376 protein-coding genes, 2 tRNA genes, 1 other RNA gene and 1 pseudogene (1 of these 380 only partly in view) are annotated in these 461,373 nt (G+C 58.9%); 185 read left to right on the plus strand and 195 right to left on the minus strand.

The window, feature by feature from the left end; translation table 11 throughout:
- Positions 1–222: 222 nt before the first annotated feature.
- The 3 genes from ACFQY0_RS09065 to ACFQY0_RS09075 all read right to left on the minus strand — a co-directional run bounded on the left by ACFQY0_RS09065 (position 223) and on the right by ACFQY0_RS09075 (position 4,869).
- Positions 223–3,066, minus strand: a complete 2,844-nt coding sequence (locus tag ACFQY0_RS09065) for a DUF6493 family protein (RefSeq protein ID WP_379711502.1) — start codon at positions 3,064–3,066, stop codon at positions 223–225.
- Positions 3,063–4,406, minus strand: a complete 1,344-nt coding sequence (locus ACFQY0_RS09070; RefSeq protein ID WP_379711504.1) for an SWIM zinc finger family protein — start codon at positions 4,404–4,406, stop codon at positions 3,063–3,065. The genes ACFQY0_RS09065 and ACFQY0_RS09070 overlap by 4 nt, the downstream gene beginning before the upstream one ends.
- Before the next feature lie 253 nt (positions 4,407–4,659).
- A complete protein-coding gene (locus ACFQY0_RS09075) occupies positions 4,660–4,869 on the minus strand; it encodes a hypothetical protein (protein WP_379711506.1) in 210 nt (69 codons plus the stop codon).
- A 136-nt stretch (positions 4,870–5,005) separates the two neighbouring features.
- Here ACFQY0_RS09075 and ACFQY0_RS09080 point away from each other — a divergent pair, with 136 nt between their 5' ends.
- Positions 5,006–5,920 (plus strand): glutaminase, encoded by a 915-nt coding sequence (locus tag ACFQY0_RS09080; RefSeq protein ID WP_379711508.1) that lies wholly within the window; start codon positions 5,006–5,008, stop codon positions 5,918–5,920.
- A gap of 44 nt (positions 5,921–5,964) precedes the next feature.
- Here ACFQY0_RS09080 and ACFQY0_RS09085 read toward each other — a convergent pair whose 3' ends face one another.
- Entirely contained in the window at positions 5,965–6,693 is a 729-nt protein-coding gene (locus tag ACFQY0_RS09085) for a hypothetical protein (RefSeq protein ID WP_379711510.1), read from the minus strand.
- A 91-nt stretch (positions 6,694–6,784) separates the two neighbouring features.
- Between ACFQY0_RS09085 and ACFQY0_RS09090 the strand changes: the two genes are divergently transcribed.
- The 3 genes from ACFQY0_RS09090 (at position 6,785) to ACFQY0_RS09100 (ending at position 9,072) form a co-directional block, all read left to right on the plus strand.
- Positions 6,785–7,486 (plus strand): 3'-5' exonuclease, encoded by a 702-nt coding sequence (locus ACFQY0_RS09090; protein ID WP_379711511.1) that lies wholly within the window; start codon positions 6,785–6,787, stop codon positions 7,484–7,486.
- Between the two features lie 139 nt (positions 7,487–7,625).
- Positions 7,626–8,633, plus strand: coding sequence for an NADP-dependent oxidoreductase (locus ACFQY0_RS09095; RefSeq protein ID WP_379711513.1), 1,008 nt, complete (start codon positions 7,626–7,628; stop codon positions 8,631–8,633).
- Positions 8,634–8,655: 22 nt separating this feature from the next.
- On the plus strand, positions 8,656–9,072 hold the full coding sequence (locus ACFQY0_RS09100; protein WP_379711515.1) for a DoxX family protein: 417 nt from the start codon (positions 8,656–8,658) through the stop codon (positions 9,070–9,072).
- A gap of 84 nt (positions 9,073–9,156) precedes the next feature.
- Here the strand turns inward: ACFQY0_RS09100 and ACFQY0_RS09105 are convergent, their stop codons facing one another.
- From ACFQY0_RS09105 to ACFQY0_RS09115, 3 genes are all read right to left on the minus strand, one after another.
- Complete coding sequence (locus ACFQY0_RS09105) at positions 9,157–9,903, minus strand: type 1 glutamine amidotransferase domain-containing protein (RefSeq protein ID WP_379711517.1); 747 nt, start codon at positions 9,901–9,903, stop codon at positions 9,157–9,159.
- 270 nt (positions 9,904–10,173) lie between these two features.
- Positions 10,174–10,617 (minus strand): IS200/IS605 family transposase, encoded by a 444-nt coding sequence (gene tnpA / locus ACFQY0_RS09110; RefSeq protein ID WP_465262158.1) that lies wholly within the window; start codon positions 10,615–10,617, stop codon positions 10,174–10,176.
- Between the two features lie 481 nt (positions 10,618–11,098).
- Entirely contained in the window at positions 11,099–11,995 is an 897-nt protein-coding gene (locus ACFQY0_RS09115) for a PPK2 family polyphosphate kinase (RefSeq protein WP_379711521.1), read from the minus strand.
- 182 nt (positions 11,996–12,177) lie between these two features.
- Here ACFQY0_RS09115 and ACFQY0_RS09120 point away from each other — a divergent pair, with 182 nt between their 5' ends.
- Complete coding sequence (locus ACFQY0_RS09120; protein WP_379711523.1) at positions 12,178–13,263, plus strand: alpha/beta hydrolase family protein; 1,086 nt, start codon at positions 12,178–12,180, stop codon at positions 13,261–13,263.
- Between the two features lie 363 nt (positions 13,264–13,626).
- Here the strand turns inward: ACFQY0_RS09120 and ACFQY0_RS09125 are convergent, their stop codons facing one another.
- From ACFQY0_RS09125 to ACFQY0_RS09150, 6 genes are all read right to left on the minus strand, one after another.
- Entirely contained in the window at positions 13,627–14,937 is a 1,311-nt protein-coding gene (locus ACFQY0_RS09125) for an MvaI/BcnI family restriction endonuclease (RefSeq protein WP_379711525.1), read from the minus strand.
- Between the two features lie 3 nt (positions 14,938–14,940).
- Positions 14,941–16,056: a DNA (cytosine-5-)-methyltransferase gene (gene dcm / locus ACFQY0_RS09130; protein WP_379712270.1), complete on the minus strand. Its 1,116-nt coding sequence runs from the start codon at positions 16,054–16,056 to the stop codon at positions 14,941–14,943.
- Positions 16,057–16,196: 140 nt separating this feature from the next.
- Complete coding sequence (locus tag ACFQY0_RS09135) at positions 16,197–16,424, minus strand: helix-turn-helix domain-containing protein (protein WP_379711527.1); 228 nt, start codon at positions 16,422–16,424, stop codon at positions 16,197–16,199.
- Between the two features lie 140 nt (positions 16,425–16,564).
- Positions 16,565–16,993 carry a very short patch repair endonuclease gene (locus tag ACFQY0_RS09140; protein WP_379711529.1) on the minus strand — a complete coding sequence of 143 codons (429 nt, stop codon included), beginning with the start codon at positions 16,991–16,993 and terminating at the stop codon, positions 16,565–16,567.
- A gap of 173 nt (positions 16,994–17,166) precedes the next feature.
- The gene (locus tag ACFQY0_RS09145) at positions 17,167–17,385 is read right to left on the minus strand and encodes a toxin-antitoxin system HicB family antitoxin (RefSeq protein WP_379711531.1); all 219 of its coding nucleotides are present in this window, start codon (positions 17,383–17,385) and stop codon (positions 17,167–17,169) included.
- The gene (locus tag ACFQY0_RS09150; RefSeq protein WP_379711532.1) at positions 17,382–17,810 is read right to left on the minus strand and encodes a putative toxin-antitoxin system toxin component, PIN family; all 429 of its coding nucleotides are present in this window, start codon (positions 17,808–17,810) and stop codon (positions 17,382–17,384) included. The genes ACFQY0_RS09145 and ACFQY0_RS09150 overlap by 4 nt, the downstream gene beginning before the upstream one ends.
- 209 nt (positions 17,811–18,019) lie before the next feature.
- Between ACFQY0_RS09150 and ACFQY0_RS09155 the strand changes: the two genes are divergently transcribed.
- Complete coding sequence (locus ACFQY0_RS09155) at positions 18,020–18,217, plus strand: hypothetical protein (RefSeq protein WP_379711534.1); 198 nt, start codon at positions 18,020–18,022, stop codon at positions 18,215–18,217.
- Positions 18,218–18,349: 132 nt separating this feature from the next.
- Here ACFQY0_RS09155 and ACFQY0_RS09160 read toward each other — a convergent pair whose 3' ends face one another.
- The 3 genes from ACFQY0_RS09160 to ACFQY0_RS09170 all read right to left on the minus strand — a co-directional run bounded on the left by ACFQY0_RS09160 (position 18,350) and on the right by ACFQY0_RS09170 (position 20,860).
- The gene (locus ACFQY0_RS09160; protein ID WP_379711536.1) at positions 18,350–19,456 is read right to left on the minus strand and encodes an alginate lyase family protein; all 1,107 of its coding nucleotides are present in this window, start codon (positions 19,454–19,456) and stop codon (positions 18,350–18,352) included.
- Between the two features lie 74 nt (positions 19,457–19,530).
- Positions 19,531–20,043, minus strand: coding sequence for a peroxiredoxin-like family protein (locus tag ACFQY0_RS09165; protein WP_379711538.1), 513 nt, complete (start codon positions 20,041–20,043; stop codon positions 19,531–19,533).
- A gap of 34 nt (positions 20,044–20,077) precedes the next feature.
- Positions 20,078–20,860, minus strand: coding sequence for a haloacid dehalogenase type II (locus tag ACFQY0_RS09170; RefSeq protein WP_379712272.1), 783 nt, complete (start codon positions 20,858–20,860; stop codon positions 20,078–20,080).
- Between the two features lie 332 nt (positions 20,861–21,192).
- Here ACFQY0_RS09170 and ACFQY0_RS09175 point away from each other — a divergent pair, with 332 nt between their 5' ends.
- From ACFQY0_RS09175 to ACFQY0_RS09185, 3 genes are all read left to right on the plus strand, one after another.
- On the plus strand, positions 21,193–21,867 hold the full coding sequence (locus ACFQY0_RS09175; protein WP_379711540.1) for a DNA-3-methyladenine glycosylase: 675 nt from the start codon (positions 21,193–21,195) through the stop codon (positions 21,865–21,867).
- A gap of 302 nt (positions 21,868–22,169) precedes the next feature.
- Positions 22,170–24,473: a glycosyltransferase family 4 protein gene (locus tag ACFQY0_RS09180; protein ID WP_379711542.1), complete on the plus strand. Its 2,304-nt coding sequence runs from the start codon at positions 22,170–22,172 to the stop codon at positions 24,471–24,473.
- Entirely contained in the window at positions 24,460–25,950 is a 1,491-nt protein-coding gene (locus ACFQY0_RS09185; protein ID WP_379711544.1) for a glycoside hydrolase family 130 protein, read from the plus strand. The genes ACFQY0_RS09180 and ACFQY0_RS09185 overlap by 14 nt, the downstream gene beginning before the upstream one ends.
- Positions 25,951–26,043: 93 nt before the next feature.
- Here the strand turns inward: ACFQY0_RS09185 and ACFQY0_RS09190 are convergent, their stop codons facing one another.
- Positions 26,044–27,414: a UPF0149 family protein gene (locus ACFQY0_RS09190; protein ID WP_379711546.1), complete on the minus strand. Its 1,371-nt coding sequence runs from the start codon at positions 27,412–27,414 to the stop codon at positions 26,044–26,046.
- Positions 27,415–27,735: 321 nt separating this feature from the next.
- Here ACFQY0_RS09190 and ACFQY0_RS09195 point away from each other — a divergent pair, with 321 nt between their 5' ends.
- Both ACFQY0_RS09195 and ACFQY0_RS09200 read left to right on the plus strand, forming a co-directional pair.
- Positions 27,736–28,812, plus strand: coding sequence for a Fic family protein (locus tag ACFQY0_RS09195; RefSeq protein WP_379711548.1), 1,077 nt, complete (start codon positions 27,736–27,738; stop codon positions 28,810–28,812).
- A 265-nt stretch (positions 28,813–29,077) separates the two neighbouring features.
- Positions 29,078–29,380: a hypothetical protein gene (locus ACFQY0_RS09200; RefSeq protein WP_379711550.1), complete on the plus strand. Its 303-nt coding sequence runs from the start codon at positions 29,078–29,080 to the stop codon at positions 29,378–29,380.
- Between the two features lie 146 nt (positions 29,381–29,526).
- Here the strand turns inward: ACFQY0_RS09200 and ACFQY0_RS09205 are convergent.
- Positions 29,527–29,603 (minus strand) — tRNA-Pro (locus tag ACFQY0_RS09205).
- A 276-nt stretch (positions 29,604–29,879) separates the two neighbouring features.
- Here ACFQY0_RS09205 and argC point away from each other — a divergent pair.
- From argC to ACFQY0_RS09240, 7 genes are all read left to right on the plus strand, one after another.
- A complete protein-coding gene (gene argC / locus ACFQY0_RS09210; protein ID WP_379711552.1) occupies positions 29,880–30,938 on the plus strand; it encodes an N-acetyl-gamma-glutamyl-phosphate reductase in 1,059 nt (352 codons plus the stop codon).
- Positions 30,939–30,973: 35 nt separating this feature from the next.
- Positions 30,974–32,227, plus strand: coding sequence for a bifunctional glutamate N-acetyltransferase/amino-acid acetyltransferase ArgJ (gene argJ, locus ACFQY0_RS09215; protein WP_379711554.1), 1,254 nt, complete (start codon positions 30,974–30,976; stop codon positions 32,225–32,227).
- Positions 32,228–32,369: 142 nt separating this feature from the next.
- Positions 32,370–32,996, plus strand: coding sequence for a hypothetical protein (locus ACFQY0_RS09220; RefSeq protein ID WP_379711556.1), 627 nt, complete (start codon positions 32,370–32,372; stop codon positions 32,994–32,996).
- A complete protein-coding gene (locus ACFQY0_RS09225; protein WP_379711558.1) occupies positions 32,993–33,292 on the plus strand; it encodes a transcriptional regulator in 300 nt (99 codons plus the stop codon). The genes ACFQY0_RS09220 and ACFQY0_RS09225 overlap by 4 nt, the downstream gene beginning before the upstream one ends.
- Before the next feature lie 165 nt (positions 33,293–33,457).
- On the plus strand, positions 33,458–34,396 hold the full coding sequence (locus ACFQY0_RS09230; protein WP_379711560.1) for an endonuclease/exonuclease/phosphatase family protein: 939 nt from the start codon (positions 33,458–33,460) through the stop codon (positions 34,394–34,396).
- A gap of 436 nt (positions 34,397–34,832) precedes the next feature.
- Positions 34,833–35,729, plus strand: coding sequence for a hypothetical protein (locus ACFQY0_RS09235; RefSeq protein WP_379711562.1), 897 nt, complete (start codon positions 34,833–34,835; stop codon positions 35,727–35,729).
- A gap of 34 nt (positions 35,730–35,763) precedes the next feature.
- Positions 35,764–36,717 carry a hypothetical protein gene (locus ACFQY0_RS09240; protein ID WP_379711564.1) on the plus strand — a complete coding sequence of 318 codons (954 nt, stop codon included), beginning with the start codon at positions 35,764–35,766 and terminating at the stop codon, positions 36,715–36,717.
- Between the two features lie 11 nt (positions 36,718–36,728).
- Here ACFQY0_RS09240 and alaS read toward each other — a convergent pair whose 3' ends face one another.
- The 6 genes from alaS to ACFQY0_RS09270 form a co-directional block, all read right to left on the minus strand.
- Entirely contained in the window at positions 36,729–39,557 is a 2,829-nt protein-coding gene (alaS, locus tag ACFQY0_RS09245) for an alanine--tRNA ligase (protein ID WP_379711565.1), read from the minus strand.
- A 94-nt stretch (positions 39,558–39,651) separates the two neighbouring features.
- Positions 39,652–41,040: an ATP-binding protein gene (locus ACFQY0_RS09250; RefSeq protein WP_379711567.1), complete on the minus strand. Its 1,389-nt coding sequence runs from the start codon at positions 41,038–41,040 to the stop codon at positions 39,652–39,654.
- Entirely contained in the window at positions 41,037–41,705 is a 669-nt protein-coding gene (locus ACFQY0_RS09255; protein WP_379711569.1) for a response regulator transcription factor, read from the minus strand. Before ACFQY0_RS09255 ends, ACFQY0_RS09250 begins: the two co-directional genes overlap by 4 nt.
- A gap of 81 nt (positions 41,706–41,786) precedes the next feature.
- Complete coding sequence (locus ACFQY0_RS09260; RefSeq protein ID WP_379711571.1) at positions 41,787–42,266, minus strand: hypothetical protein; 480 nt, start codon at positions 42,264–42,266, stop codon at positions 41,787–41,789.
- A gap of 60 nt (positions 42,267–42,326) precedes the next feature.
- Positions 42,327–43,343 (minus strand): DUF6910 family protein, encoded by a 1,017-nt coding sequence (locus ACFQY0_RS09265; RefSeq protein WP_379711573.1) that lies wholly within the window; start codon positions 43,341–43,343, stop codon positions 42,327–42,329.
- Between the two features lie 254 nt (positions 43,344–43,597).
- A complete protein-coding gene (locus ACFQY0_RS09270) occupies positions 43,598–44,401 on the minus strand; it encodes a DUF1287 domain-containing protein (RefSeq protein ID WP_379711575.1) in 804 nt (267 codons plus the stop codon).
- Between the two features lie 129 nt (positions 44,402–44,530).
- Here ACFQY0_RS09270 and ACFQY0_RS09275 point away from each other — a divergent pair, with 129 nt between their 5' ends.
- Positions 44,531–45,151, plus strand: coding sequence for a DOMON domain-containing protein (locus ACFQY0_RS09275; protein WP_379711577.1), 621 nt, complete (start codon positions 44,531–44,533; stop codon positions 45,149–45,151).
- A gap of 9 nt (positions 45,152–45,160) precedes the next feature.
- On the plus strand, positions 45,161–46,111 hold the full coding sequence (locus ACFQY0_RS09280; RefSeq protein WP_379711578.1) for a glycosyltransferase family 9 protein: 951 nt from the start codon (positions 45,161–45,163) through the stop codon (positions 46,109–46,111).
- Here ACFQY0_RS09280 and ACFQY0_RS09285 read toward each other — a convergent pair.
- Genes ACFQY0_RS09285 through ispG form a run of 3 tightly spaced genes read right to left on the minus strand, consistent with a single transcriptional unit; the run spans position 46,098 to position 48,630 of the window.
- Positions 46,098–46,556: a DUF2017 family protein gene (locus ACFQY0_RS09285; RefSeq protein ID WP_379711580.1), complete on the minus strand. Its 459-nt coding sequence runs from the start codon at positions 46,554–46,556 to the stop codon at positions 46,098–46,100. The two genes, ACFQY0_RS09280 and ACFQY0_RS09285, sit on opposite strands and share 14 nt — an antisense overlap.
- A 4-nt stretch (positions 46,557–46,560) precedes the next feature.
- On the minus strand, positions 46,561–46,839 hold the full coding sequence (gene clpS / locus ACFQY0_RS09290; protein WP_379711582.1) for an ATP-dependent Clp protease adapter ClpS: 279 nt from the start codon (positions 46,837–46,839) through the stop codon (positions 46,561–46,563).
- Between the two features lie 3 nt (positions 46,840–46,842).
- On the minus strand, positions 46,843–48,630 hold the full coding sequence (gene ispG / locus ACFQY0_RS09295; protein ID WP_379711584.1) for a (E)-4-hydroxy-3-methylbut-2-enyl-diphosphate synthase: 1,788 nt from the start codon (positions 48,628–48,630) through the stop codon (positions 46,843–46,845).
- 107 nt (positions 48,631–48,737) lie between these two features.
- Between ispG and ACFQY0_RS09300 the strand changes: the two genes are divergently transcribed.
- Positions 48,738–49,652, plus strand: coding sequence for a hypothetical protein (locus ACFQY0_RS09300; RefSeq protein ID WP_379711586.1), 915 nt, complete (start codon positions 48,738–48,740; stop codon positions 49,650–49,652).
- Positions 49,653–49,704: 52 nt separating this feature from the next.
- Here ACFQY0_RS09300 and atpC read toward each other — a convergent pair whose 3' ends face one another.
- The 9 genes from atpC to ACFQY0_RS09345 form a co-directional block, all read right to left on the minus strand.
- Positions 49,705–50,118, minus strand: a complete 414-nt coding sequence (atpC, locus tag ACFQY0_RS09305) for an ATP synthase F1 subunit epsilon (protein ID WP_379711588.1) — start codon at positions 50,116–50,118, stop codon at positions 49,705–49,707.
- Positions 50,119–50,160: 42 nt separating this feature from the next.
- Positions 50,161–51,624: a F0F1 ATP synthase subunit beta gene (gene atpD, locus ACFQY0_RS09310; RefSeq protein ID WP_379711590.1), complete on the minus strand. Its 1,464-nt coding sequence runs from the start codon at positions 51,622–51,624 to the stop codon at positions 50,161–50,163.
- A gap of 55 nt (positions 51,625–51,679) precedes the next feature.
- On the minus strand, positions 51,680–52,576 hold the full coding sequence (atpG, locus tag ACFQY0_RS09315; RefSeq protein WP_379711591.1) for an ATP synthase F1 subunit gamma: 897 nt from the start codon (positions 52,574–52,576) through the stop codon (positions 51,680–51,682).
- Positions 52,577–52,679: 103 nt separating this feature from the next.
- Positions 52,680–54,221 carry a F0F1 ATP synthase subunit alpha gene (atpA, locus tag ACFQY0_RS09320; protein ID WP_379711592.1) on the minus strand — a complete coding sequence of 514 codons (1,542 nt, stop codon included), beginning with the start codon at positions 54,219–54,221 and terminating at the stop codon, positions 52,680–52,682.
- 39 nt (positions 54,222–54,260) lie between these two features.
- Positions 54,261–54,653 (minus strand): F0F1 ATP synthase subunit delta, encoded by a 393-nt coding sequence (locus tag ACFQY0_RS09325; RefSeq protein WP_379711594.1) that lies wholly within the window; start codon positions 54,651–54,653, stop codon positions 54,261–54,263.
- Positions 54,654–54,686: 33 nt separating this feature from the next.
- Entirely contained in the window at positions 54,687–55,250 is a 564-nt protein-coding gene (locus tag ACFQY0_RS09330; RefSeq protein ID WP_379711596.1) for a F0F1 ATP synthase subunit B family protein, read from the minus strand.
- Positions 55,251–55,337: 87 nt separating this feature from the next.
- Positions 55,338–55,550: an ATP synthase F0 subunit C gene (locus ACFQY0_RS09335; protein ID WP_379711597.1), complete on the minus strand. Its 213-nt coding sequence runs from the start codon at positions 55,548–55,550 to the stop codon at positions 55,338–55,340.
- 66 nt (positions 55,551–55,616) lie between these two features.
- A complete protein-coding gene (gene atpB, locus ACFQY0_RS09340) occupies positions 55,617–56,516 on the minus strand; it encodes a F0F1 ATP synthase subunit A (protein WP_379711598.1) in 900 nt (299 codons plus the stop codon).
- A gap of 167 nt (positions 56,517–56,683) precedes the next feature.
- On the minus strand, positions 56,684–58,081 hold the full coding sequence (locus ACFQY0_RS09345; RefSeq protein ID WP_379711600.1) for a YiiX/YebB-like N1pC/P60 family cysteine hydrolase: 1,398 nt from the start codon (positions 58,079–58,081) through the stop codon (positions 56,684–56,686).
- Positions 58,082–58,223: 142 nt separating this feature from the next.
- Here ACFQY0_RS09345 and ACFQY0_RS09350 point away from each other — a divergent pair, with 142 nt between their 5' ends.
- From ACFQY0_RS09350 to ACFQY0_RS09365, 4 genes are all read left to right on the plus strand, one after another.
- Positions 58,224–58,502, plus strand: a complete 279-nt coding sequence (locus tag ACFQY0_RS09350) for an HU family DNA-binding protein (protein WP_379711602.1) — start codon at positions 58,224–58,226, stop codon at positions 58,500–58,502.
- A gap of 169 nt (positions 58,503–58,671) precedes the next feature.
- Positions 58,672–59,355 carry a hypothetical protein gene (locus tag ACFQY0_RS09355; protein WP_379711603.1) on the plus strand — a complete coding sequence of 228 codons (684 nt, stop codon included), beginning with the start codon at positions 58,672–58,674 and terminating at the stop codon, positions 59,353–59,355.
- 15 nt (positions 59,356–59,370) lie between these two features.
- Positions 59,371–60,762, plus strand: a complete 1,392-nt coding sequence (locus tag ACFQY0_RS09360) for a permuted SH3 domain-containing protein (protein WP_379711605.1) — start codon at positions 59,371–59,373, stop codon at positions 60,760–60,762.
- A gap of 1 nt (position 60,763) precedes the next feature.
- A complete protein-coding gene (locus ACFQY0_RS09365; RefSeq protein WP_379711606.1) occupies positions 60,764–61,933 on the plus strand; it encodes a prenyltransferase/squalene oxidase repeat-containing protein in 1,170 nt (389 codons plus the stop codon).
- 39 nt (positions 61,934–61,972) lie between these two features.
- Here the strand turns inward: ACFQY0_RS09365 and ACFQY0_RS09370 are convergent, their stop codons facing one another.
- Positions 61,973–62,428, minus strand: coding sequence for a hypothetical protein (locus ACFQY0_RS09370; protein WP_379711608.1), 456 nt, complete (start codon positions 62,426–62,428; stop codon positions 61,973–61,975).
- Positions 62,429–62,731: 303 nt separating this feature from the next.
- Here ACFQY0_RS09370 and ACFQY0_RS09375 point away from each other — a divergent pair, with 303 nt between their 5' ends.
- Positions 62,732–63,916: an ATP-grasp domain-containing protein gene (locus ACFQY0_RS09375; protein WP_379711609.1), complete on the plus strand. Its 1,185-nt coding sequence runs from the start codon at positions 62,732–62,734 to the stop codon at positions 63,914–63,916.
- A gap of 331 nt (positions 63,917–64,247) precedes the next feature.
- On the opposite strand, the gene ACFQY0_RS09380 is transcribed toward ACFQY0_RS09375, so the two are convergent.
- The 5 genes from ACFQY0_RS09380 to ACFQY0_RS09400 all read right to left on the minus strand — a co-directional run bounded on the left by ACFQY0_RS09380 (position 64,248) and on the right by ACFQY0_RS09400 (position 69,218).
- A complete protein-coding gene (locus tag ACFQY0_RS09380; protein ID WP_379711611.1) occupies positions 64,248–65,576 on the minus strand; it encodes a dihydrolipoamide acetyltransferase family protein in 1,329 nt (442 codons plus the stop codon).
- A 153-nt stretch (positions 65,577–65,729) separates the two neighbouring features.
- Complete coding sequence (locus tag ACFQY0_RS09385; RefSeq protein ID WP_379711612.1) at positions 65,730–66,116, minus strand: hypothetical protein; 387 nt, start codon at positions 66,114–66,116, stop codon at positions 65,730–65,732.
- 361 nt (positions 66,117–66,477) lie between these two features.
- Positions 66,478–67,464 carry an alpha-ketoacid dehydrogenase subunit beta gene (locus ACFQY0_RS09390; RefSeq protein WP_379711614.1) on the minus strand — a complete coding sequence of 329 codons (987 nt, stop codon included), beginning with the start codon at positions 67,462–67,464 and terminating at the stop codon, positions 66,478–66,480.
- Positions 67,465–67,512: 48 nt separating this feature from the next.
- On the minus strand, positions 67,513–68,586 hold the full coding sequence (pdhA, locus tag ACFQY0_RS09395; protein ID WP_379711616.1) for a pyruvate dehydrogenase (acetyl-transferring) E1 component subunit alpha: 1,074 nt from the start codon (positions 68,584–68,586) through the stop codon (positions 67,513–67,515).
- 44 nt (positions 68,587–68,630) lie between these two features.
- On the minus strand, positions 68,631–69,218 hold the full coding sequence (locus ACFQY0_RS09400; RefSeq protein ID WP_379711618.1) for a DUF6580 family putative transport protein: 588 nt from the start codon (positions 69,216–69,218) through the stop codon (positions 68,631–68,633).
- Positions 69,219–69,305: 87 nt separating this feature from the next.
- Here ACFQY0_RS09400 and ACFQY0_RS09405 point away from each other — a divergent pair, with 87 nt between their 5' ends.
- The 4 genes from ACFQY0_RS09405 to ACFQY0_RS09420 all read left to right on the plus strand — a co-directional run bounded on the left by ACFQY0_RS09405 (position 69,306) and on the right by ACFQY0_RS09420 (position 73,675).
- Complete coding sequence (locus ACFQY0_RS09405; protein ID WP_379711619.1) at positions 69,306–69,707, plus strand: cytidine deaminase; 402 nt, start codon at positions 69,306–69,308, stop codon at positions 69,705–69,707.
- Positions 69,708–69,997: 290 nt separating this feature from the next.
- Complete coding sequence (gene mnmG / locus ACFQY0_RS09410; protein WP_379711621.1) at positions 69,998–71,881, plus strand: tRNA uridine-5-carboxymethylaminomethyl(34) synthesis enzyme MnmG; 1,884 nt, start codon at positions 69,998–70,000, stop codon at positions 71,879–71,881.
- A 1,168-nt stretch (positions 71,882–73,049) separates the two neighbouring features.
- Entirely contained in the window at positions 73,050–73,277 is a 228-nt protein-coding gene (locus tag ACFQY0_RS09415; RefSeq protein ID WP_379711623.1) for an AbrB/MazE/SpoVT family DNA-binding domain-containing protein, read from the plus strand.
- Positions 73,277–73,675, plus strand: coding sequence for a type II toxin-antitoxin system VapC family toxin (locus ACFQY0_RS09420; RefSeq protein WP_379711624.1), 399 nt, complete (start codon positions 73,277–73,279; stop codon positions 73,673–73,675). Before ACFQY0_RS09415 ends, ACFQY0_RS09420 begins: the two co-directional genes overlap by 1 nt.
- Positions 73,676–73,692: 17 nt before the next feature.
- Here ACFQY0_RS09420 and ACFQY0_RS09425 read toward each other — a convergent pair whose 3' ends face one another.
- Positions 73,693–74,106 carry an acyl-CoA thioesterase gene (locus ACFQY0_RS09425; protein WP_379711626.1) on the minus strand — a complete coding sequence of 138 codons (414 nt, stop codon included), beginning with the start codon at positions 74,104–74,106 and terminating at the stop codon, positions 73,693–73,695.
- A gap of 79 nt (positions 74,107–74,185) precedes the next feature.
- On the opposite strand from ACFQY0_RS09425, the gene ACFQY0_RS09430 reads away from it, so the two are divergent.
- The 4 genes from ACFQY0_RS09430 (at position 74,186) to ACFQY0_RS09445 (ending at position 79,854) form a co-directional block, all read left to right on the plus strand.
- Entirely contained in the window at positions 74,186–75,934 is a 1,749-nt protein-coding gene (locus tag ACFQY0_RS09430; RefSeq protein ID WP_379711627.1) for a hypothetical protein, read from the plus strand.
- 114 nt (positions 75,935–76,048) lie between these two features.
- Positions 76,049–77,593, plus strand: a complete 1,545-nt coding sequence (locus tag ACFQY0_RS09435) for a trypsin-like peptidase domain-containing protein (RefSeq protein WP_379711629.1) — start codon at positions 76,049–76,051, stop codon at positions 77,591–77,593.
- 78 nt (positions 77,594–77,671) lie between these two features.
- On the plus strand, positions 77,672–79,009 hold the full coding sequence (locus tag ACFQY0_RS09440) for an OmpA family protein (RefSeq protein WP_379711630.1): 1,338 nt from the start codon (positions 77,672–77,674) through the stop codon (positions 79,007–79,009).
- Between the two features lie 38 nt (positions 79,010–79,047).
- Positions 79,048–79,854: a M23 family metallopeptidase gene (locus tag ACFQY0_RS09445; RefSeq protein WP_379711632.1), complete on the plus strand. Its 807-nt coding sequence runs from the start codon at positions 79,048–79,050 to the stop codon at positions 79,852–79,854.
- A gap of 5 nt (positions 79,855–79,859) precedes the next feature.
- On the opposite strand, the gene ffs is transcribed toward ACFQY0_RS09445, so the two are convergent.
- The 3 genes from ffs to ACFQY0_RS09460 form a co-directional block, all read right to left on the minus strand.
- Positions 79,860–79,954, minus strand: an RNA gene (gene ffs / locus ACFQY0_RS09450) — signal recognition particle sRNA small type.
- 71 nt (positions 79,955–80,025) lie between these two features.
- Positions 80,026–81,009: a tRNA preQ1(34) S-adenosylmethionine ribosyltransferase-isomerase QueA gene (gene queA, locus ACFQY0_RS09455; RefSeq protein WP_379712274.1), complete on the minus strand. Its 984-nt coding sequence runs from the start codon at positions 81,007–81,009 to the stop codon at positions 80,026–80,028.
- A 118-nt stretch (positions 81,010–81,127) separates the two neighbouring features.
- Positions 81,128–83,191, minus strand: a complete 2,064-nt coding sequence (locus tag ACFQY0_RS09460; RefSeq protein ID WP_379711634.1) for a glycosyltransferase — start codon at positions 83,189–83,191, stop codon at positions 81,128–81,130.
- An 82-nt stretch (positions 83,192–83,273) separates the two neighbouring features.
- On the opposite strand from ACFQY0_RS09460, the gene ACFQY0_RS09465 reads away from it, so the two are divergent.
- The 5 genes from ACFQY0_RS09465 (at position 83,274) to ACFQY0_RS09485 (ending at position 88,859) form a co-directional block, all read left to right on the plus strand.
- Complete coding sequence (locus ACFQY0_RS09465) at positions 83,274–84,536, plus strand: Glu/Leu/Phe/Val family dehydrogenase (RefSeq protein ID WP_379711635.1); 1,263 nt, start codon at positions 83,274–83,276, stop codon at positions 84,534–84,536.
- A 27-nt stretch (positions 84,537–84,563) separates the two neighbouring features.
- Positions 84,564–85,535, plus strand: a complete 972-nt coding sequence (locus tag ACFQY0_RS09470) for an MDR family NADPH-dependent oxidoreductase (protein WP_379711636.1) — start codon at positions 84,564–84,566, stop codon at positions 85,533–85,535.
- Positions 85,536–85,698: 163 nt separating this feature from the next.
- Positions 85,699–85,980, plus strand: coding sequence for a hypothetical protein (locus tag ACFQY0_RS09475; RefSeq protein ID WP_379711638.1), 282 nt, complete (start codon positions 85,699–85,701; stop codon positions 85,978–85,980).
- A gap of 138 nt (positions 85,981–86,118) precedes the next feature.
- A complete protein-coding gene (locus ACFQY0_RS09480; protein WP_379711640.1) occupies positions 86,119–87,933 on the plus strand; it encodes an SLC13 family permease in 1,815 nt (604 codons plus the stop codon).
- A 2-nt stretch (positions 87,934–87,935) separates the two neighbouring features.
- Complete coding sequence (locus ACFQY0_RS09485; protein WP_379711642.1) at positions 87,936–88,859, plus strand: 3-keto-disaccharide hydrolase; 924 nt, start codon at positions 87,936–87,938, stop codon at positions 88,857–88,859.
- Between the two features lie 225 nt (positions 88,860–89,084).
- Here the strand turns inward: ACFQY0_RS09485 and ACFQY0_RS09490 are convergent, their stop codons facing one another.
- From ACFQY0_RS09490 to rplU, 5 genes are all read right to left on the minus strand, one after another.
- On the minus strand, positions 89,085–90,941 hold the full coding sequence (locus tag ACFQY0_RS09490; protein WP_379711644.1) for a monovalent cation:proton antiporter-2 (CPA2) family protein: 1,857 nt from the start codon (positions 90,939–90,941) through the stop codon (positions 89,085–89,087).
- A gap of 452 nt (positions 90,942–91,393) precedes the next feature.
- The gene (locus ACFQY0_RS09495; RefSeq protein WP_379711646.1) at positions 91,394–92,410 is read right to left on the minus strand and encodes a hypothetical protein; all 1,017 of its coding nucleotides are present in this window, start codon (positions 92,408–92,410) and stop codon (positions 91,394–91,396) included.
- Positions 92,411–92,487: 77 nt separating this feature from the next.
- Complete coding sequence (gene pyrE, locus ACFQY0_RS09500) at positions 92,488–93,057, minus strand: orotate phosphoribosyltransferase (protein WP_379711648.1); 570 nt, start codon at positions 93,055–93,057, stop codon at positions 92,488–92,490.
- Between the two features lie 631 nt (positions 93,058–93,688).
- Positions 93,689–93,949 (minus strand): 50S ribosomal protein L27, encoded by a 261-nt coding sequence (rpmA, locus tag ACFQY0_RS09505; RefSeq protein WP_379711650.1) that lies wholly within the window; start codon positions 93,947–93,949, stop codon positions 93,689–93,691.
- Positions 93,950–93,998: 49 nt separating this feature from the next.
- Positions 93,999–94,307 (minus strand): 50S ribosomal protein L21, encoded by a 309-nt coding sequence (rplU, locus tag ACFQY0_RS09510; protein WP_379711652.1) that lies wholly within the window; start codon positions 94,305–94,307, stop codon positions 93,999–94,001.
- Between the two features lie 144 nt (positions 94,308–94,451).
- On the opposite strand from rplU, the gene tsaE reads away from it, so the two are divergent.
- Positions 94,452–94,859, plus strand: coding sequence for a tRNA (adenosine(37)-N6)-threonylcarbamoyltransferase complex ATPase subunit type 1 TsaE (tsaE, locus tag ACFQY0_RS09515; RefSeq protein ID WP_379711654.1), 408 nt, complete (start codon positions 94,452–94,454; stop codon positions 94,857–94,859).
- On the opposite strand, the gene ACFQY0_RS09520 is transcribed toward tsaE, so the two are convergent.
- From ACFQY0_RS09520 to ACFQY0_RS09530, 3 genes are read right to left on the minus strand one after another with little or no spacing between them, the layout of a single operon-like run.
- On the minus strand, positions 94,856–95,155 hold the full coding sequence (locus ACFQY0_RS09520; RefSeq protein ID WP_379711655.1) for a hypothetical protein: 300 nt from the start codon (positions 95,153–95,155) through the stop codon (positions 94,856–94,858). The two genes, tsaE and ACFQY0_RS09520, sit on opposite strands and share 4 nt — an antisense overlap.
- A gap of 49 nt (positions 95,156–95,204) precedes the next feature.
- Positions 95,205–95,879 carry an SDR family NAD(P)-dependent oxidoreductase gene (locus ACFQY0_RS09525; RefSeq protein ID WP_379711656.1) on the minus strand — a complete coding sequence of 225 codons (675 nt, stop codon included), beginning with the start codon at positions 95,877–95,879 and terminating at the stop codon, positions 95,205–95,207.
- Positions 95,880–95,909: 30 nt separating this feature from the next.
- Positions 95,910–96,452: a tetratricopeptide repeat protein gene (locus tag ACFQY0_RS09530; protein ID WP_379711658.1), complete on the minus strand. Its 543-nt coding sequence runs from the start codon at positions 96,450–96,452 to the stop codon at positions 95,910–95,912.
- 137 nt (positions 96,453–96,589) lie between these two features.
- On the opposite strand from ACFQY0_RS09530, the gene ribD reads away from it, so the two are divergent.
- Together ribD and ACFQY0_RS09540 are read left to right on the plus strand one after the other, a co-directional pair.
- A complete protein-coding gene (gene ribD, locus ACFQY0_RS09535) occupies positions 96,590–97,621 on the plus strand; it encodes a bifunctional diaminohydroxyphosphoribosylaminopyrimidine deaminase/5-amino-6-(5-phosphoribosylamino)uracil reductase RibD (RefSeq protein ID WP_379711660.1) in 1,032 nt (343 codons plus the stop codon).
- A 24-nt stretch (positions 97,622–97,645) separates the two neighbouring features.
- Entirely contained in the window at positions 97,646–97,948 is a 303-nt protein-coding gene (locus tag ACFQY0_RS09540; protein ID WP_379711662.1) for a hypothetical protein, read from the plus strand.
- A gap of 7 nt (positions 97,949–97,955) precedes the next feature.
- On the opposite strand, the gene ACFQY0_RS09545 is transcribed toward ACFQY0_RS09540, so the two are convergent.
- The 6 genes from ACFQY0_RS09545 to lpdA all read right to left on the minus strand — a co-directional run bounded on the left by ACFQY0_RS09545 (position 97,956) and on the right by lpdA (position 102,716).
- Complete coding sequence (locus tag ACFQY0_RS09545) at positions 97,956–98,951, minus strand: CAP domain-containing protein (RefSeq protein ID WP_379711664.1); 996 nt, start codon at positions 98,949–98,951, stop codon at positions 97,956–97,958.
- 114 nt (positions 98,952–99,065) lie between these two features.
- The gene (locus tag ACFQY0_RS09550) at positions 99,066–99,428 is read right to left on the minus strand and encodes a hypothetical protein (protein ID WP_379711666.1); all 363 of its coding nucleotides are present in this window, start codon (positions 99,426–99,428) and stop codon (positions 99,066–99,068) included.
- A 134-nt stretch (positions 99,429–99,562) separates the two neighbouring features.
- Entirely contained in the window at positions 99,563–99,826 is a 264-nt protein-coding gene (locus ACFQY0_RS09555) for a hypothetical protein (protein ID WP_379711667.1), read from the minus strand.
- Between the two features lie 64 nt (positions 99,827–99,890).
- The gene (locus ACFQY0_RS09560; protein ID WP_379711669.1) at positions 99,891–100,259 is read right to left on the minus strand and encodes a hypothetical protein; all 369 of its coding nucleotides are present in this window, start codon (positions 100,257–100,259) and stop codon (positions 99,891–99,893) included.
- A gap of 33 nt (positions 100,260–100,292) precedes the next feature.
- Positions 100,293–100,955 carry a GYF domain-containing protein gene (locus ACFQY0_RS09565; RefSeq protein WP_379711671.1) on the minus strand — a complete coding sequence of 221 codons (663 nt, stop codon included), beginning with the start codon at positions 100,953–100,955 and terminating at the stop codon, positions 100,293–100,295.
- 378 nt (positions 100,956–101,333) lie between these two features.
- Complete coding sequence (gene lpdA, locus ACFQY0_RS09570) at positions 101,334–102,716, minus strand: dihydrolipoyl dehydrogenase (RefSeq protein ID WP_379711673.1); 1,383 nt, start codon at positions 102,714–102,716, stop codon at positions 101,334–101,336.
- Positions 102,717–102,905: 189 nt separating this feature from the next.
- Between lpdA and mscL the strand changes: the two genes are divergently transcribed.
- Positions 102,906–103,331, plus strand: coding sequence for a large conductance mechanosensitive channel protein MscL (gene mscL / locus ACFQY0_RS09575; protein ID WP_379711674.1), 426 nt, complete (start codon positions 102,906–102,908; stop codon positions 103,329–103,331).
- A 91-nt stretch (positions 103,332–103,422) separates the two neighbouring features.
- Here mscL and azu read toward each other — a convergent pair whose 3' ends face one another.
- Positions 103,423–103,875 carry an azurin gene (azu, locus tag ACFQY0_RS09580; RefSeq protein ID WP_379711675.1) on the minus strand — a complete coding sequence of 151 codons (453 nt, stop codon included), beginning with the start codon at positions 103,873–103,875 and terminating at the stop codon, positions 103,423–103,425.
- A gap of 123 nt (positions 103,876–103,998) precedes the next feature.
- Positions 103,999–105,561: a hypothetical protein gene (locus tag ACFQY0_RS09585; RefSeq protein ID WP_379711677.1), complete on the minus strand. Its 1,563-nt coding sequence runs from the start codon at positions 105,559–105,561 to the stop codon at positions 103,999–104,001.
- Between the two features lie 109 nt (positions 105,562–105,670).
- Between ACFQY0_RS09585 and ACFQY0_RS09590 the strand changes: the two genes are divergently transcribed.
- Positions 105,671–106,867, plus strand: a complete 1,197-nt coding sequence (locus ACFQY0_RS09590) for a class I SAM-dependent rRNA methyltransferase (protein WP_379711679.1) — start codon at positions 105,671–105,673, stop codon at positions 106,865–106,867.
- 13 nt (positions 106,868–106,880) lie between these two features.
- Here the strand turns inward: ACFQY0_RS09590 and ACFQY0_RS09595 are convergent, their stop codons facing one another.
- Both ACFQY0_RS09595 and ACFQY0_RS09600 read right to left on the minus strand, forming a co-directional pair.
- Positions 106,881–107,225, minus strand: a complete 345-nt coding sequence (locus ACFQY0_RS09595; RefSeq protein WP_379711681.1) for an Hpt domain-containing protein — start codon at positions 107,223–107,225, stop codon at positions 106,881–106,883.
- A gap of 108 nt (positions 107,226–107,333) precedes the next feature.
- Positions 107,334–109,781: a DUF4114 domain-containing protein gene (locus ACFQY0_RS09600; protein WP_379711683.1), complete on the minus strand. Its 2,448-nt coding sequence runs from the start codon at positions 109,779–109,781 to the stop codon at positions 107,334–107,336.
- A 255-nt stretch (positions 109,782–110,036) separates the two neighbouring features.
- Here ACFQY0_RS09600 and ACFQY0_RS09605 point away from each other — a divergent pair, with 255 nt between their 5' ends.
- Genes ACFQY0_RS09605 through ACFQY0_RS09615 form a run of 3 tightly spaced genes read left to right on the plus strand, consistent with a single transcriptional unit; the run spans position 110,037 to position 114,446 of the window.
- On the plus strand, positions 110,037–111,410 hold the full coding sequence (locus ACFQY0_RS09605; protein ID WP_379711685.1) for a sigma-54-dependent transcriptional regulator: 1,374 nt from the start codon (positions 110,037–110,039) through the stop codon (positions 111,408–111,410).
- A gap of 10 nt (positions 111,411–111,420) precedes the next feature.
- The gene (locus ACFQY0_RS09610; protein ID WP_379711687.1) at positions 111,421–111,951 is read left to right on the plus strand and encodes a heme NO-binding domain-containing protein; all 531 of its coding nucleotides are present in this window, start codon (positions 111,421–111,423) and stop codon (positions 111,949–111,951) included.
- Positions 111,948–114,446: a PAS domain S-box protein gene (locus tag ACFQY0_RS09615; protein ID WP_379711689.1), complete on the plus strand. Its 2,499-nt coding sequence runs from the start codon at positions 111,948–111,950 to the stop codon at positions 114,444–114,446. The genes ACFQY0_RS09610 and ACFQY0_RS09615 overlap by 4 nt, the downstream gene beginning before the upstream one ends.
- Here the strand turns inward: ACFQY0_RS09615 and ACFQY0_RS09620 are convergent.
- On the minus strand, positions 114,428–115,888 hold the full coding sequence (locus ACFQY0_RS09620) for an efflux transporter outer membrane subunit (protein WP_379711690.1): 1,461 nt from the start codon (positions 115,886–115,888) through the stop codon (positions 114,428–114,430). The two genes, ACFQY0_RS09615 and ACFQY0_RS09620, sit on opposite strands and share 19 nt — an antisense overlap.
- Before the next feature lie 245 nt (positions 115,889–116,133).
- Here ACFQY0_RS09620 and ACFQY0_RS09625 point away from each other — a divergent pair, with 245 nt between their 5' ends.
- Genes ACFQY0_RS09625 through ACFQY0_RS09650 form a run of 6 tightly spaced genes read left to right on the plus strand, consistent with a single transcriptional unit; the run spans position 116,134 to position 125,589 of the window.
- Positions 116,134–117,138 carry a glycosyltransferase family 2 protein gene (locus ACFQY0_RS09625; RefSeq protein ID WP_379711691.1) on the plus strand — a complete coding sequence of 335 codons (1,005 nt, stop codon included), beginning with the start codon at positions 116,134–116,136 and terminating at the stop codon, positions 117,136–117,138.
- 43 nt (positions 117,139–117,181) lie between these two features.
- Positions 117,182–118,432, plus strand: coding sequence for a glycosyltransferase family 4 protein (locus ACFQY0_RS09630; RefSeq protein ID WP_379711693.1), 1,251 nt, complete (start codon positions 117,182–117,184; stop codon positions 118,430–118,432).
- 22 nt (positions 118,433–118,454) lie between these two features.
- Positions 118,455–119,396, plus strand: coding sequence for a hypothetical protein (locus ACFQY0_RS09635; RefSeq protein ID WP_379711695.1), 942 nt, complete (start codon positions 118,455–118,457; stop codon positions 119,394–119,396).
- 12 nt (positions 119,397–119,408) lie between these two features.
- Entirely contained in the window at positions 119,409–120,830 is a 1,422-nt protein-coding gene (locus tag ACFQY0_RS09640) for a permuted SH3 domain-containing protein (RefSeq protein ID WP_379711697.1), read from the plus strand.
- Positions 120,827–122,200, plus strand: coding sequence for a hypothetical protein (locus ACFQY0_RS09645; RefSeq protein ID WP_379711699.1), 1,374 nt, complete (start codon positions 120,827–120,829; stop codon positions 122,198–122,200). Before ACFQY0_RS09640 ends, ACFQY0_RS09645 begins: the two co-directional genes overlap by 4 nt.
- Positions 122,197–125,589, plus strand: coding sequence for an ArnT family glycosyltransferase (locus ACFQY0_RS09650; protein ID WP_379711700.1), 3,393 nt, complete (start codon positions 122,197–122,199; stop codon positions 125,587–125,589). The genes ACFQY0_RS09645 and ACFQY0_RS09650 overlap by 4 nt, the downstream gene beginning before the upstream one ends.
- A 213-nt stretch (positions 125,590–125,802) precedes the next feature.
- Here the strand turns inward: ACFQY0_RS09650 and ACFQY0_RS09655 are convergent, their stop codons facing one another.
- A complete protein-coding gene (locus ACFQY0_RS09655) occupies positions 125,803–126,078 on the minus strand; it encodes a hypothetical protein (RefSeq protein ID WP_379711702.1) in 276 nt (91 codons plus the stop codon).
- A 123-nt stretch (positions 126,079–126,201) separates the two neighbouring features.
- Between ACFQY0_RS09655 and ACFQY0_RS09660 the strand changes: the two genes are divergently transcribed.
- A complete protein-coding gene (locus ACFQY0_RS09660; RefSeq protein ID WP_379711703.1) occupies positions 126,202–126,408 on the plus strand; it encodes a hypothetical protein in 207 nt (68 codons plus the stop codon).
- 44 nt (positions 126,409–126,452) lie between these two features.
- Positions 126,453–128,546, plus strand: a complete 2,094-nt coding sequence (locus ACFQY0_RS09665; RefSeq protein ID WP_379711705.1) for a hypothetical protein — start codon at positions 126,453–126,455, stop codon at positions 128,544–128,546.
- 7 nt (positions 128,547–128,553) lie between these two features.
- Here ACFQY0_RS09665 and ACFQY0_RS09670 read toward each other — a convergent pair whose 3' ends face one another.
- The gene (locus tag ACFQY0_RS09670; protein ID WP_379711707.1) at positions 128,554–129,018 is read right to left on the minus strand and encodes a hypothetical protein; all 465 of its coding nucleotides are present in this window, start codon (positions 129,016–129,018) and stop codon (positions 128,554–128,556) included.
- 140 nt (positions 129,019–129,158) lie between these two features.
- Here ACFQY0_RS09670 and ACFQY0_RS09675 point away from each other — a divergent pair, with 140 nt between their 5' ends.
- On the plus strand, positions 129,159–129,398 hold the full coding sequence (locus tag ACFQY0_RS09675; protein WP_379711709.1) for an antitoxin VapB family protein: 240 nt from the start codon (positions 129,159–129,161) through the stop codon (positions 129,396–129,398).
- Complete coding sequence (locus tag ACFQY0_RS09680; protein ID WP_379711711.1) at positions 129,395–129,787, plus strand: type II toxin-antitoxin system VapC family toxin; 393 nt, start codon at positions 129,395–129,397, stop codon at positions 129,785–129,787. Before ACFQY0_RS09675 ends, ACFQY0_RS09680 begins: the two co-directional genes overlap by 4 nt.
- A gap of 473 nt (positions 129,788–130,260) precedes the next feature.
- Here the strand turns inward: ACFQY0_RS09680 and ACFQY0_RS09685 are convergent, their stop codons facing one another.
- Positions 130,261–133,674 carry a sulfatase-like hydrolase/transferase gene (locus tag ACFQY0_RS09685; protein WP_379711713.1) on the minus strand — a complete coding sequence of 1,138 codons (3,414 nt, stop codon included), beginning with the start codon at positions 133,672–133,674 and terminating at the stop codon, positions 130,261–130,263.
- A 104-nt stretch (positions 133,675–133,778) separates the two neighbouring features.
- On the opposite strand from ACFQY0_RS09685, the gene ACFQY0_RS09690 reads away from it, so the two are divergent.
- From ACFQY0_RS09690 to ACFQY0_RS09705, 4 genes are all read left to right on the plus strand, one after another.
- Positions 133,779–134,444, plus strand: coding sequence for a response regulator transcription factor (locus ACFQY0_RS09690; RefSeq protein WP_379711715.1), 666 nt, complete (start codon positions 133,779–133,781; stop codon positions 134,442–134,444).
- 3 nt (positions 134,445–134,447) lie between these two features.
- Complete coding sequence (locus ACFQY0_RS09695) at positions 134,448–135,872, plus strand: sensor histidine kinase (protein ID WP_379711717.1); 1,425 nt, start codon at positions 134,448–134,450, stop codon at positions 135,870–135,872.
- A 213-nt stretch (positions 135,873–136,085) separates the two neighbouring features.
- A complete protein-coding gene (locus ACFQY0_RS09700) occupies positions 136,086–137,294 on the plus strand; it encodes a DUF6786 family protein (protein ID WP_379712276.1) in 1,209 nt (402 codons plus the stop codon).
- On the plus strand, positions 137,294–138,082 hold the full coding sequence (locus ACFQY0_RS09705) for an SGNH/GDSL hydrolase family protein (protein WP_379711719.1): 789 nt from the start codon (positions 137,294–137,296) through the stop codon (positions 138,080–138,082). Before ACFQY0_RS09700 ends, ACFQY0_RS09705 begins: the two co-directional genes overlap by 1 nt.
- A 78-nt stretch (positions 138,083–138,160) precedes the next feature.
- On the opposite strand, the gene ACFQY0_RS09710 is transcribed toward ACFQY0_RS09705, so the two are convergent.
- Positions 138,161–140,716 (minus strand): ABC transporter permease, encoded by a 2,556-nt coding sequence (locus ACFQY0_RS09710; protein ID WP_379711721.1) that lies wholly within the window; start codon positions 140,714–140,716, stop codon positions 138,161–138,163.
- Positions 140,717–141,115: 399 nt separating this feature from the next.
- Positions 141,116–141,775: an ABC transporter ATP-binding protein gene (locus ACFQY0_RS09715; protein ID WP_379711723.1), complete on the minus strand. Its 660-nt coding sequence runs from the start codon at positions 141,773–141,775 to the stop codon at positions 141,116–141,118.
- Between the two features lie 110 nt (positions 141,776–141,885).
- Between ACFQY0_RS09715 and ACFQY0_RS09720 the strand changes: the two genes are divergently transcribed.
- Both ACFQY0_RS09720 and ACFQY0_RS09725 read left to right on the plus strand, forming a co-directional pair.
- The gene (locus ACFQY0_RS09720) at positions 141,886–142,509 is read left to right on the plus strand and encodes an arylesterase (RefSeq protein ID WP_379711725.1); all 624 of its coding nucleotides are present in this window, start codon (positions 141,886–141,888) and stop codon (positions 142,507–142,509) included.
- An 83-nt stretch (positions 142,510–142,592) separates the two neighbouring features.
- Positions 142,593–142,820, plus strand: coding sequence for a hypothetical protein (locus ACFQY0_RS09725; protein WP_379711727.1), 228 nt, complete (start codon positions 142,593–142,595; stop codon positions 142,818–142,820).
- 341 nt (positions 142,821–143,161) lie between these two features.
- On the opposite strand, the gene ACFQY0_RS09730 is transcribed toward ACFQY0_RS09725, so the two are convergent.
- The 11 genes from ACFQY0_RS09730 to ACFQY0_RS09780 all read right to left on the minus strand — a co-directional run bounded on the left by ACFQY0_RS09730 (position 143,162) and on the right by ACFQY0_RS09780 (position 156,265).
- A complete protein-coding gene (locus ACFQY0_RS09730; RefSeq protein ID WP_379711729.1) occupies positions 143,162–144,259 on the minus strand; it encodes a hypothetical protein in 1,098 nt (365 codons plus the stop codon).
- Positions 144,160–145,668, minus strand: a complete 1,509-nt coding sequence (locus ACFQY0_RS09735) for a hypothetical protein (protein ID WP_379711732.1) — start codon at positions 145,666–145,668, stop codon at positions 144,160–144,162. The genes ACFQY0_RS09730 and ACFQY0_RS09735 overlap by 100 nt, the downstream gene beginning before the upstream one ends.
- A gap of 93 nt (positions 145,669–145,761) precedes the next feature.
- Positions 145,762–146,184: a hypothetical protein gene (locus tag ACFQY0_RS09740; protein WP_379711735.1), complete on the minus strand. Its 423-nt coding sequence runs from the start codon at positions 146,182–146,184 to the stop codon at positions 145,762–145,764.
- A 273-nt stretch (positions 146,185–146,457) separates the two neighbouring features.
- Positions 146,458–147,453, minus strand: coding sequence for a hypothetical protein (locus tag ACFQY0_RS09745; protein ID WP_379711738.1), 996 nt, complete (start codon positions 147,451–147,453; stop codon positions 146,458–146,460).
- A 252-nt stretch (positions 147,454–147,705) separates the two neighbouring features.
- Entirely contained in the window at positions 147,706–148,191 is a 486-nt protein-coding gene (locus ACFQY0_RS09750) for a hypothetical protein (RefSeq protein WP_379711741.1), read from the minus strand.
- A gap of 216 nt (positions 148,192–148,407) precedes the next feature.
- A complete protein-coding gene (locus tag ACFQY0_RS09755; RefSeq protein WP_379711744.1) occupies positions 148,408–148,908 on the minus strand; it encodes a ferritin-like domain-containing protein in 501 nt (166 codons plus the stop codon).
- Positions 148,909–149,428: 520 nt separating this feature from the next.
- A complete protein-coding gene (locus tag ACFQY0_RS09760) occupies positions 149,429–150,283 on the minus strand; it encodes a hypothetical protein (protein ID WP_379711747.1) in 855 nt (284 codons plus the stop codon).
- A 334-nt stretch (positions 150,284–150,617) separates the two neighbouring features.
- Positions 150,618–151,703: an alpha-hydroxy acid oxidase gene (locus ACFQY0_RS09765; protein ID WP_379711750.1), complete on the minus strand. Its 1,086-nt coding sequence runs from the start codon at positions 151,701–151,703 to the stop codon at positions 150,618–150,620.
- A gap of 67 nt (positions 151,704–151,770) precedes the next feature.
- Positions 151,771–152,460: a Fe2+-dependent dioxygenase gene (locus ACFQY0_RS09770; protein ID WP_379711752.1), complete on the minus strand. Its 690-nt coding sequence runs from the start codon at positions 152,458–152,460 to the stop codon at positions 151,771–151,773.
- A gap of 654 nt (positions 152,461–153,114) precedes the next feature.
- Complete coding sequence (locus ACFQY0_RS09775; protein WP_379711755.1) at positions 153,115–155,424, minus strand: TonB-dependent receptor; 2,310 nt, start codon at positions 155,422–155,424, stop codon at positions 153,115–153,117.
- Positions 155,425–155,752: 328 nt separating this feature from the next.
- Positions 155,753–156,265, minus strand: coding sequence for a DUF421 domain-containing protein (locus tag ACFQY0_RS09780; protein ID WP_379711758.1), 513 nt, complete (start codon positions 156,263–156,265; stop codon positions 155,753–155,755).
- A gap of 328 nt (positions 156,266–156,593) precedes the next feature.
- Here ACFQY0_RS09780 and ACFQY0_RS09785 point away from each other — a divergent pair, with 328 nt between their 5' ends.
- The 5 genes from ACFQY0_RS09785 (at position 156,594) to ACFQY0_RS09805 (ending at position 160,524) form a co-directional block, all read left to right on the plus strand.
- Positions 156,594–156,911, plus strand: a complete 318-nt coding sequence (locus ACFQY0_RS09785) for a hypothetical protein (protein WP_379711761.1) — start codon at positions 156,594–156,596, stop codon at positions 156,909–156,911.
- Positions 156,912–157,058: 147 nt separating this feature from the next.
- On the plus strand, positions 157,059–157,850 hold the full coding sequence (locus ACFQY0_RS09790) for an alpha/beta fold hydrolase (protein WP_379711764.1): 792 nt from the start codon (positions 157,059–157,061) through the stop codon (positions 157,848–157,850).
- The gene (locus ACFQY0_RS09795; protein WP_379711767.1) at positions 157,847–158,974 is read left to right on the plus strand and encodes a PAS domain-containing sensor histidine kinase; all 1,128 of its coding nucleotides are present in this window, start codon (positions 157,847–157,849) and stop codon (positions 158,972–158,974) included. Before ACFQY0_RS09790 ends, ACFQY0_RS09795 begins: the two co-directional genes overlap by 4 nt.
- 141 nt (positions 158,975–159,115) lie before the next feature.
- Positions 159,116–159,790: a peroxiredoxin-like family protein gene (locus ACFQY0_RS09800; protein WP_379711770.1), complete on the plus strand. Its 675-nt coding sequence runs from the start codon at positions 159,116–159,118 to the stop codon at positions 159,788–159,790.
- A gap of 47 nt (positions 159,791–159,837) precedes the next feature.
- A complete protein-coding gene (locus ACFQY0_RS09805; RefSeq protein WP_379711772.1) occupies positions 159,838–160,524 on the plus strand; it encodes a tetratricopeptide repeat protein in 687 nt (228 codons plus the stop codon).
- Between the two features lie 63 nt (positions 160,525–160,587).
- Here ACFQY0_RS09805 and ACFQY0_RS09810 read toward each other — a convergent pair whose 3' ends face one another.
- Positions 160,588–161,208 (minus strand): flavin reductase family protein, encoded by a 621-nt coding sequence (locus ACFQY0_RS09810; protein WP_379711775.1) that lies wholly within the window; start codon positions 161,206–161,208, stop codon positions 160,588–160,590.
- A 259-nt stretch (positions 161,209–161,467) separates the two neighbouring features.
- Here ACFQY0_RS09810 and ACFQY0_RS09815 point away from each other — a divergent pair, with 259 nt between their 5' ends.
- The 4 genes from ACFQY0_RS09815 (at position 161,468) to ACFQY0_RS09830 (ending at position 166,067) form a co-directional block, all read left to right on the plus strand.
- Positions 161,468–162,382: a hypothetical protein gene (locus ACFQY0_RS09815; RefSeq protein WP_379711777.1), complete on the plus strand. Its 915-nt coding sequence runs from the start codon at positions 161,468–161,470 to the stop codon at positions 162,380–162,382.
- A 96-nt stretch (positions 162,383–162,478) separates the two neighbouring features.
- Positions 162,479–163,696 carry a zinc-dependent alcohol dehydrogenase gene (locus ACFQY0_RS09820; RefSeq protein ID WP_379711780.1) on the plus strand — a complete coding sequence of 406 codons (1,218 nt, stop codon included), beginning with the start codon at positions 162,479–162,481 and terminating at the stop codon, positions 163,694–163,696.
- Positions 163,697–163,883: 187 nt separating this feature from the next.
- Positions 163,884–165,263, plus strand: coding sequence for a Gfo/Idh/MocA family protein (locus ACFQY0_RS09825; protein ID WP_379711782.1), 1,380 nt, complete (start codon positions 163,884–163,886; stop codon positions 165,261–165,263).
- A gap of 312 nt (positions 165,264–165,575) precedes the next feature.
- Entirely contained in the window at positions 165,576–166,067 is a 492-nt protein-coding gene (locus ACFQY0_RS09830) for a hypothetical protein (protein WP_379711785.1), read from the plus strand.
- 86 nt (positions 166,068–166,153) lie between these two features.
- Here ACFQY0_RS09830 and ACFQY0_RS09835 read toward each other — a convergent pair whose 3' ends face one another.
- Both ACFQY0_RS09835 and ACFQY0_RS09840 read right to left on the minus strand, forming a co-directional pair.
- Positions 166,154–166,558 carry a hypothetical protein gene (locus tag ACFQY0_RS09835; RefSeq protein WP_379711786.1) on the minus strand — a complete coding sequence of 135 codons (405 nt, stop codon included), beginning with the start codon at positions 166,556–166,558 and terminating at the stop codon, positions 166,154–166,156.
- Positions 166,559–166,989: 431 nt separating this feature from the next.
- A complete protein-coding gene (locus ACFQY0_RS09840) occupies positions 166,990–171,363 on the minus strand; it encodes a choice-of-anchor Q domain-containing protein (protein WP_379711787.1) in 4,374 nt (1,457 codons plus the stop codon).
- A gap of 252 nt (positions 171,364–171,615) precedes the next feature.
- Between ACFQY0_RS09840 and ACFQY0_RS09845 the strand changes: the two genes are divergently transcribed.
- Entirely contained in the window at positions 171,616–171,762 is a 147-nt protein-coding gene (locus ACFQY0_RS09845) for a hypothetical protein (RefSeq protein ID WP_379711788.1), read from the plus strand.
- Positions 171,763–171,846: 84 nt separating this feature from the next.
- On the opposite strand, the gene ACFQY0_RS09850 is transcribed toward ACFQY0_RS09845, so the two are convergent.
- A complete protein-coding gene (locus ACFQY0_RS09850; protein WP_379711790.1) occupies positions 171,847–174,240 on the minus strand; it encodes a choice-of-anchor R domain-containing protein in 2,394 nt (797 codons plus the stop codon).
- Between the two features lie 171 nt (positions 174,241–174,411).
- Between ACFQY0_RS09850 and ACFQY0_RS09855 the strand changes: the two genes are divergently transcribed.
- Both ACFQY0_RS09855 and ACFQY0_RS09860 read left to right on the plus strand, forming a co-directional pair.
- Positions 174,412–174,972, plus strand: coding sequence for an ECF-type sigma factor (locus ACFQY0_RS09855; RefSeq protein WP_379711792.1), 561 nt, complete (start codon positions 174,412–174,414; stop codon positions 174,970–174,972).
- Between the two features lie 77 nt (positions 174,973–175,049).
- Positions 175,050–179,078: a protein kinase domain-containing protein gene (locus ACFQY0_RS09860; protein ID WP_379711794.1), complete on the plus strand. Its 4,029-nt coding sequence runs from the start codon at positions 175,050–175,052 to the stop codon at positions 179,076–179,078.
- A gap of 57 nt (positions 179,079–179,135) precedes the next feature.
- Here ACFQY0_RS09860 and ACFQY0_RS09865 read toward each other — a convergent pair whose 3' ends face one another.
- Both ACFQY0_RS09865 and ACFQY0_RS09870 read right to left on the minus strand, forming a co-directional pair.
- Entirely contained in the window at positions 179,136–180,596 is a 1,461-nt protein-coding gene (locus tag ACFQY0_RS09865) for a hypothetical protein (RefSeq protein WP_379711796.1), read from the minus strand.
- 113 nt (positions 180,597–180,709) lie between these two features.
- Positions 180,710–182,644: a leucine-rich repeat domain-containing protein gene (locus ACFQY0_RS09870; RefSeq protein ID WP_379711798.1), complete on the minus strand. Its 1,935-nt coding sequence runs from the start codon at positions 182,642–182,644 to the stop codon at positions 180,710–180,712.
- A gap of 135 nt (positions 182,645–182,779) precedes the next feature.
- Between ACFQY0_RS09870 and ACFQY0_RS09875 the strand changes: the two genes are divergently transcribed.
- Both ACFQY0_RS09875 and ACFQY0_RS09880 read left to right on the plus strand, forming a co-directional pair.
- Complete coding sequence (locus ACFQY0_RS09875; RefSeq protein ID WP_379711800.1) at positions 182,780–183,355, plus strand: ECF-type sigma factor; 576 nt, start codon at positions 182,780–182,782, stop codon at positions 183,353–183,355.
- A 74-nt stretch (positions 183,356–183,429) separates the two neighbouring features.
- On the plus strand, positions 183,430–188,682 hold the full coding sequence (locus ACFQY0_RS09880; protein WP_379711802.1) for a protein kinase domain-containing protein: 5,253 nt from the start codon (positions 183,430–183,432) through the stop codon (positions 188,680–188,682).
- Positions 188,683–188,899: 217 nt separating this feature from the next.
- On the opposite strand, the gene ACFQY0_RS09885 is transcribed toward ACFQY0_RS09880, so the two are convergent.
- The 7 genes from ACFQY0_RS09885 to ACFQY0_RS09915 all read right to left on the minus strand — a co-directional run bounded on the left by ACFQY0_RS09885 (position 188,900) and on the right by ACFQY0_RS09915 (position 200,513).
- Positions 188,900–192,325, minus strand: a complete 3,426-nt coding sequence (locus ACFQY0_RS09885; RefSeq protein WP_379711804.1) for a choice-of-anchor Q domain-containing protein — start codon at positions 192,323–192,325, stop codon at positions 188,900–188,902.
- A 53-nt stretch (positions 192,326–192,378) separates the two neighbouring features.
- Positions 192,379–193,203: a sulfotransferase family protein gene (locus ACFQY0_RS09890; protein ID WP_379711806.1), complete on the minus strand. Its 825-nt coding sequence runs from the start codon at positions 193,201–193,203 to the stop codon at positions 192,379–192,381.
- Positions 193,204–193,556: 353 nt separating this feature from the next.
- Positions 193,557–197,660, minus strand: a complete 4,104-nt coding sequence (locus tag ACFQY0_RS09895) for a protein kinase domain-containing protein (RefSeq protein WP_379711808.1) — start codon at positions 197,658–197,660, stop codon at positions 193,557–193,559.
- Positions 197,661–197,710: 50 nt separating this feature from the next.
- Complete coding sequence (locus ACFQY0_RS09900; RefSeq protein ID WP_379711810.1) at positions 197,711–198,256, minus strand: ECF-type sigma factor; 546 nt, start codon at positions 198,254–198,256, stop codon at positions 197,711–197,713.
- A gap of 255 nt (positions 198,257–198,511) precedes the next feature.
- Positions 198,512–199,081 (minus strand): hypothetical protein, encoded by a 570-nt coding sequence (locus tag ACFQY0_RS09905; RefSeq protein WP_379711812.1) that lies wholly within the window; start codon positions 199,079–199,081, stop codon positions 198,512–198,514.
- Between the two features lie 13 nt (positions 199,082–199,094).
- Complete coding sequence (locus tag ACFQY0_RS09910; RefSeq protein WP_379711814.1) at positions 199,095–199,316, minus strand: hypothetical protein; 222 nt, start codon at positions 199,314–199,316, stop codon at positions 199,095–199,097.
- A gap of 18 nt (positions 199,317–199,334) precedes the next feature.
- A complete protein-coding gene (locus tag ACFQY0_RS09915; RefSeq protein ID WP_379711816.1) occupies positions 199,335–200,513 on the minus strand; it encodes a Na/Pi symporter in 1,179 nt (392 codons plus the stop codon).
- A gap of 223 nt (positions 200,514–200,736) precedes the next feature.
- Between ACFQY0_RS09915 and ppk2 the strand changes: the two genes are divergently transcribed.
- From ppk2 to ACFQY0_RS09980, 13 genes are all read left to right on the plus strand, one after another.
- The gene (gene ppk2, locus ACFQY0_RS09920) at positions 200,737–201,648 is read left to right on the plus strand and encodes a polyphosphate kinase 2 (protein WP_379711818.1); all 912 of its coding nucleotides are present in this window, start codon (positions 200,737–200,739) and stop codon (positions 201,646–201,648) included.
- Positions 201,649–201,975: 327 nt separating this feature from the next.
- Complete coding sequence (locus ACFQY0_RS09925; protein ID WP_379711820.1) at positions 201,976–204,708, plus strand: hypothetical protein; 2,733 nt, start codon at positions 201,976–201,978, stop codon at positions 204,706–204,708.
- A gap of 108 nt (positions 204,709–204,816) precedes the next feature.
- The gene (locus ACFQY0_RS09930) at positions 204,817–205,794 is read left to right on the plus strand and encodes an aldo/keto reductase family protein (protein ID WP_379711822.1); all 978 of its coding nucleotides are present in this window, start codon (positions 204,817–204,819) and stop codon (positions 205,792–205,794) included.
- Between the two features lie 97 nt (positions 205,795–205,891).
- Positions 205,892–206,179, plus strand: coding sequence for a hypothetical protein (locus ACFQY0_RS09935; protein ID WP_379711824.1), 288 nt, complete (start codon positions 205,892–205,894; stop codon positions 206,177–206,179).
- Between the two features lie 315 nt (positions 206,180–206,494).
- Positions 206,495–207,811, plus strand: a complete 1,317-nt coding sequence (locus ACFQY0_RS09940) for an SWIM zinc finger family protein (RefSeq protein WP_379711826.1) — start codon at positions 206,495–206,497, stop codon at positions 207,809–207,811.
- A complete protein-coding gene (locus ACFQY0_RS09945; protein WP_379711828.1) occupies positions 207,808–209,295 on the plus strand; it encodes a DUF5691 domain-containing protein in 1,488 nt (495 codons plus the stop codon). The genes ACFQY0_RS09940 and ACFQY0_RS09945 overlap by 4 nt, the downstream gene beginning before the upstream one ends.
- Positions 209,292–210,374 (plus strand): ATP-binding protein, encoded by a 1,083-nt coding sequence (locus tag ACFQY0_RS09950; protein WP_379711830.1) that lies wholly within the window; start codon positions 209,292–209,294, stop codon positions 210,372–210,374. The genes ACFQY0_RS09945 and ACFQY0_RS09950 overlap by 4 nt, the downstream gene beginning before the upstream one ends.
- Before the next feature lie 24 nt (positions 210,375–210,398).
- Complete coding sequence (locus ACFQY0_RS09955) at positions 210,399–213,398, plus strand: DUF4132 domain-containing protein (RefSeq protein ID WP_379711832.1); 3,000 nt, start codon at positions 210,399–210,401, stop codon at positions 213,396–213,398.
- Positions 213,398–216,580, plus strand: a complete 3,183-nt coding sequence (locus ACFQY0_RS09960; protein WP_379711834.1) for a DUF4132 domain-containing protein — start codon at positions 213,398–213,400, stop codon at positions 216,578–216,580. Before ACFQY0_RS09955 ends, ACFQY0_RS09960 begins: the two co-directional genes overlap by 1 nt.
- Positions 216,577–219,549, plus strand: coding sequence for a DUF4132 domain-containing protein (locus ACFQY0_RS09965; protein WP_379711836.1), 2,973 nt, complete (start codon positions 216,577–216,579; stop codon positions 219,547–219,549). Before ACFQY0_RS09960 ends, ACFQY0_RS09965 begins: the two co-directional genes overlap by 4 nt.
- A complete protein-coding gene (locus ACFQY0_RS09970) occupies positions 219,546–222,515 on the plus strand; it encodes a DUF4132 domain-containing protein (RefSeq protein ID WP_379711838.1) in 2,970 nt (989 codons plus the stop codon). Before ACFQY0_RS09965 ends, ACFQY0_RS09970 begins: the two co-directional genes overlap by 4 nt.
- Before the next feature lie 91 nt (positions 222,516–222,606).
- Positions 222,607–224,787, plus strand: coding sequence for a DUF5682 family protein (locus ACFQY0_RS09975; RefSeq protein ID WP_379711840.1), 2,181 nt, complete (start codon positions 222,607–222,609; stop codon positions 224,785–224,787).
- Entirely contained in the window at positions 224,784–225,929 is a 1,146-nt protein-coding gene (locus tag ACFQY0_RS09980) for a VWA domain-containing protein (protein ID WP_379711842.1), read from the plus strand. Before ACFQY0_RS09975 ends, ACFQY0_RS09980 begins: the two co-directional genes overlap by 4 nt.
- A gap of 524 nt (positions 225,930–226,453) precedes the next feature.
- On the opposite strand, the gene prfB is transcribed toward ACFQY0_RS09980, so the two are convergent.
- Together prfB and ACFQY0_RS09990 are read right to left on the minus strand one after the other, a co-directional pair.
- A protein-coding gene (gene prfB, locus ACFQY0_RS09985; protein ID WP_379711844.1) for a peptide chain release factor 2 occupies positions 226,454–227,594 on the minus strand; the annotation gives its coding sequence in 2 pieces (ribosomal slippage) (positions 226,454–227,515 and positions 227,517–227,594; 1,140 coding nt in all).
- Between the two features lie 36 nt (positions 227,595–227,630).
- Positions 227,631–227,822 carry a hypothetical protein gene (locus ACFQY0_RS09990; protein ID WP_379711846.1) on the minus strand — a complete coding sequence of 64 codons (192 nt, stop codon included), beginning with the start codon at positions 227,820–227,822 and terminating at the stop codon, positions 227,631–227,633.
- 56 nt (positions 227,823–227,878) lie between these two features.
- Between ACFQY0_RS09990 and ACFQY0_RS09995 the strand changes: the two genes are divergently transcribed.
- Positions 227,879–228,829, plus strand: coding sequence for a PLP-dependent cysteine synthase family protein (locus tag ACFQY0_RS09995; RefSeq protein WP_379711848.1), 951 nt, complete (start codon positions 227,879–227,881; stop codon positions 228,827–228,829).
- A gap of 59 nt (positions 228,830–228,888) precedes the next feature.
- Here the strand turns inward: ACFQY0_RS09995 and ACFQY0_RS10000 are convergent, their stop codons facing one another.
- From ACFQY0_RS10000 to ACFQY0_RS10010, 3 genes are all read right to left on the minus strand, one after another.
- Positions 228,889–229,338 (minus strand): protein tyrosine phosphatase family protein, encoded by a 450-nt coding sequence (locus tag ACFQY0_RS10000; RefSeq protein ID WP_379711850.1) that lies wholly within the window; start codon positions 229,336–229,338, stop codon positions 228,889–228,891.
- Between the two features lie 39 nt (positions 229,339–229,377).
- Positions 229,378–230,763, minus strand: a complete 1,386-nt coding sequence (locus ACFQY0_RS10005; protein WP_379711852.1) for an MBL fold metallo-hydrolase — start codon at positions 230,761–230,763, stop codon at positions 229,378–229,380.
- Between the two features lie 182 nt (positions 230,764–230,945).
- Complete coding sequence (locus ACFQY0_RS10010) at positions 230,946–232,043, minus strand: DUF4034 domain-containing protein (RefSeq protein WP_379711854.1); 1,098 nt, start codon at positions 232,041–232,043, stop codon at positions 230,946–230,948.
- 141 nt (positions 232,044–232,184) lie between these two features.
- Here ACFQY0_RS10010 and ACFQY0_RS10015 point away from each other — a divergent pair, with 141 nt between their 5' ends.
- The 9 genes from ACFQY0_RS10015 to ACFQY0_RS10055 all read left to right on the plus strand — a co-directional run bounded on the left by ACFQY0_RS10015 (position 232,185) and on the right by ACFQY0_RS10055 (position 246,145).
- A complete protein-coding gene (locus ACFQY0_RS10015) occupies positions 232,185–232,460 on the plus strand; it encodes a metal-sensitive transcriptional regulator (RefSeq protein ID WP_379711856.1) in 276 nt (91 codons plus the stop codon).
- On the plus strand, positions 232,457–233,587 hold the full coding sequence (locus ACFQY0_RS10020; RefSeq protein WP_379711858.1) for a permease: 1,131 nt from the start codon (positions 232,457–232,459) through the stop codon (positions 233,585–233,587). Before ACFQY0_RS10015 ends, ACFQY0_RS10020 begins: the two co-directional genes overlap by 4 nt.
- Positions 233,588–233,783: 196 nt before the next feature.
- Positions 233,784–234,197: an EF-hand domain-containing protein gene (locus ACFQY0_RS10025; protein WP_379711860.1), complete on the plus strand. Its 414-nt coding sequence runs from the start codon at positions 233,784–233,786 to the stop codon at positions 234,195–234,197.
- Positions 234,198–234,927: 730 nt separating this feature from the next.
- Complete coding sequence (locus ACFQY0_RS10030) at positions 234,928–235,197, plus strand: hypothetical protein (protein WP_379711862.1); 270 nt, start codon at positions 234,928–234,930, stop codon at positions 235,195–235,197.
- Positions 235,198–235,252: 55 nt separating this feature from the next.
- Complete coding sequence (locus ACFQY0_RS10035) at positions 235,253–236,575, plus strand: TolC family protein (protein ID WP_379711864.1); 1,323 nt, start codon at positions 235,253–235,255, stop codon at positions 236,573–236,575.
- Between the two features lie 24 nt (positions 236,576–236,599).
- Positions 236,600–238,816, plus strand: coding sequence for a heavy metal-binding domain-containing protein (locus ACFQY0_RS10040; protein WP_379711866.1), 2,217 nt, complete (start codon positions 236,600–236,602; stop codon positions 238,814–238,816).
- 160 nt (positions 238,817–238,976) lie between these two features.
- Positions 238,977–242,897, plus strand: a complete 3,921-nt coding sequence (locus ACFQY0_RS10045; protein ID WP_379711868.1) for an efflux RND transporter permease subunit — start codon at positions 238,977–238,979, stop codon at positions 242,895–242,897.
- Positions 242,898–243,053: 156 nt separating this feature from the next.
- Complete coding sequence (locus tag ACFQY0_RS10050; RefSeq protein ID WP_379711870.1) at positions 243,054–245,381, plus strand: multicopper oxidase domain-containing protein; 2,328 nt, start codon at positions 243,054–243,056, stop codon at positions 245,379–245,381.
- A gap of 20 nt (positions 245,382–245,401) precedes the next feature.
- Complete coding sequence (locus ACFQY0_RS10055) at positions 245,402–246,145, plus strand: MauE/DoxX family redox-associated membrane protein (RefSeq protein WP_379711872.1); 744 nt, start codon at positions 245,402–245,404, stop codon at positions 246,143–246,145.
- Between the two features lie 22 nt (positions 246,146–246,167).
- Here the strand turns inward: ACFQY0_RS10055 and ACFQY0_RS10060 are convergent, their stop codons facing one another.
- The 5 genes from ACFQY0_RS10060 to ACFQY0_RS10080 form a co-directional block, all read right to left on the minus strand.
- Complete coding sequence (locus ACFQY0_RS10060; protein WP_379711874.1) at positions 246,168–246,323, minus strand: hypothetical protein; 156 nt, start codon at positions 246,321–246,323, stop codon at positions 246,168–246,170.
- A 271-nt stretch (positions 246,324–246,594) separates the two neighbouring features.
- Positions 246,595–246,759 carry a DUF4250 domain-containing protein gene (locus tag ACFQY0_RS10065; RefSeq protein WP_379711876.1) on the minus strand — a complete coding sequence of 55 codons (165 nt, stop codon included), beginning with the start codon at positions 246,757–246,759 and terminating at the stop codon, positions 246,595–246,597.
- 44 nt (positions 246,760–246,803) lie between these two features.
- The gene (locus ACFQY0_RS10070; protein ID WP_379711878.1) at positions 246,804–247,256 is read right to left on the minus strand and encodes an outer membrane lipoprotein; all 453 of its coding nucleotides are present in this window, start codon (positions 247,254–247,256) and stop codon (positions 246,804–246,806) included.
- A gap of 55 nt (positions 247,257–247,311) precedes the next feature.
- Positions 247,312–248,124 carry a TIGR03943 family putative permease subunit gene (locus tag ACFQY0_RS10075; RefSeq protein ID WP_379711880.1) on the minus strand — a complete coding sequence of 271 codons (813 nt, stop codon included), beginning with the start codon at positions 248,122–248,124 and terminating at the stop codon, positions 247,312–247,314.
- Positions 248,121–249,161, minus strand: coding sequence for a permease (locus ACFQY0_RS10080; RefSeq protein WP_379711882.1), 1,041 nt, complete (start codon positions 249,159–249,161; stop codon positions 248,121–248,123). The genes ACFQY0_RS10075 and ACFQY0_RS10080 overlap by 4 nt, the downstream gene beginning before the upstream one ends.
- Positions 249,162–249,428: 267 nt before the next feature.
- Here ACFQY0_RS10080 and ACFQY0_RS10085 point away from each other — a divergent pair, with 267 nt between their 5' ends.
- On the plus strand, positions 249,429–250,091 hold the full coding sequence (locus ACFQY0_RS10085) for a hypothetical protein (RefSeq protein WP_379711884.1): 663 nt from the start codon (positions 249,429–249,431) through the stop codon (positions 250,089–250,091).
- A gap of 5 nt (positions 250,092–250,096) precedes the next feature.
- On the opposite strand, the gene ACFQY0_RS10090 is transcribed toward ACFQY0_RS10085, so the two are convergent.
- On the minus strand, positions 250,097–251,683 hold the full coding sequence (locus tag ACFQY0_RS10090) for a glycoside hydrolase family protein (RefSeq protein WP_379712278.1): 1,587 nt from the start codon (positions 251,681–251,683) through the stop codon (positions 250,097–250,099).
- A gap of 152 nt (positions 251,684–251,835) precedes the next feature.
- On the opposite strand from ACFQY0_RS10090, the gene ACFQY0_RS10095 reads away from it, so the two are divergent.
- Together ACFQY0_RS10095 and ACFQY0_RS10100 are read left to right on the plus strand one after the other, a co-directional pair.
- A complete protein-coding gene (locus ACFQY0_RS10095) occupies positions 251,836–252,438 on the plus strand; it encodes an alpha-ketoglutarate-dependent dioxygenase AlkB family protein (RefSeq protein WP_379711886.1) in 603 nt (200 codons plus the stop codon).
- A gap of 78 nt (positions 252,439–252,516) precedes the next feature.
- Entirely contained in the window at positions 252,517–253,497 is a 981-nt protein-coding gene (locus tag ACFQY0_RS10100) for a YihY/virulence factor BrkB family protein (RefSeq protein ID WP_379711888.1), read from the plus strand.
- Between the two features lie 229 nt (positions 253,498–253,726).
- Here ACFQY0_RS10100 and ACFQY0_RS10105 read toward each other — a convergent pair whose 3' ends face one another.
- The 16 genes from ACFQY0_RS10105 to ACFQY0_RS10180 all read right to left on the minus strand — a co-directional run bounded on the left by ACFQY0_RS10105 (position 253,727) and on the right by ACFQY0_RS10180 (position 269,688).
- Entirely contained in the window at positions 253,727–255,175 is a 1,449-nt protein-coding gene (locus ACFQY0_RS10105; protein WP_379711890.1) for a UdgX family uracil-DNA binding protein, read from the minus strand.
- 6 nt (positions 255,176–255,181) lie between these two features.
- A complete protein-coding gene (locus tag ACFQY0_RS10110) occupies positions 255,182–256,408 on the minus strand; it encodes a putative DNA modification/repair radical SAM protein (protein WP_379712280.1) in 1,227 nt (408 codons plus the stop codon).
- 60 nt (positions 256,409–256,468) lie between these two features.
- Positions 256,469–257,140: a tRNA (guanosine(37)-N1)-methyltransferase TrmD gene (gene trmD, locus ACFQY0_RS10115; RefSeq protein WP_379711892.1), complete on the minus strand. Its 672-nt coding sequence runs from the start codon at positions 257,138–257,140 to the stop codon at positions 256,469–256,471.
- Positions 257,141–257,340: 200 nt separating this feature from the next.
- The gene (locus ACFQY0_RS10120; RefSeq protein ID WP_379711894.1) at positions 257,341–258,417 is read right to left on the minus strand and encodes a hypothetical protein; all 1,077 of its coding nucleotides are present in this window, start codon (positions 258,415–258,417) and stop codon (positions 257,341–257,343) included.
- Positions 258,414–259,712, minus strand: coding sequence for a hypothetical protein (locus ACFQY0_RS10125; protein WP_379711896.1), 1,299 nt, complete (start codon positions 259,710–259,712; stop codon positions 258,414–258,416). Before ACFQY0_RS10125 ends, ACFQY0_RS10120 begins: the two co-directional genes overlap by 4 nt.
- A gap of 292 nt (positions 259,713–260,004) precedes the next feature.
- Positions 260,005–260,601 (minus strand): transposase, encoded by a 597-nt coding sequence (locus ACFQY0_RS10130; protein WP_379711898.1) that lies wholly within the window; start codon positions 260,599–260,601, stop codon positions 260,005–260,007.
- Positions 260,602–260,740: 139 nt separating this feature from the next.
- Positions 260,741–261,940 (minus strand): TFIIB-type zinc ribbon-containing protein, encoded by a 1,200-nt coding sequence (locus ACFQY0_RS10135; protein WP_379711900.1) that lies wholly within the window; start codon positions 261,938–261,940, stop codon positions 260,741–260,743.
- 41 nt (positions 261,941–261,981) lie between these two features.
- Positions 261,982–263,064 (minus strand): SPFH domain-containing protein, encoded by a 1,083-nt coding sequence (locus ACFQY0_RS10140; protein ID WP_379711902.1) that lies wholly within the window; start codon positions 263,062–263,064, stop codon positions 261,982–261,984.
- A 96-nt stretch (positions 263,065–263,160) separates the two neighbouring features.
- Positions 263,161–263,430, minus strand: coding sequence for a hypothetical protein (locus ACFQY0_RS10145; protein WP_379711904.1), 270 nt, complete (start codon positions 263,428–263,430; stop codon positions 263,161–263,163).
- Positions 263,431–263,537: 107 nt separating this feature from the next.
- On the minus strand, positions 263,538–264,257 hold the full coding sequence (locus ACFQY0_RS10150; protein WP_379711906.1) for an SDR family oxidoreductase: 720 nt from the start codon (positions 264,255–264,257) through the stop codon (positions 263,538–263,540).
- A 30-nt stretch (positions 264,258–264,287) separates the two neighbouring features.
- Positions 264,288–264,812 carry a hypothetical protein gene (locus ACFQY0_RS10155; RefSeq protein WP_379711908.1) on the minus strand — a complete coding sequence of 175 codons (525 nt, stop codon included), beginning with the start codon at positions 264,810–264,812 and terminating at the stop codon, positions 264,288–264,290.
- An 18-nt stretch (positions 264,813–264,830) separates the two neighbouring features.
- Positions 264,831–265,982, minus strand: coding sequence for an ABC transporter permease (locus ACFQY0_RS10160; RefSeq protein ID WP_379711910.1), 1,152 nt, complete (start codon positions 265,980–265,982; stop codon positions 264,831–264,833).
- A gap of 3 nt (positions 265,983–265,985) precedes the next feature.
- Positions 265,986–267,134 carry an ABC transporter permease gene (locus ACFQY0_RS10165; RefSeq protein ID WP_379711912.1) on the minus strand — a complete coding sequence of 383 codons (1,149 nt, stop codon included), beginning with the start codon at positions 267,132–267,134 and terminating at the stop codon, positions 265,986–265,988.
- A complete protein-coding gene (locus ACFQY0_RS10170) occupies positions 267,131–267,820 on the minus strand; it encodes an ABC transporter ATP-binding protein (RefSeq protein WP_379711914.1) in 690 nt (229 codons plus the stop codon). Before ACFQY0_RS10170 ends, ACFQY0_RS10165 begins: the two co-directional genes overlap by 4 nt.
- Positions 267,817–269,190, minus strand: a complete 1,374-nt coding sequence (locus tag ACFQY0_RS10175; protein ID WP_379711916.1) for an efflux RND transporter periplasmic adaptor subunit — start codon at positions 269,188–269,190, stop codon at positions 267,817–267,819. The genes ACFQY0_RS10170 and ACFQY0_RS10175 overlap by 4 nt, the downstream gene beginning before the upstream one ends.
- A gap of 99 nt (positions 269,191–269,289) precedes the next feature.
- Positions 269,290–269,688 (minus strand): hypothetical protein, encoded by a 399-nt coding sequence (locus ACFQY0_RS10180; protein ID WP_379711918.1) that lies wholly within the window; start codon positions 269,686–269,688, stop codon positions 269,290–269,292.
- Between the two features lie 393 nt (positions 269,689–270,081).
- Between ACFQY0_RS10180 and ACFQY0_RS10185 the strand changes: the two genes are divergently transcribed.
- The 6 genes from ACFQY0_RS10185 to ACFQY0_RS10210 all read left to right on the plus strand — a co-directional run bounded on the left by ACFQY0_RS10185 (position 270,082) and on the right by ACFQY0_RS10210 (position 280,606).
- Complete coding sequence (locus ACFQY0_RS10185) at positions 270,082–272,430, plus strand: DUF1592 domain-containing protein (RefSeq protein WP_379711920.1); 2,349 nt, start codon at positions 270,082–270,084, stop codon at positions 272,428–272,430.
- A gap of 44 nt (positions 272,431–272,474) precedes the next feature.
- Positions 272,475–273,833, plus strand: a complete 1,359-nt coding sequence (locus ACFQY0_RS10190) for a DUF1552 domain-containing protein (protein ID WP_379711922.1) — start codon at positions 272,475–272,477, stop codon at positions 273,831–273,833.
- 103 nt (positions 273,834–273,936) lie between these two features.
- On the plus strand, positions 273,937–275,724 hold the full coding sequence (locus tag ACFQY0_RS10195; protein WP_379711924.1) for an SLC13 family permease: 1,788 nt from the start codon (positions 273,937–273,939) through the stop codon (positions 275,722–275,724).
- Positions 275,725–275,795: 71 nt separating this feature from the next.
- On the plus strand, positions 275,796–276,521 hold the full coding sequence (locus ACFQY0_RS10200) for a hypothetical protein (RefSeq protein WP_379711926.1): 726 nt from the start codon (positions 275,796–275,798) through the stop codon (positions 276,519–276,521).
- A 65-nt stretch (positions 276,522–276,586) separates the two neighbouring features.
- On the plus strand, positions 276,587–278,407 hold the full coding sequence (locus tag ACFQY0_RS10205) for a sulfatase family protein (protein WP_379711928.1): 1,821 nt from the start codon (positions 276,587–276,589) through the stop codon (positions 278,405–278,407).
- A gap of 147 nt (positions 278,408–278,554) precedes the next feature.
- Complete coding sequence (locus tag ACFQY0_RS10210) at positions 278,555–280,606, plus strand: CAP domain-containing protein (protein WP_379711930.1); 2,052 nt, start codon at positions 278,555–278,557, stop codon at positions 280,604–280,606.
- Positions 280,607–280,654: 48 nt separating this feature from the next.
- Here the strand turns inward: ACFQY0_RS10210 and ACFQY0_RS10215 are convergent, their stop codons facing one another.
- On the minus strand, positions 280,655–281,101 hold the full coding sequence (locus tag ACFQY0_RS10215) for a thiol-disulfide oxidoreductase DCC family protein (protein ID WP_379711932.1): 447 nt from the start codon (positions 281,099–281,101) through the stop codon (positions 280,655–280,657).
- A 54-nt stretch (positions 281,102–281,155) separates the two neighbouring features.
- On the opposite strand from ACFQY0_RS10215, the gene ACFQY0_RS10220 reads away from it, so the two are divergent.
- A complete protein-coding gene (locus ACFQY0_RS10220; RefSeq protein ID WP_379711934.1) occupies positions 281,156–282,031 on the plus strand; it encodes a LysR family transcriptional regulator in 876 nt (291 codons plus the stop codon).
- 7 nt (positions 282,032–282,038) lie between these two features.
- On the opposite strand, the gene ACFQY0_RS10225 is transcribed toward ACFQY0_RS10220, so the two are convergent.
- Both ACFQY0_RS10225 and ACFQY0_RS10230 read right to left on the minus strand, forming a co-directional pair.
- Positions 282,039–282,932, minus strand: coding sequence for a hypothetical protein (locus tag ACFQY0_RS10225; RefSeq protein ID WP_379711936.1), 894 nt, complete (start codon positions 282,930–282,932; stop codon positions 282,039–282,041).
- 18 nt (positions 282,933–282,950) lie between these two features.
- Positions 282,951–284,171, minus strand: a complete 1,221-nt coding sequence (locus tag ACFQY0_RS10230) for an MFS transporter (protein WP_379711938.1) — start codon at positions 284,169–284,171, stop codon at positions 282,951–282,953.
- Positions 284,172–284,296: 125 nt separating this feature from the next.
- On the opposite strand from ACFQY0_RS10230, the gene ACFQY0_RS10235 reads away from it, so the two are divergent.
- Positions 284,297–285,388, plus strand: coding sequence for a transposase (locus ACFQY0_RS10235; protein ID WP_379711940.1), 1,092 nt, complete (start codon positions 284,297–284,299; stop codon positions 285,386–285,388).
- 72 nt (positions 285,389–285,460) lie between these two features.
- Here ACFQY0_RS10235 and ACFQY0_RS10240 read toward each other — a convergent pair whose 3' ends face one another.
- Positions 285,461–286,549, minus strand: a complete 1,089-nt coding sequence (locus tag ACFQY0_RS10240) for a formylglycine-generating enzyme family protein (RefSeq protein ID WP_379711942.1) — start codon at positions 286,547–286,549, stop codon at positions 285,461–285,463.
- Between the two features lie 133 nt (positions 286,550–286,682).
- Between ACFQY0_RS10240 and ACFQY0_RS10245 the strand changes: the two genes are divergently transcribed.
- From ACFQY0_RS10245 to ACFQY0_RS10295, 11 genes are all read left to right on the plus strand, one after another.
- Complete coding sequence (locus tag ACFQY0_RS10245; protein ID WP_379711944.1) at positions 286,683–288,026, plus strand: MFS transporter; 1,344 nt, start codon at positions 286,683–286,685, stop codon at positions 288,024–288,026.
- A gap of 35 nt (positions 288,027–288,061) precedes the next feature.
- A complete protein-coding gene (locus ACFQY0_RS10250) occupies positions 288,062–289,324 on the plus strand; it encodes a Gfo/Idh/MocA family oxidoreductase (protein ID WP_379711946.1) in 1,263 nt (420 codons plus the stop codon).
- A 71-nt stretch (positions 289,325–289,395) separates the two neighbouring features.
- Entirely contained in the window at positions 289,396–291,405 is a 2,010-nt protein-coding gene (locus tag ACFQY0_RS10255; RefSeq protein WP_379711948.1) for a hypothetical protein, read from the plus strand.
- An 82-nt stretch (positions 291,406–291,487) separates the two neighbouring features.
- On the plus strand, positions 291,488–292,351 hold the full coding sequence (locus ACFQY0_RS10260) for a hypothetical protein (protein WP_379711950.1): 864 nt from the start codon (positions 291,488–291,490) through the stop codon (positions 292,349–292,351).
- Positions 292,348–293,517, plus strand: coding sequence for a hypothetical protein (locus ACFQY0_RS10265; protein WP_379711952.1), 1,170 nt, complete (start codon positions 292,348–292,350; stop codon positions 293,515–293,517). The genes ACFQY0_RS10260 and ACFQY0_RS10265 overlap by 4 nt, the downstream gene beginning before the upstream one ends.
- A 110-nt stretch (positions 293,518–293,627) precedes the next feature.
- Complete coding sequence (locus ACFQY0_RS10270) at positions 293,628–295,385, plus strand: chloride channel protein (protein ID WP_379711954.1); 1,758 nt, start codon at positions 293,628–293,630, stop codon at positions 295,383–295,385.
- Between the two features lie 265 nt (positions 295,386–295,650).
- Positions 295,651–296,409, plus strand: coding sequence for a hypothetical protein (locus tag ACFQY0_RS10275; RefSeq protein WP_379711956.1), 759 nt, complete (start codon positions 295,651–295,653; stop codon positions 296,407–296,409).
- Positions 296,410–296,621: 212 nt separating this feature from the next.
- On the plus strand, positions 296,622–297,380 hold the full coding sequence (locus tag ACFQY0_RS10280; RefSeq protein ID WP_379711958.1) for a MotA/TolQ/ExbB proton channel family protein: 759 nt from the start codon (positions 296,622–296,624) through the stop codon (positions 297,378–297,380).
- A 33-nt stretch (positions 297,381–297,413) separates the two neighbouring features.
- On the plus strand, positions 297,414–297,842 hold the full coding sequence (locus ACFQY0_RS10285) for an ExbD/TolR family protein (RefSeq protein ID WP_379711960.1): 429 nt from the start codon (positions 297,414–297,416) through the stop codon (positions 297,840–297,842).
- On the plus strand, positions 297,842–299,167 hold the full coding sequence (locus ACFQY0_RS10290) for a coiled-coil domain-containing protein (protein ID WP_379711962.1): 1,326 nt from the start codon (positions 297,842–297,844) through the stop codon (positions 299,165–299,167). Before ACFQY0_RS10285 ends, ACFQY0_RS10290 begins: the two co-directional genes overlap by 1 nt.
- A 62-nt stretch (positions 299,168–299,229) precedes the next feature.
- Positions 299,230–300,852: a coiled-coil domain-containing protein gene (locus ACFQY0_RS10295; protein WP_379711964.1), complete on the plus strand. Its 1,623-nt coding sequence runs from the start codon at positions 299,230–299,232 to the stop codon at positions 300,850–300,852.
- Between the two features lie 11 nt (positions 300,853–300,863).
- Here ACFQY0_RS10295 and ACFQY0_RS10300 read toward each other — a convergent pair whose 3' ends face one another.
- Positions 300,864–301,229 carry a Dabb family protein gene (locus ACFQY0_RS10300; protein ID WP_379711966.1) on the minus strand — a complete coding sequence of 122 codons (366 nt, stop codon included), beginning with the start codon at positions 301,227–301,229 and terminating at the stop codon, positions 300,864–300,866.
- Positions 301,230–301,590: 361 nt separating this feature from the next.
- Here ACFQY0_RS10300 and ACFQY0_RS10305 point away from each other — a divergent pair, with 361 nt between their 5' ends.
- The gene (locus tag ACFQY0_RS10305) at positions 301,591–303,954 is read left to right on the plus strand and encodes a hypothetical protein (RefSeq protein ID WP_379711968.1); all 2,364 of its coding nucleotides are present in this window, start codon (positions 301,591–301,593) and stop codon (positions 303,952–303,954) included.
- 120 nt (positions 303,955–304,074) lie between these two features.
- Positions 304,075–306,084, plus strand: a complete 2,010-nt coding sequence (locus ACFQY0_RS10310; protein ID WP_379711970.1) for a hypothetical protein — start codon at positions 304,075–304,077, stop codon at positions 306,082–306,084.
- A gap of 27 nt (positions 306,085–306,111) precedes the next feature.
- On the opposite strand, the gene ACFQY0_RS10315 is transcribed toward ACFQY0_RS10310, so the two are convergent.
- On the minus strand, positions 306,112–307,587 hold the full coding sequence (locus tag ACFQY0_RS10315) for a DNA recombination protein RmuC (protein ID WP_379711972.1): 1,476 nt from the start codon (positions 307,585–307,587) through the stop codon (positions 306,112–306,114).
- Positions 307,588–307,698: 111 nt separating this feature from the next.
- On the opposite strand from ACFQY0_RS10315, the gene ACFQY0_RS10320 reads away from it, so the two are divergent.
- Positions 307,699–308,319 (plus strand): superoxide dismutase, encoded by a 621-nt coding sequence (locus ACFQY0_RS10320; protein ID WP_379711974.1) that lies wholly within the window; start codon positions 307,699–307,701, stop codon positions 308,317–308,319.
- Positions 308,320–308,620: 301 nt separating this feature from the next.
- Positions 308,621–308,956 carry a translation initiation factor gene (locus ACFQY0_RS10325; RefSeq protein WP_379711976.1) on the plus strand — a complete coding sequence of 112 codons (336 nt, stop codon included), beginning with the start codon at positions 308,621–308,623 and terminating at the stop codon, positions 308,954–308,956.
- Positions 308,957–308,961: 5 nt separating this feature from the next.
- Here the strand turns inward: ACFQY0_RS10325 and ACFQY0_RS10330 are convergent, their stop codons facing one another.
- The 9 genes from ACFQY0_RS10330 to ACFQY0_RS10370 form a co-directional block, all read right to left on the minus strand.
- Positions 308,962–309,624, minus strand: a complete 663-nt coding sequence (locus tag ACFQY0_RS10330) for an alpha/beta hydrolase (protein ID WP_379711978.1) — start codon at positions 309,622–309,624, stop codon at positions 308,962–308,964.
- A 107-nt stretch (positions 309,625–309,731) separates the two neighbouring features.
- Complete coding sequence (locus ACFQY0_RS10335) at positions 309,732–310,445, minus strand: type II secretion system protein (RefSeq protein ID WP_379711980.1); 714 nt, start codon at positions 310,443–310,445, stop codon at positions 309,732–309,734.
- A gap of 527 nt (positions 310,446–310,972) precedes the next feature.
- Positions 310,973–312,523, minus strand: a complete 1,551-nt coding sequence (locus tag ACFQY0_RS10340; RefSeq protein ID WP_379711982.1) for a sialate O-acetylesterase — start codon at positions 312,521–312,523, stop codon at positions 310,973–310,975.
- Between the two features lie 145 nt (positions 312,524–312,668).
- On the minus strand, positions 312,669–313,406 hold the full coding sequence (locus ACFQY0_RS10345) for a hypothetical protein (protein WP_379711984.1): 738 nt from the start codon (positions 313,404–313,406) through the stop codon (positions 312,669–312,671).
- Between the two features lie 72 nt (positions 313,407–313,478).
- Positions 313,479–314,831, minus strand: coding sequence for a Gfo/Idh/MocA family oxidoreductase (locus ACFQY0_RS10350; RefSeq protein WP_379711986.1), 1,353 nt, complete (start codon positions 314,829–314,831; stop codon positions 313,479–313,481).
- 19 nt (positions 314,832–314,850) lie between these two features.
- Positions 314,851–315,372 (minus strand): hypothetical protein, encoded by a 522-nt coding sequence (locus ACFQY0_RS10355; RefSeq protein ID WP_379711988.1) that lies wholly within the window; start codon positions 315,370–315,372, stop codon positions 314,851–314,853.
- Positions 315,373–315,650: 278 nt separating this feature from the next.
- Positions 315,651–316,178 (minus strand): glutathione peroxidase, encoded by a 528-nt coding sequence (locus ACFQY0_RS10360; RefSeq protein ID WP_379711990.1) that lies wholly within the window; start codon positions 316,176–316,178, stop codon positions 315,651–315,653.
- A gap of 32 nt (positions 316,179–316,210) precedes the next feature.
- On the minus strand, positions 316,211–316,801 hold the full coding sequence (locus ACFQY0_RS10365; RefSeq protein ID WP_379711992.1) for a 3'-5' exonuclease: 591 nt from the start codon (positions 316,799–316,801) through the stop codon (positions 316,211–316,213).
- 103 nt (positions 316,802–316,904) lie between these two features.
- Positions 316,905–318,362, minus strand: coding sequence for a coiled-coil domain-containing protein (locus ACFQY0_RS10370; protein WP_379711994.1), 1,458 nt, complete (start codon positions 318,360–318,362; stop codon positions 316,905–316,907).
- A gap of 217 nt (positions 318,363–318,579) precedes the next feature.
- Here ACFQY0_RS10370 and ACFQY0_RS10375 point away from each other — a divergent pair, with 217 nt between their 5' ends.
- The 4 genes from ACFQY0_RS10375 to ACFQY0_RS10390 all read left to right on the plus strand — a co-directional run bounded on the left by ACFQY0_RS10375 (position 318,580) and on the right by ACFQY0_RS10390 (position 325,051).
- Complete coding sequence (locus tag ACFQY0_RS10375) at positions 318,580–320,610, plus strand: RNA polymerase sigma factor (protein WP_379711996.1); 2,031 nt, start codon at positions 318,580–318,582, stop codon at positions 320,608–320,610.
- The gene (locus ACFQY0_RS10380; RefSeq protein WP_379711998.1) at positions 320,607–321,875 is read left to right on the plus strand and encodes a hypothetical protein; all 1,269 of its coding nucleotides are present in this window, start codon (positions 320,607–320,609) and stop codon (positions 321,873–321,875) included. Before ACFQY0_RS10375 ends, ACFQY0_RS10380 begins: the two co-directional genes overlap by 4 nt.
- An 85-nt stretch (positions 321,876–321,960) precedes the next feature.
- On the plus strand, positions 321,961–324,282 hold the full coding sequence (locus ACFQY0_RS10385; protein WP_379712000.1) for a DUF6250 domain-containing protein: 2,322 nt from the start codon (positions 321,961–321,963) through the stop codon (positions 324,280–324,282).
- Between the two features lie 58 nt (positions 324,283–324,340).
- On the plus strand, positions 324,341–325,051 hold the full coding sequence (locus ACFQY0_RS10390; RefSeq protein WP_379712002.1) for a hypothetical protein: 711 nt from the start codon (positions 324,341–324,343) through the stop codon (positions 325,049–325,051).
- Positions 325,052–325,057: 6 nt separating this feature from the next.
- On the opposite strand, the gene ACFQY0_RS10395 is transcribed toward ACFQY0_RS10390, so the two are convergent.
- The 3 genes from ACFQY0_RS10395 to ACFQY0_RS10405 all read right to left on the minus strand — a co-directional run bounded on the left by ACFQY0_RS10395 (position 325,058) and on the right by ACFQY0_RS10405 (position 329,093).
- The gene (locus tag ACFQY0_RS10395) at positions 325,058–325,663 is read right to left on the minus strand and encodes a flavin reductase family protein (RefSeq protein ID WP_379712004.1); all 606 of its coding nucleotides are present in this window, start codon (positions 325,661–325,663) and stop codon (positions 325,058–325,060) included.
- Positions 325,664–325,776: 113 nt separating this feature from the next.
- Positions 325,777–327,102: a DUF2254 domain-containing protein gene (locus tag ACFQY0_RS10400; RefSeq protein WP_379712006.1), complete on the minus strand. Its 1,326-nt coding sequence runs from the start codon at positions 327,100–327,102 to the stop codon at positions 325,777–325,779.
- Between the two features lie 44 nt (positions 327,103–327,146).
- Positions 327,147–329,093 (minus strand): glycoside hydrolase family 2 protein, encoded by a 1,947-nt coding sequence (locus ACFQY0_RS10405; RefSeq protein ID WP_379712008.1) that lies wholly within the window; start codon positions 329,091–329,093, stop codon positions 327,147–327,149.
- A 160-nt stretch (positions 329,094–329,253) separates the two neighbouring features.
- On the opposite strand from ACFQY0_RS10405, the gene ACFQY0_RS10410 reads away from it, so the two are divergent.
- Positions 329,254–330,768, plus strand: a complete 1,515-nt coding sequence (locus tag ACFQY0_RS10410; RefSeq protein ID WP_379712010.1) for a sulfatase family protein — start codon at positions 329,254–329,256, stop codon at positions 330,766–330,768.
- A gap of 17 nt (positions 330,769–330,785) precedes the next feature.
- Here ACFQY0_RS10410 and ACFQY0_RS10415 read toward each other — a convergent pair whose 3' ends face one another.
- Both ACFQY0_RS10415 and ACFQY0_RS10420 read right to left on the minus strand, forming a co-directional pair.
- On the minus strand, positions 330,786–331,433 hold the full coding sequence (locus ACFQY0_RS10415; RefSeq protein WP_379712012.1) for an RluA family pseudouridine synthase: 648 nt from the start codon (positions 331,431–331,433) through the stop codon (positions 330,786–330,788).
- Positions 331,420–332,187, minus strand: a complete 768-nt coding sequence (locus ACFQY0_RS10420; protein ID WP_379712014.1) for a hypothetical protein — start codon at positions 332,185–332,187, stop codon at positions 331,420–331,422. The genes ACFQY0_RS10415 and ACFQY0_RS10420 overlap by 14 nt, the downstream gene beginning before the upstream one ends.
- A 119-nt stretch (positions 332,188–332,306) precedes the next feature.
- Here ACFQY0_RS10420 and ACFQY0_RS10425 point away from each other — a divergent pair, with 119 nt between their 5' ends.
- Positions 332,307–333,200, plus strand: a complete 894-nt coding sequence (locus tag ACFQY0_RS10425) for a class I SAM-dependent methyltransferase (RefSeq protein WP_379712016.1) — start codon at positions 332,307–332,309, stop codon at positions 333,198–333,200.
- Positions 333,201–333,335: 135 nt separating this feature from the next.
- Positions 333,336–334,871: a hypothetical protein gene (locus tag ACFQY0_RS10430; protein WP_379712018.1), complete on the plus strand. Its 1,536-nt coding sequence runs from the start codon at positions 333,336–333,338 to the stop codon at positions 334,869–334,871.
- 118 nt (positions 334,872–334,989) lie between these two features.
- On the opposite strand, the gene ACFQY0_RS10435 is transcribed toward ACFQY0_RS10430, so the two are convergent.
- Positions 334,990–342,279, minus strand: coding sequence for an RCC1 domain-containing protein (locus ACFQY0_RS10435; protein WP_379712020.1), 7,290 nt, complete (start codon positions 342,277–342,279; stop codon positions 334,990–334,992).
- 422 nt (positions 342,280–342,701) lie between these two features.
- Here ACFQY0_RS10435 and ACFQY0_RS10440 point away from each other — a divergent pair, with 422 nt between their 5' ends.
- Positions 342,702–343,607: a YybH family protein gene (locus tag ACFQY0_RS10440; protein ID WP_379712022.1), complete on the plus strand. Its 906-nt coding sequence runs from the start codon at positions 342,702–342,704 to the stop codon at positions 343,605–343,607.
- Positions 343,608–343,824: 217 nt separating this feature from the next.
- Here the strand turns inward: ACFQY0_RS10440 and ACFQY0_RS10445 are convergent, their stop codons facing one another.
- Entirely contained in the window at positions 343,825–344,070 is a 246-nt protein-coding gene (locus ACFQY0_RS10445) for a hypothetical protein (RefSeq protein WP_379712024.1), read from the minus strand.
- Positions 344,071–344,299: 229 nt separating this feature from the next.
- On the opposite strand from ACFQY0_RS10445, the gene ACFQY0_RS10450 reads away from it, so the two are divergent.
- Positions 344,300–345,697 (plus strand): tetratricopeptide repeat protein, encoded by a 1,398-nt coding sequence (locus ACFQY0_RS10450; protein ID WP_379712026.1) that lies wholly within the window; start codon positions 344,300–344,302, stop codon positions 345,695–345,697.
- Positions 345,698–345,769: 72 nt separating this feature from the next.
- Here ACFQY0_RS10450 and ACFQY0_RS10455 read toward each other — a convergent pair whose 3' ends face one another.
- The 4 genes from ACFQY0_RS10455 to ACFQY0_RS10470 all read right to left on the minus strand — a co-directional run bounded on the left by ACFQY0_RS10455 (position 345,770) and on the right by ACFQY0_RS10470 (position 353,014).
- Complete coding sequence (locus ACFQY0_RS10455) at positions 345,770–349,099, minus strand: UTP--glucose-1-phosphate uridylyltransferase (RefSeq protein ID WP_379712028.1); 3,330 nt, start codon at positions 349,097–349,099, stop codon at positions 345,770–345,772.
- A gap of 29 nt (positions 349,100–349,128) precedes the next feature.
- Positions 349,129–349,986, minus strand: a complete 858-nt coding sequence (locus tag ACFQY0_RS10460; protein WP_379712030.1) for a sugar phosphate nucleotidyltransferase — start codon at positions 349,984–349,986, stop codon at positions 349,129–349,131.
- 418 nt (positions 349,987–350,404) lie between these two features.
- Positions 350,405–350,797 (minus strand): hypothetical protein, encoded by a 393-nt coding sequence (locus tag ACFQY0_RS10465; RefSeq protein ID WP_379712032.1) that lies wholly within the window; start codon positions 350,795–350,797, stop codon positions 350,405–350,407.
- A gap of 366 nt (positions 350,798–351,163) precedes the next feature.
- Complete coding sequence (locus tag ACFQY0_RS10470; protein WP_379712034.1) at positions 351,164–353,014, minus strand: DNA polymerase beta superfamily protein; 1,851 nt, start codon at positions 353,012–353,014, stop codon at positions 351,164–351,166.
- 122 nt (positions 353,015–353,136) lie between these two features.
- Here ACFQY0_RS10470 and ACFQY0_RS10475 point away from each other — a divergent pair, with 122 nt between their 5' ends.
- The gene (locus tag ACFQY0_RS10475) at positions 353,137–357,462 is read left to right on the plus strand and encodes an AAA domain-containing protein (protein ID WP_379712036.1); all 4,326 of its coding nucleotides are present in this window, start codon (positions 353,137–353,139) and stop codon (positions 357,460–357,462) included.
- 157 nt (positions 357,463–357,619) lie between these two features.
- On the opposite strand, the gene ACFQY0_RS10480 is transcribed toward ACFQY0_RS10475, so the two are convergent.
- The 3 genes from ACFQY0_RS10480 to rtcR form a co-directional block, all read right to left on the minus strand.
- A complete protein-coding gene (locus tag ACFQY0_RS10480; protein WP_379712038.1) occupies positions 357,620–358,276 on the minus strand; it encodes a hypothetical protein in 657 nt (218 codons plus the stop codon).
- Between the two features lie 2 nt (positions 358,277–358,278).
- Positions 358,279–361,383 carry an HsdM family class I SAM-dependent methyltransferase gene (locus ACFQY0_RS10485; protein ID WP_379712040.1) on the minus strand — a complete coding sequence of 1,035 codons (3,105 nt, stop codon included), beginning with the start codon at positions 361,381–361,383 and terminating at the stop codon, positions 358,279–358,281.
- A gap of 222 nt (positions 361,384–361,605) precedes the next feature.
- Positions 361,606–363,213, minus strand: coding sequence for an RNA repair transcriptional activator RtcR (gene rtcR, locus ACFQY0_RS10490; protein WP_379712042.1), 1,608 nt, complete (start codon positions 363,211–363,213; stop codon positions 361,606–361,608).
- Positions 363,214–363,514: 301 nt separating this feature from the next.
- Between rtcR and ACFQY0_RS10495 the strand changes: the two genes are divergently transcribed.
- From ACFQY0_RS10495 to rtcA, 4 genes are all read left to right on the plus strand, one after another.
- Positions 363,515–365,092, plus strand: a complete 1,578-nt coding sequence (locus ACFQY0_RS10495) for an RNA-binding protein (protein ID WP_379712044.1) — start codon at positions 363,515–363,517, stop codon at positions 365,090–365,092.
- A 345-nt stretch (positions 365,093–365,437) separates the two neighbouring features.
- Positions 365,438–365,570: transfer RNA gene (locus ACFQY0_RS10500), tRNA-OTHER, on the plus strand.
- Positions 365,571–365,647: 77 nt separating this feature from the next.
- Positions 365,648–367,132 carry an RtcB family protein gene (locus ACFQY0_RS10505; RefSeq protein ID WP_379712046.1) on the plus strand — a complete coding sequence of 495 codons (1,485 nt, stop codon included), beginning with the start codon at positions 365,648–365,650 and terminating at the stop codon, positions 367,130–367,132.
- A gap of 46 nt (positions 367,133–367,178) precedes the next feature.
- A complete protein-coding gene (gene rtcA, locus ACFQY0_RS10510) occupies positions 367,179–368,210 on the plus strand; it encodes an RNA 3'-terminal phosphate cyclase (RefSeq protein ID WP_379712048.1) in 1,032 nt (343 codons plus the stop codon).
- 45 nt (positions 368,211–368,255) lie between these two features.
- On the opposite strand, the gene ACFQY0_RS10515 is transcribed toward rtcA, so the two are convergent.
- From ACFQY0_RS10515 to ACFQY0_RS10525, 3 genes are all read right to left on the minus strand, one after another.
- Positions 368,256–368,843 (minus strand): hypothetical protein, encoded by a 588-nt coding sequence (locus ACFQY0_RS10515; protein WP_379712050.1) that lies wholly within the window; start codon positions 368,841–368,843, stop codon positions 368,256–368,258.
- Positions 368,844–368,988: 145 nt separating this feature from the next.
- A complete protein-coding gene (locus tag ACFQY0_RS10520; protein ID WP_379712052.1) occupies positions 368,989–370,068 on the minus strand; it encodes a Ca2+-dependent phosphoinositide-specific phospholipase C in 1,080 nt (359 codons plus the stop codon).
- Positions 370,069–370,135: 67 nt separating this feature from the next.
- Positions 370,136–373,447 carry an SNF2-related protein gene (locus ACFQY0_RS10525; RefSeq protein WP_379712054.1) on the minus strand — a complete coding sequence of 1,104 codons (3,312 nt, stop codon included), beginning with the start codon at positions 373,445–373,447 and terminating at the stop codon, positions 370,136–370,138.
- A gap of 171 nt (positions 373,448–373,618) precedes the next feature.
- Between ACFQY0_RS10525 and ACFQY0_RS10530 the strand changes: the two genes are divergently transcribed.
- From ACFQY0_RS10530 to ACFQY0_RS10540, 3 genes are all read left to right on the plus strand, one after another.
- Complete coding sequence (locus tag ACFQY0_RS10530) at positions 373,619–374,035, plus strand: Fur family transcriptional regulator (RefSeq protein ID WP_379712056.1); 417 nt, start codon at positions 373,619–373,621, stop codon at positions 374,033–374,035.
- A 47-nt stretch (positions 374,036–374,082) separates the two neighbouring features.
- Entirely contained in the window at positions 374,083–376,344 is a 2,262-nt protein-coding gene (gene katG / locus ACFQY0_RS10535) for a catalase/peroxidase HPI (RefSeq protein WP_379712058.1), read from the plus strand.
- Between the two features lie 159 nt (positions 376,345–376,503).
- Positions 376,504–377,562, plus strand: a complete 1,059-nt coding sequence (locus ACFQY0_RS10540; RefSeq protein WP_379712060.1) for a hypothetical protein — start codon at positions 376,504–376,506, stop codon at positions 377,560–377,562.
- Between the two features lie 91 nt (positions 377,563–377,653).
- On the opposite strand, the gene ACFQY0_RS10545 is transcribed toward ACFQY0_RS10540, so the two are convergent.
- From ACFQY0_RS10545 to ACFQY0_RS10560, 4 genes are all read right to left on the minus strand, one after another.
- Entirely contained in the window at positions 377,654–380,824 is a 3,171-nt protein-coding gene (locus ACFQY0_RS10545) for a class I tRNA ligase family protein (RefSeq protein WP_379712062.1), read from the minus strand.
- Positions 380,825–381,037: 213 nt separating this feature from the next.
- Entirely contained in the window at positions 381,038–382,018 is a 981-nt protein-coding gene (locus ACFQY0_RS10550; RefSeq protein ID WP_379712064.1) for a hypothetical protein, read from the minus strand.
- A gap of 167 nt (positions 382,019–382,185) precedes the next feature.
- Positions 382,186–382,638, minus strand: a complete 453-nt coding sequence (locus ACFQY0_RS10555) for a thioredoxin family protein (protein ID WP_379712066.1) — start codon at positions 382,636–382,638, stop codon at positions 382,186–382,188.
- A gap of 32 nt (positions 382,639–382,670) precedes the next feature.
- Entirely contained in the window at positions 382,671–383,129 is a 459-nt protein-coding gene (locus ACFQY0_RS10560) for a thioredoxin family protein (protein WP_379712068.1), read from the minus strand.
- A gap of 78 nt (positions 383,130–383,207) precedes the next feature.
- On the opposite strand from ACFQY0_RS10560, the gene rdgB reads away from it, so the two are divergent.
- The 3 genes from rdgB to ACFQY0_RS10575 all read left to right on the plus strand — a co-directional run bounded on the left by rdgB (position 383,208) and on the right by ACFQY0_RS10575 (position 384,957).
- Positions 383,208–383,798, plus strand: a complete 591-nt coding sequence (rdgB, locus tag ACFQY0_RS10565) for an RdgB/HAM1 family non-canonical purine NTP pyrophosphatase (RefSeq protein ID WP_379712070.1) — start codon at positions 383,208–383,210, stop codon at positions 383,796–383,798.
- A gap of 72 nt (positions 383,799–383,870) precedes the next feature.
- The gene (locus ACFQY0_RS10570; protein WP_379712072.1) at positions 383,871–384,320 is read left to right on the plus strand and encodes a hypothetical protein; all 450 of its coding nucleotides are present in this window, start codon (positions 383,871–383,873) and stop codon (positions 384,318–384,320) included.
- On the plus strand, positions 384,304–384,957 hold the full coding sequence (locus tag ACFQY0_RS10575) for a DUF1801 domain-containing protein (protein ID WP_379712074.1): 654 nt from the start codon (positions 384,304–384,306) through the stop codon (positions 384,955–384,957). Before ACFQY0_RS10570 ends, ACFQY0_RS10575 begins: the two co-directional genes overlap by 17 nt.
- Positions 384,958–384,965: 8 nt before the next feature.
- On the opposite strand, the gene ACFQY0_RS10580 is transcribed toward ACFQY0_RS10575, so the two are convergent.
- Both ACFQY0_RS10580 and ACFQY0_RS10585 read right to left on the minus strand, forming a co-directional pair.
- Positions 384,966–386,276, minus strand: coding sequence for a homoserine dehydrogenase (locus ACFQY0_RS10580; protein WP_379712076.1), 1,311 nt, complete (start codon positions 386,274–386,276; stop codon positions 384,966–384,968).
- Between the two features lie 78 nt (positions 386,277–386,354).
- Entirely contained in the window at positions 386,355–386,678 is a 324-nt protein-coding gene (locus ACFQY0_RS10585; RefSeq protein WP_379712078.1) for a hypothetical protein, read from the minus strand.
- Positions 386,679–386,771: 93 nt separating this feature from the next.
- Here ACFQY0_RS10585 and ACFQY0_RS10590 point away from each other — a divergent pair, with 93 nt between their 5' ends.
- From ACFQY0_RS10590 to ACFQY0_RS10605, 4 genes are all read left to right on the plus strand, one after another.
- Complete coding sequence (locus ACFQY0_RS10590) at positions 386,772–388,094, plus strand: OmpA family protein (protein ID WP_379712080.1); 1,323 nt, start codon at positions 386,772–386,774, stop codon at positions 388,092–388,094.
- Positions 388,095–388,236: 142 nt separating this feature from the next.
- A complete protein-coding gene (locus ACFQY0_RS10595; protein ID WP_379712082.1) occupies positions 388,237–388,944 on the plus strand; it encodes an HAD family hydrolase in 708 nt (235 codons plus the stop codon).
- A 15-nt stretch (positions 388,945–388,959) separates the two neighbouring features.
- Positions 388,960–389,637 carry a YoaK family protein gene (locus tag ACFQY0_RS10600; protein ID WP_379712084.1) on the plus strand — a complete coding sequence of 226 codons (678 nt, stop codon included), beginning with the start codon at positions 388,960–388,962 and terminating at the stop codon, positions 389,635–389,637.
- 121 nt (positions 389,638–389,758) lie between these two features.
- A complete protein-coding gene (locus ACFQY0_RS10605) occupies positions 389,759–389,962 on the plus strand; it encodes a hypothetical protein (RefSeq protein ID WP_379712086.1) in 204 nt (67 codons plus the stop codon).
- Between the two features lie 282 nt (positions 389,963–390,244).
- Here ACFQY0_RS10605 and ACFQY0_RS10610 read toward each other — a convergent pair whose 3' ends face one another.
- Together ACFQY0_RS10610 and purE are read right to left on the minus strand one after the other, a co-directional pair.
- Positions 390,245–391,393: a 5-(carboxyamino)imidazole ribonucleotide synthase gene (locus ACFQY0_RS10610; RefSeq protein ID WP_379712088.1), complete on the minus strand. Its 1,149-nt coding sequence runs from the start codon at positions 391,391–391,393 to the stop codon at positions 390,245–390,247.
- Between the two features lie 5 nt (positions 391,394–391,398).
- On the minus strand, positions 391,399–391,893 hold the full coding sequence (gene purE / locus ACFQY0_RS10615) for a 5-(carboxyamino)imidazole ribonucleotide mutase (protein WP_379712090.1): 495 nt from the start codon (positions 391,891–391,893) through the stop codon (positions 391,399–391,401).
- A gap of 111 nt (positions 391,894–392,004) precedes the next feature.
- Between purE and ACFQY0_RS10620 the strand changes: the two genes are divergently transcribed.
- The 4 genes from ACFQY0_RS10620 (at position 392,005) to ACFQY0_RS10635 (ending at position 395,478) form a co-directional block, all read left to right on the plus strand.
- Positions 392,005–392,730 (plus strand): hypothetical protein, encoded by a 726-nt coding sequence (locus ACFQY0_RS10620; RefSeq protein WP_379712092.1) that lies wholly within the window; start codon positions 392,005–392,007, stop codon positions 392,728–392,730.
- Positions 392,731–392,865: 135 nt separating this feature from the next.
- On the plus strand, positions 392,866–393,630 hold the full coding sequence (gene hisF / locus ACFQY0_RS10625; protein WP_379712282.1) for an imidazole glycerol phosphate synthase subunit HisF: 765 nt from the start codon (positions 392,866–392,868) through the stop codon (positions 393,628–393,630).
- Positions 393,631–393,980: 350 nt separating this feature from the next.
- The gene (locus ACFQY0_RS10630; RefSeq protein ID WP_379712094.1) at positions 393,981–394,475 is read left to right on the plus strand and encodes an RNA recognition motif domain-containing protein; all 495 of its coding nucleotides are present in this window, start codon (positions 393,981–393,983) and stop codon (positions 394,473–394,475) included.
- 223 nt (positions 394,476–394,698) lie between these two features.
- Positions 394,699–395,478, plus strand: coding sequence for a hypothetical protein (locus ACFQY0_RS10635; protein ID WP_379712096.1), 780 nt, complete (start codon positions 394,699–394,701; stop codon positions 395,476–395,478).
- 22 nt (positions 395,479–395,500) lie between these two features.
- Here the strand turns inward: ACFQY0_RS10635 and ACFQY0_RS10640 are convergent, their stop codons facing one another.
- The 4 genes from ACFQY0_RS10640 to ACFQY0_RS10655 are packed head-to-tail and all read right to left on the minus strand — an operon-like array spanning position 395,501 to position 400,189.
- Positions 395,501–396,382 carry a tetratricopeptide repeat protein gene (locus ACFQY0_RS10640; RefSeq protein WP_379712098.1) on the minus strand — a complete coding sequence of 294 codons (882 nt, stop codon included), beginning with the start codon at positions 396,380–396,382 and terminating at the stop codon, positions 395,501–395,503.
- Between the two features lie 13 nt (positions 396,383–396,395).
- Positions 396,396–396,968, minus strand: a complete 573-nt coding sequence (recO, locus tag ACFQY0_RS10645) for a DNA repair protein RecO (protein WP_379712100.1) — start codon at positions 396,966–396,968, stop codon at positions 396,396–396,398.
- 4 nt (positions 396,969–396,972) lie between these two features.
- On the minus strand, positions 396,973–398,049 hold the full coding sequence (locus ACFQY0_RS10650) for an HD domain-containing protein (protein WP_379712101.1): 1,077 nt from the start codon (positions 398,047–398,049) through the stop codon (positions 396,973–396,975).
- Positions 398,050–398,095: 46 nt separating this feature from the next.
- Entirely contained in the window at positions 398,096–400,189 is a 2,094-nt protein-coding gene (locus ACFQY0_RS10655; protein WP_379712102.1) for a prolyl oligopeptidase family serine peptidase, read from the minus strand.
- A 123-nt stretch (positions 400,190–400,312) separates the two neighbouring features.
- Between ACFQY0_RS10655 and ACFQY0_RS10660 the strand changes: the two genes are divergently transcribed.
- Positions 400,313–402,559 carry an FdhF/YdeP family oxidoreductase gene (locus tag ACFQY0_RS10660; RefSeq protein WP_379712104.1) on the plus strand — a complete coding sequence of 749 codons (2,247 nt, stop codon included), beginning with the start codon at positions 400,313–400,315 and terminating at the stop codon, positions 402,557–402,559.
- Between the two features lie 43 nt (positions 402,560–402,602).
- On the opposite strand, the gene ACFQY0_RS10665 is transcribed toward ACFQY0_RS10660, so the two are convergent.
- The 5 genes from ACFQY0_RS10665 to ACFQY0_RS10685 form a co-directional block, all read right to left on the minus strand.
- Positions 402,603–403,898 carry a reverse transcriptase family protein gene (locus ACFQY0_RS10665; protein WP_379712106.1) on the minus strand — a complete coding sequence of 432 codons (1,296 nt, stop codon included), beginning with the start codon at positions 403,896–403,898 and terminating at the stop codon, positions 402,603–402,605.
- 258 nt (positions 403,899–404,156) lie between these two features.
- Positions 404,157–404,921 (minus strand): formate dehydrogenase accessory sulfurtransferase FdhD, encoded by a 765-nt coding sequence (gene fdhD / locus ACFQY0_RS10670; RefSeq protein ID WP_379712108.1) that lies wholly within the window; start codon positions 404,919–404,921, stop codon positions 404,157–404,159.
- Between the two features lie 53 nt (positions 404,922–404,974).
- Positions 404,975–406,066 (minus strand): alanine racemase, encoded by a 1,092-nt coding sequence (gene alr / locus ACFQY0_RS10675; RefSeq protein WP_379712110.1) that lies wholly within the window; start codon positions 406,064–406,066, stop codon positions 404,975–404,977.
- Positions 406,067–406,104: 38 nt separating this feature from the next.
- Positions 406,105–406,638, minus strand: coding sequence for a hypothetical protein (locus tag ACFQY0_RS10680; protein ID WP_379712112.1), 534 nt, complete (start codon positions 406,636–406,638; stop codon positions 406,105–406,107).
- A 64-nt stretch (positions 406,639–406,702) separates the two neighbouring features.
- Complete coding sequence (locus tag ACFQY0_RS10685; RefSeq protein ID WP_379712114.1) at positions 406,703–407,971, minus strand: RNA polymerase sigma factor; 1,269 nt, start codon at positions 407,969–407,971, stop codon at positions 406,703–406,705.
- A 207-nt stretch (positions 407,972–408,178) separates the two neighbouring features.
- On the opposite strand from ACFQY0_RS10685, the gene ACFQY0_RS10690 reads away from it, so the two are divergent.
- The 9 genes and pseudogenes from ACFQY0_RS10690 to ACFQY0_RS10730 all read left to right on the plus strand — a co-directional run bounded on the left by ACFQY0_RS10690 (position 408,179) and on the right by ACFQY0_RS10730 (position 411,692).
- Positions 408,179–408,580, plus strand: a complete 402-nt coding sequence (locus ACFQY0_RS10690; protein ID WP_379712116.1) for a YciI family protein — start codon at positions 408,179–408,181, stop codon at positions 408,578–408,580.
- Positions 408,580–408,978 (plus strand): annotated as a pseudogene (locus ACFQY0_RS10695) (SRPBCC domain-containing protein); the annotation flags it as partial. The gene ACFQY0_RS10690 and the pseudogene ACFQY0_RS10695, both read left to right, overlap by 1 nt.
- Before the next feature lie 27 nt (positions 408,979–409,005).
- Positions 409,006–409,470, plus strand: coding sequence for an SRPBCC family protein (locus tag ACFQY0_RS10700; protein ID WP_379712284.1), 465 nt, complete (start codon positions 409,006–409,008; stop codon positions 409,468–409,470).
- Positions 409,467–409,844, plus strand: coding sequence for a VOC family protein (locus ACFQY0_RS10705; RefSeq protein ID WP_379712118.1), 378 nt, complete (start codon positions 409,467–409,469; stop codon positions 409,842–409,844). The genes ACFQY0_RS10700 and ACFQY0_RS10705 overlap by 4 nt, the downstream gene beginning before the upstream one ends.
- 4 nt (positions 409,845–409,848) lie before the next feature.
- On the plus strand, positions 409,849–410,001 hold the full coding sequence (locus tag ACFQY0_RS10710) for a hypothetical protein (RefSeq protein WP_379712120.1): 153 nt from the start codon (positions 409,849–409,851) through the stop codon (positions 409,999–410,001).
- Between the two features lie 12 nt (positions 410,002–410,013).
- Complete coding sequence (locus tag ACFQY0_RS10715; protein WP_379712122.1) at positions 410,014–410,355, plus strand: YciI family protein; 342 nt, start codon at positions 410,014–410,016, stop codon at positions 410,353–410,355.
- Positions 410,356–410,391: 36 nt separating this feature from the next.
- On the plus strand, positions 410,392–410,820 hold the full coding sequence (locus ACFQY0_RS10720) for a VOC family protein (protein WP_379712124.1): 429 nt from the start codon (positions 410,392–410,394) through the stop codon (positions 410,818–410,820).
- 12 nt (positions 410,821–410,832) lie between these two features.
- Positions 410,833–411,315 carry a VOC family protein gene (locus tag ACFQY0_RS10725; protein ID WP_379712126.1) on the plus strand — a complete coding sequence of 161 codons (483 nt, stop codon included), beginning with the start codon at positions 410,833–410,835 and terminating at the stop codon, positions 411,313–411,315.
- An 8-nt stretch (positions 411,316–411,323) separates the two neighbouring features.
- A complete protein-coding gene (locus ACFQY0_RS10730; RefSeq protein ID WP_379712128.1) occupies positions 411,324–411,692 on the plus strand; it encodes a DUF1428 domain-containing protein in 369 nt (122 codons plus the stop codon).
- Positions 411,693–411,707: 15 nt separating this feature from the next.
- Here ACFQY0_RS10730 and ACFQY0_RS10735 read toward each other — a convergent pair whose 3' ends face one another.
- Both ACFQY0_RS10735 and ACFQY0_RS10740 read right to left on the minus strand, forming a co-directional pair.
- Positions 411,708–412,394, minus strand: a complete 687-nt coding sequence (locus ACFQY0_RS10735; protein WP_379712130.1) for an RNA polymerase sigma factor — start codon at positions 412,392–412,394, stop codon at positions 411,708–411,710.
- 12 nt (positions 412,395–412,406) lie between these two features.
- On the minus strand, positions 412,407–414,773 hold the full coding sequence (locus ACFQY0_RS10740; RefSeq protein ID WP_379712132.1) for a serine/threonine-protein kinase: 2,367 nt from the start codon (positions 414,771–414,773) through the stop codon (positions 412,407–412,409).
- Positions 414,774–414,970: 197 nt separating this feature from the next.
- Here ACFQY0_RS10740 and ACFQY0_RS10745 point away from each other — a divergent pair, with 197 nt between their 5' ends.
- Both ACFQY0_RS10745 and ACFQY0_RS10750 read left to right on the plus strand, forming a co-directional pair.
- A complete protein-coding gene (locus ACFQY0_RS10745) occupies positions 414,971–415,198 on the plus strand; it encodes an AbrB/MazE/SpoVT family DNA-binding domain-containing protein (protein WP_379712134.1) in 228 nt (75 codons plus the stop codon).
- Positions 415,195–415,593, plus strand: a complete 399-nt coding sequence (locus tag ACFQY0_RS10750) for a type II toxin-antitoxin system death-on-curing family toxin (protein WP_379712136.1) — start codon at positions 415,195–415,197, stop codon at positions 415,591–415,593. Before ACFQY0_RS10745 ends, ACFQY0_RS10750 begins: the two co-directional genes overlap by 4 nt.
- A 5-nt stretch (positions 415,594–415,598) precedes the next feature.
- Here ACFQY0_RS10750 and ACFQY0_RS10755 read toward each other — a convergent pair whose 3' ends face one another.
- Complete coding sequence (locus ACFQY0_RS10755) at positions 415,599–416,168, minus strand: Uma2 family endonuclease (RefSeq protein WP_379712138.1); 570 nt, start codon at positions 416,166–416,168, stop codon at positions 415,599–415,601.
- Between the two features lie 248 nt (positions 416,169–416,416).
- On the minus strand, positions 416,417–417,496 hold the full coding sequence (gene rlmN, locus ACFQY0_RS10760; RefSeq protein WP_379712140.1) for a dual-specificity RNA methyltransferase RlmN: 1,080 nt from the start codon (positions 417,494–417,496) through the stop codon (positions 416,417–416,419).
- Positions 417,497–417,655: 159 nt separating this feature from the next.
- Between rlmN and recQ the strand changes: the two genes are divergently transcribed.
- On the plus strand, positions 417,656–419,836 hold the full coding sequence (gene recQ / locus ACFQY0_RS10765; protein ID WP_379712142.1) for a DNA helicase RecQ: 2,181 nt from the start codon (positions 417,656–417,658) through the stop codon (positions 419,834–419,836).
- 20 nt (positions 419,837–419,856) lie between these two features.
- Here the strand turns inward: recQ and ACFQY0_RS10770 are convergent, their stop codons facing one another.
- Positions 419,857–420,006: a hypothetical protein gene (locus tag ACFQY0_RS10770; RefSeq protein WP_379712144.1), complete on the minus strand. Its 150-nt coding sequence runs from the start codon at positions 420,004–420,006 to the stop codon at positions 419,857–419,859.
- A 174-nt stretch (positions 420,007–420,180) separates the two neighbouring features.
- On the minus strand, positions 420,181–422,055 hold the full coding sequence (locus ACFQY0_RS10775; RefSeq protein ID WP_379712146.1) for a plasmid pRiA4b ORF-3 family protein: 1,875 nt from the start codon (positions 422,053–422,055) through the stop codon (positions 420,181–420,183).
- Between the two features lie 109 nt (positions 422,056–422,164).
- On the opposite strand from ACFQY0_RS10775, the gene ACFQY0_RS10780 reads away from it, so the two are divergent.
- Positions 422,165–422,626 carry a hypothetical protein gene (locus ACFQY0_RS10780; protein WP_379712148.1) on the plus strand — a complete coding sequence of 154 codons (462 nt, stop codon included), beginning with the start codon at positions 422,165–422,167 and terminating at the stop codon, positions 422,624–422,626.
- A 1-nt stretch (position 422,627) separates the two neighbouring features.
- Here ACFQY0_RS10780 and ACFQY0_RS10785 read toward each other — a convergent pair whose 3' ends face one another.
- From ACFQY0_RS10785 to ACFQY0_RS10795, 3 genes are all read right to left on the minus strand, one after another.
- Positions 422,628–424,604: a UvrD-helicase domain-containing protein gene (locus tag ACFQY0_RS10785; RefSeq protein WP_379712150.1), complete on the minus strand. Its 1,977-nt coding sequence runs from the start codon at positions 424,602–424,604 to the stop codon at positions 422,628–422,630.
- Positions 424,595–426,367: a DEAD/DEAH box helicase gene (locus ACFQY0_RS10790; protein ID WP_379712152.1), complete on the minus strand. Its 1,773-nt coding sequence runs from the start codon at positions 426,365–426,367 to the stop codon at positions 424,595–424,597. The genes ACFQY0_RS10785 and ACFQY0_RS10790 overlap by 10 nt, the downstream gene beginning before the upstream one ends.
- A gap of 124 nt (positions 426,368–426,491) precedes the next feature.
- On the minus strand, positions 426,492–426,857 hold the full coding sequence (locus ACFQY0_RS10795; protein WP_379712154.1) for a YkvA family protein: 366 nt from the start codon (positions 426,855–426,857) through the stop codon (positions 426,492–426,494).
- 101 nt (positions 426,858–426,958) lie between these two features.
- Here ACFQY0_RS10795 and ACFQY0_RS10800 point away from each other — a divergent pair, with 101 nt between their 5' ends.
- On the plus strand, positions 426,959–427,825 hold the full coding sequence (locus ACFQY0_RS10800; RefSeq protein ID WP_379712156.1) for a uracil-DNA glycosylase: 867 nt from the start codon (positions 426,959–426,961) through the stop codon (positions 427,823–427,825).
- A gap of 134 nt (positions 427,826–427,959) precedes the next feature.
- Here the strand turns inward: ACFQY0_RS10800 and ACFQY0_RS10805 are convergent, their stop codons facing one another.
- From ACFQY0_RS10805 to hflX, 5 genes are all read right to left on the minus strand, one after another.
- On the minus strand, positions 427,960–428,124 hold the full coding sequence (locus ACFQY0_RS10805; RefSeq protein WP_379712158.1) for a hypothetical protein: 165 nt from the start codon (positions 428,122–428,124) through the stop codon (positions 427,960–427,962).
- A 204-nt stretch (positions 428,125–428,328) separates the two neighbouring features.
- A complete protein-coding gene (locus tag ACFQY0_RS10810; protein WP_379712160.1) occupies positions 428,329–428,541 on the minus strand; it encodes a hypothetical protein in 213 nt (70 codons plus the stop codon).
- A 113-nt stretch (positions 428,542–428,654) separates the two neighbouring features.
- On the minus strand, positions 428,655–429,371 hold the full coding sequence (locus ACFQY0_RS10815) for a Bax inhibitor-1/YccA family protein (protein WP_379712162.1): 717 nt from the start codon (positions 429,369–429,371) through the stop codon (positions 428,655–428,657).
- A 77-nt stretch (positions 429,372–429,448) separates the two neighbouring features.
- On the minus strand, positions 429,449–430,660 hold the full coding sequence (gene lpxK / locus ACFQY0_RS10820) for a tetraacyldisaccharide 4'-kinase (protein WP_379712164.1): 1,212 nt from the start codon (positions 430,658–430,660) through the stop codon (positions 429,449–429,451).
- Positions 430,661–430,807: 147 nt separating this feature from the next.
- The gene (hflX, locus tag ACFQY0_RS10825) at positions 430,808–432,106 is read right to left on the minus strand and encodes a GTPase HflX (RefSeq protein ID WP_379712166.1); all 1,299 of its coding nucleotides are present in this window, start codon (positions 432,104–432,106) and stop codon (positions 430,808–430,810) included.
- Positions 432,107–432,209: 103 nt separating this feature from the next.
- Here hflX and ACFQY0_RS10830 point away from each other — a divergent pair, with 103 nt between their 5' ends.
- Positions 432,210–432,686, plus strand: a complete 477-nt coding sequence (locus ACFQY0_RS10830) for a hypothetical protein (RefSeq protein ID WP_379712168.1) — start codon at positions 432,210–432,212, stop codon at positions 432,684–432,686.
- 177 nt (positions 432,687–432,863) lie between these two features.
- Here ACFQY0_RS10830 and ruvX read toward each other — a convergent pair whose 3' ends face one another.
- A complete protein-coding gene (gene ruvX / locus ACFQY0_RS10835; protein ID WP_379712170.1) occupies positions 432,864–433,277 on the minus strand; it encodes a Holliday junction resolvase RuvX in 414 nt (137 codons plus the stop codon).
- Positions 433,278–433,328: 51 nt separating this feature from the next.
- The gene (locus ACFQY0_RS10840) at positions 433,329–434,402 is read right to left on the minus strand and encodes a mannose-1-phosphate guanylyltransferase (RefSeq protein WP_379712172.1); all 1,074 of its coding nucleotides are present in this window, start codon (positions 434,400–434,402) and stop codon (positions 433,329–433,331) included.
- Positions 434,403–434,554: 152 nt separating this feature from the next.
- Here ACFQY0_RS10840 and ACFQY0_RS10845 point away from each other — a divergent pair, with 152 nt between their 5' ends.
- The 3 genes from ACFQY0_RS10845 to ACFQY0_RS10855 are packed head-to-tail and all read left to right on the plus strand — an operon-like array spanning position 434,555 to position 436,417.
- Entirely contained in the window at positions 434,555–434,866 is a 312-nt protein-coding gene (locus tag ACFQY0_RS10845) for a hypothetical protein (RefSeq protein ID WP_379712174.1), read from the plus strand.
- Positions 434,863–435,729, plus strand: coding sequence for an SDR family oxidoreductase (locus ACFQY0_RS10850; protein ID WP_379712176.1), 867 nt, complete (start codon positions 434,863–434,865; stop codon positions 435,727–435,729). The genes ACFQY0_RS10845 and ACFQY0_RS10850 overlap by 4 nt, the downstream gene beginning before the upstream one ends.
- Before the next feature lie 37 nt (positions 435,730–435,766).
- A complete protein-coding gene (locus tag ACFQY0_RS10855) occupies positions 435,767–436,417 on the plus strand; it encodes a PKD/REJ-like domain-containing protein (RefSeq protein ID WP_379712178.1) in 651 nt (216 codons plus the stop codon).
- A gap of 88 nt (positions 436,418–436,505) precedes the next feature.
- Here ACFQY0_RS10855 and ACFQY0_RS10860 read toward each other — a convergent pair whose 3' ends face one another.
- On the minus strand, positions 436,506–437,000 hold the full coding sequence (locus ACFQY0_RS10860) for a redoxin domain-containing protein (protein WP_379712180.1): 495 nt from the start codon (positions 436,998–437,000) through the stop codon (positions 436,506–436,508).
- A gap of 80 nt (positions 437,001–437,080) precedes the next feature.
- On the opposite strand from ACFQY0_RS10860, the gene ACFQY0_RS10865 reads away from it, so the two are divergent.
- Together ACFQY0_RS10865 and ACFQY0_RS10870 are read left to right on the plus strand one after the other, a co-directional pair.
- Positions 437,081–438,358 (plus strand): valine--pyruvate transaminase, encoded by a 1,278-nt coding sequence (locus ACFQY0_RS10865; RefSeq protein WP_379712182.1) that lies wholly within the window; start codon positions 437,081–437,083, stop codon positions 438,356–438,358.
- Between the two features lie 232 nt (positions 438,359–438,590).
- On the plus strand, positions 438,591–439,331 hold the full coding sequence (locus tag ACFQY0_RS10870; protein ID WP_379712184.1) for a PEP-CTERM sorting domain-containing protein: 741 nt from the start codon (positions 438,591–438,593) through the stop codon (positions 439,329–439,331).
- 228 nt (positions 439,332–439,559) lie between these two features.
- On the opposite strand, the gene ACFQY0_RS10875 is transcribed toward ACFQY0_RS10870, so the two are convergent.
- The 7 genes from ACFQY0_RS10875 to ACFQY0_RS10905 form a co-directional block, all read right to left on the minus strand.
- Positions 439,560–441,851 (minus strand): hypothetical protein, encoded by a 2,292-nt coding sequence (locus ACFQY0_RS10875; protein WP_379712186.1) that lies wholly within the window; start codon positions 441,849–441,851, stop codon positions 439,560–439,562.
- 130 nt (positions 441,852–441,981) lie between these two features.
- Positions 441,982–442,611, minus strand: a complete 630-nt coding sequence (locus tag ACFQY0_RS10880) for a L,D-transpeptidase (RefSeq protein ID WP_379712188.1) — start codon at positions 442,609–442,611, stop codon at positions 441,982–441,984.
- A 100-nt stretch (positions 442,612–442,711) separates the two neighbouring features.
- Positions 442,712–443,593 carry a S1 family peptidase gene (locus ACFQY0_RS10885; protein WP_379712190.1) on the minus strand — a complete coding sequence of 294 codons (882 nt, stop codon included), beginning with the start codon at positions 443,591–443,593 and terminating at the stop codon, positions 442,712–442,714.
- Positions 443,590–444,318 (minus strand): putative 4-mercaptohistidine N1-methyltransferase, encoded by a 729-nt coding sequence (locus tag ACFQY0_RS10890; RefSeq protein WP_379712192.1) that lies wholly within the window; start codon positions 444,316–444,318, stop codon positions 443,590–443,592. Before ACFQY0_RS10890 ends, ACFQY0_RS10885 begins: the two co-directional genes overlap by 4 nt.
- Positions 444,319–444,325: 7 nt before the next feature.
- Entirely contained in the window at positions 444,326–444,703 is a 378-nt protein-coding gene (locus ACFQY0_RS10895) for a cupin domain-containing protein (protein WP_379712194.1), read from the minus strand.
- A gap of 89 nt (positions 444,704–444,792) precedes the next feature.
- Positions 444,793–446,001 (minus strand): M29 family metallopeptidase, encoded by a 1,209-nt coding sequence (locus ACFQY0_RS10900; RefSeq protein WP_379712196.1) that lies wholly within the window; start codon positions 445,999–446,001, stop codon positions 444,793–444,795.
- Positions 446,002–446,087: 86 nt separating this feature from the next.
- Entirely contained in the window at positions 446,088–446,546 is a 459-nt protein-coding gene (locus tag ACFQY0_RS10905) for a bifunctional nuclease family protein (protein ID WP_379712198.1), read from the minus strand.
- A gap of 163 nt (positions 446,547–446,709) precedes the next feature.
- On the opposite strand from ACFQY0_RS10905, the gene recJ reads away from it, so the two are divergent.
- Entirely contained in the window at positions 446,710–448,371 is a 1,662-nt protein-coding gene (gene recJ / locus ACFQY0_RS10910; protein WP_379712200.1) for a single-stranded-DNA-specific exonuclease RecJ, read from the plus strand.
- Positions 448,372–448,431: 60 nt separating this feature from the next.
- Here the strand turns inward: recJ and ACFQY0_RS10915 are convergent, their stop codons facing one another.
- Positions 448,432–449,664 (minus strand): LL-diaminopimelate aminotransferase, encoded by a 1,233-nt coding sequence (locus ACFQY0_RS10915; protein ID WP_379712202.1) that lies wholly within the window; start codon positions 449,662–449,664, stop codon positions 448,432–448,434.
- Between the two features lie 155 nt (positions 449,665–449,819).
- Between ACFQY0_RS10915 and ACFQY0_RS10920 the strand changes: the two genes are divergently transcribed.
- From ACFQY0_RS10920 to ACFQY0_RS10960, 9 genes are all read left to right on the plus strand, one after another.
- Positions 449,820–451,004: a glycoside hydrolase family 117 protein gene (locus tag ACFQY0_RS10920; protein WP_379712204.1), complete on the plus strand. Its 1,185-nt coding sequence runs from the start codon at positions 449,820–449,822 to the stop codon at positions 451,002–451,004.
- A 59-nt stretch (positions 451,005–451,063) separates the two neighbouring features.
- A complete protein-coding gene (gene rsgA, locus ACFQY0_RS10925; RefSeq protein ID WP_379712206.1) occupies positions 451,064–452,182 on the plus strand; it encodes a ribosome small subunit-dependent GTPase A in 1,119 nt (372 codons plus the stop codon).
- Positions 452,183–452,385: 203 nt separating this feature from the next.
- Positions 452,386–452,928, plus strand: a complete 543-nt coding sequence (locus ACFQY0_RS10930) for a sigma-70 family RNA polymerase sigma factor (protein ID WP_379712208.1) — start codon at positions 452,386–452,388, stop codon at positions 452,926–452,928.
- Positions 452,925–454,406: a FecR family protein gene (locus ACFQY0_RS10935; RefSeq protein ID WP_379712210.1), complete on the plus strand. Its 1,482-nt coding sequence runs from the start codon at positions 452,925–452,927 to the stop codon at positions 454,404–454,406. The genes ACFQY0_RS10930 and ACFQY0_RS10935 overlap by 4 nt, the downstream gene beginning before the upstream one ends.
- A 37-nt stretch (positions 454,407–454,443) precedes the next feature.
- The gene (locus ACFQY0_RS10940; protein WP_379712212.1) at positions 454,444–456,621 is read left to right on the plus strand and encodes an Ig-like domain-containing protein; all 2,178 of its coding nucleotides are present in this window, start codon (positions 454,444–454,446) and stop codon (positions 456,619–456,621) included.
- Positions 456,622–456,649: 28 nt separating this feature from the next.
- On the plus strand, positions 456,650–457,345 hold the full coding sequence (locus ACFQY0_RS10945; protein ID WP_379712214.1) for a PEP-CTERM sorting domain-containing protein: 696 nt from the start codon (positions 456,650–456,652) through the stop codon (positions 457,343–457,345).
- A gap of 200 nt (positions 457,346–457,545) precedes the next feature.
- On the plus strand, positions 457,546–460,620 hold the full coding sequence (locus ACFQY0_RS10950; protein WP_379712216.1) for a sulfatase-like hydrolase/transferase: 3,075 nt from the start codon (positions 457,546–457,548) through the stop codon (positions 460,618–460,620).
- Between the two features lie 98 nt (positions 460,621–460,718).
- The gene (locus tag ACFQY0_RS10955) at positions 460,719–461,096 is read left to right on the plus strand and encodes a rhodanese-like domain-containing protein (protein ID WP_379712218.1); all 378 of its coding nucleotides are present in this window, start codon (positions 460,719–460,721) and stop codon (positions 461,094–461,096) included.
- 64 nt (positions 461,097–461,160) lie between these two features.
- Positions 461,161–461,373, plus strand: partial view of a hypothetical protein gene (locus ACFQY0_RS10960; RefSeq protein WP_379712220.1) — the beginning only. The gene runs 687 nt beyond the window's last position; only the first 213 of its 900 coding nucleotides appear in the window; the start codon lies at positions 461,161–461,163; its stop codon lies beyond the right edge, outside the window.

A 461,373-nucleotide genomic window follows, 5' to 3' on the forward strand; every position in this document is an offset into this window, starting at 1 on the left:
GGTTGCCGCAAGGCGAGCACCACCACCGCGATGACCACGCTCAAACCCATTCCGAAGGCCGCAGCGAGAATGGCGGTGGGAGAAAATCGAGTCGGGTGGGAAGCAGCAGTGGTCGGCATCGGAAGACCCCCCAAACTTCAGTCAGCCTCACCGGAATGAAAGATTTTCCTGCGTCTCTCCCCATCGTTGCGAGTACACCGACCAACGCAGCGGGATCATGGGCTATGAAGGTTTCTTAGCACAGGAAGTCTTCGCAATTTTGTTAGCGATGGTTTTGGCTTTTCCTTTCAGCCTGCCGTTCCAAATCGAGTTGAGATCGAGAGATTCCGGAGGGGGGCTGTTGACCAAAAGGTCGAGGAGGAGTTCCAGCAGGCTCGGGAAGCCTTTTGGGGGACGCTCAAAAGGTCGATTGAGACCAACGAGGAGAATGTCACGAACCTGACGCTGGAGCAAGGGGCCCTGGTTGCTGATTTCACGGAGGCAGGGAACAAGGCGGCTGAGCAGGGTGAAGGGCATCTCTTCGGGAGTGGCTGCGTCCATGAGGGAGCTGAAAAGGCGACCAAGGCCGGGAAGAGCGGGTTCCAGGCGGCCGTCGTTGCTTGCCTGGATGAAGAGGTCGACGCCAGCCTCGCGCTCAGCCTTGCCCGGACTGGTGAGTAGGGCGAGCAGGTGAAGCTGCATGGTGAAGCGGAGTGGCAGATGCCGGGCTCCAAGTTCCTGGACGATCGCGGCCGAGGCATTGATCGCGGTTCTCTCCGTGAGGGAAGCTCCGAAGGTCGTGAACTGGATATCTTGCGCGACGACGGCATCGAGCGCGCTGGGGGTAAAGCTGTAGCGCCAGCGGAGGTCGCTTCCCCAGCGGCCGTAGGTGTCGGGAAGGATCTCGCCGTGTTGAAGCGGATAAATATGGTCGGGAGGGATTGACCGGGCGAGTTGGGGTTGGAGTGGATTCTCCAGATCCCCCCATCGATAGCTCTCCAAGGGAAGTTCGCGGTATCGTGCCGGCTTGACCCAGTCCGGCATGTCTTCGGTATCATGGGAGGCGAAGGCGGGGTCCTTGGAGAAGTCGCCCAAGGGGTCCCGGGTTCGAGCTGCAGCGAGCCACCAGGCAGGTGTGGTGATTTCTCCATCGATCGTTCCGCCAAGCAGGAAACGAAGCACCCTCGATGCCTCGTCCTTGCCGTCTGGAAGGGATGGGTTCTTTTGGTCCGACGCGTCGATGTGGCAGCGTGCGATCGCCTGGATGAAATCGTAGTGGAGGATTGGATCGCCGTCTTCGATTCGTTTCTCCAAGCGTTTGAGGAGCGTCGAGGGGGAGATGAAGCCAAGCGAGAACTCAGGGGTGGAGAGGAGCGGGGCGCTGCCTCCCTTGCGAACGAAACTCAGCAGCTCCCCGAGTCGTGCGCCGGCGAAGTTCATCGCCGCGAGGAATTTACGTTCCCCGTAGTAGCCGGTTTTGGCTGGTGTATCTGCCGGCAAGTCCGGGTCCGGGATCCAGCCTCGGAATTCATCGGGGTCGGTACCGAAGGCAATGACGAAGTGACAAACGAAGAGCAGGGAACTCGGATAGAAAGAGCCATCTTCGTTGACGGCCTGGTCAAACTTGAGGGCTCGCTTCTGAAGCGGGGCGAAGTCCTTGACGAGTTGCTCGAGATGATTGGCGGCGTACCGGGAGACACCATCGAGAAAGAGCTCCAGCTTCATCGGATCGAGATCGCGGTCAATCAGTTCGTTGGCGACGAAAGCAAGGTCATCGACTGATTTCAGCGGTTCGAGAGGTTGCCCGATTGGGATGGATCCAGGCGGCGGGCTGGCAACGGGTTCGGAAGTGCTTTCCTCCTTCTTCTTGATCCAGGGTTCAAACTGCTTTCTCAGAGCGGGAAGGATCTGGTCTGCGTAGGGTTGGAGGGAGTCACAAAATGGCTCTTTTTGAGATTCGGGGATGAGCTTGAGAAGCGGAAGGAGGGCTTTCTGAACCTTTGCGTTCTGAACCATCAACACGTGTGGGATGACCTGATCGAGTTGGTCGATGGCTTTGGAGTGGTGGCTCAGCGCCTTTTCAAAGAGAGCGAGAAGTTCCAGCAGCAGTGGGTTCGATGGCTGCTGGAGCGCTGTGGGAGCCTGCTCCATCAATTCACGGGCGTCGTAGCCCTGCTGGTCTGCGAGGTCGGCAAGCTGTTTGATCGCGAAACGGACGACGGCTTTGTGGGGCGAGGCAAGGAGGCCGTGATAGAGCTGCTGGTTGGCGAGCTGGAGATCCCGACCAGGGTCGAGTTGGTCGTGGGCATCGATCAGGTCTCGCGCCTCGAGCTCCCGCTGACAATCCATCAACGCATCCGTGGTTGTCTGGAGAATTACCTGGAGATCGAAGTGCCCCGCTTTGCAGAGTTCGGAGACAAGAGAGAGGAGGGAGATTTTTTCCTGCTCGTCTTGATCGGTGAAGAAGATCGGGGATATCGGAGTGGCCTGGTCCCAACGGTGGCCGTCCTTCTGACCTAGGCGCTGAATCCCAATGACGAGGTCGTGAGTGATTAGCTGGGGGTTGTTGATTAGTCCCTGTTTCGCATCGTCGACTCGTCGGCCATGGCGGCACAGGATCCCGCCGCTGATGTCGGCGTAGTATCGATGATCCGCAGGCGGCGGGGGAATCACGCCGGCATCGATGTAGGTTCTTACGAAGTCGAAGCAGGATTCCCATTCGGAAACGGTCGCGACGCGCTTCTCAATAAATTTTTGAAACCAGGCGGGCTTCGTCGTCATCAGGAAGTCCAGAACCTCTGGCTGAATGAGGGTGTCATCTCCGACAGGGAACTTCGCGGGAACTGTTTTACGGGACGAATGGCCAACGATTCTTGCGACGGAGAAAATCTCGAGTTTCCTTTTGAGTTCGTCGGCACCCGCCTTGCGTGCCTCAAGAAGCAAGGCGTTGTGCTGATCGATGAGTTCGCTACTCGCAGGGTTCAGGTGATCCAACAAGTTAGAGTGATCTGCCTTGTCGAGGCTCTTCAGGATTTCGAGAGCGTCGGCAAGCGAAGGGGCGGCAAGAGCGTCATCTAAGGCTTTCATTGAGAAACACGGGTAGCGAGTTGGAGGGCGAGGATGTGGGAGCACGGGCCGCGTGAGAGGCCGAATTTCCCGAACCAGAAACAGGTGCAGCGACCCGCTCCTGCGTCGATGGCGACGTGATGCGAGGTCTTCTCGTCGATCTGGATTTCTCCGCGACTGCGGTCGGGTGAATGACTCTCCACGCGGACCGCTCCAGCTCTTAGCCAGGACTCCGCTTTCGCCAGACGCGGATTGCTCTTCTGGATCAGGGCTTGATGGGCGGGAAGGAGGCGACGGAACCAGCGCTGGTCGAGGTGGTCGAAGCCGAGCTGTCCCTGACTGGCGAGTGATGCCAGCGACGTTCGCGCGGCGGGCAGGGAGACATTGAGTTGAATGGCGGCGTCTTCGGCATCGAAGCCGCTCTCGAACTGGTCGAGGAGCGCTTGGTCCAAATCGGGATCGCTTTCCCGGGCGAGGTCGTCCAGTGCGGCCCCTTCTCCTGAGAAGCCACGCCAGACTTCGGGGGAGAGAGCAAGCGTCAGCCGCAGGTCATCGAAGTGGAGGGTCCACAGCGTCAGGTTCCGCTCGGGTGTTGTCGAGATGCTCAGGCGTTTGACGGCCGGCAAAAGCTCCTGGAGGACCAGCAGGCGCTTGGCTCCGGTGAGCTGGATGGCGTCGGGCGATGGAACGCGGCCGATTCGGGCTCCCCGGGGGCCTAGCTGGAGCCAATGGCTGTCCCGTCCATTGCCGGTGCGGGGGAGCTGTCGAAAGAGTTCGAGCGTTTGCCGTCCGTTGAGTTCGCAGACGGATTCGCTACGCGAGCTGATGACGGGGATGGATGCCAGGCCTCTCAGCCAGCTGATCGGGAGGTCGACCTTGTGCTCGACGAGGGCTTCGTCTCCATGGATCAGGGTGAACGCCATTTCGTCGACACTGAGGCTCATCGCATCCTGACTGCGGATGTGGGTCAGCGCCGAGCGCATGGCTTGGTTGAAGTCGACGTTGGTAGCGCCTGCGGATTGGTGGACGACATCGACGGCGCCGGGGAGCAGGTCGACGCGCACGTAGAGCGAGCGGCAGCCGGAGAAGCCTTCGAAGCGAAGTAGCGAGTCGCCTGAAGTGACGATCGGATCAAGCATCCGGCGGCGGGCCTCGGCGAGGGCGGCGGCATCGAACCAGCGTTCGCCGACGGCCCGGCTGAGACAGGTCAGGGCGCGGGCGGTAAGGCGCGGTTGGCGAACTTGGCCTTGGAAAAATGGCTGATTCAAACCTCCAAGCGCTGCGGAGAGCGCGAGCTTTGGCGTGGTGGACGAGGCATCCAGAGCGGATGGGGCACGATACTGGAGGGTGACGTTTGGCATGGAGAAGCTTGGCCCTGCCGAGGTGGGGAACAAGGATTCCGTCCTCTTCGGACCACTATCGATTGTCCCAACAGCGCGAGAGTTTCAAGCCGGGAATCGTAGTATGCAGGTCGATCTCGTTTAGTTTCCTCGCATTGTTCTGCGTCGGCTTGATCCTGACAGCGCAAACACATCCGACCCCGACCCCGACCCCGTCGCCACGCTGACGCCTTCAAACGACCGTAGTAAAGAAAGCTGCCCCATCGCCACTCCTTCAGCACCTTCCCTGTCGTTCCTCCAGCTCGGGACCTTGCACCAGCACACTCTCCCCATTTGCCGAGGGCACAAAGCTCAGGCCGATCGAGGGTTGCCGCAAGGCGAGCACCACCACCGCGATGACCACGCTCAAACCCATTCCGAAGGCCGCAGCGAGAATGGCGGTGGGAGAAAATCGAGTCGGGTGGGAAGCAGCAGTGGTCGGCATCGGAAGACTCCCCAAACTTCAGTCAGCCTCACCGGAATGAAAGATTTTCCTGCGTCTCATCCTCTCCTGCTCCAGTGCCGACCTATGCCAGCGATAAAGACTTTCCCTCGGGCGCCTTCAGAACGAGCCTGACCTCATGCCCGACTACCCGTCCATCCTCCAGAGCATCCACGGAGAGATTCTTGCCGAGAGACCGGAAGGAAAGCTCGCCACCTACATCCCGGGGCTCGCCAAGGTGGCGCCGGACCAATTTGGCATCTGCCTGCACACCGCCTCCGGCGAAGACTTCCTCGCCGGTGATAGTGAGGTTCCCTTTTCCATCCAGAGCATCACCAAAGTCCTGCTGCTCGCGATGCTCGCTTCCACCGAAGGCGACTCCATCTGGCAACGCGTTGGAGTCGAACCCTCCGGCAACCCCTTCAATTCGCTCGTCCAGCTCGAGTATGAAAAAGGCATTCCCAGGAATCCCTTCATCAATGCCGGTGCCTTGGTCGTCTGCGATCTGCTCCTCGGTCTCTACGACGATCCCGAATCCAACTTCCTCAAGTTCGTCCAGCGGATCTCCGGCATTCCGGAAATCCACTACGACCGATCCGTCGCGAAGTCCGAGCGCGAGGTCGCCTACCGGAATCTCGCCTTGCTGAACCTGATGAAGGACTTCGGAAACATCCACCAAGACGTCGATGCCATCATCCGCTTTTACTGCACGGCCTGCTCCATCTCGATGTCGTGTCGGCACCTCGCGCGCACCTTCGCGCTCTTCATGAACCACGGAATTCTCGATGGCGGCGAGGAGATCCTCAGCATCAACAAAGCCAAGCGAATCAATGCCCTGATGCAGACCTGCGGGTTCTACGATGAGTCCGGCGAGTTTGCCTTCCGTGTCGGCCTGCCCGGAAAGAGCGGCGTCGGAGGTGGCATCGCCGCCGTCCACCCCGGCCGCTACAGCGTCGCCGTCTGGAGTCCGCCCCTGAACCCCAAAGGAAACTCCGCCGCCGGACTACGCGCCCTGGAACGCCTCACCGACCTAACAGGAAACTCGATCTTTTAGGCCATCAGTCGGCCCTCTAACAACTCCAACCAACAACCGAACCCTCACTCCACCACCCGGCATTTCGCCACGACCTCTTTCCAGGAAAAGTCTTCCCGCAGCATCCTCGCGAGCCAGGGGTCGACGGCGGGCAACTTGTCTGCAGCCGCGAATCGCTCCGGCCGCGTGATGCGGGTGAAGAGCACCCGTTTGCAATCGCTGCGTGGCACCGATTTCGTGCCATAGCCACCGGGCTGATTGCTCGACCAGAATCGCACGCTCTTCGCATCGTGCCCGAGATAGACGACGAGATGTCCCCGCTCGCGGCCACCAATCTTGTCGGTCCACCAGATCTTGAGAAAGTCACCCGGCTGCGCCTCGTCCCATGAGGTGAAATTCCGGCCCGCAGCCAGGTCCGCGACAAGCTTCGCCGATCCAGGGCCATTCGAATTCCAGCGGCCGAACACCCCATGCCCGTCCTGCTGATCAATTTCCGGGAGTAGGGCGTCCGAGCCGCTCCCCAGGGCTTCTAACAAAACCAGATAGGTCGCCCCCGAACAAAAACTCGGCTTGGCGCGATTGGCTTCCACCTGAAATCTTCCGTCTGTTAGATTGCAGGCGCCATGCAGCAGATTCTTGGTCGCATCGCTGCCATCATAGCCACCGCCGCCCGGCATCGTACGGATTGCCGCGAGGACCTTCGAGTTGAATCCCGAAGCTTCGCCAGCCGCCATGTTCGCGCACCCGGCGAGTCCCATGGCGACCAGAATGGCGCAGAAAAGTCGAATCAGCATGGCGCATTCAAACCCGGCTTCTCCCAAAGTCGAGCATACGGAGTTTGCAGGTCGGCACGGGTTCCACCATGATCCGGCCCAGAAAAACCTGATGAGTACCCCCGAACCCCACCGAAGACGACAGAGAGGCCCCGCCTCCACTCCCTCAAGAACTCCCTCCACTCGACGTGAAAAGTCCGGCCAGGCGGACAGACTCATCGCGCCTACCAAAGCTGAGACCGCCCAACTCCCCCCCTTCGCCGGGCTTCCCCTTTCACAGATCCACGTCCCTGTGAGCCATGCCGAATGCCGAAGCGCCGTCGACGAAATCCTTGCCGCAGGGACCGCCGGCTTCGACACCGAGGCCCGACCCACTTTCCGTGTCGGTCAGAAAAGCGACGGCCCCCACGTCGTCCAGTTCGCCCTCACGGACAAGGCCTTCATCTTCCAGCTTCATCACCATGAGTGCGAACAGGCTTCCGCCGAACTCATCGCCTCCAAGCAACTCCTCAAGGTCGGCTTCGGTTTGAAGAACGACCACGGACAGATCCGCGACCGGCTCGGCATCACCCTCCACCACGTCCTTGATCTCGATCAGGTCTTCCGCAAGCAGGGATACCGCGGACAGATCGGCGTGCGGGGAGCCATCGGCGTGCTGCTCAAGCAGGGTTTCAAGAAATCCAAGTCCGTCACCACCAGCAACTGGTCGCTCCCCAAGCTCAGCCCCGCCCAGCTCCTCTACGCCGCCAACGACGCCTACGCCGCCCTGAAAATCATGGAGGCTCTCCAAAAAGAAGGCCTGCTCGAGAGCTGAGCCCCACCAGACAACGAAGCTCACCCCGGCCGTCGTAGCCTTGGTAAAGGAGGCAAGTCCGTCTCTCCATCTTCCCCGCTCTCCATCGGACCCGATCATCGGGTTTGCGGAAACGGAATTCCTGTTCCTAGTTCACCGCATGTCCACAGACACCAGCCGCGAAGTCCGCCTCAAGTCCCGCCCCTCAGGAATGCCCACCAAGTCCAACTTCGAAGTGGTCGAAGTCGACATCCCCCAACCCGGCGATGGCGAGTTCCTCGTGAAGAATGAGTGGATGTCGGTCGATCCCTACATGCGCGGCCGCATGCGCGAGGGTGAAAGTTACGTCCCTCCCTTTGCCCTCGGAAAAGTCATGGACGGCGGATGCGTCGGGCGGGTCGTCGAATCCCATCATCCGGACTTTTCAGAAGGCGATTACGTCCTCGGAAGCGCCGGCTGGCGCGACCACTGGGTCAGCCAGGGCGAAGGCGTGAGAAAGATCGACGTCAGCAAGGTCCCAGCCAGCAGCTATCTCAGCGTGCTCGGACTCACCGGCATGACCGCCTACGTCGGCTTGCTGAAAATCGGAGCACTCAAGGATGGCGAGACCGTCTTCGTCTCCGCAGCGTCCGGAGCCGTCGGATCGATCGTCTGCCAGATTGCCAAAATCAAGGGCTGCCGGGTCATCGCCAGCAGCGGCTCCGACGAAAAAATCGCGTGGCTCAAGGACAAGGCCGGAGTCGACGCCGCCATCAACTACCGGAATGTCGATAGCATCTCGGGCGCGCTTGAAGAGCTCTGCCCGGACGGCATCGACGTCTACTTCGACAACGTCGGCGGCGACCATCTGGAGGGCGCCATCGATCACATGAACGACTTCGGCCGCATCGCCTGCTGCGGCATGATCTCCGGCTACAATGACGAGCATCCCGAGCCCGGCCCGGCCAACCTTTTCAAGATCATCGGCAAACGCTTGCGCATGCAGGGCTTCATCGTGCGCGACCACCAGGATCAGGAAGAGAACTTTGCTCGCGAGATGAGCGAATGGATCCAGGCTGGCGACATCGTCTGGGAGGAAACCGTCACCGAAGGACTCGAGAACTCCCCCGATGCCTTCATCTCGCTTTTTGAAGGCGACAAGATGGGCAAGGCACTGGTGACGATCTAACAGCTCAAACCCGTACCAATCCATGAAACACGCATCGAACTCACTGCTCGCTTACTGGGGACTCCGCTTTGCTTTCGGACTGAGCTTTCTCGTCCACGGCGGCGTGCGACTTCCCAAGCTGCAGGCCTTCGCCAAGGGCATGTCCGCGCAGTTCCAGGAAACCTTCCTCGCCGGACTGCCCTCGCTGGCGATGGCCTACGTGATCCCGATCGCCGAGGTCTGCATCGCCCTCAGCATTCTGGCAGGTGGAAAATTCATCCGCTGGGGTGCCTTCGCCGGCTGCGTCCTGATGGGCGTTCTCATGACCGGCACCAGCCTGCTGGAAAAATGGGACTTGCTCCCCTCCCAGCTCATCCACCTGCTTGTCTTCTACCTCATCCTCCACAACCCGCACACGCCCGGAGCGGGCAGGCTGGAGGCGACCTCAAAAGCATCCTAACCGACGAACAATCGACAGGCCTGGCGGGAGCATTGCCAGGCCTGTTAGCATTGCCAGGCCTGTTAGATCGCCGGGTCATTTGGATCAATCACCCAGCGCCTCGACAAACAGCTCGCCTGCCTTCTTCGCCGATGCGGGATTCTGACCGGTGACGAGTCGTCCGTCGCGCAGCGCATTCTCACTGAAAGGGGCTGCCGTCTGGACCTTTGCTCCCATGTCTTCGAAGGCGGTCTGCAGCATGAAAGGCACCACCTTTGAGAGCTCGACCTTGTCCTCTTCTTCGTTGGTGAAGACCGCCACCTTTTTGCCGGAAACCAGCAGGCTGCCATCCGGTAGTTTGAGGTTCACCAGCGCTGCCGGTCCGTGGCACACCGCGCCCACCACGCCGCCGCGCGAATAGATCGAGGCCGTCACGGCGCGCAACTCAGCCGATGCCCGGAAGTCCCACATCGTCCCATGGCCGCCCGCAAAGAAGATCCCGCCAAATTCGCCCGGTTTCACTTCGGAAAGTGCCATTGTTTTGGCCACCCCCGGCCTGTCTTCATCGCCATTGCCAAAGGCCTTCCAGAAGGCCTCGTTCGCAGCGTCGTCGAGCTTCAGGCTCTTCGGATCCAGCGGCGCGAAGCCGCCTTTCGGGCTGGCGAGCGTCACCTCATAGCCCGCCTCGGTGAAGACCTCGTGCGGATGGGCGGCCTCGGAGAGGAAAAAGCCCGTCTTTTTCCCCGTCTCGCCAAGCTCCCCATGATTCGTCAGCACGAGCAGCAGCGGTTTTTTCTCCTCGGCAAAGAGTGCCAGAGCCATCGCGAAAAATGCCGTTATGATTGCCTTCATCCCTCGTCGCTAGCCTTGGTCCAGCTCATTGCAAGGGAAAATCCGATTCCCCCTCAACCTCGATCCAGTCGACCTCCCACCCCCACCATCCCGGAGGGATGCCAGCCCTTAGCCGGTGGTTGAGCAAAGCGACACCACCGGAACCCAACACCCCACCCACCCCACATCCCGGCAGGGATGCCAGCCATTAGCCGGTGGTCGAGCGAAGCGACACCACCGGACCCCAACACCCCGCCCCACCCCGCATCCCGGAGGGATGCCATCACCCACTCAATCCAGATACTCCGGATCATACGACACCCCGGATTTCTCCAGAAATTCCACCAACTCCTCCCGAAACGACTTCGTCCGATGATGTTCCTCCTGATTCGCAATGTAGCGTTTCACCGCTTCCCGCGCCGAGGCACTCACCGTGAAGGCCGCATAACCCTCCTGCCATTGAAAACCCGGAAACCTTGAGTCTTTCACCCAGGCCGACGACGCCTTCTTCAGTTCCCGCATGAAATCCGACAAACAATTCGTCGGCTTCAGCGAAACCAGCAGGTGCACGTGATCCGCCACCCCACCGATTCCCTCCGGCTGGCCATCGAGCCCTCTAACAACACCCCCCATGTAGGAATGCAACTCGTCCCGCCACCCCTCTCCGATCCACGGTTCCCGGTGCTTCGTTGAAAAAACGAGATGGTAATGAAGACAAGTGTAGGTCGATGGCATGGCGCGGCTCGGCTGGCACCCCTGCCGGGGTGCGGGTTTCATGGGGGAACGATCGGTCCGGTGGTGTCGCTACGCTCAACCACCGGCTACAAAATGCGAAGCCTCCGGCTTCATGGGAAGAACAATGCTCCCGCCAATCCATGATCCCCACCCCAGGACCTCTCCTCATCCGCATCCCGGCAGGGATGCCAGCCCATAGCCGGTGGTTGAGCGGAGCGACACCACCGGACCCCAACACCCCGCCCACCCCGCATCCCGGCAGGGATGCCAGCCCATAGCCGGTGGTCGAGCGAAGCGACACCACCGGACCCCAACACCCCGCCCACCCCGCATCCCGGCAGGGATGCCATCCATTAGCCGGTGGTTGAGCAAAGCGACACCACCGGACCCCAACACCCCACCTCACCCGCATCCCGGAGGGATGCCAGCCCTTAGCCGGTGGTCGAGCGCACCCACACCACCGGAAACCTACCACCGACCCTCACTCCTCCAAGGCCTTGCGCCACTCCTCGCGCTTGGCTTCCTGTTCCTCGCTCGGCTTCGGCGGCTCGAGCCCCAGCTCGCCGATCCGCTGTGCGATGATATCCGCGATCGCCGCCCGCGCATACCACTTGTGATCGGCCGGGATCACATACCACGGCGCCGCCTCGCTGCTCGTCGCCGTGAGCATCTCCTCATACACCTTCTGATACTCGTCCCAGTAGCCACGCTCCTTCAGGTCGGCCCCCGAGAACTTCCACAGCTTCCCCGGCTCATTGAGCCGATCGAGAAATCGCTCACGCTGCTCATCCTTGGAAACATTGAGGAAGAACTTGATCACCGTGATGTCGTTGTCCGCCAGATGCTGCTCGAAACGATGGATCTCCTCAAAGCGCGCCTTCCACAACTTCTCCAAGGGCTTGCCCTTCAACCGCGAGGGAATCACCTGCGCATCGAGAAACTCCGGATGCACCCGCACCACCAGCACCTCCTCGTAGTAGGAGCGGTTGAAGATCGCGATCCGCCCGCGGGCCGGCAGATGCTGCATCGGCCGCCAGAGGAAATGGTGCTTCAGCTCCTCACTGTTCGGAGCCTTGAAGGACGTCACATCCACTCCCTGCGGATTCACGCCCGACATCACATGCTTGATCGAGCCATCCTTACCCGCCGCATCCAGCGCCTGAAAGATGATCAGCACCGACCTCGTGCCATTGGCCCACAGCAGCTCCTGGGCTCCCGCCAGTGCCGAAATATCGTCGCCCAGCGCCTTCCTGCCGGCCTGCTTTCCCTTCAGCCCTCCCGTGTCCCCCGGATCGCGATCCGCAAGGCGAAACTTCTTTCCCGGCTCGACCTTGAATGCCCCCTCTTTGAACGCATGTTGTTTGTTCTCCTTGCCCATGATTCACCACCCTAGCAGTTCTGCGCTCGGAGACCATGAGAAACGGGAACCCGGATCAGGGCAATCAGGCCCCGGGAGAAGTACCGGCCCAGGTAGGATCGCATCATCAGGATAAAGGCTGACGCATCCTCCCGGAAATATTTCTTTAACACACCCCTTAACTCCCTACATTTTCCATCCTCATGATGATAAAGATCGGAGTTTCCACACTGATATTGCTCGCGACCTCTTCTCTCGCCGGAGCCCGCCCATGGACCGATACCCAAGGACGGGTCATCGAGGCGGAATTTGTCTCGAGTGACGGCAAGTCGGTGGTCATCGCCAAGGGAGGAAAGGAATTCACCCTGCCCATCGAACGCCTATCGGAAGCCGATCAGAAATGGCTGGCGGAACAAAGCGCCGCTGGCTCGGAGGAAGAGACCAAGGAAGGGACGCCGGAGGGTCAGGGGAAACAGACCGGTCTGATTTCCGATCACCCCGTGAGCGTCCTTTTCCGCAACAGCCCCGATGAGTGGGCCGAAGGCAAGGCCGCCTCGGCATGCAGCCGCGAGGAGAAATTCTCGACCCCGCTGGACAAGAAGAACCAGCAAGGATTCGAAGACTGCGTCTCCGCCCCCGACCAGCGCTGCATGGTCTACATCCCCGCCAGTTACGATGGAAGTGAAGCCTATGGTGTCTATCTCCATATCAGCCCCGGCAACGGCGGCTCGATCCCGAAGGAATATTACCCCATCTTCGACAAACTGAAGATCATCGCCGTCAGTGCCCACAGCACCTCGAACCAGCACGCCCACTGGGAACGGGTCTCACGCTCCATGAACGCCCTGGCCACCGTCCGGGCCGAGTGGAAAACCGATCCCAATCGGACCTACGTCGGCGGCCTCTCGGGTGGCGGTCACATGGCCTTTCTTACCCAGGCCCTGTTTTCCTCCGAATTCCGGGGAGCCATCAGCCACGCCGCCCAAAGCTACCCGCCCGGACCGAACTACAATGAAGGCGGCCACTTCGGACCCATTTCTCCCTCAGATTTTCGTCGTGGACGCCGCGCCCAGAACTACTGGCTGATCTTCATGGGGACCGAGGACAAACGCAACTACCCCGAGATCGCGAAAACGGAAGGCGATTGGAAAGCCCTGCCCGTGACCTATCGCTGCGTGGAGATCGAAGGCCACGGCCACAAGATCGCCCCACCGAAAGAGTTCGAGGAAGGCCTCGCCTGGCTCGAATCGAACCCCGACAACACCAAGGAGCCCAAAGGAAAGGACTAGCCCGCCTCCCCGCCGACCTCAACACCCCCACCCCACCTCGCATCCCGGCAGGGATGCCTGCCCTTAGCCGGTGGTCGAGCGCAGCGACACCACCGGACCTCGAACACCCCGCCCCACCTCGCACCCCGGCAGGGGTGCCAGATTGCGCGCCATCTAAAATCCTCATCCGCAACGCGCCGACTCACCCACCGCCAAAACAATTCGCGGCGAAGCTCACGGAAATGCCATTATCGAGCACCCACCCCCCCTTCAAGCCCCTTAACGCCCTCACCCAAGTCCCCGGCATCGGCGAAAAGACCCTCGAAAAGATCCGTCCGTTTTTGAAATTGAGCGAAAAGAAAAACCGTCCCTGCGTTTCTTAGATCATGCTTCTGACACAGAAACAGTTTCTACAGTCTCGTAGAGAGAGCTGATGTTTTTAGATGCTACACGGAATTGACTTCGGCGTTTAACCTTTGGTTTAGTCGATATATTTTCCAGCTTTATACCAGGATCATAGTAGACAACCCCTGCCGCTAGCGAAAAAAGCAGGCGCAATGGATCTGTACGCTGTGCAAGGCGAACTTGCGGCCCGTAGGCATAGTACCAATCTGAATCAATCTTCCGTATTGAAGGTACATAAACAGCCCTTGTATGTTTGGTAGACCAATGAGCCAATAGCCCACTAAAATCCCAAGAAGCGGCGACCTCTCCCGAAGGGGCGACCAGAGCCATCGAGCCAGAAGAATCCGAAATTTGATTTTTTCCGGAATCATACCCGATCAATGTAAGCGTCAATTCGGTCGACGCCTGAGGTATTCCTACCCGATGTATGCCTCCAAAATTTAGGCGATCTGGCTTCCCGTTCTTGTCGGGGTATCCAAACCTTCGAATAAATACTTCTACACCTTGGTCCTTGTAAACACCACCTGTTGGCTCAGGAGTCATCAACGTAATGGCAGCTCCTAAACTTCCAAATTTAGGCACAGAATGCTGCTTTACCTCCCATCCCAAAAAGTCTGGTTCACCAACGCTGTTTTTAGAAATGCCCAATTCAGCTTCCAATGTATAGCCGCCGCACTGTACAGCTCGGCACGGCTTAAAAACACCATGGGAGTCAAGCTGCTTAGATCGAATCCAACCGAGATTATTAATTCTTTCAAGCTCCTTCAGAAGAGTAGACCGTGAATCGAATTGCCCGGGAATACTCGGCAAATTCAGCTCAATGAAAACCCCAACTGTTGGCTCTACCGATTTCGATTGAAGTTCGCACGCGGCTTCTGAAGCCCGATCACCAACATAGCCGATAATTCGATTACCGGATGTTACAGCTAAAAATAAGATTCTTCCGGGCAACCTGCTTGCCATCAGAGCCGAAGGAGGAGCCGCGCAGCCCTTGAGGAAGCCAGAAAATCGAACTTCTGGATACTGTGGATAAAGAATTAGCTTTGCATTTGGTGCTACAACAACTTCACCATTATCTGTCAGCCAACCAAAGTCCAAGCTCGCCTTGAAAATTGGATTCTTCGAACCACTACTAGGTTCAATCCCGTTGTTCGGAAATAGGTTTAGCGCTTGAAAACCCGGACCAAAATAGACTTGGTTTTTCGAATTGTCATTCTCCGCTAGAGTCTTCGCAAAAAGCCTCGTAGCGCCCGCCCTCAGAAAGGCGTGTTTTAGTTCGTCTAGTCGCACACCCTATTTCTTCTTAGGTTTCTTGCGGTCATACTTTACAGGTGTCCGTTCTAAATCTTCATGTTGAGACCTAGGCCCGTCGTCTTTTTTTTCATGAAGAACCAAGTCAGGTTTGTAGTCGATTGGCCTTCTTAGGGCCTCGACAACGCTGGCCGCTATTCGCTCTACAACAGGAACAACAACCGAGTTTCCAAATTGCCGGTAAGCTTGCGTATCTGAAACTTCAATTTTGAAATCTTCAGGATAGCCCATTAATCGCGCACATTCTCGCGGTGTTAGCCTTCGAGGGTTTTTATTTTTTCCCTGTGAAATTAGAATTTCGGATCCGTCTTTATGATACCGAGCACTAAGTGTACGTGCCACTTCTGATCCTGTCCTGATACCAAATCCAAAACCATTTCCTGCCGCTTTATGTTTGGCTGCATAGTCTTGGAGATACTTCCAAAGATGGTCCGAAAGCGTATATTTTTCAGGTGGACTTTTTTGTAGAATACTTGCAAGTTTCGGACCTTCGCTTGGAAACTCCGGAAATTCAAAATGTCTAGGCTCGCGAAATCCAACTATGAAAATTCGTTCGCGATGTTGCGGGACCAAACTCTGCGCATCGATGACCTTGTGATAAACACGATACCCTAAAGCTTCTGTTAGGGTGTTAAAAATGATCTCAAAAGTTCGTCCTTTGTCGTGACTTTTAAGGTTCTTCACGTTCTCCAGAACAAACGCGGCTGGTCGGTGGTAATCAATGATCTCCGCCAACGTGAAAAAGAGGTTTCCTTGTTTTTCATCTTGGAAGCCGTGTTTTCTTCCGAGGCTTATCTTCTTCGAAACTCCTGCAATGCTGAATGGTTGGCATGGAAACCCAGCGCACAGAACATCGAATTTTGGGATGTCAGCAACTGCCACGGTATGAATATCACCAACCGGCTTTTCCCCAAAATTTGCCTCGTATGTCTGTTGGCTAAATTTATCCCAGTCACTAGAAAAAACACACTCACCCCCAGCTCGGTTAAACCCGATGCGAAAACCTCCAATCCCACAAAACAAGTCGATGAATTTCAGATCTTTTTCTGACTCTTTCGGTTGGTCGTCCTTTTTGCTAAACTTGTACTTTTTACCAATCTCTCTGACTTTATCTTCTTGAGCCTTCTTAGTTCGCTTTCGCGCAACGACTGGCTTATTCCCGTCGGGCTTCTTTGCGCTGCCCCCCTTCGCCTTCCCTTTCGCCTTAACCACCTTCTTCGTGGTTGCCTTTTTAGCGCTCACGCCTCCACCCCCTTGCAGATATCAGATGTCTTGACGCCGAGGGCTTTCGCGATTTTCGCAACGTTCCTTATTCCCGGGTTTCGGACCCCTCTTTCAATTCCGCTAATATAAGTCGGGTCGAGGCCGGCAAACTCAGCCAGTTTTTCCTGAGTAAGACGTTTCGAATCACGTGCTTCTCGAACATTCTTTCCGAATGCGCGAAGCAAAGGGTCGCTTTTGATCATGACTCATAGTCCATGCCGGAACTCCGGAATGGTCCATGGACGATCAGTCAAGTAGTGATACATCCTCCCCTGTCGTAATCTCGACCTCCGTCGACACCACGGAATCCAATCGAGACCTTAGCTACCTCGAAGGAAGAGGATTAACTGGCGATCAATCTCGGTAATCGCTGCTGCAGCCATATGCGGGCAGGGAGGCTTCTCGTGGCGCATTCCCAAATCGTGACGACGTGCCAGCCCATCTCCCTTATGGCATTCTCGTTGCGCAGATCCCTCGCACGGTTCCCCTCAATTTTGGCGGTCCACCATTCGGAACGGGTCTTTGGCAATCGGAAGAATTCACAATGTTCGTGCCCGTGCCAGAAACAACCATGGACAAAGATCACGGTCTCGAACTTCGGCAGCACGATGTCCGGTCGCCCGGGAAGCTGGCGGTTCTTCGGGCCGTTGACGGAGAAGCGGTAGCCGAGCCGATGGAGCATCGAGCGGACGATGCGTTCCGGCTTGGTGTCCCTTCCCCGGATGCGCGACATCACTTCACTGCGCTTCGCTGGAGTAAAGACGCCGGCCATGCGGGGGAAACCTTAAACTTCAAACTCGAAACTTCAAATGGGGTGTCGAGGGCTGCCTGAGGTAAATGGGGGTTTGGAGGATGGAGGGCTCTGTTGGTGGGTTCGGAGGACAGCCGCTTTCGCATGAAGCTTCGAAGGCCAGGAGAGTGTCCTCTCTCCTCACTTCGGCACGGCTACTGGTAATGCTTGTCGAGTTTGTCGAGCACGGCCAGTCCCGCCTTGGCGGAGCCTTTGGAGGCGAGGGCGCGGAAGCGCGTTTCGGCATCGAACTCGGCGATGCTGATGGTGGCCAGTTCTTCGATGAGCTTGTTGACGCTGATCCCGCGGTGCTTGGCGAGCTGCCGGAGGCGGGTGTGTTTGTCATCGGGAATGCGGATGGTGAGGGTGCTCATGGCAGTGTTTTAAGGAATTGGGCGGGGGTTTGGATCTTCAGGCCGGGAAAGCGGAGTTCGCCGTGGGCGAGGTCTTTGGTATTGTGAGTGATGACGGTGTCGGCATTGCCCGCCAATGCCAATTCGATGAGGTGATTGTCGGCCTCGTCGGGGAGATTCGGACGCCAGAGGAAGTAGACCTTGGTCCATTCGCTTACGGAGAGGAACGCAGCGAAGAGCGTTTGTCGGTCGCGCGGCCCGATCGGGCTTTTCTCCATCAGATGCTCGCGAGAGAGGAGGTCTTCGTATTCGTGGTAGAGTGCAGGCCCCATGATGGCCAAGGCCCTACCCTGCAGACACGCCCGGATGACCTCCCGGTTATTTCCGACAGGACTTAGGATCGCAGCGATGAAGACGTTGGTATCCACGACGACTCTTGAAACCATCGCGACACTGATAGCGTATATGCTGTCACTTTGCAAACTTGGAAATCGGGAAGGCACCGGGAGCGGCCCATCTTTCTGGGGTGAAGAGGTCGGCCATGCGGGGGAAACTTTAAACTTCAAATTGGGGAGAGGATTGCGAGGAGCGCTTAAGTAATCGGCGTTTCTGGAAAGACCCGGCGTCTTGACCATGCCAGTGTGCTTATTCGGAAATGAAGGCGCGCACGATCAGCATTCGTGAGATTGATGAAGCCTACCAGAAGGAAAGAGCTGCGGACGCGGCTGCCCTGAAAACGGGGACAATTTCTGCCCGCCAGCTTCAAAAAACCAACTCTCTCATTCCGGAGCGGGCCTCGATGCAAATTGTGGATCTCGCCAGCTACCTCAAAGGCCGATGCGAGCAAAAGTGAGCAAGCGTAGCGAGCGCGGGCGGGAGATTCATGAGTTCTTCGATGTCGTCGCACCGAGCGACGGTTCTCCGAGACCAGTCGTTGTCCTCGACTTGCCTGTTATCTGTTGTCGTCCGAACACAGCCCCCCCATTCACTCCTCCCCCACCTTTTCCCCGGCGTACATCAGCGTTCCCCAGGGTGAGGTGGTTCTTCCCCGGTTCTCGGGTCGAACCTTCTCCAAGGCTTTGCTGATGTAGGGGACGTCGAGTCCTTTCCGGTTGTGATAGTGGTTGAAGACCTTTTCAAACATCGCCCGCATCCTTCCGCGACCGCTGTCAGAGATCTCAGGATAGAAATATCTCCCGTCGACACTCCGGTAAGGCTCGTAGGGCACTTCGGATCCGAGGTTGTATTTCGCCGTGTACTCGAAGCCCTTCATGAGCAGATGGTCGTGGGCGCTGTAGAGGTCGATCCCCTGGGTCCAGGCGGTCTCGCAGGCATTGGAAAGAAACTCCAAACCCATCTGGGTGTGCAGCTGATCGCGACCGGTTTCCTGACACTGTCCCGATTCCTTGAAGTAGTTGCGCAGCGCCCCATTACCCGAGCCATTCAGGTAGTAATTCTTCCCCCACTCAAACATCACCGGATCATCCAGAAAGACGCCCATCGCCATGAGGGTCTGAATCATCGAGGCATCCCAGTTGCCATTGGCGGTCGGATAAAAGTCCCGGATGATCGGATTCCAGATCTTGCGCAGCATTTCCTCGAATTGTTCCTGGCGGGGCTCCGGCCAGCCGTCCCAGGTGTGTTTCAGGAGCTCCGCCGCATTGCAGAACGGGTAGCCCGCCATCCCCACCAGCAGCTTGGCGTCATGGTTCTCGATCGATCTCAATGTGCCCGACCAGGCGTCCAGAATCTCCGCAGCTTTTCTCGCGTGGGCTTCCTTCCCGGATAGCGTCCAGCGCAGGGCATGCGTGTAGGCCGCCGTGGCATCATCGATGAACTCGTCCGATCCCATCCTCAAGCGATTCGACGGCCCGCGCTCGACCTTGGCCCGCGGTTCAGCCTGCCAGCTCAGTTTGGCGAAGCGGGACTCCTTGAGGTCTTTCCAAGCCTCTGTCCACGGTTCCTCGCCTGCCTCGATCTTCGCTTTGACGAACTCGATGCTTTCCTGTGAATGCGCGATTCCCGGGTGCACGAAATCCGCCATCGCCGTGCCGATCAAGGACAGGACGCCAATCAAACGCTTTACCATCATTGCCCCCCAATACGTCGGGCCGCCGTGAATCTTGCCCCCGCATCGCGGAAAGCGCTACCTGACGGGCGCGGGCCTCAGGACTCGCCCCTGGCCGGGTAGTCCTTCTTCAATGCGAAGTCCACGAACTCGAGGATATCCTTCGGGTCGGGGCGTCCCATCGGCATCGAATTATAGGCGATGTAGTAGATCGTCTGATCCGGCCGGATGAGGAAAAGCGCGGGCTCGCCGAAGACCTCCGGCTCCTCTTCCTTGATGGCCTTGGAAATGTAGAGTCCCCACTCGCGCATCTGCTCGGGCGTCATGCCGTAGCCGATCTCCAGATCATCCACTTCCCAATCTCCCAGACAGGCTTCCGCACGTTCCTGCGTGTCGCCCGAGACGGCGAAGACTTTCACGCCCCGGTCGGCGGCATCATCGAGGAGGGTGTTGAGGTTCTCAAGATAGGTCTTGCAGATCGGGCAGTGACGACCGCGGTAAAAGACCAGCATCAGGAAGTTCTCAGGCTCCTGGTCGGCCAGCGACCAATCTTCTCCCACGATGCGTTTGACGGTTAGATCGGGGGCTTTGGTTTTCGGTATCAGTTTCATGATCTTGTTGAAATGTTGGTTGGAGAAGCCGGGCTCATTTCTGGCTCTCCATCAGTGCGGCGAGTTCTTTCAAATCCTGGACGGTGTGATCCGGAGACTTGGCCAGCGGATAGGCGACCTTGCCGGGGCGTTTGACGAAGACCGTTCTCATTCCCGCCGCGTCTGCGCCGGCGATGTCCCAGGCGTGGGCCGCCACCATCATGGCTTCACCGGCATCCACGCCGAGCTTGTCCATCGCCCAGCGGTAGACTTCCTGATGGGGCTTGAATTTCTTCGTGTCCTCGACGGTGAGTCTTTGATCGACCAGGTCGATGAGCCCGGCATTCTCAAACTGCGCCTTCACTCCTTCGTTCGAGGAATTCGTCAGGCTGACGAGGGTGAAGCCCTGGTCCTTGAGGCTCTTCAACCCTTCCTTCACATCGGCATGGGCCGGCAAAGAACGCAGCACGGGAACGATCGCCTCTTCGGCCTCCTCACGCTCCAGCTCGATGCCTTTGGACTCCGCGACCATCATCAGGGCGGCGACACCGATTTCTGAAAAATGGTGGTAAGTGCCGCTGAGGGTTTCGACCAGAGAGTAGTGAAGCATCGTAGAGAACCAGAGCGGCAGCAGCTCCTCCTTGCCATCGAGGGCCTTGCCGACCGACTTTTTGAGCGGGGCCAGATCGAGAAGGGTTTCATTCACATCGAGGAAGATGACTTTGGGTCGCTGCATGGTGGATTCGGGCATTTCGGGCTTGTTTTGAGCGGGTTCCGATCGCGCGGATACCGCGGCCATCAGCAGCAGCAATCCAACGAGGATGATTTTGCCCGCCATGGCGAAAGGCCAGCTCGATCCCGCCGTGGGCGAAACGCGTGAGTGGGGAAGCCCGAGGCCCGCCTGTTCAAAGTCATGCACCCGGCAGAAGCGGTGAAGGTATCGGCTCGTGATGGGAAAAATCATGGGACCATCCGTCTTCGCAGATCCCGAGCCAGATCGTTCCGGACGCATCCCGCGAGGCAGCCCGACATGGCGGTGCGGCCGCGCTGATCCTTGAAAATCCGGGTGTCACAGGATGGACCGAGCGCAATTTTTCCCCGACCGACCCGGGTTCCCGGAACCCGGGAATTCCATGCCATCGATCCGCAGCAGGGGGCAGCCTGCCCACCGTGTCGCGAAATGCAATCAAGCCTGCTGCCGATGGCTCCGACCGGCGCTGCGCGGAGGGGCCGACGATGATGCCGGTTGAGAAATCTCCGTCCCGGCGCTCTAGTGGCCACGCGATGGAGACATTGGGGTCGGCATTTTTTCACAGAAGCCCGGTCGAGGTGGCGCGGGAGCTTCTTGGAGCGCGACTCGAACACGCCGGCTGCTCGGGAATGATCGTTGAGACCGAGGCTTACTCAGCGGTGGATGACGAAGCTTGCCACACGTTTTTCCGGGCCAAGGCACGGCGCTTCGTCGATGAGCACCCGCCAGGTGCCGCTTACATTTATCTCAACTACGGAATGTACTGGCTGGCGAACGTGCTGGTCCGCTCACCCGCTGGAGAGTCGGGATTCGTCCTGATCCGCGCCTTGGAACCCGAGCTTGGCGTGTCCGAAATGATGATCCGTCGAAAGAAGGAGAAGGACCTGTGTGCCGGCCCGGGGAAGCTCACGATCGCCATGAATATTGATGGCAGCCATCATGGCGGCAACTTCCTTGGCGACCCCTTCTCCCTCTACCCTCGCGCGACCATTCCTCCCATCATCACGGGCCCGCGGATCGGAATCTCGAAGGCGGCTGACAAACCATGGCGGTTTGGCATCAAAGGGAGCCGCTACCTGAGTCGCCGCTTCTGACCGGCGAACGACGACTCCTGCAGCGATTGCTTTTACCAAAAGGTTCCCAAAGCGCAGCCTCCAGCGCTTGCCGTCCGGACTTTCCCTGAGAGAAAATTGAGGCCTTCTGCGGCGCCGCGAGGTTCTCGCTTTCCGGCACCGGCACCGCGCTTTCTTTGCAATGGTAAATTGCGAGTTGCACCTTGCTTCGCCGTACCCACTTAATGGTCTCCTTGGAGATTCAGGCAATTGCGGCCTTTTCGAGCGTGGCATGCTTCGTGTTGAAGTGACGGTCCTTTCTAAACTCAAATTATCTTTGTCTCATGTCTCCATCAGGTGAAAAAGTCGTACTCGTGGGGAACCATCCTCCCCGTCAATGTGGGATTGCCACCTTCACCCGTGACCTGCGCGAAGCGCTGAGTGAAGCCCGGCCACAGCGCGAGCTGCCGGTGGTCGCGCTGACCGATCCGGGTCAGAATTATGATTACCCGGACGAGGTCCGATTCGAGATCCACCAGGACGAAGCGCGCGACTACGAGGATGCCGGACGCTTCATCAGCCTGACAGGCGCGGGGGTCATCTCGGTGCAGCACGAATTCGGCATCTTCGGCGGGCATGCCGGCGAAGAGCTGCTGAGATTGCTCTCGGCCACGGAAACGCCGGTGGTTTCCACCCTGCACACCGTGCTCGCCGAGCCCGATGATCACCAGCGACGCGTCTTCCGCAAACTGATCGAGCGCTCGGCACGGCTGGTTGTGATGTCGCGCAAGGGCCGGGAAATCCTGCGCGATGTCTGGGGTGTCGAGGACTGGAAAATTGCTGAAATCCCTCACGGCATCCCCGATTTGCCCTTCGTCGATCCCTCATTCCACCACGAACGCTTCGGGCTGATCGGACGCAAGGTGATCCTGACCTTCGGGCTGATCTCGCCTGGAAAAGGCATCGAGGATGGCATCCGCGCCATGGCCGAGGTGGTGAAGACCCATCCCGAAGTGTGCTACGTGATCGTAGGAGCCACTCACCCGGCGCTGATCCGCGAGTGCGGCGAGGAGTACCGCGAAGAGCTTGAGGCACTCGTTCAGGAACTCGGTCTTGAGGGCAACGTGCGCTTTGAAAACCGCTACGTGGACTTCGACGAACTTCAGGAATGGATCGGTGCGGCCGACATTTACCTGACGCCTTACCTCAACTCGGCGCAAATCACTTCGGGCACGCTGGCCTACTGTTATGGATCGGGCAAAGCGGTGGTCTCCACCCCCTACTGGCACGCCGAAGAGCTGCTCGGCAGTGGCAATGGTCGACTCGTTGGATTCCGCGATCCGGAGGGAATTGCCAAAGCCATCCGCGAGCTGCTGGATGATCCGGCAAGCTGCCTGATGATGCGCAAGCGCGCCTTCCTCGAAGGCCGCGAAATGATCTGGTCCCGCGTCGCCGAGCGCTATCATGCCCTTTTCGACGAAGTCGCGTCCGAGGGCTCACCCGTCGCGGCTTCGGTCGTGCGCCCCAGCAGTGCCTCGCCGCGCTCGGAAGAACCCGCGCTCGAGTGGAATTTCGATCACGTGCTGCGGATGACCGATTCCACCGGCATGTTCCAGCACGCACGCTACGCGCTGCCTTGGTTCGATCACGGCTACTGCACCGATGACAATGCCCGCGCGCTGATTCTCTGCACGCAGCTCGAGGACGAGGAGAGCTTTGTTTCCGAGCTCGATCGGGTGCGCACGGCGGCTGCGGCATTTCTGGATGCGGCCTTCGATCGCGAGCGGAAAAGGTTCCGGAACTTCATGTCCTTCGACCGCCGCTGGATGGAGGAAAGCGGCTCCGAAGACAGCCACGGACGCGCCGTCTGGTCGCTGGGTGTCACCTCGGCCAAGACCCGTAGCAAAGCGCTGCGCGGCTGGGCGATTGATGTCTTCGACGCAGCCTTCCCGACTCTGGTCGACTTCACATCGCCGCGATCCTGGGCCTTCGGGCTGCTCGGCATTTCCGACTATCTCGATACCTACCCCGGCGACCTGAAGGCGCGTCGCATCGCTGCCGAGCTCGGTGCCAAGTTGCTGGACCTTTACGACCGCACGGCCGACGAGGACTGGCGGTGGTTCGAGGACTCCGTGACGTATGACAACCCACGCCTTCCCCAGGCGATGATGCTGGCCGGCGAGATCACCGACAACGCCCGCATGAAGCAGGTGGGACTCGAGTCGTTGCGCTGGTTGATGGAACACCAGCAGGGCAGCGGAGGCTGCTTCCGCGCCGTCGGCTCACCGGGATACTGGGAACGCGGCGGCGAACCCGCCAGCTATGACCAGCAGCCGCTCGAAGCGACGGCTGCGGTGGCCGCCTGCCTTGTCGCGCGGCGCATCGAAAACGGTCGCTACTGGGACAAGGAAGCGGCACGCGCTTACGAATGGTTCCTCGGCCGCAACGACCTGCGCACCCCGCTCTATGATCGCGAGACCGGTGGCTGTCACGACGGCCTGCAACCGAGCCGCCTGAACCGGAACCAGGGAGCGGAATCGACGCTGGCTTTCTGGATGGCCCACGCCGACATGCGCCGCCTCCGCGGAATCAAGGAGCCGGCAGCAGAAACCAGAAGCCTCAAACCTTTTCACCATGCCTACGCCTGAACTGACTGTCCGCCGCCTCAGCATCGACCTGAGGCCGGACCCGCGAAGGGTCCTGCTGCGCCCCTTCATCCCCTCACTCATCGTCAAACCGAGCGCCGCACCGGAACTCGGGAACCGGGTGCTGAAAATCTATCATCGGGTCATGGAGCTCGATGAAGAACGCGTCGCCGAGGAATTCGAGCGCCTGATGCGCGAGTTCGACGATCGCCACCTGGATCTCAACGAAGAGTTCCTGCAGCGCTTCGAAAGCATCGCCCCGGCCCTGCCAATGGAGCCGATGCCGAGTGAAAAACGTCAGTTGCTGTTAGGCGCCTACTTTACCAACGAGTACTCGCTGGAATCGGCAGCGCTTTTCAATCCCAGCATCGTCCCCCACCCCGATCAGGAGGGCGTGAAGGAAGGATGCCTGCGCTTCGTGATGAGCCTGCGCGCCACCGGCGAAGGCCACATTTCCTCGGTCGTCTTCCGCTCCGGAATCCTCTGCGCCGATGGCGAGGTCGAACTGGACCCGGTATCCCGACACGTCGTCGAGCCGCATCCGCAACCCGCCGCCCAGTACGAGCGCGAGACCTTCCGCCGGAAACTGCTGGAACTGGGCGTCAGCGAACGCTGCTGCACGGAAGTTACCGGACGGGTCGATGAGACCTTCGTGCTGGCCGACCTGCATCAGGCGATCGCTGAGATCCAGAAGGACCAGTGCGGCGAAGCCCTGCGGCAGGCCTGCCTCAAGGCCAAGGTGCTCGCCGAGGCCAACTACACCGTGCGCTTCCGCAGCACCACCGGCATGTCCGAGCGCGTGCTCTTCCCCTTTTCCCCGAGCGAGAGCAACGGCATCGAGGACGCACGCTTCGTGAAATTCGAGGACGACGCGCAGGGCCCCATGTATTACGCAACCTACACCGCCTACAATGGCACCGTGGCGCTGCCGCAAATGGTCGAAACCCGCGACTTCCTGACCTTCCGTTTCTCGACCCTCAATGGCGGGGCCGTGAAGAACAAGGGACTCGCGATGTTTCCCCGCAAAATCGGCGGCAGGTTCGTGATGCTCGGCCGTCAGGACAGTGAAAACATCCACCTCATGTCGTCGGACGATCCCCATTTCTGGCACGAAAGCGAGGTCCTCGTGGAACCGCGCGAACCCTGGGAATTCGTCCAGCTCGGGAACTGCGGCTCACCCATCGAAACCGAAGCCGGATGGCTGGTGCTGACCCATGGCGTCGGCGCGATGCGCAAGTATTCGATCGGGGCCGTGCTGCTCGACCTCGAAGATCCATCGAAGGTCATCGGCCGACTCAGGAATCCGCTGTTAGGTCCGAACGAGGACGAGCGCGAGGGCTACGTTCCCAACGTGGTTTACAGTTGCGGCGGCTTGGTGCACGGCGGCCGCCTGATCCTCCCCTACGCGGTCTCGGACTCCGCGAGCCGCTTCGCCGTGGTGGAACTCGCCGAGCTGATCGACGCAATGAAGGAGCATTGACCCACAACGCCCGCACATCCACCGCCGACCTGGGACATGGCTGCCCGTTCTAACAAGTGGCAATGGATCAACGGTCAGCCCGGCCTGCGGTGCTCAGTTCATGCAGCAGCGCTTGAACTTCTTGCCGCTTCCGCAGGGACAAGGGTCGTTGCGGCCGATCTTGGGTTCCTCGTTCTGATAGGGCTCATGAAAAGCTCCGAAGGAGCCGCTCGATAAATCACCGGACAAGATCTCGCCACGGAGGATCTGCGCGGCATGCACGAGGTGCTCGACCTGGATGAGTTCGTCGTCGGAGACATCATCGGTCGGCTGGGCAAGGTGGAGGGCACCCGCCAGTAGCGCCTGGTGGCCTTCCGAGGGATCCGCTTCGGAGCCACCCCAGTTGAAGACGCTGCCCAGAAGCCCCCCCGCCCATTCGATTTCTTCTTCGGTCGGGACGCGCGGCATGGAGCGCGGCGTGAGGGGCGGGAAATAGTTTTGCTCGTCGAGCGCGCGGAGGATCCCATCGCAGTACTTCATCACCGCTGTCTCGAAGAGCTCCTCATCTCCGTTATCATCCCAGAGCGGCTCATGGGAGTGGCTTTCAGGATCCCAGATTGAAGAGAGCAGATGCTCGGTTTCCACAGGCTCAGTCGCCAGCACGGAGCCGAGGATGAAGCCATCGAACTCAGCCAGACTTCTAGGAGTCCTGGGTCCGCGATGAAGATCGAGCAGGTAGCGGATGGTGCCGGCGACATCGTCCTTTTCCGGTCGCTCGCCAATCCGTTCGAGCTGTGATGCCTTGGCAAGTTCGGCTTCGCGTTGGCCCCAGTGGGGTTCCGCCTCGCTTCGTTCGGAGCGCAGTCCGAGCCCGATTTCGACGCTTTCGAAGTCTCCAGCCATCAGGACATTGACGAGGTTTTCTTCAAAGGCCTGGCGGATTTCCGCAAGGTAAGTGTCACCCGTCATTTCCATGAGCTCGAGAATGATCACAGCCTTCAGGGTGCGGTGCCCCGGGTCGCCCTGAAGCGCAGCGACGAACGCCTTGAGGGTGGCCTCCTTGCCAATGTCATTCTGGGCGAGGTCGACCAAAGCATGGCTCATTTCCAGCAAGACATCTTCATCATCGCGCCCACTCTCGAAGCGCGCCAGAAGCAGCGGAGCCGCCTCGGATCCTGCCGCACTCATCAGCTCGGGAAAGTAGTCGAGGTAGTCGTCGTCGCCGATGCTGCACGCCACGCCCAGCTCATCGATGAGAAACTCGGCCCCTTCCTTGCCGCCGAGGTAGGCGAGGATGCTCCAGGCATGGAGCAGAGCGGCATAGGAAGCTTCGGAATCTTCCTCTCCGAGTTCGAGGTCCATCCATTCGCCCATGATTTCGCGGGCATCGGCTGCGCTGAAGCCCTGTTTCGCGTAGAAGGAAGCGGGCAGCATTTCCCCTTTCGGCCTCGTGAGCCCGAACAAGCGCTTGCGGAGTGATTTCATGGAAACAGCATGGTAACAGCGCTTCTCCCATGCAAGGACCGCGAGCGCCCGTCTGACCGCCCTGACGATGCATCTCTCCGTCTAAATCGAGGCTGCGACCGAGCCGCCGAAAACCAAAGCGAGCAACCCGAGCACTTCGACGCCGGGCACAACCTTCCCGCGAAAACCATGGGCATGATGGCGATTCGCCTCGGCGTGACTGCCGTAGCGGAAAGAATTTGGGGATTTCTTTGCATGCTTGCTCGAAAGCGAAAACTTTCGCCTAGTTTCTTTACATGAGACCGTTGATTTGGGAGATTTTCGTCGATTTCTTTACATTTCGTGTCCTCGCTGCCCCCATTGCCACTTCCCGAGACGGTCGATCTTGAGACGCCGTTGATTTGGCGTGCCTTGGTGGAAGCGCACCAGCCCCTCGCGGAATTGAAGGGGCTCTGCGCCTCCATTCCGAACCCCGCGATTTTCATCGAGACGCTTTCCATTCAGGAAGCCAAGGACAGCTCGGAGATCGAGAACATCATCACCACTCACGATGAACTCTACGCCTCGCAGGATCACGCGTCCGCAGCGCTCAGTCGGGCGGCGAAGGAAGTGCGGAACTACGTCACCGCCCTGCGGGTGGGTGCCGATGCCGTGTCGGCATCAGGCCTGATCCGGCTCGATACGATTCTGGCCGTCCAGGCGGAGATCGAGGAGAACCGCGCGGGACTCCGGCAACTCCCGGGCACGGTCCTGAAAAACCAGTCGTCGGGAAGGACCGTTTTTGAACCTCCGCAGAGTGCTCTGGAGGTGCAGGCACTCATGGACAATCTCATCGAGTTCATCCATCGGGACGATGATTTGGATCCGCTGCTCCGGATGGCCATTGTCCATCACCAGTTCGAAAGCATCCACCCCTTCTACGATGGCAACGGGCGAACCGGTCGGATTCTGAACATCATGATGCTCATCCGCGAGGATCTCCTTACCGTGCCCATCCTCTATCTCAGCCGCTACATCAATCAGTCCAGGGCGGACTACTACCGACTCCTCCAAACGGCCCGTGAGGAAAGCCGCTGGGAAGACTGGTGCCTCTATCTCCTCCGGGGCATTGCGATGACCGCCCGTCACGAACTCGCCCTCATCCGCAAGCTCCAAGCGCTGATGGACGACTATCAGAAACGGATACGCGATGAATTCAGTTTCTACTCGCAGGATCTCCTCAACAACCTCTTCCGCTACCCTTATACCAAGATCGAGTTCATTGAACGGGAGTTGGGCGTTTCACGACCCACGGCGACCAAGTATCTGGATCAACTCGCGAAGGCCGGCTTCGTGGAAAAAACCAAGAAGGGCCGCACCAATTTCTACATCAACCGCCCGCTCTTCAACCTGCTCACCAGCCCAGGACTCCTCACATGAACGAAGCCGAACCCGCTCGGAACTGATTGACCCCGCCCTGAAGGACTCAATTGGGCTTCGGACATGGGCTTCAATTAAATCCTAGAAACAGCATCTACGACCTACCATCGTTCAACACGGAGCGACCGCCACACAACCGGCCGAGGCCTCAATTTCTACCTGCGGCGGGACAATAGGCTGGAAATCGGTGCCAGCGAATTGAACATCCGCCAGTTCGCCGGCACCACGATTGAATCCCGTAGAGCGTGACCCGCTTTTTTTCTCAATGCATCTACTCAACACCTACGAAGACCAGCAAGAGGCGGAAGCTGCGGAGAATCTTCTCACAGGCACCAAGCGCCTCGCCAGCGACCGCGACGACAACGAAGTCATCTACCGTCTCTTCGGCGAACCCACCTGGAGCAATTTCTTCAAACTGGACATGTATGACCTCCAGGAACTGAAGACGCTCGTCGAAGCTAAAAAAAAGGGCCAGCCCTACGACCCTGAACGCCACCAATCCATCTTGGGCGGCCTCAATTTCCCAGCGAATACCTATGGCCTAACCATTCCTGAGCATTGGCTCTGAAATTGTGATGGCTTAAAATCACGTCTTCTGGCCTAGGAATGACTTCTTCGGCGGTCTTTCTAACCCCTTCAAAAAGTGGTCGGAAGTTCTTGCACGCCAGCATGAAAACCAAACATCCCCACCCAGACAAGCTGGGTGGGGATGTTTGGTCGGGCTGGCCGGATTCGAACCGACGACCCCCCGCCCCCCAGGCGGATGCGCTACCAGACTGCGCCACAGCCCGTTCCATTTCCGTGAACGGACGCGCAGAAAATCAGGGTCCCTCCATCTTGGCAAGTCTGGAAAATCGAAGCGATAGGAGGTGGCACGCCCTCGTGCCGCTCGGGGGAGCTCGTCGCTTGGTATGAACCACAAACCACTTGGAGGCGGGCTTTTCCCCAGCCCGGCCCGGCGAAGACGTCCAGCCCTGCGAGCAGTCCTCCCGTCACGCAAAGGTCCACCCTTCGAGCGACGAGGGCGTCGCTCCTCCTAAGGATTGGCAAGGCGGGGATTTCCTGCGATGGATCTCGGCATCATGGAACGGATCAAGACGGCAATTGTCGGAGCCAGCGGATACACCGGTCAGGAATTACTGCGGCTGCTGCTGCTCCACCCGGATGTGGAATTGGTGGCGGCGACTTCTCGACAGGAAGCCGGCAAGGCCCTTTCGGAGGTTTTTCCGCGCTTCCTCTCGCTGCCCGGTGCGGAACTGCCCTTCATCGAGCCGGATCCGGATGCGATTGCGGCGACGGGTGCTTCGGCGGCCTTTCTCGCGCTGCCTCACGGGGTGGCGGCGGAGATCGCCCAGGCATTGCTCAAGCGCGGGCTGAAAGTCATCGATCTCAGCGCCGATTTCCGGCTGCGGGATGCGGCGGTTTATAAAGAATTCTATGGTCACGATCATCCGGCGCCGGAGATGCTCGATGATGCGGTCTACGGCTTGCCGGAAATCCGCGCGAAAGAAATCCGCGAGGCACACCTGATTGCCTCACCCGGCTGCTACCCGACGAGCATCCTGCTGCCGCTGCTTCCTCTGGTGAAAGACGGACTCATCGATGCCGCGACCATCGTCGCCAATTCGATGAGTGGCGTGAGTGGTGCGGGCAAGAAGGCGGACGTCTCACTGCTCTTCTGCGAATGCAACGAAAGTGCCCGCGCTTACGGCGTCCCGAAGCACCGCCACCTCTCCGAGATCGAGCAGGAACTCTCGATCGCCGCCGGCGAAAAGGTCGTGATCACGTTCATCCCCCATCTGATCCCGGTGAATTCGGGCATCGCCACGACCACCACGGCGATGTTGAGAAAAGGTGTCGACCCCGATGCGATCGGCGAAGCCCTCGAAGCGGCCTACGCCGACGCGCCTTTCGTGCGGCTGCTCGGAAAAGGCGGCTGCGCGGATACCAAGAACGTGACCCGCACCAACTTCATCGACATCGGCTGGACCTACGACGAGCGCACCGGTCGAGTGCTTCTGATGAGCGCCGAGGACAACCTTGGAAAGGGTGCCGGAAGTCAGGCGGTGCAGGCCTTCAATATTCTGTTTGGTTTAACTCAGACCGACGGGTTGCATTTTGCTTGAAGCTTGTTCAATCTAGAAGGCCTGCCCTTGCTGTCATGGATTTCCCTATCACTCGTATCAAAGGAGGTGTCGGCGCACCCCGAGGATTCCGCACTGCCGCCATTTCCTGTGGAATCAAGAACCCGGCGCTCACCCGGCTCGATCTCGGACTGATCGTTTCCGATGAGCCCTGCACTTCCGCCGGCACCTTCACCACCAACCGGGTGAAGGCGGCACCCGTGCGACTCTGCCAAGCCCACCTGAGAAAGGGCAACCTGCGGGCGATCATCGCGAACTCCGGAAATGCCAATGCCTGCACCGGTGTGACTGGCATTTCTGATGCCCGCGCGATGGCGGATGGCGTGGCAAAGCCCCTGGGTCTGAAGCGCACCGAGATCGGCGTTTGCTCGACCGGCGTGATCGGCCTGCCGATGCCGATGGCGCGCATCGAGCCGAAATACGGCGAGCTGATCGACACGCTTGGCAGCAAGAAAGGCACTGATTTCGCGAAAGCCATCATCACCAGCGACACCCACCACAAGGAACTCGCGATCTCCTTTGACCTCGGCGGACATCGGGTGCGCTTGGGCGGCTGTGTGAAGGGCGCGGGGATGATTTGTCCGAGCATGGCGACGATGCTGTGCTTCATCACCACGGATGCGAACTGCCCGAAAGAATCGCTCCAGAAGGCTGCGCTGGAAGCGGTGGAGGAAAGCTTCAACCGCATCACCATCGATGGCGACATGAGCACCAACGACACGGTGCTGGTCCTCGCCAACGGTGCTTCCGGCATGCCACCCATGCGCCGCAACGGCCCGCGCTGCCGTCAGTTCCGGGAAGCCCTTGGCTGGCTGATGCTCGAGCTTGCGAAAATGATCGTCCGCGATGGCGAGCGCGTCACCAAGTTCGTCACCGTCAAGGTGAAGGGCGCGAAGACCTATCAGGACGCTAAAAAGGTCGCCGAAGCCGTCTGCAAATCCCAACTCGTCAAAGCATCGTGGAATGGTGGCGATCCGAACTGGGGTCGCGTGATTCATGCCGTGGGATACTCCCGGGCGCGGATCCGCGAAGAGCTCATCGATATCCTCTATGATGGCGTGCCCGCCTGCCTCGGAGGTCTCCAGGCCGACGCCCCGATGAACAAGCTGCGCGACATCGCCGCCAGGGACGCCTTCGAGATCGAGATCCACCTCAATCAGGGCAAGGCGGACTACGAGATGTATAGTAGCGACCTCTCGCCGGAATACATCGACTTCAACCGCTCCGAGTACGCCTACTGGAAACAAGCGCGTAAGGATGGGCTCGTTTGAAGACGGAAGACTTCGAGACAGAAGACGGAAGACTGGATTTTGCGCTCCGTTCCCTGCCCTGACTCAGGTCTTTTGTCCTAAAGTCTTCCGTCTTCTGTCTTCCGCCTTGCCCCCTGTCGCTTTGCATGACAAAGAAAGCGGCATGACGACTCATCAAGAAGCCGCCGACCAGCTCCGGGCCATCCGTACGATGATGGAGCGGGCGACGATTTTCCGCGCCTTATCCGGTGAAGCGGCCCTCATGGGTGGAGCGATTTCCATCGCGGCGGGCTGGATTTCCCAATCCAGGACCGGCTGGGCTTGGGGCACGGTTTGGCTTTCCGGGCTCGGCTTGGCCTTGATTTTCGGCATTTGGCAGCTTTTCCGCTCGGCCGCCGCCAACCAGAAGGTCGTCTGGTCTCACGGTCTCAAGGTCGCCCTGCGCGGGGCCCTTCCTTCGCTGATTGTCGGGGGGTTTCTCGGTCTGCTCTATTTGAAATACGGTCTCCCCGGCAACGAGAAGACCGCCGCCGCCGTCTGGATCCTCCACTACGGCCTCGCGCTGCTCGCGATCCGCGAGTTCGCACCGAAGTCCATGGCCTGGCTGGGCATCGCCTTCGTCCTCACCGGCATCGCCAGCTTCTCCGCCATGACCTTCGTCCAGGCTGCCACACCGATTCTCAACAAGCTCGGTGCCTCCGGACTGATGGCCGCCACTTTCGGCGGCTTTCACTTGCTCTATGGCGCTGCCATTGTCACCACCACCCGACGCGACGGCACGGGCGAATGATCGATTTCTCCAAACTCGACAAAACGATCCACGAGAAAGGGCGGCTCAGTATCATGACGCTGCTCGCTTCCCGCGCAGAGGCGTGGCCATTTCAAGACCTCAAGTCAGAGCTCGATATGAGCGATGGCAACCTCATCACCCACCTTCGCACGCTCAGCACCGCCGGCTACGTCGATTCAATCAAGATCACCGGTGATGGACGGCCACAAACGCAGTACTCTCTAACAGCTCCGGGTCGGAAAGCCTTCCTCGACTACCTCGCGATCCTCGAACAGATCCTCGATCTCGGAAAGTAGCTTCCGGAGCATCGACTTTGTTGTCGATGGACCTCCCCAGCGAATTACCGAGCAAGATTCTCCTACCTACAGCAAGCCAGCAAACCAAGTGAAGGCCCGGACCAGCCTACCCCGAAACGGTCCATCGACAATAAAGTCGATGCTCCAGACTCTCCGCAACGAGCCATGACCTCAGAAATCCTGGAGAAGCCCGAGTCCAAGCCGGGTTGGAAGAGCCGATTCAAATGCCTTGTTCGCTTCGGGCTGATTGCAGTCTTCTGCTCGTTCCTGCTCTCTCTAACAATCGGCGACTACTTCACTCTTACCGCGGTTTTCGTCTATGCCACCCCATGGCTGATCCGCCTGATGGTCGCCATCGCCGCCTTTGCGATCCTCCGGAAGCAACTGTGGTGGATGTCGGCGACCCTTCTCATCTCCGGTCTCCACGGGGGCCATCAATCTTACCGTCGGGGTGCAGCGATCAAGCATCACTCGGCAGGCAGCTTCACCATCGCTACCTGGAACGCCGGGCGCGAACTGGATGATCGGCCCAGTGAATGGCACTTCGAATCCGATGTCGTTGCCATCATTGAAAGCGGGCACTTCGACAAGCCTCAGTGGCGCAAGTTTCAAAAGTCCACGCCGGACTATCACTGGCTCCAATTTGAGAGTGGCACCATGCTCGGGGTGCGTGGAAAGCACGCCAAATTCGAGAGCCTTGGCGAGCACGACCTCTTCCGCTGCTTTCGGGTAAAGGTTACGATCGATCATTTCGATCCGTTCACGGTGGTGGTCGTCGACATGCGCTCGCAGCCATGGCTATCCCGCGAAGAGCCGATGCGGCGTATTTTTGCGGCGACGAAGCCCGGTGAGCCGACGATTATCCTCGGCGACTTCAACACCCCGCCGGATTCGCGCTGGATCCGGAAAGCTTCCTTTAAAAGGTGGTCACTGGCCAATCGTCGTCATGAGCAGGGCTTCGTTGAGACCTGGCCATTTGGCCTGCCGCTCCATTGCCTTGATCAGATCTGGGTCTCCGAAGAATTCAAGGTTCTCGATTGCAAGCAGGAGTCTCGCCCTTCTGACCATCGATTGGTGAAGGCGAGATTGTTGCCTAGCTCGTAGCGGTTGGAAATTCATCGCCAAAGGACATCAGATAGCCAGTCCGCGGCCTCTTTTCCTGCAGGGCTGTTAGAATGGGAAGCATCGCGAAGCGACGCTGGTCTTGCGCGCTTCATCCGTGGACTGAAAGCCCACGGCTAACAAGGAGACCCCCCGACCAGGCCCTCTCTCATCACGCTCCCGCCAGCACCACGTCCCCACAACTCACCCATTCTCAAAGATCGGAAAATCGCCTAGGGCGAAGCCTTTCACGCGCCCATCCACCATCCACCATCCTCCATCCACCATCCTCCATCCTCCATCCCCCATCCCCCATCCCCCATCACCGACGTTTTCCTTCTCCCTTTTCCCTTGCCACATTCACTTTGTTCTACAAAGCTCCAGCAACCCGACACCCTATCGGGCTTCTTTTGGATCAATCACTTTGCATTACAAAGCCATGGCTACCACTCTTTCGACAAGCTCCATTTCCTCATCGCAGAAGAAGGAAGTGCGTCGGGCGGCGGTGCTCGGGATGAGTCAGGAGACGCGGGATGCCTGGAGCCTATTGCTCCGGCGTCTTTCCGAAGGACCACTGACGCTCATGGGAGCGCCGGGGCCGAACCGCGTACTTCTGGACCGGGCCCGCCGTGCTGGTGCGCTTGAGAGCGGACTCGATGATCTTTCGGCTCCTACCCGCCGAATCGCCGTCCCCCTAACAGGAGCCTCAGCCCAGCAGCGGAAGCTCTGGAAGGAAGCCGGTCATGAGTTGATCGACCTCACCCTGCCAGCGGTCCGTCGCGCCCACGTGACCATAAATCTGCTCCGTGCCGAAGGCTGTCGGCTGGTGCTTGTCGGGCACCCAGGCGACCCGGAGTGTCAGGCGATCTGCGGTCACCTTCACGGCGTGGCGGTGATTGAGTCCGCCGATGAAGCCTTCGATCTGAGCTTCGCGCCGCACACCGGAGTGATTTTCCAAACCTCGATCTCCAGCCAGCGTGCCCGCACCATTGTCGAAGCGCTGCGCAGCCGCCACCGCGACAGCCGTCTGCAGGTGCTTGACACCCTTTCGCCCGCCGGGCTCCAGCGAGAACAGGCGCTGCGGAATCTCGCCCGCGAATCCGAGCTGCTGCTGATCATCGCCGATCCTGCCGATGCGAGTGGCCGTGCTCTTTACGAAACCGCCCGTTGGCTCGGTCGTCCGGCCCGCATCCTTCACCGTTTTGAGGATTTGGAGGTCGGGGAACTCAGCGGCTATCGCCAGATCGGGCTAAGCGCCGGGGAGTTCACGAGCGACGATGAGATTGATGCCGTAGAAATCGGCATCTTGCGTCATCTCCAGGGCAACTCTGGCTAAGATCGGGGGTTTGTGACACGTTAAAAACCAACCCATGAAGCGTTTCCTCGTTCTCACCTGTGCCCTCCTCAGCTCCAGCGCCTTTGCCCAAGGCCCACTCAGTGAGCCGGAGCGGGAAGCCCTCATCGACAAACTCAAAGCGCTTCGTGAAGCAGCGGTTTCCAACGTCAACACCAAGTTCAGCGCGGCGACGGCTGCCTTCAAAACCGGCATGGCCAGCAACAGTGCCGCCCTCGATCTCTATTTGAAGTGCGTCGAGAAAGTGAACTACGAGGAGAAGAATCGCAGCAGTCAGGACTTCCGTGAATGGAAACGGAGAAACCGCCAGATCGAGGATCCGGCCTTTGCCATGGCGCTGCGCCACCAGCTCAACTGGTTCTCGCTCACGCTGCGCGCCGCCGCCCATCCGGGCGATATCGACAAGCTGGCACCCGAGGCTTCGAAAATGATCGAGTCGCTGCTGATCACCGCCGAGGAAGTCGACTCCAAGTCGGCCCGCGACGAACTGCGCAAGCCCGTGACCAACACCATCTTTGCCCAGGCTTACGGACTCGGAGGCCTCAAAGTTGAAGGCTGGCCCATGACCCCCCTCCCCGTCTCCGAGGTTTACGAAAAGGTCATCCTGCCTCCCCTGCGCACGCCAAAAACGACCGAAGCCCTGCGTGCCGGGTGGATCAATCGAATCAAATGCGAGGACCTCACGATGATGCGCTGGAGCGGCGATGGAGATCGCGCTCAGAACGACCCGCTCTCGCCTCAATACGCAAAGTTCCTCGCTGAAACCAAGCCCCAGCTGATCTGGGAAATGGAAGTGGATGTCTTCAAGGCCGGCGATCAACGAGGTGCTGCTCTGCGAATGCTTGAGCACCTCGAAAACAACATCACCCACCACAAGGCCACCGAGTGGGAACGCACCTTCCGCGAGCTCGTCGACCCTCCGGAAAAGAAGGTCGCTGCCGATGCCACGCCGAATGGCGAACCCAGCTGATCGGACTTCGATCAGCTCACACCCAGCTTCAACCTCGCCGCAGCTTCCAGCTCTTCGAGTTTGTCGCGATCCGGTGCCGCGCCGCGGGCCATGTCGGGCTTGCCGCCGCCCTTTCCGCCGGCGATCGCCGCGAGTTCCCGCAGCAGGTCGCCAGCTTTCAGGCCACGGCCCAGAGCTGCCTCGCCGGCATAACATCCGAGGTGCAGCTTTTCACCGTCGTCGACAACCAGGAAGGCCGCCTCGGCAAACTGGTTCTTCTTCAAGCCATTGAGCAACTCCTGAAGCAGGGACCCATCGGACTCCACCGCCGTGACGATCGACTCGCCCTTTTCGATCAGAAGAGCCAGCGCCGCATCGGCCTGCTTCGCCGCGGATGATGCCTGCAACTTCTTGAAGCGCTTCTCGGCATTGATGACCGCTTCCTTCAGCTCCTCGAGCTTGCTGCGTGAGCGCTTGATCACCTCATTGATCTTTCGGACGTCGCGCTGCTGGACGAGGGCCTCGTAGATGATCCTCGGCAAGTCACCGACATCGACCGGCTCTTCCCCGAGCGAGTTCAGCTTGGCATTCGCCGCCGCGAGCTTGTCGCGCATCGTGACCGCCTCTTCTTCGATCGAAACCAGCAGCTCCCGGAGGAACTGCCAGGTGCGCTCGCCGGTCACCGCCTCGATGCGGCGCACGCCCGAGGCAATCGCTCCCTCGCTCTTGATCTTGAAAATGCCCACCGCGCGGGTGTTGCGAACGTGGGTGCCGCCACACAACTCCATGGCGTAGCCTGTTAGAGTGCCCGGCTCACCACCGATCTGCACGACGCGCACCTTTTCGCCGTACTTGTCGCCAAAGAACTGCATCACATCGCTGCGCTCCTTGACTTCGGCGTGCGGCACTTCCTTCCAGGAAACCGGCTCGTCAGCATTGATCTTTTCATTCACCAGCTCCTCCATCTCCTCGATCTGCCCGGGTGTGAGCGGGCCGCTGTTGAAATCGAAACGCAGGCGATCTTCATCGACCGCCGAACCCTGCTGGGTCGCATCCGAGGAAACCACTTCATGCAGTGCCCAGTGAAGCAAGTGGGTCGCCGTGTGGTTCGCCTCGATCGGCCGGCGGCGACGGTGGTCAACACGCAGTTTGACCGTGTCTCCCGCCTTCACCACCGCATCGGCAGGAATCGCATGGGCGCGTGCCGAGCCAATCTGCTGAACGGCGGACACATCATGGGCGAGGGCACCAATTACTAGAATGCCCGTATCTCCGGCCTGACCACCCATCTCGGCATAGAAGGTCGTCTGGTCCGTGATGACGAAAAGGGAGTCGTCCTGCGGGTGAACTTCGAGCACCAGCGCATCGACCTCATCGGCATCAAAGCCGATGAACTCGGTGACGGCATTGGTCGAAATGTCCAGAGCACGCACCACGGTCGACTTCTGGGCCGCACGCGCCCGATCGCGTTGCTGCTCCATGAGCTCCTCAAAGCGCTGCATGTTCACCCCGAGGCTCCGCTCGGCGCAGAGCAGCTCGGTGAGATCGACCGGGAAGCCGAAAGTATCGTAAAGCTCGAAAGCCACCTCGCCGGAAAGCGTGTGGTCCTTCACTTCGGAAAGCCCGTCTTCAAAGCGCTTCAGCCCGCGATCGAGCGTTTCATTGAAGCTCGCTTCCTCGCGCTCGAGCGTCACCCGCACCGCGGCTTCACGCGCCTTGAGCTCGGGAAAGACATCGCCCATTTGCTCGACAAGGGCTCCGGCGAGTGCGCCGAAGAAGGTTTTTTCACCGGAGAATCCAAGTTGGCGGCCGTATCTAACAGCCCGCCGCAGGATGCGCCGGAGCACGTAGTTGCGCCCGTTGTTGCCGGGAAGGATGCCGTCGGCGATCGAGAACGAAAGCGTGCGCAGGTGGTCGGCGATCACGCGGAAGGCGATCGCGGTCTTCATCTCGTCATCAAAGGCACTGCGGTCCGCACCGGGAGCCGGATAGACGTTCGCATACTTCTTTCCGCTCAGCTCCTCGAGCTTGCGGAAGATCGGTGTGAAGACGTCGGTCGCGTAGTTGCTCGGCTTGACCGAAAAGTCCGTGAAGCCCTTGGTGTTCTGAATGATCGAGCAGGCACGCTCAAAGCCCATGCCGGTATCGATGTGCTTTGCCGGAAGATCACGGAAGCTTCCGTCGGCTTCCGCATTGTACTGAATGAAAACGAGGTTCCAGATCTCGATGCACTCGTCCGAGTCGCCGTTGACGAACTGGCCATGCGAGTCGCCGTTCGGCGTGAGGTCGACGTGGAGTTCCGAGCACGGACCACATGGACCGGTTTCACCCATCATCCAGAAGTTGTCCTTGACGTTGCCATCGACGATGTGGACGCGCGGATCGAGGCCCTTGGAACGGAACAACTCCGCCCACAAGTCCCAGGCTTCCTGGTCGAATTCGCCCGGATCGCCCTTCGCTTTATCGGGTGCATAAACGGTCGCGTAGAGGCGGTCTGCCGGAAGTCCCCAGCGCTCGACGACGAGCTCCCAGGACCACTCGATGGCTTCCTTTTTGAAGTAGTCACCAAACGACCAGTTGCCGAGCATTTCGAACATCGTGTGGTGATAGGTGTCGTATCCGACATCCTCGAGGTCGTTGTGCTTGCCTCCTGCACGGATGCATTTCTGCGTATCGGCGGCGCGTGGCGGATCGAAGGGAGCCTTCTCGACACCGAGGAAATACGGCACGAAGGGATTCATCCCCGCATTGGTGAAAAGCAAACCTGGCGACTGCGGAAGCAGCGAGGCGGAAGGGACAATGGTGTGCTGTTTTTCTTTAAAGAAATCGAAGAAGCTTTGGCGGATCTCGGCGGAGGTCATGGGCGCGGGAAGTCGTTGAAGGCGAAAGGGGCGGGACATTGGGGAAATCCTGCCGTCGAGTAAAGCGCCTTGAACAGGCCATCGGCAGGAAGCTTCAGCCCGTATTTCGCCAAACGACTTTCATTTCCAGCCAATCGCCGGGACCGAGTGATGCCTGACAGTCGGCACCGAGAAGCGAGCAACTCGCTTGGACAATCGCCAGACCAAGCCCGCTGTGTCCGTAGCCCGCGCGCGCATGATCCTTCCGCCAGAAGCGTTCAAACAGGTGGTCGAGGTCGGATTTTTCCATACCCGGAGCAGGATTTCTGAGTGAAAATTCACGAACAGAGGCGACCAACTCCACCGTCGATCCCTCTGGCGCGTAGGCCACCGCATTGCCGAGCAGATTGCGCACGATTGTCTGCCAAAGCACCGGATCGGTGACAAATTCGCCGTCTTCGATGTCGGATTCGATGATGATCCCACGCTTTTCTGCCGAAGTTTCCAGGCGCTTGATCTCGGCGTGGAGGCAGCTTGCCAACTCGATTTTCCCGAACTCCACCGGCTGGCTCCCCGCATCGGCGCGCGCCAGCAGGGCCAGTTTGTCAAGCAAGGCCCCGAGCTCGGCACTCACTGCCACGATCCCGGCGTAATTTTCCGCATCCGCGCCACTCGCGTCCATGGCTCCAAGCTCTGCCAGGGCGCGCAGCTCGGCCAGCGGCGTGCGCAGCTCGTGGGCGGCGTGGCTGGTGAAGCGGCGCTCACGAGCGAAGGATTCCTCAAGTCGTGCGAGCCAGCCATTCAGCCCGACGGCCATCGGCTCGAGCTCCGGGGGCAGACCTGCCACATCCAGCCGCTGGTCCAACTCGTCCGAACGAATTTCGCGGATTTCGCCCGCCATTTTCTCGAGTGGCCGCAGACCGCTGCGCAGTCCAAAGCGGATCAGCGGAACCATCAACAGCAGCACCACCGCTCCGACAATCGAAAGAACCGTTCCTAGCAGCCTCAGCTGGACCTCCATTCCGCGAGTCGGACTCGCCACAATCAGATAGAGATCCTGGAATCGCTGTTTCGCATCGTCCTTCGGGTAAATACGTTGAACGTAGTAGCGAGCCGAACGGCCGTCACCCAGGGTCAGCTCGCCAATCCGGCCCGACTCGTCGTGCGGCTGCTCGATCTCCGCGAAACCCCGATCATTCGCGGCACTCCAGCCAAGTGACGGAGATCGGAGGAATGGTCCGCCATCCAGTCGTCGGATCTCGAAGTAGTCGTCGCCGCTTTTCCCGAATCCCGCAAAATCCTGAACCGTCAGATCGATCTCAAAGTCCCCATCGTCAATCTCCGAGGCGGTAATCAGCGCGCGAGCCTTGGCCGTCAGGGTCTCGTCGAATCGTGCGCGCAAGGCATCCTTCATTGCCAGAAAGACCCCGAAGCCGGCGACCGCAAATAGCAGCGCCACCGTCAGACAGAGCGAAGCGGTCAGGCGCCAACGGATCGAAATCATACCTCCAGAACATACCCCAGTCCGCGCCGGGTGTGAATCATCGGCTCGGTGCCGGGCGGGCAGATCTTCTTACGCAGGGCATACACGGCGGAATCCACCGCATTGCTCTGGGGACCATCCAGCTCTCCGTACAAGTGGCGCTCGATCTGTTCGCGGCTGAGCACTTGTCCCGGCCGGCGGGCAAGACACAGCAGAAGCGAAAACTCACGTGCAGTTAGATCGATCTTCGTGCCGTCGCGGCACACGGATTTCGCAGCGCTGTCGATCGTCAATGGTCCCACAGAAAGCGCCGGGTCCGGCTGGTCGTATCGTCGCCGGACCAGTGCCTCCAGGCGGGCCACCAACTCGGCGAGCGCGAAGGGCTTGGTCAGGTAATCATCCGCGCCAACACCAAGACCACGAACCTTTTCCTCGATGCCATCCATCGCTGTTAGAAGGAGAACCGGCGTGCGGATCTCGTCGCGACGCCAGCCACGCAGCACCTCAAGGCCATCCATGCCCGGCAGCATCCGATCGAGCACCACGGCATCATATTCGGCGGTGCGCCCCATCATATCTCCCTCGCTGCCATCTTCCGCCAAATCGACGGCATGTCCCATCTTCGACAAGGCTTTGCCAAGGGTGTCCCGCAATCGTGCGGCGTCCTCGATGATCAGGAGTTTCATGATGGGGATTGCAGGAAAGTCATAACAAGGCGGCCGGAGTCTGTCGAACTCCGGCCGCATCATCGTCCGACCCGCAATGGATCAGTCCTCCACTTCCTCCTTCTGGCTGAGAACCCGGCCATCTGCCGATAGGGTCACTTCAAGGTCCGGCTTGCCGTGGCGATCGAGTTCCACTTCGTAGGTCACGGTCTTTCCGGCGGTCTCACGATCGATGTCGTCGACTGATCCTTCGAGTCCGGAAATCGCCGTGCGGACCGCCTCAGGTACCTCCTTGAGAGCGACATCCTCGCGGGTTTTCAGGAGGTTTCCGTCACCCGATACATAGACCTTCAGATCCTTGTCACCCGGCAGTTCGACTTCGGCGATGTAGATCTCCTTGCCTTCCAGGGAGAGGAAGTCGATTTCATCAATCTTTCCCTCGCCGGAGTTCTGCCGGATGGTGGCTTGCACCGCGGTCGGACAATCATCGATCTTCACTTCCCGGGCTCCCAGAGTCCCTGCTCCCAATCCGGTGGCGAGCGTGAGAACGACGAGTGATTGTTTGATAGGCTTGTTTTTCATACGTGGAAACCTTGCCATGCCATGATGATGATAAGATGACGGGCGGAATGATTTTTTCACCTATCGATGCAATCTAACAGAAACCGGCATGCCACCCGGAAGGCTGTCGTAGAGGACCAGCAGGTCAATATGGGCGTCCGCGTCGTCAAGAACGAGGAGCCCTTCAGCCTTTCCCGGGTTTTCAGGAAGGGTGCCGATCATCTCGGGCGTGGGATTCAGGCCATCCCAGAACAGCAGATCGAATTGTTGATCGGGGCCCGGTGCCAGAGTTTCGGGAAATTTCTTGGTCGCTTCCGCGCTTGCATTTCCCGTCACAATCACGAATCCGCCCTTGACCGCCACCAACTCGCGAATGCCACGAGCCTTGCCAAGATCAATGCCGTGAACCTTGAGTTCGCGGGGTGTCCCGTCGAAGAGCTCGGATGCCTCCAGCTCAATCACGAACGCCCGACCATTCTTGTTAGGCGAGCGCAGACCGAAGTAGAGCGTCTCGCCCACGCAGGTGAGCCCTTCGATATTCAGGCCGTTCTGTTGCAACGGTTGGTTGAGGTGAGCGGCGAGTTGCGGCGTGGTCTGCAGCCATGGCAGCAAACTTGAGCGACGGATTTCACCGGGTTTCACTTCTTTACTTTGGGAGTCGACTCCCAGACGATGCACCGCATGTCGCTCGGGATCGACGTCCCCCTTTTTTTTGCTGACCCCGTGGGATCCGACGACGAAGTAGGCCTGACTTTCAGGCGAATAGCAGACACCCTCGATATCGATTTCGGCCTTTTCCCTGTCGCCGCTGACGATCGGCAGCGCAATCGGACGACGTGATTCGATTCTTTGCTTCCCGTAGTCGATCACCCCGGGTTGAACATAGAACGATTCGTCGCTGCCAATCAGGCAATGCTCCCGATTTGCCGCGGCGATCCCGCTCAGATCGAGCGAGTTCTCGAACCCGGCACAGTACCATTTTCCCGAGAGGTTTTCCATTCGCCAGCGAGAGGGCTCCATGTCGGCTCGACACGCCAACGAAGTCAGTGTGGAGAGGATTAGCGGGGAAAGAATGCGGGAAGCAAGGAAGGATGCCATGAGTTCGGACGTTTCGGACAAGCCAGGCTGCCACTGGAAGATGATCCCAAGATGATGCTCTCCAAGAAAACCGCGAGGGGGCAAAATCGATCCGATTCCCCCGGATCAAGCTGTATCCGGAGGACGTCTCGGCGGGATAAAACCACCGTCCGCGATCCTGCGAATCAGCGCAGAGTCACTTCGACCTGCAATGGCCCGATCCGCAACCTATCGCCAACCAAGTGTTGAACCGCGGCCGGAAAGGCCGGATTTCTTCAGCTCTGCGGCTTTGCTTTCTCAGCCTTCTTGCCGAAAAAGCGGTAATGCCCGGTGATCTTGGAATCAAACAAGCAGTTCTCCCAGACCGGACCCGCATCGCGATTGTGAACCACCCATGGTTCGGCACGCCGGTCGCCAGGACCTGGAACGATGATGCCAATGTGGCTACGCCCACCGGGAAGACGCCATGCGACCACATCACCCGGGAGATAGTCGGCGGCGACGCGACTCGGCAATTCCTGGCCCGAGTCATCCGCGACGGAAATTTCAGCCCCCATCCGGCGGAAGAAACGCTGCAAATTCGGCGTCAGACGGTGATCGATGTTCGCGTCGGCTGTCTTGCGGCTGAAAATCTGCGGGTACTCGGAAAAGTGCTCCGACATGTCCTCGTGGACCAATGTCTGGAGGTCGATGCCGAGAGCGGCGCGGTAGGAACGAACCAGCAGGTCTTCCGCCCGGCCCTTGTCCAAAGGAATGTCGCCATTCGGGTAGGGAATCGCGTAGTAGGCGTCCTCGTAGCTGACCTGTGCCTGAGCCCGCTGAAGCGCCGCAGCGGCAAGGCGCTCGCCCGGATTTGCGGACGGCTGGAGCTCTGAAATCAGCGCAACCGCGCGTTCAGATGTCGGCGTAACCTGCTGAGCCTGAGCGACCCAGATATCTTTTCCGAAAAAGTAAGCGGCGCCCGCTGCAATCAACAAAACCACCCACCCGCCGAGGAAATTCGGCCGCTTCTGTGGCTTCACCGGACGCGGTCCGATGTATTCGATGGTGTCGAGGCGATTGGATGAGCGACGTGGCATGTCTTGCTGGGAACCATAGAAACACTTCCGGTTAACGAAGGCAATGGAAGACTTCAGCTTTGCAAGGTCCAGCCATCGGGAAACCCAATGCTAGACCCTCCGCCGAGGAGCGGCTATTTCCCTGCCGCGATGCACCTTTTCCGATCCAAACAGCCCCTTGAATGGGGAGCGCTCGATCTTCCGCTCCTGGGAATCTCCACCGACTGGGAGAAAAAGGCCATCGACTCCCCGGCAGCCTGGAGTCTCGCCACCGACGAGGAGCGACTCTGGTTCATCGCCTCTCACGGGAAGCCCGCCAAGCTCCATCCCGAATCCCGGCCCGGAAAATTTCTGCCCGAGCTCTGGACGTACGATGTCGCCGAGCTCTTCCTCGCCGATCCGGGGAGCGGGCGCTACCTCGAGATCAATCTCGCGCCCAATGCCAGCTGGTGGAGCTGCGATTTCGCCGGTCCCCGTCAGCGGGCATCGGCGGATGGGGAGGCGATTCCTGAAGTCACCACCCATGCCGAGCTTGATCCAGGCGGCGGATGGGTCGCCGCGATGTCAATCCCGCTGGACCTGCTTCGTGCCCGCATCGACTTCGGAGAGAGCACCCGCGCCAACGTCTGCTTCATCCTCAACTCACCGAATCAGCGCTTTCTAACAGCGAGCGAGCTGGGAGGTGAAATTCCCGACTTTCATCAACCCGAGCGATTTCCGAAGCTGACATTCGTCGATGCCGACTTGCCGGGCCTTCCTGGAAGGGACTAGTCTATGAGCGTGCCTGATTCCTCTTCCAGCGTGGCAAACGCCGAGCCCCTGCTCATTGCAGCGCCTCTCCTTTGGAAGGATGCCTGCTTCTCGCTCCCAGCTGTTAGATCGCTTGCAGCTGCGGGCAATCCGATCAGCATCCTGTGTCCGGAAGCTCAGCGAAAGTTCTGGGAGGCGGCGGGTTTCGATGCCCTGACCTGCTATCCCGCCGGTGCCTCGGCCCGAGCCATCGCATCTTTGATCAATCACTCTCCGCGGGCGCTGTTGTGGGAAGCCGGGCCGGCCGCCGACGCCTGCGCCAAGGCAGGCGTCAGGGAACGGATGGGACTGCCGTCTGCCAAGCTCGCCAAGCGCCTGACAAACACCCTGGAGCGCAAGGTGAAGCCCGGCCCGACGGAGCACGAGGTCACGCGCTTTCTTGAGATCGCCAAGCTGCTCGATGCCCAACCCATGAAGTCGGAGCACTTCGCACCCATCCCCTGTGAGAAGGGCAACGCCTCGCTGCTGGTGGTCCCCGAATCGGATTATCCCGCCATTTACGAATGGCCCCGCGATCGCTGGATCGAGCTTATTCAGCGGCTGAAAGGGCAGGGGAGCCGACCCATCATCGGCATTCTCGGAAGTAGCGGCGCCGCTCAGGAGATCGCCACTCAGAGCGGTTGCGAAACCATCGCGCTCGATCTCGCCGATCCACGAAGTTTCGCCAGCCACGAGCGTATTCTCGCCGCCGATGGATCGCTTCCGCACATCGCCGCGGCCTTTGGTACGACGTGTGCCGTACTTTACGGGCCGGCCGACCCCGAGCTGAGCCGGCCACTCGGAAAGCAGCATCTGATCATTCGCAGGAAGGTCGAATGCTCGCCCTGCTTCCTTCGCAAGTGCCCGATCGACCTGCGCTGCCAGATGGATCTTGATATCGACCGGGTGATGCAGCGCTTCTCGACGCTCAGTCCCGCATGAGGCACTCCAGCAGCATGCTTTGTAGCAGCTGATAGAACTGGTTGCGAAACCAGGCCGTGCGCCTTCCCGGCGACATCCTATCGGGATTCTCGCCATCGAAATGATAGCGGTCCTCAAGGGCGAGCCGCGCCTGATTCAGGGCACCATACCAGGTTTCCGCATCCTCCTTAACGATGAAGATCGTCCCGGGAGTCTCGGCATCAAGGCCGACCAGCACCTGCTCGATGTAATCGAGCTGCTCATTGAAGCCCTGCTTCAGATCCGGCAGCACGAACTCCTCCCAATCGCACGTCGAGGCTTCGTCGCCCAGATAGTCGCCAAGCCGTTCGGCCAAATCTCCGTCGACCGCCCGCGCATCATGGGAAATCGACTGCATGACCATGCGGTCCAGCTTGGACTCGATATCGATGCGGATTCTACCGTCAAGCGTGGGTGCGGCCTTCATTTTGCTACTCGCTGCTCCTCTCCATCGAGGTCTTCAATTGATAGCCCTGAAGCTGCTGGGTGTAGAGTTCGGCCCTCTCCTTCGCACCCGTCCAGACAATCGACCTGCCCGCCTGATGAACTTCCATCATCAGCTTGGTTGCACGGATTTGGGAGTATCCGAAGACCTTGACGAAAACCCAGGTCACGTAATCCATCAGATTCACCGGGTCATCATGCACCACCACATTCCAAGGCACGTCGAGCGACGTGGCTTCGAGGGTGGCGGATTGGGTATCAGACATGGTTCAGACTTCAGCGGGTTCTCCTACGGGCGCATCGATCCACTTGCCATGCTCGCGGATCAGGTCGATCAGGCGTTCGACGGCTTCGTCCTGCGGAATGTTGAACTTCACCGCCTGCTTGCCGACGTAGAGGTTGATCTTTCCCGGAGCACCTCCGACGTAACCAAAGTCGGCGTCGGCCATTTCTCCCGGACCATTGACGATGCAGCCCATCACCGCGATGCGCACTCCCTTGAGATGACCGGTGGCTTCGCGGATCTTCTGAGTGGTCGACTGAAGATTGAAAAGCGTGCGTCCGCAACTCGGGCAGGCGACGTAGTCGGTCTTGAAGATCCGCGCCCCGGCGGCCTGGAGAATGTTGTAGGAAAGTCGCAGGGACTGGCCCGGTGCGGACTCGCCCTGAACCATGATCGCATCGCCGACGCCATCGCAGATGAGTGCGCCAATGCGCCGCGCTCCAACCAGCAGCGCTTCCTGGAAATCTACCTCTCCACTGGCGGGGTCCAGGGTGTCCTTCAGCAGGATCGGGTGACGGGAATCGATCTGGAAGGCCAGCATGCGGAAAGCCGGAACCACGGGAATATCGAGACCATTCTTCACAGTAACCAAGCGGGCTTCGGTGAGTTGGTTGATTTCGGAAATAGCCGCCGGATCACGCGGGTCGACTTCGATAACGCCTGATCTCTCGAGCACGATCTCCGGCTTGAAGTCGCCCATCTTCTCGATCTTGTGGGCCACGGCATTCCACTTTTCCTGGGAAGTGAACACGCGGATCGGCTGCTCGCCACCGAGCTGGTGACCCATCGCTTCGATGGTCTCGCTACTACGTCTCTCGTAGCTGAAGGGATCGTAGGTCGGCACGAGTGAAGCCGGGGAAATTTCGTCGTCCTTGCTCTGGAAGGGGGCGGCCAGGGCCTTCGCCACGGGAATCTCATGGATCGCATCCTCTGTTAGAGAGACACGGATGGTGTCACCGATGCCATCGCCTAACAGGGAACCGATGCCAATGGCACTCTTGATGCGACCGTCTTCGCCGTCTCCGGCCTCGGTGACGCCGAGGTGGATCGGGTAGTTCCAATCCTCGCCTTCCTGATCGAGGCGGGCAACGAGCAGGCGGTAGGCCTCGATCATGACCTTCGGGTTCGAAGCCTTCATCGAGAAGACGAAGTTGTGGTAATCGTGCTCGCGCGCGAGACGGGCAAACTCGAGCGCGCTTTCACACATGCCGAGCGGCGTGTCGCCGTAGCGGTTCATGATGCGGTCGGAGAGCGATCCGTGATTGGTGCCGATGCGCATTGCCCGGCCTAGCTCCTTGCAGAGCTGCACAAGTGGCACGAACTGCTCGCGAATGCGCTCAAGCTCGTCAGCATACTGGTCGTCGGTGTACTCGCGGACTTCGAACTTCTTTTTGTCGACGTAATTGCCGGGGTTCACGCGGACTTTCTCCACCCATTTGGCAGCTTCGAGGGCGGCATCCGGTTTGAAATGGATGTCGGCGACCAGTGGCACATGGCAGCCGGCGGCGCGGACCTCGCGGGCGATGTTTTCCAGGTTCGCGGCGTAGATTTTCGTCTGGGCGGTGATGCGCACGATTTCACAACCAGCCTCCGCCAGCGCGAGGACCTCCTTGACGCAGGCTGGGGTGTCGCGGGTGTCGGAAGTGATCATCGACTGGATTCGAATCGGGTTTGATCCGCCGATTCCGACGTCTCCGACCATGACCTCACGGGTCTGGCGTCGCGTGTAGGCAAGCAGGTCAGGGCAGTATCGCAGCAGTGCGTGGTCGGTCATCTGCCGATGAGATACACGAAATTCTCCAAACCGGCAACGGCTCGATGTGCGGATGAATTTCCCGTTTCGTCATGCCGAAGATGGGGTAGGCTCCGGGAATCCAGACCATGAAACGACTGCTTCCTCTGCTCACTGCCTGCTTTCTCCCGTCGACCCACGCGGAGGAGCTGAAAGGGGAGAAGTCGGTGGATTTCATCCGCGTGACCGAGGAGGGCCATGCCACCCGGCTCGAGACAGCCGTCACGCGGTTTGAGAAAAATGGCGTGAGCGTCGAGCTGATCGGAGCCATCCACCTGGCCGATGCCAGCTATTTCAAAGCGCTGGAGAAGCGATTTGAGCGTTACGTCGCGCTGCTTTACGAAGGCATCGGGCAGGCCGTGCCAAAACCCTTCAGATATGATCACCCCGACGGGTTTGATGAGGACGAGAGCGAATTTGATCAGGGAGAAATCGATGATTTGCCACTGGAGGATGACGATCAGTCCAAAGCCCTCGATGGTCTCGGACGAATCTATCAGAAGGCGGCCAGGTGGTTGGATCTCCGCTATCAGATGAGCGAGATCGACTACACCAGGCCGAACTTCGTTCATGCGGACCTGACGCAGGCCGAGTTCCGCGAGCTTCAGGCCGAGCGTGGCGAATCGATCATTGGTTTTGCTTTCAAAACGGGGTTCCGGTCAAAGGTGAAGGTCAGGGAACCGACGACTTACGGACTGATCAAGGCCCTGGTGAAGCGGGACAAGCGCTTGCTCAAACTTCAGCTCGTGCATTCGCTCGGCGCAGGAGATGACCAGATCGCCGCGCTGGCCGGCGAGAATGTGATCGTGACCGACCGCAACCAGAAGTGCCTCGCCGTGCTCAATGAGCAGATTGCGGCCGGAAAAGAGGAGCTCGGAATCTTCTACGGCGCCGCCCATTTCCCGGACATGCAAGAGCGGCTGTTAGAAGATGGCTGGGTGAAGTCAGGGGAAGAGTGGATGACGGCGTGGGATCTGGAGGAGCGACGCGCTCGGCGCCCATAAAAAAACCCGCGATCCCTTTCGGGAACGCGGGTTGGAAAGTTAGTGAGGAAGATTAACGCTTGTTACGGCGCTTCAGTGTCAGCTGAGCCATCGACTTGGCGATCACTGCCTGGAGGTGGGCCACCTCATCGGCATCGCGGTTGTTGCCCAAATTCTTCAGCTGCGTTTCGGCACGCTGCATGGCTTCTTCCACTTTCGATTCGTCGATCTGGTCTTCACCAAGCGCGAGGTCGGTGAGGATGTTGACCTTTTCCTGAGTGACTTCCGCGAAACCACTGCCGATGGCGAGGCTTACGATCTGGCCGTCCTTTTCATAACGCAGCTCCCCGGGAGCAAGCGCCGTGACTAGGGCAACGTGACCACCGAGGACACCCAGTTCTCCATCAGCACCAGGAAGGTAGACGTTGCCAACGGTGTCCGAGAAGATCTGCTTCTCGGGAGTGACGATTGCGAGATGGAGTGACATGGGAAATGCTGAAACTCAAAAAACTGATACGCTGAAAACCGATCAATCGCGGGAAACGCTGTCGATCCCGGACCTCATGTAGAAGTTACCTTCCGGAACGTCGTCCCACTTGCCGTCGAGAATCTCACCGAAGCCCTTGACGGTGTCTTCCATCGAAACGAGCGCGCCCGGAACGTTGGTGAAGATTTCCGCCACGAAGAACGGCTGGGTGAGGAAACGCTGAAGCTTACGAGCACGGAACACGGTGAGCTTGTCCTCATCGGAAAGCTCGTCCATGCCGAGAATGGCGATGATGTCCTGAAGATCCTTGTAGCGCTGAAGCACCATCTGCACGCCACGGGCGACGCGGTAGTGTTCTTCGCCGACGACTTCCGGGGCAAGTGCCTTCGAGGTCGACGCAAGGGGGTCAACCGCTGGGAAGAGAGCCTGCTCAGCGAGCGAACGCTCGAGCACCACCGTCGCGTCAAGGTGAGCGAAGGTGTTGGCGGGAGCGGGGTCGGTAAGGTCATCCGCAGGCACGTAAACGGCCTGAATCGAGGTGATCGATCCCTTGTTGGTCGAGGTGATCCGCTCCTGGAGGGAGGCCATTTCTTCGGAAAGCGTCGGCTGGTAACCCACCGCGGATGGCGTCCGACCGAGAAGTGCGGACACCTCGGAACCGGCCTGCGAGAAACGGAAGATGTTGTCGACGAAGAGAAGCACGTCCTGGCCTTCTTCATCACGGAAGTATTCGGCCATGGTCAGCGCGGAGAGCGCGACCCGAAGACGGGCGCCCGGAGGCTCGTTCATCTGGCCGTAGCAAAGGGCGACCTTTGATCCTTCGGCGAGAACGGGGTTGCCTTTCTCATCGAGCTTCGGATGGCCCTTCTCGTCCTTTTCAGTGGCGATAACGCCGGACTCGATCATTTCCCAGTAGAGGTCGTTACCTTCACGGGTCCGCTCACCCACACCGGCGAACACGGAGAAACCACCGTGGGCGAGTGCGATGTTGTTGATGAGCTCCATGATGACCACGGTCTTACCAACACCCGCACCACCGAAGAGACCACCCTTACCACCTTTGACGAGTGGGCAGATCAGGTCGATGACCTTGATCCCGGTCGGAAGGATTTCCTCACTTGCCGACTGGTCGGTAAGCAAAGGAGCTGGACGGTGAATCGGCGAACGATGGTTGTCGTCGGCGATCGGCACGTTTTCGTCGACGAGATCTCCCGTAACATTGAAGATACGGCCGAGAACCTGCTTGCCGACGGGCACAGCGATGGGCTTGCCGGTGTCGGTCAGTTGGAGACCACGCTTCAAACCGTCCGATGTGGACATCGAAACGGCACGCACCCATCCGTCGCCGAGGTGCTGCTGCACTTCGAGCACGAGCTTGGTGTCGACACCGTTCAGGTTATAGGTGACTTCGAGGGCGTTATAAATCTCGGGAAGCTTGTCAGCTTTCGAGAAGTCGGCGTCGATCACGGCGCCGATGACCTGGACGATGGTTCCTTGGTTATTCATCGGAGAGAGTTGCTAGTGGTCAGTGTTCGGTTTTCAGGTCTTGAAAAAGGGCGGATCACTCCATGGCCTTCATGGCCGTCGTGATTTCGAGGAGTTCGGAGGTAATGGCTGCCTGACGAAGCTTGTTGTATTCAAGGGTGAGTTCCTTGATGAACTTCTTGGCGTTGTCGGTAGCGGCCTTCATGGCGACCATCCGTGCGGAGTGCTCGGAGGCGCGGCTTTCAACCAAGGTCTGATAGACCTGGAAGTTGACGTAAAGGGGAAGAAGGGTGTCGAGCACGTCTTCAGCGCTGGGCTCGAAGAGGTAATCCTTGGCAAGCGCGGCGGCGTGATCCGTCTCCTTGACCTGATCCTTCGAGATCCCTTCGTAGTCCAGTTTCTCGCCGAGCGAATTGGCATCGATCGGGAGCAGCTGGAGAATCGTCGGTTCCTGAGTCAGGGTCGAAACGAAATTGGTGAAGGCGATACTGACCTTGTCGTATTTCCCTTCGAGGAAGAGCTGGGTCAGAAGCTTGGCCACCGGACGGGCTTCGCCAAAAGGAACGGGGTCCTTCACTTCGAAGTCGGCCACCATTTCGCGGCCGGACTTGCCGAGTTGCACGCGGAGCTTGCGGCCCACGGTAACGATGTCGGCTTGCGGCTTGTCCGCGCGGATCTTCTTACCAAGGTTGGTATTGAGCGCACCGCAAAGTCCCTTGTCGGTGGAGACGACGAGCAGGAGCTCCTTGCCGCCTTCTTCGCGCTTCTCGAGAAGCGGGTGAGCCTCTTCGTCGACGTTCTCCTTAAGGTTGACGAGCACCTGGTTGAGCAGGTCGGCGTAGTCCCGACCGGCAACCGCCTGGTCTTGCGCCTTCTTCATCTTGGCGGCAGCGACAAGCTGCATCGCCCGCGTGATTTGGGCGGTGTTCTTGACCGACTTGATGCGTCGGCGGATGTCGCGGAGGTTAGCCATGCTGTCGCTAAGTGATTAGGAAATTGGGAGATTGGGAGACGAGGATCATTGAGGTCGAGAAACGGGCTGTTCCCCAATGATCCGATTTCAAAGGTCGGATATCTTACTTCCAGGAGGACTTGAAGTCAGTGATCGCCTGTTTCACGATATCGACCATTTCGGTGTTCTTCTTGAGGTCCGGCTTTTCGTTACGGATCTTGTCGAGGAGGTCGGTCTTGCGGGTTTCGAAGAACTCACCCATCGCAAGTTGGAAAGGCTTCACCTGGTCGATGGCGATATCATCGAAGAAACCGTTCTGCATGGCGAAGAGGTAGATACACTCGAGCTCCATGGAGATCGGCGAGTACTGGTTCTGCTTGAAGAGTTCCACGATCCGCGCACCACGATCGAGCTTGGCCTTGGTGCCGGCATCGAGGTCCGAACCGAACTGGGCGAATGCCTGAAGTTCGCGGAACTGGGCGAGGTCGAGCTTGGTCGTTCCAGCGACGGATTTGATCGTCTTGGTCTGCGCGGCGGATCCCACACGGGAGACCGAGAGACCGACGGAAATCGCCGGGCGGACACCCTGGTAGAAGAGGTCGGTTTCGAGGTAGATCTGACCGTCGGTGATGGAAATCACGTTGGTTGGAATGTAGGCCGAAACGTCGCCGGCCTGCGTTTCAATGATCGGCAGCGCGGTAAGCGATCCACCACCGGCTTGCTCGGAGAGACGTGCGGAACGCTCAAGGAGGCGGGAGTGGAGGTAGAAGACGTCACCCGGATAAGCTTCACGTCCGGAAGGGCGCTTGAGAATCAGGGACACCTGGCGGTAAGCCACGGCGTGCTTGGAAAGGTCATCGAAGACGATGAGGCACTCTTCGCCCTGATCCATGAGATACTCGGCGATGGCGCAACCAGCGTAGGGTGCAAGGAACTGCATCGCCGCCGAGTCCGAAGCGGAAGCGGAGACGATCGTCGTGTATTCCATGGCGCCGGCTTCCTCGAGGGTCTTCTCAATACGAGCGACGTTCGAGAGCTTCTGGCCGATGGCGACGTAGATGCAGTAGAGCGGCTTGTGGTTCTGGAGCTTGCCCTGCTCGGCGGCCTTGTTCTGCTTGGCCTGGGAAATGATGGTGTCGACGGCGATCGTCGTCTTACCGGTCGCACGGTCACCAATGATGAGCTCACGCTGACCACGGCCGATTGGAATCATCGCATCGATCGACATGATGCCTGTCTGCACGGGAACCGAAACGGATTTCCGCTTAATGATGCCTGGAGCGATCTTCTCCATCGGGTAGCGAGCCGCAGCTTCGATCGGGCCTTTGCCATCGATCGGGTCGCCGATGGCGTTGACCACGCGGCCGAGAACGTTGCGTCCGACGGGAATCGAGAGAAGCGTGCCGGTCGCCTGACACTCAGTGCCTTCGGTCACCTTGGCGTAGTCGCCGAGAAGCACGACACCGACTTCACCTTCCTCAAGGTTCATCGCGAGACCAGTCACTCCCTCAGGGAAGCTGATCATTTCGTTGAGTGCGACGTCGGAAAGGCCTTCGACCTTGGCGACACCGTCACCCACTTCGCGGACGATGCCGACGTTGGTTTTTTCCACCGAAGTGGCGACGTTGGAGATCTCCTTTTCGAGTTCCTGAAGGATGGTGCTCATATCAGTGACGAGTGGTGCTTGATCGGTTGATCGGTGGGATTAAAAGGCTTGGGTGAGGCGGTCGAGACGGCCTTTGACGGATCCATCGAAGACGTCGTTGCCGACGCGCACTTTGAGTCCGCCGAGAAGTTCGGGGTTCACGCGGAATTCGTAGGTCAGGTCGCTGCCGTATTTGGTAGCAAGTCCCGCCGACACCCGCTCGCGTGAGGCGGTGTCGAGATCAGTGGCGCTTTCGACCACCACGTGACGGCGCTCGAGTTCGAGGCGCACGAGGCGTTTCAGCGCGGAAAGGATGCCGCGATAGTCACGCGGCTTGTCGGCAGCCACCTTGCGGATGCACTTGAGAAGATTCGCTTCGTCGAGCTTACCATCGGTCTGGCACATGCGGAAAATCCGGCGTGCGGTGGCGTTGGCGACTTTTGAGATCTTCATGGTGGGTCAGCGGGCTGGAAAAATGAGGTGGAGTTATCCTTCGACCTTGGCGAGCGCTTCCTGGTTGATGCGGCTCTGGTCGTCTGCCGTCAGCACCTTGCCGGTGACTTGGGCGGTCGTAGCGGTCACCAGGCGGCCAAACTCCTGCTTGAGCTCGGCGGCGATCTGGGCGCGCTCGGCTTTCGCGGCGGCTTCAGCCTTGGCGAGGATGCCTTGGGCGGTGGAGATCGCTTCCTGTGCTTTCGCTTCGGAGAGCGCAGCGGCGCTTTCCTTGGCTTCCGTGATCAGGCGCTGAGCTTCTTCGTTGGCCTTGGCGATCGCAGCGGCGGTGGTCGCTTCGGACTCGGCAAGCTGGCGCTCGATGCGCTTGAGCTTTTCTTCCCCTTCGGAAATGCGGTTCTTGCGCTGTTCAAGCATTCCCTGGATCGGACCAAAGGCGAATTTCTTGAGAAGGGCGGCAACGATCAGGAAGGAAATGCACTGGCTGATGAAGTACGGCCAGTCGATCTTGAACGCGCGGAAGATTTCACCTGCCACACCGCCATCACCTTCAACGGGTGGAGGAGTAACGGCCAAAAGATCGAGAATCGGGCTCATCGGACGAGAAAGTGGGTAAGGGAGAAATCTGGGAAAAAGAAGAAAGGGGTGGCGCGGGAATCGTTCGGATCCCCGCGCCGATAAGACTTACTTGGCGAGGAAGATCGCGAAGAACACGATACCTTCGATAAGCGCTGCAAGAATGATCGAAAGGGTCAGGATGTTACCAGCAGCACCTGGGTTGCGGCCGGTAGCTTCAGCAGCCTTCGAACCGAGGAGACCGATGCCGACAGCGGCGCCGATGGCTGCGAATGCAACGTGGAAGTTACCGGTAAGTTCGGCAAGGATAGGAGTAATCATGATGTCTTGTTTTGTTTGGTTCGCCGTCCCCCACAGTCTTTGCCATGGTCAGAACGGGAGATTGGTTCAGTGAGCGTGCTCCTCGTCGTCGTGATCACCGTGATCACAGATCAGCTTGAGGAAGACGGATGTCAGGAGCATGAAGACGAGCGCCTGGATCAGGCCCACGAGCAGCTCGAGGAAGTAGAAGGGAATGGGTGGCAGCCAGGCGAGCCACTTGTTGTCGCCGACCACGAACATCATGTTCTCAAGGATGTTCTCACCGGCGAAGACGTTACCGTAGAGACGGAAGGAAAGGGCGACCGGGCGGAAGAGGATCGAAACCACTTCAAGCACACCAACGAAGAGGAAGACGACCAGCATGAACACCGCCATGACGCCGCTGAACTTTCCTTTCGGAGCGAAGATGTGGGCGAGGAAACCTTTGAGACCGTTTTCGGAGATCGCCCAGTAGAACCAGAGGATCGCGAAGGTGAACGCCATCGCGGCAGTCATGTTGAGGTCGGCATTGCCACCACGAAGAAGCGGGCGGAAGCGGTCGTGGGGATCGACGCCGGATCCGGTGAGTTCCCAACCGACGGTGCCAACGCCCGGGATCAGGCCGGCCCAGTTGCTGAAAAGGATCAGAATGAAGATCGTGCCGAAGAACCAGAACGTGCGGTGAACGAGGTGCTTGCCGAGAATGCCTTCAAGGAAGTTGTAGAGGCTTTCCACGAGCCACTCGACGAAGTTCTGAAGACCGCTCGGGATGAGCTTGAGATTCTTCGTTGCGGCCTGGGCCATGAAGATGAGGAAGCCGGCGACGATCCAGACCATCAGCATCGAGTTCGTCACAATGAAGGGTCCGATATGGAACAACTCTTCAGCGTGAGCGGGAAGGTGATCGTGACCGTTCGACGCGGCGAGGGCGGGCGCGAGGCTGCCAAGCCATGCGAGGAGGATGAGAAGAATCGGGCGAAGTGACATGCCAGAGGCGCTGAGGTGGCCAGCGCGCGGGGCGTTTAGCAGATGGAATTGTAATGGCGCAAGGGCTATTTGTGAAATTTTTCACAAGCTCGGCAATCCTTTGGTTTTCTTAGCATTAGGATGGGCGCTTCAAAGCCGCGAAATCCCCGGATTTTACGCGTATTCTCTTACAATCCCGAGCGCGAGTGATGAAGGGCGAGCTCGGCCTTGAGACCCTTGAGAATTCCAGCCGTTCCCACGTTGCAACTGGCCACGACTTCAAAACCCTGTTCAAGCGCTTGGTGGATCAGCTCCTCCGCCGGCAGCGCCATGCGGCCTCCAACTTCCCGCAGCGAAAACTCCAGCGGACCGCAGTGATGATAGGCACGGTAGACCAATTCCGTGCAGGCGATGCAGTCGGAGCAGCGGAAGTCGAAGACGAAATCGTAGAGTTTCCCACAATGGCCCATCGCGCGAGTCAGCGCCTCCATGATCTCCGCGGCGTCCAAAGCCGGACGAAGAATCATGAAGGCATCGACCGCCAGAGTCTCCTCGGCCTGACGCAAACGGACCCCGTCCTTTTTCGACTCCAGAAAGCGCACCGGGTCCGCGCTCTGGGACTGGTGGGGTGGGGGAAAGACCAGCCCCATTTCCGCCCGCTCCGCCTCGCTTCCCAAATAGAGCGCCACGTGCGGCCAGAAGCCAGGAAGGAAGAGATTGCTCATGGCATCATCATGCCGGGTGACAAAGACGTCGCCCGGTCTGGCCAAGGTGAGCGCGGCTTCCCGCAGCTCCGAGCTCACCCGCTTCGGCGCATTCGGCGCTTTGACACCCGGCTGCTTCAGGTCGGCGATGAGGCTGCCTGAAATGCGGAAAAGCTCAAATACGGTCGACTTCCATGCGGAATGGTGCCTCCTCCGAAAGGAAAACCAGCGGTAACGCAGCCTTTCCAACCAAAGCTGACCGAGACGCAGATCAAGCGCGACAACCTCGCTGTCGATCATCCTGATCAGCTCTCCCAGCAGCGGATCTGATCGAAGTGGCTCAAAGGCAGCGGCTTGCGACTGGTAGAATCGGACCGCGTACTGGAAATGGAGCTTCCGCGAGGTCTTCGTGGCCGAGCGATAAAGTCTCGCGAAGGTTTTGCGGGGCACCCCATGGCGCGCATCGGCCTCATCGAGCTTTTTTCTGAGGGGCCGACAGCTCGACGCGAGCTCGATCCAGCCCCTCGATCCGCGCACCAGCTGGCATGTCGAGGCCAGCGCCACGACAAAGGCCGGCAATCGCCGCTGCCAATCCGAATCCCGGCCACCCGCCATCGACTCCATGGCGGCCAGTGTCGTCAGAAGCACACTCCGGCTTGCCAAGAAACGCGAGTAGCGGACGCGGATCGCATCGTCCTCGTCCGGCAGGAAATAGCCCCGATCCCCTGATTTTCCGAGGATCTCCGCGATTTCAATCGGCGCGTCGAAGATCTCGGAATGGGTCGCCCCCAGCACCGCTCTGGCGGCACGCTGGATTCTCGGATCGGCCGCATCGAGCGACGTGCCCGGAGTGGGGTCGGGAGTTTGAAGGACGGAATCCATCGTCATGGAGTCGGTCAGGAACCGCTCGTTCAGAAAGGCCGCATTAGCCGGATTTTCCCTGCTACGCAAAGGAATTCCGGGCCTCTCACGACTTTATTTTAACTTGCCAAAATTTCGTGTGGATCGCATTTAGGGGGTCGCCATGAATAAAGCTGAACTTGTTGAAGCCGTCCAGAGTGCCATGGGTAAAGACGCGACCAAGCGCGCTGCCGAAGACGCACTCACCGCCGTTCTTGATTCCATCGTTGCTGGAATCAAGGGCCCCGATCAAAAAGTCCAGATCATCGGATTTGGCACCTTTGAAGTGAAAAACCGTGCGGCTCGCATGGGTCGCAACCCGAAAACGGGTCAAGCGATGGAGATCGCTGCATCCAAATCGGTGGGCTTTAAAGCATCCGCCGCACTCAAGGGATCCCTGTAAGCATCCTCCGCCGGCTCCACAGAGGAGACCGCATCGAAGCTTCTTTAAAAAAACCAATTGAAGAACCCCGACCACCAGGCCGGGGTTTTTCGCGTCCGGAAAGCGTGAGTGGGTTCAGTGGACATCTCCCCGGATATCTACTAAGTCGTCCCGCGCCCTGCAAGAAAGCATGAAGCCCATCATCACCATCGCCGAAACCACCTTGCCCGACGGCACCGTCCTCGCTCTTCAGGAACACGACGGCCGTCGCTTCCTACTCTCCGACAAGGTCCAGATCGCAAGCCCCGCGACACGGGTGAGCGAACGGGAGCTCGCTCGCATCGCCTGCGCCCCGTTCCGCCCGATCCGCCAACCGCGCGTCATGGTCGTCGGTCTCGCCCTCGGTGAGCTGCTGGAAGGTCTCGCCGAAGCCGTTCCACAGAAACGCGCCACTTTCTACGTCGGCGAAGCGAGCGAGCAACTTGCCGAGTGGCACCGCGAGTTTTATCCCGACGGAACCTTCGCCACCGACAAGCGCGTGTTCCACGTCAAGGGCTGCGACACCGCGGCGCTCAACTCGCTCGATGCTCCGCTGCACGGCATTCTCATCCATGCCGACACCGCTCCAGTCCTGGCAAAGGGCCGCGGACTCTACGAAGATCGGCGCTGGCTGTCCGTGGCCTACGATTCCCTGGCCGAAGGAGGACTGCTCGCCGTGGCCTCATCGCGGCGGGTGCCGAAAATGGATCGAAATCTTGAGAATGCTGGATTCGAAATTGCTTACCATCAAATCGAGGCGAATCCCCATGCCAGACGTCCAAAACTCCATCACCTCTGGCTCGGCCGCAAAGGCGAGTACGTCGGCCATCAATAACTCCCTCCGAATTCCATGACCATTCGTTTGCTTCCCCTCGTCCTCACGGTGCCGCTGTTCGCCGGAGAAGTCGCCGTCGAACGCGCTCCCTTTCGCATCGAACACCGCTTCACCGCCACCGCGATCCCGGCCAAGCCGGCACTCATTTCGCTCAAGCCCGAAACCTGGAACGACTTCACCATCGAAAAAATCGCCGATCATGGCCGCAACGTGAAGAAGGGCGAGGTGCTGATCTCCTTCGAACGCGAAGCGTACGAGCAGAAGCTTGAAGACCTCAGCCTCAGCCTCGCGAAGAAGCAGCTCGCGCTCGCGACCGCAGAACTCGACTTTGCCAAGCTCAAGGCGGAAACCGAGCTCAAGCTCGAGGCCGCACGACGCAGCAAAGCTCAGGCCGACGATGACCTGAAGTACTACAAGGAGATCGCCCAACCGGCGGAACTCGCCGAACTCGAACATTCCGCCAAACAGTACCAGTTCCGCCTCGATGCCGAGAAAGAGGAACTCTCCCAACTCAAGCAGATGTACGAAGCGGACGATCTGACGGAGGCCACCGAAGAGATCATCCTCCAGCGTCAGCTCGTCTCGATCGAAGCCGCTGAATTCGATCTCGCCAAAGCCCTGCGGCGCAACGAGCACACCAGGAAGAGCACCATGCCACGCAAGCTCCAGACCCTCGAAGACAGCGCCGCGAGCGCCAGCATCGCCCTGGAGAAGGCCGAGGCGAATCTGCCGCGCGCCCTCAAGACCGCCGAACTCGACTTGAACGGCACGAAGACCGCCCTTGAACGCCAGCAGCTCGAATTCAATCGACTCAAGAAGGATGCCGCGCTGTTAGAAATCAAGGCACCGGTCGATGGCATCTTCTTCCACGGCTCACTCGAAGATGGCCAGTGGTCGCTTGGCGATCTCGCCAAGGCACTTGTCGAGAGCGGCAAGGTTCCTAGCAATCAGGTGATCGCCAGCATTTCCCCAGCCGGTGCCTCGCTGCCGCTATCCGCCCGTGTCGATCCGGATCTCGGTCGGGTCCTGGCCGACGACTCCACCGTCTCCGTCAACATCGCCGGACGCGAGGATCTCAAGCTCTCCGGCAAAGTCTCCAATCCCCCGGGTGTTCCCGGTCCCGATGGCAGGAATCCGATTACGGTCAACGTCGAGTGGCCCGAGGATTTCACCCTCCGGCCGGCCGCCAGCGCCACATGCATCGCTGTGGTCTATGAAAAGAAGGACGCCATCTCAGTCCCCGCCAATGCCCTCCAGGTAACGGCCGATGGAAACTGGAACGTCGCGCTCAAAATGGCGGAAGGGAAAACCCAGCGCCGTACCGTCGAGCGCGGACGCGCCAGCAAGGACCGCGTCGAGATCCTCGGCGGCCTCGAAGCCGGACAGGTCATCGTCGTACCGGACTGACATGCGCCTCGCCCTCATCGCCGTCCTGATCATGTCGCCGCTTCTCGCTCAGGAGAAGCCGGAGGCCGAAGTAAATCCAGAGACACTCGCCGAATCCATGCGGCGAGGCGTGGATTTCCTCGTCGCCGATCAGAATCCAAACGGCTCCTGGGGTGGCCCTACTCGGACCAAGCGACTCAACATCTACGCGCCGATCCCCGGCGCCCATCACGCCTTCCGCGCCGGTGCTTCAGGGCTCGCACTTGCCGGCCTGATTGACAGCGGCGACACCCGCCCTGAAACCATCGCTTCGATCGAAAAAGGGGCTGCATGGATGAAGGAAAACCTGCCGTTGCTGCGCCGCGCCGACCAGACCACCACCTACAACGCCTGGGGCCACGCCTACGGCCTGCGCGCTCTGACACGCCTCTACAAGCGCGAGTCCGATGCCACGGCCAAGGCCGGGTGGAAGACCCTAGCCGAACAGCAAGTCGAGCTGTTAGGCCGCTATGAGGACATCAATGGCGGCTGGGGATACCTCGACGTCTTTGATGGATTCACGAGCAAACGGCCGACCGGCATCACCACGTCATTTACGACGGCTACCGTACTTCTTGCCATGGCAGAAGCGCGCGAGGTGATGGGCATCGAGCTCAGCGATAAAACCGTGACGAGCTCCCTGGCCAGCATCGAGCGCCAGCGAACACCGGATTTTTCCTACGTCTACTCGCACGACCACCGCATGCATCCCCGCGTGCCGATCAACCGCCCCGCCGGATCGCTGGCCCGCAGCCAGGCCTGCAACGCCGCACTGAAGAGCTTCGGTGAAGAGAAAGTCACCACGGAAGTCATCGAGACCTGGGCCGACCGATTCATCGAGCGCGAAGGCTTCCTCAGCATCGGTCGCAAGCGTCCCGTCCCGCACGAAACGCACTTCCAGATCTCCGGCTACTTCTACTACTACGGCATCTACTACTTTACCGAGTCTGTTAGATTCCTGCCCGAAGCTCGCCAGGCCGTCCACGCCCGCAAGCTCGCCGAAGTGATCCTATTTCGTCAGGAAAAGGACGGCTCCTGGTGGGACTACCCGCTCTACGACTACCATCAGCCCTACGGCACCGGCTACTCGCTCATGGCCCTCGCCTGGTGCAAGCCGCTGATCGCGAATCCCGGTGAACCTTCGGATCGATGAACCCCTCTGGTGCTCTATCGCAGGAGGGATCGGCAGCCGTCATTCTTTCAGATCGGAGCGATCACCGGATGGCACCTTGGAATGTTTCTTTTCTTCCCCGTGGATATAATGGGGATCCGTTGCCCATGGTGTGCCTGCGAGATCGGAGTTGCCAGAAACTCCGGGCTGGGATTCAGGATACCCGACAGGCCGCCGCAAGAGCGCTCGGATAAGGCCTGCCAGGCCCCCAACGATTAGTGACCAGATCAGAGCGAGTAGAAAGGTGGGTACGCCTGTCGAGCCGGAACCACTGATCTCAAGGATCATCGGTGGCGAGATGATGGATAACACTCCCGTCAGCAAAGAATGAAACCACCCGGTCCCTGTGGTGAAACTGGCCATTCCGCTCGCGAATAATAAAAACGACAGTCCGATCGTGAGAGCGATGTGGCAACAAAAGATGCCTACAGCCCAGCTCACCGAGAAGTTCTGGCTACCTGCAGTTGGATTTTTCATTTTATCGTCGATTCAGTTTGGACAGCGCTTGCCCGGTGACGCCCTCGCGAGCCCGAAGTGGGACACTTCCCCACGGGGCACCACGATGAACGCGCGAGTAGAGCAACGCTTTTCTTGGTTTATGATTTCATCATGCATGTTTTATAGCCTGATGCAATGATGGATCGTAGGGTCGTCCATCACCGTTCCAGAAATGGCGACGATCGGGAGTAACCCCACGACACGAAATCCGCGAAATATTCAATTGCCTGAAGGCAAATTCGGATCATTGAATTGGCCCCGGTCGATCCCATTGCATCCCGGATGAGCGAGTCAGAATCGAGTGAGGCGCCAGCCGCTGGAAAGGATCGAATCCTCCTCATAGGTCGTCGAAATGGTGCCATTGGTGCCGCTCGGCGCTGTGGCTGGAAACCGGTGGTCATCGATGTCCAACCGCGCCGCGAACAGGCACCGGGCGCGTTCGGCGGAACGCGCAAGTTGGCGGTGGAGGAAGCGATGGAGAGATTCTCGAAATGTCCGCCAATTGCGGTGGCGGCAGTGGCGACGGGCTCGGTGATGGCGGCGGCAGCCATCAGGAATCGCTTCGGTATTCCGGGTCTGGCGATCGAGACGGCGAAGCGTTGTCACGACAAGCTGGTGATGAAGAAGGCGATCGCGGCGGCGGGGATTTGCTGTGCTCCGTGGGTGGAAACAAACGAAACGACGACGGCTGAGGAGCTGATCGAAAAGCTCGGTCTGCCGGTGGTCATGAAGATGCCGATCAGCTCGGGTGGGCGCGGCGTATGGGTGTGTTCCACTGAAGCCGAGCTGCGCGAGCACCTGCGAGCTGGCTGGCTGGCCGAAGGCTTCGTGGAAGGGGTCGAGATGAGCGTCGAAACCTTTCGCGCCAATGGTTCCACGGTTTTCCGCAACCACACGCGTTACCTGAAGCCATGTTGGGCAAACGTGGTGCCCGCTGCGCTTCCAGACGAGGTTGCAGCAAAGGTCGATGAGCTTGCCGAACGCGTCCATGCCGCCCTTGAGATCGATACGGGGATCAGTCACATGGAAATTTTCCTCGGCAAAGATGGCCCCGTCTTCGGGGAAATCGCCGCACGCCCACCAGGGGGCTATCTGATGGAGCTGATGGCCAGGGCCTATGACTTCGACCCATGGGAAGCACTGCTCCGTCTGGCTGCCGGTGAGAGCTACTCGTTCCCTAACAGAGCCAAACGGTTCGCTGGATGCTGGATCATTCATCCGGGCACCGGGACCGTGCGCAAGATCGAAGGACTCGAGGAAGCACGCGCTCTAACAGGGGTGGCCGACATCACCTGCAAGCTCCAGCCGGGCGAGAAGATCAGCCATCGGGTTGGTAGTGGTCAGTCGAAGGGACGGATTGTGGTGGTCGCTGAGGACGGGGATGCTTGTGCTGAATTTCTGATGGACGCCTTGGGCACCATCCGCATCACGATGGACGACGGGAATGCGGAGCTTTGCCAGCCGTGAAAGTGTGTGAGTGCGATGGGAATAAGTCGGAAAAGTTCGTGGATAGTTGGATCGGTATCGGGCCTGTCCCGCTCTTACCCGGACTCATTCGGGACTTCTTCGCATGATGCTCATCCCGTGGAATCCTAGAGCCCGTAAGTGGAACAGCAATTTTTCCCACTTATCCACATGATTAAGAAGAAGACTCTATGGGGTTTCCAAATGAAATCCTCTTCTAGGATGTGCACAAGTAGGGGTTCGCATCTCATCGGGAAGAACCTGTTTCGGAAAAGAGAACGGCGCATGCCGGAGGAAATCCAACATGCGCCGCTGAGTGGAGAAGGGAAGGGGATCAGATAAGCATCAGGGCGGGCTGCTCGAGGAGCTTCTTCAGCTCGGCCAGGAACTGCGCTGCTACCGCTCCATCGACAACGCGGTGGTCGCAGCTGACGCCGACGTTCATGCGCAGGCCAGGGACGATCTCACCATTCTTGACGACGGGCTTTTCGGCCGCGGCACCGACGGAAATGATCAGTGACTGGGGTGGGTTGACGATCGCATCGAAGCTTTCGACACCCCAGGCTCCGAGGTTCGAGACGGTGATCGTGCCACCATCGAATTCATTCGGCTTGAGCTTCTTCTCACGGGCGCGGGCTGCCATGTCCTTGACCTCGCGTGAGATCTGCAGGAGCGACTTGGTTTCAGCTTCCTTGATGACCGGAGTGACGAGTCCGTCTTCCACCGAGATGGCCACGGACATGCCGACGTGCTCGAACTGGATGATCGAGTCGCCCTTGAAGGAGGCATTGACCGCAGGGACGGCCTGAGTGGCGTTGATGGCGGCTTTGAGAACGAAGTCGTTGACCGAGTACTTGTTGCCGTGGGTCTGTTCGGCCTGGGCGTTGATCTGTTTGCGGAGTTCAAGTAGCGGAGCGACGTCGACTTCCACGTGGAGGTAGAAGTGAGGGATCGTTTGCTTTGAAGTGAGCAGACGCTCGGCGATGATCTTGCGCATCGAACTGAGCGGGATGGTCTGGTCGCCTTCCTTGGCCGTGGCCTCGATCGCCTTGGCGGGGGCTGCTGGGGCGGCAGCAGGTGCTGCTGAAGCCGCTGGAGCTGTGGAGCCACCGGTGCGTGCCTTGATGGCAGCGACGAGTCCGGCAGCAGCATTGGCGGCCTGCGACGGCTGGGATGATCCAGAGCCTGCGGCGGCATCGACGTCGGCACGGATGATTCGACCGCCGGGACCGGAGCCGGTGAGGGTAGAGATATCGACGCCCGTTTCGCTGGCGACCTTGCGGGCCAGGGGTGAGGACTTGATACGTGAGCCATCAGAGCTGGTAGACGCTGCGGGTGCCGGAGAGGAGGATGCTGGGGCGTCATCAGCGGCGGGAGCCTCTTCGCTGGCGGCAGCGGGTTCGGAGGCAGGAGCGCTGTCGGCACCATCGCCATCGAGCACGGCTAGGACACCACCGATGGGAGCCTTTTCGCCTTCCTGGATGAGGATGGAAGTGATGGTGCCTTCGTCGAAGGCTTCGACCTCCATGTTGGCTTTATCGGTTTCGACTTCAGCGATGATGTCGCCAATTTCGACAGAGTCGCCGACTTTTTTGTGCCAGGTGAGCAGGGTGCCCTCGGTCATGGTGTCCGAGAGTTTCGGCATTTCGATGTTTGTAGCCATGTGAGTTAGGAAAGTGTTGAGTGGGAGCTTGGTGGATGTGGTGAGCTTTTCCAGTGTTTTTACCGCGTGAGCGGAGCTTGGCGGGATTTTGAGACAAAAAAAGGCGGAGTCCCCGGTTTTGGGAACTCCGCCTGGTTTAAATTGGTGAGTGGATCAAGGGGCGATCTCTTTCATCGTCGGGATCAGCCCGATGAAGGGACTGCCGGATGATGGCTGAGCAGTCGCCATTTTGCGTGCCTGTTCGGTGCTCGATCCGCAGCAGCCTTCGCTGAGCCAGTAGTAGCGGGTGCACTTCGGGCAAGGGACGCGCTCCTTCTTGGTGACGGTCTTATAGCGTGGGACCTTGGTTTCACGGACTTCGGTCAGACCGCTTTTGGCATCGACGAGGATTTCCTCGCGGACGACGTCATAACCACAGAGTTTGCGTTGTGAAGTGGTCTCGTTGTATCCCGCGAATCCACCCGGACGGGGGAACATTTTGCAGGATGACAGTCCGACGGAAACAACGGCAAGCGACAGAAGAACAAGCAGGTTTTTCATGGGATGGATCAGTTAGAATAGGCAGCAGCAGGAGCTAACCGCCAGACAGAAGGCGAACAGAGAAATAATTCTGACGACGTTCATTGTGGGCAAGATGTTAAGGAGAGCACTCCAAGTGGCAACGAAAAAGGCTGTCAGGCAGGGAAAGCTGTCACGATTCGAAAATTAGGGCGGTGCCGATTGACGAACCGGCTGCATCGATCAAGCAGTTTCCGAACCCATTGGACCGGGATTGACCGGATTTCTCTCGTTTCGGATGCCGCAAAACAACGCTGAGCAGCGGCAAAATTATGGCCGCAGGGAGATCTTGTTAGATTGCCCTTCTTTCGCCCCGGTCAGGGTGCGGCCAAGGTTCTTGCCATCAGGCGATCGTCAACACCTGATCGACGATCCGCTTGGGATTCGGGAGCTGGTCGTTCTCGACAAACTTCGAGTAGATCGCCGGAGCGTCGAGGGTGGTGACGCGTTTGATCGGCGCATCGAGGTAGTCGAAGGCGTGCTCTTGAATGAGGTGCGACACCATTGCGGAAACTCCGCCAAAGCCTTTCGACTCATCGACGAGGACCACGCGGTTGGTCTTGCGGACGGTTTCGAGAATGGCGTCCTGGTCGAGCGGGCGGATCGAGCGGAGGTCGAGGACCTCGGCGGAAATGTTGTGCTCGCTCTGCAGGGTCTCGGCAGCTTCGAGGGCGTGGAGCACCGAGCGACCGTGGGCGATCAGCGAGATGTCGGAGCCTTCGCGCTTGATGTCGGCCTTGCCGAGGGGGATCACGAAATCACCGTCGGCGGGATCCGGCACGGGGCCGACGTTCCCGTAGAGCAGGGTGTTCTCCATGACGTAGACCGGGTCGTTGTCACGGATGGCAGCTTTCATCAGGCCTTTGGCGTCGGCCGGTGTGGCAGGCGCGCAGACTTTCAGACCGGGGAAGGCGGCGAAGAGGCCTTCGGGAATGTGCGAGTGGGTGGCGCCGACGTTGGTGCCGCCGTTGGCCGGGCCGCGCATGACGATTGGCACGTTGATCAGACCGCCGGACATGTAGCGCACGCAGGCGGCATTGTTGACGAGCTGGTCGAAGGCAACCGAGTGGAAGGACCAGAACATCAGCTCCATGACCGGGCGAACGCCGAGCATCGAGGCGCCGATGCCCATGCCGATGAAGCCGGCCTCGGAAATCGGGGTGTCGACGATTCGCTTGTCACCCCATTTTTGCCAGAGGCCTTCGGTGACTTTGTAAGCGCCGTTGTACTGGGCGACCTCCTCACCCATGATGACGACGTTCTCGTCGCGGGCAAGTTCCTCGTCGAGGGCTTCGCGGATGGCGTGGCGGTATTGAAGTTCGCGTGACATGGAAAATGTGGAGCGGGGAAAGGTTGAACTACTACGTTTGCCGTAGAATCAGTCGTTGAAGAAGTGGCGGCCGATCTTGGATGCCTCGGTGTTGTTGTCGGATTCCCAGTAGACGTCATCCATGATGGACTCGATCGTTGGAGCTGGCGATTCCTCGGCGAATTTCACGGAAGCAGCGGCTTCCTCCTTGGCGGCGTCATCGATCTCCTTGGCGGAATCTTCTGTCAGAACGCCTTCGGCGATCAGCTTCTGACGCCAGAGGTTGATGGGATCGTGGTTGTCCTTGTAGCTCTGGATTTCCTCAGGGGTCCGGTATTTCTTGGCATTGGCATCGGCGACGCTGTGTCCGTAGTAGCGGTAGGTGGTGATTTCCAGGATGCTTGGCTTGTGCTGCTTGCGGGCACGTTCCATGGCGATGTGTGCCTTGGCGCGGACCTGATAGATGTCGGAGCCGTCGACGACGTCCCAATCCATGTCGTAGCCTTCGGCGCGTTGTGCGAGGCAACCGCGGTAGGAGGAGGAACGCTTCTGGGAAGTGCCCATCGAGTAGCCGTTGTTTTCAATGATGAAGACGACGGGGATTTCGAAGAGGGCGGCGATGTTGAGCGATTCGTGGAAGGCGCCTTGGTTGACGGCGCCTTCACCCATGTAGGAAAGCGCGCAGCCTTCGAGGCCCTTGTATTTCAAACCGTATCCGAGGCCGAGGCCGAGGGGGGTCTGACCGGCGACGATGCCGTGGCCGCCCCAGTAGTTTTTGTCCGGAGCGAAGAAGTGCATCGAGCCGCCCTTGCCCTTCGAGCAGCCGGTGGCTTTGCCGTAAAGTTCGGCCATGCACTCGTTCATGTTCATGCCGGAAGCAAGGGCATGAGCGTGGCAGCGGTAGGCGGTGATGTTGTGGTCGTTGTCGCCGCAGAGGGAGAGCGTGCCGACGGCGACGGATTCCTGGCCGATGTAAAGGTGGAGGAAGCCACCCATCTTGCCCGCGTTGTAGTACTTCAGCGCCGCCTGCTCGAAGCGACGGATGCGGACCATGGTGCGGAAGAGGTCGATCTTGTCATCAGGGCTGAGGCTCTGATTGATCGGAGATCCGGAGAAGTCGAGTTTGTGAGTGTCGGCGGACATGGACGCAGCGGAGATAGGGGCGATTGCGGATTGGGGGCAAGAACTTATCGGGTCGAAGCGACCGGAGCGGAATCAGTCGAAGGCGCTGGAAGCCAGGCGTGGCGAGCAGCAAGGAACAGGCCAGTGAAGAGAAGGTTTGCGGCAGCAAGGTTTCTGAGGAACGCCCAGGAAGGGATTTCGGCACCAGTCGGGCCTGTCCAGAGAGATTGGAAAAGACCTGTAAGTGTCTTAGCATAAGCAGGATACGCAATCCAGGCAGCGACTCCGGTGACGAGATGGAAGAGCAGCGCAGCGACGAGGCCGGCGCCGAGAAGCATTGGAGCGCTGCTATGTTTGCGCAGCGGCAGCGCCATCAATCCGAGCGCGAGCAGTGTGAGAAATGCGGTCAGCACCGGGGCCCATTGTTCGATCGGATTGTAGCCTTGGAGCATGGTGGCGATCGGATTGCTCAGAAGCCAGGCCGCGAGAGGTAGGAGCCAGGCTTGCTTTCCGCGGAAGAAAACGATGCTACAGAGGAAGAAGGCGGGCAGCGGTGAGAAGCTTGGAAGCTGGGTCGAGTAGGCTGCGCTGAGACAGCGGAAAGCGACGAGCAAAACAAGGAGGACGAGGGCTGTGATCCAAGAGGAGCGCATGCCCTTCAGTGCCTCAAAGTGGGCCTTGGAGCGAGTCGAAAATTCGCGGGCTTGCCAAGTGATGCATCGACTCGCTTAGTTCTCCGAATGGATTGGGAAACATGGATTCCGCAGGCATGGGACGCCCGCAAAAAGGCCTACGCGCCGTACTCGAATTTTCAGGTCGGCGCGATGCTGGTGGCGCGTGATGGACGGATCTTCACCGGCTGCAACGTGGAGAATATTTCCTATGGACTGACCATGTGTGCCGAACGGGTGGCAATCGGTGCGGCGGTGGCGGCCGGGGCGACGGAGATCATCGCAGCGGTGGTGGTGGCAGACACCAGTGAGCCGATCTCGCCGTGCGGGGCGTGTCGGCAGGTGCTGGCGGAATTTGGCAATCCGAGAATTCTGCTGGTGGGGAAGCATGGACGGGCGGAGTTTCAGTTGTCGGAGCTGCTCCCAAGGGCGAGCACCGGGATTTTGGACCGGCCGGGGGAGGGAGGGTGAAAGGGATGCCTTAGGGGCGGTTAGGTGCTTCGGGCTTTGGGGTCCAGGGGCCAGGATTCAGGGGTTAGAAAGGCAATAGACGCTGTCGCGATCCCTTGCCTTTTTGTCTTTCTAGCCCCTGGCCCCTGAATCCTGATCCCCAAGGCCCGAATCGGCATCCCGCGTTCAAAGCAACCAGCCAAGCCTCGAAGCACCATTCCACGCCCGATGACCTGTTCCACGTGGAACTTCTACCTGCGTAGCAAGTCTTGTCTAAGTGCCGGGGCCTGCTAGTTTCCTCGTCCTTTATCATGTTTCGCTACCCTAAGCGCTACGACGTGCTCGTCATTGGTGCCGGCCATGCCGGTGTGGAAGCTGCTCTCGCTGCGGCCCGGCTCGGCTGTGAGGTCGCGGTCCTGACTCAGAACCTCGATACCATCGGCCAAATGTCCTGCAACCCGGCGATTGGGGGGCTGGCGAAAGGTCACATGGTCCGCGAAATCGACGCGCTCGGTGGCATGATGGGTCTCAACACCGACGCCACCGGGATCCAGTTCCGGATGCTCAACGCCTCGAAAGGCCCCTCGGTCCGTGCCCCACGCACCCAGTGCGATAAGAAGGCCTACCAGTTCCGGATGAAGTGGGTGCTGGAATCCACCCCGGGCGTGGAGCTCCACCAGGGGAACGTCGCCGAGCTGATGGTCGAGAACGACCGCATCACCGGCATCCGCACCTCGCTCGGCATGGAGATCGAGGCCTCCTCCGTGATCCTTTCCGCAGGCACCTTCATGCGCGGGCTGATGCACGTCGGACTGAAGAACGAGAAGGGTGGCCGGATGGGCGATGCGATCTCCACGGTGTCAGATTCCTTGAAAACACTAGGGTTCCACGTGGAACGTTTCAAAACAGGGACTCCCTGCCGACTCCACGGACGCTCGCTGGATTTCTCGAAGTGCGAGCGTCAGGACGGCGATACCCCGGCCCCGATGTTCTCCTACATGGCCGACAGCTTGAAATCCGAGAAGGGCGAGGTGCACACCCTCAACCCCTGGGGTGATTCCGGGTTCCACGTGGAACAATCGCCTTGCTGGATCAGCTACACTTCCCACGCCACCCACGACATCATCCGCGACAACCTCGACCAATCGCCGATGTATTGCGGGGTGATCGAGGGCGTCGGACCGCGCTACTGTCCCTCGATCGAGGACAAGGTGGTCCGTTTCGCAGAAAAGGAGCGCCACCAGATCTTTCTCGAGCCGGAGGGTCGACAGACCCACGAGTATTACGTTAACGGCGTCTCGACCTCGCTTCCCTACGAGGTGCAGCTCAATTTCCTCCGCACCATCCCCGGACTGGAGAAGTGCGAGATCCTGCGGCCGGGCTACGCGGTGGAGTATGACTACTGCCCGCCGACCCAGCTTCACCCGACTCTGGAAACCAAGTTGGTCGAGGGCCTCTACTTCGCCGGTCAGATCAATGGCACCTCCGGCTACGAAGAAGCGGCAGGGCAGGGGCTGATTGCCGGAGCGAACGCGGCGCTCAAGGTGCTCGGCAAGGCGCCTTTCATCCTGCGTCGCGACCAGGCCTACCTCGGGGTGATGGTCGACGACCTCGTCACCAAGGGCTGCACCGAGCCCTACCGGATGTTCACCAGCCGCGCGGAATACCGACTTCTGCTCCGTCAGGACAATTGCGACCTGCGTCTCACCCCACTCGCCGCCGAGATTGGTCTGGCCTCTGGCGAGCGGGTCGAGCGGGTCCAGCACAAGCAGTCCGAGCTCGACCGCGCCAAGGCCTGGAGCCGCAAGATCTACATCGACGGCGTCAAGCTCGACCGCTGGTTCCGCCGCGTCGAAAATACCGCCAAATCGCTCCCAGCCTCCATTCTATCGGAGTTCCATGTGGAACTTTGGCCGCTGATCGAGACGGAATTGAAGTTTGAGGGCCACCTGGAGCGGCAGTTGATGCAGGTGGAGAAGATGTCGCGTCAGGAGGGGAAGCGGATTCCCAAGGGACTCGACTACTCGGCGATCGGGGGTCTGAAGGCGGAGGCGAAGCAGCGCTTTTCCGAGCTGCAGCCGGCGACCTTGGGTCAGGCGGGACGGATCCCCGGGATCACCCCGGCGGATGTCGCGGTGCTGGCGGTGTGGATGGAGAAAGGCGCGCGTGCTGCGCAAGTGAGCAGTGAGCAGTGAGCAGTGGAAGACGGGAATGAACCACGGGCCACACGGAATACACGAAAGGAAGAAGTTCTGGCGTTCGCGGCTGTTCTGGTTGGGAGTGCCGGGCTTGGTGTTTTTGGTTTGGCTTTGGATTGCCCAGCTCGAACGTTACCAGTGTATCGACCTCGCGGTGGCCAATAGACCGCTATCAATTTCTATCGGAGGAGGGAGTATCAATTGGTATCAGGATCAGTTCAATTCGGGAGGAACGTGGGTCCAGTTCTGGAGCCATCCGAGTCTTGATGATTCTGCGGCGAAACTGTTCCCCACAGCATTCCAGCGAGAAGATCGGATTCCCCATATACCAGAGCTTTCGGTGGTACCTGAGACTCATGGTTCCTACCAATTGGCGATATGGCTTGTGCTGCTTGCTTACCTTGGTTTGTGGCTTTGTGTCGCCAACTGGTGGAATCGCTGGAAACGGAGGAAACACAAGGAGGTGGAGCCATGATGCGGCCTTGGTATCGTTCACGGTTGTTCTGGTTGGGGGTGCCGGGGTTTGTGTTTTTGTTGTGGGCTTGGGCCTCGAGTTTCACTTCACTCTATTCGGCGGAATGGACGAGAGACCTCCACAGAGTCTACAGCGGGGGAATTGGAAGAGGCAATTTGGTGGCTTACGGTTGGAGCACGAGCTTTACGGCAGCCCCAGGATTTGAGCTTGAGAGACATGAATCTAATATGTTGTGGCCCAAGGCCCCGTTTCCAGAAGCTTGGCGGGTATCGAAGGGAGATGGCTCATCTTTGAAGGAATGGCAATTTGAGATCGGCCTATGGTTTCTTGTCCTCGGGTATCTCACCATTTGGTTTGGGCTGACGGCCTTATGGCAGCGCCGTAAGCGACGAATCTCCTCGAATCAGCTCCCAGCCGCGTAGCGGCTTTTGATGATAGCCGTGGGTTTCAACCCACGGATGCCGGGGTGGAAAATGACCGGCGTCACGTCAGTGACGCTTCAACTGGGTGGAGGAGCGAACCGGGTTTGAAGTGTCACTGACGTGACACGAGTACCAACAATCCGCGTTCCCGTGGGTTGAAACCCACGGCTATCATGGATCGTCCCGATGGGACGGGAAAGAGGAGGCGGGAGGACACTGGCGTCGGCCGGCTCCTTGACAGATTGGTAATACCGCTCATGGTAATACCATGAAAGTCACCACGAAAGGCCAAGTGACGATTCCGCAGCATATCCGGCGCTACCTCGGGGTTTCGGCGCATTCGGAGGTGGATTTCCTCATCCGGGGACGGGAGGTCGTGATTGTGAGTCGCGGGAAGGACGAAGAGACGACGGCGAGTCGTTTTGAGGCCATGCGGGGGAGTCGGAACGAAGGGCTTTCGACGGATGAATGGATGCGGGCGACCCGCGAGGACTAATGGCCATCCTCGTCGATACGAACGTGATCCTGGATGTGGTGACGAACGATCCAAAATGGGCGGATTGGGCGATCAAGAGTTTGGAAGCCCATGAGGATCTTGAGCTGACCATCAACCCCGCGATCTACGCAGAGCTGTGTTTTGGCTACCAGTCAGCCGAGCAGGTGGACGATCTGATCAAGCGATTCGGTTTTCGCTACGAAGAAATTCCGCGTGAGGGTCTTCACCGAGCGGCTCACGCGTTCCGGAAATACAAGCAGCGCGGCGGCACGAAAACCTTTGTGCTCCCCGACTTTTTTATCGGGGGCCATGCCGAGGCGGCGAAGCATCGCCTGATCACAAGGGATGTGACGCGCTATGAAAGCTACTTTCCAAAGCTGAGCCTCATCAGCCCCTGACAGGCGGTGTCCCACCTTTACCAATCCCACTCCTTAGGAAGCCTAACTGGTTTACCCTCAGGCATTTGCACGAGGGACAGGGATTGCCTGGAGGTGACTAACAGCTCGCCATCGCTCTCCCGTTTCATCTCGAACTCACACCAGAACCTCGCCCGCTGGACCTCCGCGAGCTTGCCGTGGATGACGAGGGTATCGCCGAGTTTGGCGGGGCGGCGGTAGTTGATCTCGGTGCGGGTGACGACGGGAAACAGCTTCGTTTCGGCCATCGTTTTCAAGTCCATGCCCATCGAGGCGGCGAGCTTGGTGCGGCAGGTTTCGATCATCCGCAGGTAGGCGATGTTGTGCACCACGCCACCGCAGTCGGTGTCGAAGAACATGACTTCCTCGCGGGTGGTGAAAGTAGGGCGGGGGGCTTGATCGGCGTCCGGCATGGCGGGAGCTTGAACGATGGGGGAGATGCGATGCAATGACGGCTTGCGACGAACCGTATCTGAGAACAACATGTCGTTGATGAAAATCTTCCTGATCCTCGTCTTCGCGATGAGCTCGCTGGCGCACGCCACCTTCGTCCCGCCGGCGGACGGCCCCGTGCCATTTCGTCGCGACAAGCTGCCCGTGGATACGGATACGATGGAGTCGTTGTCCAAGCAGCTGGTCGTCCTGGCGGGTGCCAGCGATTTGGCCGATCCCACCCAGGCGCGCCGGGCCGCCCAGATTCTAGGGCTCGCTCTCGCGCTGAATCCGACGAGCCAAGCTGGACTTCATTTGGCGGAGCGCCTGAAGCAGGGACAGCCAGCCGATGCCGTCGGATCCGATGAGATGAATCAGGCAACGAGCCGTGCCTGGCATCTGATGGGTTGGCTGGAGCAGCCTGAGGCTGGAAGCGACGGAAACGCTCTGGCAGCGTGTCTGGCTGACATTCTAACAAAAGTTGATCCGCAGCATCCGCGGGCGCTTGAGCTGGCGGGGAAGGGTGAACAGGGAAAGTGGCAGGGCTGGATTGCAGCGGTCGATGCCTTTAAGAACGAAGCTCCGCCGGTCGCCTCGACCAATGAAACGCCTGAGCCGCCCTCTAACAACGACCCGGCGGTCCCTCTGAAGCTTCCCTCCGCCACCGTGCAGATCCCGCTTTGGTATACCGACAAGACGAGCAGCAAGCTCATGCTTCGACCTGTCGCGGTGCAGATGTCGGCGCGAATCGAAGGGGCGGACAGCAACGTGAAGGTGAAGCTCGAAGGACTACCGCCGGGCGAGCTCGAGACAAAAGTGAGCGCCAAGCTGAAGGAGTTTCTCACGACGCGCTATGGAACTCTGCCAAAGGGACTGATGTATCATTTCAAGATGGCCGAAGCGATTCCTTATGGCGTCGCTCGTAATGGGAATGCGATTCTTGGAGCGGTGCTCGTGCTGGCGGATGCATCGCTGAGTGGCAAGGCGCCGACGGGGATGGTTCTTGCCGAACCTGACAGTGATGGAAAGCTGAAGCTTCCGGCGAAATTCTGGCAGACCATCCGCGTGCTGGCCGACTATGAACCGGGCACTCGACTGGTCGTTCCCGCGGCTGCGAAGGACTTCATGTCGCCACTGATCACGCTCGATAAATCGAGCTTCTTCATCAACTTCGAAGTGCTGATGGCGGATGACGCTGCGAGCCTTTGCGATTTCGCATCGTCCGATCCGCCAAAGGACGTTCAGGAATCGCATGATGATTTTGAAACCATTCGTCAGGCTCGCGGGACACGCTCGCTGGGAAGCTTCCTCAGTCACGATTCAACCCAGCAGCGACTCAAGCAGGTGATCAGCATTTTCCCCAATCATGTCTCGGCGCGGATGCTGGCCCTGCGTGGCACTTCCCAGTGGCCGAAGCGTTTGCCGCGGGAGATTTTTGCGCGAGAAATCCGAGCTTCGATCGAGCCGCTTCGTGCGGAGCTCCAGGTCAACAACTGGGCTGAAATCAAAACAGAGTCTCTTCAAAACAAGGTGGATGCCTGTCGCGAGGAATTGGCGACGGTTGAAAAGCTCTTCGGATCGGTGGGTGATCGTCAGGAACTCCACGCCCCGGCAATGAACGTGACCAAGCTCATCAGCAGCGCCGCAAGCGATGCGAAACGGAGCACTGATGATTACACCCAGCGTCTCAAGGTGGAAGCCGGCTTCAAGGCGGCATGGGCGGAGTATGTCAGCGTCCTTCAACTGCTGACTTTCGCTGCCGGTGACTCGGAGGAGTATCCGCTTCCGGTGATAAAGGCAGCTCAATAAGCGGGCAGCCCGGAGGCATGAGACCAAAGATGTCTGAGGCCTGGAGGGAGAGGAATTGCTTGCAAAATCCGACTTCGAGGTTCCCTGTTGACTCGCTTCACCCGCGCCCATTCCATGACTGAAGGCATTCGCCGACTTTTGACATTGGTCACCGTTTTTCTGGTGATGTTTCTCGCCGTGTTCTTCATCCGCAACGGCCCGGAGGGATTTCGGCGATGGTTCACCGACAACGACGAGAGACAGACCTATCGCCCGGAACAGTTCACCTTGAGCGACGAGGCTGCGCTTGAAGTCGAGGATGTGGAGCTTCTGACGCGCCTCAACAACGAGTATGCCAGGCTGACCGATGCGGTGGTCCCCTCCGTTGTCAGCATTGACACGAGGGGCATTCAGGCCCGGCGGCGCATTGATAACTACGGCCGGCAGCTATATCGCACGGTGCCGACTCAGGGTCAGGGGTCAGGGGTGATCGTGAGTCGTGAGGGGCATGTCGTGACGAACTATCACGTGGTGAAAGATCAGCAGGAGATCGAGATCACCTTGTACGATGGCAGGGTCATCTCAGCGGCCATGATCGGTGAGGATCCGATTCTCGATATCGCCGTTTTGAAGATCGAAGATGAGGGTCCCTTCCAGCCTCTCAAGTTCGGCGATTCCGATGAGGTGCGCCGCGGCCAGATCACCTTCGCTTTCGGAAACCCGTTCGGCCTCGGTGAAACCGTGACGCAGGGAATCATTTCAGCCGTGGAACGTTCATTGTCCGATACCCAGCGGGATCTCATCCAGACGGATGCGGCGATCAATCCGGGAAACTCCGGAGGCCCACTCGTCAATCTCCAGGGGGAAATCATCGGAATCAACTCGTCGATTTATCGGCCGGACGAGCGGGTGAACTCGGGCTTTCAGGGAGTGGGTTTCTCGATTCCATCCAATGACGTGAAACAAGCGCTCCTCGCCATTCTGGATCGGGGACGTCCGATTCACGGATTCCTCGGTGTGCAGATGTATCCAAGCCCGCTTGCCAAGGCGGCTGTGGGCTACCAGGGACCAGGTGCTTTGGTGGGTGCAGTGCTCGCGGAATCTCCCGCAGAGCTCGCCGGAATCCAGGCCAACGATGTGATTGTTCGTTTCAATGGAAAGCCAATCGAGGACCGGGCGGACCTTTTCACCCTCGTCCAGCGCAGCCGCGTCGGCCAAGAGGTGCCGGTGGAAATCTGGCGTGCAGGGGAGAACCAATCGCTCAAAGTGAAGATCGCTGAGCGGGAATTCGTGGCGCGTCCCGGATCCGGGGCCCTCACGACAGAGCAGGAAAAGGTGCTTGGAGCGGTCGGTGTCGCCGTCCGTGATCTCAGCCAGGAGGAAGTGATGGCAGGCTATCAGGGGGTGGTCGTCACCGAAATCTCGCCAGGGGGGCTTGCGGCAGGAGTGCTTCTGGTCGGTGACCTGATCGAACTGGTGAACCAGAGCAATTTCAGAGACAGCAGCGATTTTTACAGAAATCTCGCAAATTCCGTGGCGACCCAGGCGACCTCTCTCCAGTTGATCCGCAAAGGACAGCGCGGTCGTTTGACCCTACCTCCCTTGCCGCAACAGCCGAAGGAAGATAAAATCCCTGAAAACATGGCGGAGCCTGATCCCGAAGCGGGGCCTGAGCGATAAATCGAAGCCATTTCGCTCGCTTCTCACCAGGTGAGCAGGGTTGCTGCTCCCCGGATTCTTTTGCTACCTTCAGCGCACATGAATCGCTCGCAATGGCCCACGCTTCTTATCGCCCTGATTTTCGGTGGTGCCGTGACGCTCTTTTTTCTCATGCGCAGTGCGCGTAAGGAGAAGGCAGCGGACCCTCCCGTGCCGGTGGTCATCGATCGAGAGATCGAAGAAGAGCCGGCTGAGGTCCCCGATCCCATCCCGGCCCTCGCAGCGGACCCTGCAGACCTTCCTCACGACCCAGCCAGCATTCTCGAGCAAGCCGGTGTGGGAATGCGAAGCAGCAGCCAGAGCGATCTCGTCGAAAAAATCAGCAGAGCCCTCGACGAGGGCGATCTTGCGGAATTCAGCCAGCTGATCGGCTCACAGGCACTGACTCCCGAAGCAAAGAGGCGCCTTGCCGAACTGGCGGGGAGCGGGAAGCTCAAGTTGCGCAAGCCCAAGTCAGCGGGTGAAGTCGGGGAACTCCAACTCAATGAACTCACCCGCTGGGCGCTCTATCTCGACAAAGCCGAGCCCGGGCGCGATCGCATCTTCCTCGATCTCAAACTTGAGGAGGGGCGTTGGGGCGTGACACAGCTTGTCCTACCCCCAGCCGAAGGCGAGACGGTCCCCCAGGCCCAGCTCGTCGATTCCCTTGGAATCGTCGATGCCTTTCTCCAAGCGGCGCTTCGACAGGAGTTCGAGCTGGCCAAGGAGTTCGTGGATTCCAGTGAAGTTTCCGATGCCAAGATTGCGGGTCTGTGCATCCTCTTCGAAGAAGGCGAATACCATTTGCGCCGTGAGAAACCGTTGAGAGCCATGTTTCAACGCGATGATACGGCGGGCTTCCTTGCTCATGTCGTGACCATCGATGGCGATGAGGCTGCGCAATTTTCCGTCACCGTCCGTCAATCAGAGGAGACGAAGAACTGGCGGCTCATTGAGATCAATCTTGACCAATTGCTCGCCGACTACGCTCGCCGAGTGGCCGGTGGGGATGTCTATTACACGCCGCTGGTGAAGAACCCGAAAGGCGGCGATACCCTTGTTCTCTACTTTGATTTCGATGAAGGCGGCCTGACCAGACGCACCGAGCGGCAACTCCAGATCGTCGCGGATATTCTTCAGACCGATCCTAACAAGAAGCTGACGATCTCCGGTCACACCGACGCCCTCGGCACAGAGCACTACAATGATGAGCTTTCTTCAAAGCGCGCCAAGAGCGTGCGCGAAACCCTCGTTCGGCTCGGTGTGAAGGAAAGCCAGATCGTTACCGTAGCCAAAGGCCAGAGCCAGCCTCGCCGCCCGAACTTCACCAAAACGGGAGAAGACAACCCCGAAGGCCGACGTGCCAACCGCCGGACCGAGATCTATCTCGATTTCTGAAGCTCCGCCAACACTCTCTAACAATCTCTTCCAGTTCCTTGAAAATCTTCAGTGCCACCACCTTCATCCTGATTCTGATTGGTGCCCTCATGCTCGCCGGGGTGTTGTGGCGTGAGTCCGCGCATAAGCTTGGTCCAATCGAGAACCTCAACAGCATGCAGGGTGCCGACGCCCCCCTCTTTCTCCCTAAGGATGGCGAACCACGTCACCGCCTGCACCAGTTCAACGCCTGGCAGCTCGCTACCATTCCCCACGCCCACCGCTTCGACGCTCCAATGGGAACGGAGAACGGCGGACTAACCTTCAACGCCCAGAAGTTCTGGAAAATGAACGACGAACAGGGTGGTCACCACACCGGCGATGACCTGGATGGTCTCGGCGGGATGGATTCGGACCTGGGCGATCCGGTTTTTGCCGCCGCCGATGGTCTCGTCGTCTATTCGGGCGAACCCTCTCCCGGCTGGGGAAAGGTCCTCATTCTCGCCCATCGCAGCGCTGATCGCAGATGGCTCCAGAGCATGTATGCCGGGCTGCTGCGCATCGACGTTCCAATGGGGAAGTTGGTGGGCCGTGGTCAGAGAATCGGCCTTGTCGGCACTGCCAATGGCGATGATCCGGCGCACCTCCACTTCGAACTCCGTGAGAGCAGGGGGGTCGAGATTGGAAGTGCCTACAGCATGTTCGCGATGAATCGCCTCGATCCGGAGGAGACGCTTGCAGAACTTCGAGGGGCTCCGGCGGATCGCCTATCGTCCTCCCTGTTACCGATCGCACTGGATAAGAAAGGGATGTGGAACACCCTTGAGATCGAAGGTGCCGAGAAGCTAGGAGAGCTTCAGGAGTAAAAAAGTGCTGCCAGGGAACCGCGGCAAATCCGGACAAGCTACCGTTGCTCCTGTTAAGGCCTGGCGGGGTTCACCTGCCGAAGCTCCACAGCCCCTGACAGCGCCGGAAGTCAACACGCGTCCTCACTCCTGCGCAATGGTTTTTCTGAAGAGGATGCGATGTCAGCCCATTCAGACCACCAACATGCAGTCGCCATAGCTGTAAAAGCGGTACTTTTCCCTCACCGCCTCATGGTAGGCCTTCAGCACCAGCTCACGCCCCGCCATCGCGCTAACCAGCATGATCAGCGTGCTTTCCGGAAGGTGGAAATTGGTGAGGAGCACGTCGACCGCCCGAAATTGATACGGTGGGTAGATGAAAATGTTGGTTTCGCCCTGATGATCCGTCACCTCGAGCTTGGCCGGTCCTTCTTTGGCAAGCGATTCCAGCACACGTGTGACCGTCGTGCCCACGGCCACCACACGGCCCGCTTCGTTCACCTGGCGGGCGGTTTCGCTTGAGACGAAGTAGCGCTCGGAATGCATGTCATGTTCCTCCGGGCGCTCCACGCTCACCGGGCGGAACGTTCCGACGCCGACGTGTAAGGTGAGAAAGCGGTGAGGAATCCGGGCGAGGATCTCCGGTGTGAAGTGAAGGCCGGCGGTCGGCGCGGCGATGGCTCCTTCTTCTTTCGAAAAGACAGTCTGGTAGCGCTCGCGATCCTCAAGTTCGTCGTCGCGACCCATGTAGTGGGGCAGGGCCAGATGGCCGACTTCATTCAGATCCGGCTCCTTGTCCCATTCGATGAGACGATCACCATTCCCGAAAATATCTACTACAAGTCCCGTACTTCCTCCCACCTGGACCGTTCTCCCTTCGCGCATCTTCTTTCCCGGCCTGACCAGGCTACGCCATTGATTGGCACCGAGCCGATCGAGACAAAGCAGTTCGATTTTCCCATCGTCCGAAAACACCCGCGCCGGAATGACCCGCGTGTCATTGAGTACCAGAAGATCATCGGGCCGCAGGTACTCCTGGATGTCGCGGAACATCCGGTGCTCGATTCTCCCGCTGTCCCGGTGGATCACCATCATCCTCGACGCCGAGCGTTCCTCCAGCGGACGGGATGCAATCAACTCCTCGGGGAGATCGTAGTGGAAATCACGGGTGGTCAAGCTCACGGCCGCAGCTTATCGCCCGTGGAGCGGTGAGGATCAACTTTCGATTGGCGGGGGAATCTGAAGTGCGGCCCTCAAGAGGTGTCGCCGTTTCACTTTTCCACCCCGCCCGGATTCAGGAAAGCACCTCCGCGCTTTCTAAGACCTCAAGTTTCGAAGCATCCCCCCAGACGCGGAAAAGCGTGCATTTCTCGATGCCTTCGCCCCTTTCCGTGGCGACGAGAACCCGGGTGCCCTCCTTTTCGATGTCCCAATCGTCGGTCGCTCCTCCGATCTTCCAGCCGTCATCAAGCAGCCGTCGAAGGATGACTTCCCGTTCTTCTCCGGTCCAAAGTGCGAACTCGAGAAACGGGGGGGAGGCTGCAGGGAGGTCGGGAGGAACAGGCCCGCGAAAGCGGCGAATCCTTTCCCAAGCCCGGATTCGCGGCGCGAGCCAGGAGATGCCGGCCAGCACCAGGCGGGAAACCGGCGTGTTGAAACGATCATCGAGGTCCCGGAGTGGCTGGACGCGCGCGATCACGCCTTGATAGCCCGCCATGCCCATGGGGCCATGGTAAATCACGGCTTCGTTCAGAGCTCTCACTGGCCCACCGGTATAGATCGTGCCGTGCCAGCGGGCATCGCCGGACGGCGAGAAACGCTGCGGGTGCTTGCGCATCAACATCGCTTCGGCGCGACCATAACCCCTCTGCTGACGTAGGTATCCGGGAAGCGTCGGCCGTCGATGATGCCAGACGAATGCAGTCGGCGAGAAACCAATCCGGAACCCGGCATCGCGAAGCCGCCAGCAAAAATCAACGTCATCGCCCGCCGTCCGGTAAGCCGGATCGAATCCACCAATGGCGAAGTACGTCGAACGTCGTACTACCAGATTGCAGCCCGGAACGTGCTCGGCCTCGACGTCATCAAGCATCACATGGCTGGCTGCGCCCGGGGCTCCGGCGACGACCGCCTCAATTCCGTTAGATGGAGGTGGCGGCAGGTTCGGCCCGCCCGCCGCGTCCCAGCCATCCGTGAAACACTTCGCGATCTCGGACAACCATTGCGGGTCCGGTTCACAATCGTCATCGGTAAAGGCGAGGATCTCACGACTGGCAGCTTCGGCTCCGGCATTGCGCGCCGCGCTGAGTCCGCTCTGCTCGATCTGAATCAGGCGGACCTCCGGAAACTCCCTCGCCACCAACTCGGAAGTCCCGTCGTTCGAGCCGTCGTCAACCACGACCACCTCAAAATCAACACCTTGCAAGGCAAGGGTGGCGCGGAGGCAGGAGCGGATGCGGTCGTGCCCATTGAAGGTGCAGATGATGACCGAGAACTCCGGAATCGCAGTCTCCGATCCCTCGAGGCCGGCTTGCGTGTCTCTAACAGCAGCAAGTGCCGCCTTGTCACGACCATCGCGATCGATCAAGCCGAAGTCCCAATCGAGCACTTCACTGCCCGCATTGAACCATCGGTCACTCCAGGCGTAGATCGCCATGCCAGCGGTGCCGGCTTCCATCGCGGCGCGCAGAGCCCAGCTCAATGTCGCTGCCTGGGCCTCCTGTCCATTGCGCCTGGAATCGAGACCGAACTCGGAAATCAGCACCGGCCGATCGCCTGCGATATGATGGAGCCGTTTCAGGTAGGCGCGGAAGTCATCCTCGTTCTCGAGGTAGACGTTCATGGCTGTTAGATCGGCGTTTCCGGGTTCGAGGTATTCGGTGCCGGGGTAGTTCCCGTAGCACCAGATCAGCTTCGGGCAGGATGCCTTGCCGAGCGCAATCAGACTTTCCAAAGTCCGCCGGACCTTCGCCGGTCCCATCCAGCGAGCGAGATCGGCGGGCACCTCATTTGCCACGAATACTCCGGCGAGCGCAGGATGATCCCCCGTCGTCGCGAGACCCGAAGTGAGTGCCGCTTCGGCTTTCGGAAGCTCCTCACGGCGGAAGAAGTCGCAGGAGTAGGCCCATTTCAATCCCGCAAAGACCTGAAGATCGGCCGCTTCCGCAGCATCCAGTAGTCGGGAATCCGGCCACTCGTAGAGCCTCAGGGCGCTGAAACCCGCCGCTTTGATTCTCTGGAAATCCTCCGCAAAATCCGCCGGCCATCCTCCGGGAAAGGGACCATAGGTCACCATCCGCAGAAATACCCGCCGGTCACCGACCCGCAGGAATTTTCCGTCAATGTCCAAGCGCTCCATTGCCCCGCGAGCCTAGTCAGTGAAAGGCCGCACCGCGAGCTTAAGCTCGCCGCGCTCGGGCGCATCTGTTTAGGAATGGATCATGCGCACTGAGTTGCTACAAAATCCGGTTTTCGCCATGGCGGCGGCCCAATTCGATCAAGTTGCGGACTTTCTCGACCTCAACGACGAACTTCGCGAGCGTTGCAAGTGGCCGAAACGGCTGATCACCGTCACAGTTCCTGTTAGACACGACGATGGCACGACCAGGGTCTACTTCGGTCACCGTGTGCAGCACCACCTGACGCGCGGCCCGGTAAAGGGCGGATTGCGCTACCATCCGAAAGTCGAGCTCGGTGAGGTGGCAGCGCTGGCGATGTGGATGAACTGGAAGTGCGCCCTGATGGAACTTCCCTTTGGCGGCGGAAAAGGTGGAATCAACTGTGATCCGCGAAACCTCAGCCAAACCGAACTCGAGAAGATCACTCGTCGCTTCACCATGGAAATGGCACCGTTCATCGGCGAGGACATCGATGTGATGGCACCCGACATGGGTACCAACGAGCAGACAATGGCCTGGATGGTCGACACCTATTCCACCAGTGCCGGGAGACTTGTTCCGGGGATCGTGACGGGCAAACCGCTGAATCTGCAAGGCTCCGCCGGTCGCAGCCGTGCCACGGGTCACGGTGTCGCTTTCCTCGCATCACGCGCGCTCAACAAACTCGGCGTCAAGATTGAAGGAGCCTCCGCGATTGTTCAGGGCTTCGGCAACGTCGGCTCATTCGCGGCTCTAACACTTGCTTCCTATGGAGTGAAGGTCATCGGCATCTCTGATGTCACGGGCGCGGTGTGGAACGCCGACGGACTCGATGTGGACAAGCTGAAAGCTCACGTTTCCGCTAAAGGCAGCGTCAGTGGATTCGTCGGAGCCGAGGCCATCGATCCCGGCGAAATGCTGGTTCAAGAGTGCGACGTGCTGGTTCCTGCGGCCACCGACATGGCGATCACCCGTGAGAACGCTGCGAAGCTGAAGTGCAAGGTGCTCGCCGAAGGAGCGAACGGACCGACAACCCCCGAAGCAGATCTGATCATCTCCGAACGTGGTGATATTTTTCTGATCCCGGACATCCTCTGCAACGCGGGCGGCGTGACCGTCTCCTACTTCGAGTGGGTGCAGAATCTGCAGCGCTACCAGTGGACCGAACGTGAAGTGCTGACCCGGCTGGAAACGATGCTCGAGGGCACATTTGCCCGGGTGCTGAACTTTGCGAAACAGAACAATCTTCCCCAAAGAACTGCCGCTCAGGCGCTTGCAATCAAAACGGTGGCCGATGTCAAAAGTTCGCGTGGCTTGTTTCCCTGAGCATCCGGGTGCAAAGTATCGCTCGACATGCAATCCCTCCAATTCAGTGAACCCGGCAAGCCGGGGGAAGTTCTACAAGTCCATGACTTGCGGCTTCCCGATCTGTCGGATGACCAGGTCCGCTTGAAGATTCTTGCCAGTCCGATCAATCCTGCCGACCTCAATTTCATTGAGGGCAGCTATGGGGTAAACCCGGTGCTGCCAGCAGTCCCGGGCATTGAGGCTTGCGGTGAAGTCGTCGAAAGCCGATCTCCGGACTTCAAGCCCGGCGAGCGTTGTATCTTTCTCCGCCGTGCCGGATTGTGGGCCAGTCATGCGCAGGTTCCGGCATCCTACCTCTTCAAGCTTCCGGCCGCGATCGACCCGCTCCAGGCCGCGATGCTCAAGGTCAACCCTGCAACAGCCTGGCGACTGCTGACCGCTTTCGCCGATCTTCCCCGGGGATCATGGATTATTCAGAACGCCGCCAATTCCGGTGTCGGCCGCTGCGTCATCCCCCTCGCCAAGTCGCTCGGCGTTCGTACGATCAATCTAGTACGTCGAGCGGAGCTGATTCCGCAACTGATTGTCGCGGGAGCTGATCAGGTACTCATCGACGATGCGGAAGTCCCAGGTTCCGTACGGGATATCTGTGGCAATGTTCCTCCTCTGCTGGCTTTCAACTGTGTCGGCGGCGAAAGCGCCCTCCGGCAGCTCAAGTGTCTGGCTGGCGGAGGCACCCAGATCACCTTTGGGGCAATGGCCCTCAGGCCGCTGTCGATTCCCAACGGACTACTGATTTTCAAGGACCTTCGGATTCGTGGGCTCTGGATCACCCGCTGGATTGAATCCGCACCCCGCAAGGAAATCGAAGAGGTGTATGGCCGTCTCGCTGGCGAAATGATCTCGGGAAATCTCCATATCCCCATCGACTCCACCTATCAGCTCGGCGACTTCAGATCGGCTCTCCACCGACTCTCCGATCCTGACCGGTCGGGGAAGGTCCTCTTTGTTCCGTAGATCGCTCTCTTCTGCTGCTGGAAACGGACTGATGGACTTCAACTTCAAACCTTCCCGGGTCGTGGGACTCGTTGTCCTTCTCGCTGCCTTTGCTTTGTGCGGAGGCTTTTCGATACCCGAGGGAATGCCGCTGCGGATGATGCGAACCTGGTCGACCTCCGTGATGCTCTTCACGCTCAGCGCGATTTCAGCAACAGTGGTTGACCATTGGATCGGGAATCTTGATCGGAGCAATCTCCGCTGGTTTTACATCGTTGTCGGAGTCGCGGGAATGGCAGGTTCGGCAATGCTGCAGCATGTGGTCAACGAGCAGGTGCCGATGAGGGAGGGGACATCAGGTTTCCTGCGCCAGGATCGATGTTCTGCAGCAATCTTCTTCACTCCGGACGGGACCCTTCTGAAGGCGAAACATTCCGATATATCATTCGGACCCTGCTCGTGCTAACTCGTTGGTGCCATGGGCGTCTCATCGGTGAAAGTTCCTTTGCGGGAAATTTCTGGTGCCATCCATCCAGTATTTCTGTGATTAAGACGCCACAATTCGGCCTTGGTTCCCGGAGGCCTAGACATGATGATCTAGTCTGTGTCTCCTGACTGGCATCAGTACTTTGTGTTCGGCCTGACGATTGCGGTTTTTGCCGCTTTCCTGTGGGGGAAATTGTCGGTGGAACTCGTGGCTCTCTCCGCTGCGGGCCTGCTTCTGATGACGGGTATTCTGGACAAGGACGACCTGCTGGCTTCCTTTGCGAATCCGGCTCCGGTCACCATCGGTGCGCTTTTCATCATCAGCGCGGCACTCGAAAGAACCGGCCAGATCGCCCGGCTTGGACGCCTTTTCAATACCGTCGCAAAAGGGAGCGAACGGCGGGCATTGGCGGCCCTGCTGATCGTGTGCACGATTTGTTCGGCCTTCATCAACAACACGCCGCTGGTCGTCATCCTGCTCCCGGTGATTCTCGGTTTCTGCCGTGACAGCGGTGCCAAGCCGTCACGGCTGCTGATTCCAATGTCCTACGCAACGATCCTCGGCGGCACCTGTTCGATGGCCGGCACCTCGACGAACATTCTCGTGGATGGCATCGCGCGGGAACGTGGCATCGCCCACTTCGATCTGTTTTCGATCGCGCCGCTGGGGATGATCTACGCGGTGATCGGGGGATCCTATCTCTGGTTCTTCGGCTCCAAGCTTCTACCTGCGCGAGATACCCTGGCCACTCTGTTAGATGCGAGTCGGGGGCGCGAGTTCCTGATTCAGGCGGGCGTGCCGGAAGGTTCACCTTTAATCGGAAAGAGCGTGCTGGATGCTCTCAAGGGACGCTCACGCAAGCTGAAGATCATCGAGGTTCGGCGGCGTGGGCGGATCCTCGAAGATGCCTTGGACGCGATCATTCTCCAGTTCGGCGACCGCCTGCTCATCCGCACCGGCACCAAGGGAGTCGCCGAGTTGCACAAGGGAGACGAGGTGAATGTCGGAATGGGAACCGAGACCGGCCTGGACACCTTGGAAGAGCGGGAAGCCGTTCTGCTGGAAGGCATGATCGGACCCAATTCGCGCCTTGCGGGAAAGACCCTCGCCCAGGTGGCCTTCCGTCAATCATTCGGCGCCTTGATCCTTGCCGTGCATCGTGAAGGACAGAACATCACCAAGGATTTCGAAACGCTGCGTCTCGAGTTCGGCGATACCCTGCTGGTGGAAGGATCGCGCGAAGGTGTCGAGAGACTGAAGGCCGAGCGCGACTTCATTACGCTGTCCGAACCTCGCCCGGAAGCATTCAATCTGAAGAAAGCGCCCTTCGCCGTGGCGGGAATCTTTCTCTTCATCTTCCTCGCGGCCTTCAATTTCGAGTGGATTGGTCTGCCGCTGAATTTCGATACCTTTGCCGCCGCCTTCCTCGCCGCTTTGTTCGTTCTCCTGGCCGGTTGCCTCACTCCACGTGAGGCCTACGAAGCCGTCGACTGGAAAATCCTGCTGCTGATCATCGGCATGCTCACGCTTGGCGCGGCGATGGATAAAACGGGTGCCGCTACGACCCTGGCCACCCACGTCGCCGACGCACTCGGACCGCTTGGACCCTGGGGCATCCTGTGTGGCATCTATCTGCTGGCGAGCATCATGACCGAGATGGTCTCGAACAATGCCGTGGCCGTGGTGCTGGCACCGATCGTCATCCGCATTGCCGAAGCGGTGGACGTTTCGCCGATCCCCTTCCTCGTAGCGGTCATGTTCGGAGCCAGCGCGTCGTTTGCCACGCCGATCGGTTACCAGACGAATACCTACGTTTTTGGTGCCGGTGGCTACCACTTCAAGGATTTCGTGAAAGTTGGCCTTCCTTTGAACATTATTCTCTGGATCGTCGCCTCCTTCACCATCCCGCTCATTTGGAAATTCCATCCCTGAACATGAAAACCCTGATCGCTCCACTCGCCCTCGTCTGTTCCGCCACCTCGCTACTGGCAGCTCCTGAAGCTCCCGTCTGGACGGATCCCGCCAAAGCCGCCGCAGAATACCCCGATTTCAAAATCCAGGGCGAATACGTCGCTGAAGGTCGCGCCGCTCAGGTCGCGGCGATGGGCAAAGGAAAATTCCAGATCTCCGAGTATGCCAAAGGTCTTCCGGGTGCCGGTTGGGATGGCTCGAAAATCACGAAGTCCGTCGGCGATGCCGCTTTCGTGGCCGAGCAGCTTGACGGTTTCAGCCGGGTCGAACGTGAGGTGCCGACTCTCGGCGCCAAACCACCGGAGGGTGCGGTGGTGCTCTTCGATGGCACGAATACCAACCAGTGGAACAAGGGCGTGATCAAGGACGGGCTGCTGATGGCCGGGACGACGACCAAGAAGAAATTCAAGGACTTCAAGCTGCATCTCGAGTTCCGCCTGCCCTTCAAACCGGAAACTCCGCTGAGCAGCCAGGATCGCGGAAACAGCGGGATCTACATTTTTGGTCGTTACGAATGCCAGATCATCGACAGCTTCGGTCTCGACTATGACCTTAGTACTTGGGGTGGGAAAAACCACTCGGACAACAAACAATGGTGTGGGAGCTTCTACAAATTCAAGACCCCCGACGTGCCAATGTGCCTGCCTCCGCTTACCTGGCAAAGCTACGACATCGACTTCACTGCTCCGAAGTTCGAAGACGGCAAGAAGGTTACGAACGCGCGAGTCTCGGTTGTTCAGAACGGCGTGATGATTCACGATGATGTCGAGCTTCCCAAAGGCACCGGTAACGGCGGCAAGCTGCCTGAAATTCCGGAAGGAAACCTTCTTTTCCAAGGCCACGGTAATCCCGTGCAGTTCCGGAACATCTGGATTGTGGAGAAGTGAGTCGGCTTTGAGCGCTGGCCGATCCAGCTAGCGAAGAATCGGACCAGGATTGATAGGATGGATCGGATTTAGATTTCCAAATCAGAGCCTTATCTTGTCCAACAGATACATTGAATGGGCTTCGATACTCGATTTGGCGTAATGTCCAAGCTCCCAAAATCCTACCCATCTCATTCATCCTGGTCCTCCGTCCCCCAATAGGAGTCACCCCTCTTGATCCCCGGATCACTCGGCGCTCTTGGCCTGCTGAGCTGCGGTCCTGATCGGCGCGTCGCTGAGAAGGCTTTCGAGGTCGCGGATGTTCTGCTGGGCGGCGGAGATGTAGCTCTTTTCGTCGCGCTCTTGACCGGCCAAGTTGGCGATTGCCTTGAACTCCATGTCCTTGAAGCGTCGGGCCGCATCTTTCGAGTGATCGAGGTGATGCCCGATGGCATCGAGCGCGGCGATGCCGCAATCGAGGGAGGAACCGAGCTGTTCGATGAAGTATTCCACTTCCGCTTCGTGCAGCAGGTAAGCGTGGTTTCTCGAGCAGGCGCGGGCAAGGATCCGGAGATGCGGGAAGTGCTTGCGGCAGTGATTGATGATCGTCAGGCAGCCGTCTTCGTCATCGATCGCGATGATCATGAGCTTCGCATCGGCGGCGCCGGCTGAATGCAGAAGCTGAAGACGCGTCGCATCGCCATAGTAGCAGGTCGCGCCGATGCGACGGAGGAAGTCAATGTGGTCGCTGTCCTTCTCAAGCACGGTCGGACAGTGGCCAACGGAGCGAAGCAGGCGCACGATCGGGTGGCCGAAGCGCCCGAAGCCGGCGAGGATGATTTCGGGGTGGTCGTTCTGGATGTCCGACTCGCGTTCGGGCTTCTCGCTGCGGGTGGTCCCGAAGCGTGGCAGGATCGCGCGTTGCAAGAAGATCAGCAGCAGTGGCGAGAGCGCCATCGAGAGCGCGACCGATGCAATCATCAGGCTTGAGAGCTCGGGGCTCATCGCTCCCTTGGCCAGAGCGAAGCCACCGAGCACGAAGGCGAATTCACCGCCCTGCGCCAGTGCCACGCCAAAGAGCAGGCGTTGGTCGAAACCGAGACGGAAGACTTTTCCCAGAACGAGCAGGACCAGGAACTTGATGAGGATCAAGAGGGTGACGAAGAGCGCGATGAGTGCCGGTTTTTCGGCGATCAGCGCGAAGTCGATGCTGGCACCGACGGCGAGGAAGAAGACGGCGAGCAGCAGGGATTTGAAGGGCTCGATGTTGCCCTCCAGTTCGTGGCGGTAGGAGCTGGAGGCGAGCATCACCCCGGCGACGAAGGTACCGAGTGCGGCGGAGAGGCCGACGGAGTTCATCAGCAGTGCCACGCCGACGACGAGGGTGAGCGTGGTGGCGTTGAGGGCTTCGGGGACCTTCAGTCGCGCGACCCAGTTCAGCCATGGCGTGAGCAGGAAGCGGCCGAGTACGATGATGAGCCCGATCGCTCCGAGAATTATGAAGCCATGGGCCCAGGCCGGTAGCTGGTCCATCCATGTTGTTAGAGTGGTCGCGTGCTCGTCCTCTCCTTTTGAAATCGGTGAGCGGTAGGCAAGCAAGGGAATCACGGCGAGAATCGGGATCACCGCGATGTCCTGAAAAAGCAGCACCGCGAAGCTCTGCTTGCCGGCATTGGTTTCGGCCAGTCCGCGCTCCTTGAGCGTCTGCATCACGATCGCCGTCGAGGAAAGCGCGAGGATCAGGCCGAGCGTGATCGCTTCCCGCCAGTCCTCGGCGATCAGTCCGCCGACGAGTGCCAGCGCAGCGGCAGACAAGACCAGTTGCAAGCCGCCGAGTCCGAAGATCGCGGCGCGCATGCGCCAGAGTTTGGTCAGGTCGAGCTCGAGCCCGATAACGAACAGCATCAGCACCACGCCGAACTCCGCGAAGTGCATCACTTCTTCCTGATCCGAGCCGATAATGCCGAAGGCCGAAGGCCCGATCAGTGAGCCGATGAGCAAGTAGCCGAGAACCGCGCCGAGGCCGAGGCGTTTGCCCAAGGGCGCCGCCACGGCCGCAGCCAAGAGGTAGATGAAAGCATTGAGAAAGAGATCAGGATCCATGGTAACACGCGCGGCCGCGGCCAAGCATTGGCCTCGGTCGACGGATGGGGCAACTCTCAAGAACCGACGCCCTTCCCGCCACACAATCTACTTCGATCCATCACCCAATCATCCGAAGGTGGGACGCTGCGGGCACAAAAGAGGTGTCACACAAAAGAGGTGTCAGGTGATACAACTTGCGATGGTTTTCGCCTGAAAAATGAAGAGAAGTCCGGGAAAATTTGGTGCGGCTTGTGCCTTTGATCATCGGAGGCCGAAGGTGGTAGCCGGTCGCTAGGTTCGCTTGATCGACAGGAGGGTCGCTCCTGCCTATTGGGAGGCTCGGGGGCATCCCTCCGGAATGCGGTGGTCTGGGATTCGGGCTCCCGGGGTGGTCGCTTTGCTCGACCCCGCGCTAGGATCTGTCATCCCTTCCGGGATGGGGTGAGGTCAGGTAATGGAGGTCCGAACTTTCACAACTCCAGCATGTGGGTGATGTGGGTGGCGGTGAGGGCGCCCATGCTGTCGCAGCCGCGGTAGACGTCGTCGTGGTGGTACTTGGCGAGGTCGGCGGCGAGACGGACGACGTGTTCGCGCGGGGCGAGTTCCTCGCGCTGCATGACGCCTAACAGGGCCTTCAGGCGACTGCTTTCCACTTTGGCGCGGCGGGTCATCTGGGCGCGCTCTTCGGCGACATACTGCTGAATGGTTTTGCGGTTGAGGGATTTGAAGGCGAGCTTGGTGACGGCCTTGTTCGAATCGAAACGGTAGGCGAGGTAGGTCTTGCCGCGCTTTTCGTAGCTCTGCTGGTCGAAGTCGATCGGGCGGACGCGGTACTGTACTTCCTCGAAGTCGGGGGTGATGTCGACGACGTAGTTGACGCTGCGCATGTCGCCTAACAGACGGATGAAGCAGCGTTCGTTGAACTTGGTGAACTCCTTGGCGATGCGGACTTTGTTGAGTTCCGGTTTCGGCAGGTCGTTGCGGAGGAAGGCATCACCGGGGACACCGGCGATGTGTTCTTCGATGAGGGTGTTGCCTTTGACGAGGTAGTTGATCCGGTTCGGCGAGAGGATGTGTTCGAGCTCGAGGCCGTAGATGCGTGAGGCGTCGGCCTGCTTGACGTAGAAGTAGTCGGAGTTGTCGTTGTAGAGGTTGGTGATCCGGATGCGGAAGGGCCGGGAGTTTCCGAACTCGCCGAAGTCGACGCGATCGACGGTGAGGTGTTCGTGGTGATCGGATTCGCCGCCGATCTTCAGTTCGGCGTAGATCTGGGTGAGCTTCGGGCGCAGTTCGCGCATGTGCTCCTGATCGTAGAAGACGGAGAGCCAGAGGGTTTCCTTGCCGCGCGGATCCTCGTAGGGAATGGAACCGGAGAAGCGGGTGAGGTCGTCGTAGACGAGCGGGATCTCGCGGAGCCGGTCGAAATGATAGAGGTACTGCCTGAGTGGCGGGGAGACGTCGTACTTCTGTTTCCTACGTGAGATCATCGCCATGATAGGGATAGCTTGCCAACTGAGGGGAATGATAGCGAGCCTTCAGGTGGGGAGAGCTCAGGCATGGGATCTTACTCGTCGAGCAAAGTGCTGCGCGAGAAGAGGGAGACGACGGGGATGCCGCGGGCTTCAATGGCCTGGCGGCCGCCTTCTTCGCGGTCGACGAGGACGAGGGCGAAGGCAACCTTGCCGCCTTCGCGTTCGATGGCATCGATGGCTTTCAAGGTCGAGCCGCCGGTGGTGATGACGTCATCGACGACGACGATAGTATTTCCTTCGGCGAAGTTGCCTTCGATCTGTTTGCCGCGTCCGTGGCCTTTGGGTTCCTTTCGGACGGTGAAGACCTGGAGCGCTTCGTCGGGGTTCTGGCGGGCGGAGGCCATGCCGACGGCGAGCGAAATGGGGTCGGCACCGAGGGTCATGCCGCCGATGGCATCGACCGAGAGGCCTTCTTCGCCGATGCGCTTGCGGACGGCTTCCCAGCCGAGTTCGCCGATGAGGGCGGCGCCGAAGGGGTCGAGTGCGGTCATGCGGCAGTCGATGTAGAGGTCGCTCTGGGCACCGGAGGCGAGGGTGAAGGTGCCGGTGCGGACGGACTTTTTAAGAAGGAGATCTTTGAGGGAGGCGGCGGTGTTGGACATGGGGAAAGAGTCCAGAGACCAGAGCTCAGAGACCAGAGAAAAGAATCGGAGGTGGGGCGTGCTTCGGTTTTAGCATCGATGCTCCGGAAGGAGAGATTGCCGAATGTTCGAACTTTCATAGAGTGGCGAGATGGATGGCGATGATCCGATGACCCGACCGAAGTTCAAGCTGGCGAAGATGGATGGCCCGTTGGGTGATCTCTCCGGCATGTCGGTGGCAGAGAGGGCGGAGTTGGTGACGGCGCAAGGGAGGCAACGAATTCTCGAGGAGCGGGCGCGATATGAGGCGACGATTTGGAGAAACGCCTGTCTGGCCTGGAGTTTATTCGCGGGTGGATTCTTGATGTTGTGGGGGTTGCAGGAATCGGCAGACAACTGGTCCTTGATCAGGAAAAGCTGGTTAGGTTGGGTTTGGGGAACGCTATGCTTCGTTGCGGCGGCGGCAATGGTGCTGTCTCTACCATTGATCCTTCATTCTTCCTTCCACGTGATCCGATTGATCTGGAGGAAGGCGCGGGGGCGGTGACTCGCTGGGGTGGGGGGCCATCGACAAGAATGTCGATGCGCCGGAACGAAAAAAGCCGCCTGCCCTTGCGGGTGGCGGCTTTGGAAATTTGGGAAGCGGCGGAACTTAGTTCGCGGCGACTTCGGCAGGCTTGACGTTGACGCGACGACCGTTGCGGTCGAAGAAGACGTGACCGGCGACGCGGGCGTGGACGGTGTAGTCCTTGCCGAGGTAGACGTTCACGCCGGGCTGCCACTTGGTGCCACGCTGACGAATGATGATGTTGCCTGGGATGACGACTTCACCACCGTACTTCTTGACGCCGAGGCGCTTGGAGTGGGAGTCGCGACCGTTCTTGACGGAGCCTTGTCCTTTTTTATGGGCCATGAGATTGGGAAAATTTAAGGTTTAAACTTTAAACTCCAAGGGGTGGAGCTCAGGCGATCGAGTTGATTTCGATCGTGGTGAGTGCGCGGCGGTAGCCTTTGGTTTTGTGGAAGCCCTTACGACGCTTGAACTTGAAGGCGATGCCTTTCTTGCCACGGTAGTTGTTGAGGACGGTTGCTTGAACGCTTGCGCCTTCGACGACGGGTGCGCCAACCTTGATGTCGGCGCCTTCGCCAACGATGAGAGGTGCGAACTCGAGCACGGTGCCCTCATCGAGGTTGAGATTCTCGACATCGAGTTTGTCGCCTTGTTTGACGCGGTATTGTTTACCGCCGGTTTTGATCACTGCGTAGGCCATGGCCGTTAGAAGAAGGGATTAAGGGATGCCCCGCCTTTGCGCGGGGGCGGGGAGAACACCACAGGCTTTCGATACCGGCAAGGGAATTTTTTGAAATCGACGGGAGGAATTATTCAGGTTTCCTGAGTGCTTGTGAATCGCTGTGTGTCAAACGAGTCGGAGATGGTCGATTTGGGCCGGGAAGTGGCTGCGGAACTCGGCGCCGGGTCGGTGCTGGGGCTGGTTGGCGGCCTGGGGGCGGGAAAGACCCATTTTTCTAAGGGTTTGGCGTCGGGACTGGGGTTTTCCGGCTCGGTGACCAGCCCGACGTTCTCACTGGTTCACGAGTACCGGGGCGGCCGACTGCCGGTTTTCCACTTCGATTTCTACCGCCTGGACTCGGCAGAGGCGCTGCTGGGCATCGGCTGGGACGAATTTTTAGACGATGGCGGGGTGGTGATCGCCGAGTGGGCGGACCTTTATCCGGAGTTGATGCCGGAAGAAACGCGCTGGTTGCGCTTTGAAGTTCGACCCGACGGAAGCCGCGGAATCGAGGAAGTGACGGCTCTTTAAGGCGTGAGCGAACGGGAAATGGAGTCCATCAGACGGCTGATGGTTCCCTGCGTGCGCTGGGCGGTGGCGGGTGCGTTATTATAAGTACGCTGCACGGTGTCATAGGAGCGGACGCCGGTATCGGAGCTGCGCAGGGCGGTTCCTGAGGAGTTGTAGACTGCGTCTGGCGCGTTTTCGTAAACGCGTTGGGCAGTTGCCGCCGTCCGATAGGCCGTACCCACAGAGCGATTGGCGGATCCGCAGGAGCAGAAAAGCAAACTGGCGCAGCCGAGTAGGGTGAGGACGAGGGCTTTCATGAGGGCGGAAGACTAGGGGGCGAGGCGACGGGGTCAATCCGGCATTTAGTCACACACGGCTATCGAGCTGGAAGACCTGGCCGGAAGTGTGGGGCAGGTGCTGGTGGAGATGGACGAGAAATGGGGCGACGCTGTCTGGGGTATTGAAGCGGCCGAGGGCATGATTTTGGCGGACGGCTTTCCTGCGTGCCTCGCTGAGGGCCTCGGTCATGCGGGTTTCGAGAAAGCCGGGGAGGATGACATTGACGCGGATTCCTGCGGAGCCGACTTCACGGGCGAGGGATTTGGCGAGACCGATGAGTCCGGCTTTGGCGGCAGCGTAGGCGGCCTGGCCGATGGGCGGATGGATGGCCGAGTAGCTGGAAATGAAGATGAGGTGACCGCTGCGGCGGCGGAGCATGGGCTTGAGCGCGCTCTTGGCGCAGCGAAAGGCACCGTGGAGGTTGATCTCGATCTGGCGGTCCCAATCGCCCTCGCTGGTCCGGGCGAGGAGTTGGTCGTGGCTTAGCCCGGCATTGAGGACGAGTAGATCGAGGGGCTCGAGTGTTTTAAAAAATGAGCTTACGGAGTCCGGATTCGAGACATCAAGTTCGCTGCGACCTGGAGCATGGACATTGAATCCCTCATCACGAAACGACGAAGCGATCCGGTTTCCCAGATCGCCGTGACCGCCGGTAACGAGCACGTGTTCCATCTCGCAGGAGCCTGCCGTGCGTGGCGGCATGTGCAAGGATGGAGCGCGTGGCGCGTCGTGTTACCGTGATGCCGACTGGGGAGCCGGGCGGATGACGGTGGCGTGCTCATCGAAGCGGGCGATGCCGCCGGCCTGCTCGAGCAGGTAATCGAGCGCGACTTTGGCAGGGACATTTTTCAGCTGCAGGCTGACTTCGCGCTCGCCGAGTTCGTTCTTTGGATCGCGGATCATGAAGTTCGGGCTGAAGGTAATTTTCGGATCCGTCTGCTTGGCTTCCTCAGTGACCAGGTGATCAAGGGCTTCGAGTGCTTCGGAAAGGGTGACCTTGTCCATGCTGACGCTGGGCAACTTGATGGCGGCGAGCTGGATGCTGCGGCGTTTGGAAATCAGGTCTCCCTTGTTTTCGGAAAGCTTTCCGAGCTGATAGCGCGCGTAGGCGTGGTCGGGCTTGAGACGCAGCGTTTTGGTGAATGCGGTGCGGGCCGCGGCGACGTCACCCTCGGCGACGGCGTCCATGCCCTTCTTGTAGTAGTCATCGGCTTCACTACCAAAAGCTGGCAGTGCGATCAGGGCGATGGCTGCAAAGATGATGGAGCGTTTCATGAGTCTACTTGGGTTGATGGTGATGGTGGGTTGCGACGCCGACTGAGCGAATCGACGTACTCCTAACATGGTCGCTATTTGGACAATCTTCAATCTCTGAGTTGATCATCCGGCCCCGAGGAGTCATTCCCTGAGTGGTGAATGACCATGAATTGTGGATGCAGCGCGCGATCGACGAAGCTCGCAAGGGAATCGGTCGAACATCGCCGAATCCTCCCGTCGGGGCGGTAATCGTCCGTAACGGCAAGGAACTCGGGGCGGGATGGCATCGGGCAGCCGGAAAACCGCACGCCGAGCGCGAAGCGATCGCGCAGGTGAAGAAATTACATGGTGAAGACGCCCTGAAAGGAGCAACTATTTTCGTCACCCTGGAGCCCTGCTCGACCCAGGGGCGCACGCCGGCCTGCACGGCGGGGGTGATTGAGGCAGGGATTTCAAAAGTCGTCTACGCCGCCACCGATCCGAATCCTGCCCACGCGGGGCGTGCCGACGAAGTGCTGCGGGCGCATGGGATCGAAGTCGTGGCGGGGGTGCTGGCCAAAGATGCCGAGCGGGTGATCCGGCCCTTTTCGAAAGTACAGCGCTGCGGGCTTCCCTGGGTGATGCTGAAAACGGCGATGAGTCTCGATGGTCGCCTGACCCGCCCTCCCGGCGAAAGCATGTGGCTCACCGGTCCGCAAGCGCGTGCTGAAGTGCAGCGGCTGCGGTCGGCGGTGGATGCGATGGTGACCTCCGGTGAAACCGTGCGGCGTGACCGCCCCCGGCTCGACCTGCGTGAGCCGGAACTGTTAGAAGGTCGCCTGCAGCCATGGCGTGTTGTTCTAACAGATCAGCCGGAAAGCCTGCCGAAGGATGCGCCGCTCTTCTCAGACGGGCATTCAGACCGGACGCTCATCATGCCGAGAACCGATCCCGAAGCGGCGCTGCGCCGGTTGGTGCGGGAGTTTGGGGTGAACTCGGTGATGGTGGAGTGCGGAGGACGACTTGCCGGGCTCCTGTTAGATCGTGGCTTGATTGATGAGTTGGCGGTTTTCATGGCGCCGATGCTGACGGGGGGAGCGGTGACGGCATTGGGTGGCGATGGTTTTCCCGATGGCTTGGAACTGGAGGAACTGCATTACCAACGTTTCGGTCCCGACGTGATGATGCGGGGAGTGATCAAGTCATAGCGTGGGGCTCGTCACTTTTCTGCCATGACGATTTCACGGAGCCATCATCAGGGCTTCATCGGCAGGGTGGACAAAGGTGCCGTCAAAACGACGAACACCATGACTACTGAAACCATCATTCACCCTTGGGCGAGCCGAATCCTTCCGGGATTGAGTTATGCCATTGCGCTGACCCTTACACTCGGAGGTCCTGCATTGGTTGCCTCTTCGCTGGTGCTGGCCTTCATCACCCGGGAGCCGGGAATCATCGGCCTCGGATTGTTAGGCGGTGCCATCATGGGGGCGAGCGGAGCACTGGCACTGGTCTGGTGCCTGAGGAGACGCTGAGTGCATCCTAGCGCCCGAACATCTGCGTCCAATGCCTGCCGTAGCGTCCGAGACCGATGCGTTTCTGGGCGGCGTTGAACATGTTCTTGTGGTGGCCGGGCGAATAGAACCAGCCGAGGTTGGCTGCATGGGGGTCGGTGGACCCCATGTAGATGTTTTCGCCGGATGAGGTGGTGTCGAAATTCGCGGCGCGATCCCATGGCGTCGTCTTCCCTTTGACGGGAGAATCATGGGCAAAGAATTGTTGTTCAGCCATGTCCTTCGAGTGATCGCGTGAAGCATCACAAAGCTTAGGGTCGAGTTCGAGGGCGCTGAGACCCAGATAAAGCCGCCACAAGTTGCATTCTTCGATGCCGCGCGCCTCTTCGGCGGGAATCTCGTCCTTTTCGGCGGTGCTGCGATTCTTGGCGAGAACCCTCAACCCCTCACGTGGCAACGCGCTGGCCGACTCGGCGATTTCCCTCTCTCGTGCCCTCATTGATTGGACCGAATTGGATGGCGTGGTGGAAATCTCGGCATTGAGTGAAGCATCACGGAAAGTACCGAGTTTCAAGGCCGCGTCACGAAGGGCCTTGAGCTCGGGAGAGCCGGCGGCGACCAGCTCGTTCGGCGTCGGTGCGATCAATTTCCGCAACTTTTCGACGGCCGGCATGCTGATGGTTTTGAGGAGAGGCTTCATCTTCGCTTCGCCCATTGAGTAGACTTCCATGAAATCCTCACGCAGTTGGCGAATCTGGCTCTGGTTACTCCCCCCATCTTGCTTGCTCGCGGATTGGAGGGCGGTGTAGTAGCGGTCACTGACGAGCGGCCACGCTTTGTTGAGTTGTTGATTGAGATCTCGGAGCACCGAGCCATCGACATCGTTGAGTGATTCGCAAAGTGGCTCGATCGATCGACCGTTCTCGAGATTTGTCTGAAAGGCGGCGAGCAACTCATCGGCAGCCTGTCCGGCGAACGAATGACAAGCGGTGGCGATGAGTGATGCGAAGAGGAGGACTTTCATTCCGTGAAATAGAAATGGCCGTTACCCGAGTGCTTGGCAAGAAATCGCGCCTTCCGGACAAAACACGACCGCCAAGCGCAGGTGCGCATGGCGGTCCCTCAGTCGGCGATGACCTCAGCGTCTGTGACCGTTCTTCGAATGGTGACTTCCGTGGGAAGAATGATGGGATCCGAAGGAGATGCTGATGCCCCGTTCGTTGCGATAGTAACCAGGCTTCGGGTGCACATGCTTCGTGCGGTACTTCGGATGATGGACGGTGGGGCGGCAACGGTGATTCACCGGCAGGGCGCGCACGCTATAGACCGGGTGACCACAATGATCGTAGTAGGAAATGAAGCGTTGCGAGTAGACGACGCATCCGCAGGCGCTCCGGCCGCTGACATAGGTGTGACCGGCATGCTTCGGGCGTGCCTCGGCATTAGGAACAGCGATGCAGGCGGCTGCTGCAGCAACGATGAGTGTTAGAAATTTCTTCATGGTCTGTTGAATTGGGATTCACGTCGTTCGACCCCAAGTCTTCAGAACTTATTCAAGCGAGATGAAGATTTTTTCCCGAATGGGCGATTCCAAAACGTTCCCGGCTTTCCAATAGCGACTTCCTTCGAGCTTCGTCATGCTCTCGCCGCTTTCCTCTGAGGAACGAAGCCGTCATGAGAATTCAGCGATTCGATGATCGGTTTGCTCTGAAGTCGAAGAGAGTAGGAATACGAAGGATGACGGTTTTTTTCGATGCCTTTGATGCGGTCGGCATCTGAAGCACGGGAAGCGGCCCCGAAATTGTCGAGCGTGCTGAGAGATGCCGTTCGTGAAACCAATTGCGGAGTGGCTTCCGGTGCTTGCTTTGCGGCATCCTGAGCCGTCTTCCCGGTCGGCATGAAAAAGCCCGCCCCGAGTATCGGGACGGGCCTTTTCGCAAGGCGGTGACGAACTACGGGACTTCTAGTACTCGTTTTCGAATTCGAGGCGGAGGCCGCCGGTGAACTTTGCGGCCACGTTGTAAACGAACGCACCAATGATTCCTCCGATGAAGCCCAGAATGGCGTAGAGGATTGGAGCGAAGAGCATGATGCCCAGACCGGCGCCCACGCCTGCCCCAAGTGCATCTGCATTGTTTGAGGCAAAGCCGCCGAACATCAGGATCAGGCCGAAGGGCACGTAGAGCAATCCGAATGCCGCCATGATGATGGCCTGGATCATGCCCGCGCTCATCGGATCGATCTTCTTCAATCGCTTGGAAGTGCGCAGTCCGGGAGTCGCGAGGGATCCTCCGCCCTGTTGCTCAGGTGCTTGGTAGGGATTTTGATTCATGTGTGTGGTTGTTTTGTGGATTCGGAAATCAGATTACTGTCCCATCTTCTGCTCCTGGAGCTCCCTTTGCTGTTCGATTGATTCGATGAACTCCTGGGGGAATCCCATTTCCCTTAATTTCTCAGGACTCTGCAGGAAAAGATAGCCCGCGAAGCCGGTGGCCAGGACCGTAAGAAGCACCCCAAGGTAGCCCGTGACCAGTCCGGTCAGGGCGAGGCCTCTTCCGCCGAAGCGTGCGGAGTCATGCTTGATCTTACTCGAGGCGAGGTGGCCGGTGACGATGGCGGCGATGCCGAAAGGAATGGCGACAAACCAGAGGACGCAGGAAAAGAGCGCGAGCAACCCGCAGACCATGGAGGCGACGGCGAGACCAATGCTTTTCTGAGCACCCACCGGAGCGGCACTTGGAGTCTGATAGGATGGAGCCGGTTCCGAGCGCGGAGCTTCGTAGGACGCGGTAGGTGTCGTTGAGGCAGGGGCGGATCCTTCGGCAACGGGAGGCTCGACGGGGCTCTTCTTTTTAAACAGGGATTCCAGTTCGGGAACGGTGGAAGCAGGCTTCCAATCCGGCTGGCCTTCACGCCAGACAAGGTCTTTTTCCGGGTCAAACTTGCCGTCGCTGGCAAGGCGTTGGAGTTCGGAGATGGGGACGGGTCCGCTCTGCTTCCCGTCGTGGGCGTAGTACCATTGGCTCATAGTGGCGCGAAAATATCAGTCGGAGCTCCTTCGGACAAGGCCGCAAGCGGGGCGTGTTGGCCACCTGACACACTTCCATCCTACCGGTAGAGATCCCGCGAAGCGAGACAGGTTCACCGGCGGTGGAGGGGCCAGGTTCCGCTCGCATGGTCAGAGGGAGCCTGATGAGCCGGGGTTTTTCCCGTTTCGACAATTGGGTCACCATCGCCATCTGTTTCCGACAGCCGAACTGCTCTCGATGCTCTCGGAGCCCGGAGAAGATCAGTGTCACATGGACTCGACCCGAGCATCACATGTCTGGAGCCTGGCCCTGCACCCTTACGCAAAAAAAGGCACGCCGGGTGACCGGCGTGCCTTTCGGGAACTTTGTTAGATGGATCAGAAGTGAATCGCGTGACCTTCGGATGCGAGGGTCGCTTCGTGAATGACTTCGCTCATCGTCGGGTGGGCGTGGATGGTGGCGTGGATGTCATCAACCGTCAGCTCCTGATCAAGGGCGAGGCCCATTTCAGCGATCAGCTCGGTGGCGTTGTCGCCGATGATGTGGGCACCGAGCAGCTCGCCGTGTTTCTTGCCGTAGAGCAGCTTGGCGAAGCCGTCCGGCTCGCCAGCGGCGATGGCCTTGCCGATCGCCATGAAGGGGATCTTGCCGACGGTGTATTCGACACCTTCTTCCTTGAGCGCGCGCTCGGTTTTTCCGACGGACGCAACCTGCGGATGGCAGTAGGTGCAGCCGGGGAAATTCTTCACCTTGCGTGGCGTATGGCCGTCGACGTAGAGGCCTTCGACGAGCTGGATGGCTTCAAAGGAAGCGGTGTGGGCGAGCCATGGCGGACCGGTGATGTCGCCGCAGGCGTAAACACCTTCGATCGAGGTCTGGTAGCGCTCGTCGACATTGATGTAGCCGCGCTCACTGAGGGCGGGCTGTTCGCCGCCGGGGAGGACGGGCTGCACGCCGATGGCGACGAGGCAGACATCGGCCGAGATGGTGCCGTTCTCCTTGGCGCCTTCCACGGTGATCTCGACTTTGTTGCCGAGGTCCTTGGTGGCGGTGACCTTGTGACCGGTGAGGCAGCGGATGCCTTGCTTGGTGAAGGACTTTTCGAGGGCGCTGCCAATCTCGTCGTCTTCGACGGGAACCATGCGGTCCATCATTTCAATGACGGTGACCTTGGTGCCGAAGGCGTTGTAGATGTAGGCGAACTCGACGCCGATCGCACCGGCGCCGATGATGATCATTTCCTTCGGCTGGGTCGGGAGATTCATCGCCTCTTTCGAGCCGATGACCGATTTGCCGTTGAAGGGAAGTCCGGGGAGGTCGCGGGTCTTGCAACCCGTGGCGATGATGACGTGCTTCGCTTCGAGGCTCGATTTCGCGCCATCCTTGGCGGTCACCTCGACTTTGCCGGGAGCACTGACGGCACCGTGGCCGCGGACATACTCGACGCCGTTCTTTTTGAAGAGGTACTCGATGCCGCCGGCGAGCTTGTCGGAGACCTTGCGTGAGCGGCCGACGACGGCAGACCAGTCGTAGCTGAGATTGTCGAAGGAGAGCCCGAACTCTTTCGCACGATGAGCCATTGTGTGGTAGAGCTCGGCGTTCTTGAGCAGAGCTTTGGTCGGGATGCAGCCCCAGTTGAGGCAGGTGCCACCCGCGCGATCAGCCTCGACGCAGACAACTTTTTTTCCGAGCTGGGCGGCGCGGATCGCGGCTACATAGCCGGCGGGTCCACCTCCAATGACGATGAGATCGTATGCCATAATAAGGAACTTTTGCGGTTCGCCGCGCAGCGTGGTGCCGGCGGCGCTGGATGTCAAAGGGCGAGTCTAGAGATTGCCGGAGTCTTTCGGGCACTGGGAATCGGCGAACAAAGATTCTGGAAGACCCCGCTCCATTTCAGTAGGGATTGGGAATCGAGCCGCGAGCACGAACAACAACCTCTAAGAACTATGCTTAAGGAATTCAAAGAATTTGCCTTCAAGGGCAACATGATCGACATGGCGGTCGGGATCATCATCGGAGGTGCCTTTGGCACGGTGGTCAAATCGCTGGTAGATGACGTCTTCATGCCGGCGATCGGCGCGCTCACTCCGGGCGGGATCGATTTCAGCTCAAAATACTGGAACTTGACCGACACGGAGTATGAGTCCTACGCAGCGGCAAAGGAAGCCGGGGCGGCGGTGATCGGCTATGGTAATTTCTTTACCGCCTTTCTGTCCTTTTTGATTTTGGCCTTTGCGGTCTTCATCGTGGTCAAGAAAGCGCTGGGTGCGATGAAGAAGGAAGAGGCCAAGCCGGATCCAAAACCACCGGAGCCATCGGCAGAGGAAAAGCTACTCACGGAGATCCGCGACCTGCTGAAGACCAAGGCCTGAGGCTTCTACAATTTTCAAGAATCCCAAAAACCCCAAACGAAAAACGCCGCATCCCGTGAGGGTTGCGGCGTTTGAGTGAAATGGGGAAAGCTTACTTGGCCTTGACGATGAGCTTGCCGGTCATCAGTCCGAAGTGGCCGGGGAAGGTGCAGATGTAGGGATACTCACCTGCAGCCGGCGCGGTGAAGCTGACGGATGTGGTTTCGCCGCCGCCGACCATCTTGGTGTGGGCAACGATCAGCTTCTTCGACTCCTCATCCTGGGGAATGTAGTCGCTGGCTGCAGCCGGTGCGGCCTTCATGGCGAAGGGTGGAATCTCGGTGCCGGCCTTCAGGATCACGACGTTGTGGCCCATGGCAGCCTTCGGGAGTTTGCCGACGTGCTTGAGGGTCAGCGTGACCTTCTGGCCTTCGGTGACGGTCAGCTCCTTCTTGTCGTACTGCATCTGGTCGTTGCCGGTGATCTCAAGTTTGACGGCGTCTTGAGCGGTGGCACCGAGTACGGTTGCAGCGAGGGTGAAGAGAGAAATCAACAGTGTTTTCATAAGCTTGGATGGTTAAGACGCGCTTACGTTGGGTTCGATCACAAACTTTCGCAACTCCCGGATGAGTGCGTTTTCCACGAAATCCGAGTCGTTTTCTGCCACGCGGGATGAGCGGTATTTGGTCTATTCGCTGAGGCTGATGGTGATCCTGGCGAACTGGCGGCGATCGTCCCATCTCCAGCTGATCGTTCTTCTGAGGAATCCGGGCACGTTTGGAAGGTAGGGGGCAGCCGATGAACTGAGCGCTGCCGGCGGGTCGCCGGACCAGCTGCCCGGCTGCAGGTCCTGCGACCATTCCGGAGAATACGTCAGACCCCGGACGGCGGCATCGTCGCGCTCCGGGAAGCTCAAAATTATGTGACTCCCCGATCGGGTCATGCTCAGTTGGGAAGATTCCCCATTGGCGAGGAGGTGGCGCCCATCCTCCGGATCACTGCCAAAAGCGTATTCCAAAAGATTGGTCCGTTGGTCGCCGTCGGGATCATCGTCCTGACCGCCGAGGACGAGTTCGGCAGCCCATGCGTGGTAGGATGGACCAAGGGAAAGCGAGTCGATCAGGGAGCCGTCGGGCGATTTGTCGGAGCGCCAATCGACGCTCCAATCGAGGCTTTCCATCAGCGGGGCCGAGAGCCAGGTGAGGGTGATGACGCTGCTTTCCTGCGTGTCGATTTCGGCGAGTCGGAGAATTCGCCGGTCGCTGCCGCTGGTCTCGACCCAGCTGGGACCGCTGATGCTGTCCGGCTCCCCTCCTGCGGGAAAATGGAATTCGGCTTCAAGGTTGCCAGCCGCCTGGCCCCCCGTATTGTGCAGGGTGACGCTGATCGAAAGCGGATTTCCCTGACGCGGGGTCGAAGTGGTGACCGAAAAGCTTCCCTCCAGCTCGGTCGGATCTCCATGCGTGGGGGTCATGCGATAACCGCGTGGCGAAAGAACGTAGTTCAGCTGCTCGATGTAGTGGGGGACAAAGCTGCCGAGGTTGGACTGAAATTGGTCCTCGGTTTCGATGGCGGAATTGATCGCGACGAGGCCGAGAAAGCCATCGACTTCGGCAAACTGCGGTGACCCCGAGTCTCCGGATTCGAGCCGGGCATCGTCTTCGCCTCCCGTCTCAAAGACGTAGGGAAACGAGATGGCCGAGGTCTTGTTGAGGCCCGAACCGCCGATCTCGACGAACTCGTCGTAGACGGCGCTGCCGACCCGTGCGGTTTTGCCGAAAACCGTGGCGTTCGTTTGAAGATACCGTCGGTCGAGGCCAAGATCGAGGTAGGGCAGTGGGGGGACGTTTTGGCTTCTCTCGATCGGCGAATTGAGCTCGAGGAGGATCAGGTCGGAGGCACTTCCGTCGCTGTTCGTGATCACGGTTCTTGCCGCGATCGTGCGGGAAACCACCTGTGCATCCCCACTGAGAAAACAAATCTCGGCGCCGATGGGGGGCGCTGCATGGGTGGCAAAAAGCAGATGAGACCGGGTGACGAGGACGAACTGCCACTGCGGAGCGGAGGCCCGCCAGCCGACCCCGAGAAACTGGTTGCCCTCGTAAATCGGCGTGTTCCGGATCACGGGGGCGTCAGGAAAGCCGGTGAAGCGATCATGGCGGCTCGACGAATAGCTGCGCAACTGCATGGCATGCGACGCCGAAGCCATCGCGAGCAGAGTCGCTAGATGGACGGGCAGATGATGGCGCATGGCGGCTGCATGGGGTGTGGACTGAAGGTAGCGGCGAATCCTTCAATTTGCCAATCCGGGTAATTGCGGACTTGGCGGGTGCGGCTTCGGCTGTGTTGATGACAGGCACATGAGCGATCCCCGACCGCAAGCCCGGCTCAGGCTCCAACTTTATCCGCGTGCCGAGAGCGCGGTGCGGAAAGGCCATCCCTGGGTGTTTGGAGACAGCATCAGGTCGCAGAACCGCGAGGGCGAGGCGGGTGAAATGGCGGTGATGTATGACCGCAAGGACCGCTTCATGGCGCTGGGGTTCTATGATCCGGATTCGCCGATTCGGGTCCGCATCGTGCACTGTGGGAAGCCGGCGACCATTGATCGGGCGTGGTGGCTGTCGCGGGCGCTGGCGGCGAAGGGCCGACGCGATGAGGTTTTCAACGAAGCCACCAATGGGGCGCGCTGCATCAATGGCGAGAGCGATGGCTTTCCGGGGTTGGTGGCGGATCGCTACGCGGACACCTTGGTGGTCAAGGTCTACACGGCGGCGTGGCTGCAACGCTGGGATGAGATCGAATCGATCCTGCGTGAGGTCTTCGCGCCGAAGTTCCTCGTTCTGAGGATGAACCGTCATCTACTAGAAACCTCGGAGTTCGAGGAAGGATTCCGTGGCCCCGAGGGAGCTGAGGTGGTGGTGTTTCTGGAGAACGGCATCCGTTTCGAATCGGCAGTGCGGCACGGTCAGAAAACCGGGTTCTTTCTCGATCAACGCGACAACCGGGCACGGGTCGAAAAGCTGGCGAAGGGTCGTGAGGTGCTGAATGTCTTCAGTTTCTCCGGAGGCTTTTCCCTCTACGCCGCCCGCGGCGGGGCGAAAAGTGTGGCGGATCTGGATATCAGTGCCCATGCGCTGGAGAGCGCCGTCCAGAACTTCAAACTCAATGCCGAGGACGCACGCATCGCGGCTGTGCCTCACGAAACGCTGCAGGCCGATGCCTTCAAGTGGATGGACGAGAGTGAGCGGAAGTTTGATCTGATCATCGTCGACCCCCCTTCGCTGGCGAAGCGCGCGCGCGACCAGGCAGGCGCGCTCTCCGCTTACCGTCACCTCAACGCGCGCGCGATTTCGATGCTTCGCCCCGGAGGCATCCTGGTGGCCGCTTCATGTTCCGCCCACGTCCCCGCCGCAGAGTTCCTCGGCATGATCCGTGAGCTCGCCGAGCAGTCGGGCCGCCGCCGTGAGGAGCTCTGGACCACAGGTCACGCCTCCGACCACCAGGCATCTTTTCCTGAGGCCGAGTATCTGAAGGCGATTTGTGTGAAGTTTGACTAGGGCGTGAACCTGCTCAGTCTGTGCGATGATGGGAAAATGCGCAGCGTGCGGCATGGATGGCGGGCGTGAGTTTGAGCTGAAGTTCGTCCTTTGCAGGGAGCGGTGATGACTCGGTGCGTGCCAGATCTTCCCAAGTGGTGGCGAGTTCTCCGAGCTTGGGAAAGCCGGACATTTGAGCACCGCCCTTGAGCCGATGAACGGATTCTCGGAAGGCTTCCCGGTCGCCGTTTTCCAAGAGGGAAACTAGGTTCAAGGCGTGGGCGTCGAGACCATCGAGGAAATCCTGAAGAATTTCGATGAGGTCAGGACTGCCAAAGCCACCGAGGGCTTCGATTTGGTCGATGTCGATGTCTTCCATTGGATTGGATGTTTATAGAATGTGGTAGGAGGATAAAGAACGAAGCAGGGCCCGTGGAGTGATCCACGGGCCTGCTCGGTTTGTTGTGGTTTCCCGGGGGGGGAAGGTTTAGAAGCAACTGACTTTCGCGTCGCTGGCGGAGTGTCCGTCGTCTTCGATGAATTTGGTGGTCGGGTCCGGGGAGCCGCTTCGGTAGCCGGTGTCGAAGTTGCCGGCAGGTTTGAGGATGGAGCTGAAGTGGATGATGATGTCATCGAAAGTGCTGTCGCTGACATCACCTGATTCAGGAAGGTAGGGATCCTCGTGACGGCTGTGGTCCTCGATGGCGAAGACCGTGCCGCCATTTCCTTTGAAGCTGAGGAACTGATCGCTCAGTCCCGGGTTTGCTCCGTTGAGGGTAAACAGCGGTTGGCGTTTGGTGCGGTCTCCCTGACCTTTCGGGGTGTAGCGCCATGGGTTCCTCAGGAAGGTGCTTACCGTGTTGTTAGGAACGATGAAAAAGCCAACGGTCTTCCCTGACAGACCATGCGCGGTCGGGTTGAAGCTCGTGGTTGAGCCGATGTCACTGCTGCGGTCGTCCATCAGAGAGATGGCGCTGCTGGCAGCGGCCACCCGGTATTCCAGCGACGATGGGTCAAGATGATCGATGGCCCCGTGATCGTAGACGCAGAGGTCGAATTTCATCGAACTGCGGTCTTCAACCATGCTGAGGGTGATCGTCTCCGACGGCATGTAGTAGAGCTGGCCGATGTGCTCGAAATCGGCTCGTGCGATGCCAATGCGGCGGAGGTGCTGCTCGACGCCACGGGCCTGACGGTTCGAGTGAATTCCCGGAGCGCCGTCGATGACATTATCATACTGGGTCGTGCCGAGGGACACGGGACGGATATGGATCTGGAAAATCACGTCGTTGTAATCGAGATCGGTCTTGCCGTATTCCCAATCCTCGAAAGCGAGGATCAGGGGGCGTTCTTCGTTGAGTTCGGTGAAGAGACGCCCGGCGACGTGTTCCATACCTTCGGGATTTCGTTCGGCATCCTGATGAATCATGAGCTTTCCTCCGCGTGCTCCATCTTGCTTGAGGTGGAAGCGAAGATCAGTGCCGGCGGGAAGAATGCCGAGGCTAGCCATGGCTCCCTGGCGGAGTGGAAGATTCGGACCGGTGGAGGCATCCGTCCAGATGGTCGTGTAGCTTTCCGGCGCGGCGGCATCATACCAGCCGAGAGTATTGCGGTAGGTTCCTCCATCGTAAATAAGGGTGATGACGACCTCGGAGTCCTGCTCGAGATGGAAGTCCTCCGGATCGAAGCCAAGTTTCTCCTGCTCCAATGGAGTGCCTTCACGACGGCAATTGAGCTGTTCCTTCACCTGTGCCCAGACACGGCGGGCCTGGCGGTATTCATCGTCGGATACGGCATAGGTGCTGATGCTGGTGACATCGTCACCGCTCACTGAGACGTTGAAATCCTCGCTCACTTCATATTGACCATCACTGGCGCAGACGCGGATGACGTAGTCGCCGTCTGTTGAGAACGAGATGTCAGTCGTGGCGCGGTGATCACGCGAGAACTTGGCCACGCCAGGGCCACTTTCCTGAGTCCACTTGATGCTCAGACCGTCTCCGTCGAGTGGCAGGCCTTCATCGCTGATGTTGAGGGACATGCTAATGCAGGCGCCCGGAAGATCCGTGGTGGCGGACTCTCCCATGGTGATGGCGGGCGGTTGGTTCTCAGGAATGATGATCGGGCTTTCCTCTTCGGGAATGCTCCAGCCGTCGTTGTTGTTGGTGACGGCGCTATCGAGAAGATAGACGGCGCGCGGGCTGTCGGTGGTGAAGTTCAGGATCTGGTAGACTCCTCCTTTGTTGCTGGAAACAAAAAGCGAACCGTTCTTATCAGTGTAGGCGGCACCGTAGGTGGTGCGCCCTTCGGGAAGGTTGGATACATCGACACGTCTGACGCTCCGGGCCTCGACGTCCCACACAAACAGACGTTGATGGCGGGCCCCGAAGAAATAGGCACGGCCATCGATTTCCTGATAGACAAGGTCGGCCACACCGGCAGCCGATGCTCCTGAGAAGCGCACGATGTCGTAGGTGTTCGAGTCGACGTTGATCTTGATGAGGGCGGAGCCACCATCGAGTTTGTTAGAGCGCACCCAGAGGTTTCCGGAGCGGTCCATATCGGCAGCGTAGTAGCTGGTCTCCGGTGACGTGGCGTCGTTGGGCTTGGATGCGCCGAGCGCTTGGACGGTGCCATCGCCGTGGATGCGGATGAGCTGATTCTTGTACGGGGCGTAGCGTCCCCATGCGTAGACATAACCATCGAGCGGGTTGTAGCCGGCAGCGTTGTAGGATTGGTTGTTAGGTCCGAGAGGGGTGTACCCTCCGGAGCGGGCGTTGAGCCGATTGACTTGGCCAGAGATGACCTGATAAAAATCCGGCTGAGGCTCGAAGACCGGAGCGGTCTCGGCGTGGGCGGCAAGGCTGAGAGCGGCGCATGTAGCGAAGAATGTCCGATATCTCGTGGCACGGTGTGATGTTGGTGTATGTTTCATATTTGGATTCGCCGACTTGGGGCAGAAAGTTCATGGCAGCTGCTATACCAAGCGGTTTTAACGAATCCCTATTTCGTTGCAGGTGAATTAGTTATGCTTCATTTGAAGAAACCTGCCAGCGGACTTGAGAGGGAGAAATCGGGTAGAATTTACCGGGATGACTGAGACTGTGGGGTAGAACGTTCAGTATTGTGAACCGACGGAGACGTCCTCAGAGCTTGTCATCGAATGGGAGTCTGAGCATGGTCGCTGGAGATGGAGGGCAAGCGTTCAGCAGATCTTTTGATCGTCGAAGACGATGAGACGACGAGACGTTTGTTGATGCTCAAGGCGGCAGATTTTGGTTTCCGGGCGGTGGCGGTGGAGAGCGCGGAAGAGGGACTGCCGCTGATCAACGACGAGGTGAAGGTGGTGCTGATGGATCTGGGTCTTCCAGGGATGTCCGGATTTGAGCTGTTAGAAAAACTGGCAAAGGATCACCCCGGACTACCCAGTGTGGTGCTGACGGCTGCAAACCGTGCGGAGGAGGCGGTGCGGGCAATGAAACTGGGTGCGTACGATTATCAGACGAAGCCCTTCGACCTTGAAGACTTGTTCCGGAGTCTGAGGCGGGCATCGAAGCTGCGAGAGGTACAGCAGGAGAATGAGGAATTACGGGCTTCCTTGGGTGACGCCGCACCCATCAAGGAAATGGTGGCGGAGGCTCCGGCGATGCTTCAGTTACTGAAACAGGCGCGCAAGGTGGCAACCATCAATTCGACGGTGCTGCTGACGGGTGAAAGCGGAGTGGGCAAGGGTGCCTTGGCACGCTTCATCCACGCCAACAGCCAGTCGGCATCCGGTCCGTTCGTGACGGTGAGCTGCCCGGCGCTTCCGAGAGAATTGTTGGAAAGCGAACTCTTCGGTCATGAAAAGGGAGCATTCACCGGGGCGATCAAGCGGCGCATGGGAAAGATCGAGGCGGCGAAAGGTGGGACACTATTTCTGGATGAGATAGGTGACATGCCGATGGATCTGCAGCCGAAGTTGCTGAACGTGCTTCAGGACCGCGAGTTTCAACGAGTCGGGGGTGAGGGATTCATCAAGGCGGACTTCCGACTGGTGGCGGCAACGAATATCGATTTCGAGGAAAAGATCCGAGCGGGAGAGTTTCGAGAGGATCTCTACTACCGCCTGAGCGTGATTCCCTTGGAAATTCCGCCCTTGCGGGAGCGTCTGGAGGATGTGCCGGCCCTGGTCGATCGGATCCTCGGACTGATCGCAATGCGTCGGAACTGTGGGGCGATCCGGGTGGATGCAGCGGCGAAGAAGCGGCTGACCGCCTATCGATGGCCGGGAAATGTGCGCGAGGTCGAGAATGTTTTGGAGCGTGCGAGTGCGTTCTGTGAGGACCGGACGATCCGGGTTTCGGATCTGCCGCCTGCGATCCAGGGCGAGCAAGGAGAGCGGCCGGCGGGTGCTCTGCCAGCCGATTTGTCAGGTCTGACGCTTGAGCAGCTGGAGATCGAGGCGATTCGCCAAACGCTCGCGGCATGCGATGGCAACAAGGCAGAAGCGGCGCGTCGTTTGGGGATTGCAGAGAAGTCGGTTTACAACAAAATGAAACGGCATGGTTTAACCGCTGACTGATCAGGATTTTATGAAAGGAGTGATATTTACCGAGTTTCTCGGACTAGTGGAGGAAAAGTGGGATGCGGACATGGTGGACGACATCATTGATGCCTGCGACCTGCCATCAGGTGGGGCGTATACCGCAGTGGGGACCTACGATCATCAGGAGATCGTGGCACTGGTGGTGGAGCTCAGCAAACGTAGTGGCGTGGAGGTTCCGGACCTGTTGCGGGTCTATGGTCAGCACCTTTTTAGCAAGCTTGCGACGACTTATCCACAGTTCGTCGGAAAGACCGACTCGGTCCTGGATTTTCTCGAGGGTGTGGAAAACTACATTCATGTAGAAGTGCGTAAGCTCTATCCGGATGCGGAGTTGCCTAGCTTCGAGACGAGGCGTCTGGAGCCACAGGTATTGGAAATGATCTATCGTTCCAGCCGACATCTCGATGACGTGTGCCATGGCTTGATTGAAGGCTGCATCTCCCATTTCAACAAACAGGGAACGGTCGAGCGTGAGCCGATCGAGGACGGTACGCGTTTCATCATAAGGTGTGAATGAGTGACAGCCCTAATATCGAGACACGTTGGCAGCGCCGTCTGGCGAGAGAGCGGACCGCCCGCTCCGAGGCGGAACGCCTGTTAGAGGCGAAGAGCGGTGAGCTTTATGAGGTAAATCAAGAGCTCGAGAAGCTGCTGAGTACTCAGGGAGAGATCCTAGAAGGTTACCGGCGTGCGGTGTTTCGGCTGACCAATGTGCTTTTGTCGCTGGGTGAAGACCATGAAGCCAACGTTCATCGCTTGCTGAACGAGGCAGGCCGGTTGCTCGACGCGAGAGGAGGTCTGGTGGTTAGAATGAAGAGCGGTGAAGTACAGCCGCGCTGGAGTATGGGCTGGCGAGACAGCCAGGAAATCAGTGAGACAATATGGAGGCGGGGCCTAGAATCGCGGCAAATAGAGGAGTGGCGGGATAATGAAACCACTTATGTGTTTATCCCGTTAGAGATCCGCATGCGCCGAGTCGGGGTGATTGTTATCATTCTCGGCCCGGATAAAAAACTGGATGAGCTCAGCAAAATGGTCGCCGAGTTTCTCGGAAGTGGTGTCGGCGGAGAAGTGGAGCGCAGAGAGGCGAAGAGTGAAATGAAGGTCACAGAACAGCGCTACGAGTCGCTGTTCCATGCGTCGATGGACTCAATCCTGATTATTGATTTCGAGGGGCGCATTCGTGAGGCAAGTGATAGCGTGGTCAAAACCTTCGGGCTATCGCGTGAAGCGCTGCTTCGAGGGAAGTTGTCCGATCTTGTGAGTTCTGATCACCGGGAGCAGGCAACGAACGCTTTCGATCAGATCAAGGGGGTGGGACGTTGTCATTACGAAACAGAACTGCGGAGGTCGGATGGCTCGACGTTTCCTGCGGAGGTCGTGGGAAGTAGTTTTCAAATCGGTGGAGAAAGCCGTGTTTACGCAATTTTTCGCGACATCAGTCAGCGGAAGAAGAGCCAAGCGGCCATCATCGAGCGGGAGCGGAAGTTTCGTACAGTGTTCGAGCAGTCACTGGACGGGATCGTCCTGCACGATCTTGAAGGCCGGATCCTCGACGTGAATGAAACTCTCTGCAAGTTGTTGGGATGGTCGCGACAGGAGATGACGGCGAAGAGCCTCGCAGACCTTCACCCTGAACGCGCTTTGACGGGATGCCGACTGGCGATGGAGGAAGTGGCAGAGCGTGGGCGCCATCGCTACGAATGCGAGTTCTCGCGTAGCGACGGAACGGACTTCACCGCGGAAGTGTGGGCGAATGCTTTCGAACTGGGCGGGGAGAGGGTGGTGCAGGGCATCGTGCGTGATGTGACCGAACAACGCGATAAAGAGAATGAAATCCGAGAGGCGATGGAGGCAGCGGAACTTGCGAATGAATCAAAGTCGGTCTTCTTGGCGACGATGAGTCATGAGATCCGCACTCCATTGAATGGCATCCTAGGATTTACCAACTTGTTGGAAAGTTCGGAGATGTCTTCGGATCAGCGCAACTCGGTCGAGATGATCCGGAAGAGTGGTGATGTGCTGCTAGGGTTGATTAACAACATTCTGGATTTCTCACGTGCGGAGAGTGGTCGAATCGTGTTGAAAAATGAGCCCTTTGATCCCGGGCTTTTCGTCCGAAACACCGTAGCGCTGCATCAGGGAGTGGCCGATGGCAAGAAGCTCAAATTACAAGTTCATGTGGCAGAAGACGTTCCCTCAATGATCATGGGCGCGAAGACGGAGCTGCGCCAAGTAATGATGAACCTGGTGGGAAATGCGGTGAAATTTACCGATGAGGGAACAGTGACGATATCTCTGGAAAAACTCCGTTCGAAGAAGTTGAAATTTTCGGTGAGGGATTCAGGAATTGGTTTTCCAGAGCAGGATGGAGAAAGGCTGTTCGAGGCCTTTTTCCAGGTCGACCTCTCATCGACACGGCGTCACGGAGGCACCGGCTTAGGACTGGCGATTTGCCGTCGTCTCGTGGAGGCGATGGGCGGTGAAATCCGCGCGGCGAACCTGCCTGATCGCGGAGCGGAGTTCGTGGTAGAGATTCCCTTGAGGCAAGTGGCAACTCAGGGCGTGAGTTCGCAACCTGAGGGCCACCGGAGTGCCGCCTTGTTGAATGGAGGGGGCACTAAAGTCCTAGTAGTAGAAGATCACCCGGTGAATGCTCGCTTGCTGAAGCTGATGCTGGAAAAACTGAACTTCGCCGTGGAGGTGGCGAGCAATGGACGGGAAGGCCTTGAGGCCTTGAAGATGGCGGATGACATTTCCATTGTGCTCATGGATATGCGGATGCCCGAAATGGACGGGCTGGAGGCGACCCAGCGTCTGCGTGCCGGCGAAGCGGGTGAGGCTGTTAGAACTCTACCGGTCGTGGCGGTGACGGCAAACGCGATGGAGGCGGATCAGGAGGCCTGCCGGGAGGCGGGAATGGATTACTACCTGAGCAAACCGATCAATGGTCGTGAGCTTGAGAAGGTGATGCTTGATGTGATGGCTCCCTTTCAGGCATCGGGAATCTGACCGCCGCCCAGCGATTTGAACAGGGCTGCGGCGAAACCCGCTCGGCGGCCGAGCGCGGCGGCTTCTTCATCACGTGCGTCGTGATAATCCATGAGTGCATTGAGCAGCCGCCGGATATCGACGAGGCCGGCAAGGTAGGACTCGCGAGTGAGCTTGGTGCTCTTGAGATGTTCCTTGGCGGCGGCGGATTGGGCGGCGGCATAGCGTTGTTCGGTATCGAGCCGGGTGAGGGCGATCTCAATTTCAGCGACGGCATCGAGAACCTGCTGCTGATAGGCAGCCAGTCGGATATCCGTGCGGGCCTCTTCTTCGGCGATGCGGTTCTGGATCTTGCAACCTTCGAAGATACGCCACTTGAGTTTGGGTCCGAAGCCAAAGGCACGGTTGGCCTGGCTGAAGAGGTCGGAGGCCGAGGTGCTTTCCCAACTCAGGGCTCCGGAGATGGATAGCTTTGGGTAGAGCTCGGATTCGGCCAGACCGATACGTGCGGTTTGGGCGGCGAGTTTTCGTTCCTCGCGGCGTACGTCGGGGCGGTTGCGCAGGGCATCGGCGGGCATGGCAACGAGGATTTTAGGTGGCGGCACCGGGATGCCGATGTTCTTTTTCAACAGCGCCGCCAGAGCATTGGGGTAGAGGCCGGAGCTATTCGCGAGACGGATGCGGGCAACCTTCATTTCCTGCTCAAGCTTGGGCAGGCGGGCTTGGCGAGTGAGCAATTGGGCTCTGGATTCGACCACGTCGGCCTCCGGAGTGAGTCCTTCACCCTGACGATTGCTGAGGATCTCGTGGAGCTCGCTGAAATCGGCCACTGCCTGAGTGGCACGTGCGAGCCGTTCTTCAAGTGTGCGGGTGGCAATGTATTGTAGGGCGACTTCGGCACTGAGCACGACGAGCGCATCGCGCTGCCATTCGATGGCGGCCTGCCACTCGGCGGTGGCGGCTTCCACGCCTCGGCGAGTCCCACCGAAGAGGTCGACCTCCCACCCCGCTTCGACGGTGGAGATGAAGTTGGTGGAGAAAGAGCTACCGGTGGTGCCTCCGAAGGTGCTTGGGTTGTTCTCGCCCATTTGAACTTCGCCTCCGGTGCCGAACCACGGAGACCATGCGGCGGCAAGGACATTGCGCTGGGCGCGAGCTTCACGGATGCGGGCATCAGCGGCTGCTGCAGTCGGATGACTGGTGCGGGCGTGGGTGATGAGATGGTTGAGCGAACTGTCATTGAACTGCCGCCACCAAAGCTCAGCGCCGGTGCGGCGGGCGGATTGGTCAGCGCTCAAACGCTGAGTCCAGTAATCGGGGACCGCGGTCGATCCTCCAAGGGAATCCCATTCGTCCGCAACCGCGAGATCGGGATCCTCATAATCGGGGCCCACAGTGATACAGGAGCTGAGGGATAAGGTCGCGACCGTGCCGAGAGAAATGAGGCGGCCGGCGCGGAGCATGACGTGGATTATAGAAACCGAACCGGATTGGTCAATATGTCCGAAGTAATCCAGCGGAGGGCGGTAGAGCTTTCCGGTAAGCTTTTCCTGAACCGGTAAATATTGCCGGATTTTCAAAAGACGGCCCCTGGCGTCGTTTTCGACAAACTTTTTCTAAATGCTGATTTCCAATGGGTTGCGATGTCCATTAGGGGCGGTGGCACGGGCGCTGATTAAGAGGTTCTGTCAATCGACCCACAAACAACATGAACATCAAGAGCAACACCACTCCCGTCCACAGCGTATCCTTCATCATCCCAGCGATGAACGAGGAAAAAACCCTGGAAATCCTCTTCACTGGCATTGCCGAGCAAATGGAAAAGCTCTCCTGCGAATGGGAGGTTCTCTTCATCGATGACGGAAGCACTGACAATACATGGAGCGAAATGAGCCGTTTGGCGCGGTTGAATCCGGGCACGGTTCGGTCATTCCGCTTCCGTCGAAATCTTGGTAAGGCCGATGCGCTGGCGCTCGGTTACAAGGAAGCCACCGGCGACGTCATCTTCACCATGGACGCCGACCTTCAGGACGATCCCAACGAGATCCCCCGCTTCCTCGAGAAGATCGAAGAGGGCTACGGCATCGTGACTGGTTGGAAGCAGAAGCGCTACGACCCATGGCACAAAGTGCTGCCAAGTCGGGTCTTCAATGCCGTGCTGAGCAAGTTGGTCGGCGTGCCGCTGCACGACCACAACTGTGGCTTCAAAGCCTACCGCAAGGAAGTGGTCAAGGTGCTCCCGATGTATGGTGAGATGCACCGCATGGTTCCTTCATTGGCTTCCTTCGAAGGCTACAAAACCGCCGAGATCGTTGTGCAGCATCACGCCCGCCGGTTCGGAGTGAGCAAGTATGGAGTGAAACGCATCCTCTGTGGCATCTTCGACATGACCACGGTCAGCTTCCTCAAGACCTACCGCAATCGCCCGATGCACTTCTTCGGCCGCCTTGCGATGCTTTCCGGACTCCTCTCCGCGACACTCTGGACGGCCGCTCTTGGTCTGACGATTGCCGGCATGGCTGCCGCGCTTCCTGCCATGGCGGGCGTGCTCTTCGGGATCGCCGCAATGCTTTTCATCGGTCAGGGGCTGCAGCTTGAGCACGGCGTCTACCGCGAAATGAAACAAGGCCGCACGCTGCCGGTTGACCTCACTGAGGGCACGCTCGCCGCGCCCCAGAGCTACGAATTCGACCGTCTCAAGCAGGTTGCCTGAGCTTGGGCCGCCCCCCCTTCAATCACTTCAACTCTGACTCCCCATGAGCACACTTCTCTCTTCCTTCACCCGCCGTCGCAACCGCCCACGCGTGGCGGTCGTCACCTCGACCTACGCCCGCAGCCAGGACGACCACCAGGTTCCATGGATGCGCGAAATGGCTCGTCGCACGGTCGATCAGCTCGATTCGCTGAAAATCTACGCGCCATCCTTCCGCGGACTCGCCAAGCATGAGATCGATGGCGTGGAGGTCCGTCGCTTCCGCTACGCGCCGAAGGTCAGCGAAACGCTGACGCATGACTCGGGCGCTCCGAGCAAGTCCCGCTCGCTTGGCTACAAACTACTAGCTCTGCCGTACTTGCTGATGGGCATGCTTTCGATCTTCTACTGGTGCGTGCGCGATCGGACCCGGGTGCTCCACATCCACTGGCCATTCCCTCACGGCCTCTGGGCCCTGCTGCCAAAGTGGATCCTCGGAGTGCGCGTGGTCGCCATGTGCCACGGAGCGGAGCTCGCCCTGGCTCGCAACAGCAAGGTGATCCGCTGGGCACTGAAATTTTTCCTGAGCCAGGCCGATGAGATCTGCGTGAACAGCTCTCACACCGCGGTCGAAGTGAAGCGTCTGTGTGGCTTTGCATCCAAAGTGGTGCCCTATGGAGCGACGGTATCGGACACCGAGACTTCTGGGGAGGAGTCGGCGGATAAGGTGCCGTCGCTCCTGTTCTGTGGCCGACTGATTCAGCGCAAGGGCATCGATGTGCTGCTGCGCGCCTTGCCCGCCGTGCTCGCCACGCAGGAGGTCAAGCTGGTGATCACCGGTGAGGGTGACTGCAAGGCCGAGTGGGAAGCGCTTTCCAAAGGGCTCGGGCTGGAAAACTCCGTGCGCTTCGCGGGCTTTGTCTCGAATGAGGAACTGGGTGAGCTCTACCGTGATTGCAGCGCTTACGTGCACCCCGCGATCTTCGATGACAAGGGTGATACCGAAGGGCTTGGCGTGGTGCTCATCGAAGCGCTCGCCAACCGCAAACCCGTCATTGCCTCGAACGTCGGTGGGATCGTGGACGTGATCATTGATGGCGAAACTGGTTTGCTTGTTCCTGAAAAGGACGAAGCAGCGCTGGCCGCCGCGATTCTGCGAGTGCTCGGTGACCCGCAGCTGGCCCAGCAACTCGGCGAGAACGGTCGTCTACACGCCGCACGTGTCTTCGACTGGAATCGCTGCGCCGCACTCACCGTGGGCATTTATCAAGGTCGTGAAATCAGCAATCCGGTCGGAATCCCCGTTATTGGATAACTCCTGCAAACTTTCTAACATCATGAAAATCTGGATCAAAAGAATGCTGCCGCTGGTGGCGGTGGGAATGCTTCTGGTGGGATTTGGCTCACAGCTTCCTGCGGCTGCCGCCTCGGCTGCGAATGCCAACGGGCTGTTGCTGTTGGCGGTTTTCGCCGGCCTCGTGGTCTACACCTGGTTCAATGCCTCGATCTGGAGTGATGTGCTTGCCGGACTTGGCGAAAACCCTGGACGGGTGAAGGCGACTCGTCTGTGGATCCGGAGTGAAGTGATGAAGTGGCTTCCCGGAGGCATCTGGGGGTATGCTTCGCGGGTGGTAAAGGCTCCTGAAATCGGGGTGGAACGCTCAGTCGCCGGCGCCAGCCTCGTCGCAGAGCTCCTCCTCACGATTGCCGCCTGGAGCGTGCTCGCACTGGTTGGTCTGATCGGGTCGGGCCGTTTGTTGGCAGGCTTGATCGAACTGCCGGATGCGGCGGTGGTGCAGGTGGCGGCGTTGCTCGGCGTCGCGGCTTGCGTGGTGGTGCTGGTTTTCCGCGGTCGCCTGTGGCGTGCGATCGTCGGACGTTTGGCCCCGCTGCGTGAACGTTCCTGGAAAGCTTCGTCCCTGCTGCGTGCGTTCGCATCCTACTTGGGACTGTGTCTGTTTCATGCGGCACTGCTTCAGGTGCTGGTGCTGGCATTCCTTCCCGAAAGTGAAGGTCTGACCTTCTTCGCCACGGTGGACGGCATGGCGTGGTTGATTGGCTTCTTCGCCATCGGAGTTCCCGGGGGCATCGGGGTTCGTGAAGCTGGTATGGCCTGGCTTTTGGGTCAGGTGATGCCGATGCCTGAAGCGGTGGCGATTGCCGTATCATGGCGTGCCCTCCAGCTCGCAGCGGAAATGTCGGTGCTGGCCGGCACTTTCCTCATCCGCCCCCTCCGCCCGTTCGGAACTTGCCTCGACGCGAGCCGCGCAGGTCTTTAAGCTTGTTTGAGAATGAAAGGAGTAATCTCCCAAGCCCGCCGTCTGGCGCTAAGCCTGGCGCGTGAGAACAGGGTCCTTCTCGGTGTTGCATTGATCCTCATCGCCGCAGGTGGACTGCTGGCGGTGACCGTCCTCTGGCCGGCCTACAAGAGCCCGGGATCGAAGATGTATGATTCGAGCCTCGGGTATGCTTCGTTAATCCGAAAATTGGGAAAGAGCTTCCCCGTGGTCACGGCAGATGTGCGTGAGCGCGAGTTCGTGCGTCCATTGCTGGCGGAGGGAACCTGCTCGGCGGAACCTTACCTGGTGCCGGTGATTCCTATGTCGAAGATTACCTCGGTAAAGGTGACCGAGGGTCAGTCAGTGGAAAAAGGTGATCTGCTTCTGACATTGGACAAGGTAAAGGCGGAGATCAAACTCGAGTCGGCGAAGCTGGCTCTGTCCACCGCAGAGGCCGAGTTGAAGCGGGTCCAAGTGGGCTCGGCCTACGTCCTTGCGCAGGAACGTCCTGACCGGGAGAAAATCAATGTGGAGGCGGCGATGGCCCGCGCCGATCAGATGACCGAGAAAATCGAGCGTTTCCGCAATGCCGAAAAGAAAGGACTGATCTCGCGGACAGCGCTTCTTGAAGTCGAAGGCGAATTCACGAACGCACTGCAAGAGAAGGAACTGGCGGAGCTCTTTCTAACCATGTCCGAGAAAGGTGTGGAGCAGAGCCGCTTGATTGCGGCGAATGCTGTGGACGATGCAAAGGAAGCGGTAAAGCACCGCGAGCAGGAACTGAGGGAACACGAGGTTTTCGCGCCGGTATCGGGGGTGGTCGAGCGGGTGCTGATGCGTGAGGGTGAGTACAATCAGGACAGTGGGAAACCGGGCTTCGTGATTGCAGCCGGTTTGTGGTTTGAAGGTTACTTCGACCAGTCCGACTTCAATTGGATCGAGGTCGGAATTCAAGGAGTTGCTTACCTGGAAAGCTATCCAGGCCGAGAGCTGGCGGTGGAGGTGGAGCGGATTGTGCCGGTGGTGAGCTTCAATGAGAGCGGTCCGGAGATCAATCGGCCGCTGCGTCCACGCGGCACCGGTGCTCCCGAATGGGCAGCAACCTTTATGGTACGACTGAAGTTTTTGAGCACGGACGAAGAGGTCAAATTCGCCCCGGGAATGACAGGTTTTGTGAGACTCGAATCGAAGCGCCGGTCATTGGCGGTGCCGCGCGAATCATTGGTCTCCGTTTCCGCAGGAAAGGCCTTGGTGCAGGTCGTCAAGAACGATGGAGGCCGTGAGCTGCGGGAGGTGACGGTCGGCCATGTCGATGGAGTAGCCGCGGAGATCTTGAGCGGGCTGAGCTCCGGTGAGTGGGTCATTGCGGAGGGTCACTGGGGCTTGCGGGACGACGATGGCATCGAGGTGGTCTCCGAAAAAGGCTGGGAATGAAAATCGCATTGCCAGCGAAGCTGCCGGATTGGTCGCTGCCGAAGATTGCTGCTTTCGGCTTGATCCTCGCCGCTGGCGGGATGCTCCTGCTTGGTCTGCTCAAGCCATGGATGGTGGTGCCGCTCGGGGTGGATGATGGCAAGCTCGTCAGCCGGGATGTCGCGGCGACTTTTTGGTGGAAAGGCTTTCTATTGTCCGGTCTCTCGCTTGCTGCAGGCTGCAAGTGGCTGATGAAGGATCGCGAGCAGGGCACGTGGTGGTGCCTCCGGATTGTGGTGCTACTGTTGCCGCTTCTGTTTGCCTATCCTCAAGCAGTCATTATCCAGGATGAAACGACCAGCGGTGATCTGGCGTGGCTGCAGCAACAGCATGACTCAATGACCTGGCTGGGCGGCGATGTCTTCCTGGCGCAGGGGCTGCGCTATCAGCAGACGATGCCGGTTGTGGACCTCGAGGACCCTCCCTTGAGGCTGGCTGCCTTCCGCCCGCCGACGGTGGCACCGTGGTCGCTGGGCGTAGCTGAGCTTCCTGATCTGGTCTGGTGGCTGGGTTACAATCCGGCCTTCACGCAGTTCGTGGCAAAGGGCTGGGTCGTGTCGGTGCTGGGTGTGGTGATGCTTCTGATCGGATGGCTTGGATGGCGGCGTAAAGATGACGAACAGGGGGGGCGTAGCCGCGACTTCAGGGTTGCTGGAGGGGCGCTGGCAATCGGCTTGCTGATCTGGATGGCCGCAGGACTTCTGCCAATACTAGGAGCCTCGTACTATTTGAAGAAAGCGAAGGCGGCTGCGCTGGATGATCGTCCCGATGAAGGACGTCTGGCTCTGGAGCAGGCCTGCGCGTTCATGCCGGCGCTCCGCTTTGATACCGGCGTGATCTATCAGCTGGGAAGTTTCGACATGGGCTGTGGCGATGGAGATTCGATGCGCGCCAGGCTGAAGCTGGCGCAATCCCTGCAGGAGGATGCCTATGATCTTCGCGCCGTGGTTGAACTGGAGGGTTTGCTGGACCGTGAGACGGACGACCGAAGTGTCGGCCGGGAAGTATCTCGAATGCTCCTGAGAATCGCGGTGGACGATGCAAACAGTGGGCGGATCGAGGATGCGCGACGTCGGTTCGAGATGCTTTGTCAGCGGGAGCCAACTGCGATTCAGGCGCGCTTCTATCTGCAACTGCTCTCACTTTACGGATCTGAGGTGGAAGTGAATCGGCGTTGCCGGGAAGAGATCGAATGCCTCTACAAACCGTTTCAACGGAAGGAGAAGAAAGGTGTGCTATCGGCTTCATGGCTGATTCTCGCACAGGGCGAAATGGCGGAAGGAAGGGTGGCGGAAGCGGCGCATGCCCGCGAAAAGTCGAGGAAGCTATGAACACGTTTCGCGGCCGCCGATTTCTTCTCGCACTGTGCATCGGACTCGTCGGTCTGCTGCTGGTCGAATGGCTGCGGCCCTCGCATCCGGTGGTAGAGGTGGTCAAGGCGCCCCGGAATGCGCACTGGATCGCATGTGATGACGGCAATCAGACAACGGCGTGCTTTCGCTACGACTTTGAACTGAAGCAGGAGGTCGTCGGCGGCTGGGTGGCGGTGGCGGCCGAAGGAGGGTTTGAGCTGATCTGCAATGCCAACTCGGTTGGAATGTTTTCGCTCTGGCGTTCAACTCGGCCATTTCAAAACGGGCTCTCGGAGTCGGGGCAAAGGCTCTACGGCGGGGAATCGGCGATGGCACTTAACTTTCCACGGGAATACCAATGGGAGCTGCATGCCAATGAAAAGCTGCCGGTGTGGTTTGATATCCGTCCGAAGTTGCGACGCGGCTGGAACTCGATTTCCCTGGAACTTGAGGCCCGGCAGCCCGGGGCGGCATTAATCCTCTGGGGTGAAGTCGAACTGGCGGATGGCTCGAAGGTGGTGCTGAAATCGGACCGGAACTGGCTGGCCGAGCCAGTGCCAGTGGGAGTGACGCAGTTTGAATGGACACGCCCGGAGATTCGGCTCAGGGCATGGCGGCAAGCGATTGAACTGCCAGCCGATAGTCGGGTGATGTACCGGCAAGTTCCCGACGCAGCCTTCGTTAAGGGGTTCCAAGCCCCCTTTTTGGCGACGCCTCCGGGCCGGACGGGAAGCCAGGATTGGGTGCTGAACTTTGATCGCGCTGAAGGTGAAGGTGAGGCCTTTCTACGTGTTCTTGCAAATGGTCCCTACCGGGCTTGGTTGAATGACCGACCGATCCAGCCGGACTCAAAGGCGAGCTTGGGATTAGCGGACGGAGGGTGGCAGGTGACCTGGGAAGGAAGGCGACCGCTGGCAGTCACGCCAACCTTGATGGATCCGGATGACTTGGCTCGAGGATGGGGAGGCGAACGGTTCACGGATCCTCGCCATGGCGATCCCACGGCCAATGACCTGCAAAGCGAGGAAAACGAGGCGAACCGAACAGGCGAGCGACCCACGGCGAATCGGCAAGGTCAGCTGCTCTACGATCAGTACGGAGAAAAGGAAGAGAAAGGTCGGGAGTCGGACCCTAACGGCTACCTCGAGGAACCGATTCGAGGTACTCCGATGAGTGTGGCGCGTGATCGGTCGGTGGAGGAGTTCTCGGCCTTTGGCGTGGGACGTCTGCTCAAGCGTGGTCAGAACGAACTGCGAGTGCGGATGATCGGGGCGGTTGGTGAGCGCTACGGGAAGACGCGTTCGGCAAAGCTGGCTGTCGATGGCTGGGCGAAAACAAATGGCGAGTGGCGGAACTTTACCGAAGGCGAATCATGGCAACGGACTGAGCCGGGTGAAAGCCGCGGAATCCTTGATGCTGGGAGCACGGTGCGCGAGTTGAGCACCGCAGCACCGGCCATGCGCTTCTTGGGCCATGCGGGAAGACCGACGAATCGTCGCCTTTTCGCGCCGCTGCTCATGGCTCTGGTGTTCATCGGCACGGGGGTAATGATGAAAGTACGAAGCTCATCGTATTTCGTGAAATGGATGGCGGTGGGTGGATGGATGCCTGCGACACTGATCTTCACCATGACGATCCTTGGCTTTCATGCGGCGAAAGCAGCCATGCTCGAACGCTCGGAGTTGCTCTTCTTTTACACTTCGAGTTGGCCACTGGTGGCGCTGGCGACGGCTCTGATCGGAGCCTTGCTGACGAGGTGGGCGCTGTCCGGAAGGAATTCCGGTGGCAGCTTGATTGAGCGTTGGGAGAAACCCCTGATGCTGGGACTACTGGTTGTGGTGGCGCTGCTTCGTGGATGGAAAATGGATTTTCAGCCGATTGACGATGACGAATTCGCGTCGATTCAGGCAGCGGTTGCAATCGCCGAAAAAGGGGTTCCGGAGATTGGCGAGGGCATCTGGTATACCCGAAGTCCGCTTTATCACTACGCGGCTGGCTTGCTGGCGTGGATTTTCGGTCCACACTTGTGGGTCCTGCGCGGATTTTCAGTGCTCGCGGGGGTCGTGACGGGCTGGGTGCTGTGGGCCATGGCGCGATCCATCTTCAAGGACCCGCGGATTGCAATCGGGACGCTCGTCTTGTTCGCGATCCATCCCTTTCTCATCTTCTCCTCGCACATCGCTCGCTTCTATCAGCAACAGCAGCTGTTCCTTCTGTTAGGCATCTGGGCGTTTATCCGGGGCTTTATCGAAGAGAAGGGAAACGATACCTGGAGGATCGGATCCCTGGCGGCATTCACCGCCGCGATCCTGAGTCAGGAGATCACGGTGACGATGGCTCCAGTAATCCTGGTGGTCTTTGTGCTCTTTGGGCGAAGGGCTCCGTGGCGCAGCGATTTCAAACTGGTGGTTGCCAGTGCCGTCGCGGGTTTGGCGGTTTTCATCGATATCATTGCCTTCCAAGTGAAATGCATGACGCGCAGCGTAGGCGTGTCGCCGAATGTGGAAGCGACGATTGCGCCGACCTTCTGGGAGCTGGGAAACATGGCATCGATGGCGATAGGCTACTCGCGCCTCCATGTGGTGTTGAGCCTGTTCGTACTTATCTCACTGTTTGCCGCGATTCGCTCTAAGGATCGTAGCGTGCTGGCGCTTCAGGTCTTCACGATTGGAGGGATCATTGCCTGCAATCTGCTCATCACTTCGGTGAGCTTCCGCTATCAGTACACGCTGATTGCACTGTGGGTTTTGCTCGGGGTGCACGGCATGGCGGTGACGGCAGAGTGGCTTTCGCAAAGGATGCTCTTGGATCGCCCGGAAGGGGTGCGGCGGGCGATTGGCGGGCTTTGCTTTCTGGTGGTCCTGATTTCCTGGAGTCCTTGGCGGATTCCGGGATCCTATTCGGAAAAAATTCTCGGTGATCCGGTGACCCCCCTGAGATATGTAGCGGCGATGGAACGCGCCGGTGACAAGGTAATGATCACCGAACCCCATCCGCACGCGGCGAAGATGGAGGTGGGCCATGCGGATTATGATCTGGTGGTGCCTTTGCTACATGACTTCACCTACCGCGATCCCCATGGCGTGTTGCGCGATCGAAATGGGGATGCCGAAGTGGTCAACCATATCGGCCGTCTGCAGGAGGTCTTCGGTCGCGGAGAGCGCATCTGGATCCTACTCAACCGAGAGAAGTTTCGCTCACGGGGTAAGAACCTGCGGTGGGAGTATCCGGGTGCTCGTGAGGAGCTGTTCATTCGTCAAAACTGCGAACTGAAGTTTCGCTCCCATCTGTGGAATCTCTACCTGTGGGATCCATCGCTCGGGCGCTATCACGCCTTCCGCCAAGAGCCGGGAGGATGGGTCGACTAGGGACGGCGGATGATTGAAAAATGAGGAGTTTCCTGAACTGCAATGAGCTGCTTCGATATCTCCAAAACCCCAGACACGGCCAAGTTTGTAACGATGCTGATGAGCCTATTGACGTAGTTAAAGACCAGATATGAAATCTTAGATACGATCATTTAGACATCCTTACGAGGCGAGATCTCGGACTTCGATCTCCCTGCGCCAGAGTTCCCGATTTTAGCAGGTGGCACCCATGCGACGCAGGAAGTCAAGGTGATCGCTGTCCATTTCAAGTACTGTTGGACAGCGACCGACGGTACGCAACAGGCGGACGATCGGGTGACCAAATCGACCAAACCCGGCAAGGATGATTTCAGGATGATCATTCTGCACATCGGACTCACGCTCGGGCTCAGCCACCCGGCGGGTACCGAAGTAGGGGAGAATCCCTTTCTGCATGAAGATCAGCAGCGGCGGCGAAAGTGCCATCGAAAGCGCGACCGAGGCAATCATGATGGCGCTCAGCTCAGAACTTATGGAGCCCAGACCAAAGGCAAACCCACCGAGCACAAAGGCTAATGCTACTGCCCCCTGACTAGACGCGCTTACCGTCACCTCAACGCGCGCGCGATTTCGATGCTTCGCCCCGGAGGCATCCTGGTGGCCGCTTCATGTTCCGCCCACGTCCCCGCCGCGGAGTTCCTCGGCATGATCCGTGAGCTCGCCGAGCAGTCGGGCCGCCGCCGTCAGGAGCTCTGGACCACTGGTCACGCCTCCGACCACCAGGCATCTTTTCCTGAGGCGGAGTATCTGAAGGCAATTTGTGTGCGCTTTGATCCATGAAATCTTGAGTATCCGAGAGGGTCGGATTCGTCTATACCAGCAGGATGAAAAGACCATGGGCTGCTCTTATACTCGGTTTGCTGGTTGGTTTTGGGCTCGCGTGGCTGATTCGCTCTGAGAAGGCCGGATCAATTCGGGATCGCGTCTCGGCTGGCGGACTGGAGCGTTTGATGAGGGACAAAGGCGGCTCGCGTTCGCTGGATTTTTCCGAAGCACCATCTTTGGCCGAGCTTGAGAGCCTGATGGGGCAGGCGCGCGACCGGGCGTCGAAGGCGCGTCTAACACTTGCGATCTACAAGCTGAACGCGGAGCAGATTTACGGCGTCATGAACGAGCTGCGCGAGAAAATCGATTCGGGAAGATCGGATCGAAATACTTACAACCTGCAGACTCAGCTGATCGGTGTCTGGATGGAACTCAACGCGGAGTCGGCGCTGGGGTGGATTGACTCCATGGCCTCGATGAACATTCGTCAGAACCTTTACAGCACGGCTCTCTCGGCACTTGCCGAGTCGAAGCCCCACGAAGCGCTTGCATATCTTTCAAACATTCCGGGTGATATCTCCCGTTCTCGAGTCGAGCAGAGCCTGATGTGGTCGCTCGCCCAATCCGATCCGGATGTGGCCTTTGAATTCTACCAATCGAATCCCGATGTTTCGGAAAATACCCGGATGAATTTTCTTTCGAGCATTGCTTCTCAGAAGATCGATCAGGTGATCCCCGAACTGGAGAAAATGGGCGACGCCGTGGAGAGATCATCGTGGGCGGCTCGGAATATTTTCCAATCATGGGCGGCTCAGGACATCGAGGCGGTGAAAGCCTACATCGATTCGACCGAATCCGAAGTGCTCAAGATGGCGGCGATCGAAGCGGCAGCGGGACAACTGGCGAAAAAGGATCCGGCTGCCGCGATCGCGATGGCCCAATCACTGGGCGCAAAGGACCAGGCCAAGGGCATGCAGGCAGTCTACTCGACGTGGATGGACCGTGAACCCGAGGCGGCATTGGCAAGTCTGGCGGGCATCGATAACTCGAGGCTGCGTGACAAGATCTGTGAAGAGATCGTCGATCATATCAATTGGCAGAATCCGAAGGGCGCCGTGGCCGTGATTGCGGTGATGGAAGATGGATCAGCGAAGAACGACGCCATCCGTCAGATGAGGTATAGTGTAAGGCAGCAGCCTTTTGACGAACAGGAAGCGCTCATTCGACAACTTCCCGAGGCGGATCGTGGACCCTTCCTTGCGGGAATGGCGTCGGAAATGGTGCGCCGGGATGTGGAGCGCGGCACTCAGGTCTATCTGGAGATGAGTGAGAAGGATCGTGCGGGGAATGACGGACAGCAGTTTCTTGGGGAGCTCAGCCGGATCGATCCGGATCGCGCCTTTGAACTCGCCAATGAGCTGCCGAATGCCGCGGCGAAGAATTCGGCGATCAGCAGCATCGTCAACAATCTTTCTAACAGCTCTCCGGAAACAGCGGCGGCCTATCTCGAGCAACTGAAAGGTGGGCAGAAGGATCAGGCGATTACGTCGCTGGCCAGAAATTGGGCGGAGAAGGACAGTGACGCGGCACTCAAGTGGGCGCAGGGGCTTTCCGGCGATCAGCGGGTGCAGGCGATGGCCTCGGTGAGTGCTCAGCAGGCGGAACATTCGCCCACGGAGGCCTCAAAGGTGTTCGAGTCCGCACTGGCATCAGCCCCGGAAGGGATGGCCGGGAAGCTGCAGGGAAGCGCCCAGCGAATTGCCGAGAACTATGCCAAAGAGGACGGCGCGGCGGCGGCCCAGTGGGCCTTGTCCCTCGGTCAGGAATCGGTGGCGAAGGGAGCGGTGAGCTCGACGGTTCAAGTCTGGGCGCAGAAGGATCTGGTGGCGGCTTCGGAGTGGACCAACGCTCTCGATGACGGCCCGATCCGTGACAGCGCGGTCCAGCCCATCGTGAAACGTCTTCAGAACGAGGAACCCGCTGCGGCGATTGAATGGGCGGCGAGTATGGCTGATGAGGGCAGCCGGAAAAATACGATTCGCTCGGCACTATCGAACTGGTATTCGAATGATCCGGAGGCCGCCCGCCGGGGCCTTGATAATGCCGGGCTGGACCAGAAGACCCACGACGAGATGCTCAAGGTGTTTGAGTAGGAACGCGTCACCATCCGAGGATTCGCGTGACTGCTGCCCGCAGGGCGGTCTCGAGCACGGCGACGTCGGCGTGGGAAAGCGGGATCGTCACCTTGCGCAGCGATTTGTCGGCAGCTTCCTGACGGGAAATGGAGATCAAGTACGGGGCGCGTTCCGGGTCTTTGCGCCGGACCAGTTCGCAGGCACTGTTGGCGGTCTCGGATTTATGAAAGAGCTTCGCCTCGGGCATGCGATTCTGCAGCACGGCGAGTACTGCGCCGAGATCGGCGAATCCCCATTTCATCGTGATCTTGTTTTCCCAATCAAACTGCCGCTCGCCTGACTGCGCCGCGGCATCCACAAAGACCGCACCCTTCGCCGGGTTCAGCCCGAAACGAACGACTCCTCCGCTGCCGCGGGAGTTCGGTTTGTAGATGGCGTGCTCGGGCAGGCGATCGATGGCAGGGGCGGATTCGGGAATGGTCGTATTCATGGTAATTTTGGACAGTTCCCTGTTACTATGAACACTTGTTTCTTGGACGCAAGAAAATCGTTCACTTGAACACTTCGAGGAAATCAAACCGCGAAGATCGATGGGTTGACATGTCGCGTCAATGCATGCACAGTGCATGCATGGCCACGAAGACCATTTCGATTGATCTGGAGGCGTATAAGCGGCTTACGGCGGCTCGGAAGGAGCCGAGGGAGTCCTTTTCCCAGGTGATCAAACGTGCCGAGTGGACGGAGCAGGGGCGGACTTGTGGGGCTTTGCTGGCGGCTCTGCCCGGGATCGAGGCGGTGGATGACGAGGTGATTGCGCGGCTTGAACGAGCCCAGCAGGAGGATGCGGCCCCCGATGATTCCTGGTCATGAACGCCTATCTTTTCGACACCTGTTTCCTGATCGATGTGGAGCGGGAACTCAAACTCGGCGCGGGGAAAGCTCATGAGTTTCTCCGCCTGAATCCAAACGCCCATGCGCGTCTGTCGTGGACGGTCGCGGGTGAGTTTGCGGAAGGCTTCGGCGGCATCGATCACCCGGCTTGCGACGCGATGTTGTCTCGTTTCGAGATGCTGCCGATGGATCGTCAGACGGCGAATTGCTACGCAATCATCACGCGTGAGTTGCGTGATCGCCGCGAGCTGATCGGGGCGAATGATCTGTGGATCGCAGCGGCAGCTCTTGCGAATGGTCTGCCATTGGTGACGAACAATCGATCGCACTTCGAGCGGGTTCCGGGACTGATGGTGGTGGGATATTGAGGAAGCCCGATATCGTCATCGGATCTATTCCGATCACTTCGCGGGGACTGGCCACTGGGCTGTTAGAATCATTGGGTGGAGGGAGCACGCTGCCGCGTCGAGGTCCTTTGGGAGTTCGGTGATGCGGGCGAGTTGGTGATTCCAGCTGTTAGGCGCGATGCTGGGACCACGAATGATGAGTGGAACAGGGATGCTACCTTTCCAGAGTGAGCTCTGAAGGAGCGGTTAGCCTGGAAGTCAAGAGGATGAACCTCGGAATACACAAAATACACGGAACCTGAAAAGGGTGTGAAATTGGGTCTATTCGTTGGGTTGAGGTGACGACGTTTCTGAAGCTAAAGGGGAAAAATGAATCCGCGAATGGACGCGAATTCTGAATGGGTTATAGAACCCGAACCACTACCCCGTTAGGTGATTCGCAGAGGCATTGTGGCTGTATCAAGAATCCGAGTATTCCGTATAATCCGTGGTGTTCATTTCTGAATTCTTGATTCGCGGGATTTGCCTTTGCCGCGTTGATCGCGGCCTTTTGGAGGGACGACCGTTGGGTCGTACGCCGGGTTGGCCTCCGTCACCAATGGGGCCTTGGTTTCTTGCTGCCAGGTTTGGAGGGCGGCGAGGAGTTGTTGGGTCTTTTCCTTGTCGCGCTCGGCGAGGTTGGTGGTTTCGCCGGGGTCGGTTCTAAGGTTGTAGACTTCGATGGTCCTATCCTCGAAGAGCTGGATGAGTTTGAAGTCGCCCATGCGGACGGCGCTGGAGGGGCCCCCGCCACCAATGTAGCTGGGGAAGTGCCAGAAGACGGCGTCGCGGGTGGGGGCGGATCCGCCGTGGAGGGTTGAGGCGAAGCTGATGCCGTCGAGGTGGTGATCGGTGGCGGGCTTGATGCCGGCGAGGTCGAGAAGGGTCGGGTAGAAGTCCATGCTGAGGATCGGTGCCTCGCAGCGGATGCCCTTGGCGATGCCGGGGCCGCTGATGGCGGCGGGAACGCGAATGCCGCCTTCGTAGAGTGAGCCCTTTCCGGAACGGAGCGGGGCGGTGCTGCGACGGTTGCCGCCGTTGTCGGAGGTGAAGACGATGATGGTGTGGTCGTCGAGCTTGAGGCGTTCGAGCGCGGCGGTGAGGCGGCCGAGGTTCTGGTCGACGGCTTCGACGGTTGCGGCGTATTCCGGATCGGGGGCCTTGAGCTTCTTGTATTTCTCGACGAGTTCGGGCTTAGGCTCGAAGGGGGCATGAACGGCGTGGTAGGCGAGGTAGACGAAGAAGGGGTCGCCGCTTTTCCTCTCGATAAAGGCGATGGCTTCGTCGGTGAATCGGTCTGTTAGATACTCGCCCTTGTCGTTGAAGTAGCGGTCCTTTTCGAAGCCGAGGGACTTCGGCTGTTCGAAGAGATCGAAGCCCTGGCCTTCAGGGGAGACGGGGTTGTTGGATCCGCGACCAAGGTTCCACATGCCGAACATGGCAGTTGCGTAGCCATTGGCCTTGAACTGCTCGGCGATGGTGATGGTTTCGGTGGAAAGCTCGGCCTTGCTGGTGGTGGCGAGCATCTTGTGGTGCGCGGAACCGGGGGCGTGACGGTCATCGACGACGGTGTAGATGCCGTGTCGCTGCGGGTACTGGCCGGAGATGAAGCAGGCGCGGGTCGGTGCGCAGTTCGGGGCGCTGGAGTAGGCGTTGGTGAAGGTGACACCGCTGCGGGCGAGTTGATCGATGGAGGGAGTCTGGGTGATTCTGTTTCCGGCGAATCCGACGTCGTTCCAGCCCATGTCGTCGATCAGGATGAAGATGATGTTGGGGCGTTCGGTACCGGGAGAAATGCTGCCGGCTTCGTCCTTTCGGGGCGTTTGTAGAGCGGTCGTGGCGGGGAAGCGTGGATTGATCTCGCCCTCAACTTTGAGTTCATCGGGGGTGAGTTGCTCGTCTTGGTTGATGTCGTGTTTCTGGATAAAGCGCCGGAACTGATCGGCCATCTCGACGGCAGAGACCTGCTTGTCGTGGTCGCGATCCATTTCGAGGTGGTGTTCCTTGACGAAGCCATTGAGGGCGGATCGCTGGGTCGGTCTGCCCTCGCGCATTTCACTTTCGCTGAGCTGGCCGTTCTTGTCGCTGTCGTAGCCGACGAAAACCTTGCGGGCTTCGTCGAGAAGTTCGGTGAGAGTCAGGCTGCCGTCCTTGTTGGCATCGATCTCCGAGGCATGGACCAGGATCCATGGGGTGCGAGCTTGGTCACCGGCTTGCTCGGATTCGCGATCAGGTCGAGGCTTTCGGCCTCCGCCAACGTTCTTTCGGGCTTCGTGGCTTTCTTCGGTGACGGTGCCGTCGGGCGAGGTGAATTCGAAGTCGGCGCCTCCATCACGCTTGAGGGTGTAGTCGATGCGGTGGGTTTTGCCATCGAGTTGGTAGTCGAGTTTGAAATGCTCATCGCTGATGCGTTCGAAGCCGGTGACGGTGGCGCCGCGCAGTGGCTGGGTGTAGGGCCGGATACCGCGTGTCGTGGGTTGATTGGCGACCTGGTCGTCGCGGATCTCCGCTTCGCCGCGAAGGCCGCCGTTGAGATAGGGGTAGCTGCTACTAGAATGATAGTGGTAGCCGAGCTCGCCATGATCGTGGCCGTTGAACTCGTCGAGTTTGTTTGGAGTACTGCCGTCGGCTTCCTTGAAACCGAAGAGCGGATAGCCATCCATGGCGAAGCCGATCGGCTGTTTGTCGCCGACGAGTTTGTTGAGAAAGGTCGGCGGGAGGTGGTAGTGGTAGTCATCGGCGCGGCCGGCGTGGCCGCCGAATTCATCGAGCTCGCCGGCGAGATTGGTGTCGGTGCGGCCGTCCTGTTTGATCGGGTTGAAGATCGGCACGCCGTTGATGGCGACGGCGATGGCTCCTTTGAAGAGACTGGTTCTGGAGGAGACGGGATTTTTGGCTGGCGTGGGATGCAGGGGAAGGCGCCAGGCGTTTTCGCCGAAGAAGTGTTGAGGTAGCGGGACTTGTTGATTCCAAGCGGTGATGCCTTCCATCATCGGGTGGTCAGGGAAGGCGTTGGTGCCGATGTAGACGAAGTTCTCGTCCCACTTGATTTGCAGGCTTTCAGCGAAGGGAGCGAAGGCCTTGGCTTGGTAGGGGGTGGAGGGATCGAGGCGGTGGGCGAAGCCTTTGGTAGGGATGGGGGTGCGGCTCGTGGAGGCGTCGATGACGGCGGGAGCGGCGGTGGCGGAAGGGATGATGTGGCCGCGTGGCCAGTCGCTGGTCGCAGGCTTCCCGTTTGGCGGGGCATCGATGCGGGTGCGGAAGATGACGGTGTTGTCGAGCTGCAGGTCGTCGCTCCAGATCCATTTGGCGCCTCCGAAGTCGTGCTCGAAGAAGGGCTTTTTCGGGTCGATTTGCTGTTCGGTATACTCTTTCGCCTGCGGCCAGGAGGAGTCGTCGAAGTCGATGGCGAACCAGTTTTCCGGAAGGGGTGCGGCTCGGACTTTGGGATTGGCGGTGTCGGCGTTGATCGGTCCGTGAAAGAAGTCTTTCGCTTTCCATGAGCTGTTAGTGACGGTGCCGTCGGCGAACTTCAGGATGAATCCGCCATCGCCTATGTTGGAGTTGTCGTACTCCATGCCGGTGTCGGGGTGGGCGTTGTCGCGGGCCATGACGGCGATGGTCATGGGGTACTCGGGGAGGAGGTCGACGGAGACGACGTTGTGGGGGATGAAGGGAATGGGGTCGGCGGTGGCGAGCTGGCCGTTGATGTAGAGGACGAACCAGTTGTCAGCGTAGACGTTGGCGCGGATGGTGTCTTCAATCCGGGGCTTGTTGATTTTCGGCGAAGCGGGATGACTGTGGGTGCTGCCTCCGATGTCGTGGGCGACGGCGGTGAGGGTGAGCGCGAGAAGCAGACGAATGATCATGCCGGAGTGAACCCTTGTAAGATGACAGAGTGGCGCTTGCTTTGATTACACTTTGGTAATTGTTTGTGGATCGACCGCGAGGGCGCGATGAGTAGAGTTGGGGGATGAAAGTTCTGGTAGCCGAAGACGAACCGCGATTGGCGGCTTTCGTGGCACGGGGGCTGGAAGAGCAGGGCTTTGTGGTGGATGAATGCCATCGAGGGGACGACGCGTTGATGCTGGCGTCGACCCGGGACTACGATGCGCTGGTGCTGGATATCATGATGCCGGGAATGGATGGCTTGAGCGTGCTCCGGCATCTCCGGGAGTCGGGAAATGGCGTGCCGGCGCTGATGCTTTCGGCGCGTGGGGCTCCGGAGGATCGGGTCGAGGGATTGAATCAGGGAGCGGATGATTATTTGGCGAAGCCCTTCCATCTCGATGAGTTGGTGGCACGGGTGCACGCGCTTTTACGGCGGAGCAAGGGGCAGGTGGAGCCGGTGCTGCGTGCGGGATGTCTGGAGCTGGCGATGCTGGATCGCGAGCTCAGGGTGGATGGGGAGGTGATCGAGCTGACGACCCGTGAGTTCGCCCTGCTGGCCTGTCTGATGGGCTCGCCGGGCCGGGTTTTCGCGCGGACGCAGTTGTGTGAACGGGTGTGGAACTACCACCATGATCCGGGAACCAATGTGGTGGATGTGTGCGTGCAACGTCTCAGGAAGAAGCTGGGCGAAAGTGGTGATTGGATCGAATCTGTCAGAGGAGTGGGATACAGGTTTCGCAAGGATTGAACGATGGGCAAGGCTCCGTCATTCCGATTGAAGCTGGCGCTCCTGATGGGAGGCGTGACGGCGCTTCTCGTGCTCGTTCCAGTGAGTTTGCTATGGTCTCTAACAGAGCGCGGACGGATGGCGCGGCTCGACCGGGAGTTGCATGATCTCTCCAAGCCCAATCTTCAGCGGGCGAATGGGCGGAATCATTATCAGAGATTTGAAAATGGTCTGGCTCTGAGCGGAAACGGAGAGACCATTGCATTCTGGGTAGTGGATGAGTGGGGCGAGACTCTTCACAAGATGGAGAGCTGGCCTGCCGGACTGACTCGGGATCGCCTGCCCGAGCCGGGGCCGATGAAGACGAAAAAGCCAAAGCTGGAGAAGGGCTCACGGGACACAGCGGACTCCTTGCAAGTTAGCGAGGCGGGTTTTCTCGATGCCGGGACGGATGGCAGATCATGGCGGGTTTCAGCAACAAGTAATGATCTGGAGACGCTCTATCTGGCCTATGATCTCTCGTCCTTGGATGGCGAGCTGGCAGAGGAACGGCGGAGGGTTTTCCTGATCGTGCCGATCGCGCTGGTGGTTTCCGCCGTGCTCTCCTGGTGGTTGGCTGGGCGTGCGATGAAGCCGGTAAGGCGTCTCTCCGAAAGGCTGGATGGCATGGGCGCGAAGGATCTTGGTGAACGAATCGATGGCACGGGCGAGGATCGTGAATTCCGTCGCTTGGTCGAGGTTTTCAACGGCATGATGGAACGGCTGGAGAAGAGCTTCCAGCAGGCGTCACGATTCAGTGCGGATGCATCGCACGAACTGCGCACGCCCCTGGCACTGATGCAGAGTGAGCTGGAGGAGAGCTTGAATCAGGCCGCGGATGGATCGCCGGAGCAGAGGAAACAGGCTCGGCTGTTAGATGATGTGGCCGGGTTGCGAGCGATCACCGAAAAGCTTCTGCTGCTTTCGAAGGCTGATGCGGGGGAAATCCAAATTGCGCGGGATCGGATTGATGTGACGGGCCTGGTGGAGGAGATGATCGAGGACCTGAAGCTGCTTGATGAGGGTCGCAGGGTGTCTGCGGAAGTGCGGACGGGTGTCGAGGTGACGGGAGATGAGATCCTGTTGAGACAGGTGCTTCAGAACCTGGTATCGAATGCGATTCGTCACGGATCACCCGAGGGGGAAATCAGGGTGGTGTTGTCGAAGGAGGGGTCGGAAGTATTTCTGAAGCTTTCGAATGATGGTCCGGCGATTCCGAAGGAGGCGAGGGAACGGATTTTCGACCGCTTTTTCCGGGTCAACGACGCGCGTGACCGGCGCTCGGGAGGGAGTGGGCTGGGTTTGGCGCTGTCGCGTGAGATCGCTCGTGCGCATGGGGGAAATATTGAACTGCTTGATACCAGGGAGGTCACCTTTTGTCTTCGTTTGCCCCTCATTGCTGAAAAATGAGCGGGTGACGGAAAGGAGGCGCGCCGTTGAAGGATGTCGACTTTCTCGCAGGTTATGCCACAAGGCATATTCTGGGCTTCCGGTGGGCGCTCTCGACCTGTTAAGGAAACAAAGGCTGCCGGTGTAACGGGACGATCCTTGCCCGAGCAGACGACGAAACTTTAAGCCTCCATGAAAAAGCCACTTCAACTCCTCTCTTGCGCTCTTACTCTGATGACCATGACGACACCACCGGGACACGCCGAAACCACCGCTCCGGAAGGGAGCTTTGCTTCCGATCAGGCATTTTTGGAAAAGCATACGGATGCGCTGCTGCTGACGAAAGGTGACTCTGCGGTGTCCGTGGTGCCGGCTTATCAAGGCCGCGTGATGACCAGCACCTTCGACAGCAAGGCAGGTCCGAGCTTTGGCTGGATCAATCGGCCGGTGATTGAAAAAGGCTTCCTTTCCGATGAAGAGAAGAAGGGAAAACTTGAGGAGCACATCTACATCTTTGGTGGCGAGGAACGCTTCTGGCTGGGGCCGGAAGGCGGACAGTTTGCCCTATTCTTCAAACCGGGCGACAAGTTCGAGTTCTCCGATTGGAGAACGCCTCCGATCATCGATACGGAGCCATTCAAACTCGTCGAGCGGACGGACGACTCGGCAAAGTTCCACGCTGAGGCGGACTTGACGAACTTCAGTGGCACGAAGTTCTCGATTGGCATCGACCGCACCGTGAGCTTGCTGGACGTCGCCGGAGCGGCAGCGAATCTGGGTGTGGAGCCGGGGGCTGAGATCAAGATGGTGGCTTACGAGACGGACAACCGTGTCACCAACCGCGGCGACGAGGCATGGACGGCTGAAAAAGGACTGCTCTCAATCTGGATGCTCGGCATGTACAATCCATCGCCTAACACCACCGTGGTCATTCCGTTCAAAGCAGGCGATGATGCGGAACTGGGTCCGAAGGTGAACGACACTTACTTCGGCAAGGTCCCGGCAGACTACCTGAAGGTCGTGGACGACATCCTTTTCCTTAAAGGTGATGGCACCCGGCGCGGCAAAATCGGCGTGAATTCGAAACGTTCGAAAGGCATTGCGGGGAGCTACGATGCCGATGGACGCGTGCTTACCATCGTCACTTACAATGTGCAGGAGGATCCAAACGGATATGTGAACTCCATGTGGGAAATGCAGGACGAACCGTATGCCGGAGATGTGATCAATGCATATAACGACGGTTCGCCTGAGCCCGGCGCTCCGCCGCTCGGACCCTTCTACGAACTCGAAACTTCGTCACCCGCTGCTGCCCTGAGGCCTGGCGAGACGATGAAGCACATCCAGCGGACCTACCATTTCCACGGTCCGGAATCCCAGCTTGAGCCGCTTTCACAAAGCCTGCTTGGTGTTGGTTTGGAAACAATCAAAGAGCAGTTCTGATGAAACCGATCATTTCCGGAATCGCACTTTTTGTGCTGTCGATGGCTTCGCTGAAGGCCGCCACGGAAGAAGGTGCCATGAAGCCTTTCACGCCTGCCAAGGATGTGAAGGGAAGCTGGGCGATGCACGTCGACCCGGCCTTGCCGAATGTGCTGATCCTCGGCGACTCGATTTCGATCGGCTATACCCGGCCTGTTAGAAAACTGCTGGATGGGAAAGCCAACGTATTCCGTCCGATGAAGGCATCGGGTACGAAACCGGAAAACTGTGGCGACACCCCCATGGGGGTCAGGGGAATCGACCGATGGCTGGGTTCCACGAAGTGGGATGTCATTCATTTCAATTGGGGACTCTGGGATCTTTGCTACCGGAATCCGGAATCCAAAACCCAGGGAAAGCGCGACAAGAAGAATGGGACACTCAGCACCACGCCCGAGCAGTATGAGAAGAATCTCGAGACCATGGTGAACCGCTTGAAAAAGACCGGAGCGGAGCTGATCTGGGCCAGCACGACGCTGGTTCCCGAAGGGGAAGCCGGCCGCATTGTGGGCGACGATATCAAATACAATGCCATCGCAGAACGTGTGATGAAGCGCCACGGCATTCCCACCGACGACCTCCATGCCCTGACGGTGAGCTTCGATGGGAAGTATTTCTCCGGCCCGGGCAACGTGCATTTCACCGAGGAAGGAAGTCAGCGATTGGCAGAGCAGGTTGCGGAGAAAATCTCGGGTCTGTTAGAAAAGAAGACCAAGCCTGATCCCGAGCCCGAACTTCCCCCTCGCTAGGGGAGTGTTCGGAGAACCAGGGAGCGGCGTTGCGGAAGCGGAAAGATCCGCCATGGGACGCACCACGTCGCTCCCCTCTCAATGGCCACCCCGCAGGATTTCCAGCGGCGGGTGATTGCAGACACCGCGGCTCAGTGCGAGCCCGCCGAGAACCGATACGAGGGCCACCACTCCGAAAGCGCCTAACAGCAAGCCTGCATCCGGCCACGGAGAGGCTTTGAAGACATACACCGCCAGAGCCGCATTGGCGCCCACGGCCAGCAGCACGCCGGTCAGCGCCGACAGCAGACCAAGCGCGGCATACTCGATCACCAGGATCGCCCGGACCTGCTTTGCCGAGGCACCGAGTGTCCGTAGCAGGACACTTTCCTTCAGCCGCACATCGCGACCATTCAGCAGCGTCCCGATCAGAATCGGCAGCCCCGCCAGCACCGTGAATCCGCCCAGAACCGTCACCACTGTCGAGATTTTCCCGAGAATATCGCGCACGGTTTCGAGAATCAGTGTCAGATCGATCGCCGTGACATTCGCGAAGCGCTTCGCCAGCGCCCGTTGCAAATCACCGGATGACTCAGGTGTCGGGGTCCGCGTGGTCACCACATGAAATCCCGGTGCGTCCTCGAGCACTCCAGGCGGGAAAACCATGAAGAAGTTCAGGTTGAAGCGACTCCAATCGACCTGACGAATGCTCGTCACCTGCGTACGGATCTCAACCCCCTGCACATCCAGGGTGATCTCATCGCCGATCGTGACCTTCATGTCCTCGGCGATGCCCTCTTCCAGCGATAGCGGCACCACTTCCGAGGGATCCGCGGGCTCGGTCGCAAGCTCGCCCGCGACCAGTGTTTCGGTGAAATTCAGCTCGTCCCGGTAGGTCGAGCGGAACTCCCGCCTCGCCACCCAGCGTGGCACGCCCTTTGCCTCGCCGACTGGCACGCCACGGATCGATTGGATCCGCATCGTGACCATCGGCGTGCTCTCCAGCACCGGCAGCTCGGCTTTTTCTAACACCTCATGGACGCCCGCCACCTGATCTGGCTGCACATCGATCAGGTAGAGGTTCGGACTCTCCGCTGACTGCTGAAGATCGAGCCGACCATTCAGCAGGCGCCCCGCCGAAAGGATGGTCACTAACAGAAAGGTCCCGAGTCCCAGGGACAGGAGGAACAGTAATGTCTGGTTGCCCGGCCGGTGCAGGTTGGAAATGCCTTGCCGCAGCAGGTAGGGCCAGCGCCGACCGACCACCCGACGCGCCGCGGTCATCAGCCCGCGCGCCACCCCGACCAGGGCCAGGAAGGCGACCACCAGGCCGCCGACCATCGCCAGCGAGCGGGACCAGCGTGGGTCATTGGCATGCGCCACCATCACCAGCAGACCGACCAGCAGCGCATAGATCGGCAGCGACCTCAGCAGGCCCCCTTTCAGCCGTCCCCCGCTGCGCAAGGTGACCGCCGGGGAGATCTCGCGGATCTTCATCAGCGGCAGCAGTGCAAATCCACAGCACACCGCGAAACCTGTCGCCGTGGTCTGCGCCACGATCTTCCACTCCGGCGAAGGGCTCACCGTCACCGGCATCTGATCGCGGAAGGCTTCTAACAGGCCCATCTGAAGACCTACCCCCAGAGCTGCACCGAGCAGCGCGCCGATCAATCCGAGCGCGAGTGCCTGCGCAAAATAGATTCCGAAGGCGAGGTGACCCGGACAGCCGAGGCAGCGCAGGATCGCAATCGTCGGGATGCGTCGGGTGACATGCGCATGCACCGCTCCCGCCACCCCGATCGCCCCCAGCGCCAGCGAGGCCAGCGCGATCAGCCCGAGGAACTGCTGAAAGTTGTCCAGGGCATCGCCGAGATTCTCGCGGCGATCCTCCGGCGTTTCCAGCCGCCACGGAGTATCCGGAAAATCATCCCGCACTTTGCGTTTCAGCCCCTTCGTGGCGGATCCACCCGCGATCTCCAGATGCACCTGATAGCTCGCCATGCTGTTCTGGGTCAGCAGCCCGGTGCGCTCGATGTCCGCCAGGTTCACATAGACCTCCGGCGCGAATCCGCTGAAGCGGTTGCCTCGCGGCGCCGGCTTGTCGACCACCCCGAGGATTCTCAAACGAATCCCCCCAAGCTCCACTTCCTCACCAACCTTCGCCCCGAACTGATCGAGGATCGCCGGCTCTAACAGCACGCCGCCATCGCTCTTCAGCTTCTCCCAGGCCTCCACCGGCCGCGTCTCCACGGTCCCGTAAAACGGATAGTCCCCCTCGATCCCACGCACCTGCATCAGGCGCGCACCGCGGTCGGGAAGAAATCGCATCATCGAGGGAAAGCTGACCTCGCGACTTGAGCGGCTCGCCATCCCGGCCAGCCGCTCGGCGTCCTCCTCGCTGATCTCTTTCCGCGAAGACACCCGCAGATCCGAGCCCAGCAGCGCCTTCGCCTCCGAAGCAATCCCCCGTTCGACGCTCGCCTTCAGCGAGTGAATCGCCGTCAGCGCCGCAATCCCCGCCACGATCGCCAGCGAAAAGATCACCAGTCGCATGCGTTGCGAACGGCTGTCCCGCCAAGCCATCCGCCACACCCAGGGATGGATCAAGCCCGCCCACAAACTGCCCGGCAGCCCACTCTTGTTAGATCCCGTCATTTTGCTCCACTAAATCAGAATTTGAACCACAGATTGAAAGGCAGGGAAGGAATCGGACCAGGATGGATAGGATAAATAGGATGAAGGCCATGAAATTCAATTATCTTGATGACCATCATCATGGTTGAGGCTCAGTTCTAGCCTGAAGCTGAGGATAATGACTCCAAAATCCTATCCGTCCTATCCATCTTGGTCCAAAAAAATTCAGCCCCAGCCGATTGTCCATTAAGCTTGATTGCCCTCGGAATGTGCTGCCCATGTTTCTCAACTGCATTGGTTTCCGTGTATTCTGTGTATTCCGTGGTTCACCATCTCCCTTCCAAAATCTGCATCCATCAGCGTCCATCAGCGTCCATCAGCGGTTAACTCCTCTTCCCCTGAGCCATTCCAGATTCGCGTTCATTCGCGTCCATTCGCGGTTTCCCTCTCCTCTTCTAAAACAATCTTCCCCCCACTCATCGTCACCACCCTCCTCGCCTTCGCGGCCAGTGCCGGATCATGCGTCACCAGCACCAGCGCCGTTCCCGCCTCACGGTTCAGACGGAAAAGCATCTCGACGATCGGTGCACTCGTTTCCGAATCCAGATTCCCCGTCGGCTCATCCGCAAAGAGGATCTTCGGCCGATGAATGAAAGCCCGCGCCAGCGCCACCCGCTGCTGCTCGCCGCCGGAAAGCTGCAGCGGGTAGTGATCGAGCCGGTCGCCCAGACCGACCTCCGTCAGCAGTCGTTCCGCCTCCTTTTCGCTTTCCCGTCCCGACTCGCCGCGCAGTTCCAGCGGCACCAGCACGTTCTCGATCGCCGTCAGCGTCGGGATCAGCTGGAAGCTCTGAAAGACGAAGCCGACCAACCGGTTCCGCAAGGCCGCCCGCGCATCCTGATCCATCGACTCGATTGCCTGGCCATCCAGCTCCACCGATCCCGCACTCGCATCGTCCAGCCCCGCGCAGAGCCCGAGCAAAGTCGTCTTGCCACTCCCCGAGGGCCCGATGATCGCCAGCGTGTCGCCTTCCTCCAGACTCAGGCTCACATCCTTCAGCACCGTCAGCTCGTGGCTCATCGTCTGATGCACTTTTCGCAGCCCCGTGACCTTGAGGATCGGTCGTTTGACAGCACTCGGAGCGGATTCTAGTCTAGCGGTCGATGGGGATGACATTGCGGAGAAATTTCATGTTAGGGCTACTGCTTGCCACGGGCACCGCACTATTGGGCGAGGAATCGCCGAATGCAAATCAAGCGAGTCAGCGCATCGTCGTTCTTGGCGACAGCATCACCGCCGGCTACGGCCTCGATCCGAAGGAAGCCTACCCCGCCCACCTCCAGGCGAAGATCGACGCCGCCGAACTTCCCTACACCGTCGCCAATGCCGGGGTCAGCGGCGACACCACCGCCGGCGGCCTGCGCCGCGTCGCCTGGGCCATGGGAAAAGGAGCGAACGTCCTGATCATCGCCCTCGGCGGCAACGACGGCCTGCGCGGCATTTCCCCCGAGGAGACCAAGAAGAACCTGCTCGGCATCGTCGCCAAAGCCCGCACCAAGAATCCCGACATCGAAGTCCTCATCGCCGGCATGCAGATGCCCGACAACATGGGCAAAGACTTCACCGCCCGTTTCCAAGCCGTCTTCCCCGAAGCCGCCAAGGAAACCCAATCCACCCTCATCCCCTTCCTCCTCGAAGGCGTCGGCAACGTCGAAAACCTCAACCAACCCGACGGCATCCACCCGACCGCGGAAGGGCAGGAGAAGGTGGCGGAGAATGTGTGGAAAATCCTCGTGCCGGTGATTGCGCCATAGTGTTAAATCTGTCGTCGCCACACCAGCAGGCCAAGCAAGAAATCTGGGCTCGCAAAATGACGGATGACCTTTATCCTTAATGCATGACGATAGAAGCCATATTGCGAAAAAGCATCCGGTATGATCGGGGTGGCAAACCCGTCGAAGTGGTCATCCCTTACGATGAATTTGTTGATTTCATGGAGTCCAATGGACTCGACCTCAGTGAGGAGGAAAAGGAATCGATTGCCGAAGCGAAGGCAGATCGGGAAGCCGGTCGGTCCGAAAACTTTGTCGCACTCGAAGACTTGGAGAAAGAACTCGGCATCTGAAATTGCCGCCGGATGCGTGCCATCGTTTTTCATCGTCGCGCGGCCAAATACCTCGGTCGAATGCCTCGCGACCGCGCGATTCAAGTCCGGCCGCCAACACGGCGAAGGGAGCGGCTGGAGGCCTGCACGATGTGCCGAGGAACGAGGCGCTGAGGAAGGCCGGAAGCCCAGCGACCGCGGCCCGAACTACCCGCGCGCGAGCGGAGGCGCGGCCCGTGCGAGGTGCCCATTCCCTTCGACCGTCCCGCGAACGCGGGACGCACTCGGCACCTCATCCGCACGGGGCGTGCCGCAGCGGTCGATTGCTCTTTGACCGGGTGGCCTCCGCTTCTGCGCCAGCCCTACGACGCCCGACCACGCAAAAACGCCCGAACGAGGATGACCGCGACACCGAGAACGGCGATTGCGCCAAGCACGAGCGGCCACGATGGGGTTTCGCTTTCGCCGTTCCGCAGATTGGTCTCGGGTTGAGAGGTTTCGTCTTCACTCGCCAAGCCGGTGTTGCGGGGAGCATCGGTCTCAACTTTGGGATTCGATGGCTCATCTGCCACTTCGCGGTGCCCGAGGCGCGACCGGAGTTCGCCTTCCGCCTCATTGCGAGTCAACTTTTCGATTTCCTCAATGCGCTCGATTTCCTCGGGGCGTTTGTGCTGGTTCCGCAAGTTGAACGCCGATGTAACCTCGACGCTTCGCCAAGAAGGAGCATTCTCCCGAAGATACTCTGCCAGAGAGACCATTTCCAAAGCCGGTTCGCCAGCGCTCGAATACTGATTCTCCGCCTCCTGGATTTTCGATGCCAAGTCAGGATCGGACAAGTCGAAGCGACGCTCTTCCTTCACTTCGCCGTTTCCATCAAACAACACGAGGCGCGGCGGAACACCTGACAAGATCGTTGCATACGCGAAGTCAGCGCCTCCACTTCCGGCCCAAACCTTGAGAGGATTGATTTCGAGTTCTTTGCCGAGATTCGGGCTAAACCATGCCTTGCCGTCCCAATCCCCACCAGACAGCGCATAAAGCGCTGATCCGTTTCCGAATGCAATTCGATAAAGGTAGCCTCCTGCAAGCAATGAGGCGTCTTGCTGATTGAAGAAAGCCGTCATTGAACTGCCGTCGTAATTTTGTGGTTCGGAACCAAAATCGGGGGGCTCAACAAAGAACGGAACGTAAGTCGTCGAACTCTCTAGCAGGCGGATATCCCGACCATTTTCCCTCAATACAGCCGCTCGCAGTAATTCTTCGTCTGCTTCGATTTTTTCTAACAGCCATTTGTCCAATGGCTCTGCTAGTGCGCTTTCAACAAGGGCACACGCGAGAACAAGAGACATAAAGATACGGGTCATTCTTCTTCCTCCTCCTCTACCTGCTCGCATACCCTTTCGACATAGTTGTTCTGACCGTAGTTCCATTGCCACTCGTGAACAGCAGGCCCTCGCCATGAACACCAGTGAGCGCTGGCTCCGTTATACGCTTTGATTGCAACCGCGTCTTCCGGTCTCCTTTCCCCCTGGTTGTCACCGAAGGTTACGTTGGCTTGATCCCGCGAAGGAACCGGAACATTCTGCCCCGTATGGAAAGTGGTTTGTGGTCGCTGGCCATTGGGCATTGAACCCGGCCCACTACGCGGAGTTGGATCGTTCATGAACGTCTCAGCGATTTGGATTTTGTCCGCTAAGATCGCCAAGAACGCATCAACGTTCCGTTGCCAATTCCAAAAAATCTCGCACGCTGCTGGATTGTTCTTGTTTCCACCCGCTCCGGTCACCTGCGCCAGACCGGTTCCGCCCACTCCAGTTTCTCCGGGGGACAGAACCTTGAGCGGATCACCCAAAGTAAACTCATAGTTGATGCCGCCATTGATCGGACTGCTGTTGCCAGATCGCTCCCAAAATTGGTTGTAGAACCCTGGGTTGTAGGCCTGGCTTTCGTGTTTCTCAATCGCGTAAGCATACCACGGCGCACCGGGTCGCGACTGAGTGTATTGCTTGCACCTGTCGTCCGCCGGATTCTCCCCACCAATAGCGAAGTCAATCTCTTCGGGGCCAACGACTATATTCGCGCCCTGTTTGATCTGATAAGTCAGCTTTGCATCGCCGCCGAAGAAGCCCCGGTCGTTCAATTCGGTCTGCCAGTCGGCCTCATTGTAGATTTCCCAAGTGTCGCCGTTGATCTGGACGAAGTTTCCGTTGGCAGGGATTCTTACCGTGTCCTCGCCTTGTTTCTCGGCATATGGACGTTCGTATTCAACAAACAGTTTCGCCTCGATGGTCAACCCATCAGGAAGCCCCGGCACCCTGAACTCAAGCTGCGGCATTCGCGGCGCTGCGTCCTGATCGGACGTGTGGGCGTCGATCCAAGCGATGTTCTCGTTCGCGATGTCCTGGGAGGTATCCCAATGAGTTATCGTGACATCGTCTCCGGTGTCGGAGTGGTCATTGATATCCTCAAACTCCACGGGCAGGAGGTAATCCTGCTCGCCATCTTCGTCAGCGACCGTTTCGATGACATTGCTTTCTGTGGCTCCAGCGGGTATCAGGAACTCCTCGACTTCTCCCGAAACCGGGACTCCGTTGAGATCACGTATGTGCAGGACGTTGAGCCGGTATCCATCCGTGCCTGCATAGTCGGAGTAGAGCCGCATTCCTACATAGGGCTTGTGGTCCGGGGCGTTGTCGTCCCAGTAGGCGAGACTTTCCATTCTAAGTGTCGAAAGAAAGTGCCCATTTGATGAAGAGTAGAACGGGTTTGTAAATAGAAATGCTCCCTGTTCGTAGAGGGGTCCGTTTTCGGAATAGCTTGTCTTCAAACCAATATAAGGGGGAAAGCGGGGAGTGTTATCAGGATCCATGGGGTTGGAGCCGCCGAGGTCCTCGGCACCGTCGGGAATCCCATCGGCATCTGTGTCGCTTCCATTCGGATCACTGCCGTAGTAGTAGAACTCCTAAAGGTCATCCAGCCCATCGTCATCGCTGTCCGCCCGAGTGGGGTCCGTGCCGATGAGCCATTCGTCCCGGTTGGTCAGTCCGTCTCCATCGCCGTCATCATCGGGCCCCTTGTCAAGGTTGCCGAAAAATTTTCGTTCCCATGCGTCCGGCAGGCCGTCTCCGTCGCTGTCGAGTGCCATTCGGAAGCCGGACGAAGTGGGGACCGAGCCGAGCCTCGATTCTGCAAGATTGCTGATTCCGTCGCCGTCCTGATCCCCTTGTGCGTCTGACCAGTCGTCCGGGTCGAAACCATAATAGATTTCCCAGTCGTTCGACATTCCATCGCTGTCGCGGTCCTGATCCAGACTTAGAAGGTAGAGGGAGGTTCCGTAGTTGGTCCAGCCGACGATAGTGCCGTGGTTGTTGATGGCAACCGGCATGGATTGCTCGTAGGTATGATTGGAAATAGAGCTGTTCGATGTTAAAGCCGATATGGCCACCTTGGTCGGCCCGTTCAGCAAATAAACGTCAAAATCCTCGGGTTCCTCCTCGTCTGTATCCGTGCAAGATACGATGATTTGAGGCCAGTCATTGAGGCCGCGAATGGTTTGATGATATTATCCGTCTGGCAAGAGGTCGCGGTAGCGGACTTGAGGGTCGGTCCCCGAGACCGTGGCATCATGGGCGTATCCGTCGAAGAACCACGAGCCATTTCACCAGTCGTCTTGGGTTTCGATCCAGTAGTGGCCGCCGAATTCACCCCAGTCGTTGAGCCATGTCGGGCGGAAGCTGGCATCGAAGAGCTCTTCGATCTCGCTGCTTTCCAGATCAAGGAGTTTATTGTCAAACGCGGGGAAGTCGGTCAGCCAGCTCCATCCCGGCGTCATCAGAAAGTGCCTTGGGGCGCCAATTCCCCAGTAGTCGCCATACTCAACCCCGGCCACTTCGCCCCAATTGTTGATTGCTGTGAAGACCGGGGAAGTCCAGGATGGCGGGCAGCTTACCGTGCCGCCGGAGAGGGTTTCAAAGTAGGGGTCTCCGGCTGCATCCACGCCAATGACTTCGCCGAAGTCGTTGATCCCCACCAGGGTTTCGAGGCTTTCGCTGAACGGCGTCAAGTACGGTGAGACGTCTCCGGTGCAAGTTGCTTTTCGCATGTCCTTGATGAATCCGAACGGATCGCCTCCGTTGGATGCTGCGGATCGGGCCTCTCCAACAATAACTCCTTCATTGTTCAAGTCATGAGCCTTCAATAGCGATGGTTCCCGCCCGTCCACCGTTGAGAGAACGCTCCATGTGCCCTCGCTGCCATTATAGAACCATACCCGATAGTAGTAAGTTGGGACCAAGCCCGGTGCGTAGGTCCAGCTTCTCACGTTGACCAGCAAGTCTCCGCGATCGTTGAAGTCGACGATCTCTTTTCGGTTGAAGCTGGAGTCAATCCTGTTCATGAAGTCGAGGTTAATCAGGTTCGAACTCCAGTTTCCGATGGGGCCTTCACCTGCTCCAGACGAATCTAGCACGTATTCCTTAAAAGCATCCAAGCCGTCACGGTCAAAATCGACAGAGGCGTCGTTGGGATTGCTCTTGTCCATGTGATGGTTGTCTTCCCAATCATCAGGAATTCCGTCGCCATCAATGTCGCTCGCCATGAGGGCGACGGGAAGCGGAAGTAGAGCAAGGACGATTCGCCATGACGGGATTTCCATCGTGGGTAACTAATAGGTTAACTCTGCATGAACTTCCGTGTTTGAATGGGAACGATTTCGTCACCGGATGGTCTATCCCTAGGGTTCTATCGCTATGAAAGGGGTCTGAAAGTCTGAAAGGGGTCGTGAAGCGGGTCGGTCCCGAAAGACGAGTGTTCGGGAAACTCAGAGGCCCCTCGCTTTCAAGCAAGCGACTAAGGCGACGAGGCTAAGGGTTTGATTATCGGGATCCCATTTCGCGGGAATGGGAATTCAGCGCAGACCGGCGACAAGGATCTCGCGAACGTCATCCGGAATTCCGGTGTGGGCGACGATGTCGGGCACCAGCGAGAGTGGCGGTGCGGCGACCAGCGATGGATCGAGGTGAACATTCTGGAGATCGTCGCATAGATGTGTCCGCCGTCCGCAATGTTTCGCCTGACAACTCGTCTGGATGTCCGGAGCGCAGTTCTTATATGAGCAGATGCGTCCGAGATACTCGCCCTTCGGACTGCTGATGAACACATCGGCAGCACAACCGTCACCACTTTGCAGGGTCTTTCCGAGCAACTGGCGGGTGAGCCTGGCCAACTTGCCGAGAGGCATGCCGTCATCCACCTCAACAAGGACATCGACGTCCTTCGGAATCGGCTTCGCGGTGACCAGTGAAAGGGGTCGGTGACCAGTGAAAGGGGTCGGTCCCGAAAAACGAGGGTTCTCAAGGATACCTCTGTGAATGAGGATGACGGGGGGCCGCATGACGCTGGGGTCGGTCCCGTTTTTCAAGCATTCACCTAGGATTGACTTCAGTTCCAAGCTCCAATTTTTGGGAGGAAGTCTGCCCGCCGCTCGTGAGATACACGGAATTCCGAGCGACTCGGTTGTTGAACAAAAAAGAAGAGCCAGCGCCTCGGCCGACTCTCCTTTGCAAGGAACCACGCTCGACCCATGTGGAGAGGCTCCTTTGTTAGATGCTCAACAAGCCGCCTCGTTGATGCCGCTCGAGAGCATTCCGCCGGTGGCTAGTTTGGTCAGTTTCTTGTCAGCACTTCCCTCCTCCTCGATCGTGTCATCTAGCAGTTTCTCGTCGTCGTCCAAACCGAGGACTGAGGCGAATGCTTTGGCGACTCCATAGCCGGCGATCTCGTAGTGTTCGACCCGATTTCCGGAGGCAATCAGGACGGCATCGCGGACCGGGCCCGCCTGAGTTGCTTCCAAGTGCTTTTTCCCTTCCTTGATCAGCCCCTTCATCGCTTCACAGGTCTCTCCTTCGGGAGCGATCCCATGGGCGGAACAAATGGTCTTGAGGCGATCGACATGACCGCGGGTTTCTTCGAGGTGCGACTGGAATGCCTCACGCAAATCGTTGTCAGTGGCGGCTCGGACCATTTCAGGAAGAGCTTCGAGCAACTGGTTTTCGGCGCTGTAGAGATCGCGAATTTGGTCGTGGTAGAGTTGATGGAGATTGGTGATCATTTCTTTTATTGGGGTTTAGTTGTGGGGACCGCGCTTGATGGGCGAGTCCGGATCCCTCTTCGCATTAAGCGTGCCGCCGGAAATTCAACGGGATTTCAAGGCTTTCGCGTCTCCCGCGCATGCCCGAGGACTGCAACTTGCATCGGACACAACGAGGTCTGCATTGAATGACCGCTCCCACCAGGTGAATGCTCCTATGTGTCAGTGGTCGGTCCGATTTTCAAGCACCGAACTGCTCTCCCGATTCTCACTGCCCCCGCATCCGCCGCAAAGCCTGCGTCCTATTTCCCGCGGGACTCATCCCAATCGATCCGTCACCTACACATTGCGAACCCCCATCAAGCCGGATCAGGCTTCCCAACACCGCCTTCTGAAAGGTCGGTCCCGATTGTCGTGACCGAAATTGGGAATGCGTGATAAACGAGACTGACCCCTCAAGGAGACTGGAGCGGGATAGGCTCGACGAAAGAGGCGCGTGAAGCGGGTGTAGCGTGCGGCCCGGAAAGCTCCAGCCGATGCCTCAGCTGCGGCGGCGACCGAAGAAAGCGAAGCTGAGAAGAATGCCGACCCCTGCAGCCTGCGAAATTTCGGGGACCTCGGCTAGCAGGAGTGATGATGACTGGCCGATTATAATATCGCCGCTTATTCCGGACACGCCCCCGTAGGTAACACTGTCTAGAATGATGTGGATCGCGTTGGTCGTGATGCCAGTGCTGCCCGAACCATCTCCTACGGTAATTTGCTCATTGAGAATCACACTTAAGCCGAAGATGCCGGTGGTGGTGGTGCCAGCGTAGACGGTCGTGTTCGGTGCAGGATTGCTGTCGAGACTAATTTCTAATCCCTCAATTAGGATCATGAGGTTAACCAAATTGGTGGTCCCCGTGGATGATAACGAATTATAGTCACCGGAGCTGGTGGATGTCGAAGCAATAGTCTCGGCGCTGAGGCTGAGTAAATCTGGAACGCCGGGTGCAGATAATAAGGCGACCCCGACTGCTGCGATCGAACTAGTGCCAACCGCTACTCGGTTTCCGCTAGCCCCATCGACATCGGAATGAAAATGGGTCGAACCACTTGTGGCCGCGACGCTGCCAAGAGCGCTCGATACATTCAACGCAACTATATTCTTCGTTACGTTGTATGGATCCGGAGCGGTGCCGCTGTTAGGTGTCGTTGTCGGATCTGGTGCGGTTATCTCAAGGGATGCTCCGACGCCTGGCTCAACGATTGGTGCGGCTGTGATTCCGACGTCGATACCAACTGCAGAAGAGGTTCCAGAAACGACCACCGCTGATGCTGATGGCGCGGCAAGGCCAGCGACCAACAGAGCTGTGAAGAGATTGCGAATCGTGGAGTTGTGAGTGAGAGACATGATTTTGTGATGTTGGTGCTGACGGGTTCAAGCTCTCGACGGTTAAGCACACTACGAGCCAGCTATCATAGCTATTCCCTTAGTTAAGGGCTCGTAACATGAAGGCCGTCAACATTATTCGGAGCGGAATGTTAAGGCGAGGGTGACCCTCTTTCGAGCATTTAGAACCACGGGCTGGTCCCCGCTTTCGTCATCACGGTCAGGTTCGACGAGAACTCTGAAGCCTGGAAGCGCTGCTGGGGGGGAGTTGGCGAGCGATGAGATCCATGAGAAACAGGGGACAGGCCTATGGCATCTGGCCTCCTGATGCAGAGGTGGAGGAAGGCTCCGCTGCTCAGCGTTTTTCGAGGAGGAATCCGGGATTCACGGAGCTCAGGTCGGGACAGCCGGCGAGGGCCATGGTCATTTCCAATTCGGTCCTGAGCATCTTGATCACGTGGGCGACTCCAACGGCTCCGGCGGCGGCGAGCCCGTGGAGGATGGGCCGTCCGATCATGACGGCATCGGCACCCGAGCAGAGTGCCTTGAAAATATCCGAGCCTCGGCGGATCCCGCCATCGACCAGGACGGGGGCGGCTCCTGCCACGGCTTTGGCGATGACCGGGAGGACTTCGAAAGGGGTGGGTGTGGTGTCGAGGATTCGGCCGCCGTGGTTGGAGACGATGATTCCGGAGGCACCATGATCCAGCGCGCTCCTGGCATCGTCCGGATGGAGCACGCCTTTAAGAATGATGGGAAGCCGGGTGTTTTCTGCCAGCCAGGCGAGATCATTCCAGGTGGGTGACTGCTTGAGCAGCTCGCTGCCGAAGATTTGTTGGGCGGGAGCTTGAGGACGCATGCCCTTCAGATTCACGGCGCTGATGTGGGCAGGCATTTGGAAACCCGCCCGTTGTTCCCGGTTTCGCAGACCGCTGAGGGGGGCATCGGCAGTGAGAACAAGAGCTTCGTAGCCCGCTTTCTCAGCTCGCCCGACGAGTTCGAGGGTGAATTCCCGGTCGTGCTGGATGTAGAGTTGGAACCACAGTCCCGCGGTCTTCTGCGCGCCGATTTCCTCGAGGCTGGCGCTTGCCAGGGTGCTCAGGGTGAAGCCGGCTTCCAGCGCGGTGGCGCCGAGCAGGCTGGCGAGTTCTCCTTCCGGATGAAAGAGACGGTGATAGGCGGTCGGTGCGACGAAAATGGGATGCGCGTAGCGGCGTCCGAAGAGTTCCGTGCGGGTGTGGGCATTGCTGAAATCACGGAAATGCCGGGGGATGATCCGGCAGCTGTCGAAGCTTGTTAGATTTTGGGCTGCGCTGATTTCATCGGCCGCGCCACCTTCGAGATAGGCCCAGGCGCCGGGTTCGACCCTTTCCCGCGCAAGCTCCCGATAATCCGAGACCGAGGCGACATGGGAAGGAATGGCGGTGAGCGGCGGGAGCATGAACCGGGGCGTTGATTGACGAGTTGTTAGACAAGCCGGTCGCCATCGATGGACCGACTCCGCTGGATCACATCTCGGCCCACTGGCGAAGGAGATTGTGATAGACGCCGGTGAGCTGAACGGCGGACTGATTCGCCACTTCATGATCCGGGAGTGCGCCGGAAAGTCGCTGGATGGCGATGTCCATGTCGAAAAGGAGCGAGCGTCGCTCGTCGGAGGGAATCATGCTCTGCAGCCAGAAAAAGGAACTCAGCCGTGCCCCGCGGGTGACCGGCGTGACGTGGTGGAGCGAAGTGGAGGGGTAGAGCACCATGTGACCGGCGGGCAGTTTGACGGATTTGGCTCCGTAGGTGTCTTCGATGATGAGTTCTCCGCCGTCGTATTCATCGGGTTCGGCGAAGAAGAGCGTGCAGGAGAGGTCGGTGCGGATTCTCTGTCCGTTCGGCATGGTGCGGATGGCACTGTCGACGTGGGTGCCGAATTGCTGGCCACCGGAGTAGCGGTTGAACATCGGCGGCAGGATGTGGAGGGGCAACGCTGCGGACATGAAAAGCGGGTTGACGTTCAAGGCCTGTAGAATCGTCTGGCCGACCTTCTGGGCGGCGGCGCTGTTAGACGGCAGTTGCATGTTATTCTTCGCCTTGGCCGCCTGATGACCCGCGGTTTTTTTCCCGTCTTCCCACTGGTCGGCTTCCAGGAGTTTGCGACAGGCGCTGGTTTGTTCGGGGCTGAGGACGTCGGGAATGCAAAGGATCATGGGAGGTACGGGTGCGGCTGGTTTTTGCGGCGATGCGGGATCAGCAAAGGGCTCCAGTCAAAGGGTTGTCAGTTGCGGTGGGAAGGGTAAAAACGCCCTAGAGCTAGCTCACTTTGAAAGTGCGGATTCCAAAGGATCTGCCGATCGGAGCGCCGGCTTCAGCCGGCTCGGAATCGAACGGTGTCCAGCCAGCTGAAGCCCGATGCCTTTGAGGGTTGGGAGAATCCAAGACTCCGATCGACATCCCGATAGGGATGACAGCCTGTAGCCCGGGGTCGAGGAGCGGCGGCGACGAGCACCCCGGGTTTGAATGGGTTCTTGAATCGGCACCCTGAAAGGTGTGCCAGCGAAGTCGGATCCGTCACTGACATCCGCGCCCGCTGCGACCCGCTAGCGGGGTCGAATTCATTCCTCGACGCGGTCCCCGGGTGGTCGTCGCCAAGACTCCTCGACCCGGGGCTACAAGCGATGATCCCTGCCGGGATCGAGATGCAAGATCCGACCATCGAATCCTTAAAGGCATTGGGATGAAGCCGGAGTTCCCCTGAAGGTTTGCGGTCTTCCAAGCCGCTTCAAAGCGAGGTCGCCCTGAAGCCGCCCGGTCTCCTCGCAGGCGAGCGAGGTGCCGGGCGGTGAAGGTTCGTGGGCTGGGTGTTAGAACGTCCAGTCTGCACTGAGCGTGAAGGTCCGCGGTGCGCCAAGGAAGGCGCGGGACGCTGCCCAGTTGGTGGACACGGCGTAGACCTCGTCGAAGAGGTTGTCGACGTTGAGCCGCAGCGTCACATCTTCGGTGATGTTGTAGGCGGCCAGGGCGTTGAAGGTGATGTAGCCCGGCAGCTTGCCGGCGACTCCGTTCGGGATGATGCGGTCGTGGTCGTCGGTGCGCCCAACGTAGGATGAGCCGACGTATTGGAAGCCGCCACCGATGGTGAGACCGAAGTCAAAGTCGTAGGTGGTCCAGAGGTTCGCGGAATAGTTCGGAGTGAAGGCCAGTTCGTCGCCATTGACGTTACTACGGTCGGCGAGGCTGCCTTCCGGACGACCGGCTGAGTTCCGGTAATCATCGAAGTGGTCGCGCTCGGAAGTCATGGCGAGGAAGCCACCGAAGACGGTCCAGTTGTCGTTGATCTTGCCTGCGGCGCCGAGTTCGATGCCGGTGAAGTTCTGCTCGCCCTCGCCGATGGTGCCACCCCGGCCATCGGAGATGACGATGTTTCTCCGGTTGGTGTGGAAGATGGCGGCGGTGGTGGAGATGGCGCCATCGCAGAAGTCCCACTTGGTGCCGATTTCATAGTTCCAGCTCTGCTGGGTATCGGCATTCGGGTTGTTGACACCGCCCCCGGCTCCCGGGAACGCATTGTCGCCCTCGCGGGAGATGTCCGGGTTGGAGAGGTAGGCGCCTGGTGGCAGGGAGGACACGCCGACCGCGCCGTAGATGCTGCCATTTTCCCGGGGTTTGTAGACGACGCCGACTTTTCCGTTCAGGTAGGTATCGTCTTTTTTGAAGCTCGGGACGGAGGCGCTGCCGGGGATGTTCTGGAGATCGAGGTCGTAGTGTTCGAGGCGGAGGCCTGCGGTGACTTGCCACTGCTCGTTGATTTCCACGGTGTCGTAGAAATAGGCGGCGATGGTATCGATCTCGATCTTCGAGAACTCGGTCGGAGCGCCGATGAAGTTGCCGCTTGCGCGATTCGGGAACGATCCGAAAACCGGAATGGGAGCACCGGTGCCGGGATCGGTGGCCGTGCCGTAACGATCGGCATCCGAGCCTTCCCGGCTGAGCTCAAGCCCCGTGGAAATGCTGTGGCTGAGGCTTCCCGTTTCGAACTGGTAGGAAAAGTTCGTCTGGTTCGCGAAGAGGGTGTTTTCCCGACCGTAGCCGATCTGGCGGGTGGTGACGAGGTGAGTGGCGGAATTGTAGTCGGCTGGAACGGTGTAGATCGAATTGCGCGTGGTTTTGGAAATCCTGCTGGTGTTCGTGAGGATGCCACCGGAGGAGAATTCGTGCTGGATGATCCCCGTCAGACTGTCGGTGATGGTATTGTCGAAGTCCGAAGTCAGACCGTAGAAGTTGTTCCGATTGCTTTCACCGATCGTGGGATCGTAGTGGATCATGCCGTCCACCATAGCAGCAGGGACGCCCCAGTCCGGGCGGTTTCTGGCTTCATCGTGCTGAAAGGAGAAGGACATCTGGGTGGCGGAGCCGAGTCCGAAGGTGATGGACGGAGCGATTCCCCAGGCGTGCTGGTCGGCGACTTCACGACCGTAAACGCCGCCGTCCTGAAACATCGCATTGAGGCGAACGGCGGTGTCTCCCATCAGGGTCTCGCCAGCCATCATGTTGAAGTCGAGCGTCTGGCGGAAAAGGGCATCGCCACCGGATGGGGCGTAGCCAAGGCTGGTGGTACCACGGTAGAACTCGTCGGCGAGAGCCGATTTGGAGACGAGGTTGATGTATCCGCCACTACCGCCGCGACCGTTATCGGCCGCTGCGCCTTTGGCGACTTCCACGCGCTCGATGTTGTAGACGTCACGCGTGTAGCTGCCGGAGTCGCGGATGCCATCGACGTAGATGCTGCCCGAGGCGTCGGTGCCGCGGAGGCTGAAGTTGTCCTGCGACGAGGAGAATCCGTTTTCGCCGGCATTAAAGGAGATTCCGGGCGTGTTCCTCAGGACGTCGGTGAGGTTCCGAGCGCCCTGCTCATTGAAAACCGCCTCCGGGATGACGCTGAATGACTGGGGGGTGTCGAGCAGTGGGGCTGTGGCCTTGTCGGAGCTCAACTTCTCCGGGTTGATCGGAGTTTCGCTGGTAGCCTCAATCACCGTTTCGTCCAGATGCCTCGTTTCATCCGAAGCGGGTTTCGAGTTGCTGTCTTGGGCCAGGCTGTTCGCCATCGTGGCAAAAGTGGCAAGGGCAAGAAGTTCGCGGGAGGAGACGGGGGTGCGGGTCGATGGATGTTTCATGAGGAATTTCAGCTACTGCTGGCAGATAGTTGCGACCAAATCTCAATAGCAACAATCAAGTCAACAACAACCGGAAGAAAGATTTGCCATTTCGTGAAAAACGGCGGGGCGCCTGGCTCGTTTCGTTGTTTCGTCGGGCGATCGCAGGCTCCCGAGGCGAGGAACGCACCGCTGTTGCGCTAGGTTGGAAGGCGCTTGAACATTTTCGTGCCCACACGGTGGGTCCCGATGCGGTCCGGGGGATCCACCCACTCTCACCAGATCTTCACCCGCAGACGCTGCTGCCGGCAGGCCGCCTGACGAGAGTATTTTTGCTCCTGCTTGGCGACTAACGTCTGACGGATTTCAGCAGTTCTTCGTCGAGTTTTTCTCCATGCAGAACGGAAATATCTCCGGTGGTTTCCAGCACCACTGCCCTGACATCCGAATAGCGGAGGACATTTGCTTCGCGAAGCTTGGCCCTGAGGTCGTCCTCGCTGACGCGAGCTTTGGTCATATTGGCGCGGATCACCACCCCATCTTCCATCAAGAGCAGCGGCTCATTTTCGAGAAGTTGGATCAGGCCGGTAGAGTGGACCCGCAGTGCTGCGATCACGGCCTGAAGTGCCAACAGTGCTGCTACTGCGCCGCTGGCTTGCAAGAATTGGCTCCACTCCGATGCCGCCGCCGCACTTGCGAGCAGCGATCCCGTTGCGACGGTGGTGATGAAATCGAATGCCGTCATTTTCGAGAATGACCGCAGTCCGATCAGTCTCACAACGACCGCGATCCAGATGAGGGAAACCGGTCCCAGAATCATGACGCGCAGAACGATATCGAGCTGAGGAAGGGAGATGAACATGGAGAAGAGGTTGCAGGGTCTCGGCAAATCATTGCGAATTGCAGCGGAGCCATTTCAAGTTTTGGATGATGCTAAGAGGGGCGGGATCGATGGTGCTGCTGTCCTGGATGGCAGTGCGTTCAATTGGGAGCGCGTGCTAAAGCCCCTCCCGAGCGCGTTTGCTTGAGGTCATCGTATCATCATCTGGGTGCTTGATACTCCGGATAGCATTTTGAAAGGGCGTCTATGGGGTTTGGGGTCACCTTCTCCTCAGCGGACTCCATGCCACAGGCTTGGCATCCATGGGGCGAGTGCTATGGATCTTTGTGAATCGCTGGCTCAACACCCCATGAACATGCCGACCCGCCACCTCCGTCTCGACATTCATGAATTCGAACAAGCTCTCGATTTGATGCCCTCGATCGATTCGGAATTTGCGGATGAGTCATGCATTTTCTTTCTGAATCTGACCACCGGCAAAGTCATCGAAACAATGGATGACGATGAAATTTGCGGCAAGCGGAAGTATCTCTGCGACGACCTTGCGAACGTTGATCTCGATCCGTCGCTGATTGCCGAACCGCCGCTCACGCTGTGGCCCAAGATCGTCGCGCGCACGGAATTGCCGGATGATGTGAGGAATTTTCTCAAGGAAGGGCTGCGCTGAGTCCTCAGTTCGAGCACGTCCGGTACTGGTCGGAAAGTCGGGAAAATCACCCACCATGGCGCCAAGGGAATCACGGATTTGAGCACTGGATTGTGTTTACATCGGGGCGCTCACGCTCAATGTCTCCGGAGGACACGCGCGCGAAACATGACCGTCACCCATCGGAACAACGTTGCCATGAAGGGCCAGGCCGGGAGTCCTCCCATGCTCTTCGCCCATGGATACGGCTGTGACCAGAACATGTGGCGATGGGTCACTCCGGCTTTCGAAGATGACTATCAGATCGTGCTGTTTGACCATGTGGGCGCCGGGAAATCCGACCTGTCTGCCTACAGCTCCGAGAAGTACGGGAAACTCGAAGGCTACGCTGCTGACATCGTGGAGATTGGCAGGGAACTCGGGCTGAAGAACGCGATCTTTGTCGGCCACTCGGTGAGTGCGATGATCGGAATCCTCGCGGCAGAAATGGCCCCGGACATGTTCAAGTCGCTGGTGCTGGTGGGGCCATCGCCTTGCTACATCGACGATGATGGTTATCGAGGCGGGTTCAGTCGGGAAGAGATCGAGGAGCTCCTGGATTCGCTGGATAGCAACCACTTCGGTTGGTCGATGTCGATGGCTCCGGTGATCATGGGCAACCCTGATCGGAAGGAGCTCGGCGATGAGCTCGCGGAGAGCTTCTGTCGGACGGATCCGGAGATCGCCAAGCAGTTCGCGCGGACGACTTTCCTCTCCGACTACCGCGGGATTCTTGAAAGCACGGAGGTTCCCACGCTGGTGCTCCAGTGCACGGACGATGTGATCGCCCCGCTTGAGGTCGGGAGCTATGTCCATTCGAAGATGAAGAACAGCACTCTGGTGGTGATGAAGGCGACAGGTCACTGCCCGAACCTGAGTGCTCCGGAAGAAACCATCGCGGCAATCAAGGCATTCCTATGAGCGAACCGGGCGGCAGAGTCATGGAGGAGGACTTCCGGGATTTCTTCGAAAACGCTCTTTGTGGCCACCTGATCATCAACCCGGATGGCCGGATCCTGAAATGCAACGCCAGAATGGCCGAGTGGTTGGGCTATGAGGTCGGCGAGATCGAGGGAGAACGTTTCGCCTCCCTTCTAACAATTGGCGGAAGAATTTTCCATGAGACCCATCTGGCGCCCCTGCTGAGAATGCAGGGGTATTTCGACGAGATCGCTCTGGAACTGCGCGACCGGAGCGGGGGCCGCTTGCCGGTTCTGGTCAACGCCTGTGAGAGACGCGATGAAACGGACAAGCCGCTGGGCATCCGGTTGACGGCCTACAAGGCGACGGACCGCCAGATTTATGAGCAGAATCTCCGGGATGCGAAGGCCCGGGCGGAGACGAGGCTGCTGGATGCGCAGGAGACTTCGCAGTTGCGTGAGCAGTTCATTGCCGTCCTGGGCCACGACCTCCGCAATCCTCTGGGAGCGATCTCCATGGGGACGACTATCCTTGAGAAGGCGGACTTGAAGCCCGGCGAGCGGAAAATGCTGGGCGTAATGCAGGACAGTATCACCCGCATGACGGAGTTGATCGATGACGTCACGGACTTCGCGCGTGGTCGCCTCGGTGGACAGATGACCTTGAAGATGGAGCGAGTGAACCTTCAGACGGACCTGGTGCATGTCGTCGAAGAGTTGCGGATGGCTCACCCGGAACGGCAGGTGGTGGCGGACGATGTGCTGACAGATGCCATCGACTGTGACCCGGCTCGTATTTCGCAGATTCTTTCGAACCTGGTGGCCAATGCATTGACGCATGGGGCTCACGACCAGGCGGTCACGGTCCGCTGGTCAATCCACGAGGGAGAATTCGAGCTTTCCGTCAGCAACGGTGGCGAAGCGATTCCGGAAGAACAATTGCTGACGATTTTTGAACCCTTCAGGAAAAATGGGAAAGACAGCAACGGGAGTGGTCTTGGGCTGGGACTCTACATTGCAGCGGAAGCGTCGAAGGCCCATGCCGGCCGCCTGACGGTAAGTTCCTCGGATGAAAGGACGTGTTTCACGCTCAGAATGCCAACTCGTGTCCTTGAGAAAGCGTAGATCGGATCCATGGCATGCCGAATCGCTACGGCGAATCTAGTAGCTGCAAATGGCTTCGGACAACAAATGATGCGGGAGGACTAAAGCAGCTTGGACTCGCGTTCTGCCGCAGTGAGGTCTAGTATCCACCTGTCAGAAATCATGAATAAGCCATCACTCAGAGAGCAAACCGACGCCCAGATCGAGAAAACCCGTCAGGCGAATCCCGAGTTCATGGAATCGGTCGACGACATCATTGCCTCTGCGAGGAAGTTTAAGACTGGCGCAGGCGCTGTTTCCGTCGGGCGGATGGCCCCTCAGTTCACGCTTCCCGATGCCCGGGGAAAGCTCATCTCACTCAAGGAACTTCGTGCGAAAGGCCCGCTGGTCGTGACTTTCTATCGAGGTGGCTGGTGCCCGTACTGCAATCTTCAGCTGCGGGCACTTCAGGCGGAACTTCCCGAGATTCGGAACCTTGGGGCCGAGTTGGTCGCGATCAGTCCGCAAAAGCCCGATGAATCCCTGAGCCAGACCGAAAAGACCTCTCTCGATTTCCACGTGCTCAGTGATCAGGACGCGCGGGTTGCCTCCGAGTATGGGGTCGCCTGGAACGTTCCGGAACGCCTGCTTGCGCATATGAGGGACGACCGGAAGCTCGATCTGGAGTCGATCAACGATGGCAATGGGAACATTCTGCCTATCCCTGCCACCTTCGTCCTCGATCGCCAGGGAAGTGTCGTCTGGAGCTTCGTCGAAGTCGACTACCGTCAGCGTGCCGAACCGGGCGACATCATCAAAGTGCTGGAGAAACTGTCACTCGCTGAAAGGCATGATTAACCAATCCGCCCTTGGAAACCCTCCGTTCAGCCTTAACCTCCTCGGCCATGCCCGAAGACAGCACCCATTTCTATAATCTGGCCATCGATGCGATCCAGGCCGGCCAACTTGAGAAAGCCATCTCCTGCACTGAATCCGCTCTGACCGAGGATCCTGGAGACAGCCTATCATGGCAGCTTTATGTAAAACTCCTCAGCGCCGCCGGAAGGACCGAAGATGCCGCGAGCGCCAAAGAAAAGCTCGCCACGTTGGGCGTCGGCGAGAAGGACCAGATGATGATCGAGGCGAGTGAGAAACTTGCCGCCGGCAATCTCCGGGCAGCGATCACCATCTATCAACAGGCCATCGAACAATTTCCCGACGATCCGGATCTCCACTCAAGTCTCGCCCTGGCGCTATTTCAGAACGATGAAAAGCACGCGGCCATCGAAGCGGGCAGAAGAGCCGTCGATCTCGCGCCCACGGACTCCCGCGCCAACTACGCACTCGGGCATATGCTTCGACTCGAAGGTGATAAGGATGAAGCTCTCGAGGCTCTAACCCGTGCCGTCGAGGCTGAGAGCGACTTCATGCCCGCCCTCTACGAACAAGGGATGATTCTTGCCGAGAAGGGCCAGTTGGAGAAGGCGCTGGAGAACTTCGAGAAATTCTCCGAAGTCCATCCGCAAGACGAGAATGCGGAGACCGCGATTCAAAATATCAAACGTGAGCTGGGCCGGACCAGTACCTCATAATCCTCGGACCTCAGCGGCGTGGCCGACCCGGCATCGGGGGGCCGGGGCGCGGAGATGGCGCTTTCAGGCTTTCGGCTTGGCGTAGGGCAGTCGGTCGTGCTGTGTGATGGTAAAGTAGGTGTCGAGCGCGGTGGAGGCGACGAGGCCGATGGCCGCCAGGTCGACCGAGCCGTCATCGGCGGGCATCCCTTGTGGAAGCTGGACATGGGTGACCCGACCTACTATGAGCTTCGTACCATTGGTCGGAATATCGATCAGGTCCTCAAGTGCGAGGGCTAGGCGGAAAGGGGACTCCCTGACGAAGGGTGCGGTGACGCCTTCCTCGAAGTAGGGTGTCAGGCCGCTGGCATCGAACTCCGACACCTCGTCCGGGTAGCGGGCCGAGCAGTGGTGGGCCTGCTCGATGATGGCGCTTGTGAGATGATTGATCGTCCAGCTGCCCGTCGCGATGATGTTGGCAAGCGTATGTCGGGTGACGACATCGGGCCGGGTGACCATGCCCAGCAGCACCGGGTTCGATCCGATGTGCACGACGCTTGAGAAGGGGGCGAGATTGGTGTGGCCGGAGAGATCGGTCGTGCCGATGAGAGATACGGGTTTGATTCCGGGGAGAGTGGTGGCGAGCTGGACGCGGACAAGCTTGTCCATCGCATCAATCTCGGTGCCTGTTAGAGTGTTCATCATGAGAAGGGTCGGGAGGTGGAAAGTCCATTTTCTGGCTGGAAGGTCTAGCCGTTGATGAATTTCGAGACCTGTGAAAATCGCAGGGTTTCCGCAAGGTTGTTGGAGTTGCGCCAGCCTATTGACGGGATCGGGTGGGTCAAGGAGATGGCCTCCGCCGGGCCGGGCGCCGTGTCGGGGAGCCCGGGGCGAACAGAATTCTGAGGGACCATGCCGTTCTCCAAGGTTGCGAGATTCTTCACGGCTGATTAGACTGTCCGTCATGAATAATCGGAACTTCGCCTGCGCGGCAGTATTTTTCATTGCCGGTGCTGCGGCGGAAGTGCCGGATGAATCCCAGTTGCTCGCGGATCCCTTCGCCAACCTTGATGAGCTTCCCGTAGTCGCGGATTATTCGGTCGAGGTTGATAGGACGCGTGGCGCATTCTCGCTGGATGAAGGAGACGGGATCTACACGGAGGGTGCTCATTTTGCGAAGTGGGACTGGAGACTCGAGGCGCCAAGGCCGGGGAGTTATCACGTTGGATTGATCTATCATTCGATCCATCCGAGTCTTGGCGTGCAGCTGAGGATTGGCGATGAAGTGATGGTGAAAACCCGCGTGCCGAGCAAAAATCTGTCGAGGAATCCGGACGCCTTGAAACTCGGGAAAATCAAGCTGTCGGACACAGGAGACCAATCCGTGATCATGCTGACAGGCGATCTGTCCAATATTCCCTCATGTCAGGTGAAGTCTCTCGAGTTCGGTCCTGCTCCCGAGAGCGAAGTGCCCGAGCAATCGGTCGACGGCGTGGTCCTGCTTGAAGCCAAGTCGGCAACCACTTACTCCGAGAACATGCGTTATGGTTCGGGAGCAGAGGGTGAGCGACTTGGCTTCTGGACGAGTGAGGAGGACTGGGCGGAGTGGATCTTCACTCTGAGCAGCCCGGGCGAATTTGAAGTATCGGTATTTTATCGCTGCGGAAAGGAGAACAGCGGGAACAAAGTGAAACTGCTGGCAAACGAGCAGGTTCTCGAGTTTAGCACCGCAGATACCGGCGGGACCTGGCAGGAGCTGAAGCTCGGCAAGGTGAAACTCGAGATCACCGGTGAGAACAAAATCGCCCTGCTGCCCGAGCCCATGAAGACCGAAGCAGTGATGGAGCTGCAGAAGATTGTTGTTAGCCCGCTTCGTTAGTCATGGCTGTTCTGGAATGGACCCTGCCTGACGATTGAAGCGGAATCGGCAAGTGATTCTTGTAAGCGCAGGGCGCCTGTGGTGACTTCGGTCCGGATGAATCGCCCAGCTGTCGATGAAGAGGATGTTCGCAGGATCGTTCGTGAGGTGATCGCCTCGCAGGCTGCCACACAAGCCGATCGCCTGTCTAACAGCTCCACGGTCGGGAAATCGGGACGTGCTGCTGTCCTCACGGCTCCCAGGACTCTCGAGATCAAACGCTTTCCACTGCGAGACATCCGATCCGACGAGATCCTTGTCAAAGTCGAAGCCTGCGGCATCTGCGGCACTGATATCCACTGCTACAACTCCGACCCTTTCGGCCTCACCCCCGTGGTCCTCGGCCATGAGGGCACCGGCGAAGTCCTTCAAGTCGGATCCGAGGTGAAGATGGACAGCGTCGGCAAGCCGGTGAAGGTCGGCGACAAGATTGTTACCAGCATCCTCGAGAACTCCGAGGAGTGCATGATCGCGAAATACAACCCGCTCAAGTCGAACCTCTGCGACGATCTCAAGGTCTATGGTTTGCTGCCTGATGAAGCCGACAATCACTTTAATGGCTACTTTGGCGAATATCTCATCATTCGCCCGGGTTCCTCGTTCTTTGTGGTCAATGAAGTGAGTCTCGAACTGCGTTGCCTGATCGAGCCGGCAGCGGTCGTCTGCCATGCATACCAGCGGGCCAAGGATGTGGGCATGCGGCTCAACTTCCGTGCTCGGGTGATTGTCCAGGGCTGTGGGCCCATCGGGCTGTTGATGGTCGCCGTGCTGCGCACCGCCGGCATCAACAACATCATCGCCATCGATGGCAATCCCGAGCGGCTCCGGATGGCAGCCTCACTGGGGGCCGACGAGACGCTCAACTACAAGGACTATGGGGGCATTGATGAGCTTGCGGCGAAGGTCGAAAGCCTTACCAAAGGGGTCGGTGCTCATGCCGGCTTCCAGGTTACCGGCGTGCCCCAGGCCTTTGCCAACCTTTTCAAGTGCATCCGCCGTGGTGGTGGCATCTGCGAAGTCGGGCATTTCGTCGACGGTGGGGAGTGCTCGGTGAACCCGCACCATGACATCTGCCGCAAGGAGATCACCGTGACCGGCAGCTGGGTTTACAACAGTTTCGAGTATCCCAATGCCTATCATTTCCTCCAGCGTGCCGAACGCATCGGCCTGCCGGTCTCTTCGCTGGTCACCCACAAGTTCCCGCTCGACCGGATCCAGGAGGCCTTTGACGTCAATCTCCGCCAGGAAGGCGTCAAGGTGATGGTCGAGATTTGATCCCCATCAGCCGCCGCCCGATCTTCTTCGGGCTGTCGTCTTCCCCGGCTTTGAAAGTCGAGGTGTGAGTCGAATTGGGCGGCCTCGCCCGAGGGGGGGCATTCGGGTGCTTTGGATCGCTTGAAATGATTTGCTGATGGTGCCAGTATCGTTTCCTGCCAGAAATCCCACTCCAACCCATTCCATCATGAGCAACCCCACGAATTTTCCTCGGCGCGATTTCCTGAAACGAACCGCCGCCCTTTCCGCAAGCGCTTTTGTGCTTCCCCGCATTGCGATCGGCCAGTCCGGCCCCTCGGCAAACGGCAAAGTCAACATTGCCATGATCGGCGCCGGAGGCATCGCCAGCCAGGCTTACGATGGATCGAAAGGTGAGAACATCGTCGCGCTTTGCGACGTCGATTCCAAAACCCTCGACGCAGCTCGCGCCAAGCAAGCACCCAAGGCGAAGACCTTCACGGATTTCCGCGAGATGTTCGACAAGATGGGCGATGAGATCGACATGGTCTGCGTCAATACTCCGGACCACACGCACTTTCCCGCCACCATGGAAGCCATGCAGCGCGGCATCCACGTCTTCACCCAGAAGCCGCTCGTGCACAACGTCTGGGAAGGTCGCACGCTCGCGAAGGCCAAGGAAAAATACAAGGTGCACACCAACATGGGCAACCAGGGTCACACATTCGATGGCATCCGCCAGATGCGCGAGTGGTATGAGGCCGGCATCTTCGGCCAGATCAAGGAAGCGCACTCGTGGATCAACGGACCGGATTGGGGAGGAAGATACTTCGCCCGCCCGGAAGATCCGATGAAGCAGCACGCGGTTCCGGAAAATCTCGACTACGACCTCTGGCTCGGACCTTGTCCGGAGACACCTTACCACCGCCTCTATCATCCGAGGAGATGGCGCGGATTCAATAAGTTTGGAACCGGCACTCTGGGCGATTGGTTCTGCCACGTGGCCGACGCACCGGTCTGGGTGCTCGATCTTTACGATCCGGTCTCGGTGGAAGCGGTCGAGGTCGATGGTGGCTCAGATTTGCTGGTTCCCGATGGCGCCACGGTGCGCTGGGACTTTGAAAAACGCGGCACCAGGGAGCCGCTCAGTTTTTACTGGCACAATGGCACTACCAGCCTGATGCCCAAAAAACCCGAAGGTTGGACCATCAGCAACAATCTTCCCAAGTACGGAACCCTCTATTTCGGCGACAAGCAGATCGGCTATACCGACGAGCGCTCGAACAACCCACGGCTGGGAAACCGCGAGGCCATGCTCGCCCTCAAGAAGGCCGGATTCCCGGAAGAAAAGTATCCCCGCGTCAAAGGTGGCCCGATTCGGGAACTCGTCGATGTCGTCAAGGGCAACATCAAGGAAGCCGGCGCGAACTTCGACTACTCCGTTCCCATGAACGAGGTGATGCTGCTCGGCGTTCTCGCCTGTCGTCATGGAGGTAAGATCGATTGGGATGCCAAGAACATGAAGATCACCAACCGTCCCGAGCTCAACCAGTTCCTCAAGGATCCGGTCCGCAAAGGCTGGGAATACGGCGAGGATCTCTGGACCTGATAAGGCTCGCTCCGCCGAACAAACCAAGCCCGCTCCTCAACAGTGAGGGGCGGCAATAAGGGGGAGACCGGAACATGATCCAGAGATCTCTGGGGCTTCTGACGTCAGCCATCGCAAGCTTCCCGATTCACTTGCAGGTCCCTCTGAGCCCTCTTCTTGAAGACGGAGGCGACTTTCGTCAGACCGGTGGCAAAACCGGATTCTCTCAGGGATGACCAATGGCCTGGGTTCTCCAAATCATCCACCCGCGGATCTGATGGTCTCGACTTTCTAACAAGCCCTGCTTTAGTCCTCGCTCCAAGCCAATTCACCATGACTTCTCTTCGTCGCATCCTCGGTCTATCTATGCTGCTTATCGCCGTCGCCGGGACGACCAGCTGTAAGCATGAAATCTCGAAGGAGGAGGATGATCGGTCAAAGCTGCCCCAGTATGATGCATGGCTCGAGGTGCTGCGTGGGGATGGCGTGAGTTGGAGAAGCGGAACCCTGCTCGATTGGTCCCCCTTGTCCGAACCTCCCTACGAAGGGACGGCGGCTATTTCGAATCCACCTGGCGGAGAGATTTCTGCCCACGCCCTTTACCTTGGCCGGAAGGACGATGCCGATCTCTGGCGGATCACCATTGAAACTCCGCCTCATGATCGACCCGAGCCGATCGTGCGCGAGATCGAGTACCGAAACGGCCTGATCTCAATCTGGAAAGATTCGAACCACGAGGTGCTCCTGCTCCCGCCGGACCAAAAACCCAGCCCGGGTCAACCCTTGAAAAGGGACGAGGGGCTCGATCTGTTGCCGTCTTCTTGAATCGAGCATTTCAACTCGAGAGATCGGCAGGAATCGACGATTGATCATTGAGTGCGACTGGATTCGTCCCAGTCTGCAGGCGTCGATCAGCCGGCCACCTCGATGGCCATCTTGCGAGCTTTAATGGCCTCAATCACGGCCACTTCTGCTTCCATCAGTGCGTGAGCTGCGACGATGACGGCATCACAGGCGTGTTCCTCCTTGCGGTCGGCATCCTTTTCAATGCGGTGGATTTCGATGTCGGTTTTGAGGTCCTCCAGCTTGTCGATGACCTGATCCTTGGTTTCGGTGAACCATTGCTTGAGTCGCTCACCCGCCTTGTGGGCTTCGTCCCGTTTCGAGTCACGACGCTGAACGGCTTCACTCAGGCCCGATTCGATGGCCGTCAGTTCCTGGTCATCATCGAGGTGCTGGCGGACATGCGTGAGCGACTGATTGACGATGCTCAACTCCTCGCGGATTCGGTCGTGCTGGTCATTGGATGCGTTCATAACGACTTATTAATGCACCAAAAGTCCGGGTGGTCGAACTCCGTTGAGGAAGAATTCTGCCATACTGGGACAGGCCGGCCCTTCGCCCCGACATCAGCCCTTCATCGGTCGCCACTTCCATGCGCCAGTGATCAGTATGATCCCGACTGTCCCGCCCACGACCCAGCCGAGCCACTCAAGCCCGCTCACGATCATCACACCGGTTCCTGCCATCCATGCCAGAAATAGGGCCACCCCAGGGCACAATCCCGATCCCCCGCAACCGCTCTCGCAAACATTATCCGAGCCATTCCCTTCACCTTCTTGATTCATGGCGATAAGAGCTGAATCCCACGCTTTCATTCCAGAATGGACGAGAAAGAATTGTCGTCCTCCCCTGCGATCTTCACCGGAGGAAGCTCCGCGTTGATCTCTCAGAATTTTCATTGAATTCATTCGGTCGCATCAAAGGTGATATTGATCCGGTAAAACGCAGCGCCGGCGGGTGGGGCCAGGTCGGTGATGGTGACACCGGTATCAATGATTTCGACGCTGATCGTGCTCTCTGTGAAGTCGAAGTGGATGATGCCGTCGAAGCGGTAGATCTCTTCGAAGCTCACGAGATCACTGGAACGCTCGAGGGCCCACAGAGTGCCGGAGGCGGCGTCGTCCGCGATGCCGAAGCTGAGCATCGGGTAGCCCTCCGGATCCAAGGTCGGCGAGAGCAGACGCGAGTTGTTAGAGTCTGCTAGGAAGGGATCCGTGCCGAGGGCCTGCTCGATGATGAAGACTTGACCGTCGTCATCAAAGTCGCTGTCCGCGATCCGGGAGAGGTCCGGCGAGCCCTGGTACTCGACCGCGCCGATGTCGGGGAGCCCGGCATGGGCGAAGCCGCGCTGGTCGGTACTGAGATCGGTCGTTGTCCCGGCATTGATCACCGGAGATCCCGGGAACGGCAGCATCGTCCAGGTCCCTCCCCCATTGTCGGCGAGGGGAGCGAGCAGAGGATCGATGTCGGTGAGGTTGTTCAGGTTCACCTTGGCTTCGTCGAGACGGGCGCCGCTGCTGTTACCAATGAGGCAATGGGAGACATCCAGATGATTGGCCGGCGATGAGCCGCTCAAGTCGGAGGCGATCGCCTCCGAACCAACGATCTTGCTGGTGTTATTGGCGATGATGGAATTGCTAAGGGTCACCGTTCCCGACCTGGAGTTGATCCCGCCGCCAGTTCCATAATACCCTATGATAGAGTTCCCGCTGACGGTGGAGTTTGTGAGGGTAATGGCTCCGGAGGAGGTGTGAATCCCGCCACCGAAAACATGATCAGCATCTTTGCTTGAGTTTCCACTAAGGGTGGAGTTCGTAAGGGTCACGGCTCCGGAGTCGGTGGCGATTCCGCCACCGACGCATTGAGTGGTGGCGGAGGCTCCACCGCCGGAGCCTTGGTATGGTCGTCTGTTGGAAGAACAGTTATCGCTGAGGGTGGAGTTCGTTAAGACGATGTTGCCAGCCCTAGAATAGATTCCGCCACCGTAGCCTACGACGGAATTTCCACTCAAGGTCGAGTTGCTTAGAGTGACGGCTCCAGACAGGGTGTAGATTCCGCCTCCGGATGCGACGAAGGACAAGCCGGCCTGGTTGCCTTCAAAGGTGGAGTTTCTGAGCATGACCTCACCACTTTCGGTATAAATTCCACCGCCCTCACCGGTAGCGCTATTGTCACTGACAGTAGAATTGTTGAGTGTGACGATGCCGTTGTTAGTATAAATCCCGCCCCCATGTCCGGGGATGGAAACCCAGTAGGTCCGCCCTCCATGGAAGCCTATTCCCGACCACCTATCGCCATAATACCCCGATTCCACTGATTCATTTCTGATGATCATCGAGTCGCTTAGGGTGATGCTTCCACCTTCGGAAAAGATCCCTCCTCCATGATTTGCTCGATTATCGCTGAGGATGCAGCTAATCACGTTGAGCGATCCGTTGGAGCGAAAATGGATCCCGCCGCCATCGGCAAGAATTGTACCACTCAAATTTGAAGGTGCCGATCCATTACGAAGCACGAGATTTGTGAGAGTCAGATCTCCACGCCAAGCATTAAAGCTAATGATGCGCGATTGCCCATCGCCATCGATCACGGGGGCTTCCGCAAGATCCGAGGCATCGATAATGAGGCCGTCGGTGATCATGAGGTCACCCTTGTGAGAATCCCTTTCGGTCGATGTCTCCGGAGTTAGGGTGATCACTGCTCCGGAGAGGTCCCCGCGGAAGTGGATTTGCCTGTTGCCCGGAATCTTATTGGTCAGGAGGATGGCCTCTCGCAGGGTGAGACTTCCGTCCGAAAAGTCATCGTCCATTTCGTCACTCGCATCCGACACGATGAGAATCACTTCACGTTCAAAGGCTCCAATGTCGCTTCCGTTGCTGCCATTGAGATTGGGTATGTTTGGATCGTCGGCGTAGAGAATTCCCCTTTGGTCAGTCCCGGTGGTATCTCTCTGATCGATGGCTGGACTGCCTGCAGCCAAGGGATGGGTCTGAGTGGGACCACCATGGTCTCCGAGAGCCTCGAGGAGCGGGTCGACATCGATGAGGTTGCTCTGGTTGACTTTGGCTTCGTCTAATCCCGCTCCGGTGCTGTTGCCGATGAGGCTGTGGGAAATCTCCAAATCCATTGCGGGATTCTCCGGGGCAGAGAGATCGGGAGCCGTGCCATCGTCGGCATTGTTGGCGATGAGAGTATTCAGCAGGGTGAGCTTGCTATTTCCGCCGTGAAGCCCGCCGCCCGATCCGCTTGCGATATTTTCACCAAGGGTGCAACTGGACAGGGTGACCGATCCGGTGCCGCTGGCAACGCCACCGCCATGGCTTCCTGCGCCATTGGTGGAGTTTCCGCTGAAGGTGGAGTTCGAAAGAGTCAGAGAACCGGACTCCGAGTAAATTCCGCCACCTGGACTGTGGGTGCCGGTGGTGGAATTTCCGCTGAGGGTGGACCGCGTGATGGTGAGCTTGCCAGCTGAGGAAAAGAGGATGCCGCCGCCGGGTTCGTTGGGGCCGCTTGTGTTTCCGTTTCGCAGGGTGAGTTGATTGAGGTCAAGATCTCCTGTGGGAGCGGTGAAGTGAATGCCCCGAGACTGCTGGTCGGCATCGATGACCGGTGCGATCGCTAGGCTCGATGCGTCGATCAGGAGATCGTCGGTGACAACCAGTTCACCTTGGGTGAGTCGGATCACCTGGCCGGAAAGTGAGTCGAGGAAGCCGATTTCGTTGATGAGCGGGTCAGCGTTGGCCACGTCAATGGCCTCGCGCAGCGTGCAGTTCCCTGCGGAATAATCCCGATCCGTCACATCTCCGGGATCGGAGACTAAAATGGCGGCACTTCGTTCAAAGGCCCCGATGTCGCTTCCGTTGCCCCCGGCTGCATTGGAAACGAATGGGTTGTCAATACGGGGAAAGCCGCGTTGGTCCGGTCCGGTGGTATTTCCTTGGTCGATGGCCGGGCTGTTGGAGGCGAGAGCATGGGTTTGGGTCGGCCCACCGTTGTCTGCCAATGGCTCTAGCAGCGGGTCGGCATCCGTGAGGTTGTTCACGTTGACTTTGGCATCTTCAAGACGGGCACCCGTGCTGTTTCCAATGAGGCAATGAGAGACTTCCAGATGATTGGCCGGATCAGAAGGGGAATCCAGATCGGAAGCGATGGATTCCAAGCCAAGAGCACTTTTCTCAATGAAGTTTCCGGCGATGATGGAATTGGCAAGGATGCAGGGTCCGGATCGGGCAAGGATTCCGCCGCCAGAGGAATATGGTCCTGCCGTGAAGTTGCCGGTGACAGTCGAGTTCGTGAGAGTGACGGCACCTATCGAGGAGCTGATCCCACCACCATAGCCGCCGCCATCATCTTCATAATATCCTGTAGCGGAGTTGCCACTCAGGGTGGAGTTCGACAGGGTGATGGCTCCAGAGGAGTGGATCCCGCCGCCATCGCCATAAACTCCTGCGGCGGAGTTCTCGCTGAGGGTGGAATTGGTGAGGGTCACGGCTCCGGAGTCGGTGTAAACCCCTCCACCTTGACCATAAATTCCTGTGGCAGAGTTCCCGCTGATGGTGGAGTTGGTGATCGTGATGGCTCCCGAGTCTGAGCAAATTCCACCACCATAGGCATATCCGCCTACTGCCGAGTTCCCGCTGATGGTGGAAGCCATGAGGGTGAGTTCTCCGCTAGAGCCAAAGAGAATCCCTCCGCCTCGCTCTCCCAAGGAATCATCTTCAGTCACCATGCCACTACGAAGGCTGAGATGGGTGAGTTCGAGGTCTCCTTCTGCCGCCGTGAAGTTGATCACGCGCGACTTTTGATCGGCGTCGATGATGGGGGACTCTGCTAGACTCGAAGCATTGATGGCGAGGTGGTCGCTGATAACGAGTTCGCCTTGCGCGAGGGTGAGGATTCCTCCGGAAAGTTCTTCTGCGAAATCGATGGTGTCGGGGCCGGGTGATTCATTCGCAGAATGGATCGCTTCGCGCAGGGTGAGCTGGCCGTCGTCTGCGGCGGAGATATCGGAAGCCGTCGTGACGGTGAAGGTCTCGGCCTGCGCGACGGCGGGCAGCCAAAACGCGAAGGCCAGCGCACCCAAGGCGGTTCGCATTCGCTTGAAGAACGCGAAGAGCGAATAGGAGGAGCGGCGGCGCTGGGAGGTGAAGCAATGGGTGATGAATCTCCAGTAGCCCAACGACTGCTCCCCGCGACGGCGGAGGGCGCGGCAGTGGGTGCGGGAGAGAACGACACTGCGGCGACGGCAAGAATGTTTTTTGGCGGGAGTGGTGGTCATGGCTTTCGGGGGTAAGAAGGGGGTGATGATGGTTTGCGAGGGTTCGCAGTTCAGGAGGGAGGATCTGGTTATGGAGTGATTACCCGGGTCTGTTGGCTTTGGTGACCCGGGTGACTCCACCTGCGAATGCGGGGATTGGTGTGTTCTGCCTATTCATGCGCGATCGGCGGCGAAAACGCGCCACGCAGATCAAAGAATGTCGCAAAGCCTGCGATAAACCGCCCAGGGGGTCGCCCGAATGGTTCGATATTCATGGCTTGGGTAAAGGTTTGCGTCATCAGTGTTGTGCAGGGCGAGCCTGGCTGGCATTTGATCTCGCAGATCGTCGAGCTCGATCTCGGTGACGACCGCAGAAGCCTCTCGAATGTTCCTTTCGAACGGCTTCATCGTGGCTTTTGATTGTCTGAAAGGGTATCTCCGCCCACGTCCCTTAGACGCATCTCGGACTCTGGTTGTCGACCGATCACTGTGCTTGTCGAAAATTCATTCGTCGTCGCTAATGCGATAGAACACTCGGGTGGGGAGTGCCTCGAAGTTGCTGTCGATGAAGCTGGTGCTGGCGCCTTCGCTTGAGACGTCGCTAGCGATCGTCTCCCAGGTTTCGAGGTCGAAGGAACGCTCAACGAGGTAGCGGACGTCGGGCAGTTCGAGAGAGTTCCAACTCAACTTCACCGCATTCTCACCGGCAAGGGGAGCGACTGAGTTGATCCGAAGTGGTTCTGACGTTCCGAAGAGTTCGATCTCACCGAGAACGAACTCAGACCCCAACTGAACGTCAGAATAGTGATGGGTAGAGAAACGGATAACACGATAAGCCGCAGGAAGTCGGAAATGAGTCCCGGAATCGAAACGGACGACCTGATCTCTCGTGGTCCAGATTGACTCCCCTGGATTGGCCCAGTGGAAGATGGTCTCAAAGTGAGTGCCATCATTGGATCCTTGGATCTCAAAAGCTAATGGATTGTTCCCTAACCTGTTCCCGGAGGAAATGGTGAAGTGACTCAGGACGATCGCCTCTGGAAAGGTCACCTGAGCGTAAAGATAGGGAAATATGCCGGTGCGATCTGCGGATCGGGTTTTCCATTGGAAGTCGCCTCCGAGTTGATTGTCAAAGAGACTGTTCGGAGTGGAAGACACACCGAAAAAGTCGAAGGATTCATGGCTGATTTCGGCGGCGGATGAACCGGTCGTAAGTCCACCACCCATCAATGCCTCATTGCCGGTTCCGAGGTATCTGAAAGAAGGGAAGCTGTCCGGGTCGTTCGGTGCCAGGTTCTGCTGGCGTTCTAATGAGTCACCAAAGCCGTCTCCGTCGGTGTCCCTCAGATTCGGGTTGGTCGCCTGCGAGTCGCCCGCCATTGGGATCTCTGCACCATCACTCAGGCCATCAAAGTCGCTATCCGCATGATTGGGATAAGTGCCGGTGTTGGTGGCGTCGACGTAAATGCCGGTCTTGGTTTCCACCCCATCGAGCAGGCCATCGCCGTCGCTGTCCGGTTCATGGGGGTCGGTCCGGTTCTCATATTCTTGAAGATTATTTGAACCATCATTGTCCGGGTCGTCAAAGGCATCATCCGTTGTCGGGTCCAAGCCCTCGCGCTCTTCCCAGCCATCTTCCATGCTGTCGTTATCGGTATCATTGACAGGTGTGGAATACAAACTGAATGCGGCATGTCTCCAGGGATCACCCACCTCCTGGAGCGGGTGAATAATCTCCGCCCAAGACATCTGTTTCACCGGGCCCGGACCGGCTGATCCACAGGCCCAGTAGTGAAAGGGCGCATGGGAGTTTCCTTCGGGATGAATATATTCGACCGAGAGCCAATACCGGGTATTTGCGGCAAGTTCGAAGGGATTGACGAACTCCAAGGAGAGTTCATGGGCCGGATAGCTCGTGCCGTTCCACACAAGCGGGCGGAGATCATCGGAGCGTTGGACCTCGGTTGCCGGTCGGATTTCTTCGTGAATGAAGCCGTTCAAACCGTCATGGTCGACTTCGCCGTTTTTGTCGGCCCAGATTGCGACTCGATACTTTCCCTCATCACTTGGGGGAGAACTGCCGTTTCCAACAAAGAGGCAGGTCCAGCGAACTTTCGTGAGCACCTCTGCTTGCGGCAGGATAAAGTTGTCCCACCGGAAATTGGAAGAACCCTCGCTTATGCTGAGATCGGCGGGTGAGGCTTCATAGGTTTCGAAGTCACGTGATAAGTCACGACCTGGATCGATGGGGCCGTTCCGAAAGCCGAGGCTGGCCTGCTCGTAGCATAAGGTGGCGCGCTTCGGGCTCTCAACCGACATCACCAGGTAGTCGACGGGTTCTCCTTCGATCACATCCGGTGCGAACACCCACTCTTCTCCGGGGACCTGGAGCTGGAGCTTTGGCCCCCCATTCGTGCCGGTCGCGTCTTCCGTGGTGTTCATGAAGAAGGTATTCTCTAAGTCGGGGATCGTGGCACCGGTGGAGTCGATCAAGAGATAGTAAGTTGTATGGGGAAGGAGTCCTGTGACGGGGTCCTGAAACAAGATGATGCTTCCCCCTTCGTCGTTGGTGTTCAGGGTCGAGAGTCCGACGACTCCCAGCGAGGCAACCTTTGATCCTGGATGACCACTGTCTTCGTCCCAGATTTCGACGCTGACCTGCCCGTCGGGTGAACCGATTCTTGCGAGAGGGAGACTCACCGACCCTACGGCGCCGTCCGGACCAGTGGTGAACCCCTGCGCTGTCAAGAAGCCGCCTTCAGGAGTGGTCCCGAGTTCATCTGGCGTCCAGACAAAGGGGGCGGGCATGGAGTCGTAGAGGGTAGTCTGGGATTCGGCCTGAAGCGGCACGACGAGGGTCGCAAAGGCGACGGCGGCGCAGAAGTTGGATCGTTTCATGGTGAGGTTGTGTTGGGGGTGAGGGGAGGGATTCACGCCCTCTCTCCCTGCCGTGCGCCAAAACGGTGGAAATCATGCCAGGGAACTTGAGAAACTTCGAAATCCCCACAAACCCCTCGCCAAAGCGGTGGAATTGCTTTGGTTTCATAGGAGGCAAGTTAGACGAATTTGATGGACGACGTGACACGCATTCTTGAGGCGAGGGAGTCGGGAGACACCCGGGCGGCGGAGGGGCTGTTGCCGCTGGCTTATGATGAGTTGCGCCGAATGGCCGCGAACAAGATGGCGAGCGAGCGGGCCGGGCACACGCTGCAGCCGACGGCATTGGTGCATGAAGCCTACCTGAGATTGGTGGACCCGGACGGGGAGGAACCACACTGGAACAGCCGAGCGCACTTTTTCGCGGCGGCGGCGGAGGCGATGCGGCGAATCCTCATCGAGAGCGCGCGGCGGAAGTTGAGCAAGAAGCGTGGCGAGAGGCCGGAGATGACGAGTTTTGACGAGCAGCAGTTTGAAACCGAGGTGCCGTCGGAGCGCTTGTTGGCAGTCGATGAGGCGGTGACCCAGTTGGAGCGGGAGCATCCTGACTTCGCGGCGGTGGTGAAGCTGCGCTACTTCGCCGGGATGACGGTGCCGGAGATCGCGGCGGCGCTGGGCAACTCGGAGAGCACGGTGAACCGAACCTGGGCGAGCGCGAAGGTGTGGTTGTATCGGGAAATTGGAGAAGAATGATGGCCGAGCGAATTTTGCTGAGATGATTGGTCCTGATTCCACGCACGAAGAATCAAGGGACCCAACTCACACCGCGAATGACTGATCTTGAGATTTTCCACAATGCCCCGGCCGGAGCGACGGAGACGGAAATGTCTGCCTATCTCGACGAGGCTTGCGGGGAGGATGCGGACCTCAGGCAGAAGGTGGAGGCACTGCTGGCCATGGGTGAGAAGCAGGATGATTTTCTTGAAGACGTTCCGTTGCAGGGTAGTTCATTCGCCGCGCGAGAGGCCACGATGGTCGAGGGACCGGGTGATGTGATTGGAAACTACAAGCTCTTGCAGGAACTCGGCGTGGGTGGATTCGGAACGGTCTTCATGGCGGATCAACTGCGGCCGGTGAAGCGGCGGGTCGCCTTGAAGGTGATCAAGCTGGGCATGGATACCCGGCAGGTGATCGCGAGATTCGAAGCCGAGCGTCAGGCGTTGGCGATGATGGACCATCCCAACATCGCAAGAGTCTTCGATGCTGGAGCGACCGACACAGGACGGCCGTTTTTTGTGATGGAGTTGGTGCGGGGAGTTCCGATCACGGCGTTTTGTGAACAGCACACGCTCGATCGCGAAGCGCGTCTGGAGCTCTTCATCGAGGTTTGTCGCGCGGTCCAGCATGCCCACCAGAAGGGGATCATCCACCGTGACCTGAAGCCCAGTAACGTGATGGTGACGATGCACGATGACCGCGCGGTTCCCAAAGTGATCGACTTCGGGGTGGCGAAGGCAACTCAAGGTGAACTGACGGACAAGACCTTGTTCACGCGCTATGAGCAGTTCATCGGCACGCCCGCCTACATGAGCCCAGAGCAGGCCCAGCTGAGTGGCCTCGACATTGATACCCGCAGCGACGTCTACGCGCTCGGCGTGTTGCTCTACGAATTACTCACGGGGACCACGCCCTTTGATTCCAAAGAACTCGGGGCGATCGGGCAGGATGAAGTGCGACGGGTCATCCGGGAAAGGGAACCTCCGAGGCCTTCTACCCGGGTCAGGACCCTCGATCCGGAGTCGCTCACCGGTCTGGCCGAAGGACTCCGAGAGGATCCGGAGCAGATCGGGCGGGGACTGCGCAACGATCTCGACTGGATCGTGATGAAAGCCCTCGAGAAAGACCGCATGCGTCGCTATGAGACGGCAAATGCGCTTGCGAGAGACGTGCAACGACACCTCGACGATCAACCGGTGGAGGCGAGTCCTCCCTCGATGAGCTATCGCTTGCAGAAGCTCGCACGGCGAAACCGGAAGATCATCGCAGGGACTGCGGGCATCGCGACCTTGCTTCTCGTCGGCAGTGTGGTGAGCACGGTGTTGGCGATCAATTACAAGGAGGCCGAACGACTGGCCCTCACCGAGGGGCAGGCGGCGGAGGGAGCCCGCAAGGATGCCGAGGCGGCTCGAGACAAAGCAGCTGCAGATGAATTGGTGGCGAACCTGCGCTTTGTCGAACAATTGTTAGAAGGTGAAAATCAAGCCTTGGGAGTGGCGCATCTCGCCAAGCTGCAGCGGGAGAATCCCGGGGATCCGGTCATCACGAATCGGCTGGTGGCGGCGCTGAGCCAGAAGTCTTTTCCGAGGATGTTGGTTCCACCGATGATGCATCCCCATCGGCGGCGTAGTATCACGGTCCTGAGCGAGGACGGAAACTTGGTTTTGACGGCCGGAGGAAAAATGGCCCAGGTCTGGGATGCCCGCACGGGTCAACCGCTTGGCGAAACGATGACGGTCGTTGGGGAAGACAGTTTGATCGCCCACGCCTCCTTTGATTCATCCGGCAACCGAGTGCTCGTCTCGGGAGGCGCGCTGCAAGATGGTTTCGCGCAAGTTTTCGACTGGGCCTCCGGTGATCCGCTTTGGGAAAGGATTCGTGGTAAAGGGCTCATTGAGTTCTCCTGTTTGAGTCCTGACGGGCAGTGGGTCTTGACGGGGATGCAAGGAGGAAAGGCAGCGGTCTGGAATGCGGAGACCGGCTTGCTGCAAGCGGAATACACCCACGCCTATCTCAATCCTTCGTTGTCCCGTTCCATCGTTGGCGGGCAATTTGGACCGGATAGCAAAAGGGTCGCCACTTGTGACCTTGGAGGGACGGTGGCCATTTGGAGTTTTGCGGACGGGAAGGCCGAGCTTGTCCGACCTACGTTCAGACCGACAGAGGTTCGCAGTGCGCAATTCAACGGGCGTGGAGACCGGATTGTGACCTGGTCTGACGATGGTGTGGTCGAGCTATGGAGCGCCACCGATGACAACAAGCTCGGTCAAAGCAGCAAGCAAGGCGGCAAGATCGTAGGAGTCGAGTTCAGTCCGGACCCAGAAGGGAAGAAAATCCTGACGGCATGCGCCGATGGAACGACGCGAATTCTGGATGGTGTGACGGGGGCTCAGTTGGGAGCTCCGATCCAGCACGCCAGCGAGCTCAATTGGGTAACCTGGCATCCCAGAGGTGACCGCTTCATCACGGTGACCGTCGATGGCGATTTTCAAGTTTGGGATCTTGCGACACGCCAACCGGTCGGAGCGCCTTTCATCATATCGGGTCGGTCTCCGACGGCTTCTTTCAGTCCGGATGGAACACGGCTGATCGTCGGGAGTGGACGTGCCGTCCGGATTCTGGCGGCTCCGGCTGCGGATTCGTCCGGAGTCTTGTTGCATCACTACAAGGGGAAGGAATGGCAGGATTGGGATGGATGGATTTGCAATGCCGACTTCGATGCCAGTGGTAAGCGACTGGTGACCGGTGGATCTGACGGAGCAGTGAGAGTCTGGGACAGTCGTAACGGAAGGCTGGAGGCGAATCTCGGCGGTGGGGTTCGGATCATGGAGGTCCGAATCAGCCGCGACGGATCCAGGGTCCATGCCGTGACTCAGGCTCGTGGTCTTGTTGAGACCAAACTCGGCTCCGCGGGAGCATGGCAGCCGCTGACCGATCACCGGACGAATCAAGCTGGAGTCTTCATGAATACCATCGCTCTCAGTCCGGACGAGGACAGCTCCCGTGTTGCCGGGGTGCGTTATTTGAACGGGACCGCAATTTTGGCCAACGCCCTAACCGGTGAAACCATCCGTCACGAGCTGAGGCACGGAGCCGGTCAAAATATTCGCTTCGTTGCCTTCAGTCCAGGTGATGGTCGGCTGTTGTCGGTCGCCAACGACGGGGTGGAAAGCACGCTTCGTTGGTGGGATCCCGACTCGGGGGAGTTGGTGGACGAATGGTCGGTCGACGGCGTGGTCGACGGCTGTCGGTTCAATCCGGATGGCACCCGCCTCGTGCTTTGCAACGACGCAGGAAGTTCCGTTTGGGACGTCAGTGAGGAGCGCATGCTCTACAAGGTGCCTCATCCTACCGATTGGAGCGAACTGACACCCGATCCGAATTCCTGGTCGATCTTCACGGCGGATGGAAAGTATTTGGTGACCTGGTCCAGTGACGGGACGGCCCGGATGTGGAAGGCGGAAACCGGCGAACCGCACGGTCCTCCCCTGCGCCACCGGCAAGCCGTTAGCTGGGTTTCATCGGATTCGGACGGGCAACGACTCGTCACGGCATCCTATGATGGCACGGCCCGGGTGTGGGACGTCGCGAGTGGTCTACCGCTCAGCGAACCGCTCCCCCATCGAGCCCGCGTACACTTCGCCGAGTTCAGTCCCGACGGCAGTCAGGTGGTGACAACTGCAGGCGACGCCACGGCTTGCATTTGGACCATTCCCGAACCGCCGGAGGGATCCGCTCCGCCGTGGTTGGCAAGCTGGGCGGAAGCGGTGATCGGGACCCAAATCGATGAGTTCGGAAATGCGGTCGAAGTGCCATGGGACGAGCGCCAGAATGTGAAGAAGATCGCTTTCGCAGACCAAAGCGAGGCAGCGAGTTATTATGTGAACCTTGTGGAGTGGTTTTACGATGAAGACCCGGATCGCCGGCCCAATCCCTTTACTAATCTAACACGCAAGGAATACGCCGAGAACCTTGTCAAACAAGGCACCCGCCCCAGCCATCTTGAGGGGCTCCGAATCGATCCGACACATCGGGAGGAACTTCGGCGGCTCCGAAAGAAGGTGATCCAAGAGAAGAAGTAAAAGACCGGTGATTCACTCACGAATCGCTGGCAGCCAGTCGATTGAGATTCGGCGGAGTCATTCGATTTTGCGCACTCGATAAAAGCCCTGGTTCAGATCGAGGCGATCCGGATCGGTGTCTTGATAGCGGTGCGATGAAGTGGTGGCGGAGAGACTGGTGGCGATCTCGATCCAGCTTTCCGCGGCGAGGGTTTCGCTGAATTCAACGGAGTAGGAGTTTCCTGATTCTGAATTCCAGTCGATCGTGATGGCATCGGAGGTCCGCGTGAATTGCGTGATCTGCAGTGGGGCCGGTGGTGGCGTGGTGGTGATCTTGAAATTGACACCAGCCCAGATCTTGTCGAGATCCCGGGTCGGTTCAGATCTTCGGGGATCGAGGAGTCCTTCATTGCTGAAGAAGGCCTTGAACGAGGCGAGGAAGAAGTTGGGGTCCAGAGCGAGACCTCCATTCGGGTCCTTGATCACTTCGTCCACGTGGGGCCAATCGGCATAACGAACGATGCTGTAGGAGGTCCCGGCCGTGAGTTTGATCGGCGTGGCGAGGGTGGCGTAGCGGAAGTGGCTGTCAGGATCGAGGGGGGCGTTGTGCGCCAGGGTGTGAGAGCCGAGGAGTTCTCCGGAGCGGGTATCATAGATGCCGAAAGGGTAGGAGGCATTCAGCCCGTCACCCTGGTGGTCGTAGTAGCCAAAGTCGGTGACCCAGAGATCGGTATGAGGAATGATATCGAGGCCACTGACTTCTCCCGCGAATCCGAAATCAGGAGGGATGACTCCATTGAAGGTGATTTCGCTTGGAGTCTGTGGCAGAGAAAAACTCGCGGCGGGAGTGGGCTCGGAATGGCTTTCGACCACCCCGTAGTAGGGAGTGCTCCCCACTGCTTGGAACTTGAAGTTGGCGCCGTAAAAACAGACCCGCGGAATGCCGCTGTAGTAGATGGTTGTGGGGAAGGTCTGGGGGGTGGAGGTGCCCTTGCCGCGGTAGGTGACGAAATTGATCAGAGGGGCGACGGTCACCTCACCGTCCATCGATTCGGCGGGGACGATGAAAGGATCGAACTCTGGACCGGAGTCGTAGCCAGCCACGCAGTAGGACTCGCCGGCAGTGAGTCGGATCGGCGTGGTCAGCGGCTGGTAGCGGAAGTTGCTGGCGGGGTCGATGGGGGTCGTATTGCTGATGGTCGCGGAGGCGAGCAGCGTTTGTGATGAGACCTTGTAGAGGCTCACAGGGTGGCTGCGAAGGAAGCCATCTCCCTCGTGGTCGTAGTAGCCGAGAGCACTGAGTTTGATATCCACTACGGGAATAAACTCGAATCCGTCGACTCCTTGTTCAGTGCTCGCAAGTTGTGTGTTTTCGGTCAGCACGAAGACATCCGAAGTGAACTCGACGGCGGTTTGTTCCTGAGCTGAGGCAGGCAGGAGGGAGAGGATCGCAAGAGCAAGGACGATCCGGGTTCGCACTGCTGAGCCCGCCGCAGGGGGTCGGGTGTCAGGCTGGTTCGGATGGGAAGAAGCTGTCATGATGGGATTGGTGGTTGATTGGTTCATTGGGTTCGGATCGTTTTGATCATTGAGTCCGTATTGGCAGACGCGTGGAAATCCGGCGGATGGCGTCAGGTTTTTTTCGCCAAAGATCAGTTCTCGACGACGAGGCGCAGGAAGCAGCTTGAGACATCACGGGAGACCGAGGCCGTTTGCGTGCCATCTGGGGCGAGCGGCGAGTAAAGTACGCCTTCAGTCGTCCAGTTCCGCAGGTCAGTGCTGGTCTCGACGGTGTAGGTAATGCCGGGACTGGCTGCGTGGAATGTCATCCCTAACGAACTGCCATCGAGCACAGGGGCGGGCATCTTGCTCTGGAGGTTTTGAGTCGGGTCGAGATCAAGGGCATAGGCCATCAGCAGGCTCACGCCGTCGCCATTGAGGTCCTGTTTGAGGTCGGTGTCGTATGGGAGGCCGTGAGAGACGAGCCAGGGGGCGGCGGAGCAGGCGCGCTCGTCAATGCGTACCGTTGGGTAGCCGTTCCATGTCGGTGAGGTGAAGCCGGTGCTGCAACTCAGGTAGTAGATGGTGAAACCCGGCGCGGTGTTAGCGAAGGTGTTCTCGTTGAAGGTGGGGGCATCGCCAAGGAAGACGGCTGAATGCAGGCTTGTGCAGTCCTCGAAGGCCCCGGCGAGATCTGGCTCCCAATAGAATCGCGAATTTCCGATGGAGGTCACGCTGGTGGGGATCGTCACGGTCGTCAGGGCCGAGCACCCCTGGAATGTTTCGGATCCGATGCGGGTGATTCCATCAGGCAATTGAACGCTTGTGAGTTGGCTGCTACCCTCAAACGCCCCTTGGCCGACGTAGGAGGGGTCTCCCGCAGCGAACAACAGTGAGCGTGACTGCATCGAGGTGACACTGTCCGGAATGGTGTATCCTCCCGACCTCCCTGCTGGGTACAGGATCAGGATTGTTTTGTTCTTATTGAAGACAATGCCGTCGAGACTGCTGTAAACCGGATTCAGTCCGTCCACCTCGATCGAGGTTAGGCCGGTGCAGCCGGAGAAGGCGTATTCACCGATGGAGGTGACTCTGTCCGGGATGGTGAGGGATGTTAGGCCAGTGCAGCCGCGGAAGGCGTATTCACCGATGGAGGTGACGCTGTCCGGGATGGTGAGGGAAGTCAGGCCAGTACAGTTTGAGAAGGCGTAGTCGCCGATGCTGGTGACGCTGTCCGGGATGGAGAGGGATGTTAGGCCAGTGCAGCCGTAGAAGGCGGAACCGCCGATGCTGATGACGCTGTCCGGGATGGTGATCGAGGTGAGGCCGGTGCAGCCGGAGAAGGCGGAACCGCCGATGGAGGTGACGCTGTCCGGGATGGAGAGGGAGGTGAGGCCAGTGCAGCCGGAGAAGGTCCCGGAGTGGATGACCGTGACACTGGCCGAGATAGTGAGGAACGTGAGGCCGGAGCAGCCGGAGAAGGCCCGAGAGCTGATGCTGGTGACGCTGTCCGGGATGGTGAGGGAAGTGAGACCGGAACATTTAAAGAAGGCTTGATCGTTGATGAAGGTGACGCTGTCGGGGATGGTGACGGAGGTGAGGCCGGTGCAGCCGGAGAAGGCCGAAGAGCCGATGCCGGTGACGCTGTCCGGGATGGCGAGGGAAGTGAGGCCGGTGCAGTCGTAGAAGGCGTAGCGGCCGATGGAGGTGACGCTGTCAGGAATGGAGAGGGAAGTGAGACCGGAGCAGCCGTAGAAGGCGTATTCACCGATGGAGGTGACGCTGTCCGGGATGGAGAGGGATGTTAGGCCGGTGCAGCGGGAGAAGGCGTAGGCGCCAATGCTTACCACCGGGAACCCATCGATCTCCGCTGGGATTTCGGCGGAACCGGTGGCATCTAGGGGATAGTCGGAGATGGTGACTTCTCCGGAGTTCACCTCGTAGGTGAAGAGGTCGGACTGCTCCGCGAGGAGCGGGGATGTCGAGAGGGATAGGAAGGCGAGAAGCACGAAAGCATATGCCCTTTGGAGGCGCGCTCCAGTGATCGTTTGAATTTCTGGTCGTGGTGGGGAGAAAGAATGGTTCATTTTGATTTCAGTGTTTGAGTCCTTATTGGCAGACGCGTGGAAATGCGGCGGATGGCGTCAGGATTTTTGATCTTTTTTGTTCGGAGCTTCTAAAATCCTCGGTCAGGGTGAGGGTTGAACTTGGAGGAAAATGAAATGGACGATGTAACCCGGATTCTTGACGCCGTTGAGCGAGGTGAGACTCAGGCGGCTGAGGAGCTTCTGCCTCTGGCCTACGAAGAGCTGCGCCGGATGGCCGCCAGCAAGATGGCGGCGGAGCGAGGCAGTCATACCTTGCAAGCGACGGCCTTGGTACATGAGGCCTACGTGAAGATGTTAGGGCCGGAGGGCGAGGGACGCAGTTGGCGCGGCAAACAGCACTTCTTTGCCGCAGCGGCGGAGGCCATGCGGAGAATCCTCATCGACCGTGCGCGGAAAAAGCAGACCAACAAGAGAGGTGGAGACCCGGTGCGGACAACTTGGAATGAAGCGAAGTTTGCGAGCGAGTTGCCAAGCGATGAGATTCTAGCGGTTGATGATGCTCTGGCAAAGATGGAGCAACAAAATGCCGATCTCGCGAAGCTGGTGAAGCTGCGATATTTTGCGGGATTGAGCATCGCAGAAACGGCTACGGCGCTCGGCGTGTCAGAGAGCAGCGTCGATCGCTCATGGCGAGGGGCACGCGTCTGGCTATTCCGTGAAATCTCGAATTCGAGAAATCGTGAACCCTGAGTCGCTCAGCAAATTGAAATAGTTGACGTCGTCATGAAGGGTTTCGCGCGTATTGGGTAATGAAGGATGATTCGATGAGGGATGTAGAAATTTTTCTTAATGCGCCGAAAGAGACTTCATCGGAAGAGCTTGCGGACTACCTGGATGCGGCATGCGGCGGGGACCGAGAGTTGCGGGCGCAAGTGGAAGAACTTATCGAAGCCGAACGTGGAGTCGGTGATTTTATGCATGCGACGCCGCTTGAAGTAGCTGCGGAGGAAAGACCGGGCGCACTGATCGGCAATTACAAGCTGCTGCAGGAAATCGGCGCGGGCGGCTTTGGGACGGTTTACATGGCAGAGCAACTCCGCCCGGTGAAACGACGGGTGGCCTTGAAGATCATCAAGCTCGGGATGGATACCAAGCAGGTGGTGGCACGATTCGAAGCGGAGCGCCAAGCCCTCGCCATGATGGATCATCCTAACATCGCGAAGGTGCTCGATGCCGGTGCCACCGACACGGGCCGCCCCTATTTCGTGATGGAACTGGTGCGGGGAATTCCGATCACGGAATACTGCGACGAGAACCAACTGAGCGCGAGGGAGCGTTTGTTGCTGTTTCGCGAGGTCTGCCGGGGAGTGCAGCATGCCCACCAGAAAGGCGTCATCCACCGCGACCTCAAACCGACCAATGTGCTGGTCACGATGCATGACGACAAGGCGGTGCCGGTGATCATTGATTTCGGGGTGGCGAAGGCGACTCAACAGGATCTCACCGACATGACGATCTTCACGCGCTTCGAGCAGTTTATCGGAACGCCAGCCTACATGAGTCCCGAACAAGCGCAGATGAGTCGGCTGGATGTGGATACGCGCAGTGATATCTACGCGCTCGGGGTATTGCTCTACGAACTGCTGACCGGCACCACTCCCTACGACGCCGCAGAGCTTGCGCGTGCTGGACAAGACGAAGTGCGGCGGATGATTCGGGAAGAGGAGCCTCCCAAGCCATCCACCCGTGTGAACACGCTCGGGGATGCCGCTCGCACCGATCTAGCAAAACGCCACCGCGAGGCACCGGACCGGCTGGGGAGCAGGCTGCGTGGTGACCTCGATTGGATCGTGATGAAGGCGCTCGAAAAGGATCGCACGCGCCGTTACGAGACGGCCAACGCCTTCGCGGAGGATGTCCGACGTTTCCTCGAGGATGAACCGGTGATCGCGGTGGCTCCAAGTGCGGCCTATCGTTTCCGAAAGTATGCGCGTCGAAACCGGGCCGCTTTGACTCTGGTTTCCAGCATCGCGGCGGTGCTGGTGGTCGGAAGCGTGGTGAGTACGTTGATGGCGATCAAAGCGACCACGGCCGAAAGGTTGGCGAAGGAACAAGAGACCGTGGCGAAGGGTGCTGAGAGCGAAGCTAGGGAGGCCAGAGAGGAGGCTGATCGTAGGGGAATGGTATTGCGATTGCAGATTGCGGAAGCGGACCTCGCGCGTGGAGATTCGGCGCGCGGAGTGGCCCGGTTGGCGCAGATTGTTGAGAACGATCGACACAACCGTGTGGCGGCGGGGCGACTTCTGTCCGCGCTCACCCAGCGCGATTGGCAACATCAGCTCGCACCAGTGATGACGGTCGGGGGCAAGGTCGCCACGGCAGCTGAGTTCATTCCGGCCGAAAACCAAACTGATCATGATCAAATCGTCCTAGGAGGGAGTGACGGGGTGGCTCAGATTTTTGATTTGGAAGGCAAGCGAGAGGGGCTTCCCATGGACACCGGGTATGACAACGATAAGGTCGTCATCGCAGTCAGCCCGGATCGCAAATTGATTGCGGTCTGTTGCGGCCCGAATCTCGGAGTGTGGGAGCGAAAGTCAGGGAAGCTGATGTTCCCAATCTTGAAAATCCCCGGGGTTCTCGAAGCATTTCAGTTCCTCGAGTTTAGTCCCGACTCCAAATGGGTTTTGACGGGGGGAAATTACAGACGCCCGATGGTGATTCATGCGGTTTCCGGCGAACGCATGGCCTACGAAGACGGCTCACCGCACGCAGAGGCCGAACTTCTGGATGGCATGTTCAGCTCGGATGGACGCATGGCCGTGACCGGCAGCAACGCAGGCGTGGTACAACTCTGGAAAATCGATGTCGAAAAACGGACCATCAGTGCTCTTGCCGACCCCTTGTATTTCGCGGGTGGAGTTTGGTCGGTGAAGCTGAGCCGCGATGATCGTCGCCTGGTCGCAGGTTCGAATGACGGTACGGCCAAAATTTGGGAGCTCCCCGATTTTGAGAAAGATCCGGAAGGTCGTCCCCAGCCTATCGGGTCTCCGCTCCGACATAAGGATCGGGTGACCTATGTGGAGTTCAGTCCCGACCCCGGGAGTGAGCGTGTGCTGACGGCGTCTACGGATGGAACGGCGAGGATTTGGGACGCCGGAAATGGGAGGCAAATCGGCGAAGCTCTCGAGCATTCCAACTGGATCTTTCAGGCGAGCTTCACTCCGGATGGCAGCCGCATCATCACCGCATCGCGGGACGGGAAAGCCCAAGTGTGGGACGCCGAAACCGGGAGGCCGCTCGGCGAATCATTCTACCACTCGGCAGGAGTCGACCGCGTGCGGATCACTCCGGATGGGACCAAGATTCTTACTGCGGGAAATGACGGCTTTGCCCGACTCTGGCAGATGCGCCCGACTCAGCCTCGCTCCATGATTTTCAGGCATCGCATCATGCCCCAATGGTTCACCTATGGGGGAAGCGTCAGGGCGCAATTCATGCCGTCCGGAAAGCAACTGATCACGGGTGCCCTCGACCATGCCCCCAAGTTGTGGGATCTCAGCAATGGGAACATGCTCACGACACTCCCCCAGCCTCTTGTCAGCGCTCTCAGCATCAGCCCCAACGGCAACCAGGTGGCCATGGCGACTTATTCGGAGCACTACAATCGATCGACACTCTGGACTTTCCTAGGGCCGGTGGACGGCGAGTCCCCGATTTCAAAGATCGGCAAGGAGATTCCCATGGGGGTGTCAGGAGCACTCAGATTTAGCCCGGACTCGGCGAATTCTCGGCTCCTGAGCACTCATGGGCCTAAGCTCCAGGTTTGGGATTCAAAATCGGGGACTTTACTTCGTTCCATCGAGCACCCGGACCAGGTCACGGTCGCCGACTTTGTTCCTCCGCTTGGTGACTTTGTAGTAACCGGTTGCGATGATGGAGTGGTTCGCATGTGGAATGTTAGAAACGATGATGTCGCGCCGATTGAACTGGGGCGTCACACGACATTCCAATATGGAATGATCGACGTCAGTCCCGACGGTCGGTATGCCGCGACCTGTGGGTGGGGTGGAGCCGCCCGCGTCTGGGACCTGAAAAATCCCACCCATATGATTCCCCCGTTGCCACATGCAGGACGAGTCATGGCAGTCGCCTTTGGCCCGAAGCCAGAAAACTCCCATCTGCTGGCAACCGCCGTCGATGATGGAACGGCCTACTTTTGGGACTACAAAGCCGGGAAACGGGTCGGAGTCCCGATGAATCACGCCAACGTGATTCGGAGTATTCGTTTCAGTCCCGACGGTATGCGGGTGGTGACGGCTTCCTATGATAAGACTTGCCGAATCTGGGATGCTCCGTCGGGACTGGCCCTCAGTGAGCCGCTTCGTCACGACGAATCCTGTCTCTATGCCGAATTCAGTCAGGATGGAAACAAGCTTGTCACGACGGGCTTCGATGGGACTGCACGAGTTTGGGATGTGCCTCCCGCGCCGGTTCCCGCACCAGAATGGATCGGCGATTGGGCGAGGGCTGCAGTGGGAGTGCGGATGACCGAGGATGAGAATGTGGAACCAGTGGATTGGGATGCGCGAAGGGCTTTTCGTAAGCGGATCAGCTCGCTGGAAAAGAGTGTCTATCAACGATCGGCAGAGTGGTTCTATCAGGACCCCGAGATTCGTCCCATCACCCCGTTCACCGACTACACCTTGCAGGATTACATTGCCGCCCGGATCTCGGAAGGAACCGCCGCCAGTCTCCAAGAGGCGGCTCTGGTTTCTCCTCGGAATGCGACAGAGCTAGGGAAGCTCGCAAAGCGTTTGGTCGGGTTCGATAAGGAAACTCCATTTCGAGCCGACTTCCGCGTCGGGGAAAAGCTGAAAGCACTGACTGATGTTCTCAATCTCCACGAGCAGTTGGCAGGACCGCATGCTCCGTCACCCATCGAGCTGAAAGTGAAAAGGGCTTGGGTTCTCAAGACTCTGGGACGCCTCGAGGAGGCTGCTGCCGAGTTGCTCGAAAGCGCAGAAATATCAGCAAAAGAACTCGTAACGGACAGGACATGGACGGGCGAACGATTTCGCGCTGCCGGTCAACTCTATCGAGAGATGGGTGAGCTCGATCGGGCGCTCCATTGCTTTGATCAAGCCCTGAAGTGGTTTCCCGATTCGAGCGAGTCACCGGACAACAACGCGCTGGATGTTTTGGCGGGGAAGTCGGGCATTCTCGAACGTCTCGGGAGACAGGCTGAAGCCATTGCCATCCGGGAAAGGTTAGCGTGTCTGCGAACCGAGATCCAAGGTCCCGACGATAAGAAGACGCTCATGACTCGAGCATGGCTGGCCAAACAATATGATTTGGCCGGAGATCACAAGGCAGCCCTCGAGCACCGAAAAGCGATTGTGGAGGCGTGGAAAAGGAAGGCCGTAGAGAGTGGCGAATTGCGCATCGCGACGAGAAATATGTTAGAGTCAGCCTTGCTCGCCGAAGACTGGGCGCAGGCTCGAGAGCTGCTGGAAGAACTCGTCGCCGGTGAGGAAGAGATGGTGTCCAGCAACTGGCTGAAACTGGCTGTGCTCCATCTCAAGACCAAAGACCAGAAAGCCTATCAAGATCTGTGTCGCCAGATGCTCGACCGTTTCAAAGATGCGAGTGATTCGGTCACTCAGGAGCGCACTGTGAAGACCTGCAGTGTGGGGTCGCTTCCCAGTGTAATGAGAAAAGAGGTCGTTGCATTGGCCAAGCGGCTTCCTGAGGGTGACGAGAACGCGGGATGGAATGCCTTGGCACGCGGAATGTCTGAGTATCGCGCAGGGAACCATGCCGAGGCGATCAAGTGGCTGAAGGTGGCGGAGGGAACAGAGTTGTGGCAGGTGAACGGCTTAGGCCTTGCCTATATCGCGATGGCCCTTGCCGCAGACGAGAAGGAAGCCGCGCAGATGCATTTCGAACAAGCCGTGGTTCTCCTTGGCCAGGCCCAGCAGCGCCAACCGAAACCGGAATGGGAAGTGTTAGCCCTCATGGAACTTGCCTTGGAGGAAGCGAAGGTCGTTCTGGAAAGACAGCAAGGTGAGGATTGATTGAATCGTTATCATTTTTGACCCGTTTCGACTCTAGATGACTCATGGAAAATAAGAGGCGACCGGATGGCCTTCGCAGAACCCACCAGGTTCTGTCGCGAGTCCACGCATGACAAAAATTTTGGACGAAGGAAAGCAGCCGCCTCATCCGGAGTGGACTGGACCCTTCGCTAAATCAGCGCCGACCGATCCGCGGTAGAGGCTAACGCACAGGTGTTCACTCGTCGTTGGCCAGAATGGTTTTGAATCGATAGAACGCGCCGCCGCTGGGTGGTGCCAAGTCGGTGATAGTGAGTCCATTGGCAGTGGATTCGATATCGATCGGGTTGTCTTCGAAGTCGAAGTGGGTGCTGCCGTCGAAGCGGTAGATTTCCTCGAAGGTGACAAGATCGGTGGTGCGTTCGAGCATCCACAGGGTGCCCAGCGCGGCGGCGTCCGAAATGCCGAAACTGAGGACTGGCTGCCCCTCGGAGTTGAAGGTCGGTGCGAGCAAGTTGCGCGAGCTGTTAGCGTCTGCTAGAAAAGGATCGGTACCGAGGGCCTGTTCGACGCCATAGGCGTTGCCGTCGCCATCGCTGTCGGTGTCGAAGACGAGGGACAGGTCCGACGAGCCTTGGTACTCGACCGCACCCATATCGGGGACGCCGATGTGGGCGAAGCCGCGCTGGTCGGTGCTGAGACCGGTCGTGGTCCCGGCATTGATCACCGGAGATCCCGGGAACGGCAGCATGGTCCAGGTCGGCCCGCCGTTGTCGGCGAGCGGGGCGAGCATCGGATCGATATCGGTAAGGTTGTTCAGGTTTAGCTTGGCTTCGTCGAGACGGGCCCCGCTGCTGTTTCCGATCAAGGAGTGAGAGAGACTAAGGCTGCTGGCCGGATTGTCCGGAGACATAAGATCGGGAGAAGAGTCGCTGGCAGAATTTCCAGCGACTATGGAGTTGGTGAGAGCGATGGCTCCGGAGGAGGTTTGAATTCCGCCGCCAAATGCGGAATATCCTGCGGCGGAGTTCTCGCTGAGAGTGGAGTTGATGAGTGTTACCTCTCCCTGCCAATTACTGATGCCGCCGCCATAAGCATAGCCCCAACCACCAGATTCTGTCGCGGAGTTCCCGTTGAGGGTGGAACGGGTGAGGCTGATGGCTCCGGAGTTGGTGCAAATTCCGCCGCCAAATGCGAAATTTCCTGCGGCGGAGTTCTCGCTGAAAGTGGAGTTGGTGAGCGTTACCTCTCCCCACCGGGTATTGATCCCGCCGCCATATGCGTAATACCCTGCGGCAGAGTTCTTGCTGAAGGACGAGTTGGAAAGTGTTACCTCTCCCGACCCGGTATTGACACCGCCACCATCAGCGTAAGCTCCTGCGGCAGAGTTCTCGCTGAGGGTGGATTTAGTGAGGGTCACGACTCCCGTCCGGGTGTTGATCCCGCCACCATAGGCATAATCTCCTGTGGCGGAGTTTCCGCTGAGGGTGGAGTCGCTGAGAGTCACGGCTCCCGACCGCGAGTGGATCCCACCTCCGTAGCCATAGGATTCTCCCGTGGCGGAGTTCCCACTGAGAGAGGTGTTGGTCAGAGTCACTGCCCCAGCATCCGACGAAATTGCACCGCCGTTAGAGAAACGTCCCGAGACGGAGTTTCCGCTGAGAGTGGAATCGCTGAGGGTGAGCTCCCCGCTGGACTCAAAGAGGATCCCGCCTCCACGTGCCTCACTACGACTCCCACTCACTGCAACTTTTCCATTGCGGAGGGAAAGTCCGATGAGGGCAAGATCTCCCTCGGGCGCGGTGAAGTGCATCACGCGCGATTTTTGGTCGGCGTCGATGATGGGAGCTACAGTAAGACCGGAGGCATCAATCGTGAGGTCGTAGGTGATGACGAGTTCACCTTGGGTGAGGGTGAGGACTTCCCCCGAAAGCTCATCGCTGAAAAAGACTTCGTGGGTGTCCGGGCTCTCGTTGGCCAGGGAAATGGCTTCTCGAAGAGTGAGATTGCCTTCGGAGAAGTCCTCATCCGTGACATCATTGGCATTGGAGACGAACACGGCGGCGCTGCGCTCAAAGGCCCCGATGTCGCTTCCGCTGCCCCCGGCTGCATTGGAAACGAATGGGTTGTCAATACGAGGAAAACCGCGTTGGTCGGGTCCGGTGGCGTTTCCTTGATCGATGGCCGGACTGCGTGGATCGAGCGCGTGGGTTTGGGTCGGCCCGCCGTTGTCGGCCAATGGCCCAAGCAGCGGGTCGACATCCGTGATGTTGTTCAGGTTCACCTTGGCTTGGTTGAGACGAACACCGCTGCTGTTTCCAATGAGGCAATGGGAGACTTCCAGATTATTGGCCGGATCTGCCGGAGGCTTGAGATCGGGAAAGGAACCGCTGGCTGAGTTTTCAGCGACGATGGAATTGGTAACCTGCAGTCTTCCATTGCTCTGAATTCCGCCGGCGCTACCGGCTGAGTTTTCACTAACCGTAGAACTGGTGAGAATGACTGCGCCCAGCACGAAGGAGTAGATTCCCCCGCCATCGCTTTCGTTGCCGATCGCGGCGTTCCCGCTAAGAGTGGAGTTTGTGATAGTCACGCTGCCCCGCGAGAATTGGATTCCCCCTCCCCGACTCCTATCACCGCTCGCGGAGTTTCCACTAATGGTGGAGTTTATGATGGTCGCGGTGCCCTGAAAGAAGTTGATCCCGCCGCCACTGCTATTATGATCGCCGGTGGCGGTGTTGTCACTCAAGGTGGAGTTAATAAGAGTTACGGCACCCGTATTCGAGTAGATCCCCCCACCATAGCTAGAACCGCCGGTGGTGGAGTTACCGCTGAGGCTGGAGTCGGTGAGGGAGATCGCTCCAGTGGATGAGAAGATTCCACCGCCATAGCCATAGGCTTGAAATCCGCCTGCAGAATTCTTGCTGAGGGTGGAGTCGGTAAGGGTGATGGCTCCATAGGCGCTGTGAATTCCGCCCCCTGTCGCGGAGGAATAATATCCTCCCCGAACGATGCATCCACTGAGGGTGGAAGCCCTGAGGGTGAGTTCCCCTCTTGAATCAAAAAGGATCCCTCCGCCTTCCGCATATCCAGAATCATCCTCGTCTGTCACCATGCCATTGCGAAGGGTGAGATGGGTGAGTTCGAGATTGCCCTCGGGGGCGGTGACGTTGATTAGGCGCGACTTTTGATCGGCGTCGATGATAGGGGCCTCTGCCAGGCTCGAAGCATCGATGGCGAGATCGTCACTGATGACGAGTTCGCCTTGCGCGAGAGTGAGGACTTCTCCGGAAAGTTCTTCAACGAAATCGATGGTGTCGGGGCCGGGTGATTCATTCGCGGAATGGATCGCTTCGCGCAGTGTGAGCTGGCCGTCGTCTGCGGCGGAGATATCGGAAGCCGTCGTGACGGTGAAGGTCTCGGCCTGCGCGACGGCGGGCAGCCAGAACGCGAAGGCGAGCGCGCCGAAGGCGGTTCGCATTCGCTTGAAGAATGCGAAGAGCGAACGGGACTGACGACGGCGCTGAGAGGTGAAGCAGTGGGTGATGAATTTCCAGTAGCGCAATGACTGCTGCGCGCGGCGGCGGAGAGCGCGGCATTGAGTGCGGGAGGGAAGGACACTGCGGCGACGGCAGGAATGTTTCTTGGCAGAAGTGGTGCTCATGTCTGCAGGGGGGTGTGGAGGTGCGTGGTGAAGGATTTTGAGGAGACCGGCGGTCAGGATGATTTCTGCTCGGCCACGATGCGGAAGGCGGGGGAGTCCGGTAGATCGTGCCAGAAGGCCATCTTCGCGTAGCGCTCGAAGAGGTCGGGCGGGAGGATGGTCTTGCGCGGCCTCGGCGCGACCTTGGAATGGACCCGGTGGAGGCCATCGAGCCCGAGCTGGGTGTCGAAGACCGGGGAGTCGAACTGGACTTTGGCAAAGTCGTGATCGAATGGCTCTTCTTCAAGAAACTGATAGAGTAGCTTCATGACCTCGGCTGGGCGGGCGGTGAGCAGGTCGTAGTCGACGAGGACAAGCCGGTCGGCGAAGTCCGAGTAGCAGGCTTCGCGCAGGGCATGCCACGGAAAACCCACCATGCGATCGGCGTGGGCGAGCGCGTCGAGCCGGGTGTAAACCGTGGAGCGCTCGGCGGGGCTGTTGAACAGGCGGGTGTGCTCGAAGGCGTTTTCCCGGAATTTGCGTTCCATGGAATCCATAATCCAGCTCACGTTGCGAACCAGGCAGATGATCTTGGACTCTGGAAACAGTTTCATCAGAGCCGGAAGCTGGGCGGTCCAAGTGCGGTTGGTATCAAAGATGACCTCCTGATCGGTATCGGCGTAGTAGTTTTCAAACAGCCCCTTGAGAATCCGGGCGCGTTGCTCCTGGGTGACCATGCTGGACATCTCCGTGCCGGCGGAAACCTTCGAGATGATGCCGTCCATCAGACCTGCGACCGGACTGGAAATGCCGGCATGGAAGCGCGGGTTCTGGCGAAGCAGGGCGGAAGTGAGGGTGGAGCCGGAACGTGGCAGGCCGGAGATGAAGTGGAATTTCATGGAGGTTCTTCTTTAGGATCTGATAGCTGGGCCCCGAATACAGGGAATGATGTGTTCTGCTTGCCCATGCGCAATCGGCGGCAAAAACCCGTCAGAAAATCGGAAATTTTTTCCTGGGAGTTGCGCCGTCCAGCGGGAGGACTATTTGATCGGGTGGGCCCAGGGCTGGGTTCGTCCGCTAGAAAGGTCCTGGTTTGGATTCAGTCCCCGGAGGACTGTTCCCTTATGTACTCCATTCTGTAGCGCGACCCTGGATCTAAGAGGAGGGCGGCCTACTCGGCGAAACAGACGGCACCAACGCCATTTTCACCAGTCTCCTGAACGAACTGTGACGCGATCCTTGCTCACTTCTTTCAGTTCCCGTGCGACTGGCCGATGGGGATCGCCAGTGATGGATCCGCGGGGTTGTCCCGCGCGAACCGGTGGTGCAAGCGAATGGGGTCGTCGATCGGAACGAATAGCCGTAACTGGGCCGTGTTCTTGGCGGGGTGGTCTCTCACTTCGACGATGAAGTCGTGCCAACCCGGATTGAGTTTGCGCGATATTTCCGCTGTAACAGGCTCTTCGGCTTGTGCTGGATCAGTATCGAAAATTGGTTGATCGCCGTGCCAGACACGCAATGGACTGTCGCCATCGATCAAGATTTCAAGGCGTCGCGTTTCGGCGAGATAGAAGCGGGTGGCGAAGAAGCCGCGTCCTGGATTTGATGATTCGAGAAGCTTGTCCACAGGAAGCACTCCATCCGCATCCGGATCGACGGGCTTCCACGGACCGACCTCGTCTGAAGCTTGAGTGGGCGGGGGGAACGAGGGCGCGTTTCCATTCGGGGCACCGATGGTCCCTGAATACTGCCACCACCCAGCATGAAACCAGGGAGGATCCTCCGGCGTGCGAAAACGAAGTAGCGCCGAATCCGCATGTTGCGCAACCATGCTCCAGTCGCGGTTTGCCAATGCCAGCTCGGCGAGTCTGAGGGACTCGATCAATTGGCCAGGACGGGCATCCCAGATGTAGGCGTTTCGAGTTCCGACGCCGTCCGGATTCCCGTAGCCGCCGCTGGTAATCATCGTTCCGTCAGGACTCCAGGAGAATCCCTCGGCAGATCTGGATCTGCCATCTTCCCCTTCAGGGACCGGAATCCGAAGAACCTCCCCACCTGTTTGGGTATTCCAAATGCGCATCGTTCCATCGTTAGCTGAAGAAACCATTCGAGTGCCATCGGGGTTCCACTCCAGCTCCTGAACTGCCGCCGTGTGGCCGTTCAGTATCATAACGGTTTCCCACGTCTTGATATCCCACACCCGGATCGTGTGATCATTCGAGGCGGAAGCGAGACGACTGCCGTCGGGACTGAGGGCGACCCAGTTTACCAATGATTGGTGTCCCTCGATTTTTCTGAGAAACTCGCCATCCCTGGCGTTCAGCAACTCCAGCGCGCCTCCACTCGCGGTCGTAACAATGATCTCACCATCGATCCATGTTCCCGTCTTGTTTGGAGGAACTTGTGTTAGGCTCCAAATTTCTTCGAGATTCGGAACGCTATACATGGAAAAACGGCGATTTTTGCCGCCCTGCACCGTGAAGAGGCGATGGTTGTCCGGGCCCCATTCCACTTTCCGAACGGGATATTGGGGAACCTGTGCCAGCACCTTCCCATGGTTTTCGTCCCAGAGTTCGAGGGTCATGTCTCGGGCGATCGCCAGCTTGGATCGGTCCGGACTCCAGTCCGCGCTGGCATGCAGGTAGTCGCTCCACCAGAACTCCAACATCGATGTGAGTCCGGGCCCCTTGCGATTCCAGCCGACCGTCAGAGGGGCATTGGGTTCCAGCCGATCCGGAGGAGTCCAAGTTGCCGACCGAACTCCAAAAGGAGTGGCCTTTCCAATGGTGATTGGCCCGTCCTGCGGCTTCGCCGTCCAGATGCGGATCGTGCTATCCGTCGCTCCTGAAGTTGCGATCCATTCTCCGTCGACACTCCAGGCGATGTTCCCGTTCTGGGCCAGACCGGTCGGCTGATGCCGCTCGATATCGCCGCCGAGATTCCAAATCCGAATGTAGCGCTCCATGCTTTCTGCCACCAATTGACCGTTGGGGGACCAGTCGGTGCCATAGTTGTGGCCTCCAAAATGATTCAATTCCTCCAGCGTCTCCGCATCAACGATGACCCCTCGAGCAATTCGACCATCTGGCGTCTGTCCACTCAATGCGATGCTGCCGCTGCCGCCGTCCCAATCCAGCCCACCTTGCCAAATAAGGTGGAACATGGTCTCCGACACAACCTTCAAGGTTTCGGTATCAATAATGCGAACGATTCGGTCATCGCTTCCTTCGCCGCCATCCAGAAACGTCAGGGCCATGCGGGTGGCGTCCTTGTTCATGGCGATGGAGTCCAAGTCGTCCTCGGAGGCCAGATAGCTCCGAGTTTCCTCACCTGTTAGAGCATCCCAGAACCGAATGTGATTCGGGCCTGCTGTGACGAGTGAGTCCTCATTGCCCCCCCATTCAAGGTCCGTCAACTGATCTGGAATCGCAAAGGATTGAATCAGGGATCCATCGAAAGTCCTGTAGCTGCTTACCACTCCATCGGACCATCCGACGGCAAGTCGCTCTCCGTCCAGACTGAGCGCGACTTTCCTGTATTGGCACCCGTCCCGGTCGATCAGCACGAGTCTCCGCATGCTAGGGAAATCCCAAATCACGACGACGGGGCCTCCTGCGGCAAGAAGCCTTCTGCCGTCCGGAAGCCACTTGATCTTGGGATTGATTCCGACTCCATCTGGGACCGGGAGATGGAAGCGGAAGGTCTCGCGCTCTACGGAGGACTGGGAGTAATACCATTCCCAGCCCCTGAGATCCGGAGCGCCATCGCGGGGGACCCACTTGTCTGTCAGCCCCCATACGGTAGGCGAATGGATGGGCCCTAGCATCGCGGAGGCGACTCTGAGCATGTCGGAATCATAGACCTGGTGGCGATTCTCTTCGGCTCGTTTCTCAGCAAGCTTCCGAGCCTCTTCCGAGCGGCTTCGCTCGAAATTGGCTTCGTCCGTCTTATTCTTCGCCACCTCGAGCAGTTGCGTCATGGCGTCTTCCGCGCGCCTCGCTCGAATCGCCTGCCAGGTGCTGACGATACTCCCGACCAGGAGGGTAGCGATCAGGAGTGTGGATACCACAAAGGAACGCCGGTGTCGCCGGGCGAACTTGCGGAACTTGTAGGCGGTGCTCGGTGGCGTTGCCGAGACCGCTTCGTCGGAAAGGAAGCGCCTGATGTCGACGGCCAGACTGTTGGCGGTCTCGTAGCGGCGGGTTCGATCCTTCTCCATTGCCTTCATCACGATCCAGTCGAGGTCGGGTTCGACCAGGCGGTTCAATTTGTCGGGATCAATGTGATGGCTCTTGGCTATGAGAACGCGCTCTTCTCCAGGAACCGTGCTCAGGCGTGAGGAAGGTTTGGGCGGATCTTCTTCCCGGATGATGCGGCGCATCTCGTCATAACCGGCGGAGAGCAGGGTCTTTGGATCGAAAGGCTGCTTTCCGGTTAGAAGTTCGTAGAGCAGCACGCCGAGAGCGTAGATGTCGCTGCGGGTATCGATGTCAACCGCACTGAGATTCGCCTGTTCGGGAGACATGTAGACCGGCGTGCCGACGAACTGCTCGAAGCGGGTGAAGAGGGTCTTGTCGGTGAGTTTGCCCTGGGTGGCCTTGGCAACGCCGAAGTCGATGATTTTCACCACCGGCTTGTCGGCGTAGAGGGTGATCATCACATTCGAGGGCTTGATGTCGCGATGGATGACGCCCTTCTGGTGCGCGTGCTGGATGGCGGCGCAGACATCACCGAACAGTGTCAGCCGTTCGCTCGTTCCCAGCCCGACCTCGTCGCAGTACTCGGTGATCGGGATTCCCTTGACCAACTCCATGACGAAGTAGGGCCGCCCGCGATCGGTGGAACCTGCGTCGAAAACCTTCGCAATGTGGGGGTGATCCATCATCGCCAGTGCCTGCCGCTCGGCCTCAAACCGGGCGACGACCTCGCGGGTGTCCATGCCCAGTTTGATCACCTTCAAGGCGACACGGCGGGTGACGGGCTCGGTCTGTTCCGCCATCCAAACGGTGCCGAAGCCGCCCTCACCGATTTCCTGGAGCAGCTTGTAACGTCCGATTTGCTCACCTTCTTCTTCGGGTTTCAGTTTTGCGATGAGCTCTGCGACATTCGGGTCCAGGGTATCGTCATCGTGGACTCCGTCGGCATGCAGCGCTGCGATGTGGGCCTTGATCTCTGCCTGAAGGGAATCTTCACCGCCGAAAAAAGCATCGGCACTATCGGCGTCGACGAGCATGCGCTGGATCTCCAGACGGAGCTCGGCGTCATCATCACAGACCTCGGCGAGATAGGCTTCCCGAGCTGTTGCTTCGAGGCCGCGGGCATGGTCGAAGATGTTATCGATCTTTTCCGATTTCATTCTAGAGAGACATGCGTCGAGATGTTCGAAAAGCCGCCACGGAGAATCATCTATGGCTTGAGTGCTCGAAAGAGCCAGACCTTGGTGGTCGCCCAACGTCGCTGAACTGTCCTTTCGCTGAGCTCCATCAGGGAGCCGATCTCCACGAAACTCATGCCACCAAAGAACTTTAACTTTACGATTCCGGCAGCCAGCTCGTCTTCGTCTTCCAGTTGGTCGAGGACTTCGTGGAGATCGAGCAGGCGGAGATCGCTTTCAGAAGTGCGGTACTCCTGATCCTTATATTGCAGGGCATCAACGCCGCTGCCCCTTTTGCTGGCAAGACGCTTGCGGGCTGCCTCGACGAGGATCCGGCGCATGGCTTCCGCTGCGGCGGCGAAGAACTGCCTTCGATCACGCCACTCGTCCGGAGCAGACTTCTCCAACCTCATCCAAGCTTCGTGGACCAAAGCGGTGGCGTTCAAAGCTTCGTGGGTTCGCTCTCCTGCCACTCGGCCGGCTGCGATCTTTTTCAGCTCCTGATAGAGATGGTTAAAGATTTGATCGTCGTCTGATATGGATGAGTTATTGAGCCAACGGGTGTAATCTTTGGCCATAAGTCCCGAGATTGCCCGAAGACAGGCGGGGCGGGGAAGGCTTAAGTGCGATAATTTGGGAAATGCAGATAAGTGAGAAGCGGTGATTTGTTCAAAATCACAGCACGCATGCCAGGCGTTTTGGACGACACGCCTCACCCAAAGCAGTGATTCCGCTTGATTTTCGTTCCCTGAAGACTCGTGGCCCGGATGGTGCCGCGGGTTAGGGCGGCTATGATAAGGAGCTTCTGTGAGGCGTCGCGGCAAGTGCCGCGATCAGGTGTCGGACTCGGCGATCTTCGAACCGTCTGCAGAGACCTCAAGGTCGAGGGACTTGCCATGGTGAGTCCCTTCAAACTCATATCTGAAGATGCGACCGTGATCGTTGTAGCTGGCTTCGATCCGGCGGGGTTTGAAGCCTTGGTACTGCTGTTGGATGCGTTTCATCACCATGGCAGGGACGAGGGATTCCGGGACTACGCGTTCGATTTCCTCGATCTCACCGTCTGCCAAAACATCCACTTCAATGGGTATGTCCGTGAGAGTGGTTTGCTTGGTCTGAAGCTGGAATCCGCTATCATCCAGTTCGGAAAGATCAATCTCGCTGGGTTTGCCGGCGAGGGACTCGAACGTGAACTTGGATTCTTTTCCTCCGATTTCATAGACGATGGTGCCGTCGGTCTCGGTTTCGGTATTCGCCTGGGTGAAGATCGCCAGCGGAGCAGCCTTGCGGGCGGCACTCATGATTTCTGCAGGCACCTTGTCGAGCGGGATCTCCACGCTCACGCCCCCTGCGGCGATGCCTGCCGCGGCGAGTTGAAGGATCTGATAGGTAAGAGCTCTCATGGAATGGCGGCTGTTATTTGATTTTGCGGAAGTCCTCGAGCATGGCCTTCCAGAAGGTGCTGAAGCTGGTGAAGCGGGTGTCGACCGCGTTGATGTAGGACTCGAGGTGATCGATGGCCGCATGCTGCTCTTCCTCGCGCACCTGCTCGAGTCGCGTTTCGAGCGTGTCGAGGGAAGCGCGAAGCTCGGAAATCCGGGCTTCGAGTTCGGGGATCCTGGTCGGGTTGGGGTCCATGATGGTTGAGGGGGGGGGTCAGATACCAAACTGATGGCTTACGAAGATCAGGAGGCCGGGGAGAAGGAAGAACACCCCAACGATGTAGCCGATCGCGACGAATTTGTTTCGGACCGCAGCGTCGGCCAGGGTGCTCGCGGCGAAGAGGGGAAGCTTCCTTAGGAAGGGAATGCCGTAGATCACGATGACCCCGAGCACATTGTAGATGAGGTGGACAAAGGCAATCTGAAGAGCAAAGACCGAGTTGGCTCCGGAGACGGCGGTGGCAGCCAGCATGGCGGTAACGCAGGTCCCGATGTTGGCACCAAGGGTGAAGGGATAGACCTGCCTCAAAGTGAAGAGTCCATTGCCGGCGAGCGGAACGATCAGACTGGTGGTGGTGGAGGAAGACTGCACCAGGATGGTGATGATCGCTCCGATGCCGATGCCGGAAATCGGTCCTCGGCCGACGGCGGAGTGGAGGATTGCCTTGGCGCGTCCCACCATGAGGCTTTTGAGAAGCTTGCCGATGAAGGTGACGACGAGAAAGATCAGCACAATGCCGATCACGATAAGGCCGATGGCGGCGATTTTTTCCGGCAGGAAAGAGGCGAGCCCGGACTCGACGCCCCCAACCACGGGTTTGGTGATTGGCTTGATGAAGTCGAGTCCTTTCATCGACATTGAGTCTCCGCCGACGAGGAAACCTGCGGCCCAACCCGCGAGCTTCTGCAGCGGATGAAACATGATCTCGAGTGGCAGGAAGATGACGACGCTGAGGACATTGAAGAAATCGTGAATGGTGGCGGCCGCGAAGGCTCGGCGGAATTCTTCGCCATTCCGGACGTGGCCGAGGCTCACCAGCGTATTGGTAACCGAGGTGCCGACGTTTGCGCCCATGATCATGGGGACCGCGATGCCTACCGGCATGCCACCCGCGACGAGTCCGACAATGATGGAGGTGACAGTGCTGGACGACTGAATGAGTGCGGTGGCGACGGTGCCGATGACAAGCCCGGTGAAAGGGTTGTTGGCGAACGCGAAGAGCTCTTTGGCGCTGTCTCCGGTCGCGGCCTTGAAACCGGATCCGATCATGGAGACGGCGATGAGAAGCAGGTAGACGAGCAGGGCCACGCCGACCCAATTCATCCACTTGCGAATCGAGTCCTGATCGGAAACTGCGGCCTCTTTAAGCGTGGCGGTGTTTGAGTGGTTCATTGTGGTTCGGCGGGCTGCACGCAGTTGGCGGCAACTCCTTCAGCTGCGTTCTGAACAGCCGCTCGACAGGCCTCAATTCCTCTCAGGTGACACTATCGTCGCGAATCGGGCCTCCTACCCGGCCCGCAGCGTCCATTTACATGTCGGCGGTTGTGGGCGCGTCGGGTGAATGAAATCTCGGAACCTGCCAACGACCCCATTCCAGGCTATTCCTGGCTCCATCATGAATCCCGAGAGGCTCCACGAACACTTCAATCGCATTCGCGAAGACTACATCGACCAGTTTGACGAAGAGCTGGAGATGGAGTTGGGCGAGTCGGATGAAGAAAACCAGGCTCACGGTGGTCTGCAGGACCACAGCAGGGAGTTCCGCCGACAGTATTTCAAAGAGCTCTATCGATTGCAGGTCGAGCTGGTGAAGCTGCAGGACTGGGTTCTGGAGAGTGGCCACAAGTTGGTGGTGATCTTTGAAGGTCGTGATTCCGCCGGCAAAGGGGGGGTGATCAAGCGGATTACCCAGCGGCTCAATCCGCGCATCTGCAGGGTGGCAGCCCTGCCGGCACCCAACAGTCGTGAGCGCACGCAGTGGTATTTCCAGCGCTACGTCGAGCAACTGCCTGCCGCGGGCGAGATCCTGCTCTTCGACCGGAGTTGGTATAACCGGGCGGGCGTCGAAAGAGTGATGGGTTTCTGCAGCGATGAAGAATATCACGAATTTTTCCGCACGGTGCCTGAGTTTGAAAAAATGCTGATCCGCTCCGGCATCCAGCTGGTCAAGTACTGGTTCTCCATCAGTGATGAAGAGCAGGAGTTCCGCTTCATGTGCCGGAACCACGATCCACTCAAACAGTGGAAGCTCAGCCCGATGGACCTCGAATCTCGAAAACGTTGGGAGGACTATACCAAGGCCAAGGAGGAAATGTTCCGACACACTCACATTCCCGATGCTCCGTGGAATGTCGTGCCGGCCGACGACAAGAAGAAGGCACGCCTCAACTGCATCTCCCATCTGCTCGCGCAGGTTCCCTATCAGCGGATCGAAAGAAGTCCGGTGGAGCTTCCGAGCCGCGTCCACCACGATGACTACCAGCGCGAACCCGTGCCGAAGGAGATCATCATCCCCCAGATTTTTTAGGCGCTCTGGGTGTTGCGCCAGGCCGCGTTGCGCAGAATTACGTGCGCTCGGAAATTGGCTGACCAGTGGAAACAGGTGAGGGCCGGACGGTCATTTTGTCGGGGACGCGAGCTTTAGCGCTGCGGACCGGTCGCACGACGCCGGGAGTTTCGGCATGGGGGGCCTTGGTTTGAAGCCCTCATCACCAATTGTCGTGAGAGTGGTATGGGGAGTGCTCATTGGCAGATCAAAATGCGCTGCTCGCGATTCCGCCTCACAGGCGGTCTTCGTCTTTTTACTAAGAGCAGCTCGACCAAACAATCGATGACCATCACCCGAACAATCCCTATGAAATCCGAGGTTACACGATCTGGACTCAAGCTTTGCTCCCGAGTCGCCCTACCGTTTCTCATCCTGGCGTCGGCCCAGGCAGACGAACTGGCGATTTGGGACTTCGTAACCGCCAGCGACTCCGCTGCCGTTCTGGCCTCTGCCAGCGGACTCTCGGTAAGTGCTGTCACCATGGGTCCGGGTATTTCCAATACCAATGACAGTACGAGCGGAGGCTGGCGAACGAGAGGTTATGAGGGAACCACGGGCTACGTGGAATTCTCCATCACGGCCGCTTCGACGAAGAAGTTGACGCTCGAGTCGCTGATCTTCGGTGCCTTTGCCCGGGCGGCCAACACCGGCGGGGGTGGAGAGTGGACCGACCCCGAAATCATTCTCGAATACGATACGGACCCCGGCTTCACGAACCCTACCGTCGCCGGTAGTCTGGATCTCGGGCCGTCGTTGCTGGATGGATCCGATGAGCCCGGGAGTAGTTTCACCAGTGATGCATCCACCTTCTTCGGCAGCGATCTGGTGATCAATCCATCAGAGACATATTACTTCAGGCTGCGTGCCTCTGATGCGACCGGTGGCACGTCTTCACGAAACCAGCTCTACTATCTGGTTGATACGGACTTGGTGCTGAATGGCAGTATTGAAACTTCGACCCCCGGGCTTGTTTGGGCAGGTGCCAGCGGTGCGAGCTGGAATACCACCGAGCTGAATTTTACGGACGACGGCACCCCCTCGCTCTTCACGACCAATGATGATGTCACCATCAAGACACTGGGTGACATTGTGGTGGATGCCGGAGGCATTACTGCAGGCTTGCTCTCGGTAATCACGGATGAGGAAGGCAATTTCGAACTGCAGGGCGGGAATCTCAGCACGACGGGCATTGTCAAATCGGGAGTCAGTGATCTGGAAATCGCACTCGCCGGGACCTTTGATACCGGAGCTGGTGGCACCACGGTTGAGGGCGGCAATCTGGAAGTCGAGAGCGGCGCGACGTTTACTACTTCCAGCCTAACACTATCGAGTGGTGCCGAGTTTCGCGTGGAGAACGGAGGCATTTTTACGAATAGCGGACTTACCAGCCTCATCGGATCCGAGGGTGGAATTCTCCGGGCTAACAGCGGCACCTCCATTTCCCTTGGAGAGGTCTCCACAATGAGTGCTGGAGCGAAGTTCGACAAAAGCGGTTCTGGAACACTCACCATCACAGGGCCACTCGGCACCTTCGATAGTGCTCCGATCTTCCTGGATTTCAATGGGGGCACGCTCGTCTTTGAAGGGGCGAATGTGGTTGCCGTGGCGGGACGAAGCGGCGAGCTCAATACTTGGCAATCCGGATTCCTGAATGGAACCGATCTCGTGCTTCACAATGCCAACATCGACGGTGGAAGCATCACGATTCAAGGCACGGGAACGACGATCCGGTCGCGACTCAACGACGGTGCCAACACCATCGCCAGCGAGATGGTCCTCGAGTCGGATTTGATCATCAATTCTCCTTCCGGTGACAACGCCATCACCTTCACTGAGCCATTCAGTGGTCCTGGCGGCATCACCCTTGGCGGCGATGGAAATGGTGATGTGTATTTTGATGAAAGCAGCAGTTATACGGGGACGACCACCTTGCTTCCGAGCGACTCATTCACTCTTCACGCGACCACCGATGGCAAACCTTTTGGAGATGGCGACATCAGCATCGGCACAGGATCCATCCTCAATCTCGACAATCACAACATGTCGATTCCCGGGGATATCTCCGGGGACGGGGCAATTCTTGTGGATAGTTCATTTTCCATCAGCGGGGGCAAACTGCTGCCAGTCGAATTTTCCGGCGACAGCAGCTTCACCGGCTCGATCAACCTCCTGGACGGCTTGACGCAGATTGATGGAACCAACAGCTTCTCGGGCACGACCCGTGGGGTTCTGACCATCGAAGATAGTGGAGCTCTCGGGGGGAATGGATCGTCCGAGCATGAGGTTGTGATGGAGGCGGGAGGAGCCCTGTCTGCCGTTATTCAGCAATGGGATGGCGTGGCTGGAGAAGGATATGAAGACCTTTATGTTCATAGCTTCGATGCTGCAGGGGTCGCAATGGATATCCGCATGTTCTGGCCTTATCCTGCCCCTCCGGATTTCAGTGAATCAGCCAGATCATTTACCTTCCTGACAACCTCTGCTGGTGGTTTGACGAACTTTGACCCGGCAAATGTCACTATCATCCCGCGGAGCGGGTTCATCGGCACGGGGACTTGGTCGGTTGAGCAAGTCGAAGACAGTCTGGTGCTGAACTATACGCCTCTTCACTCACCGTATGAACTCTGGACAGCTGGATTCGATCTCGAAGGTGAGGATGCGGCGCCGGACTATGACTACGATCTTGATGGAATGGCAAACATCCTGGAGTTCGTGCTAGGTGGCGATCCTACCGTTTCCGATCCTTCGGTTCTTCCTGTGAGCATGTTCGATGGAACGGATTTCGTCTTCTCCTACACCCGCAGCGAAGAGTCGAAGGGAAGCACCACTCAACGGGTTCAATTTGGAACGAACCTGGTGGACTGGACGGATGCACTCATTCCGGAAGCGGAAGGGAGTTACACCATCGAGGGAGTCACCGTGGATGTGGTGGAGGGAGATCCCGCTTCGCTGCCCGATACCATTACGGTGACGATTCCCAACAGTCTCGCTCCGGCGCTGGGATCCCGCTTTGCCCGACTCTCTGTTGAGGAAAATTGATTGGGTGACATCGTCGAGGGCTCGAAATCGTTCTGGTGAGATCAGAGCGAAGTTCGAGCCCTTACGATGATTCTCTTGCATTTTCGTCCTGGCTCAGGAGTTTGGGCCATGAACGATTCCCAATCCGCAGTCATTCCCTCGCTTACCCTCAACAACGGTCGAGAAATTCCTGTCGTCGGCTTCGGATGTGCCTTTGGCGACTGGACCGGCAAGGACGAGATGCAGGGTTTCCGTCCCGAGGAGTCGTGGCGACCGATGACCCTGGCACTCGAGGCCGGCTATCGCCATTTTGATACAGCCTTCTGCTACGGGACCGAGCGGCACCTTGGCGACATTGTCGGCCGTGCCTTGGCGGAAGGAAAGCTAACTCGTGATGAATTGTTCGTGACGACCAAACTGGCCCACCCGCCGACCCCGCCGCATGTCGCCATTTCCCATCGACTCACCTGGGACTGGCGAAAAGTGGATGACCTTGCGGCGCGAGTGGCGGATGATTTCGATCGCTCGAAGGAAATGCTTGGCATGGGCCACGTGGACCTGTTGCTCATGCATTGGCCGGGTACTTTTGAAAACCAGGACGCGGGTTTTGCAAAGGAAGCAAGGTTGGCCATCTGGGAAACCTTTGAGAGCTTCGTTGAACGGGGCGACGCCCATTCCATCGGAGTCTGCAATTTTACCCAATCACACCTCGATGATCTGATTGAGGCCGGTCGTCGTGTTCCGGCGGTGAATCAAACCGAGTATCACCCCTACTGTCAGGATCCTGAGTTGCTGGAGTTCTGCCGGAGCCATTCGATCATCGTCGAAGCCTATGCGCCATTTGCGTCGGGAGCCTTCGGACTGTTGAAGGATCCGGTGATTTCTGAAATTTCAGAGCAGCTCGGCCGCTCGACCGGTCAGGTGATCCTGAAATGGCATCTCCAGCAGGGGCGGGTGGTGCTTCCCAAAAGTGGCAACGCCAAGCGAATCGCACAGAATCTCGAGCTCTTCGACTTCGAGATCGACGAGGAACAGCTGGCGAGAATCGACGGAGTGAAGCCAAGCGAAGCGCAACGCAGCGCGGCTGACCCGACGACGGTGCTGTAACCCTTTTCACCGCCATCCGAAGTGTCACAGGGTCTGCGGATCTGAAGCAAAAGGGTTTTCGGCGGGGTGGAAATGTGGGACGCTTGGTGCCACTTCCATGTCTCTCTCTCGAAAAGGTTACAAAACCATCAATCACAAGGATGTTCAGTATCGCTGGCTGTTGAGGAACCGCGGCGGTATCAATGAGGCGTCGATCTATGCACAGGCTGCGATCGGCGGGCGTGAGTTGATTGCGCAGTTGCCACGGGTGATCAACGTGGACTTGATCACCGCTGCGATCGACTTTGCCCTCGCCCATGGCTGGAGCCCCAATGAGGCTGGCGAAACAATGCGCTGCCGCTCCAGACGGGGAGTTTTCGAGGTGCTGGAGGTCCCGGTAAAATAAGGCGGGACCGAAATCCAAGGTCGGAAGAGCGGAGATCGCTAGCTACCGGAAGACCAATGGAGCTTTACGAATGAAAGCCTGACTGAGGCGTCACTCCTCCCGTGATCCCTCGATCAGCTGGCCAGCGCTGATGATGAGAAGGAGAGATGGTTCGCTTATGTGAGTGAGCGGGACATCCGCGCTGCGATGGAAGCTTTGCTCGGGAGCCCGTTCAACGGTGCGGATGCTCCGGAAAACCGCGAGCAGTGGCATTCATTGTGTTGTCATGGAAAGGTCTCGTCCCGTGGACCATTGTGACTTTACTTCTAGTCACGAATGTTAACGGCGGATCAGGTCACGGCCATCGTCCCCGATGCGGCTTCTTTGAAGGCGGGTCGGGGGCTGGCGACGGCACGCAAATGGCAGTCGCTCGGTGGTGACGACGAGGCGCTCTGGGGGCTGGCGGTGGGATCCGGGAAGAACCCCTATCAGACGCGGGTGTCCCTTTCCGATCTGGCGACGAAGTGCTCGTGTCCGAGCCGCAAGTTTCCCTGCAAGCACGCGATTGCGCTGATGCTGATCGCGACGGGTGAGCCGGGTTCTTTGAGCGAAAAGACGAGGCCGGACTGGGTGACGGAGTGGTTTGAATCGCGGGCCGAGCGGCTGGAAAAAAGCGCGGCCAAAAAGGCGGGGAAAGCCGACAAGCCGGTCGATGAGAAAGCGGCGGCGAAGCGTCGCGAAAAGAAGGCGGGGCGAATCGAAGAGGGGGTCGATCTATTGAGGCAGACCCTGCTCGATCTTTGTCGGGAGGGCTTGGCGTCCCCGGCGGCACGGGATGTTTCGACATGGGAAAACCTCCAGCGACGGATGATCGACTGTCAGGCCCCGGGGCTCGCCGGGGCAGTTCGCTATGTGGGCGATGAAGTGCTGCGGCATGCGCAGGTCGAGTCGCAGTTGGCTTTTGAAATGGGGCGGCTCTTTTTGTTGTGCCGAAGCTACGAGCGCCGCGATCAGCTCGATGAATCGACTCGCGCGCAGGTTGAGGAATTGGTCGGCGATGGCCGGAAAAGTGAGGACGTGAAGTCGCGGCCAGCCGTGGAGGACCAGTGGTTCGTCGCCGGGCGCCGCATGACAGAGAGGGATCGTCTGATGACTTCGATGACCTGGTTGTTAGGGAGGAAAAGCGCCCGCTGGGCGAAGGTGCTGAGATTCGCGCATCTGCCATCAAGCCTCGCCGAACCGTGGCCGCTGGGAAGTACGGTGAACACCGGACTTTGTTTCTATCCGGGGCCGGGACCGTCACGGGCCCTGCCAATGGATGATGGTCAGGTGAAGCTCGATGGAGTACCAACGGCATCCGATGAATGCTTTGAGGCTCTGCTTTCCCGCTACGCCAAGGCTCTAACCGACAACCCTTTCCTGCGCAGCCTTCCCTTCCTGATGGAGCTGCGGCCCGAACTGAAAGGCAGATTGGCCGATACCCATGGCAAGGCGCTACAATGGGGCAGCGATCCAAACGAACGACTGCGGGTGGAAGCGGTCACCGGCGGCGCGGCGACCCTGGCCTGCGGCGAATGGGATGGAAGCGAGATCCATTTGTTGGCCCTCGCCGACGGAAGCAACTGGGTACCCCTGCAATCACGATTGCCATGAATGACAACGCGCTCGTTGCAACGGCGCTGCTTGGTGCGGGCCGCTTGAAGCATCTGCCACCTGCAGGGGATGCCGATCTCCAGAACTTGTGGGATGGGATTCCGATGAATGATCCGGCAGCGGCGGTGTTAGAGGCGCTGGTGATGGATCGGGCGCTTCGACTTGCCGGGCGGATCCCGGAGAACGCTGCCGCGGAGACGGGAGTCTGCCCGCCTGAATCCGCGCCTGAGTTGGGCGAGCAGGCGGTGGCGGCTTTGCTGCGGATGCTCGGCGGTGAGTATCGCGAGGTGCTGCCGGAGTGGCTGGAATCGACGAGCGGCAGCGGCAGCATCGTGCCGCCGCGTGTGCTCCCGGAATTGCTCGAAGCCGGTCGACGCGATCGCACGCTCCGTGCCCCGCTGGCGCTGCTGATGGGTGAGCGGGGTCGATGGATGGCAGGGCGGCATGCGGCGTTTTCATGGGTGCTCGATGAACGAGGCGAGGCGGATTGGGATGCCGATCAGACAGCCGATCGATTGGCTTGGCTGAAGAAAATCCGTCGCACGGATGCCGGGCAGGCGGTGACGGCTTTGACCGAAAGTTGGGCGGGCGAGTCGCCGGATTTCCGTCAGGCGCTGGTCCAACTCGTGGCGGAGGATCCCCAGCCAGGCGACGAGAGCTGGCTGGAAGAACTCGCTTTGAAAGACCGGCGTCAGGAAACTCGGAGGCTTGCCGTGGCGGCTCTGTTGCAGTTGTCCGGAAGCGCCTTCGCAGGGCGGGCGCGCGAGCGATTGCGCAGCAGGGTGCGGGTGGTCGGGAAATGGCTGAAACGGAAGATCGAAGTCGAGCCTCCAGCGGCATTCGAGAAGTCGTGGGAAGCCGATGGCCTGCGCGAGAAACCGCCAGCAGGAACGGGTGAGAAGGCATGGTGGCTCCAGCAGATCGTCAGCATGGTGCCAGTCGCCGAGTGGCCGGCGCTGCTTGGAATCGAGGAAAAGGAGCTGTTTTCACTACCAATCGACTCCGATTGGAAAGACACTGTAATAATCGGCTGGATCGAAAGCGCACGAACAGTTCCCAGCCTTTCGCTCCCGGATTCTTTGCTGAAGTACCTGAGCGAACTCGACAAGTGGCCGAACAACGCGGGCGTGAGACCCCACGTTTTGGCATCCTTGTTAGATGCCAGCTCGTCGCCCGGCTCATTGTTGGAAATGATGGCGAAACATCTGCCGGAAGATGAAATGACCCGGCTGTTGATTTCCTATCGTCGCCCATGCGCCGGGTCGGCGGTGAAAGCCGTGATTCGAAAACAACTCTCGCAGAAGTCGGGGCTCATCACCCGTCCCGATGCCCGCCTTCTCGCCCTCTGTGTGCCGGTCGATTCGATCCAGTCCGAACTGGAATGGCTGTCGCGCCTCAAGGAACTCTCCGCACCTGCTGAAGAATTCGCCACCACTCTGGAATTCCGACGCCATCTTTTCAGCCCCAAGAATCCAGAATCATGAGCCATCAAGTCCTACGTCAACACGCCGAGATCGCCTACGAGGCCGAGCTTTCAGCTCTCGCCGCCAATGATGATCGACCGCGGCCGCCGCAGTGGAAGCTTTCGCCATGGGCGGTCACCGACTACCTGTTAGGGACGACGCTCGCGGATGGCACAGTGATTTCCCCTAAGTACATCGGCGACCGACGGATCATCGAAATCGCCGTGGCGACATTGGCGACGGATCGTTCGCTGCTCCTGTTAGGGGTGCCGGGCACGGCGAAAAGCTGGGTCTCCGAGCATCTGGCGGCGGCCATTTCCGGCGACTCGACTTTGCTCGTCCAGGGCACCGCGGGCACCGGCGAAGAAGCGATGCGCTACAACTGGAACTACGCGCTGCTGCTCGCCAAAGGCCCGACCGAGGAGGCCCTGGTACCGAGCCCGATGTTCAATGCAATGAAGGCGGGCAAGCTGTGTCGGGTGGAGGAGTTGACGCGGATTCCTTCCGAAGTGCAGGACACGCTGATCACGATGCTCTCGGAGAAAACCCTGCCGATTCCCGAGCTGTCGTCGGAAGTGCAAGGCGTCGAAGGCTTCAACGTCATCGCCACCGCGAACAGCCGCGACCGTGGCGTGAACGAACTTTCATCCGCCTTGCAGCGTCGCTTCAATGTTGTGGTGTTGCCGCTTCCCTCATCGATCGAAGCGGAGATCGAGATCGTGCGTTCGCGGGTGGAGTCGATGAGCAAGGCGCTGGCCCTTCCGGCCGAACCACCGGCACTGGAAGAGATCCGCCGCGTGGTCACCGTCTTCCGTGAACTGCGCAGTGGTGCGACGGAAGATGGCAAAGCCAAGGTCAAAAGCCCGAGTGGAACGCTCAGCACCGCCGAAGCGATTTCGGTGATGACCAACGGGCTTTCGCTCGCCGGACACTTTGGAAACGGCAAACTAACAGCCCTCGATCTCGCCGCCGGCATGGTCGGGGCCATCGTCAAGGATCCCACCCAGGACCCGGTGGTGTTCAAGGAGTATCTGGAAACGGTGGTTAAGGAACGCGACGGGTGGAAGGACCTGTATCGCGCGTGCAAGGACCGGATCTAACAAGAGCCAGAACCGACTGAACCGATGTATCCAGAGCTTGAAGTATTCAACACTGATGTGGCCCCCACCGGGCTCATCAATGCGGCAAAGCAGTTCCTTGAGACAGGTGACCCCTCAGTTCCTCGAGGCGTTTCGGTGTCACAGGATATCTGGGATGCGGAATCCACGGGAAGCAACCTGGTGACGGACATTGGATGGAATGAGAATACGGAAAAGCTTCTCCGATTTTTCATCTACCTATCCGATGGGAATCCTGGCCCCGTGGTCCATCCTCACATGTATCTCGTGGGAGTCCTCAACGCAGTCCTCAGCGAGGACTCGAAAGTGAGGCCGGAGGTGGCAGAAGCTGTGGCTGACGGGATTGACGAGCACCACCAGAACCTTGAGGAATTCATAGAGATCTTTCTGAACTCCTATGCCAGAAGTAATGCTTGGGATCTCTCTGATCCCGCGAATTCACAGGAGCCATTCGTCAATCCTGTTGCGAATCTCGTTTTCAGGAATATTGGCTCGCGCTGTCTTAAGGATCCAAGCTCGCTCTCCGATCACTCGGGACTTTTTGGTGCCTTGGCAGTTCATCGACCGGAAATCACCCACGCTTGGGCTGAGCAAGCCCTGAGTTTCAAGTCCTGGCATCTGATTGCGACGTGGTCGGAAATTGTGAAGGTCTCCGATGAATATGATGAGTCCTGCCTAACATACTGCAAAAACATTCCCAACGACGATGCTGCAGACGCATTTCGGATTCTAACAGAGCTTAACGATGTGAGGGGTGGAAAGTATGAGGATGTGTTGATTGAGGCGGCGTCAAGACCGCAAGCTGCTCTTGGTCATGAAGGGCTCGAATTGCTTTTTGAGAAGATTCCGGCACGGGTAGTCGAAGTGATGGCCCGCGCTTTTGAAATTCCGGATGCCGGGCAACACACCTCGTTTACGAATGGGCCTGCCTACACAAAGCTCTTCTCCAAGATTCGTGACGAGTGGGATTCGAGTGGCGCATCTTTGTTGAGAAACGTCATCAGCAACTATAGCAGCTATCAAATTGGCGACCTCTTAAAGGAACGGCTCACGAATTTGAAGCCTCAGCACTATCCGGTGTTACGGGATTCATTCCTCACACAAGTCGAGAAGCAATCGCCTCAGGACCGGATAGAAATGTGGAGGATCATGGCTGAGACGTATCCGCGGGCATGTCTCGGTGATTTTGAGAATCTTTTGAAAGGGAAGTCGAAACCGTTGAGAGAGCTTTCAGCCAAGGTGGTCGCCAAGGAAAGAGGTCGTGAGGTGTTCAAGGAGATGGAGGAATTGCTTGGTTCAAGGAAGGCCGACTCAAGGCTCGGGGCAGCCGCATATTTTGAGCATTTGTCTGATTCAACAGCAGCAGCGATTTTGAAGTCAGCGGTCGAAATAGAGAAGTCAGAGAAAGTCCGAGATGCTCTTCGCAAGGCACATAGCGCATGTGAGCAGGACTCTGATGTTGATTCTGAACCATCGGCGATGAGCCTCCAAGAGATCGAAGCGGAGATCGCATCACTGGCAAATCGCATGAAGCTGCCAAAGTGCAAGTGGCTGAATATTGAGGCCCTTCCGCAGTTGGTCACGGAGGACGGGACGTTGATCTCGCCGAAGGCTGCGGAGTTCCTGATCGTCAAGCAAGCGAAGCACAAGCTCATCGAGATCGCGCCGGATGCGCTGCCACTGTTGTCGCATTTGGAACGAAAGAACAATGCGGAATTTGCGATCAACCTGGTCGAGGGCTTCCTCGACTCCGATCAGGTGGCTGCGGATCGATGGGCGCTGACTTTGGGCGGGCTGTTAGGCGATCAGCGGATCATTCCGCCCTTGCTTTCACGGATCCAGGGATGGTGCGAGAACTCACGGCACAAGCTGGCCGAGTATGCGGCGCAGGCGATATCACTGCTGCCGGGCGATGAGCCGCTGATGGTGCTCGATACGCTGGCGACGCGCTACCGCAGCAAGTTCAAGAATGTCGGCAAGGCCTGCGCGGCGGCCTTCGAGGCGGCGGCGGTGGCAAGGGGGATCACGCCGGATGAGCTGGGCGACATGGTCGTGCCGAGCTTCGAGTTCGATGAAGATGGCGTGCGCACTTTCGAATGGGAGGACGGCTCGATCTCGGCGGAGCTGGGGCCGGACTTCAAGTTGCAGTGGTTCGATGCCGAGACGGAGAAATCATGGAAGTCGATCCCTGCATTTGTGCCTGATGAAGTGAAGGACGAGGTGAAGTTGCTCAACAAGATGATCCGCGAGACCATGAAAGGTCAGACGGCGAGGCTGGAGCTGACTTTGGTCCGTCAGCGACGCTGGCCGGTGGCGAGATGGCGGGAGTTGTTTGAGAACCATCCGGTGCTGAAGTCCTTCGCCAGCCGGCTGGTCTGGGGGATCTACGACGCTTCGGGTAGTTTGCTCCGAAGTTTCAGGCGCTATCCGAATGGCCTGCTGGCCGATGCTGCGGGCGAGCTTGAGGAATTGCCGGAGAAGTCGGTGGAGATCGGAATGATCCATCCGCTGGAGCTGGATAAGGAATCCCTCGACGCCTGGCGCGCCCACCTTTCACGCATGAAGGTGAAGCCGCCATTCCCTCAGCTCGATCGTCCGGTCGAGTTGCTCGATCCCCTTCACGGGAACCGCAAGGAGATCACGATCAGCCGGGACAAGGAGGTCGGCGCGGGGACCTTCCGCTCTCGCTCGGAAAAACGTGGCTGGGTGCGTGGATCGGTGATCGATGCGGGTGGCATCAGCAGCATTTACAAGCAGTTCCCGGGTGCCGAAATCGAAGTGGTGCTGCCGACCAACAACTTCTGGATCGGGATCGACCCGATGGACACGGTGGAGCTTTCGTCGGCGTACTTCGTGAAGGAAGGGACCGTCGAACGCGGGAGCTACGAATACGATGAACCGGGACCCGATGATCCGCGCGTGCTGCGTTTCGATCAGGTGCCGGCGGTGGTGTATTCGGAGACGCTGGCGGATTTGAAGGCGATAACTTATCAGGCGGAAAAGTGATGAACGTGAGAAGTATTGATGAGACCGTGGCGTTGATGCGGACGCATGCGATTCCTTGGCTCGTGACGGCGGGGGATGCCCTTGCGGAGTATTTCAAAAGTGGAAAGCTTGAGGCGACTTCCAGGATGCTGGGTTTCGATAGGCGACACCCTGTATTGCAGGAACTTGCATGGGCATTGTTAGAAAAGGATCCGAAGTCGACGGACCTTCTTCGATTCATCGTGCAGGTCCTCAATGCAGAGTCCGAGCTTTATCCGCAGCTTCTAGCAAACGATGTTTCTTCGCCGCTTGGCTCACCCTCGACGGGCTTCGCCCTGCTATTATGGGTGTCTATAGCGGACATCGGGCTTCAGAACAACCTTCCGCTCGAATCGGCGATCCTTAAGGTTGCGGTGGAAGAAAGCATGTCGTCCCAAAAGCTTGGGATCCTCTTGCTAACGGTCAGTCGGAAAATGGGATTCGGATGGCAGTTCAAGAACAACCCCGATTTTGATGGCGGCGTCATGTTCGACTTCCGGTGTTTGATGCACCAAGCACCGGAACAATTGAAATCACTGTCGCCTGCGGAGCAATGGATGTGGGATCTTGATGATGAGAGCCTCGCGGGTGTACTCGAAGCGATCGCGCAGGCCCCCGAGCCACAGCGTAGCCAACTTGCCGAACGGGCGCGGCAACTAATGGGTCTCATTGCGCGTTTCCGACCCGAAGTGATGCGACGGTTTCTCGACAAGGATGCCAGTTATGGAGCGATTGTCGCATGGAGGCACGTCCTGCGTTCAAGTGAAGACTTTGACGAGGACATGATTGGGCAATTGGATCATTTCGCTCCTCTCGGACGTATGCGTTACCTTGCATTCCTCGATTACTGGCGCCCGGGAACCTATCGCGATCGAGCAATTGAGGAGGCGATGCGGCCCGAGTTTGCCTTCGACTACACTGGGCTGTCGCTTATAATTGATGCCGCTCCCGAGCGATGCGATGAGTATGTGCGTGAGGGACTACTTGCGATCCGAACGCGCAATGAAGACTTGGATGGCATCTATGCGTGGTTGCGCCCCGATCTATTTAGATCGCTTTTTCGATTTTGGGAGGAGGGCGGAGAAACAGCCTGTCGAGCTATCACCGAGATGCAGATCGAATTAATTGGGGCGACCAATAGGGACTACCTAGAGACCTCGCAGCTGAGGCCCATTTTGGATCATCTAACAAATTCAGAGCTCGATCCACCGGAGGGTGCCGCGCAAGTTTGGCTCGAATGGGCACTTGGGGTGCTGGACAAGAGAAAGGCTTCCGCCCGTGCCAATTCCGAGGAGGTTCGTCTCCTCCTTGAGAGTTCGCTCAATCATTCGAAATTGTTTGTCGAGATCTATTGGAGGCGAATTGGTGACAAGAGGAAGAATGTGAGGTATGTGGCTGGTGAGGGCATTCTTAGGCATGAGGAAGGCGTTCTCGCAAGAGCCTGCGATCTTCTCGATTCGAAGTTGACGGCGACGAGATCGGGAGCGGCAGAGGTTCTTGAATGCCTTGCTGACCCAAGGGCGATTCAGCCCCTTCGGAAAGCATTCGAGAATGAAAGTAGTGAAAAGGTTCGGTCTGTGATCGGGCTGGCCTTGGAGTGTTGCGGAGGGGCCGAGGAGCTTGGCGATGAGGAGAGCTTCAGGCGACTCGCTGCCGAGGTAGCGAGTCAGAGGAGTCGCTATCAATTGCCGAAGTCCGCATTCCTGAACCTCGACCTTCTTCCTCCTCTAAAGGCCAAGAGTGGATTCCAACTTGATCCGGCAATCACCCAGTTGCTGATCGCCAATCAATCAAAGGTCAAGTGGATCGAAGACTGTCCTGATAGCGAGCCCGTTATCGAGCAGCTTGACCCCCAGTCTGCCGCGGCTTTCGCCGAGAGGCTTCTGGATGAGTTTCTGGCCTCCGACATGCTCGCTCATGACGGCTGGGCTTTGGCCTTGGTCGGACAACTCGGAGACGATCGAGTCGTCTCGAAGCTCGCGACTTCAGTCGGCAGGTGTTGCCAGACTGGTAAGCGCAAGATTGCCCAGAACACCGTTCGTGTCCTCGAAATGATCGATAGCGACCGAGCATTAATGAATCTGACCGAACTCGAGGCTCGCTATCGTCAGAAGTACCGCGACGTCGGTAAGGAAGCGGCCGGCGCTCTCAAGCGGGCCGCGCGGAAGCGAAAAATCCCGCTCGATGCCTTGGTCGAACTAAGCGTGCCGGATCTTGGGCTGGATTCCGAAGGAACGCGAAGTTTCGCTTGGGAAGATGGAATGCTGATCGGACGTCTTGATTCGGACTTCAAAATTCACTGGAGCCGTGAGGGAGTGGAGGGTGAGTCGCCCCGGATGCCTGCCAAGCTGCCGCCTGAGGTGAAGGCAGAGGCCAGGGACTGGGTGGAATCTGGCAAGGACGCGGTTTCGGCGCAGCTCCGTCGATTGGAAGATGCCTTGATTACGCAGAGAAGATGGCCGCTCCTGGAGTGGCGGAAACGGTATGTGGACCATGCCTTGCTCCGGATGTTTTCGGGAAGACTGGTCTGGGGTGTCTATGGCAGTGATAATGAGCTGACTGCTTGTTTCCGAGTTTATCCGAATGGTCTCTTTGCTGATGCTACGGGATCGGTTGTCGAGCTTGAGGAAGATGGGGGATACATCGGCATGGTGCATCCACTGGAACTGACAAAAGAGGAACGAGAGTCATGGCGTTCGCACTTTGGACGAATGAAAATCAGTCCACCGTTTGCGCAGCTCGATCGGGCCATCGAGACCTTTGTGCCGGAGCAGGCCAACCGGAAACGGATCGTGGCGGCTCAAAATAAGGAACTCCCGGCAGGAACGTTCATGACGAGGGCGAAGAAGCGAGGCTGGAATCTAGGTATGGTCTATCCGGGGAGCGATACGATCCTCAACTATTTCAAGGACTTTCCCGGGGCTGGAATCGAGGCGGTGGTGGCGACCGGTGAGTTCTGGCTTCGGGAAGACTACTCGACGCCGATTCAGATCAAGGAAGCCTTCTTCGTCAAAGCGGGGACGATTGATAAAGGACGTCTGGAGCTGGAGGACTTGGATTCGGACTATGAGGATGTGCTTCAGTTCGGCGATGTTCCGGCGATCGTCTACTCCGAGACGGTGGCGGATTTGAAAGCAATCGTGCGGGAGGAAATAGTCCAATGAACATCACCGAGAAAATTAGAGAATCGGGTCGCGAGGATCTTGCGGTTGCTTTGGAACGTTTTGACGAGCAGGCGGACCTCGTTGAATTGAAGATGCTGACAAGTGGGCTCAAGTCCAATGACCTCTACAACCTCGGTTCATCGATCAGTCAATGGGAGAACCCGATGAGCCCTCCTCTTTCAGCGATTGAATTCCTCATTAAGGCGTCGCGGCTACTGGGCGATGTTTCGGCACTGGTAAGGCTACTCAGTGGAAATCTAAGGGATCATATTCTCAGTCTGCTCGACGAGATTGAAGAGGATCTGAAGCCAAGTCGGAAACAGCTATTTGAAGGAATGGCAGATTCCAGGTTGTTCAACTGGACTAAAGGCTACTCTCCCTCTGCTGATGCGCCTTTCGCGAATCCGGATGCGAATGAGGCCTGGCTGTTAGGCAACGAATTCTTGACCCGTGTCCTTGAGCGGGGATATCTGGCTACTCCATTCTACGAGGCGCTTTCGATTTACAAGACCCGTGTGCTGATCGAGTTTATAGATTCGAAGGTCCGGAGCGGTCAGGATTCGATTCAGCCGAAGGTGTGGAAGGACTTGTTCAAACTCGATGATAAGCTGGATGGGACTTTCGTTAGTGCGATGCGGCAGTTGATGAGTCTGTCATTCAGGCCTTATTCGTCAAAATCAGACGATGCGATCGAGATGATGAAGGTGATGATCCGCTTGAATGTCTTGAGGGATGGACGTTACCGGGAGGAGTTGTTAGAAGTCGTCACGGCGCCCGAGCTCGCGGCTCAGGCGGAGGCGGCGGCAGTCCTTTTAGAAGAAATGCCGGAGATCGCTCTTCAAAAGGTGGCGGCGGGCATGCGGCATCAAATGCCTTTCACCCCAACGGAGGAATACAAACAGCTGCTGAAAATGGCACTGGAAGAAATCGGAGGCGACGGGGGAACGTTCCTGTTAGCTCTGTTCAAGGGTGACGATGACTTCAAAAAAATTCAGCGGAAGGCGATCAAAGGGCTGTGCGGGATTTCCCCTGATGATCCTCGCGCTCCTGATGTTAAGTCTCTGGTTCTGGAACTTGCATCCCAACAGTCGGGCAAGGGGTTGACCGAACTCTGGGAGCGCCTCAGTGGTGGGGGCAGCAAGCTGTTTGAAAGTGAGTTTCGCGGGATGCTGACCGGAAAGAGCAAGTTGCTTCGCGAGGTGGCGGCGAATCATATCGCGAACCATCAGCCCGAGGAAAGCGTGGCTCTTGCGAAGGAGCTGATGGGTTCGAAAAAGGCAGGGGATCGGCTGGGAGCTGTCGCGTTGATGACTTCCTGTGGCGAAGCGGGTGTTCCCTTGCTGCGTGAGGCCGATGCCATCGAGACAAGCAAGCAGGTCCACGAGGCGATTGAGGCAGGTCTTGCGAACCTTGGTGCGAAGCCGATCGAAGTGGAGAGCGAGGGTTCGGGTGGTGTTGACGAATTGCTAACAGCGATCAAAGCGGATCGGCACTTGCGGGCTCCGAGGCATGCGTGGCTGGAACTCAAGAGTCTTCAATTGAAGGATGCGGACGGCAGGGTGCTCCCTGAGAAGGTCCTGCATTTTCTCATCCAGAAACAATCAAAACACAAAGCCATCGAGCCTGCCGAGGCGGTGGTCGATCTGCTCGGCCATCTGGATCATTCGGAGAACCGGGGCTTTGCCTTGGCGCTTCTGAAGCAGTGGGTGAGTTCCGATCAGGCGGCGGCGGATCGCTGGGTGCTCACCTTGGCAGGCCTTCTTGGCGATTCCAGCGTGGTGCCGACGATAGCAGCTGGCATCCACCGGTGGTGCAAGACCAAGCGGAAGGAGCTCGCCGTTTGTGGGGTTCGGTCATTGACGCTGTTAGGCACGGACGAGGCCTTGATGGTATTGAACGATGTGGCTCTACGTTACGTGAGCAAGAACGGGATTGTCGGTCGAGCGGCGGCTGAGGCGTTCCAGGCGGCTGCGATTGAACGAGGATTGGAACTCGAAGAACTTCGAGATCAGGTGGTTCCGACGCTCGGATTCGATGTCGAGGGAATCCTTCGATTGGAGTGTGAAGGTTCAGTGGTTCTCGCGCTCCTTCAGCCGGACTTGTCCCTTCGTTGGAAAGATCCCGAGTCCGGCAGGGAGACCAAGAATCCAGCGTCGAAGCTCTCGGCTGCGATGAAGAGCGAGATCAAGGAGTTGCGGGCGCTGCTCAAGGAAGCCCTCAAAAGCCAGACCGCTCGGCTTGAGCTGGTGTTGGTCTGTCAACGGCGCTGGCCGATCGAAAAATGGCGGACGCTGTTTGAAGAGCATGTGCTGATGGCAGGTCTTACGACCAACTTGATTTGGGGCCTTTATGATAAGGACGGACAATTGCTCCGATGCTTCAGACGCTATCCGAACGGCATTCTGGCGGACGCTGCAGGTAACATCGAGGAACTAGCTGAAACGGATGCTTTCATCGGCCTGGTGCATCCAATCGAACTTGATGAAGACGCGTTGATCGAGTGGCGGGAGCATCTTTCAAGAATGAAGGCGACACCGCCGTTTTCCCAGTTGAAGCGTCCTCGTGCGGCACCTGAGCCGCTTCACCTGAACCGTCGCCAGCTGACCACTTGCAAGGGGAAGGAGATCGCTCAAGGCACGCTCTTTTCGCGAAGCGAGAAACTGGGTTGGCATCAGGGTTCGGTGGTCGAGGGCGGTGAGCTTTGTAGTCTCTACAAAATTTACGACGCTGCGAAGGTTGAGGTCATTCTCGAGTTGAGCGGGTTCTTCATGGGGGGTGGCTATGACAACGATGGCAGCCTTGGTCGTGCTCTATTTGTCAAAAAGGGATCCGTTGCTCGCGGGGGTTATGTGATCGATGTGCCTTCGCAGGATGATCCAAACGTGCTCGCCTTTGGCGATGTTCCGGCGATCGTCTATTCGGAGACGGTGGCGGATTTGAAAATGATTATTGGGGAGGTGAAGGCATGAGAAACATTCAATGGTTGAAGGGACTTTCGGACGAGGCTCGCAAGCTCATCGAAGCATACGTCGAAGATGGCGGTGGCGACGTGCCTCGGCTTGCGACGCAGTGGATTGCGGGCTACGAGATTGAGAGTTTTTCAAAGCTGTTAGCCAAAGAGCCGGAGCTGGATGGTGAAGGACGGATTTGTCTTAAAATGCTGTTCGGGCTGAGTGCCCACAATTCGGACTACCGTTGGGTGAGCAACTTTATCGGCCACCATGACGAGCTTCTGATTTCTCTGGCGGATGAATTGATCGATGCCTCGGCGATTCCTGGATTCGCGAGGAGCCTTGGTTCCTATCAGATCAAGTGGGTCCTGAGGGAGACACCGAGTGACGATGAGCCTTTCGAATCCGTGGCTGCAAACTACTTGTGGCGCAACCACGACTTCAGCCAAACAGTTTGGATGACGCGGGACGAAGCCTTGGCATTGGCGTTGGCAAGGTATCGCCCGGATAAGTTCGGAACGTGGATCGCAGATCCTTCGATTGGGGCGGATGCGGGTGCCTCGGCCGGCTGGCTGGCGGTGGCAGAAGAGACGGAATCATTTGATCAGGCGATGATCGATACGCTGCTCGTTTGGATTGCTGAAGGTGCCGAAATTCCTCCTCATCACGAGAAATCCAATGCGGCTGTTAGGGCATTTGAGTTCCTCTGCAAGCTGAACAAGCTGCGAGGGGGAAGCTTCAAGGAATTGCTAATGAAGTGGGTGAGAAAGCCCCTGTTTATCGCCACCAGAGAAGGGGTCGAGTTGCTCGTTGAAGAAGCTCCGGATGAGGTTTGCGGATTGGTTTTTCATGCGAAGAACAGTGGCTATGGGAGGGGAACGCGCGGGCTCTATCGCCTGGCGTTGCAGGATCTTGATGGGATGGGCAGCAAACTGTTGGAGAAGGAAATCGCAGCATCGTACCTTTCGATGGCGGGCGACCTTGCGCTTGAAGTGATGTTGACGGAAACGCCTGCGGGAAAAGAAGAAGTGATTCGCCGGATGATTCGAATCGGCGGAGAAGGCAGGCACGCGACCAAGAGCCGCTCGCAGAGCGGGGCACCTGACTACTGGGAGGAGGTGGCAAAGCATGACTCGTTGCTGATGGCTCCAGAAATGCGGGAGCTACTCTGCGGCAAGTCGCGGGCTTTACGGGAGATTGCCGCAGACTGGCTGGTGAGAATGCAAGCCGACGAATGCGCTGAGCTGGCAGGTCGTCTGGGTGGATCAAAAGGGATTCCGGATCGGATCGGTGCTGCTTTTCTGTTAGGTAGGCTGGGAACACCCGAGGCGATTCGTCGCTTGGTCGAGATGCACGCCGTGGAGCCGAGCAAGACGGTGCGGACGGAGATTGGACAATTGGCGTCGACGCGGGGGATCTCGGTGGAGAAGGAGCCGGAGCGCGTGGTGGAATCGGTCGGGTCGATTGGCGAGTTTGAGAAGGGTCTTTTGAAGAAGGCGAAGTCGATTCGGATGCCGAAGGCTCCGTGGCTTAACGTTGAGGCACTACCGGGATTGGTTTCCGTGTCAGGCGAGACCTTGAGCGAGTTGGCGGTGACTTATCTTTTTCAACTTCAGGCACGGCAGAAGGGTGGCGAGTTGGCACCCGAACTGGAACCCGTGTTGTCGCATCTGGACCGTGGGAAAAACGCCGTCTTTGCCCATGCCTTGCTGGACCAGTGGTTTGCTTCGGACATGAAGGCTCCGACTCGTTGGGCCCTGAATGTGGCGGCGATGCTTGGTGATGATTCGATCATTGACCGGCTCATTCGTCCGATCCCGGAATGGTGCGGGCAGAACCATGGAAGTCGGGCGGAATGGTGCGCGCATGCAATTGCTTTGCTTGGTAGCGAAGGGGCGATGCAGACGCTCGACGCTTTGATCCAGCGATACCGGAATCACCGCAAGTATGTGAGTGCGGCGGCCAGTGATGCGATCAGGACGTTGGCGGAAATCCAGGGCATCAGCGAGGATGAGATGGCGGAGCGGATCGTTCCGGATTTCGGATTCAATGCGGAAGGCGAGCGCCAGTTTACGGCCAAGTCGGGTGAGAAGGTTACGGCGAGACTGAGAGCGGATCTGAAGCTTGTCTGGCAGGTTGGCGATGGGAAAGAGGCGGGGACGATTCCGAAGAATCTAACTTCTTCGGATAGTGATGCGGCGAAGGATTTGAAGAAGTTCCTGACGCAGGCGCTGAAGTCGCAGACGCTGCGGCTTGAGCGCACGATGATCGAGGGACGTCGTTGGGAGCTGAAGGTTTGGCGTGAGCGTTTTGAGGCTCATCCGGTGTTTCGGTGTTATGCCGAGTCACTGGTCTGGGGTGTCTACGATCAGCAGGGATCGCTCAAGCGAACGTTCCGGCGTTATGCGAATGGCATTCTTGCGGATGCGAGTGGAGAGCCGGAAGAACTGGAGGATGAGGAGATGATGATCGGGCTGGTGCATCCGCTCATGCTTGATGACTCGCTCAAGAGTTCGTGGCGCGCTCATTTGAGGCGTTTCAAGGTGAAGCCCGCTTTCGGGCAGATCGATCGTGCGATCGAGTTGCTCGATCCGCTGCATGGAAACCGTCGGGAGCTGAGGCTGGCGGAGGGATGCCAGATCGATGCGAGTGTTTTCCGGAATCGGGCGATGGGGCGGGGTTGGTCGATCGGCTCGACTCAGGACGGCGGATACATTTACGACTGCTTTCGAAAGTTTCCGGGGCTTTGCGTGGAGGTCTATCTTGCGCTTGAGGATTTTCACGCGACGAGTGGTCGCGGCGATGAGATCAAGCTTGGGATCGCGCTTTTTGCGAAACCGGATGCGAATCAGAAGCGGGCGTATCTCGGCGTGATGCCTGGGGTGGATGATGAGAGGGTGCTGCGTTTTGGTGAGGTGCCGGCCGTGGTTTATTCGGAGACGGTGGCGGATTTGAAAGCGATCATGGGGGAGGTGAAAGCATGAATGAAATAAAGAGGGATCTTTTGGGTGAGTCGAATGCGGTGTCGACGCGAGGAGACTCGCTCTGCCACCGCAGTCCAAATTTTGAGATGATATGACGACACTCTTTGGCATCCGTCACCATGGTCCAGGCTGCGCGCGCAGCCTGGTGCGGGCGCTTGAGCGGATGCGGCCGGATGTGGTGGTGATCGAGATGCCGATGGAGACAGAGGTGTTGTTAGAGCATGCGGGGGATGATGCCTTCAAGCCGCCGGTGGCAATTTTGATTCACCGCGTGGATGAGCCGGAGAAGGCGAGTTTTTACCCCTTTGCGGAGTTTTCGCCGGAGTGGCAGGCGATTCGCTGGGCGGTGAAGAATGGAGTGCCGGTGAGGTGCTTCGATCTGCCATCGGCGCATAGTTTCGCGCTGACGAAAGAGGATGAAACGAGCGAGCCACGGCCGGATCCGATGGATGCGCTGGCGAAGGCGGATGGCTACCTTGATGGCGAACGCTGGTGGAATGATCGGGTGGAAGAACGGCAGGATGAGGGGGACTTTTTCGCAGCGATTCAAGAGGCGATGTCGGCGCTGCGCGGAGACCTCGATCTCACAGAGTCGCGCGACACGCTGCTGCGCGAGGCATGGATGCGGAAAGTACTACGGAAATCGGAGAAGGATTTCGAAAACGTGGCGGTGGTCTGTGGCGCCTGGCACACGCCGGCGCTGGAGGCGAAGGTCAGGGTCTCCGAGGACTATGCTTTGTTGAAAGGTCTGGCGAAGCACAAGGTAGCGGCGACCTGGATTCCGTGGACCTATGAACGCTTGGCAATGGCGAGCGGCTACCGGGCGGGGATTCGTTCGCCGGGTTGGTATGCGCATTTGTGGCGGAATGAGGCGGAATCAACGACGAGTTGGTTGGTGCGGGCGGCGAGGATTTTGCGCAAGGAAGGGCAGGAGGCCTCGTCTGCCTCGGTGATCGAGGCGGTGCGCTTGGCGAGTTCGCTGGCGGGGATGCGTGGGCGACCTTTGCCGGGACTCGATGAGACACTGGAATCGATTCAGGCAATTTTCTGTGGTGGCGATCCGCTGGCGTTGGACTTTCTCAACAAGCCTTTGCTGATCGGCGATGCGCTGGGTGAGTTGCCGGACTCGTTGCCAGCGTTGCCGCTGCAAAAGGAGATCGATGCGACGATCAAACGTCTGAGATTGAAGAAGGCCGCATCGGTGACGCCGCTGGTGGTGGATCTTCGTGAGGAAGGCGGGCGGAACCGGAGCTGTTTTCTGCATCGTCTGCTAGCGCTTGGGATCGAGTGGGGCATCGAGGAGCGGGCGCGGGGCAAAGGGACTTTCAAGGAAGGATGGCGTTTGCAGTGGAAGCCGGAACTGGCGATTTCGATCATCGAGGCTTCAGCCTACGGAAATACGGTTGAAACGGCGGCGACCATCCGCTTGGTGCGGTCCTTGAATGCCGGTGCGGGCCTGGCAAAAGTAACCGAGCATCTCGAATTGGCGCTGTTGGGCGATCTGCCGGATGCGGTGGAGACCTTGCTGCGGCGTCTGGATGCGGCGGCGGCCTCGTCGCAGGACACGCTTGAACTTCTGTCGGCGATTCCGCCATTGGCGCGGATCGCGCGCTATGGGGATGTGCGCTCGACCGACGGTGAAGCGGTGAGGCATCTGTTAGGTGGCTTTACGGAGCGGATTCATGCCGAGTTGTTGCTCGCGGGGTCGGGGATTGATGATCAGGCGGCGGAGACCTTGTTCGAGGCGATTGCTGCTTATCACGCATCGATCTCGATGCTTGATGAGGAAGCGATGATGGAGGACCTGCATGATTGCCTGACGAAGCTGGCGCGAGCGGATGCGGTGCACGCGAGCTTGCGTGGGCAGGCCGTGCGTTTCCTTCGTGATGGCGGCCGTATTGATGACGGCGAGACCTCGCGCTTTTTGAGCTATGCGCTTTCACCCGGCATGGAAGTGCTGGCGGCAGCGGCATGGCTCGAGGGTTTCCTGCGAGGAGGCGGGGCGATGTTGGTGCATGACCGGACATTGCTGGCACTGATCGACGAGTGGCTTTCCGCGCTCGATGGGACGGCTTTTCAGACGGTGCTGCCACTGGTGCGGCGGACCTTCGGGACCTTTTCCCATCCAGAACGCTCGCGGATTGCGGCGGCTGTTAGGGGCGATCTGCGAGCCGCACCGGTTTTCGCGGAGAGCGAAGAAATCAATCGGGAGAATGCCCGCCCTGCGGTAGCGGCAGTGGCACGCCTCCTTGGATATCCTGAACCATCATGAGTGACTCCGAACGACAACGCCGCTGGCGCCTCGCGCTTGGTTCGACCCCCGAGGCAGCGGGTCAGACATCACTTGATGGAGATGATCAGCGCATGGATGAAGCGCTGGCCGCCTTGTATGGTGGCGATGATTCGGGTGGTGCGCGCGGTGGGCTTGGCGGATCGAATCCCAAGATCGCGCGATGGCTTGGCGACATCCGGCGGTACTTTCCGAGTGAGGTCGTGCAGGTGATGCAGAAGGACGCGATTGAGAGGTTGAATCTGAATCAACTGCTGCTGGAGCCGGAGTTGCTGTCTCAAGCGGAACCGGACGTGCATTTGGTAAGCACCCTCATTTCGCTGAACCGCGTGATTCCGGAAAAAACGCGTGAGACGGCGCGCTCGGTGGTGAGGCGCTTGGTGGATCAGCTTTTGAAGAAGCTCGAGCAGCCGACGCGGTCGGCGGTGCAGGGGGCCTTGGCGAGAAGTGTTAGGAACCACCGTCCGAGGCTGAGCGAGATCGACTGGCACCGGACGATTCGGGCAAACCTGCATAACTACCTGCCGGAGTATCAGACGATCATTCCTGAAAGGCTGATTGGTTATGGAAGGAAGCGGGCGTCAATGAAGGACGTGATTCTGTGCATTGATCAAAGCGGATCGATGGCGGCATCAGTGGTGTATTCCTCGATCTTCGGAGCCGTGTTGGCATCAATGCCGACGCTTTCGACACGCTTTGTGTTGTTTGATACGGCGGTCGTGGATCTAAGCGACCAGATCAAGGATCCGGTGGATTTGCTGTTCGGTGCCCAGCTCGGTGGAGGCACCGACATTCACAAAGCGCTGACGTACTGTGAAGGTCACGTGCGGCGTCCCTCCGATACGGTGATGGTGCTGATTTCCGATCTCTACGAAGGAGGGAACGAGGCTGGAATGATCAAGACGGCGGCGAGGTTGAAGGAGTCCGGCGTGCAGGTGGTGACCTTGTTGGCCCTCTGCGACGATGGGAAACCGTCTTATGACGCGAGAAATGCCGCCCGTTTCGCGGCGCTGGACATCCCGGTATTTGCCTGCACCCCGAACCAGTTTCCCGAGTTGATGGCGGCGGCTCTTTCCAAGCGGGACCTCACGCTGTGGGCGAGGGAGCGCGGGATCGCCGGGTGATCGTCCCGGTGTGACCATTCCAGAGTGAATGATCCAGCGATTCACCAATTGGAAGCAGAGCCGGCTATCCGAGGAATTCGCCACCTGGTTAGTTCGTGTCCGATCGCAAGCGGGCGAGGTCGGCGAGATCTTGAGGTCGCCCTGTGGCTTCCTTATTTTTCATGAGTTCAGTCTTACCAAATCGATATCCTCCGTGAATCGTGGGCACCGTGAAAGGCGAGTGCATAGCCCCCGACCAGGAGGAACTCAACTTTCCGAGAGAGGCACAATTCGATAAATTCGCGGATGTCTCGGTGAAGTTTCATCGTCTTCAGGATAGAACTTGGTACCGCGTTTCAGGATCTCTTCGAAGATCTCAAGCGATTTCAGTGGATCATCGATTAGCGGAGGAATGCCTTCCGTTTCCAGAGGCCTTTTGAGGACAGTGCGTTCCACCCCTCTACTCTAGCCAGTTAAGGAAGGATGTCGAGATGTCATCAGGCTTGGCTCAGATGGACGCTCAGTGAGTGGCTCTCCTCTCGTCCTTAATCCTCCTCGTCCTTGGCGCCTTTGACGCGGACCTTGCCGCGCATCTTGGCTTCGATGAAGGCGTCGATGTCGCCGTCCATGACGTTCTGGATGCTGCCGCTTTCCTCGCCGGTGCGGAGGTCAAGGACCTTCTGGTAGGGCTGGAAAACGTAGGAGCGGATCTGGCTTCCCCAGCCGATTTCGCCCTTTTCCCCGTAGGCCTGCTCGGCAACGGCAGCGCGCTTGTCTTCCTCGATCTGCATCAGCTTGGCCTTGAGGATCTGGAAGGCGAGTTCCTTGTTCGCGCCTTGGGTTCGGGAGGCGGTGGATTTGATCAGGATGCCGGAGGGAAGGTGGCGCAGCAACACGCCGGTCTCCACCTTGTTGACGTTCTGGCCGCCCTTGCCGCCGGAACGCATGGTACTGATCTCGACGTCCTTATCGGCGATCTCGATCTTGATTTCGTCGTTCACTTCGGGAGTGGCATCGATCGAACAAAAGGACGTGTGGCGTTTTCCTGCGGAGTCGAAAGGTGAGATGCGCACGAGACGGTGGACGCCGCGTTCGTTCTTGAGGAAGCCGTAGGCGTTTTCGCCGTTGATCTTGACGGTGGCGGAGCGCAGTCCGGCGCCATCCCCATCTTCGTAGTCGATCGTCTCCCAGGTGAAGCCCTTGCTTTCCGCCCAGCGCGTATACATGCGGTGGAGCATTTGTGCCCAGTCGCAGGCCTCGGTGCCGCCGGCTCCGGCTTGGATGACGAGGTAGCAGTTGGCTTCGTCGTTCGGGCGGTTGAGCAGGGTGACGAGCTCGAAGCTGCTGATGTCCTTGTCGAGCTGTTTGGCCTGCGCGAAGGCTTCCCGGGCGGAGTCTTCATCGTCGAATTCCTTGGCCAGCTCGATGCCGCTGAGGACGTCTTCGAGTTTGCTTTCGAGGCCTTGAAAGGTTTCGAGTTTCTTTTTGAGCGAGGCGACCTTGGTATTCATGTCGCGGGCGCGGTTCTGGTTATCCCAGAAATCCGGTGCGCCCATGGCCTCCTCGATGGTGGCGATTTCGCGTTCCAGTGCGGGCAAGTCAAAGATACCTCCCGAGCTGGGTCAGACGCTTCTTGAGCGATCCGGTGTCCAGCGTCGTGAGGTCGACGGTATGATGTTCAGCCATAAGGTGGGCGGAGGGAAAGGCAGGACGGCTTGGATTTCAAGGACGGAAGGGCGAGAACTTTCCAAACGGGGGATCGCCCGGCAGATCGGCCATCAGCTTGACGGTTCCGCACTGGACGGCAGAGCGACGGGCAGGATCGGCAGAGCCCGCGAGCTTTTCCGGACGGATGAACCGACGATTCGAGTCGCGTGACGCTGATGATGGGTGGCGGAGAGATCTGCTGCGCATGGGGCGTGGAAACTGCTAGTTGGATGGAACATGAAGCTTTCCCCGAAACTCAGGAAATGAACGTAACGGCCATTCTTCCGGAACAGAACCGCTACCTCCACCAGGTGACCCGAACGCCGCTCATTCCGGTGGTCGTGTCCGAAGGGTCCCCCAAGGTCTGGTGCAAGCTGGAGTTTCTCAATCCAAGCGGCTCGACGAAGGACCGCATCGCACGGCATATTCTCGAAAAGGCTTGGCGTCGCAGAGAGCTGCGCTGTGGCGGCGCGGTGGCCGAGGCATCCAGCGGGTCGACGAGTATCGCCTTTGCGCTGGCATGCAGTCAGATGGGTTTGTCGTTCACCGCATTCATTCCAGAGAGCGCGACTTCGGAGCGCGAGCTGATGATTCGGGCCTACGGGGGGAAAGTGTGCCGGGTTCGCGGGACCATGGCGGAGGTGTTGGAGCACGCCCGGGTGGTGTGCGAGGAAATGGGATGGTTTTTCGGTCGGCAGTTCGCGAATCGCGACAACACCGAAGCGCATCGGCTTTTCACCGGCCCGGAGGTCCTGAGCCAGATTCCGGGCGGTTGCGTCGATGCGGTGGTCAGCGGGGTGGGCACGGGCGGCACCCTGCGGGGACTCTACGAAGCGTTTGTCGAGGCGGACTGTGGGGTTTCGGCCCATGCGGCGATTCCCCGGACGAGCGAGCTCTTCAGTGCCAATGCGGAGTGCTGTAGTTTGCGCTTCAGCGCCGAGGTGCCGGGGGTGGTGGATGGGATTAGCGAAATCTACTCGAGCTGGAGTTGTGACAAGCTCAGTGAGGTGGAGATTGGCGACGGTGAATGCCTGAGGCTGACCCGCCAACTCTGGGCGATGGGATTTCCTGTCGGTCCGAGCTCGGGGCTAAATCTCGCGGCTGCGCTCAAGGTCGCGGCCGAGCTCGGTCCCGACGCCAACGTGGTGACCGTCTTTCCGGACCGGATGGAACGTTACTTCTCCCACAAGGTCTTCGAGGAATTGCGGGCCTAAGCGTCTTCTAGGGCCCCTGAACGGCAACTCGCCCCACCGGACTTGGTGGGGCAGTTCGTTCAGCGCCGCGCGTCGATGCTGTCGCGGACGAAGTCACGCATCTCTTCGTTGTCGCAGGAGAAGTCGAACTCGTTCTCGGCGAAGGAGAGCGCCTCATCACCGGTGAGGCCTTTATCGATGGCAAAGTAGATGGTTGTCAGGGCACCCGCGCGTTTGCCGGAGGCGCAGTGAATCAGGATGGGCGTCGGGAGTTCGCTGAGCTCCGCTCGGAAGCGATCGACTGTCTCGTCGTTGAGGGCTTTGGGTGAGACGGGAATGTGGCGGTATTCGAGGCCAAGTTCCCGGACCTGACTGCCCTCTTCGGCAGGCGTGAGTTGCTGGTCTTCTTCATCCTCGGTGCGCAGGTTGACGACACTTTTAAAACCGCTGGTGGCGATTTGATGCAGGTCTTCAGGTGCCGGCTGCGCGCCGATGCTGAGCTTGGGGCTGACTTGGGTGGATCCTTTCATGGTTCTGATGGGGTTTTGCGTTTCTGTGGTGAAAATGGATTATAATGAAGTTGGGAGGCCGGCGGATTGCCAGGCGGACCAACTTCCGGGCATGGTCCGCACGTCGGTAAATCCCTGTTTCAGAAGCAGGCTGGCAGCGAGGCTGGCCCGATAACCGGAGGCGCAGTAGGTCAGCGCCGGACGCTCGCGGTCGAAACGCGCGCATTTCTCCGGGATCTCCGGGAGAAAAAGATGATTGGCACAGGGGATATGCCCACTTTCCCATTCGGAAGGCGAGCGGACGTCGATCACTTGAACGTCATCCGAGCAGCTGTCGACTTCGTGAACGGTCATTTGCGGCACGAAGGAGAGAGGCAAACCGGCCTTTTCCCAACTCGCGATCCCGCCGACGAGATACCCGGCAAAGCGGGTGTAGCCGGAGCGTTGGAAATAACGACTGAGGGTTTCGGCATCCGCATCCTTGCTGAGCACCAGCAGGATGTCCTGATCCGGGTCAAGCAGCCAGCCAGCCCAAACCGTGAGCATCGGAGAAGCTCCGATATTGAGGGCTCCTTCCATATGACCCCCGCCGAAGGCCAGAGCATCTCTTGTGTCGATGAGGATGGATTTGCCGGTCTCAAGCTCCTGCTTGAAATCCTCGAGTGTTAGAGCCCGGAGTCGAGGCAGGTGTCCAAGCACCTCAGGTCCCTCGGCATTCACCTTCTTCATCCGTTTGTAGTAGGTCGGTTCGGGGGGCGCCGTCCCAAGGGCATGTTCGATGAATTCGTCCCGGTCCGTTTTCTGAAAATACGGATTGAAACGTTTCTCGTAACCAATGGTGCTTTCAAGGCGGTCTCCGATTGCGGCTCCACAGGGAGATCCTGCTCCATGAGATGGATGAATGATCACCCCGTCATCGAGCTTGGCGAAGTAGTCGAATAAGGTGTCGTAAAGTTGCGAGGCGAGCTTATCGGCATCCTTGCCTAACAGGTCGGGTCTGCCAGCGGAGTTGACGAACAGCGAGTCGCCGGTGAACACGGCGAAAGGCCGGTCCTTGCCCTTTTCCGCAGCTTCGTAAGATAGGTGTTCCGGCGTGTGTCCCGGAGTGTGGCGGGCGGTCAATATGACATCGCCGAAGTCAAACCGATCGCCGTCGCGGACGCCTGCAACATCAAATCCATAGTCCGCATCACCCTCAATGCTGGCGTGGATTTTCGCGCTGCCGGAGCGCGCGGCGAGTTCACGCGCACCACTGATGAGGTCGGCATGGATGTGAGTTTCAAAAATGTGGCTGATGCAGAGCTCGTTCTTTCGGGCGAGATCGATGTAGACATCGACGTCAGCGCGTGGATCGATCACGGCCGCCGTGCCCCTCGAATCATCACCAATGAGATACGAGAGCTCAGCAATGCCTTCCGTTTGAATTCGTTCGATAATCACCGACATGATGAGCTTGGGTTTCGCTCATATGGTCAGCAATGCGGATGCCACCGCCAGTAGCCGCAGTTTAGGGGCGTGCAGGGAGTCTTTCCGACAATGGCCATGCAAAACGCACGGGGGAAGGCGAGTTATGCAGTCTGTCCCGGCTCCGCTTGAGAGCACGGGACAGGGGTGAAGACAGTTGTCGATTACCACTTTCCTGTCTGCGCCCAGGTCCGGAAATGCACATAGCGTTCCGGTTCTTCCCAAACTTCCTCGTCGTATTCGTCGCCGAGTTCTTCAAAGGTTGCCTTGGCGAGATCCCGGTCGCGTCCGAGCACGGCGTAGTAGGCGAGGCAGTTGTGAATATAGATGGATTTCGGATACTTTTTCCGAAGGATGAGGAGCCCTTCGCGGGTGATCTCCCATGAGGCATCGGAGTCACGGAAAACATCAGCATAGAAGGTGGAGAGTTGCATGACGATCCGGGCGTAGGCTTCGGCACCGAGGCCGTCTTTGCGCTTGGAGACCTTGTCGGCATAGGCTTCCCAGTCACCCTCTTCACCGAACCAGCGGGGAAGAAGCGTGTGGGCCCGCTTGTTGTCGATCGACCAGAAGGTCGGAGCGAGTTTGTTTCCTTCGGAGGTGACCTGATTGAAGACATCGGCGGACCATCCCTGACCGAGTCCTACGGTAAGGGCGACGCAGTACCAGTAGGGGTCGCTCTCGGGAAGCTTGGCCGCTTTGCCGAGGGTTTCGCCGGCCTGTTCGAGGCGTTGGCGGAACGCCTGCCACTGGGCATCGCTGACGGTGTCGGCGTAGCCGCTGCCGCGCGCGAACCAAGCGTAGTCGACCCACAGGTCGGCAAGTCCGATGTGGGCCGCGAGGGAATCGGGATGCTTTTTGAGCCACCTTTCATACTTCGCAAAGTCGGTAAGGTGGCCGTCTTCGCCGGTGTGGAATCGGTTTGAGAGGCCCTCGTAAAATTGGAAGAGCTTCTCCGAACCGTTGTCGAAGACAGGTCTCGATGTGCGCTGTTCGCTGGCTTGCTTGTCGAGTTCCTCGAAGCGTTCTTCGTCAAAGGCGCCACGGACTTCCGCCTTGAAGACCTTGATCTCCTTGTCGATGGGGTCTCTGGAGGTCTCGAGGTTGGTGGCCGCGAGACGTTCGGCGGCATCGATGTGTTCCACAGGACCGGCGTGACCAGGAGTGATGGTGCCTGAGTCGCCGGGTGAGCCGCTTTCCTCTTCTTTGCAAGCGGTGAGCATGAGGATCAAGAAGAGAGGCAGAGCCTGAATATGTTTCATTGGTTATGTCGTTCGTGACGACTCACTCGAATCGCACAACGGGGGACCTCCCCACAAGCTCATAGATGAGGGACGGAACGATTTCCTCTGCCTGAGTTCCACCATTTGACATTGGGTTAAATACCCCCTATGGGTATCGGCATGAAGCGCGATGACAAGTTGAAGTCTCCCTTGACCAACCGGGTGAATCGGATTGTCGGGCAAGTGCAGGGAGTGGGTCGGATGATCGAGGAGGACCGGGATTGTGTGGAGATTCTGAACATGGTGTCGGCCGTGCATGCGGCCCTGAGGGCCCTGGAAGGGAAGCTGCTGGAGGACCACGTGTGCCACTGCGTGCAGGAAGCGGCGAAGGATCCGGCCGAGCTGGAGAGGCGAATGGGGGAGCTGATCAAACTCTATCGGAGGAAATTGTCATGAGTGATTGCTGTGGGAAAAAGGAGCCGGAGCCCGAGAAGAAGTCCTGCTGCGGTGGGAAGCCTCAGGAAAAGCCGAAGAGTCCGTGTTGTTCCTCGGAAGCGAAAGAAGAGGAATCCTGCTGCGGGTCTTCCAAGGGAAGCATCGATTGGCTGCTATGGGTTTCGATGGCCTTGGTCGTCGGCGGAATCGTCGGGCACTTCGTAGGGACCGGCCCGGAGTGGTGGCTGACCTTTTCCCACGGCAGCTATGAGCTGATGAGCAAGGCCTGGTGGGGTTTGCTGTTAGGCATTCTGGCGGTGGGGGTGATCGGACAGGTGCCGAAGGAGCTGGTCGCGAGCCTGTTAGGTCGCGGCGGCACGATGAAGGGAATCCTGCGGGCCACCCTTGCAGGGACGCTGCTCGACTTGTGCAATCACGGCATCCTGATGGTGGGAATGCAGCTTTATAAGAAGGGAGCCTCACTCGGTCAGACAATTGCCTTTCTTGTTTCGAGCCCATGGAACTCCCTCTCGCTCACCTTGATCCTGATCGGCCTGATCGGCTGGAAATGGACCCTGGGCTTCGTGGCGCTGTCGATGGTGATCGGAATCATTGCCGGCTGGGTGGCGGACATGATGGTCAGACGTGGAGCACTGCCGGCGAACCCTAACAGCTGCGATCTGCCGGCGGACTATCAGGTCGGACCGGCGGTCAGGGAGGCATGGCAGCATGTGAAGCCGACGGGTGTGAACGTAAAGAAGATCGCCAAGGAAGGCTTGAGCGAATCGAAGATGATCCTGCGCTGGATCTTCTTTGGCATCGTCCTGGCTGGAGCGATCCGCGCCTTCGTGCCGGATGACATTTTCACCCAGTTCTTCGGACCGAGCATGGTCGGGCTGCTGCTGACCCTGCTGGCCGCGACGGTGATCGAGGTCTGTTCGGAAGGATCGAGCCCCATCGCCGCCGACCTGCTGACACGAGCCGCAGCACCAGGAAATGCCTTCACTTTCCTGATGGCGGGTGCGGCGACCGACTACACCGAGATCATGGTGCTGCGCGAGACGACCAAATCGTGGAAAGCGACCTTCGCTTTGCCTCTGCTGACGACTCCTCAGGTGCTGGTGATCGCGTGGCTTCTGAATCAGTGAAAAATGGGTCGGCAACGCGTCGAAGAAGGCCTGTTTCAGGTGCTTCGAAACCGAGGCCAGGGGCGGGGGTGGGAATTATGTCCGGACGGCTGCGATCCGAGCTATCAGGTGATCGAGAAGCCATCCCTGGAGAATCACTCGACGGGCTGAATTCTTCATCGACGGGGCCGTTTTCTTTGACTAGCAATCCTCAGAGATGAAATCGCTTAACCTTCTTTTCCCTGCCGTCTTGCTGGCCAGCTGCGCCTCGACCACCAATCCATCGACATCGACAAAATTCAAGATGGCCGACAAGGATAGCAACAATCTGGTCAACCGTCAGGAAGCGGCGGACCTGATTGTCGGAGATGCGTTCAAGATGTTCGATACCAATGGCGACGGAGTGGTCGACCTGGAGGAGTTCAAGGCATCGGGTGGCACTGAAGAAGGGTTCCGCAAGTTGAACAAGTCCGGGAACGGCAAGATCACCCTTGCAGATGCTCAATCCAATCCGCTGGTGGTGGAGAACTTTACGGTCTCCTTCGACGAGGCTGATTCAAACAAGGACGGCAACGTCAGCTACGAGGAATACCTCACCTACCTCAAGCGCCGGGATGCGGCCGTCCGCTGATCCATCCAACCGATTCCCTACGAGGAAAATCTCGTGGAATTTCACCCGCATCATGAAGCCATGATGCGGGTTTTTCGTGTGTTGCGTGCTGGTCCAACATGCCCTCGACCGCGGTCTTTTTGGGCTATGGGTGCGCGAGCCTGCGAGCTCTGACTGGTCAGGCTTCAAGGGGGCTCGTGAAGTTTCTCTGGGAATAGCGCTCGGGGGTGTTACTCTTACTGACGTTGAATCCAGTTCGGTCCATTTTAGCGATTCTTTTGGCCATCATGGTGGCGGCACCATTGTGCTGCTGCACGATGGGGACAAATGAAGTCGTTTCGGCGGCAACGTGCTGCGTCACTCAGGATGATGAGGATGGCAGGCCCAGCGATTCATCGCGAGTTTGCGATTGCAGCAGCAAGCAACCGCGAGACGAAGCAAAGAGCTCCGATATGCCGGCCGACACGGCGATAGCCCTGGTACCGGCTGTTCAGGATTTAGGCTATCTTGCCTATCCTGCGGAGTTGCGTAAGCCGATGGCTGGCACGCCGCACACCGGTTGTGATCCGCCCCGACTTCGACTGGCGATCTATTCCCGTTGGCTCATTTGAAGCCACGGCATTTGTGATTTTCCGGCGTCCCCTTCGGACGTGCGGTTGTTCTGCGTACTAAATCCGCAGCTTCGTGCCCGGCCATCTTTCTTGGCAGAGAGGCACCCCCGTATCCATTCAAACAAACCAATCTCAATATTATGAAAAGTATCTATATTCTTAGCTCAATCGCCCTCGTGTTCAGCTCCTGCAAACCGCAGGAAAGCGCTTCGACCGAAGCAGCCGCTCCTGAAGCGGTTGCGTCCACCTACCCGCTCGATGTCTGTGTCGTGTCGGGTGAGGAACTCGGTTCGATGGGGGATCCCGTCGTGATCCAGCATGAGGGCCAGGAGGTTCGATTCTGCTGCGACAGCTGTCTGCCGAAGTTCAAAAAGGACCCGGCCAAGTACTTGAGCAAACTCGAGAAGTAAGCACCCCGCCCCGGGAACCCCTTGGGACTTCCCGGGGCAAAATTTTCCTCACGCCATGAGTCGATTCCGACGCAGCCTGCCGGTCCTCCTGCTGGTCTGCCTGCCGCTTTCCTGTAGTACGGATGGCGGTGGCAGCGGTGCGGGAAAAGAGCCCACGCTTAGCACCCCGCCGCCCTCGGCCGCCGTTAACTACTCGGTCTCAGGCGCCTCGAGCCCCGAGCAACTCGCGCGATTGGCGGTCCAGCACCATCCCTCGATCTCGGCGGCGAGACACCGCGCGGATAGGCTCGCCCAGAAGGCACCTCAGGAGAGCGCGCTGCCGGATCCGACGCTGGAAATCTCGGCCGGATCAATGGCCGAAACCGCGGCTGGTCGGGTCGATGCCATGGGTGGAGTGAAGCAACGGATTCCCTTTCCGGGAAAGCGTCGTGAGGCGGCGGCGGCGGCCGGAAGCGAGGCGGCGGCAGCCAGCGCCGAAATCATGGCGCTCGAGCTGAAGCTCACCGAACAGGTGCATGCCGCCTGGTGGGATCTCTACCTGGCCGAGCAGACTTTGAGCATCAGCCGTGAGAGCCGCTCGGTGCTTGAGGCGCTCCAGGAAATCGTCGATGCACGCGTTTCCACTGATCAGGCGAGCCAGGCGGATCAGCTACGCCTCTCCAATGAGATCACCATGATCGACCGCGATCTGGCCAATGCCGGGCAGCTCAGGAGCACCGCCCGGGCCCGCCTGAATTCCCTCCTCAACCGCCCCGCCGGAGCCAGTTTGCCGAGTGCGGTGAACTCGCCGGTTCCCTCGGCGGGCTCGCTCGATCAGCTGATGGCATCGGCGCAGTCGAATCACCCCGAGGTCTCCGCCGCCGAACAACGGGCGCAGGCATTCCGCCACCGTCTGAAACGCGCCGAGCTGGAAAAGTATCCCGACTTCACTGCCGGAGTCGCCGGGGCCTCGGTGGCATCGTCCGGTTTGTCGGCCGTTGCGAATGGCCGCGATCAACTGTATGCGACGATCGGCGTGACCCTGCCGTTCTGGCAGGAGCCGCGCAAGGCGATGATCCGGGAGGCGCAGGAAGGCATCGCCGAAACCGAGGCGATGCTGGCAGCGACCCGCTCGGACCTCCGCTACCGGGTCGAGGACGCCTGGTACCGCGCCAAGACCGCCCGCGACGTGGCGACCCTTTTCGAAACCCGCCTGATCCCCGATGCCGAGCAGGCCTACGACGTCACCCTCACCGGCTACAGCGCCGGAAAAAGCAGCTATGTCGACCTGATGGAAACCTGGCGTGGGCTGCTGGGCTACCGCCTCCAGCTTGCTGGAAACCGCGCCCAAATCGGCAAAGCCACCGCCACCCTCCGCGCTGCTGCGGGGGTGAAGTGATCAACAACTCCAGCACATGATTCCATGAAACTTCCTGACTTTCTCAAGCATCCACGAAAGTGGCTCGTCTTCCTCCTTCCGCTTGCCCTCTTCCTTGGCGGCTGGTGGTTCGGGCTGCCACCGGCGGAGAAGGAGGGTCACGAGCACTCGGCCGACAGCAACGAGGTCTGGACCTGCTCGATGCATCCGCAGATTCGCCAACCCAACCCGGGGCTTTGTCCGATCTGCAACATGGATCTGATTCCCCTCCAGGACGATAGCGGTGGCGGGCTGCGCGAGGTCGCGGTGTCCGACGAGGCGGCGGCGCTGCTCGACATCCGGGTGACTCCCGTCAGGCGGGCGCCGGCCCAGGCCGATATCCGGCTGTTCGGCCGGATCGACTACGATGAACGTCGTATTACCTCGGTGACGGCGCGGATGGACGGGCGGCTTGATCGCTTGTTCGTCGACTTCACCGGAGCCCGTGTGAGAAAGGGTGATCATCTGGCGGAGATCTACTCGCCGGAATTGTTCGTGGCGCAGAAGGAACTGATCGAAGCCCATCGTGCCTTCGGGCGGCTGGATGCTTCCGCATCATCGGCCGTGCGTGATACGCGGCGTCGATTGCTGGAGTCGTCACGGGAACGGCTTCGTCTGCTCCAGCTGAGCGATGAGCAGGTCTTGAGAATCGAGAACAAGGCCGAGCCAAGCCCGACACTCCAGATCGATTCGCCCCAGGACGGCGTGGTGGTGGAGAAAGTGGTCAACGAAGGGAGCTACGTCAAAACCGGTGACGCCATTCTGCGGGTCGCGGATCTCTCAAGCGTCTGGCTCAAGGTCGAGGCCTACGAAAGCGACCTGCCGTGGTTGCGCTACGGCCAGACCCTCGAGTTCACAGTCGATTCGATTCCCGGCAGGACATTTCACGGACGGATTGCCTTCATTGATCCGGATCTCGACGCGATGCGCCGGGTGGCGTCGGTGCGCGTCAACGTCGACAACCCGGACGGACTGCTCAAGCCGGGCGTATTCGCAAAGGTGCGGGTTTCCTCGCGGATGACGGCGGGCGGGCGCGTGATCGATCCGCAGTTGGACGGAAAGTGGATCAGCCCGATGCATCCGGAGATCGTCAAGGACGGTCCCGGGCAGTGCGATATCTGCGGCATGGATCTGGTGCCTGCCGAATCACTCGGCTTTCTCGGTGAAGAGGACCAGCACCGCGAGCCCCTGCTCATCCCGCGCAGCGCCGTGCTGCAGACCGGCGATCGGGCCTTGGTCTATGTGCGGCTTCCCGAGGAGGACGCGCCGGTTTTCGAAGGTCGGCAGGTCGTTCTCGGTCCGGCGGTGGGAAGCGAATTCATCGTCCGCGAGGGCCTTGCCGAAGGCGAGCTGGTCGTCAGTCGTGGTGCCTTCAAGCTCGACTCGGAACTTCAAATCAAAGGAAAGCCGTCGATGATGAATGACGACGCCGGGCTCGAGGAACGACCGGCCGGTGAGGCTTCCGAGGACCTGTTAGGTCAATGGTCGCCACTGCTTCGCGGACTCGACCGTCTGCGGAGCGCGGCAAGAGCTGGAAACAGGCCTGCCATGAAGGAGCAGTTGAACACGATGCGGGCTGCGGTGGAATCGATTCGCACGGAGGCGATGCAACCCGATGACCTGAAGCGCTGGAACGAGTTTTCGAATCGCTTGTTGGTCGATCTGAATCTGGCGCTTCAGAAGGCCGACGAGGATCCGCAGATCGCCTACGGAATCGTCGCGCGAGCCATTGAAAAGGCAGGCCGCCACCTGGGAGTGCCCTACCAGCCGACGGAGACGCCAGCCACGGATCCGAGATTCGTCGAGCATCTCAAACGACTCGTTGCCGCCTACCTACCCATCGCCAGAAGCCTGGCCGACGACGATGAAGCGAGCTCGAAGCAGGCGAGTGAGGCTTTTGCGAAAGAGGTTGCCGCAACGCAGCTCCCCGATTCCGATGAGCTCAAGAAAGCGTCAACTCTGCTGGCACGGGCTGCGGACCTCAAGTCCCGGCGCACCGCGTTCGATACGGTCAGCCAACAGATGATCGCTCTGGTGCGCGCCCATGGGATCGATCGCCTGGGCGACCTCTACATCGTGCATTGTCCGATGGCATTCGGAAACCAGGGCGCGGACTGGCTTTCGTCGCTCCCCGAGGTGCTGAATCCCTACTACGGCGACGCCATGCTCACCTGTGGCAGCCTCAAGGACACGCTTTCCGTAAAGAAAGGAGGCGAAGAGTGAGAACTTTGGAGTGCGGTGGCAGAGCGCAGCGGCGACACCGCTTTCGAGTCACCTTTGGTGCCCGTTTCACCGAGGGGAACGGAAGGGAATTTAGAAATTTCGGGGTGATTCGAAAGCGGTGTCGCCGCTCGGAGACTCGCTCTGCCACCGCAGTCCAAAAATGAACAAGCTCATCCATTTCTGTCTCCACCAGAAGCTTGTCGTGCTTCTGCTCCTTGCCTTCGTGATCGCCTGGGGCGTGCGGGTGGCACCCTTCGATTGGGATACCGGCGACTACCCGCGGGATCCGGTTGCCGTCGATGCGATTCCGGATCTCGGAGACAACCAGCAGATCATCTTCACCGAATGGGCGGGTCGATCGCCACAGGACATCGAGGATCAGGTGACCTATCCGCTCACGGTTTCGCTGCTCGGCGTGCCGGGCGTGAGAGAGGTGCGCTCGTTCTCGATGTTCGGCTATTCCTACGTCTATCTGATTTTCGAGGAAGACGTGGAATTCTACTGGAGTCGTAGTCGAGTGCTCGAAAAGCTCAACTCGCTTCCGTCGGGATTGCTTCCCGAGGAAGTCACGCCAACTCTCGGGCCGGATGCCACGGGGCTCGGACAGATTTTCTGGTACTATCTCGAAGGCCGGGATCCCGATGGGAAGCCAGTCGGCGGCTGGGATCCGGATGAGCTGCGCTCGCTGCAGGACTGGCAGGTTCGATACGCCCTGCTCGCTGCCGACGGGGTGGCGGAGGTCGCTTCGGTCGGAGGTTATGTCCGCCAGTATCAGGTCGATATCGACCCCGATGCCCTGCGCGCCAATGAAGTAACGCTTGCCCAGGTCGTCGACGCGGTGCGCAAATCGAATCAGGAAATCGGCGCGCGCAACCTCGCGGTCAATGGCGTCGAGTACTTCATCCGGGCGACCGGTTACGTGGATGAGGTCGACGACATTCGCGAGGCGGTGGTGACGGTTCGTGACGGCACGCCGATTACGGTTGCACAGGTGGCGTCGGTGGAACTAGGGCCCGCCCTGAGGCGCGGAGCGCTGGACGTGAATGGCGCCGATGCCGCAGGCGGCGTGGTGGTGGCACGCTTTGGCGCGAATCCGATGGCAGCCATCAAGAGCACCAAGGAGAAAATCGCAGCCCTCGCCGAAGCGCTTCCAATCCGTGCGGTGATTGATTGGACGAAAACGACGCCCCAGGAGGTCGCGGATTTCGCACAGAGCCAAGACGTGGAGACATCGGCCATGCCGCAGAACGCGGACGCAGAGCCGGGTGGGCACGCTGCCGATGATTGGCTGGATTTCACCAAGACCCATCCTCGCGATGCCTGGCCGGAGTGGCTGACGACTTCGCATGTCACGGTGGTGCCCTTTTACGACCGGAGCCATCTGATTTCCGAGACACTCAACACGCTCGACGAGGCACTCTGGCAGCAGGTGCTGGTGACGATCATCGTCGTGGTGGTGATGGTCATGCATCTGCGCAGCAGCCTGCTGATCTCGGTGATGCTGCCGTTGGCGGTGCTGATCACCTTCATCACCATGAAGCTCGCAGGCGTCGATGCGAACATCGTGGCGCTCGCCGGAATCGCCATCGCCATCGGCACGGTGGTCGATGTCGGCATCGTGCTGACGGAGAACATGCTCAAGCATCTCGATGAGGCCGATCCGAGCGAGTCGAAGGCTGCGGTGATCTACCGGGCCGTGACCGAGGTGGCCTCGGCGGTCACGACATCGGTGGCGACGACGGTAATCAGCTTCCTGCCGGTCTTCACCATGACCGGGGAGGCCGGGCGCTTGTTCCGCCCGCTGGCCTTTACCAAGACCTTCGCGCTGGTGGCATCGATCGTGGTCGCGCTGACCATCATTCCCCCGCTTGCCCATATCATCTTCGGCTCGCTGCCCCGTTTTGTTAGAGAGCGTCGCACGCATGCCTCCTTGCTGCTTCTCGCAGCCGGGCTGGTTTCATTCTCCTACTCGCCGATGCTGGCGGTCGCCCTGCTGGCGCTCGCGGTCGGCGTGTATGTGGTACCGCTGGTGCCGGCGGGACCGATGAGGATCGGCTTCGTGGTGGTGAACCTCGCGGTGGCGGTGGGGGTGGCGTGGTTGCTGACGATCGATTGGATGCCGCTCGGGCTCGATCGCAGCAGCCTGGTGAATTTTGTGTTCGTCTTCCTCGTGCTGGGCGGCCTGCTCGGCGCCTTCCGCCTCTTCGAGCTGGCTTATCCGGCAATGCTTCGCTGGTGCCTGCGCCACAAGGCGATGTTCCTGAGTGTGCCGGTGATGCTGCTGGTGCTCGCCGGCAGCATCTGGCTCGGCTTCGACAAGCTCTTCGGTTTCGTGCCGAAGACCATTGGCGATGGCATCACCGAGACCCGGCTCTGGAAGGATACCAGCGCGAAATTCCCCGGGCTGGGACGCGAGTTCCGGCCGGCCCTCGATGAAGGGACCTTTCTTTTCATGCCGACGGTGAGTCCGCATGCCTCGATCGATGAGGCGACGGAATCCCTGCGGCAGCTGGACGCCGCGATTGCGGGAATTCCCGAAGTCGCTCAGGTCGTCGGCAAGATCGGCCGAGTGGAGTCTTCGCTCGATCCGGCACCGATCTCGATGGTGGAGACGGTGATCAACTACATCCCGGAATACCGAAGCGATGAGAAGGGTCGGGTTCTGCGATTCAAGACGGATGCCGAGGGCGATTTTCTCTACGATGACTCTGGTAACTTGATCGAGGAATCCGGCGGGACGCCTTTTCGCCAGTGGCGACCACAGATCCAATCGCCGGATGACATCTGGGAGGAGATCGATCGCGTGACCCGAATGCCAGGCGTGACCGGGGCTCCGAAGCTTCAACCGATCGAGACCCGTCTGGTGATGCTCCGCACCGGCATGCGCGCGCCGATGGGCCTGAAGATCAAGGGTCCCGAGCTCGAGACCATCCAGGACTTCGGTCTTGAGATCGAGCGCCTGCTGCGTTCGGGCGAAGTCCCGGGTCTGGCGACGGAAACGGTCAATTCCGACCGGATCGTCGGGAAACCGTACCTCGAGATCGTTCCCGATCGATCGGCGGCCTCGCGCTACGGCTTGAATATTTCGGACATCCACGAAGCGATCCAAGGCGCGATCGGCGGGACGATGACCGGCAACACGATCGAAGGCCGGGAGCGCTACATGATCCAGGTCCGCTATGCGCGGGAGCGGCGCGATGACATCGAAAGCCTCGGCCGCATCCTGGTCACCTCGAAGGAAGGCGCCCAGGTTCCGCTCGAGCAGCTCGCCACCTTCCGCTATGTCCGCGGACCACAGGTAATCAAGGCGGAAGACACGTTTCTAACAGGATACGTGACCTTCGGTGCGGAACCGGGATTTGCAGAAGTCGATGTGGTCGAAGCCGCCGAGGCTTTCCTCAGGGAGAAGGAACAATCGGGTGAGCTCCGACGTCCTGCCGGGGTTCGCTACGACTTCGCCGGCAATTACGAAGCGGCACTTGAGTTCAACCGCACGCTGCTTTTCATGCTGCCGATCTGTCTCGGCGCGATCTTCATGCTGCTCTATCTCGATAGCCGCTCGGTCAGCAACACCCTGATCATCTTCAGTGGCGTGGCGGTCGCCTGGGCCGGTGGATTCCTGATGCTGTGGCTCTATGGGCGACCTGGCTTCCTTGATTTCGAAGTCTTCGGACATCACGTCGGCGAGCTTTTCAATGTCGGTCCGATCAACATCTCGACGGCAGTGTGGGTCGGATTCCTCGCGCTCTTCGGCATTGCGACCGATGACGGTGTGGTCGTCTCGACTTACTTGCGGCAGCGCTTTGCCGAGCTGAAGCCGACGACGATCGAGGCGGTTCGCGAGGCGACCTTGGAAGCGGGTATGCGGCGGGTGCGACCCTGCCTGATGACCACGGCCACTACCTTGCTGGCCTTGCTTCCCGTGATCACCTCAACCGGTCGCGGATCCGACCTGATGGTCCCGATGGCGATTCCGATCTTCGGCGGAATGATCGTCGAACTGATGACCATGTTCATCGTCCCGACCCTCTACTGCCTGTGGCAGGAGCGAAGAATCAGGAAAGCCACGATTGAAATATGACCAAACCCAATGACCCATATGAAAGCCGATCGAGAACTCGAAAATTATCCGCCAGAACGCTTTCGGAAGCCCCGACTGTGCAACAGTGGGAAGTGCCGGGATCTTGATTCGGGAGATCCCCCATTTCGGCATTTAAAATGCGAAAAGTCTCCTGCCATGGGGCATTCTCGAAGTTTTCGTTTCATCCTGCAATTTTGCGCGGTCGCTTTGGTGCTGTTTGCATCATCCGCCCAATCGAAGGAGGTCGTTTACCACCTGAACATCGCCGAGCAGGACGTAAATTTCACCGGCAAATCCAAACCCGGAATGACCATCAACGGCAGCATTCCCGGACCGGTCCTGCGATTCCGCGAAGGCGACACAGCGGTGATGCATGTTCGCAACGAAATGGACGTGCCGACCTCCATCCACTGGCACGGGATGCTGGTTCCGCCGGATCAGGATGGTGTTCCTTACATCAGCTATCCACCAATCGCGCCGAAGACGACCTTCACCTACCGCTTCCCGATTCGTCAGGCGGGGACATACTGGTATCACTCCCACACCGAGCTCCAGGAGCAGCTTGGTGTCTATGGAACGATGGTGATCCAACCGCGATCGAAGCGCCATTCGGTGAGCCGCGAACAGGTGGTGCATCTTTCTGACTGGACCGACATGGATCCGAAGAAGGTCATGCGTCTGCTGCGCCGGGGATCGGAAGCCATGGGCGTGAAAAAGGGCACCGCGCAAAGTCTTCTGGGGGCATGGAAGACCGATAAGATGAGTGAGTTCTGGAAGCGGGAGGCGATGAGGATGCCACCGATGGATATCGCGGATGTCGCCTACGATGCCTTCCTGATCAACGGAAAGCAGAGTAGCGAAATGAAGGCAAATCCCGGCGACACTGTGCGGTTGCGGATCGTCGATGGCTCGGCCACGAGCTACTTCCACCTCCAGTATTCGGGCGGGCCTCTGAAAATCATCGCGGCCGACGGTCAGGATGTGCATCCGGTCGAGCTCAAGATGCCACTGCTGATCGGGGTCGCGGAGACCTATGATGTGATCGTGAAGGTCCCGGCGAGCGGAAGCTATGAATTCCGGGCAACCGCCCACGACGGATCAGGGCATGCGTCGCTGTGGATCGGCAGTGGCGAACGCAAGCCCGTTCAAGACATGCCGAAACCCTACGTTTACGACACCATGAACATGTTCAATTGGAAGAACATGTTCGCGCTGACTCCGGCCGGGACCATGGGCATGCCAACTCGTGAGGTGAAGCAAGGCAAGTTCGACCAACCGGGAATGAACATGGAGGGCATGGACCACACGATGATGGCCGAGGGCATGAAGCATCAGATGTCGATGGACGGCATGAAACACGACATGGGTAGGATGGAAATGAAGGGCTCCATGGATGACGGGATGGGAATGAAACACAATCCGCCGAAATGGTACGACTTCCTGCTGCGGGAGGACGCCGGCCGATTTCCGCACCTTGCGAGCGACACCATGATGTCGAAGATGCGTCCCTTCCCTCCCTACAAGAAACTCCGATCCGTGAAGCGGACGGCTTTCGATGCCAGCAAGCCGGTTCGGGAAGTCAGGCTGACCCTGGATGGCGACATGGATCGCTACGTCTGGTCCTTCAACAACGAACCGCTTGCACCGGAGAACGACATCAAAATCAACGAGGGTGAAGTCGTCCGTTTCATCTTCATCAACCGGACGATGATGCACCACCCGCTCCACCTCCACGGACATTTCTTCCGGGTGATCAATGGACAGGGTGCGCGATCGCCCCTGAAGCATACCGTCAACGTCGCACCGATGACGACCACGGTGATCGAGTTCGATGCGAACGAGGTGGGCGACTGGTTCTTCCACTGCCACCTGCTTTATCACATGAAGGGAGGCATGGCCCGGGTGGTTCGATACAACGGCTTCACCAACGACCCGGAGACCGAAGCGATCTCGGACAAGCGCTACGATCAGCATTGGTATCTCTTCGCTCAGGCCGATCTGCTCAACAACATGACGCAGGGAGCCATCATGTTCGAGAATCTCGAGAACACGGTCTCACTTTCCTGGGAAGCAGGATGGGACGGAGTGGAGGACGTCGAGTGGGAGGCGGAATTGGTCTACGACCGCTACATCAACCGTTTCACTTCGGTCTTCGCCGGTGTCTATGCGGAGGGTGGCGTCACAGATGACTTATCGGATTGGCAGAGTGAAAAAGAACGTCTCATTGCCGGTGTCCGTTATCTTTTGCCAATGAACTTCAGCAGTTCCGCGTGGATCGATTCCGACGGCGGAGCTCGGGTAACGATCGGTCGCGAACTGATGCTCACGCCTCGTCTGGGAATCTTCGGCGATGTGGAGTACGACACCCGCGAAAAGTGGTCCTATCAAGCCGGCACGTCCTACATGATCAACGAGAACGTGTCCCTCACCGGGCTCTGGGACAGCAGCTACGGTGTCGGTGCAGGCGTCACCTTGAAATTCTAACCCACCCACCTCTGAGAATTATGAGTGAGAAAAAGAATGCTACAATCTACCGCATGGTCACCCCGGACCATTTGTGTCCCTGGGGTGTGAAAGCCAAGGATCTCTTGAAGCGCTCCGGCTACGATGTGGAGGATCACCTTCTCGAGTCGATGGAGGCGAACGAGGAGTACAAGGAGAAGAACAGCTACCACGAAACGCCGCAGATCTTCATCGGAGGCGACCGCCTCAACTACGACCAACTGCGCGAGCATCTGGGAAAGGGGCCCGACCCGAAGGAGGGTGAAACCTATCAGCCCGTGATCGCCGTCTTTGCGGTGACCTTCGCGATGGCTCTAACAACCTGCTGGGCGCTGCAGGGATCGCTTTCGGCGATTCGGGTGGTCGAGCTTTTCATCGCCTTCAGCATGTGCGTGCTGGGAACTCTGAAACTTCAGGACCTGCTCTCGTTTTCCACCGGCTTCGTGCAATATGATCTGATTGCGCAGCGCTACGTGCCGTATTCCTACGTCTATCCCTTCGTCGAGGCGGGGGCGGGAGTGCTGATGATCGCGGGCTTGTTCACCTGGGTCGCCGCCCCTGCCGCGTTGATCGTCAGCACGATTGGTGCGATTTCGATCATCAAAGCGGTTTACGTCGAAAAACGCAGCCTGAAATGCGCCTGTGTCGGGGGCGGCAGCAGCGTGCCGCTTGGCTTCATCTCGCTAACCGAAAACCTGATGATGATGGCGATGGCAGTCTGGATGATCGTGAAAATGGTGTCGTGAAGCCCACTGTCACCCCCAAATCTTAAGGCAGCACGGGAACGACCTCGGCTCCGGAAGCACCCTGGTCCAGAGGGTCGGAACCGCCGAGCGGTTGGCAGGAACTCAGGCCCAGAGGCAGGATGGCGATCCCTAGAAACAACAGAGCCGCCGCTCGGGCGATGGAGAGAAATTTCGACATGCCAATCTCCATAGTCCGGGGGCCTCCCGGAGTCAATCGAGGGCCGGTAATTGTCGGCAAGCCTGAAACGATGAGCGACAGCGGCGGATCAGACGAAGGCGCTCACCAACAGCATGGCAAGGGCTCCAAGGATCAGGAAAGTAAAGCCGACGAGTAGTCGGTCGAAGCTGTCGACGAGTTTCATTAGGTGACAATTACGTCACAAAAGAGAGCAGATCAAGGTCTAAGGCTGTCGTCAGGCGGAGCCGCAGCGATGGGGCGTGCTTGTGCCTTAGCGAAACTGCTTCTGCTCCGGCCGATAGTCGTAGCCCGCTTCGGCGAGTCGGGCGATCAGCCGCTCTTGGTCCAATGCGTGGGTTTTCACGAGATCGTCGAGGTCTTCGCTTTGGTTTCGAAGCTCGGTGTTCACCAGGCCCACCAGCAGGTGGGGATCCATGTTTTGAAAGTCGCTGAGGTTCATTCCTAGGATCGCGGCAAACATCAATGGGTCACCCGGTCGCGACCGCCACCCGAAAGGACGCGGACACGTTCGCCGACGGCAAATGCCTCGCGCGGGTTTTCTTCCTGCACGATGGAAACCGATCCGCCGTTATCGAGTTTGACTTGGATCTCGAGGCCTTGCTTTGAGGTGACTTCCTTGCCCGCATAGGAACCGGCTGCTCCCCCGGCGAGCGCCCCACCGATGGTGGCAGCCGTGCGTCCGGAACCACTGCCGATCTGGTTGCCGAGGAGTCCTCCGGCGGCGGCTCCGATGATGGTGCCGCCCGCGGTATTTCCCTCGATCTTGACGTAGCGAATCGAAGTGATGGTTCCCATGCTCACGGATTGGGCTTGTCCGGCGTCATAGCGCGAATAGCTATCACCGGTGAGTGATTCCTGAGCGCAGGAGGAAAACAGGAAAGGCACGAGAGCAAGGGCGCAAATTGGTTTCATGGTGCTGGGGAATTAATTCGGGAAAATATCGCTGTAAAGGAGAAGACGCGCCGATTCAGTAGCCGCGCATGAATGATTCTTCCATGGGAGCTTCGGTGACTTTAGCAAAGTCGACTTCGAGGACCGGTTCGTGGCCTTTTCCTTCATCGGGATAGGTGATGGTGCCGGAAAGGCTGATCCAGGAATTCGCTTCCACTTCGGGTGCGCCGTTGGGAAAGCGGGCGATGATCGGGACGGGGCGACTGTCGGCAGCACAGCAGGTGATGAACAACCTGTAGAGGCGGAATTGGTCAGGCCTGTCGGGATCGGGGACGAGGCGGCCTTCCGTGACGACCTTCATGCCTCCGACAAGCCCACGCATTTCGGGATCCGCACTGCTGAAGAACAGCTCCATCAGCGGGAAAGTACGATAACCATCGGAGTTCGCCGGGTGCTGGGCCTCGATGATCTCCTTTGTCAGGGGCGGGAGAACGGATGAAAGGAACAGGGAGCCGGCTTCGGCGGGCGAATCATTGAGCCCCTTGCGGGTGAGGGCGCTGATGGAAAATCCGTCGGTAGTCCAGCTCGTGCAGAGTCCGACAGGCAGCACCATGATGGCGATGGCGGCAAGCGGGTGGAGATCGAGGCTTTCGTGGTCGTGGGTGTCTTCAGGGCCGTGGTCGTGTCCGCAGTTCGCCGCCATGCGGCAGGTGAGCAGGTTGAAGAGCCCGACGACGATCAACCCGAGCCCGCCGGCGAGGGCGATGAGGCGGAAATCGGGGGCGAGGTATTTGACGATCCGGCCGGTGTAGAAGAAATACACCAGGATGGCGCCCCAAATGATCAGGGCGAGGGCGAGAAGACTGCGCTGAAGGGCGAGGTGCTTCATGATTGAAGGGCGAGGATGCCGGCTTGCCAGGCGATGCATGCGAGACCGATGACAAGGAACAGGCCGAGCGCGAGCAGCAGGATGAAGCGGCGTTTGAGGACCGTCTGATAGAGAAAAATAAGCTTTACGTCCATCATCGGTCCGAAGGTCAGGAAGGCGAGCTTGGCGCCCCAGGTGAACTTATCGAGCGTGGCAGCAATGAAGGCGTCCGAGGTGCTGCAAAGGCTGAGAATGAAGGCGAGGGCCATGAGGGCGGCGGGCGCAGCGGTGGGGTTCGAGGCCAGGCTATCCAGCCACTCGGCACCGGGGGCAATGCCCGTATTGAAAAGCGCGGTGATCGTCACACCGATGACGAAGTAGACGCCGACGTCGACAAAATCGCGCATCGAGGAGCGGAGTGCGGCAACGAGCTTTTGACCGGAGTTCGGCTCGTGGTGATGATGAGGATCTTCGTGGCCGTGATCGTGACCGCAGCAGGCGTGGTCATGATCATGCCCGTGGTGATGATCGTGTCCGTGGTGATGGTGCTCTTCTTCGTCGAGGGATTTGAGGAGCTTGGGACGGAGGATTTTCCCGATGGGAATGCGCGCGATGACGATGCCGACGAGAACTGCGACGAGAAAGCCAAGCCCGAGGCGGGAGGCGGTCATGACGGTGCTGGCGGTGGCGGTGACTCCATCGCCGAGGGCGACCACGGGGCCCTTGAATGCCTTCCAGGTGCTGAGCGCGGTGATCGGATTGACGATCGGCGCGGCGAGCATGTAGGTCAGGGCGCAGGAAACGGGCAGGCCCTTTTTGACGAGGCGGCGGATCACCGGCACCACGGCGCATTCGCAGACGGGCAGGATGATGCCGAGCAGGCCGGCGACAAGGATCGCGGGCAGGGTTTTCTTGGGAAGCAGCCGGTCCATCGTGCCGGCGGGCAGATAGATATCGATGACACCGCTGATCAGAGTGCCGAGCAGGATGAAGGGAGCGCCCTCAAAGAGGATGCTTAAAAAGGCAAAGGCGAAGTCCTGTTGGGCGTCGGTTGACACGTCGGGAGAATGGCTCGGACGGCGTGGCGGGCAAGAATATCCGGGTGGCGATCAAAAAGAGGGCGAGCCCTGCTCACCCTTGCAGAATGAGCGTTTGCACGGGGTCGCAGGGCAGATTGCATCGGTGCGAGGTCGGGCGAACGGCTGATGAGTGCGGAAATAGAGGCTCAGCAAGCGCCCGCGTGGCTGGCACTTGAGCTGCGATAGGAGAAGGACGGGAGAGAGGCCGTTAGACTGGCCTCGATCCTTGAAACCTTCCAAAAGCCCATGAACAGTCACACCGCAGATATGTCGACTCCACCCGGACCGGAGCGCGCCAGGCCAATGAAATTTGGCGCCGCGAGTTTCCGAACGGGTATCTATGAATTCATCCCGGTTCCCTTTTTCGACGACTGGCTGATTTCTCGCGAGCGTCGCCAGATTGTGCGCACCATCCTTCAGCGCCGTGGCCTGGGCTTTGATGATCATGTGGTGCGGATCCTCGCCGGCGGCGGTCGATCATTTTCCAGTCGACTGCGGTCGTTCGCCAAAGGCCTGATGATGAAACCTTTGCGCAAGATCATGCGGACGGCCTTGTTCTGGCTGACGGCGCGCCGGGCTGCCAAGAATGTGGTGGCGACCTATTTTCTCGCGCGTTATCTCCACCACCCCGATCTCGGCGCCGCGTGCGAGAAAGATCGAATCACGCTGAGCGATGCCCGCGAGCTCGCGGCAGTTTTCGAAGACATCTCAAAGAACATCGACCTCAAGGCATTGGGGGGAGCGGTGCGCAAGGTCAAAGGGGTGCTGGATGGGCGACGAGCGTTCGAGGTCGACCGGCAGGAATTGAAGGACGCGATTGAGACGGAAGCACCGGGATTCATCGCTGAATTCGATGCTCTGGCTTCCGCCAAGCTCCGGGAGAGCGCCTCGCTTCGAGGGATGGTGTGAAGGGCTCAGCCCCCGACCAACTGGTCGTCCTGTTGGGTGGGGTTCTTCAAGCGCCAAACTTTGAGGTCGTTGATTTCCAGTTCGGCCGTTTCCAGATAGGGACCCACGTAGCCGTGGTCAAAGTGCTGATCCGCCATCGAGAGAATAATGTAACCATCGATGGAAACCTCCAGGTAGCTACCGAAGGCGAGGATGGAGATTTCGGCTTCGCCGGGGCTTTCGCATTGCCAGAAGGCGCTCTGGACGGTCTCGAAATTCATCATGTGCTCGCCGGATTTATCGCGGTTGGTTCCCCAGGCTCTCATCTGGGCGACTCCCTTGAGCAGATCGAGCGAGAGGTAGTAGCCGTCGTGAGATTCGGGATCGATGCGGAAAACGAATCCGCACTTTCCCTTGCCGATGAGTTTCATCCGGCAATCGAGACGAAAGCTCTGGAGTTCTTCTTCGAAGACAAATGCCTGAAAGCCAAATTTGCTTTCAAGCATCCAGTGAGCCTCCTCCGCGCGGCAGTAGTTTCCTGTTTCGTCAGGCTTAAGGTTGCGGATGTTGCAGGTGTCGACGCGGCCGTCGAGCCACTCATCAAAGACCTCAAATCGCTTCACCCTCAACAGTCCATTGGCGTCCTGGATCAGCCGCTTGGGCGGGGGCATCAGATTGTTCGCGGTGCGGTCGTCGCGGTTCATCGCGAAGAAGCACCACAGCAGCAGCCCCTTTTCATCCCTGCAAACGCGTCCGGCATAATTCCCCTGAGGCATCAGGACATTGTCATGATAGCTCTGCCACGGCTTGCTGATGGTATCGGTGTGCCAGTAGCGGATTTTGGCGTCTTCCCGGATACTGCCGATCAGATAAATCTGCCCACCCAGTTCGAAGACATTGGGCACCTCGATGTCGTCATAGAGCATCGGATGATGCAGTGGAGCCTGGCCGACGAAGTGATTTGGCTCCACTTCCTTCATGACCGCCACGCAGCCACGGCGAACCAGCGGGCCGCTCTTCACTCGTGCGGCGGCGAGCAGCCAGTTGCCGGAGGGGCAGGAGAAGAAATAGGGATCACGAAAGCTGATCATTCCCCTCCCTTCGGAGATTTCTGATTCGTAGTGGGCGGAATCGGGCGCCAAGGGGTAGCAGCTGTGCGGGTCCACTTCGGAGGCGGCGACATCGCCGGTGGAACGCTGGCTCAGCTCCCTCGATTCCTTCACCTTTGGTGGATCGTGCGGGCCTCGATTGTCCTCCCAGTTCACCGCATGCTTTCGCCAGCGGTAAAGGTCGTCGCTGGTGGCGAGCCCGATGCGTTGCAGGCGCCCTCGTTCGCGCCGCGACAGACCGGTGTAGAACATCCGCCAGTGTCCGGGGTGGTGCGGATCGGGGGAGACGTGCATGGTCCATAGCATCAGATCGTCCCAGCTTCCCGGATCTCCGATGAACAAAGCGTTGCGTACACGTCGCCAGTTCACGCCATCAGTCGAAACCGCATGGGCGATGAAATCGTGGTTCGGCAGCACCAGGTGAAACAAGTGATAGAGCCCGTCATGATAAAGGACATCCACATCCCCTATCGCCTTCCTGCTTTCCTCGGTTTCCGCAAACATGATGATCGGTCGATTCGCGTGGTCGCGAAGTTCCATTCTAACTGCCACAGAATCCGACAGGTCGCAAGCGCGCACGGGATCAACAGGAAAATGTGGCAGCCCGTCCGCATCAGGGCTCGTCCCGTTTGCCTTTGGTGCTATGGTCCATCTTCATGGATCTGTTTTCCCGCGAACCCTCAGCCAATTTGTTGCCCCGGGATGGCGAGGTGATCTACTTTGGACCGATACTCGATGCGTCGGATCATGAAAACCATCTTCAGACCTTGTTAGAGAGCGTTCCCTGGGAAAGTGACGAGCTGGTGATGTTCGGCAGGCGCGTCACGACATCCCGAAAGGTGGCTTGGTATGGTGACAGACCTTTTGCCTACAAATATTCAGGCAGCGAAAAGGTGGCGCTGGCCTGGACGTCGCTGTTGCAGGACCTGAAGCGGCGGGTCGAGGACCTTAGCGGGGAACGTTTCAACTCCTGCCTGCTGAATCTCTACCATGATGGGAGCGAGGGCATGGGATGGCACCGCGACGACGAATCGGCGATTGTTAGAGATTCGGCCATCGGATCACTGAGTTTTGGGGCGGAGCGGAAGTTTTCGTTCAAGCACGCTGAGACAAAGGAGGGTGTTTCGCTGGTTCTGGAGAAGGGGAGCCTGCTGGTGATGAAGGGAGAAACGCAGCGGCACTGGCTTCACGCCCTGCCCAAGACGAAGAAGTCGAACGAACCCCGAGTCAACCTGACCTTCCGCCGGATGAAGGAATGAGGGCCCTCAATCGTCTCCGGAGGGTTGGTACTTTCTGGGCGTCGAACGGAATGGCATGATCACTGCGAAAAGAAAGCCATGGAAATCGAGAACACCGGCGAGACCGCCACGAGCCCCCGGCAGATCCCCAAGCGCGGGTGGTGGCAGATTGTGAAACGGATCAAGGACGAGCTTGCCGAGGATCATGTGACGATCGTGGCGGCGGGCATCGCATTCTATTTCTTTCTCGCGATCTTCCCGGCCTTGGCGGCACTGGTTTCCATCTATGGACTACTCGTCAGCCCGGAGGATGCCGCATCCCAGATCGAGGAGATTGCCGCCGTTCTTCCCAGTGAGGCCGGAGCGATGATCGGTGACATGGTTGGAACGCTGGCGAACAAGCCCGACGAGAAACTTGGCTGGGGTCTCGTGGTGAGTATTCTGGTGAGTTTGTGGAGTGCGAAAAAAGGCACGGGAGCGTTGTTCGAGGGACTGAACATCGCCTATGAGGAAAAGGACAACCGGGGGTTCATCAAGAAGAACCTTCTGACCTTGTCCGTCACGGTGGCGCTGGTGATTGGCGGGATCATCGCCATCAGCCTTGTCGCTCTGGTGCCTGCTGTGATCGATCTGTTTCCGCTCCCGAATGCGGTCGCCTCATCCCTCGATTTCCTCCGTTGGCCTCTGGTGACGGGGATGATCGTTGTCTTCCTCTCATGGATCTACCGCGTGGCTCCCGACCGCGATTCCGCTGAATGGAAATGGCTGTCGGTCGGCTCCGTGATGGCGACCGGCCTGTGGTTGGCAGGCTCGGCCGGGTTTTCATGGTACATCGATACCTTCGGATCGATGGACAAAACCTACGGATCGTTCGCAGCCGTGGTGGTGCTACTGCTCTGGCTCTTCCTGACATCCTTCATCATCCTGCTCGGTGCGGAGATCAACAGCGAGCTGGAGCTCCAGACTTCCGTCGATACGACGACAGGACCGGATGCTCCCATGGGGGAGCGGGGAGCATACTGTGCGGACCACGTCGCCTCGAAGGAAGCGGAGGCGGAAAGTTCATCCGGGACGGGATGAAGAGGGCATCATGGAAGCAATGGGGTATGCCGGACTTTGCATTCCGCGCAATCCCCGTTGCATGATGCGCAATCCCTCGAACCGGACGAATGCCAGTGGGGCCTGATCCAGGCTTCTTGATCCGATCTGTTAGAAAAATTTGAAGTCGTCGCAGTGATTGAAAATTCGGCATGGAAGCGATCCTCCGAGGATCGCTCGTCGGCCGCGGCGGACCCGCAAGGAGTAAAGCTCAGGCTTCTTCAATGGCGTCAGAGGCCAGGCGCAGGTCATCCAGAAAGCGCCGCCACGCTTCGGCTTTTTCGGATCTCGTTTTCAGTCGAAGAAGATAGGATGGGTGAACCGTGAGGATGGTGGTCGGTGCGAGCTGCGGTGCGTCGATCATGCCATGTTCCCGAGTGACGGAAACACTGCGATTGAGCAGCGAGCGGGCGGCAGTGCCGCCTAACAGAATGAGGATGCGTGGGGCGATGCTTGAGAGTTCGCCGACCAGCCATGGTTTGCAGGCATCAATTTCTCCGGGTGAAGGCTTCTGGTGGAGACGGATTTTTCCGCGCGGCTCCCATTTGAAATGCTTCACGGCGTTGGTGACGTAGGCTTGGCTGCGGTCGATGCCGACTTGCGCGAGAGCCTTGTCGAGAAGCTGTCCGGCGGGGCCGACGAATGGCTTTCCCGAGAGGTCTTCCTGGTCCCCGGGCTGCTCACCGACGATCATCAGCGCGGCTTTCGGCGGTCCGCTGCCGCAGACGGCGTGGGTGGCGCGTTCCCACAGTGGGCACTGTCGGCAGCCGGGAAGGAGCTGTGCGATTTCCGCAATGCTGCTTTCTTCGGAAGGTGCTCGGCTTTCCTGAATAATGGAAAGCGACTTGAGTTTGGCGAGGTAAGGAACCTGCGGCTCGCGGAGGACGGGGCGTGGCTCGGTTTCGATCATCTCGCTGACGCGCGGGCTCGTGTGGCGGATGAGGGATTCGATCAGCTCGGCCTCGGGGAGGTTTTTCCAGAACTTTTTCGGCATTTCGCCCTGCATCGCCTTCAACTTGATCCGCGCGGGGTTGTAGATGCTGCGGTAATAAGTGAGCCAAGCCTTCTCGAGTTCGTCGGTCTGCTCGAAGGGATCGTGCTCGATGCCCGCAGTGAAGCTGAGGACCGAGCCGTTCCAGTGGGCGCAGCCTTTCGGCGTGAAGATCGACCAGTCCATGTTCGCGAAGCGTTTGCGAAAGAAGGGCGTGCCAGCTTCCACGATGAAATGCTCGGGCTCGAACCAGGCGACGAAGCGTTCCCGACCGTCCTCGCGCTCGCCGATTTTCCGGAAGCGGACGAAGGCGTGCATCTTGTGGATCTCGCGACCGACGGCCTTCGACATGCGGGTGGCGAGTGAGACTTCCATGTCGCTGGCGATGGAGAGGAGGCTTCGTTCCCTGCCTCTAACAATGCGCCAGAGGATCGAGTAAAGGAGCGGCCAGCGGCGGGGATCACAGTGGCAGGAAACGGAGCGGGCGAGCTTGACGAAAGCGGCGCTGACCTTGAGTTCGCTGCCCTTGAGGGCGGGCAGTCCGGCTTCGGCGAAGAGCGCGTCTTCGTCGTTCCAGAGGATCTCATGGGGCGGGATGCCGGCGGCGAGAGCGCGGCGCGCGACGTCCCGCCAAGAGTCGAAATCGGTGCCGGGATCGAGGCGATACATGACGATCTAACAGAATAACTCGAGCTGCTCCGGTTTCGGGGCGTAGCGGGCGAGAATGCGGTCGCTGTCGAGCTCGGGAGTGGCGGGACGATGGTCAGCGGTGATGAGGAAAGCGCGGACCTTGTCGAGCGGCACGCGGATGCGGGCGAGGTCGGCGAGCCGGATGGGAGTGTGGCGGCGGATCGCGATGATGCGGTCGACATTGCGTGGCCCGAGGCCGGGGACGCGGAGGAGTTCGTCGCGCGTGGCGCTGCGCAGATCGAGGGGGAAGAGTGCGCGATTTCGCAGGGCCCACGAGAGTTTGGGATCGATGTGGAGATCGAGGTTCGGCTGTTCGGCGGAGGTGATTTCCTGCTGTTTGAAGCCGTAGAAACGCATCAGCCAATCGGCCTGGTAAAGCCGATGCTCACGGACGAGGGGCGCGGGTTTTGCGGGGAGGATGGCGGAGGGTTCCGGGATCGGGCTGAAGGCGGAGTAGTAGACCCGTCGCATTCGGTAGGAATGATAGAGTTCTTCCGAGCGCTCGAGGAAATCGGCGTCGGTGGATGCGTCGGCGCCTACGATGACCTGGGTACTTTGACCGGTGGCATGGCGGAGTTTGCGGTCGCCGCCTTTCCGCCGCTCATTGGCTTCATCGAGCTTGAGGCGGATGCCGCCCATCGCCTGCTTGGTGCGGTGGAGGTTCTTTTCCGGCGCGAATTTTTCGAGGCTCTCTTGTTTCGGAAGTTCGAGGTTGATGCTGATGCGATCGGCGAGGCGGGCGGCTTCATCGATCAGTCCTTGGGAGGCTTCCGGGATGGTTTTCAGATGGATGTAGCCGCGGAAGTCGTGGTCTTCACGCAGCGAGCGGGCGACTTCGTTGACCATTTCCATGGTGTGGTCGGCACTGCGGACAATGCCGGAGCTGAGAAAGAGACCCTCGATGTAGTTCCGCTTGTAGAAATCGAGCGTCAGCTTGACGACTTCCTGTGGAGTGAAGGCGGCGCGCTGGACGTTGCTGGAGCGGCGGTTGATGCAGTAGTGGCAGTCGTAGAGGCAGCGGTTGGTCAACAGGACCTTGAGCAGCGAGATGCAGCGACCATCGGGCGCATAGCTGTGGCAAATGCCGGCGCCGCCGGTCGAGCCGACGCCCTTTCCGGAGAGTGAATCCTTGCGGTTCGCGCCCGAGCTCGCGCAGGAAGCGTCGTATTTGGCGGCATCTGCGAGGATCCCAAGTTTTTTCTGCAGCTCCATGGTGTTCGCTCGGACAGTAGTCTCGAAGCGCGATTTTGCCATGGGAAAATCGAATTTTACCTATTCGAGAAGGTCCGGCCGGTTGACGCGGGTGCGGGCGAGGGCCTGCTCCTTTTTCCAGGCGGCAATCCTGGCGTGGTGACCGGAGAGCAGGACGTCGGGAACCTTCAGACCGCGGAAGTCGGCGGGCTTGGTGTAGGAGGGAGCTTCTAACAAATTGGGGTCGGAGAAGGATTCTTCTTCGGATGAACGGGCATCGCCAAGGGCTCCGGGGAGCAGGCGGACGATGGCATCGGTGACCACCGCAGCGGCGATCGCTCCGTTGGTGAGAATGTAGTCGCCGATCGAAAGTTCGAGGTCGACGAGCTCCTCGATGACGCGGTGGTCGACGCCTTCGTAGTGACCGCAGAGGATGATCAGATGGCTTTCCTCGACAAGTTCACGGGCGATGGCTTGTTTGAAGACTTTGCCTTGCGGGGTCATCAGGATGACCTTGCTATCCGGACGGCGGAGTTCGGCAATGGCATTGAAGATCGGGCCGGGGATCATCAGCATGCCCTGGCCGCCACCGCAAAGGGTGTCGTCGGTGCGCTTGTGCTTGTCGGTCGCCCAGTCGCGGATGTTGTGGGCGTCGATGCTGACGACGCCGGCTTCCTGGGCACGCCTGATGATGCTTTCGCCTAGGGGAGCGAGCGCGATTTCAGGGAAGATGGTGAGGATGTCGATGTGCATCGTGACTTGGGAATGAGAGAACCGCCAAGACGCCAAGATCGCCAAGGATTTTCGTCTTCCGGAGCATCGACCTTATTGTCGATGGATCGGTCCGGGGTGGGATGGATCGGGGTTTTCGGGTTTGGAGGGATTCGCTGGGAATTCGCTGGGGAGGTCCATCGACAATAAGGTCGATGCTCCGGAAGAGCCGAAATAACGCATCACGGTGGGTCCGGTACTGCTCGATTGATGCAGTCGGTGGCGATCTGTTGAAGTTCGTGAGATGGAAGCTCGGAAATCCATGTGGAATCATGGGACGGTAACTGGGCTTGGTTGTTGATCCAGGTTACGAGGATTTGCTCACGAATCTCATTCGAGGTGACGAGTCCGAGGACGGTCGCAAGTTCATTCGGTGGGATGTTGGCCTGAGAACCGGCGTCCATAAGAGTGCGATTGCGGACGAGATCGGGCTGTGTGGCGAGCCCATCATAAATGGAGGCACGTCCTTCAGGGGGCGATTCGCGAAGTGCGATGGCGGTTAGCCAAGAAGCGGTCTCAGTCGCATACCAGCCACGCTCTCCGTGGGCAGAGAGGCTGGCGGAGAGGTCGCCGAAATCCCGAGCCTCACGAGCCCGGGCATCTGCAGCACTGAAGAGATCTGAGGTGTGAGTGTGATTGCCGGGATGGAGGGAAGCCAGCAGCTCGTCGAACGTTCCGGGGTGAACTTCGACGAGTAGATCGAAGAAGCTGTCTCGCTCGATGGCATTTTCGCTGAGGATTTTCAGGATCTCCTTCGGCCGATCGACAACTGCTTCCTTAAATAGTGGATAAAGCAGTTGGCGACCGAATGGTTTGGCATGGAGAGCCACATCGACGATCGCCCGGTCATCAATGGTGCCAACTGCGGCTCGGATATAGGCTTGCCATGCACGGACCTTGAGCTGGTGGTTCTGAATCAGGTTGAGGGCTTTAAAGCTGTCCTCGTCATTCCATGTTAGCTTGGCGGACGCTTCTTCGACGGCGGATTCCAGTCCATCGAGCCATGGATGCTGATGGATGAAGCGAAAAAATTCGAGGGGATTTTCGCCTGCGAGTTTAGAAAGCCGCTCGCGGGCTGTGGCGGGATTGCCGTTTCGGAGATCGCTTAGAATGAGGGACCTGAGCTTGGGGTCCGGTAATTCACGGGCTTCAATTGGGACGGAGAGAGCTTGCCTGGATGATGTGGCGAGCTTGCCATAGACTGCGAAGCCGATGGCGAATGCCGCGAGGGGCAGGAGCAGTTGGCTTGCGGGTTTCATGGCTGGTTCTGCTCTGCGATGCGGATGATTTCATTGCGGAGTGCTTCATCGCCGATGTCGGGCGAATATTGAATCGCACTTGCGGGATCCTCGACGGCAAGTTGATAGAGCAAGTTTCGGGTGATTTTGGTGGATTGTCCGGGGTCTGAAATTTGGGCCGCTAAATTGAGCGCACCTTGGTAGTCACCTGCTTCCTTCCAAAGGTAATCTGAAGCGCCTGTTAGAAGCATGGTTTTCTCGGTGTCGAGCAGGGGAATCGCGTGTAGTGATTCGATGTGCGCACGAACCTGCTCCGGTGTGAAGTCGCGCAAGTTCATCGATTGGATGCGGAGCGCTTTACTGCGCTGGTCTGGAGTCAGCTCGGCGAGGAGTTCGAGGGGCATGGGGATTCCGGCGGCGCTGAGTTCCCCCCGGACGACCTCGACTTCTTCCGCATTCAAGGTAGCCAGCTCGGTGGCGTCGGGGATTTCTACTGGGTTGCGGGAAATGAATTCCGACATCCAGCTCATCCGTTCCACATGCGTAAGCTGTTCTGCTGTTAGCTTTTCCCGGATTTTTTCGAGTGCTTCGGGGTCCTCTTTCTCGATGATGCACCAGGCGGAGTTGATCCTTGAGATGCTTTCATCCGGCCAGTGGTTACTCAGCCACTCGTTGAGCATTCGGGTGGCGGATGATTTGTCGTTCGGGGAGATGTGATGGAGGACGGAATCAGGAATGCCATTGGCGGGATCGAGGATGAAGTCCAAGGCTCCGTTAGGATCGTAGCCTGCGGCTTCGATGATCAGGGGCTGGCTCGAGAAAGGATCAGACGTTGAGTAGTTCGAAAGCTGGGATTTCGCCAATGCCGCTGCAAAAGGGGAGGCGCGTAGGACCGGCCAGAGAGCGCGCTTATCGAGATGGATCAGCTTGGATAGCGCCGACCCGACAATATTCGTCCGGCGAGCCTCCGGTACCGATTTCAGAAAGGTTTCGAGCCAAGCGGGTTCGGCGATGAGAATGGCGGCGAGCCAGGTGGCGAGTTCTCCATTGGAAGCATCGGCGGCGAGGGCCGCCATGAGTTGCTCACGGGCGGGGCCGGTACGGCCGGCCATGGCGGCAAATCGGATCAGCTCGGGGTCGTTCGGGAGCGGAGCTTCTGAGGTGATTGATCGACGAAGGGATGCTTTGGAGGAAGTCGATTGTTCGTCCTCCGGTGCGGATTTCGCCGGGGCCCAGGTGGTCACCGCAGCGAGGGCTGCACCCGCAGCGACTGGTGCGGCGATGTGCAGGAGGATCAGGCGAAGCGAGAGAGGCATGACGATACTCTGGGTAGTTGCTTCGGAATTATTGTTTCGCGGAGAACAGGATAGGGCCGATTTTTAAAGGGAAGATGGCAGGCTGCCGATCGGCATCGGGGATGGAGAAAGAGGGAACCGCCAAGACGCCAAGCTCGCCAAGGATTTTTGTCTTCCGGAGCATCGACCTTATTGTCGATGGATTTTGCCGGGGTAGGATGGGTCGGGGTTTTTTGGTTTGGAGGTGTTGGTTGGTGATTCGCTGGGGAGGTCCATCGACAATAAGGTCGATGCTCCGGAAGAATGCTCGAAATTATTCGATGCTTTTTACGCGGTCGCTTTCCCAGAGAGTGAAAGTGCCAGGTGGGAGCTTGGCGGGGTTTCGACGGATGTAGCGGGCGGCGTTGACGAAATGCTTGGCACTTCTGATCAGGGTGTCGCGGTAGTTCTTCTGCCAGATGGAGCCTCTTCCAATCCGATGGGCGGAGGTGCCTTTCCAGGCTTTGATGAGATCGGCGAGTGGGGCGATTGGCTCGAAAAGCAAGTGCACGTGGTTGGGCATGATGACCCATGAATGGTGCGTGACTCGCTCGCCTTGGAAGCGCATCAAAACGTCGGCGAGATGCTGTCGGTTCCTAGGGTCGTTGAAGAGGCAGGAGCCGTAGCCGCAGTCGAGCCAGTGCTCGAAGCGATAGGTGAACTGACGGTGGTAGGTGTCGCGTTGTTCGGGCGTCCAGGGCTCGGGGTTTTTGGCGCGCCATGCTTCGAGTTCGGATTTCCAAAGCTGGAGCTTTTCTTTGGGGAGGGAGTCTCGGAGACGGAAGGTGATGAATTGGCAGGCATCGCCTTGCTGCCAGGGGGGGAGTTCGCGGCCGGTGATTTCGATATCTCTATCGGGATCGAAATACATAAATATAAATTACGGAGCATCGACCTTATTGTCGATGGATTTTGCCGAGGTGGGATGGATCGGGGTTTTTTGGGTTTGGAGGGGGGTGGTTGGTGATTCGCTGGGGAGGTCCAGCGACAATAAGGTCGATGCTCCGTAATCAACGATTCGCCGCGAGTAAGATGAGGCCGATGACGATCAGGGAGATGATGACCACGAAGGCGACTTTCCAGGGGGAGATGGGGAAGTTGGCGTAGGTGGTGCCGGTGACGGCGTTCATCGCGCCTTGGTAGGTCTTGCCGCGGAACTGGTAGGCGAGGATCCAAACGGGGCAGAGGATGTGCTTGAAGGTCTTCCGGCTGTACTCCGGGTAGATGCGCAGGTTGCGGTAGGTGTCGCCGGGGACTTCGCGGGCGCACATGTTGGTGAGGGAGCCTTCCATGACGCCGAAACCATTGCGGGCGGCGTTGAGGAGCGGGATCTGGTACTGCTCGACCTGCCAGCCGGAGACGTAGCGGGTTTCGTAAGGCACGAGGTCCTTCGTAGGAAAGGGCTCGAGCTTGCTGAGGATCTTGGGTTCGATGCCCTGGGAGCCCGCGATGAGGATGTCGTCGAACCAGGTGGACACATGGCCGCTGGCGGGACGCCAGCGGACTCTGCGTTCCTGATAGGTCTGGGTCTTGCCGTCGGGTCCGCGTCTGGTACGAGTGACGTAGTAGTAAGTGCCACTGTCGGCAGTCCAGGGGCATTCGGCGGCGGCGTCGAAAGTCCAGTAAGGAAGGTAGACGCCGTGGATGCGATCGACGAGGTTGCGCTTCTTCAGGTCGTTCGGAGCGAACCATTTCGAGGCGAGGAACTGCTTGAGGGCGTGGTAGGCCTTTTCTTTTGAAATCGAGGCGGGGAGGAGCGACTCGGGGCTGAGCGGGCTGTCGATTTCCGAGTAGTCGAGCATCTCGGGCGAGCCGCAGAAGTCGCAGGACTGGCCGACGTCCTTTGCCTCTCTAACAAGCACGGCGTGGCAGTGGGTGCACTGGACCTTGCGCTTGCTGGTATCGACGGTGGATGACTTTTCGCCGAGCTCGGCGAGCATTTGGTCGAGGTCATGCTCCTTGATGGAGTCGGGTGGTGGCGGTGGGGCGACGCGTTCGAACTCGGTGCCGCAGTAAGGGCAGACGAGTTTGCGTTTACCGGGGTCCCACTCGCCTTTGCCTCCGCATTCGGGGCAGACGTGGCGGTCGAGCGAGCGCACTTCCGCGGCCGCTCCCCGGAGGTCGGGGAGCGGTGGTGGAATTTTTCTCCGGGGAACTTCGATGGGCGTGGTGTCGCCCTCATCTTCCGGAAGCGGTGGTGCCTGGTCCATGGGCTTCGCAATTGGAGCAGCACGCTCCAGCCACGGGTTTTTTACTCGGCAAGAAAGGCGTCGAGCGCGGCGCGGGTGATGCGGTGCGCGGAGCCGATTTTCTTGGCGGAGAGTTTGCCGGACTCGATCTCGGCCATCACGTCGGCTTCGCTGACGCCGAGCATGCGCGCGACGGTGGCGGGGTCGAGGATGTCGGGATTCTGGGCCACGGGGGCGGGCGAGACGGCGGCACCGACCTGGCCGGGAAGCGGTGGTGGTGAGCCGGCGAGTCCGGAGTTCTTCATCATTTCCTGAGCAACGGCGAAACCGATGGCCATCTCGGAGGCCATGCCGGCGGATCCCCCGCCGCCGCCCTCACCGGAGGCCATGCCCTGGCCCATCTGGTATTTGACGTAGTCGTTGAGGTTGCCGATGGCCGACATGGCGGAGCGCTTGTCGATGGCTTCCTCGACTTCGGGAGGGACGCTGACGTTCTCAACTATGAAGGATGCAACCTCGATGCCATATTTGGCGGAGATGACCGGATTGATCAGCGGAAGAAGCGCGTCGCCGAGATCAGTATAACGGGTGGCGACATCGAGCACCGGAATGCCGGCGGTGGCGAGCGCATCGGAGAAAATCGAGACGATCCGCGAGCGCATGGTGTCGGCGAATTCATCGACGCGGAAATCGTGATCGGAGCCAGCCACTTCCTTGAGGAAGGTCTGCACGTTGACGACCTTGAAATCGTAGGTGCCGAAGGCGCGGGCGCGGACGATGCCGAAGTCCTGGTCGCGCAGCATGATGGGGTTCGAGGTGCCCCATTTGTTGCCGGTGAAAAGGCGGGTGTTGACGTAGTAAAGGTCGGCCTTGAAGGGTGACTCGAAGCCGTATTTCCAACCCTTGAGGCGCGTCAGGACCGGGATGTTGTCGGTGCTGAGCGTGTGCTTGCCGGGGCCGAAGGTGTCGCCGAACTGACCGAGGTAAACAAACTGGGCGGTCTGGCTTTCCCTAACAATGAGCTGCGCGCCGTTCTTGATCGCCGAGTCGTTGTCCGGAAAGCGATAGGCGATGGTATCGCGTGAATCGTCCTGCCACTCGATGATCTCGAGAAGCTCCCCTTTGATGAAGTCCATGATGCCCATATCGATATTTGCTAAGTTACGATGGGCAGCCTCGGGAATGAGGCGGTCTGAGGCAATGAGAAATCGGGGGCGAAATTCTCATCACCGATGGGCCGGCTACTTGGCCGGCGAGAGGCGCTCCTTGATTTGCTCTTCGAGCATCTCGGCGAGTTTGGCGGGGGACTCGGTGCTTTCCTCCGGGGAGTCGAAAATCGAGTCTGGAAGGGGTTCGCTATCGCCGTCCTTGCCGGGCTCCACGAGCATCACGTAGCGGGGAAAGCGGCTGGGCAACCAGATGATGGTCGGTTTGAAGAAACGTTTGCCGACGAGCGCTTCGATTTCTGGGCGGCGTTCTTCGGGGATCGACGAGTTGAGTGTGATTTTCACGGGGAAAGGAGCGCGCTTTGTCTTTCTGAGAAAAGCGTGGATCGGCGTCGTAACGTATTGTTTGACGCCAATCCAGATAAATCAGTTCCGAGCTTGCGGAGGCACTTTCAGATGGGGGCGTGGCCGGTGCTCGAGCCCCCATCGACGTAGAGATTCTGGCCGGTGACGAAGGAGGACGACTCGCCGAGGAAGAAGCAATTGGCGGCGGCGAGTTCTTCCGGAGTGCCGGTGCGTTTCATCGGGATGCCGTCGATGTAGCGCTGACGGCTTTCGCTGCCGGGCGGGTTGTTGGTGTTGAAAAGCTCGGTGGCGACGGGTCCGGGCGAGACGGCGTTGACGGTGATTCCGAACTGGGCCAGCTCCAGGGCCCAGCTGCGAGTGAAGCTCAGCAGGGCGGTCTTGGCGGCCGCGTAACTGGTGCGGAAGGGCACGCCGGCGGTGACCAGACTGGAGGTGCTGACGATGCGTCCCCAGCCGCGTTCCTTCATCCCGGGAAGCACGGCCTGGGTGAGCTGGATGGCGACTCGCAAGTTCATGTCGATCACCGCATCAAAGTCATCGAGGGTGATCTCGCCGAGCGGTGCCGGATTGACGAGCCCGACGTTGTTGAGAATGCCGTCGACGCGATACTTTGCCGCGAGTTCCTCGAAGACCTTCAGACGTGCGTTTTGATCTCCGAGGTCGACGGGGACGAACTCGGTGAATGGCGCGGAGTCCTCAGGCTGGCTGCGGGCCAAGCCGATGACCTGGTGGCCTTCTTTGGCGAGTTGCACGGCGGTGGCATGGCCGATGCCCTTGCTTGCTCCGGTGATGATGTAAGTGCGCATGGAACGGGGATGACTCGTTGCCAGTTGAAACTAATCGACGATCTGGATCTCGCTGGCGTTGACCACCAGGTTGGTGGGGCCTGATTGCTCGGCGACTTTGCCTTTAACGAGGATCTTGGTGAGTTTTTCGAGACCCTCCACCCCTTCGATGCCTTCCTTCAGGATCCTGCCATCCGGGCCGACGACTTGAATGGTGGCGGTACCGTCGCGGAAGTCCTCTTTCGTATCGCAGCAATTGTCCCATGGCGTTTCGCAGGGATCGTCCGGGTGTTCATTGCACGGAGTGAGCTTTTCGCGATCACCGAGGATGAAGGCAGCGCGGCCATCGACGAAGGGTTCGAGAGCACCCATCACCTGCCCTTTGAGAACGATGACGTCGCCCGGCTGAACGGTCGTGCGGGCCAGGTGGATCGGGCTGGCTTCGTCGGCGATGCTGTTGACGAAAACGGCTTTGAGTTCCGGTGAGGTGGACTTGGCTTCGGATTCTTTGACAGCGACTTCTTCACTGCAGGAAATGAAAGCGAGGCTGAGAGCGAGAATGGATAGGTATTTCATAGAGTGGATTGATTGAGGTTAGGAGGAGCGGAGTGCGACGGGAAGAGAAGGTTTCAGGCAGCGGAAAGCCGGCGGCAACGCACCGAGCAGGCCGAGGAAGAGACCCGTCAATATGCCGGCCAGAGCGACCGATGGACTGATCTGGATGGCAAAGGTGCCGATGGAAAAGGGAACGACAAAGCCATCGAGGAGCAGCATGGCGACGACGGAGGCAAGCAGCGCGCCTGTTAGGCTGGCGAGGGTGCTTTCCTGAATGAGACTGACGAGCAGCGCCCCGCGGCCGAAGCCGATGGCTTGCAAGGTGGCCATTTCACGAATCCTCGAGGCAAAGGCGGCGTAAAGCGTATTGAGGCCACCGAAAAGCGCACCGGCGGCAATCAGGCCGGCGGTCAGCCAGGTCATGGCACGCAGGGGTGCGAAAAAGGCACTCAAGCGGGCATAGTAGTCGGACTCACGCAGCGCGCTGAGTTCGAGATCGAGGCGGCGCTTCGCGAAGAGGTCGGCTTCGGCAAAGTCTTCGGGGTCATCGAGTCGCAGGACAACACAGGAGACGGTGTCGCGCTGGGCGAGCACGCGCAGGTCGCCGATGGGCATCCAGATTTCTGATTCCATGACGGTGCCGGGCGCGGCGAAGACACCGGCGACTTTCAGTTCCTGATCGTCGAGCTTGAGGGTGGCGCCGGGAGCGAGGCTGGAAGGATCCTGCTTCATCTGTCGCCAGGCGAGACGACCGACCATGACTTCTCCGGTGCGCGGGTAGCTGCCTTCGATGACCTGGACTTCCGGATGGGCGAGCAGGGCGGCCGGCGTGATCCCTCGGAACAAGGCCTGAGCTTCCGTCCCCGCGGGAAAACGGGCGAGGCCCATGTAGTGGATCTCGGTCGACACCGCGCGGGTTCCCATGGTTTCGGCGACGCCGGGAATCTCGCTCGCGGCAATGCCGGCGGCCTGTTCGGCGACTTCGCTGCGTTGCACGCTCTCTTCCGAGCCCGCGCCTAACAGAATGACGTTCCTGGCTGATCCGGAGGCGGCGAGGACCTGCTTCATGCCTTGGTTGAGCGCAAGCGCACCCATGACTAACAGGACGACCAGCGCCGAGCCTCCGACGGTCTGGAGCAGGCGGGATTTGTCGCGGAACAGGTTCCGAATGGCGTAGGAAAATGGGAGCATGACTTAGCCTTTGAGACTTTCGACGATGGGTTGGCGCATGGCCCGCCATGCGGGCCAGAGGGAGGCGAGCAGACCTAACAGCAGGGAAGCCGCCAGGCCGGTCATGATCACGGGAGCGTCCGGCTGAATGGCGAGCGTCTGCCCCTCGTTGCCGAGGGTGAAGGATTGCCAGGCGAGGAAACCGGTGGCGAAGGCAACACCAAGCGCGCCACCGAGTAGCCCCAGGATGCCGCCTTCGCTCATCACCAGCCAGGCGATGGCTTTGCCGGGATAACCGAGGGTTTGCAGCACCGCATTCTCCTTCACGCGACCGCGAACAATCAGCAACACGGCATTGGCGACGAGGCCTCCGACCGCGAGTACGGCTCCGATTCCGAGCCAGCGGGTGAATCCGATGAGCTCGATCAGTTCGCTCGCGGTTTCGGCGAAAAAGGCCTTCTCCGGGCGGGTGTTGGTCGGCTGCTGGTCGCTGTGAAAACGGGCATCAATGGCCTCGGCGACGGGTTTGAGGTCGTCCGAGGAATTCACGCGGACATTGAACTGGGTGACTACGCCGAGCCCGGAATTGGAGGCTTGCTGGAGGAAGGCGAGGTCGACGTAGGCGACGTTGTTGTCCTGGGGGAATGGCGAGCGGATGACACCGGAGACATGCACGGTTACCCCTGCGGCATCGAAGCGATCACCGGGAGAAAGTCCGCGGCGCTTGGCGAAGACTTCGCCCAGAAGAGCGCCATCGCTGCGGCGGTTCCATTCGTCGAGGCTTCCCTCGATGACTTCGATTTCGGGAGCGTAGCTGGTGAGCTTTCCTTCGGGCACACCGCGAAAGGTGATCACGTCGAGCGAGGCGCCGCAGTTGTTGACGACGACCTGAATCGGCACAACCTCGCGCACGCCTGGGATGGTCTTGATTTCATCGGCGTAGTGCTCGGGGAGCCGGCTGGTGGAGGGACAGAAGCGGTTCTCGCGGTAAACGACCAGCGTGGTGTCCGCCGCCGTCGTCTGGGTGGCGGAGGAAAGCGAGTGCTGCATCGTCTCGACGGTGGTGAAGAGGAACATGCCCGAGGCCACGCCAAGTACGGTGAGTCCCGTACGTAGCCGATGGCGGACGAGCTGCTTCCAGGCGAGGGAGAGGAGATTGAGAATCCAGTTCATGGCGTCGGCTGGGTGATGAGCAGTCCCTTTTCAAGGTGCAGGGTTCGGTCGGCGGCATCGGCGGCGCGGGGGTCGTGGGTGACCATGACGATGGTCTTGCCGTGCTCGTGGGCGAGAGCCTGAAGGAGCTCGAGGATCTTGGTGGCGCTTTCCCGGTCGAGATCGCCGGTCGGCTCGTCGGCGACGAGCAGGTCGGGATCGGCCACCAGGGCGCGGGCGATGGCGACTCGTTGCTCCTGACCGCCAGACAGTTCGGTAGGTCGGTGGTCCATCCGGTCGGCGAGACCGACGAGATCCAGCGCGGCCTCGACCTTGGCGCGTCGCTCCTTCTTGCTCATCGGATCGAGGAGCAGGGGGAGTTCCACGTTCTCGGAGGCGGTGAGGATCGGGACGAGGTGGTAGAGCTGGAAAATGTAACCGACGTTTCGAGCCCGCCATTGGGTGAGCTGTCCGCGGGTGAGCTTGCTGATATCGCTGCCGGCGACCTCGAGGGTGCCGGAGGTCGGCGAATCGATTCCGGAGAGGAGATTGAGCAAAGTGGTCTTTCCAGAGCCGGATGGGCCCATCAGCGCAAGAAACTGGCCGGTGGGAACATCGAGATCGAGGGCTTCAAGCGGAGTCACCAAAGTACTACCTTTCTGGTAGGTCTTGGTCAGTCCGCGACAGGTGATCATGGGAGCTTTCATGGATTGCTGGCTTGGACGCGTTGGTTGGCGCTGAGCGATTTTGGGTTGAGGACGATGCGTTCGCCGGGACGCAGGCCGGTGAGGATTTCCTGACGGTCGTCGTGAGTTCCGCCGGTGGTCACCTCCCTGGCGCTGACGCGTTGGGAGTCCGGGTCGATGACCCAGACGCGATTGCCATCGAGCGCGGCCTGGGGGATCCAGAGGCCGAGGCCGCGGGTGCTTGTGGCAGGCCCACCGCTGGAGGCTTCGAGAAACTCGACGCGGCAGAGCATTTCGGGGCGGAGGGCGTCGTGGGGATCTTCGATAACGACCTTGGCCTGAAGGGTGTTTCGCTGGATGTCGGCCTCGCCGACAATGCGGGTGACTTGCCCGTGGAAGGTGTGGTCGGGGAGAAGATTGCAGCGGATGCGAGCGGCTTGTCCGACCTGCAGCAGAGCGGCATCGGCGAGCGGGACATCGACACGGACCTGGAGTTTTTCAGGATCGTAGAGAATGGCGACGGTGGAGCTGTCGGGATCGTCCATACCAAGCATGCGCTTCTGGCCGGGTGAGGCGAGAAGGCGGAGGACCCGACCGCTGATGGGGGCGTGGATCTCGGTGCGAGAAAGGGCGAGCTTGGCCTGATCGACGGCGACCTGCCCCGCCTGGATCATTTGTTCCATGGCCAGGGTTTCGTAGGATTTCTCGTTTAGACCGGCGGAAATTTCACTGACCTTGGACTCGGCGGCACGCACGAGCGCGCTGACTTTTTCGTAATCAAGGCGGGCTTCGACGATGTCCCGTTCGGCGATCGCGCGGGCACCGGTGCGCTTGAGTCGATCGAGTCGATCTTTGGCTGCTTCCTGCACCGCGATGGCGGATTTTTCCTGAGCCTGGACGCCTTTCATCTCCTCGATGGTGCGGAGAATGCCGGCACAGTGCGCGTCGCGGGCGGCTTCGAGTCGGCTGAGTTCGTGCTCGGCGGCGCTGAGCATGAGTTTTGCGTCGTCAGTGATGAGGGTGGCGATGAGCTCCCCTTTTTCGACTTTCTGGCCCTCGAGCACATGAACCTGATCGATCACGCCGTCGATGAGGGCGGTGGCCTTGACGCTCCAGGGATCGGGTTCGACCCAGCCGGTGGCTTGGAAAATGACGGCGGCGTCGCGATTCGTTGCGGGGCTGGTGATTTCGGTTTCACCGGGGATGGCGATGACTTGAGCGCTTTCCACGGGAGTGGCCGGCAGCAAGCGGTCGCGAAACAGCAGAAGAAAAAGCAGGGCGAAGCCGAGCAGGATGCCGACGGGCAGTAACCAGGCGCGGGATCGTTGAGGTGGTGGCGCGCTATCGTCATTGCGATGGCGGCTCAGGGAATTGAGTGATGAAGGGGTCATGGGTAGTATGGAGACAGACGGCTGCCATGATCATGGGCAGCATCAGAGCACGGCGAGAGGCCGTGATTGATTAGGAGAGACGACGGGAACGAAGTCGTTTCAAAGTCTCCACACGCCGTGGGCGATGCGAATGGGGGCTCCCGGCGGAAGAGGGGGAGCGCGGTCTGAAGACGTCGCGAGCCAGTGCTCGCGCATCGGAAGAAGGGAGAAGTCGTCAGCGAGAAGGAGCGGTGCGGGAAGCGCCACGGGTGCGGGCGCCGCGATCAGCTGAGGTTCCATGCCATCCGGCAGGCTGGGGAGATCAATGCAGCAGTCCTGCTCTTCGCAGCACGGCTTGGCATCGGCGTGGTCCTCTTCACAGCAGTCCGGGGCTGCAATCACGCAGCTTAGGTCGTCGCCCGAAGTCGGCTTCACGCAGAGATGCACCGACATGCTCGCCGCGGGCAAATAGAGCCCGAGGAGCAGCAGAAGCACGTATGCGGTGGCCTTGCGGATCATCTCTGGGCCGACCCTAGTCCCATTGTCGCCAGATTTCAAGCGGAGGAATCGGATGGAGGCACAGGGCGATCAAGTTAGGGAGAGAATCGGCTCCAGCTGAATTTTTTCGGACCAAGATGGATAGGATGGGTAGGATTTTGAAATCATTGTCCTCAGTTCAGGCTAGAATTGAGGTTCAACCATGACATCATCACCAAGATAATTGGATTTCGTTGCCTTCATCCTATTTATCCCATCCATCCTGGTCCAATTCCTTCCCTAGCTTGATCGCCCTGATGGAGGCAGCGAAGGGGGAAACGAGGGGGCTTGGTGCGGCGAAAGGTTCAGGTGTCGCGAGCGTATCTCCATCGGCGCGCCCGCTCTCTTGGCGAGAATTCGAGACGCCATTTTAAGATGCTCAAGAACTTTCAAAGATGCGGTCAGAAGGCCACGTGGACTCTGCTGGTATCGGCGGGGCTGTCCGCGAACTTGGCGGCCACGCCGGAAGTCCAGCGTGGCCAGCAGATCTACGAGCAACTGTGCATCGATTGCCACGGCCCGAATGGTGAGGGCAATGATGAGGAATTCGTTGATCCGCTCTTTGGTGAAAAGTCGATCGAGTCGCTAGCCCGGAAAATCCATCGCACGATGCCGGAAGATGAGGAGCATCTGTGTGTGGACGAGGACGCGGCCGCGGTGGCGGCTTACATTCACGGGGCATTTTACTCGGTTGAAGCGCGGGCGAAGCTCAATCCGCCGAAGCGCGATCTCGTCAGACTTACCAATCCCCAATTGAAAAACTCGGTTGCCGATGTGGTCGGAAATTTTTTCGGCGGTCACTACAGCCGGCTACCGCAGGAGCAGGGCGTGAAGTTCAGTGCTCGTGGGCTGCACCTCGAAAGCGAAGGGCAAAACAAGTTTAGCGCGACCAAGCGCCACAAGTTCGAGCGAGCGGGCGAGGATCTGTTCGTGGATGTGCGCCAGGAGATTGGCGAGGAGCCGCTGACGACCAAGTCCGACATCGACGCCAGTCTCTGGGGTTCGCTGCTTGCGGAGGAGAGCGGGACTTATGAATTCGTGATCCGCAGCGCCAATGGCTTCCGCTTTTGGATCAACGAAAGTGAAAGCCAGCCTCCTTCGATCGATGCATGGGTGGTTTCGGGAAGGGAGATCCGGGAGGAAAAACTCAGCATCGAACTGATCGGTGGGCGACCGTACCCGATCCGCCTGCAGTGGGTCGTCTCGCCGAAGGACGAGCATTCGTCGATGCAGGTTCTGTGGAAGACACCGCATGGGACCTTGAGGCCGGTTCCCACCCGGAACCTGTTCAACGTTTATCATCCGCCGTCGATTGTCGTGACCAGTTCCTTTCCTGCGGATGATGCGAGTTTTGGCTACGAGCGCGGCAGCGGGATTTCCAAAGCCTGGCTCGAATCGGTCAACCGAGCGGCGATTGAGGCGGCCGACTTCGTTGACAAGCACCTCGATGACTTGGCCAAGACGAAAGCGGGGAAGAAGGATCGCGATGAGAAGATCCGCGAGTTCGCCGATCGCTTTGTCGCCGCCGCGCTGCGACGACCGCTCGATGAGGAGGACCGAAAGATCTATCTCGACCGACATTTTTCCCAAGCCAAGGGAGCCAACGAGGCGATCCGGCCGATCGTGATTCAGGCACTGACATCGCCCCGGTTTCTCTACCCGGAGCTTCGTGGGAAAGAATCGCCGGACTCGTGGCTGGTGGCATCCCGCCTGGCACTTACGCTTTGGGATTCGCTGCCGGATGGAAATCTGACCAAAGCGGCTCGGGAAGGAAAGCTGGTCTCGCGCGATGAGGTGAACCGTCAGGCCTGGCGGATGTTGGAGGACCCGCGGGCGCGTGCCAAGATGCGCGGCTTTTTCCATCACTGGCTCGAACTGGAACGTGCGGAGAACGTCGCCAAGGACGCGAAACTTTTTCCTGAATTCGATGATCAGCTGATGGCCGATTTGCGGACGTCGTTGGAGCTCTTCCTTGATGAAACCGTGTGGAGTGAATCATCGGACTTCCGCCAGCTGCTGCTCGCCGACTATCTGATGCTCAACCCGCGACTTGCCGAGGTTTATGGGAAGAAGCTTGAGGGCGATGGCTTTCAGCGGGTGACGTTCGACCCGAAAGAGAGGTCCGGCGTGGTGACCCATCCATTCCTGCTCTCCAACCTCGCGTATCATGACAACACCTCGCCGATTCATCGCGGTGTGTTTCTGACGCGTAATGTGGTTGGCCAGCAGCTCAAGCCACCGCCGGAAGCGACGGTCTTCAAGGATGCCGATTTTGATCCCAGCCTAACGATGCGTGAAAAGGTCACGGCGCTGACTCGCGAGAAGGCCTGCATGGCCTGCCACTCGTCGATCAATCCCCTGGGGTTCAGCTTGGAGCGATACGACGCGATCGGCCGCTGGCGGGAAAAGGAAGGGGACAAGCCAATCGATGCGAGCAGTGATTTCACTCCTGAAACCGGCGATAAGATTCGCATCGAAGGGGCCCGCGATGTGGCGGAGTTTGCGGCGAGCAGTCCGGGCGCTCATCGGGCATTTGTGCGTCAGATGTTTCACCATCTGGTCAAATACGGCATGGTCGTCCACGGTCTTGAAACCGAGGAGCGACTCTACCAGCGCTTCAAGAATACGGATTTCAAGATCCGCCATCTCATCGTCGCGATTGCCGAGGAAGCGGTGCTCGAAGGCACCCCGGCCGACCTCGACGCCAAAACAGCCGCGCGCTGAGAACGACTTGCGAAAGTCCGCCACCGAATCCACGTATGACTCCCATGAAAAGCTACGACCGTCGTTCCTTCCTTCGAGACCTCGGGGTATCGGCGGCGCTCGCGCCGTTTGTCGGCGGCTTGCCGAGTCTGCTGGGTGCCGAGAGCCCGACGAGTGGCAGGAAGCAGCGCTTGATCGTGATGTTTTCACCGAACGGCACGATTCCTGAGGAATTCTGGCCGGAGGTCTCCGAGGATTCACTGAGCTTCAAGCGAATCCTGGAGCCGCTCGAGGACTTTCGGGACCGCACCCTCACACTGCGCGGCATCGCCAACCAGATCCGTGGCGATGGCGACGGACACATGCGCGGCATGAGTTGCCTGCTGACCGGCACCGAGCTTTTACCTGGAAACATTCAGGGGGGTGGCAATACCCCGGCCGGCTGGGCTGGCGGCATCTCGATCGACCAGGAGCTGAGAAACCGTCTTCAGAAGGACGAAGTCACGCGCACCCGTTTCGGCTCGATCGAGTTCGGCGTGGCGGTGCCGAACCGGGCGGACCCGTGGACGCGGATGTGCTACGCTGGCGCCGACAAGCCGCTGGCACCGATCTCGGATCCTCAACAGATGTTGGCCAAGCTTTATGGCGACGCAAAGGACGCGAAGACCCTGCTGGGAATCGTTGATGGGGTGAAGGACGACATCAGCCGCGTGGCGAAAAAGCTTAGCAGCGAGGACCGGCAGATGCTTGATGAGCATTTGAACCTGGTGCGCGAGATGGAGATCGAGCTTTCCCAAGCCGGGCAAAAGGAGATCGTCCACGCTTTTCCCGAGATCGATCCTGCGGTCGAACTGGTGGACGACAACACGCCACAGCTCAGCCGGATGCAGCTTGATCTGTTAGTCAGCTCAATGGCGAACGACATGACCCGTGTCGGCACGCTCCAGTACATGCGATCCGTCGGTCAGGCGCGCATGCACTGGCTGGATGTGCAGGAAGGCCACCACGGGCTTTCGCATGAACCAGATGGCAACATGGATTCGCGTGAAAAGCTGATCCGGATCAACCGCTGGTTTGCGGGGGAGCTCGCCTATCTCGCCCGAAGGCTTTCCGAAACTCCCGAACCCGGAAGCGATGGCACGATGCTGGATCACACGCTGATCGTCTGGGTCAATGAGTTGGGCAAAGGAAACAGCCACACGCTCAACGACATTCCTATCGTCATGGTCGGCGGAGCGCCGGGCATCCGCATGGGACGCAGTATCGATCTGGCCAAGCGGATCGAGCGCAAGGGGAAGGAAGACAAGCGCGAATTCGTCAGCCACAACCGGCTCTGGATGTCGGTGGCCGCCGCCATGGGGCAGCCCCTGGAAAGCTTCGGGAATGCCGATCGCTGCGGTGGTGGAGCGCTTGATTTGAGCTGAGCTGGGGTCTGATAGCAAAGGAAGCGTGGCTTTCTCTTTCGGTCCTCCTTGATTCCCGTGAAGAAGGTGGCATTAAGTTCGCTGTTAGCGCTCTTCCCTTACCATGACTCCGCAAACGATCGAAATGCTGGTGACCTTTGCGGTGCTCGGAGCGGTGTTCTTCATCTTTCTGCGTGAGTGGCTGCCGGTCGATATGGCGGCCCTTGGCGGGATGTGCGTGCTGCTGGCCATTGGCGTGCTCGACGAAAATGACCTGGGAAAGGTTTTCAGCAACGCGGCCCCGATGACGATCGGAGCGATGTTCGTGCTGAGCGAAGCCCTGACGAGGACAGGCGCCATCGATTGGCTCGCCGGAAAGTTTGCGAAATGGGCCGGATCGTCGCTGCTACGGGCGGTGCTGGTTCTGGCGCTGATCGTAATGCCGCTCTCGGCATTTCTCAACAACACGCCAGTGGTGGTCGTCTTCCTGCCGGTGCTGATGGCCTACTCGCGGTCGACGGGGATCCGCGCCAGCAAGCTGCTCATCCCGCTTTCCTTCCTCAGCATCCTCGGCGGCACCACCACGCTGATTGGCACCTCGACCAACCTGCTGGTCGCAGGAGTCGCCAGCAATGCGGGTCAGCCGTCTTTCAGCATCTTCGAGATCAGTGGGCTGGGGCTGATCTATGCGGCGATTGGTTTCCTGTATCTCTACTTCGTCGGTCATCGCCTGCTGCCGAATCGCGACACCGTGAGCAGCCTGCTCGGGGCTGAGGACACACGCCATTTCAGCAGCGCGGCTGAGATCGGACCGGACTCCAGCCTGATCGGGCAAAGGTTGCTTGACGTGGAGGTCTTCGCCGATCGCAAGAAAGTCGTCGTCTACGAGGTGAGCCGTCGCGGACGCCGGGTGGAAGACATTCCATTGGATGCCCTCGTGCTCGAGGAGAAGGACGTGCTGTGGTTCCGAGCGACGTCCAAGGCACTCGCCGACATGCGCGCGATGAGCGATCTGGTCCTTTATCCCGAAAAAGTCGGTGAGGCAGAGGCGGGGAAGGAAGTGATGTCGGTCGAGGCGATCATTGGCAGTCAATCCAAGCTCATCGGCAAAACCGTCCGTAGCTCGAACGTGCGGCGGAAGTATGGCGTGGTGGTGATGGCGGTGCACCGGAAAGGGGTGAATATGAAGGAAGGCTATCAGGATCTTCGACTCGACTTCGGTGATACCCTGCTGCTGGAGGGACCGGTGCAGGGACTCGCCCAAATGCGTGAGGATGATGATTTCCTGAGTCTGAACGAAAGCCTGGTCAAGACCCCGAGGAGATCGAAGATCCTGTTCGCTGTCGGGGCTCTAACAGTAGCGGTCCTGTTGGCAACCTTCGGCGTGATGTCGATCACCAGCGCCGCCCTGATCGCGGCGGTTGCCGTGGTGCTGCTCGGCTGCGTCGAAGTCCGGGAAGCCTATCGAAGCATCGAGTGGAACATTCTGTTCCTGATCTACGGGATGCTCGGAATTGGTCTGGCGATGGAAAAAACGGGTGGTGCGGAACTGATTGCGAATCAGGTGGTTTCACTGAGCTCCGGTCTGGGTCCCGTCTTTGTGCTGGCGGCGATCTATTTGCTCGCCTCGCTGCTGACCGAAGTGGTCACGAACAATGCGGTGGCGATTATTTTAACGCCCATCGTCATCTCGATCGCGGCATCGCTCGACGTCGATCCGCGGCCATTCATCGTCGCGGTGATGTTCGGGGCGAGCGCCAGTTTCATCACGCCGATCGGCTACCAGACAAACACCTACGTCTATGGGGCGGGCGGTTACAAGTTTGGAGACTTCCTGAAAGTGGGTGTCCCGCTGAACCTGATTCTGTGGGCGACGGCGACCCTCCTGATCCCGAAATTCTGGCCATTTTAATCGGAGGGCGGGCGGCAAGACGCAGGTTCTGATTTTCAAGCGGACGAGTCGGTAGTATAGAAGCTTGAATAGTGGAAATCGACTGGAGAATCGAGCGCCTGGACGAAGGTGAGATGCAGGACCCGCGCGATGAAGGGTGCCTGTTGAGAATTGTCGGAAAGGTCAAAGAGGAAGGGGTGGCGGCGGGTCAGTTGGAGGCTTACTACATCCTCGATGTCGATCTGGCGTCTTCGCGTGCCTTCTTCGAGCTGTGGGACATGGATGGGGAGACCTGCGCGATTTATGAAGAACTGATGGCGCCGTCCCAGGAAGACTTTCGTGAGCCGCTTCCACGCCTTCTCGAAACCCGGCCCGGCTTGCTGGTCATCGATTACATCGCGCTGTTTCCAGACTTCCGCGGTCGGGAACTGGGGCGTGAAGTGATGCGGCAGTTGGTTCGCTGTTGTGCCGATGGAAACATCGGTGCCGTGCTCCTTGATGCCAGCCCGCTGCAGCATCGCGATGGTGCATATGACTTCTTCGATCATGAAGTGAGGGCGCTGCCGTGGAATGGCGACGAGCAGGACACGGAGAAACTCCGCGGCTATCTGCGCGGCTGGGGAATGCACCAGATGGCGAAGACCCGCTACATGGTCGCGCCGCCCGGCTCATTGAGCGATACCCACACCGCCAAGTGGCCGCCTGTTCCCATCCTTTGCTTCTGGAATACCTGTGCCTACTGCCGCCGCTGGATCGATACGGATGGCGACGATTGGGAGAACGGCCCTGAGGGGCCGATCCACCTGGGCTGCCGATGACCTGACCTTTGTCACGATCAGCGTGCTGTAAGATCATCTCCGTAGCGAAAGTAGTGGCTGTGAACATGGCCATGAAGCTGATCTCGCTGATTATTCTATTTACCGGTGTTGCCCTGGGTGGCGATGTGAAACCGAACATCCTCTGGATCACAAGTGAGGATAACTCAGCTCATTGGTTGGGATGCTATGGGAATGAAGACGCGCAAACGCCAAGATTGGATGCCTTGGCAAAGGAGGGCTTCCGATTTCAACATGGCTACTCGAATGCACCGGTTTGTGCTGTGGCGCGCTCGACCATCTTGAATGGAGCTTACGCCGTCACGCAGGGCACCGAGCACATGCGTAGTCGCCACCCCATTCCTTCCAAGTATCGGTCCTATGTCAGCTATTTGCGCGAGAACGGCTATTATTGCACGAACAAGACCAAGACGGACTACAACTTTCGCGGCGATGATCGGGCGGTCTGGGATGATTGCTCACCCGAGGCCCACTACAAGTCCCGTCCTGAGGGTGCGCCATTTTTCGCCGTCTTCAATTTGACGGAAACTCACGAGAGTTCCTTGTTTCCGAAGAAAAATCAGTCGGATGCAACCCGCTTGAAGCCAGAGGATGTAACGGTTCCTCCCTACCTCCCTGACTTGCCGGAGGTTCGGTCCGATATCGCGAAATATCACGATCGGATCAGCTTGATGGACCGAAAAGTCGGGGAGCTCCTCGATGAGCTTGAGAGCGCCGGCTTGGCGGAGGACACGATCGTTTTCTATTACAGCGACCATGGCGGGATCCTCCCTCGGGGAAAACGTTACCTCAAGGAGACGGGTGTGAGGGTGCCGATGATGGTGCGCGTGCCAGCGAAGTTTCAGAATCTTTCACCATTCAAATCAGGTGAGGTAGTTGATGAATTGGTGGCCTTTGTGGATCTGGCTCCGACGGTGCTTTCTCTGATCGGTCTGGACACTCCGGAGCAGATGCAGGGTCGTGCATTCCTCGGCGAAAAGCGCAAGGATGCTCCGAAGGACGACATGGTGTTTCTGTTTGGTGACCGCTTTGACGAAATCTACGGCATGCGCCGCGGCCTAACAGACGGTCGATGGAAATACATTCGGCGTTTCACGCCCAACAAGCCGGCGGCTCCTTACAGTTTCTATCAGTTTTCGATGCCATCATGGGTGGCCTGGCAGGACGCCTGGCAGGAGGGAAAACTGAGCAAGGAATATGCTCAGATGTGGGAAGCACCCCAGGAAGTTGAAGAGCTGTATGATCTCGAATCCGATCCATGGGAAATCGAGAATTTGGCGAAGGACCCGGCCCAGGCAGAGCGTCTCGCATCAATGCGGTCTCGCTTGAAGGGCACCATGATTGAAGTGCGCGACACCGGCTTGGTTCCCGAGCCCATGTGGGTGGACCTGGTGGGCGAGGGGACGATCGCCGATTATGTCGCGAGTCCTGGATTCAAGATTGATGATGTGGCGACGCTTGCCTTTCTCTCAGGTGAGAAGGGAGATGCTGCGGCTGAGACATTGCTGAGCACCGCTGCGAAAACCGGAGATGCGATCAGCCGGAGCTGGGTGCTTCAGGCCAGCCTTTTCCGGGGTAAGCCGCTGATGGAGCATCCGGAAAAAGGGCTCGAGGATGAGACGTCCCTCAACCGGATCATGACCGCCCAATTGCTTTATTCAACCGGGGAAAAGGAGGTCGCGGCAAAAGCGATGTTTGATGAGTTGAGAAAAGATATTAGTCCGGAATCCGTGCTATACCTGACGAATGCCATCTACAATCTGGGCCTGATTGATGAAGTTCCCCGCAAGTGGGCAAAAGAAGTGATGGCTGACAAGAAGGCCGGCGAGTATGTGAAGCGCTTTGCCAAGCGGGTGCTTGAAGAGTGAAAAAATTGTGCCGACTGTCAGGAACGGAGTTATCTTTTTAACAGTCAGCGGACTAGTGATGATTTTTCCGGTGATGGTGGGTTCCGGGGCAATGAGCCCTCTGAGGAATGAGTTTGACGTAATTTCTTTACGGGGCAGAACTGTAGCATGGTCAAATTGCTTCCTCTCTTTTTGCTCGTGCTGCTACCGCGTGTTGAAGCGGAAGTTTATTCCATTGGAGATCCGACGGCGGACGAACAGTATCTGGTTGAGTTGATCAACAGGGCTCGAGCAAATCCCGAGGCTGAGGGAATCCTCCTCGCTGAGACCGAAGACCCGGCCATTCTCTACGCGATCTCCTATTTCGGCGTTTCGCTGGATCAATTCAAATCGGAAATGGCGGCGATTCCACCGAAGCCGCCATTGGCGATCAATCCGATTTTGACGAGTGTTGCCCGCGGTCATTCGGAGTACATGTTCAGCATCGGTCAGCAAACCCACATTGATGGATCGGGATTGGCATGGAACCTGAGGGGTGAGGCTGCAGGTTATACCGATAATCTCGTGGTGGAAAACATCACCGACTCATCGGAGTCCAATGACTATGGACACGCCTCGTTTGAAATCGACTGGGGAGAGGGAGGAAGCGGCGGCATGCAGTTGGGTCGACCTCACCGAATCTCAATCCACTATGACAATTTGAAAGAAGTCGGGGTGGGAGTGTCATATGGATCAAAGGTTACCGAAGGTGGTAGGGCTGTCGGCCCGCAACAAATCACTCAGGATTTCGGCCTGGGACCGGCGGGCATGGTGTTCATCACCGGTGTGGTCTATGCCGATATCAACGAAAATGATTTCTATGATCCCGGTGAAGGAATCGGAGGGGTTGAGGTGCTCGTCGAAGGGAGTGAAAACTCCGGGATCACAGCGTCCTCGGGTGGCTACGCGGTGCCTGTTCCTGAAGGCAATGCGACCTATGAGCTTACTTTCCTTGCTCCGGGAATCCAATCCCAGGCGAGCGCGGTCGTGAGCGGTGAAAATGTGAAGGTCGATCTGGTGCTCGAGGATACGGCTGCAGCGGTTGTCGGGACGACGGCACCGGCCGTGGGAATTCCAACCGTCTATCAGGTCTCACCGGTTCCCGGTGCAACATCCTACGAATGGCAAAAGCTCGTCGAAAGTCCTGCGCTCAATGATTCCGCGGAAGATCTCAGTCGGGTGACCACCACCGGGTCCGATGAATTTTCGATGCTGGCCACGGATGTGAAGTATGAGGGGTCTAGTAGTTACCATCTGTTCCACGATGATTACAGCGACCGGGCACTGACCTATCAGGCCGGATTCAAGGTAGGTGCTGAAGGGGCGATATCTTTTCAGAGCCGTCTGGTCTATGCTTTGGAAGGTGAAGTCGCCAAGGTGCAGGTTTCGGACGATGGAGGCAACTCGTGGTCGACGGTTTGGTCACAGGCCGGATCGCAGGGGCTTGGGGACGTGGACTTCCAGCTTCGGAGCGTCTCATTGTCGGAGTTCTCAGGAAAGGAAGTGCGTTTGCGATTCCTCTTCGACTTCCTTTCGGGGGCGATTTACGGCTATCCGATCGGGCAGCCGATTGGATGGTATGTCGACGCGATCCAGTTCACCGACATCACAACCTTGTCGGGTGAGATGATTTCGTCGGTGGATGCGGACGGGACTTTTGAGTTTGAGGCGGAATCGCCTGGAGACTTTGTCCTTGCGGCGCGTCCGTTGTTTCCAGGTCGGACTGGCACCTTTGGTCCTCTGCTCGCGGTTGAGGCTTCGGTTCAGAATTCCTATGCCGCCTATGCCTCTGCCCAGGAAGCGGCTTTCGACCTTCCGGCTTCCAGCATTCTCAACAACCCGGAGGGCGATGCAAATGATGATGGGGTGGCAAACGTGATGGCTTACGCCATGGGTTTGAGCCCGATGGATCCGGCATGCCATTTGGTTCCTCGCGCCGAGGAAATTGATGGTCAGCTCGTGATCCATTACACGACCCATCCATCCAGAACGGATCTAAGCTATGGTGCTGAGGCAGCAACTGGTCTCGAAGGCTGGGTCTCTCCGGGTGAGCCCGGTGCACCGGAGGGATTCAGTGATCAGATTTTGTCGAGCGAGGGAAATACCGTCAATCGGCGGGCGGCCCTTTCGATTGGGGCGACTTCCGCGGCATTCATGCGCATGAATGCCAGCTTGAAATAGTGGCCTCTTCCGAAGGCTTGAGATCCTTCTTCCAAAGTCGACTAAGCTTCAGGTCCCGGGGTTTTGGCACGATTCCGTGGTACTTGATTCGGCGGAAAGCAGTCTCTTCCTGAGGGCGTCGCTGGGGATGGAGCAGGACTCGTTTTTGCCGAACCACTGGTAGCGATGGACGGCTATGAACTTGTAGAGCGCATCACGCAGCGGGCGTGGGACCATCTTTCCCAAGATCGCGGGCACTTTAAGAAAGCCACCGAGGGTTTCGAGAATGACGATGACGGCGCTGGAGCCGGAAAGAACCTCGCCGTCGTTGAGGACAAGCATGGAGTCGAGGGGCTTCGACCCGGATTCGGCGATCATCTGCTGGCCGATGGGATCCTGGAGGCGGGTAAAGCGGATAAGGTCGGCGTGATCACGATCGGCGACCCAGCGGATCGCGCGGCTGCACATCAGGCAGTCGCCGTCGAAGGCGATGATGATCTGTTTGGTGGTGGCCATGAACTGGCACATTCTGAACTCGAAATCGCGCGACGTCATGAAGAAGATGCCGGCATGCCTCAACCGATCCCGAATCTGCATCACCTTGAGCTGTTTTATCACGTGGCGAGAGCGGGCGGAATCACGGCGGCGGTGCGGACGATGCCCTACGGGATCCAACAACCGGCGATCAGCGGGCAGGTGGCGCAGTTGGAGGCGGAGCTGGGGGTGCGATTGTTTCAAAGGCGGCCTTTCACGCTGACGCCGGCGGGGCGGGAGCTTTACGATTTCCTTGCGCCGTTTTTCGGGGCACTGCCGCAGATGGCGGAAAGGATTGCCGGCAAGGCATCGAAGCATCTGCGCATGGCCGCTCCAGCGACGGTGATTCGCGATCATTTGCCGCAGGTGCTGGCGGATATCCGAAAGGAGCAACCGGAGCTGGAGCTGAGCTTGATCGATGCGGGACAGAACCGGATCTTTGAGTTGTTAGAGCAGGAGGAAGTCGACTTTGCGGTGGCGGAGCTGGAAGGTCGTGCGCCGTCGGGGATGAAGACGGAGGTGCTTCTTTCCCTGCCCTTGGTGCTTCTGTTGCCACCGGGATTGGCGATGCCGAAGGCGGGCTTGAAGGCGCTGGCAGAAGAAGCCGCCCTCGTGCGCACGGCGGAGGATACGGCGATTGCCCGCCTGTTTGCGAAAGGCTTGAACAGCAAGGGGATTCGCTGGCCGGCGCGGATCGAGGTGAACTCGATCGATCTCGTGCACGCTTATGTGGCGGAAGGATTCGGCGTCGGAGTCAGCGTGCCGGCCCCGGGGGTGAAGTTTCCGAAAGGAGTGAAGGCCGTGGAGTTGAAGGGCTTTCCAGACCTGGCGATTGCCGGAGTCTGGCGCGGAAAGCTCGGTCCGCTGGCAAGCGAAGTAATGGCCGGCTTGAGGAAACGGGCGAAAGGCTGAGCTTCCATCACTGCCGCGGAATGGGCATCGAAACAAGCCGTGGTCGCTTGCCTTCCGAAGTGACGAAGATCGTGTGACCGTCGGGAGAAAAGGCAAGGGCTTCGGCTTGGGAAAGTCCGTGTGCTCCAAGAACCTCTGGAGCTTTGGCGAACGCCTGGGCCCATGATTCCTTCGGCAAACGTCGGAATAGATAAACACCACGATAAGTCAGGACGGCGGCAAGTCTGCCATCGGCGGAGATGTCGAGGGCGGTCGGCTGGGTGGCGTAAGGATGGGGCAGGGTTCTGACCGGAAGCAGGAGTGGCGCGATCGGTCCGAGGCGTTTGGCTGTGAGCACCTCGCCAGCTTTGCTTTTGCGAAGTGGAAGCTGATAGATGGCCGGCTGCTTGTCGCGCTTGGTGACAAGAAGGATGCTTTGGCTGTTAGAATCGATGGCGACACCTTCACAATCGCGGGGTCCCTCTTCATAGCGGAAGCGAATCGACCAGTCGGGCTTGAGACTGAGACCGAGGGGGGCTTCCGGCATGGTGGGTCGGGGTTCGGCGATGATGTGGAGTGTGACGTGCTCGCGTCGCGCGTTGTTGTCTCCGGTGTCGGCGATGAGAAGCTGCGCTTTTCCATCAAAAGTGAAAGCGGCGAGGTCTTCCCAATCGGTGTTCTTGACGCCCTTCAGAGTGAGAGATCCCCGAGCCATGCCCTGCGTGTCGGTCAGGTGAACGATGGCTGCCGCGCCGCTGTCGTTGATCACCCAGAGGAGTTCGGGATCGCGACGGGAGACGGCGAGGCCGCTGGCCTCGGTGATCTGATGATCGCGGAGTCGGACGGGGTTCCCGGCAGTTTCGGTTTCCAGCGCGGCGCAGGAGGCGAGGCTGAGGGCGAAGAGGGAGATGAGCAGGCGCATGAGGGTTGAAGCTAATCTTTACGAAGCTTGCTTTGCCGTCTCGGCTTTCAGCTCCGGCCAGGTGATCAGGGTGGCGATGATGATCAGTAAGGCGGAGGCCCAGGCGACCCAGTGGGGGCCGAGGTAGTTGGCAGCGGTGAAGGCGATCAAGGGCGCGAGAACACCGCGCACTCCTGTTAGGAAAGAGTGGACACTTTGATACTCGATGACCTTGTCAGCCGGAGCAAAGCGGGTAGTCCAAAGGCTCCATATGATGTTGCCGCCGGCGCGGGCGATGCCGTGGATGGCAATGCCGATACAGAGGCCAGCCATGTTTCCTCCGAGGTAGTAGACGAGAATGCCGGCGAGAAAGAAAAGATTTACCGTGGCACGCACTCGATAGAAGGGCATGCGGTCGAAGATGGAGCCCCAGGGAACCACGCAGACGATGAAGGCAATCATCGGAATCGTACTGGTGATCAGACCGACCTTGTCGGCTTCGAAATCAAAGCCGTATCTCGGGTTACTGATGTATTCGACGAAGAGCGACCAGCCGATGAGATTCCCGAGTCCTAACAGCATCCAGACGATCAGCAGTTTTCTAAATGGAGCGTTTTCACGGACATGGCTGAAGGCGTCGAACCATCGGATGCGATTCGATTTCCGGAGATAGACGGGCGCCATCGAACGGACGCAAATCACCATCAGGAGTGTGCCGATGGCATAGGCGGAAAAGAGCGGAGGAAAGCCCTGAGTCTCGATCCACAGACCGCCGAGCCATCCGCAGAGAGCTCCGACACAGGCGCGGGCGAGGGCGGCGAGCGAGAACAGGTGGCCGCGGTTCTCATTGGAGAAATGCTTGCGGTAAATCTGTGCCATCAGGGGGGACGCAGATGCAAGGGTCAGGTAGGCAAGGCAGCTTCCGACGAAGAAAAGGGTGCCGTTGGTTCTGGAAAGCGCAGCAATGACGAAGCCGATGGTGGTGATGCTCCAGAGCCCTGCGACCATATTGTTCACCGAGTAGCCGTGTCTGCGAACGAACTGGACGATGAACAGGCTGAGCAGGAGGCCGGCACTGCCTGAGGCGATGATCGATGCCTTCATCCATGTCGGAAGCTCGAAAATGCGAATCGCGATGAAGACGGCGAAAGTGCTGAAGGCGGTCTCGACGAAACCCATTGGCAGAGCTCGCGCGAGTTCCAACCTGAAGGTGCGGGGCTGTTGCGAGTAGTCCTCGGCGGCTTCGGAGGGATCGGGCATGAGGATGAATAGGCTTACATTGGGCCTGAGGAAACCACTGCCCGCACCATTCTCGAAAAGGATTCCGGCAGCCAGCAAGTCGTTTCGACTCTCAATAAAAGGACACACCTTTTATCAGAATCCTTTTGACGTCACGTCTTTTGGGACTCAAGGTGTCGCTTGGTATGGCGCAGAAGCGGTGGATCAGTCCCTGGAAGGACTCGGCGGAGAAGCCGAGCGTCTATCATGTGGTGTCGCGGGTGGTGGATCGGCGCTTTGCGTTCGGGCCGGAGGAGAAGGAGAAGTTCCGGATGTTCATGCGCATGGCGGAGAATTTTACGGGCTGCCGGGTGCTGACCTACTGCGTGATGTCTAACCACTTTCACATCATGCTTGAGGTGCCTCCTATGCCGAAGGAGGGGTTGCCGGACGAGGTGCTGCTGGAGCGGCTGCGGGCGCTTTATTCGAAAGGGCGGGTGGCGGCAGTGGCGGAGGAATTGGCGGATTTGAGGAAGCGAGGCAACAAGGTGGCACAAGAGGCTTTAGTAAAATCCTACAGCTACCGGATGCATGATTTGAGCGAGTTCATGAAAGTGCTCTTGCAGCGCTTCAGCCACTGGTTCAACAAGGCGCATGAGCGGACCGGGCGACTTTGGGAGCAGCGCTTCACGAGCGTGATGGTGGAGAATGGAGTGGCGTCGCGGACGATGGCGGCCTACATCGATTTGAATCCGGTGAGGGCCGGGATTTGCGAGGATCCGGCGGATTATCGGTGGAGCGGATATGCTGAGGCGGTGGCGGGTGGAAAGCGGTCGCGTGGGGGATTGGTGAGGGCTTTGAAGCTTGGCGATGGACACGAGGGAACGGCAAGGGCCTGGGCGCAGGGAGGCTTGGCGAAGGAGTATCGGGCGCTGTTGTTAGGCGCAGCGGTGGAGGTTGTGCTGGATGGGAAGGTGAAGCGCAAAGGGATGAAGGCGGAGCGGGTGGAGAAGGAGCTGGCTTCTTTGGAGAGTCGCGGGAGTGATATGGCGATTGCGAAAGTGATCCGTCACCGCGTGAGGTATTTCACGGATGGAGTGGCGATCGGAGGAAGGGAGTTCGTGGACGAGGTCTTTCGTGGGTGTCGGGAGCGCTTTGGGTCGAGGCGGGTGGATGGAGCGAGAAAACCCCGTGGGGCTCTGGGTGAGTTGGCCGGAACGGTGTGGTCGGCGCGGGATTTGCGGGCAGGAGTTGAATGAAGTTGCTAACAAAGCTTGCTTCCATGCTTCCAGCAGGCGTTCGCAGGGGAAAAGATACGAACCCAGGGGCTGTTAGTCGCCGGTCTCGGAATGGGAGTTCCACGAGGCGTGCATGGTCTCCAGGTCGGGGATCTCGACGGGGCGGACGATGCGGAAACCAACCCACTGGTTGTTAGATAGATACCAGATGGATTTCGGGTTGGCGGGATCACTTGCATTCCATGCAGGGGTTGCAAGGGCGCGGGTGGATGAAGAGGGTATCTTGTCCTGATAGCTGCCTCCTCGGGCGACTTGCTGGGGAGGGCCATCGACAAGAAAGTCGGTGCTCCGAAAATTGTCGGGGAGGCACCATTCGGCGACGTTGCCGAGCATGTCGTGGAGGCCCCAGTCGTTGGGTTTCTTGCTGCCGACTTTCTGGTAGGAGTAGTTGGAATTGTTAGAAGTCCAGGCGAAGTCTTCGAGTTCATCGGGATCGTCGCCGCAGGCGAGTCTCCACTCAGACTCGGTGGGGAGGCGGTAGTAGTGGCCGGTCTGGGCGCTGAGCCATTCGCAGAACTTGCTCGCGGCGTGCTGGCTCATGGCGATGGCCGGCCAGCCGGGACCGTAGCCCTCGCCCATTTCAAAATGCTGGGGACGGAAGGGTGGGGGCGGTTGAGGGACGACGTCGGCGAGTGTTTCACCGTCGTGGATTTCGGGGGCTTCGAGGGTGGTGGGGTCGCCGTCGCGGTTGATGCTGCCATCGAGGTTGCGCGGCCGTCCATTTTCCATAAAGGCGCGGTAGAGTTCCCAGCTGACTTCGTGTTTCCCGATCCAGAATCCAGCCTCGGGGATGGGAAGCATTTCGAAAGTGGCGTGGTCGGCGAGGGGGATGGTCTCTTTGTAGGGCTCGAAAGAAGTCGAGGTGCCCTTGGATTCGATGAGCTTGTGGATTTTTCCGGTTATTGGAAGGTAGGGGGATTTCGGAACCTCCGGTTCTGGCTCGGGTGCAGGCTTGGGAAGGGGAACTTCCGCTTCGCCTGGTTCAGCGACTGCGGGGCTGTGATCCAGTTCTTGGAGTGACCGATGGTTGACGATCTTTTTTCCGTGCTCGGTCAGTTTCCTTTCATTGCTCTGCTCCTTGCAGGAAAGGAGGGCGAGTGAGAGGAGGACGAGGCGTTTCATCGGGAGCACTTGAACCTTGCCGCACCGTCAATTGTTAGAAAAGCGGAATGGGCAGGGAAAGTCGGAGAAATTCGCTGGCTGAACACCTTGGCGCGGATTGACGGGGGAAGGTCGCTGGCACAGGCTCCGATTGATGAGTGATGCCAGGACCTCGGATCTTCTTGCGACGCGATTGTCGGTGATGATGTTTCTCCAGTTTTTTATCTGGGGTGCATGGTTTGTGACGCTCTACCTGGTGCTTGGTGGGAATGATCTGGCGCCCATCATTGGCGATGCCTACGGCAGCGCGCCGATCGCGGCGATGATTGCGCCGCTCTTTCTCGGATTGGTGGCGGATCGCTTTTTCTCATCGGAAAAAGTCATGGGCGTGCTGCTGCTGATAGGCGGTGCGCTGATGATGATGGTGCCGGCGGCAGTGGAGGCGGGCGAGGGAAAGAAGGTCGTGTGGCTCTTCATCGGTCACATGCTTTGCTACATGCCGACACTTGGTCTTGGAAATACGATCGCTTTCAGCAAGCTGCCGCGTGAGGTTTTTCCGAAGGTCCGGGTCTGGGGGACGATCGGCTGGATCTCCGCAGGGCTGGTCGGTGGCTTCCTTGAATGGTCGGCGGATCTGAATCTCTTCTGGATGGCGGGAATCACCTCGCTGGTTCTTGGCGTTTATTGTTTTACTCTGCCAAACACGCCGCCGCCGGCCGCAGGCACTCCGGTGAATCTGAGATCGCTGCTGATGCTGGATGCGTTCCGGATGCTGGCGAAGCCGGCCTTCTTCGTGTTTATGCTGTGCTCAACACTGATCTGCATTCCGCTGGCCTACTATTATTCGAACACCTCGGGCTTTCTTGCGAACATGGGTTTCGAGCAACCGGTGTCGGCGATGACGATTGGCCAGATGTCGGAGATCTTTTTCATGCTGCTGGTGCCGTTCTTTTTCCGGAAGCTCGGGGTGAAATGGATGATCATGGTCGGCATGGCTGCATGGGTTTTGCGCTACCTGATGTTCGCCTACGGTGCGACGAATCAGGTGGTTTGGATGATGTTTGCGGGCATCGCGCTGCACGGGATTTGTTACGATTTCTTCTTTGTGACGGGTTTCATGTACACGGACCGAGCGGCACCGAAGGAGATCCGTAGTCAGGCGCAGAGCATGCTGGTGTTCTTCACTCAGGGAGTTGGGATGTACATTGGATTCAAGGTAGCGGCGGCGAAGCTGGGGCCGGTGATGGAGTCGTCGGCGGAGCTAACAGGTGAGATCGCGGCGGCACGTGGTGAGGAAACCCTGAGCTTTGCCGGTCAACTCGGGAAGATGTTCGCGGTGTCGATGCCCGAGGGCGTGAATCCGGCGACACTGTCGGAAGCAGCGCTTCATTGGAAAGCCTACTGGACCTTGCCGGCGCTGATGGCTGCGGGAGTCGGGGTGCTTTTTCTGGTGGCGTTCTGGGACGGATCAAAGCCGGATACCGCCACCGATGAATGATCGCCCGTTTCTGATCGTATACTGAGACTCTTGCCATGAACCCAATCACCCGCAGACAATCGATCAAGAGTCTTGCTGCTCTGGCCACCATCCAAATCCTTCCGAGTCGTGTGCTTGGTCTGAATGGGCAGACGCCGCCTTCTGAAGAACTGACTCGTGGGATCATCGGCTGTGGTGGCATCAGTGCCTCGCATCTGGAGATGCCGGGTCGACTTATGGCGCTCTGTGATGTGGATTCGAAGCACCTCGCCCGACGCATGAAGGACAGCGATGGGGAGAAAAATGCGGTGACGCCCTATTCGGACTACCGTGAGTTGATTGCGCGCAAGGACATCGACATCGTGCACATTTGCACGCCGCCGCACTGGCATGCGAAGATGGCGATCGATGCGATGAAAGCGGGCAAGGATCTGTGGACGGAGAAACCGATGAGCCGGACGATTGGCGAAGGGGCGGCCATGGTGAAGGCGGCGGAGAAATATGAACGCATGGTGCGTCTCAACACCTGGTTCCGCTTTCAGGGAACGCTCTATGGATCGGGGATGCGGACGGATTTGCTGAAGCGGATCACCTCGAGCCGGATTCTCGGATGGCCGCTGAAGATCACGGTTTCAGGGGTGACGGGCTTCAATTGGAAGTTTTTCTGGGTCGGGAAAAGGAATCTAGAAGTGGAATCAATACCTGAAGAATTGGACTACGATACCTGGCTCGGACCCGCACCGCGCAAGCCATACAACCACCATCGGGTGCACCAGACCTTCCGGGGTTACTGGGACTACGATGGCGGCGGACTTGGCGACATGGGGCAGCACTACCTCGATCCGGTTCAGTATTTGTTAGAGAAAGATGATACGGGTCCGGTTCGGGTGGAGATCGATGCGGATCCTCAGGATGCGGATGCAGTGGGGACCTGGAGACGGATCACCTTCACCTATGCCGATGGCTGTCAGATCGTGCTCGATGGCGAGAACAAGGATAAGCAGGCGAAGTACATCGAGGGGCCGAAGGGCTGGGTCGGAACGAACTACGAGTCGAACATTCCGGATCTGAAAAAGAAGCTTCGCGAGTTGCCGAAGCTGCCGCCGGTGATCACGGATTTCCATGAGACGGTGCGGACAAGGAAGAAGTTCGCGCTGAATGAGGAGAATGGCTTCTGGTCGTGCACGATCGTGAATCTGGGAATCATCGCGCACCGCTTGAACAAAAACCTCAATTTCGACCCGAAGACGCTGACCTTTGACGATCCTGAGGCGACGGCTCTGGTGAATCAGCCGATGCGTGAGCCTTGGAGAATTTAGAGGGAGTGGCGCGTGATAACACGCCGCTCCATTGACTTTCGCTCGTCGGGCGAAGCTGATAGACCAATAGCATGACACCCGAGGTCGAACGCTTTCTGGATCTGGCGACTCGTGAACTTGAGTCGTACCCGGAGCAGCGCGGGGAAGCCAAAGGAGAGCTGATGGCGAGACTGAGTCACCGCATGGGTGGTGTGGAAGCGATCGATATTGGAGAACCGCTCGCAGTTTTGGAAAAAAAGGGGAAGCCTGCGAGCTGGAAGAAATTCGGGACGGCGATTCTGCTGTTGACGTTACTATTCTCCCTCGGGCTGACTGGATTCCGGCATCTTCGGAGCTACTTGATGCTGGAGGACTCCGGGGAATTCGATTCCAGTCACCGATATGGTGAAGCGATCGATCTTTCGGGCAGGCCGCTTGTCAGGATGTTGCGTGAGGAATCTCCAGATTTGCCGATTGGTCTGGATTCCGAGCGCTTTGAGAAGGCGTCGGACGAGTCGGCTGCGATAAGGGAGCGGTTTCCTGATGATGCGGGAGCGCTTCGGATGCACGTATGGAATCTGCTCACGGAAAGGAATTACGAATGGGAGCGGCTGCCGCCAGAGATTCTGGGACAAGTCGAGCGAATCGAAGTCACCCCTTATTGGGCGGATTTCCGGATTTCACGGAACAGCAGAAAAGCCTTTGAGGATCTCATGGGGAGGAACACCGGAACCGTGCGCGACTGGGATTTGTGGGAAGAAGCCAGGGCGCTCTGGAAAGAGATTGTTGCGAGTGCGGAGATAGCGGATGCGCCAAACCTTTTGTATCGGAAGCAAGTCGAAGCGCTTCCTGATTCGGAGGATTTCGTGTCGATGATGATAAATCACAACTGTCGACGTGCAGCGATCAATGAACGGAGCTCCGTTCTGAATCTATTTAATTTTATCCGGGCGGAGGCTGACTTGTTTCATGATAAGGAAAATCGTGAAGGCTTACTTCAACTTTCTCGAGAGGTGAGGAAGGTGATTTCCTTCCGTGTGGATCCCCTTGTCCAATGGCGGGGGAGTTACGTCTATGGGGCGGAGAATCCTCTGATTGATCATCTGAAGTATGAGGCGGGGAGCGGAATTTTTGATACGGGAAACGAGGCTTTTGATGCAGAGCTGAAGGAATGGGATCGGCTTTCCACCGTCTACTCGGATGTTCACGCCAGCGGTGTGACCTGGACTGATGAGGTCATACAAGCGGTTCCTCTGATCCTTGAGCATCGAGTGGGAGACACCTTGTTGATCGGAGATATCGGAGAGTTCAAAGCCCTGAGGATGGCGGAGTACTCCTTTGCCGAGCGATTGGCTGCAATTGCGGGGGCGGTGGTGTTTTCATTGTTCGTGCTGCTGGTGGGCCTGGATGTGATTCGGCGGTCCAAGTGGGTGCGTGGCTTGGCGCGGGGCGTGAAGCCCTTGTTCGGATGGGTTGACCAATGGTGGGTTGGGGCGTTGGGGATTCTGGTTCCTTTTGCCTGTTGGTTGGCTGTTAGGCTCTCGCCGCTGGGAATGAGGGACTTCGGGATTGCGCAGGATGAGGGTCTTCCGTGGTTGCTGCAGACGATTGCGGCGATGCTTTTTTGTTTGGCAATGCTTGTGGCGACGGTCCGTTGGCGGTGGAGCAAGCGCGCCGGTTTTCTCGATATTGGCGGTGGAATTGGTGTGAAACTGGGCTGGGTGGCGGCTGGATTGATCGGACTTGCGATGATCGCGTTCGGTGGGATTCGCTACGTCGACGACATCGATAATCGACGGGAGATATTTCTTCTAGCAGTGGCATCGATGGGAGGCTTTGGGGTGCTTTGGATTCTCTGGCTTGCCTTTGCCGCCGTGTGCCAATCGAGCCAACGGGCGCTGTCATCCCATCTCGCAGGCCTGACGCTTCTGCCTTGGTTGGCGGGAGTGGCATTGGGCTTGCTGGCGCTGGAACCGCTGCTGCACTTGGAGGAGAAATACTGGTTTGTGCAGGATGTGATCCTGCGTCCGATGGATGGACAATTTGATACGGTTTATGAAGAGAGGACGACGCTTCGACTTGCCGAAGCGTTGAAAGAATAAGGGGGAGACCGGCAGGAGGAACGAGGCTGGGAGTCTCTCCTCCGGACTTTCGCGAGTTGGGAGAAGCTGATAGAGCGAGGGCATGACACCCGAGGTGGAACGCTTTCTGGAGCTGGCGACTCGCGAACTTGAGTCGCAACCGGAGCTGCGGGAGGAGGCCAAGGGCGAGCTGATGGCGCGGGTGAATCATCAGGGAATGCCGCTTGAGATGCTGGATCTGAGCGAGCCGATTGCCCGGCTGGAGGGGGTGAAGAAGAGAAAGCGTTGGTTGAGGCGGACGCTCCATGTGGTGGGCTTGATGCTGCTCTTGCTCGTGATCGGCTTGGGTGTCGGGCTTCTGGTGAGAAATACGGTGTTTCTCGTTCAAGCGCAGATGATGGGCTCTCGCTATGGAGTCCTGGGCGGCGTTCCGGCGGAGGATCTGGGTGTTGGGAGATGGGTGAGACGAACTGCGCCTGAACTTCCCTTTTCCTCTCAAGAGAGCGCGGAGCTTGCAGCCTTGCTTGCGAGAAATCCTGGCGACCGAACCATCTTTCCTCAGTATCTGCTGCGACTTGAAAGAGAGCAGGGTGCTGGCTGGGCGATGAGTGCGGAGGATGTGGAAAGGGCGAAACACCTTGATCCGGAGAATGGCTTTTATTCCTTCGTTCAGATCGATAGTCACCTCAATCGAGCCTTTGGAGGGAGGGCTTCCTCACGAACGTCGCCGCCGTCGTCGTCGGTGGTCTCAGACGAGGCGGAGTTTGCGAAGGCGCTTGAGCTGTTTTCAGAAGCGGCGAACGCAGAATACTTCTCCGACTACTCGGGCGATTTGCGGCGCAAACAGCTCGCGGCCTTCCCGAGGGCTGAAGGGTTTTTGGAGGATGCGCTCCATGAGATGTTCACGGAGCAGGTGATTCAGCTATTTGGCAACTACACCAGCACTGGTGAGAAGTCTACCGAATGATTGATACGAAGGCGGATCGATTGGCTAAGGGTGGAGATGTTCAGGGTCTGCTGGCATTGCGTGATGAACTGTTGAGCTTCTCCATGTTGCTCGTCGCGGAGATCCAGAATGGCGGAGGGAATGCCAGGATTATCAAGCAGCGCCTATCCCGATCTCTAACAGGAGTCCTCGATGAGCTGGATACACTGGGCCAGACGAATGCCCACGCGGAACTGAAGAAGATGGTCACGCAATTGGATTCGCTCGATCTCAGCTATCAAAGCAGGCAGCCGGCGAGTCCGCCATCTCCTTCGGCAAGGCTCAGCCGATGGAGAGATATTCCATCGGATCTAACAAGAGCAGAAATGATCCCGTCCGGTCGCGTCGAGTGGGCCTTGGGTGAAAGGGTGATGCTTCATGCGGTTTCTCTCGTCGGATTGTGGTTGGTGCTTTTTACGGCGTTCGAGGCATCCAGGCGGAAGCGCCAGGTGAAGGGTCTGGCGAAAGGCCTGATGCCATTGTTCCGGTGGAACGATCATCTGTGGATCGCCGGTTTGGGGATCGTCCTTCCGGTGGTTTGGTATCTTGGTCTGACGAGACTCACTCCATTGGGAATGCATGACCTTTCGCTCGACGACGATGAGATCGCTGTCCTTGTTTCCAGCATTCAGGTGCTTGGAGCGTTTTTCATGGGGGCGATTGCGATGCTCTGGGCGACGTATTGGAGGTGGGAGAAACGGGGTGGTTTTCTCTGTCTTCGGGGGGGTGGGGTTTTTGTGGGATGGATCATGGCGCTGCTCTCGGCAGCAGCGATTCCGGTGGCGGGATGGGCGAAGTTTATCAGCTTCAAGGACGATGAAAGCATGGGATTCTATCTGGTAGGTGCGGCTGGCTTGGTGGCGATGGGATTGCTTTGGTTGCTGTGGATTGGCATTCTGAATCTCTGCACGCCGCAGGCGAATGCGCTGCGGGCGAACCTTGTTTCGCGGACGGTGCTCGCCTGGTATCTGGTGGCTTCGTTTTGTCTGGTCATCGGGGCAGAGCTGCTGCGGCAGGAGGAGCGCTACTGGATGAGCAAGGACAGCTTGTTTCCAACCTGGACGAGTGAGACGCATCTGAACGGTCTCGAAGAGAGGGTGGAGCGGGAGTATCAGCGGGAGCTGGAGCGAATTCTGGAAGCAAAGTAGTTCCGGCGTTCCAAAATCCGTTTCGCTCCTGCCTAGCCAATCGGGTGGCGGAGTGCTATCGGGGCGGCCGGCGGATGGACGAGGAACGGAAGAGCAGCTTGCCAGACTGGATGCGGAATCGCTTGAGCGATGACCAGCGGTTTGCGGTGCTGTGCATGCTGGGAGGTCTGCTCTGTGGCCTGGCGGCGGTGCTGTTTCATCTGGCGATCCACCATCTTTTCGAGTGGTTGTGGCATGAGGCATCACATCGCGAACCGACGGAGTTCATGGCGATGATGCTGCTCGCTCCGACGCTGGCGGGGCTGCTAGTTGGGATCGGGGTGCAGTTCTTCGCGCCGAATGCGGCGGGCAGCGGGATCCCCCAGACCAAAGCCGCCTACTACAACAAAGGAGGGAAAATTTCTTCGCGGACGGGAGTGTGGCGCTTTGTGCTCGGCGCTCTCTATGTGGGTTTGGGAAACAGCCTGGGTCGGGAGGGACCGACGGTGCACATCAGCACGGCGATTACTTCGAGGATCGGGCGCTGGGCATTTCGTGATCCGACTCGAGTGCAGGCGATGGCGCCGGTCGGGATGGCGGCAGGAATTGCGGCGGCGTTCAATGCGCCGCTCTCGGCGCTCACCTTCGTGTTTGAGGAGTTGCTGGACAACTTCGCGATGAAGGCGCTGGGCGGCATGGTGGTGGCGGTGGTGATTGCGGCTGCGGTTTCACGAACGCTGCTGGGGGAGGATCCGGTGATCATGGCGAAAATTGCCGAGGACTATCAGACCTCGGCATGGATGCTGGTGGCGCTGCCGCTGGGTTTGGCGGCGGGACTGATTGGTCATGTTTTTGTGCGCAGCACGCTGGGTTTGCGCGGGTGGTTCAAGACGCGGCGCTGGTTGCCGATGTGGATTCGCCCGGCGACGGGTGGGCTTTCGTGCGGGATTCTTGGCCTGTCGGCCTACTTCCTGACCCGCGACATGGGCGATGCGCAGAACTCGGTTTTCAGCATCGGCTACGAGAGTCTCGAGGCCGCGTTTGAGAACCGGATCACGGTTCAGATCATTGCGGTCCTGCTGGTGATGAAGTTCCTCGCCGTGGTGCTGAATTATGCGACCGGGGGATCGGGCGGTTTGTTTTCCCCGACTCTGTTCATTGGCGGAATGCTGGGGGCGTTGGTGGGAGCGGGGCTGGTTGAACTGCAGGACCATGGTCATTGGATCCCGGCCTTTCCATCGGACACGAAGGTGATCGGCGGCTGCGTTCTGTTAGGAATGGGGGCGATGTTTGCGGCGGTCGTGAGGTGCCGCTTCACCTCGCTGATCATCATCTTTGAAATGACGGGGAACTACTCGTTGATCCTGCCCTTGATGGCGGGAAACATTCTGGCCTTTGCGATCGCCAAGCACCTGCAGCCGGTGAGCATTTACAATGCGCTACTTCTGCAGGATGGCGTCACCCTGAGGAAAATGCCGGCCTACCGAGGTGCGCAGGATTACCGGAAGCTGCCGGTGCAATCGATCATGACGCACGAGATCTTCAGCTTGATGGCGGGGGAGACTTTGGAATCGGCCTTGAAAAGGATCTCTCAAGCGCAAAGCCGCTTCCATGCCTATCCGGTAGTCGATGAGGAAGGTAAGCTGGTGGGGGTGATCACCCGTCACGAGCTCACGGATTCGGCAGAGACGATGAGCGTGGGTGAGCTGATTGTGGATCAGCAGATCCTTTCGGTGACGACGGATACCTCCATTCGTGATGCCGCGAACCGAATGATCGCACGGGATTTCCAGCAGGTGCCGGTGGTCAGCCAAGTGGACCCGAAAAAGCTGATCGGTTGGCTGACATTGAACGACATCGCGCGGCAGCAGAACGCGGTGGAAGGCTGAGAGCTCAGCACACCTGGAGGGTCAGCGAAACGGTCATGGAAGGACGAGCATGCCCGGCAGCGGTTCGCTCCTGCCCAGCGATTCAAGGTGGGAATCCCATGGGAAGATGAGCCCTCGACTCCGAGTGAGCTTTCGCGCTGGCATGCAAGGCCCTGAGCGCAGGAAGCAATTTAACGCTTGCCACCCTACCTGATCCCAGAATGTATGCAGTATGCCAAAACAAAGAAATCGGCATGAGAAGCCCCAAGATAATGAACCCAGGATCATGAACAAACTACCCGCAATCATCACCCTTGTGCCACTGGCGCTTGGCCTTAGTGCGCTGAATGCTTCAGCCGCAATCGTCAATTACTCGACCAGCTTCTCGAGTGCCGACGAGGTCGCCTACGTGGATGGAGATTTGAATGGCATCGACGGCTGGAACTCCGCCGGAACGATCAGTGCAACGGCTGGCGCAGGGTATGTGCAGTTAGGAAACACCCAACGAGCGATTCATCAGGCATCAGGTGGCCCCATGGCGATTGGGGACTCCATTACGGTCAGCATCCTCTTCAATTTTGAAGCGGTGGGGGTGAATGCGGTATGGCGAATCGGACTGACCGAGACCAGCAGCATCGGTGCCGGTGATGCGAGGGTGGGTGCAGAAGTGAGGCAAGGTGGCACCACTCAGGCAACCGGGAATGGTTTCATGCAACTGAGGGACCAGTCGGCTGGAAACTCGGTGGCAACTACCGTCGCCTACAACAATACGGACTTCCACATTCTCACCACCACGATCACCAAGTCAGCGACAACGAACCTGTTCAATGTGGTTTCCGATATCGATGGCGTGACGACGAACTCCTATGATGTCACGAATTCCACCCTCTATGAAGCGGACACCGTCTATGGCACCTTCCAGCAACGAGGCGGGGCGAACCTTGGCAATGTCGACCGTTTCAGCATTGCTCAAGTTCCCGAGCCGAGCATCGCGACGCTGCTTGCAGGCGCGCTTGGTATCCTCATGGTTCGTCGCCGTGGATAGGTTGGGACTTGGAGCACGTTGACGCCTTGATGCCCAAGTGTGACGCGCATCGGCAATGTCCCGAAATTCTAGAAGGCCGCTGGAGAGATCCGGCGGCCTTCTTGTTCAGCTGGGGAAATTGCTGCGCCTTACAGTCGGAATCAGGAATTCACGCGTTCGACATTTTGTAAGAAAAGGCAGGCTTTCCAAGTAGCCACCCCATTTCCATCTCCATGAAGAAAGCCCTATCAGATTTTGCATGCTTGCTGATTGTGATCATTGCTCTCTCCTCCCCTGAGAAGTCTTCGGCAGCAGAATTGAACGGGAATTCAGTCGTCGCGGAAAGGAGCCATGAAGCATCGGTCGGAGGTGCGGGAGTTCTCATTTCCAAGTTCAGGCAAACCGGCATGACGGGCGTGACGTTGCTGCTCATCTCGGTGGTCGGGTTCTCATTTGCATTCGAGCGCGCCTATCATCTTCGAAAAGTGAACATCGTTCCCGAGAGGCTTACCGGAGAGAGCGAACGGCTCTGGAAGGCCGGGGATTTTGATGCTCTTCGCGAACTTTCACGCCAAAGACCCAGCACGCTGTCACGGGTCATCCTCATGCTCGTAGACCACAGAGAGGGTAGCCACACCGATGTCGCCAACCTTGCTGGCGACATGGCTTCGCGGGAAATGCGCATTCACCTTCAACGCGCGTATCCCCTGGCGGTCGTTGCGACGGTGAGCCCGCTGTTAGGGCTCTTTGGTACCGTCTACGGCATGATCGGAGCCTTCGAATCGGTCGCGCTTGCAGGCAAGATGGGCGATCCATCGATCATGGCCGGCGACATCTCGTTCGCGCTTATGACAACCGCCATCGGTCTCGTCATTGCAGTTCCCGCGCTGACTGCCTACCACTTCTTCCGCGTGCGCACGAACATTCTCGGTCTCGCCCTGGAAGAGCAGGTCAACCACCTTCTGATCCGCTGGTTTCCGATCGGGAAATGACCCATTTTCAAGAATCTAACAACACGATGACCGATGAGAGTTGATATGGATGACGGCAGTGACATTGCCGTGGACATGGGACCTTTGATCGACTGTGTGTTCCTGCTGTTGATCTTCTTTTTGGTTTCATCGACGATGAAGAAGCCGGAGCCGGAACTTCCCATTGATCTCCCTGAGCCCGCGATCTCCGCCATCGATAGTGCGGATCCGAGTCCGACGCTCATTTCCATAGATCGCAGCGGCCAGTTTTACATGGATGGTCTGCCGATCGGGCAGAGCGAGCTTCACCGTCGGCTCAAGGCGTTTTCCGCCGAGGATCCCACGGCTCACATTCGCATCGACGTCGATCGTGAATCTCCGAGCAGGACCCTCGTTCAGCTGCTCGACCTCTGTGCCTTTGAAAGTCTGAGCAACTATGCGCTGCACACGCGCTCACAGAATCTGGATAAGCTGTCCCGCTGATGGTGGAGGATTCCATAGACGGCGGTGGCGGCTGGAGCACGTGCAAACCCGGCGGTCGGCTGCTGTGGATTGTTCCTTCGCTCGTCTTGCACGTGGCCGTCATCGGCGTATGGGTGGCGATGCCTGCTGATGAGGCCCGAAGGCCTCGGGAAAAACTTCACGTTGAAAGTGCGCAGCTTGAGCAGCTCCAGGAGCACATCGAGGATGCCAAGCTGCGTGAACTGCATCGGGAAGTGCGGCGATTGCAGGAGATCAAGCGGAGCATGGCGAACATTCGTTCAAAGGAACTGATAAGCCTGAAGGAGTTTGAGGAGGACATGCGGAGTCGCTTGAATCGTGATGGCCGTCAGGCCCTTGACGAACTCCTCAGGGCACAAGTCGGCCTTTCGGATGCTCAGCAACAGTTCATGGAAGGTCTTCTGAAGATCGAGGGCCTCGTTCAAAAAGTGCAAGCTCTACTCGATCAGCATGCGTTCGGTGAAGCGATCCCACTCGCTCGCCAAGTGCTTGATCAGCACGACGATTTGCAGACGAAGCTGAAGGCATTGGACCAACAATTACTTCTCGTGCAGGCGAAATTCGATCCTGCCGATGCCGTATTCGGCTGGATCACGGGGAACGAGATCGCCCGGAGATGGGACGATCTGGTGATCATGAACGAACAGGTTTTCACGAAGCAAAGCACGACTTCCGACAAGATGGATCGCGTCCGGCTCCGACAGGGAGCGGCGCTCAAGCGTCTGGTGGGCGAGCATGGTATCGCTATGCAGCTCCAACGCTCCCTCGATGAGGAAAAGAAGGCTCAGGCCGAGTTTGAATCCCAGTTCGCCCTCCTCACCGATTCCCTCCGGAAGGCGGATACGGACATCAAGGTTTGCGAACTGAAACTCCGCAAGGCGGATCAAGATTTGAGGTCTGTTAGGCGAGAGCGAGGGCAGCTCGGTCGCGAACTCCAGAGCATTCATGGCGGGCACCCGGACACGCAGCAGCGCCGGACAGATGTCCAGAAGATGATTGAGGCCACGGATCAGAAATTGATTCGGCTTTCCCAGCAAAGGAAGGGGGCAGGCGTCGCCCTGCAAGAGGCAAAGAATCTTGCGCACCAATCCGGGCAGCGGCTCAAACAACTTCGAGCGCCGGGCGATCGATGGCAGCAGCAACGGAAGAACCTGACGGATAGACTGGCGCAAGTTCTGAAGGCCCTTGTGGGCGAGGCTGATATCATCGCTGCCCAGCAGGATGTTTTTGATCTCCAGAGTCAGGCCATGGAGCTTTCTCATTCGCTCATCGAAGCGGCAAACCGAAGCGAGGAGGTGTCGCAGTGAAAGCGTTCCGCATCTCCACGCTGGTGATTGTGTTACAACTTCCTGCTGGAACCCATTTCAGCATGGCTGACGCTCTGCCGGACTTCAGCGGTGCGCTTCATTCGCTGCGTGAAGACGTCGAGGTTTCGGATCTCGACGTGCTCGAGAGCTACGCGGAAGCCCTCGAACTTGAGAAGGAGATCGCCGAGCTTTACCGCGAAGTCCGCTCAATCGAGCTCTCCCAGATCCAGCGACAAAGCCTGAAGCGATCCTTGAGGCAGACCCTGCCTCCCGTCTCCGAGCGATGGAATCCCGATCGTCGAATCCTCAATGCTCGCGTCAAGGATGGCGACCGGCTTGCGATCTATCAGGAGGAACTTCAAAAGCTGATGCAGGAAAGCGATGCGATCGTTTCGAATGCCGAGGAGCTGCTCCATTCGCTGTTGCCCGGTCTGCCGGATCAGACAAAGGAGGTGCAGCGGGAGGCCATGCGGAGGGTGCTTCACGAGATGGCAGAGCAGGGGATCGGCAGCGAAGAACTCGAGGCCCCAGAGAATGCGCATGAAATGGCGACGGTGCTCGAAAAGGAAGCGGTGCGGAAACTGGAGGAGTCGGAGAGTTCGTTGAAACAAGCACTCGGCGAGTTGGAGAGAGCGGAGGAACTCATGGGCGCTGGCCGCGTGAATGCCGGCGGGGAATCGAATGACATTGCCGGCCGACTCGCGGAAGAGACTCTAACTAACATGACGGAGCATGTCGTTTCAGCGATCGAGGCCATCTCGGGAGAAATGGAGAACTCTCTCGAGAATGTCGGGAAGGTCCGCGAAGCGATGGGAAGGATTGACGAAGCTCTCGCTTCGGCGGGTGATGTGAATTCAGAACTCCAGGCGAGAAAAGCGGACGAACCACTCCTGCACACCGAAGAGGCGGTCCGCGCCTTGAAAACTGCGGACAGAGGCATGGATGCCGCTCTCCATGCTGCGGCAGGTGCTGCCAGGCTTCGTGCGGAAATGCGAGACGGTGCCAGTTCCCATCAACAACGAATTGCTCAACAACAGGTGCTCCAGAAGCTCGCCCGTGCCGAGGCCGGCACCTACCTCGACCTGACCCGTCAGATGAAAGGGGAGGATCTCGAGCTCGTGCCCGAGCCTGTTCCTCCGGAGCATCAACCCCCACCGATCATTGGCAATTTCAGCGGGGAAGCCGGCCGCAAACTGGTCAAACATGGCGGGATCTCCGCAACCTGGTTCCACGTCAATCAGTGGTATATTCTTGGCCCCTACGATAACCGTGGACGGATGAATCTTCAGCGTGTCTATCCACCGGAATCCGCCATTGATCTCGATGCCGAATACCTCGGCAAGAATGGAGCCCGTCTAACATGGACCTACGATTCCTTCGTCGAGGAGATGGTCGCTCCCTCGGCCGGCTGGGGGGAATACACGATCTATTATGGCTTCACCGAATTATTCTTTGAGGAAGACGCCGATCGATGGATCGCTGTCGGCAGCGATGACCGCTCCGATTTGTGGATCAACGACATGCCCGTGTGGCGCAGCAGCAATCAGCTGAAGAGATGGTCGATCGACGAAGGATTTCGCAAAGTCCACTTCAAGAAAGGGCGCAATAAGGTCGTCTTTCGCCTGGAAAACGGCTGGCATAACCTCGGCTTCTCACTGCTGATCAATGCCAAGCCGAAGTACTGATCGAGCGACGATTACTTCGCCACGTAGTCGATCACAAGAACGTCCTTGAGCGATGGCTTGAGCATCGAGACAAAGGCCTGATGCGCTTCGTGCGGGAGATACACCTCGAGCCCTGCCTGGTCCTTGAAGGTCACGAGGAAGCAGTGGGTGAAACCCTTTGCTTTTCCTTCCGGACTGACATTGGTGCCCCATTCGAAGTCCTTGATGGAATCAATTTTCTCAGGGAGGGCGGCGAAAGCCTTCTCGATTTTAGAGATATCCTCTGCTGCGGCATCGTCCTTGAAACTGAATAAAACGAGGTGGCGGAATTCAGATTCGGCCACAGCCACTGCGGTAAGGAGTAACGAGAAGATCGGTGTAATCAGGTGTTTCAACATGCGCGCAGTGTCGCCAGCCCATGGAGGTCGTCAACCAAAGGCGGTCTCATGGAATTTCCGAGGCCCTTCCTCCCCGAAAAAAAGTCCACCGGAAGACGGAACTCCCGGTGGACCTGCCCTTTTCAGGGCTAACTAACCCATTAGTTATTTCGGAGAGAAATCCAGAAACAGAAAACAGAAAGCTCCCCTAGTCGATTGTCGACAAAAGGGATATTGAGGTCTTTTGCGCCGGTAAGGCAAGCCCCGTTTCACGGCGTTGAAGGCTCAAAATTTCCCTTGCGCCGGCCGGGAAAATTCTTCAATTGTGTTCTGTCGACAATCCGCAACGGATTTGTAAAGAACCTCTGACCACGAAAAACCGATGAAACCTCCTAAGAATACGTCACTTCTGCGTTGCCTTGTGCCGCCGGCCCTCGTTTTGGCTGTCTCGATTACTGTCGCTCAGGCAGCCCCCATTGAGTTTCTCGCGGCCGAAGGATTCGGCGATGGCGATCTCAATGGTCAGCAGGGCTGGGTGGCGAGCACTGGCAAGTTTCTCAGCAACCAAGTGGACGCGGCCGCGGGAGTGGTGACCTCACAGAATGGCGAGATTGCCGTTTTTGATAGCCCCTTGAATCTGGAAGTGGGGGAGAGCTTCCGTTTCTCGGCGACCTTTCAATTTGTCGATTTCACGGCAACCGGATTGACGCCACCTGCTGCCGGCGAGTTCTGGTACATGCTGAGGACCGGCCTCAAGGAGACCAACGCCGCCACGACCGTGGCCAACGGGGCTCCGAGTGGCATCACGCGCCTCCAAGCTTTCGATGGCAACGTCCGTCTGCTCAACAATGCTTTCGGCGCGGGAACCGCCGGGGGAACGGGCAGTGCTCTGGCGCTCGATACACCCTACACGATCAGCTACGAGATCACCCTGGGAGCCGATGCCGAATCGACGAGCTTCAGCATCAGTCTCAGCGACGGGACGGCGACGGCCAGTGGGACGATCATCGGGATCAGTCCGACTCTTTACGACGATCTCGCCACGGGCGATGGCGCTTACGTGTTCTTTCAGTCGGATGGTGCCGTCCAGGGTGGCATCGATGCCATTCAGTTGCTGTCGGTCGACATCAGTGGATCCACTCCTCCGCCCAGCGGAACACTCATCGACTTCCTTGCTGCAGAAGGATTCTCCAACGGAGACCTCAACGGTCAGCAGGGCTGGACCGCCACCACTGGAAAATTCCTGAGCAATCAGGTGGATGCTGCGACGGGAATTGTCACCTCGCAGAACAGTGAAATCGCGGTCTACGACACCGCTTACAATCTCGCTGTTGGCGAAACATTCAGCTTCTCCGCCTCATTCAAGTTTGCGGATTTCACGGTTAGTGGACTGACCCCTCCGGGCTTTGAAGAGTTCTGGACGATGGCGAGAACCGGACTCAAGGAGACGAATGCAGCCACCATGGTCGACAACAGCACTCCCAATGGAACGGCCAAGTTTCAGGCTTACGAGAACAATGTCCGCTTGCTCGACAACGGCTTCACTCCCGCCACGTCGGGAACCGGCAGCCCCGTCGCTCTCGGAACGACTTATACCATCACCTACAGCCTGACCATGGGTGCCGATGCGGCAACGACCAGCATTGCCGTGAGTCTGAGCGATGGAGTCACGACCGTTCCCGGAACCATCACTGGAATCAGTGACTCTCTCTACACCGACCTCGCCAGTGGCGATGGAGCCCATCTCTTCTTCCAAGCGGACGTCGTCGTTCAAGGCGGCATCGACGCCATTCAAATCGATACCATTCAGATCGAGGGTGCGACTCCTCCTCCCAGCGAAATTGTGATCGATTTCCTGGCGGCTGAAGGCTTCTCAAATGGCGATCTAAACGGTCAGCAGGGCTGGATCGCTAGTGATGCCAAGTTCCTCAGCAATCAGGTGAATGCCACGACAGGTCTTGTCGTTTCGCAGAACAGTGAGATCGCCGTCTACGACACCGCCTACAACCTGGCTGTTGGAGACACCTTGCACTACTCCACTTCGTTCAGCTTTGCTAACTTCAACGGTGGCGAGTTGACGCCTCCGGGAGCTGAAGAGTTCTGGACGTTGCTGAGAATCGGGCTCAAGGAAACGAACAATGCGACCATGGTCGCCAACGGTGCTCCGAGTGGTGTTACCAAGTTCCAAGCATTCGAGAACAATGTCCGCTTGCTCGACAATGCCTTCACTCCCGCCACCCCGGGAACCGGCAGCGCCCTCGCTCTGGCGACCCCTTATACCATCAACTACAGCATCACCCTCGGAGCTGATGCGGCGTCCACGAGCATTGCAGTGAGCCTGAACGATGGAGCGGCCACGGTTAGTGGAACGATCACCGGGATCAGTGACTCGCTTTATAGCGACCTCGCGACCGGCGATGGCGCCTATCTTTTCTTCCAGTCCGATGGCGTGGTCCAGGGCGGTATCGAGGCCATTCAGGTGGATGTTGTCAGAATCGAAGCTCCCGAAGTCATTCCAAGCGACGGCATTGTCATCAACTCCGTCAGCTATCAAGAAGGTGTGGGCTTCACCATCAACTACACTTCCGGCGTCGGACCGGTAGATGTCTGGTTCAATGATTCCGGCACCTTGGACATCGACGACTTCTTCCTCCTCGATGAAGATCAGACCGGTGGCACCTACACCGACAACAGCACGACACCCAAGGCGTTCTACATCCTCACCACAGCGGGCGAGGCACCCTAGGAGAACGCATTCAGACAACCTTCTAACACCAAGAGATGGCGGGCCAAACGGTCCGCCATCGCTGTTTTCCGATCGAGCAAGGTTCTTTCCTGCCAAGGATCAGGCTGATAAAGGAAATTCATGAAACCCGCCGATCGCTTCATTGAAGCTGCCACCGCGCCGCTCGCGGACAGTAATGCCGAGCTTCATCTGGCGGCGCAGCATGAACTGCGGGAGCGCATTGACTCCAGCCAAGAGGCGGCACTTCTCGCTGCTGCCACTCGTTTGGATGGCAGGCAAAAGAATCGCTGGATTCCCGGGCTGCTGATTTTGATGGGGGTCATTTCACTGCTGATCATCGGACAGGCCCTGACCCAGTATCTAGCTCTGAAGACTGCGTACGAGGTCTTCAATATGGGCCGCCCTTCGTCAAAGCCGGCCTTTTCGACCAGCCATCTTTCCTCTGATCAGAAGCTGCTGCTTTTCGGCGATCTCAGCCGTTCTGGTAGAAGTGAGCGCTGGAAGGCTCTCTGGGACTCCCGGCCTGAATACCCTCCTTACTTTGCGAACTATGTCGGTCACCATATCAGTGAATATGGTGCTCTCCCTCCGGACTTTCTTGAGAATGCGACGAAGATCGATCCCGATAATGGCTGGTACTGGGCTCTGGCAGCCGCCTCCGAGGCGAAGGGCAACGCGGTCATGACTCGCCCCTCGCCGGCAGACCGCGAAGCAGGTATGGCGTCGACGTGGAGCATCGTCGATCCCGTCAAACACAGCACCGCGCTTGATCTGCTGGAGCAAGCGGTATCAAAGCCCCGGATTACGAGTTACAGGAAGGTGATGGTCGAGCAACAGCTCCGCCTTCTACCGAAGCGGACGGACTATTTGAGCCAGTTTTCTGTCTACAGCTGGCTTAATGACAACATCAGTTTCGGGGGGAGTTTGCGGCCCGTTTCCGAGTTGATCGCCGCGGAGGCGGAACGCTGCAAGACTGAGGGTGATCTCGAAGGCTATCGGAAGGTTCAAAGTTCTCATAAAGCTCTCTCCATGGTATGGGTTCAAGACAGCCCCTACCTTGTTGATGCGCTTGTATCCAAGGTGTATTCCATTGCTCCTGTTAGGAACCTTCGGGATGCTGCTTCGGCACTCGCTCTCGCAGGTGAGGCCGAGGTCTATCAGGAAATTGATGACCGTCTCAATCCCGGTGTAAGGAAGCGGAGGAAACAGAGCGATCTCGCGCATGATCTGGAGCGATTGGCTCAACGGAAGGGTGGGGCTTTAAGCGCCATGTCACTTCCGATGATCAGCCGTCAAAGCTTCCAGCCCGTTCCCTTCCGGGAGGACGAAATCACTCCCGCAAGACGTGCAGAGCATGCGCTTTTTGGAAGAGCGGCGTCCTTGGCTACATGGCTGCTTCTCGGCCTATCGCTCGCCGCCATTTCGCTGATTCGCCCTCAAGCCCAACTCGGTCCATTGTCTCGCCGGCTTCGTAATCTCTTCCTACCTGCAGATTGGGCGTGGATCATCGGACTTGGCCTGATGTTTCCGGTACTCTGGCACCTGCTTGTCGCTCAGTTCAGTCCCTTGGCCGCCCATCACTGGAACATGAGCTTCAGTGCATTTATTCTCCCGGGAGTTCAGTTCGGAGCCACTGCGTTGATGATGATCATTACTCCTCTGGTTGTCATTCGATGGCGAATGAAGGTAAGAATGCCGTTTATCCAGTTCCATCATCCCAACAGGTGGCTTGCCTGGCTTGCTGTCGTCTCGGCTACCCTCGCGATTCCCGTTTTGGGAGCTCTTCCTTACATCGAGAGCGCGGAGCTTCTATTCCTCAGTTTGACGGCCCTCTTTCTTGGCTTTCCACTTCTCTGGCTCATCGGAGTGGCCTTCAAATCAATCTACCGCAGTCGCCACCGTGCATTGGCGAGTCGCGTGATTGTCGATTCGCTGATCCCGACCTACTGCATCGGTATGATCCTCAGTCTGCTCAGTGTTCCTCTATTTCACATCGCGGAAAAACAGTGGATGAGGCACGATCACATTGGAGAAATAAGCAGCGAGGAAGCTTCCTTTTCGCGCTACGAGTATCGCGTCACCGAGCAACTGAAAGCGGAGTTGTTAGAAGAACTGAGCGAATTGCCGTGAGATAAGGAGAGGACAATTCCGTCCTCCTCATCCCTCCAAAGCGTTCCTCAAATCATCCGCCGCCGAGCCAGCCTTCTTTTTCGTATCTGCAGCAAAGCCAAAGTCCTCGTCCATGGCTTCGGCCATTGGCAGGCGAGCGGATTTTTCGATCGGATCGACGTCCGGCAGGAATTTGTCGTCCGGCACCGCCTTGAGTTCTTCGAATTTCCGGGCGGTGGTCAGCACGCGGGTTTCGTAGGATCCGATCGCCGAGTTGTAGTGCCCCACGGCGCTGTCTAATGACCTGCCGAGCTTGATGAAGTGGTCGGTGAGCTTCGAAAGCCGTTCGTGCATGGTCTGCCCTAACAGCGAGATTTCCTTGGCGTTCTCCGCCAGCGTCTCCTGTCGCCACCCGTAGGCTACGGCCTTCAGCAGCGCGATGAGGGTGGTCGGAGTGGCGAGGATGACATTTTGCTCCACCCCTTTTTCGATCAGCCCGGGATCGGTGCCGAGGGCGGCGGAAAAGAAGGCCTCGCTCGGTAGGAAAAGGACGGTGAATTCCGGTGCGGCATCGAACTGCGCGGTGTAGTTCTTCGAGGATAGCTGGCTGATGTGGGTGCGCACCTGACGCGCGTGACGCTTCATCGCTTCGTCGCGCTCCCCATCGCTATCGGCCTCGATGGCATCCAGGTAGGCATCCATCGGGGTTTTCGAATCGACGACGATCGTCTTTCCTCCTGGCAGGCTGACGACCAGATCCGGACGCAGCCGTTTGCCTTCGTCGGTGGTGCTGCTGGTCTGCGTGGTGAAATCGCAGTGCTCCTGCATGCCGGCCATCTCGACCACGCGGCGGAGCTGCATTTCTCCCCACTGACCGCGACCGGTCGGCTGTCGCAGGGCTTTGACGAGCTGTCCGGTCTCGCGCTGCAGCCCGAGCTGCGCTTCGGCCATTTGTTTGACCTGCTCCTTGAGTTCGCCATAGGCCCCGACCCGCGCCTTCTCGATTTCGCCGATCCGGCCCTCGAATTTGCCGAGGGTTTCGGTCATCGGTTTGACCAATTGCTCGATCGCCACGCGTCGTTTTTCGAGCTCGCCCCTCGCCTCATCCTGCTGAGCCTGAAGCGATTGTCTGGCCATGCTGAAAAACTGATCGGTGGAGGATTTCAGGGCATCCGCCGAGAGTGCCTTGAAGGTATCCGAAAGCCGTTGCTCGGCCCGGTCGAGCAGCGCCTGCTTTTCCTTGGCAGCCTTCGCTTCCTCTTCCAGCCGCACCTTGATTGCCGCGAGCTGCTCGCGCAAAACCATGCCGTTTCGCTCCTCTTCCTCCTGAGCTGAAGTCACCCGTGCCAGCCGCGCCTCGAAATCCGCTACGCGGCGCATTTCCCCTCGCAGCTGCTCTTCCAGGCGACTTCGGACCGATCTTCCTGACAGCCAGGTGATGAGCCAGCCCAGCAGTAATCCGACGGCGGCGGCAGTGATCCAGGGGAGGTGGGGGGCGAGATCCAGGGTGTTAAGGTCAGGCATGGTTCGTTTGTTCCTTGCGGACTGGCGGGTCCGAGCCATCGTGGCGCGGGGCAATCGCTCGACCGGACTAAAGGTCGCGGGCCTCGAACGCAAACCAAACCAATCCTCAATATGGCACATTCAGTCCCCGAACTCGGCTACTCCTTCGACGCACTCGAACCCCACATCGACGCGAAGACCATGGAGATTCACCACGACAAGCACCACGCTGCCTACGTCAGCAAGCTCAACGACGCCCTCGAAGGCACCGGTCTTGAAGATAAGAGCATCTGCGAACTCGTCAGCGATCTTTCGCAGGTACCCGAAGGCAAGCGCGGCGCCGTTCGCAACAACGGCGGTGGTCACGCCAACCACAGCTTCTTCTGGAAAGTCATCGCACCCGGCGGAGCCTCTGCCCCTTCTGGCGAGCTCGCTGCCGCCATCGACAAGGCATTCGGATCCTTCGATGCCTTCAAGGAAGAATTCGCCAATGCCGGCGCAACCCGTTTCGGCTCCGGCTGGGCATGGCTGGTGAAAAAGGACGACGGCAGCGTCGCCGTCTGCTCGACCGCCAACCAGGACAGCCCATGCATGGGTGAAGCGATCGCCGGCTGCTCCGGCAAGCCGCTCCTCGGTCTCGATGTCTGGGAGCACGCCTACTACCTCAACTATCAGAACCGCCGCCCCGACTACATCGCCGCATTCTGGAATGTGGTGAACTGGGACGTCGTCGCAGAAAACTTCGCAGGCTGAGTCTCCGACTCGCCCCGATTCTTGAAGAGGCCGCCGAATTCGTTTCGGCGGTCTTTTCTTGTACGGGAATCGCTTTCTCCTGTGGCTTCTCGCCAAATGTCGGGCGGAGCGGGAGTGGGAAGCCTTCCGGGAAGATGGATGGGCTAAAAGATGGATGGGCTAAAGGTGGTTCGCTCTGATTTTCGAAAAATTTGCGTGAGCTTTGGCGGATCTGCGGTTGAATGCGGCGATGGGTCGGAAGAAGAAAGGGAGTGGCGCGGAATCTGAGGAGAGATCCAGCGAGCCGAATGCATTTGGTGCATTGGACGCACTCGGTGACCTCCCGGCGGGACCGGAAGCGCTCGTGCCGATCAGCCCCGCCAGGACCTCCAAACGCGGGCAGAAGAATACCCGTCGCGGACGGGTGGATATCGTGCGCCAGACAGCGCATCGCGGCGGAAAAGCGGTGACGATTGTCAAAAACTTCACCGGGATCGGTCAGGCGGAAAAACAGGACCTGGCCAAGCTGATGCGAAAAGCCTGCGGGGTGGGAGGAACCGTGAAGGACGGCTGTATCGAAATTCAGGGCGACAAGCGTGAGGAGGTGAAACGCATCCTGCTTGAAGCGGGTTTTGAGCCGGTTTTTTCGGGGGGATGAGAAGTTCAGGAACCATGTTCCTTCAGCCAGTCAAAGACATCGCGCACTTCCTCCTGGGAAACCGAGTGGGCCAGGGCGATGTAGCTTTTGAAGCTGGCTGTGTAGCCCGCGATTCTCAGGGCATTGAGTGCCTCTTCGGCGGCTTTGATCGGCACCACGTCATCGGCATTGCCGTGGAGGATGCTGATGGGAAGTGAGCTCCTGTTAGCCGGCGTCGGGTAGGCATCGGACTGAAGCAGATAGCCGGACATCGCCAGAATGCCGGCGATCTTTTCCTGATTCCTGAGACCCACGTGGAGTGCCATCGCAGCCCCTTGGGAGAAGCCCGCGAGGATGATCTTTGGCGCGGACTCAGCGGCCATGATCGATTCGATTCTTTGCTGGCTGAGTGCGACCGTGTCCCAATCCACCTCACGGGGATGGCTGAGGGCGAGAATGTCATACCAGGCAGGCATCGCCGTTCCCATATTGACCGTGACCCGCATCACTGGGGCGTGGGGCAGGACAAATCGCCAGCGACGTGGGGCGGCCATTTGACAGAGCATCTTTGCGACCTCTTCAAAATCATGGCCGTCCGCTCCCAGGCCGTGCATGAGGACGACGCACAGTTCGGCGTCCTCCTGCTTCGCACCGATTTCAAGGTAGAGAAGGTCGGATGAATGGGGCATGCCGCAGGATGGTAGGGCTCATCCCACCGAGGGCAATGCTCAGCACCAATTTGATTAACGAAGTTCCGCCGTTAGCGGCAATGCTCCGTGCCGGGCCTGGGTCAGCCTCAACGGCGACCATTAGTGCCCATCCAGAAGCTGTTCTTTTTACCGCCACGCGCGTCCAGGCTCGTCATGTCGTCCATCGTGATTTCCCCGACATGGCCATCGTAGTAGGCGACGAGTGCCTTGCCGCGGTGGCGGTAGGCCATCATGGGAGCATTGACCTTTCCTTCGACTCCTTTCCAACTGCTGCGGCCGCTGTACTGGACGAGCCAGTTCACGGCGGTGACGAAGGAGGCGGTCTGCGATGGCGAGGTTAATTCGGTGAGACGGTAGGAAGATTCGGTGCCCGGTTCACTCGATGTGTAGTCTTCTTTTGAAACCATGCCGTAGCTCGCCTTCAGGGTATCGAATTCGGCAGCTCTGGCCTTGTAAGCAATGGCATCGAGATGCTTTGGCGAGACACGGCTCTCCTGGCTGTTTCCTTCGGTGGGCTGATTCACGCCGATGTAGAGATCGAGGAAATCTGAATTTCGATCCCAGATTCCACCGGCATTGCCTTTCTCATTCTTGGTATAGCACGCGACGAATCGGCCATTGTTGTCGGACGCATAGAGTCCGTTGGCGAGCTGGAGTTTTCTGAGGTTATCGACAGATTGCGCTTTATCCGTAGCGGATCTCAGTCGGGTGGTGCCGAGAAATACGAAGGAGGCGAGAACGATAATGATGACAGTGACTACCATGAGTTCGACGAGCGTAAAGCCGCGCTGAGTTGACATGGAAGTGATGTTGCGTGAGTTGTGGGTCATTGTTTTTTGGGTCTTTGTTGCGATGGGACACCACGGCTCGGGAGCAGTGGCATTTTTTAGAAAGCACCATTCAATGCTGCTTTTCATTCTCACTTTTACGACAGTTGAGGAAAATTGTCGTGTCACGGGAACGTGTGACTTCTGCGCCAAGCGTAGGCGGCGGACCCAGGGAAGAATGGTCGTTCGTGACCCTTAATGAAAACTCACATAACGCACACAGAATCAGTCATATGGAGCGGTTAAGAAGACGTCGGACGAGTGTCGTGAGTTCACGGAATCTCATCACGAATGATTTCTAAGAAATCTTTGAAATCCGGGCACGCCGAGCCCGACGAACCGGGAAGTCTCCTTGAGAGATCGGATTCCCGCTCGGATTTGTTAGAGGGCTTTGGAGGCCTCGAGTTCAATACATCTCAAAGAATCGGCTCAGCTGCGAGCCGATACCGATAAGGGAAATGGAACCCGATCAATCTTCGAGATTGGCCTATCAACCGCCCTCACTCCTCGGTGCTGAAGACCGAAGCGGGGAGGTCTTCTCCGTTGACGAGGTTGGCGCCCTCGGGATTCGATGACCAGGCGTAGCGAGCGGCGACCGGTTTGGTAACTTTGGAAGATGACACGATCACGCTTTCTTCTTCGATGCGGGCGTTGGCCCAGTGCCAGACTTGATCATCGCCGGCGATGGCAAAGCGTTTGAGTGGCTTGCCATCGCGGGATTTCAGACCGCTAGCTTGGTCGAAGTTGATGCGGATTTCAGAGCCTTCGACAATGCTGTTAGAGTAGAGTGGTCCACTGAAAGTTGTCTTCCTCGCGTAGTCCTTGGCGAGGGCCCAGAGGGCGAGGCGACGCCCGACTTCCTTCTTGTTCCTGGGGTGGATGTCGTTTGCTGCGCCAATGTCATTGGCGACGGCCATGCCGGTCTTTGTTAGAGAGAGCGTTTTGCGTTGTTCATTCTGGAGCTCGGCCCATGGATCGACGGCTCCGGGCTGGTCGGTGGCTTTCTGGAAGTTGGCGAGCTGCACCCAGAGGAAGGTGAACTCATCATTCCAGCGCTTGCGCCAATCGTTGATCATGAGCGGAAAGAGTTTTCCGTAGGCGGCGGCGGTTTCGGGTGTCTTGGCATTGGCCTCGCCTTGGTACCAGATGGCGCCGCGCATCGGGTAGCCGACGAAGGGGTGGATCATTCCGTTGTAGAGCACGCCGGGGCGGCCTTCGGTGGCGGCGGGGTCGCGAGCAAGTGTGGGCCGGCGCGGCTGCTGGCCACGAGCGTCCTTTGACTTGGCTTTCCATGCGGCGAGCTTCTTTTGGTACGCCGCTTGGGCGGTCTCGTATTGTTTGGCGGCCTTCTCGGGATCGTAGCGGTCGACCAATCCCTCGAGCTTGGCGAGCTGTTCCTTTCCTTCCGGAAGGGTGGCGAGGGCCTCGCGGCTGGTGAAGGTTTCGACCGGCTTGCCGCCCCATGAGGATGAGATGATGCCCACAGGAACATCGAGCGCCTTGTGGAGCTCCAGGGCAAAGAAGTATCCGACGGCGGTGAAGGAGCCAGCGGTTTCAGGTGCTGAGACGAGCCACTCACCGTCGATGTCTTTCTGAGGCTTGGCGGCAGGACTGCGCTTGGCCTGGAAGACCCGGATGCCGGGATGATCGGCGGCGGCAATATCCTGTTCAGCTTGGTGGGTTTTGCTCAGGGTCCATGCCATGTTCGATTGCCCGGAGGCGAACCAGACTTCGCCGACGAGCACGTCTGTCAGAGTGCGGGTATCGTCGCCGGAGGTGATCTTGAGGTCGGCGCCATTGGATTGGGCGGAGCGGGCCTTGAGGGTGGCCTTCCAATCCCCATTGGCATTGCTGGTGACGGTGGTGGCGTCGCCGTCAAAGCTGACGATCACTTCCTTTCCCGGATCAGTCTGCCCCCAGATCACCAGCGGCTTGTCCCGCTGGAAGACCATGTGGTCGCTGAAAAAGTGGGGCAGGATGAGCTCGGCGGAGGCGGGTGCGCAGGCGAGTATGCCGATGGCGGCAGTGAGGGAGAAGGAGTGGAGCGTCATGATCTAGGAAGGTAGACGCGGGGAGAACTGCAGGCATTACAAGATTGGCTGTCATGCTCGATTGCAGGCACGAAAAAGGCCGGACCCTTGTGAGGGACCGGCCTTGAAGTTGGTTCGGCTCGGAACGCCGCTTTCCCGGCTGAGGTCAGCTGGCCTTGCCGTAGACTTCCACTTCGATGTAGTGGTTCATGTCGTTGGAGGTGTTGCCCTGGCTGTAGAGGCGGACGTAGCGGCCTTTGGTGCCTTTGCCATCGATGATGTGACCGAAGCGGCTTTCGACGTAGGGGCGGTCGCCACCTTTTCCGAGGCCTGAGGAATCGTCGTAGTCGTTGTTGAAGACGGTGGTAACGCCGGTCTTGAATTCAGCGTCGTCGGAAATCTGAACGATGACGTCGTTGTAGGCGCGCTTCTGGGAGTGGAAGTGCCAGACCCAGATGGCGCTGATGTCGGCGCTCTTTTCGAGGTCGATCTGAACCCACTGGAGACCGTCGAGGATTTCCACGAAGTAGCCTTCGCCGGCTTCCTTGTCGCCATCGGTGATGAGGTCGAGCTCGCCGATGAGGGGGAGGTCGTCACTGGCGGTGACGGGCTTGCCTGCGGAGAGGAGTTCGGTGCCTTCCGGAACGTTGAACACGGGGGCCGCGGTCGGAGCTTGGAGAAGGTTCGGGACCTTCATGGCAACGGGAGTGCCTTCGATGAGTTCCGGAGGAAGTTCGCTGACGAGCGGAACGCCGCCTTCGACGCCGCTTGATGTGGCGGCTGCGTCGCTTGCAGGAGCTGCGTCACCGGAGTCGGTGGCAGCACCGCCGCTTTCCGACTTGCAGCTGGAGATGATGAGGGCGGCGGGAAGGCCGACGATTGCGAGGATCTTGGATGCTTTCATTTCGAATTGGAGGAGGGGTTGAGTTTGGCTCTTTCTGGTGAGATGAAGGACTCTATAAGTCCTTCTCCATTGTTAGACGGAGAGGTGTTCTGCGGTGAAATCGATGCGGCGCTTTTCGAGGGCGGAAGGGTTGACCCAGTAGATGGGGGCTTCGCTTTCGAAGGCGTGGCGGGCGTCGCAGTTGAGGGTGGCTTCGCCACGCACGGCGGCGAAGAAGTTCTCAAGGTGCGGCTGGTGGGCGGGCTTGTTGAAGCCGCCGGGAAGCTCGAATTCTTCCGGTGCGGCCGAGGCGTAGGACGCGACGGCATCGGCGGATGCTTCCGGCTTCGGTGGGGCGGGCTTGCGCTTGAGATAGCCCTTTTTCACCAGATCGTCCCACTGCGGGGCACCGTCTTCGCGGAAAATGGCGGAGTTCGCGGCGATTTCCGAAATCTTGATGGTGGCTTCGGTGCCCATGAAGCTTTCCCAGAACCCACCGCCAGCGCTGGTGGTGGTGAGAACCTGATAGAAGGCACGGACTTCGCCCTCCGGGGTATCGAAGTCGAAAATGCACATGACGTTGTCGAAGTGCTCGCGGTCCTTGAAGTAGGCATTGCCGCCGGAGGCATAGACGGCGGTGGGCTTGGCGTCATTGAGGAACCAACCGAAAATGTCGATCTGGTGCGCGCCGAGGTCGGAAATCGGTCCGCCGGAGAGCTCGGTGTAGGTACGCCAGTTCATGAACTGGTGCATGTCCTTGAAGCCGTACTTATTGAGCACCTCGTCGGGAACGATGATGCTCTTGGAAAGTTTTTCGCCACCGATGTCCTGGGACGCTCCGAGCGAGCGGTTCCACTGGGCATTGATGTTGGTGATCTGACCGCAGATCTTCTTGTCGTTGATGAGAACGTCCTTGGTGTAGCGGTAGCGCGGATTGCTGCGGCGCTGGTGGCCGATCTGGCAGAGCTTGCCGGATTTTTCTGCGGCGTGGACCATCGCGCGGGCGCCGTCGATGGTGTTCGACATCATTTTCTCGCAGTAGACGTTCAGGCCCGCTTCGAGGCATTTCACGGTGTGTGGCGAGTGCCAGAAGTCGGGGGTGGCGATGACCACGGCATCGAGGCCTTTTTCCGTGGCGAGCATTTCGTCGATGTCGACGTAGCCTTTCGGGATCTCTCCCTGAAGCGCACGGACCTGGTTCATGCCCTTCTTGCGGTTCCAATCGGAGATATCGCAGACGGCTTGGAAATGGAGGCCGGGAATGTTGCGCAGGCAGTTGAAGAGGACTTCGCCCTGCTTGCCGAAGCCGATCAGGGCGACGTGGAGGGTGTCCTTGGATTGCGGGTCCGCGGCCTTCAGCAGACCGGGCGCGCCGAGGACCATTCCGGCACCGGCAGTGCGGGTGAGGAAGCTTCGACGGGTGAGGTTGTTGGGTTCCTGACTCATGGTCGTATCAAGTCGGGGATTACCACTTCTTGAGAATGCAGAAGCGATTGTGGCGATGAAGGGCGAGGGCGGCGATGATGATCAGCATGTGGGTGCCGAGCCATGCGACACCGGACTGACCGGCATTGCCCATGAGAATGAGACCCCAGGTGAGGCTGATGTAGAGCAGGCCGAGCACGAACAGTGAGGTGCGGCTGGCGATTCCGAGAAGAATGGTGAGGCCGAGGATGATCAGCGCAGGACCGAGCACAGCGTTGTAGATCGGAAGCATGAAGCCGGGGATCATCGGCTGATCGGCAAAGGTTTCACTGAGGCCGTCCGGGATGCCTTTGTAGGCATCGAGTGCATAAGTTTTGACGGTCGCCGTCTCCATCAATCCGTAGTCGTTCGGCTTGCCGTCCACGAGAGCCAGGCGTTCGACCTCGGTGGTGGTGGCGAATTTCTCGACTCCAGTCTGGATGGCCCGGGCGGCGAGCCAGAGCCGGGCAAGAAGCGCGCCGTAAGTAAGGGCCAGGGTGTCGGGTTTCTCTGAGGTGCTCATAAATTTCGTGAACTTCGTGAAGTTGGGTGCGTTTTTACGTTCGCTGGCGCGGACTCTTTCTTCAATATCCGGCGGAACGCGCAAGTTTACTGCGGTTTTGCGACTAGCGCTTCCGGCGACGGTTATTCTGAGGGGCTGGAGCCATTCGACAAGCCTTCAGTGATGCTCAAAGAAGGGACACGAAGTGTCACGTATTCTCGAGCTTCGCATCCAGAGCGCAGCGCTTATGGTGGGCTCTGCCGAAAGGGCAATCCCATCACGGAGCTCCAGCTGGAGGATCAGAGTGCTTTCTCAATGGCATCGACGACCTCCTTGCTCTGCGGAGTCTGCCTGGGTTCGAAGCGGGCGATGGGCTTGCCGTCCTTGCCGATGAGAAATTTGCCGAAGTTCCATTTCACATCGCCGGGGAAGGCGCCTTCCGGACCGGTCAGGGCGGTGTAGAGCGGGTGCTGATCTTCGCCGAGGACGTGGATCTTGGCCATCAGCGGGAAGCTGACGTCATACTTCGTTTTGCAGAACTTTTCGATCTCCTCGGCGGTGCCGGGCTCCTGGCCTTTGAAGTCGTTGCAGGGGAAGCCGAGGATGACGAAGTCCTTGCCCTGGTACTTCTGGTAAAGGTTTTCGAGGCCTTCGTATTGAGGGGTAAGACCGCACTTCGAGGCGGTATTGACGATCAGCACGACTTTGCCTTTGTAGTCGGCGAGCGAGGTCTCCTTGTCCTTGATGGTCTTGAAGGGGATCTCGGAAAGATCGGAGGCAGGGGACATGAGGGTGGTAGCGGCGAGGAGGGTGCAGAGGAGTTTCATAGAGGGGCAATACGTTGCGGCACGATTCTTACTTACTGCGGATACGGATTGGCGCAATCTCCGGATTGCTGTCGCTGAGTCTGCTTGATGGCGAGGGCGCGTTTGAGGCAGCTGAGGAGGACGTGGCAATCGGCGAGGGCGCGGTGGGCGCCGCCGCCGGAGACGCGCAGAGCCGCGGCGAGGACGGGCAGGCCGTATCCTTTGCGAGGAGGAAGGAGGCGTTTGAAGACGGGGATCGAGCAGTCGACTGTGAACTCGCGTCCAAGATGGACACGGCTGGCGGAGGCATTCAGGAAACGCCGGTCAAAGCTGGCATTGTGAGCGAAGGTGGGGAGGTCCTCGACGAAGGCGTGGGATTCCTCCAGCACGGAAGCCAACTCCCGGCCCTCGATGCGAAGCAGGGAATCGGAGATGCCGGTGAGGCGGGTAATGTGCCACGGCACCGGCCGGGAAATCCGAATCAGGCGGCTCATTTCGTTTCGAACTTCGAGGTGCTCATCGACGCGGATGACGGCGATTTCGGTGATCTCCTCGCTGGCCGGGCTGAGGCCGGTGGTCTCGATATCGATGAGACAAAAGGGGCGTTTGCCGATGATTTCCGGAGTGGGTGCCGTGCGCCTCATGAGCGGGAAGGGATGATGGGCGGGGCGGGCTTTGGCGAGCCTTTGCGGCACAAAAAAACCGCTCTCCCTTTCGGGTGAGCGGCTTGGGGAAAATCGTGACGGCTTACTCGTCGATTCCGTCGACTTTAGCGGTATCCTTGGAGTGAGCTTTGTCGAGGCTGGCTTGAAGCTGGGCGATTTCTGATTCGCGCTTTTTGAGGGCTTCACGGAGCACCTGCTTTTCTTCTTCCACCGCTTTGACCTGCTCTTTGCTGCGCTTCAGTTGCTCGCTGGTTTGAGTGGAGATTTCGCGCAATTCGTTGCTGTCCTTGCGAAGGGTGGCCAGGGAGCTTTGTGATTTCTGGAGCTCTTGGCGAAGGCCGGAGATTTCCTTTTCAGTGCTCTCAGCCTTTTCCTGAAGAGCCTTCCGGGCCTGGTCCTTTTCACCGCGAATGGCGGCAATGGCTTTTTCACTTTGCTGCTGCTTCTCCTTGAGTGCGGCGAGTTCCTGGGCGCTGTCCTTTTGCTGCTTGGCAGCCTGGGCCTTGGAAGCTTCGAGCTGCTGCTGGCTTGTCTTGAGAGCAGCACTACCTTTTTCAACACTCTGGCGGAGTTCGCCCTTTTCACGGTTGAGCTTGTTGATGTCGGCGTTGGCGGTCTGCAGCTTGGCTCCGAGCTCGTTGATCTTGCTTTCGGCAGTCTTGCGAGCGGCTTCGGCGTTTGAGAGCTTACCTTGGGTTTCCTTGGTAGTTTGCTCGGCAGCGGCGAGTGACTTGGCCATGTTCGAGTGCTCGTGCTGGAGCTTTGCGGCGAACTTTTCAAGAACGGCGGCGTTCTGCACGGCGTCGCGAGTCGTGATCTTGGAAGCATTGAGCGTGCGCTTGTTTTCATCAAGCTGAGCGGTCAGGGCTTTGTTCGATTCGGTGGCTTCGGCGAGGGCGACTTCAAGGATGTCTCCCCGGCGTTGAGCCGCGCTAAGCTGGTCACGTGTCTGGTCGTGGCTCTTGCGTTCGGATGCGAGCTGGGATTGGGCGCTGTTGAGATCCTTTTCCAGCTTGGCCTTGGCGCTACGCAATTGTTCGTTTTGCTTGCTCAGGGCGATGCGTTCGGCGGGAGCTTCGAGCTCGCTGCGGACGCTGGCAATGTCACCTTGAAGGGAGGAGAACTCCTTGAGGGTAGCGGCCATCTGATCGCGGAATTTGGCAAGGTTGGCGTGAGCCTCGTCACCGGCGGCAAGCTTTTTGCTGAGCTGCTCGGACTGGTTCTTCCAGTTGGCTTCGCTCTTCTGGGTTGCCGCGAGTTGCTTCTTCAGCTCGGCAAGTTCGCGTTGGGTCTCGGCGTGGGCCTTGCGTCGGGCGTCGAGTTCGTTGACGGCAAGGACGCGCTGGGCTTCGGCTTCGGCAAGCTTGTTGCTGGATTCTTCGAGCACCTTAGAGAGTGAGTCGAAGCTCGCATCAAGGAGCTTGGTAGTTTTGCTGGCTTTCGCCGCAACGTCCGCCGAGGCGGTTGGTTCTGCGCCTGGGAGGGCGGGGGTCATCGCAACTGCGAGACCGAGTAGCATGGCTTTTATGGATGGTTTCATCATGACTTTGATGGATTTGTCGAATTCCTCTAAACGTATACAATCTTAGGGGTAGCCCGAAAAGGAATAATTCGGATTACCTAAGCATTACCCTTGCTTTTTACCATATGTTTCATCTGAGGATAGGAAAATGAATCGCTCGGGGAACTTTCGTCACCGTTCCAGGCTTTTGGCGTCAGGGCCATCGAGCTTCCGCGGGCTGATAGCTCCAAAATAATTGTCCGCATCGGGGAGTGGCGCGGTGTTCTATGGGCAAAAGGACATGCAGGAAACCGACGGACAACTTCTCATCCGCTTTGCAAAGGATCGCGATGATGCGGCGTTCAATGCGCTCGCCTCACGCTATCTCGGGCTGATTTACCACACGGCGCTGCGTCGCTCGGGGAGCCGACCGCTGGCCGAGGAGGTCAGCCAGAACGTGCTCTGCGCGGTGGCGAAGAAGGCCTCGTCACTTGCCAGGCATCCAGAGCGCCTGCCTGCCTGGCTGCACCGAGCCACCCTCTTCGAATCCTCCAAAGCCATGCGTTCCGAAGCGTCCCACCACCGCCGATCCCAGCTTCGACATCCCGACGAAATCGGCGGCACCGGGAACAACGAGGCGGCGTGGCTCGCGGCTTTGCCTCATCTCGATCCCGCGCTGGATCGCTTGTCGGAATCGGACCGGGTGGTGGTTCTGCAGCATTACTTCGAAGGCTGGTCTTTCAGGAAAATCGCCGAGCAGCAGGCACGTCCGGCCGCGACGGTGCAGAAGCAGTGCCGACGGGCGATCGACAAACTCTCAAGGATGTTGCGCGGCAAAGGGGTGGCGATCACCGCGGCTGCACTGGCATCCGGGCTCGGCACGCAGCTCGCGAAGGCGGCGCCGGCGAGTTTGTTGAAAACGGCGGCGGGTTCCGCGCTCGCCGGAGCATCCACCCATTCCACCACCCATCTGACTCTCTTCATGGCCATGAAATCAAAAGCCGTTCTGCCGCTCACCCTCCTCGTCCTCGCTTCGCCACTGGTCGTTCAGCAACTCGCCATCTCGCGGGTCGTGGATCAGAATGAACGACTTCGATTTGGTCTCACTGAAATGAAAAAGCCGATTCGTCCGAACCGGACTTTGGAAGGTGCGGATGTTGGTTTGGCAAAACACAGGATCACGATCGATGACTTGCAGCGGGCGTACGCCGAGGCGCAGCGCTTGGGGGTCCTCAAGCGGATCGAATTCGAGGAAATGCTGGCTTCGCTCAGTGATGATGAACTGGCCGAGCTGATTCCGCAGGTGTTTGGGTTGCGCGGTGATCAATCGAAGAAATCGAATCTGCTCAGGGAACTCGTGACGGCGCTGGCGAAGATCGATTCCGAGCGAGCGGTTAGAGTCGCCTGCTCCGCCGTTCCCGGGAAGCCTCTGATGCTGAACGTCGGCGTCGAAAAAGCGCTCTATGACTGGACTTCAAAATCTCCTGGTGAAGCGATCGATTGGCTTAAAGAACTGAGTGGCGAATTTCCGGGTCTCGGAAGTTCGGGGGACACCACGTGGTTGGCATTCAAGGATTTTCAGGCGGCAGTTGCAGGAGCTCTAATACTCGAGGACTCGCCGCGAGTGCGCGAGGTGATGGGCTTGGTACCCGGCGTGCACTTTCACTACCTGATACGCGATGCGATGGATTTTATCGCGCCCGAGCGTTCTCTTGAGCCAGACATGGCCGTGGATCGGTTCGCCAAGTTCCTGCCCTTGATTCGTGAGTATGTTCCGGGGGAGGCCAAAAATGATGGATACGGTCGAGTGCAAGCCATCGGAGGTCTCTTATGGGCATGCAATGCTTGGCCCTATTGGCAGGATTCTCAAGTGCCGGGACGCATCATGGAAACGGTGGATTTGCTCCCATCAGAACGCCGGGTGATCGCGGAGGCTTATGCGGCCACCGTGGTGGGAAACTACTATGATCATCAACCACGGCCCGAGCGGACGATGGTCGAGTCGGCGGCGATGACATGGCTGGAGCGGCACGTGCCGAATGAGGCGGATGAGATTTTCGAAATGACGAAAGCGACTCTCCATGATCGTGAACGGCGTGAAATCGAGAATCAATTGAGGAGTATCAGCCAACGGGAGGTGCTGCGTGATGACGACTTGGTGCGCGAACTCGGTCGCCGCGACTTCGGGGAATTTACCGAGTTCCGTGCGCAGGCGCTGGAGCTTGCTCAAAAAATCAAGGACCCGGTGAAGCGGGCGGAAATCATTCAAACCATCGAGAACCCATGAAACGCCTCCTCCTGATTGTTGCCGCGATCCTGATCGTTGCGGCCCTTGCCTTCTTCCAAAACAAGCGCCTGGCCGCTCTTCGAGCCGACACTGCCAGACTGCTGGCGCAAACTCAGGGCGATTCTGCTTCGGATGGTGAATCGCCCGCCACCGCGTCATCGTCGCTCGGAGTGAGCGAGGAGAAGGTCGCCGCAGTTCACGAAGCGATGGTCGAGATGATCGTGGCTTTCCGTGAAATGCGGAGCAGTGGCCGAAGGGACGGAGATCTGAATTTCGTCGAGCAGAGAAAACAGATGCTCTTAACGGCGAAGGATTTTTCTGCGGAAAACATCGCCTCCTTGATTGCGGCGCTTCAAAGGGATGAGAGGCTCGCAGAGTTGACTGCCGATCAACGGATCGAGGCCTGCTTCGAACTTTTTCTTGAAGTCGCGCCCAAGGCCTTCCTCGACTACCTTGAAGCCCATCGCGATCTTCCTGATTGGCAGCAACGTTTTGATCGCTGCTATCGGGCGTGGTTACAGGTTTCACCGCAGGAGGCGATGGCGCGCTTTGAGGAGAAAAAGGGGAACGCCGACTATGAGACCACCTCGACACGGCAGAGTGCGATGCTCGCCTTGGCGGCTTCTGATCCCGACCGGATGTTGGAGATGGCGATGTCGCCGAAGTATGCCGCCGATCCCGACGCGCTGGCCCACCTTGGGGGTTTCGTGGACGACAGGCTCGACACCCTGGCAGATCACCTGCGCTTCATGGCGGCGCTGAGGCGGGCGGAGGAGAAGCGTGGGGATTCACCATTGCTGGCGACGGTCCGGAAGGATTATGTTAGAGAAATGACCAACCAGCTGGAGCGATGGCCCTTTGAGGACGTGCGGACCCTGGTCGATGGCGAGTTTACTCCGCAGGAAAAGTTTCAGGTTGCGGTGGGTGCATCCCATCAAGGGGATCTGGAAAACAGAGGGAAGTGGGCGGACTGGTTTCTCGATATTGATCCGAAAACGTGGGATACGTGGATTGCAGATCAGCCAAACAAGTTCAAGCATCCGGTAGTAGATCTGGTCTGCAACTGGGGCCGGGAGGATCCGGTGAGCGCTGCGAGCTGGATGGAAAAGATGCCCGAGGGTGAACTCCGCTCTGCCACCGTGCTGGGGTTCGCATGGACCATTGCCGACGGTGATCCCGAGATGGCGGCGAGCTACCTGCCCGAGATTCCGGATAGCAAGGGACGGAAGAATCTTGTTAAGAAGATCGGGAGGGCGAGGGAGTGATCATGGCCCAAGTCAACTGGTGAACAAGAAACCCGCATCTTGCTGACATGAGCTGCCCCGCTTTCCTGTAAAATGGGCACGCACGATGACGACGAAAGCTTTTCTCCTCACCCTCACCCTGGGCTCCGCACTCTTCTCCGGAGCCCACGCTCAGTATCGTGAAGACGCCGGGCCATGGGTGCTTGGCGAGGCTCAGGGACGCTTCGAAGTCGGTCAGCTCATCGGTGAAGACCAATTCCACCAGCTCGATCAATGGGTCGTGCAGATCGAGGATAAGAAAGGGGCGCCGACTCCCCGCGTCGAGGTCCGGAATCGCAGCCTCGACTGCTACGTTCCTGCCCGCGGCTGCACGATCTGGTTGAAGAAGAAGCTCAAGACCCGCGTCACGATCAGCTACGATGTCCTCTGCCCGACACCGAAAGAAAAGATCAACGGTTTGCGGCCCACCGACATCAATAATTTCTGGATGGCCAGCGACCCGGTCGATGCCGACAAGGGCCTGTTTGATCCGAAGCGTTACGACGGAGGTTTCGGCAGCTATGACAAGATGCTCGGCTACTACGCCAGCACCGGCGGCGGAAAGAATAGCACCACCCGCATGCGGCGCTATCCGCGAACTGTCGAGGGTGAGGCCGCAGCTCATCTCGCGCTCACCGACAAGGATGGTCAGAAGGATTTCCTCATCAAGCCGGACCAGCGCATGAGCGTGCAGCTCGTCGCCTTCGATGACCTCATCCAGTACATCGTCGACGGACGCCTCGTTTACGAAATCTCGCGCGACGACGAGATCCAGATCGAGCGCCAGGACGCGAAAGGCAAGCGGATCCGTGAGGCTGCGGCGTACGATCTCGATCGATTCCCGGTATACAAGGAAGGCTACTTCGGCTTCCGCATGGTCGGCACCCACCACATCTATTCGAACTTCCGGGTCCACGAACTGGAGCCCGTGGCCGGGGAACAACTGGACCGGGAAAAAGTCGAAGTTTCGAGTCTCGATGAACTTCGCGAAGCCGCCACCCGGAGCCACCAGCACGTGACCATGAAACCGGGCACCTACACCGTCGGAGAAATCCGCGACAGCAAGATCGCCTTCCACTTTTCCGGATCAAACAACTACTTCGATCTCAGCGGTGTCACCATCAACATGCCCATCGAGGTCATCTCAGCGATGAGCGACAACCGAGGGATCGAGAGCGATCGGGGCAACGGTCAACGACGCCGCAATCGGGATTCGCGCGGCACGGGAACTTACGTGCTCAGCGGCAATCACATCACCATCAAGGGCGGCGTTTTCGAGAACACCTATCCTGATGGCAAAAACGAAGTCACTGACTTTGGCGCCTACAATCGCGATCGTTCGAACTACCCTGAACGTGGCACCACCGAATTGCGCATCAGTGGTGATGACAACCGTCTGATCGGCTGCCGCATGATCGTCCGCGGTTCCTTCCCCTACGGCTACGGGAACATTTACGGCATTGGTTCCAGCCCGGTCCTTTCCCTGAAGAAGCACTGTGGCATCCAGATCACCGGGAACCGCAGCATCCTCGACCACTGCGATCTGAAAATGGAAGCCTTTGGTCACGCCATCTATGCCCAGAGTGGCGCGGATCAAACCACCGTTCGCAATACCACTGTTGTTGGAGAGCTTCGTCCCAGCAACGACTTCTATACCGAGAAGCACGAGGACGATCTCGCCCGAAGGTTCGACTACCAGATCCAGTGGCCGGAGAATGTCGCCGGCCTGGCGATGCCACGCGACCACATGATCAATCTTTGTGAAGACGCCATCCGCGCCTACGAGAAGACCGGGCATTTCACCGTCGACAACTGCCGCGTCGACAAGACCCGCGGGGGCATCAAGCTCTACCTCGCCAGAAGTGCCCGCATTTCCAACTGCCTCGTCACCGACTGTGTGATCGAGAGCTACTCGCCGCCGAGTCGCGGAACGATCGTCGACTCAGCTGGCAATGCCGCCTACGGACCGCTGCTTTATTTGCACATGGATTCCCACCATGACGCGCGGATCGAACTCGAGGTCCTGCCCTCAGAGCACAGCCTCGGTGACCACCCGCTCGCCGCCATCAAGGGCCACGGCCACAACATCACCTTCACCAGCGCGGATTCCTCGCCACCCGCAGTCCAGCGTCCCATCATCCTCGGCTTCCTGCTGCGTTTCGATTTCCTCTCCGTTGATTTTCCCGATGTCCCCGAAGGCATGGAAGAGCTCTTCCTCAACTTCGCGCCAGACCAATGCAAGGCCTCCGAGATCACCCTCAACAACCGCACGCCTTACGCCGTCGTGCTTGGCAAGGACGCCACCAATAACCGCATCGAAAGCTACGGCCCGATCCGCGATCTCGGAAAGAGCAATCGCACCAGAAACATCGGCTCTCCCTCGCCCTGAACCGATCATGCCATTGGATTTCAGGTGATCGGATCAGGACTTCTGCTTAGGAACGGGCATGCATCCAACTGGACTCACTGCGGATAACGCCCGCGTGCAGAGGGTTTCGAACTTTGATGAGCTCCTGAGGACTCGCTTCGAAAATGGAGTAAACGCGCTTTGCTGGGAGCGGCGGTTGGATGGCGACTTCGAGGAAGTAATCCGGAAGCTGAAGCTCGAGGGCGGAATCAATCCGCTGGATGAGGAGGAACTGGAAAGTCTGGAGCTGAGCGAGGCGGGAAAGAAGGCGGTCGAACAAATGCTCTCCGACATGAGGAAGCTGCGCTCCCTGGGTCTGGCCCCGGAGCTCAACGGGGTGATCGGCTACGAGCGGGACGATGATCCGGGTTTGTTGCGAACCGATGTGTATTCGTTCCACGCGGATCGCGCGACCGATGAGGCGGATACCTGGCTGTGCACCTACCTGGGTCCTTCGAGTGAAGGTTTGAAAAATGAGGAGGCGCTGCGGCACATCGATGATCCCGAAACGAGGGCGATGCTGTTAGATGACTATGGGGGCAAGGATGACGAGGGCTTCGCGGAGTATCTGGCCGACTACTGCTACGACCTTCACTACGCACCCCGGCCTGGGGCGGAAGTCTATTCGTTTGGTGTCTGGAACCTGTGGCGGATTGCAGTCGACTATCCGGGCTGCCCGGTGCCGCCCTGCATTCATCGCGCGCCGGACAGCTTGCCCGGTGATCCGTCACGTCTGCTGCTGATCGCTTGAGCCAGATCAGTCGGGTCGCTTGAGCGAGAAAAGATCGTCGGTGCGGGCATACCAGTCCGGCGATCCCATGCGGGCGATCGGGGCGTACTTTTCCTGATCAAAACGAAGCGTCTTGGGATCGAAGAGCCCCTCTCTCGCCCAAACGCGGTGAACCTGACCAATGATGAGTCGGTTCTTTCCGATCCGCAATGTCGTGTGCTCGCGGCACTCCAGTGCCGCGGGAGCCTCGACGATTCTCGGAACGGAGACATGATCGCAGTCCGCAAGAGTGAGACCCAGGCCGTCCAACTCGCTGTCGCCATAGTCCTTCTCGGCGGCGGTGGCGTTCATGGCCTCGACCAGGGGTTCGTCTAACAAATGAATGACGAACTCGCCGCTCTCGCGGATATTGCGTGCGGTATCCTTCGGGACTCCAGGTTCCTTGTCGCCCGGCGCGATGACCACCACGGGCGGTCTTGAACCGAACACGTTGAAAAATGAAAAGGGAGCCACATTCACTGAGCCTTCCGCGCTTCTGGTCGCTGTCCAGGCGATGGGTCGCGGGGCCACCAATGAGGCCAGAATCTGGTAAGCCTTCCCCTTATGTTCGTCGTCGAGGTTGAACAGTTGCATCGAGTTCAAGCATGGTTGCCATCGAGGCGCAGTCAAAGCCGAATGGAGGAATGTTAGGGGCTGTCGGTATCGGCCCACCTGGACTGATCCTCGATCCCTGCCGAATGGATACGTCATCGATCCTTCATCAAATTGCGCAATGCGCTGTGACGGTCTTCGATCTCCTTCGAATCCGAATCGGTGGGTGCGTTCGCGAGAGCCACCGAGGCGATCAACTCGCCCTGTTTGAGAACCGCTTCGAGTTGCTTTCCAATGCGGCATTGCTGACCGACGCCCCTGAGCATTTCGAGCATGCGAATGGAGACCTCCGGTTTGTTGAATGACGCCTGGCGGATCTGGTCGCAGGCTGCATCGAGAAACGAAGTGAAGGTTTCGGGGCGGGTTCTGATCCGGGGAACGCCATCGTCATCCTCGAATTCGTCTTTGGGCAAGCGCTTGCCCGCGACCCGGACGAGAGCTCCGCCGAGGTAGTCGATGCAGTTGATGGCGGTGAAGGGGTCGTTGATCCCAGGGGAAAGCGCCCGCAAGGCGACTTCGACCAACTGCCGGACGCAGTACTCGAAATCCTGTTCTGCGGTCCGCCGCTCGCCAATCAGAAAGCAATTGTGAAATCTTGTCCGATCTTCGGAAGAGAGAGCGCTGGGTGCGTTCCATGCCACCAGATGACCTCCGTTGACAATGAAGTCGCCCGGTCTAACAAGAACCCGGCAGTGAAGATCGTGTTCTGCGGCGAGCGATACCATCCCGGCGATGTCAACGGCTTGAAGGTACCCTGTTTTCTGGGAAGCGAGGGAGTCTTCACTGTTCAAATCCTCCCAGCTCTCCTTTTCCTGCATCCGCCTGTCTTCTTCCGCGTCGTCCGAGACTCCTTCTTCTCCGAAGAAATCATCGATGGAGCGACAGAGCTCGCGGTAGACATCGGCGACCACGCGATCCGCCTGGATGGAGAAAACCACATGCTGGATGAAGGCGATGAACAGACCGATGCAGGCGAGACTCAGAAGGAAGGCTCCGAATGTTGCCAGATGGGGCACGAAGCCATCGCCGCCATTGCGCACGTTCCGGATTACCAGCAGGCAATAGACATGGGTGGCTAACAAAAGTCCGAGAGTGAACTGGGTGGTGTTCGCACGGATAAAGTTCCGGAGGAGTCTCGGCCCAAACTGGGATGAGGCGAGCGTGAGCGCCACCAAGGCGACTGAAAAGGTGACCCCGGCAAGTGCGAGGACGGAATTCGCAATCGTGCCAAGCAGGGTGGTCGTTCCTTCAGGAGAGATATTCTCAAGCCAGGGCGCTGTCCGCAACACCCAGTGCTTGGCATGGTGGTCGAGCGTGATCAGCGAAACGGCGGCAATGATCGAACTCATCACCAAGACCGCGGGAACCACCCAGAAGGTCGAGCGGAGCTTGTCCATCAGGTGGGCAATCTTGGTTTTCATGAGATGATGGGTTGGTTGAGCCAGGAGTTCGAAGTTTGCGATGTCTAACGGACTGGCCAGCTGAGGTCACGGAAGACATCGCGGACGAGCTTGGGCTGGCCATATTCGTTGTACATGCCCATGCGCGACCAGCCATCGGATTTCCTGTTGCCGGTGTAGGTCTTGCGCGATCGGTAATCGACAAGAAGCCAGTAGGTGTAGCCGGAGAGGGGTGGGGAAAATCGGCTGAGCACCTCGTGTTGGCGGGTAAGCAGGTGGGCTTGCCAGTTCTCGTTGCCCTTGCGTTCCTTGGGACCCCGGTCGCCGAGTTTCGACCAGCCACCGTTCTCAAGGATGATCAGTGGCTTGTCAGGGTTCTCCTTGATGGTGCGTTTGAGGTCGGGTTCAAGCTTCTCAAAAGGATCCATCGCACCACGGTATTCGTTGAAGCCAACGGCATCGGCATGTTCGAAGTGGGGCTGGCCCATGTGCGGATGCCAGGCGGCCCAGGTAACCGGGCGTTCCTGCCAGTCGTGTTGGTCGACGAGTTCGTGGCCCATTTTGACAAAGCGTTCGTACTCGGGGCAGAACTGGTGACACTCGTTGTGGATGCCCCAGATCACGACCGACGGGTGGTTCATGAGATCCCACAGAGCACAGCGGCCAAGTGATTGGAAGATGGACTGGCTGTCTTTGGTCTGCGCGTCCATCGACTTTTCCTTGTACCAGAATCCGCCCCATTCTCCGCAAAGCAACACGCCCTGCTGATCGGCGAGTTGGTAGGTGAGAGGATGACGCTCGGCAACGTGGAGGCGAACGAAGTTGGCCTTCGCATCCTTGGCAAGTTTGAAGAAGTCGCGGTGATCGCTCTCTGTTAGGGCGTTGCCACGAGTCGGGTGTTCTTCGTAAAATGCGGCGCCTTTGAGAAAGATGGGTTCGTTGTTGAGGCTGAAGCGTGTGCCATCGACGCGGAAGCTGCGGATGCCGAAGGTGGTTTGGAGCTGGTCGATGGCAGCATCGTCCTCCGACAAACTGGCCACAAGCTGGTAGAGCTGCGGCGAGTCCGGCGACCAGAGGCTGGCGTCCTTTTTCAAGGGGGCGCTGAAACGCAGGAGCTGGTGGCCACCGGGAGCGATTTCGTAAGGGAGGGCCGCGGTGCTTTCAATCGCCGACGAGCTGATGCTGGCGAGACCGTTGTGGGCTTTGGTGTCGTGATTGCTGAGGCAGAGAATGGCTTCGAGCTTGCCATCGAGAGTCCGAATCTGGGTCTTGCGGATGGTGACGAGGTTTTCGCTGATGAGGCTGACCGAGCGAGGAATGCCGGCGTAGGGCCAGTTGTCGGGAGCCTTCGGGTGACGGGTGTGGGTGTATTCGATTTCGTCGAAGCCTTTGCCGTCCTTTTTCTCGCGGAAATTTGGCAGGCGAATGATCTGCACGGCAAGTGTGTTGGAGCCGCTGCGAACTTTGTTAGAGAGATTCAGCGAGAAAGGTTGGCCGCCGCCTTCGTGGCGGGCGAGGAGCTCGCCATTCAGAAAGATGCGGACCCGATGGGGAACGCCGAGGAATTCGAGACGGTGACTTTTTCCAGGGAGAAGCTCGGTGTCGAAGTCGCGACGGTACCATGCGGCGCCGTCGTACATCGGCGGGTTTTTCATCGAACGATCCGACCAATCCCAAAAGCGACCGCCAGCCATCATGTCCCAGCAGTGGGGCACATTCACGCTGGTCCAGGCATCGAGATCCGAGGAGCTGTGCCACTTTTCGGTGAGGCCGATATTTTCGGGGTCAAAGCGGAAATGCCATGGTCCATCGAGTGAGCTGCGGCGGCGATGAGGGTTGGCGGAATGGTCCTCGAAGTCAGGGCGGATCTCGCCGTAATGAAAGACGACGGGAAATCCCCCAAGCTCGCGCGTTTCGATCTGCATGGCATGTGCGAAATCAGGCGCGTCTGCAAAGTCGTCGGCGTGAAGGACAGAAATGCTGAGGATGAGCGCGGAGAAGATGGCTTTCAATGGGATGAGTGGCTGGTGGGGCTTGCCCTCCAACAAAGCGCAGGAACCACAGCTTTGCACTCTTAGAATGGCAATCTTGCCGGAGCATTCAGGGCAAAGTCAACTGGGTGAGTGAGCAGGGATTTGACGGAAGCTGGAAACCGATCAGCTTTGATCATTCATGAAGGCCTTCCGAATTGCCCACGCTCTGTTTTTCGCCATGGCAGGCTTGCTGTTGCCAAGTGCTTCACTGCAGGCGAAAAATCCACCGAACATCGTATTCATTTTTTCCGATGACCATGCCTGGCAGGCGGTTAGCGCCTATGGCTCGGGTTTGAATCAAACTCCGAATATCGATCGCCTTGCCAATGAAGGCATGCGCTTCGACCGCTGTCTCGTGCCGAACTCGATCTGTGGTCCGAGCCGCGCGACGGTCATGACCGGCACCTACAACCACATCAACGGTTTCATCGACAACAGTGGCTGCCGTTTTGATGGGAGCCAGACGACCTTTCCCAAGCTCCTTCAGGCCGCGAACTATCAGACGGCGATGATCGGAAAATGGCATCTCGGCTCGGATCCTACGGGATTCGATCACTGGCAGATTCTTCCGGGCCAAGGTCAGTATTATAATCCACCGATGATCAAGAACGGGGAGAAGATTCGTGAGCACGGCTATGTCACCAACATCATCACCGATCTGAGCATCGACTGGCTCAAGCAGCGCGATCCCTCCCGTCCCTTTTTGCTGATGTGCCACCACAAGGCGCCGCATCGCAACTGGTCGCCGGATACCGCGAAACTTGATCCCTCCAACAACCATCAGTATCCCGAACCGGAAACTCTCTTCGATGATTACTCCGGCCGTGGCAAGGGCGTGAGCGAGCAGGATATGTCGATTGCCAAGACGATGCACGACGGCGACATGAAGCTGAAACCTTCCTCGTCGATCCCCAAGGAGCATCGTGAGAAATGGAATGCTTACTATGAGCCGAGGAATGAAGCCTTTCGAAAGGCGAAGCTGGAAGGGCGGGATCTGATCCGCTGGAAGTACCAGCGCTACATGCACGATTACCTGAGCTGCATTTCTTCGGTGGATGATGGCGTCGGAAAGATCCTCGATTACCTGAAGGAGAGTGGGCTCGATGAAAACACGATCGTTGTCTATTCCTCGGATCAGGGGTTCTATCTCGGTGAGCACGGCTGGTTCGACAAGCGCTGGATCTTTGAGGAATCCCTGCGCACTCCGCTGCTGGTCCGTTGGCCGGAGGTCGTCAAGCCTGGCAGCACGAGCAAGAGGATCGTTTCGAACCTCGACTTTGCAGAGACCTTTCTGGAAGCCGCCGGTGTTGCCATTCCATCTGAAATGCAGGGGCGCAGCCTGGTGCCTCTTTTAAAGGGAAATGAGCCAGAGGATTGGAGGGAGAGCTTCTATTATCATTACTACGAATTTCCCGGAGTTCATAGCGTGCCGCGCCATTACGGTGTGGTCACGGACCGTTACAAGCTCGTCCATGTCTACAAGCCCTATGACTACTGGGAGTTATATGATCTTGAAAAGGATCCTCACGAAATGAAAAGCGTCTACGATAATCCCGAATACGCCGAGACCCGGAAAGTTCTTGAGAAGGAGCTCAAAAGACTGCGGACCGAGCTGAAGGTTCAAGACAAGGATCCCAAGGGAACGAGGAAGTGAGTCCCCGAGGGACCATCCTACCAGCCGGGACTTGATTCGAAGCGGAGCGTCTCGCCGGTTCGGGGATGTTCGAAGCCTAGCTCTGTGGCATGAAGTCGGAGTTCTCCCGATTTCTTGCCGTCGCCATAAAAGGTGTCGCCGACGATCGGGATTCCCAAGCCCTTGGGGTGCGCCGAGTGAACCCTCAGTTGGTGGGTTCGCCCGGTGATCGGGACAAAGGAAATCCGTGTCCGGCCATTTTCTATTCCGATCTTTTCCCAGTGAGTGATGCCGATCTTTCCGTGCACCTCGTCGTAGATCTGGATGGGCCGATTGTCGACATCGAGCCGGAAGGGCAGCTCGATGGTGCCGGCGTTCGCTTCGAGGATTCCATCTAACAGCGCGATGTAGCGCTTGCTGGTTTTTCGCTGTTCGAACTGGCGGCTGAGCGTCCTGTGGGCGTCGGCATTGAGCGCGAGCAACTGCAGGCCGGAGGTATCCATGTCGAGCCGGTGGACCGCAGGTTGCTCGATGCAGCCGGGGTAGAGCCGTTTTACCCGGGTTGCGACGCTGTCGGTTTTCTCCGGACCTCTTCCGGGAACGGAGAGCATGCCGCTCTGCTTGTTGACGACCACGAAGTCGGGATCTTCGTGGATGATTTCGAGATGGGTGTCAGGAGAGTTCATCGATTCCGCAAAGCATGAATCCCAGTATGGGTTGGCACTTCTCCTGGCAACAGGGATAAAATCTTCCCTGTACTCTGGATCCGCTTGGGGTGGAGGCTCCCCAGTAGAATTCCGCCAATCCCATCGGCTTGAGCCGCATGAGGGCGGCGTGGTTGAGCAGCTTGGGCCCGCAGCAATCACCAACGCCACCGGGAATGTCGCCGCTGTTAGAAAAAACGTCCCGGAGGAATCGTTGTTCGCCCCGGAAGTTCGTGAAAAGCAGCTGGTCCTGGACGGTGGCCACCAGTCCGCGGGAGATCCTCTTTCGCTCCTCCCGGATGCCGACGGCGGTGGCGGGGTCGTGGGCGTTGGCATGGATCTTCCGAGTCAGTGCTTTGATCTCAGCTTGAGCGGGGAGAACCACCTCATCCCACAGCTCGTCGCTGTGGATCGGTGGCACCCATCCTGCGATGTGCCGAACGCCGTCGCGTAGCGACGAGAAGGCCCGCAGGACGACCTGATTTCCCTCGGGGTCGAGGCAATCGAGAACTCCGAACATGTGACCACGCCCCTCTTGAAAGAGATAGTCGAAGGAGAGTTGCGGATCCGCTTCCTCGTCCGAAGCCAAGTAGTCGAGGCGTCGGATTCTTGAGAACAGATCCATCATTTCCCGCCCATGATCGGCGGCCCGTCCTTCGGGTAGGGAGTGGACGACGCCGCAAGTGCGGCAAAAGCCCATGCAGGTTTCGTGAATCGGGGGTTCAGCGTTCGTCATCTACTTCGTGCGAGACAAGCGGGCATCTCGGCTTGTTCCAATGCTTTTCCTTCTCCTTCCGAGCTCAGCGCTGCGCCCTCGACTCCGGCGGGCATGGGCCTAGCATCCCAGCGCAAGCCATGGCCCCACTCCCTTCTCTTCAGCAACTCGGGCGGGAGAGCTGTCGCTTGCTCCACGGTCGAGGCGGGCGCTTCCCGGGACTCGAACACCTCGCCATCGATTGGTTTTCACCGACCTTGCTTGTCACTTTTTATGCCGAGAAGGATTCCAAGCGCCGCCTCCTGAAGGAGTTGATGGATGCCGCCGAGGAGTCTCCCGAAGTGAAGGGGATCGTCGTCCAGGAGCGCCACCTGCGCGGGGCGCCCAAACGATTGATCTTCGGCCAGCTGCCGGATGCTCCCGTCGCCAAGGAATCGGGGCTTCGCTTTCACCTCAATCTCCAACGCAATCAGAACCACGGCTTCTTTCTCGATATGAAACCGGGACGCGACTGGGTCCGGGAGAATGCCGCAGGCAAGCGAGTGCTCAACTTGTTTGCCTACACCTGCTCGCTCTCGGTCGCGGCCATCGCCGGTGGCGCGGAATCGGTGGTCAATCTCGACATGGCCAGCGGAGCTCTCGCGACCGGCAGGGAAAACCATCGGCTCAATTTTGATGAGGAGACCTGCCGACGTGCGAGCTATCTTGCCCACGATCTTTTCAAGTCATGGGGGAAACTGAAACGCGGTGCTCCCTACGATCTGATTGTGATCGATCCACCGTCGAACCAGGTGGGCAGCTTTGTTGCGGAGAAGGATTACCCAAAGATGGTGCGCCGGCTATCCGAGCTCGCGCATCCGGATTCGAAGATTCTCGCCTGCCTGAATGCGCCCCATCTCGACGCATCGTTTCTCACGGAATGGTTCTCGGATTACCAGTGGTCGAAACGGCTTCCAAGGGCGCCGGGTTTCGATGACATCCGGCCCGAAAGCTCGCTCAAGTGCCTGGTTTTCACACCGTCGCCGGAGGATTAGGAGGTATGTGGCTGCTGCGGGAAGCAGAGTTTACAGGGTGATCGAAGCCAGGGCATTGGCGGGTTGATCGGCACTAGGCATTCGTGGAAAAGGAAGGGAGTGCATTATCATTTCCATAGTTCCTCGAGAAAAGACGTGCAACCAATCCGGACCGCGCGCTCTGCACGAGCCATCGTCGGCCGCCTGCTAGGGCCAGCGGCGCTCGTCTCCCTGCTGTCGCCGCTGCTGGCACAGGATGATGTTTTCGACCCGGGGCTTCAGCATACCGAGAACCCGCCGATGGTGGTGAATGCCCGGATGCCCCCGCCGCCACCGGAGCCGACGGAGGATTTTGAAATCCGCTCGGGTTATCGCCTGATCACGACGCTTGATGAGTTCCGCGAAGTGACGAAGAAGAGCAATCAGAAGATCCGCATGAAGCCGGGCATCTATCGCGCCGAATCGGCCGATCCACCGGTGAGCTTGCCGAAGGATCGCGCAAGCATCGGAGTCGGAGGCAATCAGAGGGAGGGCTATCAGGAACACATTTTCGCGGTCAATGGATCGAACAATTTTTTCGACCTCCGTGGCGTGGTCATTGAGACTCCGGTTTCGGTTCAGAGCAAGCTCACCGGAAGAACCCATATCGCGGATTCCTGGCACATCAATGGAGCGAAAAACACCTTCATCGGCGGGTATTTTCGCAACGTCCTCGACATGCCCTATCCAACTTACCGGGTCACCGAGAACGAGTTTGAAGTCTGCGGCGATGGCAATCGCTTCATCGACTGCACCTTCGTCATCAAAGGATCGGTGCCCTACGGCTACACGGATTTTTACGGGAAGGGGAGCGGGAGTTTCGGACGCCTCAACAAGCATGCCTTCATGTCGATTGATCATGCCAACGGAACCGAGCTGATCCGCTGCAAAGTCTATCATCAGTCCTTTGGGCACTGCGTGCATTTCCATACCGTGGACGGCGCCTTGATCCAAGACTGCGCTTTCACGGGAGTGCTCAGGCCGACCGACGATATTTTTAAGGAACGTGTCGGCCGCGCCGTGGAGAACGACTTTTACATGCTCTATCGGAAAAAGCAGCCCATCCCCCGGGGTGAGGTGATCCCTCTAACAGAAGATGGCATCCGCTCCTATGAAGACGTGAAGAACATCAAGGTGATCAACACCACCGTCGAGCGGATGCGCGGTTCGATCCAGTTGCTGTGCACTGGCGATGTCTATTTGGAAAATGTGACGGTGCTCGAGAGCGGTGATTTCTCCTTCGACGTGTCGGCCACCCCCGGAAGCCGCATCGTGATGAAGGACTGCCGTGGTGATGTCGCCTATAACCCGCTCTTCAATCTTACCCGCGGCGATTTGCCTGAGAATGCCGGCTACGAAGTCACGCTGCTCAGTCCGCCGGAGGGATCCAAGCCGACGCCGCGATCCAGCTTGGGAAAAATCTGCGGGAAAAACTGCAAGTTCATCATCCGGGATGGGACCGAACGGCCGCTGCCCGAGGAAGCAAACTATCTGATCTGCGGTGGCGACAAGGAGTTGGTCGATTCCACCATCGAGAACCACTCCAGCGCCAAGCTCATCCTCAAGAAGAACGTGCGCAACTGCATCATTCGTTCCAATGGTCCCGTCGAAGACGAAGGCAAGGGAAACCGGGTGATGAAGATGGGACCCTAGCCACTGCGCGAGCCATCGATTTGTTGCTTAAACTGAAACCACTGGCACTCGATGATCCGCGACCTGCTTTCCTGACGCCCTGCGGTTCTGCGGCGCTCGCGAGTTGTTCCTGTTTCCTTCAGGGATCGACTTGTTCCACCCGGACACGCAGGAAGCGGGCTGGGCTGGGGTCGTTCAGGATTTCCTGTTCGACGACGGTTTCGCGGGCGCTGTCGAGTGAGGTTACCGAGACGACTTCGGTGTTGCCAGGGCCTGAAATCCAGGTGCCAAGTCCGGTGCTGGCCTCGACGGTGTATTGCAGGTCGGGGGCGTTTTTCCAGCGAGTGTAGGAAATCTGAAGGCGGCCGGCGACAGGTGTGGCGAAGGGAAGGCTCGACCGAGTGGGAGCCGCTGGATTCAGATCGAAGGCGTAGGACAGGATGTGGGGAATGCCCGTTTCGAATGGATCGTCCATTGGTTGCGATTCTGGAGGCAGGCTACGGGAAGCAAGGAATGAGGCAAAATTCGCATCGACGTCCAGAGTCGCATCGCTGCTGTTCGTGCTGGCTTCCAAATTGGTAAACACCGCGCGGTAGGCATAACCGTTCTGGTTGGCGGTGATGTTATCAAGTTCCAATGTTGAAGTCATTTGGCCCGCGAGGTCGGCATAGGCCCCGCCGGGGCCGGTGATGCTGCGTTGCCAACGAACGGTCGGCGCGGGATAGCCATCCGCAGTGGCGGTGAAGGTGGCATGATCTCCTGCGTTGACCCTGAGCGATCCCGGTTGCTCGGCGACGGTGGGCGCGGTGCCTTTGCCAGCAATGGCAAGGCTGTGCGAACCTCCGGCGGCGATGGCTATCAAGGGGCGGTTGCCATGGGCTCCAAGGGCACTTATGGCTACCGGACTATTCATGGGCCTGAAGCTGCTGTTGTCGCCAAGTTCGCCATATCGGGTCGATCCCCAGGCATAGCCGAGGCCATCCGAGCTGATGGCCAGCGAGTGGCCATCCCCGGCGGCAACGGCGACGATCGTTTTTCCGGCCAGCAGGCCGTCGGTTCCAACCGCCGTCGGAATGGAGCTGCCGAAGAAGCTGCCGGTTCCAAGCTGGTCTGATCGATTGTCACCCCAGGCATAGACCCTGCCATCGGATGTCACGGCCAGACTGTGAGCGGCTCCGGCGGCGATCGCGACAACGGTCTTTCCATCGATCAGGCCGTCACCGCTGACGGGCAACGGGATGGATGACGAATAACTCGAACCTCCGAGCTGCCCGTCCTGATTCGCCCCCCAGCTATAGATGCGACCATCGGCGGTGAGAACGAGGGTGTGGTTGCCTCCGGCGGCGATGGAGACCACGCTCCGGCCCGCCAAATCTCCGCTGTTGGAAATCTCCACCGGGGTCGGGGAGCCCATGGTGCTGCCAGTGCCCAGTTGGCCGTACTGATTCGATCCCCAGGTGATCAAGCTGCCGTCGGAAGTTAGTGCGACATTGTGAACCGAGCCGGAGGATATGGCGGTCACGGTTTTTCCAGCGAGTACCCCGCTACGGGAAACGGCGACGGGTGTGGCGCTGCTGGCAGTCCCGCCATTCCCGAGGGTGTAGTTGAAGTTCGAGCCCCATGCGGCAACGTGGCCATCGCTTGTTAGAGCGAGGCTGTGATTGCTGCCCGCCGCGATGCCGATGACCCGCTTGCCGGAGAGTTCGCCGCTGTGATCGACTTCGACCGGAACACTGCTCGAGCTGCTGGTGCCATTTCCAAGTTTGCCGGAGCTGTTGGAACCCCATGCGAAAACCCGACCGTCTGAGGTGAGCGCCAGGCTGTGGTCCGCACCGGCGGCAACTTTCACCACGGACTTCCCGGACATCACGCCGCTGGTGTCGACGGCGACTGAAGTTTTGTTGGTGGTGGTGTTGGTGCCTGCGCCGACCTGGCCATACGAACCACGACCCCATGCAATAGGGAGCGTGTCGGTCCAGCGCAGCACCAGGCTGCGGCCGTTTCCACCGAAATAGTCCACGGTGAATGAGTGGCTGATGCCGTCGAAGTTGAGTGGAATCGTCGCCCCTTGCACGAGGTTCGAGAAACTCCCACTGAAGAACGCGCTACCGGTGTTGCGGATGACCGTCAGCTCCACGCCTGGGACCGGAGCGAATCCGAGGCTTAGATCCAGTGTTCCGGCAAGCGTTGGCGATGATGCCGTGAATGGCACTTGGTCTGGGCTTTGGAACGTCACGGGCGATTCCGCCGAGATGATATTCAGTGTCGCGGGCATGGTGGCATTCGTGCCGCCAAGGTTGGTGAAAATAGCGCGATACTGATGTCCATCTTGAGATTCAGATAGACCACCGAGTTGAAGTTTTGAGGTGCTGGCGCTTGGGTTGTCCGTGATGTCGGTGAACTCTTCATCTGGGTCGGCCTGCTGCCACTGGATGGAAATCGGTAGCGGGTCGAGGGCATCGCCATCGAATGTCGCCACTGTGGTGTCGGCACCGTCACCAAGGATGAATGAGAGGTCCTCCGGGTTCACCGTGACATAGGGTGAGGCTGCCACGCCAAGCAGGGCGAAGCTCCGAATGCCGACGGACACGATCGACTGCACCGTCGCGCTTTGGAGGATGCCGGTGGAGACGACGCTTACCGGCACCGGACTATTCACCCTGCTGTCATTGCCGAGCTGACCCGAGGAATTCAAGCCCCAGGAAACGATCGCGCCATCCGCAGTCTGGGCCATGCAATGATCGCCACCTGCGGAAATAGCCGTGACGAATTTCCCGGACAGCGCGCCATCGGTGGCGACGGCAACAGGCACCGAGCTGTTCGTAGGAGCGGTGTTGTCACCGAGTTGGCCGTGGTAGTTTTCTCCCCAGGCGAAGACCAGACCGTCATCGGTCAGGGCAAGGCTGTGACCTTCTCCGGCGGCAATGGCGACCACCCGTTTTCCGGCGAGCGCGCCAGTCATATCGACCTTCACCGGAATCCGCGGGTCGATGGTGCTGCCGTCGCCGAGTTGACCGGCAATGTTTTCGCCCCAAGCGATGATTTCTCCATCGCTTGTGAGAGCGAGGCTGTGTTTGTCGCCGGCGGCGATGGCTACGACGGATTTTCCGAGAAGTGCGCCGCGGGTATCAACGGCAGCGGGAACGAGACTGTCTTGCCAATTGATCGTGCCCAGTTGGTCCTGGCCATTGTCGCCCCAGGCGAAAACTAGGCCATCGGCCGTGAGCGCGAGACTGTGATTGTCACCGGCGGCGATGGCGGTAACGATTTTCCCGGCCAGTGCACCGTCGGCGATGACGGCAACCGGCTGGGCGCTGTAGTCCAAGGAACTGCCCTTGCCGAGCTGGCCTTGGGAGTTTTCACCCCATGAAAAGACTTCACCATTCGCCGAGAGCGCGAGGTTGTGATACTCACCTGTAGCGATGGTGACGACCGTCTTCTCCGCAAGGATGCCATCGTCCTTCACTTGGCCGGGGACTTGGTTTGAGGTGGTGAGGGTGTTGCCAAGCTGGCCTCGGTTGTTAGAGCCCCAGGAAAAGACCTTTCCTTCGGTTGTTAGGGCGAGCTGATGGCTGCGGCCCGACTTGAGGTCGGTGATCGTTTTTTCGGCGAGTGCCGGGCGCGTGGCTACGTAGGTAGGAACGTTTGCGATGCTCGACCCCCAGGCGGCGACGGAGGTCCAGGGCCAGTGGAGGACCAGGCTTCGGCCATTTCCTCCATGATAGTTAGCGATGAAGGGATAGGTGACTCCATGGTGAGTAAGGTTGATGAGGCCTCCTTGCGGAATGTTTTCGAAGGCACCATCGATGAACGAAGGTCCGGTGTTTTCCACCAGCATGAGGTTCGTGCCGGCGGGCGGGACGAAATCAAGTTGGAGGTCCAGCGTGCCGGAGGCATGGATCCGCGGGGCTTCAAAGGGAGCAGGGGAGGCGGAGGAAAGTGTGGCCGACCATTCGACGATTCGCAGCAGAGCGGGAGTGGAGGCGCGCTCGCCGGCGGCGTTGGTGAAGACCGCGCGGTAAGCCCAGCCGTCTTGATCCGCCGTGACTTCAGGAAGGGTCAAGGTGCCCGAGTTGTCAGGCAGGTCGCCAAAGGTTCCGGCCATTCCCGTAGGGCTGACCTGCCACCTCACCGTGAAAGGAAACGGGTCCTCTGCCGCGGCGGTGAAGGTCGCGGACTGACCGGCGGCCACCATCAGGTCCAGCGGTTGACGGATCACCGTGGGGGCACCACGCCCGGCAAGTGCGACTGAGGAATTCCACCCAGCGACAACGCGGGTGAAGCGGAGATTCGCCATGATGCCTGTCGTGTCGACGGCAACAGGGACCGAGCTATCCGTCCATCCGCCGTCCCCCAGTTCACGGGATCCATTGTCGCCCCAGGCAAAGAGTTCACCAGTGGTCGTCAGCGCCATGGTGTGTGAGTCGCTCAGGCTGAGCGAGGCGACGGCTTTGCCCGCGAGCACGCCATTGGTGTCGACGGCGACCGGCACCCAGCTGAGGGTGGTCGTCCCATTTCCCAGTTCGCCAGCCCAATTTCGGCCCCAGCCGAAGACTTCGCCCTCCGATGACACGGCCATGCTGCGGGAGTCCGTTGCGGCGATGGCGGTGATGAATTTATCTGCGAGCACGCCGCTTGTGTCGACCGGAGTAGGAAGCGGGGAACCGAACGAGGGGGGTCCGCCACCATTTCCGAGTGCTCCCTCCGATGCCGAGCCCCAGGAAAATACTACGCCATCCTGAGTCAGCGCTGCGCCGTGACGGTTCCCGGCCGCAATGGCGACCACGGGCGTGGTGCCGATCTCGCCCGGATCGATACGGACCGGATCGGCATGGTACTGGCCGTTCGTTCCCAGTTGGTAGGAGTCCCCCGCCCCCCAGCCGTAGATCTCCCCTTCGGAGGTTAATGCCAGATCGAAGTCTCCCCCGGCCGACACCGCGACGACGATCTTGTCATGAAGCGCTCCATCGGGGCTGAGTTCGGTAGGTGTTAGGCTGTGATCGGTTCCGCTAATGCTGCTGCGGAGTTTTCCCCAGATCAGGACGCGGCCTTCTGCGGTGATTGCCAGGCTGTGTCTGGCGCCGGCGGCGATGGCGACGACGGTTTTGCCATTGAGCGCTCCGCTGGTGTCCACGGCCACGGGGAGATGGCTCCCCGTGGTGGAGTTGTTTCCGAGCTGGCCGTTGCCGTTGTTTCCCCATGCGAAGACCATGCCGTCTGATGTCAGGGCGAGGGCATGACCACCCGACATGGAGATATCGGACACGGTTTTGCCGACCATGGGTCCGGCGAGCGGAATCTCGACCGGGGGGTTCTGAGACGAGGTGCCGATGTCGCCGAGAACTCCTGAGCCATTGCTGCCCCATCCTACGAGACCCATCGCCGGCCATTGGAGGACCAAGCTACGGCCGTTGCCGCCGTAGTAGTTCGCGATGTAGTGGTAGGTGATGCCGTTGAACGTCAGCGGGACGGTGGCGCCTTGAGGGATGTCGGAAAAACGGCCGTGGATGGGGGCCGGACCGGTGTTCCAGATGACGGTGAGGTCGGTGCCAGGTGTTGGTTCGAAGCTCAGGATCGGGGATAGGTTTCCTGAGACCGATGCGGAGCTTACTGTCGCCAATGGTCCGGCTGAGGCCGAAAAGGAGGCAGGCCAGGAGGCCTCATGAAAGGTCGCCGGATGGCTCGTCGCGCTGCCGGAGAGGCTGGAAAAAACGGCGCGGAATGCCGAGCCGTCCGCGATGCCGGTGGTGTCGCTGAGCGACAAAGCCCGGGTGTTGGCAGAGGCTTCGTCGGTGATGTCGACGAAAGGTCCGCCGGCTCCAGTGGTGCTGATCTGCCACTGGACGGTTGTTGGGAATGGATGAGCGACTGCTGCGCTAAAAGTGGCCGCCGCGCCGGGGTTCGCCGCTAGATTCAGCGGATGTACCCGCATCTGTGGCGGGCCGGGGTCCGCCAAGGCGTAGCAGCGGTTTCTTCCTGAGAAAAAGGCCGCAATCCAACGTCCGGAAGATGGACCAAGACCCGGCACTGGCACCGGGGACAATGCGGAGCCTTGTTGGTCTGCCCCATTTCCCAATTGGGCATAGCCGTCAGATCCCCAGACGTGCGGCTGGCCATCGGATGTGAGTGCCGTGGAATGGGCGTCTCCAGCTGCGATTGAGATCACCGATTTTGAGGAAAGGGAACCCCCTGCTAGAGCGGGAACCAGGCTACTGGCGCTGCTCCCAATCCCGAGCTGGCCACTGCCGTTCGATCCCCACGCGTGAACCTGCCCATCGCTTGTTAGAGCCAGGTTGAAGTTGGCACCGGCGGAGATGGCGGAGACGCTCTTGCCGGCGAGACTGCCGGTGGCGACCACCTGCACCGGCACCGGGCTGGGACTGGTGCTATTGTTTCCCAGTTGGCCAGTGGAATTGAATCCCCAGGTGATGACCTTGCCCTCCGAGGTGACGGCCGCGCTGTGGGTGAAACCGGCGGAAATGCCGGTGACCGTCTTTCCCGCCAAAACGCCTGAGGTGTCGACCGGCACCGGACTGTGATGGTTGTCGATCAGCCCATTTCCGAGCTGTCCTTGAAACCCATATCCCCACGCGAAGACCAGCCCATCCGAAGTAAGCGCCAGGCTGTGATACTGGCCCGCCGCGATGGCCACGACACTTTTACCCGCCAGGGCACCGCTGGTATCCACCGCCACGGGAGTTCGGCTGCCTTCTGTCGTGCCGTCGCCCAGTCTTCCGGAACCATTGTCACCCCAGGCGAAGACCTTGCCGTCGGATGTGAGGGCGAGGCTGTGCACGCTGCTAGCGGCGATGGCCACCACGGTCTTTCCTGCCAAGGCTCCGCTGGCCTCCACTTGGACCGGGACATCACTGGATTCGGTCGTGCCATTTCCGAGTTGGCCATAGGTGTTGCGGCCCCACGCAAACACTTCTCCGTCCGCTGTCAGGGCCAGCGTGTAATCGCCCCCCGGAGCCACTGAGAGTATCGACTTGCCGGCCAACTCACCTTCATGGGTCAGTTGCGAAGGTGTGCTGGTTTCGTCGAGTGAGTTGTCCCAAGCCCAGCCGACCATCTGCAGATCAGGCCACTGGAGCACCAGGCTTCGGCCATTCCCGCCGAAGTAGTTGGCGATATAGTGGTAGGTGGTGCCGTTGAATGTCAGCGGGACGGTGGCGCCTTGAGGAACGCCATCAAAGGTGCCGGATAGGAAGGGCACCCCGGTATTTTTCACCACTGTAAGATTCTGTCCGGGTGTGGGCTGAAAGTTGAGCGTCAGATCGAGGGCTCCACTTGCGGTATAGCTCGGTGCCGTGATGGCGACATCAGACGCTTGGTTAAAGGTGAATTCGAGGCTGGCAAATGCGGGAACCACGAGCTCAGCGAGGATCAGGCAAAGGATCAGGAGTCGAGAGAGAGGCTTTTTTGTCATTTCCGACCTCAAGCGGTATACTCAAAATCAAGGGCTGAGGAGCCAAAAGATAGGAACGCAGGTGCTCCGGATATAAATAGCCTTGTGAAATCGATCAGCTTCGTGAATGGCATCCCTGAGGAGCCCCCGTGTATTCTCGTCGTGATGTAGGAAGCGCTTGAGGTCATTTCGTTTCCACCACGGAAGAGCTGGGTGACGCGCCCAGAAGGGAATGAGGAAGGGGGAAAAATGAGCAATTTAGAGTGGTCGCTTCCGATGGATCGCTCGGATCGGTAGGCCGGTCGAGTGGAGACCTGAGGATCGGGAGAATCATCACCAGCATACGATGTGCTTCCTTGCGGATCTCATCAAGCTCGTCTACGGATGAGACCGCATTCAGGCTGTACTGCCTGAATCTGTAGGAACTTTCCTCCTCTCCATCCATGAATACACCCATCAAAGCCTTCCTGGCAGTGGCCTTGCTGACTTCCAGCATTAAAGCCGAGGAAGACACGCCCTCGATATCCGCCCTCGCCGAAGCGGCATCGCAATTTGTGATTGCCTACAACGAAAAGGACGCCTCCGCCATCGCGCAACTCTTCACCGAAGATGGCGAGATGTCTGACCTCACCGGTCAGGATCTCACTTCAGGTCGGGAAGCCATCAAGGCACGATACGAAGCACTCTTCTCTAACGAAAACTCACCCGGTATCGCGATCGAAGTCGACTCTGTCCGTCTCGTGGCCCCCAATCTGGCGATCGAGGACGGCACTGCCCACATCACTCCACTGGAAGAAGGGGCCCCACCGCGCTCGATCAAGTACACCGCCACCCTCCTGAAAAACGACTCCGGCGTCTGGGAAATCGCCAGCACCCGCGACTTGTCGGATGTCACTGATGCGGAAGGCGAATTGTTTGCCCTTTCCAAAGTGCTCAACGGCGACTGGACCTGCCAAGTCGGCGATGTTCGCTTCGATCTCGCAATTCAGTGGGAAGACACCGGCAAATTCCTCGTCGGCGAAATGCTCACCACCGCTCCTGACTCCGAGCCCCAGACCGGATCGATTCGTATCGGTTGGAATGCAGCGCGGAAATCCATCACCTCATGGATGTTCGATAGCCTTGGTGGGAGCATGCAGAACTTTTGGACCGCCACCGATGAAGGATGGCTGATCCGCACCGAAGGGACCACCGCCGAGGGAGAGGCCGTCACCTCTTCCCAGACTCTTGTTCCGGAAAACGACGACATTCTCGTCTGGTCCGTCACCAACAAGATCATTGATGGAGTAAAGCAACCTGACACGAAGATCCGGCTCGTCCGCCGTCCACCTGAACCCGCAAACGACTAAAGGTCTTAATGAATCGAACCATGAAAATTTTTACCAAACTTGCCGCCCTCCTCTGCGGGGTATTTTTCCTCATACCTGAGACATTTGCACGGGGCCACGCCCTTGGTGGTGGCGGTGGCGGTGGTGCCCGGGGCGGTGGTGGTGCGCGAGGCGGTGCTGCTGCCAGCCACTCGGTGCAAAGGCGTAGCCCAATGACAAACTCACGGGTCCAGCGACCTCAGGCGCGTCCTGCTCCCAAGCAGGTCTCGCGACCTTCGGTTTCCCGGCCCACCACGAGGCCGACAACTCGCCCATCGGTTTCGAGACCGACGACGAAGCCCGTGACCCGTCCATCGGTCTCAAGACCAACGACGAAGCCCGTGACCCGTCCATCGGTCTCAAGACCAACGACGAAGCCCGCCACTCGGCCATCGATTTCAAAGCCAAGCAACACGCCTAGCCGTCCCAGCACATTGCCTGGCATTCGTCCGGGCCAGGGCGGCGGCACTGAACGCCCGAGCCTGAGCGGTAACAACCGACCCGGTCAAGGGGGGGGCATCGAGCGTCCAGGCCAGGGAGGCATCAGTCGGCCAGGCCAGGGAGGCGGCGGAGTCCAACGTCCCGGTCAAGGAGGCATCAACCGCCCCGGCCAAGGCGGCGGAGGGATCCAGCGCCCCGGCCAGGGAAACAATCGACCTGCAACCCTTCCCGGCATGGTCTCCTATCCTAACAAGCCAAAGATCGGTAATAAGACGAGCATTGGAAACAGGACCAACATCGGCAACAACCGAGGCAACACCTACATCAAGAACGTCAATGTCGGTCGACGGAACAACGGCTTGAACCGTCCCAGCACCCTTCCCGCCAACAACCGGAATTGGAATCACAACCAATGGGGAGGGAAGAACAGCGTCTGGGGAAACAACGTCCACATCGGCAACAACGTTAATATCAACGTCAACAACCGCTTCTATAATAACAACAACTTCGCCTATCGCCCGAACTACTGGGGTGGCCGCCCATGGTGGGGTGCGAATACCTGCCACGGCTGGCATCACGGCCACTGGGGCTACGGTTGGAACAGTGCCTATTATCACAACCACTGGTATTACCACGACAACGACTTCGCCGAAGGCTTCATGTGGGGCATCGCGGTTTGGAGTTTGGGAAATATGATCTACGACATGGGCTACAAGTCCTATCAGAACCCCTACCCTGCGCCCCCGGTTCAGAATACCTACGTCAACTATACCGAGCCTTTGTCCGTTGCCGCCGCAGCGAATCCACCGGGCGATGACTCTCAAGTCGACCTGGCTGCCACGAAGTCCGATGAAGCCCTCGATCGTTCGCGAGTCGCTTTCAGAAAGGGTGACTATGTGGCTGCGTCCACAGCCGTCGACGAGGCTCTCGGCTACACTCCGGATGACGTGACGATCCACGAGTTCCGGGCACTGGTCTTCTTTGCCCTCAACAAGTATTCGGATGCCGCCGGGGTGCTCAACGCCGTGCTTGCCTCCGGACCGGGTTGGAGCTGGGACACCATGATCGGTTTCTACGACTCATCGAGCACCTACGATGAGCAACTCCGCAATCTGGAGAACTACGTCAAGGGTTCACCGGACAAGGCCGATGCGCACTTCCTCCTCGGTTACCACTACATGGTCTGTGGCGAAATGGAGAAGGCGAACCAAGAGTTCACGAAAGCGTCCGAACTTCAGCCAGCTGATTCGATCTCCCGCCAGCTCCGTGATCTCACGGCGGCTTCGATCCCCGACAACGGTGAAGCGGCGAAAGAAGCCATGCCACCCGTGGCTCCAACTCCGGTTCCTCTCGACAAGCTCGTTGGCACCTGGGTCAGCAAGTCTGATACGGGCGGCACCATCACCTTCACCATGAAGGAGACCGGTGACTACACCTGGGACTACTCCGACGGAAAGACCGACAGCAAGCTCAATGGTACCTATGGCCTCGACGATCAGGGCCTCCTCGTCCTGACCTCCAACGACAGTCAGATGGTATCTGAAGTGAAGTTCGAGGATGACAGCGAGATGCACTTCAGCCTGATCGGCAGCCCGGACGGCGATCCCGGCCTCGACTTCAAGAAGGGCTAAAACCCGACTCGCCTAATCGACAGAGCCCGAAGCGGAAATCCGCTTCGGGCTCTTTTGTGTCGCGCTGAGATTTCAGCCCCACTCACAAAGACCATCCACATAAGCCGCCGAGCCATCGCGGAGCCAGGCGTCGAGCTGGGCCTGGGCTTTGAGCTGTTGACCGCGAGGACGGTCGACTAACAGAAAACGGCAGTCGAGTTCGTCGAGGCGGGTCATGTCGCTCCAGAGCTTTTCAAACTGGGTGACCGGGAAGACGTCTTCCTGACCGCTGCCCCAGCGCTTCTTGACGTCCTTCAGGGTCACGTAGGTCGGCATGCGCTTGGCGATGCGGCGGATGGCTGCGCGGACTTTCTCCTCATTGCGCAGGTCGCCGCGGCTGAGCCCAAAGGCTTCGATCAGGGCGTCGATGCGGATCCACGTGGTCATCGAGTTGTAGTAGGAGAGCGCGAACTCGGCTTCCTCGTCGGGCATTGCCAGACCTTCGACGAGTTCGAGGCGGCCGTTGACTTTGGCAAGTCCACCGCCCCGGTCGTCGATGTGGCGGGTAATGACTTCGAAACTGAGTGCGGCGCCGGAGTCGATGTGGTGGCCGAGCACGGCCGGATCGAGGTTGGCACCGAGCGTATCGATGTTGTGAAGTTGGAGGTGCTTGAGCTGCGGTTGTCGTTCTAACAGATCCGCGAGGGTGCCGTTGAGCAGCAGGTTGGGAATCTCATACCAGTGGCCGACAGGGTGCAGGCACTGGGAGGTGAGGTTGTCGGTGTAGTCCGCGCCTTCGCCGCTGCTGCGGGCCCAGTTGATGAGTGCGGCGTGGGCGCTCTCGCGGACTTTCTGCGCCTGCTCGTCGAGGGTCTGCTGCGGGAGTTCTTCCCAGGCAAAGCGCAGGTCGCGCTCGGTGGGAATGAGGCGCAGGCCAATCGAGCGACCGCCGGAGACGAGGACTTCGCCGGGGTAGTCGAACTGCTCGTGATCGGCGAGGAAGTCGCGCAGTGGCGCTTCTGTCAGGTAGCTGGCGGTGAAGATGTGCGGCGGGTAGCTGCCATGTTCACTGCCGATGCGGCGACTTTTGGCGAGGTGGGTTTCGAGGAAGCTGCGGTGGCGTTCACGGAACTTGCAGAAGGGGTGCAAGGCCTTGACGACGCCAGCCCCTTCGGTCCAGCGGCTGCCGACGCCGGCGGCCAGCGTGACGACGGCGACTTCACCTTTGGCGAGGGCTTCGCGGCCGAGGGCGAGTCGCTTTTCGGAGACCTTGCTGTTGGATGTGAGGTCGCTGATTTCTTCCAGACCGACGTCGGAAATGCGGGTGCTGGCGGGCAGACGGTTTTTGGCGAGCCCGATGCGGCCGGAGCGGAGATCGTTGCGGATTTGCTCGTGCTGATCGGAATCAAAGCCGTTGGCTGCCAAGAGTCCGAAGAGATCGCTGTGGGTCTTTTCTTCCTGGCTCTCGGGAAAGAGGCGACGGAAGACCTCGGGGACGAGCGAACGGAAGCGGTCGTTGCTGCGGAAGGCTTCACCGAGGCGCTGCAGCTCGAAGTGGCGGGCGCGGCTGAGCTTCTTGGGATCGTGGCGGACGAGCTGCGGGAGCATCAGCTGATAGTAGCTGTGTTTGAGCAGGGCGTCGCTGCCTCGCAGCAATTCCGCGGAGCTTCCGTCGGGGTTGATGGTGAAGTCGTAGACGACCGGATCGATCGCGAAGGGCAGCGCCTTGGCGAGCTCGTTCTTGGCACGGACCATCTCTTCTAACAGCCAATCTTGGGCGGCTGCTTTGACCTTGGGGTCGAAGATGAAGCCCATGCCGCCGCCAGCCATGCCACCGAGCATCCAGAAGCCCCAGAAGTCGTCGCCCCAGCGTTCGCGGCTGGCGCTGATGAGGCGTTCGGTGAAGAGGTTGCTGCACCAGGGGATGATGGTTTGCAGCGGGCCAAAGAAGTTGCGGGTGGTGGTCTCGCCGAGCTTGCGGATGTCTCCGGTTTTCAGCCCTTCAAGGACTTCGCCTAAGAGCTCGATGGCTTGCTTGCGCGCCTCCCATTCGGGGCCGGAGCGGAGCAGGTATTTCTCGGTGACCATCTCGAGGATTGGACCGACGTTCTGGGCCATGCCGCCATGGACGACGACCAGGCTGTCCTGAAGCTTTCGTGCGATGTCGGGATCGAGCTTGGGTGGGACGAGGATTTCGTGGTCGGGCATCAGGCGGCCGCGGCTTATGCCGTATTCGACGTCGCCTTCACCGGCAGGTTGCCCGGCGATGAGCTTGATGCCGGGCCAGATGCCACCGGAATCCTGCCAGCCACCGCCGGAACCTCCGAGCCATTCCCCGAGGATCGCACGGGCGGCGACGAGGCGTCGGCCTGCTTCATCAAGCGGGCCTGTTAGGTGGGCGGTCTGGCCGGTGGCGCGCATGCACAGCGAGATGAGCGAGGCGAGAAGGTTGGTGGAGACGGCAAGACGCGAGCCCTTCGGAATGCCGCGGACGTAGCTGGCGAGTTCGATCCCGCGACCGGGGCCGACGAGTTTTTCGAGCAGCGCACCAAGCTTCTGACCGGAGCCTTCGAGGCCGGGAGGCACCAAGCCAGAGGCTACCAGGGCGGCCTTCAGCAGGCCCAGATAGTCGGCGGCGTAGTCGAAGATCTTGTCGAGCTCGGTGATGTCCTTGTTTGCCTCGAGATCCACACTGACGAGACGGATCACGGGTTCATCGATGACGCGGAGGAAGGTCTCGATCGGGGGCTCGGGGGAGCTTTCGCGCCCGCGGATGCCGAGGTCCACGGAGACGTTGATGACCCGGGCGCCGGCCGGGAAATCCATGCCGAGGAAGAAGATATCACTCCACGCGCTGTGGGTGAGGTCCATGCGAACCGGAGTCTTCTCCTGCAGGACGGGGAAAGTGGGGTGAGTTCCGGTGCCGGCATCTAACAGCTCTGGCCGGATCCGGAGTGGCTGATCCTGAGGATGACCGAGGCGGAACATCCATTGATTCCCAGGAACCGATCGAACGCTGGTGCGGACCTGATCGGCAAGCGCCTGGAAGGCGCGTTGGTGATAGGCGGTGGAAAGGGCACTGCAGATGGTGCTGCTCCAGCCATCGGCTTCGGCGGCGTCGAGAAAGGCCTCGATGGCTTCCGGGAAACGTCGCTCCAGCAGATGGACGTAGCCGGCGAAAGGGACGTGGCCAGAGGCGCGGACTTCCGGGCGCTCGGGCAGGTGGAAGCGGTGGATGTTCGAGAGGAAGAAGTGAGCGCGAACGGATTCGTAGAGGTTCTCCGATTCCTGGCGAAAGGTATCGAGTTCAACACATTCCTGAAGCAGTTCTTCGGTGCTGAGCGCTTCGCAACAAGCATCGAGGGGTTGGTTTCGGATCGCGTCCTCGGTCGAGGTGATCAGGGTGATAAGTTTACCTGGCATCGTCTGGTGGTGGGGGTCGGGTCAGGCGCTCACTGGCGGGAGCGGGCGACGATTTCGAGGATGTCCTGCATCACGGCGGTGCTTTCGGAACCGACGAGGGCGAGGGCGAGTTGAGCGTGGAAAAGCCCGTATTTCTGGCTCAGGTCCTGCCGGCTTCCCTGGACCTTCAGGGCGGTGTAGCGCTCGCGCCGGGCAAGCTCCGCAAGCACGGGGGACAGCTGGACTTTTCCGCCGGAGGAAGCGGCATCGCGAACGCTTTCCTTGAGAATCTCCATGACCAAGGGGCTGAGCACGTGCATGCCGAAGTAGGTGAGGTAGCGGCCGGCACGCAGGCCGGGGACGATGAGTTTCTGTTCGGCTTCCGTGGGCGTCGGCTTCTCGATGACGTCCTTGATGGCGTAGATGGCTTCGCCACTGCTGCTGCGTTCGAGGCTGCCGGCGATGGTGCCGTAGTGCTGGATCTCGGTCTCGCGGGTCGACTGCACGGCGGACATCGAACAGTCTTCAAGCGTGGCAAGTTCGATGAGCTGCTGGGCGCAGGATCGCTTTGCATCGCTGCTGATGAAAAGGTGATCGCCGACGGCGTGAAAGAAGGGCTCGCCCTTGATGAAATCGGCGGCCAGGGATAGGGCGTGACCGTAGCCAAGCCGCTCTTCCTGCGCGATGAATGTGAGGCGGACCGGGGTGTCGGCGATTGCCCGGCGGAAGGCGGCTTCGTCACCGGGATGGATGACCAGGCAGACGTCCTCAATACCGGTGGAGTGGATTTCGCGCAGAAGGATTTCGAGAACGGAACGGCTGACGCCATCACGATCGACGAGAGTCTGGATGGGCAGTGACCGATGGTCAGGGCTGGCGGCGGTGATGACCGCTTTGGTGAGTTTCATGGAGTGCTCGGGGAGTGCTTTGGCGGGAGGATGTTGAGCTCAGGCAGGAAAGACCACTGCTTTGCCCGACATGGACGAGGACGCAAGCGGGGTCCGACGGCGGGCCCGGTCGGCTTGGATGCCTGAGGATGGGGAGGGATAGAATCTAGCTGAAATGTTGTGACCCATTTACCGTCACAGAGTTGACACGCGTGTTAGTGCCGCGCACTCATCGGTGTCCCGGATGGGGGCGTGGCCTGACGGCGGATTCCAATCGAAATGCCGGCGAATCCGAAGTGCTTTTTCAGATTTCGAGCATTTTTTGAATGTCGAGCGCCCCGAGGACATGACGCAGCGCTCCCCGCGCCGATCGGCAGACATGGTGCAGGCGTCCGCTCACTCATGCAGGTGGGATGCGCAGCACCCCGCTTCTGCACGGTCAATAGTAGGGGCGGCGATAGGCGCCGGCATAAGGGCTCCATGATCCCCATGCGTAAGCGGCATCCATTTGCATTTCGGCAGCAACCCGCTGGTCTTGAGCGATCTGTTGTTCGACGGCGTACTTCTGGTACTGCTCATTTTCTTTCGGACCGCCGACATAGACGACGCCCTGCTCGGGGTCCTTGTAGGCATAGACCATTTCGCCGTCGATTTCCTTGTGGTAGAGCTTGTAGGGCTCCATGGCATCGTAGATCTCGGTCTGCTTCTGGGTCTTCGGAGTCTTTGGCTGGAAGCCTGACGCCGCGAGCATGCGTTCGGTATTCGATGAGCCAAGGCCGGCGCATGAAACGAGGACGAGGGCCGGGATAGTGAGAAAGAGCAGTTTTTTCATGCTGTTTGGGAGAATACCATCGGGAAGATTCGGCTCAAGTATCTTGCGAGCGGGAAAGGAAATAATCCACAAGGACCAGGAGGCCAAGAACTAGGAGTACCCACGCGACCCATGATCCTATGGATTTGTAGCTGAAGGTCTCGCCGCAGTTGCGACAGGTGTCTGTGCGGCGGGAAAAGGCGATCTTCGGGAGGTAAAACCAGCCAAGGAGCAGGAGATAGGCGAGGTCATGTGGTCGGCGCTCCAGAATGCCGGGACCGGTATCGCGGCTCCCACATCCGGGGCAAGGCCTGCCATGATGAGTGTCCGGAGCTGGCGATTGATCCGATGGCTCCCTGGGCGGGGTGTAGGGATCGGTCATGGGAGTCAGGCTGTTAGGAACTGCTGACGGATCTCCAGCAGGATCTCAGTGGCCCGTTCGCGGGAGGGGCTATCTGGCAGGGATGACGCCTCGAAGGCGGCTTCCATCTCGGCATGCTTCTCTTCGGCGATGCGTAGCAGTTCGTCGTAGCTGAATTCACCGCTCTTGATGCGCTTGAGCCAGTCGCTGTTAGGTCGTGGAAGGGTGATGTGGTGATCTTTTGCGATCTCGATGGCCTGATCGAGAAGGCGGAGGGTGTGCATCAAGTTCTTCGAATCGTATCCGCGGTTGTGGGCGGTGTTGGTTTCGAAACGTTCTTCATTCCTCAGTTCAACCCATTGCCAGTATTCGCGGTGCGCCTTGCAGTGGGCCTTGAAAGCATCGAGGTTGCAGGTCAGCCAGGCGATTGGCTCGGCTTCCTTTTCAACCGATGAGCAGACAATGGCTCCCTCATCCTTGTGTGAGAAGATGCCTCGCATTTCCGTAGGCATCGCCTTGTCGTGAAACACGGCGTAGGTGTTGGTCGCGTGGGGTGCGGAGACGAGGCCAAGTTGATTTTCATCAAGACCTTCCGTCGCCAGCCACTCGTCGAGACGCACGGACCCCTGACCCCTGAGGATGTGGCAAAAGTGGCGCAGCGGGTGGCGTTGTTCGGGCTGGGGGTTGACGATCTTCTTGTTCAGTCCACGGGCTTTGCGAATTTGCGACATGGCATAGTTGCCAAAAGTCTGGCGGCAAAGCTTGGAGAGGAAGTCTTCCGGCTTGAGGAGATCGAAGGCGGCGTGGCGGTGTCGAATGCAGTCCTTCGGCGTGAAGAGCAGCTCGATGATGTTCGGGTTGTTGGCAAGCAGCAGACTGACGAAGCGTCCGATTTCATAGTAAACTTCGTCGCTCTTTTCATCACTGACCTGATCGATGCTTTCCAAACCACCGAGGAAAGACGGCGGGGCAACGAAGATGCCGCGCAGGTCGAAGTCGGAGCGTTCGTGGTGAGTGCCGAACGAGCGACTGCCACTGACGGCTTCGAAAAGCAGGCGATCAGATCGGCGGACGCGCTCGAGGGTGAACTCGCTTTTGTAAACCGGCTTTGTGTCGGTCGATTTCGGCCACAAGCTCCAACGATGCAGGACCTCATTGAAGGGAGCGCGTGAAGTGGGGTCGCCGGGCAAGGCGTCCATCTCGGCTCCGATGCCAGGGAGCTTTGCTTCGATGAACTTGTCGAGCTTGACCTGACGGCCCGGTGACTGGTTCTCGCTGGCATCGGCCTTCCAGGCGACAAGTTCGTCGATGGCCTCAGCGACATCGTCGGGCGCGGTGGGGATGAGTTCAGCAAAGGGAACCGGCGGCGGCTTTCCATGTTCCAGCACGAAGCGCGCGGCGAGCAGGGCGCGCAGGCAGTAGAGATAGCCCTTCGCCGAAGGCATGTCAGCCGTAAGCTTGTTGCGGTAGAATTGGCCGGCGAGCCCGCGGTAGTGGTTGGCCAGGCCTTTGCGGGAAAGATGCTCGGCAGCGAGATTTCGAAGGTCTGTTAGGAACTCCGGATTGGCGTGATAGACGATCGGCGAGTGAAGCCATTCAATGAGCGCGCCGTTGGACTTCTGGAGAAGTCCGAGCGCCTTGCGAATGTCCCAGCCGCCGGGATCAAGATCGTCTTCAATGGGGATTTCGATCGTGTCGCTGCCCTCGCTGATGGTGAAGGCGTCGAGCATCGGGCGACGGTAGAGAAAGCGGATGTCGTAGTCCGAATCCGGCGACGCGAATCCCCAGGCCCGGCTGCCGGATTCACAGGCATAGAGAATCTCGATGCCGTGCTTGGCTTCAAGATCGCGCAGAAGGGTCTGGATCCGTTCAGTCACGCTCGATGAGTTATGGTCCGGTTCGGTTTCAGGCAAGGGCTTTCACGGCAGCTTTCCAGTGCTCGTAATCGCGTGAGATGGAGTTCTCGACTTGGAGATAAGGCTTGGGCTTAATCGCCACGATGATTCTGGAAACCATGCTTCAACGGCTCTATCAGAGCATGCTCAAAGGGCCGAGCCTTAATGTCCGGCCGCATAACAGCCGCCAGCGGGTCGATGTGGCGGAGCTGCTGGCCATGGGATATGTGTCGGAGACATCGTTTCTGAAAACGCTGCTCGATGAGGGCAAAGTGGAGATTTCCGCGAAGGCGGAGCGTTTCAAGAAACCGGCCTACCCGGAGGCCGAGTGGTCGGATCAAGAAAAGCGCCAGCGCGATGCCTGGGAAAAGGAGGTCAAGCTGCTGCGGAAACTCGCTGGGATCGCGGCGGATGCGAAGGAGTATTACAACGACCATGGGGAGGATGCGCTTTTCGTCGGGTTTCCGATCCTTTCACTACCGCCAAAGGATGATCGCGAGATGTTCGGAACTTCGCGGATTCTCGCGCCACTGGCAATGGTGCCGATTTCTCTAACAGTGCGCACGGGAGCAAGGGCAGGTGTGACGATCAAGGCGGTGGCGGAGGGCGCGGATCGCTTGATTCCCAACCCGGCGCTGCTGGCATGGATCGAGAAGATGACCGGGGCTTCATCCGACGAGTTGTTCGCCGACGACTCGGGCGAGGAACCCTGGCAGGAACTGAAGGAGATCCTGGCGTTTGTGGCGAAAGGCGTGGGCTTGGACGGTCTCACCCACGAACCCGAGAAAACACTGTTGCCAGTGCCGCGGGCGGATGGGCTGGGGGATAGTGCGAGTTTGCTGCCATCGGCGGTGCTGGGATTGTTTCCGATGACGAACCCCGGACTGATTCGGGACACGCAATGGATGATGGCCAACGAGGCGGATCTCGAGGGACCGGTAAGATCATTCTTGGTCAAAGAAGCGATCAATCCGGAGGAAGACCAGGCACCCCCTGAAGCGGAGGAGCACGAGGTGGCGACTCAGGCGAAGTTTGAACGGGATTTCGAGAGCGAGTTTTTCATCACGCGGGCGGATCCCTGCCAGGCGGCGGCGGTCGAGGAAGCGGCGAGGTCACAGGCGCTGGTCGTCCATGGCCCTCCGGGAACGGGGAAGAGCCAGACGATTGCCAACATCATCGGCGACCATTTGGCGCGGGGCGAGCGGGTGCTTTTCGTCTGCGACAAACGCACGGCCCTCGACGTGGTGAAGTATCGCCTGGATGCTCTTGGAATCGGGCATCTCTGCGGTGTGATTCACGATCCACAGAGAGATCGGAAGGAACTCTACATGGGCTTGCGCCAGAGGCTCGACGAACTGGTGGAGGAAGGGCTCCCGCCGGACTCGATGCCGGCGCTTGGGAAGGCAAACAAGAGGCTCAGTTCGCTGCATCGCGAGTTGCGGGAGGCCTATGCCTCGCTGCATGCCGAGGATGCGGAGGGCGAGTCGTTTCACTCGCTTGTGGGTCGATGGCTTGAACATGAAGCGGGACCGGATGTGTCTGATGTCGCCCAGGAGGTGACGCGGGATTTGGTCGAGAGCCACCGGGCGGACATCAGCGAGCTCTGTGATCGGGCTGTTTCCGCGAAGCTTACGGGTAATGTGTTGTTAGATTGTTTGGAGATATCACTAAGCGACTATCTTTCGGCGAAGCCCGATGCCTTCGAGGAAAAGCTTCGGGACTTCTCGAAGGCGCTTAGATTGTCGGGTGACGATAAGGAATTACCGCCGCTGCCGAATGGGGATCTTGAGATGCTCGGGAAGAATCGTGCACGACTTGCGGAGTTGGTGAAGGAGGGTGCGAACGATCTTGGTGGACCGCTGATGCGGGGGATTCTTGATGCGGCTGATACGACGCCGATTCGGCGCGAGTGGGAGGACACGGCGGTGATGCGAGAATTGCTGAAGACTCCGCTGGATCGAGAGTTGGCACTTCAGGTGAAAGGCTCGGAGCCTGCCCTGGGCGTGATCAACCAATCACTGGTGGCGCTTCAGGAATACGAGGAAGCTTCTCGGAAGTGGACGAAGCTTTTTGCTTTCGGGAAGAAGAAGGCGGCTTCTTCGATCCTGGCGAGTCTTGGTCAAGGCGTGGATGAGGCTTCGATCGATCGTGGGATCTCGTTTTTCAAAGGCCTCAAGGCAAGGATCGTCGTGGGTGATTTCGTCAGTCGGATGGGCGCTGAGAAGGCGGATGGCTTCGATGATGAGGCGCGACTGAATGAGGCGGTTCGCTTGATTGGCGTTTCGCTTGAAATGGTAGCGCTGTTGAAAGGCGACAAGGTGTTGGAATCTTCAGGCCTTCGGATGAGTCTGAGTTCAAATACGGCCTCCGCAGAGGCAGATCGGCTGGCGGTTTCGGCCAAGCGAGCAAGCGACTTGTTGAAGGCGCTGAACTTGGCGAAGGAGCAATCGGTTTTGAGCGAGAAAGCAATTGCTGAATGGGGTGAAGAGCTGCGGAACGGACTTTCGGGAACGGATCTGGGCATTGAGATCGAATCGTCGAGCAAGTGTCTTGAAGGCGTTCTTCGGGTTCAGGATTGCTTGAGCCGACTTCCCGATGCGCTTGGTCACGCCGCCCGCAAACTTGCGCTTGAGGGGGTGGATGCGGCGGATGCTCTGGTCTGCCTCACTCGTGCCGGCATCGAGAACCGCCTCAGGAAAGTCATTGCCGATCACCCTGATCTCGCACGGATTGATACCACTCGAATCGACGCGGCCTTCGGCGAGTTGGGCGAGCGATTGGAGGAAAAGAGGGAACTCGTACAGCGGGTTCTGATTCGATACTGGCAGGAACGCCAGACGATGAAGACCCTGGCGAGAACCGGCTCGAGACTCAGCCCGGTGGGGTCATCTCTTCGGCAGCGACTTTATGTGCGCGGGAAAAAGGCACTGCGTTTGCGGCAGATGATCGCGGCGGGGAAGGACGTGGAAGGCGGAGATCCGCTTTTCGATCTTTGTCCGGTGTGGATGGCTAGTCCGGATACGGTGGCGCAAATCTTTCCGCGTGAGTGTCTCTTCGATATCGCGATTTTCGACGAGGCAAGCCAGTGCCGTCTCGAGGAAGCCCTGCCGGTGCTGCTGCGGGCGAAACGCCTGGTCGTGGCGGGTGATCCGAAGCAATTGCCGCCGACTCGCTTCTTTGAAAGTTCCGTGGTCGACTCGGGCGACGGTGATTTCGAGGACGATGAGGATTTGCATGCGCATCAGATGTCCGAAATGGAGGATCTGTTAGGCGCGGCCCTCAATCTGGATGTCTCCGAGGCTTTCCTGGATGTGCACTACCGATCGAGGAACGAATCGCTCATCGGGTTCTCGAATGAATCCTTCTATGGCCATCGTTTGCAGCCGATTCCTGGTCACCCGAAAAACAAGGCGCTCTCCGCGCCGATCCGGCTCACACACGTCGATGGGATCTACAAGGATCAGACAAATCCGGCGGAAGCTCTGGCGGTGGTGGAGCGGATCACGGAGATATTGGATGATGCCGAACCGCCAAGCATCGGTGTGGCGACGTTCAATCTGAAACAGCGAAACCTGATCCTCGAACTGCTCGACGACAAATGCGCGGAAGACTCCAGATTCGCGTCGCAACTCGATCAAGCGCGTCGGCGCAAGGGCGCGGATTCCTTTGAAGGGCTGTTCGTGAAGAACCTCGAGAATGTTCAGGGCGATGAACGGGATGTGATGATCATCAGTACCACCTTCGGTCGTGATGAGACGGGTCGCTTCCGACGGAACTTCGGCGCCCTCTCACGAGTCGGTGGAGAGCGACGGCTGAATGTGCTGGTGACTCGGGCGCGGTCGGAGATTCACGTGCTCACGTCGATTCCCCGCGAGGAGTATCAGGCCGGTCTCGCTGCGGCGCAGGGCGCGAAGCCCAATGGCCGGGTTCACCTTTACAGCTACCTCTGCTACGCGGAACGGTTGGAGTCGCTCTACAAAAGATACCACGATACATTGGAGCATCTACGCGCTTCCGAGCAGGCGGAATGTGAGGTGCTTGAGATCCGGCAGCCATCATCGGTGGCGTCGGCGCTCGGAGCCGGGCTGCGTGACCAGCACGGGATTGGTTCAACCGTGCATTGGGGAAATGATGGCTTCTCGGTGGACGTGGCACTGACCCATCCGGCGATGCCGGAGGACGTGACGATCGGTATTCTAACAGACTTCAACCGCTACCGGAACACGCCGGACCCCATTGATTGGGAGCTTTTTCGGACCACGATGCACCGCAGTCAGGGTTGGGACCTTGAAAGAGTCTGGTCGCCGAGGCTTTTCCGCGACTTCACCGGAGAGATGGACAAGATCGCGGACCAGCATCGGGAGTCGGCGATTCCTGAGAGTCGGCTGCCGAATGAGAGGGCCGCGAAGGAAGAGCGGGATCTTACTTAGCTCAGATCTATGGAGGTCTGTCTGTTTCACCATTTTGTTGTGATCAACAAAGTGGTCGTGAGCGAACGAGATTGGTGCATGACCCGCGGGAAGCACTGATGTAGCTCTATTCAGAAATGATCGAACTTCCGCTGGAACGGGAGTGGGTAATTGTGGGCTAGTCGAATCTCAGGACTGAATGGAAGATCTCGATGTCGTCCTGTCCGCTAGTTCGGGGGTGGCGGGAGGTGATGCGAATCTCGTCTGAAACCGATGTGCTGGCGTCGCTTCCTTTTGAGTAACTTTTGTCGAGTTTGGCTTTTAATTTGTCGCACCAAATTTCCGGGGTGTCCGATTGGACGTAGCCTAACATTCCGCCGAATCGCACTTCTGAGCCGTAGCGGCCGTCAAGGAAGCAGCCGAGGCCATCGTGGCCGAGGTAGCTGCTTAATGGGTGTTGTCGTCCGAGACGCTTGGCTTCCCACGAGAATCTTACGAATCCAGAAACCGTATTGGCGACGAATTGGAGGTCGATTTTGAGTCGTCGTTTGCCCACGCGTCTTGATGTTTGTGGAGTGCCGGGCTTGGTAACGGGGTGCTGATCGTGAACTTGGAACATTCTCGCCAGTGGGCTTGGGTCGCGCTCAATGTGCAGGTTCATCACTGCGGCAAGGTCCCCTGTGATCTCGTCTTCTTCAGCTTTAGTGTAACTTGCTGCGTCGAGTCGGCGGTATCCACCGAGGAGAATCCGATGCGCGTGGCGGATGAATGCCTCAGTGAAGAGTTTTTCCGAACTGGGATCGGGCTGCCCGCTTGCACTATTGTTAAGGATCATCCCTACGGGCCTTTTGTAATGTGATCAGCGATGACCGATGCAGCGTCCATGGTGGCTTGGGCGACGGTCCATTGGAAACGTTGAAGGGGCTTGAGCAGGTAGGTGCGATCTTTATGGTAGTAGCGGAGGGATCGGCGGAAATAGACCCACTGAGGTTCTATTTTCCGAAGGTGGATAAGGGTCGCAGCCGCTTCGGTGTCTTCAGGTTCGACTGAATCGCAAATCTGGATACCTCCTCTAATGGGTTCACTCGTCGCCCGTGCAATACGTAGTAGGCCGGCTTGGTCGGTTAGTGTGATCGTGATTTCGTGACCCGAACCCGACGATAGTCCGAGAAACTCATCCAGATCGGCTTTCAGGGCTCGGGCATAGTCTCTCAGATCCTTTTTCGATGGTGCCTTAACGGCCTCGTCACCTACGCGCCCATCATTGAGGTGGATTCGAGTTTCTATAAGACTTCGAATGAGGTTCTGGTCGCGCTTGGTGAGACCAAGGGCTTCGGCTGTGAGTCGATTCAGTTCTTCAAGCAGGGGCTCTGCGGGCTCTCTGGAAGAATTGTTTGAGAAGTCGAGATCGTCCTCGGTGTTATTCAATCGGGCAGGAGGGGTCTTCGCCAGTTTGTCGTGAAGGTCGGCCCAAATTTTTAGTTCGGACCGGGACAGTTTTACCAATGGAATTGGAAGGGCTCGGACCGCGTTTAGAGTTGAGACGTAGCGTTGGACTCCAAGCTGTGAGGAAGAAAGGAATTCGTGATATCGTGCAAAATCCGAGCTGAGAAATAATGCGAGGGCCTTGAGGAGAAGCGTATCGTCCGTTGGCGACACGATGCCGATCTGTCGTGCAGGGACGACGAGAAATTCATTGCTGAAGACGGCAAAGTTCCGGGCGGCACTCAGGATGACATGAGGCGGGCGGCAGACGGAAAGGGGAAGAGTGGCGCGGCCCTTCCGAACCCAACGTTCTTCTTTGGGAATGGTCTTTAGAAAGCGGTCCTCGAAACGGAAGAGCCGTCGCCACTTCGCCAAGCTTTTGGTATCCAGGGTTTTTGCTCCTGCAATTTCAGGGATTTCGTCCAGAGGTTCTTTGTCGCTCCAAGTTCGATTCTGTAGCCCTTCCGAGATCTGGAATGTTTCCCCTTCAAGTTCACCAAGCTTTGGGAAGCTCGAACTCAAGCGATTGAGTAATGCGGCATCTCCTGGGCAACCCCAAGCGGCGATCTTCCAAGGCAAGGACTCGCCATTGGCTACCGAAGCCATCGGAAGTTCGCGGACATCACTGGAGTCGATGGTAAGCACCCATGACTCGATTCGACTTCCCGGTTTTCTTGGTCGGGTGACTTCCTGATTGGCGACCAGAGGAGAAAAGACTCGAACACTTTCAGGAGGGTGTCCTTCGACCCGGTGCTTGAAAAATACGGCAGCGGATGGAACCCGGAATCTTCCGCCCGCCAGAACTTCAGCGAGGTTGGAAAAATTAGCGACGGTGCTGACATCGAAGTGGGAAATGAATTTTTCCCGAAACGTCTTTGCTGCGGTTTCGAAGAGCGTCATTGCGGGAAGGAGCAAGGCGGCTCGGCCCGTCGGCGCGAGATGCTCTTCAGCTTTCCATGCGATTGCTCGGGCCACTTCGTTGTTTCCGACGGGATGAGTCTTCGAGTACTTTTTGATCCAGCTTGCGGCCTCCGCGAACGTCCTTCCGGGACGGGTGAGGCTTATCTTCTTCCAAGGTGGGTTCCCTACGACCCAATCGTAAGTTTGATCTTTGGCGCGGCTTGGCCCGGGCGAGGAAAAGAAGTCGCCTTCGACAATATTTTGACCTCGAAGATCCGGGAGTTTGAAGTTGTGAAGAGGAGGCTCGAGGTCGGGAGGATTAATGTAATCGAGTAAGGTGAGAATAAGGCTAAGTTCGGCGACGCTGCAGGCATCTGGATCAAGATCGATCCCAAAAATGGATTCCTGAAGTAGCTCGCGAAGTTGTCCGGGTTTGGGTGTCGTTCCCGGTGGGAATTCTCTCTCAATCAGTTTGCGATAGCACTGCACGAGAAAGGCACCCGAACCGCATGTGGGATCGAAAACGCGCATTCCTCGTTTGAGCGGAAGATCGCTGTCGAGTTGGGAGAGCATCAAGTTCACGACCGGAAGAGGCGTGTAGTAGGCTCGGGTTTCTGAGCCCCTTGTTTGCGTAGACTTGTCCGGAGCGTCGTGAAGAAATTGTTCGTAGACTACCGACAGAGTCTCAACCGGGATGAACGAGAAATCGTAAGCGGGGAAATCGAGGTGGAGCTGCCGGCTGCCGTCGGAGGTGATGTCTTCCCCCGCGAAGATTCCAGATACCCATTTGATGTGATGGCTCTTGATCCCGCTCTTTTGAGAAAAATCGATGGGGAAGATCCGACCATTCAACCACTGGTCGAGCTTAGCGCAGACTTCCCGGAAGCCGCTGAGCGTTGCTTGGGACCCGAAAACCTGCTCACTTCGCAATCCCCATCGCTCGAGTTTTTTATCCGAAAGGATTCCCCGATCTCTTAGATAGTGGAGATAGACGAACTTTCCGATTAAAGCGTGAGAGCTTTCTCGCGGAAGTTCCTGAGCCTGAAGGTGCGCATCTAGGCTCTTGAGATTGTCGAGCAGGCGGGCGTTCAGCCGGGTTGTCGGTGTGATCTTTGAGGAATATCGGTTCCATGTTGCTCCTGAATCGATCGACTTGGCGGAGAACGACGAGAGCTGAGAGGCAATATCGTCGGGCTTGACGAGGCGTTGGAGAACTCCATGGGAGTCTTTGTTGCCACCGGGCGAATAATCGAATCCAGAAAACACTCTGATGCCAGCTGGGCTGGAGACAATCAGGTAGGGAACGACGTCTTGATTCCAAACCAATTTGTGAATCTCTGAGACTCTCTTCTCGTCGTCAACATGGCAGACGTAAACCAGTGGGATGGCTGGTCCAGGACCTTTGAGAGTGTAGGCACCCGAGAGTGAAAGCTCCGCGCCGGCTTTGCGGAGAACGTGCGCAAACGAGCCAAGACGGCCCCATGTGAACTCCGATTCGGTGACGAAATTCGGGGAATCATGGTAGCCTAAAGCTGAAATGACTTTGGTGGCGCTCAATGTGGTCTTTTGAACAGTAGCGTGTGCTGGTTGTGGAGAGTTTTCAAGTGCCGAAGCGAGCTTGTTGGATTTGGTGAGCTTTTTCGAGGCTGGAGATCAGGGATTTGATTCCGTGTGATCCAGATTGAAGATCCTGCGGGAATCTGTGGTAGAGCCTTGCGCTAGGCAACAATCTTGATGCGCAACAGATCGGTTGTCTGAGGAGCTTCTTCGTTTCATTGATCACTGGTTGACTCGGGCGAAATCCAGATCCCACCTGGCAAGATATTTTTTCAAACGGTCGGCGTCGTTGGTGACCTTGCGCTTTTGGCGAGTGGCGGCGAAAAGTTCGCGGCCGGCTTCGGAAAGGGACTTGGAACGCTGACAAACGGCAACGACGTGGGCGAGCTGGACCTGGTCAAAGGGGTCGATCTCGGCGAGCTGGCCGGCGCTGAGGATCTTGGTGAGATCAGCGGATTCGGAGACGGCGTTTTGGCCTGGGCGCCGCCAGCTTTCACGCAGTCGGGAGATTTCTTCGGTGACTTCCTCGCGGCGGATGCGGCCGCGCGGAGCGAGGGTCGCCATGCGGGTGATGGCGGCGTTGAGGTCGCGGAAATTACCGAGCCAGTGGGTGTCGGGCGCTTGGGCGAATGTGAGGAATTCCTCGCGAGCTTCCTTGTTGAAGGAGGCCTGACGGCCTTCCTTCTCGGCGAAGCGACGGAGTTCGTAGTCGAGGTTCGGCGAGATGTCCTCGTGGCGGTCGCGCAGGGCGGGAAGCGAGAAGGTCCAGAGGTGGATGCGTGCGAGCAGGTCTTCGCGGAAGCAGCCTTCGGCGACGGCTTCGCGCAGGTCGCGGTTGGTGCCGGCGATGAGTTGGAAGTCGCTTCTCACAGACGAGTCGGCCCCGACGGGGAGGAAGGTTTTTTCTTCGAGGGCGTGGAGCAGTTTGGCTTGTTCGTCGAGACCGAGTTCGCCGATTTCATCGAGAAAGAGCAGGCCTTTGTGGGCTTGGCGAAGCAGACCGGGTCGGTCTGACTGGGCGCCGGTGAAGGCGCCGCGGCGATGCCCGAAAAGAGCGGAGGCGGCAGTGTCGCCGGATAGAGTGGCGCAGTTGACTTCGACGAAATCGCCATCGAGTCCGCCGCGTTGGTGGCGGAGCTGATAGATCCGCCGGGCGAGGTGGCTTTTGCCGGCGCCGGTGGGACCTGTCAGGAGAATCGGGGCTTTCGAGCGCAGGGCGACCTGTTCGATGCGTTCGATGAGCTGGTTGAAGTTGTCCGAGCGGGTGGCGATGCCGCTTTTCAAAAAGTCGGTGGTTTCCTCAAGGTCGCGGGCGAAGCGAGTACTAAGGGCGTCGTACTTTGAGAGGTCGAGGTCGATGAGCGAGTAGCGACCGGGCCCGTGGGCTTCCTTTCGGCGACCACCGCGTGGAGGTGCCGTCTGGATCAGGCGGCCGGGGAGGAAGCCGGCTTCGTTGAGCAGGAAGAGCGAGATCTGGGCGATGTGGGTGCCGGTGGTGATGTGGATCAGGTAGTCGTTCTGATCGCGATCAAAGGGGTAGTCGCGAGCCCAATCGTGGAGACCGCCGTAGACATCGGCGAGGTCCCAGGGATCGCGTCCGAAGCTGATCTCGTGAATCTGCACGTCGGTCTCGGGGGAGACGAGGCGGATGTCGGCGGCGACCAACTCGGCGAGCGGGCGCGCGCTCGACTCGCAGAGAAGTTCGAAGCGGTCGAGGAGCAGGTCCTCGTGCTGAAAAAGGGAAATGCTGGGGCGCCACCTGTCCCAGCGCTCGGGGCTGATGCCACGATCGAGCTGGGTGCCGAGGATGCCGATGGCGACGCGGTTCATGGGAGGATCGGAAATTGAAACGCCAAGACGCCAAGGACGCGAAGGGAAGGAGCAGGCGCTTGCATTGGCTCTATGATGAATGCTGCAGCCCGCAACGTCAATTTCGATGGATGAAAGACTAGCGAAAAAGATAAGAATGGAGCTTTGTTTAAGATGAGAACGTCTGGAGGGTGCATGTTTCTAGTGTGTATAACCGGCCTAATGCCAGTGGATTAGGAGGAATTCCATGATCGAGCCCGGGGTCTTGGCACGGCGAGTGCCAATAGGGTTTGGTCCGACGAAACCAGCGGACGATGAAACCATGGCAAACAAGAATTTATTCCGAACCCTTCGTGGGGCGCTCGCTCCCAAGGCGACGACTCGAAACGATGCCGGCGGACCGGCATACGGTTTGTCGGACAAGGCGGCTCTGGCCCGCATCGCGGCGACCGGTTGCCTGACGCCTACTTTCTACGCTTCGGCGGAGAACCAGCTCGATCGGGTGCTCGAGCTGGCCGCCCGGGTGGATGTCGATTTCCTGGCGAAGACGGCGCTTTATGCGCGTCGCCGCGGTCACATGAAGGACATGCCGGCGCTGCTCTGCGCGGTGCTGGCAACTCGTGACATGGACCGCCTGGAAGAGATCTTCCCGCAGGTCATCGACAATGGTCGGATGCTTCGGAATTTTGTGCAGATCGTGCGATCGGGAGTCACGGGGCGGAAGTCCCTTGGCTCGGGACCGAAGCGTCTGGTCCGGCGTTGGTTGGAACGGGCGACCGACCGGAACCTGCTCCAGGCATCGATCGGGAATTCGCCTTCCTTGGCGGACGTCGTCAAGATGGTCCACCCACGGCCGGAAAATGCCACGCGTGAAGCGTTCTACGGATGGCTGTTAGGCCGTCCTTACGATGCCGATGCTTTGCCTCGTCTGGTGCGCGAGTTCGAATCCTGGAAGCTGGATCGTTCGGGAGAAGTTCCTGAAGTTCCTTTCCAGATGCTGACCGCGCTTGAGCTCGGTGCCCGTGAATGGGCGGCGATCGCCGGCGGGGCGAGCTGGCAGACGACTCGGATGAACCTGAATGCCTTCTCGCGTCATGGCGTGTTCCGTTTCGGCGGAATGGCCGACAAGCTCGCGGCTCGCTTGAGCCATCCCGAGTTGGTCCGACGTTCGCGGGTGCTTCCTTATCAGCTGTTGGTCGCCTATCTGAATACTTCGAAGGAGGTTCCGGAGAAGGTTCGTGAGGCGCTGCAGGATGCGATGGAGGTTGCCCTTGAGAATGTGCCTCGGATCGACGGATCGGTCGTAGTCTGCCCGGACGTGTCGGGGTCGATGCAGTGGCCGGTCACCGGATGGCAAAAGGGCGCAAGCTCGGCGGTTCGCTGTGTCGACGTCGCCGGCCTGGTGGCTGCGGCGATACTTCGGACGAATCGTTCGGCACGCGTGCTCCCCTTCGAGGTCGATGTGGTCGATGCCAATCTCAATCCTCGGGACTCGGTCATGACGAATGCGGAAAAGCTGACCAAGGTCGGTGGCGGCGGAACGAATTGTTCGGCACCATTGGCAATGCTGAATCGTGAGAAGGCCGCGCCGGATCTGGTCATCTTCGTCTCGGACAACGAGTCGTGGGTCGATGGAAATCACGGCGGACGCGGAACGGCGGTGATGGCCGAGTGGGAGAAGCTCAAGCAGCGGAATCCCCGGGCGAAGCTGGTTTGCATCGACATCGTGCCCAACAGCACGACCCAGGCGCCGGACCGGGACGACATTCTCAATATCGGAGGCTTCAGCGATGCGGTCTTCGGGATCATCGGGTCCTTTGCAAAGGACGGAAACGGAACGGACCACTGGATCCGTGAAATCGAAAACGAAACTCTAACTGAACGAATCAAGATTGCGTGAAATATGGAGAAGGAGTTTTTAACTCCTTGCGCGGTGGACCGGCAGCGGTGGCTCCGCAAAGGACTTGCAAAGTCCTTCTCCCTATTGACCGGTGCGGCGGATGCGGAACCTGACTACAACTTCCTGAAACGAACAAATGTCATGCTCCATTTCTTGCCGCCGTGCTGGCCAACCTTGCCGAATGCTGGTGAGACTACATTGGTAACCAGCGGGTTCGATTCCCGCCCGGGTCGCAAGACCTGTGATGTCTCACCGACGGTTGTCGGCACTCACTTTCAACTTCGCGAATGCAGGGAGGACTACATTAATAATGCATTGGTCGTCGGTTCGAATCCGACTCTCGGAAACGAGGTAGCTCAGTCTGGTAGAGCAGTGGAAACGTCTTCCCGATCCTTGTCGCGAAACTCTTTCATCAAACAATAAAACTTCGCGAATGCGGAGAGGACTACATTTGTCGCCGGTTCGACTCCGGCTCCTGGCAACAGGGTAGCTCAGCGGTAGAGCCATGAATGTCTTCTCAACTCCTTGTCGCGAAACTTTTTCAAATCATCAATTATGAACACCATCCACAAAACTGACGAGGCCATTGGCTTCATTCCACTTCCTGGAGACAAAGGAAAGCCCATCACCGTGATCGGGAACGATCACATCCGTGCCGGCTTCGATGAGATGTGTCTGCAGCAGATCGTCAACTCCCGGATGGCTCCGGGAGTGACCGATACGATTCTCAATCCCGACGGACACGCCGGCTACGGGGCTCCGATCGGCTGTGTGATGGTCTCACCGACGCATATCTATCCCGGCCCTGTCGGGGTGGACATCAAGTGCTCGATGTCGCTGCTTCAGATGGATATCCCCGAGGATGTCATCGCGGACAAGAAGACGCGTCGTGCACTGATCAATGCGATCATCGAACGAACTCCAACGGGTGCGGGGCGCGGACAGCGCAGCGTGAAGAAGGGGCGTCGGGTCGGGCAGGAGCTTGGCATCCGCGCGGTGACTGAAGGGGCATCGCCAGGTGTCTGTGAAGCGCTCGGGATTCCTCCGGAGTGGGCGGACCGCTGTGAGGACTCGGCACACGTTGGTCACGATGGAACGATCGATGCGCTAGGGAGCCGTCTCGAGTGGATTCTTGATCAGAAGCGGATTCGAAACTTTGGCGACAAGATCGGCCAACTCGGATCCTACGGAGGGGGTAATCACTTCGGAGAGTGCGAGATCACGCGCTTGATTGATCGACCTTCGGCTCGTGAGGCTTCGGATACCTTTGGTTTGAAGGACGGACATGTTTCCTTCCTCAGCCACTGCGGATCGCGTGGCTTCGGGAACCTGTTAGCGACGGCCCAGTTCAAGGATCTTGAGCGCAAGTTCGAGAAGTGGAGCACGCCGTATCCTGCGGGTGACAAAAAGTTGGTCTATGCGCCTCTCGGGACTCCCGAGGCGGATGCCTACATCGATGACATGTCGCTGGGTGCGAACTTTGCGACGGTCAATCACCTGCTGATCAATGCGCTGGTGCTCGAGGCCTTTCAGGAAGTGCTTCCGGGGACCATGGGGAATCTCGTCTACTTCATTTCGCACAACATCGCGCGTGAAGAGATCGTCAACGGAACGAAGTCGTGGGTCCACCGCAAGGGGGCGACGCGTGCGGTTCCGGGTGGGCACTTCTCGCTGGCAGAAACGCCGTTCGCGGAAAGCGGGCATCCGATTCTGCTGCCGGGAAACCCTCGTGATGGCTCGGTTGTGATGGTCGCGCAAGGGGGGGCGGAACGCACGGCCTGGTCGGTGAATCACGGGGCGGGTCGTCAGATGGGGCGCAAGCACGCGGCTCGGACCTTGGACCAGAAGTCGGTCGATGCGGAGTTCGATACTTCGGACATCCTGTTCAACGGGCGGAAGTATCCGATCGATGAAGCGCCGGATGCCTACAAGAACTTTCAGGAGGTTCTTCATAGCGTGGAGGCTGCCGGGCTGGCACAAACGGTGGCGAAGCTGCAGGCTCGATTTGTGATCAAGGATTCGGCGGAGGCTGATGACTAGGGAAGTGCCGAGTGAGCAGTGAAAAGTGAGCAGTGGAAGAAAGATGATGAAAACGATTCAGTTAGACGGAAGTAGCGGGGGTGGGCAGATGCTGCGCACGGCGCTGTCGCTGGCGATGGTGACGGGGCAGGCGTTTCGGATGACGAATATCCGCGGGCAGCGCCGGAAGCCGGGATTGATGCGCCAGCATCTGACTTGTGTGCGGGCGGCTTGCGAGATTTCCAACGGCACGGCGGATGGTGCGGAGATCGGTTCGACCGAGCTGGTCTTCCGGGCTGGGAAAGTACGAGGAGGATCGTACCAGTTTGCGATTGGTACGGCGGGGAGCACGTCGCTGCTCTTGCAGACCTTGCTGCCTGCGCTGTGGTCGGCGAAGGAGCCGAGCGTGCTGCGTCTGGAAGGGGGCACTCATAACCCGATGGCGCCGCCTGCGGATTTCATTGGACGAGTGTTCCTCCCGGCGATGGCCGAGATGGGTGCTACGGCGGAACTCCGCTTGATTGAAACGGGCTTCGCTCCGGTGGGAGGGGGCGTGATCGAGTGCGAGGTTGAACCATGTGCAAAGCTTCATCGAATCGAATGGATGGAGCGCGGGGAGTTGCGGGAAAAATCCATCCGAGTGCCGGTGAGGGATCTGCCGATGTCGATCGCTGGGCGTGTGCTGGATTCAGCGCTGGCGGCCTTTCCTTGTGAGGATGCGAAGGTGGTGGCCCTGCCCGAGGGGCCGGGTCGCGGAGTAGCGTGCTTTGTGGAAGCCTCTTTCGACCACGGAAATGAGCTGTGCGCCACTTTTGGTGAGCACGGGACGAGCTCGGAAAAAGTCGGCCGTCGTGCGGCGAAGATGATGAATGATTTCATCGGCAACGGCGCGGCGGTGGGGCGGCATTTGGCGGATCAGCTGCTACTGCCGATGGCGCTGGCGGGCGGTGGTCGTTTCACGACGATGCCGCCGGACAGTCACGTCCCGACGAACATCGCGGTGATCGAGGAATTCCTACCGGTGAAGTTTTCCTGCGAAAAGGGCGACAACGGAGTTTGTGAGGTCTCGCTGCGGTCGCGGGACTCACGTGCCGACTGAAGTCGGCGGTTCGGCCTCAAAGGTCGGTGAAGGCTCGTCGGTTGTTCAGGGCTTCTCCAGGATGATCTCGTAGACTTCGTTGCTGCGGATCACCACGGTCTCTCCGAGCTTGCGCTCGGCCAGATTCAGGTCGTCGCGAACCGTGTACTTTTCGGTCGATCCGTCGACGAACTTGAGGGTGACTTGACGCTTCTTTTCATTGATCGCGGAGATGACCGCCGAGGACTGGTAGGTGTCCGACATTCTCAGCGATGGCTTGTCGCCGACAGATGGGAGGTCGACGGTGCCGTAGGCCTTGTCTTCGACCTTCTCTCCTGGCTTGGCCATGCGGAGGATGAACTTCTCTGTTAGAGACACCGTGAGTTGGTCTCCGACATTGATCTGGTCGAAGTTCCGGACTTCAGGACCCGCGGTGAAGTTGAGCTTCTTTCCGTCCCGCGAAACGAGGGTTACTTTGCGCTTGGCCGCATCGATTCCGGTGACCGTGGCCTTGAAGGTGGTGACGTCCGTGACTTCGCCGCCTGGAACACCGTGTTCGGTTTTCACCGTGGTCTCGGTTTCCCCGGTGAGGGAGCTGCAGGAGGTGGTGGCGAGGGCGGCGATTGGGAAAATGATTAGGTAGGATCGTTTCATGATGAACTTTGTCGGGCTTTTGCTGCGCGAGATCCTAGCAACAGCATGGGGAGATTCAAAGAGGGGATATTCAGCGAGTGAATGGGTCCTCCGTTCGGCTGGAGTTGTTCCGAGGGGGGCTGAGGGAATCAGTGCCACAGGACGCTCACTCCTGATCCCTGGTCGGTGCCGGCTCGAGCAGCAGTGGATTCGCCCGGACAAATTGATCGTCGGAAAAGCGGACTCGATACGGTCCAATCTCCTTTCGAGCTTCGGGAAAGTCGGTGCTGACGAATTGAGCTCCTGAGGCGAAGGCTTGATCCCGTCGGGAGCTGTCATTGTTGCGGCCCTCCTTGAGGCTGATATCTGCGCGGGTTCGAACGAGAAATCCTGCCTTCACCAGCCTCTGGATTTTATCGAAATCCTTCTTGGCATCGTTCACCTTGAACCATCCTGCGGTGGGCTCTTCAGCGTTCTTGGCACTTGGAAAAATGAGCCGATTCTTAAGCTGCGGATCGGCCGAGCTGTATTCATCGCGGATGCTGCCTTCGTTATCCAATGCCAGCATGATCTTCCCCTGGCAGTGCTCAAGCTCAGGCCAACCTGTTGTCATAAGCGCAGTTCTGAGGTCGTCGCTGGTGCCGCGCACATCGTCCGGCGTCAGTAGTTGTTTGCGGTCGACGGCTTCCAAGATCACCGCCTCCATCTCATGGATGCCGGCATTGCTCCAGCGATCCTCGCCGCCTTTCAGTTCTAGCAGAACCATGATCGGATGATGGTTCGGGTGGGCCTCCGACCAGCTCGCGATTTCCTTGATGGCCGCTTTGAGAGTGAGGACCGTGGTGCGGAAATCGAAGTCCGGGTGATGGAGGACCTTGATCCCCGGTTTCAGGAGGGCCCCTTCTGGATCGTGTTCCTCAGGCTTTCCAATTCCTGCGAGTTTGGCGGCGGCAAAGGCGGCCGGTTTGGCATAGCGCCCCCCATCGGGGTCAGGGTAGAGGTCGAGTTCGAATTGCCGGATGCCCATGTCCAGTTGTTCGCTCAGTGGAGGGTGAGAATAGGCAAGCGACTTGGCCTGGTTCTCGCTGACCTTCCGAATCAAGGTCGTCTCCACGCTTCCTGGCTCGAGGTGATAGGAATTGTGGGTGCCGATGACCTGAACCTCGTTCAGCCGGGGACTGGCTGTCGAGAGATTCACCAGCGCGAGCAAGCATGCGAGACCGAGCCCATATTGAAAACGTTTCATTTCTGGGCTTATGAGAGTGGGCTCAGCGGCAGGCAACGTTTTGTTCGGTGACAAATCGTCACGTAGTTCAAAGCGGGGCGAGCAGATGACCAAGGGTTTCCTGATCGAGGTTCAGGCCGGTGGTCTCCTCGGAAAGGAGGGCTTCGACGAGATTGGATTTGCGGTTCTGGAGGTCGAGGATGCGGTCCTCGATGCTGCCCTGGCAGATGAGCTTGTGGACGAAAACGGGTTTCCGTTGACCGATGCGGTGAGCGCGGTCGGTCGCCTGATTCTCGGCGGCGGGATTCCACCAGGGGTCGTAGTGAATGACCGTGTCGGCAGCTGTTAGGTTGAGCCCGGTGCCGCCGGCCTTGAGCGAGATGAGGAAGACCGGGATCTCGCCTAGCTGGAATTTCTCGACGAGTTCCCCACGGTTCTTGGACTGGCCGGTGAGTTTGAGGAAGGGGATGGTGGCTTCTTCAAGATGCTCCTGGATGAGGGCGAGCATTGAGGTGAATTGGGAAAAGATGAGAATACGGCGACCTTCTTCGATAAGAGTGGGCAGCAGATCTTCGGTGAGAAAGTCGAGTTTGGCGGAACTGGTGCCTTCTGGACTGCCTTCGAGCAGTTGCGGATGGCAGCAGATCTGACGCAGCTTCATCAGTGCGCTGAGTGCGAGGATGTGAGACTGGCCCAGACCTTTCTCATCGATGGCTTCGCGGACGCGCTTGTCCATCGAGGCGCGGACGGATTCGTAAAGTTGTGTCTGGGGCTTGTTGAGGTCGATGCGGTGGATGATCTCGGTTTTCTCGGGGAGTTCGCTGGCGACCTGGTCTTTGGTGCGACGCAGAATCAGGGAGGCGACGCGTTTGTTGAGGGCCAGCTGAACGTCCTTGGACTGATCGCTTTCGATGGGTTTGCGGAATTGCGTGTTGAAGGCCTTTTCCGTACCGAGGAAGCCGGGCATGAGGAAGCGCATCAGGCTCCACAACTCACCGAGGTGGTTTTCCATCGGCGTGCCGGAAAGGCAGAGACGTTGCGTCGCCTTCAGTTTGCAGGCGCTGCGCGCATTGATGGATTTCGGGTTCTTGATGTGCTGAGCTTCATCGAGGACGACGACATGCCAGTCGTGGCTCGCGAGTTCCTCGATGTCGCGGCCTAGCAGCGGGAAGGATGTTAGAACGAGGTCGGCGTCGGGGATGTCGCGGAAAAGTTGGCGTCGGCCCGGGCCGTGGAGGACCAGGAGATTGAGGTGGGGCGCGAACTTCCGGACTTCGGCCGACCAGTTCGGGACGACGGAGGTCGGGGCGACGATGAGGGAGGGGCGTCCCGGGCCTTTGGCCTGCTCGGCGGTGAGGTGGGTCAGGGTCTGCAGGGTTTTGCCGAGCCCCATGTCATCGGCCAGAATGCCGTGGAGTCCCTGCGCCGCGAGGAACTGGAGCCAGCGGAATCCCTCTTTCTGATAGTCTCGCAATTTGGCATCGATGGAGTTGGGGACCTCGACGGCGGGCAGCTGATGGATGTCGCGCAGACCTTGGCCGAGTCGCGCGAGGGTGCGGCTGGTGTCGGTGTCATCGATTTCCAGTTCGTCGGCGATGCTGGCGGCACTTAGGCGATCGAGGCGAAGGATTCTGGTGGTGAGATTGCCTTCGAAAAGGTGGCGCACACGATCGACGGTTTCCATCAATTGTCGTGCGGGGAATCGGATGAACCCGTCTTCAGGATTCTCACAGGGGAGCAGAATGTGCTCGGGCAGGTCCGGCGAATCGGCAGGTGGCAGATCCTGCTCGATGGCTTGCGCGATGAAGGGAATCAGACTGAAGCGCTTGCCATCAATCTCGTAGCTGATGTCGAAGCGGAACCAGTCGATGCCATGCTCGGGATCGGCCTCCATGGCCGGGATGAAGGATGAGGCGTTGCGAGCTGTTAGGCCGGCACGCTTGTCGATTTCAATGATCCATCCTTCGGCTCGGAGCTGCCTGAAGCCGGTGCTGTCGAGAAGCTTGAGCCAGGCCATTTCATGGCTTGGTTTCTGGTGGGAGGGAACGAGGGCGTTGGGATTCGGTGCCTTGCCGAATGGGGTCAGCGGCAGCTTGAGAAGTTCGGCTTCGGCAGTGCGTTCGGCCTTGAAGTCGCGCGGCCAGATGATGCGTTTGCCTTCCACGTTTGCGCTGTGTTGCCGAGGAGCGCTGCTGGTGAGTGGCGCGAGGCGCGGGCTGTCGCCGTACTGGAAGAAAAGCTCACCGATGAAGCGGTGGCTGCGTTCCCAGGAAGCGCCGACGGAGATGCGCCGGATCGAAAGAACCGGCGTGGGGGCGACTGCGGGGCGGGTGATGGATTCGATCTGCTTCGGTGCCGGCAGTTTCGCCCCCGGGTAGCGGGAAAGTCGGGCGACGAGCGCGGGGATGGCGTCGGGTTTGACGACCGGGCCGCGCGTCCAGGTGGCGAGCAGATCGGGCGGGACGTTGGTTTTGACGAGTCCGATGGTGCCGGCTTTCGGATCCAGATAACGGGGCGGAAAAAGAGGGAGAAGTTCGAGACCGGAGCGGCTGGCGCGGGTGACCGGTCGGGCACTGCCATCGGCGAGGCTCTCCCAGTCGGCATCAATGGTGGCGGGTTCGCCCTGAGCGAGGACGCGGTGTTCGGTGGTTCCGCGGTGGTCGTTGGGCTCCTTACCGAAGTAAAGTCGTCCGGTTGTTAGGGCGGCCTCGAGGAGGATGCTCCAGTCGGCGCCTTCGAGGGGCATGGTGCCGAAGGTCTGCTGATCGAACTGGCGTTTCTCAAATTCACGCACCAACTCGATGTCGTCATCGCTCATGCACTCGGTCGGTTTGTCCGGGCTGACCGAAGCGACGCCGCTCATGATGCGCACGCGGCCATCGCTGAGGTGCTTGCCGGTGCGCAAGACGAATTGAAAGCCGGGAGAGAGGGCGCTTTGAGGGCGTTCGATGCAGTAGGCGAGGAAAGTCGATTTCCTCGGGCTCTGCTCTTTCGAGGCTGTGGGCGCGTTGGAAAATGGAAGCTCGTCCTGAACGAGTCGCGTCGGTGCCGGCTGTCCTGAGAGTCGGTTTTGGATGACCCGGAAGGTGGCGGCGGCGTGTTTGCACTCCTGGCTGACGGGGCAGGTGCAGTCGGACTCGAGCATCCATTTCCCGCGCGATTCGCTAAGGATGTTCGTCGTGAGATAGCGCACGCCGCCGGGGCTGCCGACAAATGAGGTGATCGTGATTTCACCGCTGCCACCGAGGTCGATCCACTCAACGTTCGAGACGCAGCCTGCTTTGGTGAAATCCTGGGAGCGGGTCAGGGTGGCGAAATCGAAGTGCTCTTCCCACCGGCTTGATGTCAGCCACTCGAGGAGGGCCGGCCTTTCGGCGATACGCTCGAGAGTCTCGTTCATGAATTTGGATCAGGCCTTCCCGCGATGGTTTGTTAGGTGGGGCCGCTTGGCTGCGGGGGAGTAGCAAGGGAATCGATACCCGTCAAAAGGGATTCGAACGCTCGTGACATGGACAAAGCCGGCGCTGAGATTTTTCTGGACAGAATCCAGATCTGGATAAAGTCTAGCCGCGTGACCGAGCCCGCCGATCTTCTTCGTCAGAATCGAATTCCCGTGACTGCCCAGCGTTTGGCGGTGCTGCGAGCGGTTTCGGCGCGGCCTCATGGCACGGCCGATGCGATTGCGGAGGATGTTCGCAGCAGCATCGGCACGATTTCCCGTCAGGCTGTCTACGACTCGCTCGGGATGCTGGTGAAAAAGGGGCTCATTCGGCGCATCCAGCCGGCAGGCTCGCCGACCCTTTATGAGAATCGGATCGGCGATAATCACCACCATTTGATCTGTCGCAGCTGCGGAAAGACGGTCGATGTCGATTGCGCCACGGGTCACGCGCCCTGTCTCACCGCGATCAACGATTACGGATTTCAGATCGATGAGGCCGAGGTCATCTATTGGGGGACCTGCCCCGATTGTCTTGCCGCGAAGTGATGGGTTCGTAGGATTTCATTATTAATTTACCCCACAGAAATAGTCGTATGTCAGACCAAACAACAGAATCGAAATGTCCGTTCAATCACGCCGGTAGCGGCGGCACGACCAACCAGGACTGGTGGCCGAATCGATTGAAAGTGGAACTGCTCCATCAGCATTCCAACAAGTCGAACCCGATGGCTGGAGAGTTCAATTATGCCGAAGAGTTCAAGAGCCTCGATCTCGCGGCCGTGAAGAAGGATCTCGCCGATCTGATGACCGATTCGCAGGACTGGTGGCCGGCTGACTTCGGACATTACGGTCCCTTTTTCATCCGGATGGCGTGGCACAGCGCCGGCACCTACCGCACTGGTGATGGTCGTGGAGGTGGAGGTCGTGGCCAGCAGCGCTTCGCACCCCTCAACTCATGGCCGGACAACGTGAGTCTCGACAAGGCGCGTCGTCTGCTCTGGCCGATCAAGCAGAAATACGGCCGCAAGATTTCATGGGCCGACCTGCTGATCCTAACAGGAAACGTCGCGCTCGAATCCATGGGCTTCAAGACCTTCGGATTCGGTGGAGGCCGCGAGGATACTTGGGAGCCCGATCAGGATGTTTATTGGGGCAGGGAAACGACCTGGCTCGGTGGCGACGTGCGCTATGCGCATGGCTCGGAAGGTGTTGAGAAGGAAGGTGGCGTGTTGGTTTCCGATGATGATGCCGATGGCGATGTCCACACGCGCAATCTGGAGAACCCGCTGGCCGCCGTGCAGATGGGCCTGATTTACGTGAACCCGGAAGGCCCCGATGGCAATCCGGACCCGCTGGCATCCGCGCGCGACATCCGCGATACCTTTGGCCGGATGGGCATGAATGATGAGGAGACCGTGGCGCTCATCGCAGGAGGTCATACCTTCGGGAAAACGCACGGGGCGGGTCCGGCCGAGAATGTCGGCGCCGATCCGGAAGCCGCTGGTCTCGAAGAGCAGGGTCTGGGCTGGAAGAACAGCTACGGCACCGGCAAGGGCGCCGACACGATCACCAGCGGTCTGGAAGTCACCTGGACCTCGACTCCCACCAAGTGGAGCAACAACTTTTTCTGGAACCTATTCAGCTTCGAGTGGGAACTGACCAAGAGCCCGGCCGGAGCGCATCAATGGACTCCGAAAAACGGCGCAGGTGCCGGCACGGTGCCGCACGCGCACGACTCCTCGAAAAAGATCGCGCCGGCCATGCTTACCTCGGACCTCGCGCTGCGCTTTGATCCGACTTATGAGAAAATCTCGCGGCGCTTCCTCGAGAACCCGGATGAATTTGCGGACGCTTTTGCCCGTGCCTGGTTCAAGCTGACGCACCGCGACATGGGACCGCGCGCTCGTTATCTCGGCCCTGAGGTGCCTGCCGAAGAGCTCATCTGGCAGGATCCGATTCCGGCGCTTGATCATCGTGTGATCTCAGAGAGCGACGTCGCGGCGCTGAAGGCGAAGATCCTCGACTCCGGGCTCACCGTCTCGCAGCTCGTCTCCACTGCCTGGGCGTCCGCTTCCACCTTCCGTGGCTCGGACATGCGTGGTGGTGCGAACGGTGCTCGTGTCCGTCTGGCTCCGCAGAAGGACTGGGAAGTCAATCAACCGGCGCAGCTCGCCAAGGTGCTCGAAACGCTCGAAGCCATCCAGAGTGATTTCAATGGGGCGGCTGCCGGCAATAAGAAAGTCTCGCTCGCCGATCTGATCGTGCTTGGTGGTTGCGCAGCGATTGAGCAGGCCGCGAAGAATGGCGGACACGACGTGAAGGTTCCCTTCACACCGGGCCGCATGGATGCCTCACAGGAGCAGACGGATGTCGAGTCCTTCGAAGTGCTGGAGCCCATCGCCGATGGCTTCCGCAACTACCTCAAGGGGAAATACACCGTTCCCGCCGAAGCACTGCTGATCGACAAGGCGCAACTGCTCACCCTAACAGCTCCTGAAATGACGGTGTTGCTGGGTGGCATGCGTGTGCTCGGAACGAATGCCGACGGCAGCGACTATGGAGTCCTTACCGATCGCGTGGGCACGCTGAGCAACGACTTCTTTGTCAACCTGCTGACCATGGAGACCGAGTGGAAGCAGGTCTCGCCTTGCGGCAACGCCTTCGCGGCAGTTGATCGCAAGACAGGAACTCCAAAGTGGACCGGCACTCGTGCCGACCTTGTCTTTGGATCGAACTCGATCCTGCGCGCGGTGGCCGAGGTTTATGCCTGTGCCGACAGCGAAGCGAAATTCGTTCAGGACTTTGTCGCCGCCTGGGACAAGGTGATGAACCTCGATCGTTTCGATCTGCGCTGATCGAATGCGGCCTTACTAACAACTATTCCGACCCGTCCGAAGACCTCTTCGGGCGGGTCTTTTTTTTGGGGGGGCGGTGGACGAGCTGCTGAAGGAAGGGGGAGACATGGCAAATTTGTCGAAGATTGACGCGATTTGGACAGATGCTAGCGTCGAGTCGTGCCGCTGTTCCCCTCCGTTTTCATCCCCTCTGGATGCGTTCATCGCTCCGTTCTGCTAACAGTAGCCATCGGGTTTCCGGGCATTGCCTTGGGCTTCCCTGCCACTCAGATCGGGACTCTCCCATTGGACCCTCCGGGAGCGAGCACCAATCGCCTGAGTTTCGAGGTGGATGCCAGTGGAACGGTTCAGGCAGATCTCCCGGTCTTGGGCAATCAGGATATTACGATTGATAGCTCTGACTCCGATGCGAGCACGGTCAGTGGTGAGCTGCGCTGTGAATTCGGTCTGGAGATCGACGCTGTCACTCTGACCGCAACGGTCCAGTCGATTGCGTTTATGGAAAGTCAGGTCATCCTGGATGATGAGCTGAGTTTCAATCTGAGCCTCGGAACTTATATCTTTATCCCAATCGGTTCCGTAGGAGTGGCTTCCAGGAATCTGGTGGTGACTCCCAGCACGCCGAGTGGTGCCGGCAGCGTGACGGGAACAACCTTTCCGCTCTCGGAGCATCAGTTGAGTCTCTATGGCGGAACCATCACGGGAGGGGCGACTGGGCTTGCCGCCGACTACATCGATCCGATAGACGTCAATTTTGCCGAGACCCCGCTGGAGGGACCGATTGGGGCGGGGACCGGCACCGTGACGATTTCCGCTCCATCCGTGAATGGCTCGAACGTTAGTTACGATGTGACGGTGAGTGTGCCGGTCGACTTTGCCGCGCTGATCCTGGAGGACCCGGTGAATGTGACGCTCACATCGGAGGGCTCTGTCAAAGCGAGCGGAACCCTGACCATCGAAGTCCCTGCGGTCGAAAAGATTGAGGTCCTCGCGCTCTCAGCCGGCAGCCCGACGGCGTCGGATGTGACGATCACCTGGAATTCCGAAGGAGGCGCGGGCAGCTATCGAGTCCTTTCCAGTCCGAGGCTGAGCACGCCTCTCTCGTCCTGGACGATCGAGCAATCGTCAGTGCTCAACGGCGGAGCAACGACGAGCTTCGTCGATAGCGGGACGCTGGAAGGCAGCAGCAGGAAATTCTATGTGATCGAGGAGAACTGATGGTCTGTTAGTTCGCCACGAAGTTCATCATCCTTCGCCGTCTCGTCCGCCAAGTTGACGGCGCTCAAGAAGGCGACGGAGGACAAGCGAGTCAATTGGCCACGATGTTCACCAACCTTCCGGGGACGACGATGATCTTGCGGATCGTTTTGCCTTCGGTCAGCTCGACAACTTTCGGGGCGGCCTGAGCGGCGGCTTCGATGTCTTCCTTCGGCGCGTCCTTGGCAACGGTGATCCGATCGCGGAGCTTGCCGTTGACTTGGACGACGAGCTCGATCTCGGTTTCAATGAGGGCTTCCTCGTCGTGCTCCGGCCACGGTTGGTGGGCGAATGGCTTGCCACCGATCAGCGCGTTGAGTTCCTCGGAAAGGTGGGGAGCGAAGGGGTTGAGGACACTGAGCAGGAGGGTGAACTCCTTCAGCGGCACGACTTCCGCCTGGGTGAAGGCGTTGGTGCAGACCATCATCTGGGAAATCGCGGTGTTGAAGGACATCTTGGCGATGTCTTCGCTGACCTTCTTGACGGTTTCGTGCACGACCTTGAGCAGCGCCTTGTCGGTGCAGGGGACATCCTGAATTTTGTTAGAAACGGTCCATTCGCCGGCTTGGTTCTGCTCCATGGCGACACGCCAGATGCGGGCGAGAAAGCGTGCGACGCCTTCGACGCCTTTCATCTGCCATGGCTTCACTTCGGTGAGCGGGCCCATGAACATTTCGTAGAGGCGCAGGGCATCGGCGCCGTACTCGTGGACGACGGTGTCGGGGTTGACGACGTTGCCGCGGGACTTCGACATCTTCTGTCCGTCTTCGCCGAGGATCAGGCCCTGGTTGACGAGCTTTTGGAAGGGCTCCTTGCTGCTGAGGTGGCCGAGGTCGTGGAGGACCTTGTGCCAGAAGCGGGCGTAGAGCAGGTGGAGCACGGCGTGCTCGGTGCCGCCGACGTAGAGGTCGACCATGCTTTCGCTCTGGCCGGACCAGTAGCTTTCCGCTTCTTCGCTGATGAAGCGCTCGTTGTTACTAGGATCGCAGTAGCGGAGGTAGTACCAGCAGGAGCCGGCCCACTGGGGCATGGTGTTGGTTTCGCGCTCGAGCTTGTCGGAGTAGTTGATCCAATCGGTGGCCTTGACCAAGGGGCCGCGTGGGTCGCCGGTGGGCTTGAAGTCTTCCATCTCGGGCTGGAGCAGCGGCAGCTCGCTTTCGGGAATGGCGGAGTGTTCGCCGGTTTCCTTGTTCCAGAGGAGTGGGAAAGGTTCGCCCCAGTAACGCTGACGGGAGAAAAGCCAGTCGCGCAGCTTGAACTGGATCTTGCGAACGCCTTTGCCGTTTTCCTCGAGCCAATCGATCATCTTGGCTTTCGCCTTTTTGGTCGGGAGACCGTCGAGGAAGCCGGAGTTCACGGCGATGCCGTATTCGGAGAAGGGGAGCGTGGGCGTCTCGCCCACTTCTTCCGTCGCTTCGCCATGCAGAGCGAAGCTCCCATCCGGCAAACCTGCCTGCTCAGGATTTTTCCGAATGTATTCCACCACTCGATCAAAGTGCTTCTGATTGCGAACCAGACGATCATAGTAATCACCCTGCCAAAAAGTTCCATCGAGACCCTTCGCCTTATTGATCGCCTTTGCCGTAAAGCTTTTCCAGGACTGAAGGATATCGGAAAGGCTGTGATCTCCGAGCGGAGAAAAGAGCACGTGAACGTGATTCGGCATCACGACGGCTTCGTGGAGGAGGTAGCGTTCGCCATCAAAGTGCTTGATGGCATCGAGCACCAGGTTGTGGAGTGCAGGCTCCTTGAGAAGGCATTCGCCTGCCCCGGCGTCGAGCCATTGTTCAATGCGGTCGGAGAACTTCTGGTGGTAAGCAGCGGTGGTTTCTTCGGACCAAGGTTCGGGGTTGTGCTGGAGGAAGGCTTCCTTTTCGGTCTTGAGTTGGGCGACTTTTTCCTGCGGGAGGCTGTCGGCGGTGCGCCAGGTGACGAAGCAAACGGTCTCTCCCTGTTGCCAGTGGGGGAGCTTGTTTTTGGTTTTCTGGGTGTCGGCGGTTGATGAGTAAAAATGGGCGGGACGCCCATGCTCCCCTACCACTTGGCGGACCGGGATGCTGTATTTTGAGGCAAACTCAAAATCCCGCTCGTCATGCGCGGGCACGGCCATGATCGCGCCGGTGCCGTAGCCCATCATGACGTAGTCGGCGATCCAGACGGGGATCTTCTCGTTGTTGACGGGGTTGATGGCGTAGGCGCCGGTGAAAATGCCGGTCTTGTCCTTGTTGGCTTCGCCGCGGTCCATGTCGGACTTGCTGGCGCAGTCCTTGATGTAGGTTTCGACGCCGTCCTTTTGCTCGGCGGTGGTGATTTCCGCGACCAGCGGGTGCTCGGGAGCGAGCACCATGTAGGTGGCGCCGAAAAGGGTATCGGGTCTCGTGGTGAAAACAGTGACGTCGTTGCCTTCAACATCGAAAGTCACCTCGGCGCCTTCGCTGCGGCCGATCCAGTTTTTCTGGAGGAGCTTGATGCCTTCGGGCCAGTCGAGTGGGTCGAGTTCGTCGATCAGGCGCTGGGCGTATTTCGTGATGCGCAGCATCCACTGGCGCAGCGGGCGGCGCTCGACGGTGTGGCCTTTGGATTTCCACTCTTCGACTTCTTCGTTGGCGAGGACGGTGCCGAGGTCGGGCGACCAGTTGACGGGGGCTTCGTGAATGTAAGCGAGGCGGACGGCGTCGATTTGTTCGGGCGTCCAGCCTTGGGCTTCCAGTTCGGAAACAGGGGCGGCCTTTTGGGTCTCCTCGTTGAAATAGGATTTGTAGAGCTGGAGGAAAATCCACTGGGTCCAGCGCACGTATTCGGGATCGGTGGTGGCGATTTCGCGGTCCCAATCGTAGCCGAATCCGAGCGACTTCAGCTGGCGCTTGAAGGTCTCAATGTTGGCCTCAGTGGTGACGCGCGGGTGCTGGCCGGTCTTGATCGCGTACTGTTCGGCGGGCAGGCCGAAGGAATCCCAGCCCATCGGGTGGAGGACGTTGAAGCCCTGGCGCAGCTTGGTGCGGCCGATGATGTCGGTGGCGGTGTAGCCTTCCGGGTGGCCGACGTGCAGGCCCGAGCCCGAGGGATAGGGGAACATGTCGAGGACGAAGAACTTCGGCTTGGAGGCATCGAAATCGGCGTCGCCGGGGTTCGGGGCGCGGAAAGTCTTCTCGGCATCCCAGAGTTGCTGCCATTTGGGCTCAAACTCGTCGAAGGGGAATGGTTTGCGGCGTTCGTCAGACATGTCGGTGAAAATTTCCAATGCTCAATTTTCCCCTACTTCGCTCTAAGAGCTACGAAGGGCAGGCAAATGCCCAAAGGGATTGCAGGGGGCGCGGAACTTGGCGGAAGGGACTGAGCTTGAAAAGAAAAACCCCGCAGCAGTGGACGAAGCGACCCGCGAACGGAGGCGATGGGGCAGGGTCCTATCGCAGGCTTGGTTGCCAATCCCCGGGGTTCAGGGCTTCCGGAAGCGAAGCTTGAGGCCGCGGGTTGACCAGAACCTGACGAGCCGGGCTTCAATTTCCTCCGGATTCCCGATGTTGAACTCGGGAGCTGGTTGGCGCCGTGAGCGTGGCTCCTTTAAGGCTGTTAGATACTTGGAAAGCTCCTGGCGTCGGGCCTGACCCCCTTCGATGAGGTAGTGGGTGAAGAGCAGAGAAGTGGCGTAGGGAAGATAGCGGTCGGCGGGGTCCGAAATGGCGATTTCCTGAGCCCAGCTTCGGTGAGAGAGTGCGAGAACCTGACTGAGCGAGGGAAGTTCAAGGTCAGCGAAGTCCTTGGTGCCAAGGTGCATCTTGAAGTGCTGCCGAATGAATTGCGGTGAGTTGTCGAAACGGTAGTGTCCGCCTTGTTGGTGGGTGATGGATAGGTATTCGGCGATGCCCTCGCTAAGCCAGGTGGGCGCCAGGCCGAGAGTGCGGGCCGTGGTGAGATGACAGAGTTCATGGACTAACAGGCCTTCTTCCAGCTGTCCGTTGAGTCGAACACGGCGGCTTTGTTGAGGGCTCAGGAGGAGGTCGGCGCGGATGAGAATGCGGTTCTCCCTGGGCTGATAGAGACCTGCGGAAGATGCGGGGCCTCCGAACTGAGTGAAACGTTCTTCATCGCGGCAAAATCGAATGTTCGCCTGGGTTTTATCGTTGATGCCGAGCAGGGGAAGAGGGAGAGCCTGCAGGACCTTGGGGACGGATTCGATGGTGTTGGCAAGACGCTGAAGGACGGTGGCGGGAATGGGCGTGTCTGAGAGGAGGGTGAAGTGTTCCGTCCGCCATGCGGCGGCGTCGATTTCGGGAGCTTCGATCGTCTCGATCTTGGCGGAAGGCGCTTTGAATTCGAGAGGGAGGGCCTGCGTTTCCGCAGCTAGGGGTGTCATGAAGACCATGTGCACGCCCCAGATAGTGGAACATGCGCGGAGGACATCGAATGCGAGAGTCACGAGTGAGAATCGTAGCTCGGGGGCCGAAAAGGGAAAGTCGGCAGTTGCTGGGGTCATGCGCATCCCGTGATGCCCTCTCGCAGCTCGGCTCATCGCAGACATTCGGGAGACACGAAAAACCCGCCGCAGCACGGGGCTGGGGCGGGTTGAGAGTGGATCAGGAAATCTCAGGCGTCCGTCTTGGCCTTGGCGAGGAGTTCCTTGAGGTGCTTCACGTAAGCTTCGGGGCCGCCTTCGCGGTAGCCGACATCTTCAGAGAGCTTCTTGCCCTCGGCATCGAGGAGATAGAGCGTCGGATAGCCTTCGATCTTATACTCCTTATCGAGCTTCTTGTTTTGAGCGACGACATCGGCGGGGAGCTTTTTCTTGCGTGGAAAGTCGACCTCCATGAGGACGAGGTTTTCCTTGGCGTAGTCCTTGAAGGCCTTCTTGGAGAAGACTTCCTTTTCGAGCTTGATGCACCAGCCGCACCAGTCGGTGCCGGTGAAGTTGATGAAGATCGGCTTGTTCTCCTTTTTGGCCTGGGCCTTGGCGGCTTCCCAATCGGTGCCCCATTCGCCACCTACGGCAATGGCGGCAGTGGCAATGAAAAGGGCGAGTGTCTTGAAGATCATGGTCATGGTGTGAGGTGATGTGTGTTTGTTAGATGGAGTTAATCGAGGTCCTTCTTGTCGAGGGACTTCTTGAGGTGGGCGAGAAAAGCTTCGCTGTTAGGATATTCGGAGGCGAAGAAGCGGTTGAACTCCTTACCCTTTGAATCGAAAAGAATCACGGTGGGAAATCCCTCGATGTCGTATTTCTTGGCGTAGGGTTCGTTCTTCTTTTTCACCTCTGGGTCGCCATTCGGGAAATCGAGCTCAACGAGGATGAAATCCTTCGAAGCGGCGGAAACGAACTCCTTCTTGGAGAACACGTTTTTCCGCATCATCTTGCATGGCGGGCACCAGTCCGAGCCGGTGAATTCGACAAGCACGGGCTTGTTCTGCTTCTTGGCATCTTCAAAGGCTTGTTCGAGGTCGGTGGACCAGCCTTCGAGGGTGCTGGCGAAGGCGGTGCTGACGAGGGCAGAGCCAGCCAGGGCGAAGGCGGCGAGGTGGGTAATGGCTTTCATTGTGAGTATAGGCGTAATCCGGGGCGGAATTATTTCAAATTTCTTGGCCCCGATGACGCAAAGGGGTAGCGGGTAGGCATGAATGAGCAGCCGAAGAGCTTGGTAATCGCGACGCGCAACGCCCACAAAACCGAGGAAATCCGCGAGATGCTCGGGGATCGATACGAGGTGAAGGATGTGAGTTCTTTCCCGGATCTGCCGGAGGTGGAGGAAACGGGGACGACGTTTCTGGAGAATGCGACGCTCAAGGCTCTGGCGATCAGTCGCGAAGTCGGGGGTTTGGTGCTTTCGGATGATTCCGGTTTGGAAGTCGATGCTTTGGACGGTCGGCCCGGGGTGTGGTCATCGAGCTTTGGTGGGGAAGAGGGAAATCATGCGAAGAACAACGAGCGGATTATGCGCGAGATGAGCGGGCAGGAAGTGCGCACGGCGAGGTTTCGCTGCGTGATGGTGCTCGCGGAGGCGGGGGAGCTGCTGGCGCATTTTGATGGGAGTGTGGAGGGGAGGATTCTGGATCAGGCGAGCGGTGCTGGCGGCTTTGGTTACGATCCGCTTTTTGCTCCGGAAGGGTATGATGAGAGTTTCGCGGAGCTGGGGGCGGAGGTGAAAAATGGGATGAGCCATCGAGGGAGAGCGCTGGCGAACGTGGTGGCGTGGTTGGAGGGGTAGGTTACACTCTGCACAAATTGATTTTACTTCAACTGATCATCGCGATGCTAGCCTACTGATCGAACCGAAAGTATGAAGACGATCCGCCTAACAGATTGGAATTCGATACTGGGGTCGTTGCTTTTTGCCGTGCTGGCATTCTCGCTGAGCATCTATTCATTGTTCGATCCGAGCCTTTTTGGGGCTGATTCCAGGCTCTTGGCCAAGCTCTTTCCGTATATCGGACCGATCGTTGCGGCTGTCGTTTTGTGGCAGCTTGTCTTTTACGTCGAACTAGGTGAACAGATCGTTTTTAGACGACTGGCCGGCCGGAAGTATTATAAATGGCAGCAGATGCGATCTGTTTCTGCTGCGTCTGAGACAACCCGGTATCTTTTCGTTCCTGTCACGAAACAGTACTTTAAATTTGAGTTGGACGGTAAATGGGGTGTCGAAACCCATTCGTATCGAGTATCCAAGAAGCACAAGGAGGCTCTTTTGAGTCTTCTGCAAACCCAGCAAAAACATGAACCCCGAAGTTGATCCGTATTTCAAGGCCGCCGGGAGGTGGCGGGCGGAGTTGGTTCGGCTGCGGGAAATTGTGCTCGCTTGTAAGTTGAGCGAGGAGCTGAAGTGGGGAAGTCCGTGTTATGTCTTTGAGAAAAGCAACGTTCTGATCATGGGCGAGCTCAAAGAAAGCTGCACGCTCAGTTTCTTCAAGGGGGCCCTGCTGAAAGACCCGGAGGGGATTCTGGATAAGCCGGGCGAGAATACGCGGGCGGCGCGGGTGCTTCGCTTCACGAGTGTTGGGGAGATCGATGAGTTGGAGTCGATCTTGAAAGCTTATATCAGGGAGGCGATCGAGCTGGAAAAGGCGGGGGCGAAGGTGGATTTCAAGGAAGCTGCGGAGTTGCCGGTTCCGGACGAACTACAGATGCAGTTCGATGAGGATCCGGACTTTAAGAAGGCATTCGAGGCTCTGACTCCGGGAAGGCAGCGCGCCTACTTGCTGCACTTTGGGGCGGCGAAGCAGGCGAAGACGCGGGCCTCAAGAGTGGCGGCTTCCAAGCGAAGAATCTTCGCGGGGAAGGGCATGAACGATTGCATCTGCGGCATGTCGAAACGAATGCCGGGCTGCGATGGTTCCCACAAGGACTTGAAGAATTTCAAGATGTGGTAGCGCCCATTTTATAACTTCTCGATGCGGAAGACGACGGGCTCGCTGTTGATGCAGTCGAGCTGCTGGATTTTTTCCAGGGTCTTCTGCAGGAGGCCAAAGGGGCAGGTGTGGAGGAGGAAAACCATGTCGACGAAGTCAGCGTCGGGAGTCTCTGGATCCACGGGCGAGTGGGTGCCGGAAATACCAATGCCAGCATCTGCGAGGGCTTGCGCGATTTCAGCAATGACGCCGGGTCGGTCGGTGACGTCGAAGCGGACGTAGTAGGCGGTCTCGGTTTCCTCGACGGGCATCAGGCGGCCTTTTTCCGTGTAAGGAAGGAAGCCGCGGTGGCCGGTGGGCTGGCGAAGCGAGCGGGCGGCTTCGACGAGGTCGCCGACGACGGATGAGGCGGTCGGGTCCTGGCCGGCACCACGACCGTAGAAGAGCGATTCGCCGGCGGCATCGCCATGCACGGCGACAGCATTGAAGACGCCGTTGACGTTGGCGAGAATGTTGCTTTTCGCGATGAAGGAGGGCTGGAGGCGGAGCTCGACGCCGTTTTCATGTTCGCGGATGACGGCGAGAAGCTTGACGACGTAGCCGAGCTGAGTGGCGAATTCGATGTCGATTGGACGCACCTGCTCGATGCCGGCGACGTAGACTTTTTCGGGGTCGATGGCGAAGCCGTAAGCGAGGGTGGCGAGGAGGATGGCCTTGTGGGCGGCGTCCCAGCCATTGACGTCGAGCGCGGGGTCGGCTTCGGCGTAGCCGAGCTGCTGGGCCTCGGCGAGGGCGGTTTCAAAGTCGAGGCCACCGGTGGTCATGCGCTCGAGAATGTAGTTCGAGGTGCCGTTGATGATGCCGACCATCGAGTGGATGCGGTTGCCGACGAAGGATTCCTGGACGGTCTTGATGATCGGGATGCCTCCGGCGACGGCGGCTTCGAAGTGGATCGGAGTATCGAATTCCTTCGAGAGGGCAAAGAGCTCGGGGCCGCGTTCGGCGAGCAGGGCTTTGTTGCCGGTGACGACGGGCTTTTTCGCGCGCAGTGCGGCGGCGACGATGTCGAAGGCGTCGCTGGTGCCGCCGATGAGTTCGACGACGATGTCGACGGCGGGGTCATCGATGACCTCCTGCCATTTGGTGGTGAGCTTGTCGGCCGGGATGTCGACCGGGCGCTTTTTGTTGAGATCGCGGACGAGGACCTTGGCGATGTCGAGATTGACAATGCCGCCGGTGCGGTCGGCGATGAGCGAGGCGTTGCGGAGGAGAGCGAGGACCACGCCGGAGCCGACGGTGCCGAGGCCTGCGAGGCCGATGCCGAGAGTAGAGCAGTTCACGGCGCGGAGTCTTCCCCGCCTGGCCCGATGCTTAAAGTGCAAAGAGTCGATCAGGCGGGGAAAGAGGGATTTGGTGCCTCAGGCACCCAGAGCGCGCTCGGCGGCAAGCCAGTCGCCAAGTTCATCCGGTGGATGACCGGCGGCGATGCGTGCGCAGGAGTTGAGGTAGGCGGCGTAGCGGATTTCCTCGATGCTTGTGGGCTTGAGGGCCTTCGCAGGCGTCGACTTCTTGGCGACTTTCTTCGCTGCGACCTTGGTAGTGGCCTTCTTCGCTGTCGTTTTCACGGCAGGCTTGGCGACTTTTTTGGTGGCAGCCTTCTTGGCGGTTGTTGCTTTTTTAGCTGCAGCTTTTTTGGCTGGAGCCTTCTTAGAAACCTTTTTTGCAGCTTTTTTAGCGGGCATGGCGGCGGCCAATGGAGCAACTGAGATGCCAAGGCAAGACTGAAATGCGGTGCAGGTGATTGTCAGCGGGAAAAGCGGACGTATACTGCCGCCGTGTCAGAAGGATACACATGGCGTGACGTGCGCAACGATGGTCCGTCCCGGCTTCCCGGACCGGATCATCTTGGCTGGTGGATCGGGGTGGCGTTGCTGGTGGCCATCGTTCTCCACGTGGCGGCATTCTTTGCGCTCGCGCGGATCAAGATCGCGCTGGGTTTCGATGAGGCGGAAGAGATCCGCACGGCGGCGATCAATCTCGATCAGGTCGAGATCATGCCGGCACCGATGGATGACATCGAGCCGACGCCGGAGGAGAGCGCACCGATCGATACGGCAAGCTTGTTGGAAGAAGTCGACGTGCTGGCGAATCTGCCGGAAGACACCGAGTTGGACATCACGCCGGAGACGGTTGATCCGGAGTTTGCCATCAAGCCGCAGCAACCACTCGCGGATGGCGCGCCTGAGGCAATCGAGTTTGATCCGGCGGAGGATTTCGATCTCGATACGGAGCTCCCCGAGTTGGGAAAGACGGCGGCGCCCTTACCGCTTGCCGCAGAGGGCCAGGTGGTCGTTGATCCGGGGGAAGTCGATGTGAACGATCCATCGCTTGATAGCTTTACCGAAGAGATCCTGAACAAGGGCGCGGGCGGGACGGCAGAAGGTGGGACCCTGGATGGAGTGGTGACGCTCGATGATCTGGTAGGGCTTCCTGAGAACGTACTGGTCGGGAAGAAAACGATGCTGCCGAGTGATCTGCTTTTCGAATACGACAGCGCTGATTTGCGTGAAAGTGCGCGGGTGGGTCTGATGAAGCTGGCTCTGCTGATCGAGAGAAACCCAGGGCTTTACTGTTGGATCGAGGGTCACAGCGATTTGTATGGCGGTGGTCTTTACAACCTGGAGCTCTCACGCAAGCGGGCGGCTTCGGTGAAGGACTACCTCACGAAATCGCTGAGGCTGCCTGAGGACCGGATTCATACGCGGGGGTATGGAAAGACGCGGGCGATCGTGGCGGGAGGGACGGTCGACGAGCAGTCGCCGAACCGTCGGGTTGAGATCAAGATGCGCCGCACCTTGCCGCCGAATGATGAACCGGTGATTGTGGAGGAGGCGCCGAAGCCGGTAACGCCTCCCAAGCCTGCGCCCGAGCCACCGAAGGCAATTCTGGTGAAACCGATGCGCAAGATCCCGGCGGAGCAGATGATCGAGGAAGAGCAGGTGCCCAAGGCGGTTCCGATCGAGGAGGAGGTGCCACGAGCGGTCCCTGTGGATGAAACGCAAGAGAACGCGCCCAAAGCACTGCCGGTCGAGGAAGAACCACCCAAGGCGGTGCCTGTGGAGGAAGATCCGCCGCGCGCGATTCCTGTGGGAGAGTGATCTTGCTCTGTTACCAGTCGCCACTTTTCGGATGCCGTGCTAACAGACGGGTGTGAGGCCCCTTGAATTGCCGGAGCAAGCGCAGCTCATCTTGTCGTTCGATTTCGATGGAACACTGCATGATCCCGCGGAGACCCCGCCGGTGAGTGATCACTTTTTCGAGCTGATCCGGAAGCTGCGCGAGGACAAGGCCGCGGTCTGGGGAATCAATACCGGACGCTCGATGAACCATGTGATCGAGGGATTGGTGGAGAGTCGCTTTCCCTTCTCGCCGGACTGGGTGGTGGCTCGGGAGCGGGAAATCTGGTTTCCGAATAACTTCGGGCGCTGGATTGGCGATGAAAAGTGGAACAAGATCTGCGAGAAGGATCACAAGAAGTTCTTCAAGAAGGTGGACAAGGTGCTGAAGGCGATTCGCAAGGAAGTAGAGGAACATACGGGCGCGACCTGGGTGGAACAGGTGGGAGATCCGGCGGGATTGATCGCGAAGACCGAGGAGGAAATGGCGTGGATCGTCGGCCGCGTGCGGGAACTCACGGCGGGTGAGCCACTGCTTGGTTGGCAGCGAAATTCGATCTACCTGCGCTTCGGCCACCGGAACTACCAGAAAGGTAGTAGTTTGGTTCAGGTGGCGAAGACTTTCGGGCTGGATTCTTCAAAAAGCTTCGCGATTGGGGATAGCTTCAATGATCTGGAGATGCTCAGTCCGGATGCGGCGGCACACTTTGCCTGCCCGGGGAATGCGGTGCCCGAGATCCGGGCGCATGTCGAGGCGCTGGATGGCTATGTCTGCAAGGCAGCGCACAGTGCGGCGTGCGTGGAGGCGCTGGAGCACTTTTTCGAACCTTAAGCGCGGAGAGGAGCGATGCAGCAGTTTTCAACGAAGCAACTGGTTCTCGGAGGGTGCTTGTTGGCCTTCGGCGCGTCGTTTCTGAATACCGGATTCATCCTCAACACCGGAACTTCGGTGAGTCATTTGACGGGTGATATCTCGAGGATCGGCTCGGGCTTCTGGACTTCGGTGAAAGGGGATGGGTCGGGAGTGGCGGGCGTGGTTGCGGCAACGCTGGGATTCGTTTTCGGTGCAGCGATTTCAGGTTTTCTTCTGCATCACCCAACACTTGAAATTACTCGACCGTATGGCCGGATACTTTCGGTGCTGGGGCTGTTTCTGGTAGGTGCCCATTTTGTGCAGCACCAATTTCCCATCATGGGAATCGTAGTCGTTAGCGCGGTCTGTGGTTCCCAGAACGCGCTGGCGAGCCGCTATCGCGGCATGGTCCTGCGGACGACTCACTTGACGGGATTGTTCACCGACTTCGGCATCCATATCGGGATGAAATTGAGGGGTCATCATATCGAGAGCTGGAAACTGGTTGTTCCGATATGCGTCGCCTGTTCGTTTCTGTTAGGAGCCATCGCCTGCAGTGCGCTGGTGTTCCATCAAAGTGCGCACTGGATACTGATGATGGGTGCGGCCTATTTCTCCGGAGGCGTCATCTGGAGTATTTGGAAGCGGTCAAAGGGGAACAAGGTGCCGTGAGAATGGCGAAGTTCAAAACGGCATTCAGAGTTTGGGCTGACGAGGCGGTAGATGGCAGGGCAGTGTGTTGGCGCTCAACTGCCGACTTGCACCGTGGTGTCGTAGGCGCGAATCTTGAGGAATGAACGCAGCCACCATCGAAAAGGAGCTGATCGCCCTTAGCCCGGAGCAGCAGGATCGTATTTCGGCTTTTCTCGTTTTCCTCAGGCTCAAAAGGGACGGCCTTCTTGAAGAGGTGTCGAGTCGCTTGAACGATGGGAATTCGGAAAATTGGGTGCTTTGGGAAGAGCTGGAATCTGAGGAAGACACCGGGAACCCGGGATGATGTCGCCTTGTCGTGTATTTGTTCGGATTGAGGCCGCGGAGTTCCTCCGGATGATACGAGGGCCCGAGCGTCGGGCGTTCACCTTGTTTGTGACGACACTTTCTGAGGATCCGAATCTCGCAGGCGATTGAAAGCGATGGAGAGGGTAGGGATATCGAGATCAAGGTGATTGAGAAGTTCGCAATCACCTATTGGTCAGACCATGCGGCCTAAGAAGTGAAGATCGTGGACGTCCGAAGGGCTGATCGGCCTTGAGTGGTCCCTGTGGGATCACGGAGGGAACTACCTCCCCTTCTCTAACAACTCTGCTTTCAGTGCTTCGGCGCGTTCCATGCAGTTTTCGATGCTGCTGCCGGTGATGTTGGCGTGGCCCATTTTGCGGCGGCCGATGGCGCGGCGTTTGCCGTAAAGATGGAGGAAGCTTTCCTGGTCGGCGAAGATCGGGAGCCAGTCGGGGGCGGTTTCTTCGGCGGGCCACATGTCGCCTAAGAGGTTGAGCATGACGACCGGGGAAAGCAGGCGCGTGGAGCCGAGCGGGAGGCCGCAGACGGCGCGGACCTGCTGCTCGAACTGCGAGGTGGCGCAGGCGTCGAGGGTGTGGTGGCCGCTGTTGTGCGGGCGCGGGGCCATTTCGTTGACGAGCAGGGTGCCGTCGGGGAGTTGGAAAAACTCGACGCCCATGATGCCGCGGTAGTCGATGGCTTCAGCGAGGTCGCTGGCGATGCGGCGGGCTTCCTCGGCGACTTCGTCGGACACGCGGGCGGGGACGATCGAGACGTCGAGGATGTGGTGGCGGTGACGGTTCTCCGCGGGATCGTAGGTGGCGATTTTCCCGGAGGCATCGCGCGCGACCATCACGGAGAGCTCGCGTTCAAAGGGAATGAAGGCTTCGAGCACGGCGCGGCCACCTTCGAAGGCAGTCCAGACTTCGGCGGGGTCTTCGCCGCCTTCGAGCTTGCGCTGGCCTTTTCCATCGTAGCCGAAGTCAGCGGTCTTGAGCACGGCGGGGGTGCCGATGTGCTTGATGGCGGTGGCGAGTTCTTCGGCGTTCGAGACGACTTCGAAGTCGGCGCAGGGAATGCCATTGGTGCGGAGGAAATTCTTTTCGCGCTCGCGGTTCTGGCTGATCGCGACGGCGTCGGCCGACGGATGAATCGGGATTTCTGAGCCGACGGCTTCGAGGGTTTCGCGCGGGATGTTCTCGAACTCGACGGTGGCGATATCGGCGCGCGAGACGAAGTCGGCGAGGGCCTCTTTCGAGTCAAAGGGCAGGTCGATGGCTTCATCGGCCACGACCATGGCGGGGGCTTCGAGGCCACCGGTCCAGACGAGGGTGCGGTAGCCCATGCGGCGGGCGGCCATGCAGAACATGCGGCCGAGCTGGCCGCCTCCGATGATGCCGATGACGGCTCCGGGAAGAATCGCGGACATGTTTTTCAGGAAAGGGGAGGGAGCTCGGCGGCTTTGACGGTGTCGCTTTGTTTCTTGCGGAAAGCCTGGAGCTTCTCGAGCAGGGCGTCGTCGTTTCCAGCGAGGATGGCGACGGCGAAGAGGGCGGCATTGATCGCGCCGGGCTTGCCGATGGCGAAGGTGGCGGTGGGGATGCCGCCGGGCATCTGGACGATGGAAAGGAGCGAGTCCATGCCTTTGAGGGCGTGGGATTCCACGGGGACGCCGAGCACGGGGAGGTCGGTGATGGCGGCGGTCATGCCCGGGAGGTGGGCGGCGCCGCCGGCACCGCCGATGATGACCTTCAGGCCGCGGCTGCGGGCGGAAGTGGCGTAGCTGACGAGTTTGTCGGGCGTGCGGTGGGCGCTGACGACCTCGGCTTCCCAAGCGACGCCGAAGTCTTCGAGCGTGCGAGCTGCGTGTTCCATGGTGGGCCAGTCCGAAGTGCTGCCCATGATGATTCCGACGGTTGCGTCTGCCATGGGGGGAGGTTGTCGGGAGCTGCGCTTGTGGTCAAGCTGGGGAACTTGGAGTGCGGTGCGCGGTGCGCGGAAGAGCTTTTGCTCGTGAGGGGGTGTGGTAGTTTGCTGTCGGTGAGTGAGGTGGAAGAATCGGAGCTTGATTTGGATCCGGGTGAGGAGGCTCCGGTTTCCCGGGAGGCACCTGCGTTCCGTTGGACGGTCTCGATGGTGGGGGCGGTGATTCTACTGATCGGAGGTCTGGTGCTGTGGCCGATGATTTTGCGGCAGAGAAAGGCGGTGGATCGGACGAGGGCGATTGGGAACTGCAAGCAGATCGGGCTGGCTTTGTTAGAGTTCGAACAGGAGTTCGGGGCTTTTCCGAATGAGAAGACGGCGGAGCTGGTGAGGCGGTCGACGAAGACTCCGCTGGATCTTCCGGGGCGGTCGACGAACGCGGCGTTCCGGCAGTTGGTGGCTTTTGGGATAGGTGCGGAAGCAATCTACTACTGCGTGCATCCTGAAATGGACAAGAAGCCTGATGGCGACATTTCGCCGGGGAAGGCGATCGAGGCGGGGGAGACGGGATATAGCTATATTGCGGGATTCGATACGAAGGCCAAGCCGGGTATTCCATTGGTGCTCGCGCCGATGAGGATCGGGACGGAGGCGTTTTGGGAGGAGCCTTATGGTGGGAAGGCGGTGCTGTTAAGGGCGGATAATTCGGTGGAGGCTCCGTTGATTCGGAGGTCGGATGGGAAGGTCCCGGTGGGGAGTGGGAAGACGGTTTTTGATACGGGGGCGGATACGGTTTGGGGTGAGGGCTTCGATGTTGATATGTGGCATCCGGAGAGGCGATAGAAGCGCGGACTTTAGTCCGCCCCGGAACCCCGGCGAATCCAAGCGGACTGAAGTTCGCGCTCCGTTCGGGTGCCTTTTCTTGGAACTTGGCCCTTCTCGCTTGGCACTTCGGGTCCGGGCGGGTTTGCTGCGGGCGTGCTGGCGAAACGCATTATCCCTTGCTTGGACGTGACCGATGGCCGGGTGGTCAAGGGCGTCAATTTTGTGGACCTCGTGGACGCGGGGGATCCGGTGGAGTCGGCGATGGCTTACAACCTCCAACAGGCAGACGAACTAGTCTTCCTCGATATCACCGCCTCATCCGACAATCGCGCGACGATGGTGGATGTGGTGCGGCGCACGGCGGAGCACTGCTTTATCCCGCTGACGGTGGGAGGTGGGATCCGCTCGGTGGAAAACATGCGGGAAATGCTGCTGGCAGGGGCGGACAAGGTCGGGGTGAACACTTCGGCAGTGAGCAATCCCGGCCTGGTCGACGAGGGGGCGAAGGCTTTCGGGAGTCAGTGTGTGGTGGTGGCGATCGATGCGAAACGCGAGGGGCCGGGGAAATGGGGCGTCTACACGCACGGCGGGCGCACACCGGTGGGTCTGGATGCGGTGGAGTGGGCGAAAGAAGTTTGGCGCCGCGGCGCGGGTGAGATTCTGCTGACGAGCATGGATTCGGACGGCACGCAGGCGGGCTACGACTGCGAGCTGACGGCAGCAATTTCTGAAAGCGTGGGGATTCCGGTGATCGCGAGTGGCGGGGCGGGGAATCTCGACCACATGGTCGAGGTGCTGGATCGCGGAAAGGCAGATGCGGTGCTGGCGGCGAGCATTTTCCACTTCGGCAAGCACACGGTGGGTGAGGCGAAGCGCTATTTCGCGGAGCGTGGGATCCCGGTGCGGCCGGAGGTTTGAGCTCGGAAAAATGAAACGCCAAGACGCCAAGGGCGCAAAGTTCTTGATGGAGATGCGTTTTTTGGTCCGACTCGCCGCTTGAGATTCATTCATTTTTGAATGGGAAACTTGGCGATCTTGGCTCCGTGGCGTTTCGAATTCATGGCATTTCCGGGGTCTGAAATTCTAAAAATCTCGCTTTGGATTACCAAAATATCCGTGGTCGCGGGATTTCGGTGCTTGCTAGGGGAGGTTCTGAGGTGTAGCGAGACCACGAACTGGTGAGAATCATTGGTTTCGCTTCACCGGGTCTTGGCGCCATTTCCCTGGAGAGCGTTATAGAAAATAACGGCGCTTTGTTTGACAGACCAATGGACATCTACGTGGGCAATTTGCCCTTCACCGCTACCGAAGAAGAAGTAGCTGAACTCTTCGCCGCCTTTGGAGCAGTGGAGAAAGTGAAACTCGTGACGGATCGCGAAACCGGACGCCCTCGGGGCTTTGGCTTCGTGACCCTGGCCGATCAGGACCGAGTTAAGGAAGCTGCGGAAGCACTCGACGGCCAGGATATGGGCGGTCGTGCTTTGCGGGTAAACCCTGCTGAACCTCGCGAGCCCCGTTCCGGTGGCTTCGGTGGTGGCGGCGGTGATCGTCGCGGCGGCGGTGGTGGTGGTGATCGTCGCGGAGGCGGCGGTGGCGGCTACGGCGGCGGCGGTGGTGGCGGCGGCTACGGCGGCGGTGGTGGTGATCGTCGCGGAGGCGGCGGTGGCTACGGCGGCGAGCGTCGTGGTGGCGGTGGCGGCGGAAGTCGTCGCGGCGGCGGCGGTGGTAAGCGTAGCGGTGGCTACGATGACCAAGGCTGGTAAGATCTGCTGAACAGATAAATCTTTCCCAAAGCCGTGATCCGAGAGGGTCACGGCTTTTTTTCGTGGGGCAGGTGATGGCCGGTCGGAGGGGGTCGGTTTGGTGAACGTTTTGAGAAGAACTGAGGGTGAAAGCTTCGATTCGACAGAATTTTTCTGGGACCTTCGGCGTCGAAGGCTTTCCTGCGCATGGCTTTCGAGGTGTGCTTGCAGCCGACCCAAGCGAATGAAGCGAATTTTTTTCCTCACCCTGATGCTGATCGTGGCCTGTCTGGCCGCGCTCGGCTGGTGGTTTCGCGCGGATCTTTCGCATGCTTGGGGAAAGATGAGCAAGCCGCTGCTGGTGATCGGAAAAAAGGTCCCGCAGCCTGATCCGCTGCGCTATGAAGTGGTGAAAGCCGAGACCGAACGCTGGCGTCTCGATTTGGCGAAGCGCTACCGGGCGGCGCAGAGCAAGGCCGATCGGGATGCGGTGATCGCGGAAGCACGTGGGTTTCTGGAGGTCGCGCTGCCGGACCTGATGAGTTGCTGGCTTGGGACGCCGTGGGATTTCAATGGGACCTCCGAGAAGCCGGGTGAGGGCCAGGTGGCTTGTGGTTACTTTGTGGCAACCGTGCTGCGAGACGCGGGCTTCAAGGTGAACCGCTACAAGCTGGCGCGTGAAGCGTCCGAGAACATCCTGCTGACATTTTTACCCCGCAAGGAATTGGAACGGCGGGTGGGAGTCTCCTACGAGGGCTACGCGGAGGAGCTGCGAAAATACCGCTCAGGCGTGAGGATTGTCGGCTTGGATACCCATGTCGGATTTCTAGTAAGCGGGCCGGAGGGCTTTCGCTTTGTGCACTCCTCGGGCTCGCGACCCTGGTGCGTGGTCGATGAAAGCGAGCAGGAGGCAGAGGTGCTGAAGCGTTCGAATTACCGGGTCCACGGATCCCTGACGGATAATCCGGATGTCATCCGCCGCTGGTTGGCGGGGGAAAAAATCACGGTTCGGAAAAGCTCCTGAAAATCAGCGACTTTCGGGGGGCTCAGGTGGCTTCGTTGAGCTTGGCCTCAATGCGCTCGGCGAGCACCGTTTCCCCTTCTTCGCGGAGGAAATCGCAGTAGTTCGAGGCGACGGCTTCGAGATCTTCCTGGAACTCGCTTCCCAGAGTCTCGAAGGCATGGAGCGCTTTCTCGAAATGACGTCGGGCCCACGCACGGTCGCCGGTTTTCAGCAGCGCAAGGGCGAGGTTGTTGTGCGATTGGGCGGTGTCCGGATGGTCATCTCCGAAGTTCTTGCGGCGGGCTTCCAGCGACATCATGTGCATCTCCCGCGCTTGCTCGTAGAATCCGGAAGCGAGGTAGAGCGCGCCGAGGTTGTTGGAAACGATCGCGGTCTCTTCGTGCTCCTCGCCGAGCTCGTTGTGAAGAATTTCGAGAGCTTTGAGGAAGTGGGTCTCAGCGGCATCGATGTCGCCGGCGGCCTTCTTCATGTAGGCGAGGTTGTTGGACAGCGCTGCGACGTCCAGCAGCGCGGGAGGCTCGGCATCCTGAAAAATCGCGAGTGCCCTTTCCCAGTATTCAACCGCGCGTTCGCTGTGATCGAGCGCATCGTGAACCGCTCCCTGATCGGCGCACAGGCGGCCAATCTGCATGATGCGATCCGGGCGGTTTTCAAGCTGATCGAGCGCTTGCTTGTAGTCCTCCCGAGCCTCCTCGTAGCGACCGAGCGAACGGAAGAGCTCGCCTCGCAGTTCCAAGGCGTCGGCGAACTCGTCGATGCTATCAAGATCGGCCGAAAGCGCCTGCTGGGTCTTCTCGACGGCTGCATTGGCGGCGTGGACAGCTTCGTCGTAGTTGCCTTGAGCGACAAAGTCGTCGACACGCTTACGAAGAATCTGGATGAGGGTGACGGTGGAGGAGTCCATGATTTGTATATACTTAAGCCCCGGAATCGCTTTGAGGAAAGCGGAAATTCTTACCAACCTCAAGGCGATCGAAAAGTTGCCCTCTCAAGGGCGGGAGACCGCCGAGGGCTTCGCGCAGTGCGGGCGCGGCATGACGCCTTTCATGCGCGAGTCCGAGACGATGGGCGAGCTCGTGTTCGAAGTGGCGGAGGGCACGGGTGGAAGCGCCTTCCTGGTCGACGTGGTCGAGCGCGCGACCGAGCAGATCGTGAAGGCCGGGCTCGGGGTGTTCACGTTCGACGGCGTTTTCCAGCAGCCGGCAGAAGTAGGCGGCGAGCAGGGTGCAATCGTAGTCGCGGCGGATGCCGGGACGGTAGTTGTCCGGCGCGACTTCGCGGAGCGAGTGGAGTTCGCTGGAGCGGGAGCGGGCCCAGTTGATCTCAGCGGAAAAAAACAGGTCGAGCTTGCCGGCGAACGCGCTTTTCGGGCTTCGCGCTCCTTTGGCCACGGTCTTGATCAAGCCGGCATCGGCGGTGAACCAATGGACGATCAGGCTGGTGTCGGTGAGCTTTGTCAGCCGCGTCAGGATGGCTGCCGAGCGTTCCATATGATCAGAAGAGTTCGCTGCTCGCTGCGCTGGATTGCTGGTCCGTGGTTGGCGCTCGACCTTCATGGACGGGCAAGGGCGCGACGAGATTGGCGGGTAGCGGGAAGCGCTTTTCGTAAATGCCTTCCACAATCTCGGCGGACTCCTGATAGGCGTCCTTCATCATTTCGAGTTTGGCGTCGATGTTGTCGATGTGATGCAGGGCGACGGCTTCAGGGGTGCGGGGCAGGGTCGGCGAGCCGAATTCATAGAGGCCGTGGTGGGAGGCGATCAGGTGCAGCAGATGGAGGCGCACCTGTTCGCTCGGTGGTTCCTCGGTGAGCCAGCCTTTGGCGGCGGGGCTCTCGGCGACATCGTGCCAAAGCTTGTTCGTCAGCTCGATGCCGAGCGGGATGTGGCCGAGCATTTCACCGTAGATCGAGTGGCCCTGAGTGAAACCTTTCTCGGCATATTGGTTTTCCCAGAGCTTCCCGCAGTCGTGGAAAAGCACGCCGGCAAGCATCAGATCGCGGTTGAGATCCGGGTAGGCAGCGCAGATGGCATCGGCGGCGCGCATCATCTGAGCGACGTGTTCAGCGAGGCCACCGCGTCGGGCGTGGTGGTTTTTTCGTGCAGCGGCCGCCCGGCGGAATCGCGCCCCGTACTCGGTGAGGAAGTGGTCGGTGATGGCGGCGAGACGTGGGTCATTGATGGAAGCACAGAAATCGCTGATGGTTTTCCATGCTCTCCGCTGGCGTTCCGCCGTCTCCGCATCGCCGGCGTAGAAGGTTTCGAGCGCATCACCATTGAGTCGTTCCCAAGCGAGGTTTCCGGCATTGAGGCCATACTGGTTTTGCGTCCAGTCGGCATCGAGTCGCAGCACTGTGCCATCCTTGAAGCGCGAGGCGGCATCGAAGAGCGGAGCGTCCGACCAGGCATTCAGGTTGAAGCCGCCGGTCGCATCCGCGAAAGACAAGACAAGATAGGGTTTGCCTGTCTTGGTCTGGCGTTCGCTGCGGCTCTGGAGCTCGGCGTCGACCGCGTATCGCTGAGCCTCCTCGCCCGCATTCTGTTTGAGTCCTGCGACCGTGAGGAATTCCATGAAGGTAGGTTTAGCCAACGATCACTTGCTGAAAAGGGGAAAGCGGCTAATTGAGATTCTCTTCGAGAAAGGACCACTGATCGGCGACCCGCTCGATGACCTTGTCCAGCGCGGTGCCGGCACCGTGGCCGGCGCTGGTATCGATCCGGATCAGCACGGGTGGGCCGTCCTTTGCCTGGCATTCCTGAAGCCTCGCGGCAAATTTGAAGCTATGGGCGGGGACCACGCGGTCGTCGTGGTCGGCGGTGGTGACCATGGTCGCCGGGTAGCGGGTGCCGGGCTTGAGGTTGTGGTACGGTGAGTATCGTAGCAGATTGCCGAACTGGGTGACGTCGTCCGGGCTTCCGTATTCCTTTGTCCATGCCCAGCCGATGGTGAACTTGTGGAAGCGCAGCATATCCATCACGCCGACGGCGGGAAGGCAGGCACCAAAGAGGTCGGGGCGCTGGGTCATGCATGCGCCGACAAGCAGTCCGCCATTGCTGCCACCTTGAATGGCGAGTTTGCTACTAGAAGTATAGTTGTTTTTGATCAGCCACTCACCGGCCGCGATGAAGTCATCGAAGACGTTCTGTTTCTGAAGCTTGGTGCCGGATTCGTGCCACTTGGATCCGTATTCTCCTCCACCGCGCAGGTTGGCGATGGCAAGTACGCCGCCTCTTTCCAGCCAGACGGCGCGTGCCACGGAAAATCCCGGCGTCTGACTGACGTTGAAGCCACCGTAGCCGTAAAGTAGCGTGCGGTTCGACCCGTCGAGCTGGAGGTCCTTTTTGTGAACGAGGAATACCGGGACTTTGGTGCCGTCCTTGCTGGGAACGAATACCTGTTTGACCACGAAGTCCTCGGAATCGAAGTCGACCTCGGGTCTGCGCCATTCGCGGCTCGTTCCGCTTTCCAGATCGTAGCGGTAAATCGCTCCGGGATTGGTGAAGCTGGTGAAGGAATAGAAGCAGGAGGTGGCGTCACTCCGGCCGCGGAAACCGCCTGCGGTGCCGATGCCCGGAAGATTGATGTTGCGGATCGCTTTGCCCTCCTGGTCGAAAGATCGGATATCACTGCTGGCGTGAGCGAGGTAGCTGCAGATGATCTGGTCGCCGATCATGCTGGCTTGGGAAAGGATGGCCTCGTCTTCAGGGATGATTTCCTTCCAATTCGAGCGCTCCGGTTGCCGGATGTCGATCATGATGATGCGGTAGCGCGGTGCTTCAAGATTGGTGCGGAAGTAGAAATGCGGGCCCACGTTGCCGAGGAAGCCGTAGCTGGCGTCGTTGTCGGGAAGGAGCTCGATGACTTCCTGGCTGTCGATCTCGCGGTAGAAAATGCGGTTCTTCGGTGAAGTGCCCTGAAAGATGTGGATGAGCAGGTATTTGCCATCCTCGCTGACCGATCCCCGCAGGCCCCATTCGGGATCATTGGGTCTCTGATAGATCAGTTCGTCTTCGGATTGCGGCGTGCCGATCTTGTGGAAGTAGAGTTTCTGGAACTCATTCTTGCCGGTCAGGGCGGCGTCTTCCTCGGGGGCGTCATAGCGGCTGTAGTAAAACCCACTACCATCCTTGGCCCAGGAAAGGTGGCTGAATTTCACCCACTTGAGGTGATCGTCGAGATCCTTCCCGCTCGCCACGTCACGAACGAATACCTCGTTCCAATCGCTACCTCCTTTCGAGATCGACCAGGCGAGTTTGCTGCCATCCTCACTGGGTCGCCAGTCGGCGAGGGAGGCGGTGCCATCTTCTGTTAGGGAATTGGGATCGAGTAGAACGCGCGCTTCGCCATCCAGTTTGTCGGCCACTTTCAGAACGGACTGGTTCTGGAGCCCCGTGTTATGCTGAAAAAACCAGCGGCCACCAAACTCCGTCGGAATTCCGATCCGCTCGAAGTTCCACAACTCCTTGAGGCGGTCGTGAATGGCCCCTCGCTGAGGAATTCCGGAGAGATAGTCCTGAGTAAAGCGGTTCTGTTCGGCGACCCACTTTTTGGTTTCCTCCGAGTGGTCGTCTTCAAGCCAGCGATAGGGATCGGAGACCTCGACTCCGTGAAGGGTTTCCTTCAATTCGATGCGTGGCGTTTCGGGATAGCTGGGGTTGGCCAGGCAGGTGAGAGGCATGCAGAGGAGCATTCTGGAGAGGGCGCGTTTCATTTGCGGAGACCTTGCCAATCGGTGCCGAGGCGTCGATGCCAAAGACGCGAGGCGGGCATTAAAGAGGCGACCGACAAATGAGGAACTCGGTGTTTGGCCTCGTGCGGATGAGGAGGTAGAATCATGGAAGTGTCCGATCGATCTTCGCAGCCCATTGAATTTGTTTCGCCCAAGGAATACGCCGCCGGCATTCCGGCAGTGGCATCCTCGCTGAGACATGTGATCCATCGCGATGGGGTGGCACGCGGCGGCAAGGCGCTTCTCAAGCTCAACCAAGTGGGTGGCTTTGATTGCCCGAGCTGTGCCTGGCCGGATCCCGATCATGAGCGGGCACCTGCGGAATTCTGTGAGAACGGGGCCAAGGCGGTGGCCTCCGAGGCAATGCGCAAAGCCATCGGACGTGAGTTTTTTGCCCAACACTCAGTGGAGGATCTGATGGCGAAGGACGACGGCTGGCACGACCTCCAGGGGCGCCTGGCGGAGCCGATGCTGCTGAAGGAGGGGGCGACTCACTACGAGCCGGTCAGCTGGGACGAGGCCTTCGCGATTCTGGCGGAGGAATTGAAAGGGCTCGATTCGCCCGATGAGGCGATTTTTTACACCTCGGGGCGGGCGAGTAACGAAGCGGCTTTTCTCTACCAATTGTTTGTCCGGGCTTATGGCACGAACAACCTGCCGGACTGTTCGAACATGTGCCACGAGTCCAGCGGCACGGCGATGCGCGAATCCGTGGGCGTCGGGAAAGGGACGGTGACGCTCGATGACTTTCTCGAGGCGGACGTAATCATCTGCGCCGGCCAGAACCCCGGGACGAACCATCCGCGGATGCTTTCCACCCTGGAGGAGGCGGTCAACCGTGGGGCCAGGGTGGTTGCGGTGAACCCACTCAAGGAAGCCGGTTTGATTGCCTTCTCGCATCCGCAGAAAGTCATGGGAGTTCTCGGGAGGCCGAGCCCGCTGGCATCCTCCTACCTGCAGGTGAAGCTGAATGGAGACATGGCGCTCTTTCGCGGGATCGCGAAGTGTCTCGAGGCAGACGGGGATTTCGTATCGCAACACACGCTCGGCTACGAGGCTTATCGTACTTTGCTCGAGCGGACGAGCTGGCAGGAGATTGAAGAGTTCTCAGGGATTTCGCGAGGAGAGATCGAGGAGCTCGCGACGCTGGTTTCATCGGGAAAAAGGCGCCTGATCACCTGCTGGGCGATGGGGCTGACGCAGCACCGCAATGCCGTGGCGACGATTCGCGAGGTGGTGAACGTGCACCTGATGCTCGGAGCGATTGGCCGGCCCGGCGCGGGGCTTTGTCCGGTGCGTGGTCACAGCAATGTGCAGGGTGACCGCACGGTGGGAATCTGGGAAATGATGCCGGAAAGCTTCCTCGCGGCGCTCGACAAGCAGGCGGGCATCACTTCACCGCGCAAGCACGGCTGGGACACGGTGGCCTCGATTCTCGCGATGCAGCGTGGCGAGGGTAAGGTGTTCTTCGGGCTTGGCGGAAACTTTGTTCAAGCCACGCCGGATACGGATCTAACAGCAGCGGCCTTGCGGAAGTGCCGATTGACCTGCCACGTTTCCACCAAGCTGAATCGCAGCCATCTGGTCACCGGCAAAAGGGCACTCATTTTGCCCTGCCTCGGCCGCAGCGACGACGATCAGGGACGTTCGGTGACTTGTGAAAACTCGATGGGAGTGGTGCAGGCTTCGCGGGGTCGCTTGAAGCCGATCTCGGATCAGATGCTTTCGGAGCCAGAAATCATCGCGCGCCTCGGGGAGGCGGTTCTGGGAGATGTAGGGAATATCCGCTGGCGCTGGCTGGCGGAAGACTATGATCGCATCCGCGACTGGATCGAAGCGGTGGTGCCGGGATTCGAGAGCTACAACGAGCGAAGCAAGAAGCCCGGCGGCTTTTATCTGCCGAACGCTGCGAAGGAGCGGGTGTGGCATACCGAAAGCGGGATGGCGAATTTTTCCTCCGATGAACTTGATGCCTTCAAGGTGAAGGAAGGGCGTTTCATTCTGCAAACCCTGCGCAGCCACGACCAGTTCAATACCACCGTCTACGGTCCGCACGATCGCTACCGGGGGATTTCAAACGGGCGACGGATCGTATTCATGAACCCGCAGGATTTGGATGATCTGGGAATTGGCCCGCTGAGGGCGGTCGATCTAACAAGTCATTGGGACGATGGTGAGCGAGTGGCCGAAAACTTCCTGGCGATCCCGTATGACATGCCACGCGGCATGGCTGCGGCGTATTTTCCGGAGGCGAATTCATTGGTCCCCGTCGGCAGCTACGCGAAAGGCAGCCATACGCCCACCAGCAAGAGCGTGGAGATCAGCGTGAGGTTGTCGGGATCGTCGAAGTGACCTTCCTTTGAGTTCCGTCCGCAGCACGAGGGAGGTCGGATCATCATTCTGGCCAATCGATGCGGTCGAAGATTTGCTGGAGCTTTTCACCGCGGCTGGAGTTGACGGAGCGTACCCACTCAATACGTCCGCGCAAGTGGGCGGAAAAATCCGGGAGTGCATCGCGATTCTGTGAGGCTGGTCCGTGTCGCGCGCAATTATTGAGGATTGCCTTGAGCCGGTCGTAGTCGCGACGGTCGATGTTCGGTTTGGAATTCAGGACCAGTCCCGCTGCTTTCTGCCTCTGGCTTGATGGCATCCCGCGGGTCTTGCGATGGTTAGGGATGAAGCCTTCCTCAATGACGATGGCGCCGACGGTGGCTTGAAAGGACGTGGCCTGGCGTGAAAAGCTTAAGTCTCCGGAGAAGAGCAGGTCATCTGCATAGCGGGAATAGACAGCACCTGCCGTGCGAGCAAGACCAGCAAGGCGGCAGTCGAGACGGAAGGCGGACAGGTTCGCGAGAGCAGGAGAACTTGGTGCCCCCTGTGGCAGGTGAGCATGTGAAAAGCGCTGGCGTACGCTGTGGCGAAGGGAACGCCCGGTGAGCACGGTTGGGGATGTGGCGCAGGTGGTGAGGCGGGTCAGGGTGCGACTGATTTCATCAGGATATCCGGCGGTGAGGAAAACCTTCATCACGCGAGCCGCCGCGATGGAGGGGAAGAAGTCTTCCAGATCCATGCGCAGCACGAAGGCTTTCTCCGTATGAGGGTGCACATGGTCGCGCACCGACTTGCCCTTGCTGAAACCTGTGGCGGCTTCGTGTGGTGGGATGGCTTCAAGAATTTGCTGGAGGATTTTCCTTTGAGCAAAACGGAGAAGGGTTTTGGGGGCCTCAATCAAGCGGAGGTTTCCCGAGCCGGGTTTAGCATGCCAACTGCGATGATAGTGATCGGTGGATGCGTGGGCTGTCAGCCACTGAAGATCGTCGGGATGGAGTCGGAGACAATGGGCTAATTGGCGAAGGGTGGTGATTTCCGGGACCTTCCAGCCCTCTGGCGCTCCCGCAGCGGGGGCCATCTGTGTCTCGACAAACGCGGTGGCCATCCGTCCTCGGCCTGAAGCCCAAGCCCTGCAATAGGCCGGATAGGCGCGGATGTAGTCTGCGACTTGTTGCTTGGGAGGTCGGGGTGAGCTGCCGAACTCTCCGGCAAGAGCCCGAGTGAGGGGCTTCAGCCAAGGCGCTTTGCGGAGGTCTCCGACGAGTGGCCGGGTGCGCGCAAACATGGCCTGAGCATCATTCAGCGACCCGGCGGCAAGTGCGGAGGCGAGCAGCTTGATGTGATGGGCTTGGCCGGGCATCGATGAGGATGGATGAGACTGGAATGCCGGGAGCTGCCGTGCGACAACGTATCTGGTCAGGCGTGGGCCTTTTCACGCGTAAGCGTGAGGACGCCCTCGTTTCGTCATGCTTCGGTTTGGCGATGCCCCGGGGTAGCCCCGGAGAGATGGCATGCATGGCATCCCATCAGCTTGTGGCAGGCCTCTCCCCGACATTCCTGATGAGGGTTCTACCGCTGCCTCCTTCCGGAGCCAAGTTTCAAAGCACCGGAGGAGAGGTCATGCGAGTCTTCCCGCGTAGACATTGAACTTCGGCGGACGGAGGAAGGCGACGAGGGTCTGGTTGGCTTTCTCGGCGAAGTCGACGGCGAGGGATGAGGGGGCACTGATGGCAGCGACCAGGGGGATTCTCGCAGCGAGGGATTTCTGCATGATCTCGAAGGAGACACGACCGGAGACGAGCAGCATGGTGGCGGCGGGGTCGATGCGGTTTGAGAGGGCGTGGCCGATGAGCTTGTCGACGGCGTTGTGGCGGCCAATGTCTTCTCTAACTGCGAGCATTTTGCCGCTGGCATCGAAGAGGGCGGCGGCGTGGAGGCCGCCAGTGGTGTCGAAGGTTTCCTGGGCGGCGCGGAGGGTGTCGGGAGCTGTTAGGAGGGCTTCTTTTGGAAAACGCAACGGGTTCTCAAGCGGGGGGAAGTTGCCGGTGATGGCGTCGATGCTGGCTTTTCCGCAAATCCCGCAGGAGGAGGCGCTGAAGACGTGACGGGTGAGCTTGGCGAGGTCGACTTGGATGTCGTCTGTTAGGAAAACGAGGGCGTGATTGGCTTTTGAATCCAGATCGATGCGACGGATGGCCTCGAGCGAGGGGAGAATGCCTTCGCTGATGAGAAAGCCGCGGACGAGGTCCTCGTCGTGGCCAGGGGTGCGCATGACGACGGAAATCGGATGCCCGTCGAGGGTGATCTGAAGGGGTTCCTCGACAACGACGTGCTCGGTCTTTGATTTGCCGGAGGCGTCGATGGCGGGAACGGGTTTGTCCATGGCTTGTTAGAAAATTGAAACGCCATGACGCCAAGTGCGCCAAGTTTTTTGAGTTATTGATGGATGCGGACGACCCGTGGGGTAATGCCGGTGAGGATTTCCCAAGCGATGGTGTCTGCCTTTTTCGCGACTTCATCGACGCGGATGCGGGGACCGAAGAGCTCGACTTCATCCCCGGCGGTGACATCCGAGTCGGTGACGTCGATCATGATCTGGTCCATGGTGACGCGACCGAGGATGGGGAAACGCTGGTCGCGGATGATGACTTCGGCACCTTTCCCGGAGAGGTGGCGTGGGTAGCCGTCGCCGTAGCCGATGCCCACGGTGGCGACGCGGGTTTCCCTTTCGGTGACGAAGGCGCGTCCGTAGGAAATGCCGTGGCCTTTGGGAAGGGTGCGGAGGAGAGTGACGCGGGATTTGAGCGTCATCACGTTCCTAAGCTTTTCCTGGTGTCCGGGGATCGGGGAGATGCCGTAGAGCATCAGGCCGGGACGGACGAGGTTGCAGGGATCGTTTTCGTAGCCGAGGAGACCCGCGCTGTTAGACAGGTGGATCCACTTGAAGCGCGACGGACCACCGAGGGAGTCGAGGGTTTCCCGGAAGCTCGCGAACTGCGAGCGGGTGAACGCTTCGTCCTCGTCGGCGGAGGGAAGGTGGGAGCCGATGCCATCGACCTCGATGCCGGGGAGCGCCTCGAGTTGGGTGAGGATCTCCGGCAATCCGACCGGGATGAACCCACCGCGGCCCATGCCGGTATCGATCGAGATGTGGACCTTGAGTCGTTTGCCTGCGGCAAGGGCGAGCTCGGAAAAGTGGCGGGCTTCGTCGAGGGTGGAAAGACAGGGCGTCCAATCGCGGTCGACGATTTCGGCGCGTTCTTCCGTCCAGGTGGCCCCGAGGAGGTAGATGGGCGTGGTGACGCCGGCGTTGGCGATGCGCCGGGCCTCACCGACATTGGCGACACCGAAAAATGCGACCTTGTTAGAGGCGAGGGCCTGGGTGATTTCCTCGAGTCCGTGACCGTAGGCGCCGGCCTTGACCACGGCCATGACGGAGCAGTGGGTCGATGCACGGGAGACTTCGAGATTGTGGCGGAGGGCGGCGAGATCGATCTCGGCCCAGGCGCGTGGTGGAGAGCTTGGCATGGTGGTATTCCGCCGGAGGAGCGTCGCCGAAGAAAAAATCAGCCTTTATCCTTCTTCAACCATCTGCGGGTGAGCGGGCCGAAGTAGGCTTTCTCCGAGATGTCGGAAAGGAACACGCCGCCGGGGCCGAAGAATTTCCATTCGTGACATCCGTAGCAGAGCTGGATCGCGCGTTGTCCGTCGTGGCCGTCCCAGACGAGGACGTAGTCGGGGTGGAAGCCGTCGCACTTGTCCTTCGGTCCCCAGGCTTGATGAGATTTCTTGTCGCGGTAGAGGTCGAGGACCTTGTTGATGGTGTCGTCGGAGATATCGAGCGGCTCCTTGAAGAATTTGAAGTCGTGGATTTCGATCCAGCCGCCGGCAGCGACCTGCTTCTTGTATTTCGCGGTGTCGCCAGTCGGGTGCGCGAGGCCTTTGTAGACTTTGACGTTGTTTGGGGTGCCGATGTCGTAGGTGACGCCGGCGAGCGAATCGGTCTCCGAAGGACGCAGGTCGATGCCTCCAGACCAGCAGGTCGGGGACGCACAGGAAGCGAAGAGGAGAACGGGAAGAAGAAGGAGTAACGCGCGCATCTTGGGTGGGGAATTGAACTCTCTGAAGTGGAGAAGGGCAAAGGGAATTTGGGAGGAGCGGCGATCACTCGATGCAGCTTTTCAGGCGTGCTTCGAGGTGGGCGCGTTCCGGTGTGGTCTCGACGGAGGAGAGCGCCTCCCGAAAGTGTTGAGCTGCCGCGCTGGGACAGCCACGGGCGACTTCGAGTTCGCCGAGGACGGCGTGAAACAGGTGGTAGTTCCCGAGTCGCTGGCGAATGCCGGAATGATCGATGGCTTGGAGGGCGGCGTCGGGCCCGTCGACTTTTGAAATGGCAACGGCTCGATTGAGGGCGACGATGGGAGAGGCTTGGCGCTCGAGCAGGAGGTCATAGGAGATGAGGATGCGTTGCCAGTCGGTGGTGGCATCGCTCCGGGCGAGGGTGTGGCAGGCGGCGATTCCGGCTTGGAGGTGGTAGTCACTGAGCTCGCTTCCGACCGAGGCCAAGGCGAGATGGGTGACGCCGGTATGAATCAGATTTTGATCCCAAAGTCCGCGATTCTGGTCTTCGAGACGCAGGAGCTTTCCGCTTTCATCGACTCGTGCCGGAAACCGGGCTGCGGTGAATGCCATGAGTGCGATCAGGGCGTGTGTTTGTGGCTGATTTCCTGCCGGATGTCTGGTGAGCAAATGGGCGAGTCGCAGGGCTTCGCTGCAGAGTTCGGCCCGCACGATTTCGTCGCCCTGAGAAGCTTTGTGGCCTTCGTTGAAGAGGAGGTAGATAACTTTGAGAACCCCATCGAGTCGCTCCGGCCATTCCGGTACGGCTGGCATTTGGAAGGCTAGCCCGCTTTCACGGATCCGCTGGCGCGCGCGAGTAAGGCGTTTGGTCACGGCGTCCTCGGAAACCAGAAACGCGTTGGCGATCTCGGCGGGGCTGAAACCGCAGAGGGTCTTCAGCGCGAGCGCAGCCTGAGATTCCGGCGGTATCAGTGGATGGCAGCAGACAAAGATCATGCTCAGTTGCGGGTCGATCGCCTCGTCGGTGACCTCATCGCAGTGATCGGCCCGTTCCAGCTCAGCAAGCAGCTCCAGTTGTTTTTCCAAGAAGCGCTTCTCGCGACGTAACTGGTCGATCGCAAGGTTTCTGGCGGTTTTGAGAAGCCATGCTTGGGGCTTCTCGGGGATCCCATGGACCGGCCAGCTTCGTAGGGCACGGATGAGCGACTCCTGAACCACGTCTTCCGCAAGCTGGAGGTGGCGGGCACCGAAGCTGCCGACGAGGATCGAGATCATCTTTCCCGATTCATGGCGGAAAAGATGGTCGGCCAACTGGTGAGCGGCAGGTCGCGGGGATTCGGGCGTGTGACTCATGACTTCGGGTTCATCGATAGAACGAATGTCAACGCTCTCCAAGGACATCGAGCGATGGGGGTGGATGAAAATTTTGCAGAAATTTCCAAAATGCTGTCCTGAATCCGAAAGCTCGTTCGTTCATCTCATGTCGAAGGGAAACGAAAGTATCACCAAGTTCCGTTTTGCTTCAGCAACCATCCATCATTAGAAAACCGATGATCCATCATGAGTGAATCCCATCAAAAATCTGAATTTCTCCTGCTGTTCCGAAACAACGAGTGGTTCCGCGATCTTTCTCCCGATGAAATCCAAAAGGTCATGACGGACTGGATGGCTTGGTTCGATGGACTGGTCGCCGACGGACGTTGCCTCGGTGGGCAATCCCTCGAGCAGGATGGTTACGTGATTCGTGGAGCCGAGCGCAGCGTGACCGATGGCCCTTATGCCGAGTCCAAGGAATCCGTCGCCGGATATTTCAAGCTGCTCGTCGACACTGAATCGGAGGCCATCGAGATCGGAAAGCTCTGTCCTGGGCTTCCATACGGCGCGACCGTTGAGGTCCGCAAACTCATGGAACGCTGTGGTGCCAGCCAGATGGCGGAGAAACCCGAGATCGCGAAAGCCTGATGAGCAAGCCGTTGACATTCACCAACACGCGCACCCTCGCCGCCACTCCGGAGCAGGTTCACAAGGCGTTTCAGGAAAGGGAAGTCCTCGCGAACTGGTGGGGACCGGAGGGTTTCAGCAGCGCCATCCACGAACTCGATTTCAAGCCCGGCGGAATCCTGAGAATGGAGATGCACGAGCCTGACGGAACGATCTACCCGAATACCTACCACTTCGAGTCGATCGAGCCGGAGCGCATCGTCTTTCTCCTCAACGCAGATCCCCATTCCTTCAGGGCTGAGGTCTTATTAGATGAGGTCGACGGGAAAACACAGCTTACCTGGAATCAGACCTTCAATGACCTGGAAGAGTTCGAACGCGTCAGCTCCTTCATCCCCGCCTGCAACGAGCAACTCCTCGACCGCCTCGCTCTCGAGCTCGCAGTCATGGCTCCCGGCGAACTCGATTTGGTCTTCCGTCGCATCATCGACGCCCCTGCCGAGAAAGTCTACCAAGGCTGGACCGATCCCGAAATGATCGTGAAATGGTTCACTCCGCCTCCTTGGAAAACCATTTCTGCCGAACTCGACGTCCGCCCTGGCGGCAGATCCTTCATCACGATGCAAGGCCCGGACGGCGCCGAAATGCCCAACCCCGGCGTCTATCTTGAAGTCATTCCTAACAAGCGACTCGTCATCACCGACGCCTACACCGAGGCCTGGAAGCCGTCGCCGAAACCTTTCGCCACCATCGACCTCCATTTCGAAGACCTCGGCGGAAAAACGAAATACACCGCCATCATCCGCCACTGGACAAAGGCGGATCTGGAAGCCCACGAAAAGATGGGATTCCAAAGCGGTTGGGGCACCGCCACCGACCAGCTCGAAGCTCTCATCACATCAACATCATGAACACGAAACGCAATCCAGTCGGGTGGTTCGAGATCTATGTCCAGGACATGGGTCGTGCCAAAGCATTCTACGAAAAAACCTTCAACCAGACCCTCGAGGAGATTCCCAGCCCCGGCATCGAAATGTGGGCATTTCCCGGAGAGTGCGATGGCGGCGGGGCCACCGGAGCGCTCGCGAAAATGGAGGGCAAGGACTCCGGCGGGGGTGGCACCATCGTCTATTTTTCCTGCGAGGACTGCGGGGAAACCGCCAAGGCCGCCCTTGCCGCCGGAGGCAGGATGCAGTTGGAGAAAATGTCCATTGGGGAGTATGGTTTCATCTCTCTGGTGTACGATACGGAGGGAAACATGATCGGCCTTCATTCCATGCAATGACCCCATGCTGAAAAAAATCGTCATCCTTGTTCTCGCAACTTTCGCCGCCCTTGTGGCGATCGTGCTGGTCGCCGCAGCCTTCCAGCCGGACAGCTACAGCATGGAGCGCAGCGCCGTGCTCGATGCGATGGGAAGCCAATGCCAGGCCGACTCCTGACCCGATAAGACGATGGCCAAATACCTGATATCCTTTCCCGCTGCCGCCATGGACGTGCCCGACGATGAGTTCGATGCGGTAGTCCGGGATTCACACGCCGTGATCGAGGAAGCCAAGGCTGCCGGAGTTTACGTCTTCGGAGGCGGCATCAACGAGGACGTGCCGCCAGTCCTGGTTTCCGCGGACGGCGGGGTCGCGGAGGGAGGCTACCCCTGGGCTCCGCCGCTCAACGGAGGCTTCACCGTGCTGGAACTGCCCACTCGCGAAGAGGCGCTCGCATGGGCGTCGCGAATCGCCACAGCCTGTCGTTGCGACCAGGAGCTTCGCGAGTTCGGCTTCGATCCGCATTCCTAACAGTCATCTATGATCCAAACTTAATTTCGAAAAACTATGAAAACCGTGATTGAACCCTACTTGTTTTTCCGTGGCCGATGCGAAGAGGCTGTGGAGTTCTATGAAAAATCCCTCGGCGCGAAGCGCGTGATGTTGATGCGTTTCGAGGAGGCACCCGAGCAACCGCCCGAAGGCATGCTGGCGGAGGGCTGGGGCAAGAAAGTCATGCACGCCAGCATCTGGATCGGCGAGACCATGGTGATGATGTCCGACGGTTGCGGTGAAGATGATGGAGCCTTCGATGGCTTCCGACTCTCCATCGGGACCGAGAGCGAGGCCGAAGCGAAGAAGTTCTTCGACGCCCTCTCCGAAGGTGGCAGAGTGGAAATGCCATTGGGAAAAACCTTCTGGTCGCCCTGCTACGGCATGTGCACAGACAAGTTCGGAGTTGGCTGGATGGTCAATGTCCCCACCGAGAACGGTTGAACTGCAGTCATCATGAAACTCAAAAGTCAGAACATCGTTCCCCACCTGTGGTTTGGGAAAAATGCCATCGAGGCCGCGCGATTTTACTGCACGGTCTTTCCGGACTCGGAAGTCACCGGCACCACCACCCTGAAGGACACACCGGGTGGTGATTGTGATGTCGTGCTCTTCCAACTTTCCGGCCAGCCCTTCATGGCCCTCGGGACGAATGACCCGCCCGCTTTCAACGAGTCCGTGAGCCTGATGATCCACTGCGAGAACCAGGAAGAGGTTGATCATTATTACGACAAACTCTCCGCAGATCCGGAGTTCGAGCAGTGCGGATGGATCAAGGACAAGTATGGAGTCACCTGGCAGATCGCGACTGCTGAAATCCGCATGATGTTCGAAACGGGCAGCCCGGAACAGATCCGGAGCTTCGCGGAAGCGATCTGGAAAATGCACCGCATCGATCTGAAGACACTGAACGATGCTTTCACTGAAACTTCGAAATAAATACAAACATGAGCAAATACACTGATGGATTCGTCATCCCGATCGCTAAGGACAAGATCGAGGAATACAAGAAAAGTGCCGAGCTGGCCTGCGAGGTTTGGCTTGAATACGGTGCGCTGGATTATCGCGAGTGGATCGCCGAAGACCTGCGTGCGGAAAACATGGTTTCGTTTCCGCAGCTCGCCGGAGCGAAGGAGGGCGAGACCGTCGTCTTTGCCTGGATCACCTACAACTCCCGCAAAGATCGCGATGAGGTGAATGCCAAGGTGATGGCGGATCCGCGGATCAAGGAAATGTGTCCCGGCGGAAAGGACGAGCCGCCCTTCGACTGCAGCCGCATGGCCTATGGGGGCTTCGAGGCGCTGGTAGGTTCGTGAGCGACGTGGCCGACTTCATCGATGCTCGGCGAGGACATCGACGAGATATCGGAACTCGGCCCGGACTTCGGTGGGGTCGGCGACAGTGGATTCGACTTCGGAACGGACCTGAGCCCGGAAGCGTTCGCGGAGGCGGTGGATGGCGACGTTGAGGGCGTTGGCTTCGAGGCCGAGTTCGCGGCAGGCCGCTTCGCGTGAGGCGGTCGGGCCGCCGTCGAGCCAGGGCTTGAGGGTTTGGAAGAGCTCGCCTTTGCCGCTGGCGGTCATTTCGGCTTCGAGGGCCTGGTGGGCGCGGCGGATGAGGGCGAAGGCCCAGTCGCGGTCGAAGCGGGTGGCGTCGTCAGCGGCGTCGGGGATATGCTCGTCGAGCGGCACCTGCTCAAGTTCGCCGCCGCGTTTTTGGGTGAGCTGGGATTGGTGATGCTTGGCGAGGAAGTGTTTCACCGCACCGAGCAGGTAACTGCGGAAGCGTCCGCGTGAGGGGTCGGGCGAGCCGATATTCTCGCGCGACAGAAGCTCTTCGAAAAAGCCGTGAGTGAGCTCGCGGGCGCGGTCGGCATCACGGCTTCGGACTTCGATGAAATGAAGTACGGGTTCGTAGTAGATTTCGCAAAGCTCGGAGAGCGCGGTGCGGGCCGACTCATCCCTTCCCGTGGCTCGGGTGACCAGGGTCCAGCGGGTGGCGTGGAAGGCGTGAGGCATTGGGAAGGGTGCTCAGTGCGAGGAATCTAGTGCGACAATGAGCCAATCTTCATTCTCAAGTTGCAAGTGGATCGTGACTGTTTCCAATCCTTTTGGGGTTTTGGCTCTCGCGGCAACGGTTGCGTTGAACGGGTCGACTTGCTTCACCTTGAGAATTTCAATGGAAGCGTTGATCTTAAGAGCATTCGGGTCGATGAGATTCGGGACGAAGTTAGAGCGGGAAGTGCTGAAGCAGTTGGAGAAGGCCTCGATATCCTCCCGACGGGCGGCGCGGATCAAGGACTCGATCGTAGCCCGCGGAGTGGAGCGGTCGATGATCGGGGCAAGTTCGGGAAGCGGATCGCGATAGGGTTTGGCAGGGGGAAGGACGGCTGGGGCTGGCCAGTTGGAAAGATTGCTGAGGACGACGGTGGCGACGAGACCGGTGGCGAGGCATACCACGAAGGCCCGGTTGCTGGCGAAGACGACGAGGAAGGCACTGGCACCAAGGGTGATGGTGAAAAGCATACCAAAAATGCCGCGAGTCATTCTGGAGTCGTGCTCGATTTCACGACGATGGATGCCGGGATGTCCGGTTCCGATCATGAAGCGGTCCGGGAGTAATGCGCGGAGGCGCTGATGGTAGGCATCGAAGTGTTCCTTGGCACGATCGTCCTTCCAAAGGACATCACAGATGAAATCGACTCCCATGGTGCCGGGGTGGAGCTGATTGGAGGGGAGTTGCATCGAATCAGGCTTCTCCTGTTGGAAAGCTGGCGGGAATTCGATGCGGTAGAAATCCATATGGTCTCCTGCTGCTTCCAGTGCGGCTTGTTTGACGAAGCTTGCGTCTTCGTCGTTAAGAACCGTGTAGGTGCCTGCGTTTCGGATAGTGAAAGATGTCGCGGCGTATTTGTTGAAGAGATGGAGCTGCTCTTTCAAATGTTTGGCGGCGACCAAACTCCCGATCAAAAGCAAGGGCGCGAGGAATGCTGCGGCCTGTTGAAAACGAAGGAAGCCTGGAGTGGGTTCTGTCGTGGGAGGCAAGGCGACGAGCTTCCACAAGAAGCGTCCTGCAAGAACGGCAAGGATGAAGGGGGCGATGACCCACAGCAGCGGCATGATCTGCTCCGAGTAGATGATATTCTCGAACCCCGAGTCGTCGAAGTGAAGGTCGGTGGGATCCACGCAAAGGGGTGCAATCACAACGAGCCACACCACAGCGATCAGTGCCGGTAGGAAAGAGACGATCAACAGGAGCTTTCGCCGGTCCGAAGGGAACTTCCCCTGCTTCATCCGAATCAGCATCCACCAGCAGCCGATCTGGCCGAAGATGAAGGCGATGACTCCAAGGCCGAGGATGACGGGGCTTGTTAGTTGGCCGATGGTGCCGGTGATAAGGCCGCCGAAGAGCAAGCCGAGGGACCAGCGGAAAACGCTGTTGGAGGTGGTGCTGGCGTGAGAAGGTCGGTCGGTGGGGCGACACAGGCGGGACGCCTGTGCTCCTTGGCCGAGATCCGTTTCGATTTCGTCGGCGCGCTGGTAACGGCGTTCGCGATGCTTTTCCAGGGCGCGCATGACGATGGCATCGATGCCGGGGTCGCTGTCGCCGGATTCACTGGGGGCGGGGAAGCGGCCGAGAGGGAGGCCGCCGGTGAGCATTTCGTAGAAGACGACACCGAGGCTGTAGATGTCGGCACGGTGGTCGACGTTGCGGGGGTCTTCGATTTGCTCGGGAGCCATGTAGGCGGCGGAGCCGAGCGCGGATCCGGTGGCGGTGAGCTGGAGGGCGGGTTCGTCGCCGATGAGCCGGGCGATGCCGAAGTCGGCGATTTTCACCCGTCCGGCGGTATCGAGCAGGATGTTCTCGGGTTTGATGTCGCGGTGAAGGATGCCGTGGTCGTGGGCGAACTGGATCGCCGAGCAGAGTTTCGGCACGAGTGTCAGGGCCTGGGCAGCGGTGAAGCGTGAGGCGCGCATCGCCTGGCGCAGGTTCACGCCATCGACGAATTCCATCAGCAGGTAGAAGAAGCCGCCGCTTTCGCCGAAGTCGTGGATGCCGACGATGTTCGGGTGGCTGAGCTTGGCGAGGGTCTTGGCTTCGCGCGAGAAGCGTTCTTCAAAAGCGGGGTCGCTGCTCAGATCGGGTGCGAGGATTTTCAGCGCGACGAGTCGATCGAGGTGCGGTTGGCGGGCCTTGTAGACGATGCCCATGGCGCCTCGGCCGATGTACTCGAGGATCTCGAGCTGGGGAAAGGCGGCGCTCAGTTCCTCGAGCGAAGGGCCGTCGATCACGGGTGCGGACTCAAGCGCGGCGGCGAGCACACAGGTGGGGCAAAGTCCCGCCGGGGCATCGGCAGGCAAGGGCTGGTGGCAGGAAGGGCAGTTGGATTCACTCACACGATTTCCTGACGGGAAAGACGGCCGACATTACAGGGAATGTGAGACTCATTGGGAAGGTTGTTGTTTTTGGCGGCCAGCCGCAGCTGAGCGGAGGTAGTGCTTTCAAGTCAGATTCGGAGGGTAACTGATTGGTGATAAACGAGCTTCAAGTTCCTAGCTTGACGAATCGACGTCTGGAATACATTGTTTTACTCATGATCAAGACCATCACCAAAATCGGCAACTCGCAGGGAATCATCTTCGATTCGGCCTTGCTTCAATTGGCGCGGCTGAAGGTTGGAGATGAGGTGAATCTGGAAATTCACGCGGGGGGGACGATCACGATTGTTCCGACGAAGCCTGCACCGGATCCTGAAAAGGTAAGCAATCTCATTGAGGAGACGATGAGCGACTATGCTGAAACCATGAAGCGATTGGCATGAGTGGTGACGCGAGTGAATGCGTCCATTTAACCGTGGATATCGCCTTGGAAATTCATCGGGCCGCGATTACTCGTTTCGGGGGATCGGACGGATTGCGGGATAGGACCTTGTTGGAGTCGGCAGTCGCTGCACCGCAAGCCGTGTTCGGCGGTGTTTCTCCGTTTGTAGACACGGTCGATGTCGCTGCGGCCTATCTCTACTATCTGTGTAGTAACCATCCATTTATCGATGGAAACAAGCGGGTCGCGCTAGGTGCGTGCCTGGTGTTCTTGAAATTGAACGGTTGTAAGCCAAAGCCCGATGGCGACGACTGGGAATCCCTTACCCTCGCCGTGGCGGCGGGGCAGTTGTCGCGGGAAGAGGTGACTTCGGTGCTGCGCGGGTTGGTCGGATAAACGCCCTACTGCTCGAATTCGACCCGTTCGTAGACTTCGGCGAGGCTCAGTTCCGCATCGATTTCCGGAAGCTGGATGGTGTCGCTGAGTTCGTCGTAGGTCATGGATGAAAGTCCGCCGGGGGCATTGCGATGGACGGTAACCTCCGGCTTGTCGGGATCGATGATGAGGTAGGCGGCGAGTGTCTCGATCGAGAGATAGGCATCGCGCTTTTCGGTCATGTCGGTGCGCTTTGAAGAGGGAGAGAGCACTTCGACGAGCACGACGGGTTTGTCCTGGAAGTGGTCGCTGGGTGGATTGGATTCGCAGACGACTCCGGCATCCGGATAGTAGAAGCGGGTGTGGTCCGCATACTGGATACGGATCTTGACGTCGGAATTGATCGGAAAGCAGGGCTTGCCACGGAGTTGCGAGTAGAGGGAACCGTGGACGTTTCCGGAGATCCGGGCATGTTGATTGGTGCCACCGGACATGGCGTGGACGACGCCACCGAGGTATTCGTGTTTGATGGACGAATCTTGCTCAAATCGGAGGTATTCCTCGGGACTGAGGAGGGCTGGAACGGCTTGTGCCATGAATGGAAGATGCCGAAAAATTCGCGAAACGCAAAGCGGCAATTGATCCTGGATAGGAGGAGCGCTGGAATCTTGAGGAGGTCCCGGCGGAACGGGCATCGAAGCAAATCACGCACCGATGAACCCGGTTGGATAAAAGGACAACCCCGGTCTCCATCTGTGTTCTGGATCTGCGTGAATCTTGTTCATCCGCGGTTCAAAGATCCCTAAGGCTCTCAAACTGATGGTATGGACGCGGAAATACAGCCCTACTTCACCGGAGCCTCGATGATGCCTTCCTCGGTCTCTTGTTTGAGGCGGAGTTGGCCGCAGGCGGCATCGATGTCGTGGCCCTTTTCGAGCCGCAGGGTGGCGGAGACGCCGGCGTTTTTGAGGATGTCGCGGAAGGCTTTGCAACGGGTCTCGGAGGGACGGACCCACTCGAGGCCCTCGACGGTGTTGTAGGGGATCAGGTTGACCTTGGCGGTCAGGCGCTTGGCGTGGGCGGCGAGGATGCGTGCCTGTTCGAGGTCGTCGTTGATGTCCTGGATGAGGATGTATTCGAGGGTGAGGTGCTGCTTTTTATGGGCGTTCCAGTAGTCGAGCGCTTCGAAGAGATCGGCGGTTTTCCACTTTTTGTTCACCGGCATGATCTTGTCGCGCACTTCATCCGTGGCGCCGTGGAGCGAGATCGCGAGACGGATCTGCTGCGGGTGGTCGGCGAGTTTCTTGATCTGCGGGACGAGGCCGGAGGTGGAAATGGTCAGGTGGCGGGCACCGAGGTGCAGACCCCACTCGGAGGTGATGATCTCGATGGCGGCCATCAGCCTGTCGAAGTTGGCGAAGGGTTCGCCCATGCCCATGAAGACGAGGTTGTCGACGCGTTCGCCGGAAAGACGCTCGGCCATGAGGACCTGGCCGGCGATTTCGGCGGGCTCGAGGTTGCGCGAAAAGCCAGCGAGTCCGGAGGCGCAGAATTTGCAGCCGTAGGCGCAGCCGACCTGCGAGGAAACGCAGAGCGTGCGACGGTCGGATCTTTCGCCGTAGAGTGCGGGGTTGGCGGGGATCAAAACACTTTCGACGTAGCGTCCGTCGCCGAGTTTGAAGAGAAACTTGCGGGTGGTATCGGCGCTTCCCTGGACTTGTGAGGACTCCAGCGCGTGAAGCCGATGGGTCGTGGCGAGCTTTTCGCGCAGCGCCGCAGGGAGGTTGCTCATGTCCTCGAAGGACGCTGCCTTCTTTTTCCAGATCCAATCGAGGAGCTGGGTGGCGCGAAATTTCGGCTCGCCCCACTCGGCCATCAGGGCGGCGAGGGCGTTCTTCGAATAGCCTGTGAGAGCGGGGAGCACGCGGAGAGAGGAAACGATGGGACTGAAACTTCAACTCTCAAAGTCAGTGAACCGACGATCCTCTGTCGGGAGTCGTCGCAAGGTGGCGCTGGTGTCCGGATTTCGGAGGATTTGAAAATGAGCTTGAAGTGTTCAGGTGAACGCTTTTTAATCGCTACGATGAAGGCGGATCTGTCGGGATTATTGAAGGCGCATTTCGGGTATGAGGGCTTTCGGCCCTTGCAGCGGGAGATCATGGAGGCGGCGCTGGACGGGCGCGATGTGCTGGCGATCTTGCCGACGGGGGCGGGGAAAAGCCTGTGTTATCAGCTGCCGGCGCTGGCGCGCGAGGGGGTGACGCTGGTGGTTTCGCCCTTGATCGCGCTGATGAAGGATCAGGTCGATCAACTGACGGCGAGCGGGGTGGCGGCGACTTTCCTGAATTCGACGCTCGCGCCGGATGAGATGCGGGAGCGCGTGCTGGAGATCCGCTCCGGGGAATGCAAGTTGGTCTATCTGGCACCCGAGCGGCTGATGAGCGGGGATTTCCTGTCGGAACTGCGGAATTGGAAGGTGACGGCGCTGGCGGTCGATGAGGCGCACTGCATTAGCGAATGGGGTCATGATTTCCGCCCGGAGTATCGGCGCTTGCGCGAGCTGCGGGCGGCGCTGCCGGGAGTGCCGGCGATCGCGCTGACGGCGACGGCGACGCCCCGGGTGCAGGAGGACATCCTGAAGCAGTTGGAGCTGCGGGATCCGGCGGTGTTTCTGGCGAGCTTCAATCGGCCGAACCTGAATTATCTGGTCGAGCCGAAGCGCGATGCGACGAATCGGATGATCGCACACATTCTCGGTCGCGGGAAGGATTCGGGGATCGTTTATGCGCAGTCGCGGAAACGGACCGAGGAGTTGGCGGCGTGCTTGCGGCGGGCGGGGATTCCGGCGCTGTGCTACCACGCCGGACTGGAGCCGAATGAGCGGGCGCGGAATCAGGAGGCCTTTCTGCGCGATGAGGTGCGGGTGGTGTGCGCGACGGTGGCCTTCGGCATGGGGATCAACAAACCGGACGTGCGCTTCGTCATCCATGCGGATCTGCCGAAAAACATCGAGAGCTACTACCAGGAGACGGGCCGGGCGGGTCGCGATGGCCTGCCGGCGGACTGCCTGCTGTATTTCTCGCGCGGCGACGTGGCGAAGTACTTGCGCTTTCTCGACGAGATTCCGGATCAGGAGGCGCGGGATGCGGCGCGCGCCCAGCTGGAAAGCATGGCGGACTTCGCCGAGTGTGACTCGTGTCGACGGGTGGAGTTGTTAGGGTATTTCGGGGAAAGGCGTGAGGAGGAAAGCTGCGGCGGATGCGACAACTGCCTGACGCCGCGCGAAACCTGGGATGCAACTTTGGAAACCCAGAAGCTCCTGAGCTGCGCGCTGCGGGTGAAACAGGCGGGTGGCCATTCGGTGGGGCTGCGGCACCTCGCCGACATCCTGGCGGGCTCGCAAGCGGAGAAGATTCTAGCGCGCGGGCATGACCAGCTGAGCACCTACGGCATCGGCAAGGAGCACTCGGCGGCGAAGTGGGCGGAGATCGGTCGGCAGCTGGTGAGAAAAGGGTGGTTCGCGCAGGACAAGGGGAGGTTTCCGACGGTGACGGTGACGCGTGAGGGCGGCGAGTTGCTGCGCGAGCGGCGGCCGGTTTCGCTCAGCCGGCTGATGGCGGTGGACAAGGCGGTGGGGCGGCGTGCCGGTGAGATCGAGTGCGACATGGGTTTGTTCGAAGAGCTGCGGGACTATCGAAAGCGCCTGGCGGACGAAGCGGGGGTGCCGCCTTATGTGGTATTCTCAGATGTGACGCTGCGGCACATGGCGCGCGATTATCCGGCGGACGACGCGGTTTTTCTCAAGATCCCGGGGGTCGGTGAAAAGAAGCTGGGGGACTACGGCGAGGGCTTCATGGATGAGATCAGGAAATGGGTCGAAAGTCATCCGCGTGTCGAATTCTCACCGCTTGCGCCGGAGCTGCCGGCGGTGCCGCCGGTGCCGGTGACGAAGAATGATACGACGGTGCTCAGTCTCGATCTCTGGCGGAGCGGAAAGAGCATCGATGAGATCGCGAAGGAACGAGGGCTGGCGGCGAGCACGGTTGAAAACCATCTCGCCCGGGCGGTCGAAGCGGGCGAGGAGATTGATCCGCGTCGGTTCTATTCGGTCGCGGAGGAGGATGAAATGCGGGCTGCGATGGAGGACTACGAAGATCCCGCGCTCAAGCCGGTCTTCGAACAATTGGGTGGCCGAATCAGCTATGGAAAGCTGCGCTTCTTTCGGGCGCTGGAAGCCCGTAAGGCGGTAGTGGCAGGGTCGTGAGAATGGGGTGAAGAAGACCTTCAGCTTCGAGGCTTATCCCAATGCTCAGAAAAGATCACCAGCCGGCGGCCGACGCGGGTGGCGGCCATGTAGAGCAGGCGGGTGTGGTCGGCGGCGCGCTCGGCGCGGGCTTCGGGGTCGAGACGTGGGTCGCCTTCGGCTTCTAACAAGCGATCGACGCCGAGGAGGAAGACGACGGCGGCTTCCAGCCCCGTGGCAGAGTTCAGGCGGGCGACCGAGCAGAAGGGATCGGCCGGTGGCGGCGTCCGCTCGTCGAGGTTGGCGACTTCGTCGGGGCCGAGTTTCTGTTTGAGGAAGTTGCGGGCTGGAAAGCTTACCCGCGTTCAGAGGAAACGAACACTTTTGGGATCGAATTTACCATCGCGGAGGTGCTGGATCTCCTCGGGTCCCCAATCCATTTCTTCGGCGTAGCCTGAATCTGGGTTGAGGAGATTTAGGAAGCCCCATAGGCCGCCGCAGTCTTCCGGTGGGGCGATGCCGCGTCCGGCGAGGCAGGCGGGGCCGTCTTCTTCGGGCTGGGATTTTACCTTTTCTTCGAGCTTGATGAGGTGGGTCCAGTTGTCGCCGAAATCATAGACGTAGTGGAGTTTCGTGCCCTTGCGTTTGAAGACATCCTTGAGTCGGGTTTCATCTTCGGACTGATCGGCGTAGTTGGGATCTGGTCCGATACTGAGGCTGATACGGCGTCCCTGGCGCTTCTCGAAAACGTGGCAATGGCTGCCATCCCAATCGAATAGTGACTGAATGGCGGAGTCCAGGTCGGCGAAGGTGGCGTCGGTGCTGATGCTGAGACGTCTCCAGATGGGAGGGCGGAGTCCTTCGAGGTCGATGCGAAATACAAAGCATTCGTCGCTGGTCCCGCTTTGGTTCCTTGTTGCGGGTTTCCTTTCAGCAGGAGCGGGAGTACCAAGGTGAGGAAACGGCGGGTCAGCCTGGTCATTGAACAGCGATTGCAAGAAGGGCTCGGTCCCTTCGATTTCCGAAACCTGAGCAATCAAGCCCTTCATGATTTCGGGGGTGACTTGATCGAGGGGGGGAGCGCTGGCCATGATGGAATTGATCTGCTCGATGGCTTCTTCTGTGAGATTGGCGAGCGGATGGTCTTCGCCAGGAATGTCGGCATTCTGGATAATCTGTCTGGTGATTTGATCAAGAAGCGGGAGCTTGTCCTGTTGGACGATCGTGATTCCCGGGATGTCCTTGAAAACTCTTTTGGCAAGGGGCGAGCGGACTTTCAGTTTTTCCGGCAGATGCCCGACTTCGATGGCGGCATTCAGCAGGCACTTGCGCAGGCTGAGTTCCGGGGCTTCGGTGCAGGGGAGGAGCTGGCTACCTAGGGCGAAGCCGTCATCTTCCGTCGTGGTGAGGGTGAGCAGGAGCCAGGTTGGGCGACCTTCGACGATGACGGCTTTCTCAAAATAGGCGCTGCCGATCTGCCAGGTTTTTCCTTTCTTAATGGGATGTGAGCTGAGGCGGCTGGGGAAAAGTTCGTCAGGCAGATAGGTGTCAGGCTTCTTGGCTTCGGGAAAGCGGATGGTCGTCAATTTCCAGTCGGTGGCGAGGCGGCGGTCCTTTTTCTCTGGAAGCTGGAAGGAGGGAATCCACGGCATGTCATTGTCGGGAGTGGCCCCGTAGCATTTTGCGGGAAGCTTATCCCACTGTTTCAGGAAGTGGGGGACGAGACGGAGGGCGTCGAGGAGCTTGAGCGATTCCTCTTCCGTGGGGTGCCAGTTGACCTGTCCTGGACGAGTGGAGCGGAAGAGGAAGGAGTCGAGGTAGTCGACCACGAGTTCTCCGGTGGTGTGCTGTTCGTTGCGCAGCATGTCGGTTTCGTCCAGGTCCTCTTCGTTCCAAGAGACGAACTCGCAGGAGAGCATGCGCTGGTTGTACTGGCCTAGGTTGATGTCTGGAATGCCGGTGCGGATGAAGTCATTCCAGAAAAGGATCCCTTCGTCGGGGAGGTAAACTTGAACGGCACAGAACTGTCCGCCTGCACCCATGATGGCGACGATGTGGGTTTCCCCGCTGTCGGGATCGACGATTCCGAACCAGTTGGTGTCGTGAAGCTTGTTCCATGGGCGGACCTTGAGGCTCTCTCCAGCGGCGTTGAAGAGTTCCTCGAGAATACCGCTGGAAATTTCAGGGATGATCGGTTCCTCGAAGTCGGGAGCGTGGGGGAAAGGTAGGTCGAAGATCATGCTGGGCGGATGATGAAGGTGGGGCTGGTGTTTGGAAGGGTGAATCTCAGGGGTCGGGTCAGGAAATGAGGGAGGCTTCTCAAGTGTGGATGGAATCTCGTCTCGGAACTTGAAAGAAACGGTGGCCGGGGATGTGATTCCGGTGACGTTGGCTGGATCGATGCAGAAGGTAACTTTGGAGAACTATCGGCAGGATCGCTACTATCCGAAGGTGGTGGCGGCGGTGAAACGCTTGTTGGCGAAACAGCGGCATGTCTCGCCGGTGGAAGTCTTGATGGAGATGGGTGTTTTGATGGCGGACGATAGGAAGCGGTGGCAGCGGGGGCAGGTTCCGTATCTCGAAAAAGTGATCCGCTGTAATCTTTCGAAGGCGGGCCGCATCCTTCGGATCCTGCGCTTTCATGCGCACGACCTGAATCTGGGGCCGTCGATGACTGCCTATCGTCACGGCAAGCAGGTGCTACGCTTCTCAAAAACGGGCGTGAAGGCGATCGAGGAGGCGTACGCGCGGCACTTCGTCGTGATCGGAAAGCAGAATCCCTTTGAGGCAAAACCGCGGTCATCCGATTGATTTAGACCCAGCGTTCCGAAAAGATCACCAGTCGGCGGCCGGCGCGGGTGGCGGCCATGTAGAGCAGACGGGTGTGGTCGGCGGCGCGCTCGGCGCGGGCTTCGGGGTCGAGACGTGGGTCACCTTCGGCTTCTAACAGTCTGTCAACACCGAGCAGAAAGACGACGGCAGCTTCCAGCCCCGTGGCAGAGTTCAGGCGGGCGACCGAGCAGAAGGGATCGGTCGGTGGGGGCGTGCGGTCGTCGAGATTGGCGATTTCATCCGGGCCAAGCTTCTGTCTGAGGAAGTTTGCGGTGGACCAGCTTGCGGAGCTGTCGGCGTGCAGGACGAGAATGCTGCCGCGGAGTTGCGGGCTATCGTCGCGGAGTTCGGAAACGAGTTCGCCGAGGCGTTTCAGCGCGGCCTGCGGGCCAAGATGGAGGATCTGCGGGGTTTCGCCGGCTTCGCCAACCATTTCAAGATCGTCGTCGCTCGGCGGGTCGAGGTCGTCGGTGGCCTCCGGGTGGAGCTGGCGGCGCTGTTCGACCATGTCGCGGGCAAACTCAAGAATGCCGCGAGTCGAGCGGTAGGGTCGGCCGAGGCGGTTCGAGCGCCCGCGGACGTCGATTCCGGCGGCGGCCCAGCTTTCCCGGCGCTTGAGGAACCCCTGGGTCGGATCGGCGGCCATGAAGAGCTGCCCGCCCGGTGCCAGCGAGGCGAGCACCGGCTCGAACCAGACCTTGGCGAAGAACTGCGCTTCATCGATGAAGATGAACTCGTATTTTCGTAGTAGTTCCGGATGGCAGCGGGCGTGTTTGCGGAAACGCAGCGCTTGCTCGTGCCAGTCGCTTTCATTGGCGCGTTTCATCTCGTCGCGATGGCGCTCGAGAAGGTCCCATAGGGCGCGTCGTCGCTCGCCGCTCAGACCTTTCATCCGGCCGCTGCGTTCGAGCGCGAGGTATTCGTCCAAAGTCGACACGCCGAGGTCCCGAAGGTAACCGATTTCCTCGGCGACGAAGGCCGCTGTCAGGTTGCCGAAGTCGCCGCCCTGCATGAGTTTCGCGACCCGTTCTTTCATCTGGTAGTCCGAGACGAATCGGTTCGGCCAGTTCTTCGAATGGCTGCCAGCCCAGCTGAAGAAGGTCCGCCATTCAATGCGGCTGCCCTCGCCGGCCTTGGCTTTGAGGCGGCGTTCGAGTTCGCCATTGATCGGGCGGTTGTGGGTCAGGACGAGCAGGCGCGCGCCGCGATTCAGACGGGCGGCGAGCAGCGCGCGATGGAGAAGGACGAGCGACTTTCCGCAGCCGGCGGGTCCGGTGATGAGGCGGGTTTCGAACTTTCGGGCTTCGATTTCGAGCTCGCGGGGCAGCTCGACCTCCAGCTTGGCGAGCGATTCCTGGGTGACATCGAGAAAGCCGGGCGGCAGGGATGCATCGGCTCCCCGCATGGCCAGCGGGACGCGCGCCGGGCAGTGGCCGACGACCGACTCCGGGGTGAAGCGGGCGCGCAGCCGCAGCAGCACCGCCTCCGGTGCCGCGGCCTCGGCGAGCGCCTGGAGGTGCTTTCCGAAATGCTCGGCGTTGCGTTGTTTCAGCCCGAGGAAGGCGACGCCGGTCTCTTCCGATCGAAGCCGCTCGACTTCATCGATGGTGCCTTCGTCGACATTGGGAAACACCAGCAGACAGCGGACGACCCGCTCGTCGCCCTTGTCTAACAACTCGCGGAATCCGGCCGATTCCTCGAGCCCTTCGGCGGTGATTCTGTCGTCGTCGAGGAAGTCCGGCTGCAAAGCGCGCTCGGCGAGCTCCTGACTGGTGTCGGCGACTTTGAGCAAAAAGGCGTGCCGCTCCCGCCAGAGCAGCAGGAAGCCGGGGCCCTCGCCTGGCTCCATGCGCAGCCAGACGCGGAAATCGTCGTCGAGCTTCCGCAGCAGGCGGAACATCGTCTGCACGGACTTCTTCGCCGACGCGGGCGGCTTGTCGGGGATCATCATGGCCATGGCTCGGCTTCTTTGGTGACGATGACGGCTCCTGATCGCGATTGCTCGCGGCACCACGATGAAAAGCTGGTGGCTCCTTCGTCGCCATGGTCGGCGAGTCGCTCGGCTTCCTTGATGAGACTGTGAGAAAGGAGCACGATCAATTTCTTGCGCGAGCGGGTGACGGCGACGTTCCAGCGCTCCTTCTGGAAGAGAAATGACGAGAGCCGCGGGATCCATTCGGGTTTCGCCGAGGCCATCGTCACCAGCATCACATCCCGTTCCTGTCCTTGGAATCGCTCGACCGTGTCGACCGTTACCAAGCGGTGCAGGCCGGCGGTTTCGAAGTGGATTCGCAGAAGGCTGCGGACCTTCGTGGCCTGGGCGCGGAAGGGCGTCATCACGCCGATCTGTTCCGGGCTGACGCCGCCGAGCACCAGTTCGCGTACCACGTCGACCACCGCTTGGGCTTCGGCATCCGATCTCACAGTGGAAGCTTTGCCTTCGACGATCATCAGGCTGATCGCTCCATCTCCTGCGAGTGCCGGATGTGAGGATGGCGGGCTGAGATGGAGGTGGCGGTCGTTGCGGCTGGTCAGGCGGCCGCCGTAGAAAGTCGCTGAAGGCCAGGCGGCGAGTTGTTTGTTCAGACGCCAGCTTTCCTCGAGCATGGTGTCGAAGCCGCGGTTCTTCAGTCGACGGAAGATCGAGGACTCGGCGGCGCGTTCACCCGTTTCGGAGATGACCACCGGCGGGAGCTGGCAGTCGTCGCCAAAGAACAGCCAGCGCTCGCCGCGCAGCATTGCCATGACCGCCACCATCACGGTGATCTGCGAGGCCTCGTCGATGACGACGGTGTCGAACTCCGCCTCTTTCAGCCCGGTGAATTTCGACCAGAGGGCGAAGGGTGTGGCGCCGACGACGTGGGCGCCCGCTTCATCGATGAGGCCGCTGTCGGCGTGGGTTTCGAAGGCTTCGATCGGTCCCCGACTCAGCATCGTGGGTCCTATTTTCACCACGCGGACGGATTCGGGGATGATCTTTCGACAGCCTTCGAGCGCGTTTTGGATGGCGCGGTGGGTCGGGCCGGTGACCAGCACGCGCTCGCCGTTCTCGACCAAGCGCCGCACGACTTCGGAGAGGACGAAAGTTTTGCCGGTGCCCGGCGGGCCCTGCACCAGGTAGCCGTCGCGCGTGGCGATGCAGGCAGCGATGGCATCCTGTTGGGAGTCGTGCCAACTGACATCGGAGGTTTCATCACCTTCGAGCTGGTCCATGGTGGCCGAGAAAAGCTCGCCGACCATTTCGCCGCCCTGATCACCTAACAGGAAGGGAAGGATCTGCTCGCGGCCTTTGATGGTTTCGGCCAGGGCCGTGGTGGCTTCGGCGAAGCGATCGCTGAGATCGATGAAATCGCGGTCGAGCACCCAGTCGTTGGATCCGGTCTCGGGCACCTCGCCGCGCCAGCACCACAGATGAATGCCATCCTCGTCTTCGCCGAGGTGGATGAACTTCCCCACAGGAGCAAGCGGTGAGTTCTGGCTGAGACAGACGAAGTCGCCCTCGCGCAGACGACAGGCGTCGCCGCCATCGGGGACGATGATAAGTTGTTGGGGCGAGTGGCGGTGAAACGAGCCGATTTCCATCGCGTCGCCATTCTTGAGGCGTTCGGCGAGCGGTGTGTGCCACAGTTCTTCGATCGCCGAACGTTGCGCGTGGATTTCCCGTCGCCAGGAGGCTTCCAGTTGCTGCAAGCATTTTCGCCGGTCTTCCTCGCTCGTCATCAATATTGCCGAAAGTCCCAGAGCCTCGTCGGCCGTGGAAGCCTAAAGCAACCCCGCCATGCGGTTGTCGATCACGCCGGGTCGTCCGACGGGCCCCGTGCGACTTCGGGCAAGGTTGATCTGATCAGCGCCCGGTGCGGCCGAGAAGCTTTTCGGTCTGGGCGGCGGCTTTGACTTTATGGACGTCCTTGACGTAAGCGGCGACGGTGCCGAGGGCTCCGACGAGCGCGGCCCAGTCGTCGCCGTAGCCGGCTCCGGGGATGAGGTCGGGAACGAGGTCGGCGGGGAGGATCAGGTAGCCGAGGGCGCCGACGATGACGCCACGGGCCCAGACGGGAGTGTCGGGGTCCATGAGGCAGTGATAAAGGGTGAGAGTGGTGAGGACGGTTTTTTTGCCCAGCACGGAGGCGGTGCGGCGCAGCTTTACCCAGAGATTGGGCGCTGAATACCAGCGCTCGGCTTGGTATTGACTTGGGAGCTCGGGGTCCATGGAGAACAGTCTAGGCCCTAATTCTCAAATTTAAACACCAAGTGAACGAGCGAGAGGAATTTGAGATTTGAAGTTTGGGGTTCGAGGTTTGAGTCTCAGGCGTGAGCAGACCGGTCGATGCATTGCTGGATTACCTCCGTGCGGAAGAAGCACAGGGCAGGGAGAGCGTGTATCTGGACGAGGAAGCGAAGGAGTTGCTGCGCGAGTTCCACCGGCGAGCGCGTGAGAAAAAGACTCCCGTGAAGAAACCTGCTGCTGCGGTGGCGGCCAGGATGTCTTCGAAGGAAGAGCCCGCGCGGACCCGGGTGGTGGAGCCGGTGGCCAGTATTTCAGTCAGCGGAGACTCGGCGGCGGAGAAGATCGAGTCGCTCAAACAACAGGCAATGAACTGGGCTCCTGCGAAGGCTCTGGGCACCTTGCGTGAAACGATGGTGTTTTCCACTGGCAATCCGGAGGCGGAACTGATGCTGGTGGGTGAGGCACCGGGCTATCAGGAGGAAAGGCAGCAGCAGCCATTCGTGGGACCGGCGGGTCAGAAGCTCGATGGAATTCTCAAGGCGATGGGCTTGGACCGAGGAGAGGTTTACATCTCTAACATCGTGAAATTCCGGCCATCGATGCCGAAGCAGACGACGAACAACCGCAAGCCAACGCCCGAGGAGATGGCGAGCTGCATGTCGTTCGTGCGGGAAGAGGTGCGGATTGTGAAGCCGAAGTGCATTGTGGCGCTCGGGGCGACGGCGGCGGAGGGCTTGTTAGGTTTGACGGGAGCGGTAGGGAAGATGCGGGGTTCCTGGCACGAGTTTGAGGGGATTCCGACAAAGGTGACTTACCATCCGGCGTATCTCTTGCACGGCAATGCCGGGTTGAAGGATAAGCGGATGATCTGGGAGGACATGCTGGCGGTGATGGAAAAACTCGAGCTTGAGATTTCCGAGAAGCAGCGTGGGTTCTTCCTTCCGAAGTGAGGGTCGTGGAGTGCGGCAGCCTGCTGCCGCTGTTTCGTGAGACAGCCTGCTGTCTACGGCCCGCTGGCAGCAGCAGGCTGCATGGCCGGACAGCGGCAGCAGGCTGCACGCAGTCCACGGTCTGGGTCCACGGGCTATTCGCCGTCTTTTTCGGCAATTTCGTCGTATTTGAATGAGGCGATAGTGGCGAGCCACGCCGGACTCACGGCATTTTTGAATTTGCGAGCACTGCACCATTTGTAGTCGGTGGCGAGGCGGACGATGCCGTGATGCACGGCGTTTCGATGCACGTAGTTCAATCGGGCAAGATAGCCTCGCTGAAGGGTGAGGTGGGTTTCGCGAAAGTTCTGCCAGAGACGGGTGCGGCCGGGTGTGCCATTCCGCTGGTTGAATTCCTTGGTGGCTAGGCTGTGGAGCTTCTTGAGGCCTGATGTTAGAGATTCGGCGTTGTCCTCGTCTTCGCCTATGTGTGCGACGAAATGGTAGTGGTTTGAGAGGATGGCTCAGGCTTCCATTTTCCATGCGAACCCGTCGGCAATGGAGAAGAGGGTTTCTTGAAACCAGTCTTTAACGGAATCGTCTGAAAGAAGGTGGGCGGCGCCTTTGGTCCTAGCGGTGACCATGTAGACGCCAGCGGCTTCGAGCCGGTGGGGAGGAGCGTGTGGCCAATCGCGAGTACCTTTGGCGGATTGTTCGGCGCTTGGCAGGGTATCCATGGAAGCGAGAACTCCTGGATTAGTTGGGTTTATGGAGGTTGGGCGGCGGCAGCAGCAGGGCAGCATGGCCGGACAGCGGCAGCAGGCTGCACGCAGTCCACGGATTTGCCTGCTCAATCCCGCCCCGAGAGGGACATGAGGATACGCAGGACATACCAGAAGAGCAGGGCGACGCTGGCGAAGAGCGAGAGCGAGGCGGCAACGTGCTGACCGGGACCGTAGTGGTACATGATCTTGCTGGTATCGTAGAGGATCGCTCCGCAGGCGAAGATCACCATGGCGGCGGAAAACCAGAGACCGAGCGAGAAACCCATGAAGATGGAGGCGACGATCAGTCCGAGGGCAACGAATCCGCCGATTTTCAGGATACCTCCCATAAAGGTGAAATCCTTCTTGGTGGTGAAGGCGATCGTGGTGATGCCGAGCACCAGGGCGCCAGTGAGCACCCCGGCTTGACCGATGATCACGGCGCTGCCCGTCATTTTGATGGCGATGGCCATCATGGGAAGGAAGATGAAGGCTTCAGCCAAGGTGTAGAGCGCGAGGCCGACGTATTGAGTGGTGACGGAAGCGGCACTGGTCGCCAGCCGGGTGGCGAGCCATCCCACAATCATGAACCCACCGAGAACCACGAGCCACGAATATTTGCTCGTGCCGATGAGGGCGAGGGCCGTGTCGCCGAGTCCAGCCTTGAGCATCAGGGCTTCAAGCACCGCGAAGGCACCGATGGCTCCAGCAAGGTGAAGATAGGTTTTCCGAATGAATTCAGAACGCGTGTCGACGGGATAGTCGGCGATGGGATTGCTGGCGTAAGGATTGACTTGGTCCATGGCGATTACAGGATAAATGGCAGATCGGGAGGGAAATGCAAGCGGATCGGCGGCCCGCCGAGGGAAGACGCCCCTCTTCAGACGACGAAGGCGTCGCGAAAGCGGAGAATCGGATCGCCGGGGGCGTGGGGATGACAGAAGCGGTCGATCATTTTTTCCCACTCGGCGTGACCTTTGAGGATGTCGACTTCGATGCGCAGGAACCAGATCGGCACGGTGATTTCCTTGGGACGGGGAAATCGCACGGCGTCCTTTTCGGTGGTGACGACAAGCTGCATGTCGCGCTCGATGCAGCGTTCCATGAAGGAATTGATCTCGCGGCTGTTGAAGCGGTAGTGGTCGGGGAAATGGCGCCGGATCTCGACACGCGCCCCGAGGTTTTCGAGCGACTTTTCGAAGCTTTCCGGCACGGCGATGCCGGAAATGGCGGCGACCCATTTGTCCTGAAGGTAGGAAAGGGGTTTGCGTTCGCCGGTGAAGAGCTCCTCAAGGTAGCGCGGGCCGTGGGCGCATTCGATGATCGGCGCGTAGGGGTTGTGGCGGCGGAGTTGTTCGATGAGGGCGTCGTTCGGCGAACCATCGCACTTGGTGATGAGGATGTACGATGCCCGCCGTAGATGGGCCGGTGGTTCGCGCAGGGTGCCGCGTGGGAGCAGGTGACCGGTGCCGTAGGGGGCGGTGCGGTCGACGAGCACGATATCGGTGCCGTGGGCGAGCCGCAGGTACTGCAGACCGTCATCGAGGACAAGGGTGTCGGCGGCGAGGTGGCGGACGGCGAAGCGGCCACCCTTGATGCGGTCCTTGTCGACGACTACGGAGACTCCGCTGAGGTTTTGCGCGAGCATGAAGGGTTCGTCGCCGGCGAACTTGGAGTCGAGATGGACGGCCTTTCCATCGGAGACGACCTTGGGCATGTGGTCGGGGTCGACCGGGTTGCCGTCGCGGCTCTTCCACTTTTGCGGCTGCTTGAGTCGGCGGCTTTTATAACCGCGGCTGAGGATGGCGACGTTGCGGCCGCGGTCGCGCAGCGTGCGGGCGAGCATTTCGGTGACTGGAGTTTTGCCGGTGCCGCCGACGGTGATGTTGCCGATCGAGATGACCTGGGTGCCGAGGTGCGACTGCTGTTTCCAGCGTTTCCGGAAGACGAGCAGACGGGCGCGGACGATCTGAAGGAAGAGGACCGACAGTGCGCTCATGGCGAGTCGGGTCATGCCGGCACGGAAGCCTTTGGCGCGGCCGAAAATGACATCGGCGCCCCAGCGTTCGAGCTCGGCGAGGTTTTCCTTCATGAAGGCGGGCCCATGTTTGTGGCTGAAAGGGAAAGCGCCAATCCTTTCTTCGGGAAAGGTGAAGTCGAGTTGTCTCTTCCTGGTGTGAAGCGCCCGCGCGGCTCGCAAAGCGCTGGCAAGCTACCGCACGTCGAAGTCTTTGGCGTATCAGGCGGGGGTCTCCTGGAGATATTGCTCCAGCTTTCCGGAGATGGCGGCGGGGACGACGGCGTGGACGAGGATGTCGTTGCCTTCGTAGTCGGTGGAAAGGATTTTGGCGTCGCGGTGGAGCAGGCCGATAAGGTCGGCGCGGGCTTGCGGGATGCGGTAGTGCTGACGGCGGACGCGGTCGGCGAGGACGCGCGAACAGGCCTGGAGGAGTTCTTCGATGCCGATGTTCTTCAGCGCGGAGCCACGCAGGGCGTCGGGGTAGGTGCGGTTGAGGAAGGCGAGCTGATCGGGGTCGGTGACTTGATCGATCTTGTTGAGGAAGGTGATGATCTTTTTGTCACCGGCGCCGAGTTCCTCAAGGACCTCGAGGGTGGTGTCGTGGAAGCGCTCGACCTCGGGTGACGAGGCATCGAGGACGTGGATGCAGAAGTCGGCGAGTACGGCTTCCTCAAGGGTGGCCTTGAAGGCTTCGACGAGGCGGTGGGGAAGGTTTCTAACAAAGCCGACTGTGTCGGTGATGAGCAGCGGTTGTCCGTCGGGCAGCTCGATGGCGCGGGTGGTGGTGTCGAGGGTGGCGAAGAGCATGTCCTTGGCGAGGATGTCGGCGCCGGAGAGTTGGTTGAGCAGGGTGGATTTGCCGGCGTTGGTGTAGCCGACGATGGCGGCATGGGGCGCTTCCTGCTTTTCGCGGGCGTGGCGCTGGGTGGCGCGCTGCTTGCGGACGTCTTCGAGTTCGCGTTTGGCGCGGTCGATGCGGACGTGAGCCATGCGGCGGTCGACTTCGATTTGCTTTTCACCCATGCCGCGGGCGGCGGCGGATCCGCCGGAACCACCGCCGCCTTCGCGGTCGAGGTGGCCCCACATGCGGGCGAGGCGTGGGAGCGCGTACTGCATGCGGGCGAGCTCGACCTGGAGGCGGGCTTCGCGGGTTTTCGCGCGCTGGGCGAAGATGTCGAGAATGACTTCCTCGCGATCGATCACGCAGAGGTTGCTGAGTTTTTCCCACTCGCGCTGCTGGGAGGGGGCGAGTTGGTTGTCGATGACGATGCAGTCGCAGTCATGGGCTCTGGCGAGATCGACGATCTCGTCGGCCTTGCCGGTGCCGCAGAGGAGCTTGCGGTGCATGGCGCGGGATTTGGCGAGGACCTTTTCGACGATGCCGATGCCGAGGGTTTTGACGAGTTCTTCGAGCTCGTCGAGGAGAGCCTCGGATTCGTCGGCTTCGCGGGGATCAAAGTAGAGCCGCACCAGCAGTGCGCGCTCGACCATATCCGGTTTTTCCCTGACTTCAAACATCGTGCGTGGAGATAGCAGCGGGGGAGGCAGGGCGCTAGGGTTATTGATGGGTTCGAAGAAATGGATGGCGAAAACCGGATTTCTGCCTATGATGCAGAGTGGTATGAATATGAACGATGATCGAGCAAACGAACTGCTGGCAACCAAGATCGCGGAGGCGGAAGCCCGGATCGAAAAATTGGAGGTGGAGATTGATGCGATCGGGCAACCGGCTGCCAGTGAGCTGAAACGTCGACTGGAGGCTCTCAAAGTCGAGGAGCGCGCGCTGAAGCGGAACCTGGCCGAAGTGCGTGAGGGCAAAGGAGCGTATGAATCCCGGATGGCGAAAATCGAGACGCTGATGAGACACATCGAGAGGGAAGAGTCGTCGGTGGAGCATGAAGCAGCCTTCCTTTCGCAGAGCAATCCTTCGACGATGATCGTGGCGGCTGAAGCGGGTGCGAAGGTGGTGAATGCCGTCACCCGAGGGGTGAAGAAAATCGTCGGCGACCACCCGTTCGAAAAAAGTTCGGTGTTCGTGAATCATTCCCACGAGACCTTGGTCAAGCAGTATGGTTTGAAGGATGATGGCGAAAAGTGAAGAGCCTTCCGCCATTTTGAAAATCAGCAAACACTGACCTGTTAGCTGCGTGGCAGCGAAGTGTGATGGGCGATCAAGGCTTCGATGCCGAAGCGGGAAGGTGATCCCGTCCAGAAGCCTTTGGAGCGTTGGCCACTGAGGGAGAAAAGGACTGACGATGAGCTCGAGGCTCGGGCGTCAGTTCTGAAGATCAAGCCAGTGACTGAGGATCTCGACGGCAGCAGCCTGGTCGATGACCGCTTTCTGTTTTTTGGCGTTGCGGCCGGCCTGGTGAAGTTTTTCGGCGGCGTCCATGGTGGTGTACGATTCGTCGATGTACTCGAGGGGGAGATGTGGCAGACGGGCCGAGAGCTTCTTTGCAAAGCGTCGGACTTTCTCGGCGGCGGTGCCTTCCGAGCCGTCGAGTCGGAAGGGAATGCCAACGACGAGGGTTTTGATCTGACGGTCCTGGCAAATGGCGGCGATCCGCTCGATGGGATCGGTTTTTCGAACGTCGATCGTCTCGACGGGATGCGCCATGATGCCGACGGGGTCGGTGGCGGCGATGCCGATACGGGCGTCGCCGTGATCAATGCCAAGTGCGGGGTGCATGGAAGTTTTGAATTCCAAACTCGAATCCTCAGCGCTGCAGACCCCTGTTTGTTAGAGCAGCTCGGGTGGGAGCTTGTTGCTGAGCTTTTTGATGGCGTCGGCCTGATGACGGTTGGCGATCAGGATGGCGTCATCGGTCTGGACGACGATCAGGTCATCCACGCCTAACAGCGAGATGTGGGAGCCCTTGCTGGCACTGAAGACGATGTTGTTTTCCGAGTCGATCTCGGTCACGGGTGTGTTGACCTGGTTGTTGTCCCCGACGGTGTCGAGGTACTTGGCGACCGAGAGCCACGAGCCGACATCGTCCCAATCGAAAGTGGCTTCGATGTTGAGCACGCGGCTGGCTTGTTCCATGAGCGCGTAGTCGATGGAGATGGGGGTGAGTTTCGGGAACTGGGCGTTGACCGTGGCGACGATGTCCTTTGAACGGCGGATTTCGGATACGAAGTGGGCGAGCTCCGGGGCGTGGGTGGAAAGTTCGCGAATGACGGTGGGGAGCGACCAGACGAACATGCCGGCATTCCAGCAGAAGCCGCCTCGGGCGAGGAAGGTCTCGGCGAGGTCGGTGCTGGGTTTTTCGCGGAAGCGCTTCACTTCTGCGGCTGGGTTTTCAACAGCCAGACCGGGGATCGACGCGCGGCTGCCGCGTTCGATGTAGCCGTAGGACGAGCAGGGCCAGGTGGGTTTGATACCGATGGTGACAAGGCCATCGGCCTTTTCCGCGGTGGTGATGGCATCGCGCATGACCGAGTGGTAGGCCTCGGTGTCCTTGATGAGCTGATCGGCGGGCAGCACGAGCATGGTGGCATCCGGATCGCGAGTGGCGACGAGGCCGATGCCGAGGGCGACGGCGGGTGCGGTGTCGCGTTTGGCGGGTTCGGCAAAAATATTCTCAGCGGGGAGCATGGAAGCGACTTCGCGGACGGCGGCTTCCTGCTGGCTGTTAGTGAGGATCAGGATGTTTTCCTTGGGGACGAGGCCGTCGAGACGGTCGATAGTCTGTTGGAGAAGGGTGTCGTCACCGAAAAGGTTGAGAAGTTGCTTGGGGCGGGAATTTCGGCTGAGTGGCCAGAAACGGGTGCCGGAACCGCCGGCGAGAATGAGTGCGTAGGTGGATGGCATGAATCTTCGGAGGGAAGTTGGCGGGAATGTAGCGGAGGATCAGTGAGCGGAAAGTCTGAAGTCAGAAGAGGCTCATCGGATCGTGGGTTCCGGAGCCTGTTTCCGTACGTTTCCGTGATTGAAGAATGGGAGTCGATCGCTAAGCTGCGCGCATGAGAGAGACGATTGAGGAAGACGACCGCGATTGGACAGAGAACACGGCGCTGGCTGCTCCGGCGTTGCTCGGTGCCGCTGCGGGTCTGATTTTGGGCGAGGTCATGCACTCGGGTGCCCGCCGTGGCATTGCGATCGGCTTGGCGGCGCTTGGCGTGGCAGCGCTGGTTCCACTCACCGTCGGCGGCATCGTCAACAAGGTCAACGGCCCGCAAACCCGACGGGGTGCGCAGCGCCGTCTCGATGGCATCCGCCGCTCAGTCGGCGGTGGCTATGTGGATGATGAACTGCGCGAAGCGGGCGTGGTGTGAAGCTCGCCATCAGCGGAACAAGCGGTCGGGTCGGCCGTGCCTTGGCCGATTATTTTGCGCCAAAACATGAGGTTATCGAGCTGGATCGGACGGTCTTCGATTTCGCCGATCCGGATTTGATTTCCCGGGTGGGAGAGATCGACTTTGATGCGCTGTTGAATCCGGCGGCAATCACCTCGCTGGAAGCCTGTGAGGATGATCCCGGGTTGGCGCGGCGGGTGAATGCGGAGGTTCCGGGTGAGCTCGCCGCGATGTGTCGCGAATCAGGGCGGCGAATCATGCATTTCAGCACCGACTACGTGCTCGCGGGTGAGGTGCCCGGCCTGCATGTTGAGGAGGCGGCGGTGGAGCCGTGCTCGGTTTACGCGCGGACGAAGTTGGCGGGCGAGCAACTGGTTCTGGATCAGGGCGGATGCGTGGTCCGGGTCTCGTGGGTCTTCGGTCCTGAGCGGAAGGCATTTCCTGACCAAGTCATCGAGCGCGCACTGGCTGGGGAAAGTCTGGCAGCGGTGGCGGACAAGACGTCCTTGCCGACCTCTACCGCTGACCTGGCCGTGTGGGTGGAGAAACTCATGGCAGCAGGTTTTCCCAATGAAGTGATCCATGCCTGTAATGGCGGTGAGCCGGTCAGCTGGCACGGGATGGCAGAGGTCATCGTCGCACTCATGATGGAAAGAGGAGCCCTGAAAGAGCTGCCGGTGATTGAAAGGCAGTTGCTTGCGGAAATGCGGGCATTTCGTGCCAAGCGTCCGCGCCACACGGCGATGGCGACGCCTCGTCTCAGCGCCCTGCTTGGAGAGCCTCCCCGCGACTGGAAAGTCGCAATCCGGGAGCATGTGATTGAGCAACTGATAAGCCGTTGACCCCCACGGGCCGGCGTGGCAGCTTGCTAGCGTTTCCATGAACAGGCATTTTCTCATTCTTCCAGCCGCTGCCCTCGTCCTCGCTTCTTGCGGAGGTGGTGGATCCTTTAACGGCGGTGGTTACGATCCACTCGATGCAGCCGGTGGCATGGGCACCCAGGTGGGTGTGGCCGACACTGGCATCCGCCCGGGCGCATTTGTCAAAACCTCGATGAACAATGCGGCGTTCTTCAGGAACAAGCCTGATGGCAATGCCTCGGCCGACAAAGTTCTTCCGGCAAACACGCCGATGAAAGTGATCGCCGTCGAAGGTAGCTACGTGAAAGGCGAGCTCGATAGCGGTGAAGTCGGATACGTGCTCTCGGTGCAGGTCATCGATCATAATGGAGATATCAGTGGTGCCGGCTCGGAGATCATTGATCCCAATGCCGTGCAGGTCTGGCCACCTGTGGGCGGCGCGACGATCGCCGACCCGACTGCGGGTGCTGCGCCGATCATTCCGACCGAGATCGATCCGGACGCTCCGGAGCCGGTCATGCCGGAGATTCCTGCCTTACCGGATGACGCGCCAACGCCCGGTCTGGGAGCCGAGCCGCCAGTCATTCCAGAAGTGCCCAGCGTGGATGGGGTGAAGGAAGAGTCTGTAGAATCGGCAGAAGACGCGGTGAAAGACGCTGCGGCTGAGTAGTCCGCCTCTCCCAAAAGAAATCGCACGCCGAATGGCGTGCGATCTCGAGATGCCTCGCCATTCCGCGAGGCATTTTTGTTGAGTCGAATCAAGCGAGACCCTTGAGGGTCTCCTTCACCTTGTCAAAGTCGGGCATGTCCTTCGGGCTTTCGAGCACTTCAGCATATCGGACGATTCCTTCCTTATCGATGACGAAGGCCGAGCGCTTCGAAACCCCACCCATGATCAGGTTGGCTTCGGGGAGAAACTGCTCGTAAGCGATTCCGTAGGCTTTGGTAACCTCGTGCTCGTAGTCGCTGAGAAGCTGGATGGTGATGCCTTCCTTTTCAGCCCATTCCGCTTGCGCGAAGGGGTTGTCGCCGGAGATGCCGATCACTTTGGCATCGAGCTCGTCGTAGGCGGAGATGCCTTTCGAAATGTCGCAGAATTCGGTGGTGCAGCCGCCGGTGAAGGCCATCGGCACGAAGAGCAGGACAAGATTGGACTTGCCGACAAGCTCGGAGAGTTTCACGAGTTCGGGGCCTTCTGCGCCTTTGGAAACGAGGGTGAAGTCAGGTGCTTTGTCGCCGATATTGATAGCCATGATATTTTTTGAGGTCGTGGTTGGGGATTCGGCAGTCAACATAGGCATCTGACCCGGGAGGTCAACGGCACCTTGTGATCATGGACTTCGAATTTTCAAAACTCGGCCACGAATTGGCCGTCGGCAGTGGCATCGGTGAACTGATGGAGGACCTCGGCAACGCGCTGGCGAGCGGAGGCGATGAAATCCGCATGCTCGGAGGCGGCCAGCCGGCGCACATTCCGGAGGTCAACGCCCTGTGGCGCCGACGCATGGAGGAAATTCTCGAGGAACCCGGTTCGCTGGAAAGGGTTCTGTCGAATTACGATCCACCGCAGGGGAATCCCGAGTTTATCAAGGCGCTGGCGGAATTGTTTCGCGAGCAATTCGGCTGGAAGGTGACGGATCAGCACTTTGCGGTCAGCTCCGGTGGCCAGACGGCCTTCTTTTTCCTCTTCAATCTGCTGGCCGGCGACATGCCGGACGGACGGAGGAAAAAAATCCTGCTGCCGCTGGTGCCGGAATACATCGGCTATGCGAATCAGGGAACCTGCGGCGATTTGTTCCGTGCGGTGCCTCCGAAGATCGAGAAAACCGGCGAGCATGAATTCAAGTACCGGGTCGACTTCGATCAGTTGGAAGTCACCGACGACATCGCCGCGATCTGCGTTTCGCGTCCGACAAATCCGACCGGCAATGTGCTGACGGATGGCGAGATCGATAAGCTCTCCAAGTTGGCGAAGAAGCACGGCATCCCGCTGATCATCGACAACGCCTACGGCGCGCCCTTTCCGAACATCATCTTCACCGAGGCGACGCCCGTGTGGGATGATCACATCATTCTAACACTGAGCCTTTCGAAGATCGGTCTGCCGGGAACGCGCACGGGCATAGTCGTCGCGCATCCGACGATTGCCAAGGCGGTGGCGGAGATGAGTTCGGTGGTCGGATTGTCGAACCCGAATATTGGTCAGGCGATTGCCAAACCCTTGATCAAGAGTGGCGAGATCCTGCGCTTGGCGAACGAAGTGGTGCAGCCGTTTTACGTCGAGAAATCACGCCTTGCCCAGGAATGGGTGAAGGAGAGCTTTGGGGATCGATTCAACTACTACATTCACCGTAGTGAAGGCGCTTTGTTCCTCTGGTTATGGTTTCCGGGTTTGCCGATTACTTCGAGAGAACTCTACGAACGTTTGAAGAGGCGTGGTGTGCTGATCATTTCCGGGCACTACTTTTTCTTCGGTCTCGAAGACGAGAGCTGGCCGCATCGTCACGAATGCCTGCGCATGACTTTCACCATGGACGAGCGCACGGTGAAGGAAGGGATTGCAGCGATCGGAGAAGAGGTGGCGAAGGCTTGCTCGAGTTCTCCGGGGTGATGTCAGTTTTGGGGTTCATGGCCGCTCAGTCAGGTGACATGGGAATCGCGCGATACCCTTGCTGTAGAACGGAAAAGCGCGGCCTTCGCTCCAGCCCAATGGACGGATGCATCACGCACGCCATTTCAGGATTGCTGGGACTGCCAGCAATGATCGGATTCAAAGAAGTCCATAATGCCTGACTATTTTATTGAAGCAGCGAGTCCGGAAACTAACTTTCTTCGTGTAACCCATGAAAATGCCCCTATCACATTCCGCCAAATTCATCTCGGCAAGTTTGATTCCTCTCCTTGCCTGTGCAGCTCAAGTCCATGGAGCGACTCTCTTGGTCGACTTCTATGGAAATCAGAATGGGGGATACGTTTCCTCCACCGCAGCAGATTTCGCTAAGGTTCACTCAGCGGTCTCTCTGACTGCACCGGTTGCGTCCGTCAATTTGGCAGCGCCCTTTCCGGCTTCGGTAGCTGTCGTCGGCCAAGGTGTGAGTGCCACTGTGACCGTGAATGTGGGTACCTATAGCCAGAGTTCCGGGGGGCAAAGAGATGGTGTGCCTATCCTCGATGGCTATCTTTCTGGAAGCCATATTCCAGTGAATGTGACGATCGATGGACTGAACGAAATTCCAGCCGGTGAAGTAGTGACGGTCACCGTCTTCGGAGTCGGAGACCAATCAAACCAGGAGGGGGAGATCTCCTATGACTACAATGGGATTAACACAATCGTGGGAGAAACTGTTCCTGACAATTCATGGGACGCGGTGAACCAAGCGTATCTTGACGGAGCCTACGAGCAGTTCACTTTTGTCAAAGTTGCCGGAGTAGACACGATTCAACTTAATTCCGACAACGTGGGTGGAGGTGCCGACAACCGCTACAATGCAATCAATGGGGTGTCGATTACCTTCGTGCCCGAGCCATCGAGTGCACTGCTGCTGGGGCTGGGTGCTCTCGGTCTCCTTCGCCGCAGGCGGTAAGTTTGAACCTCAAATGGCTTTTTAACGAAGCGGCAAGACCGCCAACAAGGACTGTTGAAAAGGCTCTCGTGCAGACGGGAGCCTTTTTTTGGCTTGGCGATTCGTCGCCTGTGACAGCTTTACGCCGATTGGGGAGTCCCATCGCTGGGACCTGGAGAGATTCATCCGTGTCGACGAAGATCTCTCGGACGGATATTTCAGCGATCGGAGAGAAAGTCGCACGCGCCATCAGCGAAAGAGCACCAGGGTCTGCCAGGGTTTGAGGGTCAGGCTGCTCGCGCTGACCGTCCGGCCCGATACGAGGTCTTTCGAGCCCTTGAACTCTTCAGGCACCTCAAGCTGGAAGGTCTGCTGCTTGGTGCAGTTCATGGCGATCAGGTAGGGGCCGTAGTGGGCGAGATAGAAGTCGCCCTTGCCGGCGTAGGGGTTCTCTTTGCCGGGCTTGTAGTCGGTTTGGTCGGGTGGAACTTTGGCAATCGGCTGCTTCTCGCCGGCGACGGCCAACTCCATGCCTTCGTCCTTGTAAGCCCGCTCGTGTCGTCGGCTGAAGGGCTCGTTGGTCTGATCGGGGAGCTCGAAAAAATCTCCGCTTTCTTCGAAGCGGGTTTCGATTTTCATCGTGACGTCGCGCTCGACGTTCGGCGTGAGGTGATGAATCCGGGCGAGCTTGTTGATCGCGTAGCGGGCCCGCCAGTAGAGTGAGACGTAGAGGAGGTCGTCCCCATTTTTCAGCGCTAGCACGCCGATCTCGGGGTCGGAGAAAACGAAGCTCGGCTGACCGGGTGCCATGGGGAGCCTCGTTTTGGACTTCGGCTGTTCCATGATCTTTTGGTAAGTGCCGGGGGCGCTCAGCAGTCGGGTCAAAGGGGCGACACCTCTGAGTTCCGAGCGCTTTTTCAAGGATGCGAAGTACTGGTTGTCTTCTAGCATCTGCTGACCGTAGCCAATCAGGACGGGATCGAGCGTGGCGGCGGCCACTTCCATCGGGGCTTCCGTCCACATCTGCTCGTAGGTCGTGCCGCCGGGGAAATACCAGTCACGCCAGCCGATGACGGTCTCGATGTGCATGCTGCGGTAGCCATCACCGTCGGGCAGCGGGTAGCGGAACACCCCGCGGGCCTTGCTCATCTTGATCAGCTGTTCCTTGAGGCGCGGGTCGCCTTCGCTGGTCATGGTGGGGCGGGTCGACTCGTAGGCTTCGAGCATCATGCCAATCACGATTTCGCCATAGTGCCCGACGTAGCCGAGCTCCTTGGTCAGTCCCTGGTCTGTTAGAAGCATGTGGCTTTTCCCGAGCGACCAGGATGGGTTCCCGCGTTCGTCCCAACTGCCGCTCCATGGCTCGATGCCGGCGGACTCGTGGAGCAGGGAGACGGCTTTCGGTTCCGGCCATGCTTCCGTTGGCGAAAGCGCGCGGACCGCCCGGTTGCAGGTGTAGATGTTCATGTCCACGATCATCGATTGGTTGGTGTACGACCGGCGCTGCGTGACCTTTCTGTCGCGCGAGGTCGCGAACATCTTCGTCCATGCTTCACGCCGGGTTTCGGCACTGCCTTCGACTTTCTGGTCGATGTAGAGTCTGAGGGGGTTTTCGAGAAGTCGGACGGCATCACCGAGCTGACCGAAGCCGTGCCACTCCTTTTCGACGACCTGCGGGTCCTCCTTGAACAGCAGGTAGTGGCGGTCGATGCCGGCAACGACGACTTCGAGCGCGGTTTTGTTGTGATAGGCGTCGCACCAGGGTTCCAGGCAGGCTTTGGCGAGAAAGCGGATGGCCTCCTGGTTGAGATCGCGCTTCGATTTGAGCATCTTGCCGATCTCGGTATTGATCCTTTCCTTGATCTCGCCGAGGGCTTCGGGGCCGGGTTCCCGGCGTACGGGATACTCCGCCACGGCCACCGCTTTCGGGTCTCCGGCGGGTGCGGAGAAGTAGGGATCATTGTGGGTGAAGCCTCCGTAGATTCCGCGCGATGGCTTGCTCATCACTCGCTGAAATCGCTCGAAGGTATCGCCGTATCCCCAGATCGGTCCCTGCGCCTCGATCCTCAGCTCCACCGATTCCCTGCCCTTCGTGATGTTTTCCGGCAGCGGCGTGGTCTTGTAGTAGAAGTTTCCCGGGTAGCGCGGGTAGTTGTACATGATGTCGAGCATGTCCACTTCGCCGAGATGCCGCTGGCCGACTTGTTTGCCGTCGATAAAAAGCATCAGTCGGCTGTGCTCGCCTGTGAGGTCGCCGCCCCAGAAAATGCAGGTGAAGTAGTTCTGTTTTGCCGGGTCCACCTTCATGGTGAAAGTGAGGCTGCCTCCGCGCCAGTGTTCCGGGGTCGCCGGGAGCAATTGGCGGGCGGGCAGTTCGATCGCTCCGGTGATGAGTTTGCTGTTCTGCTCCATCAGTCCGTGGCTGGCCTCCATCTCGGGTTCGCCGAACTGAATCGAATCCAAGGTTTCTGCGGGGCAGGAAAGCCATGAATTCAGGTGGACGAGCAGGACGGCGAGGGATGCTTTGAGCAATGGACTCATGATGGGCGATCGAGGGTCTGGACGGAAGACGGTGGGATTGTCGCAGGATTCGTTGACGATGAGAACAAAACAGCCGGACCACACGGCCCGGCTGTTGAGATGATGGTCGCTTACAAGGCGCGACTTCGAGTTAGTTGAAGTTCCACATCTTGCCCTGCTCCTGATCGGCGAAGACCTTGCTGCTCTTCATGTAGGAGTCTGGTGGGTTGGGAAGGGGGCCGTCGTCGAGTTGCGGCAGCTTGGCGCCGATGGTGGAGTCCCATGGCTGGGACTTGGCGACGTTCACTGGGGTGCCCACGCGGGTCAGATCGAAAATCTTGCGAGCCGAGTTAAGCGGCAGGCGGACGCAGCCATGGGTGGACGGGTAAGGCTTCACGAATCCCCAGTGCATGCCGTAGGCGGGGCTGAAGAAGGACTGCCAGTAGGTCATCGGATAGCCGGCGCCAGGGTTGCTCTGGCGACGACGGTGGCGGGTTTTGGAAGTGATGCGGTGGTTGCCTGCAGGTGTTGGCGTGGCGCTGGTGCCGACGCCGCAAGGCGTGGCGAGAAGCACTTCATTGCCTTCAGTGACGTAGAGACGTCCGGCACCGGTGCTGATGTGGACTTTTACGGCTGATGGATTGCTGGGCTTCTTAACCGGCGGGTCGAAGGAGAAGGCGGTGCCGGAAGCTCCCCCGCTGCTCACATTGCTGCATGAGCTGAGGAAAAGGGCGGCGCTGCCGAGAGCGATGGTGGCGAGTAGGCGAAGTGGTTTCTTCATCAAGGTGATGTTTAGGATCTAAGGGACTATTTACGTTTCTCTTCCGGGTGCAACTTCGGAATTCAGGTGGAGCAGGGAGTTTGGGGCAATCGTGATCGGTCTAACTTTTTGCAGGTGCCTCGATAGGTTTCGGCGAAGTGGTTTGCTTCTCAGATGGCTTTTTCTTCTGAACCATGGCCTTGATGGAAGAGACGGGCACGCAGTTCTTGATCACCATTTGCAAGGGACCTTTCGGTTCTTTTCCGATGTCGGAATTGTAGTAGATCGACTGGGTGTTCGAGACCATGCCGACGATGCGGTTCTTGTCGTCCAGGACCGGTCCGCCGGAGGAACCGACGGCGTAGTCGGCGGTGATGGACATCCAGATCGTGGGCTTGGCGTTGCCTCGGTTGGGGCGCAGATGGTAGCGGGAGACGGTGCCGGTGGTGTGGGTGTAGAAACGCTTCTTCGGGTGACCGATGACCTCGACGAACGAGCCAACTTCAGCGGCTGCACCAAGCGGGAATGCCGGGATGTCCTTGGCGCCGGTCTGGAAAATGACGATGTCGTTCAGCTTGCTGGCGGCGAGAACCTTGGTGACCGGGTAGGCGTTTCCTTTCATGTCGCTCACGCCCATCACGGTGCCTTTGGCTTTCTCAAAAACGTGGTAATTGGTAAGCATCACTCCGTCTGATGTGAGAGCCCAGGCAGAGGCAATGCCGGCGGCGTGCCAGTCATCGCACTTCCCGCAGTTGTAGACGGCTCCGACGAGATAGGTGGCGGAGTCCGACGACTCCGGACTGATCGTCGAAAGCGAGAGGCCGGCGACCGTGGGGGGAGCGGATTTGGTTTGTTTGGTGAGCTTTTCGGCGGAGTAGGATTCCTCCTCGTCATGGTAGGCGCCGATGCCTTCTTCGAAGGCGGTGATGAGGGCGGCATCGTTGATGAGGGCAGGCTTGGCCGTGGCGAGGGTGACCGAGGCGAGGAAAAGAGCGATTTTCATAGCCGCTTCCATATACTGAGTTGGGAAGAGGTCCACTGGAACTTTCTCCCAGTCTCGCGAATGAGAAAAGTTTCGTCTTTGGTAAGAAGGAGCTCGAAGGCGCCGGCGAGATGCGTTTGGAGCCAATCGATGGTGCGGCCCGGGGGCCAGTTCTCGGGCGGGGTGAATTCGCCGAGCCAGGTGCAGGGGGTGGCGAGGATGAGTTCGCCACCGGGGGCGACGAGTTCGGGAAGGCGCTTGAGGAGCTTTTCCGGTTTGGGAAGACGGCAGAGCAGGTTGGCGGCGTGGACGCGGTCGAAGGTGCCGAGGTCGGCGCGGAGATTCATGGCGTCGCCTTGCTCAAAGCGGACGCCGGAGGGATCAATGCCATCGGGAAGCTTCGCCGTCAGGGTAGTGCTGAGGTGGGCTTCGTCGAGACGGGTGTAGACGAGTGGTCCCTCGGCGATGGCGGCGGCCGCCTTGATAAAGGCGTGGGAGAAGTCGATGCCGACCACTTTCGGGAACCTACGGGACATCTCGTAGCTGGAGCGTCCGACGGCGCATCCGAGATCGAGGGCTCGGCCTTCCTTGCATTCGGAAAAATGCGCCTGGGTGCGGACGGCGAAGTCGAGAGCGTCGCGCATGCCGGGCGGCGCGGAAGCAGGGAGGATCTCTTCGGCGCTCCCATAGTGGAAGAGCAGGTACTCGGAGACGAGTTTGTCGGTCTCGTAGGGGTTGGCGGACATGGGAAACTCAGTGGACCGGGGATTCACCGTCGCGGACATCCGCTTCGTCGTAGAAAAAATCGTCGTCGTCGTGTTTGGGGATTGGGAGATTGATGACCTTGAGCTTGCCGATGGCGCGGTGACGGCAGCCGGGCTTGATCATGACGGCGCTGAGGGGTTTTACGGGGATGAGTTCGCCATCGAGTTCGAGGTGACCTTCGCCTTCGAGCACCAGATAGATCTCGGTGGTTTTCTTGTGGTAGTGAGTCGTCGGTTCATCGCGCACTTCGAGGTAGTGGGCGGATGCGGGGGCGTCGGGCTGATCGACGAAGGCGCGGCGGGTGGTTCCGCAGCAGCATTCGATCGGTGGGAGATCGGTGAAATCGACGTGATGGTAACGTTTCATGAATGGCTATTACGCGGTGAAATAGGAAACCCGATCAAGGAGTTGATCGGGTTTAGCCTGAGGGAAAGCGGTGAGGCTCTTCGTTTCGCTCAATCGCGGGCGGAGGCGAGGGCGTCCATGATGTAGCGGGACGGTCGGAAGTCCTCGATGATGATCTCCTGCTGATCTCCGCGCTTCATCCGGACCTGCTTGATCTTGAAGTTCGGAGTTTTGTGCGGGGCGAAAAGAATATCGTCGTGGGTCGAGTTCTCGTGCTTCTTGAACATCTCGGGAACGATGTCGCCGCCGAGATGGTCATCGCGACCGGTGGCGAGGTGGCAGGTGCCGAGGACCTTTTCATCCTGGATGTCGGAGTAGGATACGGGAAGCACCTGGGTGCCGAAGCCGAGTTCGCCGAGAGTGCCGGTCATCGGGTCGTCCTGGAGGCGGGCGTTGTGGGCATCAATGGTGGCCTGATCACCTTCGATGAGTTCGGATTTGATGATGTTGCGGTTTTCAACGGTGAGCACGCCGAGGGTGCCGTCCTCGTACTTCATCGGGAAGTGGCCACGGGCATCGGTGGGGACGAAGTAGACTTCGCCGGCAGGGAGGTTGGCGACGTCGGGCTTCTCGCCTTTGCAGAGACCGTGGGATTTCTGGGCTTCCTGGCCATCGAGGCCGAGCCAGGCGGTGAGGATGCGGCCGTCCTCTAGGGCAAAATCGATTTCCACTTCATCGGCCTTGTTCATGGCGAGGCGGATCCGCTCGGCGTCGGCGGAGACTTCGTTGTAGTCTACGGTCAAGCCGGAGTTGAGGATCACGTCATTGACGCCGTGCATGGTCGCGCCACGGAAACCGAACTCCTTGCACTTGGCTGTTAGAGGCGCGGTGGCGGAGAAGGTCGAGAGGCAGAGGATGATGTCGTATTTCGGGTAAATGTCGGCATCGAGAGAGAGCTTGTTGCCAGCGGTGTCCCAGACTTCGTCAGCGAGATCGAGGTTCGAGCCGTTGGTGCACTTGTAGGCGAACATCTCGCCGCCGCTCATGCCGAGGGCTTCCAGAGCACCGTTCTTGAGCGCGAGGTAGAAGGCTTCGTGGGCTTTCTTCTGAACCGGGAATCCCTCGTGCGAGAGGTAGTTGAAGTCCTTGATGAGCTCGGCGGGTTCATCGAAGTCGGTGAGGATGCAAACGCTGCAGCCCTTGGTGGGCTCGAAGACGGTGCCAAGCAGACGGACGGGATCGAAAGGAGGGAAATCGCGGTTTTCCGGGTGAAGAAGGATTTCTTCGGACAAATAATGGGGAAGATGGGATGTCGGCATGGCGATGAGGATGCTTGAGAGTAGGAAGGAGCCCTAGGGGCGCAAGGGGAGTTTTTGTAAAGGGGGGCGATGCCGTGGGCGTGGGATCACTCCCCGCCGAGGTCCATGCCTTTCGAGCGCATTTCCTCAAGCGCGGAGGACATGTCCTGAAGACCTTCCCAGAGGTCTTTCAGAACGTAGATCGGACAATCGGAGCGCACCGCCAGCGCGATGCAGTCCGATGGCCGGGCGTCGATCTCGACGATCTTGCGCTCCATGATCTCGTTTTCGGCCTCGAGGATCAGGCGGGCGAAGTAGACTTCTTCTTCCACGGCGATGATGACAGCTCGCGAAATCTTGGCGCCGAATCCTTCCATGGCGTTGAGGAAGAGGTCGTGGGTGAGGGGCCGCGGTGGGGTCTGGCCGGCCATCGCGGCATTGATCGAGGCACCGATGGCGATGTCGATGTAGAAGACGATCGCTTTTTTACCATCGCCAAGAAAAACGGCGCAACCAGCAGGAGTGGGCAGCAGGGCAATCGGTTCGACTCGGACGAGGTCAGGCATCCATGGAGGATCACGCGGGAGACGAAAATGCTCAACGGAGAAATTTTGGAGCTTAGAGACTACGGAACAAGGGGCCGCATGATGCGGGCTTGTCGGGGTGAGCAGCACGTCTAGGGTGTCGCTGTTCATGCGACCCCAGCCCACTCATTGGATTCTCCGCGGCGTGCCATTCCAATCGGATGGGCACGACGACGGGCATGAATTCCCCGCGATCCTGAGGCATTTGGTGGCTCAGCGTGGATTGCCGGCTGGTGACGAACTTGAAACTTTTCTGCGTCCACGTTTGCGCGATCTCAGCGATCCTTTCGAGATCGGCGAGATGAAGGAAGCGGTCGATAGGATCCTGCTGGCGGCTGATCGGAAGGAAAAGGTGGTGATTTACGGCGACTACGATGTCGATGGTGTGAGCTCGATTGCGGTAACCCGCAAGGTGCTGCGTGCCTACGGCCTCGAGCCCCGAGCCTTTATCCCGAAGCGCAGCTCGGAAGGCTATGGTCTGAGCAAGGCAGCGATCGCGCGGATGATGAGCGAGGGCGACAAGCCGGATCTGCTGATCAGCGTCGATTGCGGGACGGTTTCGGTCGATGAGATTGCGGAACTGAAGGCGAATGGAGTGGATGTCATCGTCGTCGATCACCACGAACCCGGACCGAACGGGCGTCCGGACGTGGTGGCGCTGGTGAATCCGAAGTGTGGCGGAGGCCCGGCGTATCTTTGTGCGGCGGGCGTTTGTTTCAAGCTGGGCCACGCCTTGCTGAAGACGCGGCCGGTTAAGGATTTTGATCTCAAGGAGCTGCTCGAGCTGGTATCGGTGGCGACGATTGCCGACATCGTGCCGATGATCGGGGAGAATCGTTTGCTGGTGAGGCACGGTTTGAAGCGCCTGCCCAACACACTGAATCCGGGGCTCAAGGCGCTGCAGGAGGTCGCCGGCATGAACGGTCGGGCGACATCGATGGACGTGGGCTTTCGTCTGGGACCACGCTTGAATGCGGCCGGTCGAATGGATGTCCCCGAGGATGCGCTGGCCACGCTTCTAACAGACTGCCGTCGCAAGGCGCAGAATCTGGCGGAGAAGCTGGAGCAGTACAACCGGCGGCGCCAGGCGCACGAGGTGCAGATCCGCCAGGAGGCGATGGCGATGCTCAAGGAAACTTTTGATCCCGAACGCGATGCGGTGATCGTGCTGGGATCGCGGAGCTGGCATCCGGGGGTGGTCGGCATCGTGGCCTCGCGCTTGATGCGTCAGTTCCACAAGCCGACTTTCATCATCGCGATCGATGAAAATGGAGTGGGCAAGGGGAGTGGTCGGAGCATCGAGGGCGTTTCCCTGGTCGAGGCAATCAACGCGACCCGGCATCATCTGGTTGCGGGTGGTGGCCACGACATGGCGGCGGGAATCTCCGTTCACGAAGATAATCTGGATGCCTTCCGCAAGGAGTTCGGAGAGTTCGTTCTGAAGGGCACCAATGAGGAACAGAGGCAGCCGAGGCTTTACGTCGATGCCGAGATTCCGTTCTCGGATCTGTCGTTGGAATTCCTGAAGGATTACGAATTGCTGCAGCCTTTTGGAAACAGCAACCCGCAGCCGATTTTCATGTCCTGCGGAGTGAATTTGAGCCGTCCTCCCGTGCACATGAAGAACCAGCATCTGCGCCTGCATTTACGGCAGGGGTATCACGAGCAGGATGCGGTTTTCTTCGGTGGCGGTGAAGTCAACCTGCCGGATCCGCCTTGGGACATTGCGTTCACCATTGATCGCAACCACTTCCGTGGCAGAACGAGCCTGCAGGTGATCATTCAAGGAGTGAGGGCGGCCGAGTAGGGGCCGCCGCCCAAGGAGCAGAAGGTTCCAGTTTCCGCTCCCTGGTGGCGGAGAAGGCCTTCAGGCAAATGCCGCGGCGATCCGTTTGCAGACTTCTTCGACGTTCTTGCGCGAGTTGAAGGCGGAGATGCGGAAGTAGCCTTCGCCGGCGGAGCCGAAGCCGGCGCCGGGAGTGATGACGACGTTCGCTTCGTTGAGCATCTTGTCGAACATGTCCCACGAGCTGACCCCTTCCGGGCAGGCGACCCAGACGTAGGGGGCGTTCTCGCCGCCAAAGACGGTGAGCCCGGCGGTCTGGCAGGCTTCACGGAGCAGCTTGGCGTTGGTCATGTAGCCTTCGATGAGGGCGCTGACTTGCGCTTTCCCTTCGGCAGAAAAGACGGCGGCGGCTCCCTTTTGCACGGGGTAGGAAGCGCCGTTGAACTTGGTCGAGTGGCGGCGGCTCCAGAGCTGGTGGAGCGGGATGCGGGTGCCGTCGGGCGTGCTGCCGGTGACGCTTTTCGGGATCACGGTGTAGGCGCAGCGCACGCCGGTGAAGCCACCGTTCTTCGAGAAGGAACGGAACTCGAGGCAGCAGTCCTTGGCACCCTCGATTTCGAAAATGGAGCGCGGGATTTCCGGGTCCTGGATGAAGGCTTCGTAGGCGGCGTCGAAGAGGATGATCGAGTCGTTGGCCTTGGCGTAGTCGACCCAGGCCTTGAGCTGTTCGCGGGTGGCGACGGTGCCGGTCGGGTTGTTCGGGAAGCAGAGGTAGATGAGGTCGACCTTTTCCTTGGGAAGATCGGCGACGAAGCCGTTCTCGGCGGTGCAGGGGAGATAGACGAGACCTTCGTAAGCGCCGTTGGCGTCGCCTTCACCGGTGTTGCCGGCCATGACGTTGGTGTCCACGTAGACGGGGTAGACGGGGTCGGTCACGGCGATGGTGTTGCCAGCGCCGAAAATATCGAGGATGTTGCCGGTGTCGCACTTCGAGCCATCGGAAATGAAAACCTCGTCGGCGGAAATGCCGAGATCGGCGAATTGGTTGTCGACGATCGCCTGGCGGAGAAACTCGTAGCCCTGCTCCGGACCATAGCCCTTGAAGGTGGCAGCGTCGCCTTGTTCATCGACGCCTTCATGCATCGCCTTGCGCACGGCTTCGGGCAGGGGCTCGGTGACGTCACCGATACCGCAGCGTATCAGCTTTGCAGCACCTTCAGGATTGGAATCGGTGAAGGCTTTCACCCGGCGACCGATTTCAGGAAAAAGGTAGCCGGCTTTGAGTTTGAGGAAGTTTGCGTTGATCGAGGCCATGTCGGCGGGACGTTTAGCGATGCTTGCTGCCCTCGGCAAGCCCGGGAGAAGGGGGGATGGCACCCAAATCCGCTCCAGAAAATCGCGACATCTGCAAATTCAGACGAAGATTTCGGTTCCCTTCCTCGTATAGCCTGCAATTGTCGACAGTATTCATGAAATTCAAATCTCTCTTCATTACCGCCAGCCTGGGTGCAATTGCCTGTTTTGAGGCAGGAGCCGAGGAAATCGTTCCGACTCAGGAGCAGATCGATCATTTGGGCATTACCAATCCGGACAAGCTCAGTGCGGCGTCGAAGCGGGCCTTGCAATGGCCGGATGTGGGCAATGAGTGGTTCTTCGAGTATGAGGTCTACGATTTGAAGGGCGATTTCGCCTACGAAGAAGGCGTGGTGCGCCGCGATCCGAGCGCGATCATCAAGCATGAGGGGAAATATTACTGCTGGTACACCCGCAGCACCGGCGAGACGCAGGGATTCGGGGGCGATGTGGAAAAGGAGAAGGTCTTTCCCTGGGACCGCTGCGACATCTGGTATGCGACATCCGAGGATGGGCTGACCTGGAAGGAGCAGGGCATGGCGGTCGGACGCGGCGAGCCGGGCGCCTACGATGACCGCTCGGTTTTCACCACGGAGATTATGGTCTGGGAGGGGAAATACTACCTCTGCTATCAGGTGGTGAAATCGCCGTACAACATCCGCGTGCAGGAAAAGGTGGCGCTTGCCTGGGCGGATTCGCCGGACGGGCCATGGACGAAGAGCTCGGAGCCCATTCTCAGCCCGGCGACAAATGGCGTGTGGAAAGGCGAGGAAATGAACCGCTTCCTTGTCGAGAAGAAGGGCGACTTCGACAGCCACAAGACCCACGATCCCTGCATCATCCCCTACAAGGGAAAGTTCTACCTCTACTACAAGGGCGAGCAGATGGGGGAAGAGATCACTTTCGGCGGACGCCAAATCCGCCATGGCGTCGCCATCGCCGACAAGCCGGAAGGCCCCTATGTGAAGTCTCCTTACAACCCGATCAGTAATAGCGGTCACGAGATCTGCGTGTGGCCTTACGATGGCGGCATCGCCTCACTCATCACCACCGATGGTCCGGAGAAGAACACCGTGCAATGGGCACCCGACGGCATCAATTTCGAGATCCGCGGCGTCGTGCCGGGGGCCCCTCACGCCATCGGGATCAATCGCACGCTCGACAGCGAAAAGGCACCATTGGCCGCGCTCGAGTGGGGCCTGACCCATCAGTATAAGACCTACAACTGGCAATACATCCGTGGCTTCAAGATCAAGCAGCGTCGTGACAGCCGTGCGCGAGGCGAAGCGGGGAGAAAGTAGGGCGGGGTCAAAAGCGCTGGGTGGACAGGTCGCCGGAAAGGTCCTAGCATCCGGGCCGAATGACTTTGGCTGAGCTCGGATGGAGTGAAGATTTCGAGCGGGAATTTGCTCCGCATCGGGCGCGCGGCTGGGTGCCGGGGCGTCTGATCCGCGAGACCCCGATCAATTACAGCGCCTTCATCATCGATGATGAGGGAGAACTCGAGGAACTCGATCTGGTGCTTGGTGGCAAGGTGTGGCATGACGCGACGAATGACGCCGAGCTGCCGGCGGTCGGCGACTGGGTGGCGATCGAGTATGGCAACGAAGATGTCGACCACGTGATCCGTGCGCGGCTTTCGAGGCGATCCTGTTTTTCCCGGAAGATGCCGGGGAAAACGACCGAGGAGCAGGTGATCGGCACGAATGTGGACGTGGTCACCGTCGTGACTGACCCGGGTCCCGACCACAATCCACGGCGGATGGAGCGCTATTTTACCCTGATCGGTCGCAGCGGCGCGAAGCCAGTGGTGCTGATCAACAAGAGCGATGCTTTCCCAAAAGAGCAGTGCGAGGAGGCCGCAAGCGATCTTCGGGAACTTTGCCCTGAAGCGGACATTCACATCACCAGTGCCTTGAAGGGCGACGGATTGAAGGTGCTCGAATCCTACCTGAAACCGGGAATTACGATGTGCATCGTAGGTTCGAGCGGTGTGGGGAAATCGACCTTGGTCAACCAGCTCTACGGCGACGACTGGCAGTGGGTGAGTGAGGTCAACGATGTGACCGGCAAGGGCAGGCACACGACGACAACGCGCGAGCTGGTGCCGCTCTCGGGAGGGGGCATGCTCATCGACAATCCCGGCATGCGGGAGATCCAGATGTGGACCGATGAAAAAACGCTGCGCGACAGTTTTTCCGACGTCGAGCAGATCGCCAGCCAGTGCAAGTTCCACGACTGCAAGCACGGTACCGACAAGGGCTGTGCGATTCGGGCGGCGGTCGAGTCAGGCGAACTGGACGTGGAACGATTGGAGAGCTTCCTCAAACTCGATGACGAAATCGAGGAGCTGAAGCGTCGCGCCAAGAAGCGCCAGATGACCACCGAACGGCGGGCGAAGCGCAACACCCGTATCAAGGCGCGAAATCTCAACGACCGCATCGAGTGGGAGCGCGAGCAGCGCGGCGAGTGGCGCTAGCGGACCAAGGTCGGGATGTCAGGCCCTACGTCGAAGGCCGTTGCGCACCGCCAGGGATCTCCATCTCCCCCTTCGCTCGGAGTCTTTCGCCTATCGATTGGTGCAGCATGTCTGAATAACAAAAATCATTCTGTAACGTTTCGGGGTTTGCGATGCTTTCCTAGATGGAACGAATGCCCCAATTGTCGAACAGCAACCCAACCATGCCTGCCGCATCGGACGAATCCGATGCGAACCAGCTGCAGGAATTCGTCACCCAATTGACGAAGAACCAAGGCCGGATCCGCGCTTTCATCGTGTCACTGATGCCAGGAAGTCCTGACATTGGAGATGTCCTCCAGGAAACCAATCTGGTGCTGTGGAAAAGCCGCGAGCGATTCAAGCCGGGAACGAACTTCCTTGCTTGGGCGTTCAAAGTTGCCCGCTTGGAGGTGCTCCATCAAAGGGGGCGCTCGAAGCGCCATGGCCGCATCCTCCTTTCCGAGCAGTTGTTGGACCTGATTGCCGAGGAAATGCCCGGCGCCGAAGATTACGAGGCTTATCTCCATGCATTGGATCAGTGCAAATCCAAGCTCTCGAAGAAGCAACGCGAGTTGATTGAAGTCCGCTACCAACCGGGGCGCTCACTCGAGCAACTCGCCGTTCAGACCGGGCGCAAGGCCTCGGCGTTACGCGTCGCCCTGCTACGAATTCGCACGGTCCTCAGGCTCTGCGTCGAACAGTCCCTCCTCCAGCGCCCGACATGACGCCCGAACAGCTCGCCACGCAAAACCAGATTCTCCAATTGCTAGATGGCGAATTGGACGAAGAGAGCGCGCGCCTGCTCGACAAGGAATTGCGGACGAATGGCGAATCCCGCAGGCTTTATATTCAGTTGTCGACGCTTCACAGCGCGCTTGAGGAACAGGAAAGCGCTCGCTCGAGCACCGGGCGGGTGCCCGTGGTTCCCGTTGAGCGGCTTCTTGAGAGCCAACGGCGCCGGATCCTTTCAAAGGCGCTGCTGGCGACGGCTGCCGTGCTGCTCCTTTCGGCGGTGGTCCTGTGGGTCAAATTGGTTCCCGCTTCCGCGCCGGTAGCGAGTTTCCGGTTGGCTGCGGAGTCTGCTTATGTTTTGAGCCATGCCGAAGGAGAAGAGGCACCTGAGGGTCACGTGCTGGACACGGGATCCCGACTGCAGCTGACGGAAGGAGTGTTGGAAGCGAGCTTCAAGTCGGGAGTGAAGTGCGTGATCAAGGCTCCTTGCGAACTGGCGGTCCTCGCTGATGACCGGGTCTCCATCCCTGAAGGAGTCGCCTGGTTTCATGTCCCGCCGCAGGGGGTTGGCTTCACTGTCGAACTTCCCCACCTGACCGTGACAGATCTCGGCACCGAGTTCGGAGTTTCAGCTCCTGCCAAAGGAGACAATGAAGTCCATGTCATGACTGGCCGCGTGAGGGTGCTTCAAAGGGATGCGACTCACGGGCCGGTGGAACTGATTGCCGGCGAGGCGAGGCTATCGGGGCCCGGGGGAGCTCTGATCGAGATTCCCGTTCGAGCGGAACGATTCATGGATGCCCTGCCTCAGCGTCCGTCACGACTGATTTCAAATGGCAACCTGAATGTGCCTGTTGACCAGTACGAGGACAACTCGGGAGACACCGTGTTCCGCCTCGACCCCACGACTCTCCGGGTTCTCGCAAATGGCGAGGATACCGAAATTCAGTCCAATGAATGGCTATGGAGCAGCCTCACGCGGGGATTCCAATACAGTGAAAACGGTGGCACGAGTGGCGACAGCGGGGCCTTTATTGAGGGCGCTCCAAGCCACCTCCTCGGCTACATGAGACCGCGTGCCGTTGCTCAATTTTCCAAGGACCTCAAGGCAACCCAAGGCTCCCGCACCCTTCGCATGGAAGTCCTTCTCGATGACAACAGCCGTGCCGGCAGGCTGACCTTACTGGTCGAACTCCTGGCTTGGAACTCGGACCAAACCGGGCCGGAGCTCAGCATGGGCGGGCCCCATGCCAATGAACCGACTTACCATGTCACGCGGCTGAACGACGCGACAGCCCTCCTGCACACCGAGATCCCTGCTGTGAGCATTGCCGACAACGCGTGGGAGACCATCGATCTCGGCACCGTGGATCTGGCGGACGGCTACGACTTCTACGCGTGGCGAATTGGCGTGGTGTCCGCCACCACCAAAGACCGCTTCGCTTTCGACAATCTCCGCATCGCCTATTGATTGAAACCAAAACTGACAAACCCACCAAAACCCTAACATGAAAACCTTCAGAAATCGGCTGGCCGCACCCATTTTTGCGGCCCTCGCCTGCAGTTTTCCCGGTCTATTTCCATTCGCCCAAGCTGAAACTTTCGACCTCGTCGAGTTTCAGACCGTCGACTTCAACAACCTCTTCCCCGCCAACGGCTCGAACAATATTGATGTCTTCGACTCAACGGGCACCACTTCCGCCACGGCGGCACCCTTCGACACCACGGCCTATGTCCGATCATCGGTCAACAGTAACGCCGCATTTGTGCCACGAAGAGCCCAGCTCTATCTTCAGTTCGACCTGAGCGGCCTGGGCCAGGACACGATCGCCCGAGCCACCTTGGACTTCAGCGCCTACTCCCTGAACGATCTCACCGCAGCGGTGAACAGCCCAGAGCTGTTCGTCTCTCAGCTCGCCGGCGACTGGTCGCCCAGCGGGGACGAGGGCACCCTCAATCCGGTCTTCGATCCCGTGCTCTACGAAACCGTCAGCGGTGGAGGTGTCACCAGCGGAACGGGAACCGATCTTTATACGGGAGGTGGATTCACACCGGGAACCTTTCGCAACACCACGGTCTACTCGGTGGATGTGACAAACATCGTCAGAAACTGGCAGGATGGCGATCCGAACCATGGCCTCCATCTGGAACTCGGCGATTCGGTCTCCTTCAACCAGGGCATCGGAATCGATCCCTCCAGCCTGAAGCTCAACGTCATCGCTGCTGACACCCCGGTCCCGACGCTTTCCACCGACTTTTCGAGCGTGACCACAGACTACACGGTGTACGTTGACTTCAGCGAAGACGTTAGCGGACTGGAATCCGATGATTTCACCGTGATCAATGGCAGCGCGTCTACACTTGTCGGGTCGGGAGCAAACTACACGCTCACGATCTCTCCCACCACCGCAGGGAACGTCGAGATCACCCTTCCGGCGGATGCGGTCAACGCCACAGTCGGCGGATCAGGCAACGTGGTGTCGAACACCTTGATTACCCTCTATGATCCTCCAGCTCCTCCGAGTGTCACCTTGTCCACTCCAGCCGGGCTCTTTGATCAGTTCACCGTCAATGTCGTTTTCGACGAGGCAGTAGCCGGTCTGGAGGATGCGGACTTCGTGGTCACCAACGGCTACGCTTCGGATCTGATGGGAACAGGTGCCACCTACTCGATCAAAATTACCGCTGACTCCACAGGCAGTATTGAAGTGACTCTGCCCGCTGACTCCGTCACGGATCTCGACGATGGACTCGGCAATCTGGAGTCGAACACCCTGGCCGTCGTCAACAACCCTGCCGATTCCGCCCTGACGAATTTCATCAATGGAAACCTGAACAACCCCGTGCCGGCGATTCCCGGAACCACTTCGGGAAACACGCCCTACTACCTCGATCCGACCACCAACATCGTTCAGTCGGAAGTGGGGGGAGACAGCGTCCGAGCGAATCAGTGGGTGCTCCCCACCGCCTCCAGTGGCTTCGTCTTTGGTGCGGACAGCGGTTCGGCAGGGATGGGAGATGGCGCCATGATCGGAAGTGGAAGCTACAACGCAAGACCCCGCGCGGTCTTTTATTTTGCCGACGATAACAAGGAGTCCACCGGTCTGCTTGATTTCGGCATGGACGTGTTCCTCGACGACAACTCCCCGGAGAACGACCTCAAGTTCCTGGTGGAAATTTATGCATGGAACGACGAGGAAATCGAACCGCGACTCAGTTGGGGCGGCCCGACTGCCAACGTTGCCACTTACAACCTGACCGACCTCGGCGAGGCCGTCACCCTCCTCAACAGGCAAGTGCTGGCCTCATCCGCGGCCGATGCCTCATGGCAGACGCTTGCGCTCGGCTCGGCCGATGTCGGTGCGGGATACGATAACTATGTCTGGAGGATCGGGGTCATGGGCGCCACCAATGGCGATGTTTTCGCTTTTGATAACGTCACCGTCTCGGTCGGTACGCCAGCTCCGGAAATCACGTCGATCAGCCGCGCACCGACTGGAGTGGTTTCCATTGAGTTCACCTCCAGCGCCGGGAATGTCGATGTCTACCGTTCGACGGACCTGTTAGATTTTGGCGACAGCCCGATCGACAGCGATGTGCCCCCCGGAAGCTACATCGATGGCACCGCGATCAGCTTGCCCAAAGCCTTTTACATCCTCGTCCCAACCGGCGATCCCGCTCCCTGAAAACCTGAACTAAACCCGATATATAAAAATGATCATCAATCGAAGAAAATCCATCCTGCCTATCGTCCCCGCATTAGCGATTTCGTTGCTGGTCATGGATGAAAGCGCGCATGCTGCGACAGTCACGACTGAATTCAGCGCCGCCGGCACGTTTTCGACTATAGCCAATCCGGCTCTAGACGACCTGGCGAATGGCCTGGGTTTCGGCTCGGGTATTTCGAGATTCCACACGACAGGCAACATCACCGGCGAGTCCCTCACGGATGGTGACATCGTCCCGACCGGATTTGGTGTCAACGCAAGTAACAACACCGTGGATGTTCGATACAAGATCGACCTCGGCAGTTCGATCCTGATATCGAGTGTGAATTCCTACTCTTGGGGAAACCCGACTCGTGCAGAGCAGGATTTCACCCTCTATGGGAGTTCCGATCCCGCAGCAGCGACGGATTTTGATCCAACAAATCCAATTTGGACAGCCATCGCGAGTGTCGATCTGGACAACAACCCTGCGAACGGCTGGGGAGGTTCCAGCATTACCGATATCAACGCGTCCTATCAATATCTGATGTGGGACACTCAGGCCATCAATTTGGCCAGCTCGACCCAACAGGAACATACGATCTGGAAGGAGTTCGACGTGATCGCGGTTCCTGAACCGACCACTCTGGCGATGGCCTCCCTTGCCCTGCTGGGAACGCTGAGAAGGCGCCGCAGCCGCTAGGCATGTCACGGCATCCGGCCAACGGATTCACTAACAGCACTCGCCCCACCAGCCATGGCAGGGCGGGTGCCTTTTTTCTCAACGGCTTGGTTTCTTGATGAATCTCAACTGCGCTAGTCACGCAGGCAAACTCCGATTGATCAGCGACTCCCGGATCCCGGACGCAAGGCAATGAAACGAATGAAAGAAGTCGCCAAACCATGAAAACCCCACACTCCATCCTTATCGCTTGCGGATTCCTCGCGCTGGTCCCGGCCGCTGCCCGCAATCTCGACCCCGCCAAACCCAACGTCATTTTCATCTACTACGATGACATGGGTTATTCCGACATGGGGATTTACCGCGCGGACCAGTCCAGTCCGTCGCTTACTCCGAATCTGGATTCCTTCGCATCCGAGGCCCTGCGCTTCACTGCCGGGCATTCCGCCGATGCCGTTTGCACGCCGTCCCGCTATGCGCACGTCACGGGGCGCTATGCCTGGAGGACCACGCTGAAGACCGGCGTCAATGGCGGTTACACTCCGACCCTGATTGAAGATGACCGCTTCACCTTTCCCAAGATGTTCCAATCGTTGGGTTACCACACTTCGATGGTCGGCAAATGGCATGTCGGCATGCAGTTCTTCGACCCGCAAGGCAATCCCATCGGCGACCTTGGCAACAACACCACCGCCCTCGCGAACAACCTGATCGATTTCTCACGTCCGCTTGAGGACACCCCCTTTCACTGCGGTTTCAGCTACTACTTCGGCACCCCCGCCTCGCTCGACATGCCACCCTACCTGTGGATTGAAAACGACCAGGCACTGGTCAAGGGTGGCATGGTGGTCAATGGCAGCGTCGATTTCTCACAGGCCGTCCCGGCGACCAACGCCGCCCTTGCTGAAGGCAGACCGCCCACCACCGGAAACACGACCAAGACCCTCCGCAACGGTGCCTACGATCCTGACTTCATCGTCAATGACTACCTGCAGGTGCAAGCGGCCAAGGTGGCGCAGATCCTCGCCGAGCGCGCCGATGACAGCCAGCCTTTCTACATCTACATCCCGATGCCGGCCCCCCACAGCCCGTGGTCGATCCAGGATCAGTTCCTCGACTCCGCCGCGTTCAACTACGGCAGGTACTTGCGTCAGACCGATCACTACACCGGCATGATCCTCGACGCCCTGGAAGACCCCGACGGCGATCCTGAAACCGACGACAGTCTGGCGGGAAACACCGTGGTCTTCATTTCCAGTGACAATGGCCCGGAGCGATTCTCGATGGAGGAAAGCGTGCCGAACGGCTACGACGGCAACGGGATCTTCCGCGGGGTGAAACGCGACAACTGGGAGGGCGGAACCCGCGTCCCCTTCCTTGTCCGCTGGCCCGGAGTGGTGAGCCCCGGCGTCACCAATTTCGCTTGTTGGCAAGGCGACTTCTTCGCCTCGATGGCCGATTTCCTGCGTTACGATTTCGCGCCCGACGAGGCCCCGGATGCGGAGAGTTTCCTGCCCATTCTGAAGGACCAAAGCATGCCTGCAGCGCGGCGACCGGGGACCGTCCAGCACTCGATCAACGGGCAGTTCGCGATCGTGGATTCCAATGGTGAATACAAGCTCCTCGATGGCACCGGCAGCGGTGGGTACACCGCCACCTACGACACCGACAACATCCTTCAATCCAACACCGGCGGCAGCATTCGGGGGACGCCACGACAACTTTTCAATCTTCTCACCGATCCGGGGGAGACATCCAACCTGCTCCTCAGTCCCACGCAGGCAGCCCTGGACAAGGAGGCCGAGCTCTATGCCCTGCTCAATGAGATCCGCGGTAATACCACCCTGGGCACGGACGGCGACTCGAAGGTTCCCCCTCTCGATAGTGATGGCGATGGCCTGGCGAACTACTATGAAAACCTCTATCCGATGGTCCTCGATCGCGACGACCCGGACGATGCGGATGTCGATGAGGAGCCCGACGGCTTGAGCAATCTGGAGGAGTTCGCTCTGGGAACCAGTCCCATGGACCCGGATACCGACGGAGACCGGCTGAGCGATTTCGAGGAAGCGGTGACTTTCGGAACCCTGCCGCTCAATCCTCACTCCGATGGGGACTCTCTTCCTGATGGCGACGAGGTCTTCCGCTGGGGGACCGATCCTCTTCTCAGTGATACCGATAGCGACGGTGCCAATGACGACTTTGAACTCCAGGTCTTCACCAACCCGCTTAATGCCGACAGCGTTCCCGGTGACGGAAGCGATCTCATCTCCATCGCACTGAGTCCCTCGGAGCTCGTGCTTGCCGGTCTCAACGGCAATGCCACTGATCCTTCCTACCAGCCCGACAATTTTGATCTCAGTCCCCTCACGATCCGTGAACGAGAAGGCAGCAACCCTCAATGGCGGACCCGGATGTTCTTCAAGTTTGATCTGTCGACGGTTCCCGGATCGCTGGAGAGCGCCAGTCTCCGCCTTCACCAATTCAACCGTCTCAATGAAGTCAACTGGGAGGACATCGAGCTCGCCGTCGTGGATCAGGCATGGAGCGACACCCCCGGCAGCTATCCGCTTTTCAGCAGCACTCCCGTCAAGGATGCCACCACGATTGGCAACAATCGCGACTTCGGAACGGCCATCGATGCCTCGGGCTTCTTCAGCGGAACTCCCGGCACGCCGGGAAGCGACGCCGGCTTTGACGTCACCCCCATGGTTACCAATTGGTTGTCGGGCAACACACCCAATCACGGCTGGCGTCTCGCCTTTGCGGCTCCATTCAATGGCGGATCCGCTTTTTCAAAAGACGATGATCCCGCCACACCTGATCAGAACGAAGCCTTCCAGCTTCTACTCAACTTCCGAACCGCTTCCCACGCAGACGTCGACGAGGACAACGACTTGCTGTTGGACGATTACGAGTTGTCCCACTTCGGGGACCTCTCTGAATCCGGCGATGGCGATGCCGACAAGGACGGACGAAGCAACCTTGTCGAACAAGCGCTGGGAAACGATGTCAGTGGCGTGGAGCAGAGCAGACCCTACGGATTCGATTTCAGCGATCCCGAGGATGTCTCCTTTTTCTACCATCGCTATCGTGAGGCGGGATTGGGCGTCGAGGTCCGTTTCTCCGAAGATCTCGAGAGCTGGCATCCCTACACCAGGTATTTCCATGCGCTGCCCGGTTCTGTCGGAAGCGATCTGGGATCCGACTATGAAAAGGTGAAGCTCACCCCGGTCGGGAACCTTCCGAGCAGCCTATTCGTCGACTTTGTCATCCACACACTGCGCCCCGAGTAGCGTGATGAAAGTCTCCGGCAGCGGCCACTTCCGCTGCCCGGATGTACTTTGCGCTCGAGAACATTGCCATCGGCGGGGTTCGATGTATTTTCGAACGTATGAAAACTTTGAAGAAGGTCCTCTGGCTTTGGTTGGCGATGAGTTTGGCGGTTTTTGCGGAGACCAAGAAAGTCGAGGTCGAGGAGGCAGAAAAGCTGGTGACGGATAAGGCGCAGGTGCTCGACGTGCGTACTCAGGAAGAGTGGGATGAAGGCCACCTCGATGGGGCCGTGCGAGTGGATTTCAATGAGAAGAACTTTGGGGAAAAAGTGCTCAAGACGCTGGATCCGAAGAAGCCGGTGCTGATCTACTGCAACAGCGGTGGAAGGAGCGGACGTGCCACCGAAGCGATGGACAAGCTGGGCTTTAAAGTCATCTACGACCTCGATGGAGGCATCAAGGCTTGGAAAAAAGCCGGAAACAAGGTGGTCAAATAGACAGTGTCACCCCGCTCTTCGACCTTGATTCCTTAAGGATCCCTAAGTATTTCTCTTCTCGCGCATGGCGGCGAAGAAGAAACAGATCAAACTGGGATCGAAGACGGGCAACCACCGCCGTCGCAGCCGACCGCCGTTTTCGGAGGTCCTGAAGCTCGCCGACGCGCGGGCGCGTGCCTCGGTGAATCGTCCGAGTAACCGTCGCGCCTTGAAGTCGGTGCGTGCCGCGATCGCGGGGACCATTGAGATTGAGGAATCACCGGGCATGGCCTTGCGG

The sequence above is a fragment of the Haloferula chungangensis genome (assembly GCF_042664875.1).
GTDB classification, from domain to species: domain Bacteria; phylum Verrucomicrobiota; class Verrucomicrobiia; order Verrucomicrobiales; family Akkermansiaceae; genus Haloferula; species Haloferula chungangensis.

What these genes read in the sequence shown, in the direction of transcription:
- ACFQY0_RS09065 (WP_379711502.1), bottom strand. Translation starts at nt 3,066, where the DNA reads ATGAAAGCCTTAGATGACGCTCTTGCCGCCCCTTCGCTTGCCGACGCT.
- ACFQY0_RS09070 (WP_379711504.1), bottom strand. Translation starts at nt 4,406, where the DNA reads ATGCCAAACGTCACCCTCCAGTATCGTGCCCCATCCGCTCTGGATGCC.
- ACFQY0_RS09075 (WP_379711506.1), bottom strand. Translation starts at nt 4,869, where the DNA reads ATGCCGACCACTGCTGCTTCCCACCCGACTCGATTTTCTCCCACCGCC.
- ACFQY0_RS09080 (WP_379711508.1), top strand. Translation starts at nt 5,006, where the DNA reads ATGCCCGACTACCCGTCCATCCTCCAGAGCATCCACGGAGAGATTCTT.
- ACFQY0_RS09085 (WP_379711510.1), bottom strand. Translation starts at nt 6,693, where the DNA reads ATGCTGATTCGACTTTTCTGCGCCATTCTGGTCGCCATGGGACTCGCC.
- ACFQY0_RS09090 (WP_379711511.1), top strand. Translation starts at nt 6,785, where the DNA reads ATGAGTACCCCCGAACCCCACCGAAGACGACAGAGAGGCCCCGCCTCC.
- ACFQY0_RS09095 (WP_379711513.1), top strand. Translation starts at nt 7,626, where the DNA reads ATGTCCACAGACACCAGCCGCGAAGTCCGCCTCAAGTCCCGCCCCTCA.
- ACFQY0_RS09100 (WP_379711515.1), top strand. Translation starts at nt 8,656, where the DNA reads ATGAAACACGCATCGAACTCACTGCTCGCTTACTGGGGACTCCGCTTT.
- ACFQY0_RS09105 (WP_379711517.1), bottom strand. Translation starts at nt 9,903, where the DNA reads ATGAAGGCAATCATAACGGCATTTTTCGCGATGGCTCTGGCACTCTTT.
- tnpA (WP_465262158.1), bottom strand. Translation starts at nt 10,617, where the DNA reads ATGCCATCGACCTACACTTGTCTTCATTACCATCTCGTTTTTTCAACG.
- ACFQY0_RS09115 (WP_379711521.1), bottom strand. Translation starts at nt 11,995, where the DNA reads ATGGGCAAGGAGAACAAACAACATGCGTTCAAAGAGGGGGCATTCAAG.
- ACFQY0_RS09120 (WP_379711523.1), top strand. Translation starts at nt 12,178, where the DNA reads ATGATGATAAAGATCGGAGTTTCCACACTGATATTGCTCGCGACCTCT.
- ACFQY0_RS09135 (WP_379711527.1), bottom strand. Translation starts at nt 16,424, where the DNA reads ATGATCAAAAGCGACCCTTTGCTTCGCGCATTCGGAAAGAATGTTCGA.
- ACFQY0_RS09140 (WP_379711529.1), bottom strand. Translation starts at nt 16,993, where the DNA reads ATGGCCGGCGTCTTTACTCCAGCGAAGCGCAGTGAAGTGATGTCGCGC.
- ACFQY0_RS09145 (WP_379711531.1), bottom strand. Translation starts at nt 17,385, where the DNA reads ATGAGCACCCTCACCATCCGCATTCCCGATGACAAACACACCCGCCTC.
- ACFQY0_RS09150 (WP_379711532.1), bottom strand. Translation starts at nt 17,810, where the DNA reads ATGGTTTCAAGAGTCGTCGTGGATACCAACGTCTTCATCGCTGCGATC.
- ACFQY0_RS09155 (WP_379711534.1), top strand. Translation starts at nt 18,020, where the DNA reads ATGAAGGCGCGCACGATCAGCATTCGTGAGATTGATGAAGCCTACCAG.
- ACFQY0_RS09160 (WP_379711536.1), bottom strand. Translation starts at nt 19,456, where the DNA reads ATGATGGTAAAGCGTTTGATTGGCGTCCTGTCCTTGATCGGCACGGCG.
- ACFQY0_RS09165 (WP_379711538.1), bottom strand. Translation starts at nt 20,043, where the DNA reads ATGAAACTGATACCGAAAACCAAAGCCCCCGATCTAACCGTCAAACGC.
- ACFQY0_RS09170 (WP_379712272.1), bottom strand. Translation starts at nt 20,860, where the DNA reads ATGGCGGGCAAAATCATCCTCGTTGGATTGCTGCTGCTGATGGCCGCG.
- ACFQY0_RS09180 (WP_379711542.1), top strand. Translation starts at nt 22,170, where the DNA reads ATGTCTCCATCAGGTGAAAAAGTCGTACTCGTGGGGAACCATCCTCCC.
- ACFQY0_RS09185 (WP_379711544.1), top strand. Translation starts at nt 24,460, where the DNA reads ATGCCTACGCCTGAACTGACTGTCCGCCGCCTCAGCATCGACCTGAGG.
- ACFQY0_RS09190 (WP_379711546.1), bottom strand. Translation starts at nt 27,414, where the DNA reads ATGAAATCACTCCGCAAGCGCTTGTTCGGGCTCACGAGGCCGAAAGGG.
- ACFQY0_RS09200 (WP_379711550.1), top strand. Translation starts at nt 29,078, where the DNA reads ATGCATCTACTCAACACCTACGAAGACCAGCAAGAGGCGGAAGCTGCG.
- argC (WP_379711552.1), top strand. Translation starts at nt 29,880, where the DNA reads ATGGATCTCGGCATCATGGAACGGATCAAGACGGCAATTGTCGGAGCC.
- argJ (WP_379711554.1), top strand. Translation starts at nt 30,974, where the DNA reads ATGGATTTCCCTATCACTCGTATCAAAGGAGGTGTCGGCGCACCCCGA.
- ACFQY0_RS09220 (WP_379711556.1), top strand. Translation starts at nt 32,370, where the DNA reads ATGACGACTCATCAAGAAGCCGCCGACCAGCTCCGGGCCATCCGTACG.
- ACFQY0_RS09225 (WP_379711558.1), top strand. Translation starts at nt 32,993, where the DNA reads ATGATCGATTTCTCCAAACTCGACAAAACGATCCACGAGAAAGGGCGG.
- ACFQY0_RS09230 (WP_379711560.1), top strand. Translation starts at nt 33,458, where the DNA reads ATGACCTCAGAAATCCTGGAGAAGCCCGAGTCCAAGCCGGGTTGGAAG.
- ACFQY0_RS09235 (WP_379711562.1), top strand. Translation starts at nt 34,833, where the DNA reads ATGGCTACCACTCTTTCGACAAGCTCCATTTCCTCATCGCAGAAGAAG.
- ACFQY0_RS09240 (WP_379711564.1), top strand. Translation starts at nt 35,764, where the DNA reads ATGAAGCGTTTCCTCGTTCTCACCTGTGCCCTCCTCAGCTCCAGCGCC.
- alaS (WP_379711565.1), bottom strand. Translation starts at nt 39,557, where the DNA reads ATGACCTCCGCCGAGATCCGCCAAAGCTTCTTCGATTTCTTTAAAGAA.
- ACFQY0_RS09250 (WP_379711567.1), bottom strand. Translation starts at nt 41,040, where the DNA reads ATGATTTCGATCCGTTGGCGCCTGACCGCTTCGCTCTGTCTGACGGTG.
- ACFQY0_RS09255 (WP_379711569.1), bottom strand. Translation starts at nt 41,705, where the DNA reads ATGAAACTCCTGATCATCGAGGACGCCGCACGATTGCGGGACACCCTT.
- ACFQY0_RS09260 (WP_379711571.1), bottom strand. Translation starts at nt 42,266, where the DNA reads ATGAAAAACAAGCCTATCAAACAATCACTCGTCGTTCTCACGCTCGCC.
- ACFQY0_RS09265 (WP_379711573.1), bottom strand. Translation starts at nt 43,343, where the DNA reads ATGGCATCCTTCCTTGCTTCCCGCATTCTTTCCCCGCTAATCCTCTCC.
- ACFQY0_RS09270 (WP_379711575.1), bottom strand. Translation starts at nt 44,401, where the DNA reads ATGCCACGTCGCTCATCCAATCGCCTCGACACCATCGAATACATCGGA.
- ACFQY0_RS09275 (WP_379711577.1), top strand. Translation starts at nt 44,531, where the DNA reads ATGCACCTTTTCCGATCCAAACAGCCCCTTGAATGGGGAGCGCTCGAT.
- ACFQY0_RS09285 (WP_379711580.1), bottom strand. Translation starts at nt 46,556, where the DNA reads ATGAAGGCCGCACCCACGCTTGACGGTAGAATCCGCATCGATATCGAG.
- clpS (WP_379711582.1), bottom strand. Translation starts at nt 46,839, where the DNA reads ATGTCTGATACCCAATCCGCCACCCTCGAAGCCACGTCGCTCGACGTG.
- ispG (WP_379711584.1), bottom strand. Translation starts at nt 48,630, where the DNA reads ATGACCGACCACGCACTGCTGCGATACTGCCCTGACCTGCTTGCCTAC.
- ACFQY0_RS09300 (WP_379711586.1), top strand. Translation starts at nt 48,738, where the DNA reads ATGAAACGACTGCTTCCTCTGCTCACTGCCTGCTTTCTCCCGTCGACC.
- atpC (WP_379711588.1), bottom strand. Translation starts at nt 50,118, where the DNA reads ATGTCACTCCATCTCGCAATCGTCACTCCCGAGAAGCAGATCTTCTCG.
- atpD (WP_379711590.1), bottom strand. Translation starts at nt 51,624, where the DNA reads ATGAATAACCAAGGAACCATCGTCCAGGTCATCGGCGCCGTGATCGAC.
- atpG (WP_379711591.1), bottom strand. Translation starts at nt 52,576, where the DNA reads ATGGCTAACCTCCGCGACATCCGCCGACGCATCAAGTCGGTCAAGAAC.
- atpA (WP_379711592.1), bottom strand. Translation starts at nt 54,221, where the DNA reads ATGAGCACCATCCTTCAGGAACTCGAAAAGGAGATCTCCAACGTCGCC.
- ACFQY0_RS09325 (WP_379711594.1), bottom strand. Translation starts at nt 54,653, where the DNA reads ATGAAGATCTCAAAAGTCGCCAACGCCACCGCACGCCGGATTTTCCGC.
- ACFQY0_RS09330 (WP_379711596.1), bottom strand. Translation starts at nt 55,250, where the DNA reads ATGAGCCCGATTCTCGATCTTTTGGCCGTTACTCCTCCACCCGTTGAA.
- ACFQY0_RS09335 (WP_379711597.1), bottom strand. Translation starts at nt 55,550, where the DNA reads ATGATTACTCCTATCCTTGCCGAACTTACCGGTAACTTCCACGTTGCA.
- atpB (WP_379711598.1), bottom strand. Translation starts at nt 56,516, where the DNA reads ATGTCACTTCGCCCGATTCTTCTCATCCTCCTCGCATGGCTTGGCAGC.
- ACFQY0_RS09345 (WP_379711600.1), bottom strand. Translation starts at nt 58,081, where the DNA reads ATGGATTCCGTCCTTCAAACTCCCGACCCCACTCCGGGCACGTCGCTC.
- ACFQY0_RS09350 (WP_379711602.1), top strand. Translation starts at nt 58,224, where the DNA reads ATGAATAAAGCTGAACTTGTTGAAGCCGTCCAGAGTGCCATGGGTAAA.
- ACFQY0_RS09355 (WP_379711603.1), top strand. Translation starts at nt 58,672, where the DNA reads ATGAAGCCCATCATCACCATCGCCGAAACCACCTTGCCCGACGGCACC.
- ACFQY0_RS09360 (WP_379711605.1), top strand. Translation starts at nt 59,371, where the DNA reads ATGACCATTCGTTTGCTTCCCCTCGTCCTCACGGTGCCGCTGTTCGCC.
- ACFQY0_RS09365 (WP_379711606.1), top strand. Translation starts at nt 60,764, where the DNA reads ATGCGCCTCGCCCTCATCGCCGTCCTGATCATGTCGCCGCTTCTCGCT.
- ACFQY0_RS09370 (WP_379711608.1), bottom strand. Translation starts at nt 62,428, where the DNA reads ATGAAAAATCCAACTGCAGGTAGCCAGAACTTCTCGGTGAGCTGGGCT.
- ACFQY0_RS09375 (WP_379711609.1), top strand. Translation starts at nt 62,732, where the DNA reads ATGAGCGAGTCAGAATCGAGTGAGGCGCCAGCCGCTGGAAAGGATCGA.
- ACFQY0_RS09380 (WP_379711611.1), bottom strand. Translation starts at nt 65,576, where the DNA reads ATGGCTACAAACATCGAAATGCCGAAACTCTCGGACACCATGACCGAG.
- ACFQY0_RS09385 (WP_379711612.1), bottom strand. Translation starts at nt 66,116, where the DNA reads ATGAAAAACCTGCTTGTTCTTCTGTCGCTTGCCGTTGTTTCCGTCGGA.
- ACFQY0_RS09390 (WP_379711614.1), bottom strand. Translation starts at nt 67,464, where the DNA reads ATGTCACGCGAACTTCAATACCGCCACGCCATCCGCGAAGCCCTCGAC.
- pdhA (WP_379711616.1), bottom strand. Translation starts at nt 68,586, where the DNA reads ATGTCCGCCGACACTCACAAACTCGACTTCTCCGGATCTCCGATCAAT.
- ACFQY0_RS09400 (WP_379711618.1), bottom strand. Translation starts at nt 69,218, where the DNA reads ATGCGCTCCTCTTGGATCACAGCCCTCGTCCTCCTTGTTTTGCTCGTC.
- ACFQY0_RS09405 (WP_379711619.1), top strand. Translation starts at nt 69,306, where the DNA reads ATGGATTGGGAAACATGGATTCCGCAGGCATGGGACGCCCGCAAAAAG.
- mnmG (WP_379711621.1), top strand. Translation starts at nt 69,998, where the DNA reads ATGTTTCGCTACCCTAAGCGCTACGACGTGCTCGTCATTGGTGCCGGC.
- ACFQY0_RS09415 (WP_379711623.1), top strand. Translation starts at nt 73,050, where the DNA reads ATGAAAGTCACCACGAAAGGCCAAGTGACGATTCCGCAGCATATCCGG.
- ACFQY0_RS09420 (WP_379711624.1), top strand. Translation starts at nt 73,277, where the DNA reads ATGGCCATCCTCGTCGATACGAACGTGATCCTGGATGTGGTGACGAAC.
- ACFQY0_RS09425 (WP_379711626.1), bottom strand. Translation starts at nt 74,106, where the DNA reads ATGCCGGACGCCGATCAAGCCCCCCGCCCTACTTTCACCACCCGCGAG.
- ACFQY0_RS09430 (WP_379711627.1), top strand. Translation starts at nt 74,186, where the DNA reads ATGAAAATCTTCCTGATCCTCGTCTTCGCGATGAGCTCGCTGGCGCAC.
- ACFQY0_RS09435 (WP_379711629.1), top strand. Translation starts at nt 76,049, where the DNA reads ATGACTGAAGGCATTCGCCGACTTTTGACATTGGTCACCGTTTTTCTG.
- ACFQY0_RS09440 (WP_379711630.1), top strand. Translation starts at nt 77,672, where the DNA reads ATGAATCGCTCGCAATGGCCCACGCTTCTTATCGCCCTGATTTTCGGT.
- ACFQY0_RS09460 (WP_379711634.1), bottom strand. Translation starts at nt 83,191, where the DNA reads ATGGAGCGCTTGGACATTGACGGAAAATTCCTGCGGGTCGGTGACCGG.
- ACFQY0_RS09465 (WP_379711635.1), top strand. Translation starts at nt 83,274, where the DNA reads ATGCGCACTGAGTTGCTACAAAATCCGGTTTTCGCCATGGCGGCGGCC.
- ACFQY0_RS09470 (WP_379711636.1), top strand. Translation starts at nt 84,564, where the DNA reads ATGCAATCCCTCCAATTCAGTGAACCCGGCAAGCCGGGGGAAGTTCTA.
- ACFQY0_RS09475 (WP_379711638.1), top strand. Translation starts at nt 85,699, where the DNA reads ATGCTCTTCACGCTCAGCGCGATTTCAGCAACAGTGGTTGACCATTGG.
- ACFQY0_RS09485 (WP_379711642.1), top strand. Translation starts at nt 87,936, where the DNA reads ATGAAAACCCTGATCGCTCCACTCGCCCTCGTCTGTTCCGCCACCTCG.
- ACFQY0_RS09490 (WP_379711644.1), bottom strand. Translation starts at nt 90,941, where the DNA reads ATGGATCCTGATCTCTTTCTCAATGCTTTCATCTACCTCTTGGCTGCG.
- ACFQY0_RS09495 (WP_379711646.1), bottom strand. Translation starts at nt 92,410, where the DNA reads ATGATCTCACGTAGGAAACAGAAGTACGACGTCTCCCCGCCACTCAGG.
- pyrE (WP_379711648.1), bottom strand. Translation starts at nt 93,057, where the DNA reads ATGTCCAACACCGCCGCCTCCCTCAAAGATCTCCTTCTTAAAAAGTCC.
- rpmA (WP_379711650.1), bottom strand. Translation starts at nt 93,949, where the DNA reads ATGGCCCATAAAAAAGGACAAGGCTCCGTCAAGAACGGTCGCGACTCC.
- rplU (WP_379711652.1), bottom strand. Translation starts at nt 94,307, where the DNA reads ATGGCCTACGCAGTGATCAAAACCGGCGGTAAACAATACCGCGTCAAA.
- ACFQY0_RS09520 (WP_379711655.1), bottom strand. Translation starts at nt 95,155, where the DNA reads ATGAAAGCCCTCGTCCTCACCCTACTCGGCTGCGCCAGTTTGCTTTTC.
- ACFQY0_RS09525 (WP_379711656.1), bottom strand. Translation starts at nt 95,879, where the DNA reads ATGCCGCCACGCACGGCAGGCTCCTGCGAGATGGAACACGTGCTCGTT.
- ACFQY0_RS09530 (WP_379711658.1), bottom strand. Translation starts at nt 96,452, where the DNA reads ATGAAACGCTCCATCATCTTTGCAGCCATCGCCCTGATCGCACTGCCA.
- ACFQY0_RS09540 (WP_379711662.1), top strand. Translation starts at nt 97,646, where the DNA reads ATGACGATTTCACGGAGCCATCATCAGGGCTTCATCGGCAGGGTGGAC.
- ACFQY0_RS09545 (WP_379711664.1), bottom strand. Translation starts at nt 98,951, where the DNA reads ATGAAAGTCCTCCTCTTCGCATCACTCATCGCCACCGCTTGTCATTCG.
- ACFQY0_RS09550 (WP_379711666.1), bottom strand. Translation starts at nt 99,428, where the DNA reads ATGAAGAAATTTCTAACACTCATCGTTGCTGCAGCAGCCGCCTGCATC.
- ACFQY0_RS09555 (WP_379711667.1), bottom strand. Translation starts at nt 99,826, where the DNA reads ATGCCGACCGGGAAGACGGCTCAGGATGCCGCAAAGCAAGCACCGGAA.
- ACFQY0_RS09560 (WP_379711669.1), bottom strand. Translation starts at nt 100,259, where the DNA reads ATGAATCAAAATCCCTACCAAGCACCTGAGCAACAGGGCGGAGGATCC.
- ACFQY0_RS09565 (WP_379711671.1), bottom strand. Translation starts at nt 100,955, where the DNA reads ATGAGCCAATGGTACTACGCCCACGACGGGAAGCAGAGCGGACCCGTC.
- lpdA (WP_379711673.1), bottom strand. Translation starts at nt 102,716, where the DNA reads ATGGCATACGATCTCATCGTCATTGGAGGTGGACCCGCCGGCTATGTA.
- mscL (WP_379711674.1), top strand. Translation starts at nt 102,906, where the DNA reads ATGCTTAAGGAATTCAAAGAATTTGCCTTCAAGGGCAACATGATCGAC.
- azu (WP_379711675.1), bottom strand. Translation starts at nt 103,875, where the DNA reads ATGAAAACACTGTTGATTTCTCTCTTCACCCTCGCTGCAACCGTACTC.
- ACFQY0_RS09585 (WP_379711677.1), bottom strand. Translation starts at nt 105,561, where the DNA reads ATGCGCCATCATCTGCCCGTCCATCTAGCGACTCTGCTCGCGATGGCT.
- ACFQY0_RS09590 (WP_379711679.1), top strand. Translation starts at nt 105,671, where the DNA reads ATGAGCGATCCCCGACCGCAAGCCCGGCTCAGGCTCCAACTTTATCCG.
- ACFQY0_RS09595 (WP_379711681.1), bottom strand. Translation starts at nt 107,225, where the DNA reads ATGGAAGACATCGACATCGACCAAATCGAAGCCCTCGGTGGCTTTGGC.
- ACFQY0_RS09600 (WP_379711683.1), bottom strand. Translation starts at nt 109,781, where the DNA reads ATGAAACATACACCAACATCACACCGTGCCACGAGATATCGGACATTC.
- ACFQY0_RS09605 (WP_379711685.1), top strand. Translation starts at nt 110,037, where the DNA reads ATGGAGGGCAAGCGTTCAGCAGATCTTTTGATCGTCGAAGACGATGAG.
- ACFQY0_RS09610 (WP_379711687.1), top strand. Translation starts at nt 111,421, where the DNA reads ATGAAAGGAGTGATATTTACCGAGTTTCTCGGACTAGTGGAGGAAAAG.
- ACFQY0_RS09615 (WP_379711689.1), top strand. Translation starts at nt 111,948, where the DNA reads ATGAGTGACAGCCCTAATATCGAGACACGTTGGCAGCGCCGTCTGGCG.
- ACFQY0_RS09620 (WP_379711690.1), bottom strand. Translation starts at nt 115,888, where the DNA reads ATGCTCCGCGCCGGCCGCCTCATTTCTCTCGGCACGGTCGCGACCTTA.
- ACFQY0_RS09625 (WP_379711691.1), top strand. Translation starts at nt 116,134, where the DNA reads ATGAACATCAAGAGCAACACCACTCCCGTCCACAGCGTATCCTTCATC.
- ACFQY0_RS09630 (WP_379711693.1), top strand. Translation starts at nt 117,182, where the DNA reads ATGAGCACACTTCTCTCTTCCTTCACCCGCCGTCGCAACCGCCCACGC.
- ACFQY0_RS09635 (WP_379711695.1), top strand. Translation starts at nt 118,455, where the DNA reads ATGAAAATCTGGATCAAAAGAATGCTGCCGCTGGTGGCGGTGGGAATG.
- ACFQY0_RS09640 (WP_379711697.1), top strand. Translation starts at nt 119,409, where the DNA reads ATGAAAGGAGTAATCTCCCAAGCCCGCCGTCTGGCGCTAAGCCTGGCG.
- ACFQY0_RS09645 (WP_379711699.1), top strand. Translation starts at nt 120,827, where the DNA reads ATGAAAATCGCATTGCCAGCGAAGCTGCCGGATTGGTCGCTGCCGAAG.
- ACFQY0_RS09650 (WP_379711700.1), top strand. Translation starts at nt 122,197, where the DNA reads ATGAACACGTTTCGCGGCCGCCGATTTCTTCTCGCACTGTGCATCGGA.
- ACFQY0_RS09655 (WP_379711702.1), bottom strand. Translation starts at nt 126,078, where the DNA reads ATGATTGCCTCGGTCGCGCTTTCGATGGCACTTTCGCCGCCGCTGCTG.
- ACFQY0_RS09660 (WP_379711703.1), top strand. Translation starts at nt 126,202, where the DNA reads ATGCTTCGCCCCGGAGGCATCCTGGTGGCCGCTTCATGTTCCGCCCAC.
- ACFQY0_RS09665 (WP_379711705.1), top strand. Translation starts at nt 126,453, where the DNA reads ATGAAAAGACCATGGGCTGCTCTTATACTCGGTTTGCTGGTTGGTTTT.
- ACFQY0_RS09670 (WP_379711707.1), bottom strand. Translation starts at nt 129,018, where the DNA reads ATGAATACGACCATTCCCGAATCCGCCCCTGCCATCGATCGCCTGCCC.
- ACFQY0_RS09675 (WP_379711709.1), top strand. Translation starts at nt 129,159, where the DNA reads ATGGCCACGAAGACCATTTCGATTGATCTGGAGGCGTATAAGCGGCTT.
- ACFQY0_RS09680 (WP_379711711.1), top strand. Translation starts at nt 129,395, where the DNA reads ATGAACGCCTATCTTTTCGACACCTGTTTCCTGATCGATGTGGAGCGG.
- ACFQY0_RS09685 (WP_379711713.1), bottom strand. Translation starts at nt 133,674, where the DNA reads ATGATCATTCGTCTGCTTCTCGCGCTCACCCTCACCGCCGTCGCCCAC.
- ACFQY0_RS09690 (WP_379711715.1), top strand. Translation starts at nt 133,779, where the DNA reads ATGAAAGTTCTGGTAGCCGAAGACGAACCGCGATTGGCGGCTTTCGTG.
- ACFQY0_RS09695 (WP_379711717.1), top strand. Translation starts at nt 134,448, where the DNA reads ATGGGCAAGGCTCCGTCATTCCGATTGAAGCTGGCGCTCCTGATGGGA.
- ACFQY0_RS09700 (WP_379712276.1), top strand. Translation starts at nt 136,086, where the DNA reads ATGACCATGACGACACCACCGGGACACGCCGAAACCACCGCTCCGGAA.
- ACFQY0_RS09705 (WP_379711719.1), top strand. Translation starts at nt 137,294, where the DNA reads ATGAAACCGATCATTTCCGGAATCGCACTTTTTGTGCTGTCGATGGCT.
- ACFQY0_RS09710 (WP_379711721.1), bottom strand. Translation starts at nt 140,716, where the DNA reads ATGACGGGATCTAACAAGAGTGGGCTGCCGGGCAGTTTGTGGGCGGGC.
- ACFQY0_RS09715 (WP_379711723.1), bottom strand. Translation starts at nt 141,775, where the DNA reads ATGAGCCACGAGCTGACGGTGCTGAAGGATGTGAGCCTGAGTCTGGAG.
- ACFQY0_RS09720 (WP_379711725.1), top strand. Translation starts at nt 141,886, where the DNA reads ATGTTAGGGCTACTGCTTGCCACGGGCACCGCACTATTGGGCGAGGAA.
- ACFQY0_RS09725 (WP_379711727.1), top strand. Translation starts at nt 142,593, where the DNA reads ATGACGATAGAAGCCATATTGCGAAAAAGCATCCGGTATGATCGGGGT.
- ACFQY0_RS09730 (WP_379711729.1), bottom strand. Translation starts at nt 144,259, where the DNA reads ATGGCGAGGGCCTGCTGTTCACGAGTGGCAATGGAACTACGGTCAGAA.
- ACFQY0_RS09735 (WP_379711732.1), bottom strand. Translation starts at nt 145,668, where the DNA reads ATGGATCCTGATAACACTCCCCGCTTTCCCCCTTATATTGGTTTGAAG.
- ACFQY0_RS09740 (WP_379711735.1), bottom strand. Translation starts at nt 146,184, where the DNA reads ATGCCGGTTGCCATCAACAACCACGGCACTATCGTCGGCTGGACCAAC.
- ACFQY0_RS09745 (WP_379711738.1), bottom strand. Translation starts at nt 147,453, where the DNA reads ATGGAAATCCCGTCATGGCGAATCGTCCTTGCTCTACTTCCGCTTCCC.
- ACFQY0_RS09750 (WP_379711741.1), bottom strand. Translation starts at nt 148,191, where the DNA reads ATGCGGCCCCCCGTCATCCTCATTCACAGAGGTATCCTTGAGAACCCT.
- ACFQY0_RS09755 (WP_379711744.1), bottom strand. Translation starts at nt 148,908, where the DNA reads ATGATCACCAATCTCCATCAACTCTACCACGACCAAATTCGCGATCTC.
- ACFQY0_RS09760 (WP_379711747.1), bottom strand. Translation starts at nt 150,283, where the DNA reads ATGTCTCTCACTCACAACTCCACGATTCGCAATCTCTTCACAGCTCTG.
- ACFQY0_RS09765 (WP_379711750.1), bottom strand. Translation starts at nt 151,703, where the DNA reads ATGCTCCCGCCGCTCACCGCCATTCCTTCCCATGTCGCCTCGGTCTCG.
- ACFQY0_RS09770 (WP_379711752.1), bottom strand. Translation starts at nt 152,460, where the DNA reads ATGATCCTTTGCATTCCCGACGTCCTCAGCCCCGAACAAACCAGCGCC.
- ACFQY0_RS09775 (WP_379711755.1), bottom strand. Translation starts at nt 155,424, where the DNA reads ATGAAACATCCATCGACCCGCACCCCCGTCTCCTCCCGCGAACTTCTT.
- ACFQY0_RS09780 (WP_379711758.1), bottom strand. Translation starts at nt 156,265, where the DNA reads ATGTTCATCTCCCTTCCTCAGCTCGATATCGTTCTGCGCGTCATGATT.
- ACFQY0_RS09785 (WP_379711761.1), top strand. Translation starts at nt 156,594, where the DNA reads ATGAACATGCCGACCCGCCACCTCCGTCTCGACATTCATGAATTCGAA.
- ACFQY0_RS09790 (WP_379711764.1), top strand. Translation starts at nt 157,059, where the DNA reads ATGACCGTCACCCATCGGAACAACGTTGCCATGAAGGGCCAGGCCGGG.
- ACFQY0_RS09795 (WP_379711767.1), top strand. Translation starts at nt 157,847, where the DNA reads ATGAGCGAACCGGGCGGCAGAGTCATGGAGGAGGACTTCCGGGATTTC.
- ACFQY0_RS09800 (WP_379711770.1), top strand. Translation starts at nt 159,116, where the DNA reads ATGAATAAGCCATCACTCAGAGAGCAAACCGACGCCCAGATCGAGAAA.
- ACFQY0_RS09805 (WP_379711772.1), top strand. Translation starts at nt 159,838, where the DNA reads ATGCCCGAAGACAGCACCCATTTCTATAATCTGGCCATCGATGCGATC.
- ACFQY0_RS09810 (WP_379711775.1), bottom strand. Translation starts at nt 161,208, where the DNA reads ATGATGAACACTCTAACAGGCACCGAGATTGATGCGATGGACAAGCTT.
- ACFQY0_RS09815 (WP_379711777.1), top strand. Translation starts at nt 161,468, where the DNA reads ATGAATAATCGGAACTTCGCCTGCGCGGCAGTATTTTTCATTGCCGGT.
- ACFQY0_RS09820 (WP_379711780.1), top strand. Translation starts at nt 162,479, where the DNA reads ATGAATCGCCCAGCTGTCGATGAAGAGGATGTTCGCAGGATCGTTCGT.
- ACFQY0_RS09825 (WP_379711782.1), top strand. Translation starts at nt 163,884, where the DNA reads ATGAGCAACCCCACGAATTTTCCTCGGCGCGATTTCCTGAAACGAACC.
- ACFQY0_RS09830 (WP_379711785.1), top strand. Translation starts at nt 165,576, where the DNA reads ATGACTTCTCTTCGTCGCATCCTCGGTCTATCTATGCTGCTTATCGCC.
- ACFQY0_RS09835 (WP_379711786.1), bottom strand. Translation starts at nt 166,558, where the DNA reads ATGAACGCATCCAATGACCAGCACGACCGAATCCGCGAGGAGTTGAGC.
- ACFQY0_RS09840 (WP_379711787.1), bottom strand. Translation starts at nt 171,363, where the DNA reads ATGACCACCACTCCCGCCAAAAAACATTCTTGCCGTCGCCGCAGTGTC.
- ACFQY0_RS09845 (WP_379711788.1), top strand. Translation starts at nt 171,616, where the DNA reads ATGGCTTGGGTAAAGGTTTGCGTCATCAGTGTTGTGCAGGGCGAGCCT.
- ACFQY0_RS09850 (WP_379711790.1), bottom strand. Translation starts at nt 174,240, where the DNA reads ATGAAACGATCCAACTTCTGCGCCGCCGTCGCCTTTGCGACCCTCGTC.
- ACFQY0_RS09855 (WP_379711792.1), top strand. Translation starts at nt 174,412, where the DNA reads ATGGACGACGTGACACGCATTCTTGAGGCGAGGGAGTCGGGAGACACC.
- ACFQY0_RS09860 (WP_379711794.1), top strand. Translation starts at nt 175,050, where the DNA reads ATGACTGATCTTGAGATTTTCCACAATGCCCCGGCCGGAGCGACGGAG.
- ACFQY0_RS09865 (WP_379711796.1), bottom strand. Translation starts at nt 180,596, where the DNA reads ATGACAGCTTCTTCCCATCCGAACCAGCCTGACACCCGACCCCCTGCG.
- ACFQY0_RS09870 (WP_379711798.1), bottom strand. Translation starts at nt 182,644, where the DNA reads ATGAACCATTCTTTCTCCCCACCACGACCAGAAATTCAAACGATCACT.
- ACFQY0_RS09875 (WP_379711800.1), top strand. Translation starts at nt 182,780, where the DNA reads ATGGACGATGTAACCCGGATTCTTGACGCCGTTGAGCGAGGTGAGACT.
- ACFQY0_RS09880 (WP_379711802.1), top strand. Translation starts at nt 183,430, where the DNA reads ATGAGGGATGTAGAAATTTTTCTTAATGCGCCGAAAGAGACTTCATCG.
- ACFQY0_RS09885 (WP_379711804.1), bottom strand. Translation starts at nt 192,325, where the DNA reads ATGAGCACCACTTCTGCCAAGAAACATTCCTGCCGTCGCCGCAGTGTC.
- ACFQY0_RS09890 (WP_379711806.1), bottom strand. Translation starts at nt 193,203, where the DNA reads ATGAAATTCCACTTCATCTCCGGCCTGCCACGTTCCGGCTCCACCCTC.
- ACFQY0_RS09895 (WP_379711808.1), bottom strand. Translation starts at nt 197,660, where the DNA reads ATGAAATCGGAAAAGATCGATAACATCTTCGACCATGCCCGCGGCCTC.
- ACFQY0_RS09900 (WP_379711810.1), bottom strand. Translation starts at nt 198,256, where the DNA reads ATGGCCAAAGATTACACCCGTTGGCTCAATAACTCATCCATATCAGAC.
- ACFQY0_RS09905 (WP_379711812.1), bottom strand. Translation starts at nt 199,081, where the DNA reads ATGAGAGCTCTTACCTATCAGATCCTTCAACTCGCCGCGGCAGGCATC.
- ACFQY0_RS09910 (WP_379711814.1), bottom strand. Translation starts at nt 199,316, where the DNA reads ATGGACCCCAACCCGACCAGGATCCCCGAACTCGAAGCCCGGATTTCC.
- ACFQY0_RS09915 (WP_379711816.1), bottom strand. Translation starts at nt 200,513, where the DNA reads ATGAACCACTCAAACACCGCCACGCTTAAAGAGGCCGCAGTTTCCGAT.
- ppk2 (WP_379711818.1), top strand. Translation starts at nt 200,737, where the DNA reads ATGAATCCCGAGAGGCTCCACGAACACTTCAATCGCATTCGCGAAGAC.
- ACFQY0_RS09925 (WP_379711820.1), top strand. Translation starts at nt 201,976, where the DNA reads ATGAAATCCGAGGTTACACGATCTGGACTCAAGCTTTGCTCCCGAGTC.
- ACFQY0_RS09930 (WP_379711822.1), top strand. Translation starts at nt 204,817, where the DNA reads ATGAACGATTCCCAATCCGCAGTCATTCCCTCGCTTACCCTCAACAAC.
- ACFQY0_RS09935 (WP_379711824.1), top strand. Translation starts at nt 205,892, where the DNA reads ATGTCTCTCTCTCGAAAAGGTTACAAAACCATCAATCACAAGGATGTT.
- ACFQY0_RS09940 (WP_379711826.1), top strand. Translation starts at nt 206,495, where the DNA reads ATGTTAACGGCGGATCAGGTCACGGCCATCGTCCCCGATGCGGCTTCT.
- ACFQY0_RS09945 (WP_379711828.1), top strand. Translation starts at nt 207,808, where the DNA reads ATGAATGACAACGCGCTCGTTGCAACGGCGCTGCTTGGTGCGGGCCGC.
- ACFQY0_RS09950 (WP_379711830.1), top strand. Translation starts at nt 209,292, where the DNA reads ATGAGCCATCAAGTCCTACGTCAACACGCCGAGATCGCCTACGAGGCC.
- ACFQY0_RS09955 (WP_379711832.1), top strand. Translation starts at nt 210,399, where the DNA reads ATGTATCCAGAGCTTGAAGTATTCAACACTGATGTGGCCCCCACCGGG.
- ACFQY0_RS09960 (WP_379711834.1), top strand. Translation starts at nt 213,398, where the DNA reads ATGAACGTGAGAAGTATTGATGAGACCGTGGCGTTGATGCGGACGCAT.
- ACFQY0_RS09965 (WP_379711836.1), top strand. Translation starts at nt 216,577, where the DNA reads ATGAACATCACCGAGAAAATTAGAGAATCGGGTCGCGAGGATCTTGCG.
- ACFQY0_RS09970 (WP_379711838.1), top strand. Translation starts at nt 219,546, where the DNA reads ATGAGAAACATTCAATGGTTGAAGGGACTTTCGGACGAGGCTCGCAAG.
- ACFQY0_RS09975 (WP_379711840.1), top strand. Translation starts at nt 222,607, where the DNA reads ATGACGACACTCTTTGGCATCCGTCACCATGGTCCAGGCTGCGCGCGC.
- ACFQY0_RS09980 (WP_379711842.1), top strand. Translation starts at nt 224,784, where the DNA reads ATGAGTGACTCCGAACGACAACGCCGCTGGCGCCTCGCGCTTGGTTCG.
- ACFQY0_RS09990 (WP_379711846.1), bottom strand. Translation starts at nt 227,822, where the DNA reads ATGCGCAGCAGATCTCTCCGCCACCCATCATCAGCGTCACGCGACTCG.
- ACFQY0_RS09995 (WP_379711848.1), top strand. Translation starts at nt 227,879, where the DNA reads ATGAACGTAACGGCCATTCTTCCGGAACAGAACCGCTACCTCCACCAG.
- ACFQY0_RS10000 (WP_379711850.1), bottom strand. Translation starts at nt 229,338, where the DNA reads ATGAAAGGATCCACCCAAGTCAGCCCCAAGCTCAGCATCGGCGCGCAG.
- ACFQY0_RS10005 (WP_379711852.1), bottom strand. Translation starts at nt 230,763, where the DNA reads ATGTCGGTGATTATCGAACGAATTCAAACGGAAGGCATTGCTGAGCTC.
- ACFQY0_RS10010 (WP_379711854.1), bottom strand. Translation starts at nt 232,043, where the DNA reads ATGAAACATATTCAGGCTCTGCCTCTCTTCTTGATCCTCATGCTCACC.
- ACFQY0_RS10015 (WP_379711856.1), top strand. Translation starts at nt 232,185, where the DNA reads ATGAAGCGCGATGACAAGTTGAAGTCTCCCTTGACCAACCGGGTGAAT.
- ACFQY0_RS10020 (WP_379711858.1), top strand. Translation starts at nt 232,457, where the DNA reads ATGAGTGATTGCTGTGGGAAAAAGGAGCCGGAGCCCGAGAAGAAGTCC.
- ACFQY0_RS10025 (WP_379711860.1), top strand. Translation starts at nt 233,784, where the DNA reads ATGAAATCGCTTAACCTTCTTTTCCCTGCCGTCTTGCTGGCCAGCTGC.
- ACFQY0_RS10030 (WP_379711862.1), top strand. Translation starts at nt 234,928, where the DNA reads ATGAAAAGTATCTATATTCTTAGCTCAATCGCCCTCGTGTTCAGCTCC.
- ACFQY0_RS10035 (WP_379711864.1), top strand. Translation starts at nt 235,253, where the DNA reads ATGAGTCGATTCCGACGCAGCCTGCCGGTCCTCCTGCTGGTCTGCCTG.
- ACFQY0_RS10040 (WP_379711866.1), top strand. Translation starts at nt 236,600, where the DNA reads ATGAAACTTCCTGACTTTCTCAAGCATCCACGAAAGTGGCTCGTCTTC.
- ACFQY0_RS10045 (WP_379711868.1), top strand. Translation starts at nt 238,977, where the DNA reads ATGAACAAGCTCATCCATTTCTGTCTCCACCAGAAGCTTGTCGTGCTT.
- ACFQY0_RS10050 (WP_379711870.1), top strand. Translation starts at nt 243,054, where the DNA reads ATGGGGCATTCTCGAAGTTTTCGTTTCATCCTGCAATTTTGCGCGGTC.
- ACFQY0_RS10055 (WP_379711872.1), top strand. Translation starts at nt 245,402, where the DNA reads ATGAGTGAGAAAAAGAATGCTACAATCTACCGCATGGTCACCCCGGAC.
- ACFQY0_RS10060 (WP_379711874.1), bottom strand. Translation starts at nt 246,323, where the DNA reads ATGTCGAAATTTCTCTCCATCGCCCGAGCGGCGGCTCTGTTGTTTCTA.
- ACFQY0_RS10065 (WP_379711876.1), bottom strand. Translation starts at nt 246,759, where the DNA reads ATGGATCCCCACCTGCTGGTGGGCCTGGTGAACACCGAGCTTCGAAAC.
- ACFQY0_RS10070 (WP_379711878.1), bottom strand. Translation starts at nt 247,256, where the DNA reads ATGAAACCAATTTGCGCCCTTGCTCTCGTGCCTTTCCTGTTTTCCTCC.
- ACFQY0_RS10075 (WP_379711880.1), bottom strand. Translation starts at nt 248,124, where the DNA reads ATGAAGCACCTCGCCCTTCAGCGCAGTCTTCTCGCCCTCGCCCTGATC.
- ACFQY0_RS10085 (WP_379711884.1), top strand. Translation starts at nt 249,429, where the DNA reads ATGAACAGTCACACCGCAGATATGTCGACTCCACCCGGACCGGAGCGC.
- ACFQY0_RS10090 (WP_379712278.1), bottom strand. Translation starts at nt 251,683, where the DNA reads ATGTTTGCGGAAACCGAGGAAAGCAGGAAGGCGATAGGGGATGTGGAT.
- ACFQY0_RS10095 (WP_379711886.1), top strand. Translation starts at nt 251,836, where the DNA reads ATGGATCTGTTTTCCCGCGAACCCTCAGCCAATTTGTTGCCCCGGGAT.
- ACFQY0_RS10100 (WP_379711888.1), top strand. Translation starts at nt 252,517, where the DNA reads ATGGAAATCGAGAACACCGGCGAGACCGCCACGAGCCCCCGGCAGATC.
- ACFQY0_RS10105 (WP_379711890.1), bottom strand. Translation starts at nt 255,175, where the DNA reads ATGTATCGCCTCGATCCCGGCACCGATTTCGACTCTTGGCGGGACGTC.
- ACFQY0_RS10110 (WP_379712280.1), bottom strand. Translation starts at nt 256,408, where the DNA reads ATGGAGCTGCAGAAAAAACTTGGGATCCTCGCAGATGCCGCCAAATAC.
- trmD (WP_379711892.1), bottom strand. Translation starts at nt 257,140, where the DNA reads ATGCACATCGACATCCTCACCATCTTCCCTGAAATCGCGCTCGCTCCC.
- ACFQY0_RS10120 (WP_379711894.1), bottom strand. Translation starts at nt 258,417, where the DNA reads ATGAAACCCGCAAGCCAACTGCTCCTGCCCCTCGCGGCATTCGCCATC.
- ACFQY0_RS10125 (WP_379711896.1), bottom strand. Translation starts at nt 259,712, where the DNA reads ATGCCTCTCTCGCTTCGCCTGATCCTCCTGCACATCGCCGCACCAGTC.
- ACFQY0_RS10130 (WP_379711898.1), bottom strand. Translation starts at nt 260,601, where the DNA reads ATGTATTTCGATCCCGATAGAGATATCGAAATCACCGGCCGCGAACTC.
- ACFQY0_RS10135 (WP_379711900.1), bottom strand. Translation starts at nt 261,940, where the DNA reads ATGGACCAGGCACCACCGCTTCCGGAAGATGAGGGCGACACCACGCCC.
- ACFQY0_RS10140 (WP_379711902.1), bottom strand. Translation starts at nt 263,064, where the DNA reads ATGGGCATCATGGACTTCATCAAAGGGGAGCTTCTCGAGATCATCGAG.
- ACFQY0_RS10150 (WP_379711906.1), bottom strand. Translation starts at nt 264,257, where the DNA reads ATGCGCACTTACATCATCACCGGAGCAAGCAAGGGCATCGGCCATGCC.
- ACFQY0_RS10155 (WP_379711908.1), bottom strand. Translation starts at nt 264,812, where the DNA reads ATGAAATACCTATCCATTCTCGCTCTCAGCCTCGCTTTCATTTCCTGC.
- ACFQY0_RS10160 (WP_379711910.1), bottom strand. Translation starts at nt 265,982, where the DNA reads ATGCTCCCATTTTCCTACGCCATTCGGAACCTGTTCCGCGACAAATCC.
- ACFQY0_RS10165 (WP_379711912.1), bottom strand. Translation starts at nt 267,134, where the DNA reads ATGAACTGGATTCTCAATCTCCTCTCCCTCGCCTGGAAGCAGCTCGTC.
- ACFQY0_RS10170 (WP_379711914.1), bottom strand. Translation starts at nt 267,820, where the DNA reads ATGAAAGCTCCCATGATCACCTGTCGCGGACTGACCAAGACCTACCAG.
- ACFQY0_RS10175 (WP_379711916.1), bottom strand. Translation starts at nt 269,190, where the DNA reads ATGACCCCTTCATCACTCAATTCCCTGAGCCGCCATCGCAATGACGAT.
- ACFQY0_RS10180 (WP_379711918.1), bottom strand. Translation starts at nt 269,688, where the DNA reads ATGATCCGCAAGGCCACCGCATACGTGCTTCTGCTGCTCCTCGGGCTC.
- ACFQY0_RS10185 (WP_379711920.1), top strand. Translation starts at nt 270,082, where the DNA reads ATGCTCAAGAACTTTCAAAGATGCGGTCAGAAGGCCACGTGGACTCTG.
- ACFQY0_RS10190 (WP_379711922.1), top strand. Translation starts at nt 272,475, where the DNA reads ATGAAAAGCTACGACCGTCGTTCCTTCCTTCGAGACCTCGGGGTATCG.
- ACFQY0_RS10195 (WP_379711924.1), top strand. Translation starts at nt 273,937, where the DNA reads ATGACTCCGCAAACGATCGAAATGCTGGTGACCTTTGCGGTGCTCGGA.
- ACFQY0_RS10205 (WP_379711928.1), top strand. Translation starts at nt 276,587, where the DNA reads ATGGCCATGAAGCTGATCTCGCTGATTATTCTATTTACCGGTGTTGCC.
- ACFQY0_RS10210 (WP_379711930.1), top strand. Translation starts at nt 278,555, where the DNA reads ATGGTCAAATTGCTTCCTCTCTTTTTGCTCGTGCTGCTACCGCGTGTT.
- ACFQY0_RS10215 (WP_379711932.1), bottom strand. Translation starts at nt 281,101, where the DNA reads ATGGCCACCACCAAACAGATCATCATCGCCTTCGACGGCGACTGCCTG.
- ACFQY0_RS10220 (WP_379711934.1), top strand. Translation starts at nt 281,156, where the DNA reads ATGCCTCAACCGATCCCGAATCTGCATCACCTTGAGCTGTTTTATCAC.
- ACFQY0_RS10225 (WP_379711936.1), bottom strand. Translation starts at nt 282,932, where the DNA reads ATGCGCCTGCTCATCTCCCTCTTCGCCCTCAGCCTCGCCTCCTGCGCC.
- ACFQY0_RS10230 (WP_379711938.1), bottom strand. Translation starts at nt 284,171, where the DNA reads ATGCCCGATCCCTCCGAAGCCGCCGAGGACTACTCGCAACAGCCCCGC.
- ACFQY0_RS10240 (WP_379711942.1), bottom strand. Translation starts at nt 286,549, where the DNA reads ATGAAACGCCTCGTCCTCCTCTCACTCGCCCTCCTTTCCTGCAAGGAG.
- ACFQY0_RS10245 (WP_379711944.1), top strand. Translation starts at nt 286,683, where the DNA reads ATGAGTGATGCCAGGACCTCGGATCTTCTTGCGACGCGATTGTCGGTG.
- ACFQY0_RS10250 (WP_379711946.1), top strand. Translation starts at nt 288,062, where the DNA reads ATGAACCCAATCACCCGCAGACAATCGATCAAGAGTCTTGCTGCTCTG.
- ACFQY0_RS10255 (WP_379711948.1), top strand. Translation starts at nt 289,396, where the DNA reads ATGACACCCGAGGTCGAACGCTTTCTGGATCTGGCGACTCGTGAACTT.
- ACFQY0_RS10260 (WP_379711950.1), top strand. Translation starts at nt 291,488, where the DNA reads ATGACACCCGAGGTGGAACGCTTTCTGGAGCTGGCGACTCGCGAACTT.
- ACFQY0_RS10265 (WP_379711952.1), top strand. Translation starts at nt 292,348, where the DNA reads ATGATTGATACGAAGGCGGATCGATTGGCTAAGGGTGGAGATGTTCAG.
- ACFQY0_RS10270 (WP_379711954.1), top strand. Translation starts at nt 293,628, where the DNA reads ATGCGGAATCGCTTGAGCGATGACCAGCGGTTTGCGGTGCTGTGCATG.
- ACFQY0_RS10275 (WP_379711956.1), top strand. Translation starts at nt 295,651, where the DNA reads ATGAACAAACTACCCGCAATCATCACCCTTGTGCCACTGGCGCTTGGC.
- ACFQY0_RS10280 (WP_379711958.1), top strand. Translation starts at nt 296,622, where the DNA reads ATGAAGAAAGCCCTATCAGATTTTGCATGCTTGCTGATTGTGATCATT.
- ACFQY0_RS10285 (WP_379711960.1), top strand. Translation starts at nt 297,414, where the DNA reads ATGAGAGTTGATATGGATGACGGCAGTGACATTGCCGTGGACATGGGA.
- ACFQY0_RS10290 (WP_379711962.1), top strand. Translation starts at nt 297,842, where the DNA reads ATGGTGGAGGATTCCATAGACGGCGGTGGCGGCTGGAGCACGTGCAAA.
- ACFQY0_RS10295 (WP_379711964.1), top strand. Translation starts at nt 299,230, where the DNA reads ATGGCTGACGCTCTGCCGGACTTCAGCGGTGCGCTTCATTCGCTGCGT.
- ACFQY0_RS10300 (WP_379711966.1), bottom strand. Translation starts at nt 301,229, where the DNA reads ATGTTGAAACACCTGATTACACCGATCTTCTCGTTACTCCTTACCGCA.
- ACFQY0_RS10305 (WP_379711968.1), top strand. Translation starts at nt 301,591, where the DNA reads ATGAAACCTCCTAAGAATACGTCACTTCTGCGTTGCCTTGTGCCGCCG.
- ACFQY0_RS10310 (WP_379711970.1), top strand. Translation starts at nt 304,075, where the DNA reads ATGAAACCCGCCGATCGCTTCATTGAAGCTGCCACCGCGCCGCTCGCG.
- ACFQY0_RS10315 (WP_379711972.1), bottom strand. Translation starts at nt 307,587, where the DNA reads ATGCCTGACCTTAACACCCTGGATCTCGCCCCCCACCTCCCCTGGATC.
- ACFQY0_RS10320 (WP_379711974.1), top strand. Translation starts at nt 307,699, where the DNA reads ATGGCACATTCAGTCCCCGAACTCGGCTACTCCTTCGACGCACTCGAA.
- ACFQY0_RS10330 (WP_379711978.1), bottom strand. Translation starts at nt 309,624, where the DNA reads ATGCCCCATTCATCCGACCTTCTCTACCTTGAAATCGGTGCGAAGCAG.
- ACFQY0_RS10335 (WP_379711980.1), bottom strand. Translation starts at nt 310,445, where the DNA reads ATGTCAACTCAGCGCGGCTTTACGCTCGTCGAACTCATGGTAGTCACT.
- ACFQY0_RS10340 (WP_379711982.1), bottom strand. Translation starts at nt 312,523, where the DNA reads ATGACGCTCCACTCCTTCTCCCTCACTGCCGCCATCGGCATACTCGCC.
- ACFQY0_RS10345 (WP_379711984.1), bottom strand. Translation starts at nt 313,406, where the DNA reads ATGAAAGCATCCAAGATCCTCGCAATCGTCGGCCTTCCCGCCGCCCTC.
- ACFQY0_RS10350 (WP_379711986.1), bottom strand. Translation starts at nt 314,831, where the DNA reads ATGAGTCAGGAACCCAACAACCTCACCCGTCGAAGCTTCCTCACCCGC.
- ACFQY0_RS10355 (WP_379711988.1), bottom strand. Translation starts at nt 315,372, where the DNA reads ATGAGCACCTCAGAGAAACCCGACACCCTGGCCCTTACTTACGGCGCG.
- ACFQY0_RS10360 (WP_379711990.1), bottom strand. Translation starts at nt 316,178, where the DNA reads ATGAAACTCCTCTGCACCCTCCTCGCCGCTACCACCCTCATGTCCCCT.
- ACFQY0_RS10365 (WP_379711992.1), bottom strand. Translation starts at nt 316,801, where the DNA reads ATGAGGCGCACGGCACCCACTCCGGAAATCATCGGCAAACGCCCCTTT.
- ACFQY0_RS10370 (WP_379711994.1), bottom strand. Translation starts at nt 318,362, where the DNA reads ATGAAACCATCCATAAAAGCCATGCTACTCGGTCTCGCAGTTGCGATG.
- ACFQY0_RS10380 (WP_379711998.1), top strand. Translation starts at nt 320,607, where the DNA reads ATGAAACGCCTCCTCCTGATTGTTGCCGCGATCCTGATCGTTGCGGCC.
- ACFQY0_RS10385 (WP_379712000.1), top strand. Translation starts at nt 321,961, where the DNA reads ATGACGACGAAAGCTTTTCTCCTCACCCTCACCCTGGGCTCCGCACTC.
- ACFQY0_RS10390 (WP_379712002.1), top strand. Translation starts at nt 324,341, where the DNA reads ATGCATCCAACTGGACTCACTGCGGATAACGCCCGCGTGCAGAGGGTT.
- ACFQY0_RS10395 (WP_379712004.1), bottom strand. Translation starts at nt 325,663, where the DNA reads ATGCAACTGTTCAACCTCGACGACGAACATAAGGGGAAGGCTTACCAG.
- ACFQY0_RS10400 (WP_379712006.1), bottom strand. Translation starts at nt 327,102, where the DNA reads ATGAAAACCAAGATTGCCCACCTGATGGACAAGCTCCGCTCGACCTTC.
- ACFQY0_RS10410 (WP_379712010.1), top strand. Translation starts at nt 329,254, where the DNA reads ATGAAGGCCTTCCGAATTGCCCACGCTCTGTTTTTCGCCATGGCAGGC.
- ACFQY0_RS10415 (WP_379712012.1), bottom strand. Translation starts at nt 331,433, where the DNA reads ATGAACTCTCCTGACACCCATCTCGAAATCATCCACGAAGATCCCGAC.
- ACFQY0_RS10420 (WP_379712014.1), bottom strand. Translation starts at nt 332,187, where the DNA reads ATGACGAACGCTGAACCCCCGATTCACGAAACCTGCATGGGCTTTTGC.
- ACFQY0_RS10425 (WP_379712016.1), top strand. Translation starts at nt 332,307, where the DNA reads ATGGCCCCACTCCCTTCTCTTCAGCAACTCGGGCGGGAGAGCTGTCGC.
- ACFQY0_RS10435 (WP_379712020.1), bottom strand. Translation starts at nt 342,279, where the DNA reads ATGACAAAAAAGCCTCTCTCTCGACTCCTGATCCTTTGCCTGATCCTC.
- ACFQY0_RS10440 (WP_379712022.1), top strand. Translation starts at nt 342,702, where the DNA reads ATGAATACACCCATCAAAGCCTTCCTGGCAGTGGCCTTGCTGACTTCC.
- ACFQY0_RS10445 (WP_379712024.1), bottom strand. Translation starts at nt 344,070, where the DNA reads ATGCCAGGCAATGTGCTGGGACGGCTAGGCGTGTTGCTTGGCTTTGAA.
- ACFQY0_RS10450 (WP_379712026.1), top strand. Translation starts at nt 344,300, where the DNA reads ATGGTCTCCTATCCTAACAAGCCAAAGATCGGTAATAAGACGAGCATT.
- ACFQY0_RS10455 (WP_379712028.1), bottom strand. Translation starts at nt 349,099, where the DNA reads ATGCCAGGTAAACTTATCACCCTGATCACCTCGACCGAGGACGCGATC.
- ACFQY0_RS10460 (WP_379712030.1), bottom strand. Translation starts at nt 349,986, where the DNA reads ATGAAACTCACCAAAGCGGTCATCACCGCCGCCAGCCCTGACCATCGG.
- ACFQY0_RS10465 (WP_379712032.1), bottom strand. Translation starts at nt 350,797, where the DNA reads ATGAAAAAACTGCTCTTTCTCACTATCCCGGCCCTCGTCCTCGTTTCA.
- ACFQY0_RS10475 (WP_379712036.1), top strand. Translation starts at nt 353,137, where the DNA reads ATGATTCTGGAAACCATGCTTCAACGGCTCTATCAGAGCATGCTCAAA.
- ACFQY0_RS10480 (WP_379712038.1), bottom strand. Translation starts at nt 358,276, where the DNA reads ATGATCCTTAACAATAGTGCAAGCGGGCAGCCCGATCCCAGTTCGGAA.
- rtcR (WP_379712042.1), bottom strand. Translation starts at nt 363,213, where the DNA reads ATGAACCGCGTCGCCATCGGCATCCTCGGCACCCAGCTCGATCGTGGC.
- ACFQY0_RS10495 (WP_379712044.1), top strand. Translation starts at nt 363,515, where the DNA reads ATGGCAAACAAGAATTTATTCCGAACCCTTCGTGGGGCGCTCGCTCCC.
- ACFQY0_RS10505 (WP_379712046.1), top strand. Translation starts at nt 365,648, where the DNA reads ATGAACACCATCCACAAAACTGACGAGGCCATTGGCTTCATTCCACTT.
- rtcA (WP_379712048.1), top strand. Translation starts at nt 367,179, where the DNA reads ATGAAAACGATTCAGTTAGACGGAAGTAGCGGGGGTGGGCAGATGCTG.
- ACFQY0_RS10515 (WP_379712050.1), bottom strand. Translation starts at nt 368,843, where the DNA reads ATGAAACGATCCTACCTAATCATTTTCCCAATCGCCGCCCTCGCCACC.
- ACFQY0_RS10520 (WP_379712052.1), bottom strand. Translation starts at nt 370,068, where the DNA reads ATGAAACGTTTTCAATATGGGCTCGGTCTCGCATGCTTGCTCGCGCTG.
- ACFQY0_RS10525 (WP_379712054.1), bottom strand. Translation starts at nt 373,447, where the DNA reads ATGAACGAGACTCTCGAGCGTATCGCCGAAAGGCCGGCCCTCCTCGAG.
- katG (WP_379712058.1), top strand. Translation starts at nt 374,083, where the DNA reads ATGTCAGACCAAACAACAGAATCGAAATGTCCGTTCAATCACGCCGGT.
- ACFQY0_RS10545 (WP_379712062.1), bottom strand. Translation starts at nt 380,824, where the DNA reads ATGTCTGACGAACGCCGCAAACCATTCCCCTTCGACGAGTTTGAGCCC.
- ACFQY0_RS10555 (WP_379712066.1), bottom strand. Translation starts at nt 382,638, where the DNA reads ATGACCATGATCTTCAAGACACTCGCCCTTTTCATTGCCACTGCCGCC.
- ACFQY0_RS10560 (WP_379712068.1), bottom strand. Translation starts at nt 383,129, where the DNA reads ATGAAAGCCATTACCCACCTCGCCGCCTTCGCCCTGGCTGGCTCTGCC.
- rdgB (WP_379712070.1), top strand. Translation starts at nt 383,208, where the DNA reads ATGAATGAGCAGCCGAAGAGCTTGGTAATCGCGACGCGCAACGCCCAC.
- ACFQY0_RS10570 (WP_379712072.1), top strand. Translation starts at nt 383,871, where the DNA reads ATGAAGACGATCCGCCTAACAGATTGGAATTCGATACTGGGGTCGTTG.
- ACFQY0_RS10575 (WP_379712074.1), top strand. Translation starts at nt 384,304, where the DNA reads ATGAACCCCGAAGTTGATCCGTATTTCAAGGCCGCCGGGAGGTGGCGG.
- ACFQY0_RS10585 (WP_379712078.1), bottom strand. Translation starts at nt 386,678, where the DNA reads ATGCCCGCTAAAAAAGCTGCAAAAAAGGTTTCTAAGAAGGCTCCAGCC.
- ACFQY0_RS10600 (WP_379712084.1), top strand. Translation starts at nt 388,960, where the DNA reads ATGCAGCAGTTTTCAACGAAGCAACTGGTTCTCGGAGGGTGCTTGTTG.
- ACFQY0_RS10605 (WP_379712086.1), top strand. Translation starts at nt 389,759, where the DNA reads ATGAACGCAGCCACCATCGAAAAGGAGCTGATCGCCCTTAGCCCGGAG.
- ACFQY0_RS10610 (WP_379712088.1), bottom strand. Translation starts at nt 391,393, where the DNA reads ATGTCCGCGATTCTTCCCGGAGCCGTCATCGGCATCATCGGAGGCGGC.
- purE (WP_379712090.1), bottom strand. Translation starts at nt 391,893, where the DNA reads ATGGCAGACGCAACCGTCGGAATCATCATGGGCAGCACTTCGGACTGG.
- ACFQY0_RS10630 (WP_379712094.1), top strand. Translation starts at nt 393,981, where the DNA reads ATGGACATCTACGTGGGCAATTTGCCCTTCACCGCTACCGAAGAAGAA.
- ACFQY0_RS10635 (WP_379712096.1), top strand. Translation starts at nt 394,699, where the DNA reads ATGAAGCGAATTTTTTTCCTCACCCTGATGCTGATCGTGGCCTGTCTG.
- ACFQY0_RS10640 (WP_379712098.1), bottom strand. Translation starts at nt 396,382, where the DNA reads ATGGACTCCTCCACCGTCACCCTCATCCAGATTCTTCGTAAGCGTGTC.
- recO (WP_379712100.1), bottom strand. Translation starts at nt 396,968, where the DNA reads ATGGAACGCTCGGCAGCCATCCTGACGCGGCTGACAAAGCTCACCGAC.
- ACFQY0_RS10650 (WP_379712101.1), bottom strand. Translation starts at nt 398,049, where the DNA reads ATGGAATTCCTCACGGTCGCAGGACTCAAACAGAATGCGGGCGAGGAG.
- ACFQY0_RS10655 (WP_379712102.1), bottom strand. Translation starts at nt 400,189, where the DNA reads ATGAAACGCGCCCTCTCCAGAATGCTCCTCTGCATGCCTCTCACCTGC.
- ACFQY0_RS10660 (WP_379712104.1), top strand. Translation starts at nt 400,313, where the DNA reads ATGGAAGTGTCCGATCGATCTTCGCAGCCCATTGAATTTGTTTCGCCC.
- ACFQY0_RS10665 (WP_379712106.1), bottom strand. Translation starts at nt 403,898, where the DNA reads ATGCCCGGCCAAGCCCATCACATCAAGCTGCTCGCCTCCGCACTTGCC.
- fdhD (WP_379712108.1), bottom strand. Translation starts at nt 404,921, where the DNA reads ATGGACAAACCCGTTCCCGCCATCGACGCCTCCGGCAAATCAAAGACC.
- alr (WP_379712110.1), bottom strand. Translation starts at nt 406,066, where the DNA reads ATGCCAAGCTCTCCACCACGCGCCTGGGCCGAGATCGATCTCGCCGCC.
- ACFQY0_RS10680 (WP_379712112.1), bottom strand. Translation starts at nt 406,638, where the DNA reads ATGCGCGCGTTACTCCTTCTTCTTCCCGTTCTCCTCTTCGCTTCCTGT.
- ACFQY0_RS10685 (WP_379712114.1), bottom strand. Translation starts at nt 407,971, where the DNA reads ATGAGTCACACGCCCGAATCCCCGCGACCTGCCGCTCACCAGTTGGCC.
- ACFQY0_RS10690 (WP_379712116.1), top strand. Translation starts at nt 408,179, where the DNA reads ATGAGTGAATCCCATCAAAAATCTGAATTTCTCCTGCTGTTCCGAAAC.
- ACFQY0_RS10700 (WP_379712284.1), top strand. Translation starts at nt 409,006, where the DNA reads ATGGCTCCCGGCGAACTCGATTTGGTCTTCCGTCGCATCATCGACGCC.
- ACFQY0_RS10705 (WP_379712118.1), top strand. Translation starts at nt 409,467, where the DNA reads ATGAACACGAAACGCAATCCAGTCGGGTGGTTCGAGATCTATGTCCAG.
- ACFQY0_RS10710 (WP_379712120.1), top strand. Translation starts at nt 409,849, where the DNA reads ATGCTGAAAAAAATCGTCATCCTTGTTCTCGCAACTTTCGCCGCCCTT.
- ACFQY0_RS10715 (WP_379712122.1), top strand. Translation starts at nt 410,014, where the DNA reads ATGGCCAAATACCTGATATCCTTTCCCGCTGCCGCCATGGACGTGCCC.
- ACFQY0_RS10720 (WP_379712124.1), top strand. Translation starts at nt 410,392, where the DNA reads ATGAAAACCGTGATTGAACCCTACTTGTTTTTCCGTGGCCGATGCGAA.
- ACFQY0_RS10725 (WP_379712126.1), top strand. Translation starts at nt 410,833, where the DNA reads ATGAAACTCAAAAGTCAGAACATCGTTCCCCACCTGTGGTTTGGGAAA.
- ACFQY0_RS10730 (WP_379712128.1), top strand. Translation starts at nt 411,324, where the DNA reads ATGAGCAAATACACTGATGGATTCGTCATCCCGATCGCTAAGGACAAG.
- ACFQY0_RS10735 (WP_379712130.1), bottom strand. Translation starts at nt 412,394, where the DNA reads ATGCCTCACGCCTTCCACGCCACCCGCTGGACCCTGGTCACCCGAGCC.
- ACFQY0_RS10745 (WP_379712134.1), top strand. Translation starts at nt 414,971, where the DNA reads ATGATCAAGACCATCACCAAAATCGGCAACTCGCAGGGAATCATCTTC.
- ACFQY0_RS10750 (WP_379712136.1), top strand. Translation starts at nt 415,195, where the DNA reads ATGAGTGGTGACGCGAGTGAATGCGTCCATTTAACCGTGGATATCGCC.
- ACFQY0_RS10755 (WP_379712138.1), bottom strand. Translation starts at nt 416,168, where the DNA reads ATGGCACAAGCCGTTCCAGCCCTCCTCAGTCCCGAGGAATACCTCCGA.
- recQ (WP_379712142.1), top strand. Translation starts at nt 417,656, where the DNA reads ATGAAGGCGGATCTGTCGGGATTATTGAAGGCGCATTTCGGGTATGAG.
- ACFQY0_RS10775 (WP_379712146.1), bottom strand. Translation starts at nt 422,055, where the DNA reads ATGATCTTCGACCTACCTTTCCCCCACGCTCCCGACTTCGAGGAACCG.
- ACFQY0_RS10785 (WP_379712150.1), bottom strand. Translation starts at nt 424,604, where the DNA reads ATGGCCATGATGATCCCCGACAAGCCGCCCGCGTCGGCGAAGAAGTCC.
- ACFQY0_RS10790 (WP_379712152.1), bottom strand. Translation starts at nt 426,367, where the DNA reads ATGACGAGCGAGGAAGACCGGCGAAAATGCTTGCAGCAACTGGAAGCC.
- ACFQY0_RS10795 (WP_379712154.1), bottom strand. Translation starts at nt 426,857, where the DNA reads ATGGACCCCGAGCTCCCAAGTCAATACCAAGCCGAGCGCTGGTATTCA.
- ACFQY0_RS10810 (WP_379712160.1), bottom strand. Translation starts at nt 428,541, where the DNA reads ATGGATACCCTGCCAAGCGCCGAACAATCCGCCAAAGGTACTCGCGAT.
- ACFQY0_RS10815 (WP_379712162.1), bottom strand. Translation starts at nt 429,371, where the DNA reads ATGGACCAAGTCAATCCTTACGCCAGCAATCCCATCGCCGACTATCCC.
- lpxK (WP_379712164.1), bottom strand. Translation starts at nt 430,660, where the DNA reads ATGAAGGAAAACCTCGCCGAGCTCGAACGCTGGGGCGCCGATGTCATT.
- hflX (WP_379712166.1), bottom strand. Translation starts at nt 432,106, where the DNA reads ATGTTTGAAGTCAGGGAAAAACCGGATATGGTCGAGCGCGCACTGCTG.
- ACFQY0_RS10830 (WP_379712168.1), top strand. Translation starts at nt 432,210, where the DNA reads ATGAATATGAACGATGATCGAGCAAACGAACTGCTGGCAACCAAGATC.
- ruvX (WP_379712170.1), bottom strand. Translation starts at nt 433,277, where the DNA reads ATGCACCCCGCACTTGGCATTGATCACGGCGACGCCCGTATCGGCATC.
- ACFQY0_RS10840 (WP_379712172.1), bottom strand. Translation starts at nt 434,402, where the DNA reads ATGCCATCCACCTACGCACTCATTCTCGCCGGCGGTTCCGGCACCCGT.
- ACFQY0_RS10845 (WP_379712174.1), top strand. Translation starts at nt 434,555, where the DNA reads ATGAGAGAGACGATTGAGGAAGACGACCGCGATTGGACAGAGAACACG.
- ACFQY0_RS10855 (WP_379712178.1), top strand. Translation starts at nt 435,767, where the DNA reads ATGAACAGGCATTTTCTCATTCTTCCAGCCGCTGCCCTCGTCCTCGCT.
- ACFQY0_RS10860 (WP_379712180.1), bottom strand. Translation starts at nt 437,000, where the DNA reads ATGGCTATCAATATCGGCGACAAAGCACCTGACTTCACCCTCGTTTCC.
- ACFQY0_RS10865 (WP_379712182.1), top strand. Translation starts at nt 437,081, where the DNA reads ATGGACTTCGAATTTTCAAAACTCGGCCACGAATTGGCCGTCGGCAGT.
- ACFQY0_RS10870 (WP_379712184.1), top strand. Translation starts at nt 438,591, where the DNA reads ATGAAAATGCCCCTATCACATTCCGCCAAATTCATCTCGGCAAGTTTG.
- ACFQY0_RS10875 (WP_379712186.1), bottom strand. Translation starts at nt 441,851, where the DNA reads ATGAGTCCATTGCTCAAAGCATCCCTCGCCGTCCTGCTCGTCCACCTG.
- ACFQY0_RS10880 (WP_379712188.1), bottom strand. Translation starts at nt 442,611, where the DNA reads ATGAAGAAACCACTTCGCCTACTCGCCACCATCGCTCTCGGCAGCGCC.
- ACFQY0_RS10885 (WP_379712190.1), bottom strand. Translation starts at nt 443,593, where the DNA reads ATGAAAATCGCTCTTTTCCTCGCCTCGGTCACCCTCGCCACGGCCAAG.
- ACFQY0_RS10890 (WP_379712192.1), bottom strand. Translation starts at nt 444,318, where the DNA reads ATGTCCGCCAACCCCTACGAGACCGACAAACTCGTCTCCGAGTACCTG.
- ACFQY0_RS10895 (WP_379712194.1), bottom strand. Translation starts at nt 444,703, where the DNA reads ATGAAACGTTACCATCACGTCGATTTCACCGATCTCCCACCGATCGAA.
- ACFQY0_RS10900 (WP_379712196.1), bottom strand. Translation starts at nt 446,001, where the DNA reads ATGCCGACATCCCATCTTCCCCATTATTTGTCCGAAGAAATCCTTCTT.
- ACFQY0_RS10905 (WP_379712198.1), bottom strand. Translation starts at nt 446,546, where the DNA reads ATGCCTGACCTCGTCCGAGTCGAACCGATTGCCCTGCTGCCCACTCCT.
- ACFQY0_RS10915 (WP_379712202.1), bottom strand. Translation starts at nt 449,664, where the DNA reads ATGGCCTCGATCAACGCAAACTTCCTCAAACTCAAAGCCGGCTACCTT.
- ACFQY0_RS10920 (WP_379712204.1), top strand. Translation starts at nt 449,820, where the DNA reads ATGAAATTCAAATCTCTCTTCATTACCGCCAGCCTGGGTGCAATTGCC.
- rsgA (WP_379712206.1), top strand. Translation starts at nt 451,064, where the DNA reads ATGACTTTGGCTGAGCTCGGATGGAGTGAAGATTTCGAGCGGGAATTT.
- ACFQY0_RS10930 (WP_379712208.1), top strand. Translation starts at nt 452,386, where the DNA reads ATGCCTGCCGCATCGGACGAATCCGATGCGAACCAGCTGCAGGAATTC.
- ACFQY0_RS10935 (WP_379712210.1), top strand. Translation starts at nt 452,925, where the DNA reads ATGACGCCCGAACAGCTCGCCACGCAAAACCAGATTCTCCAATTGCTA.
- ACFQY0_RS10940 (WP_379712212.1), top strand. Translation starts at nt 454,444, where the DNA reads ATGAAAACCTTCAGAAATCGGCTGGCCGCACCCATTTTTGCGGCCCTC.
- ACFQY0_RS10945 (WP_379712214.1), top strand. Translation starts at nt 456,650, where the DNA reads ATGATCATCAATCGAAGAAAATCCATCCTGCCTATCGTCCCCGCATTA.
- ACFQY0_RS10950 (WP_379712216.1), top strand. Translation starts at nt 457,546, where the DNA reads ATGAAAACCCCACACTCCATCCTTATCGCTTGCGGATTCCTCGCGCTG.
- ACFQY0_RS10955 (WP_379712218.1), top strand. Translation starts at nt 460,719, where the DNA reads ATGAAAACTTTGAAGAAGGTCCTCTGGCTTTGGTTGGCGATGAGTTTG.